Origin of the sequence: Niallia tiangongensis, assembly GCF_044704065.1 — a bacterium.
GTDB lineage: Bacteria > Bacillota > Bacilli > Bacillales > Cytobacillaceae > Niallia > Niallia tiangongensis.
Genome location: NZ_CP162613.1, coordinates 3,282,424 through 3,743,796 on the forward strand (window position 1 = coordinate 3,282,424; position 461,373 = coordinate 3,743,796).

Consider the following 461,373-nt stretch of genomic DNA (forward strand, 5'->3'; position numbering starts at 1 on the left):
GAGTGTTCCTTTCTTTGCCAAAGAGATCGCATATATCACATCTCGTTGGCTAATGGAAACACCCTTTCGGATGACTTGTAAAAGTTTATCAACAATATCCCCAACAAGCTCTATCGAATCAGGACTTTCAGAAGAAACAAGCAGCGTTTCTCCTCTCGTTACGATGTTACAATCTAATTCTTTTTCAAGTACTTGCAGATTGCTATCTCCATTACCAAGTAAAGCAATAGCTTCGTTTGGATCTTTCAATTTTACATTCATCGTTTTTAAATCTTCTGTCATTCTGTATCTCCTTGAATTAGAGGTTGTGCTTTCGCAATGTTTTCTATTGTTGTAAAAGCTATATTTAGTTTTACTTTACCATTCTTTATATCGCGTTGTAAAATTTTTTCTTCCTTAATTTTCCCATCTTCGCCAATTCGTTTCAATATATCCTTTCTCGCATCTTCCTTCCCTTTCTTCACAGCTTCTTTCTCACTATAACCTCTTTTTACGATTTCCTTTTCCCGATATGTTTTATCGACAATCTTAATTGGTAACTCCCATTTAAAAAACTTAACGTTCGTCTCATTCTCTTCTTTTTCATACTGCTTATACTCTATTTTTCCAAAACCCCATACTGGTATATCCCACTTACCCAGCTTCATATAAAATTTTTGCTTTTCTTCTCCATTAAATACTTGGAAAGTCGTTTCTAATGGAACTGTCACTTCTGTCGTATACCACACTTCTCCCCATATTTTTCCTTTAGCAGAAACACTTTTTGTATGATCTTCCTTTCCTATTGTGCCAGCAACTAATAATTGCCCTTTTCTTACCACTTCATTGATTGTATATTGTTTCGTACCCGATTCCACAAAATCAGTTACAATTGTCGCTTTTTTCGTTGCTACTAAGTTTTGTGGTCCCACTTCTTCCTTTTTTTCAGGTTCATTTTTTTCAACAACCTGGAAATGATAAGTTGTCCCTTTTAACTCCACACCAATCCATGTAATCGCATCAATATTATTTGTTAATTCTGCTTGGATCTTATCTAACTCTTTTGCAAAAAATTGAGATTTGCCAATTTTTATATCCATCTTATCAAGCTGCTTACGTATCTGATATTCTGTGGCTGGATTCGCTCCTTTAATTTCAATTCCCCAAACCATATTTGATAAAGTAAGAACTAGTCCTAAAAAAAGAAACACTCCAATTACAAACCCACTATTCTTCCACATTCTTTTATATAGAAACGGAGCTCCAGCTTTGCGCTGAAACTCTATTTTTATTCCGCTGCTTCTCACTACATGACGAAGACGATGGATTTTCTTTAGACTAATTTGAAAAGTTACAGCATGCGGTCCATGTTTCTTTATGTTCCAGACTGAAATATCATTTTTTAATAGCTTATTTAAAAAGCGTTCTAATCCTTTGCCCGTTGCCTTTACTGTAATAATCCCTGTGATATACTCCACCCAATGATTTTTCATATTTTCCTCCCAAATCACTCATTTATGTATAAAACTTGATCTATTTTCCCTTCTAATAATATTTCTTCTGGTAATATCGTTTTAATAACAAATCCTTTTCCTTTAATAAGGAGTTGACCTTGTTTTAAAAGCAATCGTAATTCTTTATCTGAAAAAGTGATTAATCCTCGGTGGTTCTCTACGTAAACATGTATTTGTCCAATCATTGTGATTCTAGGTAAGTCCATCATGACATCTTGAGGAAGTTCTAAGTTTTTAATCATCCAGTTCCGCAAGTTGTTTCCCCACTTTTTAGCCATAAAAAAAGAACCCCCCTTTCCTCTCTCTTATGAGATTCTCTAGTTAGACGGTACACTTTCTTACACTTACTAACATCATATTCAAGGAGTTTTACATTATGCTAAGAAAAACTCTTGTAACAGGCTATCTCAGGAGATTTTCTTCCGCTTTTAGTTACATAACTAAAAAAGAGCTATCATCAAGCAATCTTTTCTCTATACGAGAAATAATGCTTGATAATAACTCTTTATGGTTTTAATTCATGTTCTTCGCTTTGCGTTGCATAGAGGCTCTATGTGGATTTCTTGCTCTAGGTGAAGCTAATACTTCGGAAAATACTACCGCTTGAATAATATTATCCTTTGTAAAGAAACCTTCTGAATCCGAATCCAAATTCGCTTCCTTTTTAAGAATCGGCGCTTGAACTCCTCTATTTCGTTGTTGTTCCATCATTTTAATTTTCTTTTGTAAACTTGCATTTTCCCGTTCTAGCCGTTCTAGCCTTTCTAGCTCAGAAAGTGGCTTTTCCACATGCTTTACTACTTTTTTGGGCTTCTCAGGGGCGATAATCACGGTTTGCTCTCTTACAACATCTGGTTTTACAGACTTTGGTGCTTGTGGTCTAGTTTGCCTTGGTGCTTGTTTTTTACTTTTATCAAAAACAGAAGAGAAGAGAAAAGCTGCAACCGCAATAATTATTGGAAGGATTTCCAAATCATACTCCCTCCCTTTCCAAAAGTTTACTCATTATCATCTTTATTTTTTTGATCATCTGTCAATTTGCCAATAGAGCCTCTCATTTCCGTATCAGCAGTAATGTTTTGTAAATTCATATAATCCATTACACCAATATTTCCTGATCGTAATGCGTCTGACATAGCCATAGGAACTTCCGCTTCTGCTTCAACAACTTTGGCACGCATTTCTTGTACTCTTGCTTTCATCTCTTGTTCTTGGGCAACTGCCATTGCTCTACGTTCTTCTGCTTTCGCTTGCGCAATTTTCTTATCTGCTTCAGCCTGCTCTGTTTGCAATTCTGCCCCAATGTTTTTGCCGATATCAACATCCGCAATATCAATCGATAGAATTTCAAAAGCTGTTCCAGCATCCAAGCCCTTTGATAGGACGGTTTGAGAAATCATATCTGGATTTTCTAACACTTTTTTATGGTTTTCAGACGAACCGATTGTAGAAACAATACCTTCACCTACTCTGGCTACAATTGTTTCTTCACCAGCTCCCCCTACCAATCTTTCAATATTTGCACGTACTGTAATTCTTGCTTTTGCTTTAACTTCAATACCATCCATCGCTACACCAGCAATAAAAGGTGTTTCAATTACTTTCGGGTTAACACTCATCTGCACTGCTTCTAAAACATCACGGCCTGCTAGATCAATAGCAGCACATCTTTCAAATGTTAGCTCAATATTCGCACGATGAGCAGCGATTAAAGCATTTACAACTCTATCGACATTTCCTCCTGCAAGATAATGACTTTCCAATTGATTAATTGTAACGTTTAATCCTGCTTTATGTGCTTTAATAAGCGGATTAACTACACGACTTGGAATAACCCTTCTTAAACGCATCCCAATTAAAGTAAAAATACTAATTTTAACCCCTGCTGCTAAAGCAGAAATCCATAGCATAACTGGTACAAAGGTTAAAAGAACCCCTAATAAAATAACTGCTAACACTACTATTATAATCCAAAAAATTTCTATTCCTCCAAGTAACATTACTCATCCTCCTTTTGTATATCTATCGTTAGTATTTCCCTAACAACAATCCTTGAACCTTCTGCTTTTACTACTTTTACTCGCTTCTCTTTGTCAATAAAACTACCTTCACTCACTACATCAATTCTTTCGTCGTCAACAAGAACTACTCCCGCAGGACGTAATGCTGTTAAGGCAATTCCTGTTTTTCCAATCAATTCCTTTCGGCTTTGATTAGAAACGTACCCACTTTCTGTGTTCGTTGAGTCGGTTAATATTATTTTTCTAAAGAATCTCATTTTTCTACCAAACACCTTTACTAATAAGATAGATGCAATAACTGAAACACCTATTGCGATTAAAAGGCTTATCCCTATCACCGTAAAATCGCCACTCGCAAGAAACATACTAGCAATCACAGCAACAATCCCTATTGCCCCTGCTATTCCTCCAACAACAAAGAATTCCAATATAATCAAGAGAATTCCTATTATAAAAAGAATGAGACTTTCATATCCCGCAAGGCCTGCAACTAAGTGACCATAGAAAAATAATAGCAAAGCAGAAAGCCCAGCAAAACCAGGTAAACCAAATCCCGGTGAATATAACTCAATAATTAACCCTAAACTACCGATTGACAATAAAATAGGAATTATTATAGGGTTAGTCACAAACCTTGCTATTTTATCCGCAAAGCTTTCATCCACCCTTTCTACCTTCGCATTCTGTAAACCAAGTTCACCAAGTATATCATCTAAACTATGGACTGTAGCATTAGAATAATTTATCTCTTCCGCTTCCGTTGAAGTTAAAGTTAAAAAGGTTCCTGATTCCTTCATTCCTGGAATGGCGATTGATTTATCAGCCATTGCCATCGCATAAATTGGGTCTCTCCCTGTCTTTTCTGCAGCACCTTTCATTGCAGAAATCCAGTAAGATTGCGCTTTTTCATCTGCTGCATTTCCTTGTCCATCAATTACTCCAGATGACCCTATCCTGCTTCCCTCCACCATATAGATTTCATCGGTATTTAACGCAATGTAGGAACCTGCTGAAATAGCATCTTGGTTAATAAAGGTGACGGTTTTGATATCCGTTTCAGAAATTCTTTTTCCTATTTCGATTGCAGCAGAAACATCTCCACCAGGTGTATTCATGTCAAAAATAATCGCACTAGCCTGATTTTCTTCGGCTTCCGTAATTGCTCGATCTAGAAACTCACTTAAACCTTTTTCCACAGTATTCTTTATCGGCACAACATACACAATTTCATTATTATTCGCATAGATAAAACTAGGTATAAACGATAGAAAAAAGATAACAAGAAGAGGAAGCAATAATCGTTTCTTATGTCTTCTCAAATTCTCCCTCCTTTCCAAACTGTGTAGTATTTTTATGCTATGACTATGTATACGGTTGACTTTACAAAAAGTTTCATTTTATTTTTTATTTTTATTTTTTATAAATCTATTTTATTATATGTTTTTTTGAAACAGGATAAAACCGTTATCTTGCAAATGACTCTATGACCGTCAAGAAAACCTTTTCAATATATGTATGTAAAAAGGCTGCAGACTTTATCTGCAGCCTTTAAAACATAAACTTATTTATGAAAGGTGTTGTTGTACAAGTTTATTTACTAGTGAACCGTCTGCTTTTCCTTTTACTTTAGGCATTAAAGCAGCCATCACTTTTCCCATTTCTTTCTTAGAAGAAGCACCTGTTTCATCAATTGCTTGTTTCACAATTTCAGCTAGTTCCTCTTCTGAAAGTTGTTCAGGCATATATATTTCAACATGTTTTAACTCCGCACGTATTTTGTCAACAAGATCTTCACGACCTGCTTTCTCAAACTCATGGAGGGAGTCTTTGCGTTGTTTTACTTCGCGAGAAAGGACAGATAACTCGTCTTCTTCAGAAAGATCTCTACCAAGCTTAATTCTTTCATTCTGAATGGCAGCCTTAATCATTCGAATTACAACTAGTTTATCTTTTTCTTTGTTTTTCATCGCTTGCTTCATATCATTGTTTAAACGTTCGAGAAGACTCAATTTTGCTACACCCTCTCTTAGAACTTACGTTTTCTTGCTGCTTCTGATTTTTTCTTACGTTTCACACTTGGTTTCTCGTAGAATTCGCGCTTTCTAGCTTCCTGCAAAGTACCAGTTTTTGATACTGAACGTTTGAAGCGACGAAGAGCATCTTCAAGCGATTCGTTTTTACGAACGACGGTTTTAGACATTCTCTTTCCCTCCCTCCGAACACAACACACTAACATCAACATGGTTTCCATGTACCTTGACATTATAATATATCAAAGTGACAAGGTCAACCGTATTTGACCTAGTTAGACAAATTGTTTTAAAAAAAACGCAAAAAAAGGGTGTTTTGTACAATAATCAGCCCTTTTCTCCCTCTAATCCTTTCTCGTCCTTTATTTTTCCCCTCTATAGAATATTATAAACACATGCCATACCAAAACTATGAGACCAACATATGATACCTTCTCAATCACTTATTTAGCAGTAAATGACATGTCCACAGTCTTTTCTTCATATAGTTTTCATAGAGGAGGAAGCATATAATGATTTATCTTTTACTGTTTATCGTTCTTATCCTTTTATTTATTTTTGGGATGACCCTTTTACGGACAGGTTTATTTAATTTATCTTCCCAGTCACTTAAAGGCTGGCTTGAAAAACTAACAGATAAACCATGGAAGGGGTTAATTATCTCGATTTTAATTACAGCACTACTTCAAAGCAGTGCTGCGGTAATGGTGCTAACGATTGGGCTGATTTCCGCAAGAGTTTTAACCTTCCCTCAATCCATCGGGATTATTTTAGGAACGAATATTGGGACCACATTGACAACTGAATTCATTACTTTCGACATCAATGATTATTTACTGCCGCTGGCTATCATCGGTGTCCTATTTATGATTATTAACAAATCCCATTTAAGAAGTATTGGCTTCATTTTATTTGGTATTTCGATCGTCTTTACAACAATGCGTGGATTTAAATATTTTGCTGGGATGATTGAACACCATCCCCTTTTAAACACTTTTTTTCTTCAGCTAGCTGATCAACCTATTATCGCTCTTTTAGTTGGCATTGGTGTTACTGCATTGATTCAATCGAGCACAGCAACGATTGGAATTATTATGGGTTTTTTAGAGGCAGGATTGCTTCCTTTAGAAATTGCTATAGCAATTATGCTAGGTTCTAATATCGGCACATGTATTACATCTTATTTAGCATCAATAGGAACAGAAAAAAGCGCAAAGCTATGTGCATATGCTCATATTTGGCTAAATATCGGAGGAGTTATTCTATTCTATCCTTTCATCGATGAATTAGCAGCTACTGTTAAAAATATGACTGCTGACATCGATGTTCAGCTTGCCCATGCAAGCCTAATATTTAATGTCCTCTCTTCTCTTCTAGTTCTTCCATTTGCCGAGCGTTTCGGCAAGTTAATTATGCGTATACATAGCTGAAGAATTTTGCTTAGTCCCTTGACATGAGAAAGAGGTGTAGACATTGAGATAATGTCTGCACCCCCTTTTTCACATAACCTTGAGTAAATCATATTGTGATTGATATAAACGATAATACAATCCTTTTTTTGCCATTAATTCTTCATGAGTACCTTTTTCCGCAATTCTTCCACCATCTACATAGAATATTTGACTGCTATTTTTAATGGTCGACAATCGATGAGCGATAATAAAAGAGGTCCTTCCTTTAAGTAATTCCGCTATCCCTTCTTGTAGAAGCTCCTCCGTTTTGGTATCAATACTACTAGTAGCTTCATCCAAAATTAAGATTTTAGGATTTGCTAAAAGCGCCCTTGCAAAGGATATTAATTGTCTTTGTCCTGCTGATAAAGTACTGCCCCGTTCTTCAACAACCGTATGATACCCATCCTTTAGATCTTTAATGAAGTCATGGGCCCTGACAATTTTAGCCGCTGTAATTATTTCGTCTTCTGTTGCATCCAATTTTCCATAACGAATATTATCAAGGATTGTTCCTGAAAATACAAAGGTATCTTGAAGCATTACCCCCATTTGAGAGCGTAACGATTTCAATGTCACATCACGTACATCGATATCATCTATTTTTACGCATCCTTCATTAACATCATAAAACCTGCTAAGTAAATTAATGATAGTTGACTTTCCTGCTCCAGTTGGTCCGACTAAAGCAATGCTTTCTCCTGCATTAATATGGAAACTGACATCGTTAAGAATGTTTTTCCCTTCTTCATAACGGAAAGAGACATCATCAAATGTTACGTTTCCTTTAATAGTTGGCATTTGAATCGCTTTAGGATTATCTTTAATATCTGGCTCTACATCCAACGTTTCAAAAATCCGTTCCAAATAAGCAGATGCTGTAATAAGAGCATTATAAAAATTTCCCATATTAATTACTGGATTCCAAAAGTTGTTTACATATCCAATAAATGCAACGAGTGTCCCTGTACTGACATCTACTCCAATCTGACGGATCCCTACGAAATAAATTAAGCTTGTTGTCAATACGGAGATATTTTGTACACCTGGCCATAGTAAAAACTGAATGGAAACAGCCTTCATCCAAGAAGTACGGGTTTCATTGCTCACTTCATCAAATATTTCATAATTCTCATCTTCTCTTGCAAATGATTGTGTAATCTTTATCCCTGAAATACTTTCATGAATATATGCATTCATATTGGATTGTTTATTACTTAACACTTGATATGCTTTTCTTTGCATATTTTTAATAACCCAAACCAATATTCCTAAAACAGGGAGAAGCGCTAAACTATATAATGTTAATTTTGCATCTATCGCAAACATAAAAATCAAGGTAATAATTACACTGATTATATCTGAGATTAGATTTATTAATCCGTTACTTAATAAATCACTCAATGTATTAATATAGTTAACTACTCTTATCAATATTTTTCCATGTGGACGATTATCAAAATAAGAAAAAGGTAACTTTTGCAAATGCTGAAAAATATCCAGGCGCATATCCTTTAAAATATTTTGACCGATTCGTGTAATCCACTGAATACGATAGCGCATACATATTCCAATTACAACGAGGGATAACAAAAATAGGATACTGAGTCCAATTAATAGTGGAATATTTTTATCTGGTATGATTTCATCGATTGCTATTTTCGTAAAGAACGGACCGAGCATCCCTGCAACATTGGCAGTTAATATGATCAGCAATGTAATAAACAATGCCTTTTTATAAGGTTTAATATAAGCGCCGATACGTTTGTAGTGGCTCCAGTTAAATTCGGTTTCTAATTCTTCATCAACATTAAATTTATTACGGGCCAATGGTTGCTCCCCCTTCTTCCTGCTCTACTAGTCCTAGTTGCCTTTTGTAAACATCATAATACAGCCCATTTTTCGCAACAAGCTCTGAATGCGTACCCTGTTCTTTTACTTCTCCTTTGTCGAGAACTAAAATAAAATCTGCATCCCTTACAGAAGAAATTCGGTGTGCAATAATGAATGTTGTTTTATTTTGGGTTAGCTGATTTAATTCCTTTTGGATTTTACTTTCTGTTTCCATATCTACTGCAGATGTTGTATCATCCAAAATTAAGATAGATGGATCCTTTGCTAATGCTCTTGCTAAGGATATCCTTTGCTTTTGACCACCTGATAGGCCAACTCCACGTTCTCCCACAATTGTATTGTAGCCCTCAGGCATTCTGACGATAAAATTATGAGCATCTGCTATAGCAGCAACACGCTGAATCTGTTCCATATTCAAATATGGATTTCCAAAGGAGATGTTTTCTTCAATTGTATTTGAAAACAAGAAGATATCTTGCATAACCATGGAAATCTGATCACGTAGCTTCCGCACTGGCCATTCTTTGGCATTTACGTGATCAATTAATACTTCCCCTTCTGTCGGATCATAGAATCTGGCAATTAGGTTAACTAGTGTAGATTTACCTGAACCTGTTTCCCCTAATATTCCCACCGTTTGTCCAGGTCGGACAGCAAAGGACACATTTTTTAATATTTTTGTTTCTGGATCATCAGAAAACGCAAAGGACACATTTTTAAACGCAACGAAGCCAGAAATTTTCTTCGTATGTTTCTTTTCTTCCACTATAATTTGCGGTTCTGTTTTTAATAAGTTTCGGATTTTTAAACAGGATGCATTAAAACGCTGTACATCATTTATTAACCATCCGCTCATTCGCATTGGCATATTTAATAACCACATAAATCCATTAAAAGTTACTAAATCCCCAATAGTCATACTGCCTTGAATAACAAATAATCCACCTAGTAATAATGTGATGACAGCGAGTAAACCTGCAAAGCCGTCTAACCATGGCAAGTATTTTTTTGAAACATTGGCAGAATCAAGATTACGCTTTTGATAATCGTTATTAAAATGATTGAACTTTTCAATTTCGTATTCTTCTCGCGAAAATGCTTTGACCACTCTGTTCCCACTAATATTTTCTTCTACCATCGAGTTCAGCCTTGAAAAGCTTTCTCGAATTTCTAAAAAAACAGGATGTGCTGCTCTGGACATTTTTTGTGTAAATATAAAAATGATTGGTGTGATCGCAACTAACCCTAAAGTTAATTTCCAATCAATATTCATCATAACGATAATTGCTACTACAAACCAAATAACACATTCGGCTATGTTATAGCATACCCATGAAATGAAATGACGTATAGCGTCCATATCCCCTGTCATTCTCGCCATAATATCTCCTACTCTATTATGATTGAAGAAATCAAAATCAAGCTCTTGTAGCTTCTTATACATATCTTGCCTGATCTCAAACTGTGCGTCCTGACCAACTTTTTCATATAATAATTGATATATGTAACGGGTAACGGTTCTAATAAGTGTTGCTCCTACCATCGCTAACAGAATTGGAACTAAAAGTTGTACTTGATTATTCTCAATGACTTCATCAATTAACCTCCCGCTTAAAATAGGAATTATCACTACAAAGAAGGAATTTGCCAATAAAATCAATGTTGCGGTAATTACTTTTTTCTTATTCTTCTTTACATAACTCCAAATCCATTGATAATTATTCAATAGGAATCTACACTCTTTCTCTTTTAATTTGTTTACTTCAAAAATGATATTTCCAAAGATATTTAAATATACGTATAATTCGAAATTCACTACGTAAAATCGATAATATCTCTCAAAACAAATATAAGAGGGTATACAAAACTTGAATTCGTTTTCATATCTTTCCCAACTCTCCCATCTTTTTTGGCATTGTTAAATCCATTGTTATGCATCGGCTTCTTTTTGCTTTTCCCTTTGCCATTTTTGCAGCTAACAAATACTTGTCAACAATGCGCCATTAGAATTAAAAACGAGTAGTCTCATTATTAGTGTAGTGATACTACTTGTAGGCAATAAGAAATAAAATACTCATTTCTTATTACAGATTAATTTTAGTCATCACTGATTGACGTAACTAGTACTTAAATTGTATAATTATGGACAAAATTTGACTTGAAAGGAGCACATTGAATGTTATACTATCAATCAAATTATTTTGGACAAAATGGAGATTTTGATCGTATTTCAGCATCCAATCCCAATAATCTCCCACATTTCCATCGCAGCATGGAGCTTGTAATGGTCGATGAAGGGACGCTGGATCTTACTATTCAAAATAAAACTTATACCCTTCGCACAGGTGAGAACGCTCTCATTCTTTCGAATCAAATACATAGTTTGCAAAGCAAGCAAAAAAACCATTCCTGGATTTATGTCTTTTCTCCAGAGTTGGTCAATCAATTTTATCAATTAAGCAAAAATAAAGATTTAATTCAACCAATATTCCGGTTACAGCCTGGTATTAGTGAGCTGATTCAAGAGATTTTAATTACTAATAAAAGCTCGATGATAGCCAAAAAAGGTCTACTTTATTTGATCTGTGCTGAATTATTAAATCAAACAACTTTTAAAGAGGAAGCAAGAAGAGATGATTATTTATTACATGATTTACTGAACTATATCCAGAATCATTTTACAGAGGAGCTTTCATTAAAAGATTTGTCCCAAAAATTTGGCTATGACTATTCCTACCTATCTAGATTTTTCACAAAGATACTGAAAGTTCCATTCGTTGATTTTCTTAATGGACATCGTGTCACATTGGCATCTCAATTATTAAAAACTACGGATAGCAAAATTACGGAAATTGCCGATATAGTCGGATATCGAAATATTCGTAGCTTTAATCGTAATTTCGAAAAAATTATGAATACCACTCCAAGTAATTATCGAAAAATTTATATGGAAAGTTATTAGTCTTACATACTTATTGAACGTTTTTGAACTACTCACCCCTTATCGACCTTACGGACTGATTGAAGGGGGAGATTCCTACGAACACCAAAGTATCCTTCTGTTATCTTAGTAGGCTACCCCGCAGTTCCTGCGGTTAGACGTCTTAACGCTTCATTTTTGAGATTGATTGCTGTGTTAATATCTCGATTTTCATGATGGGTATGGCATTTGGGACATTCCCATTCACGTAAGCCAAGATTTTTAACATCTTTGTTTTGGTAGCCACAACTGGAGCAAAGCTGACTGGATGGAAAGTTCTTTACAACTGTCACCACCTTTTTTCCATACCATTTTGCCTTGTATTCCATCATGGTTTTGAATTCTGACCATGATACTTCACTAATGGCTTTGGCAAGGTTGTGATTTTTCAACATACTTGATACGCACAAATCTTCCATCCCGATTATGTCGTGGTTTTTGACCATATCAGTGGAGATTTTGTGCAAGTAATCCTTTCTTGCGTTTGCCATTTTCTCGTGAATGCAGGCAACTTTTCGTTTGACTTTATACCAGTTTGAGCCACCAACGGTTCGTCTGCTCATATTCGTTGAAATGCAGCTAACTTTTCTTCCAATGTGCGAAAGAATTTAGGGTTAGAGAAAGTTGTACCATCTGAAGAATAGCAAAATATTTCAGCCCAACATCTACTCCAATAGCGGAATTTATTTTAGGTACTCTATCACTTCCACTTCTGCACCGATAGAAAGGAAGTACTTTCCTGACGGATTAAGTCTAATGGTAGCACTCCGTATCTTGCCTTCAACTTCACGACTTTTGGCAAAGCGAACCAGACCAAGTTTAGGCAGCTTCATATAATTACCTTCAACAGCGATATTTCCGTTTGTATGCTTTGTCGTGTAGGATTGCACTGGATTCTTCTTCGATTTAAAGCGTGGATACTTATTTTGTTTTTTGTAGTATCGTTCAAAAGAATCAGCCAAGTTTTCAACCGATTTCTGCAAAGCAATACTATCCACTTCTTTCAGAAAAGAATAGTGTTTCTTTAATTCTGGAATTGCCTTTACTGTTTCATATTTGTTCAACCATTTTCCTTTCCAATTATTCGTTGGAAGCTGACTATTTTGAACCATTTCTTCAACAATATACCAATAAGCGTCTTTGTCTTTCTTCTTAACTAGAAAGAAATGGAATGTGAACCTCACACAACCAATCGTTTTATTGATAAGTTCCATTTGTTTTTTATTTGGATAGATACGAAACTTATATGCTTTATTAACGATCATTGCGCTCACTCCTATAACACGAATATATGTTCTTATTTTGCTATAAGAGGATGTGTTTTGGCTATCGCCAACCGACATTCATCTCCCCCTTATCGTTGGGCTACAGCCCTGCTCACAATGGAAGAGGGAGTCTTCTGTCGGAAAATGATAAAAAAAATCCTTAGAGAAAACCATTCTACGTTTTCTCTAAGGATTTTAAAAAAAGAAATATTAATAATCACTAGCGCTCGTTAAACCATTAACAATTGCAACGCCAGAGCTTGCTCCAATTCTAGTTGCTCCTGCCTCAATCATTTTCGCTGTATCTTCGCTGCTACGTACCCCTCCAGATGCCTTCACACCTATATTTGGCCCGACAGTTTTTCTCATTAATGCAATGTCCTCAACTGTCGCTCCACCTGTAGAGAAACCAGTAGATGTTTTCACAAAATCAGCTCCTGCTTCTACTGCTAATTTACAAGCAATCTCTTTTTCCTCATTTGTTAATAGGCTCGTTTCAATAATAACTTTTGATAACGCTTTGCCTTTTGCAGCATCAACTACTGCTTTTATGTCTTCTTTTACTAAATCATAATTTTTATCTTTTAATGCACCAATATTAATAACCATATCTACTTCTGTAGCACCGTTTTTAATGGCATCTTCTGTTTCAAATGCTTTCGTTGCAGAAGTAGCTGCACCTAAAGGGAAACCGATCACTGTACATACTTTTACTTCTGTTCCGTCAAGTAATTCACTAGCAACTTTCACCCATGTTGGATTAACACAAACTGAAGCAAATATATATTGCTTTGCTTCTTCACAAAGAGTAACAATTTGTTCTTTCGTTGCGTCAGCTTTCAATAAAGTGTGATCAATCATTTTAGCAATGTTCATTTATGATTCTCCTTTGATATATGTACTATTGAAAAATATATATTCAAGCTCCTTAGAATACTAGTTCAAAGAGCTTGAATAACTCACCTATTCTAACTTACGTAAAATCGACAAAGCAGGATATTCTTTGGCTTAAGATACAATCGCAGCCTGATTTTCCATTTCCTCTAATATGCGGACAAATTGTCCTTCATTCACAGGATAACCAGCCTTTGTTATTTTTACTTTAACGATTTTTCCAATCATTTCTTCTGAAGCAGGGAAAACAACTTTTAGATAGTTATCTGTATATCCAACATAAAGCTTTCCGTTGCCACCCTCTTTGTATATTTCTTCAGGAATTACTTCTACTACTTCCCCTTCATAGTTAGACGCATATTCTTTTGCAAGCTGATCAGAAAGAGAAATCAATCGATGTACTCGTTCATTTTTTACTTCTTCGTCAATCTGGTTGTCCATACGTGCGGCAGGAGTTCCCGTTCTCTTTGAATATGGGAATACATGTAATTCAGAGAATTTATGGTCTTTTATGAAATTATACGTTTCCATGAACTCTTCTTCTGTCTCCCCTGGGAACCCAACAATAACATCAGATGTGATAGCAAGTCCTGGTAAAGCTTCTTTTAATCGTGTAATTCTTTCTGCAAAAAATTCCATCGTGTATTTTCTTCTCATTCTTTTTAGAACAGTGTCAGAACCAGATTGAATAGGAATATGAAGATGATTTACGATAATTTTTGATTTATCCAATACTTCAATCACTTCATCGGTTATTTGACTTGCTTCAATAGAAGAAATACGGAGTCGCTTCAAGCCCTTTACCTCAGCTTCTAAGTCACGAAGTAAGTTTGCAAGATTATAATCCTTCATATCTGAGCCATATCCACCTGTATGGATTCCGGTTAAGACTATTTCTTTATAGCCAGCATCCACTAATTGTTGTGCCTGTTTAATAACGTCTTGTGGGTCTCTAGAACGCATCAATCCTCTTGCCCATGGAATAATACAGAATGTACAAAAATTGTTACAGCCTTCTTGAATTTTTAAAGAAGCTCTCGTTCTATCTGTAAACGCCGGTACATCCATTTCCTCATAAACACGGTTTTTCATAATGTTTCCAACCGCATTAATCGGTTGTCTTTCTTCTTTGTACTGTGCAATATACTCTAGCATTTTCACACGATCCTGTGTACCAACTACAATATCGACACCAGGAATAGCCATGATTTCTGCTGGAGATGTTTGTGCATAACAGCCTGTAACACAAATAACTGCATCAGGATTTTTCCGCACTGCACGACGAATAACTTGTCGGCTCTTCTTATCGCCTGTATTTGTAACTGTACATGTGTTAATAACATATACATCAGACATATTTTCATACTCTACACGTTCATAGCCCTGTTGTTTAAACAACTGCCAGATCGCTTCCGTTTCATAATGGTTTACTTTACATCCTAATGTATGAAAAGCAACTGTTGGCATTTTTATCACTCCATCAATTCAAAATGATAAGAGACAGCAGACAATAGATATAATGGTGCAGTCTCTGTTCTTAATATTCTTGGACCAAGTCCACATGTTTCAAAACCATGATTTTCTAATAACGTTACTTCTGATTCGGTTAGACCACCCTCTGGTCCAAATACAGCAAGGATAGATTGTCCCTTTGTCATCGACTGTAGTTTTTTCGTTAATATAGATGATTCGCCTTGTCGTGCCTCTTCTTCATATGCGACTAACTTTACGTTAAAGCCTTCTGAAAGTTTGATTAATTCTTTCATATCAATTGGGGTATTTACTTCAGGAATCATCGTTCGATGAGATTGTTCAGCCGCTTCCTTCGCAATCTTATTCCAGCGAACAAGCTTTTTTTCACCTTTTTTCTCATCCCATTTAACGACGGAGCGAGCTGCTATAAAAGGGATAAACTCATAAGCACCTAATTCTGTCCCTTTTTGAATAATCCATTCTAGCTTATCCCCTTTTGGCATTCCGCTCACAATGGAAACAGAAACAGGCAGCTCTATTTCTCCTTCTAACCATTGTACCACCTTTGCTGTTACTTCGTTTTCGGAAATATTTTCTATCTTACAACGCGCTACCTGTTGGTTGTAATTTACACAGTATATTTCATCATCAATATTCATTCGCATAACACGAACGATATGATGATAATCGTCTTCTTGGATAATAAATGTATCATCTTCATTTTTAGCAAAATAACGCTGCAATCGAAATACCTACTTTCCTTTACCCAATAGATAAGGAAGAATCGTAAAACGAAACTTCCTTTTTCCTTTAGTCTATAAGCTTACCCTTACAGCTTTAAACCGTAAAAAGATAAAAGTTGATTGTTACTCATTTGTTCTTTTTTGAGCGGTAATACTAACCCAATCCTCCATTTGAACCGTTTCTATTATTTCTAGTCCAGATGCAATAATAGCTTCCTTTACTTCTTCTTTTTTCTGAAGAATAATACCAGAAGCAATAAAGTAACCGTCTTTATGAAGTAAACGGTAAACATCATCTGTAAAGCGCACAATTACCTCTGCCAAAATATTTGCAACAATCACATCTGCCTGTTCATTTATCCCACTCAATAAATTATTTTGACGGACCGTTGTCACTTCATGAACCTTGTTCAATTTAATATTTAGTTTCGCGGAACGCACCGCAACTTCATCCAAATCTAAGGCCAGCACAGATTTAGCTTCTAACATTGCTGCTGCAATGCTTAATACTCCAGAACCAGTACCAACATCAATAACTATATCCTCTTTTTTTACTATTCTTTCCAAAGCTTGGATACATAATACAGTTGTTGGGTGGGTACCTGTACCGAAAGCCATGCCTGGATCTAATTCAATAATTAATTCATCCGTATGGACTGGTGTATAATTCTCCCAAGTTGGTACAATGGTAAACTTCTCCGAAATTTTAACGGGATGATAATATTTCTTCCATGCAGTAGCCCATTCTTCTTCATTTACTTCCATAATGGAAACCTTGTTTAAACCAATATCAATATTAAATAAAACTAAGTTATTGATATTTTCTTTAATTGACTCCACAGTTTCACCAAGGAAACTATTGATGGGCAAGTATGCTTTAACTAAAACGCCCTCTTCAGGATAATCATCAGGATTTAGTTGGTAGATTTCGCCGAATTGGTCTTCTCTTTCTTTAATTAATTCAAAGGGATCTTCTATTACTACCCCACTAGCACCTGCTTCATGCAAAATATTTGAAATAGGTTCAATCGCTTCATTTGTCGTATGAATTGTGATTTCTGACCATTTCATCTCTACCAACTCCTTTTTGATTATTCACCTTTAAATGCTTTTTTTACTTTAGAGAAAAAGCTGTCCTCTTCTTCTCCTTGAGGGGAAACTCCAGATACTTCAGCAAATTCTTGTAATAGTTGCTTTTGCTTATCTGATAACTTTGTAGGTGTAATTAAACGAATGATAACATGCTGGTCACCTTGGCCATATCCACGTACATTCGGTATACCTTTGCCTTTTAGTCGGAATTTCGTTCCAGTTTGTGTCCCTGCAGGTACTTTCAGCTTCACTTTGCCATGAATAGTTGGTACTTCCACTTCATCTCCAAGCGCAGCCTGAACAAAAGTGATTGGCATTTCACAATATACATCTTCTCCATCACGCTCGAAGAACTCATGTCTTCTAATATGGAATACAACATATAAATCTCCTGCTGGTCCACCGTTTATGCCAGGTTCTCCTTGTCCAGAGACTCTTAATTGTTGACCATCATCGATACCAGCTGGAATTTTAACACTAATTTTGCGACGCTTTTTCACTTTACCTGTTCCGCCACAAGTCGAACATTTATGCTTAATCTCTTTACCAGTTCCATTACAGTAATTACATGTTCTTCTATTCACAATTCGACCGAATGGTGTATTCTGCTCTACATTCAGCTGTCCTGTACCGCTACAATGCTTACATGTTACTGGCTTAGTACCTGGTTTTGCTCCTGTTCCATCACATGTTTCACAATTTTCTTCTCTTGGTATTTCAATTTCAGTTTCTTTACCAAACGCAGCTTCTTCAAACGATAGCGTCATTGTATACTGTAAATCAGCTCCTTGACGCGGTGCATTTGGATCTCTTCTTCGTGATCCTCCACCACCAAAGAACGTGCTGAAAATATCTTCAAAACCGCCAAAGCCACCGAAGTCTCCACCGCCACCGAAGCCTTGGTTAGGATCTGTATGGCCAAACTGATCATAATGAGCTCTTTTTTGATCATCACTAAGTACTTCATATGCTTCTTTTACTTCTTTAAACTTCTCATCTGCATCTGCATCCTTATTAATATCTGGATGATACTTTTTTGAAAGCTTTCGATATGCCTTTTTTATTTCATCCTTAGAAGCGCCTTTGCTGACTCCTAGGACTTCATAGTAATCTCGTTTATCCATAATTGATTACCACTCCCCGATTCTTTTCACATAGATGCTATTGTATCATTTTGCTTTTCCAATGTACAATAGTTTATTCCTATCTTTCTTTAAATATCGCCAAAAAACTTTAGATCTAAAAGAAAAGTCAAAGTCAAGATAACCTGACTTTGACTTTTTACTAACAATATATCATTTTAATTCTATTATTTATCGTCTTTTACTTCTTCAAACTCTGCATCCACTACGTTGTCATCCTTATCAGATGCTCCGCCTTCTGCTCCTTGTGCAGCTTGTGCTGCTTGAGCAGCCTCTTCATATAATTTTATCGAAAGGGCTTGAACGATTTCTTGAAGAGCATCTTTTTTCGCACGAATATCTTCTAATTCGTTTTTCTCAATAGCAGCTTTTAAAGCGTCTTTTGCTTCATTTGCTTTCGCAACTTCGCTTTCGTCCACTTTCCCTTCCAAATCTTTAAGCGTTTTTTCAGTAGTGAAAACTAATTGATCTGCTTCATTGCGTAGTTCCACTTCTTCTTTACGTTGTTTATCTGCTTCTGCATTCTCTTCTGCTTCTCTTACCATTTTGTCGATTTCTTCATCAGATAAGCCTGTAGAAGATTTAATTGTAATAGTTTGTTCTTTGTTTGTGCCAAGATCCTTCGCACGCACATTTACAATACCATTTTTATCGATATCAAATGATACTTCGATTTGCGGAATTCCACGTGGTGCTGGTGGAATATCAGCTAATTGGAAACGGCCTAATGTTTTGTTATCTGCAGCCATTGGGCGTTCTCCTTGAAGTACATGAATATCAACAGCTGTTTGGCTATCAGCAGCAGTTGAGAATACTTGTGACTTAGATGTAGGGATTGTTGTATTACGATCGATTAACTTCGTAAATACTCCACCCATTGTCTCAATACCTAATGAAAGTGGTGTTACATCTAGTAGTACAACGTCTTTTACATCACCAGTAATTACGCCACCTTGGATAGCCGCACCCATTGCAACTACTTCATCAGGGTTTACCCCTTTATGAGGTTCTTGACCTATTTCTTTTTTGATTGCTTCTTGAACAGCAGGGATACGAGTTGATCCACCTACTAAGATAACTTTGTCAATTTCAGAAGCGCTAAGATTAGCATCTTTAAGTGCTTGACGAGTTGGTCCCATTGTACGCTCTACTAAATTTGCAGAAATCTCTTCAAATTTAGCACGAGATAAAGTTACTTCTAAATGAAGCGGGCCAGCTTCTCCAGCTGTGATAAATGGTAAAGAAATTTGTGTAGAAGCTACACCTGATAGATCTTTTTTCGCTTTCTCTGCTGCGTCTTTTAGACGTTGTAAAGCCATTTTATCTTTGCTTAAATCAATGCCATTTTCTTTCTTGAATTGTTCTACTAAATAATCGATGATAACTTGGTCAAAGTCATCTCCACCTAGACGATTGTCACCAGCAGTAGATTTCACTTCAAATACACCATCACCAAGCTCTAGGATAGATACGTCAAAAGTACCTCCACCAAGGTCATAAACTAAAATTGTTTGATCTTCGTCTGTTTTATCAAGACCATAAGCTAATGCAGCAGCAGTTGGTTCGTTGATAATACGTTCTACTTCTAAGCCAGCAATTTTACCAGCATCTTTTGTCGCTTGACGTTCTGCATCATTGAAGTAAGCAGGTACTGTAATAACAGCTTTTGTTACTTTTTCTCCAAGATACTCTTCTGCATAACCTTTTAAGTATTGAAGAATAATAGCAGAAACTTCTTGAGGAGAGTAATTCTTGCCTTCAACTTCTACTTTATAATCTGTTCCCATATGACGTTTAATAGACATAATAGTGTTTGGGTTTGTGATAGATTGGCGTTTTGCAACTTCCCCTACTTGACGTTCTCCATTTTTGAATGCTACTACAGATGGAGCTGTTCTGTTACCTTCTGGATTAGGGATAACTTTTGGTTCTCCACCTTCAAGTACAGCAACACAAGAGTTTGTTGTACCTAAATCAATTCCAATAATTTTACTCATGGAAAATTCCCTCCTATTTTTTAATATGTAATACTTATTGGCTTACTTTAACCATTGCAGGTCGAATCACTCTATCTTTTAGCTTATACCCTTTTTGAAACTCTTCTACCACGATATTGGATTCCGTTCCTTCTACTTCCTCTTGCATAACTGCTTGATGAAGATGTGGATCAAATTCTGTTCCAACCGCTTCGATAGCTTCTACACCTTCTTTTTTAAGAGCCTCAAGGATTCCGCGATAAACCATTTCAACACCGGTATATAAGCTTTGTGTTTGTTCATCTACTGCCTCAATCTTTAATGCTCTTTCCAAATTATCGATGCTTGGTAATAAGTCTGATACAAGATTTTGTGCTCTATATGTTTGAGCAGCTTCCATGTCAAGCTTTGATCTGCGACGTGAATTATCAAAATCAGCCTGCAGGCGAAGATAGCGATTAGATTCTTCTTCTAATTTTGCTTCTAACGTAGCTATTTTTTCATTAGCTGCCTTTAGTTCTTCCTCAACAGCATTTTCCTCATTGGAAGGAGTTGCTTCAGCCTCTTCAAATACTTCTTCAACAGTTTCTTCTACTTGGACATCTTCTTGTTGTTCCATCTCTGCACTATTCGTTGTTTTTTCTTCTGCCAACTTGTTCACCTCCCTTAAAGGAATCATCCAAATGAAAACTTTGCAGATTGGCAGAAATACCAATCTATTTTAATTTACTTAAATCCAATTTTCTACACTTTTAAATATGCCACAGTAGTTATTTTTGATACAAATTAGTAAGTACTTTTGTCAGGTCATTCGATAAAATATTTAATAAGCTAACAACTCTTGAATATTCCATTCTTGTTGGACCAAGAATGGCGATTGATCCAATTTGCTCATTCCCGATACTGTAAGAAGCAGAGATAATACTACAGTTTTCCATAGCGGTATTATTGTTCTCTCTTCCAATTTTAATGCTTATATCGGAGGTATTATTGCGAATTAGCTCTGGGATTCCATCCTCTTTTTCAATCATATTCAACAAGTTTCTTATTTTCGCAATATCATGAAACTCAGGTTGACTTAAAATATTGGTTTTTCCGCCAAAAAACAATTTTTCATGTGTATCAATTTTCACCGTTTCTGAAAGCGAATTGATAAAATACTCATAATTGCTAATATGCTGTTTCAACAAGGAAGCAACTTCCTTGTAAATCTTGTTATGAAGCTTATCAATGGGAACTCCTGTTAAACGTTCATTCAAAATATTTACCAGCTTCTCAATTTCACCTGCATGGACGGAATCAGGCAAATGGAACATTCTGTTTTCTACATGTCCTGAGTCTGTCACAATAATGGCAATTGCCGTGTGGGTATTTAAAGGAACAATTTGAATTTTCTTCAATTTGTTTTCCTTAACGGCAGGCCCAAGGACAATAGTAGTATAATTTGTTAAATCAGACAATATTTTCGCGGATTTTTGTACAATATTTTCTAATTCGTATATTTTTTCTGCAAAAAGTGAGTTAATTCTCAAAATATCTGAACGCTTTAATTTCTGTGGTGATAAAAGATGATCAACATAAAAACGATACCCCTTTTCTGAAGGTACTCGACCAGAAGAAGAGTGTGTTTTTTCTATAAACCCGGATTCTTCTAAATCTGACATTTCATTACGAATGGTAGCGGAGCTAAACGTGATATTTTCTTTCTTCGATAAACTCCTGGAACCTACGGGTTGGGCTGTTGAAATAAAATCATCAATAATCACCTGTAATATTAATAATTGACGATCAGTTAACACATTAATCACCTCTGTTAGCACTCTTTATTAGCGAGTGCTAAATCTATATATAAAGTAGCAAAAACAAAGGGGCTGTGTCAATAATTTGGTCCTTATTTCTGCAAGAAATTTTTCCCTTTCGCACTTCCTTCTTATCAATATTGACAATCCGTTGCTTTTGAAGACTGTTACATAAAGTTAATTACTTATTAAGCAGCAGACTAAAATTTCTTGTGCTTTCCAATGGACTACTTGTAAATCTGCTCAGGCAATCTTAGTGGATGCTCACCTTTCTCGCTTTTCCCTTTATAGTCTATGTGTATTCAGCCTGTTCAGCATTTCATAAAATCCCCAAATCTCAACATGACAATCCTTTAAAAAAAAGAGACTGGGACAAAAAAATAGATAATCTGTAAAGACGACCAATCTCTAATTTAATCTCTTAAATAAAGATTAATTTCATTTATGTTTTTAAATATGAGTCAAGTGTTAAAAACTAATTCGTTCCATTGCGCTACAGACACACGATGCGCCGGGGAGGAAGCTGAGCCTCCCCGCTGCACTTGCGGGGTCTAAAGCGTCTATATTTCCCGCAGGAATCGAGTATCTTCCGCTCCATTTCACTCCGTTTTTAAATGCTATTTCCTAAAAAATGATTATTTGTCAAGAAAAAATGAATTAGTAGGAAAAATGGAGCAGCATGGATACACGTAGACTCCTGTGGGATTAGCGAGGAGTCCACTGAAAAACTGTTAGCTATTGATGATTGAAAGTAACCTCTTTCTAAACTTAGATGTGGGAATTGTTTTCCGAGGTGACCGCATGACTCACTGGGGCGAGCGCCAAGCCTCCTCACAACTCACGTGACTTTCGTGTTATTGTTTGGCTTTAACTTGGACTTAAATACTTATGTTCCAGCCTTTCTTTGCCGAAACTATTCAAGGACACCAATAAAGGATTGGAATACTTCATTCCCTAAAAATCTACCCTTTTCCGTTAACGTCAAATATTCACTTTGTATTTCGATAAGCTCTCGACTTATTAGTCCCTTTATTTCTTTATCAAAAAGCTGCAAGAGATTTTCATTATATTTTTCTGCAAATAATAATAAATTTACCCCTTTATTTTTTCTTAATCCAAGAAATAATTCTTCTTCCATTTGTTCTATGATTGGGACCTTATGTTCCTGCAAAATCGGAAACTCACCTTGTTCTAATGGCTGCATGTATTTTTTTAAAGGACCATAGTTAGAGTAGCGGTTTCCAGCGACGTAGCCATGGGAGCCTGCTCCAAACCCAAAATATTGTTCATTATTCCAGTATGTTAGATTATGTTTGCTTTCAAATCCTGGCTTTGCAAAATTACTAATTTCATATTGCTGAAATCCATGGCTTGTCATCTCTTCCATTAATACCTCATACATACTTGCTTCCACATCTTCACCAGGTGTAGGTAGTTTACCCTTTCTCATCAGGTTATAAAAAATTGTTTTCGGCTCTATAATAAGAGAGTAGCCTGAATAATGCTGGATATCTAATGTAAATGCAGTCTTTAATGTATCTTGAAAATCTTCCAAAGTTTGTCCTGGTAAACTATAAATTAAATCAACACTAATATTGTTAAAGCCAATCTTTTTCGCAGCTTCAATGGATGAAAAAACGTCTTCTGCCTTATGCGTTCTGCCAATCCTTTGCAATAGCTCATTATTAAAAGACTGAACACCAAAGCTCAGACGATTGACGCCCCCTTCATAAAGAGCTTTTAATTTATCTTCTGTTAAATCACCTGGATTTGCTTCAAAAGTATACTCTAACCCTGGATGATGCTGTAGTTCTGTATTAATGATTCCACAAAGTCTTTCTAGCTGCTGGGCAGATAAGCTTGTCGGTGTACCTCCCCCAACAAAAATGGTTGAAAGCTTTTGTTCCCCATACTTTTCAATGGTTAACTTCATTTCTTTCTCCAATGAATCTAAGTATTCATCTACCGGCTGTCCTTTTAAAAACACTTTATTAAAATCACAGTAGTGACAAATATGCTCACAAAATGGAATATGAATATATGCTGCTTGTATCAATTTTTCACAACCTTTAAATTAGTCAACTCTATTAATAAACAATGAAACAACAATCCTGATTCAATGGTAAAAATAAGAAAAGAGGTTGATGCTAATTTAGCACCTACCCCCTTTACTTATAGCAGTCAATGATGTGATTAGCAAGTTTCATGCATTATACTCATCTCATGCTCTCTTATCTCGTTAAACACCATTTATTTTTTGGGATTGCTATCATCCATACGCAATACCGCCATAAATGCTTCTTGTGGTACTTCTACGGACCCAACTTGCTTCATTCGTTTTTTTCCTTCTTTTTGCTTCTCCAGCAATTTACGTTTACGGGAAATATCTCCGCCATAACATTTAGCCAATACGTTTTTACGCATCGCCTTAATAGTAGAACGAGCGACAATCTTTTGGCCAATTGCAGCTTGAATTGGCACCTCAAACTGCTGACGTGGAATAAGTTCTTTTAGTTTCTCAACAATAACTTTTCCTCTTTCGTAAGCGAAATCCTTATGCACAATAAAACTAAGTGCATCTACTTGTTCAGCATTCAATAAAATATCCATTTTCACAAGTGTAGAAGTTTTGTATCCAATCAGCTCATAATCAAATGATGCATATCCTCTTGTGTTTGATTTCAATTGATCAAAGAAATCATAAACTATTTCGGATAATGGAATTTCATAAGTAATTTTGACGCGAGTCTCATCCATATATTGCATATCGATGAATACTCCTCTTTTTAGTTGACATAATTCCATGATCGCACCGACATATTCATTTGGAGCCATCATTGTTGCCTTTACATATGGTTCTTCAATACGGTCGATTTTTTGAGGATCTGGCATTGCTGACGGATTGTCCACCTTGATTTCTGTTCCATCTGTCAAAATAACATCATAAATAACACTTGGAGCCGTTGTAATCAAGTCAATTTTAAATTCACGCTCAATTCGCTCTTGAATGATCTCCATATGAAGTAATCCTAGGAAACCACAACGGAAACCAAATCCTAATGCTTGAGATGTTTCTGGCTCAAATTGTAGGGCAGAATCATTAAGTTCTAACTTTTCTAAGGCTTCACGCAAATCATTAAATTTAGCACTATCAATTGGGTATAATCCACAATAAACCATTGGATTTAATTTGCGATATCCTGGCAACGCCTCTGTTGCGCCATTTTTCGCATTAGTAATCGTATCCCCAACTCGAGTATCCCCAACATTTTTAATTGCCGCTGTTAAGTAACCTACATCCCCAACAGATAAGTAATCTGTATTAACGGCTTTTGGTGTATATACTCCAACCTCAATAACTTCAAATTCTTTACCAGTTGCCATCATTTTAATTTTGTCACCAGGTTTGACGGTGCCATCTACAACACGGATATAAGTAACAACCCCGCGATATGCATCATATAAGCTATCAAAAATAAGTGCTTTTAGTGGCGCATCAGGATCTCCTTCTGGAGCAGGAACTTTTTCTACTACTTGTTCAAGTATGTCTTCAATTCCTATTCCGGCTTTCGCAGAAGCTAATACCGCTTCGGAAGCATCTAATCCAATTACCTCTTCAATTTCATTTCTAACTCTTTCAGGATCAGCACTTGGAAGGTCGATTTTATTAATAACAGGAACGATTTCCAAATCATTATCAATCGCTAAATATACATTGGCTAATGTTTGCGCTTCAATTCCCTGAGCCGCATCGACAACTAGTACAGCTCCTTCACATGCAGCCAAACTACGTGATACTTCATATGTAAAATCCACGTGCCCTGGTGTATCAATTAGATGAAGGGTATAGATTTCTCCGTCCTTTGCTTTATATTTTAGCTGGACTGAGTTTAGTTTAATTGTGATTCCACGTTCTCTTTCTAAATCCATTGAATCCAACAGCTGATCTTTCATCTCACGTGCAGTGAGTGCATTTGTTTTTTCTAATATTCTATCAGCTAGGGTTGATTTCCCATGATCTATATGTGCAATAATAGAAAAATTTCTAATTTTTGATTGTCTTTCTAGCATCTCTTCTCTGTTCATTTAGTTCACTCCTACAATAATCGCGCATGTACACTATTTTTGATTATAGCAGTGTGAAGAATAAGATTCAACGAAAAGTAAAATGAATTACTCAACTGTTTTCTATTTTTCTTTTTCATCAATTATATCTCCAACAAGACTTACGCCTTTTTCTGCCAAGGAAGAAATAGTATCAGCTACCCCTTTACCGATACTGGACAATAAATTAAAAGCTCTCATTTCTTCTAATTGCTGTTTCTTTTGTTCCAAATCATGACTAGTAACATTTTGCCCAAGTATGGAAGCCTCTACATTTCCATCCTCATTCTTAACGGATACAGCACTTTGAAAACCTTGGTCTTCATAGCCCTTCATTTTATGAATCCCGCTATTTGCTTGCTGCATTCCAAATAATACACATATAAACATTAACAAAACAATCCCAACAGCACCTAATGTATATAGTTTCAACTTGATCAAGCCCCTTTAATCCAATTATCAAGTCAGTAATTCCCCTTATACTCCCTTTTGTGGGCATCACTATTTGAAGGTTCCTATGCTTCCACGAAATAGTAACAATTCTTTCCTAGCAACTCTATTAAAACGTATGATATTACTAGGAAAGGTAGAACCATTATTGTCATTTTAGTGGGTATTATAACCAACATTTTCTTGATTAATTGCTGAATGGAGTGCAGCATTTAATCCGTTTGCAAGTAAGTTAGCCATATCTTCAATAAAAACATCTACTTCTTTTGGTGTTACCATTAAGTTATGCCCGATTGGTGATAACACCTCATAAATTAACTTTCGTTTTTCCTCTTCCGGCAAGGTTCCAATAATACCAAGAAATGTCTTCCGATGGTGTTCTTCTGGTAAATCCTCTTCTGTCAATTTTCGTTTTTCTCCAAAGCTTAAGCCTGCAGGTGCCAATGCTCTTGAAGGCTTATTTCCTTCCCTAAGCTCTTTTCCAAAATGCTTTAAGATATAATCTATTGTATCGCTTGTAATAGATACAGCATCAACTACAGTTGGAACCCCGATCGCAATAACCGGTCTCCCTAACGTTTCTTTACTTAGTTCCTTTCGTTTGTTTCCTACCCCAGATCCTGGGTGGATACCAGTATCCGACACTTGTATAGTAGAATTCACACGATCTATCGAGCGAGAGGCAAGTGCATCAATGACAATAACAAAATCAGGATTTGTTTTCTCTACTACTCCTTTTATAATATCGCTCGTTTCTATTCCTGTAAGACCCATTACCCCTGGGGCTAAGCTAGATACGGGGCGATATCCCTCTTCCACACTTTCTGGCTGCAATTCATATAAATGCCTTGTTACAAGTATATTTTCGCAAACCTGAGGTCCTAACGCATCAGGAGTTACATTCCAGTTTCCTAACCCAACTACTAAACAGGAAGCATCTTCTTTTATATTGCTCTGCTTTAAAAATTGCGAAAACTCACTTGCAAAAACTTGCTCTACTTTCTCTTGTAATTTCGTATCCTGCTGTCTTATTCCTAATACTTCTATTGTTAAATATTTCCCTTGTTTTTTCCCTATCATTTCTTCGCCCTTTTCAGTAACTTCCACATAGGACATTTTAATGCCATTTTCCTCTTTTTCCTTGATGATAACTCCTTCAAGCTGCGATTGATCCTGCTCATTTTGCACAAGACCTTGATTATGTAAAGCTAAATCCTTTGCCTCAATAGCTAAATCAGTTCGTATAGAATACATACTTAAATCTAGTTTATCCTCCATTGTTATCCCCTTCCAATCGAATTAATATAAGCCTATTATTAGCATTGCCTTTCTCTCAAAAAAAATTCATATTGCCCAAATTAGAAGGAAGTCTTGCATTATTAGTCCTCGTTTGATAAAATATCACTTGTTCTTTAAGTTTTTTAGGAATGTATATATCGAGTTTAAATAATGAACTTGATGCTTCTTTTTAGGAGGTGAACGTAAATGCCAAATATTAAATCTGCTATTAAACGTGTAAAAACTAGTGAAGCTCGTAATGCTCAAAACACTACAGTTAAATCTGCAATGCGTACTGCTGTTAAAAAGACTGAAGCTGCTATTGCTCTTAATGATACAACTGCTGCAAATGAAAGTTTTGTAGAAGCTGCTAGTAAATTAGACAAAGCTGTTGCTAAAGGTCTTATTCATAAAAATGCTGCTGCTCGTAAAAAATCTCGTTTAGCGAAAAGAAAAAATGCTTTAAACGCATAATGAGTAAAAAAAGGACTATCGAATAGATAGTCCTTTTTTTATCTCTTTTTATTTATTCTGTTGTTATATTTTGGCTGTTTTCGTAAAGTTTATCGCTATGAACCGCAGCCTAATTAATATATTTTCCCTTTTGAAAAGGCAACAATCTTATAGAAAACAGCCTATATTTTATGCAGTAAAAAGATATAAAAAAACAGCAGTGATTTTTCCACACTACTGTTTTTGTTACTATAAATTCCTCTTTCCTACAACCCATGTCCTAATTGAAATAAAATCATTTCTATCACCATATTTTTCGGCATTGTTCCTGTTTTCAACTGATAATCGCCTTCTGCAAATAGCTGGATGCATTTTGCTAATTCCTCTTCTGTAAAACGCTGAGCTTGTCCTGCTGCTAATTTAACTCGGAAGGGATGAACCTTTAAAACAGAGGCAATTTGTTGTTGCCCATATCCTTTTTGCGCTAGCCCTTTTACTTGATAGATTAAGCGGAATTGGTTCGCTATAATCGAAAGTATTTTTAATGGCTCTTCATTTTGCTTTAATAAATCATAATAAATCCGCAATGCTTCATCCATTTTTTTAGAAATTACTTTATCGACAAGGCTAAAGATATTTTGCTCCAACGATTTCGCAACTAATTCTTCTACAATTTCCTTCGTTATTAATTTAGACTCTTGTACGTATAAAGCCATTTTATCAATCTCGGTTGTTAAAAGGGATAAATTCGTACCAGCAAGACTTAGGATCGTATCCAATCCATCTTCATTTATCTCAACCTGATTATAAGCTGCACGTTGCTTGAGCCATTTCTTCAATTCTTGTTCATTTAATTTTTTTGCTTCCAAAACAGATGCTGCTGTTTTTAACTGTTTTGTTATTTTTTTCCGCTCATCTAACTTTTCGTAACTAGCGATAAAAATCATTGTAGTAAACGGAGACGGTTGTTTCAAATATTCCTCTAACTTCTTTACATTATGTTCTACCTTTGACTTCGTTTTTTCTGCCGTCAGGAAAAATGGATTATTTAATACAATAACTTTTCTATCGCCAAAAAAAGGAATTGTCTCAGCATCCTCTATGGCTAATTCTATCGGAGTTTCCTCCAAATCATATGTAGATAAATTAAAATCCTCATCTTCTTCGGTCAATAAAGATTGCAACAATAAATATTTCGTTTCATTTATTAGAAAAGACTCCAGTCCGTATAATAAATAGACAAAAGAAAAATCTTTGCTTTTAATTTTTTTCCATAATTCTTCGATCATTTCTTCTCCCCATTCCCCAAAAAACTATCTAGTAATAAATCTTCACTAAACCATTATTATATACGAAATTCCAATTTGTTGTCCCCTTTTTCAAAAATTAGCTCATTTAATAACAGAAAGAAGGTCCTCTTGAAAACTTCTCTCTTGTTAAAATAAGTTCTTCAAAAAAGCTTAATTTGTGCTTTATGAAGAATTACTAGTAGCAAGAAAAATGTATCAGAGGAACCTTCCTTCAATCTATAATGAACGTTACACATCAAGGCCTAGGATACTTAATATGTAACGGTGCACTCTTTAGTATTAATAGTGTGCTCGAATGGCTTTAAATCTATTTGTGACAAGTCTTGACAGCTAAGGAAATGCAAAGCATGTCAATTTTAGATAAGTATTTTTTGTTCGCAGTTAAGAATATATAAGTTTTCTGAGGTTAATTTGCTATCAAGCGTAAGCAGCCTAGCAAACTCCAGGTCCCTTCTTCTGCGTATGCAAACACAAAAAAGCTATCGCTCTCCGTGTTTCTTTTATCAGTCGCAGCGCTCAGTTTGTACGGCGATGAGCAAGGAGCTTAAGCATATCTTTACTTTTTGATAGGTATTCAAGTGACATTATTCAATTGTTTTAGCCATTCCCTTTTGCTATATTCTATGGAATTTGCAAATGAAATGTGCCACCTTTTTCAGAAAAATAAAAAGAAATCCCCCCATTTTCATCTGTTCTAAATACTTTGACTTTGTTCTCTTTTAGAGTAGAAAGCACTTCATTACTAGGATGATGATACCTATTATTTTCCCCCACTGATATAATAGCAATTTTCGGTTTTAGCTGCTCTATAAATTCACTTGTAGAAGAAGTTTTGCTGCCATGATGCCCCACCTTTAAAATATCTATATCCTTTAAAAGTGGATATTTAAGCATTAACGCTTGTTCTCCTTCCTTTTCTAAATCACCTGTAAATAACCATGTTATATCTGCAACCTTTGCATAAATCACAATCGAACCATTATTCTTCGTTAAAGCCTCGTTCTCTAAAGGGGATAAAACAAAAAAAGAATTCTTCCCTATATTCCATTTTTGTCCAGCATGAATAATGCGAATAGGAATTTTTTTCTTTTTTGCTAAAGATAATACTCTATCTTTTTCAACAGAGGGTTCTTCTTTTACATTTGGATACAATATTTCTTTTACATTTAATTGCTCCATAACAGCTGTGCTTCCACCAATATGGTCTAAATCTCCGTGTGTCAGTATTAATTTATCAATCGTGGATATCCCTTTACTTTTCAAAAAAGGAACTACTGTTTTTGCACCTACCTCAAAGGGCTCTTTTCGTTTTTGCCATTCTTCCATGGGAAAGGTTACCGTCCCACCGGTATCAATTAAATAGGTTCCCTTATTATATGGCAATTGAATAAGAATGCTGTCACCTTGTCCTACATCAATAAAAGTGATTTCACCTTTTGATGAATAGACATTGTTAATGAATTGCAAACTAACAAGCAATATAGGGAGACTATACAGCCAATTCCTCGATTTCTTTGGCATGATTTCATATAAATAAAAGAAAATCGGTAAACTGACCATATAAGCACCAAGAAAAACAAAAGAAGGTTTCCCTAGAACAAGCGTACTTAAAGGATAGCTAGCGAGCTTTAATACGATTATATCTGAAAGCATTAGCACAAGATCCAAAGGAAAAGAAAAGAAGGATAACATTTGTGGGAATAGAAAAGAGAGAACATAAAGGATAATTAAATACGGCAAAACGATGACTGTATAAAAGGGGATAAAAATAAGATTTGCTACTAAGGATAGCGTAGGAATTTCATAAAAATAATACAAAATAACAGGAATTACTGCATATTCAGAAATAAAAGTAGTAAAGAAATACATTTTTACAGTTGAGGTATGATAAACCTTAATAAGATTGGATGAAATGATGAGGAAGAAACAAACAATAAAGGACAGCATAAAACCAATACTAAAAAGAATCCGCGGCTCGATGAATAAGCAAATGCAAAAGACTAAACTAATTATATCAATCATCGGCAAGGCAGAGAAAATACGAAATTTATCTTTGGCTAATAGCACCATGGAGGTCAGGACAGCTCTAACTACCGATGGACTTAGTCCTGTCAATACAGCATAAACAGGCAAAAGGAACAAAAGAATCGTGCTAGCCCTTTCTTTCGTTACTCCAGCTAGGATCATCACAAAATAAAGCATCCCTATTAAAACGACAACATGGGAGCCAGAAATAGCTAATAGATGGATAATTCCTAAACGTTGATACGCAGTTTGAAGGTTATCGTCCATCATTCCTCGTTCTCCAAAAATGAGTGCTTCTGCGATAGGAACGGTTGTCTCTGAAAAATGTTCAGCGATCCAGATAGTCCCTTTTTCTCTCAGCTGCTTTAATATGAAGAGGAAATTATTTTCTTTCTTGCAGTTTGTTAAATTTAAATCCTCTATCCAGAGTAACCAATAAATTGAATTATTTTTAAGGAACTGTCTATAATTAAAGCCATTCTCGTTTCTTTGCAAAGTGGGAAGCGATAACGAGCCCTGAATCGTACATGTTTTCCCAATCACCTGCTCCGGTTCTAAAAATACTTTTTCTTTTTCCGTATCTATTTTGTAGGAAACAAGCAGTTTTTCCTTCGTTTGTTTTTCCCTTCCAACTGTCCTCCACCTATCCCCGTCTATAGCAGCTGGCTCTATGAAAGTAATGGTAAATGAAGAAGCATCTTCCTTTATTTTCGAGTGGTTTCCTTGATAGTCATAACTTCCCCGCACAAGAAAAAGGAGGAAGAAACTGAGTAGAAAACCACTTAATCCTAATGTTATTTTGTTAGCTAAAAAAAGCCACACGATGAAAAGGATGAATAATAGATAAAAAAATAAAGATTGAACATAAGAACATAAAATTCCTAAACATGCCGAAATGGCGAAATACAGAAATCTAGTTTGAAACATAAATCGCTCCTATCGACTGCTGTAGACTGGGAAAGGAAAAGAATTGTCAAATAGATGTCTTTGCTGTAGGGATAATAGAAAATAATTCTTCTGCTCTTTTTTCCAACGTTTCTACCTTAACAGTATCCATATTATTTTCCTTTAATTGTTTAACAAGTGCTTCCACTAAAGCCTTTTTCTCTTCTTTTTTATCAAGATCCTTTCTCTCCACTTGTACAGTTGCAATATTAGCCTGTTCAAACAGCTCAAGTGCATACGGATGATTTTTATAATCCATTGCATAATACACTGTTTTAATTCCTGCTTGTACAATCGCCTTGCAGCATTGGAGACAAGGAAAATGAGTGACATATATATCTGCCCCATCTGTTGGAACACCAAATTTAGCACATTGTAAAATCGCATTCATTTCTGCATGAATGGTTCGAACACAATGATTCTCAATGACATAACAGCCTTCATCTATACAATGAACACCACCAGCTATGCTACCATTATACCCACCTGCAATTATGCGCTTATCTCGAACGATAGTCGCTCCAACTGCTAATCTTGTACATGTGCTTCTTAACGCTAATAATTCACTTTGTGCCATAAAATACTCGTCCCATGAAATTCTATCCAATTTCTATTCACTCCCATTAATTAACAATATAAAAAATACAATAATCTAATTCTTCATTTAGTTTATCGGGAAGTATGTTTAGAGTCAATTATGAAAAGGTAGCTAAGTAACCCACAAAAACTTGCCTAGATTTTCAGTAAACCATTGATTTTTCACTTTATTGTAATTAATGCTTCTAATTTCTCATATGTTTTCTCGCCAATTCCACTTATCTTTTTGACATCCTCCTTCGAAGAAAACCCTCCATTTTGTTCACGATATTCGATGATTGCAGCTGCTTTGGAAGGTCCCACTCCTGGCAATTGAAGTAATTCTGTTTCACTAGCTTTATTTAAATTTATTAATCCCTCATCTGAAGATAGACTTGTCTGGTTTCCAGTTTCATTAATAACAGCTGTTTCTTCTTCCCCAATATAAGGAACATAGATAATCATCTCATCTGTCACCTTCATCGCAAAGTTCACTGCATTTTTTTCTCCTTTTTCCACCATCCCTCCTGCTTTTTCTATCATATCATTCACTCGATCTCCTTCTCTTGCTTCATAAACGCCTGGGTTTTTAACAGCCCCTTTTACGTCTACTAGCAACAATGTATCTTGTAGTTCTTCTTCCACACCAGTACCATCGACTGACGTTTCCTCCCCACTCCCACCGGCAAATAAATCATCTTGCTGAAAGTAGTCTTCTTCCTCATCCCTTTGCATAAGGATAGGATAATAATGAATTAACATAAGAAGGAGTAGACATCCTAAAACAATAATAATGAATTTTCTATTTTTTCGAAGCCAGTCCATGATAACTAATCATCCTTTCAGGTATATTTTTTATCTTTGCTTCATATCGTAATATGAGAAACCGCTCATTATAGGGGGGGAAGGAAAAATGAAAATCGGAATGATTGGTACAGGTAACATGGGGAAAATATTAGTAGAAGCGATGATTGATGGAAATGCTATTTCCCCCGAAGACGTATTTATTTATAATCGGACACTTACCAAAGCATTAGAAATTAAGGAAAATTATCCAAACATAAATATAGGCTCTAACGATATCGAAATAGCAAAAGAAACAGATCTTATTTTTTTATGTGTAAAGCCGCATGATATGTATGGTGTCTCCAAAAACATTTCTCCCGTATTAACAAAGGATAAATGTGTTGTATCGATTACAAGTCCAATTAGCCCTGACCAGCTTGATACTTTCTTTGATTGCTCTGTAGCACGGATTATTCCAAGCATAACAAATAGAGCATTAGCAGGGGTGTCCTTGTTCTCTTTTGGAAGGAATTGTACAGAAAATTGGAAAAAACAACTGGAGAGTTTCTATGAAAATTTTTCGACTCCATTAGAAATTGAAGATAATATTACGAGGGTAGCCTCTGATATAGTAAGTTGCGGACCAGCATTTTTTTGTTATCTTACTAGGAAGTTTATAGAAGGGGCAGTGGATGAAACCGAAATCGATTTAGAAACTGCAACTAAATTAGCTAGTGAAATGCTTATTGGCCTAGGAGAATTATTAAAGAAAGGATATTATACTTTACCTACCTTACAAGAAAAAGTAAGTGTAAAGGGCGGTATTACTGGCGAAGGAATAAACGTATTGGAACGTCAATTGGGGGATACTTTTAATCAATTATTTCAGGCAACACAGGCAAAATATGAGGATGATCAGCTATCCCTTAAAAATCTTGTTTCAGGGCATAAAAATAGTTAATGCAAATAAAACATTCTATAAAACTAAAGTAAATTCCTTCTTTCCATTTGAATTTTTTTATGAAGCTTCTAAGATATTTCGATCGGAACATAGGAAAATGATGCAGGGACAAAACTAAATAGAAAATCTGTAAAGACGAACAACCTCTAATTTAGCTCTTAAATAAAGCTACTTTCTCATACTGGTTATCTAAGTTTTTAAAAATAGTCAAGTGTAAAAGCAAAGTTCGTTCCATTGCGCTACAGACCCTCCTCAGCTGCACTGCGGGTCTAAAGCGTCTCTATTTCCCGCAGGAGTCGAGTGTCTTCCGCTCCATTCCACTTCGTTTTTATAAGTTTTTAAAAGTTTTTAAATAGAAAAATTTACTTATTTAGAAGAACTGAGCAGCCTGAATACATGTAGACTCCCTCCTATGAGATTAGCGAGAAAGGTGAGACCACACTAGTGATGCCCGAGGAGGCTCACCTTCTCGCCCCATGGAAAGCGAAGTGTATTCTTTCCAAAACTCAAAACACAAACAATTACACAATATTACCGTATAACCATTCGTGTTTATCGCTAGCTGAAATGCTTTTGTCCTAGCCTTATTTTCTAATAATTATTTTTACTTAAAAACACTCTCACTTTTTCTTACAATAAAAGAAAATTCGTTCTGCACTATCCTCTATTGCACCATCAGAAAAATCTGCTTCTACTTTTAAAATAGCAAAACCAGTTTGCTCAAGCCATTCCCTATACTGTTCAACCGAATAGGTTCGTTGAAAATGGAGTTCATCATAGCGAATATACATATCTGTTTTATCATCCAGTTGAAAAAAGCTTAAATCATGTTCTACGCTATTTGGATAGTCGCCTTCATAGCACTGCCAAATAAGGCTTATGTCCTCATCGTTGACAGCATAGGTTTGATTAATAAATAAATGATTCATTTTATACAAGGAATGAACATCAAATATAAATAGACCTCTTTCATCCAAATGCTCATAAACACTTTTAAATGTATTCACCACATCATCTTCTGTTTGTAAATAATTGATGGAATCACAGCATATACAAACAAGATCGAAAACAGGTAAGCCTTCTAACTGAGACATATCTTGCTCTAGATAAAAAATTGCTTCTCCTGCTTCCATCGTTTTTGCTTGGGCAACGCTTAGCATATCCTCTGATAAATCAACCCCAGTTACTTGAAACCCAGCCTGAGACAATCTAATTGCCAATTCACCTGTTCCACATGCTAAATCTAAAAGGTTTGCTCCATTCACTTTATAATCGCTCGCTGCCTTTTTTATAAGCTGTATCCACTTATCGTATGGAACATCATTCATTAGACGATCATAAAGATAGGCAAACTGCTCATAACTCATTGACTAATCACGCTTTCAATGTTTTCAACTGGCGCGTCTCCCCAAAGGCGTTCTAAATTGTAATAAGTTCTTTCATCGCGATGGAAAACATGAACGATAATATCACCTAAATCAACTAAAATCCATTTTGCTTCATTAAAACCTTCAAATCGTTTAACCGTAATGCCAAGCTCACCAGATTTATCTTTAATTTCATTTGCGATTGCTTGTACTTGCTTGTCTGAATTACCATGACAAATAACAAAATAATCTGCGACTAGAGAAATGCCTTTCATATTTAGTGCAACAATATTTTCTGCTCTTTTCGCATCTGCTGCTTTTACTGCAGTCCATAATAAAGTACGTTCATCCATTCAATCAGCCTCCATGTTTATACAATAACTATTATATGTTTCAAAACTTAAAGGAAATACCGCTCTATTATTCCGAATGAGAAACATAATCGTGTTTTTTACTGCTTGTAAAAAAGCACGTTCAAAATTCACTTCTGCTAATTCTCTTACTTCATCGACACCAGGAAAAGCCCTGCCTGGTTCAATATAATCAGCCAAATATACTATTTTTTCTAGCATACTCATTTCAGGTCTCCCCGATGTATGGTATCTAATAGCATCTAGTATTTCCCTATCATTAATTCCTACTTCTTTCTCGACTAAAAAAGCACCAACTGGAGCATGCCAAAGTTCAGAATGAAACAACAGAAGATTGGGATCCATATTTTCCTCTACGATTATCTGTTTCATTTCCTCCTTTGACCGGAATTTTGCATAATCGTGAAAAATCGCTGCTATTTCTGCCTTTTCTACATTTGCACCATATTTAGTCGCTAACTGAATAGCTGTTTCCATTACACCAATTGTGTGAATATAACGTTTTTCCGTTATCTGTTCTTTCACTTTTTGTAATGCTTCCTCACGATTCATATAGTAGATTCTCCTCTATATATCTCTTTACTTCATCTCTTACTAAAAATGAAATGGATTCTCCAGCCCTAACCCTTTCACGAATTAAGCTAGAGGAAATATTAATATCAGGAACCTTTACATACTGAACAGGATAATCTGTTTCAAGTTCATATTTAGGACGGTTCACACTAATGAATTGTACCATTTTCATGAGCTCTTGAATTTTATACCATTTAGGCAGATATTCTACCATATCTGCTCCAATTATAAAATAGAAATCAATATTAGGATAAGCCTCTTCTAATAGCTTCATTGTATCGAAGGTATAAGATTTTCCTTCTCTATCCATTTCAATTGTTTGAATTCGAAAGGAAGGGTGTGCCTCTATCGATAATTGTAACATGTCCACACGCTGATTATTCGTTACATCCCCTGATTTCATTTTATGTGGAGGTTCTTGATTTGGCATAAACCATATTTCATCTAATTTTTTTGCATGTAGCACTTCATTTGCAATAATCAGATGCCCTATATGAGGAGGATCAAACGTCCCTCCTAATATCCCTACTTTTTTCAAAAATATCGCCTCTTCTACCGAATTAAGATGGTAAATTAATCGTTTTATTTTCTTTAGACTCTTTATATAAAACGATTGTATTTCCAATAATTTGAACTAGCTCACTTTTGGTTCCATTCACTAATTCACTTGCAACGCTCTCTTTATCTTCATCGCAATTTTGTAAAATACTTATTTTCAATAATTCTCTTACTTCTATTGCTTCACTTATTTGCTTAATCATATTGTCATTTACGCCACCTTTACCTACTTGGAAAATAGGACTTAAATGGTGTGCTTTTGCTCTTAAAAATCTTTTTTGCTTACCTCTTAACATGATAATCCTCCTAATTGTGTTAAAACATTTTGTCTCATTCTAGCTGTATTTGGAAATATCCCTTGCCATTTCTCAAAAGCTAAGGCTCCTTGATATACAAACATATCAATCCCATTTTGAGTTATTGCGCCTTTGCCTTTGGCATCCTTTAATATTTTTGTTTCCAATGGATTATAAATTATATCACTTACAAACGCGCCCTCCATCACATTGCTCATTTGAATAGGAGAAGCATCTATTTTTGGTGACATTCCGATAGAAGTTGTTTGTATAATAAGGCCATATTCTCCAAGCTTTTTTTCCGCTTGCGCAGCTTCCATTATATTCGTTTTTACTGGATAAGGACATGCCTCTTTCAAAACTTCTGCCTTTGAAATGGTGCGATTACAAATATCGATTTGTTCTACTCCATAATGAGCGAGCGTAAAATAAATGCCCCTTGCAGCTCCACCACTTCCAATAATTAAGGTTCTTCTCTGTTTTACATCAGGAAGTTGTTTTAAAAGACCTTTTAGATACCCTTCTCCATCTGTATTATACCCAATCCATCTACCATTTTCACAAACAACAGTATTAACAGCACCAATAGCTTTACTCAACGGATCCAGTTCATCCAAAAAGGGAATAATAGCTTGTTTATGTGGTACGGTAACATTAAAGCCTGCAATGTTCATGTCTCTTAATTCACTTAAGCCACTTTGCAGGAAATCTTTTTTTATATGTATCTTTTTCATCTCAGCATCTAATCCGTAGAACTGAAAAAGATCATTGTGCATAATAGGTGACATGGAATGTTGGATTGGATCGCCAATTACTGCATAATTCTTCCTCATACCGCTCTCCCTTTTCCCTTATATCAGTGATTTACGAAGCATGGCATGAACACCTTTTGGAACATAAACAGATACTTGAATATTGGGTTCATTAACCGTGATCCAGCCTAATCCCGAAAAGACAATGTCAGTCTTCGGCTCTTTTATTGAGAAATCGTGTCTTACTAACTCTGGAAATTCATCCATCTGTTCTCTATTCGGAGGAGTTAATAACTCACCAGCATGCTTTTTATATAATTCATCTGCATTCTCCAATTTTGTTCGATGAATCATTATCTCGTTAGAAAAATAACACACAAAGCTACTACGATCCCCTTTAACAAAATCAAATCTAGCTAGTCCACCGAAGTAAAGTGTTTGTTTGTCATTTAATTGAAAAATTCTCGCTTTGATTTCCTTCTTTGGAGTAATAACTTTTAAATCCTTTTTATCAACAAAATGGGCCATCTGATGATGATTAATGATTCCCGGAGTATCCACTAAAAATTTCCCATCTGATAAAGGAATCTCAATGATATCTAGTGTCGTACCTGGAAAATGGGAAGTAGTGATTACATTTTCTTCTCCTGAAACCTCTTTAAGAATTCGATTAATAAATGTTGATTTCCCTACGTTTGTACAGCCAACAACATAAACATTTTTTCCATTACGATGATAATCAATTGCTTCTAAGACTTCCTTTACATTCTTCCCTCTTTCAGCACTAACAAGATACACATCTTCAGGTCTTAAGCCTAAATCTTTCGCTTCTTTTTTCATCCAATTAATGACTTTTTGCTGTTTCACTGATTTAGGTAGAAGATCGACTTTATTTCCAATTAATAAAACCTTATTTTTCCCGGTAAAACGATGTAGACCAGGTAGCCAGCTTCCATTAAAATCAAATATATCTACTAATTTAACAATCAGGCTATCGCTTTTGCCAATCTCGTTTAATATCTTTAAAAAGTCATCATCTGTTAAAGAAACATCCTGTACTTCATTATAATGTTTTAAACGGAAACATCTTTGACAAATTACCTCTTCTTTCTCCAGTGAAGAAGAAGGGGCATATCCTAATTCCTTTTTATTTTCCGTTTGAATGGCAACTCCACAGCCAATACAATGTATTCTTTCTGTCACTTATTAATCCTCCCAAGTCAATTTTCCGTTTCTACGAAACCAATTTAAAATTCTTCTTTCAATTTTCCGATTGATTCTTGTCATAAAACCATCTGTTTGTGCAACAGGAACTACTAAAATAGTATGAAACCCACTTCTATTTCCACCAAGAACATCTGTTAATAATTGGTCTCCGATTACTACTGTCTCTTCTTTTTTTACATTCATTTGTATAACTGCCTTTTTAAATGCTCGACCAAGTGGTTTGCGCGCGGCAAAAATAAAAGGAATATGCAATGGATCTGAAAATGACTTAACTCTCGTCTCCTTATTATTGGAAACAATAGTTACTTTAATGTCATTTCTCTTCATTTCAGCAAACCATTCAATAATTTGCGGCGTCGCTAGTGGGCGATCCCATTCTACTAACGTATTATCTAAATCAGTGATAATCCCTTTAATTCCTTTTTCTTTTAAGTTTTCTGGTGAAACCTCAAATATATTTTTAACAAACTGATTAGGTAAAAATTGATTAAACACTAAAAATACACCTCTTAACTCTCTCATATCTATGTTTTTACCAATATATATCTTGCTCTTTTTATGGTAACCATTTTTTACGGTAGAAGAAAGTAATATTATACCGTTTTTCTTCTTAAAGAAGATACAATATCTATTCTTTTTTTGATAATAATAAAATAATTTTCGACAAAAAACGCATTTTTCAACATTTGTGGATAACATTATACACATAATACCCATTGATTTACGCGTCATCCACATACTTCTCAACAAAATAATCACAGGTTATCCACTTATGATTGTGGATAAACGAACAGTTGTTCTCTATGTTTATTTTTGTTAAAGTAGGGATACATAATATCCAGTAAACTTCCAATACTAACTTCTAGGAAAAGAATAATACAAAAAATGTATCTTACTAACTATTATGTTGGACAAGCAATTATTTCAAACAACAAAACTATGTCGAATTTGTTCGCACAGTATGTATGGTGCCCATTTTTCAAAGCACTATAAGCTTAACAGAAGAACAAAAGCTTTTTTCAACATTGAAGACAACTACATTTATATATTTATTTCTAGAAAGAAGTACGTACTATTTATTCGAATGGAGGTGTTTCTGGCATGCGAAAACTGTCAGATGAATTATTGATCGAGTCCTACCATAAAGCTAGGGAACTTAATTTAAGCCCTGAATTTATTCGTCTCATCGAAACTGAAATTCACCGACGTTCTTTAAGCAACAAGATAAAAGTTTCCTCTTGATAAAATAAAAGAATAACGATTAGACAATTTGAAAACAGCCTTTAAATAGGCTGTTTTTTTATAGTTTTTCTACTAATAATTTACCGTAACTATACATAATACAAAAAGGCAGCAGAAAACACCTTGCTTTGGTAAACGAAGAAAAGCAAAGTGATTCATACTTATCTATTAACGTTTTTTTATCTCGCCATTAAAGATTAGTCTATCCTTTAATTTTCATTGGGCCTTTGAAGTATCAACTTTTCTAATTTCGCCAATAACCTCTCCTATTTTAACCGGATATGGTATAGAAGGAAAGTCCTTCTGTATAAAAGTATTTTTTTCAAATAGTAGCACAACTGTAGAACCGAAGGAAAAATAGGCAATTTCCTCTCCTTGTACTAAACGCTCTTTATGATGACTTTGTATAATGGAGTTAATAAACATTGCTCCAACTTTTACTATGCAAATTCCATTTCCTTCCTCGGTCTCGATTTCAGTTATAGACCGATAATTCTTGGATAGTGTTGATTTCCCCCACTTTAAACCATATTTATTAACGGGATACGATTTATTTCCTAGGGTCCAACGGCCTGTTACTATACCTGTAGCCGGACAATGAATTCGATGGTAATGACTTGGACTTAAATAAAAAATAAGATAAGTTCCACCTACATATTTTTTAACTGTTTTTTCATCTCCAAGCATATCATAGATAGAATACTTTTTTCCTTTCACTAAAATGGATTGATCGTCTCTTACTTTTCCAATATCTTCTATAACTGCATCAACAGGGCTAATTATTTCTCCTGCAACTGCATTAATTTTTCGACAATTAGCTTTTAATTTCCTAATAAAGAATTCATGTAATGAACGGTATTCATTTAACTGTTTTTCCATTTCACCTAAATTTATTTGATAAACCTTTGCGAAGGAAGGAATAATATAACGGCTCCATCTAGAATATGCAAATTTCTTAATTAATTTGGAACTCCATCTTCCATTCGTTAGTTCGATACAATGGCGATATATTCTTTCTTTCAACGAAGCAATCCTCCAATAAATAAAATTTTTCTTTACGAATATTCATATACTACATTAAAATTATATATGATTATATAAAAAATAGTTGTATGAAATTTATTTCATACTGGGAGTGAATCTAATGTTTCTACATGAGGTTTTAGAACAAACGATTAAGAAAATTAAAACACAATTAGCTAATGTTTTAACTTTAACAAATATTTCTTTAGGTGCTTTTGCAATTATTTATAGTTTAAAGGGACATCTCCAACTAAGTCTATTATTAATTTTTATTGCAGCATTGGCAGATCGCCTAGATGGAATGACCGCTAGAAAATTTAATATTGAATCCGAACTTGGCAAACAGCTTGATTCCATGAGCGATATCATTTCATTTGGGGTAGCGCCAGCACTATTAGTATATCAAGGGGTTCTCTTTGAATTGGGGACACCAGGGTCATTTTTCACAGTGCTTTATATTGTGTGTGGAGCTTTTCGTTTAGCTCGCTTTAATATTACAGAAAGTCACGGCTTTTTTACAGGCTTACCGATAACAGCTGCTGGTTGTATCTTGACCTTTAGCTGTCTATGGCTCGCTTTTTTGCCACCACATGTTTATTTATTTCTTATGTTAATCCTTTCTGTATTAATGATTGGAAGTTTTAAATGGAGAAAAATTTAACTACCTCTAATAAAGCCCATTTTTCATCCGTTTAAAAAAGCAGGGACCTCGTAAAACAGCTGTAAACAGCTAGATTATGAGGTCTCTTTATTTATTGAAAGTGATTATATTTGTTCTGCTTTATTCTATAAATTGTATTTTATGAGTTTGTTAACTCCAAGAATTCTTCTACATCATTAATACATTGCTGAATAGCACTGTTCCAAAAATCCTCTCTTGTTAAATCAACTTGTAAGTGCTTATATGCCAATTCTTCCACTGTCATACTTGCAGTATCTCTTAATAACGCAATATATTTCTCCTCATATCCTTTTCCTTCCTCTAGTGCTTTTGCATAGATGCCAAGTGAAAATAGAAAACCAAATGTATAAGGAAAATTATAGAAAGGTACTCCTGTAATATAGAAATGTAATTTTGAAGCCCAGAAAGAAGGATGATATTCCGCTAGTGCATCTCCATATGCTTCTTTTTGTGCAGCCAGCATTAATGTATTTAGTTGCTCTTTGGGAACTAGCCCATTTCGTCTTTCTTCATAATATTTTGTTTCAAACAGAAAACGAGCATGAATATTCATTAATAATGCAATGGAACGCTGTATTTTATCTTCGAGTAAAACTAGCTTTTCTTCTTCCGTAGAAGCAGCTTTCACAGCTGCATCTGACACAATCATCTCTGCAAATGTAGATGCTGTTTCTGCAACATTCATTGCATAATTCCTATTTAGTGTATGCATATCCCTCATCGCATACGTATGAAAACCATGACCTAATTCATGAGCTAAGGTTGAGACATTTGATGGAGTACCGGAATATGTCATAAAAATCCGTGATTGTGCACTTTCTGGAAAATAAGTATGGAATCCACCAGGTCGCTTTCCTTTTCGATCTTCAGCTTCAATCCATCTATCTTCAAATGCCTTTTTTGCAAAAGCAGCCATCTCTATTCCGAATTGTTCAAAGTGCTTAATAATAAAATCAGCACCCTCTTGATACGACATTTTCGTTTCTACCTTTCCTAGTGGGGCATCTAGATCATACCAGCTCAATTTATCTAAGCCTAACAGTTTTGCTTTTCTATCTAAGAACTGCACAAACGGTTGTTTATTTTTAGAAATTGCATTCCACATTGCTTGCAATGTTTTTTCTTGCATGCGATTAATGTCTAACGGTTCCTTTAGAAAACTATTCCAGCCTCTCATTTCATAAACATTTAATCGAAATCCAGCTAAATGATTTAATGTTTTTGCGAGAACTTCTCCATTAGCATCCCAAGCCTTTTCCCATTCTGAAAACACGTTTTTACGAACCGAGCGATCAGGACTAGAAAATTTATTTGCCGCTTGTCCGACAGATAGCTTCTCCTCTTGAAAAGGAATCTGTATTTTCCCAACGATGGTATCATACATTTGGCCCCAGCCAAAGTATCCATCGACACTTAATTTATTTATAAGCGTTTCTTCTACTTCTGATAATTTCTCATTGGCAGCAGTTCTTCTTTCTGACAGGACAAAATAAAGTTGCTCTAATTCATTTCCTTTGAATAATGAATTCCATTCTATATCACTATATAAGGATAATTTCCCGTCAAGAATTGTTAATACATTTTGAAAGGCAGCACTTAATTCGGTTACTCTCCCTCTTAATGTGCTCGCCTCTTTATCCTCCATATTTTGTGCCTCTAAACAACTGACGAAGGCACCTGCCTGTCTTACTTTTTTCACAACAATTTCAAACTGTTCTACAATTTGTTGCAAAGCATCTTCATCCACCGCTTCTTTTAATGGCTCAAACTTATGTACATATGTTGATAATTTAGCTATTTCATCCATCGATATCGCTAAGTGCTCTCTAAACTTTGGAGAATTGCTTCCTCCAGGAAATAATCCTTCTAAATCCCATGAATCTTGATAGGCTATTATACTCATTGTTCTATTAGCTCCTTCCTTAGTTACTACTATGCCATTATAGTTTGATTATCGGAATATTTCCATTCTTTCTTAAGAATCGTAAATAAAGTAAAATTTCCATCAATGGGAATTTCTTTCTTCCCCATTGATGGTTAATACGATGACTGTTTACGAAGATTTTCGGGGCTCTTTCCATTATCTCTTATCCTTCATGCTACTTAACGAAAGTAGCCACCAAATACCCAAACACCCCAAAAAAGAATGATAACAATAAACAGAATAATTAAGAATGCATACCAGACACCACTGGAACCTCCATATACGCCTCCATATGCAGCATAAGGTGCTCCATATCCATATCCAACTGGAGTTGGTCCTACTCCTCCAAATGGAACAGCTGGTGGTATTTGATTCGGGTATCCATAACCAACCATTAATATTCCTCCTCTCTTCTATAAAATATTCTTTATTTGTAACCAATGTTTTAGGCAATTGTCCTATTTTCTAATGATTTTCCTCTATCACAAAAATTGCTTTATATATTCACTAATTCTCCTATACTAATTAGAAAGATAAGTAGAAAAACCTGCATCTTCTGCCTTTGCCGCCAATTGTTCGGCATTATTTCTACTACTAAAGGCTCCAATTTGTACAATATAGAGGTTATTTCGAAACAGAACGGCTGTGTCAAATCCTTTTCCGCTTGCCTGAGCTGCCAGATTAGCCGCATTTTCTTTTTTTGTAAAGGCTCCAATTTGCACGCGGTATATTGTTGAGTCATTTTGTTTTTTTGTTAAGGAAAATGCTTTTTCTAAACCATCGACATGGCCTCTAGCAATTTTTACAATAAAGGTGCTATCTTTTAAACGATTAGCATCTGACGTTGTATCGATAAAACCATTTTCTGTTAATAACGCAGGCATATGGGTTTCTCTTAACACATGGAAATTTGCACTTTTCATTCCTCTATCATTAAAGCCTGTCATAGTGACAACTTGTTCATGAATTGCTTTTTGATAAGTTGAGGTAGGTGCCCCAACCCCTGGATATATATAGCTTTCAAAACCTGTTCCACCACCAGCATTTATATGAATAGAAAGATAAAAATCAGCATTCCAGTTATTAGCCGCGTCTGTTCTTTCTGACAAGCTCACTGTAGCATCTCCCGTACGACTCATTCGAATAGCAATATCTTCATATTCGTTTTGGAGTATATTACTGATTTGTTGTGCAATCATTAATGTGATATTTTTTTCTAGTAATCCATTTCCTACTGCACCAGAATCAGAGCCACCATGACCTGGATCGATAAAAATTTTCACCATGTTTTCACCACCTTTCTAATAGTATAGAAAGGTGGTGAAAAATCGCTTGTTTGAAAGCCTAAGTGTAACGAAAAAAATAGATAGTTAGTAACATAATCATGGTAACTTCATTTAATGTATGTTTAAAAGGGCTAAAATTGCATTCATCCCTCTACTTTCAAGAAAAAATAATAGCTTCTCTTTCAGTATTCTCGATATATTTTACTTCACGGATATTTCCGTTGCTATCACAATAATAAATAGATTTACTGATAATATTCTCCTCTTCGCCAAAACTGAAAAAAATAATATATTTCACTGATCCTTCCTGTAAACCTTCTGAATCTATCTTGTCATATTCAGACATATATCGATAGTTTGAGACAGGATACATATCAAATCTCCACACAGTATTATTGTACATTTCTCCTCTAATTTCTTGATAGTTCGTACCTAGAATGGAGTTGATGTCTGCTTTGGTTTGAATATTTCTAACCATATCCTTTACCTCAGAAATAGTTGTATTAGTTTGATCTTGCTGATTACCACTTGCCATGAACTCATTTTCGCCATGAATCGGTCCAATAGTAAGGATGGATAGCAATAGTGTGATAAATAGCAGCTGTCTCATGAACACCGGTCTTCAACCCCTTCCGTTAACTCTAACCTTTGAGAATTAAATGTTTATATATTACATTTATATTACAATTATTATAAAATATTTACGCGATTTAAAATTTTTTTATATTCGTCTTTTTCTTAAGCTATACCCTTATCCTCCAGTCTTTGAATGATGGGTGCCTGTACTTTTTTAACGATATGATATTTAAAGGGTAAAAATGATTAAATTTTCCATTTTTATAAAACTCTATCCTTTTCTTATTCGCATACTTCCAAAGGACATGCATACAATGAAAAGGAAGGAGGAGATTAATTGTGAAAAAAATCTCTTTTATATTGGTTATTGTACTTCTAGCTCTTATTGCATACATAGAAACCCCAACAGCCGGCATCAATAAAAATCAGGTTCTCTTTTATAGTTCAACAAATGAAGATCAAGAGGTTTCAAGTAATACAGATGAAATATTCGGTGCACCCGAACTGGAATACAAATTAGAAGAGACGAAAGAAGAGGATGGCTTTATTGTAGAGGTTTATCGTGAATATGAGATTTATAAAAATCGGCAGGGTGATATAGTAAAAACCGTAGCTACAGATAATACAGAGTTTATCCACTATGTGAAATATTAAGGATTAGAAAAAGCACCTAGTCATAGATTTATCCCATGACTATGATGCTTCTTCTAGCCTTCTATTTTCCTATTACTTTCTTTTTACAATTTCAAGCTAATGAAAAAATTTTATCCTCATAAGAATGCACCTTTTTATAACATCCTTATGTATAAATGCTAATCATTTTTGCGTTTTTTTTCCTTTTCTGCTCGATAAAATTCATGAAACATTTTCATCAAAGCTCTTTTTTCAATCCGAGAAACATAGCTTCTTGAAATTCCTAGTTCTTTCGCAATTTCTCGTTGTGTTTTTTCCTTTTTTAAATCAAGACCAAATCTTCCAATGATAACTTCTTTTTCTCTTTCATCTAATACATCAATATATTCTTTAACTTTTTCAAGCTCCATATTCAACTGAATGGTATTTACAACATCTTCCGATTCTGATTTCAATACATCAATTAGGCTAATTTCATTTCCTTCTTTATCCTGACCAATGGGGTCATGAAGGGATACATCCTTTTTCGTTTTTTTTAGCGCTCTTAAATGCATTAGGATTTCATTTTCTATACATCGAGCCGCATAGGTAGCCAATTTCGTCCCTTTTCCCTCTGAAAAGCTTTCTATCCCTTTTATAAGACCGATGGTTCCAATCGAAATTAGATCCTCTGAATCTTCACCTGTATTTTCAAATTTTTTCACAATATGGGCAACTAAGCGCAAGTTATGCTCTATTAACATATTTCTTGCATGGGAATCTCCTTCAGCCATCAACCTTAAATATTTTTTTTCATCACTCGCTGATAATGGTTGGGGAAATGCGTTATTTTTTACATAGGAAACAAGAAATACTAATTCTTTTAATAAAGCTCCAAGCGACAATAAGATTCCGGACATCTTTCCACCTCCACATTCAAGGACATTTGCCTATACTTCATTACTATGTAAATAGGGAGTAGGTCTTGCATGTCCAAGTGACAATAAACTTAGGAAAATCTATTTTATTTTAGTTTATTTCTAAGCAATTATGGGTATTATCTGGAGCATCTCATCAAAGAAGGCAAATACCTAAATCTTTATTTCCAAAACAAAAGGGACAATAGAATTATTTTCCATATATTTAAAATTAATTACTAAATTCTCACTTATTCCTTGTATAATACATATATTGATAGCTTTTTCTATTACATAGGGGTGAGCGAAGATGGATACTAAATATTTAGATTTACTTACAGAAAAGTATGATTCAGAAGAGAAAGTGGTAACTGAAATAATAAACCTTGACGCCATACTAAACCTTCCGAAAGGGACCGAGCATTTTGTCAGTGACCTACATGGTGAGTTTCATGCTTTTCAACATGTTTTAAGAAATGGTTCAGGGAATGTGAAAGAAAAAATTCGTGATTTATTTAAAGAAGAGCTTTCCAAAATGGAAATCGATGAATTTGCCACATTGGTTTATTATCCAGAAGATAAACTAAAAAGAGTAGTTAATTCGTTTATACATACATATGATCTGAATGCCTGGTACGCAGATACAATCGAAAGAATGATTCGATTAGTATCATATGCATCTTCCAAATATACAAATTCAAAAGTTCGAAAAGCATTACCACAACAATTTGTTTATATTATTGAAGAATTATTGTATGAAAAAAATGAATTAAATAATAAAACGGATTATTATTCAAGCATCATTAACAGAATCATTTCATTAGGGCAAGCAAATAAACTAATTATTGGACTAGCTTATACCATACAAAGTCTCGTTGTCGATCATTTGCATGTAGTTGGCGATATATATGATCGGGGTCCCTATCCTGACAAAATAATGGATACATTAATGGACTACCACTCAGTAGATATACAATGGGGAAATCATGATGTTTTATGGATTGGTGCATATGCTGGATCAAAAGTCTGTCTTGCTAATATTATTCGAATTTGTGCTAGATATGATAATTTAGATATTATCGAAGATGCATACGGAATCAATTTGCGCCCTCTCTTAAATTTAGCAAATAAATATTATAAAGATAATAAAGCTTTCCGTCCAAAGATGAATGCAAAAAAAGAAGAGAATACAGAAGAAAATATATTACAAATCACAAAAATTCATCAAGCTATTTCTATCATTCAATTTAAACTGGAAATGCCCATTATTAAAAGACGCCCTGATTTCCAAATGCACCATCGCCTTCTACTAGAAAAAATTGATTATGACACGAACACGATTAAATTAAACGGCAAAATTTTTCCATTAGAAAATACTTGTTTTAATACAATCAATCCAGAAGACCCTTCTATCCTTTTAAAAGAAGAAGAACAAGTCATGAATAAACTGCTTTTTTCAATTCAGCATTCAGAAAAGCTCGCCAGACATATACACTTTTTAATGAATAAAGGATGTCTTTATTTAAAGTACAATAGTAATTTATTAATCCATGGCTGTATTCCTTTAAATGAGGATGGATCAATGAAAACAATGCGTATAGATGGGAAAGATTATAGAGGAAAGGGATTGTTTGATTTATTTGAATCCTATTTACGCTATAGCTTTAATCATCCGGAAATAACCGATGACTTTGCTACAGATTTAGTTTGGTATTTATGGACTGGAGAAAATTCCTCTTTATTTGGCAAAAAAGATATGACTACATTTGAGCGATACTTTATAAATGAGAAAGAAACCCATAAAGAAAAAAAGAATGCCTATTATTTTTTGCGAGAACAAGAAGAGATATGCCGCAATATATTACAGGAGTTCGGATTAAATCCTGACCAGGGACATATCATTAACGGACATACTCCTGTTGCTGAAATAAATGGAGAAAATCCAATTAAGGCAAATGGGAAAATGATTGTTATTGATGGTGGGTTCTCCAAAGCATATCAATCAAAAACAGGAATTGCAGGGTATACCTTATTATACAATTCTTACGGAATGCAATTAGTTGCACATAAACGGTTTACTTCCAAAGAGGATGTACTAGAAAATGGTACAGATGTATTATCTGTAAAAAGAGTTGTTGATAGGGAGCTTCAACGGAAAAAGGTATTAGAAACCAATGTTGGAGTAAAGTTACTAGAGCAAATGAACGATTTAAATCAGTTATTGGAATATCGCTATATAAAAAAATAAGAATATACAAACAATCAGTGGATTTCCTTATTCACTGATTGTTTGTTGTTTTAACAGAAATTGTTGCAAGTTTGCCTACTCAGTTTTTCTAAAAGTTCCCCTCGTTAGTCAGTATCTTTATCTGCCCATAAGATTGATTGTCGACACTGCAGAATAATTAAAAACATTTTTCTTCCACCTCTCGTTCTTATCTTAATTTTTATAAAAAGCGTACTGCTGACAATTGCTTTCTTCTATTATCTTCCATTATTTCCTCAATAATTTGTTGATGTCGTATTTCTTCTTCTGTCATCTGTTTTTGATGAACAGTAATTGTAAAAAATAGCATATTTAACGTCATATCATTTTACTCCTTATACATTTTTAGTAATTGTTATGGGAAAAGTACCCAGAACGAATCTGTTTTGTTTTTGTTTCTTCATACATTTGCTCAATTTCCTGTAAATGAGCATGTTCTTCGTTTGTCATCTTTTTAAAGTGAATCGTTATTGTTATAAAGAATATATTTAAGGTCATTTCTTCACCTCCTAAGAGAGCACTTTTTATAACCCATTTCTTAAATAGCCTACCTCGTCGAGTTTTCTACGATTTTCCTCGATTCTCTTTTTCATTTCCATTTCTTGCATCCAATCAGCATCTGTATACTGCTTTTTCTTAATCGTAACCATTAGAAGGATTAGATTTAATGTCATTTCCTTTACACCTCTCTTTAATCAATCATTACCATAAATGGCATTTTTTTCTCGTGAGCACACAAAAAAACCGCAAATAGACCTATCTGCGGTTTAAAAATAGACATAATAAAACCGCAGGACACGACTACCCTGCGGTTGGATATTTTTCTAGTTAGAATAAACTAAGATAACATTTCCCATTCCGAAGTGGTTGAATTCGTGTATATTGCATATTCAATTACTAGTACACTGTTTAATTCTAGTAAAAATCTTCCCATTTTATTCAACCTCCTTAGAATGTTTTATCTCACATTGGTAATTATATCCTCCAATGCCAGCTTTGTAAACCTTTTTTTAAAATTTAGACGTCTACCCACAGTTATTTAGTGATTTCTCCTATTCTGTTTAATCTTTTCAAACAGGCAAGTAGTCAAAATAAAAAGGAGGCTGGGACAAAACTAAATAACTAATCTTTAAAGACGAACAATCTCTAATTAAGCTATTAAATAAAGCTACTTTCTCATAATGGTAACTATGTTTTTAAATATTAGTCAAGTGTAAAAACTAAGTCGTTCCATTGCGCTACAGACGCACGATACGCCGGAGAGGAAGCTGAGCGTCCTCCGCTCCATTTCACTTCGTTTTTAAACCTTTTTCTAAAAAAACAAACACGAACTATAATATAATCTAACTACATTATAGTTCGTGTTTGTTGTTAGTTGAAATACTTATGTCCCAGCCTCTTTCTATTTTAAATTATTGTAGTGCTTGCTTTAAATCCTCGATTAAATCTTCTACATCCTCTAGTCCAACAGAAATTCTTACAAGACCATCTGTTATCCCAAGCTCTGCTCTTCTTTCTGCTGGGATTGAAGCATGCGTCATTCTCGCCGGAACAGAAATTAAACTTTCTACAGCCCCTAAGCTTTCTGCAAGGGTGAAAAACTTAACTTTCTCTAAAAGCTTATCAGCGTTTTCCGCGCTGCCAACATCAAAGCTTACCATGCCTCCAAAACCAAGTGCTTGCTTCTTGCTTATTTCATGATTTGGATGTGTGCTTAATCCTGGATAATATACTTTTGAAATGGCAGGATGTTCTTCTAGAAAAGAAACAATTTGTTTTGTATTGCTTTCATGCTCCTCCATACGTATTCCTAGTGTTTTCATCCCTCTGATTAGTAACCAAGAATCATTTGGCCCTAATACTCCGCCTGTTGAATTTTGAACAAAATGAAGATCTTCTCCCAATTTTTCATCTTTAACAACTACCAATCCAGATACCACATCACTATGTCCACCTAGATACTTCGTTGCGCTATGAAGCACAATATCCGCCCCTAGTGTTAATGGTGTTTGCCAATATGGCGTAGAGAATGTATTATCTACAATCGTTAATAAGCCATTTTCTTTCGCAACATGCGAAGCTGCCTCAATGTCTGTTATTTTTAATAACGGATTCGTTGGGGTTTCGATATATAAAGCTACTGTATTTTCTTTTATTGCCTCTTTTATATTACTAATATCACTGGTATCGACAAAGGTTGACTCGATTCCAAACTTATTTAGCACCTTTGTCATTACTCGGAAAGTTCCACCATAAACATCATCTGTTAATAATATGTGGTCTCCCTTTTTAAATAGCATCATGACCGCTGTAATAGCTGCCATACCGGAACTAAAAGCAAAACCTCTGTTTCCTTCTTCTAAATCCTTAATGAGTTCTTCTAATGCATGACGAGTAGGATTACCCGTTCTGGAATATTCAAAGCCTTTATGATTTCCAATTCCGTCCTGTTTATAAGTACTCACTTGATAGATAGGAACATTCACTGCTCCAGTATGCGGATCACTTGGAACTCCACCATGTATTAATTTTGTTTTTCTTTTCATTTAAATTCCTCCCTCAAATATTTTTTTGCTTATATAGCGATCACTAGAATCTGGAAAAATCACAACTATGTTTGTACCGCTTTTTGCTTTCTTTGCTTCTTGAACAGCTGCATAGAGAGCTGCACCTGAAGAACTACCGACAAGCAAACCTTCCTTTTTGGCAGCAAGCTTTACATAATCAAAGGCATCTGAATCAGAAACTGTATAAATTTGGTCGAAAAATTCTGTATCCATAAAAGCTGGTAAGAACTCCAGTCCAATTCCTTCTGTTTTATGCGGTCCACTTTCTCCACCATTTAAAATAGAGCCTTCTGGTTCTACTATTACTGATTTAACTGCTGAATTTTGGTTTTTTAAATATCGAGCAGTTCCCATAAAGGTACCACCCGTTCCGGCACCGGCGACAAATATATCGACTTGATGATTTAATTGCTCCCAAATTTCTGGTCCAAGCGTTTTATAATACGTATTTGGATTTGCATCATTTTCGAATTGTCCAGGAATATAAGAATTAGGAATTTCTTGATGAAGTTCCTTCGCTTTCTCTATTGCACCTTTCATTCCTAATGATGTTGGTGTATGAATAATTTCTGCTCCCAATGCCTTCATAATTGCTTGTTTTTCCATACTGAATTTTTCTGGTACACAAACCATTACATTTATATCTGTATTTAAGGCTGCTAGCGCCAGTCCAATGCCTGTATTCCCGGCAGTAGGTTCAATAATCGTTCCACCTTTAGTAAGCTTTCCACTCTGTAATGCTTCTTGAATTAATTCATAGCCTAATCGATCTTTAATACTTCCACCAGGATTATAATATTCTAACTTTGCAAATAACCGAACACTTTTAGGTAATGGAAAATTTGTCAGTTCCACAATAGGTGTATGGCCAATTAATTGATGTACATTTTGATAAACATTCAAACTCTACACCCCCTATTTTATTCTTACCCTTTTTGTTGAAAATTTCGTGGTATCCATAAATTATTTACCTCTTATTATTCTTATTGGATTACTCGTCTTTATAGAAAAAGAAAGGTGAAGGGTTTTTGACCCTCCTCCATTTTTTTAGATTCTGTTAACGATTCCCATAACTAGATTTGCTGAATGTACAGCTGCTTTTTCCAAATACTGGTCAAAGGATAAATGGGATTCCTTCCCAGCAATATCAGATAAGGAACGAATAATAACAAATGGAATGTTATATTGATATGCTACTTGGGCAATAGCCGCTGCTTCCATTTCAACTGCTTGTAGTTGATCAAATTTTGATTTAATAAATGCTGCTTTTTCAGGTTGATTAATAAACGAATCACCTGTTGTAATCAACCCTGTTACTACAGCATGATTTCCAATTTCCTTGGCACTCTGTTCAGCTATATCAATTAACCTTTCATTTGCCTTAAAACTTGCAGGCATTTGTGGAACTTGCCCATATTCATAACCAAAAATTGTGGCATCAACATCATGATGGCGCACGTCGTTAGAAATAACAACATCTCCTACTTCTAATTCAGGATTTAGTCCCCCTGCTGATCCAGTATTAATAAGATAATCTGGTTTAAATGTCTGAAGGAGGATTGTTGTGCTCATTGCTGCATTTACTTTTCCTATACCCGAGCGAAGTAGAATAACTTCTTTGCCGTATAATTGCCCTTCAATAAATTGAAATCCAACGATTGTGTGTTCTTTCTTGTTTGTTATTCTTTCACGTAATAAGGTTACTTCTTCTTCCATTGCACCGATAATTGCGATTTTCAATTCATTTACCTCTTTCGTCTATTTTTTCCCCTTCCATAATCCAAACAAAATCATTCATCTTCTCGAAACGAGCAGAAAAGCCATTTTTCTCTAAGATTTCCGTTAGAATGGGGATTGTTGTATAGTATTCTCTTTGTAAGTCTTCTGCTAAATGATGCTGCCCCTTTTCGGTCGCGACCTTAATTGCTTCGTAGTATGCTTCCTTTGTGACATACATTGTATCAGCAAACACTATTTTACCACCTATAGGCAAGAAATTACTATACTGTTTAATCGCTTCCTCTTTTTCTTGATCGGTTAAATGATGAAATGCATAGGTACTTACAAATGTATTTGGTATAAAATCTAGCTTAAATTCGAGAAAATCACCTTCTATTAACTGTGCTTTTGCACCAATTTTATCCTTTGCTATTTTTCTCATAGCAGGTGATGGTTCAATCGCCGTAACCTTTAATCCTTTTTCAATCAATTGAAGTGTTAGATTCCCAGTTCCAGGTCCAAATTCAACAACATGGCCAGTGGAACGCTTGGCAACATTACTTAATATATTGTCATAATGACGAAAAACTTCTTCATATTCTTTATCATTAGTGAGGCTATCATCATAAGATTCAGCCCATTGTTCAAAGATTTCTAGGAACTCTTTTCCCATAGCTTCACACCCCTGTTGTTATAATGCATAATTCCTATAAGTATACTATGGTTTTAAATATTACTTGTTCTTAATTTATCATATCTTTCTTCCTGTTATCAAGAATCTTAAAATAGTAAGTTTATTCCCTCTTTTTCAATAATTGACTCTGCGTTTTAATTATTTTATTATTCTTCCATCGTTTGCTTATGTTATGATATTTTTACTGGTATTAGGAAAGGAAGTTATACATGAATATTCAATTAGAAATGCTCGAAGATAAAGTGGAATTTTTTGAAGGAGAGAGCTTGAAAACAATTGAGAAAAAAATAAATGAACAAATTGAAGTAAATAAATCCATTCTACTCGCTGTCCACTCTGTTTCTCATCAAGTTACTTTACTGGATAATGGTCGACCATATTATACAGCGGTTGTTCACTTTAAAATGAAAAAGAATTTTTAAGACAAATGAAAAAGAACTGGAGAGTCTTTCCTCCAGTTCAAGCCTTAGCGAATATTTAAATCTTTTATTTCTTCTACCTTAGTCGGTTTCCAACCGCTTCCATCAACCCATTCAATATACACTCTATATTTTTCAGATTGGTCTTTCGAAGAAACGGTTCCTATTGATTTATGTGGATCTTTGTTGTTATTACCGAGGAACCACACCGTCATATTACTACTATCTAATCCAGTCCCATAGGATAGGGCTTTTACTTGCTCATTCCAATCCACACCTTCTGAATAAGATGCAACATGCTCACCAGTTTGTGTTGTTCCTACTGGCTGCCAGGAAGAATTCTCAATGGTCTTCACTACATTGGAATCACTTCCGCCTTCTGTTACAATTTCTCCATTTTCTGATTCCTCTCCATCTGCTGGAGAATCTTCCTCATCCGTTAATTCGTCAGATTCAGTTGTTGGACTAGCTGTTTCGTCATTTGTTGCTTCTTGACCTGCTTTCGTACCGCTAGCTGATTTTTTATCTACATTTTTTTCATCGTTCGTATGAAAAATAGAATAAGATACGAATCCGATTAATAAAATCACGACAATAATTAACCCATTTAATATAAGATTCGTTTTCTTTCTCTTGGATCTCTGTTGATATCTTGTACTATTTTCATTATTTATTTCTTTGCTCAAGGTGTTTCTCCTCCTAATGACTTCCATTCTTTATATATAAGCAATAGCTTCCCATTCGATTCTTTTTTCACTGTTCATATTTTAACATGATAGTGCACTTTTAGAAAAGTACGAACCCAATGTGTTTGCCTTTATTGATTCGGAGCTTGCTGCTTTTCATATACTCCCTTAACTACATCTGCAAAAAGTTGGTTTACTCCACCTTCATCTGAAAAGACATCTAAATTTACCGTTACTAAAGCATACTTAGGTTTATCAAATGGAAAGTAGCCTGCAAACCATTTATTATGAAGCTGCTTACCACCTTGAAATACACCTGTTTCCGCCGTTCCTGATTTGCCTGCAACCGTGTAAGGAAGATCTTGAAACCATCTCCCTGTCCCTTTGTCGTTCGTTACAACTTCTCTTAATAGCTTTTGCAGTCTTGATGCAGTATAAGGAGATAATTTTTCCCCGTCTAGCTCTTGTTTATCAAAAGAGTAAAAGGTCGTTCCATTTTTGTATTGAATATCTGATACGATTTGTACACTTTCCTTCGTCCCTCCTCTAGCAATGGTAGCCATCATATTGGCAACAGCTAGTGGTGTAACCCGAACTTCATGTTGGCCTATTCCAGTTAAAGCAACATAGTTTTTATCCTTTTTTGCTTCCTCATTAAGAAACACTCTACCCTTTTCTTCTCCACTAAACTGCTGAAAATCTGCTGAATGAAAAACACTGCCTTTCCAGCCAACTAAGCTAGTTAAAGATAATTTCCCGGCATATTCTTCGATTAAGTTCACATCTATGTCTTTTATTTCTTTTGCTAATGTTCCAAATGTATTGTTACAGCTAACAGCAAAACTTTCTGTAAAGTTTAGCATCCCATGCTGATAATTTGGGTCTGGGTCACCGTTAATCTTTTTACCACAATTAAATTGCCTATTAGGGTCATCCAATTTGTTATCAATTGCGGCAGCTGCGATGACGGTTTTAAAAACAGATCCAACAATTTGCTGCTTTAACATATAGTTATTTACTCCGTCTGTCTGATATGGATTTGCTTTATTTATCGTTGGTCTTGAAACCATTGCCGCAACAGAATTATCCTCTAGATCCAACAGAACAAGTCCACCCTTCTTTATGCCTTGTTCATCCACTAATCTTTCAGCCATCTCCTGTAGTTCGGTATCTATCGTGGTTCGAACATTAACAGGGTAAAAAGGATTTGCTGGTTCTACGTATTTAACATTTAAGCCAAATAGCGGTCCCCCTTTTGCATCAACATGGTAAACAAGCTTTGATTCCCCATCCGGCAACAGAAATTCATCAAAGCTTCTTTCCAAACCTGTTAAGCCAATTAATGTATTACTCGATAACTTTCTATCTGGATAACGCTTTTGTATTTCTTCTTCGTTTTGTCCAGTAATGCCAAGCAATTGTTCTGCAATATTGTTATTGATATGAAATTTTTTCTCAGCAGCAAATACACCTGGTATTTTCAGCTCATTGATAGCAGACATTTGGCTGCTCGTTAATTCTATAGGTTCCTTACCGCCAAAGACTACTGGATCTTTGGCATCTAAAATACTTTTCTTTACATTGTATTCACTTGTCCCAATAATATCCGCTACTTTTTTGCTATCCCAATCCATTTTATTTAAAAATGGAAATAATATCAAAACTGCTTTTGTCTGATGTGTTAGAGCATTCCCATTTTTATCAAGAAAGGTTCCCCGACCATTATCTAATTCCATTTCCTGGGATCTTTGTTTTACACTTGCCTCTACCAAATTAATATTATGCTTAGTAAAATGGTTTGTCTCTACTAACTGAACTTGTATTAACCGACCAAGCAAAACACAAAGAGCGAATAAAAAAACAATGCCAATGCCAACAATTCTTCTTCTCCACATAAAAAACACCTCATCAAGAGTGTTGACGAGGTGTCTCCTTTATAAACAAATCCATGATAACTTTTTATTTCGTTACCAACTCATTTAAATCATACTTATTTAATTGTAACGATTTGCACATTCATTTCTCCACCTGGAGTTTGTACAACTACCTTGTCTCCAACTTTTTTGCCGAATAAGCTTTTTGCAATTGGAGAATCGTTAGAAATTTTCCCTTCAAACGGATCAGCCTCCGCGCTACCAACGATTGTATACGTTTCTTCCTCTCCGTCTGGAAGCTCGATAAAAGTAACCGAGCTGCCAAGAGAAACAGTGTCTCGATCAAGTTCATCCTCAGAGATTATTTTTGCATTACGAATCATATTTTCAATTGTCGTAATACGGCCTTCTACAAACGCTTGCTCTTCTTTCGCTGAATCATACTCTGAGTTTTCGGATAAATCCCCAAAACTACGTGCAATTTTAATACGTTCCACTACTTCTTTACGTTTTACCGTTTTTAATTGCTCTAATTCCTGTTCTAATTTTTCTTTACCTGCTAATGTCATTGGAAATTCTTTTTCGATTGCCAAAATCTTCACTCCTTCAAGTATGGGATTAGTAGAAAAAATAACATAATTGCTATTCTAAAAAACCCCTAATAAATTATGTATTAAAGATAATAGCACGACAACTTTGGATAGACGCGCTTTTTTTCTAATAGAATGAGTTTAATACGGATTGAAGAAAAAAGAAAGCATTTTCTATCAGATTATCCGTTCTGCTTTAACATTTTTTCACTGATTAGTGGTTTTTTGTTAAAAATTGATTACCTTTAATGAAGTTCACCTTGTTCACTCCATTGCGTTTCTAAAACTCTATTCCTCTTCTTCCTGTTATCTTAACCCATTGGTTCTTACATAATCAATATGGAAAATGAGCCTGGAACATTAGTATTTCCGCTAGCGATAAACACGAACAGTTATACAAAACTAATGTGTAATTTTTCTTGTTTTAAGTTTTAAAAAAAGATTTCAGTAAAGTCTGTTGTTAATACCAGCAGCCCGAATACACTTCGCTTTCCGTGGGGCGAGCGCCGAGCCGCTTCACAGCTCACGTTCCTGCAGGATCTCGGACTTTCTCGCAGCTCCCATAGGAGTCGAGCGGCCGCCTCTCCAAACCAACTTATATTTGCTTTTAAAGACCCAAATCCTCATTTAATTTGGATAACTATACTTTTTCAATGTCCGCCTCGTTAATCTCACAGGAGTCGACGTTATTCAGGCTGCTCAGTTCTTCCAAATAAAAAATCTATAAAAACTAAGTGGAATGGAGCGGAAGAACTTAACTCCTGCGGGAAGTAGAGACGCTTTAGACCCCGCATAGCTTCCTCCCCGGCGCATTGAGTGTCCGTAGCGCAATGGAACGAATTGGTTTTTACACTCGACCATACTTAAAATCATAAAAAAATAGTATGAAAAAGTAGCCATTTTAAAAGAGATTAATTAGAGATTGTTCGTCTTTACAAATTGGCTATTTAGTTTTGTCCCAGCCTCATTTGCCTTAGAACTTTTTAATGAATACTATCTAATGTTTCATAAAAGCGATTTTTGTTCGAGAATTGTTTGAATTTTTGTAACCATCAAATCAATTGCTACATGATTATGGCCACCTTCAGGAATGATAATATCTGCATATCTCTTCGTTGGTTCTATAAATTGATTATGCATTGGTCGAACTACATTAACATATTGTTCAATCACGGAGTCAATGGATCTTCCTCTTTCCTTGATATCTCTCATTAATCTTCTAATAATGCGCAAATCAGCGTCTGTATCCACAAACAGCTTCATATCCATTAAATCTCTGAGACCCTCATCCTCTAATATTAAAATACCTTCAACAATAATTACATCCTTTGGCTCAACAAGTATCGTTTCATCTGAACGGGTATGCATGGCATAATTATATACAGGCTTTTCAACCGACTCATAATTTAATAATTTTTGAATATGGTTTATTAATAACTCCGTATCAAATGCGAGGGGATGATCATAATTTGTTTTCAATCTCTCCTCAAAAGGTAAATGAGATTGGTCTTTATAGTAATAATCTTGCTCGATCATTAATATCGAATGTCCTTTAAAATGTTCAAATATAGCTTTGGTCACACTTGTTTTTCCAGAACCGGAGCCACCTGCGACACCTATAACTACTGGTTTCGGCTGCATGATAATTAAAGCTCCTTTCGCATCATATTATTTGGATAAACAGGGTGATCCACCTTAAATTTAACAATCTGTAATGGATGTCTCGCAGCAGCGATTTCGTTACCGTCTGCATCCCAAATTTTTTCAACAATCATTGTAAAATTATCGATTTCTGGACCGAAAAATTCGACTTCCTGCCCCTGTTTAAAGAAGTTTCTTTGTTGTAATGTTACCATGTTAGTCTCTTCATTATAATCCAGCACTAAACCAGCAAAGTCAAATGTGGTCTTTTTGCTATGATTTCCAAACATTTGCTCTTTATACCCTGGCTGTCCTTCAAAGAAAGCAGGAGCTGTGTCTCGATTTGCACATTTATCCAGTTCTTTTAGCCACTCCTCTTGAATGACAAAATTGTCTGGGTCAGCACAATAAGCATCAATAACTTTTCGATAAACACTAACAACAGTTGCAATATAATGAATAGATTTCATTCTACCTTCAATTTTTAAACTGTCAATGCCTAGTTCAATCATATGTGGAATCGATTCAATTAATTTTAAGTCTTTCGGGCTCATTGCAAAAGGTGCATCCCCATCAGTAAATAAAGCCTGCTCTTCGTCTCCCTCTTGCTTGTACAGATCATAGTCCCAACGACAGGATTGACAGCATCCACCACGGTTCGAATCTCTGGCAGTCATATGATTACTTAATGTACATCGACCTGAATAAGCAATGCACATTGCACCATGGATGAAAGTCTCGATTTCAATATCTACTTTTTCTTTCATTTCTTTTATTTCGTCAGCACTCGTTTCGCGAGCAAGCACAACACGTTCTAATCCTTCTTCCTTCCAATACTGAACGGCCTTCCAGTTAGAAAGAGATTGCTGTGTACTTAAATGTACCTCAATTTCTGGCGCTACTCGTCGACAAGTTTCAATGATTAGAGGATCCGCAACAATTATTCCGTGAACACCTGCTGTCTGTAACCCTAATAAGTAATCTTCCAAACCATCGATATTTTCGTTATGTGCAAAAATATTTGTTGTTACATATATTTTCGCCTGGAATTTTTTAGCAAACTCCACTCCTTCTTTCATTTCTTCAAAAGTGAAATTTCCTGCATTTGAACGAAGTCCATACTCTTGCCCACCAATAAATACAGCATCTGCCCCGTAAGCAACAGCAATTTTTAGTTTTTCTAAATTACCAGCTGGTGCTAATAGTTCCGGTTTCTTTACAATTACTCTTTTTCCATCTCTTATTTCAGAAATAGGATCTTTAACTATTGTCATTTCCCTTCTCCTCCATTTTTTAGTAAACCGTTTCTTTAAAGAAAAATCCTGTATCTAATGGTCTATTAGGTGGTTGAATTTTTTCCATTTCAGCAAGTAAATTGTCTTTTTCTTCGTCATATAGCTCTGGATTATTTAAGTACATTGATATCGCTTTATGATAAAAGCCAGTAACCGCAATAATATATGCTGAATCTTTTAGAAGACCATCGATTTTAAAAGAATCAATACCAGCATCTATAAGGTCTTGAAGCTCGTCAATGATACAAATATCGTTTGGACTCATAATATGCGTTCCATTTTCGTCCTGAAAAATAGGATATTTATTTGCTCTTTCTTTATCATGCAGAAAGAAACTCTTATCCTTTTTGCTAGCTTCCAATTCTACTTCTTTCCCTTGATATTGGAAATAGTGTTCTAGCAAGGTACGTTTTGATTGGAACATTGTTGCCATTCCATGAACCTGAATTTCTATTTCTACTTCTGCATTCTCTTTTGTTTCAATAATAGCATCCATGCTAATTTCTCTCGCCAGAACTGCTCTTTTAGCTCCTTTTCGACCCCAGTAATTACATGTATACCAATTCGTTCCTGTCGTTTCTGTACTCCAATGTAATTTCAAGCTTGGAGCTACCTCTCTAGCAATCATTAAAACAGCTGGATCTCCATAGATAACGGCGTCTGCTTTCACATCATTTAAAAAACGAAGATATTCTGTGACATCCTCTATTTTATTATTATGAAAAATAGCATTTACAGCTATATAAACCTTTTTTCCTCTTTGATGAGCTATTTCAATCGTTTTTTTTACTGCCTCACGATTAAATTCACCAGCCAATCTCAAACCAAATTTTTGCTCACCAATCACAAAGGCATCTGCTCCATTATCAATAAGTGGCTCAATATCATTTATGCTGGTTGGCGTTACTAGTAATTCCGGTTTTTTCATTATAATCCCCTCTTTTTACTAATTGCAATACCGTCTCCCACAGGCAAAATTGCTGTGTAATATTCCTGATTTTCCATAAGCCATTGATTGTAATTTCTTATTTTACGTACTAATTGGCGAAGGTTTCTGCTCTCTATCTCACTTGATGCAACTAAACCGTGAAATAGTATATTATCTGTATATACGATTCCGTCAGCTGATAAAAACTGGCTATATAGATTGAAAAACTTTTGATACTGACCTTTTGCCGCATCAATGAAAATGGCATCAAACGGCCCATGATGTTTTACAGCGGAATCAAGTTCAAGGGCATCACCTTGCAATAAGATCACCTGTGACTCCTTTTTAAGCTTGTTTACATTTTCTTTCGCAACTAAATACCGTTGTTCATCTCTTTCAATTGTTATTATTTGAGAAAACGGGAGTACCTCTGCCATTCTTAATGCGGAATAGCCAATAGCCGTACCAACCTCCAATATTTTTTTAGGCTGCTGAATACGCAATAATTGTAATAATGCTTCTATCCCTACTAATTCCATGATCGGCACTTCATTTTGTCGAGCATACTCTTCTATTTCTCTCAACTGCTCATTTCTTTCTGGAATTAATTGTTCAATATAATCCAGGATTTGTTTATTTTGCAAGGATGAGTCCCTCCTATTTTCCTTAAAGCCCTATCCTTTTTTTGTCCTCTACCTAAAAATAGTTAGCTTCTGATTAAGAACCTAACAACTCATTAAAAGTGTATGAAATTCGGGTAATTGATTAATATATACTCAAAAACACTTGTACCATTTTATCATAAAATATTGTTGAATGCTAATAAATCTTCGGTTATCAATGGTAAATAACATATAATATTTGACGATTTTTCGAACGGGCTAGGATGGAAATCAAGATAGTTCAAACTAGACAAGAAGACTGCAGCACTTCTTTTGCCTGCAGTCTCTTTTTTAATTATTCTCCGTAATATACTTAGCTTTCAAATCATTATGCTCATTTAGCGATTTAGAGAAATATACTTTCCCATCCTTCGAAGCTAGAAAATATAAATAATCTGTTTCTTCTGGATGCAACGCAGCTTCCATGGAAATTGTTCCAGCATTCGCAATTGGGCCTGGAGGTAATCCTACATTTTGATAGGTATTATATGGGGAATTTACCTCTAGGTCTTCATAAAGCACTCTATCCTTATGTTCACCTAATGCATAGAGGACAGTAGGGTCTGTTTGCAAAGGCATGCCTTGTTCAATCCGGTTATAGAAGACACTTGCAATTTTTTTTCGATCCACATTTTTTGTCGCCTCTTCTTCAATTAAAGAGGACATTGTCAAAAATTGATGAACGGTTAAATTATCTCTTGCGATTTCCGTTTCATATGCGTTTACAACACTTTCTGTTTTATCAAGCATAACAGAGACGATTGCTTCTAGTGTTGGTTTTTCTTCATAATAAGAATACGTGGCAGGGAATAAATATCCTTCAAGTGGATACTTAATATTTTTTGCCCAGATTTCTGTTGTCAGAATATCAGGATACTTTGCCATTAACCCCTTAATAAACGTCTCGTCATTTAATTGCTTCCAAATTTCATCTTCTTTTTGATTTGTTTTTTCTGCAATAATAGCAGCTATTTCCTTGAGCTGTTTGCCTTCAGGTATCGTCATAGTAAAAACTGGCTCCTGCATAATCTTGCCTGTTTTTAAGCTTTCAATGATTTCCTGAATCGACATGGAAGGATTCATATGATACTCCCCTGCCATAAAATTCGACTCATTTTTAAATTTCACATAATATTTAAACACCTTTGCATTTTTTACGAGTCCATTATCTTCAAGCAATTGAGAAATAGTGCTTACACCAGAACCAATTGGAATATCAATAATAATTTCTTGATCACTTTCAGAGCTAACTGGTTGAAGTGCTGATTTTATATAGAAATAACCAGATGTCCCTACAACGGCTACAATTATAATTAATATAAGGGCAACGATTGCCACTATTCTTCTTACTAATTTCGCTTCTTGTTGTCTCTGATTTAAATTAGCTAAAAATAACTCTTTCTTACTCTTTGAAGCATTCATTTCGTCTTTATTTTTAGTCAACCTTTTCCCTCCTTGACACACACCAATCAAACATTTTTTACATTTCTCGACCTATTATACTATATTTTGCAAAGGAAGTTGTAGCTTTTATCGAAATTTACATATAGATGGGACGCAGAGAAAGATGGATAGTAACATTTACATAGGGTATTTTCGTATAATTTGTTGTTTTTTATGCCGTTTTTGTACTTTCTGGATCGCTCCATTCACTCTTGTTTTACCTAATAATGAAAGCAACAATCTTTACAAATACAATCAAAAAAAAAAAGAGCCCTAAAGGACTCTTTTTTAAACATTAATTATTCTTCTTCTTGTTCTGCAAGGAATGTATTTAACATTTCTTCAACAAGATCCCATTCTTCTTCTGTTTCAATTGGAGAAAGCTCACCGTCTCCTGTTTCTTCATTTGGAATGAAAGAAGATGCGTGGATATCGATTTCTTCATCTTCATCTCCTTCTCCCATTGGATAATATAATACATATGATTTTCCAAATTCATCAGATTCAAATGTAAACAGAATTTCACATAATTGTTCATTTCCTTGCTCGTCTACAACTGTAATTGTATTAGTTTCGCCGTGTTCCATTATTTCCACCTCATTATTTTTGACTGTCTAAATACCCTTGCAAAATCAAGGATGCAGCCATTTTATCGATAACTTTTTTGCGTTTTTTTCTACTAACATCTGCTTCTAAAAGGATTCTTTCAGCAGCCATTGTTGTTAGTCTTTCATCCCAAAAAACAACTGGTAATTCAAATCGTTCTTCTAATAGCTTGCCATACAATTGACTAGCTTCGCCACGAAATCCTATACTACCATTCATATTTTTCGGAAGTCCAACCACTATTTTACCTACATCATACTCAACAATCAAGGATTCAATACGATCTAGGCCAAATCGTTCTTTTTCTTCGTCGATTTGAATTGTTTCTATTCCTTGTGCTGTCCACCCTAAAGCATCACTAACAGCTACTCCTACTGTTTTTGAGCCAACATCTAAGCCCATTACTCGCATATGTTTATTCCTCTCGTTGCTGTTTTAAATAAAACTTCACAAGTTCCTCAATGATTTCATCACGCTCTAATTTTCTGATGATATTCCGCGCATCCATATGACGGGGTATATAAGCAGGATCCCCGGAAAGCAGATAACCAACAATTTGATTAATCGGATTATATCCTTTTTCTTGAAGTGCTTCATATACTTGATAAAGGACTTCTTTTACATCATGTTCATATGGTTCTTCTGGAAAATTGAATCTCATTGTTTTATCGAATGAGCTCATTTTGAAACACCCCATTTCCTTTTCGAACAATTTCTGTTTAGAGTTATCTACATTTTACACTACTTGTCCCTAATATCAAACGGATTTCACATAATCTTCTACAAAATCGAGGGCATCTTTTAGTTTAGATGGATCCTTTCCGCCTGCTTGAGCCATATCTGGACGACCGCCGCCGCCGCCGCCGCATATGGAAGCCACTTCTTTAACAATCTTCCCTGCATGGAAGCCTCTATCCATTAAATCTTTTGTGACACCAGCAATGATATTTACTTTTCCTTCATTTGCACTTCCAAGTACTAAAACAACAGAACCAATTTTTTGTTTTAATTCATCAGCCATTGAACGAAGATTATTCATATCCACATTTGGTATTGATGCTGCAAGCACAGGCACCCCATTTACCATTTTCACTTTTTCTACAAGATTACCTGCTTCTATATTGCTTAGTTTTGCAGCAAGAGACTCATTTTCACGTTGTAACTGCTTTACTTCAGTAAGAAGACTATCAATACGTGTAGCAACATCCTTTGGATTTGTTTTTAATTTATTTGCAGCATCTTTTAATAAGTGAATTTGATCTGTTAATTGTTGATATGCTGCTTGTCCAGTTACTGCTTCTATACGTCTAGTTCCAGCACCGATTCCAGCTTCTGATACAATTTTAAATAAACCGATTGCTGAAGTGTTGTCTACATGACAGCCACCACATAATTCTAAACTATATGAACCAACTTGAACAACACGCACGATTTTTCCATATTTTTCACCAAATAGAGCCATTGCTCCCATCGCTTTTGCTTCATCGATATTTTTATAATCAATTTGCACTGCGATACTTTCCCAAATTTTTTCATTTACGATTTTTTCAATTTCATCTAATTCCTCAGCTGTAATTTGTCCAAAATGAGAGAAATCAAAACGTAAACGATCTGGTTGTACTAGGGAACCTGCTTGATTAACATGTGTTCCTAAAACATCCTTTAATGCCTGATGCAATAAATGAGTAGCTGTATGGTTCTTAACAATTTTCGAACGATTTTGACGATCTACTGTAGCTTTTAATACATCATTAACCATAATAGCTCCCGTTTCAATCGTTCCTCTATGCAAGTTTTGACCATTAGGTGCTTTTTGAACATCTTCTACTCGAATAGTGACATGATCAGATTTTACGCTTCCCTTGTCAGCAATTTGACCGCCGCTCTCTGCATAAAATGGTGTCTTATCTAAAATAAATTGAATTTCGTCACCAGCTTCAGCTGACTCAACTTCTTCTCCATTCTTCAATAAAGCAACTATTTTAGCTTCTGTTTCCCACTGTTCGTAACCGACAAATTGACTATCCACCTTGATATTTCCTAAAACTCCACTTTGAACTTGCATACTGTCTACTTCTTGACGAGCTTTTCTTGCACGATCACGCTGACTTTCCATTTCCCTTTCAAAACCTTCATGATCAATGCCAAGACCTTGTTCCTCCGCATATTCCTCTGTTAGTTCAACTGGGAAACCATAGGTATCATATAAACGGAAAATATCTTCTCCTGCTATTACGCCCTTTTCTTTTGCTTTCTCCATTACTTCGGAAAGAATTCCAAGACCTTCATTTAATGTTTCATGAAAACGTTCTTCTTCACTTTTCATTACTTTTTGAATGAACTCTGTCTTTTCCTTCACAGTTGGATAATAATCAACCATAATTTCTGCAACAACTGGAACTAATTCAAACATAAATGGACGATTAATGTTAATTTTCTTTGCATATCTTACTGCTCTACGCAATAATCTTCTTAAAACATAGCCTCTTCCTTCATTCGATGGAAGTGCTCCGTCACCAATCGCAAAAGCAACTGTACGTATATGGTCTGCGATTACTTTAAATGCTTCATCACTTTGTGAATCCTCACCATACTGCACGTTTGCCAATTCCTCTGTAGCTTGAATAATTGGCATAAATAAATCAGTATCAAAGTTTGTTGGCACATTTTGAACAACAGATGCCATTCGCTCCAAGCCCATTCCAGTATCTATATTCTTCTTTGGAAGTGGTGTATAAGTACCATCTGGATTATGATTAAATTCAGAGAAAACAAGATTCCAAACCTCTAAATAACGATCATTCTCTCCACCTGGATATAATTCTGGATCATTGATATCGTCACCATATTCTGGACCACGATCATAGAAAATTTCTGTATTAGGACCACTTGGACCTTCCCCGATATCCCAGAAATTTCCTTCTAAACGGATGATTCGATTCTCTGGAACACCAATCTTATCTCTCCATAAGAGATATGCTTCTTCATCTTCTGGATGAATCGTTACAGATAACTTCTCTTTATCAAAGCCAATCCATTTCTCGTCAGTCAAAAACTCCCAAGCCCATTCAATCGCTTCTTCTTTAAAATAATCACCGATAGAAAAATTGCCCAGCATCTCAAAGAATGTATGGTGACGAGCTGTTTTCCCTACGTTTTCAATATCATTTGTTCGGATAGACTTTTGTGCATTTGTTATTCTTGGATTTTCTGGAATTACTCGACCATCAAAATATTTTTTCAAGGTAGCAACTCCACTATTAATCCATAATAAAGATGGATCTTCATGGGGAACTAAAGACGCGCTTGGTTCAATCGCATGTCCTTTGCCCTGGAAAAATTCTAAAAATTTGCTTCTGATTTCTGCGCCAGTTAAATTCTTCATCACATTTCCTCCTATTTCACTTTATGTATTTCCTTACAGATATAGAGTTTGACCATTTTTCGGCATAAAAAAAACTTCCATCCCTGGACAGGGACGAAAGTATTGCTCGCGGTACCACCCTGATTATGGATAAAAGTATTCGAAGATACTAAAATTTATTATCCATCTCTCAATTGTCCTTAACGCGGAAAACGGCAGGGATTAGCTGCATTCAAGAACTAGCTTTCAATTATCCTTCACTAAGAACTCCTTTCAGCCAAAGGGAATTCCTCTCTTTTCAAGTGGTCTATAATCTACTTTTTTCTTTCACCATTTTATCCATATATGCTTCATTCGAATTATACTGATTAATAGGCAGTATTGTCAATATCGGTCTATTTATATACGTTTTATTTCCGGCTCTTTTTTTCCAAAGTGTTTTCTCATATGGATAATTGCCACTTTCGCTATCGATAATAGCGGAACAGCAACAATCATGCCAACCAACCCTCCTATCTCTTCGCCTAACAGAAGGGCAAACATAATAAATAGCGGATGCATATGGGTGCTTTTCCCCACAATGTAAGGGGATAAAATATTCCCTTCAAGAAACTGCAGAATAATAATGATGATGACCACAATAATCAGCATTTTAACAGAAACAGTACTTGCCACAATTAAAGCAGGTATAGCACCAATAATAGGTCCAAAATATGGAATGACATTGGTTACACCTACAATGATTCCCAGTACTAGCGCAAACTTCATATGAAAAACCCAAAATAGCATCATTGAGATGACGCCAATAATTGTACAAACCAATAATTGTCCTCTTATATAGCTACCTAATGATTCGTTTACATCCTCCAAAAATACATGAGCACTATTGCGCCATTTTCTAGGAATTAATCCATTAAATGCTTTTCGTACCGCATCAATATCCTTGAGCATATAAAAGGAGATAAATGGAATAAGCATAATAACAATTGAATAATTGATAATTCCCATTGCCCCATTAATTACCTTATTCACAAGAGATTCCATCTTCGTTTCAAATATGTCAATCCCTCGGTCAACTCTTTCCTGAATATTAAATGGCCAAGATTCCATTTTATCTTGAATCGAGTTAATCAGATCTTTATATTGTTCTGCAAGCTTGGGAGCACTTTCCGTCAATTCTTCCAGCTGTTGAATAAGAATGGGGATTCCTTTATATAAGGCATATCCAACTCCACCGAAAAAAAGGATATAGATAAGTGCAACAGATAATCCTCTATGTAAACCTTTTTTATGTAGTATCTCTACAATAGGATGCAATAAATAGGTAATAAATGCTCCAATGATAAAAGGAGTAATTACCTTTGCGATAAGACTTAAAATGGGTAACCATATTGGTGATAATTTTATGAACACAAATAAAACAATAAATAGTAATAATGTAAATCCTAATCGGTAATACCATTTTATTCTTATATCCATTTCCTTGCCTCCCTCCTAAATTATTGTGAGAGATAGAAGGAATTTTTATGCATATTCTAATCCATATCCATTCGTTCATTAAAAAAAGACTGTAGATGTTCAAACTTGTCTACAGTCTCCCTACTAATAATTAGAACATTTTCATTACTTTTTTTTGCATTCTTTTTACTTGCTTTTGACTTATCATATTATTTTTTTGTAAATAGCCTATCGCTGCTATACCAGCACCAATTGCTATAGCTGTGTTTATCGCTTTACCCATTTTACCTTGCACCCCTTTTTATAGAAGAGAGCGCCAATACTATATAGAGAAGAACTTAACTTAATCGACGCTCTTCTTCTTCAAATAAATCGTCTAAAGAACTTAAACTACCATCTTCTTCTACTTGATGTGTATGAATAATCCCTTTTGTTAGCGATAATTCAATAAAGCAATTCCAGCAGTAGTATTGATTGATTCCAATTTTTCCAATATCTTTACTCTGGCAATTTGGACATTTGAGCATAGGAAAACACCCCATCTTCATTCGTTTCATGAAATATCCTAAAACACAGGAAATTTCAGGTAAGTATTCCCATTATGCTCAAAATAGCATCCAAATATACCAGACTTTCTTAGGAGTTGGCGATTTTTCCATGGAATTTAGAATCGATACTGGAATACTTGAAGAAGAATAACATTACTATTTTTCACTAAGGATTTAAAAACATGTAGTGCAAACTTTGGCAAAAAAAATTCCCTAAAGAGGGAATTTTAGTTTTAGACAAACCTCTAAATTTTAGAAATAGGCGTTTGTTTATAGAATAATTAGGCGCTGTTATTATTCATTGTTGATTTTCTAGTAGTATAAGAATATGAGAATTCATAACCGGAGAATTTCCGGCTAACGTATCGAGAGTGAGCTTAAGTAGCAGATATAAGCGGAGATATTCCGATTAACTGCTGAAAATAAGACAAAATCCAAAGATTTGGATACGATAAACGGAAAAATCTCTTTTATTTTCAAGGAAATGTTCGTATTTCCCCATTTAAACGGAATTATACCGTTTATTTTTCAAACACAGTAGAATCAACATTCCGTTATTACAAAGCCAATAATATACAGCTCATTTTAACGGCCTATGCTTCCATAAAATCATATGGAGTAATATTGTCCATGCCGATCATTGGGTCAATTTCATTTATTTTGCCTTCATACAATAAATCAAAAGACTCCTCTGTAGACAGCTCTGCTTTTTCATCTGGTTGGTAGACATCTGCAAACATTTCTTTGATTTTTTCTTTTAAGGTCGTTTGGCGATTTAGCTCGTCATTTCTGCTGACGCCTAGTTCCATCGCTTCTATTTCACCGCAAAGAATTAAAAATTGTTTACTTCTTGTGATGCCAGTATAAATGAGATTTCGTCTTAGCATCCGATAATAGCTTTTTACAATTGGCATGATAACGATTGGAAACTCGCTTCCTTGTGATTTATGAACAGAACAACAGTAAGCAAGGGTTATTTGATTTAAATCCTGTCTCGTATAAGTTGCTTCTATGCCATCAAAAGAGACAATAACCATATCTTGTTTTTCTGTATTTTCCTTCGCATAAAAAATCGATACAATTTCCCCCATATCTCCATTAAAAACATTGCTTTCTGGTTGATTGACAAGCTGAAGAACTTTATCACCAATTCGGTATGTAACCTCTCCAAATTTCAGCTCTTTTCTGGAGCCATCGGGATTGGGATTTAATATTTCCTGTAAAATAGCATTCAATCGATCAATCCCCGCTGGTCCTCTATACATCGGAGCCAAAACTTGTATATCCATAGGGGCAAATCCTTTATTTTTGGCATTTAGCACAATTTTTTCAATTGCTTGTGGAATTTGATTGGAAGAGCATTTTATAAACGAGCGATCCCCCTGCGGTATAAGTAAATTGGTTGGCAGCTGCCCCTTTTTCATTTCATGGGCTAGTTCGATTATAGAAGACCCTTCTGCTTGTCGGTAAATATCCTTCAGTTTAACAGTTGGGATGCAAGCTGAATCAAGCAAATCCTTTAACACTTGTCCTGGCCCTACGGATGGAAGCTGATCTTCATCCCCTACAATAATCACTTGAATATGTTCTGGTAAAGCTTTAAATAATTGATGCGCAAGCCATATGTCTACCATCGAAGTTTCATCCACAATTAAAATCTTTCCTTCGAGAGGATGATCCTCATCTCGCTCAAACGTTCCTGTTCCATTCCATCCTAATAAGCGATGAATTGTAACTGCAGGTAAACCTGTCGATTCTGCCATCCGCTTTGCTGCTCTTCCAGTAGGTGCCGCAAGAATAAAAGGATAAGGCTCATCATTTTTATAATCTTTCGGATCTAGCGAGCAGCCATGTAATTCTCCATACAATTCAACAATTCCTTTTATTACTGTCGTTTTCCCTGTACCAGGACCCCCTGTTAGTATAAGCATCGGAGACATCAGCGCCGTTTGAATTGCTTCTCGTTGCGATGGGGCATACTGGACACCTATACGATCCTCCAAATTTCCTAATGCAAGAAGAAATTCAGACTCTGGAAATTGGTCCTTGTACTCCGATTGTTCCATTACTCGCTTAATATTTCTTACAAGACCTTTTTCCGAGAAAAACAAGGAAGGTAAATATATTTTCTTATTTTCGACAATGATCTTCCCTTCTTCTTCCAGCTGGATAATTTGATCTGCTATTTGCGAAAATTCAATTTCCTCCTTTTGATTTTCTTCAAGCAGGGTTTTTACTTTTTCCAGCAAATGTTCAGCATGGAGGTAAACATGTCCCTCTTGATTACTGCATAACTCTAAAATATATAAACAGCCTGCTTTTAGGCGGTCGGGGTGATTTCCCGTTATCCCTATTTGTGCCCCTAAATCATCCGCTTTTCCAAATCCTATTCCTTCTATATCTTCCACCAATTTATAAGGATTGGTCTGCACTGTTTCTATTGTATTTTCTTTATATACTTGATAAATTTTCATTGATAATTGTGGACCAAACCCAAATTGATTAAGCGAAACCATTGCTTGTTCTAGGCCCTGATTTTTCATTAGAGTATCATATAATACCTTTGCTTTATCTGGAGCAAGTTTAGGCACCGTATCTAAAATGGATGGCTGATTCATAATTTTAGAAATAGCCTCTTCTCCCAATGTTTCCACAATATTTTCAGCTGTTTTTTCCCCAATCCCCTTAAACAGATTGCTGGATAAATAAGCGATAACCCCTTGTTTTGTTTGTGGCATCTCTTTTCGAAAGGAAGTTGCTTGCAGCTGCAGACCAAATCTTGGATGCTCTTTAAAATCACCGTAGAATGTATAAGTCTCTTCCTCATTCATCTTTGGCAAATAGCCTGTAATAACCGCTTCTTTATCATCATAATCATGATTGGTTTCATCTACTCTTATTCTTATAACAGAATAGAGATTTTGTTCATTATGAAAAATAGTAACAAGGTGACGTCCTTTTATATACTTTTTTTCTTTATCAAAAAGATCCAAAGAATTTTGCTCGTTCAACTGTCATCCTCCTTTCTTTTTCACCTAAAAAATTAGTTTCCTTCGATTATTTGCTTCCCATAGCCAGCAAGAAGATGATCTGGCTGGATTTCTAGAGCCTTATCAAACATTTCCTTAGCTTTCTCCGACTCTTCTTTAAAACCATATGCAACCCCTAAATTATAGTACGCATCAGCGTGAGTCGCATCTAATGAAATGCAGGATTGAAATTGTGTAATTGCCTCATCGATATATTCACTTTGTGCTAAACAAAGACCTAATTGGAAATAAGCCTCTGCATCTTGATTATTTAATTCAACTGCTCTTTGAAAATAAGGTATCGCAAGCTTCCCCTTCTCTAAGCCAACATATGTTAATCCTAACATAAAGAAATTATCACTTGTTTCTAATCCCTTTGCTAGTGCTTGTTCAAACATTGTTTTAGCGGATTCTAAAGCCTCTTTCTCATAATAAACAGCTCCTGCACTATAATAAGCCGCGGCAGTATTTTCATCTATTTCTATTGCCTTTTGATAAAATGATAATGCTCTTGTGTCATCTCCTAAAGCAGATAGGACATTTCCAAAATTCACGTAGGAAACAGCATTTTTTGGATTTTTCTCAATTTCATCCATAAAAAACTTTGCTGCTTCCTCCCATTTTCCTCCTTGCATATATTGTATTCCTAATTGACTATTATCCATCTTAAACACTCCATTTCTTATTGGTAGTATAGCATATTTTCAAATAGAATTCGGTTAAACAACAGACAAAAGAAACTAGCAAATCCTCCTAAAGCAGGGGATATTGCTAGCTTCCTTTAAAAAAACTGCCGACTAACTTATTAGTTAGCCGACACTATCATTAACCAACATATGTTAATCTTTCATTATCTCGGAACACCTTATCAATCGTTCCACCGCCTAAGCATTCTTCTCCTTGATAGAATACGACTGCTTGTCCTGGAGTTACAGCACGAATCGGTTCATGGAAAATAACTTTCACTGAATTTCCATCCATAACCTCAACAGTAACTTTATTGTCAGGCTGACGGTAACGGAATTTAGCTGTACATTCAAAAGATGTACCAATTCTGTCCTTCGATACCCAACTAATATTCGTTGCAATAATGCTGTCAGAATAAAGTAATTCATGATGGAATCCTTGTCCTACATATAAGACATTCCGTTGTAAATCCTTGCCGATTACAAACCAAGGATCTCCACTTCCACCAATACCTAAACCATGTCTTTGCCCAATTGTATAATACATAAGTCCATCATGGCGGCCCACTATTTCTCCATCCATTGTTTCCATCTTCCCTTTTTGAGCAGGAAGATATCCGCTTAAGAATTCTTTGAAATTACGTTCACCAATAAAACATATTCCTGTACTATCTTTTTTCGTAGCAGTTGCAAGATTTGCTTTAGATGCAAGTTCGCGAACCTTTGATTTTTCCATTCCACCAATAGGAAACATTACTTTGCTTAATTGTTCTTCTGTTAATTGATTTAAAAAGTAAGTTTGGTCTTTATTATCATCTTTCCCTCTAAGCATGCGCACTTGTCCATCTTCGCTAACAACTTGTGCGTAATGTCCTGTTGCTAAATAATCTGCACCAAGACTCATCGCATGCTCTAAGAAAGCTTTAAACTTAATTTCTTTATTACACATAACATCAGGATTAGGCGTTCTACCTGCTTTATACTCCTCTAGGAAATAAGTAAAAACTTTATCCCAGTATTGTTTTTCAAAGTTTACTGCATAATAAGGAATCCCTAGTTGATTGCAGACACGGATAACATCTTCATAATCTTCTGTAGCTGTGCAGACACCAAATTCATCTGTATCATCCCAGTTTTTCATGAAAATTCCAATTACATCATATCCTTGTTCTTTTAAAAGAAGTGCTGCAACAGACGAGTCAACTCCACCGGACATCCCTACTACAACGCGTGTATCTTTCGGTGCTTTTTCCATTTCTATTTCCCCTTTAGCCCTTCCCTTTTCATGGAAGGGAAGGTTATTTATTTTGTCAGTCGGTTAATGATTTTAACTAACTCATGACCGACCTTTTCTATTTGTTGTTCTGTATTATTTAAACCAAAGCTAAATCGAATCGAATTTTTCGTTCTTTCCGATTCTTTACCAAACATACTCACTAAAACATGGGATGGTTCAATTGATCCAGCGGTACATGCAGAACCACTTGAAGCAGCAATACCAGCTAAGTCTAGATTAACTAACATCGCTTCTACATTTGTACCAGGAAAGCTTAAGTTTAAAACATGTGGCAGGGTATTATCAACTAATCCGTTTTGCTCAAATGAAATATTATTTTCATTTAAGATTCCAATCAGCATTTCCTTATACTTTTTATATTGCTCTCTCTTCTGTACTCTATCCTGCTCAGCGATTTCTACCGCCAATTGAAATCCAGCTACAGAAGGTACATTTTCTGTCCCAGCTCTTCTTTTTTTCTCTTGCTCTCCACCAAATAATCGGGGATTAAGCTTTATACCATTTCTTACATATAAAAACCCTATTCCTTTAGGTCCGTTAATCTTATGAGAAGATACAGATAAAAGATCAATATTCTGTTCGTTCACATCAATGTCTTCTAAACCATAGGCTTGTACAGCATCTGTATGAAATACAGCAGGGTGATCTTTTAACATTAAACCGATTTCCTTAATTGGCTGAATGGAGCCTACTTCATTATTGCCATACATAATGGTAACGAGAATGGTATCTTCTCTTAATGCCGTTTTAATTTCCTTTAAATCAATTACTCCATTTTCGTTTACAGGAAGATAAGTAATCTCATAGCCTTTTTTCTCTAATTCCTGGCAGGCATGCAATACAGCATGATGCTCGATTTCTGTCGTAATAATATGTTTTCCTGTAGTTTCTTTGCTCTCAGCAATTCCAAAGATTGCGTAATTATCAGCCTCTGTACCACCACTTGTAAAAATAATTTCATTTTCAAGTGCACCAATGCTAGAAGCAATTACTGCTCTTGCATTATCTAAGATATTTCGCGCCTGTCTTCCATAGGAGTGAATACTAGAGGGATTTCCAAATTGGTCTTTCATGATTTCGTACATTCTGTCAATTACTTTTGGATGCATGGGAGAAGTCGCCGCATGATCCACATAAATATGTTCCAAGTTATTCACCTACATTTAATTAGTTATCTTTTTAAATGGCTATTTTCACTTACTTTGGTGTTTTTAATGGTTAAATGTAAAAAACGGTCCGTTCCATTTCGCTTCAGACACTATCGATTTAAAATATTTTATATATAAAACATATAACCGTCTGTACTGCCGTCTTCTTTATGATTGGCGAGGTCTTCTATTGTTGTGGAATCGAGAACATCCTTTACCGCATCTCTGATTTTCATCCATAATGCTTTTTTTGCTGGTTCCTCATCTTCAATTCCTTCTACTGGGCTAATAGGACCTTCTAATATGCGGATAATATCTCCAGCTGTTATCTTATTTGGATCATCGCCTAACACATAGCCGCCATATGCTCCGCGAATACTGCGTACGTAGCCAGCGTTTCGCAATGGTGCAACTAATTGCTCCAAGTAATGTTCCGAAAGATTATTTGTTTGTGCAATGGACTTTAAGGAAATCGGTCCTTCTCCATGCTTCTTTGCTAATTCCATCATAATGGTTAATCCATATCTTCCTTTAGTCGATATCTTCATTATTTTGCCTCCCGCTCCATTTTCTGTTGTTGAACGTTTTTTCCTGTTCTCACGTTTCGATTCAATATATATGCCGTCCATTTCGTACACTGTGGGATACTCCACCCTGCAATTCTCCCTATTAAGATAGCATAAATAATGGTTCCCCATGAAACTGGCCCACCTAGGATCCATCCTATTAATAAAACAATAGCTTCCATAAATAATCTAGTTTTCGCAATGCTTCCACCAAATTTTTCAGACAAGACAATCATTAAACTATCTCTTGGTCCTGCCCCAAATTTTGCAGAGATATAGATTCCCATTCCATATCCCATTATGATTAATCCTATTAAAAACATCATCCATCTGTTAATCAATGCAGAAGGAGTAATCATTATAGGAAGAAGCAAAAAGAAATCAATAAATATTCCTACTAGCACCATATTTAATAGTGCTCCAAACGGCGGAAGGTTTTTGGAAAAAATTGCCGCAATTAATAATATAAAAAATCCAACTATAATTGCCCAGCTACCAATAGTTAAACCAAATTGAATATGCAATCCAATATTTAAAATATCCCAAGGGGCTGATCCTAAATTTGCTGTAATCACTAAAACAATACCTAATGACATAATCAAAAGCCCTAAAATAAAAATGACTAGTCTTTCAACTGGTTTATCTTGGCTTAGTAAGGATTTCATTTGCCGCCCCTTTAATTTTCCTACACTATGTGTTTTTATCTGTATAATTGCCATTAAGCATTATAGCATATTTACTTATGAATTGTTGAGAGGAAAACCTAGTTTCCATTCTATATCCAGTATAATTATTTTATATCCTATCTATTCAATAGGATATCACATTTTTTGGTTCACATAATAATAGTAGATTTGTTGTATCTATTTTACCTAGATTAATTTGTTTGTTTTGCTAGTATATAATCTACTCATGAAAAAGAAGGATTTCTTCTTTGGCCAAAGAAGAATTCCCTTCTGGTTATTGATTCTCTTCCATTAATCTAAACGCTGACAATGTCATGATTTTAATCCCATGCAGTAAGCTATTTAATTGAAAATGCATGTCAGGATGATGGAGACCAGGCTTGAGATCAGTTCCTAAGCCAATCATTGTGGTTTGAAGATGGCCATTTGCTTTAGCGTAATAATGAAAATCCTCGCCACCAGGTGTCACCGGTGGTTTAACTAGCCCTTCCTCACCAAGTATATCTTTAATGCTCCTAGCTACTATTCCCTCCATCCATTTATTAGGATTTGCAGCAGGCATTTCTGATAATAATTCTAATTCTACTTTTGCGCCATTCGCTTCTGCCGCTAATCTCACTTGCCTTTCTAGTTTAGCAATAAGCTCCTCCATTGCCTCATTTGTTTGTGCACGAACATCTAGCCCAAACTCCGCATAATCAGGTATAATATTAAAATTCTTCCCTCCAGCTTGAGCAAATGTTAATTTTGCCGATGCCGGAATAACTGGGTTTAATGGGATAGAACGAATAGCTAAATTAATTGCCGTTAGGCTATCAATCACATTTATTCCCAAATGAGGTCTAGCCGCATGTGCCTGCATTCCATAAATTTTCCCTTTAAGGCTTGCTGCTGCCCCATGATAAATAGCAGGAGAGCATTCGCCAAATCTCATTTCTTGAATTGGTCGCACATGTAATCCTAATAAATAATCTACATCTTCTAAAAGTCCTTTATTAATAAAAGAAATCGCGCCCCCACCAGTCTCTTCTGCTGGCTGAAAAAGACATTTAATGCTCCCCTTTGGTTCCACGCCTAATGCCTTTAAACATTTTATTGTAAAAATTAAAATAGTCGTATGTGCATCATGGCCACAGGAATGATTTGCTTTCCATTCCCCGTTCACTTGCTGCCATAATGCATCCATATCTGCACGAAGACCTATAACAGGTCCGTTACCATCTCCAATAGAACCTACTATCCCTGTTTGATCATCAAATAGTTCATAGGGAATAGATAGCTTCTCTAATTCTCCCTTTATAAATTTAGTGGTTTCAATTTCTTCCCAGCTTATTTCAGCATTTTCATGAAGATATTGATACATTCCCAGTATATTCTCTCTTTGTTGGTCCACCCAATGATCTATTTCTTCCCGCATTTTCACCCTCCTATTGTTATTTATCTTCAAATTTATTTTCCAACTAATCGATTCATTAGTAATAATGATTTTTCGTTAAGCACTACAGTTAAACAGAGCTAACAATATAATAGTTCACTAACTTATTTGTCGTTTGAAAAGATATCACCATATACCCCTTTTCAAACAGAAGCTTAAATGCATCTCTTAGTATGAAACGCCACTTTTCTGCTATCACAAAGTCTCTTTCTTTTATCATATGTATATCTTTTGGAACAGGAATCTTGTAGTAATCAACTTGATTAGAAATTGTTTCGAACGAGAGTGGAATAGGCAAATTTTCAACCATCTTCCAAGAAACAAAAGTTTGAATTTGCTCCTCTGCTGGAATATAATCAACAGAACTTTTTTTAAGATCCCATTCTAATAAAAACCTGTCAGAAGGCAAGCCTCCATTTAATTCATCATTCATTATTCCGTAATGATTGGGATAGTAGGTTTTCACTATCCCACCAAGTTTTGCAATATTAAGATGGGCATTCCTTGATTCTAAAGGATCAAAAGTCCATATGATTTTTTTGTAACCCTGCTTTAATGCTAGTTCTTTTTGCTTCATTTTCATCTTATAGCCTAATCCACCATTCCTATTTTGTTGCTTCACTGCCATCATATGAGATACTAGATATGCTTCATTTTGAACAAATCCAGGAAACCCATAACAAAAGCCAACTAATTCTTCCTCAGAAAACACTCCAATGATGATTCCGCCGTTATGAAGAGATGCAATTAAAAATGGATAAGGAATTGTATTCTTCTTATTCCAAATTACATCTTGAAATTCTACGACCTTTTGTATGTCTTTTTTATCAGTGACTTCTCTTATCATATAGGGATGCAACTTAAGTCCCCCTCAATATCTCATATGGTTTTATTTTCATAAACTTTCGTAGTCAACAAGTATTTATTAATGACTTCATTATTTAACGCAAAACCAATACCATCACCTGTCGGAACATCAATCTCCCCTGGTTTAGACAATGTAACCTCTGGAAGAATAATATCCTCTTTCCAATATCGGTTAGATGCAGATGTATCTCCAGCTATAGTGAAGGAAGGAAGAGTTGTAATGGCAATATTGTGAGCTCTACCGATTCCACCTTCCAGCATCCCGCCACACCATACTGGAATGCCATGCTTTTCACATAAATCATGAATTTTCTTGGCTTCAGTAAGTCCCCCAACACGGCCAATTTTAATGTTAATGATTCTACAGCTTCCTAATTCAATGGCTTTACGCGCATCCTCCACAGAATGAATGCTTTCATCTAAACATATAGGTGTTGTTAGCTCACCCTGTAATATCGAATGATCAATAATATCATCATATGCTAACGGTTGTTCGATCATCATTAATTTGAGGGAATCCATTTCTTTCATTCGCTCAATATCTGCTAACGTGTATGCAGAGTTAGCATCAGCCATTAAAGGAATATCGTAGCCAAAGGTTTCCCTTATTTTAGTTAATGGTTCCAGGTCATATCCAGGTTTAATTTTTACTTTGATCTTTTTGTAGCCTTCTGATAAGAATCGATCCACTTTTGATAGAAGCTTGTCTGTCGTTTCTTCGATTCCTATACTTACTCCTACATCAATGGAAGAGCTTACTCCACCAATCGCCTTTGAAAGGGAAATGCCCTGTTTCTTACTAAATAAATCCCACATAGCTCCTTCTAATGCTGCTTTCGCCATATTATTTCTTCTAATAGGTGCAAATCTTTTGGTAACATCATCTGGATGGTTAATTTCTTCCTTTAACAATAAAGGAATCAGAAATGCATCTAGCATATAGGAAACAGTTCCAGTTGTTTCTTCACTATAGGTTGGATCTGGTAAAGCAACAGACTCACCATACCCAATGTGCTCTCCACTATAAATTTTAATAATGAGAAAGTCCTTCTCTAAAAGCTTCCCAAAGCTTGTCTCAAAGGGACTCACCAATGGCATTTTTACATGTTGAACTTCTATCTTATCTATTTGCACCTTTTCACGTCCTTTTCCTTTACCTGTCTTTCTTCTATTTTAATAGTTATTTGAATTTTGTGTACATTTTTTCATTCGATTTTCGAAATTTTTTATTTCTAAACTTTTTTGCTAGTGAAAAAAAATAGCATGTTAAAATTACAGACACGTCAAAAAGGATAGAAAATCTTATCTATCCTTCTTAAAACCAGCTAATTTTTCATAAATTGCCCCTAGCTTCTTCTCTTCTCCAGCTTCCGTTGGATGATAATACTGTGTTCCTTTTAGCTTTTCTGGCAAATATTCTTGATCGACCCAACCACCAAATGTTCCAATTGGATGGTCATGTGGATAAATATAGCCAACATGTCCTAGCTTTTTGCTGCCTTCATAATGTCCATCTCTTAAATGCATTGGAATATCTCCAACTCTGCCACTGCGGACATCTGCTATCGCTGCATCTAATGCCTTATAAGCAGCATTCGATTTAGAGGACAAGCACATTTCCACAACCGCTACAGATAAAGGAATCCTTGCTTCTGGGAGACCAAGTCTTTCACTCGCCGTGACTGCAGCCAATACATTATTCCCGACAGACGTTTTCGCAAGGCCGATATCTTCATAGGCAATAACGAGTAATCTTCTATTTACTGCCACTAAATCTCCAGTTTCCAACAAATGGGCAAGATAATAAAGCGCTGCATCTACATCGCTTCCCCTAATACTTTTTTGCAGACTTGAAAGGAGGTTATAGAAATGAGAACCTTTTTTATCGCCAAAAACGCCAACCTTTTCAATCATTTGTTCAATCGTTTCATCTTTGATAATGAAAGTTCCGTCTTCTTTATCTGATGAATAGACAATTGACTCTAAAAGGGTTAATGATTTTCTTGCATCCCCATTTGTTCCCGCTGCAATTCTCGCAATCTGCTCATTCGTAATTTGAATAGAAAGATTTCCAAGCCCTTTTTCCTCTTTTAAGGATCGATGCAATAATTCTTCAATATCGTCATCTGTTAATCTTTTTAACTGCTTAATTTGTCCACATCTGCTTCTAATCGCAGGATTTACATCATGATAGGGATTTTCTGTTGTTGCACCAATTAATACAATATCTCCTCTTTCCACATGGGGAAGCAAATAATCCTGTTGCGCCTTATTGAAGCGATGGATTTCATCTAAAAAGAGAATGACTTTTCCAGTCAATCTTGCTTCATCTACAACTGCTTCCACATCCTTCTTCCCAGAAGTCGTCGCATTTAATGCAATAAACGGAAGCTTTGTTGTTCCAGCAATGGCAAAAGCAATCGAGGTTTTGCCAATTCCAGGTTCACCATATAGAAGCATTGATGGTACATGTCCATTTTTAATCATTTTATATAAACTTGTTGTTTTCCCAATTATATCTTTTTGACCAACTACTTCGTCCAAATTTGTTGGACGCATTCGGAATGCAAGTGGTTCCCCGTTCATTTATACACCTTCTTGTTTAACTTCTTCCGTTTATTATACCGTAAAAGAAGTAAGGAAGAAAAAGAGTTGCTGTTTTTTATAATACTTGATTAGGAGTCTGTTTATAATAAAAGGCAGTTTTCTATAAGGTTGTTGCTTTTTCAATAGGAAAATAAATTATTTAGGAATACAGAGCAGCAAACTTTACGAAAACAGCCTAATAAAAAGAGTATGAAAGTCAAAAGGACCTTTATTCAAAAAATTAGGCTGCGACATCTCTCTTCTTAAAAACCCAAAATGCTAAACCATTGAACACGATAAAATATACGAAGAGCATGATAATAGAAAAAGACAATGTCATGCCACTCACCAATGGAGTTCCATCAAAATACTGCGTTAAATCTGTATTAGCAAATAATAAATATTTAGCCCAACCAAACCAATTGGCTAATAATACGGTTACAGTACTCCCCATAAACATTAAGAAAATTGAAATACCGATTGCGAGAGAACTATTACGAAAGACTGTCGATATCATAAACGCCATTGTAGTAAGCATAAGTAAGCTAATCGAATTTAATCCATAAAAACTAATTAAATGAAGAAACATGCTTTGTTCCTTCACTATCCCATTAGAATAAAGTAAATATGGATACGCATCTTCTGAAAGACCAAACAAAATAGCTCCTAGGATATAAGAAGAGGCAAATACTACAAGAATAGATATGAAACCGAACAGCAATACAGTTAAGTATTTGGACAATAGGATTTTCGTTCTGCTCAATGGACGGATAAGCAAAAGCTTTACTGTGCCCCAATTAAATTCATTTGCGACTATTCCAGCAGCTATTATAATCGTAAATAAACCGGCGATACTAATTAACTGGATACAATCAGAAACAAAATCCCATGCAGAATATTCTACATTTGTACTGAAATCATGCTTCATTCGATACTCATTTATCGACATTTCTTTTGTATAATATTTTCTCGTTTCTGCTGGAAGATGCTCATCCTCAAGCATTTCTTTATAGCGTTTATTTTCTAATTCAAGTCCATGCTTCCAGTTTTCATTATCTGGAACAGAAAATCCGCTAGATTGATATTTATTAAAAGCGCCAAGTAAAAGTACTGCAATTATTAAAATTCCAATCATCACTAGGGTTGCTGGACGTTTCCATATTTTCATCCATTCATTTCTTATTTGCTGAATCATTTTCATCCCTCCCTTTGATTAGTTACTTCTAAGAATCGGTCTTCTAGTGTCTTTGAAACCTCTTTTATTCCCAAAATGCTTATATCTTGTAAAACAAGTGTTTTAATAATTTCTGGGATTTGCTCCTTCGTTCCCGTGATAAGTATCCCCTGATTCCCTTGTACTATCTGCAGTTCTGGCAGTACTAAATTCAAATGATTGATCGCTTTATCAATAGGGTGTAGCTCTATTTCAAATACATGTTCCGTGGCAACAAAATCCTTTACCAATTGCACATCGACCAATTGCCCATCTTGAATAATGCCAATTCGGTCACACATCATTTCCATCTCAGAAAGTAAGTGACTGGAGACAATAATCGCCATATTTCTCTCTGTAGCCAGCATCCTTAAATGATCTCTAATTTCTCTTATTCCAGCCGGGTCTAGTCCATTGGTAGGCTCATCAAGAATCAAAACTTTCGGATCATGTAAAAGACTTTGAGCAAGACCTAATCGTTGTCTCATCCCAAGTGAGTATGTGCGTACTTTATCATGGATTCTATCTGTTAAACCTACTAATTCAACAGTCTCCATTATCTTCTCTTTAGTTATCCCCTTCATCATTCGTGCATAATGCAAGAGATTCTCATATCCACTTAAAAACTTATACATTTCTGGATTCTCAACAATTGCACCTACATGCTTTATTGCTTTCTCAAATTGATCACGGATACTCTCGTTACAAATATAAATATCTCCATCACTCATATTGATTAATCCAACAATCATTCGTATCGTTGTCGTTTTACCCGCACCATTTGGACCAAGAAAACCAAATACTTCTCCCGCTTCTACTTGGAAGCTTAAAGAATCAATTATTTTTCTACCCTTTATTACTTTAGAAACATTTTTTAATTCTACAATGGAAGACAATATTTCTACCAACCTTTCGCTATGTATATTTTTCTTCATCCTCTTTATTTATCTATATCTTTTATTCCCGTAGGTTCATCTAGATAGATTGGCAATTTCTCTTCTAAATAATAGTGAGTTTGCTAAAACTTATTGCTCAATCCTATGCTAATTTAGCATTATGTAAAAGGAAGCTAACCATTTTTTCGTTATAAACGAATTCTAAAAACAACTCATTATATCAGTTTACTATTTGTATAGCACGGATACAATAGGCTATACAAATGGCTAAATGGCTAGATGCAATTTTCCCTATTAAACAAAATAGGATGACCTCCATTGACTAGAAGATCATCCTATTTTTTAAATACTGAATTTTTATGGATAGTGTTTTTTAGAATTAGAGCTTATTTTTCATCCTTAACACGTGTAATTTTTATATCTTTTAAAAGCTCCTTAACAACATGACTTGCCATGATCAAGCCTGCTACTGAAGGTACAAATGCATTAGAAGAAGGTGGCATCTTTGCCTTACGAATCGGTGCATTATCTTTACCTACCACTTTACGAACATCTTCGCGAATGACAATCGGACTTTCATCTGAGAATACGACATTAATCCCTTTTCTAATCCCTTCTTTGCGAAGTCTTGTACGAATAACCTTCGCAATTGGATCTGTATGTGTTTTACTGATGTCTGCAATTTGGAAACGAGTTGGGTCCATTTTATTTGCAGCACCCATACTTGAAATGATTGGGATATTTCTTTGTAAACATTCTTTCATTAAATGTATTTTATAAGAGATTGTATCGGAAGCATCCATTACAAAATCCAAGCCATATGCAAAAATTTCTTCATACGTTTCTTCTGTATAAAACATTTTCAGCGCTATTACTTCACAATCTGGATTAATATCTGCAATGCGCTCTTTCATGATTTCTACTTTAGGACGGCCAACAGTGGATAAAAGTGCAATTACCTGTCTATTTACATTCGTAATATCCACGTCGTCTTTATCAATTAAGATTAATCTACCTACGCCAGAGCGAGCTAATGCCTCTGCAGCAAAGGAACCAACGCCACCGATTCCTAATACGGCCACAGTGCTGTTCTTCATCGTCTCTAGCCCTTCTTTTCCAATCGCTAATTCATTTCTCGAAAATTGGTGTAACATCCGTTTTCAACTCCATTTAATTTTTCCTAAAAGCTAATTATGTTTACATATTCCCTTTTGGGGAACTTTCATTCAGGGAGAATAAACAATACTAATGAAATATATCATAATTTTTTATCAGCTACCACTCTATTTCCCTGTTTCCAGATAAGAATTAAAAAAAGTAAGAATCTGTTTATTCCTTTAAGGAAAATTCAGTTCTATCATATTTAAAATGGTTGTTACTCCTTCCTATTGTTTCTTATTTTATCTTTCCTTTCCAGTAGTGCATCCGAATTTAATAAATCATAGGGATGGAGACTAAGAAGAAAATACCTAAAAAAATAGCAGTGATAAACTTTACAATCTTAAAGTTTATCACTGCTTCTTATAATTTATTTATCTAATTTTAATGATAAATGTAAGTCTGTTAATTGATTTTCACTCACTTCACTTGGAGCATTTGTTAATAGACAGCTTGCGCTAGCTGTTTTCGGGAATGCAATTGTATCACGTAAATTTGTGCGACCAGACAATAACATAATTAAACGGTCCAATCCGATTGCAATACCTCCATGTGGTGGTGTTCCATATTCAAATGCCTCTAATAAGAAGCCAAATTGAGCATATGCCTCTTCCTTCGTAAATCCTAATAAGCCAAACATTTTTTCTTGGATGTCTTTTTCAAATATACGCAAGGAGCCTCCACCTAGTTCATACCCATTTAACACAATATCATACGCTTGTGCCTTCACTGCCTGAGGATTTGTATCTAGTAATTCTAGATCTGCTCTTTGAGGCATTGTAAATGGATGATGTGCTGCATAAAAACGGCCTTCTTCTTCATCATATTCAAATAATGGCCAATCTGTAACCCAAAGGAAGTTAAATTTGCTTTGATCAATTAAATCTAGCTCTTTCGCTAATTTTAAACGTAACGCGCCTAATGCATCGGCAACAATGTTCTTTTTATCAGCGACGAATAGCAATAGGTCCCCTGCTTCTATTGATAAAGCTTGCTCTAATCCTTTTTGCTCTGTTTCTGAAATAAATTTAGAGATAGGTCCTTTTAAGCCATCTTCCTCCACTTTTAACCAAGCAAGGCCTTTTGCTCCATATACTTTTACAAAATCTGTTAATGCATCAATGTCTTTACGGGAATACTTACTACCAGCATTTTTCACATTAATTGCCTTTACTTGGCCACCTGTTTCGACTGCTGAAGCAAATACCTTAAAGCTTGAGTCTTTAACAATTTCAGAAAGATCTACTAATTCCATTTCGAAACGAGTATCTGGTTTGTCTGATCCGTATCTACTCATCGCTTCATCATATGGCATTCTTGGCATTGGTAAAGTAACATCTATTCCTTTTACTTCTTTCATGATTTTTGCCATCATTGCTTCCATCATGCTCATGATGTCTTCTTGGCTCATGAAGCTTGTTTCGATATCAAGCTGTGTAAATTCCGGTTGTCGATCTGCTCGCAAGTCTTCATCACGGAAGCAACGAGCAATTTGATAATATCTTTCTATTCCACCAACCATTAACAATTGCTTGAAAATTTGGGGAGACTGGGGAAGCGCGTAAAATTCGCCAGGATGCACACGGCTAGGTACTAAATAATCCCTTGCTCCTTCAGGTGTACTTTTCGTTAAAATTGGTGTTTCGATATCTAAAAATCCTTCACTATCAAGATAATCTCTCATGACTTTCGTTACTTGATGACGCATTTTTAATGTTTCAAACATAACTGGTCTTCTAACATCTAAATAGCGATACTTTAAGCGTACATCTTCTGTAATTTCAGACTGATCCGAAATAACAAAAGGAGGAGTTTTTGCCTCGTTTATAATGGTAACTTCATCCGCAATTATTTCAATTTTACCTGTTTTTATATTTTCATTTATAGTGCCCTCTTGACGCGCAACAACTTTTCCTTTTATATCTAGTACAAACTCATTACGTACTTTATCTGCTATTTCAATTGCTTCTTTATTAATCTCAGGATTAAATACTACCTGTACAATCCCTGTACGGTCACGCAAATCGATAAAAATAAGTCCACCTAGATCACGTCTTTTTTGAACCCAACCTTTTAAAACAACACTTTCTCCAATCGATTTTTCTGTTACTTCACCACAAAAATACGTTCTTCCAAACATGAAGTATCCTCCCTATAGTCAACATTCGTTTATATGCAAATTTACCTCTTTAAAGTCCAATCTGATATTTCAAGTAATGAATATGTTTCTTTTTTCCATTTCATCATTATTTATTCTTCTATTAGCCCAAGACAACAACTTTGAGAATAGCTTTAAACTTGATTAAAAAGCTTCAAAATCTTTTAACGCATTCACAAGATCCGTTAATTCAATTTCTTTTTGTACACCAGTTTCTAGCTGTTTTACATTAATTTTATTATTTTGTAGCTCATCTTCGCCTAAAACAGCTACATATTTAGCGTGAAGACGGTCAGCTGCTTTAAATTGTGCTTTTACTTTTCGATCAAGATAATCTCTCTCAGCAGAGAAACCAGCCTGTCTTAGTTCATTTAATAAGCCAACTGAATAATCCTTCGCTTCTTCTCCTAATGAAACTAAGTAGCAATCTACTTTCTTTTCAATAGGTAGTTCTATTTTTTCAGCTTCAAGAGCTGCAAGTAATCTTTCTAAGCTCATTGCAAAGCCTATACCAGGAGCTTCTGGACCACCTAGCTCTTCTGTTAAGCCATTATATCTACCGCCACCACATAACGTAGTAATTGCCCCAAAGCCTTCTGCCTCACTCATTATTTCAAAAGCAGTATGATTGTAATAATCTAAACCTCTTACAAGGTTTGAATCTACCACAAAAGGAATATTTAAAGCTGTTAAGTATTTTTGCACTTTTTCAAAGTATGCTTTTGATTCTTCATTTAAATAATCTAATATCGAAGGAGCGGATTGCATTAATGGATGATTATGATCCTTTTTACAATCTAAGATTCTCATTGGATTTTTCTCTAACCTTGTTTGGCAATCATGACAAAATTCTCCAATGCTCGGTTTAAAGTGGGCTATTAAAGCTTCACGATGGGCTTGTCTACTTTCTTTATCCCCTAAGCTATTCACTACAACCTTTAATTTAGATAACCCCATTGTTTGATAAACAGAATAAGCAAGTGCAATTACTTCCGCATCAATTGCTGGATCTTTACTCCCTATTGCTTCCACGCCAAATTGAACAAATTGACGAAAGCGCCCAGCCTGTGGTCTTTCGTATCGAAACATTTGTCCTAAATAAAACAGCTTAATTGGCTGTGAAGCATATCCATGCATTTTATTTTCTACGAATGAACGAACAACGGCTGCAGTTCCTTCTGGTCTTAATGTTAAGCTTCTTTTTCCTCGATCTTCAAAAGTATACATTTCCTTTGTAACGATATCTGTTGTGTCCCCTACACTTCGCAGAAATAACTCTGTATGTTCAAAAATAGGTGTGCGGATTTCGCTATATTGATATCGTTCACAAAGGTCCTTTATTTTTTGTTCAACATATTGCCATTTTTCTACTGTCCCTGGCAATATATCTTGGGTTCCTCTTGGAATATTAATTTGCATTTTTATGTATCCTCCCTAATATTTAAAAGCGCGACTTTTCCGTGCTTTATCCGTAATAGTTTATACAAAAAAAAATCTCGTCCCTTGCATCCATATTGAATACAAGGGACGAGATTTTTCCCGTGGTACCACCCTAATTGAAGATCTTTAAAAAATCTTCCACTTTGCAGTTAACGCCTGCTCACGTTTCTACCTACTAATGAAGCAATATTTTCAGAAGAAAGCCTCCCTGAGTGTTCTTTCTCTATGTCATCATGTAGAAATGCTTGCAGCCTAATGGACATTTCCTCTCTGTTCATGTGTTTCATAGATACTTTTCTCGATCAATGGCTTTACTAGATTATTTATTATTATCTAATTAATAATAAATAGGAACGATTATATTGTCAATAGGATACGAAAATGATTTCCCTGCTGTTTTATAATTTTCCTAATTGTTTCTTGAGTTTTTTTACTTCTCCTAATGAAAGACCAAATTCAGATGCAAGTTCTACTGCATTTGAATTACCTTCTCTTTTTATGAAATCGTGAAAATCTACGCCTAGTAATTTGGAATCAATTTCACTAACTGATAAACTTTTTTCACCAAATCTCATGCATTTCACCCTTTTTTCTGTTATTTTTTTATAGTATTACCATGAGTAGCTAAAAAATATCATTAAAAAGAAGTTTCTTGTCTAAATTTGATTAGAAAAAATGGGAATCTCTTAAAGGAATCTATATTCTAAATGAAGAATCCTATTTAAGTGCAAATTTATTCTAGTCATCTTTAGCCGATTTAGGGAAGGAGTGCAGCTTGTTTGAAGAATATAAGATGGATGCTATTACTATTGGTCAGCATCTTCTTCATTCCTACACATCAACTTGTATCAGCAGAAAAACAATTAACCGTTCAAGCTAATACGGTGGTAAATGTTAGAGAAAACCCGGGGCTTGATCAAACCGTAATTGGAAAAATGGAGATAGGAAAAGCGTATCCCTTATTAAAAGAAGAAAATGATTGGATTGAAATTCAATATACTTCCACTTCTACTGGATGGGTTGCTGCCTATTTAGTTACAAAAAATGATCAGAACACTGACAATGGAACAATAGAAACCGGACAGTCACCTTCCATTTCAACCAAAGCCAGCATTACAGAAAATGGTCTTCGCTTAAGAAAAGGACCTGGTACGAATTATCAAGTCATTACTACTTTAGGAAAAGGAATTGAGGTTACTGTTCTTTCCACTAATGGAGATTGGGTTCAAATAAAAACGAATTTAGGATCCGGATGGGTTCATAATGATTATCTCCTACTTGAAGATTACCAAATCCAATCAAATACCATAGCGGAAAAGGAAGAGGCTAATCATCAATCAGCGACAGTAATAGAGGATCAAGTTAATCTTCGCAGTGATCCTTCTACAACTGCTGAAATCATTGGTAAAATCAGTATAGGCACTGTGATTACCATTATCGAAGAAGAATCTAATTGGGCAAAAATTCAATACTCTGGTAATATTGGTTGGATCCATAAAAATCTGTTAGAAAGCAGTGATATCGAAAGCAGAAAAGGAGAAAAAACAGATAAAACGATTAAACTCCTTTATGACAGAACAAATATAAGAAGTGATGCCACCGTAAATTCAAAAGTTTTGCTTGTTGCAAATAGCGGTGCAACCTTTCAAGCCGTAGAAGTATTAGATGATTGGTATAAAATCAAGCTTTCAAGCGGTGAATTCGGATATATTGCAGAATGGATTGTAGAAGACATTGCAACAGAAAGCCAGCAAGTTGCTCATGACGGTGATTCCACTGATCTAAAAGGAAAGACTATTGTCTTAGACCCTGGTCATGGTGGGAAGGATAGCGGCACAATAGGAGTAATAGGTACATTAGAAAAGGATTTAAATCTACGTACTGCAAAACTACTTGCTAATAAACTAGAGGCTTCTGGCGCGAACGTAATCCTTACCAGAAAAGACGATATATTTATACCATTGCAAAATAGGGTCGATATTAGCCATTTCTATCATGCAGATGCTTTTATTAGCCTTCATTATGATAGCATCAAAGACAGCTCTATTAATGGTGTCACTAGCTATTACTACACATCTAATCAGAAAAAACTTGCTAGTAGTCTACATAAAAGTATTATTGAAGCAACAAATCGAAAGGACAGAGGTGTTAAAAAAAATGAGTATGTTGTTCTTAAGCAAAATAGACAAGCAGCATCACTATTAGAATTGGGTTATTTAAGTAATCCAGCTGAGGAACAAACTTTGCTTTCTAGTAAATATCAAGAAACGATTTCTACAGCTATCTATCATGGCTTGGAGAATTATTTTCGTTATTAATAAATGTAACTAATTCTTCTTCCAAACAAAAAAGAGACTGGGACATAAGTATTCCAGCCATAAATAAACCCGAACAACCATACGATAGTTCCATATGATTGTTCGGGTTTATAATTATTTACTGTCTAATATCAGTGTTACTGGTCCGTCGTTGACTAAATGTACGTCCATCATGGCACCAAAGACGCCTGTTTCGACGATTATGCCATGGTTACGTAAAAGCATATTGAACTGTTCATATAGTTCCTTTGCCTGATCTGGCTTTGCTGCATTCATAAAGTTTGGTCTTCTACCTTTACGCGTATCTCCATAAAGGGTAAACTGAGAAATCGAAAGAATGGATCCTTTTCTATCCAAAATACTTTCATTCATCTTCTCATTTTCGTCCTCAAATACGCGAAGATGGGCAATTTTATCTGCAAGATATTTAGCATCTTCCAATTCGTCACTTTGAGTAATGCCGACAAGAAGGACAAAGCCTTTCTCTATAGCACCAACTACTTTTCCATCTACTTCTACTTTTGCTTCTTTTGATCTTTGTAAAACGACACGCACATCAAATACTCCTTAGTTCATTATTCTTCGTACAGAATAAACATCTGGAATTTGCTTAATTCTATCTACTACCTTATGAAGATGATTCACATTGAGAATCATAATGCTCATGCTAATCGTAGCAACTTTATTTCGGTCAGATTTGCCAGATACCGCCGAGATATTTGTTTTCGATTCATTTACCGCCTGAAGAACTTCATTTAATAAGCCTCTTCGATCATAGCCGCTTATTTCAATTTCAACATTATATTCTTTTCGATTATTTAAATTCGTTTCCCATTCAACTGGGATTAATCGAGCTTTTGCATCCTCCGTATCAATATTCGTACAATCCGCGCGATGGACAGAAACTCCTCGCCCTTTTGTAATAAATCCAACTATTTCATCACCTGGAACTGGGTTACAACAGCGAGATAAACGGATCAATAAATTATCAATTCCAGTTACTCGAACACCTGAAGCACTCTTTTTATGATTAGGAAATGACTTCAATTCTGCAACAGCATTTGTAATGGTAGATACTTGTTCAGCATCTCTCTTCTTGCGCCATTTTTCTGTTAATCTATTTGCCACTTGGAGTGCAGTTATTCCATTATAACCAACAGCTGCATACATATCCTCTTCTGTCATAAAATTATATTTCTCGATAACAGTCTTTACATTTTCTGGTGTAAGAATTTCTTTGATATCAAATTCCATATTCCGGATTTCTTTTTCAACCATTTCCTTGCCTTTTTCAATATTCTCTTCTCGGCGTTGTTTTTTGAAAAATTGTCTGATTTTATTCTTCGCTTGGGAGGTCTGTGCTATTTTCAGCCAATCTTGACTTGGTCCATAAGAATGTTTACTTGTATGAATTTCAATTATATCGCCTGTTTTCAACCTATAATCGAGGGTGACCATCTTACCGTTTACTTTAGCGCCAATGGTTTTATTCCCTATCTCTGAATGGATACGGTATGCAAAGTCAATTGGTACAGAACCAGAAGGTAACTCAAATACATCTCCTTTTGGCGTAAAGACGAATACCATATCAGAAAATAAATCAATTTTCAAACTTTCCATAAACTCTTCTGCATTGACGATATCATCTTGGAATTCGAGTATTTCTCTAAACCAAGTTAATTTTTCTTCAAGAGAGGAACCTTCATTTACTGATTTCCCTTCTTTATATGCCCAATGCGCAGCAATACCATATTCTGCAATACGATGCATTTCCTGTGTACGAATTTGCACTTCTAAAGGGTCACCTTTTGGGCCAATTACAGTAGTGTGTAAGGACTGATACATATTAGCCTTTGGCATCGCAATATAGTCTTTAAAACGTCCCGGCATCGGCTTCCATCTTGTATGAATAATTCCTAGTATGGCATAACAATCTTTAATACTATTTACTACAATTCGAACTGCTAGTAAGTCGTAAATTTCGTTAAACTGTTTATTCTGTAAAACCATTTTACGATAAATGCTATATATGTGTTTTGGTCTTCCTGAAATATCTGCCTGAATATTTACTTCTTTCGTTCCTTCACGAATTTCCGTAATGACTTCATCTAAGTATTGTTCTCTTTCTGCTCTTTTCTTCTTCATCAAGTTAACAATACGATAATATTGCTGTGGATTCATATAGCGTAATGCTGTATCCTCTAGTTCCCATTTAATTGTAGAGATTCCTAGACGATGTGCAAGTGGGGCAAAAATTTCTAACGTTTCATTTGAGATACGGCGCTGTTTTTCAGCAGGTAAATGCTTCAGTGTTCTCATATTATGAAGTCTATCTGCAAGCTTAATTAAAATGACACGAATATCTTGCGCCATTGCTACGAACATTTTACGATGGTTTTCTGCTTGCTGTTCTTCATGAGATTTATATTTAATTTTCCCGAGCTTCGTTACACCGTCAACGAGCATGGCCACTTCACTGTTAAATGCTTTACTTATATCTTCTAAAGTAATTTCAGTATCTTCAACAACGTCATGGAGAAAACCTGCTGCAACTGTTGCTGGATCCATTTCTAAATCAGCCAAAATACCCGCTACTTGGATTGGATGAATGATATATGGTTCCCCAGATTTTCTATATTGTTCACGATGAGCGTCTCTTGCATATTCATAAGCCTTTTCAATAAAAGCTACGTGCTCCTCGTTTAAATATCCTCTAGTCTTATCGATGACTTGTTCGGCGGTTAATACTTGATCATTCGCCATGTAATCACCTTTCATATCACAATTATATTATTATAATTTATCATATTTTAAACATTCTTTCTATTTCACTATTTTTATGCTAAACACATTAAAAAGAATAAAATTTATTTTAGAATGATTATTACTATTATCGAAAAAAAACTTACGCGGAATAAATAACACCAACCATGTTTATGAGTTATAATAGACTTATAAATTATTTAAGTTGGTGTTTATTTATGCGTACAAAAAATCGGTTAAATCCAGTTGAATCTATTTACTATACTCCTGAGATTACACATTGCCCTAAATGTGAAGGCAAATTAACATACTGTCATCCTGTATGGCGGAAAACCATCTCTACTCTTAAAGGTGAATTTAAAGTAATCAATCTAGGTTACAGATGCGAAAATAACTCCTGTGATAATCATATCGTTTATCGCTCTGCAGAGGCTGAACAACTCAGTATGAAACATATTACATATGGAATGGATGTCATTGCTCATATTGGTCATTTACGCTTTAAAGAACATAAAACACGATTAGAAATTACCGACATACTAACGGAGAAGCAGATTAAAATCTCTGAAAGACAGGTTCAAAAACTCTATGAACGCTACGCGTTACTACTTAGGTCATCTGTCGAAGAGAACACGAAAGAAATTTTAGAGAAAGTCGTAGAAGAAAGTGACGGATTAATCCTTTCTATTGATGGCGTTCAACCTGAAAAAGGAAACGAAACACTTTATGTAATCCGTGAGGTACTAAGTGGAACTGTCCTAGCTGCACACAATCTAAAGAGTAGTGCATCTCAAGAATTGGTTGGGATTATTCAACCCATCATTAATTGGGGTTACCCAATTCAAGGGTTTATTAGTGATGGGCAACAGTCAATCCGTTTAGCGATTGAGAAAGTCGCACCAAACATTCCATATCAGTATTGTCAGTTCCATTACTTTAAGGATATTGCCAAACCATTAGTGGAAAAGGACCGAAAGTTAAAGACAAATATTAAAAAGAAGCTAAGGGGAATTCGAGATATCGAGAGAAAAATAGAAGAATCCCCTTCAGAAAGCTTAGAAGATGAAATCGCAAGTGATTATGTGGCAGCCATTCGCTCCGTATTACTGGAAGATGGTAAGCCCCCGTTTGAATTACCTGGTACTCGAGTCTATGAACGAACAAAATCAATCAAAGACTCGATTGAAAAATGCCTGGATAAAAAAGGGGACTCTTTTACTTGAAAAGCTATTCAGAATAGTCAGTAATGTTGATAACTTTAACTCAGATTATCAACTTGTGAAACGTTGGGACCTGCGTTTTAAACGGATTGCCACTATTATGGAGCCATCTGAAAATAAAACAAGTTCTTGGGTCGAAAATAGACTAAAACAGTATCTAGATCATATTAAAAAAGAGCTTAATCGGGAAGAGGATCATGCGTTTGTGGATAATCTTTTAAGATATAGTAATGGCTTTTGGAAAGGACTTTTTACTATATACGATTTCCCTCTCTTACCTAGGACGAACAATGATTTAGAACTATTCTTTAGACGTACAAAAGTAAGGCATAGGCGAATAACTGGTAGTCGAACTTGGAATCGTTATATTGTTCGTCATGGTGAAAACATTGTTTTTGTTGAAGGTGTTACAGATGAACGAGACGGTTTGAATAAGATAAGGAAAGCTGACTATTCTACCTATAAGAACGAAGCTAATAAGTGGAATAACCGGATACTTGAACACACAAAACAGAGAAGGTTTAAAAAGGACCCAAATGCATATTTACTCAATATTGAGAGCAAATGGAACGAGCACAACTAACCTATTGTGTTAGTTGTGCCGTCTAAGAAAAAAAAGGAAGATTGTAAAGGGATTGGAAGTAAATTTTATGCTGAAACATAGAAAAATGTCGAATGAAGGCGATTCCTATAAAAAATTAGTTAATTTTCTTCCCTTTTTCCATTTTTAATTACGTTCTTTTAAATAGTCTGTTGCAATTAGTGCGCAGTCTAAAATTCATGTCTATTTCCGTGCTCTAGCTCAAGCATACTTCGGCTTCTAAGAAGTCATCCCCTTCTCTTAATCCCTGCACGAGTCTACATGTATTCGGCTTCTCCGTATTACTTAAAAATCAGAAAAATGCTTTTAGGAAACAGCTTTATTTTATGAAAAAGAGCGCTCTGAATTAGCGCTCCTTCAAAATATTTAAGCTAAAATAATCTCTCTATGGATTAATATTCCATTAATGTTAAAACATCATATCCATCTAAATTTTTACGTCCTTCAAGATAAGATAATTCAATTAAAAATGCAATACCAGCAACAACGCCACCTAGCTCTTCTACTAATTTAATTGTTGCCTCAATTGTTCCACCCGTCGCTAATAAATCATCTGTGATTAGGACACGCTGACCTGGTTTAATAGCATCCTTATGGATTGTTAATACGTCTTTACCGTACTCTAATCCATATTCTACTTTAATTGTTTCTCTTGGCAATTTTCCTTCTTTACGAACCGGCGCAAAACCTACTCCAAGCGAATAAGCAACTGGACAGCCAATGATAAACCCTCTAGCTTCTGGTCCTACAACTATATCAATTTCTTTTTCTTTCGCATACGCCACAATTTGATCTGTTGCATATCTATATGCTTCGCCATTATCCATTAATGTTGTAATATCCTTGAATCTGATCCCTTCTTTTGGCCAATCTTCAACGATAGTAACAAATTGTTTTAAATCCATTCTTTTACTTCCTCCTCATTATTAACGGATTTTATTAGAATAAGATCAAACCAATTTTTTAGTTGCTCATAAGATGAATAAATTAATTCATTTTCTAGCTCAAATTGCGCTTGCTTTTGTTGAAATGAGATTGATTCCGATAAATCTCTTTTCGGTACATTCTTATTCAATGAAACAAATCCATCCTTCATTGTAACAAAATTTAATTCAAAAAACACCTTTGACATAAAATCTACCGTTTCTTTACTCCAACCTTTTCTTCTAGCAAGCTCACCACCAAATTTTTCAAGGTGAAACGTTCCCTGTTTTGCCAAAAATGCATAGAACCATTTGAAATGATCTCGAGTGGGCATTGTACTAAAAAAGTCACTTTGTTGTTTATAAAAAACGGCATAGATTCTTGCTGGTTGATTGTTAACTAGCAATGTTTTTAACATATCCAAACTTGGCGGATAATCTGCTAATACGATAGACTTATCTATCGACGCAAGTAATCTAGCGTCCTCTATCGTTTCAATTACCTGGTAGGATACTCGTTGTTCCATCCCCTTAGGAACAGAATCTTGATGAAAAAAGATCCAACGAGCATCACTAGGCACTGTTTCATATAAATGATCCATTTTCCTTAAACTTCTATAATCAAACAGCTGCCAGTGAGAAACCTCAATATCCTGTATAAAGATTTGTGGTTTTTTACGATTATTCCATTCATTTATTGAAAGCTCTCCAAGGACAGATACCTTTGCACTCGGTGAAATATGATCACATAGGTCTCCAATTCCAAACCCTATTCCATCTAAATCAAATTCGTCTTGCTTTAGGATAATCTTTAAATGGTTTTGATTTGAGCCTATTTTCCTCATATTGTCTACTTCTAGGTCACGAAATGTCAATTTTGGCTTGGGATTATCCACCCCAAACGGAGCAAGCATTTGCATATCTTCTATTGATTTGATGGAAATCTCTTTTAGAGAAAAGCTTCCATCCACCTTTGTTAGCGGCACGAGATTTTCTTTCGTTAGTTGTTCAAATGCTAATTTATTTAAACTATTTCTCAGCACTTCTACATCATCTATTTTTAATGACATTCCTGCCGCCATAGGATGTCCACCAAAATGGGGGAGTATATCTCTGCATGTCGATAAATTATGATACAAATCAAAGCCTTCTATACTCCGCGCAGATCCTTTGGCGATTCCTTTTTCATAATCAAAGCTTAATACAATCGTTGGACGGTAAAATTTCTCCACTAATCTGGAAGCAACTATTCCGACTACACCAGGATTCCAGCCTTCTTTTCCAACAATAAGAACATTATTTTCCGTTAAAGGATAATATTGTTCCACTTGCGCGATAGCTTCCTCTGTTATTTGATTAACAATTGCTTGTCTCTCTTTATTCGTTTCTTCCATTTCTAGTGCAAGTTCTTTTGCTAGATCTGGATCATCTGTTAGTAATAGCTCCACAGCAGGATCCGCACTACCAAGTCTACCGATTGCATTTATTCGTGGCGCTAGCATAAATCCGATTGTTTCTTCATTAATTGCATTTTTCTCCACATTCATTTGGCGATATAAAGCATTTAAGCCAATATTATCCGTTTCTTGTAATGCCTTTATCCCTTTTTTTGCAAGGAGGCGATTCTCGCCAGTTAAAGAAACAAGATCAGCAATTGTTCCTATTGCAGCAAATGGCAATAAATGATGGGGAGCATTGCCAAGTAGGGCATGGGATAGCTTGAAGGAAACACCAACCCCTGCTAAATCACGAAAAGGATACTCACTGCCATCTATTTTCGGGTGGATAATTGCAAGAGCCTCTGGCAATATCGGGCCCGGCTCATGGTGATCTGTAATGATTAAATCTATCTCTAATTCTTTTGCCACTTGTGCTTCATGAACAGCAGCAATTCCTGTATCAACCGTAATTATTAATTGCACACCAATGCTTTTTGCATAGCGAAAAGCACCTTCATTTGGGCCATATCCTTCTGTAAATCGGTTTGGAATATAAAAGTCCACATTGGCACCAAGACTCTCTAATGTTTTCATCATTACAGTTGTACTGGTTACCCCATCCGCGTCATAATCACCAAAGATTAAAATTGATTCCTTATTAGCGATTGCTTTTCGTATTCTTTCCACCGCTATGTCCATTTCTAATAACAAAAACGGGTCATGAAATTCATTATTATCATCATATAAAAATGCTTTTGCCTCTTGTGTTGTATGATATCCTCTTGATAGTAATAGAGAGGCAACAATTGGGGATATTTTTAATTCTTCTGCTAATACAGAAGCTTTTTCTTTATTTGGGATTTCTTCTTGTATCCATCTTTTTTTAGAACGTAACATTCAATCACCTCAATCTAACTATTATACAAGTTAAAAGAAGTGGTTTCAATCTAAGATCAATGGAAAAAGCCTTACGCAATTTTTACAAAAAATTCACCTTTTGCATAGATTTGAATAGGGGGAAATATTTGTTTATCCTATAAAAAGATGCCTATACAGAAAGGAATGATAGTAATGAACAAAGCATCTTCTCTGCAAGGCATCTAGTATTTATTTTGAATCTGTGGGAGCATCAAAATTTTTATATTTACTACTGTTTTTTTCTTCCCGTTCTCTTTTTTCTTTCTCTAATTGTTTAACCCGTCTTTGCAATGAATAAATACGAACCATTCCAGCTGATCCAATAATTAGACCGCCAAGAAGAACAGATATTAAAATTACTAAAATAAGTGGCCATTGTCCGTCTCCAAATAGATAATTAACAGACACTGGATCAACATTAATAACTGCAAATATCGCAACTATTAATGCGAAAACAATTCCAAAAAGCATATTCCATTGAATTTTCACTTACTTTCCCCCTTTTTTCCTATATTTTTTCTAGTATTCCCTAATTTCCTCATTATCACTTATTTAAACAAACGGAGGAAAAGAACTTTTTATCCTTCCAAAACATATAGAAAACTTTTTAAATAAGAAAGAGGCTGGGACAAAAGTATTTCAGTTATAGATAAACACGAATAATCATATTTAACTATTATATGATTATTCGTGTTTATTGTTAATTTTATAAAAGGCTGTTTCAGTAAATTTGGTGGTATTGCCCGCAGCCTGAATACACTTCGCTTTCCATGGGGCGAGCGGTGAGCCTCCTCAGCTTCGCCTCCGGGGTCTCACCTTTCTCGCAGCTCCCATAGGAGTCTACGTGTATTCAGGCTGCTCCGTTTTTCCTATTAATTAATTTTTTCTATTTCGATATTAGTTTTTACACTTGACTATATTTAAAAACATAAATATTCAGGATGAAAAGTAGCCTATATTTAAGAACAAAATTAGAGATTGTTCGTCTTTACAGATTGACTATTTAGTTTTGTTCCAGCCTCATTCGCTTACTATATTATACTTGTGGTTCGTCAGAAATTGGTCGTTTCTCTTTATAAGTTACTAAAACACCTTTTCTCTTTAATTCCTTCTTCTTCCACACATACCATAGCTGTGATGCAATAAAGATAGAAGAATATGCACCACCAATTAAACCAATCAATAATGCTAAAGAGAAGTTTGTGATTGCACTGCTACCAAATACTAATAGGGCAACAACACAAATGACAACCGTTAATACTGTATTTATCGAGCGAGCAAATGTCTGTCTAATACTCGTATTAATAATATCTTTAATTTCTTGCGGTGTTTTAATGCGTTTCTTCTTCGCAAGATTTTCTCTAATACGGTCAAAGGTAACAATTGTATCATTAATAGAATAACCTACAATAGTCAACACAGCTGCTATAAAGGTAATATCTACTTCCAATCTCGTAATACTAAAGATTACTAAGATAAAGAATGCATCATGAAGTAGTGCTATAACAGCAGCCAATGCCATATAAATCTCAAAGCGAATCGTTACATAAATAATAATCCCAATGGAAGAAAAAACAATTGCATAAATGGCATTCTTAGCAAGCTCTTTTCCAACTGTTGGAGAGACGCTGCTTACATTTGGATCATGACCATACGTATTTTCAAACTCTGCCTTAATTGTATTAATTTCATCTTGGCTTAAATCACCTTTAATACGAATAGCAGCTACATTTTGATTATCACCTGAGATAATAATATCATCTGCTTTTACATTCAGCTTGTCCAATTGATTTTCAATTTCTGCAGTTGTTAATGCTTTATCTGCCATTACTTCTATTCGCGATCCACTTGCAAAATCAATTCCAAGATTAAGCTTAAAAATAAACATAATGACAAGCCCTGCAACAATCAGAATACTTGAAAGAGCAAAGAATATATTTTTGTATTTTACAAAATCAAGGCGATCAAATTTAGTGGGCAATGTTAATGTATCAAAATTTTCATTTATGTGTTTTACATCTTTCTTGTTCACGCCAAACCAGGTAATCTTTTTATCAAAAGCCTTACTCTTGACAAGTAAACCAAGCAATAAACGAGAGCCATAAACTGCAGAAACAAAGCTCATTAAGATACTGACAATTAATAATGTCGCAAAACCTTTAACAGAGCTTGTTCCATAAACGAATAGAATAATAGCTGCAAGCATGGTTGTTAAGTTGGCATCAACTACGGTTGAAGTCGAATTCTTATTTCCAGCCTGAACTGCTGCTCGCAACGACTTTCCAACTCTTAATTCATCCTTAATTCTTTCATAGGTAATAATGTTTGCATCTACTGCCATCCCGACCCCGAGAATAAGTGCTGCAATACCTGGAAGTGTCAGTACACCATTCATTAAATCAAGAACAAGAAGATTTAAATAAACATAAATAGATAACGTAATTACAGCCACTAATCCTGGTAGACGATAATACAAAAGCATAAATAAAAATACTATCCCTACTCCAATAATACCCGCTTTTACCGTATCTTTTAATGCCTGATCTCCAAACTGAGCGCCAACACTAGTTGAATATTCCTCGGTCAATTTTACTGGCAACGCACCCGCATTTAATAATTCCGCTAATCGCGTCGCCTCATCCACTGTAAAATTACCAGTGATAGAAACCGTATCGGAATTAATGACTTCACTTACCATTGGTGCTGATAAATATTTAGGCTCTTCTTTTGCTGCTTCTGCACTATAAGAATCTCCATCTTCAAAATCTAGCCAGATTACCAATGGACTACCTAAAACAGATTCAGTTACTTCTTTAAACTTATTTGCATCTTTAAGTTTTAAAGAAACACTAGGTTTGCCATACTGATCAAATTCTTGGCTAGCTCCACCTTGTACAAGATCAGAGCCATCTAGTAATTTCTTATCTTGAATATCTCTAAATGTTAAATTTGCTTCTGTTGAAAGCATTTCTCTGGCTTCATTTTGATCTGTAATTCCTGCTAGCTGTACTCTTATTCGGTCATTGCCTTCAATTTGGATAACTGGTTCACTAACCCCTAAAACGTTTATCCTTTTATCCAAAGCTTGGGCTGTACTTTTTAATGCCGATTCATCAATTTTCCCTTTCCCCTTTTCCAGTGGCTCTACTTTATATAGCACTTCAAATCCACCTTGCAGGTCTAATCCTAGCTTAATATCGCCTAAAATCTTATTCGTTGTTCCTCCCATTAATCCTGCCGCCAAGACAATGATTAATAAAAAAGCAACAATTCTACTGCGTTTAACCATTATGTATTAATCCTCCTCATGTAATACAAAGCAGAAACTTCCCACTTATGAAACAGGTATATTAGCCATTTTTCACTGTTGTTTAGCCAAAACTAAATGATGTCATCTTTTGAATATGAACCTTTCAATCAGCTGTTATTCTATTTTCTAGAGGACTCACTTCTTTCAAGTAACTTAACAATAACAAGTACTTCAAATTATTTAGAATAAACTCATTATGGAACAGTTTGTCATGACTGTCAATTTGTATAAGAAAAATATACTAGTAAAATTATTCTACCTGTCACATAATTTTAACCCCTTTTTGTTCATACCTTTTCTTCCATCACTAAAACTTTCAAAATAACTAAAAAGAGATTAAGAGGAAGCTTTTTAAAATTGCCCCCTTGACAGAAGCTTCCTTTATTTCAATAATTCTTTTTTCTCTACTTCTGATAATACGGAAAAAAAGTCTGCTGTTTTATAGGCCTCGATAGTGGCGTAGTTCATGTAATCTGCTACCTTCACATTCAATATACTCTGTACTAATTCTGATATTCTAATTTCTTCAGAAGGTTTTTTCCATTTTTTCTGCGTTAAAAATACCCATAGTTCGTCTTCCTTAATGGTGTCATAACCAAGTAAATGAAACTCTTCAATCTTGCTATTTAATACAGGCTTTACTTGTGAACGATACTGGTCATATATATGTGTTGGCGACATTCCTATTCACTCCATTACAGTCATTTTATGTTTATCTATAATCATGAGCAATCTCTGTTACCAAAGCAACAATATTTTGAAAACAAACCTTTATAAAATAGCTTCTTTTCAATCAACATGTTTACTTTTAAAAAACCTTGTCATGCTTTGTCCACATTGTTGCATATAGATAATTGTATAGTATTATTCGCTATTTGAGAAGGCAGGGAATAGAATGTCTAAGTTTTTAAAAGGAACAATGATTTTACTTATAGCTGGATTTATTACCAGAGTATTAGGCTTTATAAATCGGATTGTGATTGCACGGTTTATCGGAGATGATGGGGTTGGGCTATATATGATGGTATATCCAACAATGATTTTAGTTGTTACCATCACTCAACTTGGACTACCTGTTGCCATCTCTAAAAATGTGGCAGAGGCGGAAGCTGAGGGTAATTTACACAAAGTAAAGAGTATATTAATTGTTTCATTAAGTACAACCTTAGGCTTAACTCTCTTATTTACACCAGCTTTATTTCTTTTGGCTCCTTATCTTTCGCAAACACTGTTTACAGATGAACGAACACTTTTGCCGCTTCTTGCGATTACACCAATCATACCAATTATTGCTGTTTCATCTGTATTAAGAGGGTATTTTCAAGGAAGACAAAACATGAAACCTGCAGCAACCTCTCAAGTGATTGAACAAGTCATTCGTATAGCTTTAATTGCAACCTTAACAAAAGCATTTTTACCGCTTGGTGTTGAATATGCTGCTGCTGGCGCTATGTTAGCTTCCGTTCTTGGAGAACTTGCTTCCCTGGTTTATTTACTAGCATCCTTTAAATGGAAAAAAACATTCCGTTTACGGAAGAAGTTCTTTCAATACGTACATAATGGGAAAAATACTTTTCAAGAGCTCATGACTATTGCATTACCTACTACAGGGAGCCGTATGGTTGGTAGCATTGCATGGTTTATTGAACCAATTGTTGTTGCTCACAGCTTATCTATAGCAGGTCTATCTGCCATAAATGCAACAAAACAATATGGGGTATTAACTGGATTTGCGCTTCCACTCTTGATGCTACCATCCTTTTTTACCCAATCTTTATCGACTTCTCTTGTTCCTGCAATTAGTGAAGCAAAAGCAAATAATCAATTAAAGCTAATTGAGCATTTATTACAACAAGCACTTAAATTTACCTTTATGACAGGCGGACTCGCTATTATTGTGCTCTATGTATTGGCAGAGCCCTTAATGACCAGTATGTATGGAAGTACAAGAGGTACCTCTTTCATTCAACTAATGGCCCCTTTTTTTATTCTCAATTATTATCAAGGACCACTCCAAGCAGCTTTACAAGCCTTGAATTTTGCCAGAGCAGCAATGATTAATAGTTTTATTGGCGCCGGTGTAAAAACAGCGTTGATTTTACTTCTCGCAAGTAGGCCAGAATTCGGAATATACGGGGTAGCCATTGCGTTAATAGTCGGATTTGTTTTAGTAACAATGCTTCATTTTGCAACGATATTAAAAACAATTAGTTTTTCAATTATTGTCAAAGATTATCTGAAAATGCTACTTAGTATTTCCTTAACGGCATATTTAGGCACGCTTTTAGTCAAGACTATTTCATTTCCTTCCATCCTTTTGCAATTAATTAGTATTACAAGCATCATCTGTATCTTTTATGTATTATTACTTTTCCTTTTCGGTTTAATGACAAAAAAAGATTTAGCAAAAATCCCATGGATTGGGCGCTTTTTCTCTTAAATACTTATTTTACTAGCAATCAGCGGCTGATGAAAAATTATCCACTGATTGCTTTTGTTATAACATGAACGATATATCTCTTCGGCGTGTTCTCTTTTTAATGATCCATTAAATCAATATAAAATTCCCCATCTTGATAGCTGCAAAATGATATATTTTTAATATTGGTATAGCCTTTTTCTCTTAATTGCTGCCTAAGCCATAAATTTGTCTTACCTATTTTCGTTAAATTACTTTCTTGAATAATCCCGTCCATAATAAGTGGTATCGTAATAGATAATTTATTTTTTTCTTTTTCAAATACAGATAATTTACCTGATGTTTCCAAGATAGCAAACTCTACATCTGCAATATTGCGGATGTTTTTTTCTCTAAGCTGAATTAATAAGTCATCATAATTGTATCGCTGACTTTTCATTGCCGTTTCATCAATTTCTCCATTTTTGATGATAAAGGTTGGTTCTCCCTCAATAAAATCGCGCATTTTTTTGCTTTTTAAGGATAAGAAGGCTAACAGCACTTGAATGGATAAAAGAATAAACATTGGGAATAATGTTGGCAAAATAGGGTCTCGATAATCTTCTATTGCAACAACTGCAATTTCAGCAATCATGATGAATACAACTAAGTCTAATATACTTAATTCTCCTATTTCTCTTTTTCCCATTAATCGAAAAATAAGAACGATAAGCGCATATATTAAAATCGTTCTAAACAAAATGATCAAATATTGTTCCATATTATCTCCTCCGATCAAATATGTTCCCTATTTAATCTGCTCCATACCGAAAAAAATAATACGAGAAAGAATCAATGTTAGCTCTTCACAAAAATCACTTAACGAAGAAAAGGCTGCAATCTCGATGCAGCTAACCACTTAAATGAGGTAAACCTTTAATTTGGCACATCTTAATCAGAAAAATGCGATTTCAGCTATTTTTTAATTCTATTTTTATTCGTACTGAATATGCTTGTACTAGAATACTTTTATAGAAGATTTTAGATGCGATGGAAAGGAGAGGTTTACAATCGAAGAGAGTAAGCATGTTGGCAGTTCTGTTTTATACGGTTTAATTGCCATTTTCATTATGTTAATAACTAGTAGTTTATTCTTTTCCCTATTATTAAGATTTACGTCTATTCAAGAATCATCTCTGCAATATATTATTACTGCTGTATCGTTTATTACTTTGTTTGCAGGTGGTTTTATATCAGGGGGGAAAGGGAAAGAAAAAGGATGGTTTCTAGGCGGTCTCACAGGGCTAATCTATTCTATCATTATTTTTTTATTTTCCTTTTTAGGCTCTGACCAGCTATTTACGATGGAACAAACAATTTATCATGTATGTTATACGCTTATTTGTATGATGGGTGGAATTTTGGGAGTAAACCTTTCAAAAAATAATTAATTAAAAACTTATAGGATAAATAAGAAAAGTGGTGGCACCTGTTTAGGGGCGTGCGGGGTGGAGCGGCCTCTCCAGAGATAAAAGAAGCACGGTGAACGGGCGTGAAGCCCATCAGCCCCTGGGTGCCCGGAGCTAGACATCAAATTGACTTCAGAAAACTTATACTTTCTTCCCTAGTAAAAAAGTGCAATCTTAACTTATAAGACTGCACTTTTTGCTCTTATTCTTCTACTTTGTCTAATGTTGGGCTAGCTACTGTAGCAGAAGATTCCACTACTTCACGAATTGCATTGCGCTCAAATGTTAGACGTGAGCCATCTTTTACTTTTAATACAACTGTACCTTCATCAATTGCATCGATTGTAGCATGCATGCCGCCAATCGTGACAATCTTGTCCCCTTTTTTCAAGCTGCTCTGCATATTACGTACAGATTTTTGACGCTTTTGCTGTGGACGAATTAGCAAGAAATAGAATAATACAAACATTAAAATAAACGGTAATAAACTTGCAAGTTGTGCCATTTATATTTCCCCTCCTTTCAAGTTCTTCTATTAAAAGTTTTTAGCGTTCGGTTTATTAAATCCATAACGTTCGAAAAACTCTTCTTTGAAATCTCCTAAACGGTCATTTCTGATCGCATTTCGGACATTCTCCATTAAGTTTAACAGAAAATATAGATTATGGTAAGATGTAAGCCTTATTCCGAATGTTTCGTCACATCGAATAAGATGACGAATATAAGCACGGCTGTAATTTTTACAAGTATAGCAATCACATTCTGAATCTAAAGGACCAAAATCTCTTGCATATTTTGCGTTTTTAACGACAAGTCGTCCTTCACTTGTCATCACTGTACCATTTCTTGCGATTCTTGTTGGCAATACACAGTCAAACATATCAATCCCGCGGATAGCACCATCAATTAAAGAATCTGGTGAACCTACCCCCATTAAATAACGTGGCTTGTTATCCGGCATTAGAGGTGTGGTAAACTCAAGAACACGATTCATAACGTCCTTTGGCTCACCAACCGATAATCCTCCTACTGCATACCCAGGTAAATCTAAAGAAACTAGGTCCCTTGCACTTTGTTTGCGAAGTTCCTCATATTCTCCACCTTGAATAATGCCGAATAATCCTTGATCCTCTGGACGATTATGTGCCTTTAAGCAACGCTCTGCCCAACGTGAAGTTCGTTCCACTGATTTCTTCATATAATCATATTCCGCTGGATAAGGAGGACATTCATCGAATGCCATCATAATATCCGACCCTAAAGCATTTTGGATTTCCATTGCTTTTTCAGGAGAAAGGAATAATTTATCACCATTTAAATGATTTCTAAAGTGTACTCCTTCTTCTTCAATTTTGCGGAAATCACTTAAACTAAAGACTTGAAACCCGCCAGAATCCGTTAAGATCGCCTTATCCCAATTCATGAATTTATGAAGACCGCCAGCTTCTTTCACAATTTCATGTCCTGGTCGTAGCCATAAATGGTAGGTATTACTTAAAATGATATTGGCCCCCATTGATTTTAAATCTTCTGGAGCCATCGTTTTCACTGTTGCTAACGTTCCAACCGGCATAAAAGCTGGTGTCTCAAAAGAACCATGTGGTGTATGTACAATGCCTAATCTAGCACCTGTTTGCTTACAAGTTTTTATGAATTCATAACGTATTGCTGTCAAATTATTTTCTCCTTCATATAAAGTGAAACTTCCATAGATTCATCATCTACTTACAGTTTTTAACATAATGATGTTTTTTAACCAAAAGAATAGAATCAACTATATATTCTAATGAATATCACCACGAAACTCAAGTAATTCGTGAACCTTTCTTCCTTTATCTATTGTATAAACATGGCATCTCCAAAACTAAAGAAGCGGTATCTTTCTTTTACTGCGGTTTCATAGGCATGGAGTATATTTTCTCTTCCAGCTAGGGCACTAACTAACATAATTAAGGTTGATTTCGGTAAATGAAAATTCGTAATCATTCCATCAATTCCTTTAAACTCATAGCCAGGATAAATAAAAATGCTTGTCCATCCACTGCTCTCTACAAATTTTCCATTATTGGCGGATGCAATTGTTTCAAGTGTTCTAGTAGACGTAGTCCCTACAGAAAGAATCCGCCCACTTTCTGCTCGCACTTTATTTAATAAAGATGCCGTTTCTCCATTAATCTGATAAAATTCAGCGTGCATCTCATGGTTATCTACATCTTCCACATTAACTGGACGGAAGGTACCCAGGCCAACATGAAGGGTAATAAAAGCAATATGTACTCCCTTTTCTTTCAAAGCTTCTAATAATTCATTTGTAAAATGTAGACCAGCTGTCGGAGCTGCCGCAGATCCTCTTTCTTTTGCATAAACGGTTTGATAACGATCTTGATCATCTAGTTTTTCTTTTATATATGGTGGTAATGGCATCTCACCAAGTTGATCTAAAATCTCATAAAAAATGCCCTCATACTGAAAATCAAGAATCCGACCACCGTGCTCCAATTCTTTTACACATATCGCTTTTAACTTACCGTTTCCAAAGGTAATAATCGTACCTTCTTTTACCCTTTTAGCAGGCTTGACAAGTGTTTCCCATTTGTCTTCCTCTTGCTGCTTTAATAAAAGCACCTCGATATGCGCTCCAGTAGCCTCTTTCTCTCCATGCAATCTTGCTGGTAATACTCTTGTATCATTTAATACTAGGCAATCACCAGGATTAATATACTCATATATATCTTTAAATTTGCGATGCGCTAATTCACCAGTTTCTTTATTTACTACCATTAATCTACTACTTGTGCGATCCTCTAAAGGAGTTTGTGCGATTAATTCTTCTGGTAAATGAAAATCAAATAAATCTACTTTCATGTCTGTCACCTATTCTTTCTTTCATGCAATTAAATTTTTTAACGAAATTTCCCTACAAAATAAAAAACCAACGATAAAAAAATACTGATTACAATACAAGTTGTAATCGGAAAATAAATAGTCGAATGTTCTTTTTTTATCAGAATGTCACCAGGAAGCTTTCCAATCGGGACAAATTGCATGACAAGCCCGATAAGAAATAAAATTATGCCGGTGATCATTATATATTTGGAAATTCCATTCATCATTCTCTTCCTTTATTTCATTTGTCTTCCTTAATCTTTAGAAAAATATTATATAGCCAATTATTCTGGTTTAATATTTAAATGGTCATAAACAAGATGGGTAACGCTTCTCCCTCTAGGGGTTCGTTGCAAGAAACCAATCTGGAGCAAATAGGGTTCATAAACATCTTCAATTGTATGAGCTTCTTCTCCAATAGTTGCAGCAATCGTTTCTAATCCGACTGGTCCACCTTTAAATTTATGAATCATTCCTAGTAATAATTTATGGTCAATATGATCTAACCCTAAACGGTCAACCTGTAGAAGTTCAAGTGAATTGTCCGCCAATTCTTTTGTAATCATCCCATCTCCCTTTACTTGAGCAAAATCACGTACTCTTCGTAAAAGGCGATTGGCAATTCGCGGAGTCCCTCTCGAACGTCTAGCTATTTCCCATGAAGCAAGTTCTTCTATCCCAATTTGTAGAACAGTTGCTGTTCTCTCAACAATATCTTTGAGCTGCTCTACTTCATAATATTCTAACCTAGACAAAACTCCAAAACGATCTCTTAACGGTGCAGAAACAGAACCAGCTCTTGTTGTTGCACCAACAAGGGTGAATGGGGGCAAATCAAGCCGAACAGATCGAGCACTAGGTCCTTTCCCAATAACAATATCCAAACAGTAATCTTCCATCGCTGGATATAAAACTTCTTCTATCGCACGTGGTAAACGATGAATTTCATCAATAAACAGCACATCACCTGGCTCTAAAGCAGTTAATATTGCTGCTAAATCACCAGGCCTTTCGATTGCTGGACCTGCAGTTGTTCGAATATTAACTCCCATTTCATTAGCAATAATCGTCGCAAGCGTGGTTTTCCCAAGTCCAGGAGGTCCATATAATAAAACATGGTCAAGTGCTTCTTCTCTATATTTAGCAGCTTCAATAAATACCTTTAAATTGTCTTTTATTTTATCTTGGCCAATATACTCATGCAATTGAATAGGACGCAGACTTTTTTCAAACGATAAATCCTGCGTATCTGCTTCACTTGAAATGATTCGATCATCCATAACAATTCACTCCCTTCCATAAGATAGATCCGCACATTAATCTAGGTGTATTCAGGCTACTCCTGATTTCTATATATTAATTTCCCCTATGTAAAAACAAGAATCTAAAAAAACAGCATACATCTTATCTTTTTAACAGAAGCTTTAATGCCAGCTTGATATAACCATCTGTTGTTAACTGTTCCTTTTTTAAATGAGGAGTAATTTTCTTCACCTCTTTTTCTGAATATCCAAGAGCAGTTAAAGCAAGAATTGCCTCATCCAATGCTGAATCAATTTCTGCTTTGGCTACATGCTTTTCTACTGTAAATAAATCTGGGGAGAAATCTGGCAAAAAATCGGCTAACTTTCCTTTTAAGTCCAGGATCATTTGTCTTGCCGTTTTCTTCCCAACACCTGGGAATTTCACAAGAAACGCTTCATCTTCCGCTTCAATAGCAGATATAACCTGACTTGGTTCGCCAGATGCAAGAATAGCCAAAGCTCCTTTAGGACCAATTCCAGAGACGTTAAGAAGCTTTGTAAATAAAGCTTTTTCATCTTGAGAACGAAAACCGTATAAACTAATATTATCTTCTCTTACATAATGGTAGGTATAAACAGTAATCTTATTACCCGAAAAGGGTGAAAATGAAAATGGATTAGGTGTTTTAATCTGATATCCAATTTCATTATTTTCGATTACGATATATTCCGGTCCAACAAATTCTACATTTCCTTTTATATATTCATACAAATTAAATTCTCTCCCTTATAAAGAACACTTCCATTAGTGGGGGTCTTACTGAGCGTTAAGTGTGGGATAAATCCTAAAGTTTATTTTATCATACTATTTTGTAGAACTGCTATTATAGATGATTTTCATAATATTCTTTAAAAAAACAAAAAAACAGTGATCAGAATGGACACTGTTTTCTGTGCTTCTTCTGTTCACTGAGGGTAATTTCCTAATTTGGCGTTTCCATTATTGTTAAGTTTTTAAAGGTTTCAAGTGCTTTTACATATCGATCTCTAGATTTAATGGGAATCCCTTTTTGTAAATCTTCATGCTGCTTTGATTCCAATTTTTTGAGATCAATTTGAAAAAAAGACTGAATAATGTTTTCCTCAGCAGGTTTTCCATTATAAATGGTTAATATTCCCTCTTCATTAATGCCGAAATATCCATTAGCCTTTAACAGTGGAGATATATCGTCGACTTCTTGTTTAAATACAAGCTCTTTACTTGTCATATCTACCAACTGCCATTTATCGTACTTTGACCAGAAATCTTCCATCGACCATACTGTTTCTTCTACCGTTTCTTCACTCACTTCTCCATCTAAATAAATCCTTTTCAATACGACTTCCAATTTCTTAGGATTTTCATTCAAAGAAAGTGTGCTTCCACTCTTACCATAAACTTGTCCAGTTGATGAAATGACTGTTATTATACTGACAAGAAGAACAGCTGAAAATAAAAGGAATCTGGTTTTCATTATAACCACCTCTTCACATTACTCAAAACAGCTTCGTTATTTCCAAGGAAATAGGTTACTGTCAATCTAAAGTCTGGTTTTAAAACAACCTAACTCTCTATTATTCTCACCATAAATAATTATTTCATTCCTAATTCATAGCAATCTTATTTTAATGTTCTATTTATCTGATCATCATTTTGTTTTATATTTTCGATCGTTAAACGAATACCGTTCGAAAATGGAACTTGAGCATTCCATTTCAAATCAATTTGTGCCTTCCTTGTTGAAATTCTACTTTTCTCTCCTTCTTCTAAAGAATGAAAGACTTCTTCATTTACAGAAGATTGAATAATAGATACAACTTCCTTCATAGAATACTTTTCCTCAGGACAAATATTAAATACTTGATTCTCTCCATTTTTTAGACTTGAGATAATTGCTTGAACCGCGTCGCTGATGTAAAGAAAATGCTTCTTCTGTTCCCCATTATCAAATACGATAGGTGGACGATTTTCGATCACTTTTTTAATCGTTGATTCAATAACACTCTCTCTAAGCTTATGTACGGAAGATACTCCATAAACAATGGGAAATCTTAAAATTGTATAAGAAAGACCATAAAGGATGTGGTAATTTTGTATATATTTCTCCTCTAACTTCTTAGAAAGTCCTTCAAAAAGTACAGGTTGTAAAAGCATTTCTTCCGTTATAGCTCCGTCTACATCCCCATAAACAGCAATCGTGGAGGGAAAGATGATTTTATGTACATTGGCTTGTACACATGCTTCGAGCACTTCAATCGTACAAGCAATATTCTCTTCTGACTGATCAAATGAATCCTTCATACTGTTGGATGTTATGGGTTTGTTAGATAGATGGATAACACAATCTATCTGATTCTCCATCAGTATGTCAGCTAATTCCATCACGTTTAAAAAAGTGTATATATCATCTTGTACTAGAGTTGAAATTACACTATTTCCCTGTTGCTTTCTAGCTACTATATAATAAACATTATTTTTTGAAAGTTGTTCCTTTAGAGCAGATGCCATTTCACTCTTTTGTCCACCTGTGATTAACACTCTCACTTTGAATCCCTCCGCATTTTTCGCTTCTATGAAAAAAACCATCAACTAGTTCTTTATAACGAATGCATATTCCATTATAAAGCATAACTCTTTTCAATAGTAATTTCAACAAATACATTCATTATATAGAACATTTTTCTAAAAGTAACTTTTATCTACCAAATGAAACCTCTTTTAAATCCCTCATTTATAGTAAATCAATCCACCTTATTTGTTTCTAATAAAGAACAGACAATAATAAAAAAAACTAACTTCGAAATGGTTCGACCTATTCGAAGTTAGTTTTTTATTATCTGTTTTCGCTTGTCGGATTTAAACGATCAAAGATATTTCCAATATTATTGGTAATGGTTTGCTGCGGTTGACCATTTCTTATCGAACGATTTATATCCTCAATGCTAGTAAATATTCCTCTATCTGTTACTACAGAAATATCTCTTCCATTAAGAGAATCATTTAATTTATCTTTTACTTTTGCTTTTGTCTGATCTACATTCTTCGTATTGGCTACTTCAAGTGCAACTAAAACGTTATCTCCATAAACAACGGCACGTGCATTTTTAACATTATCAATTTTAGCTGCAGCATTTGATACTTTTTCGGCTAACTCTGTATCATACGAAACGCGATCATCTCGATCATCGATATTCCCATTTTCTCGAGTAGCATTTCTATTGTTTACATTTCGAACATTTACACCATTTTTATTGTTCACGTTTTGGACACCAACACCATTTTTATTATCTTCATCTCCGTAGGTATGGTCCATAATTTCCGTCATTGGTCCGTCATTGTCTGTTGTAAAACTGTTATTATTGTTTACATCATGTTGTTCATTGGAGTAATATCCAATTGGTCTAGCATTATCTAGGCGATTTTGATCTGCAGTTTGGTCATCGTTCACACCACAGCCGGCTAATCCAAAGGTTAACGTTAAAAGAACTGGAGCAACTAATTTATTTTTATGCACAGTAGTATTCTCCCCTTTATTTAAATCTAGAGCAAGACGTTGCTCCTTTTTATCTTCTGCTCTTTGGAGAGAATCATACTGTAAAGTCTAGCCATTATATAATTACCGGATTATATATTTACAATTTGTCTTAGCTTTTGGTAAAATTTCTTTCTTTTTGGATACTGATCTGTTGTTAAGTAAAGCACTTGTTCTAATAAAAATTCATTTGAAAGATCTTGATTTCTGATTATTCTATTCCATTCTCTAAGAATGTCTGTTGGATACATCAAAGCAATTAAAAACCATTCCTCTTTAAAGAATTGGGTGTATCCACTCATCTTTTGTAATTGTTGGATGGACCAACCTATATTGGGTAAAATCCGATTAGCAAACTGCAAATAATCTCCTACTCTTGGACCAATACTAATTAAATCGAAATCAATTAGGTATAGTTTATTATTAGCGTCACGCATAAAATTATGGTGTGCTACGTCCCCATGTAATATAACATTTGATTTTGTATGAAGATATTCATTGTGGTTTTTTAAATAACAAAAAGAGAATTCAGCCCATTCCATAATTTCCTCAACGATTTCTATTTTTAAATAATGTTCAATAATTGACTTATGACTTCTAAATTCTTCTAGCCTTTGTTCCAATTTTTTCATTAAATGAAAGGAAGGCAAAATATACTTATAAATTTCTACAAGTCGTTCTGTAACCGTATAATATTGCTCTAATAATTGAATGGCTTCCCTTCTATTCCGTTTACTACTGTATGTAAAGGAATCTTTATGAGGGGAAATGTATTCAATCATGCCAAAAACCTTCTTATCTATAATGAGTGGTTCCTCATTGAACACATAAAATTGGTACGTATGTGTGAAGCCCTCCTGTTTTAGTGCTCTTGTATAGGCCTCTTGAATTTTTAATTTTTGATAACTATTATATCCTTTCAAAATCATCCAAAATTGATTGGTCTTAACTAAATATACCTCATTCCTAATTCTGCTTATTTCTAAAATCTTTGCAGGAATTTTTTTTTCTAATAAAGAAAGGAGACGATAATAAAAAGTATCGTCCCCTCTATGATAAAAATCATAAATCACTGCTTTCGTCCTCTTGGTATCTTGGCATTCCAAATGGAGTCCCTTGATTAACGCCATATGGATTCATAAATGGTGGCTGCCCCATAGTAGGATTATATGGTGGTGTAAATACTGGCGCATTGCCTCCCGGTCCATACACTGGTGGATTCATTTCTGGAGTAACTGGCTGCCCAATACTGGCTTCATAAGATGGAGCATCTGCAACTGGACTAGTATATTCTCCCGGGTAAGGCATTGGCGTATTACCACCCATTCCTTGAGGGTAAGGAGATTGCATCATTGGTCCCATTTGTTGGCCAATTCCTTGTGGCATTGGTACCATTCCCATTCCTGGATTATATCCTCCTGCCATCGCTCCCATTTCTGGGCTAAATCCTTGTGGCATTGGCGCCATTCCCATTCCTGGGTTATATCCTCCTGCCATCGCTCCCATTTCTGGGCCGAATCCTTGTGGCATTGGTCCCATTTCCATCCCTGGGTTATACCCTCCTGCCATCGCTCCCATTTCTGGACCAAATCCTTGTGGCATTGGTGCCATTCCCATTCCTGGGTTATATCCTCCCGCCATCGCTCCCATTTCTGGGCCGAATCCTTGTGGCATTGGCCCCATTCCCATTCCTGGGTTATACCCTCCTGCCATCGCTCCCATTTCTGGGCCGAATCCTTGTGGCATTGGCCCCATTTCCATTCCTGGGTTATACCCTCCTGCCATCGCTCCCATTTCTGGACCAAATCCTTGTGGCATTGGTGCCATTCCCACTCCTGGGTTATACCCTCCTGCCATCGCTCCCATTTCTGGGCCGAATCCTTGTGGCATTGATGCCATTCCCATTCCTGGGTTATACCCTCCTGCCATCGCTCCCATTTCTGGGCCGAATCCTTGTGGCATTGGTGCCATTCCAGGAGCATATCCTTGCCCCATTCCCTCTACTTGAAAACCTTCGCTTGTTGGATAAGCCGGTTGCTGCGGGAATGATGGAGCACCACATCCACAATCCTCTTTATAAGGAAGATCATAGGAAGGTAGTACTGGCGCTGCATGCGTAGGGACATAAGGCTGATATGCTAATCCAGTTACTTCTGAAGATTCATCTTTTTTATGGTGCTGGTGTTCCACCGGCATTTGCCCGTACTGCACTAATGGCTGTTGATAATATTCATGGGGTACATGACTGCCATGTACCGGCACTTGCCCGTGTGTGTAAGCAGAATAAGAGGATGAAGACTCTTCCCACTTATGCTTTTCTGTATATTCTACTCCTGGAAATGGTGTAGCTTGTGAAGCTAGTTGTTCAACTGGTATTCCAGCTGGAGGGCATACTCCTGGAGGAAAACCGCTTCCTGGCATCATTGGAGATACTTCATAGCAATATGGTTGATAAGGAACGATTGGCGGACACGCCTCTTGTTGAACTACTGGCTCCTGTTTAGGTAAAACTGGTGCAGGCTTTGGTGGCAAAACTATTTTTTCTTCCATGTCGATATCAACATCTACGTCAACATTCGTCATATTCATGGAATAATAATTCGTAACGTCAATTTCTGGAATGATTGGAGTAGGCATTTTAGGAGTGTATGGTTTTTCCTTTGGCATTTCTTTTTTCGGCATTTCTTTAATAGGCATTTCTTTTTTTGGTGCTTCCTTTACAATTGGCTCCATTGCTATCGGCATTTCTTTTTTCGTTCCCATAATAGGAGCTTCTTTCTTTATATTTCCTCCTGAAGTTGGGACTTTAATTTTCATGCCGGGCATAATCATATCTGTATTACTCAATTGGGAATTTAATGCTTTTAACTCTTCGAAATTCACCCCATATTTTTTAGCAATTTTCCAAAGAGTATCCCCTTTCTGAACAATATGGATCTTCACTATAGATTCCCTCCTATGCATATGTCCATATAGTCTATGTTAACAATGCAAAATGGTTATCATTCTACTCAAAAATCTATGCGTTTTTTTTTCAATTTATGTGTTTTAGCCACATAAAGATAGGAGATACTTTGTCCTTCTTTTCATCTTTTGGTTTGCTAACGATAGCCTTTCAAAAAACAAATTTGTTTTATTCATTTATAGATACTTTTGGTAAAATAGAGAGGAGAGAATATATAAATACTAAATCCACCAATATATAAAGGTAATTAATCCTAACACTGCCATTATTAAAAAGGCTCTTTACGCAAACATCTATTGTTATAACCTGCAGCCTGAATATACTTCATTTCATTTTCCATGGGGTAAGCTTTGTTCACCTTTCTTGCTAATTCATGGCGTCTTGTGTATTCAGTTCTGCTTATTATTTCTAAATTATTTATTTTCCTCTTGCAAAAGCCATCATTTAGAAACTTGTTTTTCAATAACTGTAGCAGATGGGGAAACTTAAAACCTTCAACTCGGTGAATTAATCATTAAAGGAGAGATTAGATGACAGAATTAAAGAAAATGCTTGGAGAAGAAAGAAGAGCTTACATTCTTTCCTTATTAAAGGAAAATAATCGCCCATTTACCGGTAGCGAACTTTCCAAAATGACGAATGTCAGCCGACAAATCATCGTCGGAGACATCACTCTTCTAAAAGCAAAAAACGAACCAATATTGGCGACTAGTCAAGGCTATTTATATTTACAGGAATCAAAACCCTCGCTTTATGAAAGAATTATTGCTTGTAATCATCCTCCAGATAAAACAGAGGAGGAGTTAAATATCCTTGTTGATAATGGCGTAACTGTTAAAGATGTTAAAATTGAACATCCAGTCTATGGGGATTTAACGGCTTCGATTCTCGTTTCTAATCGAAAAGAGGTTAAGCAATTTATGAAGAAGATCAAGCATACCAACGCAGCCTATCTATCAGAATTAACTTCTGGTATCCATTTACATACTATTACCGCTCCGTCTATTGACACTTTAATCGGGGCAGAGGAGGCTTTACGAAAGGCGCATTTTTTAATCAAAGAAGAAGAGGCTTAAAGAAGCTACAAAAAATCACTAAGGTGTTCAATCGTCCTTAGTGATTTTCATTTAGCCCTTCTCCTATTCAAATTTAAATCACAGCGTTCGATAGGATTCATTCTACTTCTCCATAATATAAAAAGGATAACTTCCGAGTATCTTTACTTCACAGCCGATTGCTTCAAGTTCTGCAATAGCTCCAGGTATTAGCACATCGTCCATTTTTCTATCTAAATCAATAAGAAAAAAATAATTTCCTAAGCCGGTTTTTGTTGGTCTCGATTCAATTTTCACCAAGTTTAATTTTCTCCAAGCAAATGCAGATAATACTTGATGTAAAGCACCAGAACGATCAGATGGCAAGGTGACCATTAGACTTGTTTTATGACCTGCCAAATTACTTGACGGTGCTGTATAACTTAAAGGATCCTTTGAAAGAATTAGAAATCTTGTATGATTGTTATTTGAATCATGGATATGATGCTGCACAATTTCCAGCCCATATTCTTCGGCAGTTAGCGAATTTCCTATTGCCGCACCATTTATATTCGAGTTTTCCTTAACAAATTGAGCTGCAGCGGCTGTTGAAGTCATATACTCACAAGCAATCCCGTTAAATTCTGTATGTAAAAATTTATGACATTGAGCGATAGCATGGGAATGACTATAGATAACCTCAATGTCTCTCCATTTATCTTTTCGGAGCGGATGAACCATTAAATGTTGTTTAATCGGAACCGTCACTTCACCACAAATAGGCAAAGATACTTCATGAATTAAATAATCGAGAGTGATATTAACAGAACCTTCTAATGTATTCTCAACCGGTACTAAAGCAACATCAACTTTGTCTTCCATAACAGCATCAAAGCAATTGGGAATCGTAAGAAATGGGATTGATTCAACCCCAGGAAATTGCTGATTTACCGCCATATTTGTAAATGTTGCTTTTGGGCCTAAGTAACCTACTTTCACCTATTTCTCCTCCAAAAAATAATTATTTATTCTGAATTTATCACATACAAAAGAAGAATGACTTAAATAAGCCTTCTTCCTACAAGAACGATGAGATATTCTTGCACTTTAAAGAGTCTTTATCCACCTGAGCTTAATACATCAACTTTTTCCACAAATTCAAGCATACGCAAACGCTCTAGCAACATATCAATGGAAATTTCCATTTCTGCTGTATTTAGAGATAATGTCACATTTGCTCTTCCTTGAAGCGGAATCGTTTGATGAATCGTAAGTACATTGCATCCTCCAGAAGCGACAACACTTAGTAGCTTGGATAATGTTCCCGATCGATCTTCAATATAAAAAAATAATGTAATTAATCTTTCTTTCACGATTGTATGAAAAGGAAAGATTGTATCTCGATATTTATAAAATGCACTGCGACTTAAATCTACTTGCTTTACAGCATCATGCACTGATTCTGCCTTTCCTCTTTCCAATAGTTCTTTCGCATCCAAGGTTTTTCGCATGGCTTCTGAAAGTACATCTTCTCTTACTAAATAAAATTTCTGATCCAATTTACTGTGTTTCATCTGCTCACCCCTTAAGGCATAACGGAAACTTCATTATGTATGGTTTAATATAAATTTCATTTTTATCGATTATTATAAAACAGAATCAAATAGATTCATTCATTATTAGTCTGTTCTGTAGAAAAACTCCCCTTCCGTCTTTTTATTCGACAAAAGGGAAGATCCTCTATTACCAACTTTATTTCGATTTATTAATCGATAAATTCAAATTCATACTCCATTAATTTTACTGTATCGCCATCTTTCGCTCCACGTTGGCGCAATGCTTCATCAATACCCATTCCGCGCATTTGACGAGAGAATCTACGAACAGACTCATCACGGGAGAAATCTGTCATCTTAAAGAGCTTTTCAATTCCTTCACCAGATAGGATAAAGCTTCCATCTGGATCTCTTGTAATATAGAATTGTCTCTCATCGACTTCATGCTTATACACAACGCGATGAATCCCTGCTTCTTCTTCCACTTCTTCTAATGGGAATTCTGATGTATTCTCTAATTTATCAGCAATAGCATAAAGGAGTTCACGTAAACCTGATCTCGTTATAGCTGAAATAGGGAATATCGGATAGTCGTCTTGCAATTTCTCTCTAAACGCTTGTAAGTTTTCTTCTGCATCTGGCATGTCCATTTTATTTGCAACAATAATTTGCGGTCTTTCTAATAACCGCATATTGTATTCTTGAAGCTCGTTATTAATCGTAACATAGTCCTCATAAGGATCTCTACCTTCTGTAGCAGCCATATCAATGACATGGACAATAACTCTTGTACGTTCAATATGACGAAGGAATTGATGTCCTAATCCAACTCCAGAGTGTGCTCCTTCAATCAGTCCTGGCAAATCTGCCATTACAAAGCTTCTATTATCTTCCGTTTCCACCATTCCTAAATTGGGTGCAATCGTCGTAAAATGATAATCCGCAATTTTTGGTTTTGCTGCAGATACAACGGAAAGTAATGTAGATTTTCCTACACTAGGAAAACCAACTAAACCAACATCCGCTAACACTTTTAACTCCAGTATAATATCTCTTTCTTGTCCTGGCTCTCCATTTTCTGATAATTCAGGAGCTGGGTTAGATGGGCTAGCAAAACGAGAATTCCCTCTTCCTCCACGGCCACCTCGTGCAATAATTGCTTGTTGGCCATGTTCTGTTAAATCAGCGATTACTTCTTTCGTATTCGCATCTGAAACGATTGTACCAGGCGGAACCTTCACAATCATATCCTTTGAGTTACGGCCATGCTGATTTTTAGACATTCCATGCTCGCCACGTGGTGCCTTAAAATGACGTTGATAGCGGAAATCCATTAAAGTCCGTAAACCTTCTTCCACTTCAAATATTACATTTGCTCCTTTACCACCATCTCCACCTGCTGGGCCACCCATAGGGACAAATTTCTCTCGACGAAAGGCTACCATTCCATTTCCGCCGTCTCCGCCCTTCACATAAATCTTAACCTGATCCACAAACATAAATTTATTTCCTCCTATTAAGAAAAACATAAGCATCTTGCTTGTCTAATATTGAACATGAGGATATCTTACACTTATAAATGTACATTGATTTCATTTTACAAGATATCCTAATTTCGAACTTACAGGCATTTACAGCTAATATTTTTCTAAAAATCACAATTTTTCTATAAAGCAAAATGACCGAACCTAATTGATTTTAGCCAACAAGTCCTTCTTATTATTTACCTGTTTTATCTCTATTCATCCAGACTTCAAATACCAGCTCTTTATCACTAAATTCTATATTTTCCAACGTCAATTGCTTGGAAAACTGTTGTTGTAGAAATGGAATCATTGACTCTGCATTTAATAGTTGTCCATTAAAATCAACATACAATCGAAGTCCTTCCACCATGGAATGAATGGAAATGAATAAGTGATTGTCTGCAAAAGGTTTACTATGTTGATTCAATGTCTGAAAAAACAAGGCTATCCATTGGGTGAGAGGTTCGTCTTCTGTTAATTGACATTTTTCTTCTGCCAATACTTCATATTCTAATCGAAAATAATAATTTTCCCAGTTTGCCATTAATAATTTTGTAGCAAATTGCGGAATATTTAGATTAGATAGCTTAGCTTCTTGTTTTGTCTCTGTAATAATCTCATTTATTATTTCTTTTACTCGATCCGGTTTATTTAAATCCAAATTCCCTTTAATTAATTGAATTTTATTTAGCCAATCATGGCGAACATGTCTTAAAAAATCTATCGTATTCCAGTCTTTATCCATTCTTGTACTCCTAAAAAGGTTATTAAGTCTTTGAAGACTGCTTTAAGTAAGTATAACAAAAAATGAATCATCTATGAACAAAAACGATAACTCCCTAGCTTTTGCAATTAACATCCGCATGAATTTAAGGTTTTCAATCTATAGGAATAAGAAAAACTAAACAACTTCCATAAAAGCACTAAACATTTATTATACAGGGAACTATTTAGGATTGATTTGATAAAGATATGTTGAAAACGAAGTGTATTAAGGCTGTGGTAACAACAAACTATACATAAGAGCCAAACTTTATCCTTTGTTAGCATACGAAAAAGCAAGTGATTCCTCTCTATTTTTCAACACTTAGACAAAAATCCCCTCATACTTTTTGTCTAAGTGTTGAAATCATCCACAACTTATCTTGTATCAACATCCATTCTTGATCAAGAATTCTATCCCTTAACAAACAGATAGGCTGACCCTATACGAGCCAGCCTAACTAATCATTAACTTATGCTTCTTGTGCTACTGGGTATACACTAACTTGTTTGCGATCACGACCAAGACGCTCAAACTTAACGATTCCGTCAACTTTTGCGAATAGTGTATCATCGCCACCACGACCAACGTTTACTCCTGGATAGATTTTTGTACCGCGTTGACGGTAAAGAATGCTTCCACCAGTTACTAATTGACCATCTGCACGTTTAGCTCCTAAACGTTTAGAAATGGAGTCACGTCCGTTTTTAGTAGAACCTACCCCTTTTTTAGATGCAAAAAACTGAAGATCTAATCTTAACATTTCGTTCCACCTCCTATTTAATTATAAGTGATAGTTACGTATTTTCCATAGTCTCTTTCAATTGTTTGTAATGAAACAACCATTCCTTCTAAAAGAAGTTGTATTTTTTCTCTTGTTTCTTCCGAAATATTTTCTGGAATTGTACAAGAAATAAAACCTCCATCTTTTCCTTGCTTAATAATAGGCGTAATGCCAGTAAGTGAAATAACGGCATTAATGCTTCCAAATGAAACAGCCGATACTCCTGCACATACTATATCATTCCCACTATTTGCAAAAAGGGCATGACCGCTAATTGTAAACGAATGAATGAGACCATCGTTTGATTTGTCAATCGTTACTTCAATCATACAAATTCAACCTTAAGCGTTAATCTTTTCGATAACAACTTTAGTGTAAGGTTGACGATGACCTTGCTTTTTATGATAATTTTTCTTCGCTTTGTATTTGAAAACGATGATTTTCTTTTGACGGCCTTGTTTTTCAACTTTAGCTGTAACAGTAGCTCCTTCAACAACTGGGCTTCCTACTTTTACATTTTCTCCGCCAACGAAAAGAACTTTATCAAAAGTAACCGTGTCACCAGCTTCACCATTTAATTTCTCGATGTAGATAGCTTGACCTTCTTCAACTTTGATTTGTTTTCCGCCTGTTTCAATAATTGCGTACATTAAACTGCACCTCCTTAATAGACTAAGACTCGCCAATGACAGGCGTTTCGCAAAAAGCAAAAGCTTAATTACCTGCTATGCGCGGTTGTAGAGCACGGGTGCTACAAACAACATTAAAATACTAACATGTTTAAAAGATACTGTCAATCATATTCTAATTAATACCTGTTGAGTATTCATTTAACCATTCGGATAAAATAGTCTGGCTTTGGAAATGAAGCTACTTCTACCTTAATCGAAAAACCTAATACTTCTTCTAGCCGTTTTTTATGAATATTTCCTTCACCAATAAATATCTTAGTCACTTCTTCCGTTGCTTGTATCTTCACAAGCGCAATATCCTTATTTCGATATTCCCAGAGCTCTCTTTCTAGTTGAAAAGCAATACTTTCTGCACTCTTTACAACCCCTGTACCTTCACAAATCATACACTTACTATGAATCGTTTCAGATAAAGATTTCATCGTTTTTTTCCGCGTTAATTGTAATATCCCAAGCTCTGTAAATCCTACTACTTTTGATTGTCTATTATCCCTTTTTAATTCCATAAGCATAATATCAATAATCTGCTTCTCTTCCGCTACTTTCATATCAATAAAATCAATTAAAATAATCCCAGAAATATCTCTTAGTACAATTTGTCTTGCTACTTCTTTTGCCGCAAGTATATTTGTTTGAAAAACTGTTTGCTCTAGCTGTTGCTTTCCTTCATATTTCCCTGTATTTACATCTATAATCGTAGCTGCTTCTGCCTGATCAATAATCAAATACGCACCATTGCTTAGCCAAACAATTCTTTTTAAAGCTTTCTCTATTTCCGTTTCCAGCTGATAATGAGAGAAAAGGGCTTCATTTCCTTGATGGAAGGAAAACATTAAATGTGGAAACAGCTCTTGCCATTGCTTCCGCTCTTCTAACCTATCGACAATCACTTCTCCCTCTTTCATTTGTTTAAAAAGATAGAACAACTGTTTGTTAAATTCATTATTCTCCTGTAAAAGCATAACCTTCTTTTGCATAGCCATCTTTTTCAAGTCGCTGTATTGCTGACGTAATATTTTCAGTTCATCTATTAAGTCCGCTTCGGAACAATTCGCTGCTGAAGTGCGAAAAATCAGCCCTTCCTTCTCTGACTTTATGTGATCTCCAAAGCTTCTCAAATTTTTTTGAGCAGCAATCGAAATTATTTTTTTAGATACTGCAACATATCTGCCATAAGGCATATACACTAGGTTATCACCAGATATCTCGATAATGCCCGTTATTTTTGCTCCTTTGGGTCCCGCAGCATCTTTTATGACTTGAACTAGCACCCGTTCCCCTTGTTTTATGTAAGAGGATACACTCTTCTTTTTTTTCTCTTCTAAAGTTCCCTCATCCCGAACAAAGGAAACCATTTTTTCTCTCGGTAAATACGCACCTTTTCCTTCTCCAATTTCAACAAATGCTGCATTCATCCCTGCAATAACCTTTGTCACTTGTCCTAAATAAATATTTCCAACGGTCGTTTTATATTGTGGCTGCTGGACATAGATTTTCTCTACCTTTCCATTTATTAGATAAGCAAATCTATTTTCTCTTGTTTTCATATTAACGATTACTTGGTTCAACATCATACATCCTCTTTTTATGGTTATCTTATTATTTTAGCTTAGATGAAATATTTTAGTAAACTTTAGGATATATTTATAATGCTAACTTCCTTTCAGCTCAAATCTAAGTTTATCTAAACACAGTTATCAAAACAGAAATATCTACAAACAGCCTTTTTTATGTATACCTATAAAACAGCCATTACATCCTTTATCTTCGCAGTCACATTCTTTTCTTTAAAATAGACGTATAATAGCTCATTTTCATCTAGCATCGTATTGTCTCCGCTCTTTGCCTTCACAATAATCGGATGCTTGCAGCCTCGGTGAAATCGTTCTAAAACGGCCAATAGATGATCCTCTTCCTGTACTTCTAACGGAAGTAATTTTCGAAATTCATTTGTTTTTCCATAATACCGTTCGAGTAAAAATCGCATAAATAAAAATCTTCTTTGTTTCCATTCATAAAAAATAGAAAAAAGTAAGAAACTTATGATAATCCATGCATTTAAATTTGTTGGCATCTTGATTATGACAGTTAATAGAAATATAGAAACCCCGAAAATAGAAAAATATAGCGTGAATTTATGAGACTTGGGAAAGGACTTTTTTAAGGAAAATAAAAGAAACAATAGCTTACCACCGTCCAGCGGCCAGATTGGAAGTAAATTAAAGAAAAATATCATGATATTATATTGGATGAATGATTGATATAAGGAATCAGTAAAAATCTCTCCTTGCCATAAAAGAAAGCCCAGCCCTACTAGCCAAATATGCTGTATGGGTCCAGAAATAATGACAATTGCCTCCTCTAGCAACGGACGATTTCCATGTTCATCCATTTCCGCCACTCCCCCGAATGGCAATAAAGATATTTTCTTTATTCTCCACGAAAAAAAAGCAGCAGCAAATGCATGACCTAATTCATGAATAAGGATGATCATAAACAATAAACATAATTCATAAAAATGGGCAGTCATTACCCCGATAGCAATGACAACCCATAATAGTGGATGAATATGTAGGCACTTAAAAACACCAAGGAACCTATTCAATTTCTATCACCTGTAAAGGATCGATAAAATCATCATTTTTCTTTATTGCAAAAAAGAATAAACCGAGTTCTTCATCTCCTTCATACCTTGAGGCACTTCCTACTTTTGTTCCTTTTTTAATATTTTCGTATAACTTTACATCCACTTCTTCTAAGTTTCCATACCATGATTCGCTTTGGTCACTATGCTTAATGACAACTGTTTTCCCAAAGCCTTCTTTCTCTCCTATAAAGGTTATTTGTCCCTCATTAAAAGATTGCACAGTTGTATCAGTTCCTGTTTCTATTGCAATTCTTTGCCCGTTTTTTTGAAATTCCTCTAATACTTTACCGGATGCAGATAAGGCATATTGCTGTAATTGCTCTGTATCTTGCACTTGTTCTTTCTGCTCTGGTAGAAACGCTAATGGTTTTCCAAATTTATCTTCATACCAATCTGTAACAACCATAAAATTAAATTCCTGCGACATCACCTGTCTAAGCGAATTCTCTACTTTCGCAAGTTTTGCGGATGGGTGGTCTACAATGATTGCAACAGCAAGAAAAAGAATGGCTGCCCCTAAGATTTTTAACATAAATAAATCTTTCCGAAATAAGGGGTGAACCTTTGTTGGATAATTTTCCTCTTTGTTTGTAAAACGATAGTCATGACTCTCCTCTTCATCTGACCATAGCACTCTACTATCAATATTTTTTTCTATCCTCGCCCGTTCTTTTCTTCTTTTTTCTATTTTTTTTCTAACATCATCGTTTCTTGACCCCATTTACTCCTCTCCCCTAACCTACTTGTCCTTTTAATCCTATATTTATGTAAGGATTAAACAAAGTATGCCTTTAATTCAGGGTGAATGCATAAACGAAAAGACTTGGAGTCATTCATCTTTAGTAAACAGGAATAATTCAAAAAGCCCTGTAAAGCAATAGAATGATTCTTTCGAACCAATCTATTGCTTTACAAGGCACATTCAAAAACAGAGCATAGAGTCTAAAATCTATATGATTTAAATCTTACTTCATTAATTAAAATCGAGGAGCTCTCTTCTTATACGTCCTATTTTATGTACGTATAGCAAAAAAATCGCTGCACCTACTATTCTATCTAGCGCCAAAGAATGTCTTAATCTTAGCAAAGACACCTTTTGATTCTTCTTCCAAGTGTTGCAACGGAACCGTTTCACCTAAAATTCTTCTAGCGATATTCCGATAAGCAATTGCAGACTTACTATTTGGGTTTAAAGCAATCGGCTCTCCATTGTTAGAAGCTCTAATGACATCATCATCATCTGCAACGATCCCTAATAAATCAATAGAAAGATGACTTGTTACTTCATCAATATCCAGCATGTCCCCATTTTTCACCATATGATTTCTAATTCTATTTATAACAAGCATTGGTGGTTCCATTTGATCTTCTTTTTCTAGTAAACCAATTACTCTATCTGCATCTCTTACAGAAGATACTTCAGGAGTAGTAACTACGATGGCTTTATCCGCACCAGCCACAGCATTTTGATAACCTTGTTCAATTCCTGCCGGACAATCAATAATGACATAATCATAATCTTGCTTTAAGCGGAGAACTAACTCTCTCATTTGGTTTGGTCGAACAGCTGTTTTATCACTCGTTTGTGCGGCAGGTAGTAAATATAACAGATCATCAAATCTTTTATCTTTAACAAGCGCTTGATGAATTTTACATCGTTCCTCTACCACGTCTACTAAATCATAAATAATACGATTTTCTAGCCCCATTACGACATCAAGATTTCGTAAGCCAATATCTGTATCTACTAAACAGACTTTTTTTCCTTGTAACGCAAGTGCTGTTCCAATGTTTGCAGAAGTGGTCGTTTTTCCAACTCCACCTTTACCTGATGTTATAACAATTGCCTCTCCCATCTTAATATCCTCCTTCCAATTTAACCAAATTCGGTCTTAAATGTGGTAATACTTGTAATCTATCTATCTTAATTACACTGTCATTCACATATGCACATTCCATTTCTCTCGTATTTTCAGAGGACAAATTCTTTACCTCTTTCTCGATAAAATGGCTAATCCGAATTTGTGTCGGTTTCATAATAGATGCCGCAATAACCGCATCATCATTTCCATTATATCCAGCATGAGCTATGCCTTTCAACTGACCCATAATATAGATATTGCCCCCGGCTATAACTTTCCCACCTGGATTTACATCTCCGATTAGCAATAAATCACCAGGAACTTCTAGAATTTGTCCTGAGCGCACAATACTGGTAATCGATTTCACTTCATTTTGTCTTAGCCAATTTTCCGCTTCTTTCTTTGTTACTAAATTACTATTAATGGATTGAACGGATAGATTTTGTTTTTCCTGAATTAAATGAACAATCTCTTCCTTTTGTTCTTCTGTTACATATCTATTTCCAAGCTCTACTGTCACTTTTATATCTCGTTTTTCATTATGCAGACTGGAGCTCTCATTTAATTTAAACTGGAGTTCTCTTAATAACTCTTCATAAGAACAATTATCATTCAGATGTAGACCCAGTCCATTCTTCGTTCCTTTAATTGTTACTAGCTGCCTTTTTTTCATTTAAAGTTGTTCACCTCTGTAAGAAAAGCGTAAGCGTCCCCTTTCATCCCGTACCCACTAAATACATAAATACTTCTGTTTATGTTTATGCTGTTATTCAAACAGGATATAGTTTTAACCACACTAGGCAAATAGACGCAAATGCTCGATATCGTTTATACTTATAAATCTCACTTTGCATAAAAAAGCGCAATCATCCTAATCAAATAATGTAGTGTTATCGAACCTGAACAAATATTGCGCTCACTATTCAATCTAACATTTTCATTTGATAGATGGTTGACACTTTAGCTAGAGCATTTACTCTTTTCATAAATGCGTTTTTTACATGCAAAAATATTTTCTCACTTCTTCTTTCCCTTTTTTAACAAGCGTCTTATCTTAATCAACACACGAAATTAAATGTTAAAGACTTTAGACCTCTATTCAATGGTTTCTAATTCCTATTTAATATCATTCGACAAACGTTTTTAAAATTCCTTTTCAAGCAAAATATATTTCTCAAAAATAAGAAATGCGATAGCGCCTTGTCGCGACTGCGATTAAGGAAACACGAAAAGCGGTAGCTTTTGTTGACTTAACGACTTAGAAAAAAAAATCACCTAAGGGTAGGCTGCATCGCTAGACACTGAATAGACTGCAGAAAACCTATCCTTTCTTAACTATTGAACGGAAGACAGTTCTCCAATCAAATAAATTTCAGATCGAAACAACGGAATGTCCAACCTGAAATTTATTTCCATTCTAACTATATCATTCTTTTAACTCAGCTGCATACTTCTCGAATAAACGTTTATATGGATATGCGACAATTACGATAAAAATAAGATTCAGCCCAAGAGAGGGAAAAAGTCTTAAATGAAGGAAGCTCGCAAAATCTATCGTTGTAAGGTTTATAACTTTTATCACTTGATAAACAATCATTTCCAGCGCCGAAACAGCAAGCAAACACATTACGGAAACAACCACAATATTACTATGAAAAATTTTCATTAATTTATTAAAAATATAGATGATAAAAGGGAAAGCAAAAAAATAGATACCTAAAATTTCTGTATAGACAATATCAAAAAGCAATCCAAAAACAAAGCCATAGATTACGCCAACATTTCTATTTCCATAAATTGAAAAGAAAAGAATGGTAATTAGCAGAAAATACGGAACAAAAATCCAATTTCTTCCAAAAGGGTCTGTTGGTAATAATTCCAGAAAAACACTTTCTAAAATAAACATAAATGAGATTAAGCAGCCAATTAAAACTTTTCTCATTGTTCATCCTCTTCAGGGGATAAAGCTGCCCTATCTACTACCATTACATGTTCAATATCATAGAAATCCGCTGCTGGATTGATAAATACTTTCTTCTGCAGACCATTTTCATCCGGCTCTACTTTTTCTACCGTTCCAATTGCTAAGTCTTTTGGAAAGACGCCGCCCATTCCTGATGTCGTAACAAGCTGTCCTTTTTCCACTTTCAAACCATTCGGGACTTCTTCCCAAGTCATAATCAATTGCTTCGTTTCTTTATCATAATCGGCAATAATGCCGAAAACTTCGGTTTTATCTTTATTCTTTTCCTCATCTTTCGGCTGAATAAAGGCGGAGATTCGATTAGCTGGATCTTCAGAGCTCAATAGTTGCACAGTAGCTGTATTTGGAGCGACTGATTTTATTTTCCCTATTAATCCAGCAGCAGTAATAACAGCCATATTTTTCTCAACGCCATCATTTTCTCCTCTATTAATGGTAACTAACTCCGTCCATTGGGAGGGATTTCTGCGAATTACCGTTGCTTTCATTAGCGTATAATCGCTTAAGGATTCTTTTTCTTCTAATGTTTCTTGCAATGCTTGGACATCTTTTTTGAGACCTTGAACCTGGTATTTAAGCTGAGCATTTTCCTCTAGCTTCGCCTTTAATTCCTTATTCTCTTCATATGTATCCTGTAAAGATTTGACATTATCAACAAAACCCACCACAAAATGGGCAGGTCTGGAAACAAGGGTTTGAACCCAGCCGGTTGTATCTTTTACGAATTGCTCCGGCCAGGTTAATTTATTTCGGTCACTTAAAGAAAACCCTATTAATGCCACGAGAATAATGATGCTAACAAGCAAAATAATCAGGCGTTTATTCATAAAAAACTGTGGCATGCTTATACACCTCGTGTAAAATTATCGTGAATCTTTTGCTTTATTTTTGAATAAATGAATATGATCTAAAGCTTTACCAGTTCCGATAGCAACACAATCTAAAGGATCCTCTGCTATTACAACAGGCATTTTTGTTTCATCACTGATAATTTTATCAAGATTCCGAAGCAATGCACCACCACCTGTTAGAACAATTCCGCGATCCATAATATCAGCTGCTAATTCTGGTGGTGTTTTTTCTAGTGTTACTTTTACTGCATCTACAATAGCAGCTACTGTATCTTTTAATGCTTTTGCAATTTCATCTGCAGTTATTTTGATCGTTTTTGGAAGTCCAGTTAATAAATCTCTCCCACGAATATCCATATTTTCAATTTGATCTAGATTTCCAGCACTCCCGATTTCCATTTTAATACTTTCTGAAGTTCTTTCCCCAATCATTAAATTATACGTTTTACGAATATAATTAACGATTGCATCATCCATTTCATCACCAGCAATTCGAATCGATTGACTAGTAACAATACCACCAAGAGAAATAATGGCTACTTCTGTTGTACCACCACCAATATCAACTACCATGCTTCCTGTTGGCTCCCATACTGGAAGGTTCGCCCCAATTGCAGCAGCAAATGGCTCTTCAATTGTATATGCATCTCTTGCACCAGCTTGGCGTGTTGCATCGATTACAGCTCTCTCTTCAACTGCTGTAATTCCTGAGGGTACACAAACCATAACATAAGGCTTGCCTGAGAAATAGCCCTTATTTTTAATTGCTTGCTTAATATAATATTTCATCATTGTTGCAGTTGTTTCATAATCAGCAATTACTCCATCTTTCATAGGACGTAATGCAACAACATTCCCTGGCGTTCTACCAATCATATTCTTCGCATCATTACCAACTGCTACAATACTCTTTGTATCTGTTTGTAGTGCAACTACAGAAGGCTCTCTTACTACAATTCCTTTTCCTTTTACATAAACTAGCGTGTTCGCTGTTCCTAAATCAATTCCAAGATCTCTTGTTCCAAAACCTAGCATAAATGTATCTCCCTTTCTGAAACTAATGCAATATTATAAAGTAGGTAGATATTCTCCTCTTTGTAATTATCTTCTAAATTGTTACTTATCTATATTTTGTCATGATTAGACATAAATAGCAAAAAAATCATAAATAATATTATAGCTTATATCTACAAAAAAGAACAGTATCATACATAGCCTTTTTCTTTTAAGCTGATAAATTTATTTTCCCCAATTATGAATAGTGATAGGTAAGAAACAACCTCGACATTACTCGTTAGGAGTTCTTTTCCCCCACTTCACACCGTACGTGAGACTTTCACCTCATACGGCGTTCCATCAACCTAACTATTTAAATTAAGCTCAACTTTTCTCTAAAACCCAGAACCTTTTCCCATGTTTTCTTTCCGACCATTGAATAATCTTTCGAGCTATGAATCATTTGATGACATTTTTCATGCATGGAAGCAAGATTAGGAACGCGATTTACTTCTACAAGTGGTAGTCTAGGGTTGATATGATGTATGTGAATATCATCCCCTTGTAACACCTCTTTACATACCCGGCATTTTCCCTTATCACGATTAAAAGCGTATGCGCGATTCATAAAATATTCAAAGTTGTATAGCTTTTCTTTATGACCGATTTTTATTATCTTGGACCAATTCAAACTAAGAAGTTCGTCTGCTCTAGCTTTTAAAGGCTTTTTACCAGTTCGCTTCATATATATTTGTCGTCCCAAATCTGTGTATGGTGTTTCACTTGGGCTTTTGTTCTTGGCTTTTTGCCAAGTACAGAAATCCAATCTTGTTACACCAATTTTCAGCCCATTATATTCAGCTACTGGTATTTTTGTATTATATTTTTCATGCACTGACCGTAGATTGTCCACTTGTTTTGCAGGCAACTTATATCCTCCGTGTTTCCGCAGTTTAAGGTATGCCGCATAATGAAGTTTATCCGCATATTTACGCAAGGACACATTTACTTTTGTTGTACATTCATAATATTGAATCAGCCCTCTAATTTTAGAGTTGATGAGATTAATCCAGTGAATCAAATCGTCTTTCTTTGTTGCACCTTTGATTTTCTTAATCGTTTTATGAATCTCTTTTACTTTTTCTTCTAATCGTTGTTGATTTGGTTTACTGACAAGTATATGCTTATTCTTCGCTTTCCCTTTAATTGCCTTGATTTCAAAGCCGAGAAATTTTATTGGTCGCCTTCTTATATCTGTTTATCTCTTAATTCTTGTTCTGATTTTAGATAGTTAGATTTTTGTTCCATTGCGTTTCCCTCTTTGGGAGGATGCAAGGTTTTAATCAGGTTTGCTCAAACGGCTTCCCTAACAAGTTGATTTAACTAAATAATCAAACTGACTATGCCCCTTCACTCCATTTCCATTACAGAAACTTCTATACTACTACGGGCTGCTGCCCCACAGATTCAATTGTCATTTCCTCCAATTTAGATGCTTTGAGGTTAACTCCTCTTACCATCACCTTCTGTGGTTCCGCTGTTCCTTACACTTTAGCTTTTCATGACTGTTTTAGCTGTCCTCTTTGACCCGTTAATCATCTTTTTGTCCACTGTTGGTAGGACGCAAGACACTAGTCCTTTATAGGAGTAGTACAGATTTTGCAACCACAAATACAAAACCCACGATTAAACTTCTTTTACAGAAGCGAGAAACTTCATTTTATTTCCCTCTACCTTTACGAGCCGTACGTACGAGGATTCCTGGCGAGTCAGCATGACAGTTTTATAGCCTCCCGCTTACTTCACTAACCACTTCGCAGGTCTGTTTTTCAACGCCTTTACCGAGCTTCATACATGAAAGTAGTTAACCATCCATGCATGTCGGAGTTTCAGAGCACCGTTACCAACATTTAACGATGAGTTGGAATTTCACCAACCTACTTAAGTGTAAAGTTCAAAGATATATAGTCTTTGCCTAGTTTTATTGCATATTTCTATACAGATTGTCTAGGAACAACGCACACTATGATCTAGCAAATCAATTCCAATAATTTTCCCGCATTCGACTAACCTTTTTGTAACTTCAATATCTTCTCTGCTTGGCGAAGGATCGTAGGGTAGAGAGCATGCGCCTTACTTTGTCACCAAAGTAGGTTTCACAGTCCCCCCCTCAGAACCGTACGTACACCTTTCAGCGTATACGGCTCGCCAGTTGACTAATCGGAATTTGCTTCTCATGGTGGTCATGATGGCACTTGTAGCATAGGACAATGGTTTTTCGATTCCGTTCAATCATGATCTTGTCCAGATATTTTAAGTTTGGTTTCTTTTTCAAGTCCTTTAACTTTCTTATGTGATGGACCTCCATCTGACCTTCTGTTGCACCACACGCTTCACATTTATTTGCTAATAGACGTTGTTCAAATTCCGTTCTTCCCGAATATTTCAATGTATTAACCAATATATCCATATCAGGTAGATCCGCTTTGATTGCACCTTTATGCTTTGGTAGGTCTTTCAACTTTACGAACTGATGAAGTTGTTCATTACCATGCTTGTCTTTTCTAAAAAGGGATAAAACGCCCTGTTTATGGGTTCGCATGCTAGAAGCAACCTTCATAGATGTACTTCTTCGTTTATTAGCGATTGTTTTAATGAAACTACTTTCAGCTAAATAAAATAATTTATCTAAATGATGATAATTATTAGCTAACTTGTAGTAATTTGCGATTCCTCGCAATTCAGCGTTATAAGTGTGGAGAATTTCCATTTCCGAATTGTTTATTAGTTTTGCTCTGTGTGTAATTTTAAAGTTGTCTAAATTACCATATCCGTTTTTAATTGCAAATTCTTTGATTTTCTTATTAGGAATCTCTAACTTTATCGCACCTGATAGAGTTCTCTTTTTCAATGGATGTTTTTGGTTTTTATACGTGACTGGTTTAACCTTAATCTCGTTCCATCTGTGAAATTGATATCCAAGAAAGTGAACTGGATTTTCTAGATGGGTAACAAGTGTTTTTTCGTCACTGAGTTCAAGATGAAGTTCCTTTTCAAGAAAATACTTAATCGTTTCCTTCATTTTCATAGCACTCTGTTTTGACCCAGCAATTCCAACCACAAAGTCGTCGGCATATCGGACATATTTCATTCTTTGATAGTTTTTGTCTATTGGGTCTATAGAGGGAACTTCTATTTGTTTCACTTTAAGTTCCTGAATATGGAGGACTAACTCCTCCCTACCTTCCCAATCACTATGCCCATTTCTTTCATCAAGTCTTTTAATCTTTCGTGATAGCGTGCTGATTTTTGACCGAAGCTTGATGTATTTCTCATTTCTTCTTCTAACCTTGCCTTTATCAAATGCCTTCATTTGTTTTTCCATAAACAGGTCAAACTCATGAAGGTAGATGTTCGCTAAGATAGGAGAAATGATGCCGCCTTGTGGTGTACCACTGTACGTTTTATGATACGTCCAGTTTTCCATAACTCCACTAGTCAGTGCATTATGAATCAAAAGTAAGAAACGGTGATCATTTATTTTCTTGGAGATAAGTTTTAATAGTACATTATTGTCAATATGGTCAAAGAAGCCCTTAATATCTCCTTCAATACACCATGTTAGTCCTTTCCATGTGTTTTTAATTTGAGAAAGTGCTGTATGACAACTTCTACCTTCTCTAAAACCATGTGAGTTTTCAGAGAATCTCGGCTCATAAACATTCTCCAATATCATTCTCATAACTTCCTGTACTAACTTATCTTTGAAATTAGGAACTCCAAGTGGTCTCTTTTTTCCATTGGATTTTGGGATATAAACCCTTCTTACAGGTGCAAAGCGAAATGTTCCAGCATTTAATTGTTCGATGATGTCATCTATTTTTTGTAAACTGAAACCATCTATTGTTTCATTAGACGTTCCCTTTGTTAGATTCCCTGCATTCGGATATAGTGTTGCATAGGCTTTAATCCACAACTCTTTGTTATACATAAGACGGTAACAATCCGTAATGATGTTTACTTTTTGAGAAGCACTTCTTATAACGTCTAACTGTCGAAATGGATTGGTTGCCATATTCATGACTCCTTTCTAGTTAACGTTAACATCAACCTGTCTCCCTTCCCCCTGCTAAACTCATTACAAGCAAACGTTGAGTAGTATGGAGACTCCGTTACCATATGCAATATTCATAGACCTATGTCTAATAGCCATGTGCGTGCACTTGCACGTAGGTAATCCCTGCATTATGACATAATTTTAGATGCGTGATGGTTAGGTATCCCTTTCGACGGTTTCCTCTAGTTGAGGATTGAAGAACAAACCTTACTATGGACAGGAAAGCAGAAATTTCCAACAGACGCTCCGGCGATATGTCTCCCATTTTGTCCTCATTGCCTGTTAACTATCGTAGACAATGGCGCACCCATCGCTCATTCGTCTAGGATTCAAGCAGTATAGCTTTTACCGTACATCACTTGGTCTGAAGAACTGACTCGACGTTAGATAACTTTGTCGTCTTTTCTCCTTTTCACATCATGCTCTGTTCCCTCTGTGGATTTCCCCTCAAGGTAAGATGCTGACCATAGAACATTGTAAGGAATTCTAGATTTCATAGAAAATCACTAAAATTACGCACCTTGCAGGCGCACACCAGATGGATGATTATGAAGACAGATAATCGATGCTGCAGATCTTCTAAATGCTTCCTTATATACTTCCCGGGGATGGACAATACTCGCATTTAAACTTCCAATAAAAACCACTTGCTTATGCATTACTTGATTCTTCGTATTTAAATATAAGCAAACAAAATGTTCTTGAGATAAAAATCTCATTTCATTCATCATATATTTGGCAGCATCTTCTGGTGAACGAATACAATATCTGTCTGTGAATTCTAGATTGGAAACACGTCGACCTAACTCGATTGCTGCCATCAGCTGTATAGCTTTTGCTGTTCCAATCCCTTTTATTGCTTTTAACTCATCAAGACTTGCATCCTTCAGTAAACGGAGTCCATCAAAATGGATTAAAAGCTTATTCGCTAACGTTAATACAGATTCATTTTTGGAACCTGTTTGAATCAATAAAGCAATCAATTCATGATTTGCCAAGCTCTCTGGTCCCTGTTTGATAAAGCGTTCTCTCGGTCGTTCATCATGTGGAAAGTCTCTTAATAACATAGAATCCATTTTTTATTTGTTCCTCCCTTATCAGTCGATTTTGGGAAGAATAGAATAGGGGACCTTTGATTTAATAAGGCATACTGAAGCCTTTTGCTTTTAATTCGCGTACTGTTCGAGAAATCGGAAGACCAACTACAGTGAAATAATCTCCTTTCATTTCTTTCACTAGTATTCTGCCTACTCCTTGAATTCCATACGCACCTGCTTTATCAAATGGTTCCCCGGTGTCTAAGTAATCGTGTATTTCTTCTTCTGTTAATTCCCAAAATAGCACGTCCGTTTTTTCATAGAATGTAGAGCATATTCCATTTGCCATAATAGCGACACCAGTATAGACAGAATGCGTTTTCCCTGAAAGCTGACTCAGCATTTGAAATGCTTCTTCTCTTGAGCGAGGCTTTCCTAGTATGACACCATCTAGACATACTACCGTATCGGCACCAAGTATAAATGATTCTTTGTCATTGGAATATATTGCTTCGACTTTTTTTCTCGCTAAGTACATGACGATTTCTTCAGGAGAAAGAGAAGAATCAAAGCTTTCATCTACATTACTACTGGATATAACAATTGGTATTTGGAGTTCTTCAAGGAGCTCTTTTCGTCGAGGAGAAGAAGAGGCCAATATGAGGGGTTGCTTTAACATCATTACACCTACCTACTTTTCAAATTGAGAGATACAAATTAATCCTATCAAAGAATGACAGGATACACAATTTTGAAACGTAATTTTTTATCGAATAGTAAATAAAATGTAATATGCCGAAATTTGAAGAAATATTTATATAATTATTTCTATATAACTCAACTTTCGCACACTGAAATAGGCAGGTAGACCTTGATGTAATTAGGTAATCCTGCAATCCAGTGTTGTAGTTGACTTTGAATGAACTTCTGAATTCTTTTGTTACTTTCTTTTAGGACATCTTGAAGAAGCTCGAGTAACTGCACGAGTGCGACAGCCCAATCGAGATCATTAATCTCCTCGCAAAGATCATAAAATAGACCACCTAATGTCCGTTGGTCTGTGCTACAACGATTCTGCCAGGAGAGGATAATGTATCTCGTAAAGACGATGGTGGTACGACAAATTAAGGAGTCATACGAACGACCTTGAAACTCCTTTTGTAGCTTTAATAATGATTTGGTTGTTTTGAAAAAGACTTCAATGTCCCAACGAATTCCGTAGATCCGAATGATTTCTTGTTCACTTAAGCTGCAATCCGTACTTAAAATCGCTAACCATTCACTCTTTTTATTACGATTGCGGACAAATACAATTTTGACAGGAACCTCATTCGCTTGTGTGGTATGGATCGAACGAAGGATTCCTTTCTTACCCTGGATAGGGGTGGCTAAGTGATACAGTTCTTTTAGATCGAACTTCTTTCCTTGGATAAGATAACGTTACTTTAAGTTTTTCACCATGCCAATGACATCAAGACCTTGATCTTTGATCTCTTTAATAAGTGGTTGATCAGTAAACCAAGTGTCCATCAGCACATAAGGGGCTTGGATACCAGTGTTTAATGCCCGCCCAATCATCGTTGGAATTTGTTCAGGTGCCGTTTGTAAAGCTTCTAAACGGCGCTTGTATCCAGAACTGCGCTTGTCAATGTTCTGTGACATTCCATTGATGATACTGTTTTTAGAGCTCAATAAAGAAAAGTCTACAGGCATAAACGTTGTACCGTCAGACCAACCCAATGTAAGCATACGAAACCCTTTGTAAAAGCGCATTTTTTGAGAATCGTGGTCAAAACAACGCGCAAGAAGTTCAACCGATTTACTTCGATTTTTATCATAAGAAGAATCATCCACAATCAGCACGTTGATCCGCTCATGATTCGTAAGCTTACTTACTTTTTCAATCGAATGTGCGCTTAATAACAGGAGGAACCTTCTCCATGAATAAGTGGAACGGTTTAAGAAACGATAGACTGCGTCTTTAGCTGGAATATCGGTTGATTTCTTACTTTCAAGTGTTCGAAACCAGTTTTTGTTTTCAAAGATCAAACAGAAAATGAGCTGAAATAAATAAGCACAGGTAAAGCCAAAAGATTTGGTAATTCCAGCTTTTCTAAGATGTTTCAATACGTTTAGTTCTTTAAAGGTAGATTTTATTTCATTTGGTAGTGCTTCGTTTGGTCATGATTCGCTATCATATAGAGGACACCTCTTCTGTATGGAATGTTTGATTCTCGACAAATCAACTATACCAAACGGATAGGTGTTTTTTCATGCATTTTTATGTGTCAATAATAGTACTTGAATGACAGCGGCAACTACTGCTGGTTGAACTTATCGCACATTTCTCGATGCGAAAGTTGAGTATATAATAATAACTGGATTAAGCATGTAGACAATTGTCATATTTTACTTTCACATTGCTCTCTAAGATATATATACGACAAATGGGTACTCTGTCTTTTAAGAGAAAAAAAGGGGAGCACTTCGTTTATAACGCTTCTACGCTCCCTACAAAAATTCTATTTAAAAATCATATCACGACATAATTGGCTAAGTAGTCTAACAATTGCTGTTGTACTGCCTCTATTTCTTTTTGACTACTATTTGTTGTTAATTTCATCGCAAGCTCTCCACCCTTCGCTAGGTGTGTCGCCATGTTTTGAATTTTTTCATTTGTAATAGTAGAGATCTTCTTCTCTTCCACTATAGAGAGCTCCTCCTCTAACTTACTTCTATCATCCGCAGAAATTGATTTATCAAATTGAGCGCTTGTAACTATTTGAAGAATAGAATAATAAATAGCTGACGATCCTTCAATAACAGCTTTCTCTTCCTTAGAAACATTCTCTACTTTTTTACCATTAAAAATCATCTCTTTTGCATAGGTTCCTTCTACTTGCTTCTGCCAAGCTTTCGCATCTTCTAAATTACTCGTAACCCCTAACAGAAGGAACTGTTGTTCTTCTATAGGAATAATTTGACTTACGGTCCCTGCATCTGTTAATTTTTTTTGATCATTTTTAGCCCGCTCTTCATTAGAGAAAACATTAGCTTGAAGGACATAGGTGCTGATATCTGCTTTTGTGGCAATTTCAGTAGCCGAAGAAGCTTGTCCATCAGTATTAGGAGGATTATTGGCTGAAGCCGTTATATTCCCATTTGTCGTGCTGGTCTGATCACTACTTACCATGTTTAATAAAATAAATCCAAAGCTAGTTCCTAATATGACGGCAAAAAAAACGGCAAAGAAAATAGAAGCGACTATTTCCTTTGGCAAACTCTTTTTCTTTCCTTCTTTTGTTTTGGTACTCTTTGAAAAGGATGTTGGCTTGTCCTTTTTATTTAATGGTGATTGAAAGGTAAACACGCTTTTCTCTTTATTTTTTGCTGGCATTTCCTCTGGTTCAGGCAGAATCCAATCAAAGCTTTCTTCTAGCTCTGCTTCTTGTCCAGCTGCAGACTCCTCGCTAAATACACCTTTTTCTTTTTTTTCGTTATTTTGGTCTTTATGAAAAACAGAAGGTTGATTCCGCTCCACTGTTTCATCTGTATCCTTATTTTGGAATGGACGGTCTTTTCCGTTGATTTTAATCGTTATCGTTTTGCGATTCTCCGGTTTTTCGTTCACTCGTCCTACCCCCATTTTCATTTATTTTGTTTATCCTATCATATTAGCAAAAAAAAATAACAAGACTTTTGTCGTCTTGTTATAGAATGATTTCGTCAAATTATTTAATTATTCGCCATTAGTTAGCAAAAGGATTTATTTTATTACCAGGTAACGGAACATCTAGTTTAGGTAAACTTTCTTGTAAATCTACTAGATCTGGCATATAGAAGACGGAAAAAGTAACATAGAATGTTAATAACTGATTTTCTTCATCTGAAATAGTTGTTTTTTCTTCTTCTCCAGAGAAATTAATATTCCTCACTAACACAATCCGTTCACTATTCTCAATTTCGGATATAAACTTTTCCAAGGCAAAGTAATCCTGTGCTTGTATTTCAAGTGTAGCAGTCATCTCCTTCATCCCAGAAGGCATTTCTATAGCAGGAAGCTCCGTTTCATCCGGATCCTCCGCCTCTTTTGTCTCTTCCTCCGTTTCCAGGCTAGTGCTTTTATCAAATTGTTCTTGTAATATCCCGACATCATCTGCAGAATTAACTTTTACCTCACCATTACTAAATACCATATTCTGTATCGTCGTTTCCGAAAGCAGCTCTGCTTTTTCGATATCGATTAATAGTTGGTCTGTTAACGGCTTTATCGGAATGCTTTTTTGCAATTCGAATGTATTTTTTTCTCCAGATTCTTTCTTCTCTTGAATATTTGTTTCTATCGCGGATAGAAGCTGTTGCTCTGTCTCTATCTGATTATTTTTTTTATTGTTTTCAAGAATTTTAGGCTGCAAATAAAAGAAATACATTCCTGCTAATATACAGATTATAATCAGCGTACTAATTATGGTAAGCAATCTATTCCTCTCAAGGTTCATGAATTAGAATCTCCTTGTTCCTTTTCTTCCTGATCCATTTGCTCCTCCTCTTTAATCGTTTCTTTATTTAAGAAGATTTGAAAAGAACCAATGTATCTTTGTACATCTTGCTCTGTAGAAAGAGCTCCTTCATCAACGGAAGTAGTAATAGTCGTTGTCGATAGTTTAGAGAGTGTAACATCGGTAATCCATGCTGAATCCATTAGTCTCTTTAAATAATAGGCAGCTTCTCTAGTAGTATCAAATTGTGCCTCCAGTTGGATTGTTCCATCTTCATTATAAAGAAAAGATAGAATAAACCCCCTCTCAGGTAGGTAGGAAGTTAACTCTCTTATCACTGGAACGGTTTTTAAAGGATAGTCCTCCGCCCAAATGACTGCTTTTTCTAATTCTCCAGCAGCATTTGAATTTTCATAGGTAGTCAGCATCGTTTGTGATGTTTCCACTTGTTCCTTAATTACATTTACTTGTTTTGCCAAATCATCATTCTTTTTCTGAATGGAAAGACCAATGAAAAGCATTGCAATTAAACAAAGGAGTGCCGCACCAGCAAAGATGGAAAGAATATAAATGGATTTATTACTTCTTTTTTCTCTTTTTGGCAATAAATTGATATCTACTAACATCTATTTCACCTCTTTTAAAGCTAATCCTAAAACAAGGTGAAAGGCACTTGGCAAAGATCGCTTAAATCCAGTTAATAGGCTATCTACTTCTGGCATAATAATAGGCAGCTCAAAACGAGTAGATAATTCTTCTTTCATGGTTGGTAGCATTGGGTGGTCGCCCGTCAAAATAATTTTCATCAATTGTTCTCTTCCTTGGTGAATAGAGTAACGATAAAAATCCATTAATCGGTTTACTTCTCGAAAAATATTATCATATTCAATCATGAGCTCCTTGATATCCCCTTGAAAGGAAAGCTCTGAATGCTGTGATCGATTTACTCGAATTTCCCAATCCTCGCGTATAAAGGTAAACGGCAAGAAGTGGGCAAAAATCGGATATCCATGCTCAAAAATAGTAATATTCACATTTTCTAAATCCATATGTACAAATAATAGTCTCTCCTCTTCAGCAGCTGCATAGAGCCGTTCATATATACGGAAGGCTGCTAACGAGGAAATATCTGCAGCAACTGGATATAGCTTTGCTTCGGTTAAAGCATCCACATATTCCTGCACTAATTCTGCTTGTGCAGCAATTAAAAGAACTTCTTTTTTTTCTTCTTCTTTTAAAACGACTGTGTCAAAGACTGGCTCTTCGAATGGGAGATGGATTGATGTGCCAATTTCTAAGTATAAATACTCATTTAATTCATCTTCTTTAATATCTGCAGGAATTGATATTTTCCGAATAATAATTAACGCATCTGGAACGACCATTTGAATTTCCCTTTTCTTTATTTTCCAAGTTTCCGCACATTCTTCTAATATTAACTGTAAGCTGTCTTTATTGACCACTTTACCATTTCTAATGATGCCTTCTGGCAAAACCCGTTCCCCCCATTTGATTGGTTGAGGAGGATTTATTTGTTTCATCTCCATATATCGAATGGAATGATCATTAAAAATGAGTTGGACAGTTCTTTTATTTCGAAACAACCCCATATGACATCTCCTTATATGTTAAGAAGTTGAAAGTAAAAATCTATTAAATCTGATCCATAAAAATAGGCGATAAGTGTGCCTAAAACAATATATGGGCCAAACGGAATTGGCTCCCTCTTCTTAAAATGCTTTAATAACATTCCTATTATACCAATTACGGCACCAAATAAGGAAGCTAAGAAAAAAGCCAATAAAACTAATTTTGGTCCCAATACAAAGCCGATGACAGTAAATAGCTTGATGTCTCCACCACCCATGCCGCCTTTACTAATAACTGCAAGGAATAACAATAAGAAAAAGCCAACTGCAGCTCCTGAAATGGAGAAGATCCAAGTGTTTTGAGGAATAATTATTTTTACTATAATAAAGATTATAGTAAAGATAACCAATACTTTATCTGGAATAATCATATAAGCAAGATCGGACACAAGTATAATCATCAACAATGAGATGAGCGTCCATGCAACTACAAGTTCACTTGACCACCCTAATGTAAATGGTGCCAAAATAAACAAAAGACCGGTTATCAATTCGACAATCGGGTAAATTAGGGAAATTGCAGCCTTACATTGACTGCATTTTCCCTTTTGAAAAATATAAGATAATACAGGTATTAATTCATACCAACTTAATGTATGTCCACATTTTGGACAAGCTGACCGCGGAGAAACAATCGACTGATTTACAGGGATTCTTAGTCCGACTACGTTAAAGAAGGAGCCGAATAGAAGCCCGTATAGGAAGATTAGGAATAGCATTATAGTCTATTTATCCTTATTCAGCAGTTTTAGATACTACTTTTTCCCTAGATAATTCTGCTTCAGGTGTTTCATTAATTTTTCGTTCACTTCCAAATAATCTAGCCTTATAACTATATTTACCTTCTTCACCTTTTGTAATTATTACATAAGAGAAGTTCCCACCAGAAGTAGGGCTAGTAGTAGTTCCTTTTTCGTAGCTTCCACCATCTGGATCTTTCACTGTATCTAAATATCCTTGTTCTTCTAAATACTCCATTGTTATATACTTTGAACCCGAACTCGGCAATAACCCAGTATCAGCCGATACAGCCAATTTAGCAGAATTAATCATCTGCTGTGCGTTTGCCACATGAGCATCTTTCTTTGTGTTGTCGATAATTTTCCCTACACTTGGTACAGCGATTGCTGCAATGATTCCAAGAATAACAACAACAGCAAGTAGCTCAATTAACGTTAAGCCTTTTTGATTTTTTATATGATTTTTTATTTTTTTCATATTTTACGGCCTCCCTAGTTCTTTTTCACTATTCTAAATAGTACTTTAGCAGATTCTCTTTTTAAAAGGAAGAATTATTTTATTGAAAAATTAAGTATGCTTCTTAATAATTATCAACTTGATTAAAGATTTCAAACATTGGTATCATCAGCGCGGAAACAATAATCCCGACAAGTCCTGCTAATAGAACAATTAACAATGGCTCAAGAATTGCTTTTAGCCGATCTGTGCTAACTTCCACTTCTTTTTCGTAAAAGTCAGCAACTTTTCCGAGCATCAGGTCTAAGGACCCTGTCTCCTCCCCAATCGCAATCATTTGGGTAATAAGAGGAGGAAAGGCCCAGTGCTTTCTCATTGGCTCAATCAACGACTGGCCATTTTCCAAAGCAGTATGGGATTTGTTCACCACTTCTGCAATTACTTTATTTTCTACTACTGATTCTACAATGGTTAATGCCTGCAATATTGGTACAGAACTAGAAAATAAAGAGCTTAGTGTACGTGTCATTTTTGCTAGTTCCGCCTTCTGTAGTAGCTTCCCAATAATCGGCATCCTTAATACCGCATAATCCAAATAATATTTAGACGTTTCATTATTTCGAAGTAGCATAAACACAATCGTAAATAGTATCACCACAAATGCAATTAACCACCAAAAGGATTGTACAAACGCACTTGCATTTAGCACAAATTGGGTAATAAACGGCAATTCGCCACCTAAACTAGCAAACATTCCAACAAAAATTGGTACAACATAAATTAATAAAAAGATGACAACTAATATAGAAAGTAATCCTACAGCTGCCGGATAAGCAAGAGCGGAAATAATTTTTTGTTTTGTAAAATGCTGTCTTTCATAATGAATAGCTAATCGTTCGAGCGTTTCATCCATATTACCACTCGCTTCTCCAGCTCGAATCATATTGATGAACATCGGCGAAAATACTTTTCGATGCTTTTCTGCCGCATTAGATAGCGGATTCCCTTCTCTTAGATCCTCTTCCACTGCTTTTAAAACCTTTCGCAGTGCCTTACTGGAGGTTTGCTCTGCAAGTATTCTTGTTGAATCGATAATAGAGATACCTGCAGACAAAAGCGTTGCGAACTGTCGTAAATAAATAACCATATCCTGCAATTTCACAGGATTGCCAATGACAATATCCTTTGTAAAGAATGATTCTTTGACTTCGATTATTTCTGTAACTCGAATACCTTGATCTCTTAGTGAAAATAATGCTTCCCGTTTTGATGGAGCATTAATATTTCCCTCTCTTTTTCCGTGAACCGTTCTCCCTGTATACTTAAATCGAGCCATTAATTGACAACTCCTGTAAATATTGCGCAGCTAAGTCTTGATGTATATGACCCCATTGAACAAGCTCTTTAATGCTATTTTCCAATGTTACCATCCCCTGTGATTTGGATGTTTGCATAATATTCATGATTTGATGAATCTTCTCATTACGAATTAAGTTAGCCACTGCTGAATTGTTTAGGAGAATTTCCAAAGCAACGACTCTTCCTCTTTTATTGGCTGTTGGAAAAAGGCGTTGAGACACAACAGAAACTAAGACAGAAGCTAATTGAATTCTAATTTGTTGCTGTTGTTCTGGTGGGAACACATCAATAATTCTATTTATTGTTGCTGGTGCTCCTGAGGTGTGTAATGTTCCTAATACGAGATGACCCGTTTCAGCTGCAGTAATTGCTGTTTGAATCGTTTCTAAATCTCGCATTTCCCCTACTAAGATTACATCTGGATCCTGCCGTAATGCAGCACGCAGCCCGTTTGCAAAATTATTTGTATCAAAGCCTACTTCTCGTTGATCAATAATCGACTTTCCGTGTGAATGATAATATTCGATTGGATCTTCAAGGGTAATAATATGCTTATGGAAAGATTCATTTAAATACCGAATCATTGCTGCTAAAGTGGTCGATTTTCCACTTCCCGTAGGACCAGTTACAAGGACAAGGCCTTGTTGCTTTTCAGCTATTTTACGTAAAATAACCGGCATACCAAGCTGTTCGATAGTTGGAATAACTGTTGGAACAATTCTCAAGGCGAGTGAAACTTGTCCACGCTGTTTAAATATATTGACTCGGAAGCGAGAAAGACCCTTTATTTCATAGGAAAAATCTAATTCCCCTTTTTCTAAAAAAGTTTCCCATAATGTTTCCGGGGCAATTTCCTTTGCGATTCCTTCAGTTTCAGCTTTCACCAAGCTATTTTCGCCAATCCTTCTCAAAACGCCATTCACGCGGATAACAGGTGGTATCCCGACCGTTAAATGAACGTCAGAAGCTCGATTTTCATAAGCTGCCTTCAAAATTCCATCTAATTTCTCTCTCAAGATATTCCCCTCTATTCAGGAAGAACGACTCTTAATACTTCTTCCGTTGTTGTAATTCCCTGTTTTACTTTTAATAACCCATCATCAATTAAAAACACGGTTTTATCCTTTTCTGCTTGCTCTCTTACCTTTAGAAAAGATTCACCGTTCATGATTAATTTTCTAATCTCTTCTTTCATAACTAGGACCTCGTGAATCGCTATTCGTCCACGATAACCTGTCATATTACAGGAAGAACAGCCTTTTCCACGAATAATATGCTCAATAGACATTCCTCGTCTTGCAAAAATCTCTCTTTCTCTTTTTGTTGCTTCTTCTTCTCTTTTACAATCTCGACAAACCTTTCTAACTAACCTCTGTGCAACGATTCCATTTAAAGAGGATGCTACCAAAAATGGCTCTACTCCCATATCAATTAAGCGGGTAATCGTTCCAATCGAATCATTCGTATGAAGGGTACTAAGCACTAAATGACCAGTTAAGGAAGCACGGATTGCCACTTCCACTGTATCCTTATCGCGTATTTCTCCCACCATGATGATATTTGGATCCTGTCTTAAAATAGAACGTAAACCAACTGCAAAGTCCATGCCTGTATTTAAATTCACTTGAATTTGATTGATTCCTTCCAATTGGAATTCTACTGGATCTTCGATTGTTAAAATATTGACTTCCTCATTATTCAACTGATTTAATGCTGCATATAAAGTAGATGATTTACCTGATCCTGTTGGACCGGTTATTAATACAATCCCATTCGGCTTTTGCAGCATTTTATTAAATAATTGGAGATTGTAGGGATGAAATCCAAGCTTTGTAATATCATTCAAAGCACTACCTAAGTCAAGTATCCGCATTACAATTTTTTCGCCATATACAGTTGGTATGGAGGAAATGCGCAAGTCTACAGGATGTAATTCCAGATTAAACTTAATTCTACCATCTTGAGGCAGACGATATTCCGTAATATCCAGATTGGCCAGTATTTTTATACGTGCAATCAAAACACTTTGCATATGCTTTGGCAAAATTCTTTCTGTGCGAAGAACTCCATCTATCCGATAACGAATCGTTACCTTTGTTTCATGGGGATCAATATGAATATCACTTGCTTTTGCATGAATAGCATTCGTTATTAACTGATTGACTAGCCTAATAATCGGAGAATCTTGGACAACATTTAAATCAACTTCTTCCTCCTGTTCCACAGGGAAAAGCAATTCTTTAAATTCATCATCCACATCATAATATTTATTAATTGCCCGAACAATATCATCACGTGTTGCAATCGCCGGCTCAATTTGAAATCCAGTCGTTAGGCGAAGGTCGTCTATTGCAAAATAATCCATTGGATCCGCCATCGCAACAAATAATTTATCGCCCTCTATTTTTAAAGGAATTAAAATATTTCTTTTGGCCGTTTCCTTTGGTACGAGGGAAAAAAGATTTTGCTCAAAAGGATAACGATATAAACTAATATGTGGGATTCCAAGCTGAAACTCCAGAACCTCGATTAATTGCTGCTCTGTTATTAATCCTTCATTAAGCAAAGCATCTCCAAGTTTTTGATTATGGTTTTTCCTACTCAATGTTTCATCTAATTGTTCTTGGGTAATCAGATTAGCCTCTATTAATAAATCCCCTAGTCGTTTGCGCGTATTCTTCATTATCATCTTCCTTTACCTATTGGGTACTATGCATGAAAAACGACATTTCCATTAACTTATGTTACTCGGCTATTTTTCAATAATTTGGCTTTCATCTATCGAATCATTTGTATCAGCATCTTCCTTTTTCTGATCATTTTCTTCATTTATATCATTCTCTTCTTCAGATGGTGATTCCTCATCTATTGTATTGTCATCTAAATCTTCCTCTATAGGCGCCTCTTGGCCATCTTCCTTGTTATCTGTTGGCTCTATGTCATTTAGAAGTCCTCGAACTTCTACTCTATAAATAGGGGGATAATAATCAGTAGCTACTGTTTCTCTTTTTACCTGATCTCCCTTTTTATCCAATACTTCTTTTATGACGACAACAGAGATACCCTTTTCCCCTTCCTGTTTAACCTGTACCTGATCTCCCTCAAGCAAAGAATCAAATTGGACGATTGTTTTCGGTGCATATTCTTCCTTCTTTTCCATAACAATCTCATAATTGTTCGGAAATTCCTGCCCCTTTAATTGAAGGATTAATTGATTCTCCTCTATCTTAAGTGCAATTATATAAGCATGCTCATTTGGATTAGTAAAGCGTAAATCTAATTGTTCACGTAAGCTTGCTTTCGCTTCATAGCCAACATCTACATAATCAGGAAGCTGCTTGCTTATTGTACGCTCCCTTATGTCAAAATTCGTTTGAAGAACTAATTGATAAATACCTGTAGCCAGTACACTTACCGTTTCATCCTTTACGCTTTTCTGATTTACATCCTCTAATAGTCCTAATAAAGAAAAAGTAGTTTTTGGTAAAATAGTTATTTCTTTAATAGCTGGAATAACTGATTCTAGTTCTTCTATATTACCAGGCACTGTCATTTCGACAGTATTTAATACATCTTTTCCGGAAACATAGGAAGCAAAATAATCTTCTACTATTAATTTTTCATCTACTTGAAGAATTGTTGCAGCTTCCAATAATGCTGATTTTAATAGATCAATGTCGATATCTTCCATGGAAAACGAATTATACTTTTCTAATTCAGTTTGTAAAATTTCTTCCTTTACTTCCACGACAAAAGCATTTTTATTATTTTCGGTTATATTCTTTAGTGTTTGTTCTATATCAAAGGCAAATATATCATTATTTATCTGAACCGTTTTTTCTTTATACTGAAACTCATATACAGCATTGGCTTTCCAACCATAAAGATGTTTTCCAAGCGTGTTTTTTGCTTCTAATTCTGTTAATCCGCCAATGTTTATCCCCGCAACACTTGTGTTAATGGGATACAGCTCTTCTTTACCTGCCTTCTGAAAGGCATAAACACCTAAGCTGGTGCCTCCAAAAAGGAAAAATGTTGCGATAAAAAGCCTAATAAATAATGTGAAAGTTTTTTTATCCATTCTGTGTTCTACCTTTCTAAAAAAAACGGCTTTAGAGAATCCTTTTGTTTGCACTTATAAAAATAAAAGTTAGGATCTACCTTTTTAATCATTATCTTTTGGTAAATCACTATTATCTAATATTCTAATTTTTTCTAACCTTTCTAAATAACGTCTGTTTGGTTTTTCTTCTATATCCTCTAAATGATCTTCCTCTTTATCATTATCTTTATTAGCATTTATTTCTTCTAAAAAAGCTTCAATTGAGTTTTCCCTGACAATCACATTATCATTTTTCCAATAATCCTCTTTTGGATGGGATTCGGCTGTATCTAATGTAGCATTGACCCAATCACTTACCTTCTCTTGCCTATTTACATTCTCCGTTTCTTCTGGAACACTCATTACTTTCGAGCCTGCCTCCTCTTTAATGAGTGGAAAATCTTCTTCCTGAATAGGTTTCAATTCTTCTTGTTCTACTTTTTCCACAATAGAATTAGAAGTTATTTTATCCTCATTCTTTAATGAAGGCTTACTTTTATCATTAATTAGCTGGTTATTTTCTTCTAACTCTATGTTTTGCTTATTCATGTCTTTAGCAGTAAACGTTGTTATGTATTCACTATGCATTTCTTCTTTAAAGAAATAACGGGAGCTTTTTTGCATAAATAAAGGCAGCATCAAAACCAAAAGCAATAGACTTCCTAAACTAATCATAAAGCTCTCATATAAATATTGAAGAGCAAAACCGATATTCGAAAGAACAAAAGCAACCGCAACAACCGCTAACCTTCCCTTAATCGTCATACTAGAAGGAAAAACAACAAAAATTAATGTAATAATTAGTAAACAAACGATAGAAATTAATAATACTTGCATTTTAATCACCACTATTCCAAATAGTAAGAACAAACTAGACTTTATCTATTTTCCAATGCATTTAGTCCTACATTTTTTCGTTTTTCTTATCATATGTATTGTATAATAGAATCAATTATTTTTAAAGAATAGGCAAATAGTTTTATCTGATTATTTCCCTTTTCCTTCTATTTAAAATTTCCATCTAGGAGTGGAGGCAAAAGCATGCCCTTTAAGCGTTTCATACAAAATGATAAAGGTATTTCACTAATAGAAATTTTAGTTTCAATCGTTTTATTAAGTATTCTCATTACATCCTTTCTCACTTTCTTTCCACAAGTATCTTCCTTTAATCAGAAGACTGATGAGAGATTAACAAGCGTTACACTAGCAAAAAACTGGTTAGTTCAAGCACAAAATAATGAGAGTATTTTATATAAACAATTGATTAATCTTACAGAAAATCCATCTACTTCGGTTAATGCAGGCAATTTACCTTTATTAACAAATATAAATAGAAATTCAGATGCTATAGAATTAATCTTTAAAGAAAATAACTATTTTATTCATCTTTATCTATATTATCGTGAGGAAATACTAAAGGGAGCAAATACGCTTTATAAAATACGGATCGATGTTGTCGATGAACAAGATAAATTAAACAGCAATATATACGGATATATTACGAAAAAATAAAGGGAGAAAAAAGATGATGATTCGTAACGAAAGAGGACTTACTTTAATTGAATTGCTAGTTTCTATCGCACTCGGTTCGATTGTGCTAGTCCTTATCTATCAGTTCTTTTTTCAAGGAATTCACTTCTCGAAAGTAGTCAACGATAAAACATTATTACAGCAAGAAGCGAACTATATGGTTTCAAGCATGACAAAAATTCATCAAACCTCCGATTCCTATTCTATTACATTTGATCAAAATCCAAATGCGACGTTTATTACGGTAGATGGGAAGCAAAAAATTACGTTTCAGAATAAGAAATTCCGATATGAACTGATGAAAAGTTCAGGAAATAGAACCAATAAAATCTATATTCCTAATTTGTTTACAGTTAATCCACTAACAGAAGATGTCATCCTAACAATTAAAATTACGAGCAATGATAAGGAAAAACAAACCTATCAAACAACTACAACCTTATCAAGATTAAAATAGAATGGAGGGAATTGTCATTGCGTTATTTAAATGAAAAAGGAAATACACTTGTACTTATTCTCGCGCTTATATCTGTTTTTAGTATTCTTTATATTTCAATTGTTGGTGTATCGATAACCAATTCTAAACAGATCACGATAACAGAAGATAATGCACAAGCCGTTTCCATTGCCGAGATGGGAATCACCTATTATAAAACAGCCTTATACAATAAAAGCACCGAGGTAAAAGCAAATAGTTCTTTTAAGGATAGTATCAATCAAACAATTACGAAACAAATAAGTAATACATTCGGAAAAATTACAGCTAATAATAAGGAATCTACAGAAGCAGAAATTAATAAAGCTGCTTATTTTAGTAAATTATCTGCAATTGCTTCCAATCAATATATGGAAAAAATTAAAAGTGAACTAGAATCTATAAATCATACCTTTTTTCAAAACGTGACTGTTCCCGTTGATACTACAGCGGGAAGCTCTTTTATTATTTCAAACGTAAAGCAATCTAGTAATCAGGATGGGATCACCTATACATTTGATAGCAAAGGGATTAATGGGGATAAAGAAATCACGTTATCGTCGGTCATTACGATTCCGATAAAACTTAATCCCATTGTTTTAGAGGTAGATGCTAGTAGTGGAACAGGAGACAGTAACGATGGCGGGAATAATGGCTCATCAGAAGACCAATCGATTGCAAAGACAGGGTTGACTGGAAATGATATTCCGGATCCTGGGACATTGGCGGCTTGCGTGAGTGAGGATAAATTTCCAGATCGATTTTCAAGCAAGTGCCAATATAACAAAAATACAACGATTACAAACAATACAACGATTACAAATGGAGCAATTATAAAAACTAATGGTATTTTAACAATGTCCTCCAATATTAATCAGTTTTCGAATTCAACAATTTACACAACTAACGATTTCCATATCACTGGAAATATAAATGGGATTTCCGCGATTAATATTCATGTAGGAGGAGAGGCAAAATTTAATAATTTAAACAGTTCCGTTAATAATTCAATTATTGAAGTAGCAAGGGACGGAACTTTCGAAAACATCAGTACAATTGACTCCTCTATATATGTCGGTGGGAAAGTTATCTTCAGGAATGGGAATAGCTTCACAAAGACCAAATTAGAAGTAAAAGGTGATTTAGAAAGCAAAAATTGGAATAATACATCTGATAGCATTATTTCAATTGGGGGCACTGCAGAGATCGATAATATCAATAGTTCCTTTAGTAATACAGTTCTTTCAATAAAAGGCAAAGCAACTATCAATCATATTAATAATCCTGGAGATAATAGTATAATTAGTATTTTAGGGAATGCTACCATTTCGGCTATAAATAACCCATCAAAAACAGCTATCTATATTGGCGGTGATGGGACAATTAACAATATAAACATGGGGAATGATTCCAAAATATGCGTAAGAGGCACTATAAGTGTACCTGGAAACTTTAATCTAAACGGAAATGGCAAAGTATATGCTTCAGCAATCTCAGCTAATACTAGTAACAACAATAGAAGTAAAATTGACACGAATCCTAATAATTTTGCGACGAATTGTAATAGTGGCTTTACCGATGGAGATGGCAATAATGGAGGAACTAATACTCCAGAAACAGTTTACATGCCATCCATCGTCAATGATTTACGAGTTGAAGATAGTAAAATTAATGTAGATTATAATTATTAATTGTGGTAGTCTCTATTGTTTTAAAAGCATAAAACACACAGAAAAGGAAGAATGGATTTAATTTGATCGTCCATTCTTCCTTTTTTATCATTTCACATAACTGCCAACACGATTTCGCCCGGCTCTTTTCGCCCCTACATATAACGCTCTATCAGCATGCCGAATCAATGCCAACGATTCATCGGCATCTTCAGGAGCATAAGCTAATCCTAAAGAAGCTGTGATATTTACTTTTTTTATTTTTTGAGGATCGTCTATATTTTGTTGAATAACAAAAGGTCTAGATGCAATCATCTTGCGGATAAACTCAGCCAAATCGAGCGCTTCTTTCTTCGCAATATTGGTCAGAAGAATCACAAATTCTTCTCCTCCGTATCTAGCAACAACTCCGTGGACACCAATAAGACTTTGAATTCTTTTTGCAAAAGCTTTTAAAATCTCATTTCCAGCCTGATGACCATATTGATCATTTACCGATTTAAAATGGTCAATATCTAACATGATTAGTGCGAGGTTGTCCAATTTCTTTTCATTAAGCTCTTTGAACTGGTCACTTAATATTTTTTCAAAATAACGGTAATTATAAAGCTTCGTTAATGCACATCTCTCACTATGTTCCTTCGTTTGCTCAAAGTACTTTGCATTTTCTAACGCAATTGCAAATTGGGTGCATAAAAGATCTAATACCATTAATTTTATGTTGGCAAATGCCTTCTTTTGTTTACTTCCTAGTAATAATACACCAATCACTTTTTTATTTTTAATAAGAGGCATACATAATACACTTTGAATACCTTCAGGCATATAGCCCTTATTTACATTCTGCCAATCTTGCTTGGAATGAAATACACTTAATTTTTTGGAGGCTAACACTCTACCGCTTATCCCCTCATTTTCATACATAATATCAGAAAAAACTGGTAGCTTTTCCTGTTGCTCTACGCGTGAGATCATTTCTAATTGATTTTTTGAATTCACTTGATGAATAAATACAAAATCAACTTTAAATAATTCATATAGCTTTTCATTAAAAAAATCTATCGTCTCATTCACATACAAATTTTGAGAAAGTTGGTGACCAATTTGCGCCGTTTTTCTTAAATAATCATTGGCTGTTTGACTTGAATGATACAGCTTTAATATAAGCGATAAGCTTATAAAAGGCACACCTATTAGGATTAAAGCAGCAAGACCGACATATTGATACATAATATATAACGCAATACCGACTGGATAAGTAATAACCGTTGTGAATATTTCCCAAATCAAATCCTTTGTAAGGAAACGTTGTTTTCTTTTATAGATAAAACGACCAATTAAAAAGATACCCAAAGTATTAAGTAACAGATAGGAAACAAGATAGATACTTATCAAAACAAATGATTTGAGATCGAAGGCTAAATCGAATCCATTTTTCCCTCCAAGACCATAGTAGATAATTCCACTAAAAAAGGAGACAAGGAAAAACATGATTGAATTCATAGGCAAGCGAAAAAGTGTCTTTTTATCTAACTTTGCTTGATATAATACTGCTAATAACGCAATTTGAACGAGGATAATCTCAAAAAATAATCCGAATATTAGAAAAACAGATAATGTCGCCCACTGTAAGAAAAATACCGGCGTACCATTTATGATCATTGGCATACTCGCAACAACTGTCATAAATATTAGAAATGCAAGAATCTCCCATTCATTCCCCCGAATTTGCGGAGGATAGATATTATGAGAGAACCATAGACCAAAAGGGAGAAGGAATATCCAAACTGCCCATATTATTTTTTTATAGCTTGGTTTTACCATTCTCTTCCCCCCTTCTTTTGAACCAATATATTCGTATTGCAAGTATAATAGCTATTCATTTTGTTATAATGTATCGTTAAAAAGAGAATATTTTACCATATTCTTAAAATTCCCACATTTCAAACCTGATAAATATATACTACCCTTTTCTTTCCTAATAATCTAGATATTTTTTTTGATATAGTTATTTCTTGAAATTTTTCCAAAATGTCTTAACTTCTGAAATAAAATACAAGGACCCAGTTATAAGGAGCATCTCATCCTTTTCAATGTTTTCCATATGTTCAAGAATTGCTTTTTGCCAGTCAGTGTTTTGGTACTTGAATGGATGGTTACTTTCTTTATATAATGTGCGGCAATCTGCAGCTCTTGGAAAGTCAAATGTTACAAAGGTAATCGTTGAAGCAACTTGATCAAGTTTAGTGATCATTTTATCTGTTTTTTTATCAGAGAGTGCTGCAAAAATAATTTTTTTCTTCTTCCCTTTATAGCGATTTACTAATACATCCACTAATGCCTCTATTCCTTCTTCATTATGTGCACCATCTAATACAACTAGGGGTTCTTCTGAAATAATCTCAAATCTTCCTGGCCATTGAGACAGTAATAAGCCCTTTCTAATACTTTCATCATTAATAGAAACAAATTGGTCACGTAAAAGCTCGGCACCGATTACTGCTAATGATGCATTTTCTATTTGATGCTTCCCAAACATTGTTATTTGCAAATCCTCCCATTTAAATAATGGAGACATTAAGTTAAAAGATTCCGTTGTAGACTTCGAATGATAGCCAGCTATCGTAAAATCTTTATCCAATAAGTAAATTGGTGCTTCCATCTTATTAGCCTGTTTCACAATGACAGCTTGCGCCTCTTTTTGTTTAACAGCCGCAATAATAGGGGTTTCCTTTTTTATAATTCCAGCTTTCTCAAATGCAATTTGTTCATAAGTGTCGCCCAATATTGCTGTATGGTCTAAGCCGATACTTGTAATGATGGAAAGTAGCGGGGAGATGATATTGGTTGAATCAAATCGACCTCCTAATCCCACCTCATATATAACGATATCCATTTTATGCATAAAAGCAAAATAGTAGAAAGACATTGCTGTAATAATTTCGAATTCTGTTGGACCGCCAATCTCCATTTTGTCCATTTCTTCTACAATCGGATGCAATTTATTTGCTAATGTGAGTATGTGTTCATCGCTTATTGGTTTTCCATTCACGCTGATTCTCTCATTAAATTGTTCTATGTAAGGAGATGTAAAAGTTCCAACCGTTAATCCTGCTTGTTGAAGAATGTTTCTTAAGTAAGTAACGGTAGACCCCTTTCCATTTGTGCCACCGATATGAACCGTTTTTATTTGTTTTTCTGGATGATTTAGCTTCTCCATCATCATTTCCATTCTTGTTAACCCAGGTTTTATACCAAAACGTAAGCGAGAATGAATCCAATTTAGTGCTTCTTCATAACTATGAAACATTGCTACACCCTCTTTTATGAATAATGATTGTTATTGTACATCTATAATTAACTTTATCTAGTATCATTTTAAAAGTAAAGCTTCCATCAATAGAAGAAGGGTGCCTCAAAGGTTTGGATAGTGGAGACACCCTTCGTTCTACTATGAAATTAACCTTTTAATTCATTAATACGCGCTTCAACCGCAACACGTTTTTCTAGATAATCTTTTTCTTTTGCTTTTTCCTCGTTAATTACTTTTTCTGGCGCTTTTTTTACAAAGCCCTCATTACCTAATTTCTTTTGAACACGTTCTACTTCTTTATTCCATTTTTCCAACTCTTTATTTAATCGAGCTATTTCTTCTTCCATATTAATTAATCCTTCTAAAGGAAGAATGATTTCCACTCCAGTTACTACAGCCGTCATCGCCTTATTTGGTACTACAATATCTGTACCAACGCTTAAAGTTTCTGGATTGCAGAAGCGCTCAATAAAAGATTTATTTTCAAGAAGCGTTGCTTTAACCACTTCATCCTTCGCTTTTAATAAAATGCTGATTTTCTTACTCATCGGTGTATTAACTTCCGCACGGCTATTACGAACAGAACGGATAATCTCCACAAGCAATTTCATATCATTAGCAGCCTTCTCGTCTGTAAACGCAGGATTTACCTCTGGCCAATTCGCAATGGTAATCGATTCGCCAGCATGTGGAAGGTTTTGCCAGATTTCTTCTGTGATGAATGGCATAAATGGATGTAATAAGCGCATTGTATTATCAAGAACATACGCTAAAATCGAGCGAGTTGTCAATTTAGCCGCTTCATCTTCACCATATAATGGAAGCTTCGCCATCTCAATATACCAGTCACAGAAATCATCCCAGATAAAGTTATAAAGAACTCTTCCAACTTCTCCAAACTCATAGCGATCAGATAGACGTGTTACTGTTTCAATTGTTTCATTTAATCTCGTTAAGATCCACTTATCTGCAACTGATTTTTCGCCTGATAAATCAATTTCATCATAAGCTAAACCATCCATATTCATTAATGCAAAGCGTGAAGCATTCCAAATTTTATTTGCAAAGTTCCAAGTTGATTCAACCTTTTCAATGCTGAAGCGCAAATCTTGACCTGGTGAGCTTCCTGTTGATAAGAAATAGCGTAAGGAGTCTGCACCGTACTTAGCAATAACATCCATTGGATCTACACCATTTCCTAAAGATTTACTCATCTTGCGTCCTTGCTCATCACGAACAAGTCCATGGATCAATACATCTTTAAATGGTCTCTCTCCAGTAAATTCTATCCCTTGAAAAATCATACGAGATACCCAGAAGAAAATAATGTCATATCCAGTTACTAATGCAGCAGTAGGATAATAACGCTTATAGTCCTCTGCCTCTGTATTTGGCCAATTTAATGTAGAGAATGGCCATAACGCTGAACTGAACCACGTATCTAATACATCTGTATCCTGCGTCCAATTTTCAATATCTGCTGGCGCTTCATGGTTTACATAAACTTCACCTGTTTCTTTATGATACCAAGCAGGAATACGATGGCCCCACCAAAGCTGACGAGAAATACACCAATCACGGATATTTTCCATCCAACGCATATACGTATTTTCAAATCGATTTGGTACAAAGTTTACTTTTTCTTCCTCTTTACCTTGTAACCCAATTGCTTCATCAGCCAGTGGTTGCATTTTAACAAACCATTGGGTAGATAAATATGGTTCTACTACTGCACCGCTTCGCTCTGAGTGTCCAACGGAATGCATATGCTCTTCAATTTTGAATAGAACGCCGATTTCCTGTAAATCTTTTACGATTTGTTTACGGCATTCGAAACGATCCATTCCTTCATACTTACCAGCACGCTCATTCATCGTGCCGTCTTCATTCATTACAAGAATTCTTTCTAAATTATGACGGTTTCCAACTTCAAAATCATTCGGATCATGGGCAGGAGTCATTTTTACAGCACCTGAACCAAAGTCCATTTCCACATAATCATCCGCAACAATTGGAATCTCTCTTCCTACGATCGGCAGAATTACTTTTTTTCCAATTAAATGCTGGTATCTTTCATCTTTCGGATGAACAGCAACACCTGAATCCCCAAGCATTGTTTCTGGACGAGTTGTTGCTACTTCAATATAGCCAGATCCATCTGCTAAAGGATATTTCATATGATAGAATGCACCTTGTACATCCTTGTAAATTACCTCAATATCAGAAAGAGCTGTTTTTGTAGCTGGATCCCAGTTAATAATATATTCGCCGCGGTAGATAAGTCCTTTATTGTATAAAGATACGAAAACTTCACGAACTGCTTTAGAAAGACCTTCATCCAACGTAAATCTTTCTCTAGAATAATCTAAGCCCAATCCTAATTTAGACCATTGAGCACGGATATGACTCGCATATTCCTCTTTCCATTTCCATGTTTCTTCTACAAACTTTTCACGACCAAGATCGTATCTGCTAATCTTTTGGGCACGAAGCTTTTGTTCAACCTTTGCTTGCGTTGCGATACCAGCATGGTCCATTCCAGGAAGCCAAAGAACATCGTAGCCTTGCATTCTTTTCATTCTTGTTAAAATATCTTGTAATGTTGTATCCCATGCATGCCCTAAATGCAATTTACCTGTTACATTGGGTGGTGGGATTACAATTGTATATGGCTGTTTTTCTTCATCTGGCTTAGCCTCAAAAAACTTACCTTCTAACCACCAATCATAGCGACCCTTTTCAATACTTGCTGGATCATACTTTGTCGGCATGGAGATTTCTTTCATTTCCATCCTAATTTCCTCCTAATCCTGTCCTTTGTACTTTTTAAAGCAAATAAAAAAACTCCACTCGTCTTAAAAGGACGAATGGAGTTTGTTCGCGGTACCACCTTTTTTCCAACACAAGAAATGTATTGGCTCTTTAAAAGATGATATCGGATACTGTCCGTCTTTTACTAATAAGCAAACCGTTCGCAAAAGAAGCTCGAGGGCTACCTTCCAATGGGTTGAATAGAAATCTCGCAGCAAATGATTTCCTCTCTTTAAACAACGTACATTGTACTACTCCCTGTCATTGCCTTAATAATTTATTTATATATGCTATACTACCGAAAAAAACTTATTCTCGTCAATAAGGATTGCCGATTTTTTTTCATTTTATTCCTATCTATTTTTTGTTTATCTTTAATATATGTGCATGGAAAAACAATCGTTACAAATTTAGGATACAATAATAGACTCAAGATTTTAATCCTGAGTCTCTGCTTGTTCCGCTTGTTCTGCCGCTTCTTGCTGCGCTTTCTTTTGTCTTTCTATTTCATCCACTCGCATCACGACATATTCCGTATTTTTTAAAAGCCAATATTGTTTAAGTAGCTTTTGTGTATATTTGCGCTCATTGATGACTTTCTTATCTGCTTTCATATATTTCTCACAAATACGAAGCACTGGTCCTGGATGAGCCAAATAACTTAAAAACAAAAGCATTTCCTCATATTTTAAAGGATTATGATTAAAATACGTATAAAGCCACTCTATACAGTCCTCATTTTGCTTTGGTGCTGTCCTTAATGAACGGGACAGAAACGGAAGTAGATCATGGCTTGCCGATCCATATCTAGCATTCTCAAAATTAGTAAAGTAGCCATACCCTCTATCATCATAAAGAAAATGTTCTGGTGAAATTTTCCCGTGGATAATGGCGACTCTTGCCTTTTCATCCTCTTTCGTTTCCTCATACCATTCCTTCAATTTAGTTTCTGAATAAATCAAAGCCTGCCGTATGTCATGATAATACATACAAAACATTAACTCAAACGGAGCCATATATTCTTTATTTTCACATTGCTCAATAAAACCAGCTAGAAACTCTTGTTCTTTCTCCATTTCTAATTGTGTATTCTCAAAATGCTCTTGTCGATCTTCCTTTTCAATTTTTACTTCTTTAGAACTTAAAATATGGAGCCTTGCTAGCTCTCGAAACATTTGTTGATGTTTTTTGAAATATGTTTCTCTTTCTTCATTTGGTAGCCAAGGCATTAAATAATACAATTGATTGTCATAAAGAATCGCATATCTTCCATCCACCGCTGGATATATTGGCACAATTCGATTATACCCTTTTTGATAAAGCATTCTTATATGACGTGTGAAATCAGCCCCATTATGAGGATCAATTCGTTTTAACGCAAAAATACCTTTATTGCTATATATTTTGGCAACTTTTCCAAATTCTTCAACAAAATTTGGTTCTACTGCGTATGATTTTAAGATAGGTGAATATTTATTTAATATATTTTTTTCATTCATATCCGCCCACACTTTCTTATCAAGTGAAACTCCCATCCTTTTCCTATTTTCTATAGATGGTTAGCTATACAAATCGGGCATTTGCCAAAGTGTCAAGATAGAATGCTACCAAGCTCTTAAAATAATCTATTTGCTCTTTAACCCTTTAATCGGTTTTCCCCCTCCAAAAACGATTGAAAAAAGCAAAAAGAAAACAGTCAAGCAGGAAAATCTCCTGCCTGCTCCAGTTTATTGTTCTTATTTCTCTACGAAATTTCCTGGTATATATATAACTTGCCCTTCATAAACATCTTGATTTGCTTCCATTCTATTTTCTTTCAATAATGTATGGATATTGACATTATAACGATTACTTAACTTTTCTAATGTATCGCCTTGCTGAACAATACAAACTTTCACTTTTGTATGCTTCTCTTCTTCTTTTCTAGCAAAAAATTCTGTAAAGGTTAGAGATTTTGTTTTACTAAATAGCCCTTTTTTCTTTTTCGGTTCTTCAGGAGGAGAAGATGATGATTCTTCTAATTCCTCTTCTTCCAGTAAAAGTTCTTCCTGCTTCGATTCAGATGAAGATTCTTGTTGTGGCTTTTTAAATACATCTTCTGCAGAATAGATATTTTCCTCACTCCTGAATAAAGAAACCTTCATCTCAGGTTCTGAAGAGGTAATCTCTTCTTCTCTAGTTTCCTCAGAAAAATAAGGTACTTTAGCATTTTCATTCGTACCCCAATCATCCTCTTCTTCTGGTGACTTTCTAACCTCAAGTTCGAATGGGGAATACAAATCATCCCCTTCTACCTTCACTTCACGCTGTTCTTCTAAAAGGGGACTGACATTTTGAAATGGACTAACAGCTATTTCAATAGGTTCTTCTATTGAATCATTTCTATTATCATCCTCATCCGCTGAACCTCGCCAAGCTAATTCTAGTTCTTCTTCTACATTCTCTTCTTCAACACTCTCTTCTTCTTCAGAAGCAAGACCTGAAATAGTTAAATCTGCTGTCAAATTCAAACAGCTTCTTTCCGGGAAGACATAATCAAAAGTATCAATCTCAATTTCAACATCTTCAAGACTTGTGACTCTCGAAAGGGGAATGGTAATATCCACCGGAAAATGGTGTAAAAATTCACACACTCCTTCCTCTCTTTCCATTATTGAATGAATTAATTTAGGAGCCTTAAAAGCCTCCTCTTCTTCTTGTTCCCCTTCATTAAAGCGCTTGTATTCACCACTTAACTCTAAAGAGCCTTGAATGATAATATACTGATCGTTCTCTTGGATTGTTATATTGGGATCAAGTGAAATGGAAAGCAGATCCTCTACTTCCTGTCCTTTTTGAAACCAGACGGACTCTTCCAACGAAAACCGCAAAATAGACGAATTTTCTTGAGACAAAGCGACTCCTCCTCTCATTCCTTTCACGTATATATCACTATTGTCTTTAAAAACTTATGATTGTCTGTAACACTTTATGAATATTTCTTTCATTTGTTTGTCTTAACAATAGAGGAAAATAGACTCTTTCCCTTGATTAATCTTATTTTTCAGAATTCATACACCAAATTGTTAAAACTAATTGCTTTTTCTAGCCCTTTTTTTAGTAAAGGTTTTATATAATAAAAGCAGATTTTACAAGTTATCAAAATTATTTAAATTGGAAATGTAGACCAATTTAAATTTTGTATCTAAAAAGGAGGATCTATTATGGCTTTTTCCGTGCTAATGTATCACGAAATAAGAAAAGAAGAAGATTTTCATGCAACCGAACAGCATCCAATCGATGTAAAGCAAGATTATAAAGATTTCTTGCCTTCTCCACTTTTCATAACACTCGAAAAATTTGAACAGCAAATGGAGTATTTATTTGTCAATGGTTTTCACCCTTTATCTCTAAATGAAGTAAAAGCATATTACGAAGGAGGTCCTTTACCGGAGAAATCTGTATTACTTACTTTTGATGATTGCTTTCAATCCATAAAGGAATATGCGTATCCAATTCTAAAAAAATACCAATTTCATGCAACAGCTTTTGTTGTAACAGGGTGGCTGCATGATAGTAAAAATAAATTTGAAAAAGAAAAATCTGTCTGCTTATCCATAAACGATTTAAAGGAAATGGCTGATGTATTTGAATATGCCAACCACACTCATTGTATGCATGTCCGAACAAGTGAAACAGAAAGTTTATTAATGACATCTAGTAAAGAAGACTTTGCTAAAGACTTAGATGAATGTAATATCCATTCACTAATCGAGCATAAAAATGTATTCGCCTATCCATTTGGATTATTTAACGAATCTAATGTTTTAACTTTAAGAGAAAAAGCGTTTGAACTCGCCTTCACTTGTGAAAATGGTCACAATGATAGAAAAACTGACCCACTTTTATTAAAAAGAAATGCTATTCCCTTTTTAATGGACTTAGAGACATTCAAAAAAATCATTACAAATTAGGAGAAAAAAGATGAAAAAAATAATGACGCTATCCTTATTAATCGTATTTGTTTTACTTTCTGCTGCTTGTGGAAAGACTGTTACAACCGAAACAGATAAAAACGAAAACAGCAACACAGAAAAAACATCTGGAGAAGAGCTATCCATCGGAATATTGCCGGCAGAATCGGCGATACCTATTATTTTAGCAGAGGAAAATGGATACTTTGACGAAGAAGGAATAGACGTATCCATAAAATCCTTTTCTTCGCCAACAGATCGAAATGTTGCAATTCAAGCGAATGAACTAGATGGTACAATCGCAGATGTGATGACAGCGGCAGCATTTATGGAAAATGGAATTAACATGAAGATTACTTCCGATATTAGTGAAGATTTTAAAATCCTCTCCTCTCCTGATTCAGGAATTACAGAGATGAAAGATTTAAATGGGAAAAATGTTTCGTTAGTGCCGAACTTTATCTTGGAATATATTATGGATGATTTCGCAGCTAAAGAAGACTTCACTTATGATATCGTGGAAATCCCTTCTTTTTCTGGTCGCGCAGAAGCGCTGATGGCAGACAAAGTAGATGGAGTTGTATTTACAGAACCACAGGCTAGTATGCTAGTTAACCAGGGAGCTCACCTTTTAGGTAGCTCAACAGATGCAGGAATTAAAGGAGGGACGATTCTTTTTTCAGATGAAATGATTTCATCCAAATCAGCGGACATCAAAGCTTTTTATAAAGCGTATAATCAAGCAATTGACTATATGAATAATACGAAGGCGGAAGAATATGGAGATATATTAACTAAATATCAATTCCCAGATGCAATGAGCAACTATTTATCAACAAAAGATAGCTTTCCTTATGCAAGTGTAGTTTCAAAAGATACCTTTGATTCGATTGTTCAGTGGACGAAAGATAAAGGGCAAATTACGAAAAACTATTCTTATGAAGAATTAACAGACTTCACATTGTTACCGAATTAAACAAAAAAGAGGCTGTGACATAAGCATTTCAACCAACAATAAACACGAACTATAATGTAGTTAAATTACACAAATGTTCATTTTTGTTTTTTTAGAAAAAGGTTTAAAAACGAAGTGAAATGGAGCGGAGGACGCTCGACTCCTGCGGGAAATAGAGGAAAGGCCGAGACCCCGCAGCGCATTGAGGAGGCTCAGCTTCCTCCCCTGCGCATCGAGCGTCTGTAGCGCAATGGAACGACTTAGTTTTTATACTTGACTATGTTTAAAAACATAGATAACCATCATGAGAAAGTAGATCTATTTAAGAGCTAAATTAGAGATTGTTCGTCTTTAAAGATTAGTTATTTAGTTTTGTCCAAGCCTCTTTATTTATGATTCCAAGGGGTAACTTTTAACTCCAATTTATCTAATATGATAAATAACAATAAACCGATACATCCTAAGGTGACGATCCCTGCAAACATTTCTTCATAATTCATTTTCGTCCATGCACTGATTATATAATAGCCAATTCCATAAATTGTTGCATAGTTTTCTGCAAAAAATAATGTTGCTAAACTAATACCAATACTAATTCTTATCCCTGTAAATATGGAGGGAAGTATGCTCGGGAAAATTAAGTAGATTAATTGCTGGTAAATTGGTGACCGAAAGCCGTGCATCACTTTATAATAACTTGCTGGAATTTGTAATACACCATCTCTAACCGATAAAATGATTTGAAAAACAATAATCCAAATAATTAGGGTAATTTTAGATTGGTTTCCCAACCCATACAAAATCATAAATACAGGTAAAAATGCTACTTTGGGTATTGGATATATATAATACAGAAAAGGTGATAATAAGATATTAATCTTCTTATTTTTCCCTAAAATAATCCCCAATGGAATTCCTATTAACAAAGAAATAAAAAGAGCAATGGTAATTCTCAGTAAGCTCGCTCCAGCATGCAGAAGCAACATCCATTTTTCGTTCCATATATAAGTAACTGTTAAAATGGGTGATGGGATGGTATGTGACTGTAATAAAAAATAGACAATATACCAAAATAGAGTGACACTTATAAAGCCTACGATTAGTTGATTTCTAAAGACTTTCCGAATGATTTTCTTCATTATTGTACCGCCGCTAATTTTCTTCGAACTTCAATACAAGCTTTATAAAAAGACAAATTTTCTTTCGCTTTTTTTACCCCGAATAGCGGATTATAAATAGTCTCGATGTCTCCATTACCCTTTAGCAATAGAATATACTCGCCAAGAAGTACTGCTTCTTCTATATTATGAGTTACAAAAAGTAATGTCGTTTGTCTTTTTTTAATCTGCTCAAATATTAACTGTTGAATTTGTTCTTTTGTCAGTTCATCTAATGTAGATGTCGGCTCATCCATTAGCAACAAATCAGGCTCATTAATTAATGTTCTTGCTAATGCCACCCTTTGCTTTTGTCCACCACTTAACTCTGCCGGATATTTATGCTCCATTCCACTTAATCCAACTTCTCTTATTAGTGTTGTTACTCTTTCCTTGATTTCCTGTTTCGTTTTCCGTTTATCTAATTTCAACGGCATCGAAACCGCATCATGAACTTTTAGCCAAGGAAAAAGGCCTAAGTCCTGAAACATAAAACCAATATCCTTGCTAGGTTGCTGAATTCGGTTCCCTTCGATTAACACTTCTCCTTCGGTTGGAATCAGTAAACCTGCTAAAAGGTGGAGAAGTGTACTTTTTCCGACGCCTGACTTACCGATTAATGCATATGATTTACTCTTTTCTAGAGTCAAATTTAGCTTTTTTAAGATTGTATTATTATCATAAGTAAAACTAACGTGCTGCATCTTTACAAATGAATCCATGAAACATCCCTTCTTATCGCTTATTACTAGTTGCATCATATCATATCATATTAATCACCTTCATACAGTGGCAAAAAATCGACAGTTCTAGATAATTCGGAGTAAATAAGAAAATGTCTTTTGCTTAATTAATTTCTAAACATAAAAAAATGAAAGAGACTGTGAACATAAGTATTCCAACCAAATATAAGCCCAAACAATTTTACGGAGATGTTAAAAACATTCGTATAATTGTTAACGGGTTCCGATAAGGGAGAGAAACAACAGAATTGGAATACAAATTAGCAGACTAATTCGCATAGCGATATGGTCTGCTTTTTTATTGTTATATCAACATTTAAATCGAAATAACTATACTATTAACACCCTAAATTTTGCCTGGACAATGGCTGTTGTCCCACTGCTAATATTGATATGCTAAAAAAAGTGCCAAATAATATGTTAAAAGTCTTGATATTTTGTAGAAAGGAAATGAGATGATTAAAGGAGGAAATTCCATTATATAAAGCCCAAAAACTTAATTCAGAGCGGGTTGACTGGATTGTATCAGAACAGACAAGGAACATCATAGCTGCGTTTTCTGAGTACAGTGAATATACCGAAAGTGAAGTAGTTGATGAAATTCTAAAGAACATACTTACCGACAAAGAATTTGTTAACTAGGTGATGATTAAGCGAAATAATAAGCGGTTGCTCAAACAACTTGAATTAGAAGAATTGGGAGGTTTATTTGGCTCGGATGAAACGATTAGTTGAAAAAAATGAAGAAGTAGTTGTGGTTCGAATTCCAGTCACAACTTCGGAAATAGCTGACCGAGTAAAACAATATGATTTATTAGACCCCAGCAAATTTTCTAAACGATACAATGACCTTTTGTACGGTTCTGTATCTTTCTTCTTGAATGAGAAGGAACATATAATTCAGTATAATTTTTGCGAAATCCGTTTGTTAATGGCACGATCTCCCACAAGAAAAATTCACAAGCGTAAAAGGAAATCCGAGCAGTTATCGACTTAGCGGAAGAGGTAAAAGAGAAAAACAGGCAATTATTTGTAACCTTTGGGGACAGCAAAAACAATTTTATATAGAGCCTTAGACAAACTCCGTAAAAATTGGAAAGGAGATGGTGTATATGAGCAATAAAATTAGACAAGAAATGAACAGAATTGAAATTCCAAAAGAACTAAGTGAAAGAAGCAAAATGGGTGTTTCAAAAGCGAAATCACAAATGCAAAAACCAAAACGAAAATGGTCTTATATTATTGGACCAGTGATTGCCGCTTCGCTTATTTTAGGAATTTTTGGTCCTAAATTTTTCACAAATACTCCTCCAGATACCCCTGTTATTAGGACATTAGAATATAGTCACGCCTTTGATGTATCAGACGCTCGCAGACTTGTTGGTTGGGCAGACAATGTATTTATCGGAAAAGTAATAGAACAGGTAGGAACTAAATCAAAGGACGTTATTCCAGAAACCCAGTTTAAAGTGGAAGTAACGCAAAATATCAAAGGTGATTTTAACGGAACAGTAATTGTAAACCAACAAGGCGGATACAAAGAGAAGGAATTGATATTGGTTGAAAATGACCAATTGCTTGAAGATGGCCAATCATATTTATTTGTGACTAAACACTTGATCGAAGAAAATTGGAATACATTAGTCCCTGTTTATGGTGATATTAAAATAAATAATGATGAAGAAAAGCAGAAAATTACGGAGAAATATGAGCAGGCTTATAAAGAAGAAATACCCTTCAAATATAATCAAAATTAGCAATTGAAAAGAGGTTGGGACATAAGCATTTCAACTAACAATAAACACGAACTTTTTTACACAATTTATGCTCATTAATAATCGTGTTTATTGTTTTGGAAAATGGTATAAAAACGAAGTGAAATGGAGCGGAGGACGCTCGACTCCTGCGGGAAATTGAGACGCTTTAGACCCCGCAGGCTCAGCTTCCTCCCCGGCGCATCGTGTGCCTGTAGCGCAATAGAACGACTTAGTTTTTACACGTGAGTTTATTTAAAAACATAGATAACTATCATGAGAAAGTAGCTTAATTTAAGAGCTAAATTAGAGATTGTTCGTCCTCACAGATTGCTATTTCGTTTTGTCCCAAGCTCTAATTTTTTCTTTTAAAAAACAATAATCTTCTAAAACAACCTCGTTTTTAAGCATTCAAAGTAGAAAAGGCATTTTCTGCTGCGTGAATGGTATGCTCAATATCATCATCTGTTAATGCAGTTGATAAGAACATCCCTTCAAATTGAGAAGGTGGTAGAAAGACTCCTTGTTCTAACATGCTATTATAAAAGCTAGCAAAGTAATCAAGATTAGATGTTTTTGCACTTTCATAATCTTTTACATCTTCATTGGTAAAGAAGAAACCAATCATGGATCCCGCGCGATTTACTGTAAACGGAATATCATATTTCGCAGCTGCTTCTTTTAAGCCTTCTTCTAAACGATCTGCTTTTCGGATAAATTCTGTATACGTATCTTTAGTTAATTGAGATAATGTCTCAAACCCTGCTGTCATTGCAAGTGGGTTACCGGATAATGTACCTGCTTGATAAATAGGACCGCTTGGGGCAATTTGATTCATAATTTCTGCTTTTCCGCCATATGCACCAACTGGTAAGCCTCCGCCAATTACTTTACCTAAACAAGTAATATCTGGGGTAATGCCAAAATAACCTTGTGCACAACCATAATCCACTCGGAAACCTGTCATTACTTCATCAAAAATAAGTAAAGCACCATATTCTGTTGTAACATCACGCAAGCCTTGTAAAAATCCTGGTTTCGGTGGAACAACACCCATATTTCCTGCAACTGGCTCAGCAATAATTGCTGCAATGTCTTCTCCATAAGTAGAGAACGCATATTTCACACTTTCTAAATCATTATAAGCAACTGTAATAGTATTCGCAGCAATGCTTTCTGGAACTCCAGGGCTATCTGGTAAACCAAGTGTTGCTACACCAGAACCTGCTTTAATAAGCAAGGAATCCCCATGTCCGTGATAGCATCCTTCAAATTTCAGAATTTTATTTCTGCCTGTATAGCCTCGTGCTAAACGAATGGCACTCATTGTAGCTTCTGTACCAGAAGACACCATGCGAACGATTTCGATGCTAGGAACACGCTCTTTCACAAGAGCAGCAAGCTTGTTTTCAATTAAAGTTGGTGCCCCAAAGCTAGTACCTTTTTCTGCAACCTTCTTAATTCCCTCCACTACTTGATCATCAGCATGTCCTAAAATAAGAGGTCCCCATGATAATACATAATCAATGTATTCATTGCCGTCAATATCATAAATTTTAGAGCCTTTCCCAGACTCCATGAATACAGGATTTCTTTTAACCGATTTAAAAGCACGAACAGGGCTATTTACGCCACCAGGCATTAATTCTACTGCTTCTTTATATGCAGCTTCTGATTTTTGATAGGAACGCATTATGACTTCCTCCCTTCTTGTTCTTTTAACATACGTGCTACATCTTTAGCAAAATAGGTAATTATTAAATCTGCTCCAGCACGTTTCATGCTAATCATTGTTTCCATAATTATTCTTTCTTCATCAATCCAGCCATTTTGTGCTGCCGCTTTAACCATGCTGTATTCACCACTAACATTATAGGTAACAATAGGCAAATTCCATTCATTTTTCATGTCTCGAACAATATCAAGATATGGAAGACCTGGCTTTACAATAAGAAAATCTGCTCCTTCTGCAACATCACTTTCCGCTTCTCTAAATGCTTCAAGACGATTTGCAGGATCCATTTGGTATGCTTTGCGATCTCCAAATTGAGGTGTACTATCAGCTGCTTCTCGGAATGGTCCATAAAATGCTGATGCATATTTCACACCATAGCTCATAATCGGAATATCAATGAATCCTGCTTCATCCAAGCCTTTTCTAATTGCAGCTACAAAACCATCCATCATATTAGAAGGCGCAATAATATCTGCTCCAGCAGCAGCTTGACTAACTGCTGCTTTCACAAGCAATTCTAGGGACTCATCATTTAATACTCTTCCTGCTTCAATTACGCCACAATGTCCGTGGCTCGTATATTCACATAAGCAAGTGTCAGCAATAACAATCATTTCTGGATAGTTAGCTTTAATATACTTAATTCCTTCTTGAACAATACCGTGATCATGAAATGCTTGTGTTCCACATTCGTCTTTTTCCTTTGGGATTCCGAATAATAACACCGATTTAATTCCAAGCGTCTGTACTTCATCCATTTCTTCCTTTAAACGATCAATTGAAAACTGATAAATGCCAGGCATGGAAGAAATCTCACTCTTCACATTTTCTTCTTCTGTAATAAATATCGGATAAATTAAATCATCGATATGTACGTATGTCTCTCTTACTAATGCTCTCATATTGGCAGATTGTCTTAATCTGCGATGACGTTTGAATTCAACCATGTTTCTTGCCTCCAACTTAATTTGTTAAATACTGCACTAAATGTTCTAGAATGCTATCTGTTGTATAGGGGTCCGCTGTAACAGTTACAGGTAACCCATAGCACTGCAATGTTTCTGTTGTAATGGGCCCAATACTAATAACAATACTGCTTTCCAGACGATCCATTAACTGATTTTTTTTAATCACTTGCATAAAATGTTGTGCTGTGGAGGAACTGGTAAAAAGCAATACCTCTAAACCATTCTTCTTTACCTCTTCCACAAGCAGTTCTTCACTCTCTTTCGGGAAATACGTTTCATACAATATGGCTTCATCTACTTGCAAACCCGCTTCCCTTAATTCATCTGCTAGAAATTCTCTCGATTTATTTCCTTTTACTATTAAAATCCGTTGATTCTTTTCGGAAATGGCAACAAACTCTTTTGCAAACTGTTCTGCAACAAATTGTGACGGAATGAAATCAGCTTGATACCCATATTCAGAAACAGCAGCTGTCGTCTTTTCGCCAATGACAGCAATTTTAGAGTCAACTGTTAATTCTACTCTTTTGATCTCTTTAAAAAATGCCTCTACACCGTTACGGCTCGTAAAGACAAGCCAATCATATGCTTGGCATTTCAATGAAACAATCACTTCATCAGAAAGATGTTTTTCTTGAAAAGCGATAAGTGGCACTTCAACAGGAATTCCACCTAAATCGTTAATCCGCTTTGATAATACACTTGCTTGTTTTTTAGAGCGGGGAACGAGAATTTTTTTTCCTAGAAGGGGTTTAGCCATCTATTATATTCTCCTCTTTTAACTGATCAATTAATGCTTTCGCACCCTTTTCTGTTAAAATGGCAGCTGCTTGTTCTCCTACCTCTACAGGGTTTTTACCTGTCACTTCTTCCTTATAAATCAGTTTCCCATCAGGTGAAATGACTAAAGCTGTTAATGCCACTTCATCATCCTTCACTTGTGCAAAGCCAGCTATTGGCACTTGGCAGCCTCCTTCCATACGCTGCAAAAATGCTCTTTCCGCATAAACGGTACGAGTCGTATCCTGGTTCGACAACTTGCTTAGAAGTTCTAACACTTCTTTGTCATCTTCGCGGCATTCAATAGCAAGTGCACCTTGACCCACTGCAGGCAAACATACTTCAGGCTCTAAAAATTCTGTTACTACATCGCTTGTCCATCCCATTCTTGCTAATCCAGCAGCGGCTAATATGATGGCATCATATTCCTCTGTCTCTAGCTTGTTAAGACGTGTATCGATATTTCCACGAATCCATTTGATTTCAAGGTCCGGTCTAACAGCAAGTAGTTGTGCACCTCTTCGCAAACTGCTTGTCCCAACGATTGCACCTTTTCTTAGATCCTTTAAAGGAATATGATTCTTACTTATTAAAGCATCACGATAATCCTCACGCTCTGGAATACACCCAATTGTTAACCCTTTCGGAAGGATTGCAGGCATATCTTTCATGCTGTGTACAGCAATATCAATTTCCTTATCAAGCATGCTTTGCTCTATTTCCTTAACAAATAGCCCTTTTCCCCCAACCTTAGATAAAGTGACATCAAGAACAACATCTCCCTTTGTCACAACTTCCTTCACTTCAAAGTCAAAAGAAGAATCTAATTTTTTAAGCTGATTAATTACCCAATTCGTTTGCGTAATGGCTAGCTTACTTTTCCTTGATCCAACAATTATTTTGCGCATTAAAAGTACCTCCAACATTCATTCCTTTATGTACCTTCCATTTAATAATGAAAAGTTGAAAAATTGCCTACTAAAAAGAAATTAATAAGCATAATAAAAAAACTCGCGATATTTAAGAGGGCCACATTTTTCCCCCTTAACTTTTTTGAAACACGTAAATACAAAAAACTGCTATAGACTAGTAGCACAATAAACGAGCTGATAATTTTCGGATCATACCAAAGAAAGTCTGGTCTTTGAATAATAGCCCATTGAACTCCAAGAATTAAGCCAATTAATAATAATGGTACACCAAAGACGCTTAATAGGTAAGATATATGTTCTAATTTGGCTAAATCTGCTATCCTCATTACTCGTTTTCCCCATTTTTTCTGTTTTAGTAAATCATATTGGATACAATAGAGGACAGAAAAAATAAATGAAATAGTAAACATCCCATACGCTAAAATAGCTGCTGTTACATGTATAAACAACAACTCCGATACAACCTGCTCGGCATGTATAACAGCGGAATCACGAGCAGGAGCAAATGTATGTATTGCCATAATAACAAATCCAAGGACATTCGTAAAAAACACAATAAAATCAATTTTCAACCACTTATTTATTACCAAAGAAAAGGTTACCAATACCCAGGAATAAAAGTAAAGCCCTTCCATGATAGTTAGAATTGGGAATCTATTCATCTCCACTATATAGATACTTAAAAAAGATGATTGCAATATCCAGACAAATAAAAGTAACCAGAAAGCTACTCGATTTGCTCTCTGGTTATTATGCATAAAATCAAAAAAATAAAATAGCACAGATAACGCATAAAGAATAATCGTGAATTCATGAAGTCTAGTCATAAAAATATCCTGCATCAACGCTTCCCCTTCAAATATAAAAGATCCTAATACCAAGTCTTCTAATAACTTAATATACTCTTATTTCTATCCTCAACTATATTTTAACCTATGGAAAGGAAAGCGAAACGACCATCTGAAGAGATTTTTCTTGAATGGTAAAATAAAAAAGCAAGCTTTCCGTTCAAAGGAGTAAAGCATTCAATTAGTTTTAGTTATATTGATCACACTTGAATGGATGGCTGAACGATTGGAGAAAATGCTTCCTTCTCTTCTTCCTTTACGACATTATTCGATTCTTTTGATGTATCAGCTTCTACATTGAAGATTTTCATAAACAGCTGCATTGATTGGTCTGCATCCGGAAGAGCTGCAAGTTCCTTCGCTTGAAGAATTGGGTCTTTTAGCATTTGATTCACAATACTTTTCGTATGCTTATTTAAAATCTTTCTTTCTCGCTCACTTAGATGAGGGAGCTTTCTTTCTAGACTTTTCATTGTTTCGCTTTGAATAGCAAGTGCCTTTTCACGAAGTGCAGAAATAACTGGTACGACACCTAATAAGTGAAGCCATTGATTAAACTCGATAATTTCAGCTTCTATCATGAGCATAATCTTTTCTGCTTCTTTTTGACGCTCTTGGAGGTTTGCTTCTACAATTCCTTCCAAATCGTCAATATCATAAAGAAATACACTATCTAATTCAGCGATTTCAGGATCTAAATCACGTGGAACCGCAATGTCCACCATAAACAGCGGATTACCTTTGCGGATTTTTTCAACTGCCTTCATCATGGACTTTGTGATAACGAATGTACTAGATCCAGTAGAACTAATGACAATATCTGCATCAATTAATGCACATTGCAGCTCATCCATTGGTTTTGCTTGCCCTTCAAATCGATGTGCAAGTGTTTCTGCTTTTTCAAATGTGCGATTTATCACAGTTACGTTTTTAGCACCGTTGCTATACAAATTCTGAATTGCAAGCTCGCCCATCTTTCCTGCACCTAAAATGAGAACATTCTTATTTTGCAAGGTACCAAATATTTTTTTCGCCAATTCTACTGCTGCATAGCTTACAGACACAGCGTTCGCACCAATCTCTGTCTCTGTGTGTGCTTTTTTTGCAAAAGTAATAGCTTGCTTAAATAACTGATTAAAAACCGAACCAGTAGAATTAATTGATTGTGCTGTCAAAAAGCTTGAGCGAATCTGTCCAAGAATCTGTGTTTCTCCGACAACCATGGAATTTAAACCACAGATAACCTGGAATAAGTGATTTAAAGCTCCATCTTGTTCATACACAAATAAATAAGGAACAAATTCCTCTTGTTCCAACTGAAACCATTCTGCTAAAAACTGCTTAATATAAAATCGACCAGTGTGGAGCTGATCAACGACTGCATATATTTCCGTACGATTACATGTTGAAATAATAACATTTTCTAATATACTTTTTTTATTTTGTAATTGATTCATAGCTTCCCCTATTTGCTCTGAATCAAATGTTAAACGTTCACGAATTTCTACTGGGGCCGTTTTAAAATTTAGTCCGACAGCTACTATATGCATTTTACCTAATGACACCCCCAAAAAGTAAGTTCTTACCTAGTTATTCATAAAGATCATTTTAAACCATTTATATAAACAGATTAAATTATAATAATTATTAACATGTAGTTATTATAACAAAATCATTTCAAAAATGGGAAACAATTTGCCCTAAAAATGTGAACAAATTGTGAATTCATATGGTAAGATATAGTATTGATAACCGTAAAAGAATTATACTTACGTTATTTACTAGTAATAGTTTATACTTCTTTTATAAAATTATCGTTATAATCTTAGTTTTTTCGTACAATATAGTACTTTACTCATTGTACAGTAACAAAAATCTTCTATGTATTCAAGTTTAGTTTTTTGGAAGTGGAGGAAATAATGAAAACACAAAAATGGTTCTCCGGTATCGTATTAATTGGTTTTGGATTTTATTTCATCTTAAAAGAATTTAATATTACTATTCTACCCAATCTATATACTTGGCCAACCCTGTTAATTATTATTGGGATTGCCTTTCTTTTTCAAGGCTATGGCGGGAAGGATTATGCTGTCATTTTACCAGGTGTGATTTTAACTGGCTTTGGCTTACACTTTCACTTAGTGAATAAGCTTGCAATTTGGCCGGATCACACAGGAACATTTATTTTAATAATTGCTCTTGGCTTTATACTTCAAAATCAGAAAATGGGTCAGGGAATGTTAAATGGTCTTCTTTTTCTCTTATTAGCTGTTCTTTTGCTTTTCTATCAAGAAATTCTTGGCTCGCTAACATTCTTAAAGATTAGCCCACATACTTTAAATAACTTGATACCTATTTTATTCATTATCGTCGGGGGATATTATTTAGTTTCGAAAAAGAGGAAGTAAAGGTGTTTATACATAATACAAGGTGTCTTTGATCACTACATCCCGTAGGAGTCTACGTGTATTCAGGCTGCTCAGTAAGTTAAATCTATATTTTTTTCATCTATACACAAATAAAAAATCGACTCACTTTTCAACTAACTAATGCTAGCTAGCTGATGTGAGTCGATTTTTTATTTGTTTGCTAAATGCTCTAGCAGAGACCAAACTTTATCTTTTCCTTCTCCTGTTTCGGATGAGAATAGGATTAAGTAATCATCTGCACTTAGTCCTAAGGTTTCTTTTGTTACTTTTAAATGTTTTTGCCATTGAGATTTTGCTATTTTATCTGCTTTTGTAGCAATCACTACACATGGTATTCCATAATGCTTCAAGAAGTCGTACATTAAAATATCGTCTGCAGTTGGCGGATGGCGAAGGTCCGTAATTAAAACAACTGCTTTTAATTGTTCTCTTGAGGTAAAATACGTTTCAAGCATTTTTCCCCAAGCTTCTCTTTCTTTCTTCGATACTTTTGCATAACCATAACCAGGTACATCAACAAAGTGCAGGATTTCATTGATTAAATAAAAATTCAATGTTTGTGTTTTCCCTGGTTTAGACGAAATGCGAGCTAACGCTTTTCGTCCAAGCATGCGATTAATAAAGGATGATTTCCCCACATTCGATCTTCCAGCTAAAGCAAACTCTGGTAGATTTCCTTCTGGATATTGATTTGGTTTTACTGCACTAATTACTATTTCTGCTTGATTAACTTTCAAAGATTTACACTTCCGTTCAACGCGTGTTTTAATACTTCATCTACATGTGAAACTAGAATAAAGTCTAGTTCTTCTCTTACACTTTCAGGAACATCATCGATATCCTTCGCATTATCCTTTGGTATGATAATGGTCTTTAATCCGGCACGGTGAGCACCAAGGGATTTTTCCTTTAATCCTCCAATTGGAAGAACTCGTCCTCGGAGCGTTACCTCTCCTGTCATCCCTACTTCTTTCTTAATTGGTTTGCCTGAAAGAGCAGAAACAAGAGCCGTTACCATTGTAATCCCTGCAGATGGACCATCTTTTGGTACTGCGCCTTCTGGGACATGGATGTGAATATCATATTTCTCATGGAAATTCGCATCGATTCCTAGCTCTTCTGATTTGGAACGGATATAGCTAAATGCAGCTTGAGCAGATTCCTTCATGACATCACCTAATTTTCCGGTCAAAACTAATTTACCTTTTCCCGGAGCCAAGGAGACTTCAATTTGCAAGGTATCTCCTCCAACTGTCGTATAAGCAAGACCAGTTGCAACACCAACTTGATCTTCTTCCTCTGCCTGACCATAATGAAAAATTGGCTTACCAAGGAAATCCTCAACATTTTTAGCAGTTATAACTACTTTTTTCTTTTCACCTGTTACAATCATTCTTGCAGTTTTGCGGCAAATGGATGCTAGTTGTCTTTCTAAAGTACGGACTCCTGCTTCTCTTGTATATAAACGGACAATTTTTTGGATGCCATCTTCTCTAATTTGAAGCTGAGCTTTAGATAATCCATGTTCTTTTATTTGTTTAGGCAACAGATGATCTTTTGAAATATGAATTTTCTCTATTTCTGTATATCCAGCAATAGAGATAATTTCCATTCTATCACGTAATGGCCCTGGAATGGTAGCTAAATTATTGGCTGTGGCAATAAACATAACCTTTGATAAATCATAAGTTTCTTCAATATAATGATCACTAAAATTATGGTTTTGCTCAGGATCAAGAACTTCTAGCATAGCAGAGGATGGATCCCCGCGAAAATCATTGGACATTTTATCAATTTCATCTAACAAAAATACAGGATTAATTGTCTCTGCTTTTTTCATCCCTTGAATAATTCTGCCTGGCATTGCTCCTACATAAGTACGTCTATGCCCTCTAATTTCTGATTCATCGCGTACGCCACCTAAAGAGATGCGAACAAAATTACGGTTTAAAGAGCGGGCTATGGAACGTGCAAGACTTGTTTTCCCGACTCCAGGAGGGCCGGCTAGACAAAGAATAGGACCTTTTAAAGAGTTTGTAAGCTTTTGTACAGCTAAATACTCTAATACCCTTTCTTTCACCTTTTCAAGACCATGATGGTCATCATTTAAGATTTTTTCCGCTTTAATAAGATCCAAGTCATCTTCTGTAGCATTCGTCCATGGTAACGCTAAGAGCCAATCGATATAATTGCGGATTACAGAGCTTTCTGCAGATGTAGAAGGAATTTTTTCATAACGATCTAACTCCTTTAAAGCAGTTGCTTTTACATGATCAGGCATTCCAGATTCTTCGATTTTTTCAAGCAGTGTACTTACTTCACCAGTTTTCCCATCTTTATCGCCTAGCTCTTTTTGAATAGCTTTCATTTGTTCACGTAAATAGTATTCCTTCTGTGTTCTTTCCATTGATTTCTTTACGCGCTGCCCAATTTTCTTCTCTAGGTTTAATACTTCTTTTTCGTTTTGAATGATATCAATGACATAATTCATTCTCTGTTTATTATTTAATGTTTCTAAAATCTGCTGTTTTTCTTTTAATTTAATTGGTAAATGAGAAGCAATAATATCCGCCATTCTGCCCGGCTCTTCCATATCGGAAACCGTTGCATATGTTTCATGTGATATTTTTTTAGAAATTTTTATGTATTGCTCAAAATACTGCAGCATTGTTCTCATTAATGCTTCATCTTCTACATCTTTTGAAGTTTCCTCTTCATAAAGGTGCAGACTTGCTGCAAAATATCCATCTTCCTCCATTAATTCTTCCAACTCTGCTCTTTGTACCCCTTCAACAAGGACTCTTATTGTTCCATTTGGTAACTTTAACATCTGTTTTACTTTTGTTAATGTTCCAATTTTATATAAATCCTCTTCTTCGGGTTCGTCTATATCCATATCTTTTTGCATTGTTAGAAAAATTAAATGGTCTTCTACCATTGCTTTTTCGAGAGCTTGCACTGATTTATCACGACCTACATCTAAATGAAGCACCATCGTTGGATAAACCAGTAATCCTCGAAGCGGCAGGAGGGGGACTATTGTTTTTTTATTTTCCTCCATGACGTTGCACCTCCAGCTTTAAAAAATCCCTTACCTTTTATCGCCTAATTCGATATGTTTCTATCGATAATAGGCATCCATTGCATTCTAATGCTTTGTACAATTCTATCTCATTTATGAAAATGTGTCTATTAACTTGAGTTATTAGACAGGCCGTAAAAATTAGAACTAATTTTTCGATGCCCCTTTTTTACTCTTCCTAACCTGTATTATGTATACTTAAGATAGAATTTGACGAGGAGAAAGAAATGCTTTTGAAAGGCTTTAGCCAAATAATGAATAGATCCATTTAAAATAAGCCTTCCCTTATAAAGTGGCTTATTTAAGTGGTTTCCATTCAAAAAAGAAAAAATATCAACACCCATTCTCTTCTATTTAATTATATAATAATCTTTCCTTTTATTAAAATATAGGTTATTCCTACAGATTTGCTTTTATTACCCTAAATCCTTCGATACATACCACTTCACAAAAAACTGCCGACCAACTCTTTCTTAACCGAATTAGCCGACAGTGAAAATACTTTTACCGAACGCATTCTTTTTGTAATGTAGTGAATTAAATACTTTCTTTCTTTGTCAATGCAATCGTAGAAGCTGGAATCGCATCTTCCTCCCATTCTCCCTTAAGTAAAGCATGTTCTAATACTTCATTTAGTGATTGAACCGGAACAATGATAATATCCTTTATTTCCTCTAATATAGCCTGCATATTTTCCTGGGGAATAATAACTTTTTGCACGCCCGCAGCTTTAGCCGCTTTCACTTTCGCCACTACTCCTCCAATCGGTTTCACTTTTCCATGAATACTTATTTCCCCTGTCATCGCTACTTTCCGATCTACCGGTTGCTTGTAAATAGCAGAATAAATACCGGTTGCCATAGAAATACCTGCTGAAGGCCCATCAATCGGAATACCTCCTGGAAAATTGACATGGATGTCAAATTGGTCTGCTGGAACGTCCATGGAACGTAAAACCGTAATAACATTTTCTATGGAACCCTTCGCCATGCTTTTTCTTCTAATCGATTTACCTTGTCCTCCAATACTCTCTTCTTCAACAATACCGGTAATATTAATGCTTCCCTTACTATCCTTTGCTGGAATAACAGTTACCTCAATCTCTAATAAAGCTCCAATATTGGATCCATAAACCGCAAGTCCGTTAACTGCTCCAATAGTGGAGTGTGTATTAATTTTTCTTTCCATTCTAGGAGAAAGCTGACTTGAATTAATAACCCATTCTACCTCATCATCCTTAATAAAGCTCCGTTCCTCGCCTATTGCAAGACCAGCAGAAATCTGGACCATATTAACTGCTTCTCTTCCGTTTCTTGCATAGTCTGAAAGGGTATCGAGGGCTTTCTCGCTTATTGACATATTCACTTTATCCGCAGCTTTTATTCCAATCTTAATAACTTCTTCTTTTGTTAATTCTCTAAAGAATACTTCCATACATCGTGAACGAATTGCTGGAGGTATTTCGTTGGGTGTTCGAGTAGTTGCTCCAATTAATCGGAAATCTGCTGGCAATCCGTTTTTGAATATATCATGTATATGGGAAGGAATTTGTGTATTCTCTTCATTATAATAAGCACTTTCTAAATAAACTTTTCGGTCTTCTAATACTTTTAAAAGCTTATTCATTTGAGTAGGATGTAGTTCTCCAATCTCATCAATAAACAGAACCCCTCCATGAGCATTAGTAACTGCCCCTTGCTTCGGCTGTGGGATACCAGCTTGTCCCATGGCTCCAGCCCCTTGATAAATCGGATCATGAACTGATCCAATCAACGGATCCGCAATACCTCTCTCATCAAATCTAGCTGTTGTAGCATCTAATTCCACAAACACGGAGTTTGGCTTAAAGGGTGACTTCTGATTCTTCTTTGCTTCTTCTAATACAAGTCTTGCTGCCGCTGTTTTCCCAACCCCTGGAGGTCCATAAATAATAACATGCTGTGGATTTGGACCACAGAGTGCGGCTCTTAATGATTTAATTCCATCTTCTTGTCCCACAATATCAGCAAAGCTTGTTGGACGTACTTTTTCAGAAAGCGGCTCCGTTAATGATATCGCACGCATCTTTCTTAGCTGATCCATTTCTTTTTTAGATTCGCGGTCAATCGAAACCTTTTGTGTTCTCTGGCTCTTTAATAAGTTCCAGAAATAAAGTCCGATGATAACCCCGAAGAATAATTGTACAAATAAAGCGATCTCCGCCCAACTCATAAATAATACCTCCTGTAATCATGTTGTTTTTAGAACCTCGCATATGTATGGCCCCAATAACAAATCCATAAATAGGGTCAAACCTTTCATTCACTCTTTTGAGTAGGCTCTTCGTCAAGCATACGTGTATGTACCTTTTCTCTTTACATAAGAACTGAGATAGCATGTCAATAAGGCATCTTTACCAATTAAGAATTTTTGGTTTACTATCTTAATGAATTATACAAAGATTGATGAAATGCTCATTGCGAATAAGCGTAGACACCAATTAAAGACCACATACCTAATAGTGCCCTGTCTTTAAAAAATAGTATCTCCTTCCCTTTGTTGGAATAAACAAGTTTTCATGGAAAAAATGTGTGGAGAATGTAGAAATATAAAGTGAAACTTCCATCAGTAGGGTTTTCCTTCATTCCCACTAATGGTTAGTTGAACCAATCGGACATTAACAGTCAGTTAATCTCCCACCTATCTTCCTCGAATTCTCATTAGCAAGGAGTGAGAGTCTTACTTATCTATTAAGAGTGGGATATCATTCTGTTGTGTGAGAGGGATTCAAATTTCATAAAAAAAAGAGAATCATTGGTGATTTACACCAAACGATTCTCTTTTATAACTGTTGTTATGCAGAAGTTTTTGTTTCTTTCTCCACTACTGTTCCATCTTCTAAAACAAGTTTTGGAGATGAATTTTCCGTTACTGTTTCTTTTGTAATAATACATTTGACAATATCGTCTCTTGAAGGTAAGTCAAACATAATATCTAACAATATACCTTCAATAATAGATCGCAATCCACGTGCCCCAGTTTTTCTTTCAATTGCCTTTTTGGCAATTTCCTTTAGAGCCTCTTGTTCGAATTCTAATTCGACATCATCCAATTCCAGCATTTTCTTAAATTGCTTAACTAAAGCATTTTTTGGTTTCGTTAAAATTTCAATTAACGCCTCTTCGTCTAATTGTCCAAGACTAGCAATAACAGGAAGACGACCAATAAATTCTGGAATTAACCCGAAGCGTAATAAATCTTCTGGTAATACTTTAGCAAGTAAATCTTTATCTTCCACTTCTACTTGTTTACCATCTGAACCAAATCCAATTACTTTCTGACCTAAACGTCTTTTAATAATCGGTTCGATACCATCAAATGCACCACCACAAATAAATAAAATATTCGTTGTATCAATTTGAATGAATTCTTGATGAGGATGCTTTCTACCACCCTGAGGCGGAACACTAGCTACAGTACCTTCTAGAATTTTTAATAACGCTTGTTGAACACCTTCACCAGAAACGTCTCTTGTGATGGAAGGATTTTCCGATTTACGTGCTACTTTATCAATTTCGTCAATATAAATAATACCTTTTTCAGCTTTTTCTACATCATAATCTGCAGATTGGATTAATTTCAAGAGAATATTTTCTACATCTTCCCCAACATATCCAGCTTCCGTTAGACTAGTGGCATCTGCAATAGCAAATGGTACATTTAATATTCTTGCCAAAGTTTGTGCAAGCAGTGTTTTACCACTACCAGTTGGTCCAATTAACGCAATATTACTTTTTGATAATTCCACATCATCAATTTTACTATTCGAATTAATACGCTTGTAGTGATTATACACTGCAACAGAAAGAGCTTTTTTCGCTTGATCTTGACCAATGACATATTCATTAAGGATGTCGCGAATTTCTGCTGGTTTCGGTACATCTTTAAATTCTACTTCTTCTTCTGTACCTAATTCTTCTTCCACGATTTCTGTACATAGCTCTATACATTCATCACAAATGTATACACCTGGACCAGCAACTAATTTACGAACTTGATCCTGTGTCTTTCCGCAGAATGAACACTTTAACTGGCCTTTTTCGTCATTAAATTTAAACATGCCTTCACCCCTTAAAACTTCTTTTGTATATTTTTACCGTTACGGAATATTATTTGTTTAGAAACAAATCTTACTTTTTTCAACAGTTATGTATTGAATTGTATCACATGATGATAATGTACAGGAAATAATACAGCTCAGGTAGTCAGTCCTCTATCATCCAATAACGGTAAAATGTATGTACTTTCTTAAGCATAACCAGATTTTGCTTCTTTAAATCTGGAAATATTATCTCTTTATTTGTCTGTATATTCCTGTACGGTAGAGTAACTTATATTATAGTTACCCATATTATATGTTATTTAACACTAATATAAAACTAAGGCACGAAATAGTCGCGCCTTAGTTTTTTTACTTACTTCTATTATGCAACAGTTTTGCTGTTTTCTACAAGGAAATCGATTGCTTTTCTTATTTTTATGTCCATTTGTAAGTTTTCTATACCGCCAAGTGCTTGTTTAATAGCATCTAGTGGCATATTGTACATTTGAGACATATTTTCAAGTTCAGCATTAACTTCTTCGTCTGTTACTTCAATACTTTCTGCAGCAACAATTGCTTCAAGAGTCAAGTTAGAACGGACACGTTTTCCAGCGTCTTCTTGCATTTGCTCTTTTAACGCAGCCTCATCTTGTCCAGAGAATTGGAAGTATAATTCAAGGTTCATCCCTTGCATTTGAAGACGTTGCTCGAATTCGCTCATCATGCGATCAATTTCTGTATCGATCATTGCAGATGGGATATCCATTGTCGCATTCTCAGAAGCTTTTTCTACAACCGTATCACGAACTGCATGCTCTGCTTGATGCTTCTTATCGTTCTCTAAACGAGTTTTAATTTTTTCTTTTAATTCAGCTAATGTTTCAGCTTCTTCATCTACATCTTTTGCAAATTCATCATCTAATTCAGGAAGTTCTTTTCCTTTGATTTCATGAATAGTTACTTTAAATGTAGCAGGCTTTCCAGCTAAATCTTCAGCATGGTATTCTTCTGGGAAAGTAACTTCTACTTCTGTTGATTCACCAGTAGCAACACCTACTAATTTTTCTTCAAATCCAGGAATAAATTGACCTGAACCAAGTTCTAATGAGAAGTTCTCAGCCGTTCCGCCTTCAAAAGCAACTCCATCTTGGAATCCTTCGAAATCCATAACAACTGTATCTCCTAATTCAGCAGTACCTTCTTCTTTTACTACTAACTCAGCTTGTTTTTCTTGCAATGCTTTAATTTCAGCTTCTACTTCTTCATCTGTAACTGTTGTTTCAACAGCAGGTACTTCTAATCCTTTGTACTCACCTAATGTTACTTCAGGCTTCACTGTAACAGTTGCTTTGAAAATTAATGCTTTTCCTTTTTCGATTTGTTCTACATCAATTTCAGGACGATCAACTGGCTCAATTCCAGCTTCTTCAATTGCATTTGCATAAGCTTCTGGTAAAAGAATATCAATTGCATCTTGGTATAAAGATTCAACACCAAAACGTTGTTCGAACATTCCACGTGGAATTCTACCTTTACGGAATCCAGGAATATTTACTTGCTTTACTACTTTTTTAAATGCTAAATCTAAACCTTCGTTTAATTTTTCTGCATCTAATTCAATTGTAAGAACGCCACGGTTCCCTTCTAAAACTTCCCATTTAGCTGACATACTATAATTTCCCTCCAAGAATCTATTCTACTTTTTCATTACTTCTACTTAATGTATAGATAAACTTCTTTACTATTGTTTAAAAGCTAGTTCAAACGAAAGCTTTCAAGCTAATAATTGCAAAAAGTTATCTAATAAGAAATAAACATTTTCGCATTTTCTAAATGCAACCATTACATTATATCATAGGTTCTAGTTGTTTCAACATCCTTGCCTAAATATTAGGATAAGAAATTTCCTCTAGTCGATAAATGAAGGCTTTAGCTTGTTCAAAATTATCCTCATTTACTTCATATAATGCAAGAATTTCTTGTGAATCTTCTTGGCCAAAATATTCATTTACAACAGCATGATAGGATGCTGCCCATGTTTCAGCACTATAATCTTCAAGCACTAATGGATAAAGCAAAAAAAATTGTCGATCCATTAACATTTTAATATTTTCGAATAAAATAGGATCATTGCTTTCAACATAATCGATAAGAATAGTCATTATCTTTTTATATTGATCCTGCTCTTTAATATCCTTTAAATTGGTTGGCTTTACGGTTATTGTTCGATTAAATTTATGAATTACTACTTCTTGGTCATATTCTTGCTCTCGCAAAATATTAATTAACATCGTTTTTAAAAACGGATTTTTTTCATCCTCCTGAAGAAACAGTTTTACTTCTTCAATAGAAGCTCGGATGTTTTGACTAGACATTTTAGCAATAAGAAGCATTTGTTCCTGTGGATCTTCTATTTCCATTAATCTCCCTGTTTCATCTGTGCTTTCTTCTATTAAATCATCCTTTTCCGTTAGTGGAGAAGACTCTGCCATTTTTCTACTAAAAGTAAGCATTTTTGAAAAGTGCTCGATTTTATTGGCAGGAATTTGATGATCTTCTAACAATACTTCAATCGTTGAAACAATTTCTTCATATTCATGCAGCTGCACAAGGATCATGATATATAAATCCAACACATGTATATAGTCACCCTGTCCCGCTGTCAGCATTTCCTTCGCCAAATATTTTGCCTGTTCCAATAAACCCATTTCGTAATAAGACAGAATTAACCCAATGTTAATATCACTATGAAAAGGATTTCTCTCTTTTGCTTCTTCTAAATAAGAAATAGCTTCTTTATATTGCTTATCTTGAATTGCATCTAATCCTTTTTGTAATAAACGTTTATCTAAATCGGGAAAAAATATAATATTATCTTTTTTTTCCTGCTCCCGTTTCTTCATCCTTTTAACCGCCTATACATTCTTTTTGTTGCTAGTGTAGCTTTTTTTCTATTTGGATGCAACCTGAACTTTTCATTAGATTGAGTCAAGTTTTTGTGGGAGTTTTTTTAGCTCCCTTTTTTATAAAGTAAAACCTCTAAGTTTGTATCCGCTTTCCAATTGGTTTTGTTCTTCCAACTGTTGATTCTCTCATTTTTTAAAAACCTTTTAATCCCTGTAAGGCAAAGTGAATGGGTTTTCCAATCGCCTGATTTAAGTATGGAATGTTCTGACGCACGGTTTCTGTCACTAATTTTGTGGATATTTTTCTTTTCGGTCGATGCTCTTTCTTTGATTTTTCCGTGGCTTTTTCCCATTTTCCATATATCGTTTGGATAGATAGATCATCCTTCAACCCAATCCACAAACGTGCCATGCTCATGACGCCTTTTTTGCTCCATGCTCTTCCATTTTTTAATCGTTTGGCTAATTGATTGATTCATCATTGCTTCTGCACTTCCCATTGGTCGATACGCTGTCGTGTCCACGCCTTTCTCCTGTAACCAACTACGATAATCTTTTATGGTTTCCTGATGATGCGTTAAAAAGGCGAGGAAATGCGCTAGTTTTTCTTCTTCTTCTGGTGTATCCATTGTTCCTACTGCACTATTCAACTCTAGAAGTAATGTTTCTACCTGGTAGTTTTTTAATGCTCTTCTCATGTAGCGGAATCGGGGATGGCTCTTCATTAGCTGTTTCATCGAACGAGCGACATGAAAACGATCCATAGTGAAAAAGGCCCGTTCCCGAAAATACTCCCGACATGCCGTTATCCAGCCTGCTCCATCGCCATTAATAATAAGCAAGGTTTGGGTTGGATCATACGCATAATGATTCTGTAAGAATGTTTCAAAAGCTTCCCAAAATGCTTCTTTTCCGTAAGCCCGAATTATAAAAATAGCGCACCTTTTCGGTACGCATTACAAATAGCCGTGAATTCTGATTTTTTTAATCGAATTACGGCTATTTCATTTATTTGCTACATTCTCCCTGAATTATTTTTGACCAGGGCATGTATTGATCTAATATCTCAGGGTTTTGTTGGATGCTGAGATTTGGCAGATCCGTAAAAAGTTTTTTTATATATTTATAGAAATCAACGCCGTTACTTTTGCTAGTTTCAGCGATACTCAAACAGACGGCATTCGCTTTTGCACCTGCTTCACTTACACTAAAAAGCCAATTTTTTCTTCCTATAACGTTGGGACGAATGGCGTTCTCGGCCGGATTATTATCTATTTCAATTCGCCCATCATTCAGGAATGCTTTAAGTCCATTTGCCCTGTTCAATGTGTATTCAGCTGCTTTAGCCAAGGCATTTTTTCCGTAGAATGGTGACGTTTCAACCCACTTAAAAAATTTATCTACAATTGGCTTTGAGTATTTTTGGCGTTTTTTCCTTCGTTTACTCGGAGACAAATGTTTAAATTTCCTTTCGAGTCGATATAATTCGTCGCAATAGCTCACTCCGATTCGGCCATTTTTGCTGTCTGCTTTAAGCCAGTAACGCCTAACGTGCGCCCAACAATTTGCGAAGGTAACGCCTTCCAACTTATCATAGGCGGAATAACCATCGCAAATGATCGTACCAGAAAAGCCTTTAATGAAACTTTCAAGGACAGATCGAGCTCGAGATAATGCACTTTGAAAGAGAGTCATTGTTGGCCCTTGGCTTGGCACACTTCGAAACACCCAATTATAGGCATTGGCTTGGCCTGATTTCCCATCCGATCGGTTGATAATTTGTCCATATGTTTCATCGACATGCAAAACTGATTTAGACATCATCAACTCTTTCATTCGTTCGTAAACAGGTATGAGCCAATCGTGTGCTGCACGGATAACCCAATTCGAGAGATTTTTATCATTGGTATCCAATCCATAGCGATCCCATTCTTTTACCTGACGGTAAAGAGGTAAGTATTGTACAAATTTATCATAGATAACTTTGGCAAGTACGCTAGGACTTGCCATGCTACGCTGAATCGCTGGTTGAGGTGCTTTCCCGCGTTTAATTTGTGCTGGCTGTGATGAATCCACTTTACAGCCTTTACATTCATACGCATGTTCAACGTGCTGTACTTTCATCATTTTGGCAGGAATAAATGTTGCTTCTTCACGTACGATTGTACTGCCAATTTCAATCATTTGCTCTTGGCAACAGTCACAGATTGTATTTTCCGGATAATGGTGAATAGCTTCTACTTCAATACCATCATGCAAGGAATCATTTCGTTTTTTTGATGTAACTTTTCGTACAACAGTATAAGAAATTGTCTGCTGGCTTTGTTCTTCTGTGTGCTCAGGTTCGCTAAAATCCGGGTCATCATCAAATAATGAGCCTTGCCCATCTGGTAGGTTATATTTCGATTTTTCGGTTTTTGATCCATATAAAAGCTTAGTTAAATGGCGTACTTGATCGGTTAACACTTCAATCTGTTTAGTTGATCGATCTAGCTTTTTCGATAAATCTTTGTTTTGTTGATTTGAATGAGCCAATTGTTCTTCGAGAAGTCGAATTAATTTCTCATATGGATTATTGTTATTGGAAGAAGCATTAACCATTTATTTCACCACTTTTCGTTCACATAAGTTATAGGTATATTATAACATTTTTAACATGAAAAATAAACTTGAGAATGGCTTTAAATCAACATTTCCAGCAGGTTTAGAATACTCCTTTTTGTGATTTTTGAATGGCGTTTGGTTGCTGAATCGATAACCCCTCAAGCAGCCACCTAACCTCCTGTTGGGAAAGTTTTCGCACCTCATCTTCGTCTTTTGGCCATTGAAGTTTGCCTTTATCCAAACGTTTATAAAGCATGGCGAAGCCATCACCATCGAAATACAAACATTTATACCGATCCTTACTCCATCCTGAAAATAAGAAAATGGAATCACCATATGGGTCCAGTTCAAAAGAATCTTGAATCAGTGTCGCTAATCCATCAATCCCTTTACGCATGTCAGTTTTTCCACAAATGATATATATATTTTTAACACTTGTATAGTCGTGTTTCACAGATGTTTCAGCTCCCTCATAACCGTTTGAATGATGTGCTGATCCACGCCGTTGTTGAAGGAGATTTCTATGCTTGCCGTTTTGATCGTGCAAGCGTTACTGGAAGAGGCTGCTGATGACGTGGATGAATATGAAACCTTATTTTCGGAATGTAATGTAACGGGGACGATTGTTAGTTTTTGTTTTGGCATATGAAAAGCACCTCCTTAAATTGATACATTCATCGTACCAGGAGGCACTGCGTGTTTATATGCGTTGTTTGATTGGGGGCTTACTCTTTTCCTTCATAGAGAAAATGCCTTTTATTTCGGAGCCTGACTCGCTTTCCGTTTCCTTTCCATCCCTCGTGTACAGCGGCGAATTTCAACTCAAATCCACGCTTTTTCTTTTCTTGGCTCTTCACATATAATCCATCTACTTCGACAAACAAGACCTTTTGAAAGGGACGTTTTTCCGTAACTGGAAGCACGTTTGTTTGAAGAAGATGTTGCCGTAATGCTTCGTGGCTCATCGCCGAATAGCCTAAAAACTGTTCTAAGGTTTCCACAGCCTTTCGATAGGAGGAACCATTCGTCGCTAATTCTAACCCCCATTCTTCTAGTAGAGGACTAAATCCTTTATTCCCTTGAAATTGTAAATATTGATCTAATAAACAAACATATTTTTTTGTCACACGATCGAAATAATAATTACGCTTCAGCTCCACTGCTCCAAAAGCTGTCTCTAATCGTATATCTCGTTTATCTCGTAAAGCAAATCTTCTTTTATCTCGTTGCTGGGCAATCTCTAGATCCCAATTTTCTAATGTTTGAACAAGGATTTCTTGAAACGTATTTTGTAGCGTTCGAAATAAAGTTTTTTCCAATTCTTTTAATGATGGTAATTTTATGTTACATTCATTCATGAGAGCCTCTCCTTTTCGTAGTGTTTTAGGCAAACTCTACTTTACAAAAGGAAGCTCTCTTTTTTAATGCTTAATTTTTTCCAGCTACCGCGCTTTCGCTTGGTGGCCTTTTTGTCTAGTTGGGGGACGAGTCCCCCAACTAGACAAAAAGGATATTTATTCTCCCACAAACATTTTACTCATACTTTTCATTAACTCTTGATAATAATGAAAATGTTAAATCTGATTTCATACCGAAAGTAATAGTAATCATTTTAGCTATAAAATAGGCACAAATGACAAAAAACCTTTAGAAAGGCGCAGGAAAGCACCTGTTTTCTAAAGGTCATTTAAGAGAAGTCAACTGCTAATTTTGTGTAACAGACTTTTCATAATCTGCTATTTTATCACTGTACTGGAGCGTAATTTCAATTTCATCCCAGCCGTTAGTCAACATTTTTTTCCAATATGGATGGATAGTAAATGTTGCAGTAAAGCCCTGATCATCTTCTACTTTTTCCTCTTCTAAATTAATATGGAGAAAATAGGGTTGATTTTGGGCTGCCTTTAAAAGATACTCTACTTCTGCTGTAGGTAATGGAATAGGAAGCATTCCATTTTTTAAACAATTTTGATAAAAAATATCTGCAAAGGATGGAGCAATAACGACAGAAAACCCAAAATCCTGAAGAGCCCATGGTGCATGCTCTCTGGATGATCCACAACCAAAGTTTTTATTAGCGATTAATATAGAAGCTCCTTGGTTTTCAGGAAAGTTCAGCTCAAAGTCTGGATTTGGCTCACCATTTTTCAAATAACGCCAGTCAAAAAAAGCAAATCTGCCAAATCCCGTCTTTTCGATGCGCTTTAAAAATTGCTTCGGAATAATTTGATCTGTATCTACATTTACTCGATCCATTGCTACTGCTTTTTCATAAAGCTTCTTAAAACCACTCACAGCTGCTTCCTCCTTTACGTTGTAGCTTGTAATTCTGCATTCATTTTTCGAATATCAACAAATCGTCCATTTAATGCCGCAGCGGCAGCCATCGACGGACTAACTAAATGGGTTCTGGCACCCGCTCCTTGCCGCCCTTCGAAATTACGATTAGAGGTAGAAGCACAATGTTCCCCACTTGGAACCACGTCATTATTCATACTTAAACACATACTGCAGCCTGCATCTCTCCATTCAAAACCAGCTTCTACAAATAGCTTATCCAGGCCTTCTTCCTCCGCCTGTTTCTTTACTTTCTGAGAACCTGGGACAACTAGTGCCCTTACTCCTGGATATACCTTCTCCCCTTTAATTACACTCGCTGCTTGTCTTAAATCTTCTATTCTGGAATTCGTACAGGAACCTATAAACACATGCTGAATCGCGATATCGGTAATTGCCATTCCTTCTTTTAATCCCATATACTGAAGCGCACTATGTAGGGCTCGACGATCTGTTTCATCTTGATAAATTTCTGGTGTAGGTATTTTTTCATCTACTTTAGCAGTCATAGAAGGGTTCGTACCCCAACTCACCATTGGCGCAATATCATGACCATCAATCGTAATAACTTTATCGTAAGTAGCATCTTCGTCTGAAACTAAGCTACGCCATTCCTGTACTGCTTTATCCCACTTCTCTGGTGCGTATTTTCTTCCTTTTAAATAGGAGAAGGTAGTTTCATCTGGACAAATTAACCCTGCACGAGCTCCACCTTCAATTGACATATTACAAATCGTCAATCTTTCTTCCATTGAAAGATTGCGAATAACATCCCCTGTATATTCAATAACATGGCCCGTTCCAAAGTTAACTCCATATTTAGAAAGTATATAAAGAATGACATCTTTCGCATTTACGCCATACGCAAGCTTTCCATTGACCTCTACTTTTAATGTTTTGGGTCTTGTTTGCCATAAAGTTTGTGTAGCAAGTACATGCTCCACTTCACTTGTGCCTATCCCAAAAGCAAGGGCTCCAAAAGCTCCATGGGTCGATGTATGACTATCTCCACAAACAATTGTTTTTCCAGGCTGTGTTAATCCAAGCTCAGGCCCTATTACATGGACAATCCCTTGTTCAGGACTATCTAGACCTGCTAATGGAATATTAAATTCCAAGCAGTTTTTTTCCAGAGTAGTCATCTGGTTTAACGCGATTTCATCATCTATTTTAAAACGGTTAAGTGTAGGAACATTATGATCCATCGTTGCAAATGTGCGATCTGGTCTCCTTACTTTCCGATTTTTCATTCTTAATCCGGAAAATGCCTGTGGAGAAGTAACTTCATGAACAAGATGTAGATCAATATATAATAAATCTGGCTTCCCTTCTTCTTTGTGCACTATATGTTTTTCCCAAATTTTATCGATAATGGATTTCCCCATTACTTTGCCCTCCAATCCATTTTCTTTTATTTGCTTATTTCCTTAGATTAAAGGGCTGTCAAAATATTCTTTTGACAAGCCCATAAACGTTTAATTTCTTTCTATTGTTAGTCCCCTATATCCAATCACTGCCGCTTATCTTCTCTTTTTTTATAAAGCATGGGTCGATGCTACTAACTCGAAAATTTCTTTATTAACAGATTCTACCATTTCGGTTGTTGAAACAATTGTACTATTTGGTGAAAGAATGTCTCTTGTTCTATATCCTTTATTCAAGACATTATTTACCGCCTCTTCAATTATCGCTGCTTCTTTGTCTAGCTGAAATGATAATCGCAGCATCATGCTTACCGATAATATCGTCGCTAATGGATTTGCGATATTTTCCCCTGCGATATCTGGTGCAGAGCCATGTATAGGTTCATATAAATATGGCCCCGCTTCTGATAAACTGCTTGATGCAAGCATTCCTAATGAACCTGTTAAGACAGATGCTTCATCACTTAAAATATCACCAAACATATTTTCGGTAACGATGACATCAAATTGCTTTGGATTTCTAATAAGTTGCATTGCAGCATTATCAACAAGCATATGTTCGAGCAAAACATCTGGATATTTCTCTGCTACTTGATTCGCAATCTCTCTCCATACTCTACTAGTCTCTAAAACATTTGCTTTATCAACAGAAGTAACCTTTTTTGATCTCGTTCTTGCGATTTCAAATGCTTTTTCGATGACACGCTCAATCTCTTCATTTTTATATTGCAGTGTATCAACAGCACCTGGCTTCCCATCTATTACTGTACGTTCGCTTGGTGTTCCAAAATAGATGCCTCCTGTTAACTCACGCACAACAATCAAGTCCACCCCTTCGATAATATCCTTCTTGAGAGGTGACGCGACCGCTAAACTTTCATAGCAGGTTGTCGGTCTGAGGTTCGCAAACAAGTTCAATGCTTTTCTTATTTTTAATAGTCCTTGCTCTGGACGTTTTTCAACAGGAAGAGAATCCCATTGCGGTCCTCCTACTGCACCTAATAAAATGGCATCACTATTTTTACATATTGTAATCGTTTCATTAGGTAATGGAGTACCAGTTTTATCTGTCGCACATCCGCCAATATCAGCAAAAGTTAATTCGAACTGATGGCTATATAAAGTTCCAATTGTTTGCAAAATTTTGACTGCCCCAGCTACTATTTCAGGTCCAATTCCATCACCTGGTAAAACAGCGATTCTTTTGTTCATTTCTATTCGCTCCCCTATATCAAAGGCTTGATTTTCAGACCTTAAAGCCTACACTTTTTCCAAAAATTGTTCTTTTGCAAGAATAGCCCTATTAATGGCATTTATATATGCCTTAGCAGATGCTATTAATACATCTTGATCCAATCCTCTTCCTGTACTTTCTTTTTGGTCATATTGCACTCTGACAAATACTTGAGCTAAGGCATCTCTTCCTGCACCTAAGGATTGAATTCGATAATCATTTAGCGTCACTTGACCAGAAATAGACATTTCAAGAGTGTTATATAGCGCTTCTACACTTCCTGATCCTGTGCCATTTTGAATGATTAATTCATTTTTCGGTCCAGAAAGCTTCACGCTTGCATCTGCTTCATTATCATTTTTATGTTGAACCTTAACCTCAACTAATTCATAGTATTTCTCTTCTTTAGCAAGCTTGTTCTCTAGCACAATAGCAATAATGTCCTCATCAGAAATTTCTTTTTTATGATCTGCCAAATCCTTAAATGCAACAAAGAGATCTTTTACATCCTCTTCCTTTACCTGAAGCCCTAGTTCTTTCAGCTTTGTTTTAAATGCATGGCTACCTGAATGCTTTCCTAACACCATATTATTGTTGTTTACATAGCCAACAAGTTCTGGGGAAATAATTTCATAGGTAGTTTTCTCCTTAAGAACACCGTCCTGGTGAATACCAGATTCATGCGCAAATGCGTTGCGACCAACAATTGCTTTATTCCCTGGAACCATCATACCTGTTAATTCACTAACCAAGCTACTTGATCTACTAATCTCTTTCAAATTAATTCTTGTTCTTTCCTGATAATGATCATTTCTAATATGAAGCGCTACCACAATTTCTTCCATCGAAGCATTGCCCGCTCTCTCTCCTATGCCATTAATGGTGCATTCTACTTGTGTTGCTCCATTTTCAATCGCAGCCAGTGAGTTTGCTGTTGCCATCCCTAAATCATCGTGACAATGGGTTGATAGTGAAACTTTATCAATAGACGGAACATTATTTTTTAAATATTGAAAAACTTCTCCATACTCATTGGGCGTAATATACCCAACAGTGTCTGGTATATTTATTATTTGTGCACCAGCTTGAATAACTTCCTCTATTATTTCTGCTAGAAATGGAAGCTCGGTTCGACAAGCATCCTCTGCACTCCATTGTATAATCGGAAACCTTTTGGCAGCATATTGAACAGCTGCTACCGCCCGCTCCACAACTTGTTCTTTTGATAGTTTCAACTTATATTCTCGATGAATGGGGCTCGTCGCTAGAAAAACATGGATTCTCGGTTCCGCTCCATCTTTTAAAGCTTCCCACGCAGTATCAATATCCGATGTTACTGCCCTTGCTAGACCAGTAACAGAGCTATTTTTGATAGTTCGGGCAATTTGTTGAACAGATAGAAAATCACCTTTAGAGGCAGCAGGAAAGCCTGCCTCTATAATATCTACATTCAACTTTTCTAACTGTTCAGCGATTACCAGCTTCTCTGCCAAATTTAAATTGACACCTGGCGATTGCTCTCCATCTCTTAATGTTGTATCAAATATCTTAATTTTTGCCACTACCCACCACTTCTTTCTTTCTAGAGCTTTTAACAAATGGCATCATTGCACGCAATTCTTTTCCAACCTTTTCAATTAAATGTTCACTTTCTCTATCATTAATCGCATTAAATACTGGTCTATTTGCTTGATTTTCTAAAATCCAACCTTTAGCAAATTTTCCTTCTTGAATGTCTGTAAGAACAGCTTTCATTTCTTTCTTCACATCTTCTGTTACAATCCGTGGTCCTGTTACAAAGTCACCCCATTGCGCTGTATCAGAAATGGAATATCTCATTCCAGCCATTCCATCTTCATACATTAGGTCAACAATTAATTTCAACTCATGTAAACACTCAAAGTAAGCTAGTTCTGGCTGATATCCTGCCTCTACCAACGTTTCAAAACCTGCTTTTACTAGCGCAGTCAAACCTCCACAAAGTACCGCTTGTTCACCGAATAGATCTGTTTCTGTTTCTTCTTTAAATGTCGTTTCTAATGCACCTGCACGTAATGCACCAATTGCTTTTGCATATGCAAGGGCAAGTTCTCTCGCTTCGCCAGTTACATCTTGATAGATTGCAAACAACGCTGGAACCCCTGCTTCTTGTTCAAATGTTCTTCTTACAAGATGACCTGGACCTTTTGGTGCTACTAATAGAACATCACTCTCACTTGGAGGGACAATTTGATTAAAATGAATGTTAAATCCATGTGCAAACATTAAAGCTTGATTTGTTAAATTTGGTTTGATTTCTTCATTGTATACTTTTGTTTGTAACTCATCTGGAAGTAAAATCATTACAATATCAGCCTTAGCTGTCGCCTCTCCAACCGGAAAAACGTCAAATCCGTCTTCCACTGCTTTATTCCATGAATTTCCTTTTCTTAACCCGATAATAACATTAACTCCACTATCCTTCATATTTAAAGCATGTGCATGCCCTTGTGATCCATAACCAATTACTGCAACTGTTTTTCCTTCAAAATATCCTAAATTCGCGTCTCCGTTATAATACATTTTTGCCATTTTTCTTCTCCCTTTCGTCTGTAAAATTAGATTTATTTAATATTAGAATTAAACGATAGAATAGTTACTTTTATGAGTTGCTGTTTTTTGAGATCCACGAGGGAATGCAGTTGTGCCTGTTCTGGCCAATTCTTTAATCCCATAAGGTCTAAGCAGTTCAATAAAAGCTTCAATTTTTGTTGATTCACCTGTAATTTGGATAACGAGACTTTCTTTGCTTACGTCTATTACAGAAGCTCTAAATGGTTCAATTACTGAGTATAATTCATGCCTTGTCTGCGGTGTAGCAAGTACTTTTATTAAAGCTAGCTCTCTTGCGACAATTGCTTGATCGGTGATGTCTACCACCTTCAATATGTCAATCTGCTTATTTAACTGTTTTGTGATTTGTTCAATGATGCCATCACTCTCTACATGTACAACACATGTAATTCGAGAAACCCCTTCATGCTCTGTGTGCCCTACTGATATACTTTCAATGTTATAGTTTCTTTTTGAAAAAAGATTCGTGATGCGATTTAATACACCTGATTTGTTCAAGACAGTCAAACTAATTATTTTCTTCATGGCTTCATCCCTACCATTTCATGTAATCCTTTACCTGGTGCTATCATTGGATATACATTCTCGTTTGGATCAATACGGAAATCCAATAATACAGGTTCTCTTACCGCTAACACTTCGTCCAGAATGCTTGCAGCTTCTTTAACAGAAGATATTTGGTAGCCTTTTATTCCATATGCTTCTGCTAAAGCGACAAAGGAAGGCTGGAAAGATTCCTTACTATGTGAAAAACGAGACTCATAGAAAAATTCTTGCCACTGTCTTACCATTCCTAGCGCCTGATTATTAAAAATAATTATCTTAATCGGTAAATTCAATTCCCTAATTAATGCAAGCTCCTGGCTACACATTTGGAAGCCTCCATCGCCGCTAATAGCTAGAACCGTCGCTTTTGGATCTGCTAATTGAGCACCAATACTTGATGGTAACCCGAATCCCATTGTTCCTAATCCACCAGAAGTTACCCAACGATTGGACTCTTTAAATTGATAGTATTGCGCAGCCCACATTTGGTGCTGCCCAACATCAGTCGTTACAATTGCTTCACCTTTTGTCTTTTCAAAAAGCAGCTCCAATACTTGCTGTGGTTTAAGAAGATTAGACTCTTTATAATAGTAAGGATATTCATTTTTCCAATTTTCAATCTTTTCTAACCAATCTTTATGCTCTGATTGTAGACCCTTCTGCTTAATCAACATGCTTAAAGCTTCTTTCGCATCTGCTACAATCGGGATTTTCGTAGGAATAATCTTGCCAATTTCTGCTGGGTCGATATCAATATGCGCTTTAACAGCATTCGGTGCAAAATGTGCTAAGTTTCCAGTTAAACGATCATCAAATCTCGCCCCAACGTTAATTAATAAGTCTGATTCATACAATGCCATATTGGCAGCATAACAACCGTGCATCCCTCCCATTCCAACAAATAACTTGTTATCAGCTGGAAAGCCTCCTAATCCAAGAAGTGTATGTACGACTGGTATTTGTTGTTGCTCCGCATATTCAAGTAATTCTGCACTAGCTTTAGCAAAATTGACCCCTGCACCTGCTAGGATTACTGGTTTTTTTGCTGCACTTACTGCTTCTGTTAATTTTCGAATCTGCAAATAATTCGGTTGTGTTGTCGGTTGGTAGCCAGGAAGATCTACTTCCTGTTCATCAGGAACACTTGAAATTGTCGCCGCAATATCTTTGGGGAAATCAATTAATACAGGACCTGGTCTTCCAGTTGTTGCAATGTAGAACGCTTCTTTTATGATCCTCGGTATATCTTCAAGATTTCGAACCTGACAATTATATTTTGTTATCGGGGTTGTAATCCCTAAAATGTCGGCTTCTTGAAAGGCATCTGTTCCAATCACACTTGTTGCTACTTGACCTGTAAATACAACCAGCGGAAGAGAATCCATCATTGCATCAGCAAGTCCTGTTACAATATTGGTTGCCCCTGGACCAGATGTCGCTATTACAACTCCTGGTTTTCCTGAGATTCTCGCATATCCTTCAGCCGCATGGATTCCTCCCTGTTCGTGTCTTGGTAGGACGTGAAAGATTTTAGAGTCGTATATCTTATCATATATTGGTAAGACAGCACCACCTGGATATCCGAAAATAAATTCAACATTTTCCTTATCCAAAGCTTGTAATAAGAGATCAGCACCAGTTAACGGTTTCACTTGGGCCTTTGTCTTTTCAAAGGCAGTCTCCTGTAACATTTGTTTAACCTCCCTAAATTACTTTCCTTTTACTTAATTAGCTAGTATCTCAAAAGAAGGGATTTACCCATGAAAAAAGCCTTCTCACCTCCAATGATTACTAATGTTTTTAGTAAACAAAGGGGTGAAAAGGCATTTCCTTTCCACGGTACCACCCTCATTCATACACTAGACAAGTGTATGCACTTAATTGAACGGTTCGTTCTCTTTTGGTAACGAGTGGAAACACTCGGTTAGCTCTACTAGGATGACCTTTCAAGCTAACACTCTGAGGTGAGTTCATTTCCTATCGGTTCACCGGTTCACACCAACCACCGGCTCTCTTTGGAATCCAAAATAGAAAACTACTTATCCTCATCATCGAATTACTATATTTACTATGTTAAACAAAATCGCTAAACATGATGTCTTTTTGTTAAGCTTTTAGCTAGTAATATTTTGTTTTTTTCATTTGTTGAGGTTATCTTACGCTGAATTTAAACAAGAGTCAACAGTATTTTTAAGAATTATTTGATTATTTAAACAACAATCTCTCTTATAGAAAACGCTTACAATATTGCTATATAAAGAATGCATGTACTTTTTTAATTAACAAAAAATTTTAAAAAATTCTTTTTTTACTGAAAATCTTCTATAAAACCCACTTATGAAGTTCATTATAATAAAATAATTCTTTATATGATACTAAAATGTCATAAAATCTTACATTGTTTTTTGTTTTTGTCTCATATAGTTTAATTATAGACAAAAAATGCAATCACAAAAAAAAGAAAGCGATTGCATTTAAGAATAACTAAACTAAGATATCGCACATATGTCTTGAATCCATGATAAACGAATTTGATACGTATTTTCTTTGTCATCTTTTAAATCAATGGTTTGATCTATTAGATTAAGCTTTTGAACCTGCCCCTTACAAGTTTCTAAAAATCCATTCTTATAATAATTAATAACAATTAGCCTGCTTCTTCCTAATTCCTTGAGAATCATGGTGTATGTCTCCTTCTACATATTATTAGTTATGTTCATCTATTCACATTGTTTCATTTCTTGTTTACTTTACTTAAATCTATTATACATAATAATAGTAAGCGTTTTCAAGTGTTACAAGTGATTTTCTGAACATTATTTTTCTTACTTCCATTATTCTCTATTTTGTTCCTAATTATACCTTTGAAGGTGAAATAAAGTGTAACTTCCATCAGTTGGCGTTAGTTGAACCAGACAAACCTTTGAGGACAATCGATCTCCTCCCACCTATCTTCTCATAAGCTTGCGTTGAGTCTTACTGAAGATCCAGACTAAGAGTAAACAGTTATATAGGCAAAGCAAGTACGACCAATATTAAAATGGAACTCACGCTATAAATCTTTCTAAGTCTTACATTGTTTGTAAAAAAAGATAACCAATAAAACATTTACTATATGATTTAGTAGAGGATATTTCCCCATCATTATTCTAATATAAGGTACAAATATATCTTTACTATTTAACGAAAAAATCAACTTTGCCGATCCATAAAAAAAGAAGCTCCTTTGATAAAGAAAATCCACTGTTTATTCCCTCTTATTAATGGGAATATATACAATAGGCAAGAACTAATCGTTTAAAGGAGGAATAGAAATATGACAAAAAGTGTTGTAGGTATATATGATTCTCCTGAAGCTACAGTAAATGCTATTGAGGAACTTCTCTCTAAAGGGTATTCGCCAAATCATATTTCCGTTATTACAAGAAGCGAACAAACTGCATTAATCGAGCGAGAGACAGATGTAGATACTGCGACTGGAATGGAAGAAGTAGAACCAACATCCTTTTTAGATCAATTAAAGACATTTTTTTCTGATACCGATATCGACCCATACGAAAAGGAATTAAAAGCAGGGAAATACATTGTTCTCTTAGATAACGAGGAAGAAATGGAAGAAGAGAAGCTAAATAAATTAAACTTCGATAATAATGAAGTAGATGTCATGCCATCTCAAACAATGAATACAACGTTGGAACGAAAGAAAGTGGAATAAGAAAAAAGCTTAAACCAATTTGGTTTAAGCTTTTTTCTTATTTTATGACGTCCCAGGAGAGATTCGAACTCCCGACCGACGGCTTAGAAGGCCGTTGCTCTATCCAGCTGAGCTACTGGGACATGGTATCGTTTATTTGATTATTTTCGAAACAGTTACCTAAACTATTATATCATATTCTTTTGTATAAGCATAGTCTTTTCTTTATAATTCTTATAATTAATCAGATGGCTGCTAATAATTCAAGTGTTAGTATGTTGAAAATAATCTATTAAAATATACTTAAAAATATTTAAGTTTATAAAATACGTCCCAGGAGAGATTCGAACTCCCGACCGACGGCTTAGAAGGCCGTTGCTCTATCCAGCTGAGCTACTGGGACATGTTATGTATTAACGTTGGTCCTAATGAGGACAATAATTATTATATGACTATAGAAACACAAAGTCAATAGTTTCTTAAAGTTTTTTTCCTAATGAGGAATTTTTTTCTCCTCATTAGGAAAAATCGTCCTAAAGAGAAAACTCACTTTTTAATTCTGGAAGCAAACCTTTATGAAAATCATAGACCTCTGTCACTAACCGATCACTCTCAATCGTTAAAATCACATATGTTTGTTCCATTCTTCCTCTAGGCAGACGTAAACTACCCGGATTAATGAATAAAACATCATCAACTAATTCCATCCCTAAAAAGTGAGAATGCCCAAAGCAAGCGATATCTGCTTGTACTTCCTTTGCTTTATACAATAGGTTATTAATAGAAGACTTTACACCATATAGATGACCATGAGTTAAAAAGATCTTCTTGCCTGCGATTTCTTGAATTGTTTCGGTTGGATACCTGTCCTCATAATCACAGTTACCTTGAACGGTAATATATCCATCCATCACTGCTTCGCCTGCAGCTAACTCTGAATCACCACAATGTAGAAATAAGTCGACTTCTTTTTCATGCCTTTTCTTCAAAACACCTAATTCGGATACCATTCCATGACTGTCACTAACAATCAAAACCTTCATCCTAGTTCCCTTCCTTAAAAACAGTAGGTAACTGTTCTTTGAGTTTTTTTAACGCATTTGCACGGTGACTAATTTTATTTTTTATTTCTGGCGGCAATTCAGCCATCGCCTTTTGCTCTTCCACTACATAAAAGATTGGATCATAGCCAAATCCATATTCTCCTCTTCTTTCCTCCAATATAACCCCTTCACAGGTTCCAGTAAATGTTAGAGAAGCTTCATTTGGAATAGCAACCGCTAATGCACAACAGAAGCGTGCTGTTCTCTCTTCAGATGGAATCCCCTCTAATTCACGTAAAACCTTATCCATATTGTCTTGATCGTTTTTTTGTTCTCCCGCATATCGAGCAGAGTATACTCCTGGTCTTCCGTTTAAAGCATCCACCACAAGACCAGAATCATCAGAAATAACGACACGATTTAGTAGTTTAGAAATCGTTTCTGCTTTGAGAAGAGCATTTTCTTCAAATGTACTTCCCGTTTCCTCTACATCCGGCACATCTGGAAAGTCTATAAGCGTTCTTACTTCATAGCCAAGTGGCGCAAACATTTGAACAAATTCTTTCGCCTTGCCAGTATTCTTTGTTGCAATTATAATCTCTTTCATAATAAATCTCCTTAATCAACTAAAAATGTCTTTTCCCTTTATTAAAACATAAAAAAATCTTTATTCTTAGTTTACTACGCTAAAATAAATACGTCTACATACACAGTATATACCCTTTCTTGCTTAATTCAAAAGTCGGTTTTGTGAAGTTTGTTTCAATACGATGAACAAACGTGAACGGTTCAAAAAAACCGTTAACAACATGAAGTCATGACAAGTTAGCTATCAATTATAGCAGAATTTGGGTTTGTCCATCTTTCTATTGACGAAGAAATTTGAATGGTTAATGGACTTTACGGATAGACTATCCTTTCGAGAACTACAGTGCATATCAAGTCGGAGCTGAAAGAAAACTTCGTGATCAATTGATTCGGCTAATACAGGAGAAGCGAAGGAGCGTGATTAGCAAAAAAACGAAGCTTAGGATAACCCAAGCTTCTTTTGAATGCTGATAACATTATTATAGATATTCCTTAAAAACTACCCGTATTCACCTTTTCTGGACGAGTAACTGGTTTAGTTAAGCTCTCTCCCTCTGCATTTACTAAATCGGACTCACCATTAACTGTAACAGCAACACTTTCAATGCCTTCTTGTTCTGTTAAAGAAAGTACTAAGGAATTTAATACCTCATCTGCGAGTACTTTTTCTTCTCCATCAAGTCCGCTTGAATAAATATTTTCATTAAAGTTTAACGTGACCTTTCCATCTTCTACTACTGGTTCGTCTAATAACTTAACATCATCAGGTAGTAAGCTTGTTAATGATGGTGACGCACCCATGCCTGGTCCTTCTATCAGCTCCCCTACTGCTGCTGCTACATTATTTTCTTGCCCATTGCTAATACGCTTTGTTACTGGAACATAATAATACGAGTCTAAATCTCCACCAATATAATAAACAGTCAATGGTTTTGTATTTGTAATATCTGTCACGTCATCTGTATTAACATTAATGCCATCTGCTCTTGTCAAAGCATCTTGGATCGGTGTTTTATTTACTGGCATTTCTGTCAATTCATGACCGTTTAGAGACAGCTTTACAGAATCAATGGAATCAAACTGTGTCAATGTCCATGTAATAGATTGTAAGATTTTCTCTTCATCCTTAGCCTCATACTCTTTAAACTCATTTGAAAAATCAACAGTAGCCACTTTATCTTCATCTACATTAATACTAATTTTTGTATCTTGGGGAATAACTGCCTGAAAGTCATTAGGCAGCATTTCCGTTACTTTACCACCCTTGACTAAATATTCAAGGCTTTCTTTTGCAATCGAGTTTGTTTTTGGCAAGTTTAATGTTTGTGGAACAACGTAACCGAATTTGTCCATTAAATATAATTCAATAGGCATTGTATCCTCTGTAGCAACTTCACCCGTTGTTTCTTGGTCTGCATTTTCTTTAACCGCATCATCTTCATAAGATGTATTTTGAGGCGGGTCTACTTTTTCTTTATCTCCCAATAAGCTACAACCAGAGATCAACACAGATGATATTATAACCGCTGAAACTATGGTCAATTTGTTATTCTTAGACATCTTCATCACTCCTAAGACAGTTTGTACTAATATATATACGAGCCTATATTATTTTTAGACCGCCTTTAGGAGATTTTTTTAAAAAAAGACTGTCTTTCGGTTTTCACCCACACCATTTACTCAAACAATGATAGGAAATGCACCTATAAGACAGTCTTGATTATTTATGTCAGTTTAATTGTTTCAACAGAATCTATTTTTTGATTTAGCCAGTTTGAAGCTATCCTCGCAAAAATATCTTTCGAACCAGTAGTATAAAAATGATGTTCTACTATATTTTCTCCTGAAGCAAGTTGGTCATTATGGTTTAAAATCGTACTAACTTCACGTGCCGTTTCTGCTCCTGAACTAATCACCTTTACCTTATTCCCCATCTCTTCTCGTATTACTTTTGCCAACAACGGATAATGGGTACAGCCAAGTATTAGTGTATCTATCTCTTTATTCTTTAAAGGCCAAAGCGTTTCTTTCACGATTTTCCTTGCTACCGGACCATCATATTCGCCGCTCTCCACCAAAGGAACAAATTTTGGGCATGCCAAACTAACTGTTCTTACTCGATTATTAATCTTCTTTAGTGCTTTTTCATATGCTCGACTTCGAACAGTTCCAATTGTGCCAATCATACCTATATAATTATTTTTTGTTACCTTTAATGCTGTTCGTGCCCCTGGAATGATTACGCCAATTACAGGAATAGATAGTTGTTCACGAATCTCTTCCAATGCTACAGCAGTAGCCGTATTACATGCAATGACAAGCATTTTAATATTTTTCCCCAACAGGAACCTAGTCATTTCCCAAGTGAATTTCTTTACCTCTTCTCCCGTTCTTGGTCCATATGGACACCTTGCCGTATCCCCTAAGTATACGATATTTTCAAAAGGAAGCTGGCGCATAATCTCTTTCGCAACTGTTAATCCACCAACTCCAGAATCTATAACCCCTATTGCTCTTTCCAAAAAACCGCCTCATTTATCTCGCATTACTTGATGTAAACGCATGAAATTTTTCTTTAATTCTTCAATATCTTCTGTAGTATAGTCATTTAATACCTCTTGAAGATAGCCCTGACGCTTCTTAATTACTTCGTCAATTAATCTTTTTCCTTCTTCTAGCATATGAATACGAACCACACGGCGATCATTTGGATCCTTTACTCGTTGAACTAACTGATTTTTTTCCATTCGATCAACTAAATCTGTCGTTGTACTAAAGGCAAGGAACATTTTATTAGATAATTCCCCTATCGTCATATCGCCCTCTTCAAAAAGCCATTGTAAGGCAACAAATTGGGGAGGAGTCATCGTATAATTACTTAATATCTCTCTACCCTTTTGTTTGATGATACCAGATATGTATCGCATATCCTTTTCAATCGTAGCTATATTCTCTAAGTATTCCTTTGCGTTTTTCTCTTCAGTCATCATGATTCCAACTCCCATATATAAATATACAAATATAATGAATATCCGACATTTTTCTACTAATCAGTACCTATAATTATAATCTACAATTCTCCCCTCGTAAATGTATAAGGTGAAAAGTTAATGTAGCATTAATGTAGATGTAAAATTTGATGAGTAATAGCTAATTGCAAAATCCTTGTTCTCATTAAAAAGAAGATGACCCATATAAGCGGAAAAGGAATGGATTACCTTCCCGCTCATACAAGATCATCTTCTTTATTATAGCTCTAGTTCTCCCATTCTAAGGAGTTCTACAACAGCCTGTGAACGCCCCTTCACGCCCAGCTTCTGCATAGCATTAGAAATATGATTTCGAACTGTTTTTTCGCTGATGAATAAATCACTGGCGATTTCCTTAGTCGTTTTGTCTTGGACTAACAGTTCAAATACTTCTCTTTCTCTTTTGGTTAATAATGGCTTGTGAGTAAATTCATTCTCCTTCAAGTAGTGTAACCCTCCTTGCCTTTGCCAGCTATGAACTTTGGGATGGGTATAGTTATAGTCTGAATATATTATGTAAAATGACACCTTGGAGTGACTGGATTTATGGAAATTGGGAAAGGTTTTTTCTATCTTTAATGTTTCGTTTTTTTACTACAATCGTCCAACAAGATAATTAAGTATTTATTAACAATCTTCGTTATAAATAGGGGGAATTTTGATGTCTAAATAGTCTGGTGAAAAAAATTGGATTTTCCCCACCCTATTTCCAATCATCCTAAAAATACATGATATAATTTAAGGACAAACCAATATGTAGTAGAAGATTTCTGTTATCAATCAAGAAAGTTTTGGTGATAAAGATGGACTTAAACATAGAATTTCTTACAAACTTACATAAAGAGCTGCTTCAGGATATGTACTTTGATTATGAAGAGAATGACACTCCATTTATTGATATCGTAACGATTATGGGTGGCTTATTCTATTATGAACAACAAACAAAAAAGGCGAGAAAAAATATCCGCTTAATCATCCCCGTTTTCCATGTGAGTATTTGGGAAAACAATAGAGATATCTTAGAACAACTTATTGATTGGCTAATAGAAGAACCAGTGTATCTTCAATTCCAACCGATTGATGTGGAGGTCATGTTTCCTTCCTTTTGTCTTCCAAATAATCATGCAGTAACATTATTTTTAGATGATCTGGACTCAATTGTTGGGGTTGAGAAAAATAATTGCTCAACTTTTCCCATTGCTTCCGATTATATTCGACTAATAAACAAGGGAAATGAGCGGGAAAAGAAAGAGAAATTAGCTGCTTTTCTGCGAGAGAATGTATCTGATTCTGGGGAGATAATTGCTTTAAATTCCGGCATATATAAGAAAGTCACTAAAAAATCTTCAGCCGTTAGAAATTGTTTACTCGTTTCCATTGCAGCGGCAAAAACGCACTTTAACAATGGAAACAATATTTATGTCTATAAAAATAGTAAAATTAATAGGGATGTTACGATCGATTCAAATGTATTGCTCAAATCTACGCATCCGAAAACTTTTAAACTATTAAATGATCTCTATACAAGTCTTAATCTTAATTTGACTATCCAAACTCCTATATTACATAAGCCTTTCCATATGGTCATTAATGAGATGCCAAAGGAATATAAACTGCAGATTAAAAATACCGTAGACTGTGTGCGAATAAAGGGAAGAGGGAAAACGTCTATTGCTTTACCATGTGGAATTTGTCTGCCATGCTTGCAAAGGAAAATTACATTAGCTGCAAGTAATAATGAAGTATATGATACATTGTATGAGTATGATTATGGTCAAAAGATTGCTGATTTGAAAAAAGAGGAAGACAAACAAATCTTAATAGAAAATCTACATCTTTTGGAAGCTACTATTGATTATTTAGAGCATAACTTCAGCGAACTAGCTAGCGAAGAAAAATCAGTAGCAACTGATTTTATTTTCGCTTACCATCAATTCAAAGAAAAATATTAATCGAAAAAGACCACCATAATGGCGGTCTTTTTTGATTAATGGTCACTACCAAAGAAATCTTTAAATGCTTGGAAAGTTGCTTCACGGTTTAATGCCGCAATCGATGTTGTCAATGGAATTCCTTTTGGACAAGACTGCACACAGTTTTGTGAGTTACCACAGTTAGCTAGTCCCCCATCTCCCATTATCTCTTGCAGTCTCTCTTCTTTATTCATTTCTCCTGTAGGATGAGAATTGAAGAGACGAACTTGAGAAAGTGGTGCTGGTCCAATGAAATCTGATTTACTATTCACATTTGGACATGCCTCTAAGCAAACTCCACAAGTCATACATTTCGATAATTCATATGCCCATTGTCGTTTTTTCTCTGGCATTCTTGGACCAGGTCCGAGATCATACGTACCATCAATTGGTATCCATGCTTTTACTTTCTTTAAGCTATCAAACATACGGCTTCGATCCACTTGAAGATCGCGCACAACAGGGAATGTTCTCATTGGTTCTAGACGAATCGGCTGTTCTAATTGATCAATTAGAGCTGTACAGGATTGGCGTGGTTTTCCATTAATGACCATTGAACAAGCTCCGCAAACTTCTTCTAAACAGTTCATATCCCAAGCAACTGGAGCTGTTTTTTCCCCCTTGGTTGTTACAGGATTTCTACGAATTTCCATAAGTGCAGAAATAATGTTCATATTAGGACGATATGGCAAAGTGAATTCTTCTACATAAGATGGTGAATTAGGGTCATCTTGTCTTTCAATTTGTAACGTAACTGTTTTTTGCTCCCCCATTTTATTTCACTCCCTCTTTTTGCTTTGAATAATCTCTTTTTCTAGGTTTGATTAATGAAGTATCAACTTCTTGATAATGGAAATCAGGCGCCTTGTTTTCCCCAACGAATTTAGCCATTGTTGTTTTTAAGAAATCTTCATCATTTCTTTCTGGGAATTCAGGCTTATAATGTGCTCCACGGCTCTCATTTCGGTTGTATGCACCGAGTGTGATAACACGTGCTAGCTGAAGCATATTTTCTAATTGACGAGTAAATACGCCTCCTTGGTTAGACCATTTTGCTGTATCATTTATATTAATATTTTTATATCGCTCTAATAGCTCTTGAATTTTATCATCTGTGGCAAGCAGCTTATCGTTGTAACGAACAACTGTAACATTATCTGTCATCCATTCTCCTAATTCCTTATGAAGAACGTAGGCATTTTCTGTTCCATCCATTTTCATAATATCCTGCCATTTAGATTCTTCCTGCTTTATCGCTGAATCATATAGAGAAGACGATAAATCTGCTGCGCTTTTGCTTAATCCACTGATATATTTAACCGCATTCGGACCTACTACCATTCCACCATAAATCGCAGATAGTAAGCTATTTGCTCCTAAGCGATTTGCTCCGTGTTGAGAATAATCGCATTCTCCGGCTGCAAATAATCCTGGAATATTCGTCATTTGGTCATAATCCACCCATAATCCGCCCATGGAGTAATGAACAGCAGGGAAAATTTTCATTGGAAGCTTACGTGGATCTTCGCCAGTGAATTTTTCGTAAATCTCGATTATTCCACCTAGCTTAATATCGAGCTCTTTCGGATTTTTATGGGATAGGTCTAAATACACCATATTTTCCCCATTGATGCCGAGCTTTTGATCGACACAAACATGGAAAATTTCACGTGTTGCGATATCCCTTGGCACAAGGTTTCCATAAGCTGGATACTTTTCTTCTAAGAAATACCATGGCTTCCCATCTTTATACGTCCAGATTCGGCCGCCTTCCCCACGAGCTGATTCACTCATTAAACGTAGTTTATCATCACCTGGAATCGCAGTTGGATGAATTTGGATAAATTCACCATTTGCATAATAAGCTCCTTGCTGATAAACAACAGATGCTGCTGAGCCAGTATTTATAATGGAGTTCGTAGATTTTCCGAAGATAATTCCAGGACCGCCAGTTGCCATAATAACAGCATCTGCAGGGAAGGATTTAATTTCCATTGTTTTCAAATCTTGTGCCTTAATTCCTCTACATACCCCTTCTTCATCTGTGATAATTCCAAGGAATTCCCAGCCTTCATACTTTACTACAAGCCCATCGACTTCATATCTTCTTACTTGTTCATCTAACGCATAAAGCAACTGTTGACCAGTTGTTGCTCCAGCAAAGGCTGTTCGGTGATATTGAGTTCCTCCGAAACGGCGGAAGTCAAGTAATCCTTCAGGTGTCCGGTTAAACATAACACCCATTCTATCCATCAAATGGATAATACCGGGCGCTGCTTCAGCCATCGCTTTAACTGGCGGTTGGTTTGCTAAGAAGTCTCCACCGTACACTGTATCGTCAAAATGTTCCCAAGGAGAATCTCCTTCCCCCTTCGTATTTACCGCTCCATTTATTCCGCCTTGAGCACAAACGGAATGTGATCTCTTTACAGGCACAAGGGAAAACAATTCTAAAGGAGTCCCTGTTTCTGCTACTTTGATTGCTGCCATTAATCCTGCCAAGCCACCGCCAACGATGATAACTTTCCCTTTCTTCATAACAAACGTTCACTCCCTCATCTATTGCTCTATTAATCTACTAATATTAAACAAATGCGAAAATTGCTCGTACACCTACAATTGCTAATGCAACAAAAATTCCTAGTGTTACATATGTATTAATTCGTTGTGATTTTGGTGAAACCGTAATTCCCCAACTAACACAGAAGGACCATAATCCATTAGAGAAGTGGAAAATAGTAGAGATAACTCCTACTAAATAAAATGCTAACATCCATGGATTAGCTAAATTTTCACTCATCATGTCATAATTTACTTCTTGCCCTAATTGTGCAGCCACTCTTGTTTCCCATACATGCCAAACGATAAATATTAACGTGATAATTCCTGTCACCCTTTGGATATAGAACATCCAATTTCGAAAGTATCCGTAATTTTTTGTATTATTTTTGGCTGTAAACGCAATATAGATTCCATAAATTGCATGATACAATATCGGTAAAAATATTACAAAAATTTCAAGAAAATACCGAAAAGGTAAATGCTCCATAAATCCAGCTGCCTTATTAAAAGCTTCTGGACCTTTAGTTGCAAAATAATTGACAACTAAATGTTGGATTAAAAATACTCCTACGGGAATTACCCCTAATAAAGAGTGAAGCCTTCTGAATAAAAACTCTCGATTTGCTGCCATAAAATTCCCCCCTAATTGATGACATACTCCCTTTGCCTATAAAGCGATAACAAAACCAAAAATTCTTACAATTTAGTGACAATTTAATTGTACTCTTAAAAAAAATTGCGGTCAAGAAAACGTATACATTAAATAAATTTTCTTTCCCCTTTTTTTCTATCTATATGAGGAAAAAAGTAAAAATTTCCTCCTTTCTATTATTCGTATAAATTTAATAAGCAAATCAAATAATAGAATAAATAACATAGCCATTTAGAAAATATTTTTCAAATACAAATTTATGATTGCGGCAACTGACATTTGCTATACGCCGGAGGACTGCAACTCCTCGTTTTCGCCTGCAGGATCTCCTCTTTCCGTCTTTCTTACAGGAATTTGATGGTCTGCCGTTCTCAACTCTAAATTAAATAGTAATAAACTACTAAATGGACTTACAAAATTTTTTGCATTCCTAAATTTAAAAATCATTCCCTTTTCTTATGATTTTTTTTCATTTATACAGTATACTATTTAAACAATATATTTTATTCTATTTTATTGGGAATCCATACTTTTTACATAATCCAATGTATGGAATAATCCTTCATGACTTAATATGATTACTTTTTAAGGAGACTAATTCTTCTAAGTAAGTGAATATAATAGAATGGTAGAAAGAGGAGAGCATATTGAGTAATTTAACATCCGTAGAAGAAAAAATACAGGTGGAAGCTGATCCGCTTACTGTTCCCGCATATGGATATGAATTAATTCGAGAAATACTTATCCCTGAATTATTAGGCCGAGAAACTCCTGACCTTTTATATTGGGCAGGTAAACGTATTGCTCGCTTATTTCCTTTAAATGCAATAGAAGAAGCTTATGTCTTTTTTCAAAAAGTCGGATGGGGAAATTTAGAAGTGGTAAAACAAACAAAAAATGAAATTACCTATCATTTATCAAGTGAACTCATTGAAAAAAGATTAAAGGAAAAAGGAAAATGCACATTTCAACTAGAAGCAGGATATTTAGCACAACAATATGAGCAAACAAAAAAAGTCATTGCTGAAGCCTTTGAAGATCCAAAAAGAAAAAATCATAAAGTTACTATTACTGTTCGATGGGATAGTAAAGATTCAGTGGATTAAAAAGATATCTCCAAGTGATTAAAAGAGGACTTTAGCTAAGTACTAAATTCCTTTTATTCACTTGGAGTTTTCTTTTCTTTAACGGATAAACATAGAACCAATGCAACATACAGGGAGATAACTAACCGTCCAAATTCAATTGGTTCACTATCTTGGAAGGTAGTAGCTCACCTACTGTTATCAGTTCACTTTAAATGGTAAAAATATTAATTCTTTCTTGAAGCTCTTCTGCTACATTTGCTAAAGAGCTGGCAGCTGCTTTTATTTCCTGCATAGCAGCTAATTGTTCTTCTGTTGAACTTGCCATTTCTACCGAATAAGCGGCAGTTTCACTTGAAATCGCTAGTAATTCATCAGCCGAAACGGTTACAGCTTTTACTTTCTCTGCAATTTGATTTGAAAGATTGGCCACTTCTATCATTTGCGGTGAAATGCTTCTTACACGCTGAATAATTCCATTAAACGCTTCTGTTGTTTGCTTTGAAGCAAATATTCCATTTTGTACACTTTTCGTCACAGTTTCCATCCCTAAAACCGTTGTTTGTGTATCTGCCAGAATATTTGTAAGAATCCCGCCGATTTCTTTTGCTGATTCTTCTGACTGTTTGGCTAGTTTTCCCACTTCTGCAGCGACAACAGCAAAGCCTTTTCCATGTTCTCCTGCTCTAGCTGCCTCTATTGCTGCATTTAAAGCAAGTAAATTTGTTTGACTAGCGATTCCACTAATTACATCAACAATTGATTCAATTTCCTTTGAGCGCTCCTGCAAGGTAAGTATTTGAGTATTTGAAGTTTCAACCGAATGATATATTTCATTCATTTGGCTCACCGTTTTATTTACGGTTTTCTCTCCCTCTTTTGCTTGGATTACTGTCTCATTTGTTAATTCCGATACAATCTTTGCATTTTCAGCTACTTTATAAATATGATCTCCTATATCCTTTAAAGCAAATGAATTTTCACTTAAATTATTTTTTTGCATATCTGCCCTAGCTGCGACTTTCTCCAATGTCCCAGCCACATACTCTGACGCAGAGGCAGCTTGTTCCGAGCTTGCAAGCAATTGCTCGGAGGAAGCTGCAACATGTTCCGATTTTTCATTTACGTCTTTGATAATTTGATGCAAATTTTTTGCCATATTTTTAAATGCTAATGCAACTTGGCCAATTTCATCTTTAGTATGAACCTCTACTTCCTCTGTTAAATCACCTTGGCTTACCTTTACCGCAGATCCCTTTAATGTATTTAATGGTTTAATGAAGGAATGGATAAGCAGAAATACAAAGAACCCGCAGACTAAAAGTGAGACAACAATAACAATAACTGTTTGATAGAGAATTGGGAATGTCATATCGTTGATTTCTGACTTGTCCACTAAACCCGCCAGTTTCCATCCTACCGTTTCATTGGTAATATACTGCATAATATATTCTTTTCCGTCATAACTCATATCGATACTACCATCATCTTTCTTATAAATCCCATTAAACACAGACTCTTTCGCTACTGTACCAACTTCTTTTTCTGGATGAACGATATATTGTTTGTCTTGGTTTATAATAATGATATATCCTTTATCCCCTATCTTTACATCTGAAACTAAGCTTTTTATTCGTTCTAAGCTTACTTCCATCCCTACTACCCCTTTTTTATCTTCTGTCTGTTTTGATATAGCAACAACTAAATTGCCAGTTGCATTTGAGGTGTAGGGACTCGAAACGTATACTACTCCTTCTTTTTCCATCCCATTTATGTACCAGGCATCTTTCCTAGGATCATCGCTATTGCCTTGAAGACTATTTGGCGATTGGATAAGCGTTCCTTCTCTCGAACCAAAGAAAACGCTATCAATTTCTGGATTCATTTCCATATATTTATCAAATTCGGTCTTTACCATCGTGCTACTTTCTTCAGACTTCTCATCTAATTTAATCTTCTCTGAATAAATAACGGTTTGATAGATACTTGTTCCCAATGAATTTCTAATTATTTTATCAACAATCTTCACATTCTCATTGGAAGTGCTTAAAAATTGGTTTTCCATTTCCGTTCTTGCTTTCAAATAAGAAAAGGTACTTATGATTAAACTTGGGATAATTAAAATTAGTGCAAACGAAATAATCATTTTTGTTTTTAAGGTTACGTTTATTCCTTTTAAATACTTATTCCTAGTTCCTTTCTCCCTTTTCATTAACTTTTTTTCCACTATATACCCTCCTTTATAGTAAAATATTCCTTTTATCGTATTTTACCATACTAGTTAAACGTTTTCATTTAGAAGTTTGTTTTTTTCTTAATAACTTAACTAATTTATATACATAGTGTTATCTCCTCCCCCCAAAAAACCCCTTATACTTAAGCTTATTGTACTTAAGTATAAGGGGTTTTACATATTATGCATTCACAGTAATTTTACTTAATTCAAACGCATCATGCAGTGTTTCTACTGCTTTGACCATATTCTCTTTTTCGATAACAGTGGATACTTTAATTTCTGATGTACTCACCATTTTAATGACAATTTCCTCAGCTGATAATACTTTAAACATATCTGCTGCAACACCAGGGTTAGAAATCATTCCAGAACCTACAATAGATACCTTCGCTAAGCCTTGTTCAGAATTGACTTTATCATATCCTAATTCAGCCTTATTTTCTTCTAATACTTTTAAAGTTTCTTCTAAATCACTATCTTTAATGGAAAAAGATAGGTTTGTCAGCTGATCATTAGTAAGACTCTGGATAATAATATCTACATTTATATGATGAGATGCAAGTGTTGTGAAAATAGTAGAAAGACTTGTTAACGGATTTTTCAATCCAAATACCGTAACACTCGTAATATTATCTTCAAACGCAACTCCACGTACGACTAAATTTTGTTCCATTGAAACTTCCTCCTCGATGATTGTTCCTTCTTCTTGTTCCATACTAGAGCGTACTACTAATGGAACTTGATAGTTTTTTGCATATTCTACCGCTCTTGGATGTAGCACCCCTGCCCCTAAATTAGCTAATTCTAACATTTCATCGTAGGAAATAGCTAATAGCTTTCTAGCATTTTTAACAAAACGGGGATCTGTTGTGAAAACACCCGTTACATCTGTATAGATGTCACATTTATCCGCTTTTAGCGCTGCAGCAATGGCAACTGCTGTTGTATCTGATCCACCGCGACCAAGGGTGGTAATATCACCAGCTTCTGTAACTCCTTGAAATCCTGCGACAATAACCACTTTACCTTGTTGAATTCGCTCTTGAACTTTTTCTGTTTGAATGTTTAAAATTCTGGCATTGCCATGAACGTCCTCTGTTTCTATCCCTGCTTGCCAGCCAGTATAAGAAATAGCATCAATGCCCTTTGCCTGTAACGCCATGGCTAGTAAGCTGATTGTAATCTGCTCCCCAGTTGAGAGTAATACATCCATTTCCCGTTTAGACGGCTTTGGATTTATTTCATTTGCTAGTGTTACAAGAGAATCCGTTGTTTTCCCCATTGCAGACACAACAACTACTACATCATTGCCTCGATTTTTTTCCTCGATTACTCTTTCTGCTACATGAAGAATTCTTTCTGCACTACCTACTGATGTTCCACCAAACTTTTGTATAACTAATCCCAAAGTCATTCCCTACCTTCTTGTAATCTTAGAGGTTTCTTTTCCTTTTTCATTGCTTTTTATTTATGTATTTCCCTTTTTTCTCCGAGTATCTTTATAGTCTTGAAAAAAAGGGGGATAAAAACAAAAAAAGCAATGAGAAATATCTCATTGCCGTGCAGTCCAATAATAGTATTAATTCGCACAAACAGTGAGATAGCTCTCCAAAACAGTTCCTTGTTTTGACAGTCTTACATTTATTCAATGCAAAACCAGTAAAAAAGCTATGAGAGCTCTCTTTACTTCGGCGATCTATCCCTTTCATAATTCTTCTCTGAAGCTCATTCTTCTCCAAATTATTACTCTTGAAGTTCGCACCTCTACCTTCACTTATTAAGTTATAAGTTGCCATCATTATAGCACAGTGTTTTCATTCCGACAAATATTATTTTTTATTCTTGTAATTTATCAAGTAGTTGTTCTGCCACATTTGTCGGAATCCCAATTTCTAAAAACTCTTCCATCGAGGCTTCTTTCATTTTCTTGACTGAACCAAAAGTCTTTAATAATAATTTTCTTCGTTTTTCCCCAATTCCAGGAATATCGTCTAATAAAGATTGAAAAGCGTTCTTCCCTCTTAATTGACGATGGAACGTAATCGCAAAACGGTGAACTTCATCTTGGATTCTTTGTAATAGATAGAATTCCTGACTATTTCGCTCCAGCGGAATAATCTCTAAGGGATTTCCAAATAGAAGCTGAGAGGTGCGGTGCTTATCATCTTTCACTAAACCAGCTACTGGAATATCTAAGCTCAATTCATCTAACAGAACCTCTCTAACTGCTTCTAAGTGCCCCTTCCCTCCATCAATTAAAAGTAAGTCCGGCAGCGGTAATCCTTCTTTTAAAACACGTTGATACCTTCTACGAACTACCTCACGCATCGATTCATAGTCATCTGGACCTTTTACAGTCTTAATTTTATACTTGCGATATTCTCGTTTTGCCGGTATTCCATCGATAAAGACAATCATCGCAGACACAGGATCTGTCCCTTGAATATTACTATTATCAAATGCTTCAATTCGGAGTGGAGTATATATACCCATTTGCTTCCCTAGGTTTTCAACCGCTTTTATTGTTCGCTCTTCATCTCTTTCAATTAAGGCAAACTTTTCTTTCAAGGCATTTTTCGCATTTTTATTTGCCAATAATACAAGTTCTTTTTTTTGTCCCCTTTGCGGCTTTAAAACTTTTACCTTTAATAGTTGTTCGACAATATCTCCTTGAATATCATCTGGAAGATATATTTCCTTTGGCTTAAAATGATTGGCTTTATCATAAAATTGTCCTAAATAAGTCAACATTTCCTCTTCCGGCTCTTGATAAATAGGAAACATGCTAACATCTCGTTCAATTAGCTTCCCTTGCCGAACAAAAAATACTTGGACACACATCCAACCTTTGTCATAGGAATAGCCAAAAATATCTCTGTCCACTAAATCCGTCATCATCATTTTCTGCTTTTCCATCGTTGCTTCAATATGGGCAATTTGATCCCGGTATTCCTTCGCCCGTTCAAAATCTAATTCCCCTGATGCTGCCATCATTTTTTCAGACAAGTCTTTCTTTATTTCTTTATACCCACCATTTAGGAATTTCGTAATATCATCCGTCATCTTCTTATATTCCTGCTCATTGACCTCATTCACACACGGAGCCAGACATTGCCCCAAATGGTAATATAAACATACTCTATCTGGTAATACATTGCATTTTCGTAAAGGATAGATTCGATCGAGAAGCTTCTTCGTCTCATTTGCCGCTTGTACATTGGGATATGGACCAAAGTACTTTCCTTTATCCTTCTTTACATTTCGCGTTGTAATAAGCCTTGGATGTCTTTCTGCCGTTAATTTAATAAACGGATAGCTTTTATCATCCTTTAACATGATATTGTATTTTGGATCATGCTTTTTAATCAGATTTATTTCTAAAATAAGCGCTTCGATATTGGAAGAGGTTATGATATATTCAAAATCTTCTATTTCATTGACTAGCCTTAATGTCTTTCCATCGTGAGAACCTGTAAAATAGGAACGGACCCGATTTTTCAGCACTTTTGCTTTTCCAACATAAATAATCGTGCCTTGTCGATCCTTCATTAAATAACAGCCAGGCTGATCCGGTAAGATCATTAATTTATTTTTAATGATATCGTTCAATGTTTTCCCTCCCAGCATGCAAACCTAAACAAACGAACATATATACTATCTTCTCTAATTATAGAGAATTTCATCGAATCATCAAGGAAAAAGTATAGGATGGAAATATTTTTATGAGACCGTTTTATTTGAATTGGCGGTATATGGTAACCAAACGAGGAAGGGCTTACATTTATTATTTTTTTGGCTTTCATCTAATTTATGTACCCTTTTTTGCTTTCACTCATCCCTATTCCCCTTTCATCTGCTTCTCTAATCTGTTTACTCCTGCAAATCCTTTATCTCCTAACAAAACGCTGATATTCAGCCCCAACTTATGCCTATAAAAAAAACTGTAGACACTTCCTCATTTTTTGAGTGTGTCTACAGTTTTTTCTCTTCAAAGAAGATCGTATTCTTCATTAAACATGTTTAGTTAATAATTCAGAAAGAGCTTCTTTAGGTTGGAAACCTACTACTTTATCTACAACTTCACCGTCTTTAAGAACTAGTAATGTTGGAATGCTCATTACGCCAAATTTAGATGCTGATCCTTGGTTTTCATCTACATCTACTTTTACGATTTTTACACTGTCACCGATTTCTCCATCAAGTTCTTCTAGAACAGGAGCAATCATTTTACAAGGTCCACACCATGGTGCCCAGAAATCTACTAGTACTACACCTGAACCTGTTTCTTCTTGGAAAGTTTGATCTGTTACGTGTGTAATTGCCATTTATTATTTGCCTCCTTATTTGATTACTAACAATATCGAAAGTATACCATGCTTTCAGAAATGATACTAATAATATGTTTCAAATATCATTTTCCCCTACAAGTTGATAATACATTCAAGATAATTAGATTGTTGCATTGTCCCATTCCTTAATCAAGGCAGGGATTATTTCAAAGAGGTCCCCTACAATCCCATAATCCGCTACTTCAAAAATAGGGGCATTAGGATCTTTGTTAATGGCTATTATCGTTTTGGCAGATGTAACCCCAACTAGATGTTGGATTGCTCCTGAAATACCACAAGCAATATAAAGATCGGGAGCTACAGTTTTGCCTGTTTGACCAAGTTGCATCGATGCATCGCATACACCTAATTCCACCGCTCCTCTTGATACACCTACCGTTCCGCCAATGACTTTTGCTAATTTGGTAATCAGAGCAAACCCTTCTTCATTCTGAATTCCTCTGCCTGCACCAACAATAATCTTTGCATCCACTAAATTAACCGTCTGGTGCTTTTTTTGTTCTAGTGCAATTAAAGACGAAATAGGTTGATCGATTTTTACTTCTAAGGAACGAATCATGCATTTCCTATCCGGTTTCTTCTGTGAAGCTTTCCACTTTTTAGGCTTAATTGTCACAAGAAAAACGGAAGTATTCACTTCTATTTTCTCCATTAATTTTCCAGAATAAACAGGTCGATTCAAGTATAACTTTTTTTCATTAAATTCCATGCTCTCTACATTTGAATACAAAGGAATATCCAATTTTTCACTTAAATACGGAGAAATGGATCTGCCGATATCTGTGTGTCCACACAGAAGGATGGCAGGATCAAGTTGGTCCCATATGGATAAAATTGCTTTCGCATAAGGTTCATTCGAGAATCTAGAAAGGAAAGGATGTTCCACCATAATTATTTGACCTACATCGTATTGTTGAAATTCGGATGCATCTTTTTTTATACCCTCTCCCATTAATAAAAGGATAATTTCCGCCTCGCCTTGTAGTTGTTTTGCAGCTGAAATACACTCAAGGGTAATGGAGGAAATCTTATCTTGTTGATATTCTCCCAAAATAATAATTTTATCTTTCATTACAAATTCCTCCACTTATCCATGTAATGACTTTAACAATTTTGCTAACGCCATTACCTTTTCTTGTGTTTCCCCTTGAAGCATTGTCTGTCTTCGTTTCATGTCAGGATATGAGTACTGTTTCAAATTTTTTTGTAATGCCAATTCTTCTGACTGCTTATACAATAGAGGTTTCTTTTGAGCTTTCATAATTCCAGCAAGTGAAGGCAGACGTGGGACATGTAATCCTTGTGGAATGGTGACTAAGAAAGGAAAAGGAACACGAAATGTTTCTATGTCCCCATCCGTATTCCTTTTTACTATTGCGCACTCTTCCTCTTTGTCAATTCGGATTGTTTTTGTAAAATAGGGGATGTCTAATAAAGCAGCAACACGAGGTCCTACTTGACTAGATGCTCCATCTGTAGAAAAATCTCCTGCTAAGATTATGTCAAAGTCAATATCTTGTAAATATGCATCAATTTTTTTAGCTATGGTAGGCACCTCATCTTCTGAAGGGTGGCATTCAATTAATACAGCCCGATCTGCTCCCATAGCTAATGCAGCTCTTAATTGTTTCTCCCCTTCTTTTCCACTTATCATTAACACTGTAATTTCGCCATGATATTTCTCCTTAAATTGTAGCGCCTCTTCTAGACTTATTGCATCTGGTGGGTTGATGATGAAGTTACTTTCTTCCACAAATACTTGTCCAGAATCAAGCACTAAAGTAGCTTCAGGAGAAACGGTTCTCGATAATAAGACTACTAGATGCAATGCTTTATTACTCATTTATTTCTTCACTTTCTTTCTTTAATTGCCTTCTCAATACTTTACCAATTGCTGTTTTTGGAAGTTCTCCTCTAAATTCATAGATGCGAGGAACTTTAAACGAGGCCAGCTTGCTTCGCATAAACTTATTCAATTCTTCTTCTGTCACGGTCATGCCTTCTCGTAAAACGATAAATGCTTTAACCGTTTCTCCTCTATAAGAATCTTTTACCCCAACAACAGATGCTTCCATAATAGCTGGATGCTCATACAATACTTCTTCAATTTCACGAGGATAAATATTAAATCCACTGGCAATGATAATATCCTTTTTTCGATCGACGATATAAAAATAGCCTTTTTCATCCATATATGCGATATCGCCTGTTAATAGCCAGCCATCTTTTAAAACTTTCTGGGTTTCTTCTTCATTGTTCCAATATCCTTTCATTACTTGTGGTCCCTTAATACCAAGTTCTCCAATTTCACCTACTGGTAACATTTCTTCTGTTTCTATGGAAAAAATAGCTGCATCTGTTCCAGGCCATGGCACACCAATGCTTCCTTTCACAATTTCATTGTCCCAAAGGAAATTCACATGGGTAACGGGAGATGTTTCTGTTAATCCATATCCCTCTACAATCTTCCCACCTGTCTTTTGCTCGAATTTTTCGATAACCTCAATTGGTAACGGAGCAGAGCCGCTTATCGCTCCTTTAATCGAAGAAAGATCGTATTTCATAATATCTGGATGATTCATTAATCCAATATAAATAGTAGGGGCGCCTGGAAAGACAGTCGGTTTTTGATTATGGATTGTTTTTAGTAGACCTGTTGCATCAAATCTTGGGACAAGAATCATCTTATATACTTCCATTACAGATAGAACAAGGACTGTCATTAGACCATACACATGGAATAATGGCATAACTGCAAGCATAGCTTCCTTGCCTTTTTCCATCTTATATAGCCATTGCCTACACATGGAGGTATTAGCAACTAAATTTTGATGGGTTAGAATAACGCCTTTAGGAAATCCTGTCGTTCCTCCTGTATATTGCAAGATCGCTATATCTTCTTCAAAACTAATCGGTACTTCTTTAAGCTGATTGTTCTTCTTCAGTGTTTGGGTGAAAAAATGAGTGGATTTCGATGATGGAATAATTGGTGGCTTTCCCTGCTCTCTTGCTTGAATGAAAGGATAGACAATATTTTTCGGAAATGGAAGGTAATCTTTAATGGAAGTTACGATAATATGTTCTAAATCTGTTTGCTCTTTCACTTTCGCCACTCTGTTATAAAGCATATCTAATGTAATAACTACTTTCGCACCTGAATCTTTCATTATAAATTCTATTTCTCTTTCTTGATACAAGGGATTTACCGGAACAACAATGCCTCCCGCCTGCAAAATCGCATAAAAGCTAATAACTGTTTGAGGAATATTTGGAAGCATTACAGCAACCCTATCCCCTTTTTTTATACCTAAATTTTGTAGATATGCTGCTAATTTTAATGTTTTTTTGAATAGTGTTTTAAAGGTCATTTCTTTTCCCATAAAATGAATGGCTTTATGCTTTGCATACTCTTTTGCGGCATTTTCCAATAATTGCGGGAGAGTATCTGCCCGATAGTAGACATTTTTGGCTATTTGGTCGGGATAAAGTTTTAACCATCTTTTCTCAGTTTCCAACACAATTCCTCCATTAAATTCTATTATTGTACTAGCTTATTATATGGAAGAAAGCTTTAATTGGATTATGTATAAGCCTATTTTTAATCGAATAGAAAAAATAGGCTTATACAACTGGAACCAATATAAGGGACCATCACTAAGTGACAGCCCCTTTTTTGATCTTTTTTAAGAAATGCCTGCGCCTATTACGAAAGATAAACCGATGGATATAATCATTGAAATAAATCCGACAGCTCGATTATCATTTTTTATTTCTTCATCAATTTTAAATTTTGGTGTTAAAAATTCAAAAATGAAATAGCCGATTAGCAATAGTATAAAACCATATACACCCCATACTATCATCGTCAATAGAGAGTCATTATGCATAATCGAATGTCTAAATATATTCGCAATACCGAAGATTTTGCCTCCTGTAGCCAATGCAACGGCAATATTGCCGTTTTTGATTTCATCCCAATTATTATATTTTGTGACTAGTTCAAAAATGGCCAAAAATACAACAAGGCTTAAAATAACAACACTATAATCTCCTGCCGTTTTTACATATTCATTTTCCCAAAATTGCTCCATATGGTTTCTCCTCTACGATTTTCTTCCAAAGAAGGGACTATTTAAATTCCACAACAGTTACGCCGCTTCCACCTTCCCCAGCATCCCCAAAACGAATTTTCTTCACTGCTCTGTGATTTTTCAAGTATTCTTGAACACCTGAGCGAAGTGCGCCTGTTCCTTTTCCATGAATAATCGAGACACGAGGGTAGCCAGCAAGCAGGCTATCATCAATATATTTTTCTACTCTTGCTAAAGCATTTTCAAATCTTTCGCCACGTAAATCTAATTCCAAGCTCACATGATAATCTTTTCCTTTTATCGTAGCAAGCGGTTTTGTTTCCACTACCTTTTGTGCCTTTATGAATTCAAGATCCTTTTCTTTCACTTTCATTTTCATAATTCCAATTTGTACTTGCCATTCTTTATCCGAAACCTTTTCTAGTAATTGTCCCTTTTGATTAAAGGTAAGGACCTTTACTTCATCACCTGGCTGATAAATATGGTTTGAATTGGATGCTGTTTGTTGTTTTTTCATTTCTATCTGTGGAGTTGCATCCTCTAACCGTTTTCTTGCATCAATTAATTCATGTTCCTTTATTTCAGCCCGTTTTTCAAGCTGCATTTTTCTTAAATCACCAATAACAGCTTCTGCTTCTTTCTTTGCATCTTCAATAATTTCTTTTGCTTCTTTTTTGGCTTTTTCCTGCAGCGTTTCTTTCTTTTCGTAATATTCCATTACCTGTTTCTGTAAATCTCGATGAAGCATTTCTGCTTGTTTTAATAAATCTTTAGCATCTTCATGTTCCCTTTCAGCCTGCCTACGGCTTTCCTCTAAAGAAGCAATCATATTCTCGATTTTATTACTGTCTTCACTGACATGAGAACGAGCAGTTTCAATAACATCCTCTTTTAAACCCAGTCGTTTACTAATTTCAAAGGCATTACTTCTACCTGGTACGCCGATTAGTAAGCGATAGGTTGGGCTTAGTGTTTCAATATCAAACTCTACACTAGCATTTACAACACTTTCTCGGTTATAGCCATATGCCTTTAGCTCTGGATAGTGAGTGGTTGCGATGACCCTTGCTCCTTTTTTATTTACTTCATCAAGAATAGAGATAGCAAGTGCTGCACCTTCCTGAGGATCTGTACCTGCTCCTAACTCATCAAATAGGACAAGGCTCTCATGGTCAACCTTCTCAAGTATGCTTACGATATTTACCATATGGGAGGAGAATGTACTCAACGATTGTTCAATGGATTGCTCATCTCCAATATCTGCATAAACGGATTTAAATACACCCATTTCAGAACCATCTAAAACTGGAATTTGCAGCCCGGCCTGCGCCATTAAAGTACATAGTCCTACCGTTTTTAAGGTTACTGTTTTACCACCTGTATTTGGCCCTGTAATAACGATCGATGTATACGTATCTCCAAGAACAATGTCATTTGCCACTACTACTTCTGGTGGTATAAGTGGATGCTTTGCCTTAAGAAGAACAATTTTTCCCTCATCGTTAATTTTTGGTTTCGATGCTTTTAAGCGATGAGCATATTTTGCTTTTGCAAACATAAAATCAATGTCTGCTAAAACCGTAACAATATGCAATAATTCCTCTTCGTTTTGTGCAACAAGTGCAGTCAATTGGGTCAAGATACGGTCTATCTCTTGCTGTTCCTTAACACGAATTCCTTGCAGCTCATTATTTAAGGTAACTACAGACTGTGGCTCAATAAACAAAGTCTGCCCGGAAGCACTTTGATCATGAACAATTCCACCAAAGTTCCCTCTATATTCTTGTTTAACTGGAATAACATAACGATCATTTCTTATTGTAATAATACTGTCCGAAAGCATCTTTTGGGCATTAGAGGAGCGAATCATACTTTCTAGCTTCTCTCGTACCTTTGCTTCGTTTCTACGCAATTGATTTCTCAACGTTCTGAGTGTATCACTTGCACTATCCAGAACCGAACCCTGTTCATCAATTGCCATCTTTATTTCTTCTTCTACTTCAGCAAGTACTGTAATACTATCTGTTAAGGTAAAAAGAATAGGTACAGCTTCTTCTTCATGAAATTCTTCAATGAAGCGTTTCATTTGTCTACTAGCATGAACCGTACTCGCAATATGATTTAATTCGATAGGACTCAGCATTCCACCGATAGAAGACCTTTTCACATGGGCACCTATATCATAAATTCCATCAAGAGGAATCGTTCCCCGCATTCGATATACTTTAGCAGCTTCATCTGTTTCATCCTGCCATCTTACAACCTCATTGTAATCCGTAGATGGAATTAGTTCCGCTACTTTGCTTCTGCCTAAAGAGGAAGAAACATGCTCCATTAATTGAGCTTTAATTTTATCAAATTCTAATGTTTTTAATACTCTTTCCTGCATGGAGTAATCTCCTTTGCTATCCCGCTTATGGGTTAATGATGTTTTTCGTTTTTTCTATTTGCTTGCATAATACTTTTTCTTTTCTTTATTTAGCCTTTATATAAAAAAGCCAATAGTTCATCCTTTGTCATCGCATTTAGGACCGTCGATTTTTTAATCCATCCTTTTTTCGCTGTGGAAACACCTATTGCCATATTATTAAGCTCATGCTTATAATGAGCATCAGTATTAATAACAATCTTAACACCTGCATCCTGCGCCATTTTGATATACGTTGCATTTAAATCTAAACGGTTAGGATTACTATTCAGCTCTAAAACAGTGTTCGTTTCTTTTGCTAATTGAATAAGCATGTCCATATCGACATCATATCCATCCCTTTTCCCAATTTTTCTACCAGTTGGGTGGGCAATGATATCGACATACTTATTTTCCATTGCAGCTTTTAAACGTGTCATAATCTTTTCCTTAGATTGTGAAAATCCAGAATGAATAGAAGCAATAACGATATCTAATTCTTTCAATAAATCTTCATCATAATCTAAGGTCCCATCAGGAAGAATATCCATTTCTGCCCCAGCTAAAATAGTTATATCATCATATTTTGCATTAAGTCTTTTAATTTCTTGTATTTGCTTTCGTACTCTTTCTGGTGTTAATCCATTTGCTACCTTTAAATATTGAGAATGGTCGGTAATAGCCATATATTGATAGCCTAAATTACGGTTTGCTTCTACCATTTCCTCTAATGTATGTGCACCATCACTTGCTGTTGTGTGCATATGCAAATCTCCTTTCATATCTTCCAAGGAAATTAGCTCACTATGTTCTGAATAGTTGTCTACTTCTTTTCCATCTTCTCTTATTTCAGGAGGAATGAATGGTAGTCCGAAATAATGATAGAAAGCTTCTTCTGATTCAAAGGTTTTAACTTCGCCTGTTTCATTATTCTCCACACCATATTCGCTTATTTTTTCTCCACGTTCCTTTGCTAGCTGTCTCATCCGCACATTATGTTCCTTTGAACCTGTGAAATGATGCAGCGTTGTTACAAATTCATGTGGCTTTACTAAACGAAAATCTATAGAGACGTCGTAATCTAGTCCAAGAACAACACTTACTTTTGTTGAACCTGCCCCAATTACCTCTTTAATAGATGAAAGCTGAAGCAACTGAGTTTTCACCTGTTCTGGATTCTCTGTTGCAATAATAAAATCTAAATCTTTAATGGTCTCTCTCACTCTTCTTAAGCTCCCTGCTCTTGAATAGCGGACTACATTCTCCATTTTCGATAATGCCTCTTCAATCGAAACAGCAATTGGGATCATAAAGGCAATTGGTAATCGATCGGGTCTCGAACCAACATTTTGAAGCGACTCTAGTATTTTTTCCTCTGTCTTTTTTCCAAATCCCTTTAACGCTTGAACTTTCTCTTCTAAACAGGCATTTTTTAAATCATCAGCATTTTCAACAGTTAGCTCTTTATATAATCTCGCTATCTTTTTCCCGCCAAGTCCTGGTAGCTGTAGCAATGGAATTAACCCTTTCGGAACTTCGTCTTTCAATTCTTGCAATACGGAAGACTTTCCTTCTTTTATATATTCTTCAATAACAGCCGCTGTCCCCTTCCCGATTCCTGGCAGCTCTGTTAAATCTGTTATTTCGGTTAAATTGTATTCACTTGTTTCAATTGTATTTGCAGCTTTTCGAAAAGCTGAAATTTTAAAAGGATTTTCTCCTTTAAGCTCCATATATATCGCTATTTGCTCTAATAATCGAATAATATCTTTGTTTGTTATTGTCATTTCATCACCTACATGGATATAATAACCTTCTATTTTCTAAATTCTACCTATACCTACACTACATATCATACCATGAACTCCAACATTTCAATAATGAAGTCGTATTGTTTAACCACACAAAAAACTCCACTAGCTACATACAAAGCTAGAAGAGTTTCCTAATTTCTATGAAGCAATATAATCGAACCATAAATCTTTCATTTTCTCTGAAAAATAAGGAGTATTTTCTATCATCCAAGCTGCTACAGAGGATTCGTTTAATTGAGCTTGTATAAAATCAATTGGGATTAAAATAGAAATATATAATAGAAGGAATAATAGCAAATACGTTTCGATAAATCCTAATACAGCTCCAGCCCATGTATTTAACTGCTTTAAAATTGGAATACTAGCAACAAAATCTATCATACTACCAAGAATTTGCCAAATAATTTTCACAACAAAAAATATCACAATAAAGGAGAAGCCTCTGTAAAAACCATCTTCTATATTCGCTGTCTGAATAAAAGAATGTAGCAAACTGCTTTCTCCCGTATTTGGATATGGAATCCATAGTGTTAATTTTTGCGATAGTGGAATGTAATATTTATTAGCAACTATAAACGCAACAATAAATCCTGTTAAGTGTATAATTTGCATAATAAATCCTCTTTTCAGTCCTCTTAAAAGACTAAAAAGCAGCAATATAACCAAAATAATATCCAACATGAACATTGTCAGTCCTTTTCTCTTTTTAATTCTTCTTCCAGTTCTTTCACTCGGTCTTCTAGCTTTACATAGTCGTTTACTATATTAACAGCAGTAAGGACTGCTAGTTTATTTAAATCAAGTGAGGGATTCATGACATGAATTTCACGCATTTTTTCATCTACTATGGAGGCAACCAGCCTAACATGACTAGAAGGTTCTTCCCCTATTATTGTATATGGTGTTCCGTATATATCAACATTTGTACGATTTTTAGGGGTATTTGACACGCCCATGCCTCCATTCTAAAGAATCCTAGTTTCTATCATATCATGAACTATTCTTGCTAGGGAAGTCATTCGAATAGATTCTATCTCAACACTTGTGATAAAGGGAAATAATTACTATTCCCTTCAAGTAAAAAACATCCCAGAATGGAACTCTGGGATGCTTTTTACTATTTCCTTAGCCTCTTAAAGTAGCTCCTGCTTGTTCTTCCACTGCTGCAAGTACTTTTTCGTGAGTTTTACTGATTATTTCATCTGTTAATGTTTGTTCAGGATCGAAATATGTTAAGGAGAATGCAATCGACTTTTTGCCTTCTTCCATTTTTTCTCCCTCATATAAATCAAACACTTGGACATCTTTCAATAATTCTCCACCAGCATCTCGGATGATTTCTTGAAGATTCCCTGCTAAAATTCGTTTATCCACAACAAGTGCTATATCTCTTGTTACATAAGGGAATCGAGGGATAGAAGTATAATGTAAAGCTTCTATTTCTACCGCAAATAATTTGCTTAAGTCTAATTCAAAGCAATATGTTTCCTTTAAATCTAATTCCTTTTGCATTTGTGGGTGAACTTGACCTACAAACCCAATGACTTCTCCTTTAAGTTTGATTTCTGCCGTTCTTCCTGGATGCATTCCTTCCATTTCCGCTCTTGTAAAAGTAATTTGCTCTGATACACCTAACTTTTGGAATAGACCTTCTAATACACCTTTTACAACAAAGAAATCAACAGCTTTCTTTTCTCCCTGCCATGGATGAGTGCTCCAAATTCCCGTCACAGCTCCAGCTAAATGCTCTTTTTCTTCTGGAAGTTCCTGATCTTCATTCGCTAGGAAAACAACTCCTGTTTCATAAACGGCACTGCTTTCATTTTGTCTTGCAGCATTGTATTTAAGTACTTCTAAAAGCTGTGGTACAATACTTTGACGTAATAATGCACGTTCTTCACTCATTGGCATTGCAAGTTTAATTGGATTTCTTTTTTCTAAAGCAAAGCTATGGACTTTCGCTTCATTTGTTAATGAATACGTAATCGCTTGATATAAACCAGCTGATTCCAAATATCTGCGAGCCATACGGCGCTTCTTCTGATATGGAGTTAAGGTACCCGGTGTAGATGCACCAACAGGCAATGTTTTTGGTAAATTATCATACCCATAAAGACGTGCAACTTCCTCGATTAAATCTGCCTCAATGACAATATCATTTCTTCTCGTTGGAACCGTTACTGTGAACGTATCGCCCTCTACTTTTGTTGTAAATTGAAGACTGTCAAATATAGCAGTGACTGCCTTAGACTCTAATGAAGTTCCTAGGGTTTGATTAATTTTATTTAGCGTAATCGAAACCACTTTTGGTTCAGCTGTTAATGTATCAACCGCAACTTCTCCTTCAAGCACCTCTCCGCTTGCATATAAATGCAATAATTGACAAGCTCTATCTGCAGCTAAGCGAACTCGATTTGGATCAATCCCTTTTTCATATCTTGCACTTGCTTCACTTCTTAAACCAATCACTTTTGATGATCGACGAATTACTTTACTGTCAAAATAAGCAGATTCTAATAAAACAGTGGTTGTATCAGATTTCACTTCAGAATTAGCGCCACCCATTACTCCAGCAACAGCAATTCCTTCTTTTCCGTTGGTAATAAGTAAATTGTCTACTGATAACGTTCTTTCCGTTTCATCAAGTGTTGTAATCTTCTCTCCACTTTGCGCTTTTCTAACTAGAATTTCCTTTGAACCGATTTTATCGTAATCAAAAGCATGCAATGGTTGACCATATTCTAATAAAATATAGTTTGTAATATCTACCACATTGTTATGTGGACGAATACCTGCTGCCATTAATTTTCCTTGCATCCATAATGGAGATGGCGCAATTTTAATATTCTTAATCATTCTTGCCGTATATAATGGTGCATCTGCATTCTCTTCGACAGATACTTGAATATAATCAGATGCTTTCTCATTAATGGTTGGATACGCTGTATCAGGTAATTTAACTTCTGTTCCTAAGATTGCAGCAACTTCATACGCTACACCAAGCATACTTAAGCAATCAGCACGGTTTGGAGTTAACCCTAGTTCTAAGACAGCATCATTTCGTTGTAAGTATTCTAATGCATTTTTTCCTATTTCGACATCACTTGGAAAAACAAAAATACCTTGCGCATAATCTTTCGCAACAATTTTCCCTTCAATCCCAAGCTCTTGTAAAGAACAAATCATTCCATTAGATTCTTCTCCGCGAAGCTTTGCCTTTTTAATCTTAAAATTGCCAGGAAGTACAGCTCCTACTTTCGCAACAGCTACTTTTTGTCCCTTATCAACGTTTGGAGCTCCACAAATAATTTGAATTGGATCCCCCTCGCCTACATCTACTAAGCATTTATTTAATTTGTCTGCATTTGGGTGTTGTTCACGCTCTACTACATAACCGATAACAACATTTTTAATCCCTTCGTCGAGAATTTCGACACCTTCTACTTCGATCCCACTTTTTGTAATTTTTTCCGCTAATTCATCGGGATTAATGCCATTCAAATCTACATATTCATTTAACCAATTATAGGATACTAACATTTTTTCTCCTCCACCCTTAATATTCCGGTACTGAAAATTGTTTTACGAAACGTACATCGTTTGTGTAGAAATGACGAATATCATCAATTCCATATTTCAACATCGCAATTCGTTCTGGACCCATTCCAAAGGCAAACCCAGAATATTTCTTTGAGTCAAACCCCGACATTTCCAATACATTTGGATGAACCATTCCAGCTCCTAAAATTTCGATCCAGCCTGTTTTTTTACATACACTACATCCTGCACCTTTACAGATAAAGCAAGAGATATCTACTTCAACAGAAGGCTCTGTAAATGGGAAAAAGCTTGGACGTAAGCGGATTTCTCTATCTTCCCCAAACATTTTCTTTGCAAAAGCTTCAAGTGTTCCAATTAAATCACTCATACGAATGTTTTCGTCTACAACTAACCCTTCAATCTGCATAAATTGGTGGGAATGTGTCGCATCATCATTATCACGGCGATATACTTTACCAGGACAAATAATTTTCACTGGCCCTTTCCCTTTATGCTTCTCAAGTGTTCTTGCTTGCATTGGAGAAGTTTGTGTTCTAAGTAATGTTTCTTCTGTTATATAGAATGAATCTTGCATATCTCGTGCTGGGTGATCTTTAGGAAGATTCAATGCTTCGAAATTATAGTAATCATTTTCTACTTCTGGCCCTTCTTCAACGGTATAACCCATACCAATAAAGAGATCTTCAATTTCTTCCACTACTCTTGTAAGCGGATGATGATTTCCTACAGAAACTGGACGCCCAGGTAAAGTAATATCAATCGTTTCAGATGCAATTTTCTCTAAGACAAGTGCTTCTTCTAGAGACTTTTGTTTAGCATCAATGTGGCTCGTAATTTCGTCACGAATAACGTTTACTAATGCACCCATTTTGGGTCTTTCTTCAGCAGATAGCTTTCCCATCCCTTTTAACACTTCTGTAATTGGACCTTTTTTACCTAAATATGCGATACGAATTTCATTTAATTCTTTCATATCGTTGCTGTTTTCAATACGTGATAGTGCTTCAGCTTGCAGTTCTTTTAATTTATCTTCCATTACATTTCCTCCTTATATATTGGTTGTTTTTGCATGAAAATTGGCATAAAAAAACCCCATCCCCAAAAAAGGGACGAGGTTATTGTCGCGGTACCACCCTAATTAACTTGTATGTATAATAAAACAAGTTCACTTCATTTGGATAACGGTAGTCTATACCGGTACATCTTTACATTTTTCTAAAAAGAAAAATGGTCCCGATGCCGACTCAGGAGGTGAACTTCATTCATGTTTTTAATAAAAATGCTTACAGTCTACGGCATTTTCTCCCTTGATTAAAAATCACCAATTACTTTTCTCCATCAATGTCTTTATTCATGTAATTTGCTTTTAATTATAATATATATCTAGTCAGTTTTCAAATGCCTTTTTAGCCTCGGGATTTAACCATTTTGAAAAAGCTTTTTGAAAATAGACTATTTAAAATAATACATCAAAATTCCTGCTGCTACAGCAACGTTTAAGGATTCACTTTTCCCATGAATGGGGATATACAAATTGGTATCTGTCTTACTTAATACTTCTTTACTTACACCATTGCCTTCATTCCCGACAATTAAACAAAATGTGTCTGTTTTTTCTGTTTCTCGGTAATTTCTACCATTTTCAAGTGCAGTACCGTAAACGGGAATTTTTCTTTCTTTCAATTCATCAATAAACGCCGGTAAATTTGTTTTTATGATTGGCAGGTGAAAATGGCTACCTTGACCTGATCTGACTACTTTTGGATTGTATATATCAACTGTTCCTTCTCCTATTATAACAGCATCTATCCCTGCTGCATCTGCTGTTCGGATAATGGTTCCCATATTACCAGGATCTTGAACCTGATCAATCGCAATAAAGGTTTGTGCTGTTGATAGAATATCTTGCTGATTTTGCTGTCTGCATAATGCAAGAATCCCTTGTGGCGTTTCTGTATCCGATAGCTCCTTAATAATTTCTTTCGTAACAATCGTTACAGGAATCTCTCCATAATCCCAAGAAGGTACATCTATTTCTTCAGATATAATCAAATCAATAATTGCATCTGCTTTAAAAGCTTCTTCTACAAGGTGAAATCCTTCCACCAAAAACGTTCCAGTTTTATCTCTTTCCTTTTTTGTTAATCGTTTTTTCCATTCTTTAATTTGTGGATTTTTTACTGAAAGTATGTGTTTCACTTACTATTCTCCTTCATAATCACCAAATGATCTCATATTCCTTCTATTATAGCGTAAATAAAATACATAATAAACGGCATTAGTGAAATGATAAAAATAGATGTGTTCTACAAAACGTCTATTCAATATCATTTCCAATTTATTAGAGTTGGTGTTGATAGATAACAATGGAAAGAAGGGTGCATATTATGAATTTAAATTTACGAAATGCAATAATCGATAATGTTTCTGGCAATTCTCAAGATGAATTAAAAGATACTATCGTGGATGCTATTCAAAATGGGGAAGAAAAAATGCTACCAGGATTAGGCGTTTTATTCGAAGTGATTTGGAAAAATTCTTCGGAGGAAGATAAGACTGAAATGTTGCAAACATTGGAAAATGGACTAAAATAACCAGAGGCTAGGACATAAGCATTTCAACCAACAATAAACACGAACTATAATGTAAATAACTTACATAACGTTCGTGTTTTTTTGAAAAAGGTTTAAAAACGAAGTGAAATGGAGCGGAGGATGCTCGACTCCTGCGGGAAATAGAGGAAAGGCTGAGACCCCGCAACGAAGCGAGGAGGGCATTGAAAAAGTCTAGTTCTCCAAATAAAATGTACCCTATAGAGTAGACGCATAAAAAAAGTCTACCTATAGGGTACTTTTTTGTATAATAAAGAAACACGACTAGAGAAATTACAACAGGGACTGGAGAAATATTTTATGAGTAAAAAGACATTTACAGAAAAAGAGATCAAACAGCTGTCTACTATTAAATACGTTAAATCTGTTAGTTCTAAAGGGATCACTTATACGGATGAGTTTAAACATATCTTTATAGCGGAGAAAGAAAAAGGTAAGTTTGCCAGAGATATATTTGAAGAATATGGATTTGATGTAGATGTTTTGGGGAAACAACGAATCCATTCAGCTAGTAAAAGATGGAAAGCAGCCTACATTAAGAATGGAATAAGCGGTTTACGTGATACTAGAGCTGGTAACTCAGGGCGTCCCCGAGAAAAAGAACTATCTTTTGAGGAGAAGAATGCTCGTTTAGAAGCGCAAATCAACTTACTTAAGGCTGAAAACGAACTGTTAAAAAAGATACGATTCGCGGAAAGGGGGATGAAGAAATAGTCCTTCCTCCCTCTCAAAAGTATCTTTTAATTCGTTCAGTAATTGAAAAATATCAATTAAAAAATATGGTGAGCTATCTTTGTGAGCTAGCTGGCGTCTCAAGAAGTGGTTATTATAATTATTTCACTGAGAAATCATTTGGACGAAGAATGCAAAAGGATAAAAAAGAGGAAGTTGTAAAGGAGATTATTTTAAAAGCTTTCAACTTTAAAAACCGCAAGAAAGGGGCACGTCAAATCAAAATGACATTGGCGGGTCAATTTAATATTGTCTACAATTTGAAACGTATACGACGAATTATGAAAAAATACGGTATAATCTGCCCCATTAGAAAAGCAAATCCTTATAAAAGAATGATGAAAGCCACACAGGAGCATAGCGTTGTACCAAACCTTTTAAATAGACAATTCAAGCAAGGAATTCCAGGGAAAGTGCTATTAACTGATATCACTTATCTTCATTTTGGAAAAGGAATGAGGGCTTATTTATCAGCAATTAAGGATGGTTCAACTGGTGAAATCCTGGCCTATCACGTATTAGATCGAATGACCTTAAATTTAGCTACAGATACGCTCAAGAAGTTAAAGAAGAATAAAAAATTCAAGAAAGTAAAAGATGCACTAATCCATTCAGATCAAGGAGTCCATTATACACATCCTGACTTTCAAAAGGCAGTAAAGAAGTTAGGATTACACCAATCTATGTCAAGACGAGGAAACTGTTGGGATAACGCCCCCCAAGAATCTTTCTTTGGCCATCTTAAAGATGAAGCCTCTATTAAAGCATGTACAACACTAGAAGAATTGAAAAAAGAAATTAAGCAATATATGATTTATTACAATTACTATAGATATCAGTGGAATTTAAAAAAGATGACCCCTGTTCAATACAGAGATCATCTTCTTAACGCAGCCTAGGCTTTTTTAATTTGTCCTTTACAAAGGGTACATTTTAAAATTCAATGAGGTTTTATTTATTTGAAAGCAAATAATAAGTTGGTTTGGAGAGGCGTCCGCTCGACTCCTACGGGAGAAGCGAGAAAGTCCGAGACCCTGCAGGAGCGTGAGCTGTGAAGCGGCTCGGCGCTCGCCCCGTGGAAAGCGAGCGGTAAGCCTCGGAAAACAAAAACCTACACTAAGTTAGAATGGTTTGGTAACTACCGATTCACCAGGTAATACACTTTTTCAGTTGCCTCGCAGCGAGGGAGGCTCAGCTTCCTCCCCGCGGAAAGCGAGCGTCTCTAGCGCAATAGAACGACTTAGTTTTTACACTTGACTATCTTTAAAAACATAGATAAACCATCACGAGAAAGAAGCTTTATTTAAGAGCTAAATTAGAGATTATTCGTCTTTAAAGGTTAGTTATTTAGTTTTGTCCCAGCCTTTTGGTATAGCATTTTAAAATAAACTACTCATTTAACGCATGTAATTTATGTGCAGTTTCTTTCGTTGCTGCATATACACCTTTATAAATATCATATACCTTTTCATATTTCTTCACATTTTCAGGAATTGGCTGAAACTCTTCCTTATAATGAACAAATTTCTCCACACACTCATTCATCGTTGGGAACCAACCTAATCCAACAGCAGCAATCATCGCTGCTCCTAATCCCGGTCCTTGTTCAACTGTTAAATTAACGACTGGCGCATTAAAGATATCTGCTTGAATTTGTAACCAATTACTGTTTTTTGCTCCTCCGCCTACAGAGACAATGCGTGTAAACTGCTTATTCGCATTTTCCTCCATTAGAATCTTACTATCATTCAGTGAAAAAGTAATACCTTCTACAACAGCGCGTGCAAAGTTATCTAATGTATGCCTTGCATCCATGCCAATAAAACTTCCTCTGATTTGACTATCTGTATATGGTGTTCTTTCTCCCATTATATAAGGAGTAAACATTAAACCATCTGAACCAATTGCCACGTTGTCCAGATTAGAAAGAAGCTCATCATAGCTCTTATCTGCTGCAAAAGTATTTTTAAACCAATTTAAGCTATATCCAGCAGATAATGTTACACCCATGGAATAAAAGCTGTCCTTTATTGCATGATTGAAATAATGAACTTTCCCTGCATAGTCCTGTTTCCCATCTTGCTCATAGGAAAGAAACACGCCAGATGTTCCGATACTCGCTAATCCCATACCTTCTTGAACAATCCCTGCCCCAACTGCTGCACATGCATTGTCTGCTCCTCCAGAAAATACAGCGATATCATTTGTAAAGCCATACATTTCCGCAAGTTCTTTTTTCATTACGCCTATTTTGTCAGAGGATTCGACAAGCTTAGGAAAAATGGATAGAGGTAGATCAAATAATTCAGCAACAGACTCGCTCCAGACCTTTTCTTCCACATTTAGCAATAATGTTCCAGCAGCATCTGAATACTCCATTTGCTTATTGCCAGTTAAATAGAATCCTAAATAATCTTTTGGTAATAAAAAGTGCTTTGCTTGTTCCCATATTGTCGGCTCATTTTCCTTCACCCACAGTAATTTAGGCAAAGTAAATCCTTCTAACGCTTTGTTCTTCGTAATTTGAATAACTTCTTGTCCCGCTTTATCCATTATCTCCTGACATTGCTTGCTTGTTCTCACATCATTCCATAAAATTGCGTTTCTTAGGGTTTTACCATTTTCATCCAATAAAACCAAACTATGCATCTGTCCAGAAAAACTAATTCCCTCTGTTTCAGATGCTGCTTCTGGAAATGCAGCAATTATTTCTTTTAAGACAATATCCAATGCTTCAATCCAAACATTTGGATTCTGTTCACTATATTTTGGTTGTGGAGTCAAAAGCTCATATTCAGAGCTCTTTGTTATAAGAACCTTGCCTTCTTTATCAACTAACAAACCTTTTAATGAACTAGTTCCTAAATCAATTCCTATTACATATGACATTTTTACGCTCTCCCTTCATAAGACATGTGACAAATGATAAATAAAGGGCTGCCTCATTCATAGAGATTTAGACCTCCACAAGTATATCTAGTAGATTATTTTCAATTAGCTACTACTAATAAACTTGTGATGCCAATTCCTTCTACCTGAGACACCCCTTTATTGGTGTAATACTACTTATTTTTTATATTTGTATTATACTAAATAATCATTTAAACGAGATTTAAAGAATTCTAGATGATTTGGCTCATTCTCGATTTGATCATGTTGTAATGCATATTCTGCTAATGTTTTTAAATCTTCTTTTCCTTCTACAATGGACTTACCAATTCCAGTTGTATAGCTCTTATATCTACGTTCAATTTCTTTGTCAAAGAAGCCATCTTCTTTTAATTTTGCAGCTGATTTTAAACCGCGTGCAAAAGTATCCATACCAGCAATATGCGCAAGCACTAAATCTTCCATAGAGAATGAAGAACGGCGTACTTTTGCATCAAAGTTGATACCACCAGGAGCAATCCCTCCGTTTTCTAGCACTTGATACATTGCAAGAGTTGTGTCATAGATATTAGTTGGGAACTCATCTGTATCCCATCCAAGCATAACATCTCCTTGGTTCGCATCTAAAGATCCAAGTGCATTATAGCTTCTTGCTACTGCCATTTCATGTTCAAAAGTATGTCCTGCTAATGTAGCATGGTTTGCTTCTAAGTTTAGTTTAAAGTGCTTATCAAGATCGTATTTTTGTAAGAAAGCCATTGTAGTAGCAGCATCAAAATCATATTGGTGTTTTGATGGCTCCATTGGTTTTGGTTCAATTAAAAATTGAACTTCATGATTTAATTCCTTTGCATAATCAACTGCCATATGGAAAAGACGAGCCATGTTATCTTGTTCTAATTGTAAATCTGTGTTTAGTAAAGACTCATATCCTTCACGTCCGCCCCAGAATACATAGTTTTTGCCGCCAAGCTTTTTACTGATTTCTAAACCTTTTTTCACTTGAGCTGCAGCATATGCAAAAACTTCAGCATTTGACGAAGAAGCAGCACCGTGTACAAAGCGGGGATTTGTAAACATATTAGCTGTATTCCAAAGTAATTTAATACCTGTTTGATCCATTTTTTCTTTAATCAAATCTGTGATTACATCTAAATTGTCTAAGAACTCTTGTAATGTTTCCCCTTCTGGAGCAATATCCACATCATGGAAGCAGAAGAATTCAAAGCCCATTTTTTCCATTAATTCGAATCCTGCTTCTACTCTATTTTTTGCTGTTTCCATTGGTGTTTCTCCAAACCAGCTACGAACATTTGTAGCTGCACCAAATGGATCAGATCCATCTTGCGTTAATGTATGCCACCATGCCATGCTGAATCGTAAATGTTCTTTCATTGTTTTTCCTAGAACTACTTCCTCTGGATTGTAGTGACGGTAAGCGAAAATATTTTCTGTTTTTGGTCCTTCATATTTTACTTCTTTAATCATTGGAAAAAATTCCATGTTATTTCCCTCCTAATTGTTATAAAAATTATTTTTTGATCTTGCTCTTAACTTACTTTTTGACAAGTAGCATTTTCTCTACTATTCTATTAAACCAAATTTGATTTGTTAGTTCAATATACTAACTGAATTAATCATAAATCTAACTTCGAATTTTGTCAACCGCTTACAATGTCTTTTTTTCAATTTTATTTGTAAATTTGATAGAAGTATTTTAATTAGTATGGTAACCTAACAATATAAATATAGTTAATAGGGGATCAATTTAGTTTGGAGGAAGATAATGGTTACAGACAAATATGTAATTAGGGAACAAAATGCTTCTCTTGTATTGGAGCAAATTGTTCAACAAGCACCTATATCTCGGGCAAGTCTCTCATCCAATATTGGTTTAAATAAAGCAACTGTTTCTGATATAACAAAGAAATTACTCGAAGATAAACTCATTGAAGAAATCGGCATTGGGGAAAGTAGTCATTCTGGGGGAAGAAAACCAATTCTTTTGCAGCTAAATAATAAAGCAGGTCTATCGATTGCTATTGAGCTGGGCTATGACTTTATTTCCACAATGGTTACTTATCTAGATGGAGAAGTTGTCTTTTATAATAAAGAAAGAGGTACATTTATTACAAAAGAAAATGTCCTTGCACATGTTTCTAATATTATTGAAAAATATGAAAAAATAAGCAATCTGACAACCTATGGCATTATCGGGATTGGAATAGCGATTCACGGTATTGTAAATGAAAATACTATCTCGTTTACACCTTATTATGATTTAGACAAAATAGCACTTTATGAAGAATTAACGAATCTATACCAGTATCCTATCCATATTGAGAACGAAGCAAATTTAACCGCAATAGGAGAGTCTACTTTTTCCACTGAATTTAATAACTTAATCAGTTTAAGTATTCACAGTGGGATTGGTGCGGGGATTATCATCGATGGTCAATTATTTACAGGCTTAGATGGAAGAGCTGGTGAAATTGGTCATTCTGTGCTTTATCCAAACGGCAAAGCATGTCCTTGTGGGAATAAAGGCTGCTTAGAGCAGTACTGCTCTGATAAAGTTCTTCTAGAGCAATTTAGAGAAAGAAAACAGTTAACGGATGTCACTCCTGATTTATTAGCTGAACTATACTATGCTAACGACCCTGATGTACAAGAAATCATTCAACAACATTGCTATAATTTGTCTAAGGGCGTAAACAATATTATGACCTTTTTTGCTCCTAAGGTTATATTCATGAACAGTTCTGTCATTCGAAGAATCCCTGAGATACTTTCATTAACCAATGATAATCTGGAAAGCTCCTTTAATAAAGACATTGTCATTGAAAATTCAAGTCTTGGTTCAAAAGCATCTTTATTTGGTGCAACCGCTCTTAATATTCGTAATTTCTTAAATATTTCCCATCTGAAAATTATAAATACCGATTAAAGGAGTATTTTTGCGTAATCTTCCTAGAATGAGGCTGGGACATAAGTATTCCAGCCATAAACAAACCCGAACAACCATACGATACTCCCATATGATTGTTCGGGTTTATATTGGTTTATAAAAGGCTGTTTCAGTAAAGATGGTGTTATTATCCGCAGCCTGAATACACTTCGTTTTCCATGGGGCGAGCGCCTAGCCGCTTCGTCGCTCACGCTCCTGCAGGGTCTCGGACTTTCTCGCAGCTCCCATAGTCTACGTGTATTCAGGCTGCTCCGTCTTTCCAATTAATTAATTTTTTCTATTTCCATAATTGTTTATAGAAAAACAATCTTTAAAAACGAATTAGTTTTTACACTGACTATATCTAAAATCATAAATAACTAGCATGAAAAAGTAGCCTTTATTTAAGAGCTAAATTAAGGATGGTCATCTTTACAGATTGGCTATTTAGTTTTGTCCCAGCCTCATTTTTTTGGTTTGGTTTTCCTCCTTTTCATCTACTTTAAATGCAATCTCCTTTATAATACATGAAACTTTTCCCTTCTCTAACTCGTTAATATCATTATAAATTTAAAGTGTGATACAATCGTTTTAAATAACACATCACAATATTTACAAGAAATTGAATGAGTGTGCTATACTTGCTATACAAAATATGAAAAAGGTGAAAAATTTTGACAAAGAAGAAGTTTCATTATTGGTTATTGCAGATTCTCATCATTGCTGCGATTATTTATCTTTGCACAAAAATTACGTTTTTATTTAAACCAGTTGCAGTGCTATTTTCCACACTTTTTGTACCAATTATCATTACTGGTTTTTTATATTTTTTACTTAATCCAATCGTTAAATTTTTGCAGAAAAATAAAATTCCTAAGACGCTCGCGATTATTATTCTTTATCTTGCAGCGATTGGAATAATTATTTTAGCAATTGGCAGTGTTGTGCCGATGATTAGCAAGCAGATTAGTGAATTGTTTAGTAATATCCCTAAATATGCTGATGATTCGGTTCGTTACTTCCAATACTTAAATGATACGAAACAGTACAAATGGATTATGAACCAAGAATATGTAAAAATAGAGGACATTACTGAAAACTTAAAAGCCTATGCTCAAACCATTCCTAGCAATATAACAAATGGTATTGGCAAAGTCATTAGTACAATGACAAATATCACCATTACCATTGTAACGGTTCCCTTTTTACTTTTCTATTGTTTTAAAGATGGCAGCAAATTCCCTGAAGCATTATCGAAATTCTTCCCTGCTTCTTATCGAAAAGAAGGCTTAAGAATTATTAAAGATACAAGCGAAACAATTGCGGCCTATATTCAAGGACAAGTCATTGTGGCACTATTTGTAGGAACCTTGTCTTTAATTGGCTATTTGATAATTGGTCTTGATTATGCACTTGTAATGGCTTTAATTGTGGCAGTTACTAACATCATTCCATATGTTGGTCCTTTAATTGGTGGTGCACCGGCTGTTATAATCGCCCTTTTTACATCCCCAACACAAGCGTTGCTAGTTATTATTGTCATTACCATTGCTCAGCAGATTGAGGGAAATATACTATCTCCATTAATTCTAGGAAAAAGATTGGATACTCATCCAGCAACAATTATTATTCTGTTATTAGTAGCAGGTAATTTAGCGGGTATATTAGGAATGATTCTTGCCGTACCAACATATGCTGCTGTCAAAACGATTGTAATCAATATTAATCGTCTGCTTAAAGCACGGAAAGCAGCCATATTAAATACTCAGATTCCCCACTAGAGTAACGTGTATGGCATTCTTATAAAACTTCTTTATAATAAGAAAAAGGAAATTAGATTTTAAATAATCAAATTCCCTTTTTTTATTTTAGCTGTTTACGCAAATGTCAATGAATCAACTGTTTCGCGATCTAATCTCTTAATAACTTCCACAATTAGTTTGACTGCATTTTCATAATCATCACGATGAAGCATCGCAGCATGTGAATGAATATAGCGAGTTGCAATTGTGATAGATAACGTCGGAACTCCCTTATGTGTTAAATGAATAGAGCCTGAGTCTGTCCCGCCTCCTGGCACACTGTCAAATTGATAAGGGATGTTTAGCTCCTCCGCTGTATCAGTAACAAGGTCACGCAGCCCTTTATGGGAAACCATTGATGCATCATATAAAATAATTTGTGGACCCTTACCCATTTTACTTAGTGCTTCTTTTTCTGTTACTCCTGGTGTATCTCCAGCAATTCCAACATCCACACCGAAACCAATATCCGGCTCAATTAAGTTCGCTGCTGTTTTCGCTCCACGAAGACCAACTTCTTCTTGAACTGTCCCAACACCATATACAATATTAGGATGGTTGCTGTCTTTTAAATTCTTTAATACATCGATTGCAATAGCACAGCCAATACGATTATCCCATGCTTTTGCAAGCAGCATTTTTTCATTATTCATAACTGTAAATTCGAAATATGGAACGATCATATCTCCTGGTTTTACTCCCCATTCCATTGCTTCTTCTTTAGAAGATGCACCGATATCAATAAAGATATCCTTAAGATCAATTGGTTTTTTTCTTGCTTCTGGACTTAATACATGTGGTGGTTTAGAACCTGTAATCCCAGTAATTTCGCCTTTACTTGTAACAATCGTTACTCTTTGAGCCAGCATTACTTGGGACCACCAGCCGCCTACTGTTTGAAAATATAGAAACCCTTTATCGTCAATGCGAGTTACCATAAATCCAACTTCATCAAGATGACCCGCAACCATAATTTTTGGTCCATTTTCCTGACCAACTTTCTTAGCAATTAAGCTTCCTAAATTATCTGTTGTCACTTCATCAGCATATTCTGTTATGTACTTTTTCATTACTTCTCTTGGTTCTCTTTCATTGCCTGGGATGCCTTTTGCATCAGTAAGATCTTTAAGCATCATTAATGTTTCATCTAATTTCGCCATTATTTCGACTCCCTTAATATAATATATTCTTCATTATTATACTAGAAAATAAATATAGTACAAAGTATTAGTTTCTAATAAAATAAACTTTCATCAAAAGATGCTTACTTCACGTCTCATGCGGGTATAGAAAGTACCCTTGCTTATATTATGCATCAAATCTTGGCTTCTATTTATCTTTTTTCTTTTTGGCTCAACACAAAAATCAGTTCTTGAACCCAATTATTCCCTAAAAAAGAGTACAAAAAAACATCTGTATCCGCTAGAGTTGAGAGTACGACCAAACAACACAGCGAGGTATACAGATGCACTTTCATTCTATCAAGGATTTATTGGATTTACCAGAACTATTCGTTCTTTCTACTAAGAAAATTAACGGGCAAATTTTTATTGATGCAGCACCAGTAGCCTCGCATCAGTCTTACCCTGTTTGTACATCTACGCAAACGATTTGTCGTGGCGTCAATTCCATTCGAAAAGTACGTCACCTCGATTCATTTGGCTGCGTGGTTTATTTAAACTTACCTGCAATTCGGTTATCCTGTACGTCTTGTGGCGCTCATTTTGTTTGGTCCTATGATTGTGTCGCACCGAAAAAGCGCTACACAAAAGCGTTTGAAAATTCTTTGCCGAAACAAGTAGTAGGCGCAACGGTTATCCATGCTGCACGCGTGACGAATACACCAGCTACTACGATTGCCGTGTTCTTCATACTTGGAAAACCGAAGAAGCCGCACGCATTCAAGAAGCCTGTCAATCACAAGCTGCCACGCACCCTAAACTGGTGTTAGGTATCGATGATTTCGCCATTCGTAAGGGCATACGTATAATACAGGGCTTCATGACTTACGCAACGGCACATTTTTAGACATCATTGCTGGACGAACGATGGAAGAGTTACAGAGCTATTTCCATACGCAACCAACGCTTTGTTCATTAAACCCAGTCGCCATTGTCATGGATTTAGCGAAGGCTTATCATACGTTCGCGAAAACGATGTACCATCTGCGATCCGTATTGCCGACCGTTATCATGTAAATCGTTACGTGACCGAAGCGCTTCAAACGGTACGAAAATCAGTTCAAAAGGAACTGCCATCACGTGCAAAAAAAGAATTGAAAAAGCATTTTCGCATTTTGGGAAAACGAAATGATCAATTAACATCGAAGGAACGAACAATTTTACACCGTTTACTTTCCTACAATTTACTTTTACAGCAGGTGTATGGATGGAAAGAAACCTTTATTGAGTGGTATGACTGTAGTGCAACCTATGAATTAGCGAAAAAAAGCTTTGTGCGTTTGCTAAACGTAGGGGATCCGATTAATCATCCAGCCGTGCAAGCATGTCTTTCTACGATGAAAAATTGGCAAGAAGAAATCTGTAATTATCACCAATTACGCTTCACTAATGCGGCGGTAGAAGGGAAAAATAATTTAATTAAATCCCTACAAAGACGTCATTTTTTTACACGCAACCCGCAGCACTACAAAGTAACGATTTTAATCGAGTGCAACGCAGAATTGATTCAATATGGCTCTTAGTCAAGTACTCATTTTGGTAAAGAGCCTTCTTTTTTTAAAATATTTTTTCTAAATTAATGAAACCTTTTCCATTATCAATCGTATTCTATTAGTTAATCCTGAAAAATTAAGTTACTGGAGGCTCTTTTATGAAATGGCTTTTGTTAATTGTTCTGCTCGCATTTCTTCTTTATGGTTTGTTTCGAACTCTTTCTTTCTTAATGAATCCACAGCAACGATTGAAATTAGCGCAAAAGCGTGGAACTTTTTATTTGCTCGATAAAAAGGATAATATAAGAATGAATCTCTTACTAACTTATAAAGGGCATTTACTCGAAGGGGAAAAATACGCAGCAGCAAACGAAGTTGATCACATCTTACTATTCCCTACCAATCCTTATAATACGAAGATGTCAAAACAAGACAAAGCCTATATAGAACAGTCACTATTGTCTATATACCCAAAGGCTAAAATCGATTGGACACGGTTTAAAGAAGCAGAAAAAAATTCGTAGAGGTTCGGACATAAGTATTCCAGCCATTGATAAACCCGAACAACCATACAAGTTCCATATGGTTGTTCGGATTTTTATTAGTTTATAAAAAGCTGTTTCAGTAAAGTGGGTGTTGTTACCCGCAGCCTGAATACACTTCGCTTTCCATGGGGCGAGCGCCACGCCGTTTCACAGCTCATGCTCATGCTCATGCTCATGCTCCTGCAGGATTTCGGACTTTCTCGCAGCTCCCATAGGAGTCTACGTGTATTCAGGCTGCTCCGTCTTTCCAATTAATTAATTTTTTCTATTTCCATAATAGTTTATAGAAAAACAATCTTTAAAAACGAAGTGGAATGGAGCGTAGGACACTCAACTCCTGCGGGAAGTAGAGACGCTTTAGACCCCGCATATCACGCGCCGAGGAGGCTCAAGCTTCCTCCCCGGCGCATAGAGTGTCCGTAGCGCAATGGAACGACTTAGTTTTTACACTGACTATATTTAAAATCATAAATAACTAGCATGAAAAAGTAGCCTTTATTTAAGCACTAAATTAGAGATTGTTCGTCTTTACAGATTGGCAATTTAGTTTTGTCCCAGACTCTACATTTTTATTCATGAAGTTTTTTACTCATGTGCTTCTTTAAAAAATTCTCTCCATTTAATAATCGTAATTTTTTCCCTTAAGATATAGACAAGTATTGCCAATGCAAACATAATAATGACAACCATTGTTAACGAAAATTGACTAATAAACTGACCAAAGATAGTATAAAAGAATGCCAAAGGTATATTGCTTAAAAATGAGCTTTTCCCATATTCTTTTAAGCTTTTTCTTTTCTCTAATAGGCAAAAATTTAATAAATGATAATGAAATACTGGAATTAAACGTAAGACTGTGATTTGTCCAAGTGTCAAATTACGATATTCCCCAAACCATCTTTTTTTAAGATTAGATAGTTTCCGATGTGTCTTTGGCATGCGATGAATGACCACATAGAAAATGAGACAATTAATTGTTAAGCCGATAATAGAATAGATGGTACCAAGCGTTACTCCAAATAAAACTCCTCCTGCAATACAGACTAGGATAGGAGGAATAAACAAAAATTGCCGTAGCGTATGGAATAAAATAAATATAATCGGCGCTAATATGCCACTAACTTCTACCATAACAAATAGGACTGATAACTGCTCTTCCATCTTATCACCTTCTGCTCTAAAGAATCATGATGTTATTAAAGTGTATAAGAAAAGAGACGAGAATATGCCTAAACATTTATTCCATAAAGTACAATCCCTAATTCTAATAATGTTAAAACGGGTAAACCATATTTAAATGTAGCATGCTTCGTTTTATGACGAAAGGTTTTCATACCAATGTATAAACCAAGAGCACCAAAAAGGATGGCTATTGTCCAAAGGGTTCGCTCGCTGATTCGATACTGGTGCTTTATCGCTCTTTTTTTATCAATCCTCATGAATAAGTAACCAAGAATATTAATTAAAACTAAATAGATGAATAGTGATGGTATCACATGTTTCTCTCCCTTTTGCAAATAAAAATATATAAAAAAAGAAGGTATATTGTAAAATGGTACCTGTAGTTAGGACACTTGAAAAAAGAGTGTTTTATCTACAGGTATTTTTTTATATACTTAAATTACTAAAAAGGGATTAGGGGACAACATGAGTAAGATAACATTTTCAACTAAAGAGATAAAAATGCTTAAAAGGAATCCAAATGTACAAAGTGTCAGCGAGCGAGCTATTACCTATACGGATTCATTTAAAAATAGATTTATGGATGAGTATCTAGGTGGAAAACTTCCTCGACAAATCTTCATGGATAACGACTTTGATGTGGACGTAATAGGAATTAAACGAATTGAACAATCCGCATACAGGTGGAAGAAAGCCTATGAAAAGGATGGGTTAATCGGACTCACAGACTCAAGAAAAGCCGGTTCTGGTAGACCATTAAAGCGAGAACTTACGCCGTCTGAAGTGATTGAAAGGCAAGAAGCTAGAATTAAGCTATTGGAGGGTCAGGTAGAGTTATTAAAAAAGCTAGAAGTGACAGAAAGGAGGCTGCTAAACGAAACAAAAAAACTAGAACCAAGTAGAGTATATCAATTAATTTCTGAGACCATTGAACAAAATGGTTTTAAGCGTATGACTAAGTATTTTTGCAAACTTTTAGAGGTTTCCCGTTCTGGATACTATAGTTTCCTTCAAGCATATACTATCCGAGAAGCGAGAGAACAATTGGACTTGGAAGCGAAAGAAATCATACTAGAAGCCTTTAATCGACGGGGATATAAGAAAGGTTCCAGGTCCATAAAAATGATCTTGGAGAATGAATATAACATTATATTTAGTCGTAAAAAGATACAAAGAATCATGAAGAAATATAGTATAGTCTGTCCTCATAGAAAAGTAAATCCTTATAAAAAAATCGCTAAAGCAACAAAGGAACATCAAGTCGTACCAAACAAGCTAAACAGAGAGTTTAAGCAGGGTATACCAGGAAAGGTTTTATTAACGGATATCACTTATTTGCCATATAACGGAAATAGTATGGCTTATTTGTCGACCGTAAAAGATGCTTCCACAAACGAACTCCTAGCTTATCATGTTTCTGACCGTATTACCTTAGATATCGCAACGAAGACAATCCAGAAATTGATGAACAACAAGAAAGTAATTATACATAAAGATGCCTTTATTCATTCAGATCAAGGAAGTCATTATACGAGCCCAAAATTTCAAAGGTTATTAAAAAAATATGGTCTAGACCAATCGATGTCTAGAAGAGGAAACTGTTGGGACAATGCCCCTCAAGAGTCATTCTTTGGTCATTTAAAAGATGATGTGGACTATCAATCTTGTAAAACCTTAAAAGAACTAAAGGCAAAAATAAATCATTACATGGTTTACTATAACAATTATCGATATCAGTGGAACTTAAAAAAGATGACCCCTATTCAATATAGGAATCATCTTCTCACTGCTTAATCTCTTTTTTTACTGTGTCCTTGACATGGGTGCCAGTTTATTGATACCTTCTTTTTTTATATAAACTTATTTTAAGTTTTGTTTTGCGACTGTTGCTAATTCAGCAAATGCTTTTTCATCACTTACAGCAAGTTCAGCAAGCATTTTGCGGTTTACTTCGATACCTGCTAACTTCAATCCGTGCATTAAACGGCTATAAGAAAGACCGTTGATACGAGCAGCTGCATTGATACGAGTAATCCATAATTTACGGAAATCACGTTTCTTTTGACGACGATCTCTGTAAGCATACATTAATGATTTCATTACCTGTTGGTTTGCAACTTTGTATAATGTATGTTTTGAACCATAATAACCTTTAGCTAATTTAAGAACTTTTTTACGACGTTTGCGTGTAACTGTACCGCCTTTAACACGTGGCATATAATTTCCCTCCTATATTGAAAAAATTACTTAATGTTGTCTAATAAATGACGAATGCGTTTGAAATCGCCTTTGGATACTAATCCACCTTTGCGAAGTTTACGTTTTTGCTTAGTAGATTTGTTAGCAAATAAGTGACTAGTATAAGCTTTTGAGCGTTTTAATTTACCAGAGCCTGTCTTTTTGAAACGTTTAGCAGCTCCGCGGTGAGTTTTCATTTTTGGCATTTGGTATTCCTCCTCTTACTTGTCGTTTTTAGGCGCTAAAGTCATGAACATGCTTCGACCGTCCATTTTTGGATGTGATTCCACAGTGGCAACTTCTGCACAAGCTTCTGCAAAACGAACAAGTACGCGTTGACCGATTTCCTTATGTGTAATAGCACGTCCCTTAAAACGGATGGATGCTTTTACTTTATCGCCTTTTTCTAGGAACTTAATAGCATTACGAAGCTTTGTATTAAAGTCATGCTCATCTATAGTTGGACTAAGGCGAACCTCTTTAATATTAATGATTTTTTGATTTTTACGTGCTTCTTTTTCCTTCTTTTGCTGTTCAAACTTGTATTTACCGTAGTCCATAATACGAGCTACTGGTGGTTTTGCATTTGGAGCAACAAGAACAACATCAAGATTTACACGTGTTGCAATTTCAAGAGCTTCAAATTTCGTTTTAATCCCAAGCTGTTCTCCATTTTGGTCAATAAGACGAACTTCTCTAGCACGAATGCCTTCATTTAAAATCATATCTTTGCTAATAGTTAAACACCTCCAAGGTTAATGACGAATACAACGTTCGGGTCAAGAATAATCTATTCTAGGTCACCTTCTCTAGTTTAGATACTAATTGACACTTGACTCCCAAGTTGACATCGTAGGCTTTGTAATCTTTATCATCCAAATAAAAAAGTGTGGATGAACAATTCACCCACACTTACGATAACATAGTAAGACCTAAAATGTTTTACGTAATACCTGTTAACTACTTGGAATCTGTGTCAATCAGGTGAGAAGCGGGTGCTTCTTCTTTTCCTCAAACTCGTATTCAATTTACCTTAGTAACTATATCACAATGATATCTGTAAGTCAACGAAAGAAATATCACAACGAGAAAAATTTTATCAAAATTATTGATTCAATGCAATACTTTTTATGCATAATTTCTGAAAAGCTGGGAATATAGAACGAAAATCAGAATTTCCAGCTTGAAAAAAAGCAGTATTTTAATAGTTTCTTTAAAAAAATGGAGATTAAAAAGACTATTCCGCGTATTAAGCAGCCCGTTGATTTCCGCTCCAGACACTGGCTTTCCGCGGGGAGGGATGAAAGCCTCCTCGGCTTCGCCTGTGGCGTCTCTCATTTCCCGTAGGAGTCCAGTGTCCTCCGCTTCAATCAACTCAGAATTCTTAATTTTAATTTATGATAATACTAAAAAATACATCTAACTTAATTTGATAATTTCACTTCTTGTGTTAATTTCTCTAAAAACTCAACGTAAGAAACTGTTTCTGATTTTTGTTCTCCGTATTTGCGGACATTTACGGCTTTGTCTTCTACTTCTTTATCTCCAACTACTAGCATGTAAGGAATTTTTTTCATTTGTGCTTCACGGATTTTGTAGCCGATTTTCTCGTCGCGTTCATCAAGCTCTACACGGAATCCATGTCTTTGTAAGTTTTCTTGTACTTCTTTTGCGTAGTCAAAGTGTACAGAAGGTGATACTGGGATCACTTGTACTTGTACTGGCGATAACCAAGTTGGGAATGCCCCTTTGTATTCTTCAATAAGAAATGCAATAAAGCGCTCCATTGTAGAAACTACTCCTCTATGGATAACGACCGGACGATGTTGTTTTCCATCTTCTCCAACATATGTTAGATCAAAGCGTTCAGGTAATAAGAAGTCCAATTGAACAGTAGATAATGTTTCATCTTTTCCTAAAGCTGTTTTCACTTGTACATCCAATTTAGGACCGTAGAATGCTGCTTCTCCCTCTGCTTCAAAATAATCTAGACCTAGGTCATCCATTGCCTCTTTCAGCATGCTTTGTGCTTTATCCCACATTTCATCGTCATCAAAATATTTCTCTGTATCTGCTGGATCACGATAAGATAGTCGGAACGAGTAATCTGTAATATCGAAATCTTTATATACTTCTAATACTAAGTTTACGACACGTTTAAATTCATCTTTAATTTGGTCTGGTCTTACAAAGATATGCGCATCATTTAATGTCATTCCACGAACACGCTGTAATCCAGATAGTGCACCAGACATTTCATAACGATGCATTGTTCCAAGCTCTGCGATACGAATTGGCAATTCGCGGTAGCTGTGGATATCATTTTTATAGACAACCATATGGTGTGGACAGTTCATTGGACGAAGCACTAACTGTTCATTATCCATTTCCATTACTGGGAACATATCCTCTTGATAGTGATCCCAGTGACCAGAAGTCTTGTACAGGTCTACACTACCCATAATTGGTGTATATACATGGTTATAGCCTAATCTTTCTTCCTTGTCTACTATATAGCGCTCTACAGTACGTCTGATTGTTGCACCTTTTGGAAGCCATAGTGGTAAGCCTTGTCCAACTTTTTGAGAAGTCATAAATAAATCTAATTCTTTCCCGATTTTACGATGATCTCTTTCCTTCGCCTCTTCTAAAAAGCGTAAGTGCTCCTCTAACTCATTTTTCTTAAAGAATGCTGTTCCATAAATACGTTGAAGCATTTTATTATCACTATTGCCTCTCCAATAAGCTCCAGCGATATTTAGTAATTTAAACTCTTTTAGTTTTCCAGTTGAAGGAACGTGTACACCACGACAAAGATCAACAAATTCACCTTGCTGGTAAAGTGTTACCGTTTCATCTTCAGGGATTGCATCAATTAATTCTAGCTTATATTCGTCATCCATTTCTTTAAAAAGCTCAATCGCTTCCGCTCGGCTTACTTCTTTACGAACAATTTCTAGATTTTCATTGATTATTTTCTTCATTTCTTTTTCAATAGCTGGTAAATCTTCTGGTGTTAATGATTGCTCTAAATCAATATCATAGTAAAAACCATTTTCGATAACGGGACCTACACCAAGTTTTACATTTCCATAAATACGTTTAATTGCTTGTGCCATTAAGTGGGCAGAGCTATGACGCAAGATTTCTAATGCATCCGGGCTATCAGGTGTAACAATTTCAAAAGAGGCATCCTCTAAGATTGGTCTTTTCAAATCATATAATGAACCATTTATTTTTCCTGCAAGGGCTTTTTTTCTTAAGCCTGGGCTAATGGAACCAGCAATATCTTCGGTTGTTGTACCTTCTGGAAACTCCTTTACCGCTCCGTCTGGAAATGTAATGTTAATTAATTCTGACATAAAACTTCCTCCTTAATATTTCGCCATTAAGCTTTTCATGTACGATAAGAACCGATTAAACGCAAAAAAACCCGTCCCTATGCGAAGGGACGAGTTTTTAAATTGTAAACTCGTGGTTCCACCCTAATTCCCAAACAATTAATTGTCTGGCTTTAGTTTAAACAGATAACGGCTGCTGAGACCGCCAGTCATTACTTAGGTTCCCTGTTCCAGACTGAAGTTTAAAGGTGGTAAGTAATCTTATCGTGTTAGGAAGTTCCCAGCATCCTTCCCTCTCTTTGAACCGTACAAGAAAACTATTGTCCTTATCAATACATGTATAAGTTATAGTTAATTTATGTACGTTATTATATGCTTTTCTAAACATAAAATCAAGGGGATTAATGGGAATCTTATTTCATTTCTGTTTGAGTGTTATTTTTAGGAAAAAATGGTCCTTTTCAAGAAGCTTTACTCGTTCTTCAAAAATGTTTAAAATCGTTCGCACAATAGGCAACTCCCTATCTTCTGTATATAAATAGATTGTTTTCGGAGCAAGCGCAAGCAAAGGTCCTAGGGAAAATGGGTCGATATAATAGGGAGAAGAAGCTAAATTTCTTTGCTCATACAGCATCATTAATTCCTGTTGGGGAATTTCTCGATATTCCGTATCAAAAAACTGAATTTCTAAGTCAATCAAAACATGGATATGATTTACTTTTGCAGCTTTTTTAGAAAGGGAATTTCGTAATGTATGAATAAAAACCTGATATTCTTGTTCCATTTTGTACTCATCAATCGATAATTCTATGTATTTTAGTAGCTTTTCAAAAAAAGCCTTTAATCGAAAGGTCACAAAGGAATCAAAAGAAAATTCACGATGCATTTCAACCATAAAATTATTCATACTATCTGCAAGACATGTTTTTATATTTATATCTTTTGTTAAGTTTGCAAGTCCTTCACGCTCTTCTTCTATTAAACTATGAAGAATTTCTAATATACTCCGCTGTTCTAATTCATCCATATAGAAATAACGATTTTGTAGTATTTCTTTTGCCCAATCATCTGTTTTTATATGCAAGATAAAAGCGGTTAAGCATTTTTGCACGCCCTGACTGCTTCCATCTATTTTAACGACTATACAATTATGGTCATCGCTCATTCTTTCAATCGATTCAGCAAGCTTTATCTGTTTATTTATCAAACGCAAAAATTTCTTTGCATCTTTTTCATCTTGAAACTGAATTTCAATCAACCGTATCCCCCCTTTATAAAGAAGTCCTCGATTCCATATATATGGGGGATAGGGAGAAAATAGACTATAAAATATGGAAAATCATCTGAGTATGTCCATTATGAGAATATGCACACAATATAGAGGAATTGCATTTTCACAAAAAATAGACAGACCTTTATTTAGTCTGTCTACATTAATAATATCCAAATCACAAAAAGAATACGATTACTCCTAATATAATGACATACAAAATAATGTATCTAATATACAACATTGGCAAAGAAATAGATCGTTTTTCGCAAAGATTTCTTACGTATGCAAGTAACCTTCTATTTTTTGTAACATAGGTATAAGTTAATCCGAATACCAATAATGCCAAGATTATTTTATAAATTCCCGGACTATAAAAAGATAGAAAAAATGGGATTAACAATAGCAAAATAGTGATAGATACAAATAAAAGGAATTGATTATATCGCTTTACCAGTAATTTTTCTGCATTCGAAATTTCCGTCAACTTACCCTTCTCCTTACTCTCATAAACATCTAGTATGAAATATTAAAGTCGCTTATTATTACCTTTCACATGAATCGGTGTAGATAAATAACGAATTCTCTCCATTACTCTCATCGCTTTCATCTTTTCCTCTTCTCCTCTTTGAGAATAGGTAAGATGATGCTCTAGTCCACTAAAGTCAAAATTAGATGTAAATAAAGTCGGTAAATTCTCTAGCATCCTAAACTGTAATATTGGTCCTAATACCTCATCTCGAATCCAGCTAGACATCGTTTCTGCACCAATATCGTCCAGCATTAAAATCGGCTCCCTTTTTATGCTTTCCATTTTGTCATTTAGCGTACTATTAGCAATCGAGCTTTTCATTTCCCTAAATAATTCGGGAACATATACGATCATAGAAGAAATTTGCTTTTGAGAAAGTTCATTTGCAATCGCCCCTAAAATATACGATTTTCCAACACCAAATTCTCCGTAAAAATATATTCCTTTTTGTCTTTGGCCAGGTTTATATTCCTCTACAAATCGAATGGCGGCATCTACTGCTTCCATTCTTTCTCCTTCTATGTCCAACCTATCAAAAGATGCTTCTAAAATGTCCTTGGGTACGTATAAACTTTGGATTAATTTTTCTTTTTTCTTTTGGTTATCCTCTTGAAGTTTCCGTGGACAGCGGTCATATTGGATCTCAATATTTCCTCTGATAACAACTAGGCTCGGATGATACCCCTGCATCATATTCACACAGCCTTGAAGGCTTGGGCACTTATTGCAAGCCTTACTTTGATTAGCATATTCATATAATTTCATCATTCCTACATCAACCGCATTGGAAGTCAACTCATCCTCATGCTCACGTAAAAAAGCCCTCACATCAGGGTGTGCAAGTACTTCCTGTTTCATCGCACGGTAGCGTTCCTGAAAATTATTACCTGTCCCAAACTTCTTTAAAGTATCATTAATCCTTTCCACCGTTTGATTCACCACCTATTTTTTTAATTTTTTTATGCGTTCTTCCAGCTCTCTCTTCTTCTGCTCCAAGTCTTTATCACTTGCTGCTGTAACTGGATTCTTTTCCGCTGTTTTTTTCGCTTCTTCGTTCCCCTGATCTTGTTGTCCAAACCATTCTGGAATTTTTTCTGTGCGAATTGCTTTTCGACGACTTGACTTTGTTTGTAGATTTTTTTTGCCTTGCGCCCATTCCATATATTGCTTATGTTCCTTTTTCGCTAAATCCATTGCATCCTTAACCGTACGAATATTCTTTCTTACCCATTGACCAGCTATCTTTTCTATATAGCCTTTTGTCAATTTCATATCTGTTTTCAGCATAACATATTGAATAAGCACATTTATTACTCCAGGTAAGAGCTTTTGTGAGAACATAATTTCTTCGATTATTTGCAAATCTGTTTTAGAAGGTTCAGCACCTCCTGAAATATCTTTTAATACTTCCCGAGGAGAAGCATGATCTAAATAATAGATTAATTCTTCCTCTTTTGATTTTGGTGCACCATTCGATGAATGGTCCTTCTGCGGCTGCTTTCGATCAACTAACATCGGCAACAAATCATTATGCTGAAATTGATACCAATCACGAGCAGCTATTCTCAACTCTTCAATATCAATCTCATCCTGTTGATTAATCGCACTAATAACGATATTCTTCATTTGAATTGGGTCAATTCCATAGATAAAGGCAAGATTTTGTATCGCTTCCTTCACCTTTTTAGTAAAGGCCTTTTTCGATATTAAAGAATCGTGGATTCCTGCATAGAGAAGTTCAAAATCAAAATCTTCCTTGGTAATTTGAATTCCAGTCTGTTCTTCTCTTCCAATATAGGTCTGATCAGTCGCTTCTTCTTCGTCTAATTCATGCATAGCCCGAACGGCACTACCATGTTCAGACTTAAATACCTCTTGAAAACCTTTCGTTACTGGCTGAAAACTTGGATCAGCAATTTTTTCATCGGAAAAGAATTTCTTCAATCTGCTATATTGTGCTTTTCCAATTTTTCTATATAAATAAACATTTAACATTCCATCAAGAAAATATTGTGCTGGTGATAAAGGAGGCTGCAATTCATAAATAAACGAACGATTTCCATCCTCTTTCTTTAAATACGTTTTTAAAAGACCAATTCCTTCTAGCTTTAGTCTGGCTTCATATATATCATTTAAACCACAGCTCATGAAATTCATTATGCTATGATGTGTATTTGTCATGGACCACAGGCGATTTTCTTCTACTTCTGCCCATAAAGTCATGTATAAAGCTAAACACTGTGTCCCAATTAATGGTTGATACAAGAAGGTGATTGTCTTTCGATCATAATCACTTAAGAGCCCATTCACAGCTACTCGATATCTGTCGACTGGAAGCAGGTCTTGCCAATGCTGAGACATATTAACTCTCCCTTCTCTACATTCTATTTCCATCAAAGGAGTTGAAAGGCAAAAAAGAGCCAAAGAAATCTTTAGCTCCCTTAGTAATCATTTCCATAAAGTGAAACTTCCATCAGTGGAGTTCCCTCCTCCCCACTGATGGCTGGTTGAACCAATCGGACCTTTACGGACAGTGGATCTCACCTAGCTTCCTCGAATTTCCATAAGCAATAGGTGAGAGTCTTACTGTCCGTTAAGAATGAGACAAAAAATCTGTTAGTCTTTTTTTATTAATTCTTTAAGTTCGTCAATAAACACATTTATATCTTTAAACTGGCGATAAACAGATGCGAAACGTACATATGCCACTTCGTCAATTTTCGCCAAGCGGTCCATTACCATTTCTCCAATTGTTTCACTCTTTATCTCTGAAGCAACATTACTTCGAAGCTCTTTCTCTACTTCTGCAGTAATTTCCTCCAATTGTTTTAAAGCAACCGGTCTTTTCTCACATGCTCTAATTAAGCCACGCAATATTTTATCCTTACTAAATTCTTCACGTGTTCCTTCTTTCTTCACTACAATCAAAGGAATCTCTTCTACTTTTTCAAAAGTTGTAAATCGATTGCCACAAGCTTCGCATTCTCTTCTTCTACGAATCGACTTGTACTCATCAACTGGTCGTGAATCAAGAACGCGGGTGTTATTATGTTGACAGGTAGGACATCTCATTTCATATCAGCTCCGAATTCATTGTTCCATGTATATACTTATCTTCATATTATATAAAATTAAAGGCTTGTACAAGTAATTATATTAAATTTCACCTATAACCTAATGTCAGATAGAGAAAACATGCCACTCTTCCAAAATGTTCTTCGCTTGCTGTAATGAATTTTCGATGGATCCATTATTATTAATTACTTCATCAGCAAGAGCTTTTTTTTCTAGCAAAGGCATTTGCGCATTTATTCTATTAACTGCCTGCTCATGGCTTAAATCATTTCTATTCATTAACCTTGCAATTTGGATATCTTGATCTACATATACTAAAATTGTTCGTTCAACCATTGTGTCTAATTTATTTTCAAATAGTAAGGGGATATCTAAAATCACGATCTTTTCGCCTGTCTTAACGGCTTGTCTTTGCTTCTCATCCATTCTTCTTCTTACATCAGGATGAACGATACTATTAAGCACATTCCGTTCTGCTTCATTCGAAAAAATAATTTCCCCAAGCTTTTGCCGATTTAAAGTACCATCTTGATGGAGGATATCCTTACCAAAATGAGCAACAATTTCTACATATGCCGGCTCTCCTATTTCAACAGCTAATCTGGACTCGATATCAGCGTCGATTATCGGAATATTCAATGATTGATAAAAGGAGGATATTGTCGATTTGCCACTCGCAATCCCTCCGGTTAAGCCTACTGTTAATGTCATGACAATACCTGCCTTATTAAATTTAGTATGCAACAAAATTAAATTAACAAACACTTTGGTGAATATATAAGCAAGGTGAAATTTCTAAGGCGATTCCCCAAGGAGGGGCACCGCCTTAGAAAAAATAACCTATTCGCTAATTTTGTTAAAGCGATTTAGAGCTTAAATATCCCAATAATAATTAAAATAACCCCTGGTATAAAGGAAAATTTATCCATATAACTTTTTTCTGACAGAAATTTGCCTAGATATATCCCTAAAGAAACAAAGGATGTACTCATAAAAATGACAGCAAGTGTTAAAAATAGCGGGGGTAATCCGAGCATAGAAGCACCAATTCCTGCTCCGAATGCATCTAAAGACAGAGCAAAACCTAACACAACTGCTTCTAGTCCTGTAATTGTTCCTGATTTATCAAAATCAGCTGATAAAGGTTTCTTTAAAATATTTATAACAATTCCTAAAGATTTTATTTCAAAATTAATAATATTCTTCTCTTCTGTTAATACTTCCTTTTCCTTGCTTGGCTTAAAATATTGGTAAAGAATCCATCCGCCCAATATTATTAGAATAATGCCACCTAAACTCTCTGCAAACGATGGGGAGAATATCCTTGAAATAACATGACCTACCAACATTGCTGTAAGCAGTGTCAGACCGGAACAACAGGCGATAATAAGGATCGAATTTAAGGGCATTTTCATTTTTCGTAGACCATAAGTAAACCCAACACTAAAGCTATCGATGCTGACAGCGATTGCTAATAATAAAAGAGAAAACACCTGGGCCATAAAGATAAGCTCCTTCCAAATCAATAGTAATATACTATATGGAAAGAGCCCATCCAATGTTAATTCATGTTTATTGTTTTATTTTTTTTGACAATTAGGACAAAAAACAGTTCCTCTTCCACCGACAATAATTCTTTCTAAAGTATGTCCACATACTTTGCATTCTTGACCTTTTCGACCATATACATATAGTTCAAGCTGGAACATTCCTATTTGTCCTTGTGTGTTTACATAGGAACGAATCGTACTGCCACCCTTTTCAACTGCTTCTGATAAAGTAGCAATAATCTCTTTATATAGTTTCTCGATTTCTGCTGATTTTAATGAATTTGCTATTCTCTCTGGGTGAATATCGCTTCGGAATAATGCTTCATCTACATAAATATTCCCTAGACCAACGACAATTTTTTGATCCAATAATGCCGTTTTAATGCTTCGGCTGGTTTTTATTAATCGCTCTGTAAAATTAGCAATTGTAAAATCAGCGTCAAATGGTTCAGGACCTAATTGAGACAGTGGCATGGCATTTAATTCTTCACCCTTTTTAAATAAATGCATTGTTCCAAATTTCCGTACATCCTTATATCTTAATTCAGAACCATCTTCAAAAAAGAAAATAACATGGGTATGTTTATCAACGGGATCATCTGCTTGAAACACACCGTATCTGCCTTCCATTCGCAAATGCGAAACAATCGTAAAATCATTTGTTTCAATTAATATAAATTTGCCCCGTCTTTTTACGTCTAAAATTGTTTGACCGACTAATGCATCAGAAAATTCTTCGGCATTTTCTGGTCTTTTAATCATTTTCGCCCAAGAAACAACTACTTCTTTTATTACTTTATTTTGCGTTAATTGTTTCAACGTTTTACGTACCGTTTCAACTTCTGGTAATTCTGGCACTTATATACCTCATTTCCGTGTGAAAATCGCTCATAATTCTTTTATCTCACCAATCACTTAAAACAAATGACATTGGAATAAGCATTACTTCGCATCATACCAAGTTGGTCCATAAGAGTAGTCCACCTTTAAAGGAACACTTAATTCAACTGCATGCTCCATTACATCAGGAACTATTTCTTTCAGCTTCTCGATTTCTTCTTTTGGAGCCTCGAATATTAATTCATCGTGAACCTGTAATAACAATTTAGCTTTCAATCCTTCTACTTCTAAACGTTTCGCCATTTCAATCATCGCTTTTTTTATAATGTCAGCTGCACTGCCTTGGATTGGTGTATTCATTGCTGTTCTCTCTGCAAAGCTTCGTAAATTAAAGTTTCTGCTTGTAATATCAGCTAAATACCTTCTTCTATGAAGCAAAGTTGCGACATATCCTTTTTGTTTTGCATCAGCCACTATTTCTTCCATATAATTTCTTACTCCAGGGTAGCTTTCTAAATAACGTTCGATAAACTTGGCTGCTTCTTTTCTCGTAATGTGCAAGCTTTGCGATAACCCATAGTCACTAATACCATATACAATTCCAAAGTTTACAGCTTTTGCATGTCTTCGCATATTGGAAGTAACTGCATCGGCTTCTACATGAAAAACGGACATAGCTGTTTCTGTATGGATATCATGATCTTCTCTAAATGCTTCAATTAATTTCTCGTCATTCGCAATATGGGCAAGAACACGTAACTCGATTTGGCTATAGTCAGCAGCAAAAATAACCCAATCCTCTTCTGTCGGTACAAATGCTTGTCTAATTTTTCTTCCTTCTTCTAAGCGAATTGGGATATTTTGAAGGTTAGGGTCAATCGAGCTTAAACGACCTGTTTGTGTCAACACTTGGTTAAATCTTGTGTGAATTCTTCCATTATGGACCACTTTTTGCAAGCCTTCTATATAGGTTGACTGTAATTTACCGAGCTGTCTATATTTAAGGATTTCTCCAATTACTTCATGCGAACTAGCAAGCTGTTCCAAAACATCAGCAGAGGTTGAATAGCCTGTCTTTGTTTTTTTCACAACTGGCAAGCCAAGCTTTTCAAATAAAATAACACCGAGCTGCTTCGGAGAATTAATATTAAATGTTTCACCTGCAAGCTCATAAATTTGCCCTTCAATTTCATTCAGTCTTTCAGAAAGCTCTTCTCCCATTGCTTTCAAGCGATCAACATCCACCTTCACGCCTGTTGATTCCATATCAGCAAGCACTAAGCTTAATGGCATTTCTAGATCATAAAATAGTGCTTCTTGGTCATTTTTTCTCAATTCATCTTCCATTTTCTCTTGTATAGCCTGCATAGCGAATGCTTTTCGCACTATGTGATCAGATAAGAATTCTTGCTCTGGAACCTTCCTTTTTGCCCCTTTTCCATAGAATGCTTCATCTGATTGTAAATTAGTGTGGCCATACTTTTTAGCAACAGAAGCAACATCTTCAATAGTTGCAGAAGGATCTGCTAAATACGCTGCAATAAGAACATCAAACGTAATTCCTTTTAAATGGATGCCTTGATGTCGTAAGGACACTTCCGATCTTTTAGCATCATAAACAATCTTTTCTTTCTTTTCATCTTCTGCCCAAGCTTTAAAAGCAGACGATTCTAAAGCCTTATTAATCGGTAGATAGTATGCTCCTTTGTCATTTAACAAAGCGATTCCTAAAATTGGTGCATAATGATAGTTATCTTCCAATACTTCGACATACATTATATTTCTATCAGAAAAAATAGCTTCTGTGATATTTTCAACTGTTTTAAAATTTATATCTTCTAATACTAGTTCCTCTTGTTCAGGTGTTTCTCCTAATTTTTCAAGTAAAGAGTTAAATCCAAGCTCTTTGAACATTTCTTTTAGCTTTTCTATTTGCATTCCAGGAAATTCTGTATCTTCCAATGTTATCGTTAAAGGAGCTTCCCGGAAAATAGTAGCTAGTTCTTTACTCATCAAAGCTTGATCCTTAAATTCTTCTAGCTTTTCTTTCAGCTTCTTACCACTTACTTGGTCAATAGACTCTACCAATTTTTCTAATGAGTCAAATTCCTTCAATAATTTAATTGCTGTTTTTTCTCCTACACCAGGAACACCAGGAATATTATCTGAACTATCTCCCATTAAACCTTTCATATCAATAATTCGATCCGGAGTCAGCCCATATTTTTCTTGAATATGTTCAGGAGTGTAGGACTCCATATCTGTTATCCCTTTTCTTGTGATATATACGGTTGTCTTATCTGAGCTCAATTGTGTTAAATCTTTGTCTCCAGAAATAACAACCACTTCAAACCCATCCTTTTCTCCTTGAAGAGAGAGGGTTCCAATAATATCATCTGCTTCATAGTTTTCTAATTCGTAATGATGAATACCATATGATTTCAATAGCTCTCTTATATAAGGAAATTGCTCTGACAATTCTGGTGGTGTCTTCTGGCGCCCTCCCTTGTATTCACTAAATGTTTTATGGCGGAAAGTTGTTTTCCCTGCATCAAAGGCTACTAAAGCATGTGTCGGCTTTTCCTCTTCTAAAATTTTCATTAGCATCATGGTGAAACCGTAAACAGCATTTGTATGTACACCTTTATCGTTATTTAAAAGCGGTAAAGCGAAAAAAGCGCGATAGGCAATACTATTACCGTCTATTAACATTAATTTCTTTTTCAAGAAATCCTCCTCCATCCTATTTATAGTGTTATGTTATGTTATCTCGTAAAAAAAAAAACGATGATTGTTACATGACTCAATATTATTTATTTTACATGACATATTCGTAAATGTAAAAAAGCAGAGATTGTGGAAAAAGAGGTTTCTTCCTACGCTTACTTATTTCATTCATCAACGAAATAAGCGTGGAACACACACCTTTTACCAACTATCTCCGCTATTTTTACAACTTTAATAGAAACATTTTTAGGTATATTGACACGGACTTAGATTGGAAATACCATTGATTCTACTAACGAGTGAGTCAACATCTCCTACCAAGACCACTATTATACAGGGGAAGCCAAAAGCGGGGTAGCTTTCAGCTTAAGTCCTTAACCAAATGGATAAGGGGGACTTCACAAGTAATTGTAACAACAAAGTGTAAACCCACCATAAACCAAATGTAAAAACAATGTAAATAGATAGAAAAGCGGAAGTCACCGTTTAGCGTCGTGTGAACTGGAGCGATTTTCTCGAGATAAAGGAAACACGAGGAACGCTAGTGAATCGATGTTGACTTATCGTAGAGACAATCGTGAAGTTCATCTGGCGCTGGTGACTGGAGCTAGACAGATAGAAAAGCGGAGGGGCCTGATTATCGGTGTACAAACTGGAAACTATCGACTGAGATAAAGGAAACACGAGGAACGACAGTAAGTCGATGTTGACTTATCGTAGGGAGATAGTTGGAAGTTTGCTAACCGATAGGCACCGGAGCTAGACATAGAAAAGCGGAAGTCACCGTTTAGCGTCGTGTGAACTGGAGCGATTTTCTCGAGATAAAGGAAACACGAGGAACGCTAGTGAATCGATGTTGACTTATCGTAGAGACAATCGTGAAGTTCATCTGGCGCTGGTGCCACGGGGGAATTTGCTGGATTTGGACAAAAAAGAGGACACCGATATCAGTATCCCCCATTCCTAAAATGGAAATTCCTTATGCAAAATAACAGTGAAGGTAGTTCCTACTCCCATTTCACTTTCCACTTGAATCGTTCCTCTATGTAATTCTACTAAATGCTTAACAATTGCTAAACCAAGCCCTGTTCCGCCAGAATTTCTACTTCTTGCTTTATCTACACGATAAAAACGCTCAAAGATTCTTGGAATTTCTGCCTGATCGATTCCAATTCCTGTATCTTGAATTCTAACTTCAATTTTCTTTTTCTTCTCCACAACATAGACCTTGATTTCTCCATCGTTCGGAGTATAAATTACCGCATTTGTGATTAGATTTAGAAAAACTTGAGTTAACCTACTTCTATCTCCTTGAATCTGTATGATTTCATTCGATTGAGGAAACTTTAGCTTGATTTTTTTTGTCTCCGCTCGACCTTCTAGCATTTTAGTCGCTTTATTTAGAATTTCCACCAAATTAAACTCCTCTTTATTTAAAGCGAAGTGATGTTGTTCTAATTTTGATAGGTCTAGAAGATCTTGAATTAACGTCTGTAGTCTATGACTCTCTTTTAAAATAATTCGCAAAAATTCTTCTAGCGTCTCTTTATCTTCCATTGCCCCATCAAGAAGTGTTTCAGAAAATCCTTTAATAGAAGTAATAGGCGTTTTTAATTCATGTGACACATTGGCAACAAAGTCCTTTCGAATTTGTTCAAGCTTCTTCAACTCCGTTATATCATTAAAAACGAGCAAAATCCCCATCCATCTATCGTTTGTCCCAATAATAGGAACCCCATAAACTTGAAAGCTTTTTTTCTCATTTTTAATTTCAAGCGCCATTTCTCGGATTACTTTATGTTCTGTCATAAAAATTTCTTCGGCAAGATCTGTAACTTGTCTATAAGGAATAACTTTATAATATTGTTTATAGAGATAGTCAGCAGAACGAACAGAGAAAATATCTTTATAGGATTTATTGATTAAATTTATATACCCTCTGCTATCAATTAAAAGTAGACCACTACTAATGCTCTCAATCAAAGTACCTAGGCGATCTTCTTGTATTTCTTGTGCTTTAACCATTTCTTGCATATCTTTGGCTACTTTATTAAGAGAAGAACTAAGAACCCCTGTTTCATCTACTCGATCTTCATACGTTCTAGCATGATAATTGCCATTTGCCAAATCAACCGCTACTTTGGTAGCCGACTCAATTGGTCTCGTATAACGATAAATTAATTTATAGCCAATTAGATAAATTACTAAAAATGAAAATACAAACGAAGAAAAAATAATCCAATTGATATGTTGGTATGCATTCTCTATCTCTTCCACTTTTGCCCCTATTAACAGATAACCTTGTCCACCCTCTTCATCAGAAAGCCCCTGTTGATAAAAATGAAAGTTAGGATTCCCATCAATGGAAACATCATTTACTTTTTCATTTAATAGTAAAGTCTGCATTTGGTTTTCATATTCTTTATCTGTCTGCAGCTCTCCCTCATTAAACAAAATCTTGCCGGATTCATTAATAATAGTAATCTGTATATCTAATGCTTCACTATATTTCTTTACTAAATGATCATTAATTTTTAAAATTCCACCATTATTCATAATTTGATTTGCTATTAATGCACTTTCTCGTTCTAGACGATTATCAAAAGAATCCATAAAGGTTTTCTTATTATAAGATTCAATGAAAATAGCAACAAATAAAAACACGATAAAAATAGTAAATAAAACGCTAGCCATTAACCGGGATTTAAAGCTCTTCATTTACTTTGGTTCCTCTAATTTATAACCTAAGCCACGTATTGTTTTAATATATATAGGCTTTTTCGTATTTTCTTCAATTTTTTCTCGTAAATGACTAATATGTACATCTACAATTCTTGTATCGCCTACAAAGTCATAGTTCCAAACTGCACTTAAAAGCTGATCTCTTGTTAAAACTCTACCTTTATTTTTAACAAGATAAAGTAATAGCTCAAATTCTTTAGGAGTTAACTCCAATAATTCCCCTTTAAAATAGGCCTCATAATAATTAGGAAGTACTTTTAACTCTGCAATTTTAATTCCATCATCCTCATGTGTGTCTACTTCATCAGAAGATGTTGGAACTTGCATCTGAATTCGTCTTAAAACAGCTTTTATACGGGCGATAACCTCTCTCGGACTAAAAGGTTTGGTCATATAATCATCTGCACCAAGTTCAAGTCCTAATACTTTATCAAATTCATCATCTTTTGCTGTTAACATTAATATAGGAGTTAACACTTTCTGTTGGCGTAGTTCTTTACAAACATCCATCCCATCTTTTTTTGGCAACATTAAATCAAGTAAGATAACATCTGGATTAGCAGTTAACGCTAGATTCAATCCTTCTTCTCCATCCATGGCAGTCAATACATCATACCCCGCCTGTTGCAAATTATACTTTAGTAAAGTTACGATAGATTGTTCATCATCTACAACTAAAACCTTTTTCTTCATATACAGCCTCCAAATATGTTAATTCCCCTAAAGTCCCCTTATACCTATTTACATTATAATATATTGTTCGCTGAAAATGGAAAAAACATTTATTTACTATTTATAAAAGCGAAATGATTTTTTAATTAGGGTGATTGATATGTTTTCACTCCCTGTTTTTTTGGCAAATATTTATGCCACTAACTAAGCTGCTTAAATACACTTCGCTTTCAGTGGTCTATGCTCATACCTCCTCGGCGTGTCCGTGGTGCTCACCTGTCTCGCTAATCCCCGTAGTATTCAAGCTGCTAAATTTCCTTTAGGACCTATTTTTAAACGGTTTAACAAACTAAAAAACATTTCAAAAAAATATTCTCTTTATATAAGTAAAATGAAATAAAAAAATCGGCTAACTCTTTTTATAGAGTTGCCGACTTTTCGAATTTTTTAATTCAATACTGTCAATACATTACGAACCGAATGAACTGACTTGTCTAATGCTGTTTTTTCATCTTCTGTTAAATCAAGTTCGACAATTTGTTCGATTCCATTGCCGCCTAGAATAGTTGGTACGCCTAGATAAAGATCGTTATAACCGTACTCTCCTTCTAAATATGCAATGGTTGGAAGGATTCGTCTTTGACTTTTAATAATTGCCTCACACATATCAACTAAAGAAGCTGCTGGAGCATAATAAGCGCTTCCATTGCCAAGTAGATTTACGATTTCAGCTCCGCCATTTCTTGTTCTTTCGATAATCTCTTCCAATCTATGTTTAGGAATGAGCGATTCTAATGGGATACCACCTGCATACGAATAGCGTATAAGCGGAACCATATCATCTCCGTGTCCTCCTAATACAAATCCTGTAATATCTTTAACAGAAAGGTTTAGCTCCATTGCAACAAAGCTTCGAAAGCGTGCGGTATCTAAGACACCCGACTGACCAATCACTCTATTTTTCGGAAAACCTGATTCTTTATAAACTGTATAAGTCATTGCATCTACAGGATTCGTAAGTACAATAATGATACAATTAGGTGAATATTGAACTATTTCCCTCGTTACTGATTTCATAATAGATTGATTTGTCTGTACAAGGTCATCTCTACTCATACCTGGCTTTCTTGCCATACCAGCTGTAATAACGACAATATCAGAATCTGCTGTATCCTTATAATCAGAAGTTCCAATAATATTTACATCAAATCCTTGTACAGGACTCGCTTCAAACATATCTAATGCTTTACCTTTTGTTGAATTTTCATTTCGCGGAACATCTAATAAAACAATATCTCCAAGCTCTTTTTGAGCAAGTAGAAATGCCGTTGTGGATCCAGTAAATCCACCACCAATGATTGAAATCTTCTTGCGCTTAACCATATAATATCCCCCTTATTAGACCGAGAATGTATGAGCCACCAATAAGCAATTTACTAGACAGAGTCCCCTTTTACTCCATCTAGAAACACTATTCCATACTAGCTTATCCCATTCTAATCCAATGCCGCAAAACTGCTATTTTAGGCAAAAAGGAAGAAGAGATGAGACTATCTCTTCTTCTATTTGTTATTAACCCATGTTCTTAATTAATTCATCACCGAATTCCGAGCATTTCACTTCAGTTGCACCGTCCATCAGACGAGCAAAGTCATAGGTAACAACTTTAGAAGCAATTGTATTTTCCACGGATTGAATGACTAATTGAGCTGCTTCTGTCCATCCTAAATGTTCAAGCATTAGAACACCTGAAAGAATAACAGAAGATGGATTTACTTTATCTAAACCAGCATATTTTGGAGCTGTTCCGTGTGTTGCTTCAAAAATTGCATGGCCCGTTTCATAATTTATGTTTGCTCCTGGTGCAATACCGATTCCACCAACCTGTGCCGCTAGAGCATCAGAAATATAATCCCCATTTAGATTCATTGTCGCCACTACATCAAACTCTTTTGGTCGAGTAAGAATTTGTTGAAGGAAAATATCAGCAATTGAATCTTTGATAATAATCTTTCCTGCTGCTTCTGCCTCTGCCTGTACTTTATTAGCAGCATCAGAACCTTGCTCTTCTTTGATGCGATCATATTGAGCCCATGTAAATACTTTTTCTCCAAATTCTTTTTCTGCTAATTCATAACCCCAGTTTTTAAACGCACCTTCTGTATATTTCATAATATTACCTTTATGTACTAGAGTTACAGATTTACGACCTTCTTTAATCGCATAATTAATGGCAGCTCTTACTAAACGGCTTGTTCCTTCTTCTGATACTGGTTTAATTCCAATTCCAGATGTTTCAGGAAATCTAATTTTATTAACTCCCATCTCTTGTTGTAAAAAGTTAATTAATTTAGAAACAGCCTCTGAACCTTTTTCATACTCTATTCCAGCATAAATATCTTCTGTATTTTCGCGGAAAATAACCATATCTGTATCTTGAGGTCTTTTTACAGGAGATGGTACTCCTTCAAACCATCTTACTGGGCGTAAACAAACAAAAAGATCTAATTCTTGACGTAGAGCAACGTTTAATGAACGAATACCTCCGCCAACTGGTGTAGTTAATGGTCCTTTAATCGCAATTAAATATTCTTTAATAACATCTAATGTCTCAGAAGGTAACCATTCCCCAGTTTCATTAAATGCTTTTTCCCCAGCCAATACTTCTTTCCAAACGATTTTCTTTTCCCCATTGTATGCTTTTTCAACAGCAGCATCTAATACTCTTGATGACGCTGCCCAAATATCTGGTCCAATTCCATCTCCTTCAATATAAGGAACAATTGGATTTGCTGGTACATTTAATACTCCATCTACTACTGTAATTTTTTCTCCTTGCATGCTTCTATCCCTCCGTAAAAAATAGTTTTCCTTTTCCAATGCAATCCATTGGAAAAAGAATGAATGAAATTTATTATAACAAGCTTATAAAAGCTGATTATATTTACTATTCTGACGAATAAAAATAAGAAAACGCCAATTCATAATTAAACTCTACAACACTAAGTATATATCATCCTTTTACTCTATGGGAAATTATATCCTTTTTAGCGTTGATGAACTGGTACATATTCTAAACGTTCAGGACCTACATAATCTGCTCTTGGTCGAATTAGACGATTATTCTCATACTGCTCCAGAATGTGAGCAAGCCAACCTGACACCCTGCTTACAGCAAAAATTGGTGTAAATAAATCATGGTCAATACCTAGACTATGATAGACAGATGCAGAAAAGAAGTCTACATTTGGCACTAGATTTTTCTCTTCCTTTAACAGGTTCTCAATTTTAATACTCATATCATATAACTGAGGTTCCCCTGTTAATTTTGTTAATTTTCTTGCCATTTCCTTTAAATGTTTGGCACGAGGATCGCCCTTTCGATATACTCGATGTCCAAATCCCATTATCTTTTCTTTTTTCGCCATCTTTTCTCTAATATATGGCTCGACATTTTCGATACTTCCGATTTCTGATAGCATCTTCATAACAGCTTCGTTTGCGCCACCATGTAGTGGTCCTTTTAACGCCCCTATTGCCGACGTAATCCCTGAGTATATATCCGATAAAGTCGCAACACATACTCTAGCTGTAAAAGTAGAGGCATTTAACTCATGATCTGCATGAAGAACGAGCGCTTTATTAAAAGCCTCTATAGCAATTGAATCAGGCTCTTTTCCATCCAGCATATAAAGGAAATTAGCGGCAAATCCTAAATCCTTTCTTGGTGAAATTGGATCAAGACCTTTTCTTAATCTTGAAAAAGCAGTTACGATAGTTGGAATTTTTGCTTGAAGCCTTACAGCTTTTAAATAGTTTGATTCAGAATCCATGTTATCTGCGCTTTCATCATACGCTCCTAATAAAGATACACTTGAGCGAAGTACAGCCATTGGATGTACTTTATCTAACGGGATTAGTTTCATTTGTTCAATCAAAGAAGCAGGTAATTCAGCATTGTCTGCTAATTCTTGTTTTAGTTTTGCCAATTCGCTATCATTTGGTAGCTTTTGATGCCATAATAAATATACAACTTCTTCAAAACTGGAATTCTCTGCTAACACATCAATATCATAACCAACATAAGCAAGTGAATCATCTATAATGGAACTGATAGAAGATGTTGTAGCAATAATCCCCTCAAGCCCTTTTGTAACAGCCATACATATCTCTCCTTTACACCTTTTCTTTTTAGTTAGTACAAATCTTTCAAACTCCCATATTGTCCCTACCGTAGTTACCAATATTGTGAAAATCTGTAAAACCAAAGCAATGGAATACACTCTAAAGTAAATGTTCACTATTTTGTTAGATTAACTGAATATGTACCAAAAAATCAATTAAAAATGTAATCCGGGTTTATTTATAAAAAGATGGGGGAGTTTTTTTGTTAAAAATTAATGTGAGTATTCTTAATTTGAAAATGCTTACATTTACAAATAAAAAAATAAACTATTTTGGTACTTATAGATGAGATAATTGTAACTACACATTCATTATAAACAAAAAACTTCAAAATGTCTCATATTTTATACTTAAAAACTGTAGATATAGTAAAAAAAATTTTTTCTGATTCTCTCTTACACTATATTCTTCTATAATTAAATTATACCATAAATTCAAATCACCTGTCTGCCTGCAGAGTGGATTATGTAAACCACTCTACAACTTTTATTGCAGCATAAGCTATACCTGCTCCAATTAACGGTCCTACAGCAACCCCATTAAAGACAGAGACGGACAAAATGGTGCCCAGAACAAGAGCTGTTGTAATCTCAGGAGAATCAGCTAATAAGTTAACTCCACCTTTTGCTAGTAACGCTACCATTATTCCAGAAATAAGCGCAATCCAAGCATAAGGTGATTTAAATGTAGCGGAAAGATCCTTAAAGCCAATATCCCCTGTTGCAATTGGCACGAGAACAGCAATGGTAATAATCGTTACTCCCCAATTAATTCCTTTTGATTGAATGAAAGAAAATATTTTACTATCTATTCCAATCAGCTTCAATACTAACAAAAAAAGAACGGCAATAAGTAAAGAGTTGTTTTTGGCAACAAACGCAATTGCCAGAAGCAAATATAAAAATAAATATGGTTGACTAAATAAAATCATGGATAACTCTCCTTTAGAAAAACATTAACGCTGAAATCTTCCTTCTGACTTATTAATTTATAATAAAAAGCAGGATTTTCGATTAAAAAAGCATAAGTATAGAAAATATGAATGACAAAAGGAATATATTTCAATTCTTATTCCAATAAATAAATGGACCAATATTTATTATACTAAAAATGGGAGGATTAACGTTGAATTTTACTTATCTTTATCGTTCGATTCGGTTTATGGTAGTAATTACTGCTACCATCCTATTATTTGTAAGCATCTTTTATTTATCCAAAGTCACTTATCCTTTTATTATAGGATTTCTTATTGCTTTTTTAATGAATCCACTCGTAAATTTCCTGCAATTCAAGTGTAAATTTCCAAGAGCTTTAGCCGTTATTTTAAGCATTCTGCTCATTTTATCCGTTTTTGCTGGTTTAGTTTCTTTATTAATCGCCGAAATAGTCGCAGGTGCTGCATATCTAGGAGAGGTAGTACCAAAACATATTGATATCATCATTCGGTATATAGAAGATTTATTCGCAGCTCAAATCATCCCATTATATAATAAAATATCGCAAACCTTTGATAATCTCGGAACAGGGCAACAAGATACCATCATGTCAAATATAAATAAAGTTGGTGAACAGGTTGGGAATGTTATGGGAGATTTTTTACAATCATTTTTTCTCAATATTCCCATTATCCTTTCCTGGTTTCCTAATGCAGCAAGTGTCTTAATATTTTCTTTATTAGCTACATTTTTTATTAGTAAGGACTGGGTTCGATTATCTTTAAAGTTCGGAAAATTTTTTCCTTCTAAATGGCTGACTAGTGGAAAAACTGTATTCTTTGAATTAAAGAAAGCATTGTTTGGATTTATAAAAGCACAATTAACCCTTGTTTCGATTACAACGGTCATTATTTTAATCGGCCTATTAATCCTCCGAGTGGATTACGCTATTACAATAGCGCTATTAACTGGAATAGTGGATATTATCCCCTATCTAGGTACAGGATTAATATTTGTCCCTTGGATTATCTATGAAATTATCACTGGGCAATTTGTGCTCGCAATTGGGTTATCGGTGCTTTATATCATCGTACTTGTCCAGCGACAAATTATGGAGCCAAAAATACTTTCATCAAACATTGGGCTAGATCCATTAGCAACATTAATTTCATTGTTTGTTGGTTTTAAGCTTTTTGGTTTTATTGGCCTGATCGTTGGTCCTGTGTCCCTAGTAATTATCACTACCTTACATAGAGCCAATGTATTTCAGGACATATGGAGATTTATTAAAGGGGAAAGTGAGATACCAAAATAAAGAAACATGAAAAAAAAGAGCAGTGAATTTCTACTCATTCACTGCTCTTTCCTTTATAAACCTGTCTTTAGTTATTTAGTAAGGACCTCTAATTGCATTTTTAACCTTTTCCTCATAGTAAGTTCTTAAAGTCTGTAATTCTTCCGCATTAAATGGTTTTTCCTCTAATGCCTTTAAGTTTTCAACTATTTGTTGACGATTTTTGAATCCAGGGATTACACAAGAGATACCTTGTTGATCCAATATCCATCGTAATGCTGCTGTAGCCATTGACTTTCGACCATTTGCAATCCAAGTTAGCTCATCCGCTAATTCTACACCTTTTGCAAAGCCAAGACCTGCAAATGTTTCCCCAACATTAAAAGCTTCTCCATTTTCATTAAACTTTCGATGATCATCTTCATCAAAAGTATGCGCTTTCGTGAATTTCCCAGTAAGTAATCCACTTGCCAACGGAAGCCGCACAAGAATTCCGACACCCTTTTTCTCAGCTTCAGGAATCAATACCTCAAGTGGTTTTTGACGGAAAATATTAAATATTACTTGTAGAGCTTTTACATTAGGATTTCGCAAACATATATGGCCTTCTTCTACTGTTTCAACACTGACTCCATAATTGCGAATTTTTCCTTCTTGCTGCAATTTATCAAGTACTTCAAATACCTGACCATCTTTTAAAATTTCTGTTGGTGGACAATGAATTTGATATAAATCAATTGCTTCTCTATTTAGTCGTTTCAAACTATTTTCACAATATGTACGAACACTTTCCAAAGAGTAGGTTTCCTTTGCAAAAATATCTCCTCCACGACAAAATTTAGTCGCAATATGAATTTGATCCTCTTTTCCCTTCGTTGCCTTAGCAAGTAGTTCTTCGCTATGTCCATCACCATATACATCAGCTGTGTCAAAAAAGTTTACCCCTTTTTCAATCGCCTGATCTAGGGACTTTAATGCTTCACTGTCATCAACCTTTCCCCATGAACCACCAATAGCCCATGTACCAAAACTTACTTCACTGATTTTTAGACCTGTGTTTCCTAAATCTCTGTAATTCAATTTTTGAGCACCTCCATTAGCTACGACTACTTACGGGTATTTTATAGAACCCTATCTATTAAAAAAGGAAGAGATAGGCTGTACATTGAATAATCTTTGCTTCTTCTATTTCTAACAAATAAGCGCTCTTATAGAAATTATAGCAACCATCCATAAGTTTGTATATTAAATAAACTAACTTTAGAAAAACAATTACAATTTGTGTACATCTTCCTTCTAGATAAATGTGTACAAATTTAGTTAAAATCGTCCAATCTCTTTGGAAATTACCCCAAAAATACAAATCAATGCTCTCTTTCGGTTTGGCTCATAGACAAAATATAGTATAATTAATCAATTAAAGAATAGTATGACCTAAATAAAACTTGAGACTATCGAAAAAAAGAAAACCATCAAAAAACACTCAAAATACATAGGCAAGAATTAGGATAAAAAGGAGATTATAAATAGCTATGCATGTTAGTTGGAATCAACAATTAGTAAAAAAAGAAAATAAATCACTCTGTTTGTATTTAATTAAAAACAATGCTCCTATTTCCCGGGCTGAAATTGCTCAACAAACAGGTTTAACAAAAGGTACCGTTTCCTCTTTAGTATCCGAGCTAATTGACGAACAATTAATTTATGAATCAGGTCATGGTGAATCAAGTGGGGGCAGACGACCTGTCATGCTACTATTAAACCAGCATGCTGGTTTTTCGATTGGTATTGACCTAGGCGTCAATTACATATTAGGAATTTTAACCGATTTACAAGGAAAAATCTCCTATCGAATCAATGAAAAGTATGTGAATTTAACTTTTGAAGATACACTAAAGATTATTAAAAATATAATTACTACTTTAATGAACAATGCACCTGAGTCACCTTATGGTGTAATCGGAATTGGTATTGGAGCACCTGGCATTATAAACATGGAAGGCGATATTCTGCTTGCTCCAAATCTTGGATGGAAAAATGTTTCCCTTAAGAATCCCTTAGAAGAATTATTTAATCTTCCAGTCTTAGTTGAAAACGAAGCAAACGCAGGAGCATATGGAGAGAAGAGATTCGGGCTCGGGCTAGGACAGCCTTATCAAAATCTTATCTATGTAAGCGCGGGAATTGGAATTGGCGCGGGAATTATTATTGACGGAGGATTGTATAAAGGAAGCCTTGGTTATTCTGGAGAAATCGGCCATATGACGATTCAAAAGGATGAAATGGAATGTCGATGTGGAAATAAAGGCTGTTGGGAGCTATATGCATCGGAGCAATATTTATTAACAAAAGCCTCCGAATGGAAGCTGGGGGATAAAGATCAAGTCCATTTAAATGACTTGATTGAGCTTGCCAACCTAGGAAATAAGCTAGCAATCAATCTATTCAATGAAGTTGGCGATCATTTAGGTGCAGGAATAATTAATATCATTCATACCTTTAATCCAGAACAAATCATTATTGGCAATCGCCTAACCTTAGCAAAAAAATGGATAGAGCCTCGCGTGAAAAAAATGATAAGTAATCATACTTTACCCTTTCATCAATCGGAACTTGCTATCCATTTTTCTGATATCGACTTTTCTTCTTCTGCTTTAGGGGCTGCTGCTTTTTCAACAGAGAACTTTCTGAGATTTATGCTGCAACCTGATTAATGCATTAGTGGATTTAATCAAAGTCCTTTTGCATGCAATGAATAATCGATAGTCCTTATTCCGTGGGCTTCCAAATTCGGAAATTGCCACTTAAAGCAAGTAAACTAAAGAAGTATAAACAATTATCATAATAACGCCTATCCCCTTTTCGGATCGGTGTATTCCAAAATAATTCAACCATTTTTTTCGCATTCGGACCATCTGCTACTAAAGAAGCCATTGCATTTGTTGCAATTAACCCAATTGGATGAAGTGATTTCTCAGAAAAAGGAACTCCATCAATCGTATATCTCCTGTAATCTTCAGGATCAAGCTCTGCGAAAAAGTTCTGAATTTTATTAGCCGTTTTTCTTTCCCACTCACTTCCTCTAAACCATTCATAATCAAGACCAATATTCCCAGCTACTCTATAGGAATCACTATAAAAATGACCGTAGCCCTTTTCATTATTTGGTGTACCATCATAATAAGCATATTCAGGGGAGAGCCCTGTTTCTGGATGACAAGAAAGTTTCAAATATTCACGACTCGCCTTTGCAGCATCCTTCCAAAATCCTCGATCTTCCGGATATGCCCAGCAAGCAAAAAGCTCATAGAAATGAGGTAGATGATAGGACGGATCGGTAAATTCACAATTGGGGACAAACTTAATTAACTTATTGTCTAAATTCCACATTGGGTTCCCGTCTCCATTTTCCCCTTTATGCAAGCAAGTTCGCAATAAATCTCTCGCTTGCTGACCATAGTTGAAAGGTTCTTCTCCATCTCCCCATCGATGTGCTGCAAAAAATAAGGCAAGAGCAAAAAACTCTTCTCCATCTGGTGCTGGCCCATACGCTCGCTTTGATCCATCTGGATTGCAGGACCAAGCAAAGTAGCCAGCATTTTCTCCAGTATGCATGTACATATGCTTCTTTGTCCAATTCCATATTCGATCAAATTCCTCTTTTTTATCTAACTGGACAGCAATCATCATTCCATAGGACATACCTTCCGTTCTAACATCCAGATTACCTGTATCTAATAAGTAACCACCATCACTTGAAGGAAAATAAATTCTAGTGTCATCATCTCCATAAAAAATTTGTGTCCATGCATCCTCTAGTTTTGTCTGAATAGCACTATCTGTATAACCCAACTCTTTAAATACATTCCGGTATTTCCCTGTATTACATGCACCACTCACTTAAACAATCACTCCTTTCTTTTAAGACGAATAGGAAGTTATCAGACTATCATCTATTCCTTCATATGTTTCTGTTTCATCCTTCATTTCACTTAGTTCTATTAGCGTCACTTCATTTTTTGATAGTGTAAGAAGAAGTTTTAAATAGCCATCTTCCTCTTTATTTATTTTTGCCGTCGTAAGCTTTGGTATAGAAGCTTCTCTTAATGTTTCAACTGACTGTTTGTCTGGAAAACGAGGTCTCCCCATTTCTTTCCACACTTTCCAAGGATTCGCATAGTTATCATCTACACTCTGCCGCTTAAGAAAGTATTGGTCATTGTTAACAGGTATCTTTAACAATATTTCTTTTTCAAAACCTTCCCCTTTTTCCATTACCTCATTCCAAGCTACAAGGGCAATGGCTCCATTTTCTTTTCGTGTGATAATCATTTGGGCATCACGATAGAGCATTTCCTCTCCAAGCCTATTAAAAAAGGCAAATAAATGAAAGGTAGGCTTTGGAATGGCATGAAGGGCCATTAACCCAAACCCTCCATGGAATGGAGCTTTCGGTACATCAGCCTCCTCAAAGACATCACTAAATGTCCAATAGGAAAAAGAGTCTACATAATCTCCTCCCTCACTCAATATTCGCGCAAGATAAGCGGCATTTAATGGTGTATCATGAACCGGATTAATTGGACTGTACGAAGTATTGTATTCTGTAATATGGAATGGCAAATTAGAAAAGGCTGATTCTTTAATTAGACCACGCACTGCCTCAAATTGGTGAAGCATATCCGTATTATCCACCAGGTCTTGATAATAGTAATCGGGCGTAACTTTCTTAGGACTTTGCGATGTATATGCATGACGGCTGACAAAATCAACTGGCACTTTATCTTTATGACAAAATCCCAAGAAATCAACAATCCACTCGTCTGCTCCCCCACATATTGCCGGACCTCCAACCTGTAAATCCTGGTTCACCTCTTTAATTGCTGTTGCCGTTACTTTATATAGCTTAAAATATTCTTGCTTATTTGCGTCCTTCCAAAAATTCACTAAGTTAGGCTCATTCCAAACCTCAAATGGCCATTTTTTTACTTCCTCTAATCCATATCTTTCGATAAAGTGCTTCACAACCACTGTAACTAAATCGCTCCATTTTTGATAATCTTTCGGCGGTGTAACATTTCCTTTCCAATAAAAGATTGTTTGATCACCAGAAGCCAGTAATTCCGGCATAAAACCAAATTCAATAAATGGGCGTAGATTCAAATCAAGAAAAGAATCAAAGATACGGTCAATATAAGTAAAATTATAAAACACCTTCACTTCATCCCCTATCTTCATTTCCCGATAAATACCAACATCATCAGAAAGCAACCCATGCCCTCTTATATATTTAAAGCCAATTTTCTCCTGGATTATTTTAAGATGATCAAGATATTCTTTCTGAAGCGCCAACCCAAGCCGTCCCGTGCCGATACAGTACTTCCAATTTTCTTTTAATTGCTCCTTTCCTTTTGCCGCTACAATAATAGGTTTCATTTCCTTCTCTCCTATTCTTCCGTTCAATTACGTTTTCAGAAGTGAATTCTAGTAATATACCATCTTTTAAAATATTATTTTTTACTCTACAGGGTAGTTTCAACTCTTTTAGTAAATTTCGAAATTCCCCAGGAAATACTGTTCAAGAGCTTTATCTGTTAAACACCTGAGTAAGCCATAAATCCTCCATCAACTGGAACACTGATTCCAGTAACAAAGCCACTTGTTTCTTCATTAACTAGCCACAATAAGGTGCCCAATAAATCTTCTGGTTTTCCTAATCTTCTTACAGGTGTATGTGCCAATATTTTCTTCGTACGCTTTGTATAAGAGCCATCAGAATTTTTTAGCAATGCTTCATTTTGCTTCGTAAGAAAGAAGCCGGGAGCAATAGCATTTACTCTAATTCCAGTCTCCGCCATATGAACAGCCAGCCATTTAGTAAAGTTTTCAATTCCTGCTTTTGCAGCACTATAGGCAGGTACTTTTGTCATTGGACTTGGCGCACTCATAGAGGAGATATTTATGACAGTTCCACTTTTTCCAAGCATTTGCTTAGAAAATATTTGTGTCGGAATTAATGTCCCGATTATATTTAGATTAAACACAAATGAGAATCCCTCAATTGTTAAATCGAAGAAACTCGTAATTCCTTCTTTATCTAAATCCTCCATACGAAGAACTTCCTCTGAAGTAATCCCCTTTGGATGATTTCCTCCTGCCCCATTGATTAAAATATCACAGCTCCCAAAAGTTTCATACACAATTTCCTCCGCTTTTTTTACACTTTGGACATCGACTACATCACATGCAATGGCGATGGCTGTTCCACCTGCGATATTTATTTCCTCTGCTACCTTTTGTGCTTTTTCATACGTACGATTAAGTAGAGCTACTTTTACTCCCTGTCTAGCTAATTCCTTTGCCATACAACTACAAAGTACTCCTCCACCGCCAGTAATAACCGCAACTTTCCCTGATAGATTTTCAATTAATGGCAACATTTTTTTCTACCCCTTTCAGTTTGTTTCCCCCGCCTTTTCCAAACTATCCCAAATCCCTAATATATACATAATTCCCAAAGCTCGATCGTAAAGACCATAACCAGGTCTTGCCTTTTCCCCCCAAATCATTCTGCCGTGATCGGGTCGGAAATAACCTTTAAAATCATAATCGTGAAGCGCCTTCACTATTTCATATAGATCTAGCGTCCCATTTTCGGTACTTCTATGTGAAGTTTCCTCAAAATCTCCATTTGCTGCAATTTTGATATTTCGAATATGTACAAATGGTACACGATCCATTTTCAAAAAGTGTCGTAATATATCAGAAATATCATTATTGGGATTTGCACCTAAAGACCCCGAGCATATTGTTAAACCATTAGATGGACTATCAACTAACTTAACAATTCTTTCTAAATTTTCCTTTGAAAGAACAATCCTAGGCAAACCGAAAACAGACCATGGCGGATCATCTGGGTGGATAGCCATTTTTATATCACATTCTTCTGCAACTGGAATCACTTGTTCTAAGAAATACTGAAGATGGTTAAATAAATCTTCTTCTGTTACCTCTTTATATAATTGAAATAGATACTTAATCGATGTAAGTCTTTCCGATTCCCAGCCTGGCAATGAGTACCCATTCGATAAATTCTCCATTTGCTCAATTAAAGTCATTGGTTCAATCGATTCTATTTTTCCCTTTTCATATGCTAAAACAGTCGACCCATCAGGAAGTTCCTTTGCTAGGTCTGAACGCGTCCAATCAAAAATCGGCATAAAATTATAGCAGATAACCTTCACACCAGCTTTCGCTAGATTACGAATCGTTTGCTTATAATTATCAATATATTTTTCTCTTGATGGGAGTCCAAGTTTAATGTCTTCATGAATATTAACACTCTCAATAACTTCTAAACTCATACCATTTCTATTGATATCTTCCTTTAAATCCATGATTCTATTTTCTGGCCACACTTCTCCCACTGGGATATCAAACAACGCTCCTACTACCCCATCGATTCCAGGTATTTGCCTAATATGCTCTAAAGAAACACTATCATCTTCTTTACCAAACCATCTAAATGCTACCTTCACTTATGAATCCTCCTAAGAAATCATCTCTTTTATCTATATCTCAATTGATCTCAAAGTAATTTTTTGCATTAAAATAAGAGATATCCTGCACTAATTTTCCAATAAAAGCATAGTCTTTTGGGGCCTCTCCACTTTCTATCCAACTCCCTAACATATTACAAAGAATTCTTCTAAAATATTCATGCCGTGTATAGGATAGAAAACTTCTAGAATCCGTTAACATTCCTATGAAGGTTGACAAAATCCCTAAATTCGCCAAATCTTTCATTTGATTAATCATTCCATCTTTATGATCATTAAACCACCAAGCAGCCCCACTTTGTATTTTCCCCTTCACACCAGTTGTTTGAAAGTTACCTGCCGCTGATGTAATGATCGGACCATGATTAGGGTTCAACGAATAAAGGATTGTTTTTGGCAACTGATTATCTTTATCCAACTCATTTAAAAATTGATTAAGTGGTTTTGCTAATGTAAAATCATTAATGGAATCAAGGCCTGTGTTTGCTCCCAATGAGCGAAACATTCGATCATTATTATTTCGCTTTGCTCCAATATGCAGTTGCATCACCCAGTTTAAGGAAGAATATAACTGTCCAAGATATACGACTGTATACGTTTTAAACTTATTTTCCTCTTGTTTGGAAATGGATGCTCCTTCTAGCTTTGCTTGAAAGATGCGACTTGCCTCTCCTAGCGTGCATTCTTCATAAGGTAATACTTCCAACCCATGATCAGCAATTCTGCATCCATTTTGATGAAAATAATCAACGCGGTTTCGAATAGCGTCTAGAAAAAGCTCATAATCTGTAATGCTAGTATTTGTTTTCTTCCCCAGCTCTCTTATATAAGAAAGGAACGATTCTTGATTAATCTCAAGCAAAGAATCAGGACGAAAGGATGGAAGAACCATTGCTTTGATCTCCCTATTTTCTTTTATCATGCTATGATATTCTAAATCATCTAATGGATCATCTGTTGTCCCAATCATTGCGACATTAGATTTAGCAATAAATCCTTGGGCAGTAAATTCTTTTTGCTTAAGCTTCTCATTACAAATATTCCAGATTTCATCGCAAGTATCTTCATTTAATGCAGAGTCAATCTGAAAATATCGCTTTAATTCTAATTGGGACCAATGATATAAAGGATTTCCAATACAGTAAGGAAGAACTTTTGCCCATACTTGGAACTTTTCATAATCACTTGCCTTCCCTGTTATATAATCTTCATTTATTCCGAAGTATCGCATTGCTCTCCATTTATAATGATCTCCCGCTAGCCATAGCTTACTAATATTATCGAAGGATTTGTTTTCTGCTATTTCTTTTGGATTTAAGTGGCAATGATAATCAATTATTGGCATTGACTTACTATATTCATGATATAGAATTTTTGCAGATTCATTTTGTAATAAAAAATCTTCTTCTATTACTTGCATCAACACTCTTCCCCTTTCCTAATTTCAATATAAGAAAACAGTTAGTGCCATTTTCTTTGAATAATTCATATTTTTCGTCCTGCAAATATATCCTCAACTATCTATATAAATAAAAATAAAAAATTTTCTTTTCCGACTAAACAAAGCTTAAATATTTTTTAGCCAATAAAGTAGTGAGGATATTTTTCCTTTAAAACATGCTGTTCCAAAACGGCTAGCTGAAGATGTTTTTCCATTATTTCACTCGCCTTTTTTCCTTCCTTATTCAAAATTAGCTTATAAAGGAGCTTATGTTGAGTAATGATTGTTTCCCAGTTTGTATCACTAGACAACCTGAGGAGTCTTAACCTCTTAAAATGACTATTTAGAAGCTGAAGCATATTCCATGTTCGTTCTTTTCGACAGGCAGCAAATAGTAACTGGTGAAATTCCTCATCTAGTTCAAATATTTTTTGGAAATTATTTTGTTCCATACAAAGTTCTTGCATTCTTATATTGCCTTCTAGGCGAAAACGAAATGACTCTGGAAAATTCTCACTAGCAAGAACAACAATTTCCTTTTCTACCATTTCTCTAATAAAGCGACCTTCTTCTACATGTTCTAAATTTATTCTTGATACAATCGTTCCATATTGAGGAATAATATCAAGCAATTCCTCTTGTGCAAGCTTCAAAAATGCTTCTCTAACAGGCGTTCTACTTACATTAAGCTCATCTGCTATTTCTTTTTCGGATATTTTCGTCCCTGGTTCTAATTCCAATCCCATAATTTTCTCTTTCAAAATATTATAGGAGTAATCCCTTGAAGAAACCCTCACTTCTTTTGTAGTTAGCATCTTCATTCTCCTTCAATTGATTTATGAACCATGTACATGTTTAGTATTATAGGATTCTTCTTCATTAATGGAAGATGATTTCTTTAGAAAATTACTTTCAATGTGATTTAACATGGCTCTAGAATTAAACATCATACTCATTGCAATTAAACTAGCAATAAAAACAACTAAAAAATCAGTGGTAATTACCGTAGCAAACCCCACTAGAAATAGGATAAGCATATTGCCGATCGTTTCTTTAAATTTAATAAACTGATAATACGCAGATAGCTTTATTAAGTCTCTTATCCGAAAAGTAAACCTTGAGTTAATCATTAACATATTTATACTTAACATCGTCCAGATAAGAGTAAGTACAAGCAATACGATAAAAATTATTTGATTGACTGGAGTTACTGTTATTCGGAGGTATTGTAAATCGATGAGTAAGACAAAGTATACTGCAAGGATTATTGTCCAGATGAAAAAAGTTCCTTTTAAATTTGATCGATAGCCATAGAAAAAGTCAGCAGTTGGCGACAACTCCTTCGTTCTCACTAATTTCTCCATTGAATAAAGCAGTCCTGATATAGCAGGACCAGATGGAATTAATGCAAGAGCATACAAACCGATATTAGAAAACGATGGTGTTAATGTCATGAAGAAGAAAATAAATATTGCATTTGTTGCGACAAAATAGATATTCGTTAATAAAATCCAATACACATAATTACTGAATGTAAATAAGATTCCTTGACCAAACTCTTTTTTTTGTTCCATGCTTTTCACCTTCTTTCAAATAAAATATATCGTAGTATAGATTGGATGAGGTATCCTACTAATATGCAAACTATAAGATACCTCATCATTTTTTAGCAGTTAAGAAAGTATAAGTTTTTGAAGTCAATCTGGTGTCTAGCTCCAGCGCCTATCGGTTAGTAAACTTCCGAGTATCTCCCTATGATAAGTCAACATCGGTTCACTAACGTTCCCCGTGTTTCCTTTATCTCAGTCGATACTCTCCAGTTTGTACACCGATAAACAGGAGCTTCCGCTATTCTTAGTTATTTTTCTTATATTCTAGATACGTTTTATTTGCTGTTTCTACATATTGATCTAAGCCTTGACTTTTTAGCTCTTTAACAAATGCATCAAATTCACTTAAATCACGTGTACCTAGAATAAACTTTAATGTGTTTTGGTTTGTATAATCTTTTAAAGGTGTACTTTGTAATGTTGCTTTTTCTCTATCTTCAATAGAATAAGGAATTAGTGGATCTGTTGGAACTGGTGTTTTTACTGCTTTCATATCATTTTGGAATTTAATTTCTTCTTCACTCATCATGGAATGAAGTAGATCTGTTGTTCCTCCGTATGCAAAAACTCCGCCAGAGAATCCATAATCAACACGTAAATCCTTTGTTCCATTTGGATTTAATCCATTGTAATTAATATCATCTGTTAATTTTCTTACTCCATTTTCCTTCGTAAATGTTGTTCCTTCTACACCCCATTTAGTGAATTCTTGACCTTCATCACTGTAATATAGCCAGTCAATAAACTGAAGAATTGCTTCGAATTTCTCACTTTCCTTAATTTTCGAAGTAATCATGACACCGTTTTCTAATCTAGAACCCGACATTAATTGGCCAGTAGGACCACCAGGAACGGTAATTTTTGAAATAGAATAATTTCCTTTTCCTAATGTTTTATCCATATCGACACGATGTAAGTTAATAGTTTGAGAGTTTCCATTAATAATAAATGATTTACCCGTTACAAATTTTTGCACTGCTAGATCATCGCTTTGTGTAAAGCTCTCTTCATCTAATAATCCTTCTTCTACTAATTTGTGGAAGTAAGTAAGCATTTCTTTATATCCATCTGTAGTTGCTGCATAAACAAACTCATCTGCATCTTGATCATAAGATAATCCGTTTCCGAATCCCCAACCAGCTTTTGTTCCAAAACCTGTTGCTGCAATATTTAATGTACTGTTAAAAGTAAAACGATCAGAGAAAGGAATAGAATCAGGATAGATTTCTTTCAATTTCTTCATAGCTGTATATAATTCATCCCAAGTTGTAGGAATAGCAATGTTATTTTCTTCAAAGATATCTGTTCTAACAATTAATGTATAATCTGGCCAAACTTCTTCATGTAAACCTGGAAGTACATAGAATTTGCCATCATTTTGGCGTAAAGTATCTAACTCAGGATCTAAATCCCATTTTTCAACTTTTTCTTTAAAGTGAGGCATTTTGTCAATGTAATCGCTTACCGGAAGTGCCGCGCCAGATGCAACAAAAGCAGCTTCTTCCCCAGGGTATGTTTTAGGGATAACGATTGGAGCATCTCCTGAACTAATTAACAAACTTCTTTTTTGCGTGTAGTCACTCATTGGTACAATAGTCGACTTTAATGTGACATTTGTGATTTCTTTAATCTTATCCCATAGAAGCCAGTCTTCTTTATATGGATATGTTGGCTGATCCATATATAAAATCGATAAATCAAATGGTTCAGTTGCTTTAAATGTGTCTCCTGCGTTATAAGATTCCATCGCTCCTTTTGTAGATACTTCTACGTCACTACTTGCTGTATCATCATTGGAACAAGCTGCAGCAAGTAATACTAACATGAATAGCCCTAGAAATAGCCCTACCTTTTTACAACTTTCTTTCATAGTATTTCCTCCCCTTATATATATATAGGAAAAGCGTAAAGTTATTTTTCGCTAATAGCAGGCATATGAAAGGAATCCTTAGGAAAAACAACTACGCTGAACTCCCGTTAACCGGAAGGCTCATTTTTTTACTTAACAGAGCCTAGCATTACACCAGAAACAAAGTATTTTTGCACAAATGGGTATACCGTTAAAATCGGTAAAATGGTTAATACCATTGTTACTGACTTAATATTTGCAGAGATTTGTGTTAAGTTGTCAGCTGATGTTGCACCGGCTGACATTCCACTAGTAGTTCCTGCAATCATATTTCTTAAGTAAATCGTAACTGGGAATAGCTCTTTTTTATCTAAATAAATGAAAGCACTAAACCAAGAATTCCAATAGGCAACGGCATAAAATAATACCATTGTGGCAATTACAGCTTTACTTAGAGGTAAAACGATCTTTAATAGAATACCATATGTGTTTAAACCATCGATTGAAGCTGCCTCTTCTAGTTCTTCAGGCATATTTTCAAAAAAGGATTTCATTATTAGCATATTATAAATACTAATCGCACCTGGGATTACAATCGCCCACATAGAATTAGCAAATCCTAAAGCATTGATTAAAACATAGTTCGGAATTAAGCCGCCGTTAAAGAACATAGTGAATACTGCAAACACAGTTAAAAATCGACGTCCTACTAGCCTTCTTTTTGATAGAGTGTAAGCAAATATCGTTGTTAAAAACATGGAGATTATTGTCCCCACTACTGTGTAAACAACTGTATTTTTATAATTTATCCAAAACATCGTGTCAGACAGGACCTTTTGATAGGTTTCCACATTAAATCCCTTTGGAAATAAATTTACCTGCCCTGAATTGATATAGGACTCGCTACTAAAAGACTGTGCGACAACATTGATAAACGGATATAGCGTACAAAATATTATGATTAATAGAATACAGACATTAAAGACTTTAAAGATTTTATACTGCTTTGATTCTTTCATTTATTCTCCCCCCTACCATAAACTTCTATCTGTTAATTTTCTCGAAATGCTATTTGCTGATAATACAAGCACTAATCCAATGATGGATTCAAATAACCCAATAGCTGCTGCATAACTGAAATTATTTGATTCTAGACCAACACGGTATAAATAAGTTGAAATAACATCTGAAGTTTCATAGGTTAAAGGATTATAAATCAATAAGATCTTTTCAAAACCTATAGCGAGAAAGCTACCGATATTCAAAATTAATAGTGTAACGATTGTCGGCAATATTCCAGGAATCGTAATATGCAGGGTTTGCTTCCAACGATTGGCCCCATCTATTTTTGCTGCTTCATATAAGGAGTCATCAATGGTCGTTAAAGCAGCCAAATAAAGAATTGCTCCCCATCCCATTCCTTGCCATACTTCTGAAGTTACATAAATCGTCCTAAACCATTCTGGACTTTGAATAAAGCTTATTTTCTCTCCTGTAAAGAATTCCACTATCCCATTGATTGACCCGTTTAGTGCAGTTAATTGCAAAATCATCCCGGCAATGATAACAATAGATAGGAAATGCGGTAAGTAGGATGCTGTTTGCACAAATTTCTTGAATTTTTTTGACTTTACTTCATTTAATAGGAGTGCAAAAATAATTGGCATAGGAAAACAAAATAGTAATGTAATTCCGCCTAATATTAAGGTGTTTTTAAATACATTCCAAAAAACTGGGTCGTTTATGAACATCTCAAAGTAATAAAAACCTACCCATTGTTCCCCATAAATTTTACCGCCTGGCATATACCTTCTGAAAGCGATAACATTACCAAGCATTGGACCATACTTAAAGATTAATAAATAGATAATGGGTAGAATTAACAAGGTATATAGCTGCCAATCTTTCCGTATAACAGCTAATGTTGTTTTCAGCTTGCTTCTTTTTGGCTTTTTTACAGTTTTTACTTCCGAATGAACGACTTCCGTTTCCATAAGAACCCCCCGTTTCTGATTATTCAAAATACCATAATCTGAGATTTATAGCTTAGTAGCTGACTATTATAAAGCTACATCTTTCAAAGATATAGCAAATATACAATTTTTAAGCGCTTAGTGGTAAAGGTTAGAACCCTTATTAAAAAAATTCTAGTAGCAATGATGTAAAAAGAGAGTTTGTTAAAGAGAGTTATATACGATACAAATGAAGTGATAAATGGTGATAAGAATTTATAATTACTGGATGTGAAGATTTTTGTTCATTTTCAAAATATACTAGTATGGTAGTATACCTAAAAGTATACTTCCTTTTGTTTAAAGAATATGAAACAGTGGCTTTTCTTTGATGTAATAAACTGGAATATGTGGAAAACCAGCTTCGATTAAAACTTTCAAATACTCCATTCCTGGTTCTTCGCTAACCGCATGACCAATCAGGATAAGTGCCTTCTTTTTCCCTTGGTGGATAGCATCTCTAACATACTCTGGTGACTCCCATTCCGGTCCTTCTCCTGCAATAACTAAATCAAGACTCTGGTTCTGAAATAAAGGAATTACCAATTCTCCTCCACCTCGATAGCCTGCAAGCAATCCAATCCTTTGGCAGTCCATCGATAGATCACCCACAACTCTTACGAAAGGGGCACCAAGTTTATCTTTAATATACTTTGCAATTTCAGTAACAGATTGCTTTGGAATCGTCAAAGTAGTTGCCGTTGACTGATACTCTTCTGTATATTTCTCCCATTCAAGCTTGCGAATCAAGCCTACCATGATACCGTCAGGATCATACCGGTGAAAGTAATCATGAAATCGAAAAATGCTAATATTAGCTTCTTCAATTAATTGAAGCTTTGCTAGAAAAATTGGATCTTTTGAATATGCTTCTTTCCAATTTTGATGACTATAAAAAGGTCCTTCATGGGTAATGATTAAATTAGCTTTGAGAGAGATTGCTTTTTCTAATACTTCCTGAGTCAACATGAATGCGATTACAATTCCCTCCACATTAAGAGTTGCTGATCCTTTTACTAATACATCTGTTGTTGATCCAAATTCTCTTGCGGGCTCGATTAACCTATCTATTATTCTCTGAATACTTGTCATTCTGTCTCCCCCATCAAGTTAATCAAATTATACCACGTTATACTTTGTTCATTCAATATACAAACTATATTTTTTACAAGTATTTCTATAAATTTTCTACCTGAAGAATAAGTGTTTACTTTCACTAATTTTTTATTCGACGATTACATTATTTGTTTCTTGCTTTTGCATACGCTGAAAAATAAGGATACTACTAGACATTAATATGCAAGCAATAGAAACACCACTGAAAAAAGGCAGCAGTCCAGGAATATAGAGTAGAAGAAAAGTATCTGCTACTAATCCAAGAATAACTAGCAACAATATATGGATATTCAACACTCCTAGAAAAAAGGAATATTTAAAGTAATCGATGAACTTTAAATGGTAATGTACATAAACAGGAAAGAAGAATAAAAGTGTAATAACATATAAGCATGAAATAAGTAGCAATATACTAGTGGTAACAATACGGATTAGACCATCAAGATTTAAGATTAGATAGTAATCTGCATAAAGCATTGCTCCAGCCAGTACGAATACTAAACCATAGATATTGCTTTTAAATACCTCACTTTTATAGACGGATAAAAATGTCTTCCAAATGGGTATATCCGTTTCTTTCATAAACCATTTTCGGACAACAGTAAATAATGCAACCGTTGCTGGCATAAAACCAAATAGGACGAGGCCACTTACTGTGAACAATACCCACAGTATATTAATATAAGCTAGCTTCATAATCCATTCACAGATGGTATATAATTTCCCCATTGGTTTTGCTGACATGCTTATCCCCTCTACTTTCTTCTTTCCTATTAAATCTGTTGATTTGTTCCCCGTCAACAACCCACGACTGAAGTCACGGGCTTGTAAGGTCTTGCAACCTTTGGAATTTACAGCGGACAACAAGACCAACATCTTGCCCTTCAAATCAAGCTAGAGATACTGTTTGGGCTCCAAGCAACCCGTTTGTATTATTATACCACTACTGTTTGCAGTAGTAGTATAGTTCTTCTTTGCTTTTAGCAAAGAAAGAGAATGTCGGACAATTGAGTTAGCAGAAGCTAACCCTTGCCCAAAGCCGATTCATCTCACGACTGAAGTCACGAGGGTTCTCAGCTAAAGCCTAAATCTGCAGCCTGAATCCCCTTAGCTTTCGGCGGTTTATTCAACCACTTTCAAATGTATTCAGGCTGAGAATATAAAGATTACAATCAAGAAAATAACTTTCCTTACTATATACTAACTTCTAGGTAGATAGTAGAGGCTTTACTGCTGTTCCTCCAACCACAAGATGCTGGTTACTCCCCTTGGGTAGTATTTACTTCCTGCGATTTCACCTGCTATTATTTGATCACTCCAGCTCCAAACGGATAGCTCGGGATGTGTTAGCCATTCTACATGAGCAGCATCTGCTTTTGCCCCTTTTTCATCCCATTTCCAGTCTAGAATTTCTCGAGCGATAAATTGGCATAAATAAATTTTGCTTAGCCATGAGTTATTACTTGTAGAGGAAATTTTCCAGCCTCCATCTTCAAATAGACAAACACCTTCTATTAATACTGTTTCAAGATGTGTCTTTAATGCCTGAATATAGCCACCATATCGTCCATGCTCATCCAATGCTTCCTTACAATTTGTAAAGTATGGGAAAATCAGTCCTTCTATTGCTGGAATGATTTTTGAGTCATTTCCTTCTCCAATCACAGCTGGAATATATCCATCTTCCGTTACGTGCTCCACAATGGTTGCTGCACACTTTTCTGCTTGCTCTCCAGCAAGCTTAGCCAAATCTGTTCTTTCATTTTCTGTAAATATTTTTTCAAGCGCAATATAGGAAGCCCATATTTTCCCCGCAAGATAAATATTGTTGCGTGCTTGCCCTAATGACACATCAAGACTGTCATAAGTGGTAATTTCCGCACCACCCATTACCCTTGAAGAATCTAGACCCATTAAACCATTGCGCTTATCTGGTTCTGGATGATCCCTGTTTAGCATACTTTCAAAGCATTGCTCCACTATCTGAAGGTTTGCATCTAACCACTTTTGATCCCCTGTATGGCTAACATAAAGGGCCGCACATAATACCCAGTTTACTAGCTGTTCATGTGTCATATGTGAAAAGCAACCATCAAGGCCATACAACTCATAGGATGAGTATTGTGGACGAGAAATTGTATTTGCTACTCCCATATCATGTGTAAAACTTATTCCACCAGGATATTCTGTATCATCATTAGGAAAACGAACAGTATCTTCATAACTAAATCGTTGGACAAACATATCTAATTCATTTTTTACTGTCCATGGGTTCATTCTTAGCTCAAAGAAAATCTGATCCACTGTTAAATCAAAAGTATTCATCATCCGATATTCCCCTTCATTCACTACCCAGAAGGGTTCCCCATTATAATCTAACAATTGTGTAGAGCCATAATAGCTGCGAATAGAGTGAATCAACATAAATTTTTGATCTTCCGATAAATGCTGTGTGCCAGCTATTTTTTCATTCGCATTTTTTGCTCGCTCTGCAAGTGTATCGAAGTTTTCAAGAGCATATTCTGCAACAGATTCAATATTTTTAAAGAAGTTAGTATAGTAATAGGAAGTATCCATTCCTGCCGTTACTATCCCCCCTCTATAAAAACAGATGGCAAATTGGTATGTTCTTTTTTCTCCTGCTGGAACATCCACAACTAATGCTCCTAAAGGACCTAATCCAAATGTCCAATTCTCTTTTTGAGGAGTTGTTAGAATGTTTTCTAAGCTAAAGTGCATTGCTGATTTAACATCAGGATTATTGGATACAATAGCAGTCAATCTACCTTGACCAATACCAGCAAAGCCCTCCATTGTATCATCGACTCTTCGCATCGATGAATAAGGATCACTTCCCTGATAACCGAAAAAAGCGCGTCTACTTCTTGTTCCGTTCGAATTATCTACAGTCAGTTCAGCCAAGACAGCTGGCAATATAGTACTTTTCAATTCTTCCTCATTCGCAGCTGTAGGATCTGGAACAGGTTCCACTTGGGAATAAATCGTAAAAGATATATCCTCTGATTCCCATGTATCCGTTCCAAGTTGAAAATTACGTTTTATTTTATCTTTAGAGATAGGATAAATGATATTAGGCTTATCTGGATCTGGATCCATATTTTCAATATCATATCTTTTACTTTCATCATCATCTTGATAAGCAAAGAAAGGAAAAGCTTCATATGTCCCTTCTTTATCTAAAGCTTCAGCACCTATATAAATATTTTGCTTCGGAGAACGACCTAACTCTAAATCTAATCCACCACTAGCACCAGGAAATCCTAGTGTAAAGCTTGAGAACGCTCCAATTGGGGAATGATGAGCATTAAAAAATGAATTTTTTGGCATCGTTATTATTTCCTCCTTTTGATTATCCTTTTACAGACCCTGCAGCTAATCCTTCAACAATCTTATTACTTAATACGATGAAAGCAATTAAAATCGGAATAATGCTTATCATCAAGGTTGCTCCAATAGCTCCCCAATCTGTTAAATATTGACCTACGAAGTTATTAACACCGACCGTTAATGTCTTCCATTTATCTGAACTAATGAACGTATTAACGAATACAAATTCATTCCAGTTATAAATCATATTGATAATGACAACTGTTGCCATAACAGGAGTTGTCATTGGTAGTGTGATTTGAAAGAATATGCGATGAATCGAACAACCATCCATTACAGCTGCTTCTTCTAGTTCACGTGGCAATGCTTGATAGAATCCTAATAAAATCATGATTGTTAGCGGTAGATTAAACGCTGTATACGATAAGATGATTGAAATCGGATTATCAATTAGTTGCAATTGATTAAAGAAACTAAATAATGGAATTAATGTGGAATGCAACGGAATCATGATTCCAACCATAAACAATCCAAGAACAAGTTTACTTAGTTTCCAATGCATTCTTGTAATCGCAAAGGTAACAAAGCTTGCCAAGATTACTGTTAAGACTACCGCTATAACAGTAATCCACACGCTATTAAAGAAATATTGGCTTATGTTCCCTTGTGTCCATACTTTTACATAGTTCCCCCATTGTGGATCTTTTGGAAGAGCAAATGGAGATAAGCCAAACACTTCTTGATTCGTTTTTAAAGAAAAGAAGAATAACCAAACGAGTGGATATATTTGAAAAATGGCAATTATCCCTAGTACTAGATACAAAAATCCGTATCCTATTTTACTTCCAATTGATCCTTTTGTTTTAGGAGATATGGATAAATCAGTTTTATTATTTTTTTGCATTACTACTTCACTCATGATTATCTCTCTCCTTTAGTACTGAGCATCTTCTTTTGATGCTGTTAATTTTTGTATCACCCATGTCATCACTAGACAGATTATTAATAACGCAAATCCAATAGCACTACCGTAGCCAAAATTATATGTTTTAAATGCTTCCTTATACATATAAGATGCCATTACTTCACTAGCACCATTAGGTCCGCCACCAGTCATTACATAGATTAAATCAAAGTATTTTAAAGAACCTACAATTGCTAAGACTATCGTTACTTTTATTACTGGAGCAATCAATGGAAGCTTAATTTTATAAGCAATTTGTAACGGCGTAGCTCCGTCGATTTTAGCTGCCTCAATAATTTCATCTGGCACCCCTTTTAAGGCTGCATAATAAATAATGATATAAAAACCTGCATATTGCCATACTATAGGAATGAATATGGAATATAACACCAAATTCGGATCTGCAAGCCAGATTGGAGTGTTTACCACTCCAAACATTTCTAAAAGTTTGTTCAACATCCCATTTGTTGGATCGAAAATTTTCAACCATAACTGGGCAATCGCCACAGAAGATAATAACATTGGAATTAAGTAAATTTTCCGTAGAAGTCCTGCCCCTTTAATCTTACTTGCTAATATTAACGAGATTACTAGATACGCTACTAGGCTTATTGCAGAAAAAACAGCTAATAACACCGAATGATACGTACTAGTCCAGAACATTTTATCTTTCATGAGCTCTATATAATTATCTAGTCCAATAAAAGTCTTAGCCCCTATACCGTCCCAATCCATTAAGCCATAATATCCTGTTAATACGATAGGAATATAGATCAAAATTAAAATGAGCAACAGTGCAGGGAGCACATATAGAGTGATTACCCATTTGTTCGACATCACATTTTTCATTATTCTGCTCTCCCTCCTTATTGATTTGTAAGGGCTTTGTCAAATGATAGTATTGGTTATTCTAATGAAATTTTTTTATCAAACCAATATTATCGTTTAACAAAGCCTTCTCTTAAAATCAATAATGTAAATATTATAATCAAAAACCAAAATGATTATTTTAAATAGTGGAATCTATCTGTTTCACTATGATAGATTCCACTCCATTTCTTCGTTATTCTTCCTCAGCTAACGCTTGTTCTTGTTTTGCTGTAAATTCTTTTGGTGTTGCCTGACCACCAAATAGTGATTGAATCATATCTAAATGTACTTGAGCAACACTTGAGCTCATTTGAACGTCAGCATATAGTGTTAAGTTGGAAGCTTCTCCTAGATCATTTAAAATATCGATATACATTGGGTCAAGATCGATATTGGAAGTATCCACAACAGTTGCTGGGATAACGCCAGCATCTTTAACAGAGTTTTTGCCCCATTCTTGTACTAGATATGCAACAAAATCTTTTGCTTCCTCTTTTACTTTTGATTTTTCAGAAACAAACAGACCAACACCAGGACCACCTACATAACTGTTAATGTCGCCTTTACCACCTTCATATGTTGGGAACTTAAAGTATCCTACTTTATCTTTAAATTCTTGCGTAACATCTGGGCTTGTTGTATAGTTTGGCAATTCCCAGGTAGCCATTAAATACATAGCTGCTTGCTCATTCATAAAGTACCCTTTTGCCTCATCATTGGATAAACCGTTGAATCCTTTTACAAATCCACCCATATCAACTAATTTTTTTATTTCTTCTGCTGCTTGAACAAGTGCTGGATCTTCAAAGCTTCCACTACGATTAATCGCATTTGTTAATACTTCTGGTCCACCAATTCTATCTGCAAGGTACATGTACCACATAGAACCAGTCCAACGGTCTTTATTTCCTAAAGTAATTGGAGTAACGCCATTATCAGCTAATGTTTTAACAACATTTAAGAACTCATCATATGTCTCAGGAATTTCTAAATTATATTTTTCAAAGATTTCTTTATTGTAATAAACAGGTGTAATATTTAATTCAAGTGGAAGTCCATATGTTTTACCATCCATGGCAAAGGCTTCTGTTGTACCTGCTATAAATTGATCTTTAAAACTGCTATCAACTACATCATCTAATGATGCAAACATTCCACCCTTAACAAATGGCTGCATGTATCCTGCTGCCCATGTCACTCCAACATCTGGTAGCTCATTAGAAGCAGATAATACTTTAATTTTATCTTTATATTGCTCGTTTCCTAGAATCTCCGTTTGGATTTTCACATCCGGATGGTCTTTTTCATACTGCTTAATGATATCGTTTACAATTGTGAACTGAGCTTTTGAACTTCCCTCTGGCCACAAATGCATGAATTTAATAACTGTTTTATCTCCATCATTTGAAGCGTTTTCATTGTTAGAAGAAGTGGATGAAGAACATCCTGCTAAAACTAAAACCATCAATAAAGCAACAGATAGTAGTGCTGACAGTGCTTTTCTATGAAACATTAAAACTACCCCCTATACATCCTATTTATTTATTTCTTTCTTACAAATAAAGTTTAACATTATTGGATATCCCAAAAAAGGTAACAACGATTAGATAAAGTTCAACTTTTTTTAGAAAGCCCTTTCAATATTTGCTTTTCGATAGGCACTTGGTGTTGTCCCTTCTAATTCTTTAAAGATTTTAATAAAATATTTAGCTGTTTTGTATCCTGATTCTTCCGCAATATCAGCAATGGAAAGCTTTGTAGAGATAAGCAAATTTTTAGCATGCTGAATTCTCCTTCTCGTTATATATTCACTAAACGTTAAATGAATTTCTTCCTTGAACAGCACACTAAAATAACTCGGGTTTAAATAAACAAGGTCAGCTACCTCACGTTGATTTAATTCTTCTTTTAAATGCTTATCAATATATTGCAAAGCCTTCTGTATTGGTTCTCTAGCCGATTCATTCGTTACGGTAGCATCAATTAACTTATCATCAACAACTTTTGAAATAATATTGGCTCTTTCTCTATTTTTATCGATCGTAATAGCATCTTCCACTGCTTCTATTAATTTCTTTTTACTTATTGGCTTAAGTAAATAATTAATAACACCTAAACGAAGAGCTTCTTGAGCATACTCAAATTCAGAATAGGCAGAGATAACAATAACCACTGGTAGCTGTTTTTGATCATTTATTGTTTTTAACATGGTTATACCAGTTATTCTCGGCATACGAATATCTGTTATAAGGATGTTTACTTTTTGTTTTTTTATGATGTCAATTGCATCTTCCGCATTTGCTGCCAATAATATTTGAAATTGGCCGTTAGACCAGTTCTCTAATGTTTTTTTAATACCTTCCCTTGATCTTGGCTCATCATCGACAATCAATATTGTTTTCGTATTCATTCTTACATCCCTCCATCTTTTGGAATTTCAAAAGAAATTAATGTTCCTTTATTTTCGATACTTTCAATAATTAGTCCCTTTTGTTGCCTTTCCTGATAATAGAGTGTAAGTCTTTTATATACATTGGAAAGAGCCATTCCCTTGCCTGCTGTAGATGTAATGCCTCCTTTTCCCATTGATTCCTTAATACTTTTTAATTTAGACGCATTGATTCCGATGCCATCATCACAAACACTAACCTTTATTCTGTTATTCTCTTCTGCTTGCTCAACAATAACATCAACTGTACATTGCCCAAGCTTATTCTCTGCTCCATGTAATACAGCATTTTCAACTAATGGCTGTATCAAAAATTTAGGAATTCTTACTTCTTCAAATGCTTTAGGAAGCTTTATATGCCATTTCAACTGCTCTCCAAATCGCATTTTCATTATTTCCATGTAGTCCTCTATATGTTCGATTTCATCTTTTATACGTACCCACTCCTCCTCTGAGGAACGAGAGATAGTATATCGAAATAAATTAGACATAGTAACAACAAGTTCAGCTAGCTCTTCCTCATCGTTCTCTTCTAATGTCCAATGAAGGGCATCTAAAGTATTAAATAAAAAATGAGGATTGATCTGAGCTTGCAGTGCTCTTAATTCACTTCTGCTCCGAATAATTTCCTTTTGATATACCATTGTGATTAAATGATTGGTTTCTTTTACAAGCTGATTATATGTACTGTTTAATTCATTTATTTCATTAACAGAAGAGATATTTGGTGTCAGCGGTAAGGAACCTTCACTTGCAAATCTCATCGTATTTGTTAACCGAATAATTGGTCTAGTAATAATATTGGATAGAAAAAAAGAGCAGACGAAATATATTAGTAGTCCAATTAATCCAGCTAAAAGGATGCTTGTTCGTACCACAGTTATTCCTTCTGTTAACGTATTGAAGGGAGTTAGGATTAGTACTGTCCAACCAGTGACATAGGAAAAATTCTTGGTAATCATGTAATCCTTTTCATTTATTCGAACAATTTTTTTATCACTTTCCACGATTGACTCACTTGATTGCTCAAAATTTGTAATAATCGGTTTATTTGTTTCATCTAAAAGCATAAAATATTGATTCGTTTCATCTGTAAGCGCTTGATTTGCAAACTTGAAATAATTATCATAAATACTAAAAAGTAGATATCCTCCATTTGTAAAACTTCGGTTAATAAGATTTACCCTTCTTATAGCAAGAAAATAATTGCTATCATTAGGATCCTCTCCAATCCAAACAAGACTTCCTTTTGCGTCATCCGCCTTTTTTACCCAACTTGCATCAAGACTAGTCATTAAATTGGCATCATCCAGAGGTAAAATCCGTGTTTGATTACTAGTAAATAATTGAAAGGAAAAGATACCATCTGAATTAGCTGTTATTGTATTGACTGTTCCCATCAATTCTTGCTTTTCTTGAAAAGCTACATGCCTTTGATCATATTCCCTAGTTAAAAGGTTTTGTACTTTGTCATTCGTGGCTACTAGCTTCGATGCCATATTTAATTGTTCATATAAGGTTTCGATTCTACCATTTGCTTCGATTGCTACTTGCTGAATTTGTTTTTCTGCATTATTTTCTAATAAAGAGGACACTTGATTAAATATTAATGTACTGACAAATAAAAGAACGACTATCATAACAGATAAAAAAACAAACAAAATTTGATTCCTTAATGTATTCCATTTTCTTAATAAATTGAACATCTTTTTTTCGCCCTTCTCTTTATTTGCACCATTATTATACCAAAAAATCACCAACTTTGTTTATTCATTAACAAATAAACAAAATTTCCATACTGTTTTTTAAGATTTTATAAAAATTGGTGGGATTACACGGAGCCTAAAATAATTTTCAATATAAAATTTAGAACAAGCCCTTTATGCAAAAAAAACTTACGCGGAATAAATAACACCAACCATGTTTATGAGTTATAATAGACTTATAAATTATTTAAGTTGGTGTTTATTTATGCGTACAAAAAATCGGTTAAATCCAGTTGAATCTATTTACTATACTCCTGAGATTACACATTGCCCTAAATGTGAAGGCAAATTAACATACTGTCATCCTGTATGGCGGAAAACCATCTCTACTCTTAAAGGTGAATTTAAAGTAATCAATCTAGGTTACAGATGCGAAAATAACTCCTGTGATAATCATATCGTTTATCGCTCTGCAGAGGCTGAACAACTCAGTATGAAACATATTACATATGGAATGGATGTCATTGCTCATATTGGTCATTTACGCTTTAAAGAACATAAAACACGATTAGAAATTACCGACATACTAACGGAGAAGCAGATTAAAATCTCTGAAAGACAGGTTCAAAAACTCTATGAACGCTACGCGTTACTACTTAGGTCATCTGTCGAAGAGAACACGAAAGAAATTTTAGAGAAAGTCGTAGAAGAAAGTGACGGATTAATCCTTTCTATTGATGGCGTTCAACCTGAAAAAGGAAACGAAACACTTTATGTAATCCGTGAGGTACTAAGTGGAACTGTCCTAGCTGCACACAATCTAAAGAGTAGTGCATCTCAAGAATTGGTTGGGATTATTCAACCCATCATTAATTGGGGTTACCCAATTCAAGGGTTTATTAGTGATGGGCAACAGTCAATCCGTTTAGCGATTGAGAAAGTCGCACCAAACATTCCATATCAGTATTGTCAGTTCCATTACTTTAAGGATATTGCCAAACCATTAGTGGAAAAGGACCGAAAGTTAAAGACAAATATTAAAAAGAAGCTAAGGGGAATTCGAGATATCGAGAGAAAAATAGAAGAATCCCCTTCAGAAAGCTTAGAAGATGAAATCGCAAGTGATTATGTGGCAGCCATTCGCTCCGTATTACTGGAAGATGGTAAGCCCCCGTTTGAATTACCTGGTACTCGAGTCTATGAACGAACAAAATCAATCAAAGACTCGATTGAAAAATGCCTGGATAAAAAAGGGGACTCTTTTACTTGAAAAGCTATTCAGAATAGTCAGTAATGTTGATAACTTTAACTCAGATTATCAACTTGTGAAACGTTGGGACCTGCGTTTTAAACGGATTGCCACTATTATGGAGCCATCTGAAAATAAAACAAGTTCTTGGGTCGAAAATAGACTAAAACAGTATCTAGATCATATTAAAAAAGAGCTTAATCGGGAAGAGGATCATGCGTTTGTGGATAATCTTTTAAGATATAGTAATGGCTTTTGGAAAGGACTTTTTACTATATACGATTTCCCTCTCTTACCTAGGACGAACAATGATTTAGAACTATTCTTTAGACGTACAAAAGTAAGGCATAGGCGAATAACTGGTAGTCGAACTTGGAATCGTTATATTGTTCGTCATGGTGAAAACATTGTTTTTGTTGAAGGTGTTACAGATGAACGAGACGGTTTGAATAAGATAAGGAAAGCTGACTATTCTACCTATAAGAACGAAGCTAATAAGTGGAATAACCGGATACTTGAACACACAAAACAGAGAAGGTTTAAAAAGGACCCAAATGCATATTTACTCAATATTGAGAGCAAATGGAACGAGCACAACTAACCTATTGTGTTAGTTGTGCCGTCTAAGAAAAAAAAGAGTCTAGCTAATTACTTTTGTAAGAAGTTTAGACTCTTCTCTCAATCCCTATTTATTCCAACCTTAAACTCAGTAATACACAACCGCAAGCTTATGAAAATTCGAGGAAGATAAATGGGGGATGAAGGAAAACCTCACTGATGGGAAGTTTCACTTTATTATCATCCAATCCTTTTAGTCTATATTAATGAATAATGGTAACTCTATTTTTTTTTTGGAGCTTTCTTTGTATTCCTCTCATTAGTAGATTCTTACCAATTTTTCTTGTAGGAGGAAATAGGATAACAGCACCTATAATATCTGTAATAAATCCAGGAAACAACAATAAAAATCCGCCAATTAGAACACAAAAACTATCTAAAATTGCATCTCCTGGCATCATTCCCTGATTTAATTGAACTTGAACATTGCGAATCGCCTTTAATCCCTGTTTCTTTAGTAATATGCCGCCAAGAATTCCTGTTCCTATTGCAATAAATATTGTTTCTGCTATTCCAATAATATTTCCAGCTAAAAGAAAGATCACCAGCTCAATAAGCGGTACTAGTAGCAAGCAAATAATAAAATTCCGCAAGTTGTCACCATCCTCATCTGTAATGCATTTCTTTCATTATACCTTTTTTCCATTAAAGCTGATAGTAGACAGCATATGTTTCCCTTTTCTGTCTCTTGTTAAATAATGTTATTTCCTCTTTTAATAGATACATGTTCGCACCAATAAGAATACTCGTCTCTCTTATTCGAAAACAACCATAAAAAAAGAAGAATATCCATTGCAATAAATTCAAGCAAGGATATTCTTCCTATTTTATTTTATCAATTCATTATTATAGTACGCTAGCATGTCCGCTATAAATGTAACCACTGCGAGAATCAACAGTAATATCTAGTCCATCTTTTAAGATACTTGTTGCATTTTCTACTCCTACGACAACAGGGATCCCAATGTTTAAGCCTACAACAGCTGCATGGCTTGTTAAACCGCCTTCTTCGACAATTAATGCACTACACTTTTCTAATGCAGGTACCATATCGCGGTCCGTTGCGTTTGTAACAAGAATCGAACCAGCTTTAACTTTATCTAGTGCTTCTTTTGCACTAGTAGCAATTACAGCTTTACCGAAAGCTGTTTTACGGCCAATTCCTTGTCCTTTAGCAAGTACATCGCCAATTACATGAATTTTCATAATGTTTGTTGTACCTGCTTCTCCAACAGGAAGACCTGCTGTAATAACTACTAAATCACCATGTGTAACAATAGAGCTGTTAACACCTTCTTGAACTGCTACATCCAGCATTTCATCTGTTGATTCTGATTTTTGGCTTAAGCGTGGATATACTCCCCAAACTAGCGCTAATTGTCTTTGAATTCTAGCATCATATGTTACAGCGACAATTGGAGCTTCTGGGCGATATTTAGAAATCATTCTTGCAGTGTGACCGCTACCAGTTGGGGTGATTACTGCTTTTACTTCTAAATTTAATGCTGTATGAGCAACAGATTGTCCGATTGAATCAGTAATAGAATGCTCAGAATCCTTGCTGCGTTTAGATAATATTTCTTTATAATTTAGTGCTTCTTCTGCTCTTGAAGCAATATTGTTCATCGTTTGTACAGCTTCCACTGGATATGATCCTGCTGCTGTTTCACCTGAAAGCATAATTGCATCTGTACCATCAAAGATTGCATTTGCTACGTCACTTGCTTCTGCACGAGTAGGACGTGGATTACGTTGCATAGAATCTAGCATTTGAGTTGCAGTAATAACAGGCTTTCCTAAAGTATTACATTTTTTAATTAATAATTTTTGCACTAATGGTACTTCCTCAGCTGGAATTTCTACCCCTAAATCACCACGAGCAACCATTAAACCATCAGAAACCTCTAAAATCTCATCAATATTATCCACACCTTCTTGATTTTCAATCTTAGGAATAATGTGGATATGAGATGCATTATTATCCTCTAATAATTGCTTGATTTCTAAAACATCAGATGCACGGCGTACGAAAGATGCTGCAATAAAATCAATTCCTTGTTCAATACCAAAACGAATATCATTTGCATCTTTTTCAGTCATACCAGGAAGCTTTACAGCTACGCCAGGAACGTTTACACCTTTTTTATTTTTTAATGTTCCTGAATTTAAAATTTTTGTATGTATTTCACCAGCTGATTTGTCTACTTTCGTTACTTCTAGACCAATTAAGCCATCATCCAATAGAATTTTACTACCTGATTCAACATCATCAATTAACCCTTCATAAGTAACAGAGAATTTTTCTGTAGTACCTTCAACTTCTGTCATAGAAACGATGATATCATTTCCTGCAACTAATTCAATTGCGCCATCTTTCATGTTGTTTGTTCTGATTTCTGGACCTTTCGTATCTAAAAGGATCGCAATATTGTTTCCAGTAATCTCTGCTGCTTCACGAATATTTTTTATTCTAGCACCATGCTCTTCAAAATCACCATGAGAAAAGTTAAGGCGAGCAACATTCATTCCAGCTTCCATTAATTGCGTTAATTTTTCCACACTTTCACTTGCAGGACCAATAGTACATACAATCTTCGTTTTACGCATTAATAATACCTCCGATAAATATTAGTAAAAAAATAATAGCTAACTTCACAGCATTTTAGGAATTTATGAGTTATCTGTACCATAGAATGTACTAAATAATCATAAATCCCTATCGATTTATTAAATAGATAATTCTTTTGATAAGTGATATAAATTATTATCAATCGTATGTTTACGCGCTAAAGCTTCAATGATATCATAATCAACCAGTTGATTTTTCTCGATACCTACAGCTCTTCCACCTTTACCTTCTACAAGAAGCTCAACTGCATAAGCCCCTAGGCGGCTCGCTAATACACGGTCTTGAGCAGTAGGTGAACCACCACGCTGCATATGACCTAATACAGATACACGTGTATCAAAGTCGGTGTTTTCTTCGATTAATTTACCAATTTCAACACCACTTGCAACACCTTCAGCTACGACAATAATACTATGTTTTTTGCCGCGTTCTTGGCCTTTTTTCAATCTGCCAACAATTTCTTCTAAATTAAAGCCTTCTTCAGGGATAAGAATTGTTTCAGCACCACCAGCTAAACCAGCCCATAATGCGATATCGCCAGCATTTCTTCCCATAACTTCAATAATAAATGTTCTTTCATGAGAAGTTGCAGTATCACGGATTTTATCAATTGCATCAATAACTGTGTTTAATGCAGTATCAAAGCCAATTGTAAATTCTGTGCCTGGTATATCATTATCAATTGTACCAGGAACGCCAACGCAAGGATAGCCTTGTTCTGTAAGCGCCTTCGCACCCATATAAGATCCGTCTCCGCCAATAACAACAAGACCATCAATATTATGTTTTTTTAATTGCTCAATTCCTTTTTGTTGTCCCTCTTTTGTTTTGAATTCTTCACAACGTGCAGAAAAAAGGAATGTTCCACCACGATGGATTATATCACCAACAGAACCAACTTCTAGCTTTCTGAAGTTGCCGCTAATTAGTCCAGCATAACCACCTATAACTCCATATACTTCTACTCCATGAAAAATCGCTTTCCGAACTACCGCTCTAACGGCCGCATTCATTCCAGGTGCGTCACCGCCACTTGTTAATACACCAATTCTTTTAACTGTCATTTCCTCACCTCATAATTTCATTAACAAATAAATTATGTAGCATAACATACATATACTATTATATAACAAATTATCTGTCTGCAACATTTTTCACAAAATTTACATATATAATCTATGTAATGCTAACTTTTGTAAATTAATCTAGAAATTACTTATTCTCTATTAATTCCCCTTACTTTTACCCAATTATCCATTAAACAATTCTACCATATCATGAAGGATCGCGCATCTCAACTTAATCTGAGAAAAAAATAAAAGACGGAATAATCAGCAAAATGAAACCGTTTTATTATGATCCGTTTTTTAGGTTTTTCCCTATATTTAAAACTTTAAACCATTTAACTACTATTTGATAAACAGTACCAAAAAAAATCATTTTAACAATTTTATTATGAACATTTCACTCTTTTTTATGTATAAAGTTTTCGGCATATTAATGTAAAGTTAATTTTTACCTTTTAACAGTTATTTTATACTTCCTTCCAAAGATAGTATAAAACCCAAAAAGTTTTTCAAGTAATTCCATCAAAAAAACTGTAGACCATTTTTTCTATGTCTACAGTTTAAATCTCTTGTTATAGGGTGTTATTAACTGTTTTTATATGCTCCGATATTTTTGAACTTAGCATAGCGATGATTCACAAGTTCTTCCTTTGTCATCCCTTTTAATTCTTTAAGAGAGGTATATAAAACCTCATCGATTTGCTCCGCTTGTTCTTTTATATCATGATGTGCTCCACCTTTGACTTCTTTAATAATAGAATCAATGATACCTAATTCTTTTAAGTCTGGGGCAGTAATCTTCATTTTTTCAGCAGCTTGTTTTGCCTGTCCAGCATCTTTCCATAAAATAGATGCCGCTCCTTCAGGAGTAATAACCGAGTATGTGGAATTCTCCAGCATATGGATATGGTTACCAACACCAAGAGCTAAGGCTCCACCACTACCACCTTCTCCAATTACTATACAGACAATAGGAACTTGCATCGATGCCATTTCAAATAAATTTTTGGCAATTGCTTCACTTTGTCCTCTTTCTTCAGCAGCTTTACCAGGATATGCACCTTTTGTATCAATGAAACAAATAATTGGACGATTAAACTTATCTGCTTGCTTCATTAAACGAAGCGCTTTTCGATACCCCTCTGGATGCGGCATTCCAAAATTCCTGCGAATATTCTCCTTAGTGTCTTTGCCTCTTTGATGACCGACAATTGTAACGGGTAATCCTTTGTATTTTGCAATTCCACCTACGATTGCCTCATCATCTCCAAAGCCTCTATCTCCATGCAACTCGATAAAATCTGTAAATAAACAAGAAATATAATCAAGGGTCGTCGGTCTATTAGGGTGTCTAGCAATTTGAACCCTATCCCAAGGTTTCATATTATCATAGACATCTTTTTCAAGTTTTTTCAAACGAATTTCCAATTTTTCAATCTCCGTGCTTAAATCAACATTCGCATGCTCTGAAAAATCCTTCAACTCTTTAATCTTATCTTTCAATTCATTTATTGGCTTATCAAAATCTAATCCTACCACTGTAAGTCACCACCAGTTTGATGCATTTCAAGCACTAAGCTAAGCTTTTCTTTTAATTCTAATCTAGGTATTACTGCATCTAATTGACCATGTTTTAGTAAAAATTCTGCCGTTTGGAAGTCCTCAGGAAGCTCCTCCCCAATCGTTTGTTCAATAATCCGACGTCCCGCAAAGCCAATTAACGCACCAGGTTCAGCAAAATTATAGTCTCCAAGTGAGGCGAAGCTTGCTGAAACACCTCCTGTGGTTGGGTGTGTCATTATCGTAATATATAAACCGCCATTATCACTAAATCGTTTTAATGCCGTACTCGTTTTAGCCATTTGCATCAGACTTAGGACGCCTTCCTGCATTCTTGCTCCACCTGAAGCAGTAAAAATGATAAACGGTATAGAAAGCTGGTCTGCCTTTTCGATAGCAAGGGTTATTTTTTCTCCAACTACTGATCCCATACTTCCCATTCGGAAAGAAGAATCCATTACTGCTATCACTACTTTATTTCCATTTATTTCGCCAGTACCAGTAACAACCGCTTCATTCATATTCGTTTTCTGAATATCTCCAGCAATCTTATCCTCATAGCCAGGAAAATGTAAAGGATTGCCTGTTTTCATATCCTCATTTAACTCCATAAAAGTTACTTCATCAAGGACACTATTCATTCTTTCAAAAGCTTTCATTGGTAAATGAAAACCACAGTTCAGGCAAACCTTTAGATTCTTCTGTAACTCACGTGTATACATTATTTTCTTACAATTAGAACATTTTGTCATTATACCTTCTGGCACTTCATTTTTTGATAATTCTGAAGGCAACGTTGCATATTTAAGCTTTTTTGATTTCGAAAATATCCCCTTAATCAATATGGAAACCTCCCCATAAGTAACAATTTAGATTTGAATCGGATTCCTGTCATTTCCATGCACCATTATTCATTTAAAGTTATTGTACTTACTATACACACTCCATAATTTCATTTGATCCCTATTGTTTAATGCATCTAAAAGATGGAGGTAATCCTCCCTCTCCCATTCTTTTGTAGGAATCGCTAATGAGTGATAATAGTCATTCAAAATCATCCATAAACGATGGACCAAGAAATTATCGGCCATTTTAATTATTTGAAAAAAAAATTCACTCTCTGATACTTCTTGTTCGTTAACCCAACGTTTTAAATGTTTTATTTCATCTTCTGCTATTTTTTCCATCGCAATATATAGAGCGTTTAATTGAATATAATTTTTCGTCTCCAAAACGTCTTGCTTAGCTTTATCATTCTGCAATATAAATGTACTGATCAATTCTACTAATTTATGACCTTGAAAATCACGAAGAAAGGTTCCTTCGCCTTTTCTTGTTTCAATAAGTCCAAGTAGCTCTAATGCTCTTAAGGCTTCCCTAATGGACGACCTTCCTGCTCGAAGGGTTTCACTTAATACCCGCTCAGATGGAAGCTTGTCCCCAGGCTTTAGACCATTCTGATCAATCATTTCTCGTAAATTATTTACGATATCCACATATAACTTGGATTCCTTTGAAGATGATTCATTCACCTTATGTCATCACTCACTTCTTTCTTGCCCTAATAAGGCAATAGTTATTAGAAAATAAATAAAGTATAAGTACAAAATAATCCAATTCAAAAAATTCCGCTAAGTGGTCTGACCAGTTAGCTTATTAAACAATATACTATCTTTTAAAAGTTGTAAAGTTTTATTCGGCTAAGATAACTTGATTAGCACCAAGCAGAGCAGATAATTCAGCGATGCATTCCTTACTTGGAGAAATTTTATATTCTTCTTTTAAAACAATATTTTTTCCTGTTTCTTCATAATGAATAATAACCGGTGTGGCTCCTGGGAATTTTCTAATAATAGCCAGAAGCTCAGCTTTTTGGTTCATCATTTTTTCCTCATTCATAACTTTAATAAATAACTTATGATCTTTTTTAGGAAGTGATTGGACTATCTTTCCCATCGATTGAACTATTTGAATAACTAATTGTTTCGTTCCATTTCTGTCTTCACATTTTCCTTCCATATAGATCGTCTCACCTATTTTTAGCAGTTCTTGATATTTTTTAAAGACTAGAGGAAAAATTACTCCTTGAATGTCTCCACTTTGGTCACTTAACTGTATAAATGCCATGGGTTCACCTTTTTTTGTGCGTATAGCATTTAATTCTGTTATATATACAATACATCTTAGTTTCTTGCCTGTTTCTATTTCATTAATAGGAGTAGTTTGTAAAGCGGCATAATACTGCTTATAAATAGATACTGGGTGGTCTGATAAGTAAAAACCCAACGCATCTTTTTCTAATGCTAATTTATCCTCGACTTTAAGTGGTTCCACTTCTACATATTTCGGCTTGAAAAAGAAATCGTCCTCACTAAATAAATCGTTCTGCTCTGCGTCCTCTGGGTGAACTAACTGTGCATGCTGAATCGCCACATCAATGGTAGCAAGCAGTGTAGCACGGTCTTGGCCAAATTCATCAAAGCTTCCTGAATAGATTAGCATTTCCATCACTTTTCTATTAATCGTCTTAGGAGAGACACGAATACAAAAATCAAATAAATCCTCAAATTTTTTCTGTTTTCTTGCCTTTAATATTTCTTTCATTACATTTCCGCCAATACCTTTTATCGCTACTAAACTATAACGAATTTTGTTCTTTTCGACACGGAAAAAGTAATTACTTTGGTTAATGGATGGTGGAGACACTTCGATATTCATCTGTTTTAATTCTTGAATATATTGAAGTATTTTCCCTGTATTCCCAATAGACGATGTCAATAATGCAGCCATAAAATATAGTGGATAATTAGCTTTTAAATAAGCAAGCTGATAAGCAATCATACTATATGCTACTGCATGGCTTCTATTAAAACCATAATTAGCAAATCGTACTATTAACTCATATATTTCATTCGCTGTTTTCTCGTGATATCCTTTTCTTTCGGCACCTTTTACGAAATGAATCTTTTCTTGTTCCAGAATATCTTTTTGTTTCTTGCTCACAGCTCTTCTTAACAAATCCGCCTCTCCTAGCGAAAAACCAGCCATTCTTGAAGCGATTTGCATAATTTGCTCTTGATAAACAATAACTCCATATGTGCTGCTTAATATTTCTTCTAAATCAGGATGATAATAGTTAATCGACTCTTTGCCATGTTTTCTATTGATGTAATGAGGTATATTCTCCATTGGTCCTGGGCGGTAAAGTGCATTAACGGCTACAATGTCTTCAAAATCAGTTGGCTGTAACCTTTTTAACACGTTACGCATTCCTTCTGACTCCAACTGGAATATCCCAGTTGTCTCCCCTTTACTTAAAAGCTTGAACACAGCTGGATCATCAACCGGTATTTTTCTTATATCAATCCTTTTTTTTGCTGCTTTGTAAATCATATCAAGAATCGATTCCATAAAAGAAAGATTTCTTAATCCAAGGAAGTCCATTTTTAATAAACCAAGTTCTTCTAAATATTCCATGCTATACTGTGTTAAGTAAATATCTTCATGCCCACTTTGAATCGGAATAATTTCAACAAGCGGTTGTTGACTAAGGACTACGCCTGCAGCATGAGTAGATGTGTGCCTTGGAAGCCCTTCGATTTTACAAGCGGTATCAAATAGTTTTTTATTACGAGGAGATGATGCAATAAATTGCTGTAAACGTATTGATTCTTGATAGCTTTGTTTAAGATTGATTCCTAGTTTGGATGGAATCATCCTTGAAAGTTCATCCAACTCTTTTACAGATAAACCAAACGCTCGGCCAACATCTCGCAAGGCAGCTTTAGCAGCAAGCGTCCCAAAGGTAATTATCTGCGCAACATGAAGCTCTCCATATTTATTTTTCACGTATGAAATAATTTTTTCCCGCTTATTATCTGGAAAATCAATATCGATATCCGGCATCGAAATTCTCTCTGGATTCAAAAATCTTTCAAAAAGCAATTGATACTTAATAGGATCTACATCTGTAATATGTAAAACATAGGCAACAATCGATCCAGCAGCCGATCCCCTACCAGGACCTGTTAGAACACCATTTTCTCGTGCATACTTCATAAAATCCCAAACAATTAAGAAATAGTCACTGTAATTCATTTTGCCAATGATCTCAAGTTCGTATTCCAACCGTGCTTTATGTTCTGGAGAAGGATCTGAATATCTTTCATATAATCCAGCAATACATAATTCTTTCAAATAGCTTAGTGCATTTTTGCCTGCAGGTACAGTATATTTGGGCAAAGTAGCAAGCATACCGTCCATCTCTATTTGGCAAGATTCTCCTACATTCCAAGTATTCTCAAGAATATCTGGAACATCATTTAAGAGTTCTATCATTTCCTCTTTATTTTTTAAATAATGTTGATTGGAATTCCATTCATTTTGCTCTAAATCTGATAGCTTTTCGCCGTTTTTGATTGCCTTTAAGCATTCAAAAGCAAAATGATCCTCTTCCTTGAGGTAAAATACATTATTCGTTGCTACCAGCTTCACTTCTTCTTCGATAGCTAATTTCCTTAACTGTTCATTTAGCGTTTTCTCTAAGGACAAACCATGTCTTTGAATAGATAAGAAGCATTGGCCTGGTTCAAAAATGGACTTCCATAACAATAATGTATTTCGTGCTGATTCAGTGTCACCCTTCAGAAAATTTTGTTCAATCTCTCCCTCGGATCCAGGTGAAATTGCTATCAAGCCTTTTGCGTAATGCTTTAGCCACTTCACAGGAATTCCCTGTGGATTTTTTGTTTGAATGGCACTTGTAATTTTTAATAAATTTTTAAATCCAAGACTATTTCTAGCTAATAAGACTAATGGATAGGCATTTTCTTTTTCCCATTCACTTATTACATCTACTGTTAGCCCGATAATCGGTTTTATTCCTTGCTTCAATGCTTCTTTATAAAAAGAAGCTGCACCATACATAACATTACGATCGGTTAATGCGATGGAATGATAGCCTTGTATTTTAGCATTGCTGACTAGCTCTTTTATCGAAAGAGTACTAGATAAAAGACTATATGCACTAGAAACTTGAAGATGTACAAAAGACATAAATTCACCACTTTTCATGTTTTTTTATTTCCTGTTAACAGGAGAATATATTGTTAAAACTCTATTCCTTTTAGAATGTCGATTTTTTTAAACGAAGCTCTTCGTTTACCGTCCTTAAGGGGCAACTTATCAAAAAAAATATCATTATTCAGTCCCCTTAAACTCCTTAAAAAAAGTCTAGGGAAATAAAACCTTTTTCCTTTCATTATAGTTGTTCACAGCAAAAAAAGAAAATATGTTCTCTTTATGTATGTTTCCGAGTATGCAGGTAAATTCCTATTCCTTATTTAATAGGGAACATTCTTCTATTCAAAATGATAAGGATTATGGAGAACTTGATTAATCATAAGGAACTACCATTACAAAAAAAGATCTTTTCAAAACATATAAAAGAGAGTCGTTAAAATCAATCATAAAATCAATAGTTTGTCCATAGTAATAAGAATAGAAGTTTACTAGATAACTGTTTAACCATTTTCAAAAAAGTACAGCTAAAAGCAATATGAAGACAACAAGCAATCTTTTAGTCTTACTAATGACTATGTCGTCTTTTTCAGTAGTGGACAAAACTAAACAAGATAGAGAGGTAAACGTATGAATCAACAGCCATTCTTCCCTACCTTCATTGAAAGTTACTTTATCGCATTAGGCGTTATACTAGGAGGAGCACTATTAGGCGGTCTTGCGGCATTTCTAACAGGAAAACCACTCATCACAGAAATCATCCGTATATCCGGAATAATAAAAATCTGGGCAATTGTCACTGCAATTGGTGGTACATTTGATGCAATCGATACGATTGAAAAGGGAATCTATGATGCCGGAACAAAGGATTTATTTAAGCAAATTTTACTAATTGTCTCTGCTTTCGGCGGGGCACATACTGGAATAACGATTATAAAATGGATAACACAGGAGTATATTTAAAATGAGAATTCCACCATATTATAAAAATCAGGCAGTGCAGCGTTTTTTTGCCGGGATGGTTATCGGTGGGGTCATCAGTTGGTGTATTTTTGTCTTTATTTTTGGCGTATGGCAGGAAAGATATAGTTCAGAAATTAAAACGCAAAAAGCTACCATTGAAGATTTAGAAAGAGAGAAGAAAATTTGGCAAGAGGAGTTTGCTGCACAAAACAAAACAACAGAAGAAAAGCTGACAGTCGAAGGCATTGTCGTAAAAATAAACAATACGGATAAAGAAAAATATGACATTAAGCCATTCAATGTCCTTGAGATGGAAGATGCGATTAAAGAAGACTTATCCACCATCATTGCTAAAGACCTTGATACGGTATATAAAAGTCGAGCATTACTGAAAAAATCAATCGAAAACAAAGTAGTAGAATCAGATAAGAAGCGTTACAAATTTAAGGTAACAGAGTTGATTATCTATACAACTGTTCATGTCGAATTAAGCGTTACCTTTGCAGATTAATAAGATAAGCGCAAGGCATCCGTTTTAGGCTTTTGCCGTGGAACGAAATTTCTTAACGGTCATGAAGGGAATCAGCTCCTGGGTGACTGGTGCTGATTCCCTTTCATAAAACTTATACTTACTTAACTATTGAAATAAGGTGCTGCTCAATGGGAATGAGACAGCACCTCTTCTCTACTTATTTATTTACAAACTTCCTCTAAATCTTTTATTACTGTACTCACTTCATCCCAATGATATATTGTTGCACCTGAAGCTAAAGGATGCCCTCCGCCATTATACTTCTTTGCAATACCATTAATAACTGGTCCTTTCGAACGCAGCCTTACTCGAATTTGATCTGATTCCTCTATGAAAAAGACCCAAGCTTTTAACCCTTTTACGCTTCCAAGACTGCTAACAAGTAAAGATGCCTGTGCAGGAGTTGCTTGAAATTGATCTAGTATCTCCTTATTAAGCATCATGCTTGCAACACCATTTTCATGAACGTTAAAATTCTGGAACACAAATCCACTCAGCTTTACAATTGGAGGATCAAGTTCATACATTTGGTCGTACATTTCTGTGCGTGAAAATGAATACTTGATTAATTCTCCAGCATAATGAAATGTTTTTTCTGATGTGCTTGGATATAAAAATCTCCCTGTATCTCCAACAATTCCAGCATATAGCAGCCTAGCAGCTTCGTCACTCATCTTTAGTCCTTGGTCTTTTCCAAACAAATAAAACTCATAAATCAATTCACTAGTTGAACTAGCAGTAGTCTCTACCCAAGAAATATCCCCATACGCATCATCATTTGGATGATGATCAATCTTAATCAGCATTTTACCTGTTTGATAACGCTGATCACAAACTCTTTCTTGATTAGCTGTATCACATACAATTACTAAAGCATCTTTATATGTACTATCTTCAATCTCATCTAGTCTTCTGAGAAAGTTTAATGAGATTTCTTCTTTCCCTACGGTGTACACGTTTTTTTCAGGGAAGGAAGCTTTAATGATTTCAGCTAATCCCCCTTGCGATCCATATGCATCAGGATCCGGACGCACATGTCTATGAATAATGATCGTATCAAACGCTTTAATTGCATCTAGTATTTGCTGTTTCATTTATTTCTCCCTTCCTTAATGACGGTCAATTAATTGACACATCATCATCGCTTTTCCTACAAGAACACCCTGGTTAAACACTTCGACATCTACCTTCCCAAATTTTCGTCCTACCTCCAAAATTTTGGGCGAAATTTCAATAACACTATCCATTTGTACAGGCTTTATAAAATAGATAGTCATATTTTCTACAACTAAATCACCTTTTTTAAAACCTCTTAGTATTCTATTCGCAGCTTCCGATACAATTGTAGTAAAAACCCCATATGATATAGTTCCTAAATGATTGGTCATTTGCGGTGTGACTTCACAGGAAAAAGTGGTTTCTCCCTTATTTTTTCCTTTTGTCAACAATACATGCTTTGTTACAATATCATCAATTGTTTCGCCAATTTGAGGCTGCCTTTGGTTCATTTGCAACGCCTTTAATACATCTTGTCTACTTATGATTCCTTCTAATTTATTTGCTTCATCTACAACAGGCAGGACTTCGATACCTTCCCATACCATCATATGAGAACAAGAAGCAACACTTGTCTTCCCGCTAACAGTCATTGGATGCTTTGTCATGACTTTATCAATGGTCATATCCATCGATTTTCCGATAATATCTTTGGAAGTAATCATCCCTTGCACCTTTAAGCCTTGATCAACCACTGGAAAGCGCCCATGCAAAGTGTCTTTATTATATTGATGCCACAAAGCGACATTATCTGTTGTCTTTATATAGATTGTATCTTTAAGTGGCGTTAAAATATCTTCCACTAAAACAATCTCTTTTTTAATTAATTGATCATAAATTGCCCGATTTATCATTGTTGCAACAGTAAATGTATCATAGCTTGTTGAAATAATGGGAAGCTGCAATTCATCTGCTAATCTTTTCACATGATCCTCTGTATCAAATCCGCCAGTTATTAAAACCGCTGCACCTGCTTTTAAAACATGCTCATGTGCCCGTACTCGATTCCCAATAATTAAAAGATTGCCAGCACCTGTATAACGCATCATTGCATCTAATTTCATCGCTCCGATAACAAAACGATTTAATGTTTTATGTAAACCAGCTCTTCCGCCAAGAACTTGTCCATCTACAATATTAACTACTTCAGCGTATGTTAATTTCTCAATATTCTCTTTCTTTTTTCGTTCAATTCTAATCGTGCCAACTCTTTCAATCGTACTTACATATCCTTTATTTTCTGCCTCCTTAATTGCTCTATAGGCAGTTCCTTCACTTACATTTAATGCTTTTGCGATTTGACGGACAGAAATTTTCTCTCCTACCTGTAATTCATCAATATAATTTAGTATTTGCTCATGTTTTGTAGCCAAATTACCACCCTCTTTTAAGAAAAGCGCATTGCTCATCGCATACAAACTTTAAAAAGACCTATTCTTCCGATAAAAGAAACATGCGGAACCATCAGAACCATTGTTGTCTTAAGCAAAAGGAAACGTCTTGAAGTTTACGCTAGGCGAGAACTGCTTGCACTAGACATTTTATACCATTTTTCTATTTATTTGAAATTTTCACCCTTCAACTATTGAAAATCTTACATATCTTTATTATAGAGTGAACTACTAGGGTATTCAATGACTTCTCGGCTAATCACTATAAAACATTCCACCATTTTCATTACTAGCCATCATTTGTTTAAGGAGGTTAAAGGAAATTGGTGGGTATTTTGAAGCTTTTTCTAATCTATCTAAAATTATATTTTAAATCAACAACTTTTTCACAAGCTTTAAGCTAGTATGAAGATCACCATACTAGCTATTTTCACCTTATTGATAATAATATATTTTTTTCTTTTTCTGTACCTTATTATATGATTTTTTTGCTATTTTTGATTTTTTGGGAGTATATAGTAATGCCGTTAAATTTCCTGCTATCACCACCAGTGCAAATGCTAGCCAGGTAATCGCGAATATCCCTTCAGCTCCTTCGGAAAATGGGGAAAGCCTTGGCACGCCATAGTATAAAAGGACTCCACATAATAAGATACATAATAAATATCTATTCTTATTCATAGTCGTAAAACCTCCTTGTTTCCATATTATGCGGACAAGGGTAAAAAAAGTAGTTAAAAATCAGCTAATTATTATACTAGCTATCATTATCTTAAATATCTGAAAAAAAAATTTAGGAAAGCTAAATATTTACATGCTTGATTTTAGTTGTTAATCTTATAAGATAAGAAATGCATTCAACTAGTCCTACGGAAAAACGTAAGAGAAAAGAATCATATATTTTGGCTGTTTTCTAAAAGATTGTTGTTTTTTCTAAAGGAATAAAATTAGTTGAAAAAATAGAGCAGCCGGAATACACGTAGACTCCTGTGGGATTAGCGAGACTGCCTGAGACCCTGCAGGCGGAAGCAGACCGCGGCTTTAGCGCGATCCCCACGGAAAGTGAAGTGTATTCCGGCTGCGGGGAATAGCAACAAACTTTACGAGAACAGCCTATATTTTTAAGAAACACGGAGGTTGGTTTAATTGGAAAAAAAATTAGAGTCTCTAGCAAATTGGATGGAGCAAGAAGAAATTGATTTCACATTTCTAACATCAACAGATAATATTTTCTATTTTAGTGGATTTTATAGTGATCCACATGAAAGATTATTAGCTTTGATTGTATTTCCAGATAAGGATCCAATATTGGTTTGTCCATCTATGGAAAAAAACGATGCGAAAAATGCTGGCTGGAATCATGACATCATCGGATATAGCGATACAGAAAACCCTTGGGATACCATTCAAAGTATGGTTGGAGCTCGTACTAGTAGTACAAATAAAGTAGCTCTTGAAATGGATCATATGAATGTTGCTAGATATCATGCACTACAGACTTCTTTCCCTACTATCAAATCATATGTTTCTGCTGAGGAAAAAATTAATACTTTACGTATGATTAAAACTGCTGATGAACTAGCAAAAATAAAAGAGGCTTGTAAATGGGCCGATTTCGCTATAGAAGTTGGCTGTAATGAAATTGCAGAAGGTAAATCAGAAATGGAGATCCTCGCAAGCATTGAATATGAGTTAAAGAAAAAGGGTATCGGCAAAATGTCCTTTTCTACTATGGTACTTACCGGTGTTAACGGCGCTTCTCCCCATGGTAATCCTGGTGAATCAAAAATAAAAAAAGGAGATCTAGTTTTATTTGACTTAGGAGTAGTTGTTGATGGTTACTGCTCAGACATTACTAGAACAGTGGCATTTGGAGATATTAACGAGAAACAAAAGGACATTTATGACACTGTTTTAAAAGCACAGCTTGCAGCAATTGAAGCATCTAAGGCAGGAGTTTCATGTGCAACTGTTGACCAAGCTGCACGTAACACAATAAGAAATGCGGGTTACGGAGAATTTTTCCCACATCGTTTAGGCCACGGCTTAGGTATTAGTGTGCACGAATTCCCTTCATTAACAGAAACAAATACCTTGTTACTGCAAGAAGGCATGGTATATACAATCGAGCCTGGAATATACGTTCCCAATGTTGCAGGAGTTCGTATTGAAGATGATGTCTACGTTACAAAAGAAGGTGTAGAGATATTAACGAAATTTCCTAAAGAGCTTCAAATCATCTCATAAAGCTATGTTAAAAAGGTGCCTGTAAAACGTGGAAGTGGAAAGTATCCGGTAATCAAGAAATCTGATAATTAATATACAAACATTCATTCATTTTAAAAATATTAAAATAAGGATAGCTAATCACTTTCCTTATAGAAACACCTACTCTAAACAGAAGGAGAAAAGAAGCCATCAAATTGTTTTATGATACCTTCTTTTCTCCTTCTTTAACTTTCAAACTCTATTAATTTCATTTTACTTCATCTTTACTCTTCAATTATACGTAATTTTTCTAATCTATTTCTCCCTTAATATGCTGTACTTGCACCTAATTAAAAATACGTCATAAAATACCTAGACTTTAAGGGGAAGAAGGGTAAAAAGAATGGTTAAATATGTAGATTACACCGATCCAAAAATAACTTACACTTTTGATGTAAATAAAAGCAAATTTTTCAAAAGAGATAATCACAACTATATTAATGTTTTAGGAGAACAACAGTTAAATTCATTGGAAAATGTATCATTACTGGATATTTATTTAAGTAAAGATATAGTAGTGGAGCCACATGTACATCAAAATGCTGCTGAACTCGTTTATTGTATTTCTGGTTCTGCTACGGTGTCGCTATTAAATCCTTTTTCGAAAAAAATCCAAAACTATACGATTACTGCAGGTCAAGTAGCGAATGTTCCTCAAGGGTGGTGGCATTATGAGATAGCGAATACTAATAATACTCATTTATTAGCTATATTTGATGCACCTACACCCGAAGCAATCTTTGGCTCTGATTTACTTCGTCTAACTCCTCCCGAGTTAATGGCTCACACTTATTCCATGGACGTAAATAAGTGGAAATCTACTATCTCTCCTATTCATCAAACAACAATTCTCGGTCCATCGATAAGCAGAACTAGTCAAAGACAAAATTATTCAGCTAACCCTTATCCTCCACAGCCAACTTACCAACATCCTTATCAACTCCCAATATATTATTAATAAGTAACTTTAAACCGGTGATTAAATCAGTGCAATTTCTTCTACTCCATTACATCTGATTAATCGTAGGAATTTACATCATAGCAATAAAATGGACTGAACAAAAGAATAACCCTTTTGTTCAGTCCATTTGTTCTTTCACTGCACTTATGGAAGTTTATTTTCTAAACTGTTTCTTTTCATTATCCAAGATAGCATCAATTGCACCATCATTATAGGATTCCATTACTTGTGCTGTTACTTCTTCTCTTCCTTTTTCATCAAATTGAAAATCATTGTGCGTACTTTCATTTTGTTTGTCCATTTTCTATTCCTTCTTTCCTTAAATTCTTCTCTATTATCTGAATGAAAAGTTAAACTTATGCATGAATTGGGTATATAATAGAAGTAGATAAAATAAAGGAGTGAACGCTTATGAACGTAAACTATCAAAACATTATTGTTGCAGTAGATGGTTCAGAAGAAGCAGATAAAGCAATGAAGAAAGCGATTTCAATCGCAAAAGAAAATAATTCTAGGCTTGTCATTACTCACGTTATTGATACAAGATCGTTCGCAACAGTGGCTGCATATGATCAGTCCATTGCAGCTAAATCAGATGAATTCGCAAATGAGTTATTAGATAAATATGTAACCGAAGCAACAGCTGTAGGAATTCAAAATGTAGTAAAAGCAATTGAATTCGGATCACCAAGAGCAGTAGTTCCACGAGAGGTTGCCAAAAAGTACGCAGCAGATTTAATTGTTTGTGGAGCAACTGGATTAAATGCTGTAGAGAGATTTATCATTGGAAGTGTTTCTGAAGGAATAACAAGAAATGCACCTTGTGATGTGCTAATTGTAAGAAAATAGTTATGTCTAAACAAATAGAAAAGCGCAAGACACGCCGTTTAAGAGCGTAGGACTGGACTGCCCTCCCTGGCATAAGGAAACACGGGGAACGATCATGGAACCGATGTTGACTTATCGTAGGAAATGGATTGGAAGCACTTCAGCTCCTGGGTGCCCTGCGCTAGACATCAAATGACCTTCAAAAAACTTATCTTTTCGTAACTGTAAAAAAAGAATATTCTATTCGATTGCAAAGTTGCTTTCAAATAGAATATTCTTCTTTTTGCGAAAAAACTTATTACTTATTACTCAACTTTCGCAGACCAAATTAGGCAGGTAAGCGCTGATGTAGCTCGGTAAACCTGCAATCCAATGTGATAGTTGATTTTTGAGTAATTGTTGTGTTTGTTTGTTCGTCTTCTTCAAGACATCTTGAAGAAGCTCGATTAATTGCTGTAATGCGACAGCCCAATCAAGTTCATTCACTTCGTCACACAGGTCGTAAAATAAACCACCTAATGTACGTTCATCTGTGTGGCAACGATTTTGCCACGAGAGAACAATGTATCTAGTAAAGACGATCGTTGTATGGCTGATGAGTAAGTCATACGAGCGTCCTTGAAACTCTTTTTGTAAACGAAGAAGTGACTTCGTCGTTTTAAAAAACACTTCAATATCCCAACGTATGCCGTAAATACGGACAATTTCTTGTTCAGATAGTGTGCAATCGGTGCTTAAAATGGCAAGCCACTCACTCTTCTTATTACGGTTTTGAACGAACACGACTTTAACGGGTACGCCATTTGCCATCGTCGTCGTGATTGAACGAAGTAGCCCTTTCTTTCCTTGAAGTGGCGTCGCAGATCGATAGAGTTGTTTTAAGGAAAGCATTTGTCCATTCACGTTGTAGCGTTGCTTGGCGTTCTTCACCATCCCAATCACATCAAGCCCTTGTTCAACGATAGCTTTAATAAGAGGTTGTTGAGTGAACCATGTGTCCATTAATACGTAAGACGCTTCAATTCCCTTGGATAACGCTCGTTCAATCATCGCCGGAATTTGGTCAGGTGCAGACTGTAACGCTTCTGTACGGCGTTTATAACCAGAACATCGCTTATCAACTTCTTCATTGATTCCGTTAATGGAAGATGTTTTTGAGCTTAGTAAAGAGAAGTCAATTGGCATGAAAGTATGCCCGTCTGACCAGCCTAATGTAAGCATTCGAAATCCTTTATAAAATCGCATTTTCAAAGAAGCATGATCAAAACAACGGGCAAGTAATTCAACATTTTTACTGCGATTACGATCAAACGTAGAGTCGTCAATAATGAGCACTTTTGGACGGTCCTTTGATGTAAGTACACTGACTTTTTGAATGGTAGCCGCACTAAAGTGTAAAAGAAATTTCCTCCAAGCAAACTTGGAGTGATTTAAAAATCGATAGACGGTATCTTTGCCTGGAAAACAATCATTCTTTTTGGATGTGACAAGGGCAAACCAATTTTTTTGATGGAAAATCAGACAAAAAACAAGCTGAAACAAATAGGCACATGAAAACCCAAAGCTTTTTCGAATACCTGCGCGACGCAGGTGTTTTGACACTTGCAATTCAGAGAATACAGCAGAAAGTTCATTTGGTAGTTGCTCACTCAAGTGTTTTTCCTTTATCATGGAGAAGGCACCTCTTCTTTGTGGTAATGGTTTCTAGTCAATTCCACTATACCAAAGAAGCAGGTGCTTTTTCTGTTTAAAAGCACTCGTCAAGTAACATAATTAATAGTTCTTAAAGCTTTGATAGACTTACTCAAATGTCAATTTTCAAGGTGCGAAAGTTGAGTTATTATTTCACTTCTTCTTTTTCTAAAACACAAAGCTTTGCCTTTTCGATTGCATTCTCGATTTGTTTAAATCCAGTTCCGCCAGCACTATTTCGTCTTTCTACTGCTGTTCTTGGATTTAAGACATGATAAATATCATCCTCAAATAAGCTGCTTGCCTCTTTTAACTCTTTTATACTTAAATCCTGTAAATAACAATTTTTATTCACACAATATAAAACCAATTTCCCCACTACTTCATGTGCTTCTCTAAATGGCATCCCTTTATCTGATAAATAATCAGCTAGTTCCGTTGCATTAGAAAAGTCATTTTTTGTTGCCTTTTCCATTCCTTGTTCATTAACCTTCATTGTTTGAATCATCCCTGCAAAGATGCGCAAGGAGCCAACAACTGTTTTTACTGTATCAAACATCCCCTCTTTGTCTTCCTGCATGTCTTTGTTATAGGAGAGAGGTAGACCTTTTAAAACAGTTAATAATCCCATTAAGTTACCATAAACCCGTCCCGTTTTTCCTCTGATTAATTCAGCCATATCCGGATTTTTCTTTTGAGGCATGATACTACTTCCAGTTGAAAAACTATCGTCTAATTCAATAAATTTAAATTCTTGAGAAGACCAAAGGATAATTTCTTCACTAAAACGGGAAAGATGCATCATTAAAATAGAACTAGTCGATAGAAATTCTAGGATAAAGTCACGATCACTTACTGCATCCATACTATTTTCATAAATGGAATCAAATGCAAGCAAATCAGCACTATAGGCACGATCAATAGGAAAAGTGGTCCCTGCCAATGCACCTGCACCAAGTGGTGATACATTAATTCTTGCCAAATTTTCCTGATATCTTTGTTTATCTCTTTCAAACATCCAAAAATATGCCATAAGATGATGTGCAAAAGAAATAGGCTGGGCACGTTGAAGATGAGTATATCCAGGCATCACTGTTTCAATATGGCTTTCAGCCTTCTCCAACAATACGATTTGCAATTCATTCAGTAATTGAATGATTAACTTCACCTGTCTTCTTAAGTAAAGATGCATATCCGTAGCAACCTGATCATTTCTACTTCTTCCCGTATGAAGCTTCCCACCAACAGGACCAATTAAATCGGTTAACTTACTTTCTAAATTAAGATGAATATCTTCTAGTTTTACAGAAAACGTTAATCCGTCATTTTCTGCTTGTTTTTTTAGAGTTAGCAAACCAGCTTTAATTTTTTCAGCATCTTCAACGGACAATATTCCTGTTTTAGAGAGCATTGCCACATGGGCCATGCTCCCTTCGATATCTTCTAATACTAGTTCTTGATCAAAGGAAATGGATGCACCAAATTCGTCCACCCATTCCTCTGCAGATTTTGTAAATCTGCCTCCCCATAATTTCTTCACACAGTCACCTTCTTGCCATTTTCCACAATACTTTGAACCTTTGTTGGAAGCCCCCACAGCTTAATGAAGCCAACCGCTGCTGCATGATCAAACTCATCATCTGATGTGTAAGTAGCAAGCTTTTCATCATATAAAGAATTAGGTGATTTTCTTCCTTCCACAATGGCATGCCCTTTAAATAATTTTACGCGAACAGTACCTGTGACATTTTTTTGTGTTTCTTGTAAAAATGCTTGTAATGCTTTCGTAATTGGAGAAAACCAAAGCCCTTCATAAATAACTTCTGTAATTTTCTTTTCGATAACTGGTTTGAAGTGTGCAACTTCTTTAACCAATGTAATATCCTCTAATTCTTTATGTGCTTTAATAAGTGTTAAAGCACCTGGACATTCATACACTTCTCTTGATTTAATTCCTACTAATCTATTTTCTACATGGTCAATTCTACCAACACCATGTTTTCCAGCTATTTTATTTAACTCAAGAATTAATTCCGATAAAGAATAAGAAATACCATCAATGCTAACTGGAACTCCCTCTTTAAATTCAATTTCGATAATATCTGCTTGATCAGGTGCATTTTCAAGACTTACTGTTAAGTCATATGCTTCTTCTGGAGGAGCAGCCCAAGGATCTTCTAAAATACCACATTCATTGCTTCTTCCCCATAAGTTTTGGTCAATAGAAAACGGACTATCTAAGTTTACAGGAATCGGAATATTTTTTTCTTTTGCATAAGCAATTTCTTCTTCACGAGACCATCCCCATTCACGAACAGGTGCTAATACTTTTAAATTTGGATTTAAGGCTTGAATAGATACTTCAAAACGCACTTGGTCATTTCCTTTTCCCGTACATCCATGTGCGACAGCAACTGCATTTTCCTTTTCTGCCACTTCTACCAATTTTTTAGAAATTAAAGGTCTTGATAATGCAGATACTAGAGGATATTTTCCTTCATAAAGTGTATGTGCCTGCATAGCAGTAAGTGCAAAATCCTGTGCGAATTCTTGTTTTGCATCAATTACATAAGATTGAACAGCTCCAACGGACAAAGCTTTCTGTTGAATAAAGTTCAAGTCTTTTCCTTCGCCAACATCTAAGCAGCAAGCGACTACATCAAAACCTTGATCCTGTAACCATTTAATTGCTACAGATGTATCTAATCCACCTGAATATGCTAATACTACTTTTGGATTTGCCATTACCTAATTCCTCCTATATGCGAATAAATATTCATTTATTTATATTTTTATTCAAAAACTATATATATCACTTTAACAACTTTTTCTAATAATTTCAATAGAAATTTTATAAAAATATAAATTATTTAATTTTTATGCACGAATATTTCTATAACATTCTTTCTCTTCCCTTTTAATTGCTGAATTATTTTATATTCCTTTATCTCCAATTCTATTATTTATGCATAAATTTATACATTTTTCATTTGAAGTATAGGTAATTTTATTTATAGGATGAAAGATACGTCTTTATTCAAACAAAAAAAGGTCAACAAATGCTCTTATTTTAAGAAGCTGTTGACCATACTCATCCACTATTTATGTAATTCACTTACTACATGGCTTAATTCTGGGAGAACTAGCTTCTTCATCGCAAGTCGAACTGCCCCTGTGGATCCTGGAGTTGAAAAAACGACCTTGTTATTAATGGTGCCAGCAATCGCTCTTGATAAAATGGCACTAGATCCAATATCTTCTGTGTAGCTTAGCATACGAAAAAGTTCTCCAAATCCATACAATTCTTTTGTCAGAAGTGGCTTTATCGCTTCAATTGTCACATCCCTTGGAGAAATGCCAGTACCTCCGTTGAGGAGAATACAAGCAATTTTCTCTGATTGTATTCCTTTAACTATTTCCTGTTGAATTCGTTGTTTATCATCTTTAATAATGATGTAGTCTTGTATAGAGTGATTATTTTGTTCTAATAATTCAATCATCAGTTTACCACTCTTATCGTTTTCGGTTGTTCTTGTATCACTAACTGTTATCACTTTACAGCCTACTTGCAAATAATGATCGCTGATATGCGTTGATTTATTCATACCTTCCTCCGTTTAGTTCTATTTTTCTGTCTCTACTGTATAATGCTGCTCATCCACTTTATCCAATAATAGATCTGATTTTTCCCTAGTAAATAAATGAAGCCGGTGCATTGGTCTTGTCATCGCTACATATAATAGCTTTAAATCTATTTCTTCTCGTGTAAAACACTCGCTTAGGGTAAAAAGGAACACTGCATCAAATTCCAATCCTTTTGAAAGATAGCTTGGTACAATTATCAAATAATTTTTTTCTAACTCTTCATTTTCTTGTAAGAATTGAACATTTGGAATTTTTCTTTTTTGCATTTCCTTAAATATAGACTTACACTCTTCTTCTGTTTTGCCAATGATAGCAATAGAGTGAAAACCTTCTTCCTGTAACCCCTCTGCTAATTGAACTATTTTATCTACTAACACTTCTTTTTGCTCATACAAATGAACAGTTGGTTTTTCTCCATGACGTACAACTGGTTTCACCTTTGGTAAATCTTCATCTAGTAAATGCAGAATTTCATTTGCTAAAAACATAATTTCTATTGTAGTACGGTAGCTTTTTTGCAAGGTCATATAATTGGCTCGTGGAAATACAGTTTGCTGCAATGTCTCCCAGTTTTGTAGCCCTCGATACGAATGAATGCCTTGTGCTAAATCCCCAACGAGGGTAAACATATCTGTCTCCAATCCCGCTTTTAGTGCATATAACTGAAATTCACTATAATCCTGCACTTCATCTATCACGATATTCTTAGCACGATATTCTTTATCAATTCCAAAGATTTTATATTGCAAATAAAATAATGCCCCTAGATCCTCGATTTCTACTCTCTTTTGCTTCAATATCCTCTGCTGAAAGGTAATCATATATTCCAATTGCTTTTCTGTTAAGGAATCCTCTGTATATTTTCGAAGGAGCTCTTTATCCTCAAATAATCGGGAATAGTATCCATACAAATCATTTGTTTGCATCGTTTTCATATAGTTTCTAACAGCAGTCGAAGCTTCTTTTTTGACATTGGCTAATCGTTCTTGCTTTGTATCCAAAAAGTAGACAACCTTTTCTTTTCGCTTATCATCCTCTTTTATTCGTAAAGCACGATCCAGCGCTTCCTCGTATTTATCTTCTAACTTACTTAAAATCACCTTCTTTTTTCGCTTCAAATCTGCTTGCAATATCCCCTTTATCTTCTCTTTCCGTTTGATTAAAGGAAGGTAGTCATATTCCTTCTTAAATAATCGTTCTAATTTCTTCGCTCCATATAAAGGGAATTTTTCCACACGAAAATCTTGCTTCGGGCTCATCTCCTTGCAAATATCAATCAGATAATTATCCATTACCTTTTTATAAGCGAAAGAACCTTTATAACGCGAAAGCCACTTGATCATTTCTTCTTGTTTATTCTCATGATTTATAAATGATAGGAGTTTTTTATTAGACTGGATTACTTTCATTTTTTTTCCAATGCATAATAGGACATAGTCCAGAAATGTCGTTTGTCGTATCTTCTCTACGCCTAAGTCTGGCAATGCCTCTGCAATGTATCCTATAAACATATTATTTGGCGCAATAATCATTAGCTGCTCTGGCTGAAAATATCTCGCATAGTTATAAATAAAGTAAGATATTCGGTGTAAGGCAATAGTGGTTTTCCCACTTCCTGCAGCCCCCTGCACAATAATCGGTCGGTTTAAGTCTGCCCGAATGATTTCATTTTGTTCTGCCTGGATTGTTGATATGATTTCCGTTAGACGCTGATCGGCCTTACCGGCAAGTGATTGCTGTAATAACTCATCAGTCGTTGTTAAATCAATATCCTGATAATGAAGCAATTTTCCTTTTTCGATTTTAAACTGTCTTTTTAAGGATAAATAACCTTCAATAGTTTCTTCATTAACTTCGTAAGCAACTTCTCCTAAACGACCATCATAATAAACATTCGCAATAGGGGAACGCCAGTCTACTATAATTGGTTTTTGCGTATCCTTTTCGTATAAAGAGGTCTTCCCTAAATAATAAACATCATTTTGTGATTTGCCTTTCATTTGATAATCAATCCGTGCAAAATAAGGTGCATCTAATATTCGTTTCAGAATATTTAACTCAGTCGTCGCCAGCTGCAAAAACTTACTATTTGTTAAATAATTGATATAACTTAAACTACTGTCAAGAGCTTCATCATTGCTAATAGCATCTCTTACGTTTTCCTGTAATGCTCCTTGATTTATTTGAGCCTCTTTCAAAACGACATTCATGTAATTTTTTGTGTATTCAAGTCTGCTTTTTTCCTGTTCCAGTTCATCTAATGAGTAATCTTCCATGTTTTTTCCTTTCTCCCTTTATCAATTCTCTTCCCGTTTACTTAATAAATAGCTTTTTTGTGACATTCATTCTGTAATGTGCCATTTGTTTATCTGCGATTGCTTGTAATTGGTCAATATTCAATTTTTTCATGTCATTTAAAGGGAAGATGGATTCATTATGTATTCTTGCATGATGCATTAATTTTTGTGCGGTATTTCGTTGAAGGGTGGAATTAAATAAGATGGCATGAAGATGAAATAAGATGTTATCAAATGATCGTAATATTTTCTGTTTTTGCATATCGGGTATAAAGGATAAAAGACTGTCTATGGAATCAGAATAAAGATGGAGGATTTTATTTGGTCGACCATTTCTTAATTCATCTTCCCATTTCTCTAACTTTTCCATATAATAGTTTTCTGCTATCGAAAGCATGCAATCCCCCCTATTTCATACCGAATCATTCCTTATTTTACTAAAAGAACATAAAGAAAGACAATATATTTGTCGTTTGAAAAGATATTCCTTTTTTCTTATCGTAAAAGGACCCTTTCGTAAAGTTTGTCGCTAAACCCGCAGACTGAATAATTATTTTTTCCCCTAAAAAGAGCAATTATTGAAAACAACTTAGAAAAAAGACAACCTTCCTCGTATGCTGTTCTACGAAAAAGATTGTCTTTTTTATTAGATAATGGTTACAAACCTGACATTTCTATAGTTAACTTAGATTCCAGCCATTCTGCAAACGTCTCTTGCAATCATTACTTCTTCATTTGTTGGAATTACCATTACTTTTACTGGAGAGTGTGGATAGTTAATAAATGACTCTTCTCCAGAAATTTTATTTAGTGTTGGATCCCAGTAAACGCCCATGAATTCAAGACCTTGTAGTACTCTAGCACGAACTATTTCACTATTTTCTCCAATACCAGCTGTGAAGATAATTGCATCTACACCATTCATACCAGATGCGTATGATCCAATATATTTATGGATGTTATCCGCAAATATTTGTAATGCAAGCTCCGCACGATCATTTCCTTCTTTTGCTTGCTCTGTGATATCACGTAAATCACTTGAGAAACCAGAGATTCCTAAAAGACCACTCTTCTTATTTAACACTTGTAACACTTCGTCAGCAGATTGATCTGTTTTTTCCATGATGAATGGAATTAACGCAGGGTCAATATTACCAGAACGAGTTCCCATGGTAACACCAGCAAGAGGAGTGAATCCCATAGAAGTATCCATGGACTTCCCGCCTTCAATAGCAGCAATACTTGCACCATTTCCTAAGTGACATGAAATTAAACGTAATTGGTCAATAGGACGACCTAATAATTCAGCCGCACGTTGAGAAACGTACTTATGGCTTGTCCCGTGGAAACCATATTTACGAATTCCATATTGCTCATAATATTCATATGGAAGGCTGTATAAATAAGATTTTTCAGGCATTGTTTGATGGAACGCTGTATCAAATACTGCTACAGCTGGAACATTTGGCAATACATGTTGGAATGCACTAATACCAGTTAAGTTAGCTGGATTGTGTAAAGGTGCTAATTCAGATAAAGTATCAATTTTAGCAATAACTTCATCTGTAATTAATGATGAATCAGCAAATTCTTCCCCACCATGGACGACACGATGACCAATACCTTCGATTTCATCCAATGATGCAATTATACCTAGCTCTGTTAACTTTCCTAAAAGGATTTTAACTGCAACATCATGATCAGGAATTTCTGTAATTTCTTGGATTTTTTCACCATTAACGGAAATATTAAAAACAGCATCATTTAATCCAATGCGCTCTATTAAACCTTTTGTAATTACTTCTTCACTTGGCATTTCGAATAATTGAAACTTCAATGAAGAACTACCAGCATTAATCGCAATAATTTTTGCCATAAAATGTTTTACTCCCCTTTTGTATAACAACTTTTTATTTACTTTGTCTGACATTGAACAGATCGAATCATACAACAGACAAGATTTACCTCTTTCAGTTTTTCATTAAAACATTCTACTAGAAACATTTCAAGCACATTATGCCCAGTTATTCATTTTTTTTTGGATTTTCGTCGATTTTTCGAAAAAAAGACAAATTTACGTCGATTTTCTTCTATATAATAGAATGATTCTGTGTTATAACACTTATTCAGAAATTTATGTTGTTATCCTTTTTTATTTGCTCGAATCCATGTGTCCAATTCGCTTAAAACCTGTTCCATTCCACGCATATTGGAGAAGCTAGGCACTTTTGCAAGTAATACTTGTTTCGGTGCTACTATATTATTCCCCTTTTTCTGCAGAATCAATATACTTTTTGCCGACTGTTTATTTTTGAAAAGCGTTTCCGGCAATTGCAAAATCCCCTGTATGTGTATTTCTTCTTTAATATAATCATGAAGATTGGCTGCTTGTTCTGATTCAAATAAATTATTTGGTATAACGAAGAATGCATAGCCACCTGGTTTTACATAATTCATGCTTTGTTCAATAAATAAATGATGTGCATATGTATGCCCATTATCTGATTTGACTTTAAATTCATTAGAGCGAACATCATTCGGATAATAGCCTACTGGTAAATCACTCACGACTACATCTACTGGATCAATAAATAAATGCTCTAAACTATCCTGGTTAAAAAATTCAATCGGCTGTTCCTGTAAATTTGCATTTACGAGCGCTAGCTGTAATAGCAAGTCATCAATATCTACACCGTAGGCGGCTATATTCTTCCCTTGCTGATGATTCATAACAGTTGTTAATAAATTACCTGTTCCAACCGCTAAATCTAACAAGCGCAGTTCCTCTTTCGTACAAAACTTTTGCACGAAATAGCCAAAAAGAATGCCGATAGAATCAGGTGTCATTTGATGATTTGGCTGTGTATTTTCTTTCATCCCTTTTAAAATCACAAGTTGAAAAGCTTTACGAATTTCTTCTTTTGTGTATTTAGCCAATTTGATTTCTTCATATGATTTTCTTAACCTTTTCTTACTTAATTCACTTAATTCTTCCTGTAATATAGCTTCTTGAAAGATATTCTCTCCTGTTAAAGCTAATGATTCTAAATACGTATATTCCAATTCTTCTTGAATAATCAATGCTGTTTCATTAAATACTGTAAATAATTCTTCTACTGGAGAAATGTTCATCTATCATCACCTAATTTATTGTAGATTTCTATGCTTAAAATTTCCGTTAAATATCCTATCTCCAAATTTTGCAGAATAGGATATATTTTAATATAATACAGCCAAATAAAAAGAGCCTGTCCTTTATATAGAAGGCCAAACTCTAGCTTATCATACGGTTAAAAATTTAACCAGATAATCGATTGTATTACCTGCAATTTATTATCGTTAATTCGCTGCTTTCACTGCTGCTATCGCTGCCTCATAGTTCGGATGGTTGCTGCCCTCACTGACATATTCTACGTAAGTTACGATATCATTTGTATCAACAACAAAAATGGCACGTGCTAACAATCGCAATTCTTTCATAGCCACACCGTATGCTTCTCCAAAGGATAAATCTCTATGGTCAGATACAGTAATAACATTGTCCAAACCGCTTGCTGCACACCATCTTCTTTGAGCGAAAGGTAAATCCGCACTTACCGTTATTATCTCCACATTCTTAAGACTAGCCGCTTCCTCATTAAATTTTCTTGTTTGAGTGTCACAAACACCTGTATCAATAGAAGGGATTACACTAAAAAGGCGAACCTTTCCCTTTGAGCTTGCTAACTTTACTTCTGACAGATCATTTCCTAATACAGTGAAATCTGGAGCTTTGTCTCCAACTTTCACTTCATTTCCAATCAATGTTACTGGATTATGTTTAAACGTTATATTTGCCATTAGTTCTCCTCCATTTTTGATTTAATTATATGTAATTACTACCATCATATCGATAGTTGCTTTTATTTGCAAAAAATACGAACTTTCCCTATAAATATAATTGCTTTGTTTTGTAAACAGAAGGAAACGAGCCCACTATCTTGTGTGAACTCGCCTGTACATCCATCTTTAAGGTTGATTTAAAACTCAATATCTTCTTTCGTTTGCTGTGTTTGAGCGTTATTGCTTGAATCAGATGATGAATCTTTTTTTGCAAACATTTGCTGAATTTTATCAACAGCTTGTGGGGCAATATCCAATATTTTTTCGTAAAGATGGGTACTTTCATCTAAATGCACCATTTTTACTCCCTCGGCATTTACAATAAGAAAAGCAATGGGAGTGATACTTACTCCTCCACCACTCCCCCCACCAAAAGGATGTTTAGTCAATGGATCATTTAACGAATGATTTTCAAGCGTGAATTCACTACCACCAGCAGCAAATCCAAATCCCACTTTAGATACGGTTAAAATGACGCTGCCATCAGGTGTTTCGACTGGATCGCCAATAATCGTATTGACATCAATCATTTCTTTTAAGTTTTCCATTGCGGTTGTCATTAAGCCTTGAATTGGATGATCTGACATTTTCCCATTCCTCCATTGTTCTATTGTTTACTTGGAATAGACGTTTCGTTTGTTTTAAACTTAGGAAAACCATCTTTCCAATATTTCACCAGTTTAATTCCTGCCATCATAGCATGCCCTATCCGAAATTGAATCATACAAGAAAATAATGTTTCAGAAGCCACTCCCTGAAATTGTGGATATATGTTGATTTTGGGCATATCCTTAAGCTTCATATAGTTACTAATAATTCCAATAATACTTCCTTTAACAGCCCAAATAGCACCAGAAATCATTCCAGTATGTGCTGCATCTCCTAGTCCAACAATAGAGCTCCATTCGATATGCTTTATTGTTAGTTTTGCTAAAAATGTCCTTACTATGCGATGAAATTGTACAACATGGGTTACTACTTCTTTTGAATTAGATAAGAAATTTAATAAATCAGATGCGGAAAATTGCTTCGTTTCCTCTTCGGTTTCCTTTTTACCATTTAATTCAGACTCCTCTTTCATCACCAATGTTGGAGAGTCATCATCTATTTTTATCAGAGGGATTGTTTTTTTGTATTTTATGATTCCGAACAGTGCTCGAATCTCTATCTTTAAATCATCATTATCTTTCTTATGATAATAGCGTATATGTATCGTTAGTTTTAAAAAGCATAGAAAAATAAGCACTAAAAAAAAAGCACCAATAATAATACCAATTATGGAAAGAACTTTCACTTTGGCAACACTTCCCTTCAGCTTATTATTATTGGATAAAATTTGAAAAAATAAACCTATTTCATCCTGACTCTTTTCTACGCTGTGGGAAAGCTATCATTATTCTTTTCAAAAATAAAAAAACGGCCGATAACAACATCCTTTTTCGTTGTTATCAACCGTTTTAATATTATCGTTCATGAATAACTGCTGTATCAGCAAATAAATCATGAATACCTTGTTTCTTCGGCAAGAAGGCAACTAACGCGTATAAAATAATAAAGCTTCCAGAGATAAATCGACCAATCCATTCCCGGAAAAGGATAGTATCCCATGTTAATCTTTCTTTGTTTATCGGTACAACCTTCAAGCCAAAAATCATCTTTCCTAACGTTTGTTTTAAAAACAGTGTCATTAAAACAAAATATAAATAAAATGTAATGGCGGTACAAATATTTACTGTAGAAAAAATACTCGATTCATGCAATGGCACATCTAGTATTCTTAATATGGGATAGATTAGAATACGATTAACGCTCGACACAATAATTATATCTGCTAAATAAGCCCAAAAGCGCATCCAAAAGCCAGCATATACATATGAAACTTCTCCTATAGGATCTATCTTACTATCTTCTGCATTCGGAGTTTGGTCCTCCCAATCAACGGTTTCATTTAACGAAACCGTTGTTTCGGACATTTCATCTTCCTTCAGTGAAGCTTCTGATTTTATATTTTCACGGTCATTACTCATTTGTTCCCCTCCTATTCTGCATATAAATACATTAGTCGAGGTGAGTTAGCATTGGTGACAATCTTTAATATATTTGCTAATTCTTTATCCTCACTTGTTATTAACTTTTTGGCAGTCATTCCAAATAGGGAAGCAAAACCAGTGTTGTCAGTATAGGTAACGACAGCTGCGTCCTTTAAATCATAATCTTTCTTCATCTGTTCTACTACATCATCAAAATAGCCAAAATCATCGATTAAATTTAATTCCTTCGCCTGTCTACCATCGTAAATTCGTCCATCAGCGATTTTCTTTACTTCTGCCTCTGTCATACCTCGGCCATCGGCAATGACCTTAACAAAGCCGGCATACGAATTATCAATTAATCTTTGTAGAATCTCTCTTTCATCCCCTGTCATTTCTCTTGTAGAACTCATGATATCCTTATATTTTCCACTCTTAATCGTAACAAACTCTACTCCATACTTTTCAGCAAGCCCTTCGAAATTATATCCACTCATAATAACTCCGAGTGAACCTGTTAATGTTTCCGGACTTGCAAAGATTTTATCAGCAGGTGCAGAAATGTAGTACCCTCCAGACGCTGCCATAGATCCCATTGATACGTATATTGGTTTTTTCGATTCTTTTTGAATTTCTACTAATTTATCATGGATTTGTGCACTTTCTACAACTCCTCCACCAGGAGAATTCACTTTCAAAATAACCCCTTTTACACTAGGATCCTCTTTTATGTAATCTAATTTTTCGATAAACGAAGTATGATTATAACCTACTGTCGAAAAAAGAGATTCGGCATCTCCTGTATCTTGAATGGTTCCAGATACTTCTAGTACAACTATCTTCTCAGAGAAATCTCCATCCTCTATATATTCTTCTACATATGGTCCTTCCCCTTCACTAAGAAATTGTCCAAATAAATCTTCGACATCCGTTGTGAATGCTACAGATACCATACTGGTTATAATGGAAAAGACAAAAATAATACCAGCTATCCCTAAAGCTGCCCAACGTTTTCCACTCATTACTTATAACCCCCTATTATTTCTTTCTGTTTCTTATACGCAGTAGTACCGAGATTGTTTCAGGAAAATGTCGGATTACTTAAATATATTCTTTTCGCGATTTACGCTATTCCTTTTGCTTGTTGCTGTTTTTTTGAATTAGAAAATAGTTTTGTTTGTGATAGAGAATAAATGGATAATGCTGACCAAATAAATATAAATGCCAATAAATGAGCTGTTGTAAATGGTTCATGATAAACGAATACCCCAAGTATCAGTGTTAATGTAGGTGTTAAATATTGAATGAACCCGAGCATGGATAGCGGAATTCGTTGCGCTCCCTTTGCAAAAAACAACAATGGCACTGCTGTTAACACACCAGAAATAATTAATAAGAAATCTAAACTAGTAGAAACAGCTAAAAATGCATGATTCCCTTTTACAAATAAATAGCCAATATACAATAAGGCAAATGGAGTAATAAACATTGTTTCCAAGGTTAACCCTACATCCGAATTAATTTTGATTAATTTTTTTGTTAATCCATATAAGCCAAATGTTAGTGCTAATGAAATTGCAATCCATGGAAATGCTCCATGAGCAAATGTAATAATGCAAACTCCCATTGCAGCTAATCCTACAGAAACATACTGAATTTTAGATAATTTCTCTTTCATTACAAAAATTCCCAATAATACACTTACTAATGGATTTATATAATACCCTAGACTCGTTTCGATTATTTTATTAGCATTTACAGCCCAAATGTAGATAAACCAATTACAGCTTACTAATATAGAGGCAATAAACAGCATGATACCCTGCTTTTTCTGATGCTTAAATGAACGTAGTGTGTGATAAAATAATTTCCATTTACGAGTAAAAGTTAGTAAAATGCACATAAAAATAAACGACCAAAAAATTCGATTTGCGAGAATTTCATCTGCTCCTACTCCTTGCAGATGCTTCCAATATATTGGAAACAGACCCCATATTAAGTAAGAAACACCAGCAAATATTACCCCATTTCTAACATTGTTTTTCTCCATTTTCATCGCTTCTTTCTATATTCGAAATATTCCATATTATATATATTTTTTTGGTAACTGGCAATCTTTTTAGAAATGTTTGTCAAATACAGGCAAAAAGATTAGGAATTAACACCTAATCTTTTTCATTTGTTATTACTCTTTAATCGCTCATACATAATTTCATTGCCAACAATTGTCTTTGTTACTTCTATTTTATCAATATCATGTGGACTTACTTCAAAAATATCTTTATTCAATACAGTGAAATCTGCTAAATAGCCTTTTTCAATTTTACCTCGATCTTCTTCATGGCAAATTGCATAAGCACTTCCCTTCGTATAAAGACTCACTGCTTCATATACAGTTAACGCCTCTTCCGGAAGGTATCCGTTTCCGTCTATATCCTCTGCATTAGATCTTGTAATAGCTGCTTGAATCCCCACTAATGGATTTGCACTTTCAATTGGGGCATCAGAACCGCCTGCACAATGTAACCCCTCTTTTAATAATGTTTTCCATGCATAACAATAGGTAAGATTTTCTTTACCCAGTCTATCCATTACCCAGGGAAAATCTGAAGTTACAAAGCTAGGCTGGATATCTAATATTAACGGCAAGTCTTTCATACGTTCGATTAAATCCTTGCGCAGCATCGTTGCATGAATAAGACGATCTCTTCCAAATCCTTGTAAAGGATGTTGTTCAATAGCTTGTAAAACCATTTCAAAAGCTGCATCGCCAATCGCATGTACGGCAATCGGAACTTCTCTCTTCCTTGCCTTTGCTACTAATTCATTTAGTTGCCCTTGTGAAAAAATGCTTACTCCCACTGTTGAAGGATCATCAACGTAAGGTCTACTTAAAAGAGCCGTTCTCCCCCCAAAAGCACCGTCAGCAAATATTTTCATACTACCAAGTTCAACCCATTCGGAACCACCTAAGTATTTCCCGCCGTCATTTATCATCTCTTCAAATACTTCATGGTGCACAAGCAAATGGGCTCTAAAATGATTTCCTTCTTCTTCGATTATTTTTTTATAGGAACGATATGTTCCTTCATAGCCATCATAATAATGTAAGTCTTCAGTATGAGCTCCAGTTAGTCCTAATTGATAGGCATCTTTAATACCTGCTCGCAATGCTCTTTCCACATATTCACCGGTTACTTTAGGCAATACTCTGGTTATTAAATCTTGCGCTTGATCTTTAAATACCCCAATAATAGTGCCTTCCTCATCCTTCTCAATAACTCCACCAAATGGAGATACAGCATCATTTGTAATATTAGCAATTTTCAAAGCGTATGAATTTACTGCGATTGCATGCTTACATATTCGATTTAGGAGGACTGGATGGTTTGGAACGTGCTGATCAATATCCTTTGAAGTCAGTACCTGTTGCTCTCGCCACATGTTTTCATTCCATCCATCTCCAATAATCCATTGCCCTTCTTCCACATTCTCTGCATAATTTGCGAGCAATTGTAGAGCTTCCTCTTTTGATGTGCAAGTGGATAAATTTAATCTTAATAATTTTTCTCCATGACCAACTAGATGCATATGACTATCTACAAACCCTGGAAGAAGAACTTCATCTTCTAAGTCTATTTTTTCTTGTATACTTCCTTCGTATTTTTCTTCCAAGTATTTTTTATGGCCGAAATCCACGATATATTGCTCGTCTGTAAAAATAGCTTCAACTACATGTCCTTCCTCTTTAAGCGTATATATCTTCCCACCATAAATCAATTTCCCCATACAGATCCCCCTATTATTCTAAATATATATTTCCGATTGAATAACAATAATATTTATCCCACTCTTAACGGATAGTAAAACTCTCACCTCAAGCTAATGAAAATTCGAGGAAGATAGGTGGGAGATCCACTGCCTGTATAGGCCCGATTGGTCCAACTAACCATCAGTGGGGGATGAAAGCCCCCCCACTGATGGAAGTTTCCCTATATAAATCAGCCATGTTTTATTAAAAAGGACACTAACTTTAGTGCCCTTTTTAATAGCTTTCGCACTCCTGTTGAAGAACGAGAAGCGTATTTTTTCTTCTTTAGTTGTTATGTTGTTCTTTCTCTCGTAATTCCACTCTTCTAATTTTTCCTGAAGTTGTCTTAGGCAATTCTTCCATAAATTCGATTTTACGCGGATACTTATATGGAGCAGTTAATTTTTTCACATGTGCTTGCAGCTCTTTTATTAATTCTACTGTTCCTTCGATCCCATCTCGAAGAACAATAAATGCCTTAACAACATTTCCTCTTATTGGGTCTGGACTAGCAACTACCGCACATTCTTTAACAGCTTTATGCTTAACTAACGCATCTTCTACTTCAAAAGGTCCAATCGTATAGCCTGAGCTAATGATAATATCATCTCTTCTGCCTTCGAACCAAAAGTAACCATCCTCATCTTTCTTGGCACGGTCACCAGTGATATAGTAATCTCCACGGAATTGATTTTTCGTTCTTTCTGGTTCTTTTAAATATTCCTTAAATAATGCTGGTGTATCTTTGTGTACAGCAATATCTCCAACTTCCCCTATAGAACAAATTTCTCCATCCTCATTGACGATTTCTACGATATTTCCCGGAGTTGGTTTCCCCATAGATCCAGGTCGTAATTCTACTCCCTTTGTTATCCCAACTAGTAACGTATTTTCAGTTTGTCCATATCCGTCACGTACATCCAGTTGGAAATTCTCTTTAAATACATCAATCACTTCTCTGTTTAGTGGTTCTCCAGCAGAAACAGCACTTCGTAATTGATCTAAATGATACTTTTTAATATCTTCCACTTTTGCCATTAAGCGATACTCCGTTGGTGTGCAGCAAAAAACATTCACTTCATATTTCTCTAAAAGCTGCAGATATTTTTCCGGGTTAAATCTGCCGTGATAAACAAGTCCAATAGCACCAGAGCCTAAAACAGATAATAGAGGGCTCCAAACCCATTTCTGCCATCCTGGACCTGCAGTTGCCCAAACAAGATCACCTTCTTCAATATTCAGCCAATTTGGTGCTGCCGTTCTGAGATGAGCATAGGCCCAACCGTGAGTATGTACGACACCTTTTGGATTACCCGTTGTTCCTGATGTGTAGGAAATGAATGCTGTATCTGACTTAAGTGTACTTACCATTTCCAGTTCATCTGAAACCTCAAGTACCCGGTCATCTAAAAGCATCCATCCTTCTTTTACTCCACCTAGCACAAAACGTTTAATAGTATGTATTTCTTCCACTAATTCTAATTCCTCTAAAAATGGATAATAGCTAATAACCCCTTTTACCTCTCCATGCTTAATGCGATATTGTAAATCTTTTGCACGAAGCATTTCTGAGCTTGGAAGGACAGTTATTCCTAGTTTTAAAGCTGCTAAGTATACCTGATAGGCTTCCATTATCCTTGGAACAATGACAAGGACAACATCTCCTTTTTGCAAGCCCTCTTCTTTGAAAACATTTCCTATTCTATTTGCTGCTTTCATTAAGGAGGAATAAGTAACTTCTTTTGTTTCGCCATCTTCATTCTCCCATTTTAAAGCAAGTCTATCTGGATTTTGGGCAAATTTTTCAATCTCCGAAACAAAATTATATTGTTCTGGAGCAATTAAATCCTCCGTTCGCATAATTAGTCTCCTCCTGTTTCTAAAAGTAAATACTTAACCCATTATACTACCCTATCTTCATTTTTTGAATTAATTAAATTTCATTCCTTTTATAGCCTATTTTTAGAAGCCAATCCTTTTTCTAAAATAGCATAAAAAACCTATACCCGTCTTGAGGAAAAGCACGAAAAAGAAGCAAGGCATGATACCTTGCTTCTTGTAGCCATTACTATTCAATTATTTAGAGAAACCGCCGCCTAATTGTTGTTCAGCCATTTGCACTAAACGTTTTGTGATCTCACCACCAACAGAACCGTTAGCACGAGAAGTTGTTTCAGCACCTAAGTTTACACCAAACTCAGTAGCAATTTCATATTTCATTTGATCTAGAGCTTGAGAAACTCCAGGTACTAATAATTGATTTGAATTGTTGCTGCTTGCCATGTGTATCACCTCCTTGTGATAATAGAATGTGTAATACACATGGCGTTCATTCGTTTTCATTACTGGTAATTGTTCACAAAAAAAGCAGGGAATTTTTGTATTAAAACATGTCTCCCTTTATGAGGTCACGCAAACGACTTTAAAAAAGAGAATCCATTTCCGGCTCCATCTTTTTCTCTTCCCTTTTAAGGATAATCGTTTCAACATGATTAACTGCTTCATCAATCAATGGTTCAAAATCAGTAAAGCTTTCATAATATCGTATTTTTTCTTTTTTGGGTTTGGTTTTAGGCGAGGCTGGTACAAATACCGTACAGCAATCCTCATATGGTCGAATAGAGATATCATGTGTATCAATTTTCTTTGCCCATTCGATTATTTCTGTTTTATCTGTAGTTATTAAAGGTCTCAAAATAGGTGTATTTGTTACATCATTGATCGCATACATACTTTCTAATGTTTGACTAGCAACTTGCCCTAAGCTTTCACCCGTGATAATCGCCAGTGCTTCTTTTCTTCTGCGAATTTCATCCGTTATTTTTAGCATAATTCTTCTTGTTGCAGTCATTGTATAGTTTTCTGGTATTTGCTTATGAATTAACTGCTGAATTGTCGTAAATGGAACAACATGTAATACAAAATGACCATTAAAATTTGCAAGCTTTTCCGAAATATCAATTACCTTTTGTTTTGCTCTCTCGCTTGTAAACGGAGGACTAAAGAAATGAACCCCTTCTAATTCTAATCCTCTTTTCATGGATAAATATCCTGCTACTGGGCTGTCTAATCCACCAGATAACATAAGCATCGCTTTCCCACTCGTTCCTGAAGGAAGCCCCCCTGCTCCTGGAATATTTTCACAGGAAAGATAAATTGCTTCTGTTCTAACTTCAATTTGAACATTTATATCAGGATTTTTGACGTCTACTTTTAAACCAGAGATATTTTTTAGTAAATGCCCACCAATCGTCTGATTAATTTCATTTGTATCCAGTTCGAATTCTTTATCAGCTCGTCTCGCACTTATTTTAAAGGTACATCCATCTTTATATAAAGAAGAAACAATATCCAAAGCAGCTGCATTTACTTTCTCTATATCCCTATCAATCTTTACTGCTGGGCTAAAGGATTGAATACCAAAGATATTCTTAAGTACTTTAGAAATTTCCTCTTCCTTTTCACCATTTAACATTATATACATTCTTTCTCTTTTTGCTTCAATTGAAACAGATGGAAAGCCCTCAAGAGTCTTTGCTATTGTTCGTTTTAATTTATCTACGAATTGTTTTCTGTTTCTCCCCTTCGTAGATAGCTCTCCATAACGTATTAAAATACGATCATATTTCACTTCATTACCCCTCTCAACCATTCCTGAATATCTTTTATAGCTGTAATTACTTTTTCCATTTCTTCCATTGTATTTTCATAGGATAAGCTAATTCGGAATGAGCTTTCTGCAAGCTGTTCTGGTACACCCATTCCTAATAATGTTTTACTAATTTTATTTGTTTTCGATGAACATGCACTCGTAGTGGATATATAAATATCACGTTCCTCTAATGCATGAACAAATACTTCTGCTTTTACTCCTTCGATGGAGAAATTAAGAATATGAGGTACACTTTTTTCTAGTGCTGGCGAATGAATAGAGATACCTTCTATCTTGGCTAATTGCTCACGTAAATAAACATTCACCTGCTTCAGAATAGGCAGCTTCTCCTTTTGATTTTGCAGCTGCATCCGTAATGCCTTGGCTGTAGCAACCGCACCAGCAACATCCTCTGTTCCACTGCGAAAAGTATTCTCTTGCCCGCCACCTGCTAATAAAGGCTCCATTCTTTTTCCTTCTTTTATATATAAAACTCCATTTCCTTTTAACCCATGGAATTTATGGGCAGAAATGGTATAAGCATCTATATTTTCCTTATTAATGGAGATAGCTTGTTTTCCAATTCCTTGAACACCATCTACATGAAAAAATATATTTGGATAATTGGATAATAGCTTACCGATTTCCTCAACTGGCTGTATGGATCCTATTTCATTATTTACATGCATAATAGAAACTAGGATGGTTTCTTTGCGTAAATTTTTGATTATATCCTCGATTGATACTTGTCCAAATTTATTGACAGGAACATAGGAAATAGAAAAACCGTCATCTTCTAATTGCTCCATTACTTTATGAATGGAATCATGTTCAACCGCTGTGGTAATAATATGATTTCCTCTACCTTTATAAGTACGAGCAATTCCTTTTAAAACGGTGTTATTTCCTTCTGTACCACCTGAGGTAAAAAATACTTCCTTGCTTTTCACTTCTAAAAGTCCCGCGATTTGTTCTCTTGCCTGTATTAACAGCTTCTCTGATTTCATCCCAATTCGATGGATCGAGGATGGATTTCCAAAATATTTTTGGGATACAGTCGTAAAAGATTCAATAACCTCTGGAAAAGGCTTGGTTGTTGCACTATTATCTAAATATATCATTACATTGGAATTTCCTTTCCATTATAAAAATTCGTTATTCTACTTTTTCCTTTAACGCCTTTCTTTTTCATTAATAGTCTATATACGAAACGCTTTGAATAGATACGTCTCTAATCCAGGGGGAAATACTATGCACTAATTGAAGTTTCACTTTATTATGCTACCAAAAAACTTTTTCAAATAAAAGAATAAGCTTCAAAAACATTAGTATAAAAAATTTTTTTGTCTATTACTTACCGGAAATAAGATTTTATCTCTTTACATTATTTAGAAACTTATCGCTTTCCACAGAAAAAAGTCTGAGTATTTCTCTCAGACTTTTTCTACTAATGATGGAATTAGGTGTTGCTCATTACTTTTCATTTTCTGTCCATTCATGTGACCAAGCTTGGATTTTATTTGTACTTCCAGGCTCTATTTCTTCAATTGTTGTTGCAGCATACTGTAATGCTTCTTTATAACGATAGTTTCTAAAATGTGCTTCTGCTTCTAGTAAGCCTTGATGGACTTTTTGATATTGGCGACGATATCTGTTTCCATATTGAATGATTTTCTCTGCTAAATAAACTGTTTCTACTAATTCAATTGTTGCGTTAACTAGCACCGTCACTTTTTCTTCTGTTACTTCAATTATTTGCTTCACTTCAACCATATTTAATGGTGTTCGTTCTAACATTTTTTTTACTTCATCAATACTTTCTTTTGCTTCTTGCACTAGCTCATTATATTCATCAGTCACACCTGGCAAATTACTATTAGTAACTCTTCTAATAGCTTCCGCCACTTGTTTACTTAATTCTCTCATGCGATCATGAGCAGAAACTTCATCTTTACGTAGAGCATGCAGCTTATCAAATAAAGCTTTTTGTTCTAAAGAAGCATTTTCTAATTGCCCTTTCAGTTCCTTTAGTTCTTCTCCCAAAAGAGTATGTGCTGCTGATTCTGTCAAAAGCTTATGTTCTAATACTTCATATTGTTTATATAGATGATTTAATTTCTTCTCAAGCTTAAATTGCAGCTCAATATCTTCATTATCCAGATTATAGTTAGTCTGCAATAATCGGACTTCTACTTGCAGCTGCGCGTTTCCTTGCTGAACATCTTCTAAGATTTCCTTCGTTGCGTTGATATTATTACTACAATAATTTTTTGCAAGCACTTCTTTTTCTAATAAATCATAAAGTAAATCCAGCTTTTCCTGTATTTCAGTAATAACCTTTTCTACTGCCTCAACATTTCCTTCCTTCAAATCATTTTCAGTCGAAGCAAGTTCATTCATTAAGTTTTCTATCTCTTCTGCCATTTGTAAATGTTCCAAAATATATCCTTGCTCCAACATATCTACATAGCCATCTTTTAACTCATCAAGTTGTTCTGGCAATTTTGTCTGATATTCAATAAGTAATGGAGGAATTTTTTCCATAAGATAAGTAATCGTTGTTAAACGCTCTTGCATATTATAAACAATCTCTCTTGCTTCCAAATAATCCCCATTATTTGTTTTTTCATCATAAGTTATAAATAATCCCGCAATTTCTTGAAGCATTGTTTCAATCTTTTTCTCTGTCTCTCCATATGTATGACGATGTGCTAAAAGATTTTTTTTGCTGACACGATAGGATTCTTTAAGTTCTTCCATTTCCGATCTGTTCTTTTCTTCACTACCAACAAGATTATTAAGTTCCTCTAATATAGTATCAATCCTTTTATCTACACTTTCCATTTTAAAGCGAATAGTATCTTGTGTCTTCTTCGCTTTCGGAAAGTTATATTTATCAATATAACTTTCTGTATCAAAAAGCAATTCCTCAATATTAGGCAATTCGGTAGTAACAATGTCATCCCATTCTTTTCTCCATCTTTCAAATAACTCTTCGGTTTGTCCAATCATGTTCAATTGTTTAACCTTTGCAAGCTCTTCTAAAACTGGACGATTCATCATGTTTATTTTCCAATTTTCTAATTCATCGACACCGTTATAATATTTTCTTTTAATAAAATATCCCGCTACGAATAGGCAGATAACTATACCTATTCCTCCAATTATGTAATTCATTTGAAGCCCCCTGTTCATACACCGGCCATAATTCCGTATCTATTTTAACTAATATTTATCCAATAGTAAGGAGCAGGAATCCCAAAAGGCATAGGGATAACTGCCGAAAAAAATGATTGCTTTCACAAAATCCAATCAAAAATGCAATGTTTAAGCAATAATAGATATCTCCCTTTATGAAGGTTAATTTCTTTGTATTTATGATAACATGTAAACGACAATTTTTGACTATTATTTTATGTTTTTTTCATAATTTCGTTTACTTTTTTCAAAGTTCGATAGATAACTTAAATTATATAAGTATTTTTCCAAAATAACACGTATAACTACTTCTTTATTGGTCTTCCTGCTATATTAGGTATATATCAATAATAGCAGGAATAGAAAGGGTGATTATTTCCATGCCAAAAGACGGACATATCCATACACCATTTTGTCCACACGGTACAAAAGATTCTCTTAAGCAATACGTAGAACAAGCACTAGCTCTTGGTTTCACAGAAATGACATTTACAGAGCACGCCCCCTTACCAAAAGGGTTCATCGATACAACACCAACGCAAGACAGCAGTATAACTTTCGAAACTTTACCTATTTATTTAAAAGAAATACAAAGTCTCAAAAAAGAATATGAAGAGATAATCAAGATAAATGTAGGACTAGAAATTGATTATATTGAGGGATTTGAGCTAGAAATAAGAAACTTTCTAGCTGATTGGGGTCATTTATTAGACGACAGCATTTTAAGTGTACACTTCTTGAAAAATCCTATGAACAATCACTATGATTGTGTCGATTACAGCCCTGAGCTTTTTGGACAAATCGTCAAACAGTACGGAGGGATTTCAAACGTTTATAATTCTTATTACCAAACACTTTTGAAATCAATTCAAGCAGACTTAGGTCCAGCCAAACCAAAACGAATAGGTCATATGACACTGATACATAAATTCCAAGATTTGTATCCTGTTGATCAAGACTTTCAAACGATTATATTCACAATTTTAAACGAGGTAAAAAATAAAGGTTATGAACTGGATTATAACGGAGCAGGTGTAAATAAGCCATTTTGCAAAGAACCATATCCTTCAAAGTGGATCGTTGAAGAAGCGATAAAACGTAATATCCCTTTAGTATATGGTTCTGATGCTCATCAGGCAAAAGATTTAGGACAAGGCCGGAACGTCATGCTATGGAATAATCGATAATTCTTTTTCATTCAGACAAACAACATCATGAATCCATCGATGGATCTCTTCTAAGTATTTTCTTTTGAAATAATCTTCATTTACGAAAACATGAAGAACCTCGGTAACATAGAACGAATGAATAAAAGGCATGGAGAGTAGTCCTTTTAATTGAATGATACTATAGGAAATAGACTGTTTCCTAAATTCTTTCCTCTCTATTCCTTTTTCAAAAATTTGTGTAAAGATATATCTTTCTTTCACATAATAAGTCGACATTATTTCTCTAACAACTTGTGAATCAATCGTAACTTCTCTTAAAATAAATCTAGTTAGTTGCGGATTTTTGCATTGATATGTGATAATACAGTCTACTAATTTTTTTAATTTTTCTGTTGGACTGCAGGATTGTAAAAACACTTGTTCTAACAATTCTAAATAGCTTTCAAAAAATTTCATATAACAATACTCTAACAATCCTTGTTTACCATTAAAATAATAGGAAATATTCGCTGTATTCACTTTTGCCAGCCCAGCTATATCCCGGATAGAAGTACCATGATAGCCTTTCTGATTAAATAAAGAAATGGCGGCTTCTACAATGGCATCCCTTGTTGAAATTTCTTTCATCTAGCCTTACCCCTTTTCTGTTGCGAATCCTAAAAAAGTATGGTTGAATTATTAAAAACTTCTATTCATTAGAAAGACTGTTTTTTCAAGGAAGAGTGTGTAATTTCAATACCAGTATTTTTTATAAACAGCCATTAAAAGTTACAAATATTCTATTCATTACACTTCTTTATAAATAGGGAGAATCCTTTAATAGAATACCGACAAAGTATGGGGTCCTTCTATATTTATCGTCAAAAAACAACATAAAAAATGAGAAAGATCGGTGATATGCATGTTTAGCGTCGAAACATATAAAGGTAAACGGGAAGAACAGTACCAATTAGTTGAAAAACAATTACGTGCTTTATTAGAAGGAGAACATAATACAATTGCAAATCTTTCTAATGCATCAGCATTATTAAATCAATTTCTAGAAAAAACCAACTGGGTGGGCTTCTATCTAGTTGAAGACAACGAGCTTGTTCTTGGACCATTCCAAGGCTTACCTGCCTGTGTACGCATTCCATTTGGCAAAGGTGTTTGTGGGACGGCAGCCCTTAATAAAGAAACAGTAAGAGTAGAAGATGTTCATCAATTTCCTGGTCATATTGCCTGTGACGCAGCCTCTCAATCAGAAATCGTCATACCATTAATAATGGAAGACGGGACTTTAATTGGCGTCCTCGATATTGACTCTCCAGAAAAGAATAGATTTGATGAATTAGATCAAAATTATTTAGAGATTTTTGTAAACACATTAGTTAAGTTTCTAAAATAATCAGGATGTACTTCCTAATATAAAAAAGGTGTTCTGCCCTTCTTCAAAAGAGAGGCAGAACACCTTTTTATTCGCTAACAAGAAAAGTATTTTGGATAACTACCTTGTCTTTTCCTGTTTCTTTCGCTATATATAATGCTTTATCTGCACGCTTAAAAAGCGTATTATACGTGTCATTACTTTGCTTATTCCAATAAGAAACTCCACATGATATCGTAACAGATGGTTTAGAATTATCCTTTACCTTTTTCACTAATCTTTCAGCAATTGTAACGCCGAAAGAAAGAGGTACTTTTGGTAAATAAATAGCTAACTCTTCCCCACCCCATCTGGAACCAACATCTGAACTTCGAATATTTTCTTTAATAATATTCGCCACTTGAATGATAATATCATCGCCAATTTGATGTCCATATGTGTCATTAATTAATTTAAAATCATCAATATCAATTAAAATAAAAGTTCCTTCCACATCCTCTAATAAGGACCTCTGAATCTTTTCATCCAAATAACTTCGTGAATATAGTTTCGTTAAATGATCTGTTACGACCATTTTTTCCAACTCCTCTCTTAACAAGGAATTAGTTAAGGCAAGGGTAGAATGATGAATCAAAGATTGTAACAGTTTAAATGTATCAAATGGAAAATGGTATGCCTCTGGATGCATTACTATAGCAAAACCCTTTAATACCCCTGTTTGCATCATTGGTACAGCCATTATAGACTTATACCGTACATCCTCAATCTGCATACTGAAATCCCCTAAAAAAAGGGAATCTTTCTCGATTTGAATTTTCTCTTTAAAATAATCAATGTATTTCTTAGATTCCGGCTCAAAAAAGAAAGAAGAGCTTCCTAACAGTACTTTTGTTGAATCATTTTCAAGGGAAAACAGGATAAATCCTACTTCCTTTGCATTAAAACTTGCAGAAATTCTTTCACAAATATAGGTCATCATTTCATTTAAACGTAAATTAGAATTCAATTGATCAGACGCCTCATTAATTAACTGCAAATCGGTAACCAATTTTTTTGATTGCTGATACAACTGAGCATTTTCCAACGCTCCTCCTGCCGTATTGGCTAATAAAGAAATAAATTCCACTTCATTTTTCGGAAAAGAGATAACATCTGGAACAATAATTTGTAGAACACCGTATACTCCCTGTTTTCCTTTTAATGGAGCATAGATAACAGAACTTTTTACTTCTTTCAAGTTTTCAAATTGCAATTCACCAGTAACATAGGCTTCCATAGCAGCCGTGTTTTCACTGTCATACTCTAAGTCCTTTACTGGCAAATCCATTGGACTGTTATTATCATGTGACAGCAAAAGGTAATAACGATACGATGGATACACTTCTTTTAAGGTGGAAATTACCTCTCTTAACACGTCTTCCATCTTCATTGATGAATGAAATTTTTCTGTCACTTTAAACAACTGCTTATATTTCTTTTTATCTCTATTAATATTCATCATATCTTGCATATTTCTAAATAATATTTCGACTTCCTTTGCTACCATATCAAATAAAGAAATCTCCATCTCCCCATTTGGATCATCCAATAATAATTCCTTCTTAATCTTTATCGCTAAAATATGGTCAACTTTCTCCTTACTTTTTAGAGCTAACATCATATAATCATGTAATGTATCTTCCTTAATAGGCGCTCGATAAAATTTATATTCACATGCCAATGATAAATTTTCCTTTATACAGGTCGTCTTTCCTAAATAATCCCTTTTAGCAGTGGAGGATACGATTGTCCAATTCACATCCCATTCTTCACTGGTATATAGAGTAACCTGAACAGCCCCAAATACTTCTTTTATCGCTTGGAGCGCTTCTTGGATAATTATGTCATATTCCTGATTTATTAATTTAATATCATACAATTCAAAAAAACGACTTTTTAATATTAATATTTTTTGGTGGCCAAGTAAGTCCATGTATTTATCACCTAATTCACCTAACTATTCATTCTTTGATATATTAAATCCTATTTCTACATATCATTACGAAGTAAATAAAAAAAGATTAAATATAAATCGAAACACTCTATCCTAGAAACATACGAACCATTTTCTTTTACTATTCGTTTTGTTATTTTTAATGATACCGTAATTATAATACCTTTTCTGCTTATTTATAAATAGATGCTCCTTTAGAATGGTTGTTCAAAACAACAACCTGTAAGAAACAACCACATAATAGATTAACGGGAATTAATTTTCTTTGAGGATGTAAAACAATTGATTCTAAAATATCAAGGTATTTAAAAACAGTACTAATTACTTATCTGTTCGCAATACAAACAGGAGGAATCTCACCACATAACAACTAAATATTACCATAAAACAGGCTTAAGTATTACAATGTATGTAAGTTAAATTATACTAATTATATCATATTGGCAATAAATAGGTTAGACAATAATATTTTTAGCTCTTGTTAACATTTCCCACGTTCTAAAGGTTATGTCATTACGTTTTCAACTATTCAAATCAATAGAAAACTCTACTTGACTTTTCACCTATAAAAATCATATAATATTATTTGTGTAAAATAGCGCAGCATATGTAAACACTTTTTGTTCTATTTTGTTCCTCAGGATTATTTCTGATGGTGTATTGTGTAACCCTTGGCTGCTAGGGCGAAGGTACAGGAAGACAAAATAAATAAGAAGACATGTTACATCTGTTTTTATTTTACCAAATAAAAACATGAAGGAGGAGTCAATTATGGCTCGTTATACAGGTCCAAGCTGGAAACTTTCTCGTCGTCTTGGTATTTCTTTAAGTGGTACAGGTAAGGAGTTAGACAAACGCCCTTACGCTCCAGGACAACATGGTCCAAACCAACGCAAAAAATTATCAGAATACGGATTACAATTACAAGAAAAACAAAAACTTCGTCACATGTATGGTGTGAACGAACGTCAATTCCGTAATCTTTTTGATATCGCAGGCAAAATGACTGGTAAGCATGGTGAAAACTTCATGATCTTATTAGAAACTCGCCTAGATAACGTTGTTTACCGTTTAGGTTTAGCTCGCACTCGTCGTCAAGCACGTCAATTAGTTAACCACGGTCACATCTTAGTTGATGGCAAACGTCTTGATATCCCATCATACCGCGTTAAAGCTGGTCAAACTATCACTTTACGTGAAAAATCTCGCAACCTTGAAGTTGTTAAAGAAGCTGTAGAAGTAAATAACTTCGTACCTGATTTCTTAACTTTCGATGCAGATAAATTAGAAGGTACATTCACTCGTTTACCAGAACGTTCTGAATTACCAGCTGAAATTAACGAAGCTCTTATCGTTGAGTTCTACTCTCGTTAATCCCTTTAGTTTGCAGAGCAATGCACAAAAATCCCTTGAAATGTTGTTACATCAACGTTTTAGGGGATTTTTTATTTTTATCTACTTTACAAAATGACGCAGGATAATACACTAAATTAGAGCCAAATGGGACCAAATAAATTGACATGCATGGTTGAATGGATTTAAAAGAAAATAGCAGTATACGCCATGTGTTGTTGGCTGACTATTGAAAAATTGATGTAGTGGTGCATCAATTTTTTGATTACAACTAGTGATATGTACCATCCTTGACATAGTTGTGGAATCAAAAAGGTTAAAGTGGTATACAAATAGGATTGATTTCAAATAAGGTAAGTAAGTTTTCCACAAACAAACCCTATTGTAGAGCAACTCTTATATTGCGTAGCAGACTAAATACAGTGCAGCAAGAGTTTTCACTTTTTAGTGAATTGGTAGAAGGGTATCCTTTAGCACACTAGGATCTATCCAGATTCAACATTGGTTGTTTGAGGTTCCGAATAAGGAGAGGTAATATCCTTATAATGGAATTTAGAAATAGTTAGAAAGGATGAAGAAAATTACAAATAAATTCAGTGTCTTTTCTTACAGATTCTTACATTGTATAATGTACTTTAATAATATAAAGAAAGGTGTGCGGAATGACATTAATTTCACTAGAAAAAGTGATGAAACAAGAAGAGAATCGTAGTGTTTTGAAGAATATAAATTTAGTTATTGAAAATACTTCCCGTATTGGGATAAAAATGTCTAGTGAAGAAAGTGCATCGCTGTTTAAGCTCATATCAGGGGAACTACTGCCTTCAAGTGGTTATATCGAAAGAGAAACAAAATCGATAGTAACAGAATATAAAGATGATGGCTTATATGACAATTTAACTGTTCAAGGCTATTAGAATATTTTTTAAAGATTGCATGTTTTCCTCACCCTTTAGAAAAATGCATTACAACGTTTTCTCTTGTGGATGTTTGGCTAACCAAAAATAAGAATTTGACAGACGATCAGAAAAAAAGGGTTAGTTTATTCCGAATATCTCTATTTTCTCCAAAGGTTCTTTTAATTGAAAACCCACTCAATAATTTAACAGGCGAAGGCATTGAACTTTATTTAAAAGCATTAGAGCATCTTCATACCAATAAAATTGCCACACTATTCACGTCTAATTCTATAGAAGATTTATTGCTTTTTAGCAGCGAGATATATCGCTATAACCGATTGAGTGGACTAGAAAAAACGTATCTTACTAATGATGCGGATTCTATCTCAGAGGAAAAAGATAAGAGTGAAAATTTCATGCCAAACAATGTCTTTAAAGTGACTTGTAAGCTAGCTGATAAGACAATTATTTTAGTCCTGATGAAATTGATTATATTGAGAGTATTAACAGTGTGAGTAATATACGCATAGATGATGAATATTTTCCAACAGACTTAACGATGAATGAACTAGAAGATAAATTACTAAAATTTGGTTTCTTCCGGTGTCACCGTTCTTATTTAGTTAATTTGCAACATGTTTCTGAATTGATTAGTTATTCTAAGAATAGTTATACATTAATTTTGAGAGGTAAACCTAATGTGAAACTCCCCCTTTCTCGAAATCGTTTGGAGGAATTGAAACAATTAATAGGGTTTTAAGGTACAGTTGAGGTTGAAATGAGTCCATTTCAACCTCTTTTTTCACATTTGGGCTTTTTTTGGTACTGTTCACCGGATATTTACGACTTTTCTACTGGTTTTCTCTAAACTAAGAATAGATGGGAAACATAAAGTTACATTGGCATTTAGACAAACTTTTTGAGTCCAACTAAACATTCATTATTAATAAAGGAGAGAAAACAAATGAAAAAGCAAATAGTGATCTACGTTGAACATTTATCTAAATAGTTCAATAATGATTCTGCCCTAAAAGATTTTAACTTTTCAGTTCGATCTGGAGGAATATTTGGATTTCTAGGACCCTCTGGTTCAGGAAAAACAACGACTATTAAAATATTGACTGGACAATTAGCACAAACCTCGGGAAGCGCAGTGGTTTTAGGAAAACCCGTTAAACAAATTAGTGAAAGTATTTATGAGCAGGGAATTGTTACAGACAATAGCGGAATATATGAAAGGCTGACCGTGTACAGCAATATGAAATTTTTCGCAAACATTTTAGGTGTTGGGAAAGATCGAATTGATTTCCTTCTAACTAGAGTTGGTTTATTTGTACACAAAGACAAAATTGCCAATAAATTATCGAAGGGAATGACCCAACGATTAGTCCTAGCAAGATCTCTTTTGCATAAGCCGAGGTACTTTTTTTAGATGAACCTACTAGCGGATTAGACCCCAGTACAGCTTTAGCCATTCATGAACTACTTACTGAACTAAAAGAGAGTGGGACAGCGATTTTCCTTACGACCCATAATATGGACGAGGCGACGAAACTTTGTGATCATGTTTCCCTTCTAAATGAGGGCATCATCGTGGAGCACGGAACTCCTAAAGCTTTAAGCCACAAGTACAATCAGAACAAAAGCTATCAGATATTATTAAAAAATGAAAAAGAGTTCACACTGCCTCACTCTGATGAAACAGGAAAAAAATAAATCAGTGGATTGCTAGTGATGAACTTGTAATGATTCATTCAAATGAACCGACATTAGAAAAAGTCTTCATAGAATTGACGGGGAGGGAATTACTTTGAAAATTTCATTAAGAAAGATAAAAGCAATCGTAGGAATGAAGTTTCAGACGTTATTAAGTAATACCGGTGTGATATTAGGCCCCATTCTTGCATTAGGGTTTGTATTTGCTATAAAAAAATAATGCCAGATTTAGATGTAAATGAGGAAGGAATTAGTTTTTCTACGAATGCATTTGTCCTTAGCTTCGGGATTGTTTTTAACATCGCAATAGCTGGTATTTCAATGAGCAGTGGCCCTTTAGCAGAAGAAAAGGAAAAAAACACTTTAAGAGTTCTAATGACATCTTCCGTAAACGGCTTAGAGTACTTGATTGGGTCTCTTCTGCCTCCATTATTTATCCTGATTCTAGTGAATATTCTCATGATTCCTGTAAGTGGTTCCTCTTTTGGAGAGGTTCAATTTGGAAGTTACTTGTTAATGACAACAATAGCTAGCTTGATCAGTCTTATAATTGGATATATTATTGGAATCCTTACGAAAAACCAAACACAAACATCTTTATATACACTGCCTATTACATTACTTTTAACATCAGTACCTGCAATAAAACAGTTTCAAGAGGATTTGTCCGCAATTCTAGACTACAGTTATACAGGTGTGTTAACAAACTTTGCAAACAGCATATATTCTGAGACTGGATATCAATGGAATCTAACTGATATTAGTGTTCTCTTCGGTTGGTTCATTATTTCTTTCGTTATCTTTGTTTATGCTTACAAGAAAAATGGATTAGATAGTTAACACTGTAAGTAAAAAATCGAAAATACATTATTTAATTCTAATAGGTAGAAATGAATGGGCCAGTAGAATTATTTATTAATTGTAGGAGAAATTAGATTTTAAATAGTTTAAAAAGTTTTCATAAGGAGTGATAAATGATGTTTAGTAAAAAAGATGATAAACGTTTTGATGAAAAATTGATACAAAATTATCAGCAGGGTAGTCTAATATCCATATGGGTTGATCGTCAAACAGGTGTTAACTATTTATACACATGGAGTGCGCAAGGATGCACTCTTACACCTTTATTAGACGAGAATGGTGAAGTAATAGTGGAGCCTAATTAATCATTTTTACCTTAGAGCAATCTTCTTTAAGAATGATTGCTCTGTATCAACTTAAAACAATCGAAAGTACGAAAATTAATATCATTATCCACTTTTTCATGATATTATCTTCATCACTAAAGAAAGCAGATTAATACCTAATCTGCTCAGATTTCCTTATGGAATCAAGGGTTATTATTAGCGAAGATGCTGAAAAAGATCCTTTTAATCTTTTTATCCTACTCTTTTATTAAAAGTCTCTTTCTTCTCCCAATGGAAAAAGCAGTTCTCCCCAATCAATCTTCTCTTTTTTTCGCGGTCTTCTCACGAGGATATTATTAATATAAAGTCCTTCCTCATAAAAAAATGTTGCTACTTGAACTTGATGAAAAAACGGAAAGAACAATTCTTTTATTTTGATCTCTAAGTCTCTTGTATATTTAATGTTTGGCAGACTAATTTGAATAACCGTTTTTTCACGCTTTTGTTCATACACTAGCCAGTATTCATGGACTACCTGACAAATTATCTTTTGAAATTCCAAATCGTTCTTTTCAGATGTATAGCTCTCCCTATCTCCTAAAACCCTTTGATTCTTGAATAACTCTATGACTCCCTCATTTTGAACACCCAGACTCCACTCTGGCGAAACGAGATCACCAGTTAAGATTGTCGGAAAGACATCCATTCGATCCTCCACTTTCATCTGTTTATTTATATAATTTATTATCGCAAAATAAGAGGACTGAATATCCCGACGTTTTACTTTTGTTACTATTTGATCGTATATTTCTTGGCGCAAATTGGTTAGAGTAACAACATTATTTTTCCATCTTACTTTATCAAAAAGCATTTGAAATTCAGGTATTACATAACTGCTATCAAAATGACTTAAAGGGTACTGGAAAGCTATGGAGTAATGATCTTTTTCATAATACTTCATCATAAACATCCGCATTACTATATACTCTAAAAAAGGAGACGGTACATTTAATACTTCACTGTTTAATTTCATGGATTTCACAGGAGAAGTAAGTCTATTCTACATCTTCCCGTTTCTCCCTCCTTTAATTATTTGTTTATGTCTATAAGTATAAAGCATTTTATAGGATAAACAGATTGCAATTGGAAGAAAATATAACTCTTTCACATTTTAGACAATATATTGTAACAAAATGTTGCCATTAAAAAAAAGGAATCGCGAAGAAAGCTTCTTCACCATTCCATCCTCAGCTTGAATATACAGCACCCTCTCTTTCATTAAAAAATGCCCCAAATTTCTTCCTTTTGGGGCATTCTCCTTTAAAACTTAATTAAATAATATTTTTTCTTCCCGCGTCGAATTACAGTAAACTGTCCTTCAATACGATCTTCGTCTGTCAAAACACAATCTAATGCCTGTTTCCGTTCCCCATTGATATAGACAGCACCATTGGTTATATCTTCGCGCGATTGTCTTTTAGAGGATACAATCCCTGCTGCAACAAGTAAATCAACAAGAAGCGCTTCTCCTTCTGTATGCTCATAGGTTGGCACATCTTTAAAGCCTTGCTTAATTTCTTCTGCTGTTAAGTTTTTAATATCTCCACTAAACAATGCTGCAGTTATTTTTTGCGCCTGTTCAAGTGCTGCTTCGCCGTGAATTAATTTTGTCATTTCTTCTGCTAATGTTTTTTGCGCTTTACGCAGATGCGCTTCTTCTTGTACAGAGTTTTCTAATGATTCAATTTCTTCCTTCGAAAGGAAAGTAAAGAATTTTAGATATTTAATTACATCTGCATCCGCTGTGTTAATCCAAAATTGATAAAACTCATATGGTGTTGTTTTTTCAGGATCTAACCAAACAGCCCCACTTTCTGTTTTCCCGAACTTTGTACCATCTGCTTTTGTTACAAGAGGAATCGTTAATCCATATGCTTTTGCACCTTCTGGCATATTTTTTCTAATTAATTCTAATCCAGTTGTAATATTTCCCCATTGGTCACTGCCGCCGATTTGCAATTTACAATCATGCTTTTCATATAAATGTAAAAAGTCTAACGCTTGTAAAATCGTATACGTGAATTCCGTAAAGGAAATTCCTGTTTCTAAACGATTCGCAATCGTATCTTTTGCTAGCATATAATTAATACCAATATGCTTTCCATAATCACGCAGGAATGTTACAATATCCATTTTCCCTGCCCAGTCATAGTTATTCACCATCACTGCACCATTCGTTCCATCAAAATCAAAGATTCTTTCTAATTGTGCTTGCAAGCATTTCACATTATGTCCGATTACATCTAATGTTTGCAGCTTTCTTTCTTCACTTTTTCCACTCGGGTCCCCGATTAAACCAGTAGCACCACCCACTAATACAATCGGGCGATGACCAGCATTTTGGAAACGTCTTAATGTTAGAAACGGCAATAAATGTCCAATGTGCATACTGTCAGCAGTCGGATCTACTCCACAGTACAAACTAGTCATTCCTTTTGCTAATTGTTCTTTCAAGCCTTCTTCATCTGTCTGTTGATAAATAATCCCTCTCCATTGAAGATCTTCTAATAAGTTCATCTATATTCCTCCATTAATAATAGTAGTGTTCTTATCATATTTTTTCGTTATTGGTTAAAAATAAACGCAAAAAAGTCCCCGCATATATAAATGCAGGGACGCCAAATTAGCGCGGTACCACCCAAACTTGAGAAAAATAGATTCTCCACTTCATTTAGAATAACGGTTCATGCCGTTCACTGCTACTAATTAGTATAACTTTCCCAGTGAAAGCTCCAGGAGGTAATTCATCCTTTTATTTATACCATTTTACACCGACCAATGGCTCTCTGTTAATAGTGATAAAAGAACTACTTCTTCCCTTCAAAGCAATAACGAATCAATATATAGTTAGCTTATTTTTACCATAAAAAAGCTGTTAATGTCAAACAATTATTCGAAAAAACAGGAAAAATATCGAACTCTGTCTATATTCCCCTCTTCTTTATGCTATAATGTATGTGATTTTAGGGGGAATGATACCATGAATGAAAGGCCGAAGTGGAAAAATGCATTAAACCATTTTACAAACTTCTTCACCAATAAAAGAACACTAAAAGGAGCACGTGTAACCTATGAGGTAACATGGAATGTTACCTTGCTATTTATCATTATTATCGTGATAGGTGGTGCTTTTGGGCTCGGAATTGGTGCAGGCTACTTTGCATCACTTGTTAAGGATGAGCCAATCCGTCCTTATGCCTCAATGCAAAAAGAAATCTACAATTATGAAGAAACATCCGAATTATACTTTGCCAACAATGATTTTCTAGGGAAGGTTCCTACTGACCTTGAAAGGGAAGAAGTAAAAATTGAAGATGTTTCACCATATTTAAAGGATGCCGTTATTGCTACAGAGGATGAAAATTTCTATACACATAACGGAGTAGTCCCAAAAGCAATTTTCCGTGCATTATTTCAAGAAGTTGCTAACACTTCCACTCAATCAGGAGGAAGTACGTTAACACAACAATTGATAAAAAATCAAATCTTAACAAATGAAGTGTCTTTTGAACGAAAAGCAAAGGAAATATTACTTGCGCTGAGGCTAGAGAAATTTTTTGAAAAAGATGAAATATTAGAAGCATACTTAAATGTTTCAACTTTTGGAAGAAATTCTTCTGGAAGAAATATTGCTGGTGTACAATCAGCAGCTAACGGTATCTTTGGAGTTGAGGCTAAAGACTTAACTTTGCCGCAGGCTGCATTTATTGCAGGACTCCCGCAAAGTCCATTTGGTTATACTCCTTTTACCCAGGAAGGAAAGCTGAAAAAGGACTTAGATCCTGGATTAAACCGGATGAAAACTGTTTTGAACAGAATGTATGATCAAGAAAAAATCTCTAAAAAAGATTATGAGGCAGCAATAGCATATGATATAACCAAAGATTTTATCGGTCCTAAAAAAAGCCCGATTGAAGACTATCCAGCAGTAACCATTGAGATACAACAAAGAAGTATAGAAATTATTGCTGAGCTGTTAGCAAAAGAAGACGGATATACAAAAGAAGACTTACAAGCAGATGACATATTAGCAGAACAGTACAATATAATTGCTGACCGTCAAATCCATCAAAACGGCTATAAAATTCATAGTACCATCAACAAAGAAATTTATGATATTCAACAAAAGACAGTTAAAAATTATTCACTTTTTGGGCCAGATAAGCCGCAACAAGTAACTGATCCAGAAACAAAGGAAAAGATTACGATAATGGAACCTGTAGAAACTGGAGCAATTCTGATAGAAAACAAGACTGGTGCTATTTTAAGCTTTGTTGGAGGGCGTGATTATACCAGAGAAGCAACAAACCATGCTACAAATAGTGTAAGATCAAATGGTTCAACAATGAAACCACTATTAGTATATGCTCCAGCTATTGAGCTTGGAACACTATCACCTGGGAGTGTTTTACCAGATGTTCCATTAAAATTAAACCCTAGTGCTCCAGGGAATGTTTGGCCAAACAACTATGATTCAAGATTTCACGGTTTAGTAACGGCAAGATATGCATTACAACAATCATATAATGTCCCAGCAGTAAAAGCATATGTTGATATCCTGCCACAAAACCCAATGAAATTCTTAGAAAAAATGGGTATTTCTTCATTAGCTCCCGCTGACTATTCAAACAGATCCGCGGCTATTGGCGGAATTGAGGTTGGAGTAACAGTTGAAGAAAATTCCAATGCTTATTCGACCTTTGCTAATAATGGCAAATTTATTGATGCCTATATGATTGAGAAAATTGAAGATAAAAATGGTAATGTTATTTATCAACATGAAGTTAAACCTGTCGATGTATTTAGTCCACAAACTGCATACTTAACATTAGATATGATGAGAGATGTCATGAATCGCGGAACAGCTGCTTCTGTTAACAGCCGCCTAAAATTTAATTCTGACTGGGCTGGTAAGACAGGAACTGCGCAAGATTTTAAGGATTCTTGGTTAGTTGCGACAAATCCAAATGTAACATTTGGGGTTTGGACTGGTTATGATACACCAAAATCTTTACAAACTAGTTCGCTGCCTTCTTATAGTAACCGAACTAACTATTTGTGGGCAGACTTACTGAACGCAGCTTATGATGTTGCTCCTGAGCTTGTAGATCCTTCAGAAAGCTTTAAAATGCCTGGTGGAATCGTAAGACAATCTGTGTGTTCCATTTCTGGACTATTACCTTCTGAGGGATGCTCAAAAGCTGGGTTAGTTACTACCGATTTATTTAAATCTGGTACAGTTCCATCCAAAAGGGATGATAGCTTAGTAGCAGGAAAGTATGTACAAATTAACAATAAAAAATACATGGCCTTAGATTCAACACCAAGTGAATTTTCCGAAGAAGGATTAATGCTAAATCCTGATTACATTGAAAAATTATTTGGAATACGCATTAGTGATCCAAGTATCCTAAGCGAAAATAATCCAAAGCTGAAGAATCTTATCATTCCAAATAATAAGATTGAAGACAACGGTAAGATACCTAGTGCATTGAAAATAAGTCATAAAGGCGACACGATTACATGGAATAAACATAATGAAAAAGATGTTATTGGCTATCATGTATATAAGGATGGGAAAAAAGTAAAAAGCATAAAAGCAGAAAATACATTGAGCTTTAAAGCAGGAAATGGAACCTTTATCGTCAAGGCTGTTGATATCGCTGGGAAAGAATCACAAGCATCAAATGAAATTGTTATAGGAAAAGTGCAAGAAGAAAAGTCCGACAATCAAAAAGAAAATAGTGAAGAAAAAACGAAACAAGAGCACCAACAAAACAATGCAGAACAAACCAAGGATGATGGCTAATTAGAGAAAGAGAATAATTAAAGCATATTTGAAGATGCTGGGAGATAAGCATTTCAACTAATAATAAACACGAACATTTATGTGACGCAGATCCATTTTTTGTTCGTGTTTTTGTCTTAAAAAGAAGGTTTCAAAAAGTCTGTTCCTATTACCCGCAGTCTGAATGACTTCGCTTTCCATGGGGCGAGCGCCGAGCCGCTTCGTCACTGCGTTCCTGCAGGTTCTCGGACTTTCTCGTAGCTCCCATAGGAGTCTACGTGTATTCAGACTGCTCAGTTCTTCCATATAATTAAATTTTTCTATTAAAAAAATTCTAGAAAAGACTTTAAAAAACGAAGTGGAATGGAGCGGAGGACACTCGACTTCTGCGGGAAATAGAAGACGCTTTAGACCCCGCAGCGCAGCGAGTTATAATGAACGAAACTAGCCCCTTACACGTAAATTCGTAGGTTAATTTGGGAATATTGTTTAGTGAACCAAAACAAAAACCAAATCAGAGCTACATTACGGAAGGAGCTAGTTATATTATGAAGAATACCACAAAATATGTAGGTTTAGACGTATCAAAAGAAAAAATTGCAGTGGCAATTGCGGAGGAAGGAAGAGAAGAACCAAGATACTATGGGGTCATTCCTCATACACCAGAAGCGATTAGAAAACTAGTAAAAAAACTTGGACAACCTGAAACTATTAGAATGTGTTATGAAGCAGGTCCCACTGGATACCCTTTATATCGGTTATTATCTTCCTTACATGTTCATTGTGAAGTGATTGCCCCTACTTTAATTCCGACAAGACCTGGAGATCGAATTAAAACAGATCGAAGAGACTCCATTCGTCTCGCCCAGCTTTATCGCGCAAATGAATTATCTTCGATTTATGTTCCCACTCCAGATGATGAAGCACTTCGAGATTTAGTAAGAGCAAGGGAAGATGCCAAGGAGGATGAGCTAAGAGCGAAGCATCGGTTAAGTAAGTTTTTATTGCGTAATGATATCCACCCACCTAAAGGTGTTAATAAATGGACAAAAAAATATCGTGAATGGTTAAATACGTTGAAGTTTGAAAGTTCCACTTTACGATTAGTCTTTCAAGAATACTATCATCAATTGAAAGAATTAGAACAACGAGTAAAAAGATATGAAATGGAAATGAACATGCATGCCCAAGAAGGAGTTCATGCGCCTATCGTTCAAACTTTACAAGGGCTGCGAGGGATTGCCCTTGTCACCGCGACCAGTATTGCCGCAGAAATTGGTTCTTTTAGACGCTTTTCTACTCCTAAAGGACTGATGGGATACGTCGGTTTAATTCCAAGTGAATACTCAAGTGGGGAAAAAAGGCGGCAGGGGGCCATTACGAAAACAGGGAATCGTCATGTCCGCAGATTGTTAATAGAAGCCGCCTGGAGTTATTTGTATCAACCAGCAGTCAGGGGAGAATTAAAAAAGCGTTTAGAACACTTACCGCCAACGATTCACTCTATTTCTTGGGAAGCGCAGAACCGTCTTCATAAAAAGTACTTTCGATTAGTTTCTAAAGGAAAAGAAAAGAATAAAGCGATTGTCGCGGTAGCAAGAGAATTAGCAGGTTTTATTTGGGCAATTGGACAAGAAGTACAAGAAGTATAGAACTTTAGTTAGGGTTAGTTTTTGAAAAATATAGTCGGATAGGTAGGACGGGAAGAAAAATACTAGATACTTGAGAACAGGGCTCGGAGGCAAAAAAATACCGGGAAGGATAATCCACGTGCCTCCTCTGTGCTAGCCGAAATAGGTGAACGCACGCCGCGAGTTAGTGGCTAGGCCTTTATACGGAAAAATAAAATGTGTAAATCCACGAATATCAGAATGCTAAACCGCAGTCATTAGATTTTTGCCTTCGTGCCGTGTTCTTACTATCTATTCAAATAACCTTTATAGGAGGTGTCAGTTAATGGATTATCCCTTCCTTAGCTTTTAGCAGTGTCTCCTAACTTAGAATTACCGTCAAGGAAAGCACTTGACCGCAATTCTAAGTTAGGAAGTTAGGTTGGTAAGCTAAAGAAGGAGACTATTTAGCCAAATTTGGCTAAAACCCATACAAAAAAAGAAGCTCGAAAATTAGCTTCTTTACTTAAAGTTGCCTTAAAATACCTAAAAACGAATGGTGTAGTGGGAACCTTGACAGTTTCGTTCATATCAGGAGGCTCAGCTTCCTCCACGGCGCATCGAGCGTCTGTAGCGCAATGGAACGACTTAGTTTTACACTTGACTATATTTAAAAACATAGATAACCATCATGAGAAAGTAGCTTTATTTAAGAGCAAAATTAGAAATTGTTCGTCTTTAAAGATTAGTTTTATTTAGTTTTGTCCCAGCCTCTTCTTTTTAGCCTTATTACAAACACCTTCCCAAAACCTTAATCTTTTTCCTATACAAAAAACCAAAGCTAGAATTTTCTCCAGCTTTGGTTTTTAATAAATCATTATTTTGTTGATTTACGAGATTCAATACGGTGTGGAAGCGTTACAATATGATCTTCTACCGTTTCTTTATTCATATATTTTGTCAGCAATCTCATTGCTACTGCCCCTATATCATATAAAGGCTGTACAACAGTTGTTAGTTGCGGACGGACCATTAATGTTAATTTTGTATTATCAGATGTCACAATTTCAAAATCTTCCGGAACTTTATATCCCTTATCTTCTGCTCCATGAATAACCCCTAAAGCCATTTCATCTGAACCAACAAAGATAGCGGTTGGTTTATTATCAATTTCCATTAATTTATCAAAAGATTCCATACCAGATTCATAGGTATAATCTCCTTCAATTACTAAATCTTCATTATAAGCGATTCCAGCAGCCTCTAATGCCTTCTTATAACCGCCTAATTTCTCATTTTTATTAATTGGCTCTTCTAAGAACCCAAGGACAATTGCGATTGACTTATGTCCTTTCTCAACAAAGCTAGTAACCACATCATATGCAGCCTGAGCATAATCAATGTTAACAGAAGAAATCTTTTTGCTCTCTTCTATACTAGCAGCAAGAACTATTGGCACAGGTGACTTCTCAAACTCATTAACATGCTCCTCTGTTATATTACCACCCATAAATACAATACCATCCACTTGTTTTCCTAACATCGTGTTTAATAAGTGTAGCTCTTTATCTTTATTTTGGTCGGAGTTACTTAAGATAATATTATATTTATACATTGTAGCAATATCCTCAATCCCTCTAGCTAATTCTGCATAGAAGGTACTTGATATATCTGGAATAATTACTCCAACAGTTGTTGTTTTCTTACTTGCAAGCCCTCTTGCTACTGCATTAGGACGATATCCTAATCGATCTATAACTTCTAGAACCTTTTTTCTTGTTGTTGGCTTTACGTTCGGGTTTCCATTAACAACACGGGAAACGGTTGCCATGGAAACACTCGCTTCTCTTGCAACGTCATATATTGTTATATTCATTGTTATTTTGCACTCCTTTTAGTCGATCTAATTTCTTTCTATTATTTTACGGCAAGAAGCTACTTCCTAATCATAAACGATTTTCATTTTAGCTAATCTTGTCTAATTATGTACTAATGATACGATATCGTCGTAAAAGCTGCAATGACAAGCTTTCATTTTTTTTCAAAAAAACGACTTTTTTTCATCATTAAGCTAAAAAACCTCTAATTTGAGCATTCTTCCATTCAGTTTACCATAAAACGTAGAAAAACATAAATGAATTTGTCATATTAGTGTATAAGATACAATTTATTAAATAATGTTGTATTTTTAATATAAAAAACCCCGTAAATGTTAGTAGAGTGCCTAACATTTACGGGGCAGTTCCAAATAGAAGCTTTTTATATAAATATTATGCTTTTACAAATGGTGTAGATTGTATTGCTCGGTAAAATTCATCGAATTGTCCGATGTCCATTTGCTGTGCGGAATCAGATAACGCTACAGCAGGATCAGGATGAACCTCTGCCATTACACCATCTGCTCCAATTGCTAAAGCTGCCTTTGCACATGGTAATAATAGATCTTTTCTTCCTGTCGAATGGGTAACATCAACAAATACTGGTAGATGCGTTTCCTGTTTTAAAATAGGAACAGCAGAAATATCTAATGTATTTCTTGTCGCACGCTCATACGTACGAATTCCACGTTCACAAAGGATAATTTGGTCATTTCCTTGGGACATTATATATTCTGCAGCATTTATAAATTCTTCTATCGTTGCTGCTAATCCACGTTTTAATAGAATCGGTTTTTTCACACTTCCAGCAGCTTTTAATAATTCAAAGTTTTGCATATTACGTGCACCAATTTGAATGACATCAATATACTCTAATGCCGTTTCAATATGTTCCGTACTGACAATCTCACTTATTACGGCTAGATCATATTCATCAGCGACTCTTTTTAATATTTTCAAACCTTCTACGCCAAGACCTTGGAAATCATAAGGAGATGTTCTCGGCTTAAACGCACCTCCACGAAGAAGCTTTAGCCCTTTTGCTTGAACCGATGCAGCAACTTGAGCCACTTGCTCATAAGACTCAACTGAACAAGGACCAAACACAAATTTTGGCGTACCATCACCAATTTTTGTTCCTTTAATATCAACAATTGTATCCTCTGCCTTTTTCTTGCGGGATACTAATAATGCTTTGCTATCATCTTCTTGTTGTAATTGTAAGCCCATTTTAAAAATTTGCTTAAATAAATGAGAAATAGTTGCATTATCAAATGGGCCATCATTTTTATTTAAAATATGATCAAGCATTTTTCTTTCACGTACTGGATCATATCGATGTGCACCATGGGTAACTTTTGTTTGCGCAATTTTTTGAACAAGGCTTGCACGTTCATTAATTTTTTCTAAAATTTCTAAGTTTAACTCATCTACACGATTACGTAATTCTTCCAATTCCTTATTACTCACAATCATCCTCATCCCTTCATTAAAAAAGACCAAAACCGTATAATTCAATTATACAATTCGCCTAGATTCTTTATACAAATATAAAAATATGTTACATTTCTCTTAATTGGATTAATTATAAATCATATTTATCGCCTTGTCACTATTTTTCTTTAATAATTAAACGCTTTTAAGCGTTAAAGCGTTTAATTGATAAGTTAATAAATGATTAGGCATTGAACAAGGGTCTATATTTAAATAAAAAAGAAGGTGTTTTTCTGTGCAAAATAATGAAAAACTATTTGCATTAGATATTGGTACTCGCTCCGTTGTGGGAATTATCTTAGAAAAAAAAGAGGATAATTATCATGTTTCTGACCTTTTAGCCATTGAACATACAGAAAGAGCAATGTTGGATGGTCAAATTCATGACGTATTAGCCGTATCAAAAATTATTAAAGAGATAAAAAATCAATTAGAAATAAAACATGGACCTTTGGAAAAAGTTAGTGTTGCAGCTGCTGGAAGAGCATTAAAGACAGAACGTGCATCTTATGAAATGAACATAGAAAGAAAACCGCTAATTACGAAAGAAGATATATTACATATGGAATTAACTGCAGTCCAGCAAGCTCAAAGCTCTGTCGCAGAAAAAAACGAGCGTGATAAAGGTCAATTTTATTACTGTGTTGGCTATTCGGTTCTTCACTATTCTCTAGATGATCAAGAGATGGGTAACTTAATCGACCAGCAAGGTTTAATTGCAAAGGTAGAAATCATCGCTACATTTTTACCTAAGGTTGTTGTGGAATCACTGATAGCAGCCTTGCATCGAGCAAATTTAGAAATGCAAGCTTTAACGCTAGAACCAATTGCAGCCATCAATGTACTTATTCCCCCTTCTATGAGAAGGTTAAATGTTGCTTTAGTAGACATTGGTGCTGGAACATCCGATATCGCAATTACTGATTCTGGTACGGTAATTGCCTATGGAATGGTCCCTGTTGCTGGAGATGAAATAACCGAGGCACTAAGTGATGCATACTTATTAGACTTTCCACTGGCAGAGAAGGCAAAAAGAGAATTATCCCAAAATGATCATATTTCGATTTCAGATATCCTTGGATTTACGACTGAATTGCATAAAGAGGAGGTCATTAAAGAAATTGAGCCAGCACTAGATAAATTGGCTGATACAATCTGTAGGGAAATTCTTTCGTTAAATAATCACAAATCACCGAAAGCAGTAATGCTTGTCGGCGGCGGAAGCCAAACTCCGGCATTACAGCTAAAAATTGCAGAAATGCTAAATTTGCCTGCTAATCGAGTTGCGATTCGAGGAATCGACGCTATCACCCAACTAACCTTTGAAGAGTCCTTCAACTTTGGGCCAGAACTTGTAACACCTATCGGCATCGCTATCACTGCTGAAAAATCACCAGTCCAATATAAAACGGTTTATATTAATGAACAACCTGTCAGATTATTTGAAGTAAATAAATTAACCGTTGGAGATTGTATTTTGGCATCGGGCATAAAAATGAACCAGCTATATGGAAAACCAGGCAATGCAATGATTGTGACTATAAATAAACAAAAAATAACCATTCCAGGAAGTCATGGCAAAGGACCGACTATTTTAAGAAAAGGAATGCCCTGCTCATTAGAAGATACCGTGGAGGATGGAGAATCATTAACGGTTTACCGTGGAAAAGATGGAGAACAAGCAATTGTTCAAATAAAGGACTTAATTGATACAGCATCAGACAAAAATATTATTATTAATCATAAAAGCTATACGATTCATTCAAAGATTATTTGCAATGGAGTAGCCATTTCAAATGATTACCAAATAGAAGATAAAGATATTATCGTATATCACGCAGATACTACGATTCACGAGGCATTAAAATCACTGCATTTAACCCATCTTATTGATGAGCTTCAGCCATTCCAACTCTTAATAAATGGAAAAGAAACGATCCTTCCTGCTTTCTCTGGAAAAATCATAAAGAATGGGTTGCCTTGCCGTTTAAGTCAGCTTTTTGAACACAATGATCAAATTATATTAGAAAAAAGAATAACACCAACCGTTCAAGAATTGACAGAAAGAAAACAAATTTTAATGTACCAAGTACTTCCTGTCTATTTTAATGATCAAAAAATAACCCTTACAAAACAATTAGCACAAATAAAAAGAAAAGGACAAATACTTCAACTGGATGACCTTTTATACAGCGGAGATGACATTAGAATAGAGCAAAAACCATTTGAAGGCTTTTTATTTCAAGACCTATTCGCTTTCGTGAATATTAATATGCCTCAAAATGGCGGAGGAACTTTTCAGCTCTTACGAAATGGAGAACGTGCAACCTTTTTAACCCCTATAAAAAAAGACGATAAGTTATCAATTGTTTGGCCTGTTAAACCAGGAAGTCCGACTATAAGCAAATAAAATTATGTAGGTTATTTAAAATTAAAAAAGGAAGTCAGAACACCATCTCCGACTTCCTTTTTTTACAGAAAATTCTATTCAAAACCTTGCCCCTTATACTAAATAGCACCTATTAATGAAAGAGTGTGAAATACAGCTGAAAAGATAATCTGTAAAGATATTTACCTTTAAAAAAGCTACTTTCGCAAGCTCGGTTATTTGTGTTTTTGTATCATTGTTTTTAGCTTATCTTAGGCTGAATACTTATGTACTACCTTCTTTATCTTTCGGTCACAGCTTTTTGTAAAGAATCTACAGTTATTTTTCCATGCGATGCATGCCAAACAATATGATTGTTTTCAAAAAGTAGCGCTTGAGGAGATTCATGCCTTACTTGATAATTTTCAGCAATGTAGTTAGATAATGCTCTAGACTCTTGTACAGCTAAATAGTATGTATCGATTTCTTTCTTTTCTTCCGCATATTGTTTATATTCATCAAAAGCATTTGCACTAATTGGACATGTCAAGCTGTGCTTAACCAACAAAAAAACAGCTTTGCTTTGAACAAGCTCTTCAAATTTATCAACTGTGTCTATTTTTTTCATTTATAACCATCCTTTATATGACATATATAATTATAGAATGATAACCGCTTTCCATTAGAGAGTGAAGTCTCTTCAACTGCATCTTACATATAAAAAATCACTTAAAATAGCATGTAATAATACAGCCTATATACAGTATTTCTTTCCTGCCTGTATCCTAAAAGATTGGCTCTCTTTGAACGCAGAAAGCAAATGGTATATAGACTGCAAACCTTAACTATATTTTATACAAATATAGTAACTATCAATGATTGTATTTACTTTCTGTCTCATCAAATGCTCTTTTTGTTTCTTCTAATTTTTGTTGAATCTCATCAAATTCCGAACTTTTTAAACTAGCACTTAAATCAGATGCCTTTTCTTTCAGTTCATCAAAATGGTCAGCAGGATTATCTTGTGCATTCGTATTTTTTACCTTATCCATAATATCAACGGAAGTTTTAGTAACTACATCACTTATCTGGTCTGTTTTATCTTTCGCAATGGAAATGAACTCTGTACCTTTTTCTTTTACTGTATCCGTTAATTCAATCCCTTTTTCCTTCCACGCTCCTGCTTGTCCGTTCAAATCATGAAGCAATTCTTTACCAGGCTTTGGAGCAAGAAATAAAGCTGTAGCTGCTCCGACAACCCCACCTAAAATGGCACCGACTAGAAAATCCTTCGTACTTGAGTTTTCATTTGCATGGTTTATTTCTTGTTCTCGCTTCATTATTAAACATCCTCCTTTTAATTACTTCTTACTCGCGTTCGATTTTGTTCTGCCTTCCTAGCTTGCCATTGATCTTTGATATTCATAAATACTTTGCTATATTGAACAATTTGAGCTATTTTATCTTGATTTTTCGTAAGCGTATTTTCTACATTTTGCGTAATCGTTTGAACAGAGTGATTAAAGCCTTGTACGCTTGTTCCTACATCCTTGACTGCATCTACAACTGAATTTAAACTTTCAGATTTTTGTTGAATATCTGTAGCTAAATCATTCGTTTTCTGTAATAAAATAGTTGTTTCTCTTGTTACGCCATCTAGTTGCCTTTCTAACCCGACAAGTGTTTTCGAAACACTATCAAGCGTGATATGTAATGATTTCAATGTTCTTGCAACATAAATGACTAGAATCGTAAATGCTATAGCTATTAAAGCTACACTTAAATATAAAAGATTTATCATCCTTATCGCACCTCCACTTTATTGGTCTTTTCCCACATTCGCTATGACTAAAACCTTAGTTTTATTATAATTGGAAAAACTTACAGAAACAAATGATTCCTTTCCTTTCATCTTCTATGGATCAAGTTTGTGGAGAAAACCAATAGAAAAAGGACGAATCTTTCTTATTTTATGTTTTTTATTACCGTTTATATTTGAGGAAAAAATTTTTTCGGGTACAATAAGAAAGTCATCACATTTATTAAAATTTGGAGGTACATATGAAGGATCCACGCATTGATCAACTAGCAAAAAATTTAATTAATTATTCTATTCGTTTACAAAAAGGCGAAAAAGTTCTTATTGAAAACTTTGGACTTCAAAAGGAGCTTGTAAAAGCACTTGTCCGTGAAGCATACGCCGCTGGTGGTTACCCTTTTGTTTTCCTAAAAGATAATGATATTAATCGTTCCTTGCTTTTAGGAGCTCAAACAGAGCAATATGAAATGATGGCGCAATTCGAAGCAAATGTAATGAGTAATATGGATGCATACATTGGGCTTCGTGCTGGCGATAACATTAATGAGCTTGCCGACGTTCCAGCAGAGCAAATGAAAATTGAGGGATCGACAATTGGCAAAAAGGTACATAGAGAAATACGTGTTCCAAAAACTAGATGGGTTGTCCTTCGTTATCCAAGTCCATCTATGGCACAGCTTGCGAGAATGAGTACAGATTCGTTTGAAGATTTCTATTTCGATGTATGTAATCTAGATTACGGGAAAATGGATAAAGCAATGGATGCCCTTGTGGAGTTAATGAATCGCACAGACAAAGTTCGCTTAACCGGTCCTGGTACAGACTTAACCTTCTCTATTAAAGATATCCCGGCAATAAAATGCTCTGGACAAATGAATATACCAGATGGAGAAGTATATACAGCTCCTGTACGTGATTCTATCAATGGTGTACTAACATATAATACACCTTCCCCTTATCAAGGCTTTACCTTTGAAAATGTAAGCCTAAAGTTCGAAAATGGAAAAATTGTAGAAGCAACGTCAAATGATACAGAAAGATTGAACAAAGTTCTGGATACAGATGAAGGAGCTCGTTATATTGGAGAATTTGCTATTGGAGTAAACCCATATATTTTACATCCGATGCAAGATATCTTATTTGATGAGAAAATCGATGGAAGTTTCCACTTTACACCAGGACAAGCATACGATAACGCCTATAATGGCAATAACTCCAATATCCACTGGGATATGGTAAATATTCAACGTCCTGATTATGGTGGCGGAGAAATCTACTTTGATGATGTACTCATCAGAAAAGATGGCAAGTTTGTCATTCCAGCATTAGAAGCATTGAATCCAGAGAATTTAAAATAATGATATTGAAATTCTAAACATCTGGACTTTAAAATATCCGTATAAATTGTCAAAAAAGAGATCAGAATGTTAATTCTGATCCCTTTCTTTCTTCTCTTAAGCAAATGCTGAAGAGTCCTATTGTTTATCCTAATGTTTTTTCATACGCACTTTGATATTTTTGAATATCGCCTGCGCCCATAAACAAGATGACACTGTCATTATGTTCTTTTAATGAAGAAATCGTTTCTTCGGAAATCATTCTGCTTCCTGGCACTTTATCCGCCAAGTCTTTTATGCTTAACTTACCATGGTTTTCCCGGGCAGAACCAAATATATCACATAGATAAGTAGAATCTGCTAAATTCAAACTATCTGCAAATTCTTGAAGAAACGCTTGTGTACGCGAGAATGTATGCGGTTGGAATACAGCAACTACTTCACGATTAGGATATTTTTGACGTGCTGCTTCCACCGTCGCTTTAATTTCTGTAGGATGGTGGGCATAGTCATCAATAATAACTTGTGTACCGATTGTCTTTTCTGTAAATCGTCGCTTAACACCTTCAAATGTCATTAATCGTTCTTTCACGACTTCTGCATCCAATTCTTCATAATGGCTAAGCGTAATAACCGATAAAGCATTTAAGATATTATGGTCACCAAACGTTGGGATAGAGAATGTGTTGTAATACGTATTACGAACATAGACTTCAAAAGTTGTGCCTTCTGTTGTTTTCTCCACATTTCTTGCTTGGAAGTCATTCTCGTCACCAAATCCATAAAATACAACTGGTACTTTTGCTTGAATTTTTTGCAGATGTTCATCATCTCCACAAGCAAAAATTCCTTTTTTAACTTGCCATGCCATTTCTTGAAAGGCAGAAAATACATCATCCACATTAGCAAAATAATCTGGGTGATCAAAATCAATATTAGTCATTAATGCATAATCAGGAAAATACGAAAGAAAATGTCTTCTGTATTCACAAGCTTCAAAAGCAAAATATTCTGCTCCAACTACCCCTTTACCCGTTCCGTCACCAATTAAATACGCAGTAGGCTTAGCACCTTTCATTACATGTGAAAGTAACCCAGTTGTCGAAGTTTTACCATGCGCACCCGTTACCGCTATACTTGTAAACTGCTTCATAAAATCCCCAAGGAAACGATGGTAACGAATAACTGGAAGTCCTAGCTTCACTGCTTCCTCTACTTCTTCATGTGTATCAGGAAAAGCATTCCCAACAATAACATTCATTCCTGGTTTAATATTTTCTCTTTGAAAAGGAAGAATTTTTATTCCTGCTTGTTCTAAAGCAACCTGAGTGAAAAATGTTTTCTCCACATCCGATCCTTGTACTTCTAAACCCATATCATGTAAAATTTGTGCTAATGCACTCATCCCCGACCCTTTTATACCTACGAAGTGGTAAATAGTCATATAAAGAACCTCCAACTACGCATATCTTTTAACAGTATATGATATCCTCATTCAATTTGCTAATTGCATTTATATGTATGCAATTTTGATTCTATTTTATTTTTTCTCATTCAGCGTATATTCATGTTATCGCTAAACATTAACTTTTTTTTCCTTTTTTATTTCACATTTATTCATTATACCATCTTTTAAGATGAAAAACTATGCAACAATGCATTTCCAATGAATGACATTTTTTTAATACAATGCGTTTTCCTTATTCACTGTCCTGCAATTGTGTCAATTCACTTTCTGTAATTAATACATCTCTTGGCTTCGTTCCTCTTGCTTCTGATATATACCCTTGTTTTTCCATCATATCAATCAGTCTTGCTGCCCGATTATAGCCTATTTTAAAGTTCCTTTGAAGACTGGATGTTGAAGCACCACCTTGTTCAATAATAAATTCACATGCTTCGTAAAATAGCTCATCTTCTTCTTCAGACATTTGGACCTTTTTTAACAGCTCTTCTTGTTCAAATAAATATTCTGGTTTTCTTTCTCTTCTAACATGTGCCACTACCTGATCAATTTCTTCATCTGATACAAAGGTGCCTTGTAATCGTACTGGCTTTGATGTTCCATTTTCTAAAAACAACATATCGCCTTTACCCAAAAGCTTCTCGGCACCACTAATATCAATTACGGTTCGTGAATCGATTTGAGAGGAAACAGAGAAGGCGATTCGTGTTGGCACATTTGCCTTAATCAATCCTGTAATAACATCAACTGACGGTCTCTGTGTGGCAATCAAAAGATGAATTCCACACGCTCTTGCTTTTTGAGCTATTCTGCTAATTGCTTCTTCTACATCTGCTGGTGCCATCATCATTAAATCCGCTAATTCATCAATTACAATAACTAAATAAGGCAATTTATCACTGTATCTTTTATGCTCTTCAGCTAGTTGATTGTATTTTGTAATGTCTCTAACACCTGCATGTGCTAATAACTCATATCTTCTTTCCATCTCTTCTACAGCCCATTTTAATGCAGCAGTTGCCGTCTTTACATCTGTAATAACAGGGCTCGCTAAATGGGGAACATAATTATAAGGTGCCAACTCAACCATTTTAGGATCCACTAACAATAGCTTTAATTCTTCCGGCTTTGCCTTATATAGCAAGCTAACAAGCATCGTATTTATACATACGCTTTTCCCAGAACCAGTTGCTCCTGCAATTAAGCCATGTGGCATTTTTCGTAAATCCGTTACAATTGGTTTACCGGAAATATCTAATCCCATAGCTACAGTTAACGGAGATGAAGAATTTTTAAATTCATCGCTTTCTAAAATTTCTCTTATTAGCACAGGTCGACTACTTTGATTTGGCACTTCTATTCCTACAGTATGCTTTCCAGGAATCGGCGCTTCAATTCTTATATCCTTAGCAGCTAAGCTTAATTTTAGATCATCTGATAGGTTTGTAATTTTGCTAACCTTAACTCCCGGCTCAGGCTGCACCTCATAGCGTGTTACAGAAGGTCCTTGTGTTACATTTACTACCTTTGCGTGGACATTAAAGTTAGTAAATGTATTATTTAAAAGCATTGTCTGCTCTTCAATCCATCCATCCTTTTCTATTTGCAAAATTGGGGGATGTAATAAATTTTCTTCCGGAAAAACGTAATAAGGCAAATCATGATGGTTCTCATAATCCTTCTCTAGCATAGAAGGGATTTCTTCTTCCAACTTCGGCTGCGACGGCGGCTCATAAGCTTTTTTTTCGACTTTTTTATTAGCTAAGGACTGTCTATCTTTATTCAGCATTAACACATTAAAAGGCAAAGGACCTTTCCTAGAAGAAGTTGCTTTTTCTGTCTCTTTTTCTTGTGATTCTTCTTCCTTAATTGCTTCCATCATTTCTTCCCTATTTTGCTCGAGAATTTTTTCTTCTGAGATTTCCGTTTCTTCCAGCTGCAACAACGATTGATCGTTTTGTTCTTGCTCGTCTACTAAACTCTGATTTAGTGTACTAACTTCATCGTCCATTTCACTCGAAAGAAAAGTAGAAGAAGCTATATCTTCCGCTTCTAATGAACTACCCCCACTATCATTGTGTTGCAAGCTTTTCTCACTTTCTAACCATCCTTCTGTAAACAGAGAAAGTATTTCCTCTGGCTCATTATTTGGCTCACTTATATCCTTAGTGGGCTCAGTTTGTTCCTGTGCTACAGCTATCTTATCATTCACTATTTCATTCAATGCAAGTAATTCTTCATTCAGACTTTTTTCTAGCTGGATAGGAGTCGATTCAACCGGAGCCTCAACATGTTCTTTACTTATTGGTTGTGGTATCATAGTACCCGTTTCTTTTCTTTCCGGACGATTATATCCATATATTGGAGAAACAATTTCTGTCGGCTTAAAAGGTCGATTAGAACTATATGTATTGGATGTTTGTTCTTCCCTCGGAATATTCTTAGGCTCTTCTGTAAATTGCCGATTAAATGGTTGATTACCATCTTGCCTTTCATCCACAAAGGATGGCCTTGTTTTTTCTCTTCTCGTTTTTCTTTCTATTTCCTTCCTGTCATTTTCATCTCCATCTGGAATTAACGGAAAGCGAAAGTTTCCCTTCGGATATTGATAAATAACTTTGGAATCCATCTCTTTTTTCCATGCTGTAGATTCCTTGTTTGGTTGATCGTATACCTCTACCGTTTCTTCAACTTGGTTCAGCTCATCTTCTTCACTAACAAACTGTTTAAATACTTTCTTGAACCAATTCACACTTAATCACTCTTTCTTTCAAATCTCATTACTATTTTAACAGTTATGTTCAGAATTTCGAGCACTATTTTTTAACATCTCTTCCTTTCCCTTTTTGGGAGTATACTAAACAAAAAAATACACCTTCGATTAATAGTATGAATGGAGGCAGATAAAAAAAGAGAAACGGTTTGAAAGTTTATTTAGCCCTAAAATTGCTCTTTCATCTAATTTCTCTTTTAATTAGGGTAATACAGGACCATTTTCAAGAATACTTCCCGTATCAATCAAAGGATTGGTGTTTCTCTTCTCTAATGCTATCTTTTAAAACTACATGAATGTTATTTTAATATAAAAAGATTTCAATTAGATGTCATTCAAAAGTAATTTATGCATCGATTTGATTACATTCATACGTTTATTTTTCGCGCTTTTTATTTTTCCCTAATATAAAGACTGGCTCTAATTCCCCATGTTCATAGAGAAAAGATAATGCTGTAATTGGAACTCGGCCACTTGCAAAAAAGCTCATCGTCATTTGTGCAAGGACATCGTACCCAGTTTCATTTCGAATATCACCAATGATAAGGACATCCTGATGTGGCACAGCAACAGTCATTGTTCCTTCCATCTGTTCGGACATTTCTTTTAGAAATGCATCGTTTAATATCCTACTTGCATCATATCCATCATTACTGTTTAAAAAATAAAAGACATTACCTGCAACACTGTCTGTCTTTACATTAGTTGGCAGAGACCTTACGTTAAAAAGTGCCATTTCTTTCATAGATGTCTTTGTCCACTTTTCCTTTTCCATCAATTTCTCGTCGATAAGACGATACGTGTTTCCCATATCCAAAGCATAGTATATTCTTGTTTCTGCTGTATGCTCATCTGTTATAAATGGAATTTCCTCATTTGATTGTTGTGGAAAAGAAGTAGAACGTATTACAGGAAATATTTTTTTCTCTTTCCCTTCTATTTTGCTATCTTTTTCAATCGCTCCTAATCCATGCTCTATATAATAAACAATCTCATCTACAGCTTTCTCTTTTTGTGTTTCCCATTTTGCAATTATTTCAGGTAAGGAGACAGTAACCCCTTTGCCTGTTTGTTTACTTTCTATACGTACTTGATCTTTTTTACTATCAAAAGTAAAAGTTCGATCCTCGTTATTTATTCGTTGTTTAAGCATGTCCTTCATTTTTTTACTTGTCATTTTCATTCTGGCTTCACTTCCGTCCTATTGGATTTCGTCCTATTTATTATACTCTAATCCATTATATATTCATCTTTTTTAGTGTTGAATTTTATTTTTGGTCAATAGAAAAAGGTTATCTCTAATAAAAAATATAACAGGGAACTACGTCATTCCTAAGCTACATTTTTTATAGGAGACAACCTTTTTAACAAATGGTTCTTCTTAAACTGTTTTTCACTTACTTAAGGAATTTGCTACGCAAGCTTTCTTTTACAAAGACTCAATAAATTTTTCAATTTCTTCTTGTGTTTTTCGATCCTTGCTTACAAATCTACCTAGCTCTTTTCCGCCTTCAAAGGCAATAAAGCTTGGAATGCCAAATACATCTAATTCGATGCATGTATCAATAAATTTATCACGATCCACATGTACAAATGTATAGTTTTCATATTTAGCTTCTACTTCTGGCATAAATGGTTCAATAAATCTACAGTCTCCGCACCATTCAGCTGAAAAAAGGAAAATATGCTTTTCTTGACTATTTTTTAGCTCTGTAAATTCCTCTACTGTTTGTAAATCTTTCATTGTAATGCCCCCTTAAATAATACATGCACTTTCTTTAAATAGTATCAGAATTCTCTATTCCTAACTACTAATATGCTTTCCAATTGATTGGATTTTATCAACCATCATTCTCTCTTTTTCCATGTCATTTCAACTATTTCATAAAAACCTCAAAATGACTATTGTCCTATTTTTTATTTCCATCTATAATTATCTAATGTTTAATTTTTAAGAATTTTCAAAAAAGGAGTGATGAGATGAAAACAATAAAATCGAAATTATATTTTATTTTAGGATTAGCAATTTGTGGATTTATTTCTATATTAGGGACTATATTATTTCTAAATAATGCTCAAACAGAAAGTAAACAACAAGAACTACATTTATTATCTATTATTAGTGCTGGCAAAGAGATAAAAGCAGCGATTTTTGAAACAAGAAATGTCGAAGCCGAATATCTTCAATTACCAAACTACGCATTAGCGGAAAGTGTAAACGATGAGGGGAACAAAATCGTTCACCTAGCTAAGCAATACAGTGAAGATAAAACCCTTTCAAAAGAACTACAACAAAAATTCAAACAAATAGCTACAGATGGAACTAATTATTTAGAAGGATTTAATACATTGTCCTCTCAGTATGAAACGATTGGCTATGAGCCATATGAAGGACTAAAGGGGGACGTTCAAAGTTCTATTAAAGAACTGCAATCGATTATACAGTATACGAACGATAGCAATCTCATTTCTGAACTCGAGGAATTACATACGAATGAAGAACATTATATTACTACTCAAAATAAGATATTTTATGAAAACTTCCTCGACATTTCATCAGGCTATGCAGATAGATTAGATAAAAATACTTTCCTTTCAGCCGAGCAAAAGCAGTCGATTTCAACTAGTTTTAACAATTATTTTGATGCATTAAAGGAAATCAACAGCTCTTATGAGGGAAGTACTGCATTTATCTCAACCTTTGATTCACAATCTCAATCCATCCAAACAAAAATTCAAGAACTCGAAAATGCCCTTGCTAGTGAACAAAACAGATTGAATACAGAGTTGCTTCAAAAAAATAGAATGTATACCGCTATCATTATTTCAGTCAGTATTCTCATCATTTTACTTCTATTTGTCATTGGATTATTACTTTTGAAAATGATTGACAAATCGATTCAATTACTCATTTCAGCATCAAAAAAAATTAGTGATGGAAATTTTCATTATCGAGTTCCTATTACAACAAAAGATGAAATGAGTATTCTTGCAACTGCTTTTAATCAGATGGCAGAAAAAGTCCAAAATAGCTTACTCTTTATCTCAACTACAGGGGATCAATTACATGTTTCCTCCCAAGAGTTAAGCTCCATTTCAGAAGAGACGGCCGCTCAAGCAAATGAAGTGGACCAAAGCATCCAGCAAATTGCTATCGGAGCTTCTGAACAGGCTAATCTTCTTTTTAATAGCCTTCAAAATATTAAAGATGTGGAGCAGGCAATTGAACAGGCGGTTACACTTGAGAAAGAGGTCACAAAAGAGGTTCATTTGGCTAGAAAAGAAAGCAAAACAGGCTTGCAGACTGTGAAGGAATTAGAAAATATCTCTACATATTTTCTGCAATTAACACAAACGCTAACACAAAAAGTGGTACATGTAACCTATTATTCAAAAAAAATTGCTTCGATTGTTGATACCATTGAATCTATTGCAGACAGTACAAATCTTCTTGCCTTAAATGCTGCAATTGAAGCTGCTAGAGCAGGGGAAAGCGGAAAAGGATTCACTGTCGTCGCAACAGAAGTCCGTAATCTAGCAGAAAAATCAAAAAAGGAAGCAGAAGACATCCACTCCTTAGTTTCAGAAATGACAGAGGAAATGAATCAGCTTAGGGAGAATGCTGAGCAGTTAAACGAATACAGAAGTAATCAGGAAGAATCGGTCCATACAACAAAATTTGTTTTTGAAAATATAGTGGAGTCCATTGCCAATATAAATGTAAAAGTAGTTACAATCAACAACGCATTTACTCTGATTAAGGAAGCTAATCAATCCCTAAAGCATCATGTCCATGAGGTATACAATGTTTCTCAAACAGCAGCTGCTTCGACACAGGAGGTTTCAGCCTCTAGCGAAGTTCAATTAGAGGCAATTATTAAAGTAAATGATTCTGCTTCTCTTCTTCAGCAAATAGCCTTGGATCTACATAGTGAAGTAAATCAATTCACTCTACATCCTTCCGATGAAAAGGTTTAAATGAAAAACTGCTTTAAATATAGATTGGCATTTTTAAATCCCGTTTATGGATAAAAGAGGAGATGGTATTCTTGGGTCATCTCCCCCTTCAATTTTTCTAAGCCTGAACAATTACTAAGTGATGTTACCCTTTATTATTATATTGTTGACATTCCATTTGTCCAATGAGTAATTCAACAACATGTTGAAACATCGATGTTCTATTTATTCTCCCATTTGTAAATATCCCTATAGCACCTTCGTTATGGCGAACATTTTCTTTTTGTGCATATTCATCCATAATTGGCCCTAATTCTCTTCCTGCAACCAACTCTGTCTCAATTTCTTTAGGTAACGGTATTCTTGCTCCGCTAGCTATAAAGATTGTTCCGTCCTTTAATACAAGGGCACCCCAATTATTTAAAAAGAGTATATCGTTTGTTCGATGTACTCCTCCTTCCAATCCGATTCCTATCTCTCCGTCTCCTTCTTGCAAGGCAGCTATTGCTCGATTTATCGCACCAGTAATGGTTTCCTCATCTGAAAATGGCTGTTCACTTACACCAGAGCTAGCATTAAACGTAGCAAACTCAATATCTTTATCTTTTTCCAGACAATTTTTCACAGCTTTTACTTTTGCCTTATTATTTGTTCCAATACACACTTTCACTTACATTCTCTCCTAACCAGTTAATATTACCAAAAATTTCTACAGAAAAAGGTATCTCAACATATACCTTTCGTATTGGAGATACCTTTTATAAATATATTTTATGGTAAGCCTGTTCCTATAAGTTTACGTATCAAAAACAATTACCTTTTTTTAGGAACATCCTTTTAAAAATTATTGATTAGCTCGCAGTGTTTCAATTGTTGTATTATCTGTCGTTTTCACTAATTTAATAAGCAGTTCCTTTGCAGCCGCATAATCATCGATATGAATAATCGAAGCACTAGTATGAATATATCGAGAACAAATTCCAATAACAGCACTAGGAACCCCTTGATTAGAAATATGAACTTGTCCTGCATCTGTTCCCCCAGGTGAAATAAAATACTGATACGCAATATTATTAGACTCTGCAGTATCTAAAATGAATTCTCTCATCCCTCTATGCATAACCATTGTACGATCATAAATACGGAGTAACGCACCTTTACCAAGCTGTCCAAATTGATTTTTATCCCCTGAGGCATCATTTGCAGGACTTGCATCTAAAGCATAGAAAACATCGGGCTTAATCATATTAGCTGCTGTTCTAGCCCCTCTAAGACCTACTTCCTCTTGTACGGTAGCACCAGAATATAAGATATTTGGTATATCTTCTCCTTGAAGATTTTTTAACAAATCAATTGCTAACCCACAGCCATAACGATTATCCCAAGCTTTTGCCATAATTTTCTTTTCATTCGCAAGAGGAGTAAATGGGCAAATTGGAACAATCATCTGACCTGGTTTAATTCCAATTTTCAAGGCATCTTCTTTATCGTCAGCACCAATATCAATAAGCATATTTTTTATATCCATTGGTTTACTTCTTAATGCTTCATCCAATAGATGTGGAGGAATAGAACCAATAACGCCTATAACAGGACCATTATTCGTAATTATCTGTACTCTTTGTGCTAGAAGCACTTGACTCCACCATCCACCTATTGGCTGAAAACGAATCATTCCATTATCTGTGATGGATGTTACCATAAATCCAACTTCATCCATATGACCAGCAACCATTACAGTCGGACCATCCTCTTGCCCTCTTTTCACACCAAAAATACTGCCAAGATTATCTTGCACTATCTCATTTGTATAAAGACTTAATTGTTCTTTCATAAAATTTCGAACTTGATGTTCATTCCCAGCTACACCTGGAAGTTCTGTTAAAGTTCTAAACAAATCCAAAGTTTGTTGTTCCATTATAGCAAAGCTCCTTTAATTACTATGTATTTTGATAAAGTGAAATTTCCATCAGTGGGGGCCCTTCCTCCCCACTGATGGTTAGTTGAACCAATCGGACCTTTACGGACAGTTGATCTCCCACCTAGCTCCCTTGTATTCTCTTAAAGCTTGCAGGTAGAAGCCTTACTGTCCGTTAAGAGTGGGATAATATATTTATTGTACCGAAATATTTAAACACATACCACTACTTTCCTTTAACTATTGCCAATTAATCCATTTCCATTCCATCAACCTGTTTGCAGAAAGAATATTACCTTATCATTTCTTCCAGCATATAAATTAGATATAATAACATTATCTCGTTTAATAAAAGGATGCTTTCTTTTTGATAAAACATCCTCTTTTGAAAAGCAAAAAAATATCTGAATAAACCATAAGGAGCTAATTTATGAATTGGAAACATGTTATAGGGGGCGTTGTTGTTGGTGTAGCTGCAAGCTATATAGCTAAGGAAGCCATTACGAAAAGCAATGACTTATCAAGTAATGAGGTTTTACATATAGCAAAAGCAGCCTTTAAAAAAAAGGGACCGATTAATGGATCTTGGATCAATATGGAGAAAGAAACACTTCATACTCCTGAATCATCACTCACAGTCTATAGAGGTGGTATTACTCGAATGAATGGAGAAAAACAAGAAGTGTTTGAATTTGTTTCAGATTGTGAAACAGGAAATATTCTTGATGTTAATCAATTAACCTGAGTCCTATATTAGTACCTACTCTGATTAGTAACGCTCAAAAACATATGTAATCAGCCCTTAAAAAAAGAGCGATCTCCTTTAACTTAGAGATTGCTCTTTTAAATTATCTAAATTGTACTTCGCAACGATAAATTCTATTTCCTCTATTCGAAAATTTTTCCTCATATTCTGTCATGATATTGCCTTCATAATCACTATTATGCAAATCAAGACTCACATATTTTAAAAGCATGCCATATTCCGAAAAACTCTTTAGAGAGTATTCAAATAAACCTTGATTATCTGTTTTAAAGTGTACTTCTCCTTGATTTACAAGAACGGATTGATAAGAATCCAAGAACGTTTTATAAGTAAGTCTACGCTTTTCATGTCTTGTTTTTGGCCAAGGGTCTGAGAAATTCAAATACACTCTTGCAATTTCTCCCTTTTCAAAGTATTCCTTTAGTTTTTCTGCATTTATATTCATCAACTTTAAGTTAGGAACCTCTGCCTCAATTAAGCGATCTAATGCAGAAACAATGACGCTTTCCTGAAGTTCTACGCCGATGTAATTAATCGAAGGATTCGCTTTTGCCATTTCTGTAATAAATCGACCTTTGCCTGTACCAATTTCAATATGGATCGGCCCCTTTCGACTAAAAGCCTGATCCCATTTTCCTTTCCAATCTACAGGGTTTTGGATAATATATTGCGGATATGCACTTAATTTATCTTTCGCCCATGGTTTATGTCTTAATCGCATGTGGACACTCCTTATTAATAACTATCGTTTCAAACAATATCATGCATTATACATGGATGCAATACTCTTTTCTTGGTAACCTGAATTTATAGAAGGATAAATTTACATTAGGAACAATTGTATAAAGAAAAAAAGAATTCACAACCTATAAGTGAATTCCTTAACTGGTATTTGAAAAGAATTGTTTTACTCTTTTCATACTAGAACCTATAGAAAGGGTGTTCTATGTATGCCTATAAATCATGAGCATCAACTAGCTTTACTAGCCGATATTCTCAGTAATCAACAAACAGACTGCTGTGGATCTGTAGCAGAATGTGAGCAAATAGAGAGATTGATTACGGCCTTAAGATCCAATGAGCAAATCGATCAAAATATCCTTCCAATTTTAGAGGAGATACACCGTTACAGCGAAGAAGGTGTCACTGCCTCAAATTTAGACACACACATCCATACACACCAAAATCAATTGTCTCAGTGGGTAGATGGAATTAACAATTTATCATAATTTATCAAATATACTTTGCTAATGGGAGTTACTCAATATCATGTAAAAACTTCATCCATTTTTCCATTTCACTAAAACGACCTTTTTTCTTGTACCAGCGGATGGAGTTAATGGTTTGAGCAATAACATACCATTTCATTCTCAAAGATAAATTATCTGTGAGTTCATACCCATACGTGTGTAACCAATTTTTCCAATCTTCCTTTGGAATATACCAATAAAGCAGCATTCCTAAATCAATGGCTGGGTCTGCTATCATCGCTCCATCCCAGTCAATGAGATACAACTGGTTGTCTTCAGAAAGCAGCCAGTTGTTATGATTAACATCACAATGGCATACCACATGTTCTGTTGTTTTTATAAACGGTAGATTATCTTCTAAAAATTGGATATAACGAGTGATATCCTCGTTTTCTTTTAGTTCAGCGTCTATCTCTGCTTTTATGACTGACAATATCATCTCAGGATGAAAAGATGTCTTACCTAGTCTTTTTAGCATCTCTAATAACGGCTTAGAGGTATGAATTTTTTTAAGTAACATTGTCACTCTTTCATCCGTCATATCCGAATGACCAAATTCCCTCCCTATGAGCCATTGCTGAGCAGTAAAAACATCTCCGTTTTCAAATCTTTTTGTCCAAACAAGTTTTGGGACAATTCCTTCTGCTGACAGCACAGCTAAAAACGGAGAAGAATTCCGTTTTAAAAAAAGCTTCTGTCCATTATTTTGTGCAAAAAAGGCTTCGCCTGTTTCTCCACCTGCAGGGGTTATTTCCCAATCTTGCCCTAATAAATGTTCCAAAATTGTTCACCTACTATATATTATGCTCCAAAAAAAAGATGAGAAATTCCTGTTTGAGTCTTTTTTGTCCTAATTTGGTAGGAAGAACAAACAAAAATGGTTATTAGCTATTCATCCATTATAGTAAACTTATACTCATCGTACAGCAATCATTCTTTAACTAGCACATATGTGCCTAAAATTAATGATATAAGAAAAGCGCGAGCGCCTTATTCACTGCCGTATTAACTCCGAAGGCATGTTCTTTCGAAAAAGGAAACACGAAGAGCGATAGCTTTTTCGTGTTGACTTACGCAAAAAAGGTGACCTAAAGTTTGCTAGGCAGTAGGCGCTGGAGCTAGACACCAAATTGACTTTTAGAAAACTTATACTTTCTTAGCTGTAAAAAAGAAAAGGACATAGTATCCATACCATTATACTATGTATCCTAGATTTCCAATCATTTTATATTAAATTTTACCTAAATACATATTTCTTATAGAAAGTTTCTCATTTAAATATTATCTCTTATTTCTTTTTTTAGTCAAGTGAATCTCTAGTTAAAATAATGATTTCCTGGCAAATTTTTTTCAGATTCCATCATTAGGGCACATTACTGCTAAATTTAGAATATTTTAGGAAATCTTTTCAATGTTTCTTTCGATTCATATCATTTGGCAATTATTGTTATACTTACTGGCTTAACGGTTATCCGGTCACCGTGAATGGATGGATAATCCTTCTGAAAAACCATATCGTCATCCACCAAAATGTTCCAATTGTCTTCTGTATAAAATCCTTCTTCAGGAGAATCATTTACATTTATAAATACTATAATTGATTCCCATTCTCCAATTTCTTTTAAATCATGTAAAATATATTGGATTACATCATTCGATTGCTGATTAATTATGAGATGCTTTTGAATAGCTTCCGCTGATTGTAATCGGAAAGCCTTGTTTCTTCTTCTTAGGAAAATTAATCCTTTTATATATTCCACATTGCTTATAAATTGATCCTTTCTATCCCAGTCTAACTGATTAATTTCATCGGGAGATTGATAACTATTTTCCACACCATATTTCGTGCGGAAAAATTCCTGACCCGAATGTATAAAAGGGATTCCCTGGCTAAGAAGGACAAGTGAACTTGCAAGTCGTTGTTTCTTTTGCTTCAACTCTTCTGATTCATTTGAAAAACATATTTCAATTTTATCCCATAGCGTATGATTATCATGAGACTCCACATAATTCACAGATTGACCTGGTTCAAGGAACATTCCATTTTCCTTATAGATACCGATACTCCCAGCTAATAAATCAGGGATGTCGTCTTTATTGAGCTTATTTCCGAGCGCATAGCCTCGATCATATAACTGAAAGGTACTTCCTTTTAGTTTATCTCTAAATTGATCATTAAACTGTCCAATTCTCGGAAGCAAATGCTGGTTTGCAATAATAGCCTTCTTCTCTTGGTTTAAAGGGGTTGCTAAATCCCACCCTTCCCCAATAATTAAGATGCTCTTATCGACACTATCACATACAGTACGAACTTCATTCATCGTTTGGCAATCAAGAATCCCCATTAAATCAAAGCGCAATCCATCAATTTGATATTCTTTTATCCAAAAACGGACAGAATCAACAATGAATCGCCTAACCATCGATCTTTCAGAGGCTATGTCATTACCTACTCCCGTACCGTTTGATGGCATCCCATACTTGTCATAACGGAAGAAATAACCTGGAACAATTTTTTCAAAAGAAGAATCTTCTTTTTTATAAATATGATTATATACGACATCCAATATGACACGAATACCTTGCTCTTGTACTGCATGAATCATTTCTTTAAGTTCGTTAATTCTTACATAAGGATCAATAGGATTTGTCGAATAACTGCCCTCAGGCACGTTATAATGGGAGGGATTGTATCCCCAATTATATTTTTTCAGAACCTCTAGCTCATCAATTTCTTCAAAGTCATGAACAGGGAGAAACTCTATATGTGTAACCCCTAAATCTTTTATATAGGAAAGACCTGATAGCTCGTTTTTTTTCGTTTTTGTATTTAACTCTGTTACTCCTAAATACTTTCCTTTTTGTTGAATTCCACTATCAGGATGAATCGTTAAATCTCTAATATGCGCTTCATATATCACACTATCTAAAGCATGCTCTAGTGCTGGCAAGACCGGCTTATGCCTTTTTGTTTTATTTAAATCTACAATTACCCCTGTTTCTCCATTTACAGAAACTGCAACAGCGTATGGGTCTATTGCTTCTTTCCACTCTAAATTTATAAGTATTAAATAGCTGTAGTACCAGCCTTCCATATCTTCTAGATAGGTTGTTTTCCAAACTCCTTTTTCCTGTCTTTCCATCTCTACAATTCTTCGTTCCTCAATAGATGGATCAGATGATTTAAGTACTAATTTCACTTGTTGTGCAGTAGGTGCCCAAAGATAGAAGATACTTTTTTCGGATGAATAGTTTACACCTAGTGGTCCATCATAATAAAATTCCTCATCAAATGAAGCCGTTCTAATGATTGCACCTATTTGCAAATCCGTTACTCCCTTATTTCCATCCTCTACCTCATATTTTCGGCCGATTTGGATTCTTTCGTATAAGCGACATTTGTACTTTACGAAATGCTGCATTTTTTCCTTCGACTCAATCACAAGATTAATAGGATGTTTATCTCCCTTTAATATAAAGGCAGTAGATTCCCCATTAAAATATGAATAGGGAAGTAGAACAGTTATTAATGACATTTCATCTAAATATGCAAAGAAACTTCTTCTTATCGATATCAAATCCCTCACTCCCTCATCTCTTTTAAAATGCATCTATTCTAATCTTCCCCATTATTTCTTATGATTCCTCTGTATCCCATTCATACCTTCTTTTTGAGTTCGTCAAACCATAATGCAATAAGCTCTCTGCTGCTTTTAATTGAATCGCCTTAATTGGTGAATGATGACTTCTCATTTTTTGAAACCAATCTTCATAGTTTCTTTTTTCGACAATTTTCAGATCATATGGCGCTGATGGAAAATCAATATAACCATTTCGGGTAAGGATTACTTTTTGAACAGGTAATGTAATATCATATTTATCTAAAATACTTTTTACTATTTTTTCTGTTCTATTTAAAGATAGGACAGGGCTAAGTATCTTTTTCTCCTTATCCCCCTTTTTTTTAACCCAAAATTTATCATTCGAACCAACATAAACTGCTGAATTCTCTGCTTCTAACACATGAATACACCAGATATCTGTAGGTGTAATCATAATGGTGTCCAATTCAACGGGAGCATTTTTCAGTTGAAACAATGGTTGATAAAGAACCAAAAAAGTATCCGGAAATCTTTGTAAGTAGTACTTTAGTAGTTCATCATAATAAAGTGTTTTTTTCACTTTTGACATTTCCGTAAGCGTTGAACTAGCCCATTTCAGCTGAAATTCAAATAATTGATTGAGGAATTGCTGTTTTAATTCATCAACTGTTTGTGGACTGCTGTATTGTTTTGCATCGTATTCAAAACTCAAATCATCTTCTTCCGCCAATATTACCTTTTCGCTTACATTTTCTAATTCTACTTCTTCAAACTTGTTTCGATGCCAAATAGTTTTCTTAACTCGTTCAAATAAAGAAGGTTTATCCATTATCCAGTCTTCTTCTAATGGGTTCTCCGGGTAAAATAGACTTCGATCCTTTGTTTCAAATGCTTTTTTTAATCCTAGCCACTTTTGTTTCTTTAAACGAACAAAACGTGATGGATACAAGACAATGTTTTGCTCATAACGTGAAACATAATCTTGCAACTTTATTAACTGCGCCAAGCTTTTTCCCCCTAAATTACAATGTTTCTATTGATCATTAAAGCCATAACTTTTTATTATTTCATATTTAGGCATTCTCTCCATATTGGTTTGAAATAGGTGGATACTGTCAACATTAAAAACCAGATCCTTTGGTAAAAGGAATTCTTTTAGCAGATGCTCCGAAAATAAAGCCTCGGAATCCCATTTTCTTGCTAAGGTAAGATGTGGATGAAATGGCCTAGTTTCTAACTGAAAATCAGCCTGACTACAAATATGAAAGACTTGATTTCTAAGATCAAATAGTTTATTCTCCTCTTCCACCCCTGCCCAGAAAATTCTAGGACTCTCGGAATGACCAAAAACACCTATATGATCAATATGTAGCTTAAAATCGTCACTAGCTATTAACGATTCATCTAAAAGAATTTGTAGCTTTTCTCTTTTTGCATCTGAAGCACTTCCTAAAAACGCAAGAGTAATATGGTAATCGAAAGGATGTACCCATTTTTTAAAAGGGAACCTTAACTGTAACTCTTTACTGATCTTTTCTAATTTGCTTATAACCTGACTATCTGGCTTAACTCCCAGAAAATAATGTGGTTTTGTATTCATATACTTTTTCCTTTAATCTTTATTTATTGCCGTATCGATGATTCGCTTAATCTTTGACTGTATTTCTATTATATAACCTAACGAATTAATTTTAACCGTATCTGTACCTATGTTTTAGAAAATCTATATGATAACTATACCCTATTTTCTTTTGAAAAAGGAAAGGAGCTGTCTCAAGTCCAGCTATTGATCATAACTAGTTTGAAACAACCCCATTTTTTTCTCCTTTACTTAAATTAATTTGCTATCTGTCCGCATTCTCCGATGATTGCATCAACAAACAACCCTTGTAATTTCTTCGTTACTTCTCCTACTTTCCCTTCTTTTACAGGAACATTATTGACAGAAGTTATTGGTGTTACTTCAGAAGTTGTACTGGATAAGAATACTTCATCTGCATCAATTAAATCTTCAATTGAAAATGCTTTTTCCTCTAGTTCCATTCCATTTTCATTACATAATTGAATAATTTTTTGTCTTGTAATTCCATTTAAAATGAATTGATTCGCCTCATGAGTTTGTATCTTTTCCCCATTCACAATCCAAATATTAGAGGAACTACCTTCTGTTACAGATAACTCTCTATACTGAATGCTTTCATAGCAGCCTGCCTCTGCTGCTTTTTGTTTTGCTATTACATTTCCAAGCAAATTTAAACTTTTAATATCACATCTTGACCATCTAATATCTTCAACAGTAATTACAGACACACCATTTTCTAGATTTTCTAATGGTCTTTGCAATAATTTTGTATAAGCCACAAATGTTGGTGTAACATCATCTGTTGGAAAACCATGATTTCTTGGACTTGTTCCTCTTGTGAATTGCATATAAAGGATACCGGTGCTTAATGAATTTTTCGCAATTAACGCTTCTAATAAATTTGTTAATTCTGAGATGGAATAAGAAATAGCTATGCCTATTTTCTCGCTACTTGCAGATAAACGCTCAAGATGTTCTTTCGCCATAAACATTTTACCATTGTACACACGGATTACTTCGTAAATTCCATCGCCAAACTGATACCCTCTGTCTTCTATATCTACTTTTGCTTCTTCTCTTGGTATAAATTCCCCATTCATTAACACCGTACTCATTTTCTCTTCTCCTTTAATATATCTTTATTTAGCTAATTCATAGATAGCTTGTGCATAAATTGCAGTTGCTTTCATTAAATCCTCAATATACATATATTCGTCTTTTTTATGAGCAATGTCTTCTCTTCCTGGAAATAGTGGTCCAAAAGCTACCCCTTTTTCTAGCGACCTAGCATATGTGCCGCCACCTATTGATAATAGTTTTGCTTTATCTCCTGTTTGCTCCTGATAGATTCTGCTCAATGTTTGAATTAATTCAGAGTCCTTTTCTACATAATGTGGTTTGGAATCTGTGAAGTTCTCCAAGCTAAAATCGTGTTCTGTTAGTAATTTCGTTAACTTCTCCTTCGTCTTATCCATATCATTTGTAACAGGGTATCGTACTGTTTGACCAATTTTCCCACCACTGTCTAAATGATATTCCAAAATACCAGCATTTAAGGTAAGTTCCCCTGTAATCTCATCCTCATAATCAATACCAAGTTTTTTTCCTCTAGAATCATTCACAAAGAAGTTTCGCACAAATTGAAAATAATGAGCAGCCTTTTCATCTAATTCTAATTCAACAAGAAAGTTAGCAAGTTTCAAACCTGCATTCACCCCATTATTAGGCTCTAATCCATGTGCGGACACACCCTCTAATTCCAATACTAAATCGCCATTATCAACCAAATATCGTCCAGGTACATTCTCTAGTTTTAAATAATTCTGATAACGCTGAATGACCTCGGTTTGTTCGCCTTCTTTCACTTCCAATACTGCTCGGGCAAAATCCGGGACCATATTATACCTTCTGCCTGATGCAAAGCTTAGAATTTTTACTACTCCTGTATCGCTTGATGTTTTTGAATATTTCTGAACGATATCAAAATCAGAAATCCCTTTTTCTGCAAAAATAATCGGAAAATCAGCATCTGGAGCAAAGCCAATAGTAGGCATACTTTCTTGCTGGAAATAAGTATCCACACATCGCCAATCACTCTCTTCATCTGTTCCAATAATCATTCTTACCTCTTTTGTTAAAGGGAGATGCAATTCTTTCACAATTTTCATTGCATAATAGGCAGCCATTGTAGGACCTTTATCGTCTAATGCTCCTCTTGCGTAAATCTTCCCATCGCGAATCTCTGCCTTGTAAGGATCGCTTGTCCATCCATCTCCCTCTGGAACAACATCCACATGACAGAGAATACCGACACTTTCTGTACCTTCCCCAAAAAGTAAATGTCCAGCAACGTTTTGAACATTCTTGCTGACGAAACCATCTTTTTCTCCAATAGTTAGCATATAGCTTAATGCCTCTTTAACACCTTGTCCAAAAGGTGCATCATCTGTTGCATTTTCTTCGTCTAATACACTTTTAATTTGCAAAAGGCCTTGTAAATCCTCAAGTAAGCTGTCTTTACGATTATGTACTTCATTTAACCAATCAATTGAACTCATGGTTTCCTCCTTGAAAGCTTTTAAATATAGTATAGGAAAAACATATCATAAAACGCTTTATATGAAAAATAAAACCTTTAAATCCATATTTCACTAAATTATCATTAAGTATAGTATACATTTTATCGAAAACAAAGCTATACTATATTTTTATCTAGCATATGGAAGGAATGTATTTAATTGGGATATGTTGAAGATGTAAGAAAGCTAGTTGGCAAAATGCCTATCATTCTTGTTGGTGCAGTAGTAATTCTGTTAGACAAGGAAAATAACATTCTATTACAAGAAAGAAAACATCCAAAAAATGTTTGGGGATTACCTGGTGGCCTTATGGAATTAGGAGAAAGCACAGAGGAAACAGCAAAACGTGAAGTATTCGAAGAAACAGGACTCCAAGTAACAAATCTACAGTTATTATCCGTTTATTCCGGAAAAGACTATTTTGCGATTGCAGCGAACGGGGACCCTTTTTACACAGTAACAACCGCCTATTATACATCTAAATATGAAGGAATGCTCGAGAATGACCAGGAAGAAGCATTCAGCCTTCGATTTTTCCCAATACACAAATTACCACAAAATATGGTCGGCAGCCATCGCAGAATGATAGAGGACTTTAAAAGAATTTAAAGGAGCGTTAACATTTTTCTTTTTAATTCAAGAATGAAAGTTTTAAAGAGATGAATACAAATAGACTCCTTTGAGATTAACGAGGCGGCCACTGAAAAACTGTTAGCTATTGATGATTGAAAGTAACCTCTTTCTAAACTTAGTTGTGGGAATTGTTTTCCGAGGTGACCGCATGACTCACTGGTCGAGCGCAAGCCTCCTCACAACTCAACGTTCCTGCGGGGTCTCGGACTTTCTCGCAGCTCCCATAGGAGTCGAGCGGTCACCTCTCCAAACCAACATATTTTCGCTTTCAAAGCTCAAAATCCTAGTTGAATTATTTAGATTAAACATACTTTTTCAGTGGCCTCGATTAGCGAGACAGGTGAGACTTCACTAGTAATGCGCCGTAGAGCCTTAAGCCGTACCCTGCAAAAAGCAAGTGTATGACAGGCCGCTGTTTATAGGAGCAGTCCCTATTTTTAAAAAAACTTTTCAAAAATCATGTTTACCAATTTAAAAATTCGGGAAAAAATTTAATTACAAACTTTTTGCATTTTTATTCATATCATAATTGCAAATCCCATATGATGAATGTAAGGAAACCCTACAGGGGGTGGTAAATACAGACATAAAAAAGCAAATATTTTGTAAATTAACGCAAATAATGTAGAATATATTAGTAAATAGGGGTACAATATTTATATAGAATTTCATTCTATTGAATTTGTCACTATTTAGCCATTTGAAAAGGGGTTGTCTGTGGAAAAGAAAATTACATACGCTTGAAGAAATTGTTCTTCAAATAAGCTGTCGGTCGCTGGAATTTGCCAAAGGTTTGAAAAAAGGATAGGGAGTGGTTTATTGAAACCTTCAACTAACCGGATGTTAAACCGTATCAAATCCGTCTACATGTTTATTAGTAAGCGTGGAACTGTCACAACACAAGAGCTAGTGGAGGAATTTGGTATTACTCCGCGAACGATTCAAAGAGATTTGAATGTGTTAGCTTATAATGACTTGGTGCAAAGCCCAAGTCGTGGAAAATGGACAACAACTAGAAAAAAAGTGAAAATGACATCCTAAAAAAGAATGAAACAACCGAGATTTTAAACTTGTATAATAAAGCAAACCTCACAATGAATTGCCAGGAAAAGCTATTGCTCTTACTGACTGTCAAAGTGAGGTTTTTGCTGCATATATTCTTTTCATATTGATACCAAGCTCGATTAAATCTTCTAATGCTTAGTCTACAAAGAAAGAAAATTTCATGATTTCCACAAATTATTTATTAATCATTTACTTGATAATTTTGCAATTGTTCTATTTCTTCTTCCGTTAACTCCCGATATTCCCCTAAATCTAGTGTCTCGTCAAGTTCTAATGGTCCCATCGAAACCCTTTTTAAGTAAATGACCTTTTTCCCAACACTTTCAAACATTCTTTTTACTTGATGAAATTTCCCTTCTGAAATGGTTAGCTCGATATCGGAGGTTTCTCCAGATTTTAATACAACGAGGTGTCCTGGTTTTGTAAGATATCCATCATCTAGCACAACACCTTTTTTAAATGCCTCAATATCCGCTTCTCCCACTTCTCCTCTTATAACGGCAAAATAGGTTTTCGGGACATGCTTTTTCGGAGACAGCAATCGATGGGCCAATTTCCCATCATTCGTTAGCAGAAGCAATCCTTCTGTATCCTTATCCAATCTTCCAACAGGAAATGGATTATATACAGAGTCCTCTATTTGCAGAATGTCTATTACCGTTTCTTCCCTCGTATCCTCTGTTGCAGATATCAGCCCTGGAGGTTTATTCATCATTAAATAGATAAACTCCTTATACTCTATTAACTCGTTGTATAAGAATACTTCATCCTTTTCTGGATCCACTTGATATTTTGCATCTTTTATAATCTCATCATTTACTTTCACTGCCTTATTTTTCAGGAGCATTTTCACTTCTTTTCTACTCCCATAGCCCAAATTAGCGAGCATTTTGTCAATTCGCATGTAAACTCAACCTCTATCTATAATTTCAGTTTTTAAAGGCTCCTTGCTTATTTTTTTTCACATTATTTGAAAGCTTGCTTCCTACTGTCTCTACTATATTAAAAAGGAAGTCTTAGCTTTTGTTTTATTCTAAGTGCTTGATCCCCAAATATGCGATAAATCAATTTGGAGCGGAAAGCTAGATAAACATATATAAGAATCCCAAAAGCTGCTACAATTACTAACATTAAAAGGGAAGCTAAAACGGACTCTGTAGATAAGAATAATCGGAGTATTTTATATACAATCGTTGTAACGATATACATAATAATCGAAAATCCGAAAATGAGAATGCTTCTTCGAATAACTATCTTAAATGAATATTGTGCGTATGCTTTTATTACCCCTAAATTAATCAAGATAGATACAGTATATCCTAATGTAGTTGCAAGTATTGCACCGTTTGTTTCCCATCTTTCAATAAAAGGTATATTCAAGCTTAGTTTAATTAAAATCCCCACCAATAAACTTAAGATAGTGAAGCGTTGCTCATTTAACCCCTGTAAGATAGAAGCTGTTACTGGATAAAGGGAAAATAAAATGGCAACAGGCGCATACAATTTTAATACTTCAGCCCCCAAGATAATATCTTCTGTCCCATAAAATAATCGATAAACAGGTTCAGCTAATACAGACAATCCAATACACGCAGGTAAAGTAATAAATAAAAGTACTTGGAAAGTCTGATTTAGATTTGTTGTTAAATCTGAATGGTCTTCTTTAATAAAAGCTCTTGTAATCATTGGAATTAATGCCATCGAAAATCCAGTTGCAAGTGATACTGGGATAATAATAATTTTATGTGTTTGGTAATTAAATATGTTTAAGGCGGTTTCAGAAATGGAACCAAGTCCAATACTACTCATTGCATGGTTAAAGGTAACGGTATCAACTGCTTGAAATAATGGATTAGCCACTCCCACAAAGACAAATGGAGCAGCAGATAAAAGAATTTCTTTATACATAGAACGTAAACGAATATCTGTTTGCGTGCCTTTATCATACAATAAAAGGCTATCATACTCATCTTTGCTTTTTCTCCAATATAATAAAAGCACAGCTAGTCCTCCAATTGCTCCAACAAAGGCAGCAAAAACGGATATACTGACAGCTGTAATCAACTTTCCATTTAATACGAATAGAACAATTGCTGATCCACCAAGCAAGAAAACAATTCGAACAATTTGCTCTATTACTTGTGAAACGGCAGAAGGAGCCATTGCATCATGCCCCTGAAAAAAGCCTCTGATTAAACTCATAAACGGAACGACAATCAACGCAAAGCTAACTGCACGAATAACAGTTGTTACCTGGCCTACGGTTGAAGTTAAATCCTCGTCTGATATAATAAGTTCCGCTAAAAAGGGAGCAGCTGCATATAAAGCTATAAAGGAGAGAATTCCACTTACTAGCATAATCATTAACCCTGACTTAAATAGCTTTCTCCCTACTTGATATTCTCCCATCGCATTATATTTCGAGATAAATTTACTTACAGCCAATGGAATACCAGCTGTTGCAATACTTATTACAATAGTATAAGCTACATAAGAATATTGATATAGCACGGTTCCTTGTTTTCCAACAATCATATTAAATGGTATAACATAAAATAATCCTAACGCTTTGGATATAATCGTCCCAAGTGTTAAAATAAATGTGCCTTTAAGCAATTTTGATGACATATAATCCCTTCCTTAAACGAAGCTCTCTTTAACGTTGCATAAATATGTATTTTACCACGAAAACAGGCAATAAAATATATACGATTAAAAGTAAATATGAACATTTTTTTACACACTATTAGTAGTTTACCCTTTCTTAAAAAGAAACGCTACTTTTAAAAAAGGACAAGTTCCTACTAACGGCTTTCTTCATGATGAATGATTCCATCTGTAAAAAAAGCTTAAATAACATGAACTATTATAGAAATATCGAGTTAAAACGAAAAAACAAGTAAGATTTATGAAATTTCTTCAAGAAAGTAGGATGTAGTATGCAATATGATGTAATCGTGATTGGCGGAGGACCATCAGGATTAATGGCTGCCATTGGAGCAGCAGACCAAAAGGCAAAGGTATTGCTAATTGATAAGGGAAATAAACTCGGCAGAAAGCTAGCTATTTCTGGAGGTGGCCGCTGTAATGTCACAAATAGGCTGCCAATCGAGGAAATCATTAAACATATCCCAGGAAATGGACGTTTTCTCTATAGTGGTTTTTCCGAATTTAATAATGAAGATATTATTGCATTCTTCGAAAACCTTGGAATCGCTTTAAAGGAAGAGGACCATGGAAGAATGTTCCCAATTTCCAATAAAGCACAATCGGTTGTAGATGCCTTATTGGGAGAGCTAGATAGATTAGGTGTAACTATTCAAACAAACTCCCCTGTTAAGACAGTTAATTATCATGAAAATCATACAAAGACAGTGATTTTAGAAAACGGGGAAACAAAAACATGCAAATCGCTTATCATTGCAGTAGGAGGGAAGTCGGTTCCACATACTGGTTCTACAGGTGATGGCTATGCATGGGCAAAAAAAGCTGGTCATACTATCACCGACTTATTTCCAACTGAAGTACCAGTTACCTCCAAAGAAGCATTCATTCAAAATAAAGACTTACAAGGGGTTTCATTAAGAAATGTGGGATTAAGTGTTCTTAATCCAAAAGGAAAACCAATTATTACCCACCAGATGGATATGATCTTTACTCACTTTGGAATAAGTGGACCAGCTGTATTACGCTGCAGTCAATTTGTTGTAAAAGCAAAGAAAAAATGGAATTTAGATGAAGTGAAGGTTTCCATTGACTCTTTCCCTGGTATAAAAGAAGAAAAGCTTTTTCAAGACACGATGGCTTTACTTAAAAACGAACCGAAAAAAGCGATTAAAAATACGTTAAAGGGTCTGTTAATCGAACGATATCTACTATTTTTATTGGAATTAGCAAATATTGATCCAACAGCTACATGTGTAACTGTTTCCCAAGATAAAATTAGACAATTTGTTAGTTTGTGTAAAGAATTTACCTTTGATGTAAATGGAACATTACCGTTGGAAAAGGCGTTTGTAACAGGTGGTGGTGTTTCTATTAAGGAGATTGCGCCCAAAACAATGGAATCCAAATTGATGGAAGGCTTGTTCTTCTGTGGTGAAATACTAGATATTCACGGCTACACTGGAGGATATAATATTACTTCGGCGTTTGTAACAGGTAGATTGGCGGGTGTAAATGCAGCTCTAGTTGCAAAAGGCGTTTAACAAAAAAAGAGTGTGAGACATAAGGTATTCCAGCCAAAGATAGAGCCAAACAATTACACGGAAAATTTCGTATGATTGTTTGGCTTTTTAATTAGCTTGTAAAAAAGCTGTTTCAGTTGTTAGTACCCGCAGCCTGAATGCACTTCGCTTTCCGTGGGGCTCGCGCTCAGCCGCGGTCTGCTTCCGCCTGCAGAGTCTCAGCTTCCTCCCAGGCGCATCGAGTGTCTGTAGCACAATGGAACGAATTAGTTTTTACACATGACTATATTTAAAACCATAAATAATCAGTATGTGAAAATAATCTTTATCTAAGATCTAAATTAGAAATTATCTAATTAGTTTTGTCCCAGCCACTTATTACTTATCCTTTTATGATTTATAGATAATCATCGAGGAAAAGCAATAGATTTGATCCTCTTCATCTTCTTGTATTGCAGCGACATTATACTTAATATCTATCAATTTTTTCTCATCTATTTTCTGTAAAAATTTATTCATCTGTAATTCGAGATCTTTCTCATGCTCTTGATCAAATAGTTTTACTTTAATCATAATTTTTCTCTCCCTATTAATTAGTAGGTTTATTTAAAGGATAGACAAAATTCTTACTATTCAATCAATTGTATTTAATAATTTTTAAATTTCTTTTTGAATCCCTCTATATAAAAAGCTCAAAGATAAGGAAAATTAGCATCCTTCATTCTTTGAGCTTTTTTAGATTATTTTAACTGCCAGCGTTTAAACTGTTTTCCCATGCCAATCTAGCATGCCGCCTTCCATATTTACTACTTTGAATCCTTGGTCTTGTAGATAGTAACATACGTTTTCGCTTCGTCTGCCTGAGCGGCAAATAACGATGTATTCTTTATCCTTTGAAAAGTACTCTAGATTTTCTGGGATGCTATTCATCGGAATATGTTTAGCGCCAGGAATCATTCCTTCTGCTACTTCTTCATCTTCACGAACATCTACTAATTCTAGAGTTTCCTTGTTATTTAGCTTTTCTTCTAATTCTTCCGTTGAAATGGTTTTTATTAAATCCATTCTAATCCCTCCATTAACACCTTTTTATACTGTGTGTATAATATTATCTCATTGTAATATAGAGTAATTTACTAGAATATGCAATTCGTCTGCCCATTAGTAAAGAGGAGGCTAGTCAAATAGACCAGCCTCTTCCCTTTAATTTGCAACAATATTAACTAATTTACCTGGAACAGCAATTACTTTACGTACTTGCTTCCCGTCAATTTGTTCTTTTACTTGACTGTCTTCCATCGCAATTTGCTCCAATGCATCTTTATTTGCGTCTGCTGGAACCATTAGCTTTGCTTTTACTTTTCCATTAATCTGAATAACGATTTCCACTTCATCGTCTACCAATTTTGCTTCATCATATGCTGGCCATGCTTCATATGCAATAGATTGGTTAGAGCCAGTAATGATTTGCCATAGTTCTTCTGTCATATGCGGGCAAATTGGAGAAAGTAATTTTACAAAACCTTCTACATATTTCTTCGGAATACTATCCGCTTTATAGCATTCATTGATAAATACCATCATTTGCGAAATAGCTGTATTAAAGCGAAGGGCTTCAAAATCCTCTGTTACTTTTTTAACAGTTTGATGATAAATTTTATCTAACCCCTTCATTTCTTCTATTCCTTGAACCTTAGAAGAAAGCTCACCATTATCATCTACTAGCAATCTCCAAATACGATCAAGGAATCTTCTTGATCCATCAAGACCATTTGTTGACCAAGCGATAGCTGCATCTAATGGACCCATGAACATTTCATATAAACGAAGCGTATCTGCTCCATGGCTAGCTACAATCTCATCAGGATTTACGACATTTCCTTTTGACTTACTCATTTTTTCATTATTTTCCCCTAGGATCATTCCTTGGTTGTATAATTTTTGGAATGGTTCTTTTGTTGGAACAACGCCTATATCATAAAGTACCTTATGCCAGAAACGTGCATATAGAAGATGCAAGACAGCATGTTCGACACCACCAATGTACATATCTACTGGAAGCCATTCTTTTATTTTTTCTGGATCTGCAATTTGCTCGTTATTCTTCGGATCGATATAACGTAAATAATACCAGCTGCTTCCTGCCCATTGTGGCATTGTGTTTGTTTCACGTCTACCCTTTTTACCAGTTACAGGGTCTACAACGTTTACCCATTCTGATATATTCGCTAACGGAGATTCTCCTGTTCCAGATGGCTTTATTTCAGATGTTTCTGGAAGTGTCAATGGTAATTCTTCTTCCGGTACACCAGTCATTGTGCCATCTTCCCAATGGATAATTGGAATTGGCTCACCCCAGTAACGTTGACGGCTAAATAGCCAATCACGAAGTCTGTAAGTGATTTTCTTCGTTCCAATTTCTTTCTCTTCTAACCAGCTAATCATTTTTGTTATCGCTTCTTCTTTATTTAAACCATTTAAGAAAGCAGAGTTTACGTGTTCACCATCACCTGTATAGGCTTCTGCTTCTACATTTCCGCCTGCTACTACTTCTTTAATTGGCAAATCAAATGTTTTTGCGAACTCATAGTCTCTTTCATCATGAGCAGGAACAGCCATAATGCTTCCTGTACCATAGCTTACAAGCACATAATCAGCAATCCAAATTGGCATTTTTTCTCCGTTAGCCGGATTAATGGCATAAGCTCCGGTAAATACACCTGTTTTCTCTTTTGCTAAGTCTGTTCTTTCTAAATCACTCTTACTTTTAACCTTTTCTAAGTAAGCTTCTACAGCCGCTTTTTGCGCTGAAGTTGTAATTTTTTCTACAAGGGCATGCTCTGGAGCAAGTACAGCATAAGTAGCACCAAATAATGTATCAGGTCTTGTTGTAAATACAGTAAAGTTTTCCTCATGATTGTCAATTTGGAAAGTTACTTCGGCTCCTTCAGAACGTCCAATCCAATTACGTTGCATTTCTTTAATGCTTTCTGGCCAATCTACTTCATCTAAATCTTCTAATAGACGATCTGCATATGCTGTTATTCTTAATACCCATTGGCGCATTGGACGTCTTTCAACAGGATGTCCGCCGCGTTCACTCTTTCCATCAATAACTTCTTCGTTTGCTAAAACTGTTCCTAATGCCGGGCACCAGTTAACTGCCACTTCATCAACATAAGCTAAGCCCATTTCATATAGCTTTAGAAAAATCCATTGTGTCCACTTATAATATTCTGGGTCAGTAGTGTTAATTTCACGATCCCAATCATAGGAAAATCCAAGTGATTTTATTTGGCGACGGAATGTATCAATGTTTTTCTGTGTAAATTCTGCTGGATGGTTGCCAGTATCTAATGCATATTGCTCTGCTGGCAAACCGAATGCATCCCACCCCATTGGATGAAGTACATTAAAATCCTGCATTCTCTTCATACGAGATAGGATATCTGTTGCTGTATAACCTTCAGGATGTCCAACATGAAGTCCCGCTCCAGATGGATATGGGAACATATCTAGTGCATAAAACTTTTTCTTGCTTTTTTCTTCACTTGTTTTAAAAGTTTTGTTTTCTTCCCAAAACTTTTGCCATTTTTGTTCTATTTTCTGATGATTAAAGCTCATCTTAAATCCTCCTATAAAGTTGTTTTGACCAAAATAAAAAGCCTCTCATCCCAAATAGGGACGAGAGGCATTATGTATAATCTCCCGCGGTACCACCCACAATTAGTGAATAAATCACTCGCTTCATTATCCTTTAACGCAGGTGTACGGCAAGCATTACTAAAAGTTCACACTTGCAACTCAAAGGCGAGTTCAAGATGTTTTTGACTGACTTGCACCACCCGCCAGCTCTCTATTTTCAAAAAGGCATCTTTACTATTCCTTATCTGTGTTGTTCACTTATATGGTCTTTATTGTATTGTATTTTGATTCATGTTGCAAGTAGTTTTCAGATTAAGAAGGTAACAGGCGATAGCTTATTTCGTTTATTATATGTCTCAACCCATCTAATGTTCCTTTTTCACCATTTCTCTGCCCATTCGGCAACTAAGCGAAGCAACTTTCGATCCTGATTACGACCAGCAATAAAGGAAAGACCAATTGGCGCACCCTCTAGAGTGGCTAATGGCAAATTCGCTTGGGGGAAACCCGTTAAACCGGCAATGCAACATAGCTGAAAGGTTTGACTTCTTTTTACTTCTAATTCTTTCACTGGCAGATTCAAAAGTGGCGCTTTTCCAGGTGCCGTAGGAATAATTAAAATTCCGTCATCTTCAAGCAGTTTTTCCATTCTTTCCTGAATTATACGTCGTTTCTTATTATAATGTGATAAATCCTCGTCATTTAAAGTACTTGCCCATTGAAATCTCTCCGCTATTCCTGGACCAAAAGAAGGGTTTACCTTTTGAATCCATTCTCCATGCTCATGCCAAATTTCTCTTCCTTGTATTTGTCTAAAAACCTCGGCCCACTCCTGTAGCCCATCTTCTGCAATAATAGTAGTGGAATAGCTCGGTACGGAAGTCTCTAATTTTTTCAATAATGGTCTAAAGGCATGTTGAACTTCCTGGTCAGCTAACGCCCACGCATCACTTCCTATCATAAATCGTTTAAAGGAACCATCCTTTTGAGCAGGTAAAAGCACTTTTCCTACTTCATATAAGATTTTTGCATCCTGTGCCATCCATCCAACCGTATCAAAACTTTTCGCAAGTGGAATGACACCATCTATATTAACAGCATCATGTGAAGGACGGAATCCATATATTCCGCAATACGAAGAAGGTATCCTTACTGATCCTCCTGTATCTGTACCCAGTGAGAAATCAGTTAAATCAGCAGCGACTGTCACTGCAGAACCACAAGAAGATCCTCCAGGAATGCGATTGGCATCCTTAGGATTAACAGGAGTCCCATAATGGTAGTTTTCTCCGTTTAAGCTATACATTAATTCATCTGTAATCGTCGTTCCCTTTAGGGTAGCACCGTTATCCAGTAAATTAACAATTGCGGGTGCTGTTTGTTTTGCAGGCTCATGAGTTTGGAGCCAATCTGGATTTCCAGCAGAAGAAGCATAATCTTTAATGGCAAATACATCTTTCACGGCAAACGTTAACCCATCCAAGCTTCCTTTTTTTGTAGCTTCAACTGAAATATTTTCATCTATATATGCACCATAATCACGCATCTTTATAAACTCCTCCCCATCTTTCTATCTTTTTTTTTACACTAAATGATTGACTAGGTTATAGTCCTTTACCTCCCATTTCTTCTCTTTATAATGAATATTGCTAATACATGCATTCGATAAGTAATTTTCAATCATAAGCTGATCTTCGGATACAACAGTTAATAATGTATGTATAACAGCACCATGCGCCACTAATAAAACTTTTTGCTCCGGGAACTGAGAAAGTATTTTTTCAAGACCATTCATGATTCTAGTTATTAAATCCTCTCTCGATTCCTGGTTTGGGTACTGATGGTCTGGATAAAGAATTGCTCTTTCTTCTCTTGTTTTTCCTTCTGCTTCTCCAAAGCTGCGCTCCATAAATTCATTCATTTCTACCACCTTCAGCTTCAAGGCTTCATTAATGATCTTCGCTGTATGCTTTGCCCTTTTGAGAGGACTCGTGACGATGACATCCCAGTCAGAATCATTTAAGTAATCTCGGCATTGCTTTGCCTGCATTATTCCATTGTCATTCAAAGGAATATCTGTCTTCCCTTGAATCTTTCCCCTTACATTCCAATCTGTTTCTCCATGCCTTATTAAACATATCTTTGTCATCTATTTGATCCTTTCCACGTAACCATATGATACGTTTTAGTGTTATTTCTACTTTATTAGAAAATTACTAATTTTTCAAACAAATTAAAGGGTTCCTATTCTAAAAAATTCCCCTTATTTACTAACTAATCCCTCTGTTTACATCTTCTTCTATCTGAAAATTCCGCCTTTGGATAAATGGGTATTATTCTATTGCAGGTTTCCCTAAAAGCATCTACACTTATTTCTGGTATTTAGAAATTTAGTTGCAAAGGAGCATCATTATGCCTCGTTCTCTTTGGCTTTTAGTTATTGGAATGGCTGTAAACGTTACAGGTTCTTCCTTACTCTGGCCTTTAAATAGTATTTACATTCATGAGCATTTAGGAAAAACACTAACGGTTGCAGGTTTTATCCTAATGCTTAATTCTGGAGCAAGCGTTATCGGTAATTTAATCGGAGGCATTCTTTATGATAAATTAGGTGGATATCTTTCTATCTTATTAGGAATATCCTTAACCGCATTCTCTTTATTAGGGCTTACTCTTTTTCATAATTGGGGTGCTTACTGTACCTTCTTCACCTTATCTGGTTTTGGATCAGGAATTATCTATCCAAGCATGTTTGCGATGGCAGGAAATGTTTGGCCAGAAGGAGGAAGAAAAGCCTTCAATAGTATTTATGTTGCCCAAAATGTTGGTGTCGCACTTGGGTCAGCGATTGGCGGATTCATTGCCTCTTATTCATTTCAATTAATCTTTCTATCCAACACTTTAATGTATGGGGTATTTTTCCTTATTGCCTTTTTCAGCTATAAAAACATTCAGGTTAAAAATGATATCCTTCCTTCTTTAAATAATAAAAATTCTAGAAGAAAAGGAAAGCATTTACTAAAAGGAAGCCCTGCTATGTATTCTCTTGGTATTTTAGGATTTGGTTATTTATTATGCTGGATCTGTTATGTCCAATGGCAAGCAACGATATCTACCCATACACAGGAACTAGGTATTCCCTTAACACAATATAGTTTATTATGGGCTGTAAATGGCGGGCTTATCGTTTTTGGTCAACCACTTATTTCTTTTTTCACTAAAAAAGTTTGCACATCCATCAAGAAACAAATGCTTATTGGGATTGCAATTTTTATCGTTTCCTTCCTAATTGTTGGAAAAGCAGAAATCTTTAGCGGTTTTCTTGCAGCAATGATTATTCTAACAATTGGAGAAATGCTGATTTGGCCAGCGGTCCCAACCATCGCTGACAAGCTAGCTCCTAAAGGGAAAGAAGGCTTTTTCCAAGGGATTGTAAACAGTACTGCTACAGGGGGAAGAATGATTGGACCGCTTCTTGGAGGAATGCTTGTGGATAGTAGTGGAATGACATTCCTTGTACCTGTTTTAGTGGTCTTACTGGTTATTAGCTTAATTACTGCCTTTTTCTATGATTATCCAACAAAGGAAGCTGCTAAATTAGCTCCTAAGACGAATTAACATTTAAATGTCCCAACTGTCTCATGCAGTTGGGACATTCTTTTTTTATAGCTATTCTTGTCTTGTTTTCGATTTAGCTGGTTGTCCACCAGATTGCTCATATTTCTTTTTCGCTGCTTTTACTAGATCGACATCTTTCCCCAACTCTAAATCCTGATTATTTATCCCATTGCGCGTTTTTTGCTCAGGGTTATTTTTCTTTGAACGTTTATCCATTATGATGCCTCCTTAATGCAATCCTAATGTCAATTGATTTTGCATTTGTTCGACAAGCAATCTCATGCGATGCAGCTCTTCTCTTTGCTGTTGATTGGCACTGTGGTCCATCGTATGCAAATCATTATAAATTTCTTCTAACTGCATTTGTGCATCTGAATACTCATTTGTATTGTAATGCTCTTGACGACTTGCTGTTTCATATTGCTGTTCTGCATAATTGATTACTTGATTGCATCGTTCTAATAAATCATTCATGGATTGACGAGTAGCCAAATGATAACCCTCCCAACAATCTATACAATTAGAAGCAGCTTTGCTTCCTTCCATAGTATTTGTTTATTAAGCTCATCCTATTACTTCCTTTTCTTAACTGATGATGAAATTCTGTTGGATTAAGACTAGAGACATGTTAAAATTCATAGGTGGAAATTATGGAAATCATAAAAATAAATAAATCTAAATTGCTTAGGAGGTTACTGATATGAATCAGAATAACCCATTCCCATATGCTTCAGATAATAAAAGATACCATACTTGGAATTATCATCTTCGTAACGAATTTGGACACAAAGTTTTCAAAATTGCATTAGATGGAGGATTTGATTGCCCAAATCGAGATGGAACAGTAGCTCACGGAGGATGTACTTTTTGCAGTGCTGCTGGTTCTGGAGATTTTGCCGGCAATCGCGCCGACAGCCTTGAGAAACAATTTCATGATATAAAAAACAAGATGCATACGAAATGGAAAGACGGAAAATATATGGCCTACTTCCAAGCCTACACGAATACACATGCACCAGTGGACGTACTCCGAGAAAAATACGAAGTCGTTTTAAAGCAAGAAAACGTTGTTGGACTTTCTATTGCAACTCGTCCAGACTGCTTGCCTGATGACGTTGTTGAGTATCTTGCAGAGCTGAACAATCGTACTTATTTATGGGTAGAATTAGGATTACAAACTGTTCATGAAAAAACAGCAACACTTATTAATCGCGCCCATGATTTTCAGACCTATGTAGAAGGAGTTAATAAACTAAGAAAGCATAATATTCGTATCTGCTCCCATATCATTAATGGACTACCAATGGAAACAAATGAAATGATGATGGAAACCGCCAAAAGTGTTAGTGAACTTGATGTACAAGGAATAAAAATCCACTTGCTTCATTTACTTAAAGGAACACCAATGGTGAAGCAATACGAAAAAGGAATGCTTGAATTTTTAGCACTTGATCAATATATATCATTGGTTTGTGACCAATTAGAAATATTACCACCAGAAATGATTATTCACCGCATTACTGGTGATGGACCAATTGAGTTGATGGTTGGACCCATGTGGAGTGTTAATAAATGGGAAGTATTAAATAAAATTGATGCAGAATTAAAAAGCAGAAATAGTTGGCAAGGAAAGTTTTATCAGGCAAATAAGAAGGTGACACAATGAAGCTTGAAAGAGTTATTCCTTTTGCACATCAATTATTGGAGAAAGCTGTTTCTAAAGGCGACATCGCTATCGACGCTACAATGGGAAATGGGCATGATACGGTCTTCCTTGCAAACCTTGTAGGCGATAAAGGAAAAGTTTATAGCTTTGATATTCAAAAAGATGCTTTACTAGCGACAAAGGACAAGCTAACTAGTCTAGAGTTGGAAGCAGCTGCTTCTCTTCATTTGTGCGGACATGAGCATATAATGGAAGTTGTTCCTTCTATGTATCATGGTAAAGTCTCAGGTGCTATTTTTAATCTAGGCTATTTGCCTGGAGGGGATAAGTCGATTGTAACGAAGGCTGAAACAACTATTGCAGCAATCGAACAATTACTACAAATCCTGTCTGAAGAAGGAATTATTGTATTAGTCATTTATCACGGCCATCCTGAAGGTGCTATTGAACGAGATAAGCTTATTGCCTATGTTGAAAATATTAATCAACAGGAAGCCCATGTACTTCGCTATCAGTTTATAAATGGAATAAATAATCCTCCTTTTATTATCGCTATTGAAAAAAAATAAAGTGGAATTTTATTTAAATTCTAATCAGGGCTGGGTGTTAACCCTTGCCCTGTATTTTTTGCTTTGGATCATATAAGTACGTTTTTGGATCATATATTACGTTTTTGAATCATATATTCCGAATTTGAAGCATTCATTGAAAAAATTTGGGATAAAAGCAAAAAAATTAGACAAACTCCTCTTATTAAGAAGTTTGTCTAACAATCTAATCAAATTTATTTACTAAATGCTCTTAATGCAATGGCAGGAACTACTTTTTGAAATTTTCTATAGGCTCTTCCGTTCAAATAGAAAAAATAGCCAATTGGTCCAGAGGTTCTTATCATATTTTTTGCAAGTTTTCGGATATTTCGCTGTTTATAAACCTTCTCATCTGATAAATAAACACCTAATAAACCTCTATTAATCAATTTATGAAATTTTTGATGTGGTAATTTATTAGTGTGCCGATCTGCCTCTGTTACAAAATGCTTTAACCGACTAAATAATTCTTCATCATTTTTATAATAAAAGCAGAAGTTTAAGTCCCCTCCTATTTTATCTTCCTCTTGATCAATAAAATAGTCTAACAGTATATGAAGCCCTTGAATGTATGGAAAATATCCATCTCTAATTAAAGCTGCATATGAATGATCAAAGTCATCACGAAATGCATAAGAAACTAAGCAAAAAATACCTAAAGTAGAACCAGAGCAAGCAGAAAATTCATACCACTCCATTTTTGGCACATGATTCTTATTTTTCTCAAACCAAAACTTTAATCTCGGAATTCGCTCTTCCATAATCACATGTTTATGTATTTGTAAATCACAGTAATATCGGCATAATTCAAGTAGCTGTTCTTTAATACTCCCGTAATGCTGCAGCTCAGTCAGTGTATCCCTGCATGTTTTGGCTAGATCATATAAATAGCCTCCATCATCTTGGTCTTCTCGATAACGATAGTAGTTACTCGGTTCAGCGCCTACTGTTAAGGCATGTTCCATCGATTCATGCAAAGCTGAAAAATCATTCGGATCAAGTGAGGTGCTTCGGTCACAGAGATTATCTAAATAATCACTTATTGTTTGGTAAGCAACAATAAATTTAATTACTTCTTTGTATTTACTCATAGCTATAAGCGCCATGATGGCCCCACCTTCACAATGAAAGGTTTTATGCTCAATACTAGCTAATGCTTGCTTCCTTAATTCTAGATTAGGAATATTCCTTGCTCTTTGTGTCCAATAATTTAATTCCTGATGGACCACTGGAAAAACCTTTAAGTAAACCTTAGACATTAATGTTAATGGCATCTTTGGAACTGACATATAAAAAACCTCGCTTATACGATATAACCAATTGCTTTCAATTGACTATTGATAAAATCCTTCGTGTATTCAAACACTTCTTCTCTATCTGGTTCATTAAATATTTCATGATAATACTCTAGCCATTCCTTATATCGCTTTTCAGATAATGGTACCATATTGAACCATGTTTTTACCATTTTTTTATCTACAACTAAATCGCCGCCTCCTTGCATAACCAGTAGAGGCATATCCTGTGTTTTTGCTATATCTTCAAAAGCTTGCTTTGTTGCAACAATCAATTCTCGGTACCATCTGACTGACACTTTTGTAATGTATAAAGTATCATTTGAATCAATTTCCCTAACATCTGCATTGCGAGTTGCCATATCAATCGTTAAGCCAGAATTAATTCTAAGCTTTGGAACCACTTTATTTAAGAGAAGAGACGCCACACTCATAAATTTATTAGGATATTTTATTAATCCTAAACAAGGGGAAGATAAAATCAGCCCAGCTATTTTTAATTTTTCCTGTTGGAGTAATCTAATAGAGGCAAGGCCTCCCATACTATGACCCAATAAAAAAATAGGCAGATCAAATTGATATGCTGCTTGAATCCAATCTTTAATTTCTATTGTATATTCATCAAAAGAGTCAATATGCCCTCTATCCGATCTCGTTGTCATTCCCTGTCCAGGAAGATCTCCCATTACAACATGAAAACCAGCTAACCGAAACATTTCGATAAGCCACCCATATCTTCCATGGTGCTCCATCGCTCCATGAACAATAACAATGACAGCCTTCGCGTTTCCCTCAGCTTCCCATTTCCACATAAAAGCTCCCCCATCCCATCCAAAATCAATATTAATTTACATTATTTTTAAACAAAACATAATTATTAAGGAAAAATAAAGATTTGTTTTATAAATTAACCATTAAAGAGTGAAACCATGTAGAAGAAGTACAGCATTATTATTATTTTCCAAAGTTACTTTAATTATAGCAAATATATTGGAAATGTAACTATATTAAGCAATCAAACGTCGATGCTCCAATAAATCATGGTATACTGGGAAGAGGTTTTATTTGTCGAATATTAGGGAAAGGGAATCATGTATGATGATCTTTTAAAGAAGTATACAACTAAGAATATAAAAATTTTGTTATAACTATTCCTTTCTTTTTCTAAAGGTACTTTTTCTTTAAACCGATATAATTAAATAAAGATAGTAATTAGGTGAGAATAAAATGAATTCAAATACATTAATAGTCATATCTTTAATTACATTATTTTTCTTATTATATTTATTGGTAAGAAAAAAATTAAACACATTAGCTAAAAGCATCTATTTGTTTACGATATTCGCCATGATTGCTATTAGTTTTTTGCTTATTAATAGAAATGACATTCCAGCAATGGTCTATGCAAAAGAAGTTGCTACACAGAACACGCGTAAAGCTCTCTTATCAACAAAAGAGGAAACTGATTTATTAAAGGAATCCGTTTTATTGGATGCTCCTATTGTTAATCAATTACCAGAGCTCCCAAGAGGCTGTGAAGTAACAAGCCTTGCGATGCTTCTTCAATATGCTGATGTCGATGTTGATAAAATGACACTAGCAAAGGAGATTAAAAAAGATAGTACACCATATGTTAGAGAAAATAGCACAATCTATTACGGAAATCCTAATGACGGATTTATTGGAGATATGTACTCCTTAAATGGTCCTGGATTAGGCGTATATCATAAACCGATAGCTGCATTAGCTGAGCAATATTTACCTGGTTCCATCGTCGATTTTACTGGATCTGATTTTAAAGAAATAAAAAAGCATCTATCCAGCAATCATCCGGTGTTGGTAATTACTAATTCAACATTTAAGAAATTACCAGAAAGTGAATTTCGTACATGGCATACTCCAAGTGGAACAGTAAAGATTACGTATTCTGAGCATTCTGTATTAATTACAGGATATGATGAAAAGTATATTTACTTTAATGATCCCCTTACTGAAGAAAAAAATAAAAAAGCACCCATAACGGATTTTGAAGAATCCTGGGTGCAAATGGGTAGTCAAGCAATTACGATTAATTCTTAATTGCTACCTTTCCCTCTTTTAAATATTCCTTTTCGAAGGAATATTTTTTTTCGATATAAATGCTGTGCCATACCATGAACATTAGAACTGTCCAAATTTTACGGCTATTATCCGCTTTTCCTTGACAATGGTCTTCTAATAATTGGAGAACAACCGATTTATTTAATAAGTGATCTGTATCGCTCTCTTTAATAATATTTTTCGCCCATTCATTCATTTCATTCTTTAACCAATGGCGAATCGGAACAGGAAAGCCTAGCTTTTTGCGATTTAACACATGCTCCGGTACAAATGATTCGGCTGCTTTTCGTAAAATATATTTTGTTGTACCATCTGCTGTTTTTAATGAGGTCGGAATTTTAGATGCTACTTTAAAGACCTCTTTATCTAAGAACGGCACACGTAATTCTAATGAATGAGCCATCGTCATTTTATCTGCTTTTAGTAAAATATCTCCTCGCATCCAAGTATGAATGTCAATGAATTGCATACGATCCACAGGATCATATCCAAGACTTTCTTCATATAGAGGCTTGGTAATATCTCTATAATGTAAACCTTTATTATAGACAGAAAGTAATTTTTCCTTTTCTAACTCAGAGAACATTTTCGCGTTGCCAATATATCTTTCTTCCATGGGAGTGACTCCACGCTCAATAAAACTTTTTCCTTTCACGCCTTCTGGAAGAATATTTGCTACAGCTCGTAACAATTTTTTCCCGACATTCGGAATTTTATTAAACACTTCTAAAGATTGTGGTTCGCGATAAATATTATATCCTCCAAATAATTCATCTGCACCTTCCCCAGACAGGACAACCGTTACATGCTTTCTTGCTTCACGTGCAACAAAATATAAAGGTACACAAGCTGGATCTGCTAAAGGATCATCCATATGCCACATAATTCGCGGAATCTCGTTCATATACTCCTGTGGAGAAATTATATAACTAATATTTTCTAGTCCTAATTTATCAGCTGTCTCTTTTGCTACATCTATTTCACTAAATCCATTATGCTCAAAGCCAACAGAAAAAGTTTTTATGCTAGGATGGAATTCCTTTGCAATACTTGCAATAATAGATGAATCAATTCCACCTGACAGGAAGGATCCAACAGGAACATCACTTCTCATATGCATTTTCACACTATCGAACAGCACATCTTTAATTTCTTTTGTAAACTCGTTCTCTTGTTTGACAACCGGCTTAAAGGATGCTCTCCAATAACGTTTAATTTCCATTGGTTCACCAATTTTTTTCGTGAAATAATGACCTGGTTCTAGCTTTTTAATTCCCTCTGACATCGTATAAGGTTCAGGGACAAATTGATAGGTTAAGTAATGCTGCAAGGAACTGTAATTGATAACATCACTTTCTAATGCTAATGTAATACTTTTCTTCTCAGAAGCAAAGTATGTTTTTTCCCCATCTTCTAAATAGAAGAAAGGTTTAATTCCAAACGGATCGCGTGCTCCATATAATGTCTCTTCTTGCTTATCCCATATAATGAAAGAGAACATACCACGAAGCTTTTCTACCGCTTTTTCCTTTTCATGACTATATAGGGCGATAATTACTTCAGTATCTGAATTTGTTTGGAAGGTTAAGCCTGCATTTACTAGCTCTTCTCTAATTTCTAAATAGTTATAAACTTCCCCATTAAAGATTATCCAATAGCGTTCATTTTCATATGTTAAAGGCTGATGCCCACTTTCAATGTCTATGATACTTAATCGACGAAAACCAAACTGAATATGGCTATCGTAAAAATATCCTTCATCATCAGGACCTCTATGTGTTATAACACGATTCATTCCTGCAAATAATTCTTTTTGTTCTTCTTGAAAGTTTTGTGCTTTTTCATGTACACAGCCAACAAAACCACACATATTGCTCTCACCTTCTCCATTTCTTTTCCTACATATATTAGGACATTCATAACCGTTTTTTATTATTCTAATAGTAGAACCACAATTAAAATTTTAATATACCTCTAAAAAGAAAATATGTTAATAGGTAATAAGGTTTATAAAATCCTCACTTAGTTTTCTATTGTAGCATAAATAGTATAAAATTTATAATTAGCTTTTATCATTTCTCCTCTATATTTTTCATAGCAACGGGAAAAACAAGATCGTTAAGTGTAAGAGGGATGGAAACGACTTAAGCCTTACTAGCAAATACATAAACGGATTTTTCAGTCAATGATACCAGTAGTCCATCACCAAGTATTAGACGAAAAAAAAGAAAAGAAGTTACACTTTCATGCAACTTCTTTTCTTTTTGATTTCCTTTATTTCAGTCTATCAATAAAAGATTTTTTATGCTTCTACTGCATTTTTTATTAACTCTGCTCTATCGGTACGTTCCCATGGTAAATCAATATCAGTACGCCCAAAATGCCCATAAGCAGCTGTTTGTCTGTAAATTGGTCTACGAAGGTCAAGCATCTTAATAATTCCAGCTGGACGAAGATCAAAGTTTTCACGCACTGCGTCTACTAGTTTATCTTCCGAAACAATTCCTGTTCCAAATGTATCAACAGAAATAGATACTGGCTGCGCTACTCCAATTGCATAAGCTAATTGTACTTCTACTTTATCAGCTAATCCTGCCGCTACAATATTTTTTGCCACATAACGTGCTGCATAGGCCGCTGAGCGATCCACTTTTGTTGGATCCTTACCAGAAAACGCTCCACCGCCATGTCGAGCATATCCACCATATGTATCAACGATGATTTTACGACCAGTTAATCCAGCATCTCCTTGTGGTCCGCCAATAACAAAGCGTCCTGTTGGATTGATGAAATACTTTGTATTTTCATCGATTAATTCAGCTGGTACAACAGGTTTGATCACATATTCTTTAATATTACGTTGAATTTGCTCTAATGTTACCTCTGGGTGATGCTGTGTGCTTATTACGATTGTATCAATACGAACTGGCTGATTATTTTCATCGTATTCGACTGTTACTTGTGTTTTTCCATCTGGACGCAAGTATGGTAAGATTTCTTCTTTTCTTACCTCTGCTAGTCTTCTTGATAGTTTATGTGCTAATGAAATCGGTAATGGCATTAATTCCTTTGTTTCATTACATGCAAATCCGAACATTAATCCTTGATCTCCAGCACCAGTTGCTTCTATTTCCTCATCCGTCATCTTACCTTCACGAGCTTCTAGAGCTTGGTCTACCCCTAATGCAATATCAGCGGATTGCTCGTCAATTGAAGTTAAGACTGCACTAGTTTCTGCATCAAATCCATATTTCGCACGTGTATAACCTATTTCTTTAATTGTTTCACGGACAATTTTCGGAATATCCACATATGTAGAAGTCGTTATTTCACCTGCAACTAGAACTAATCCTGTTGTTACAGATGTTTCAGCAGCAACTCTTGCATTAGCATCTTTAGCTAATATAGCGTCCAAAATAGCATCTGAAATTTGATCACAAATTTTATCTGGATGACCTTCAGTTACCGATTCAGAAGTAAACAAGCGACGTTTTGTTGACATCTGATTTCCTCCTTATTTTAGAATAAAGTAGAGCGAGGCCTATTTCCTGCACTCCTTAACCTTATCTTGATACGGTACTCATTCCCTAGATAGTATGAAGTAAAAATGGCGTTTTTATCCGAAGTCAATTCCGTGCTCTATTATATGTAACACTAGATAAAATGTCTGTAAATATAATATATATAACGAAGTATTTTGTTTCTAATAAAAACACACATCTAAAAATATACATTTTTATAAAAGATAATTAATTCATTTTACACAAAAAACCTTTTCAATAGTGAAAAGGCTCCTAGTAAAATCAATTCGCACCTTTCACTCTTATCGTTCAAGGATTATTCCTTGCTTCAGGTTAGCACCTTTCCTAAGAGAATGTCTGATCCATTTCATATACACGAAACAATTCAGTAATTTTCTTCACATAGTAGGTTGCTGGGTTTCATCGGGCCAGTCCCTCCACCAGCTCAGGATAAGAGAGTATCCGTTCAAGGTAAAATGATAGCTCAATCTAACAATGCATGTCAATCATTTTTCACTAGATTGAATTAATTTGTTGAATTCAATGCAATAAGCTTATAAGTAATGGACGTCTTTCCATTTTCCCATTCTAATTTTTCAATCGTTGCCACTCCAGATATCTCAGCCATTTTTGTTTTTCTGACCTCTAACGGAATATTCATTGGATATAAACGGTAATCCTCTTTATCTAAAAGAAATAGATTTTCTTCTAGTCTTATTTCTTTCCCTTTTGTTACGATCATTGTATTTAATTCTAAGGGCATACCCATTTTACATTCCCCTTTTCTTTTTCTATTTGTTGTCCACTATTTATAAATCTTTTCTTTTAGTTTACCATTTTTTTCACTTTTTTTTCATCCAGCTAGATAAAGATGTGACAACTTTCCGATTCGTAGCTGGAGGAAAGTAATGAGTAAACTCTGGAAAATACCATGTGTCCACTTCTTTTCCTAACTGCTTTAATTTCTCTTCCAACCTTAGACTATGTTCAACCGACACATTTTTATCTAACTTTCCATGAATGATTAGCGTAGGGGCATTTATTTTTTCTAATTGATAAAGTGGAGTTCTTGCATCATATCTGTCTGGATATTTAGAAGGTGTGCCTCCAATTACTCTTTTCATCATCCTGCGTAAATCCTTTCGTTCTTCATAGGTCAGGAACATATCGCTGACACCGCCCCATGTTACAATTGATTGAACAGGACAATAAATTCCCACAAATAAAGCCATCACTCCACCTCTTGAAAAACCAAATACATGTACATTGTTCACATTCGATAAACTCTTTAATAACGCAAATGCAGCTATGGCATCATTTTTATCTTCGCCTGCAAAGTCTTCATTTCCATCCCCGCCTTGATTACCACGATAAAAAGGTGCGAAAACGACAAAGCCCTCGGATGCAAATTGGATGATTCTCCCTGGACGTACCTTCCCTACATTTTTGATGCCACCTCTTAAATAAAGAAAACCATCATATACTTCTCCATCATTTGGAGAAGCTAGCATTCCCTTCACTTTCAAGCCATCGACATAGTAAGTAACTAAAAAAAGATCAATAGAAGGATTAGGAGACGGAAATCGTATTTTCTCTATTATATCACCGTTGTTCATGTCATTTGCTCCTTTGCTATTTTCTCCTATATTACCCTTTCCTTTGGCTTAATAATTCGGTTTGAATAGAAGTAACACAATATTTAATGACATCATCCTTCATAATAAAGCTAAATGAATCATCCCAACGCATTTTCATTATATCGCCATTAATTAAAACAGGACCAGCAGTCTCATGATAGTCATCTTTTGGATCCAATTGACTAATTCTTGCAAAAAATACATCCTTCACAAATGGTTCTTCTCCAAATACCTGATAGGCTGCAACCCATTGCAGACTATCAATGATACCTCCTGTTTCCTCCATTACCTCTCTATAAACTGTTTGAATAATCGTTTCATTTTCTTCTCTTTTACCGCCTGGAAACTCTAATCCTCTCTTCTTATGGACCGTTAACAACCATTGATTCTTATACTGACAAATAACTAATACATGCTTTGCTTCTTGGTTCCATTCGTTTTTTCTAAAAGAAAGTTTCACTAAATTCTTATTCTGATCATAAAATATTTCCATACCTTCTCCATTATTATGTATTATTAATATAAGTAGCTTGCATACTAAAGCAAATACATGCCTTTTAACCTGATTTTATGATATATATTATTATCATAGCAAATACTACCTATAAAACTGGAGTTTTTTATCTAAAAAAGGGTATTATTTTTTATAAATAAGAATTTCATAAATCTATAGAAATGAGATGAATACAATACTACCAAGAAACAACCAAGAAACATTCCGTTTTCTTAACATAATGTTCACATTATAGCTAGCAAAAAAATCACGTTATCATATATAATACGGTTAAATAAAACGGTTACATTTAATAACAGACTGAAGTAGGAGGACAAAATAATGAAAATTGTTGATGAACTATACAACTTATATAAAAATAAATTAACTGGGGATGAAGAGGATATTGACATGCTTGCCTTTGCTTTTTTAGAAGAAATGAGCAGAGAAGATTTATTACATATTATCCAAGAATTAAATGAACAAGAATTATACGATTTAATGGGGCTTTATTTAATTGAAAGCTTAAAAGGAAAGTTTGCAAGTGAGGATTATCGAAAGCCCAACAGCCCTATCTTTACGCATCGAAATTTACACTGATTAGTCCTGTGCTTTTCATAAAAAGGCTGTTGATAAACATCGGCTCACACAGAAAAATCTTGATTTATCAAACAGCCTTTTTATTTATCGATTTGTTATATAATCATAAATATTTTTTCCAATCAACGTGGCAGAAACAAGTACAAATAATACTTTTACATAATTGGACCCTTTTGCAATAGCAACTCGAGAACCAATGTATGCCCCTAAAATCATAGCAATTCCCATCACTAAACCATATAAATAGTACACAGAATCATAACATAAAAAAACAATAAGTGCCGTCAGATTACTTCCGAAATTAAGAACCTTGGCATTGCCAGCCGATTCCACAAAATCAAAACCCATTAAAAGAAAAGAAAATAAAAAGAACGAACCAGTCCCTCCCCCTAAAAAACCATCATAGAATCCTATTAATGGTACAATTAAAAGAGCAAACAAAAGCTTCTTTTTTGTCATTCCATTATACGTAGAATTTATCCCCCATTCTTTTTTCGTAAGCGTATAAATAGTTACGACGATTAAAACAACAAGGATTAATGGCTTAAGCGATTCTGATGGTATTTTTTGTACTACATAAACTCCGATTGCGGAACCAATAATGGAAAGAGGCAAGAGTTTTAATAGCAATTTCTTATCCGTTTTTCCATGCCTTATAAAAGAAATCGAACTAGTTAATGATCCCATTGTCGATGCTAGCTTATTTGTTCCTAACGCAATTTGTGGGGGCAATCCGGTAAATAATAGAGCAGGTAATGATATTAGTCCGCCGCCACCAACAACCGAATCAATAAATGCAGCAATAAATCCTGCGCCAATTAAAAAAAGCAGCATTCCAAGATGTAATTCTTCCATAAAAAACTCCTTACCTTAACGGCTATTTTCAATTAGGTAAAGATTAACCTATAAACTAATTCATACCACAGCATAGTAGGTCATGAAGGTACAAGCAATAACCCATTTCGAAAACAGCTTTGTTAAACAAACATTATAAATTGAATAAGCTTTCCTAGTCTTACTTTATCACAATAAAGGGAAAAGGAAAATTCTTCTTTTAAAAAGAAATCAAAATAGTACCAAGTTTTATGCTTATACCCTATAATAGTACAGGATATTTCTTTAGGAGCATTCACGAATATTAGCCTCACCGATAATACGAAGGTCTTTTATGTATCGCATATAGCTGCTGTTTTTAGCGGGAAAGGAAAAGAATTCGATGCACATCTATTCAATTGTCTTAAGTGTTATTATTTTACTTAACATTATTTTAGCTTTTCTTGTTATCTTCTTTGAAAGAAAAGATCCGATTGCAACATGGGCATGGCTGATGGTACTTACCTTTATCCCTATCCTTGGATTTATTTTATATTTACTTTTCGGCCAAAATTTACGAAACAGAAAGTTATTTCAGTGGGATGAGCGAAAAAAACTCGGAATTGAGCCGATTTTAGCTTCCCAACTGTTACAAATAAGCTCTAACCAATTGCGTACAACCAATGAAGTTATTCGAAAAAATCAAGATTTAATTTACATGAATTTATTTAACAACGATGCAGTTCTTACAGAAAACAATGCTTTAGAAATCTTTACAGATGGAAACCAGAAATTCAAACAATTATTTACTGATATCAAAAATGCCAAAAAGTCGATCCATTTACAATACTATATTCTTAAAAATGATGGTATTGGCTCTGACCTTATCAGCTTACTCGTTGAAAAGGCCCAAGAAGGAGTAGAAGTTCGTCTATTATATGATGAGCTTGGTTCCAGAACATTGCGTAAGAAGGTTTTCAAAGAACTGCGAGCAGCAGGTGGATTGGTCGAAGTATTTTTCCCTAGCAAATTTCATTTAATCAATTTACGTTTAAATTATCGGAATCACAGAAAGCTGGGAATTATCGATGGAAAAATTGGCTATATCGGTGGATTTAATGTTGGAGATGAATATTTAGGGCTTCATCCGAAATTTGGCTATTGGAGAGATACGCACTTACGTATAGTAGGTACAGCGGTATATGCTATTCAAACAAGATTTATTCTTGACTGGAATCAAGCCTCACATTTACATGCAATTAATTATTCTCCTGAATATTTTCCTGGAAAAATTGATGAGATTATCGGAAACATCGGCATGCAAATTGTCTCAAGCGGACCTGATTCAGAATGGGAGCAAATAAAAAATGGCTATATTAAGATGATCACTTCTGCTAAAGAAAGTGTTTATATTCAAACTCCCTATTTTATTCCTGATGCGAGCTTACTTGATACGTTAAGAATTGCTGCTCTTTCTGGAATTGATGTAAAAATCATGATTCCGAACAAACCAGATCATATGTTTGTCTATTGGGCAACCTATTCTTATATCGGTGAAATGTTAAAAGCTGGAGCGAAGATTTATATATACGAAAATGGATTTATTCATGCTAAAACGATTTTAGTTGATCGAAAAATCGCTTCTGTTGGAACAGCCAATATTGATATGAGAAGCTTTAGGCTTAATTTTGAAGTAAATGCTTTTATTTATAGTGAACAGATCGCTAATGAACTAACAGATGACTTCCTAGAAGACATGGAGCTATCCACCCATTTAACAGCAGAACAATATTCAAAAAGATCATTATGGATTCGTTTCAAAGAATCCTTTTCACGACTCCTTAGCCCTCTTTTATAGAGGCTTACGTTCATCTAATAAAAAAGAGAGGCAGATGCCTCTCTTTTTGCTTATGCAAATACTTGTTTTAATTCCTCTTTATCCTTGCTTAACCAAAAATTCATCAGTCTTTTAGCGCCTTCGAGATCATGAAGTTTCGCTTGACCACATTGTGTCTCATTAGCTGCAGGAATTTCGGTAATTTCTATTGCTGTTTTCATTGTTGCCTCTAATAAATCAATAATTTCATCCACAGTCGGTTCCCCACTTACAACTAGATAATAGCCAGTTTGGCAACCCATTGGAGAAATATCAATAATATCGAAATGATTATATTTTTCTACATGGGCACGTAAATTAAATGCTAATAAATGCTCTAAAGTATGAATAACGTCTGGCTTCATTGCTTGCTTATTTGGCTGACAGAAGCGAATATCATATTTATTTACTACTCCATCACTACCTACTTTGTGTACGCCACAATGTCTTACATATGGGGCTTTTACTGCGGTATGATCTAATTCAAAGCTTTCAACTGAAGGCATATAAACATCTCCTTTTATTCATGTATCTCTATTATACCTAAAAACCCGAGTAATTTCATCAACTTAATATATATAATATTTTTCCAGTATTAATTAGTGCTTATATTCCATTCTTAAACCGTTGAATCAATTACTAAAAGAGAATACTTTATTCGTGTTCTACCTCATGTTATACTACTTGCAAAGAAGGAGAGGGAAAGAAGCTAATGAAACATGTTTTTTTATTTATTATCGGCTTTTATAGAAAAGTAATTTCTCCTTTAAAGCCGCCAACTTGCCGTTTCTATCCAACATGCTCTTCCTATGGTTTAGAAGCTATTCAAAAGTTTGGCGCTTTTAAAGGAGGTTACTTAACAATCAAACGAATTCTTAAATGCCATCCTTTTCATCCCGGTGGGTTAGATCCCGTACCAGATGAATGGAAGTGCAAAAAGCATAACCATCCACCAAAAGAAAATAATTAATAACCATCTACAATTAAATCCAATTTTCCAGTTTTCGGATCAATAACTAATCCGTGTACTGGAACACCATTTGGTAATAATGGATGTTTTTTTATCATATCTACACTATGTGCAACACTATCCTCTACAGAATCAAATCCTGATAACCATTTTTCAAGGTTTATTCCAGAATGCTGCAATGTAGCGAACGTTTCATCAGAGATGCCTCTTTCTTTCATTTTCTCCATCATACTGTCCGAGTGAAGAGCACTCATTCCACAATCATGATGTCCAATCACCACTACTTCATCTGCTTGTAGCTCATACACCGCAATCAAAATACTGCGCATGATACTACCAAATGGATGAACAACTACAGCACCTGCATTTTTTATTATTTTTACATCCCCATTAGAAAGGTTTAATGCTTGTGGTAAAAGCTCTAAAAGTCTGGTATCCATACAAGTTAGAATGACCATTTTTTTATTAGGAAATTTGCCCGTAATGAATTTTTCATATCTTTGTTCCCTAACAAACTCCTCGTTGTACACTAAAATATTTTCTAATAAACTCATTTTAAGCACTCCTTAAAAATAATATTTCATTATTGAAATATAAAGACATCTACTTTTTCAAAATAGGAGAAAGATTCTCTCTATTAATAGTAATGAAAATTTGTATAATATACAAATTTGAAAACTCTATTCCTTTAAATACCGGCTTGTCTTAAAAATTGTTCTACGTATGTATTTCCTCCAACCTTCTAATACTAATATATAGTGAGACCTTTATCTGTCTCATGGATAGGAATGAAATCCTTGTTAAAACAAAAAATGAACAACTTATCTTTAGTAGTAAAATTTTTACACAACTAAGTGAAAAAAACTTAAAAATAAGGAGTGATTCCCTATGGCAAAAGATGTACTTTGTGAAGTAAGTAACTGTACTTTTTGGGAAAAAGGAAATCATTGTGGTGCTGATCAAATTTATGTAGTAAGTAATGTTGGGAAACATGCGGATACAAGCTATGAAACAGACTGTAAAACTTTTGAGCCTGAAACAAGTTTAAGTTAAATATACAAAAAAAGAATCCCTAGAAGTCTTATCGCTTCTTATGGGATTCCTTTTTATCTATCCAATCGCACCAAATCTGCATCAGGGTGTTCCCCTTTTGTAATTAAATCCTTTATTATTGTAGAACCAAAGGAACTATAAACTGTACCATTCCCTCCAAATCCTAAGCAATAATAGAGGTTTTTACTTTTAGGAACTTCCCCAATAAAAGGAATTCCATCCTTTGATTCGCCAAATGTAGCACCATATACATAATCAGCTTGTAGTTGGATTTGTGGAAAATGTTCCTTCACGCGAGCCAATAATTTGTTGCCATATGCTTCTAATATCCTCGGATCTTTCGGCGCTTCCATTGTTTCTTCATCTAATCCACCAGCCACAATTCTTCCATCAAAGGTCGTTCTCATATAGAAATATGGACGTTTCGTTTCCCAAATTAGACTCCTATCCTTCCATTGTTGAAACGAGGAAATTGGATTCGTAACAGTCACATAGGTTCTGTTTAATTTCGTTGCCATATTCCGTGTATAGTTATCCAACTCATAACCTGTTGCATAAACAACATGCTTCGCTCGAATACATGCATCTTCACTTTTGTACAGCCAGTAGCCATCTTGATAATGCAGTTTTTCGGCTTCTGTATTTTCGAACACTCGAACATTACTACCTTTCGATGCCTCTTTTATTAAGGATACAACTAGCTTCTGAGGATTTACTTCTGCGTCACCACTTGTTCGAATGGCCGCATGCTTTTTAAATCCATATGATTTATAAATCATTTCCTCATCTAGAAATTCTACGGGGAAATCGTATTGCTTGAGCATTTCATATTCTTTTTTAATGGACAGGACATCAGCTTCTGTACTTGCATAATATAAGCTTTGTCTATTTTCAAATTGAATATCCTCCTGTAGAATTGACGCTATTTCTTTCAGTTCCTCCATCCCTTTCAAGCATAAACGGTAAAACCGAACAGCATCTTTCTCTCCTATGCTTTCAGCAAAGGAATGTAGCATTTTATCATTAGAATATTGTAATAAGCCTGTGTTAGCAGAAGTACTCCCCTCACCCACACGATCTTTCTCCACTAGAATAACTTCCAGTGGTTCCTTAGCTAGCTTATATGTTAACAAAGCACCTGACATACCTGCCCCAATAATAAGAATATCACATAACATATCTTTATTCAGTTTAGGATAAACGGGTTTATCCCTTATAGTTGTCGGCCAATATAATGCTCCATGATATAAGCTCACAAACAACACTTCTTTCCTCCTATTTTCCAATTAAAGATTCTTTTGCTCCTCTACCCATTTTCTTAAGTCTCTTCGAACAATCTTTCCGGAGGCATTTCGCGGAACCTCTGAAACAAAAAATACTCTTTGCGGAATTTTATATTTTGCTAATGACTTTTCGCAGTTTTCCATTATCGATTTCTCGGAGCATACCCTTCCATCCGCCACAACAAAAGCAACAGGAACCTGTCCCCATTGCTCTTCGGGAACGCCAATCACTGCAGCCTCTCTTATTCCTTCCATTTCAGTCAATACCGCTTCTACTTCTGCGGGATACACATTTTCTCCACCTGAAATTATTAAGTCAGATCTTCTATCTAACACATAGAGAAATCCTTCAGAATCTATATACCCAATGTCACCTGTAAAAAACCAGCCGTCTTTTAAATGATTTTCTTTATTTAAATAGCCTCGTGATACATTTGGTCCACATACTTTTATTTCTCCTACCTCATTTTGTCCTAACACCTCACCTAAGTCGTTTACAATCCTTAATTGAGCAGGGAACAGCGCTTTTCCGGCAGAGCCTATTTTTCTAATACTATCCTCAGGTGATAAAGTAACGATTTGGGAAGAAGTTTCCGTCATTCCATAGGAGTAATAGACGCGTATTCCTTTATTAATACATCTTGTAATCAACTCAACTGTAGCAGGTCCTCCACCTAAAAGCATATAGCGGAAATAAGTTGGAAACCTTTCGTTAGCGGCTTGTTCTATTCGCTCTAGCATTGTCGTTACTACAGACATGATTGTGACTCTTTCTTCCCATAAATCATGCAGAATTTTGTGTTCATTAAAGCCATCATGCAAAACTATTTTCATTCCATAAATAATACTTCTCATTAAAATAGAAAAGCCGCTAATATGGAATAAAGGAACGGCACATAACCACGTTTCCTTTTCATATAAACCAGCATTCAGCGTATTTCCCATCGCACTCCACCAATGATTTCCGTATGATTGTATCACTCCTTTTGGAAGACCAGTTGTTCCAGATGTATACATGATTGTGCATGCTTCATCTAATGCAAGCTGCTCTTTTTCAATTGGTTCTATGTATGAACTATCTTCTATTCCCTCTTTATAAAAAACGGAGATTTCCAGCTCTTTTTTTAATAAAAGCGCATTCTCTTGAAAATCTTCTTCTGTTATTAAAAAGGTTGCATTAGCATCAGTTAATTGAAAAGCCATTTCTTTTGCTGTTAATCGATTATTAAGAAGAACTGCCTTTGCCCCAATAATTTGCATAGCAAATAAGTGAAGTACGGTTTCTAAATCACTTTTTACTAGAAAACCTACATAGTCCGTGTCTTTTATTCCAAAGGCTGTCAGTATCCCTGCACGGTAATATGCCTTTTCATATAATTCTTTAAACGTTAGTCTTTCCTTTTTATAAACAATCGCCTCTCTATCAGGGGTTAAAAGCGCTCTATTTTTAATAAAATTAGGAAGTACTTCTGTCATTACCTTATTAAACCTCTTTTCTATACAACAAAGGTGACACTATCATTAGCATGTCCCTAAAATCACATTTGCTAAAAACGAGTGTCACCCTTTGTTATTTTTTAAATAGATTGTAAATTAATAACTATTTCATCCAATTGATAGCCTGTTATTAACTCACCCTTTCCCATTAAGGAAAACGTGGGAACTGTCCAAAATCAGGATTGCGTTTTTCCTTGAAGGAGTCTCGTCCTTCTTTTGCTTCATCTGTTGTATAGTATAGAAGGGTTGCATCTCCAGCAAATTGCTGAATACCAGCTAAACCATCTGTATCTGCGTTAAAGGCAGCTTTTAAGAAACGAAGTGCAGTTGGACTCTTTTCTAAAATCTCTTCACACCATTGAATCGTTTCTTCTTCTACTTTTTCTAACGGTACAACTGTATTTACTAATCCCATATCTAATGCTTCTTGTGCATTGTATTGACGACATAAGAACCAAATTTCTCTAGCCTTTTTATGACCAACAATTCTTGCTAAATAGCCAGAACCATAACCAGCATCAAAGCTTCCTACCTTTGGACCAGTCTGTCCAAAAATTGCATTATCCGCCGCAATCGTTAAATCACATACAATATGAAGCACATGACCTCCACCAATCGCATAGCCTTTTACCATTGCAATTACAGGCTTTGGAATGACTCTAATTAAACGTTGTAAATCAAGCACGTTTAAGCGTGGTATTTGATCTTCCCCAACATATCCACCATGTCCTCTTACCTTTTGGTCTCCACCAGAACAGAATGCTTTATCACCTGCACCTGTTAAAATAATTACGCCTACATTGCTGTCATCTCTTGCGATTGCAAACGCATCAATTAGTTCACTTACCGTTCTTGGCGTGAAAGCATTATGTACATGTGGTCTATTGATTGTAATTTTGGCAATTCCATTATATGTTTCATACATGATTTCTTCATACTGTCTGCCAGCTACCCATTCTACTGTCATCATTTTTCCTCCTTTTCGCAGGGCTGAATCTTTATATCAGCTCCTTAAAAACTCCATTACTATTGTACCAAAAATTTCAGGTTTCTCCACATGAATAGCATGACCTGCATTATTTACATTCAAATGGCGCATTTTTTTATTGCTTTTGACCATTTCTTCAGCAATTTGTTCAAACTTTCGATCGAGTTCTCCTGTTATTAAAAGTGTATCGATCGAAAGCTTAGAAATTCGGGACCAATAAGAGCTTTGTGCTCCTGTCCCCATTCCTTTTAAACTATTAGCTAATCCAATTGGATTATTAGCAAGCCGTTGATTCCTTATGGCCTGCTTAACAGTTGAATCTAGTCGCTCCTGACTTTTAAACAAAGTAATCTTCTCCCATTTATTCACAAAATGGATAATCCCCTGTTCAAGGATAGAGTCTCCTAGTTTTTCATCCTGTATTCGTCTTTGTTTTCTCTCCATTTCCGTTTGTAAGCCTGGAGATGAACTTTCAAGAATAAGCTTATTTACTGTTTTGGGATATTCGATACAATACGCCAATGCCAACCGTCCACCCATTGAATAGCCTAATAAATGAACGGGAGCTAGACGAAGATAATCAATCACAGATTTTAAATGTGCAACACTTTCCTTCATTGCATACTGTTCTATTTCTTCCGGTGAATCGGTTTTTCCGTGACCAATAATATCTACTGTTATTACCTTGTATCTTTTCTTCCATAACGGAATAAACGGGAGCCATGTTCCGCTCTCCCCAGTAAATCCATGTAATAATAAAAGAGGTTCTCCCTCTCCATCGATTGTTATATGATAATTTATGTTCTTTATTTGGATAAACATATGCTTCACCTTTTAGCCTAGTTGATCTAATACCTTTTGAATCTTATCAGTCATTTGTCGATGCTCTACTAGATTTTTTTCGCGATTTGTTCGCAGTTCCCAAACTCTCAGGCCTTCTTTGAAATTATTATGCTGAAATAGTGTCTCTAATGCTTGCCAGCTTTCAATAAGTTGGTACTGCCCCTTATACATTTCAACCGCATGCTTAAAATCAATATCTAAAGGAGTCCCAAAAAGTAGCTCAAAGTGTCTTGGAAGATCTACCTGTGGTAAAAACGAAAAGATTCCGCCTCCATTATTGTTTATTAACAGCACGGTTATCGGCAGCTTATACAATTGAGATAGCATTAAACCATTTAAATCATGGAAAAATGTTAAATCCCCAACAATTAAAAATAGTGGTTGTTTAATGACCCCAACTCCAAGGGCCGTAGAAATTGTCCCATCGATTCCATTAGCTCCTCTATTTGCGATAATAGTAACTTTTTTATGTTGTTTATGAAAAAAAGTATCTAAATCCCGAATAGGCATACTATTTCCGACAAATAACACCGCATCATTCGGAATCATTTCACCTAAGCGATGAAAAAGCTTTGCTTCGCTTATTTCTTGAATCCCCGTCGTTTGCATTAATTCCTTTTTTGTAAGCTCATTAATAGTTACCCATTTATTTAAATAGTGATTTATTGAGCAATGAGATATAGCGGATGTCAGCTTTTCACAAAAATACCCTTCTTCACAATAAACCATATCGGTTGTCAGCTGATTAGGATCTCGATAGCCGCTCCCGCCATCTACAACTATCTGTTTCGCTTCTTCATTTTCGCGTAAGAAAATAGTTAGAGGTTTAGAGATAGGCATACTTCCAAAACGAATTATCACGTCTGGCTTTAATAGAGATTTTACCTTTTCATTTCTTAAAAAGGTATCGTAAGTGTCGACAATGATATTTATTCCTGCACTATTGCTTCGCAGTTGTGAGAGCGGATCAGCAATAATTGGAAAACCAGTCTTTTCAGCCAATTGTATTATTTTTGCTGAAAAATCTTCTTTATCTATCTCACCACATATTATAATCCCTTTCCCATCAAGACTAGCTGCTAAATCCAGAAAATAAGAATCACTAATTCTAAACTCACCTATTTCCATTCGAATAGATGACTTTTCTTTTTCAGCTAAGCGATAGCGTTCTAAATTATCTAAATCAGGGATTAACGGCTCACGTAATGGTATATTCACATGTACTGGACCACTTGGTTGCTGCTTTGCCATCGAGACTGCTCTAGCTCCTACTGTTTTAGCATACCGAATCATTCCTGGACTATTATCAGGTATGGACATTTCTATAAACCATTTTACATGTTTCCCATAAAGATCTAACTGATCAATCGCTTGAGGTGCACCTACATCTCTTAACTCATGTGGGCGATCTGCTGTAAGTACTATTAACGGAATACGAGAAATTTTCGCCTCTACGATAGCAGGAAAATAATTAGCCGCAGCTGTTCCAGATGTACATACTAATACAGTAGGTTTTTTGGATGCTTTTGCAATTCCTAAAGCAAAAAAAGCAGCAGAGCGTTCATCAACATGAACATGCAGATTTATATCTTCCTGTTCAGCAAGCAATAAACTGATTGGAGTAGATCGAGAACCAGGACTAATTACAGCATGTTCTACACCATTCTTTACTAATTCAGATATAAGCGCGTGCAAATAGGCTGTTAACTGTTGCTGATGATTCATTTTATTTTCCTCCTAACGCTGTAAGCATTGGCTTAAATTTGATAGCTGTTTCGATATACTCTAATTCAGGATCAGAGTCAGCAACTATACCACATCCAGCAAAGATTGTAGCACTGTTTCCATGTAATAATCCTGAACGGATACTAACAGCAAATTCACCATTTCCCTCATAATCAAGCCAGCCAATCGGAGCACCATAAAGCCCTCTATCCAATCCCTCCACCTCTCTAATAACCTCTAAAGCTACATCACGTGGAAAACCACCGAGTGCTGGAGTTGGATGCAATAATCGAATTAATGAAATTAATGATTCTGTTTCCTTCACTTTCCCACTAACGGGCGTATAAAGATGTTGAATATCTCTCATTTTCATGATTTGCGGATTTGCCGGCATTTCCACACTGGTACAAACTTCCTGCATGGCATTCTTAATCATTTTAACAACATAATTATGTTCTTCTCTATTTTTCGAATCAGTAAGCAACTCTTCAGCCAAGGCATTGTCTTCTTCCTTATTATTTCCTCTAGAAATAGAACCAGCAAGACATGTAGAAAAAACGGTATCTCCTTCTTTTTTAACCAATCTTTCAGGCGATGCTCCCGTAAAGCATTTATCATGAGCTTCCAAAGCAAAAATATACCCGTTGCTTTGCTGTTGTATTAAATTTTTTAGTACAGACTCTGTAACTAATTCTTTTGTAAAATTCACTTTACTAGCTCGAGCTAATACTACTTTTTTTAGAGTATCGTCTAACTTGCTTATTACTTTATCAACTGTGACTTTCCATTTTTCACGATCAGCTTCTATTACTTTCTGAATCGAAGGTAAAGTGTGGGAAGTAGATTCTTTTATGCTTTTATGAAAAGCAAAAGATTGTTTCTTTAATGCTTCTTTTGCATATTCCATTTTATCTGATTGAATCAATATATTAGTTGTAATAAATTGGTTTCCATCAATTTCACTTAACATAAACTGTGGCACATAAAAATGAGCTTCTGAGAAGCCATCCCACAGTTCTGTTTTTTCTTTTAATGGATCAAAGGAAAAGCCCCCTAAAAGGACTGGGCCGATTCCAATATGATTGAATTCATTATACACAATTGCATTTTCTAAAAGTCTCTTCCATCTCTTCTCTACATAAGAATAAGAGCTTTCCCCTGAAGAACATTCAATCTTTTCACAAATGCCAATTCCTACAAGCATGTTTTTCCCAGAAGGATCCTTCCAAAAAAAACGTTTTCCTTTATAAGTATGGAATTTAGAAAAAAAGTCAACAATTTCTATTCTTTCTTCTACCATTATTACTTCACTTACTAATATTGTAGGAGAAACACTATCCCTTATTTTTGTTTGTACCATTGTTCCTCTGCTATCCTTCATCCCTTTGTGAATCCCCCTAAAACAAATCAAGAATTATCTTCTTGATTATATTGGTTCAAAGATATACGCTCATTCATTATTTTAGCATATTTTACGATACACCTGTCCTTTATATTATGTCAATCATAGTGAATTCTTAATGTAATTTCCAAATTTTAATTACTCAACTTTCGCACCTTGAAAATTGACATTTGAGTAAGTCTATCAAAGCTTTAAGAACTATTAATTATGTTACTTGACGAGTGCTTTTAAACAGAAAAAGCACCTGCTTCTTTGGTATAGTGGAATTGACTAGAAACCATTACCACAAAGAAGAGGTGCCTTCTCCATGATAAAGGAAAAACACTTGAGTGAGCAACTACCAAATGAACTTTCTGCTGTATTCTCTGAATTGCAAGTGTCAAAACACCTGCGTCGCGCAGGTATTCGAAAAAGCTTTGGGTTTTCATGTGCCTATTTGTTTCAGCTTGTTTTTTGTCTGATTTTCCATCAAAAAAATTGGTTTGCCCTTGTCACATCCAAAAAGAATGATTGTTTTCCAGGCAAAGATACCGTCTATCGATTTTTAAATCACTCCAAGTTTGCTTGGAGGAAATTTCTTTTACACTTTAGTGCGGCTACCATTCAAAAAGTCAGTGTACTTACATCAAAGGACCGTCCAAAAGTGCTCATTATTGACGACTCTACGTTTGATCGTAATCGCAGTAAAAATGTTGAATTACTTGCCCGTTGTTTTGATCATGCTTCTTTGAAAATGCGATTTTATAAAGGATTTCGAATGCTTACATTAGGCTGGTCAGACGGGCATACTTTCATGCCAATTGACTTCTCTTTACTAAGCTCAAAAACATCTTCCATTAACGGAATCAATGAAGAAGTTGATAAGCGATGTTCTGGTTATAAACGCCGTACAGAAGCGTTACAGTCTGCACCTGACCAAATTCCGGCGATGATTGAACGAGCGTTATCCAAGGGAATTGAAGCGTCTTACGTATTAATGGACACATGGTTCACTCAACAACCTCTTATTAAAGCTATCGTTGAACAAGGGCTTGATGTGATTGGGATGGTGAAGAACGCCAAGCAACGCTACAACGTGAATGGACAAATGCTTTCCTTAAAACAACTCTATCGATCTGCGACGCCACTTCAAGGAAAGAAAGGGCTACTTCGTTCAATCACGACGACGATGGCAAATGGCGTACCCGTTAAAGTCGTGTTCGTTCAAAACCGTAATAAGAAGAGTGAGTGGCTTGCCATTTTAAGCACCGATTGCACACTATCTGAACAAGAAATTGTCCGTATTTACGGCATACGTTGGGATATTGAAGTGTTTTTTAAAACGACGAAGTCACTTCTTCGTTTACAAAAAGAGTTTCAAGGACGCTCGTATGACTTACTCATCAGCCATACAACGATCGTCTTTACTAGATACATTGTTCTCTCGTGGCAAAATCGTTGCCACACAGATGAACGTACATTAGGTGGTTTATTTTACGACCTGTGTGACGAAGTGAATGAACTTGATTGGGCTGTCGCATTACAGCAATTAATCGAGCTTCTTCAAGATGTCTTGAAGAAGACGAACAAACAAACACAACAATTACTCAAAAATCAACTATCACATTGGATTGCAGGTTTACCGAGCTACATCAGCGCTTACCTGCCTAATTTGGTCTGCGAAAGTTGAGTTAATTATTTTTATAAAGTGCCCTATACATTGCGTTTAGGTTTGATATCGAGAAAATAGGGAAATTTATGAACAACTTTTCTTACCGTTTAATTTTGCTAAATACGCTTATACTACCATTATTACAATTGCATGGATAAGGATGTGTTTAACTTGTTATCAACAGAACAAAAAAATCATTTGAAACGAGAGCTTGAAGAAAGAAAAGCGGAGATTTTAAATCGAATTGATGAATATGTAAGTGAGGAAAATGCACGGGAATCTGTTGGAGAATTATCGAATTATGATAACCATCCGGCAGATATGGGAACTGAGTTATATGAGAGAGAAAAAGATTTTGCTCTTGAACAGCACGATCAATCTGAATTGGATAAAATAAATAATGCTTTAAGGGCAATTGAAGATGGATCATATGGAACTTGTACGGTTTCAGGCAAAGAGATTCCCTATGAAAGATTAGAAGCCATTCCAACTGCACTAACTCTTAAGGAATATAGCCACGAGCAATTTATTGCTTCTGATCGCCCAGTCGAGGAAGATATGCTCGAATTAGCTCATGGGAATCAGTATCGCCACTATGATACTGGTGCTGTCAGAGACTATGAAGATAGTTTTCAGGAAGTAGCTCGTTATGGCACTTCTGAGACTCCATCTGATTTAAGAGGAGATTTTGAAGATTATGGGAGTCTTTATGATCGAGAAAGCGATGACGAAGGTTTTACAGAGGACTATGAAACATTTGTAGCTACAAATATCGATGGATCGGAACGCACTGTTTATCGTACTAAAGTACATGAAAAGTATGAACAAGCATTAGATGACGAAGGAATTGAAGCTCCTTTTGGCGATGTTCCCTACCACGAATCGGATGGATACACAGATGATAAGGAGGAAGAAGAGGAATAATCCTTTCCTCCTTATCCGTATTAATTGGGTGAAACTATAAGAGGCTGGGACATAAGTATTCCAGCCATAAATAAACCCGAACAACCATACGAAGTTCCATATGATTGTTCGGGTTTATATTGGTTTATAAAAGGCTGTTTCAGTAAAGATGGTGTTATTATCCGCAGGCTGAATACACTTCGCTTTCCATGGGGCGAGCGCCAAGCCTCCTCACAACTCACGTTGAGGGCACTGAAAAAGTCCATGAAATGAGAAAAAGAAGTTAATCACCTACTATATATAGGTGGGTAACTTCTTCATATTATATATATATTGATGAAATCCACATTACTTTCTCAGATTAATCACTTTTTCAGTGGCCTAACTCACGTTCCTGCGGGGTCTCGGACTTTCTCGCAGCTCCCATAGGAGTCTACGTGTATTCAGGCTGCTCCGTCTTTCCAATTAATTAATTTTTTCTATTTCCATAATAGTTTATAGAAAAACAATCTTTAAAAATGAATTAGTTTTTACACTGACTATATTTAAAATCATAACTAACTAGCATGAAAAAGTAGCCTTTATTTAAGAACTAAATTAAGGATTGTTCGTCTTTACAGATTGGCTATTCAGTTTTGTCCCAGCCTCTTAAAAATTATGAATAGGGTTTTATATTCCAAATTTCATCTGCATATTGTTTTATTGTTCGATCACTTGAAAAATGTCCTGACATTGCTATATTCACAATACTTTTTTGTAGCCAATTTTGCTTATTCTTAAATGCTTGATTGACCTCTTCATGTACTTTTGCATACGAATGAAAATCTTTTAATACAAAAAACTGATCATTCTCTATAAGCAAGGAATCAAAGATCGGATCAAATTCATTAGATGGGTGATCATAGAAACCATCTTTCAATTGATTGACCACTTCATGGATTCTATCGTCATGATAATAATACTCCCGAGAGCTATAGCCACCATTTTGATATAATTCTAATACTTGATTGGGATTCATTCCAAAGATAAATATATTATCGTCCCCTACTAAATCATGCATTTCAATATTTGCTCCATCTAGTGTGCCAACAGTAAGCGCACCATTCATCATGAACTTCATATTACCGGTACCTGAAGCCTCTTTACTAGCTGTTGATATTTGTTCACTAATATCTGCAGCAGGAAAAATATGTTCGGCTAAAGAAACCCGATAATTTTCCAGAAAAACAACCTTTAATTTATTTTGAATCCTTTTGTCGTTGTTAACCTTTTGAGCAACAGAATTAATTAACTTGATAATTTTTTTGGCATAATAATATCCAGGAGAAGCCTTTGCTCCGAATATAAATGTTCTTGGCTCCATATCAATAGATGGATCTTCCCTCAGCTTATTATAAAGAGACATGATGTGCAGAATATTTAATAATTGCCTCTTATATGCATGCAATCTTTTTACTTGAACATCGAAAATAGACGAAGGATCTACAAGTATACCATTTTTGTCCTTAATTATCTTGGCAAGTATCTCCTTATTACTTTGCTTTATCGCTGCAAGGTTTTCTTTGAAATTTACATCTTCCTGATAAGCAAGTAATTCCCTTAAATCCGATGGCTCATCCATCCATTTATCGCCAATTGTTTGAGAGATTAAATTGGCAAGCTTTGGATTTGACTTTATTAACCATCTTCTATGAGTGATACCATTCGTTTTGTTATTAAACTTTTCTGGATAAAAAGCATAGAAATTTGCCATTTCTCGTTTCTTTAAAATTTCTGTGTGAATTTCTGCTACTCCATTTACGCTATGGCTGCCCACTAAAGCTAAATGAGCCATCTTAATCATACCACCTGCAATTATTGCCATTTTCTCAATTTTCGAAAAATCACCAGGATACTTATCCCATAAATTCTTACAAAAACGCTCATTTATTTCATCAATTATCATATAAATCCTTGGTAGTAAAGGCTGAAAAATATAGATTGGCCATTGCTCTAATGCTTCAGATAGTGTGGTATGATTGGTGTAAGAGATTGTTTTTGTAGTTATATTCCATGCTTCATCCCATCCTAATCCCTCATTATCCATTAATATTCTCATTAACTCAGGGATTGCTAATACTGGATGAGTATCATTGACATGGATACTTATATAGTGATGCATTTCACTAATATTTTTATGTTGCTGCTTATAATTTCTAACAATGGATTGAAGGCTTGCAGATACTAAAAAATATTGTTGCTTTAATCGCAAAATTTTCCCTTCATCATTAGAATCATCTGGATATAAAAAGCCTGAAATCGATTCTGTTTCCCTTTTATAACGCATAATATCTTTTACATCTTTTGCAATCAAAGAAGACGGTTCTGCATTCCAGAGCCTCAAGGTATTTACTGTTGTCGTATGGTAGCCTATTACTGGTACATCATGTGGAACTGCTGTTACAGTTTCGGCATTTAAATGTCGAAACTGTAACTTTCCGTCCTTCTTATACATATCAATATTTCCCCAGAAATAAATATCTACTGCTAGATCTTCTTTTCTAACTTCCCAAACCTGTCCTTGCTTTAGCCATTGTTCTGGCAACTCAATTTGATATCCATCGACAATTCGTTGTTCGAATAATCCGTGCTTATATCGAATTCCACAACCATGTCCTGGCAAGTTCAATGTAGCTAGAGAATCCAAGAAACAAGCAGCAAGTCTTCCTAAACCACCATTTCCAAGACCAGCATCATGTTCTATTTCTTCGACTTCAAAAAAATCAATACCTAAATCTGCTAGTCCGTCTATTACTACTTGATCAATACCTAAATTAATTAAGTTATTATGAAGCAATCTTCCTAATAAAAATTCAATCGAAAGATAATAAACCTCTTTCCCGCTACTTTTCCGACTTTGCTCATTTGTCTGAATCCAATTCGAGCTTACATACTCTCTAATCATATGACCTAATGTTTGAAAATGATCACTGCTTGTTGTATCTTCAAAGGTTTTTCCATAAGTCATCTCAAGCCTTTGTAAAAAATACCTTTTAAATCGTTCCTTATTAGAAAACATGGGATTCACTCCTCGAGATAAGCTCTGCATATAATTGATTATATTTGAATGCAGATTGAGCCCAGCTATTATCCATTGACATTGCATTCTTCATTAGTTTATGCCATAGTTCTTTATCCTCTTTATAAAAATGAATGCTTCTTCTAATTGTGTAAAGCATATCATGTGCATTAAAATTGGTGAAACTAAATCCATTCCCCTCTTCAGTCCATTCATTGTAAGAGAGTACTGTGTCATTAAGTCCACCTGTTTCTCTAACAATTGGGATATTGCCATATCGCAAAGCAATTAACTGACCTAAGCCACAAGGTTCAAACTTAGAAGGCATTAGAAATAAATCTGCCCCTGCATACATTTGATGAGCTAAGTCTTCATCAAATCCAATATAGGCTTTACATTTGTCTGAATACGTATATTCCATTTCACGGAAAAAATTTTCAAAATCCGGATCGCCTGTTCCTAATACTAGAAACTGTACTTCTTCTTTCATCATTTCATGAAATACATGTCTAACTAGCTCTAATCCCTTTTGACTAGTTAATCTTGATATCATACAAATAATTGGAATATCCGGATCTTCCTTTAAGCCAAACTTCTGCTGAATAAATTTTTTATTTTCTTTCTTTTTCTCTAAAGAAGTAACCGTATAGTTAGCAGCTATCATTTGATCTGTTTCCGGATTGTATGTTTCTTCGTCAATACCATTAATAATGCCGTATAAATCAGACTCTCTCTGCTTTAATACATTATTCAGCTTCTCTCCATAATATTCTGTTTGGATTTCGTTTTTATAAGTAGGACTTACTGTTGTAATTTTATCGGCGGAGATAAGTCCTCCTTTCATTAAATTCACATTGCCATAGAATTCTAAATTTTCTGATGTGAAATAATAATCATTTACATTAAATAAATCACCAAGAACCTCTCTTGGTAATATTCCTTGAAACTGAAGATTATGTATGGTAAATACAGTTTTAATATCGCTGTACTCTTTTTTCCATTTATAGTCAACATTCAATAAGAAAGGAATCATCGCTGTATGCCAATCGTGGCAATGAATGATATCTGGATAATCGTCTAAATATGGTAAACTTTCTAATACGGCTCGATTAAAGAATGCATACCGTTCCCCATCATCCCCATAGCCATATAAGCCACTTCTCTTAAAATACCACTCATTATCAATAAAATAAAAAGTGATACCGTCAACTTCTAATTGCTCAATTCCGCAATACTGATTTCGCCAGCCTACCGGCACGTAGAAATATCTTTTCTTCTCTATGTTCGCAAGTAAATGGGCAGGGATATCTTGATATTTTGGCATAATTACTGCTACATCTGTTCCTTGTTTTTTTAATTCTTTTGGAAGAGAACCAGCTACATCTGCCAGTCCTCCAGATTTTATAAATGGTACACATTCTGAAACTGCAAATAATACTCTCACGAATTCATCAACGCTCCTTGCACGGTTCCTTTTCTTACTACAAAGGGAGAACTAGCAGTACCCGTCATCACTGTACCACTTTCAACTGTAACATCCTTATCAAGAATAACAGAGTCTAAATTACAATTTTCTCCAATTGTGCATTTTTGCATAATAATACAATTCTTCAAACTAGACCCTTTTCCAACTTTAACCGCTCTAGAAATAATACTATTAGTAATATCGCCTTCAATAAAACATCCATTTGCTATCATAGAGTTTTTTACTTCACCTGTACTTGTATACCGAGTAGGTGGTTCATCTTTCACTTTCGTAAATATTGGTCTCTCTTTTATAAAAAGCTGATTCCATACATTTGATTTTAAGATATCTTTGCTTACACGATAGTAACTAGATATAGAATTTATTTTTTCGGCATAGCCGTTATATTCGTATTCACATATTTTTAGCTGGTTATTAATATCTAATACAACATCCTTCATACATGTATAACCCTTATCATCCCTTGAATCTATTAATTCAATTAGCTTTGATTTCTTAATTAGATATATTTCTAACGAACTCCTATTATTGGTAATTTCTGTTATATCACAGCCGGATGAGAGATGACGTTCTAATACAGGAGTAAAATTCATATTAAACACTGTAAAGCAATTCGCAACTAATGCATATTCCTGCTTGCTTCTTTTAAAATAATCCATATTTGCTGCAAAATGATTAAAAGAACCTATTCCATCTGTATTGGTATCAGACATTGATGCAGGGAAGAAAAATAAACCATCTCTTTTTCTATCCAAGTCCCAGTTTTTCCCTGATCCTAAATGATCCATTAAAGAGCGATACTGATACTTTGGAAAAATAGCAACACTTCCTATTCCAGAGTTCACCATATTGGATAGAACAAAATCGATTAAACGATATCGTCCACCAATCGGAAGTGCAGCAAGTGTGCGATGAGCAGTTAACTCTTCTAAATCTTCCATATGTGTTGTTGCATCAATTATGCCCAGCATTGATCTTATCATCTTATTCCCTCCTATCTAGTTTGTTAGGAAATCATTTCATTAACCATTTCTTCAGTAACTAGCACAACTTCATCTACGTCTTTATTTGGTTTAATGACCATTCCATCTGGAATTGTAATGTCAGAAGGGACAATAGCCTTCTCAATATAAACATTGTTGCCAATCTTTGCATCAGGCATTATTACAGAACTGCGAATGATTGTCCCTTTTCCTACAGTTACACCTTGAAAGACTATTGATTTTTCTAAATTCCCGCTAATAATACATCCTTCATTTACCATGGACTCTCTAACCAGTGCATCATTAGAAATATATTGTGGTGGATGATTTGGATTAACAGTATAAATTCTCCAATTATAATCAGTTATATTTAATTTGCTAGTATCATCCAATAAATCCATATTTGCTTCCCAAAGGCTTTGCACAGTTCCAACATCTTTCCAATAGCCTTTAAAAGGGTAGGCCACAACCTTCTTCTGCTTTTCTATTAATAAAGGAATGATATCTTTCCCAAAATCATGTGATGAATTTTTATTTAAATTATCTTCTTCTAGTAATTCTTTTAATACTTTCCATTTAAAAATATAAATACCCATAGAGGCTAAATTATTCTTTGGATGTTTTGGCTTCTCCTCAAATTCAATGATGTCCATTTCTTTATTTGTATTCATAATTCCAAATCTACTAGCTTCTTCCCAACCTACTTGAATAACAGAGATAGAGGCATCTGCGTGCTTGCTAATATGATATTCAAGCATCTCCTCGTAATTCATTTTATAAATATGATCCCCAGATAAAATAAGAACATATTCAGGATCATATTGAGACAAATAGTTCTGGTTTTGATATATGGCACTTGCTGTTCCTGTATACCATTTCACTTCGGAAGATTCACTATACGGAGGCAAAACAGTTACACCTCCATTAACACGATCTAAGTCCCATGCACTCCCTATTCCAATGTACGAGTTTAAAACTAGTGGCTGATACTGTGTTAAAACACCAACTGTTTCTATTCCAGAATTAGAGCAATTACTTAAGGTGAAGTCAATAATTCGATATTTCCCTCCAAAAGGAATAGCTGGCTTTGCTAAACTCTTGGTTAATGAATATAGCCTACTCCCCTTTCCTCCTGCTAGAAGCATTGCGACGCACCGTTTCTTTCCCATTTCCTTTTCTCCCCTTTCGATGTTGAACTGGACGTAAAACAATCATACTAAAAGCTGGTATTGTTAGTTGAACAGAAAAAGGTCTACCATGAAATTCTACGTTTTCTGCTTTTATTACTTTTTTATTTATATAATTAGCTCCACCAAATCTATCAGTGTCACTATTTAATATTTCTCGGAAAGAGTTATTTAGAGGAACACCCACCCTGTAATTTTCATATGTATGATAGGTAAAATTACAAATAACGACTAAATAATCCTCTTCTTTTTCAGCTTTGCGTATAAAGGAGAATATAGATTGGTCTCTATTATTTACATCAATCCAATCAAAGCCATCGTTAACATGATCCATTTGATACAGAGGCTTAGATCTTTTGTAGATTTTTAATAATTCCTTTATGTACTCATTTGCTTTTTGGTGCATCTCATAATCTAGCAACATCCAATCTAACTGTTCCTTATCTTTCCATTCTGCAAAGTGTGCAAATTCATTTCCCATAAATAATAATTTTTTTCCTGGATGTGCAATCATGTATCCTAAAAGAAGACGGAATTGAGCAAACTTTTGCCAATAATCTCCTGCCATCTTATCTACTAACGATTTTTTCCCATGAACAACTTCATCATGTGAAAAGGACAAAACAAAATTTTCGGAAAATGCATAATGCAGAGAAAAGGAGACTTTATCATGTACATGCTTTCTATTAACTGAATCAGTTTCCATATAGGTTAAAATATCATTCATCCATCCCATATTCCATTTATAGTGGAATCCAATACCACCATAATGGACTGGGGCAGTTACTTGTGGCCAATCAGTGGAATCCTCAGCAAACATCAAGACTGATGGATCATATTGACCTACTGTTTGATTCAGTTTTTGGAGGAAATCGATTCCATATTGATTCACAGTGTTTTCATTGGAATTTGGCCAATAAATTATATTGGAGACAGCATCTACTCTAAATCCATCGACATGAAAATATTCCATCCAAAAAATAGCGTTTGAAATAAGGAAGCTCTGAACTTCTTTTTTTCCTAAATCAAAATTTGCAGTTCCCCAAACATAATTCTCTCGATCAACTGGATTGGCATAATCAAATTGACTCGTTCCGTCAAATTGATATAATCCGTGAGCATCCTTACAGAAATGTCCTGGAACCCAGTCTAAAATAACTCCTAGACCGTGCTGATGACATTGGTCGATAAAATACATTAAATCCTTAGGCTCTCCAAATCTGCTTGTTGCAGCATAATAGCCTGTTCCTTGGTATCCCCAAGATATATCAAGTGGATGTTCTACTAAAGGCAGCACCTCAATATGAGTAAATCCTTGCTCTATCACATAAGGGATTAATTCACCTGCAAGTTCTCTATAGGAATAAAGATCCCCATTGTCATGAATTCTCCAAGATCCTAAATGAACTTCATATATAGCTAGTGGTTCATTTAAGTAATTCTTTTTTGACTTTTTCTGTTTCCATTTTGAATCATTCCACTTATAGCCTTCCAATGAATAAACAATAGAAGCTGTATGGGGCCTTACTTCGGAGAAAAAAGCATATGGGTCAGCCTTAAGAAGCACTTTTCCATCAGGTGATGTTAATTTATATTTATACATTTCACCTGTTAAATCCTTATTTACATTTACAAGCCACACACCTTCGTTATTAATTCGTTCAAGTGAATAACCTTCGCCATTCCAATTATTAAAATCCCCAACCAATTGAACACTTAGAGCATTGGGAGCCCATACACAAAAACTCGTGTAACCCTCTCCATTTTTATCATGAACATGGGATCCAAATAATCTATAACTCTCAAACAAGTTACCTTCGTGAAATAAATGTAGTTGAAATTCTGTTGGATATACTGTCTCCACTGTCATCCTACTTTCTATTACATATAATATTAATTGACTAAATTTTACACTTTGTACATGATAATTCCCTTTTTTTCAGTTTCCAAAACAAATTACAACAATCGTTGCAAAAATTGTAAATAGAATTAAATTCGATTAATTTTAATATTCTATCAATAAAGTGTAAATCCTTTTTTGTTTTTAAAATTTTATGATATTATAAAACTTTTTATGTTTAATTGACTAATTTAGATTGTGAATTTTTATCATAGATTTTGAATGATACGGAATACTAAGAAGGATTTCTAAAAATAAGGAAGGTAATCTATTATGAGTAAAAGTGAAGAGGAATATCTTAATGAACAAACACCAAAAAAATACAATCCATTCTTTGAAGCCTCAGACCAAAAAATACTTGCTGTTGATATGTTTAGGGGTCCATATACCGGATTCCTTTCCGATTTTGATTTAAATAATCCTGGCAACAAATTATTTACAAGTGAGGATAAATGGGAAGAAAATTTAAGACGGGGGAAATTTTAATAAAAACTAAAATTTCTCATTTTTATCACTTCAATGATCAACGGCAAACTTGCTTAAATCAAAAAAAAACTGATAGCATATGCTATCAGTTTTTTTATGACCCGTACGGGATTCGAACCCGTGTTACCGCCGTGAAAGGGCGGTGTCTTAACCGCTTGACCAACGGGCCAATAATGGCGGAGAAGGAGGGATTTGAACCCTCGCGCCGCTTACGCGACCTACACCCTTAGCAGGGGCGCCTCTTCAGCCTCTTGAGTACTTCCCCAAAAAAAATGGCTCCGCAGGTAGGACTCGAACCTACGACCGTTCGGTTAACAGCCGAATGCTCTACCACTGAGCTACTGCGGAATATTTTTTTATGGTGGGCCTAAATGGACTCGAACCATCGACCTCACGCTTATCAGGCGTGCGCTCTAACCAGCTGAGCTATAGGCCCTAAATATGGAGCGGGTGATGGGAATCGAACCCACGACATCAGCTTGGAAGGCTGAGGTTTTACCATTAAACTACACCCGCATATTTAATTTTTATAATGGGGCGACTAATGGGAATCGAACCCACGAGTGTCGGAGCCACAATCCGATGCGTTAACCACTTCGCCATAGCCGCCACTGTATTAAAGTCTACATTTTAGAAAATCTAAAATGGTGGCTCAGGACGGAATCGAACCGCCGACACAAGGATTTTCAGTCCTTTGCTCTACCGACTGAGCTACTGAGCCAATTTAAATGGCGGTCCGGACGGGACTCGAACCCGCGACCTCCTGCGTGACAGGCAGGCATTCTAACCAACTGAACTACCGGACCAGATTGCGGGGACAGGATTTGAACCTGCGACCTTCGGGTTATGAGCCCGACGAGCTACCAGACTGCTCCACCCCGCGATAATAATATAAGTAAATCTAATGGAGGAGGAAGGGGGATTCGAACCCCCGCGCGGTTTGACCCGCCTGTCGGTTTTCAAGACCGATCCCTTCAGCCGGACTTGGGTATTCCTCCTCAATGATATGGTGGACCTTGTAGGACTCGAACCTACGACCGGACGGTTATGAGCCGTCTGCTCTAACCAACTGAGCTAAAGGTCCAATTTTTTTTATGGTAGCGGCAGAGGGGATCGAACCCCCGACCTCACGGGTATGAACCGTACGCTCTAGCCAGCTGAGCTACGCCGCCATCATATTAATAAATGTAAATATTGGTGGAGCCTAGCGGGATCGAACCGCTGACCTCCTGCGTGCAAGGCAGGCGCTCTCCCAGCTGAGCTAAGGCCCCGAAATGTTTCGCTGGTCGGGAAGACAGGATTCGAACCTGCGACCCCTTGGTCCCAAACCAAGTGCTCTACCAAGCTGAGCTACTTCCCGAAATATAATGGCGCGCCCGAAAGGAGTCGAACCCATAACCTTCTGATCCGTAGTCAGACGCTCTATCCAATTGAGCTACGGGCGCATTAATTTCAAAACAATGGTGCCGAGGACCGGAATCGAACCGGTACGGTAGTCACCTACCGCAGGATTTTAAGTCCTGTGCGTCTGCCAGTTCCGCCACCCCGGCATTGTTTTTTGGAGCGGAAGACGGGATTCGAACCCGCGACCCCCACCTTGGCAAGGTGGTGTTCTACCACTGAACTACTTCCGCATATATTTAATTAATTGGTGCGGGTGAAGGGAGTCGAACCCCCACGCCTTGCGGCGCTAGATCCTAAGTCTAGTGCGTCTGCCAATTCCGCCACACCCGCTTAATAAAACCAATATTTACTATATGGTGAGCCATGGAGGATTCGAACCTCCGACCCTCTGATTAAAAGTCAGATGCTCTACCGACTGAGCTAATGGCTCAAAAAGTGGTGCCGGCTAGAGGACTTGAACCCCCAACCTACTGATTACAAGTCAGTTGCTCTACCAATTGAGCTAAACCGGCATATAATAGTTTGTCCAATAATAATGGTGGAGGATGACGGGATCGAACCGCCGACCCTCTGCTTGTAAGGCAGATGCTCTCCCAGCTGAGCTAATCCTCCATATATAAAGCCTGGCGACGTCCTACTCTCACAGGGGGAGAACCCCCAACTACCATCGGCGCTTTAGAAGCTTAACTTCCGTGTTCGGTATGGGAACGGGTGTGACCTTCTCGCTATTGCCACCAGACTTTTTCTCAAGACATATTTTATTATACATGTTTTTGAGATTTTTTCAAGTATAATTTTGAAAAATTATTCCCTGAAAACTAGATTATGAAGTAAAGATAAGAATTGAGTAATCTTTCTTAGCTTACGCTAAGAGTTTTTAGTTAAGTCCTCGATCTATTAGTATCAGTCAGCTCCACATGTCGCCACGCTTCCACCTCTGACCTATCAACCTGATCATCTTTCAGGGATCTTACTAGCTTGCGCTACGGGAAATCTCATCTTGAGGGGGGCTTCATGCTTAGATGCTTTCAGCACTTATCCCTTCCGCACATAGCTACCCAGCGATGCCTTTGGCAAGACAACTGGTACACCAGCGGTGCGTCCATCCCGGTCCTCTCGTACTAAGGACAGCTCCTCTCAAATTTCCTACGCCCACGACGGATAGGGACCGAACTGTCTCACGACGTTCTGAACCCAGCTCGCGTACCGCTTTAATGGGCGAACAGCCCAACCCTTGGGACCGACTACAGCCCCAGGATGCGATGAGCCGACATCGAGGTGCCAAACCTCCCCGTCGATGTGGACTCTTGGGGGAGATAAGCCTGTTATCCCCGGGGTAGCTTTTATCCGTTGAGCGATGGCCCTTCCATGCGGAACCACCGGATCACTAAGCCCGACTTTCGTCCCTGCTCGACTTGTAGGTCTCGCAGTCAAGCTCCCTTGTGCCTTTACACTCTACGAATGATTTCCAACCATTCTGAGGGAACCTTTGGGCGCCTCCGTTACTTTTTAGGAGGCGACCGCCCCAGTCAAACTGCCCACCTGACACTGTCTCCCACCCCGATAAGGGGTGCGGGTTAGAATGTCAATACAGCCAGGGTAGTATCCCACCAATGCCTCCACCGAAGCTAGCGCTCCGGCTTCCAAGGCTCCTACCTATCCTGTACAAGCTGTACCAAAATTCAATATCAGGCTGCAGTAAAGCTCCACGGGGTCTTTCCGTCCTGTCGCGGGTAACCTGCATCTTCACAGGTACTATAATTTCACCGAGTCTCTCGTTGAGACAGTGCCCAGATCGTTACACCTTTCGTGCGGGTCGGAACTTACCCGACAAGGAATTTCGCTACCTTAGGACCGTTATAGTTACGGCCGCCGTTTACTGGGGCTTCAATTCAGAGCTTCGCACTTAACGTGCTAACCCCTCCTCTTAACCTTCCAGCACCGGGCAGGTGTCAGCCCCTATACTTCGCCTTGCGGCTTCGCAGAGACCTGTGTTTTTGCTAAACAGTCGCCTGGGCCTATTCACTGCGGCTCTCTCGGGCTTTAACACCCAAAAGAGCACCCCTTCTCCCGAAGTTACGGGGTCATTTTGCCGAGTTCCTTAACGAGAGTTCTCTCGCTCACCTTAGGATTCTCTCCTCGCCTACCTGTGTCGGTTTGCGGTACGGGCACCATAAATCTCGCTAGAGGCTTTTCTTGGCAGTGTGGAATCAGGAACTTCGGTACTATATTTCCCTCGCCGTCACAGCTCCGCTTTTGTGGTAATGGGATTTACCTCATTACCAGCCTAACTGCTTGGACGTGCTAATCCAACAGCACGCTTACCCTATCCTCCTGCGTCCCCCCATTGCTCAAACGATTTAAAGGTGGTACAGGAATATCAACCTGTTGTCCATCGCCTACGCTTTTCAGCCTCGGCTTAGGTCCCGACTAACCCTGAGCGGACGAGCCTTCCTCAGGAAACCTTAGGCATTCGGTGGATGAGATTCTCACTCATCTTTCGCTACTCATACCGGCATTCTCACTTCTAAGCGCTCCACCAGTCCTTACGGTCTAGCTTCGACGCACTTAGAACGCTCTCCTACCACTGACATCGTAGATGTCAATCCACAGCTTCGGTGATACGTTTAGCCCCGGTACATTTTCGGCGCAGAGTCACTCGACCAGTGAGCTATTACGCACTCTTTAAATGGTGGCTGCTTCTAAGCCAACATCCTGGTTGTCTAAGCAACTCCACATCCTTTTCCACTTAACGTATACTTTGGGACCTTAGCTGGTGGTCTGGGCTGTTTCCCTCTTGACCACGGATCTTATCACTCGTAGTCTGACTCCCAAGAATAAGTATTTGGCATTCGGAGTTTGTCTGAATTCGGTAACCCGATGGGGGCCCCTAGTCCAAACAGTGCTCTACCTCCAATACTCTAAATCTTGAGGCTAGCCCTAAAGCTATTTCGGAGAGAACCAGCTATCTCCAAGTTCGATTGGAATTTCTCCGCTACCCACACCTCATCCCCGCACTTTTCAACGTGCGTGGGTTCGGGCCTCCATCCAGTGTTACCTGGACTTCACCCTGGACATGGGTAGATCACCTGGTTTCGGGTCTACAACCACATACTATTTCGCCCTATTCAGACTCGCTTTCGCTGCGGCTCCGTCTTATCAACTTAACCTCGCATGTAATCGTAACTCGCCGGTTCATTCTACAAAAGGCACGCTATCACGCTAAAAATGCGCTCTAACTACTTGTAGGCACACGGTTTCAGGATCTATTTCACTCCCCTTCCGGGGTGCTTTTCACCTTTCCCTCACGGTACTGGTTCACTATCGGTCACTAGGGAGTATTTAGCCTTGGGAGATGGTCCTCCCTGCTTCCGACGGGATTTCTCGTGTCCCGCCGTACTCAGGATACACTCAAGAGGGAACGAAGTTTCGACTACAGGGTTTTTACCTTCTACGACTGACCTTTCCAGATCGATTCGTCTACCCCGTTCCTTTGTAACTCCATATAGAGTGTCCTACAACCCCAAGAGGCAAGCCTCTTGGTTTGGGCTAATCCCGTTTCGCTCGCCGCTACTCAGGGAATCGCGTTTGCTTTCTCTTCCTCCGGGTACTTAGATGTTTCAGTTCCCCGGGTCTGCCTTCAGTACCCTATGTATTCAGGTAAAGATTCTATCCCATTACGGATAGAGGGTTTCCCCATTCGGAAATCTCTGGATCAAAGCTTACTTACAGCTCCCCAAAGCATATCGGTGTTAATCCCGTCCTTCATCGGCTCCTAGTGCCAAGGCATCCACCGTGCGCCCTTTCTAACTTAACTTAGTTTCGACCAAAGATAAGCGGCGTATCTCTTCGTCAGCTCTCTCACTCTGCTCTTCACGTACTGACGTACGCTCCGGTGCTCGTTCGGTCACTTCCTTGACCTACTTGCTTCTCTTTGCTCTCAAATCTTTGAATGAGTATTCGATTGATACGATTACTTTTCAAAGAAGTAATTCTCTAAAATAGAGAATCTAAGATGGCGATTACTCGGTTTCTTTCTTGTTTTACTATTCATAATCTAGTTTTCAAGGAACAATTTCGGCTAAAGATAAACTTCGCATCTCTTCGTCAGCTTCTTCGCTCTGCTCCTCACGTACTGTCGTACGCTCCGTTGCTCACGCATTTGCTTCCTTGATCTACTCGTTTCTCTTTACCCTCAAACTTATTACTGTTTTGAGGAATTAATTGCTCCCTCAAAACTGAACAACAAATCGTCAACAATCTTTGATGGAATGCAAATTCCATTTTCCTTAGAAAGGAGGTGATCCAGCCGCACCTTCCGATACGGCTACCTTGTTACGACTTCACCCCAATCATCTATCCCACCTTAGGCGGTTGGCTCCTTACGGTTACCCCACCGACTTCGGGTGTTACAAACTCTCGTGGTGTGACGGGCGGTGTGTACAAGGCCCGGGAACGTATTCACCGCGGCATGCTGATCCGCGATTACTAGCGATTCCAGCTTCATGTAGGCGAGTTGCAGCCTACAATCCGAACTGAGAATGGTTTTATGGGATTTGCTAGGCGTCACCGCTTTGCTGCCCTTTGTACCATCCATTGTAGCACGTGTGTAGCCCAGGTCATAAGGGGCATGATGATTTGACGTCATCCCCACCTTCCTCCGGTTTGTCACCGGCAGTCACCTTAGAGTGCCCAACTAAATGCTGGCAACTAAGATCAAGGGTTGCGCTCGTTGCGGGACTTAACCCAACATCTCACGACACGAGCTGACGACAACCATGCACCACCTGTCACTCTGTCCCCCGAAGGGGAACGTCCTATCTCTAGGAGTGTCAGAGGATGTCAAGACCTGGTAAGGTTCTTCGCGTTGCTTCGAATTAAACCACATGCTCCACCGCTTGTGCGGGCCCCCGTCAATTCCTTTGAGTTTCAGCCTTGCGGCCGTACTCCCCAGGCGGAGTGCTTAATGCGTTTGCTGCAGCACTAAAGGGCGGAAACCCTCTAACACTTAGCACTCATCGTTTACGGCGTGGACTACCAGGGTATCTAATCCTGTTTGCTCCCCACGCTTTCGCGCCTCAGCGTCAGTTACAGACCAAAGAGTCGCCTTCGCCACTGGTGTTCCTCCACATCTCTACGCATTTCACCGCTACACGTGGAATTCCACTCTTCTCTTCTGCACTCAAGTCCCCCAGTTTCCAATGACCCTCCACGGTTGAGCCGTGGGCTTTCACATCAGACTTAAAGGACCGCCTGCGCGCGCTTTACGCCCAATAATTCCGGACAACGCTTGCCACCTACGTATTACCGCGGCTGCTGGCACGTAGTTAGCCGTGGCTTTCTGGTTAGGTACCGTCAAGGTACAAGCAGTTACTCTTGTACTTGTTCTTCCCTAACAACAGAGTTTTACGATCCGAAAACCTTCATCACTCACGCGGCGTTGCTCCGTCAGACTTTCGTCCATTGCGGAAGATTCCCTACTGCTGCCTCCCGTAGGAGTCTGGGCCGTGTCTCAGTCCCAGTGTGGCCGATCACCCTCTCAGGTCGGCTACGCATCGTTGCCTTGGTGAGCCGTTACCTCACCAACTAGCTAATGCGCCGCGGGCCCATCTGTAAGTGACAGCGTAAACCGTCTTTCAGCTTTCCTACATGAGTAGAAAAGGATTATCCGGTATTAGCTCCGGTTTCCCGAAGTTATCCCAGTCTTACAGGCAGGTTGCCCACGTGTTACTCACCCGTCCGCCGCTAACTTTAAAAGCAAGCTTTTAAAGTCCGCTCGACTTGCATGTATTAGGCACGCCGCCAGCGTTCGTCCTGAGCCAGGATCAAACTCTCCAATAAAGAGTTGATTAGCTCATTGCTAAACTCTAGCTTTTTATTACTTGTTGTTTTCATTCTATAACGTTAGTTATAAAACGATTATTGTTGACGTTTGTTTGTTCAGTTTTCAAAGAGCAATTTAGTTAGTCACTCAAGAAGCGACTTTTCTAATATACCATCTATCAACATTCCCTGTCAATAGTTTTTTAAAAATCTTTTCCGACGTTCACTTCAACATTTCGTGTTGTTTCGGCGACGGATATAAATATAACATTATTCCAATATAGAGGTCAATACTTTTTTTATTTTTTTTTAAAATTATTAAAAAAGCAGGATTATCCTTCATCACGAAGAATTTTTTTCCCTTTATAACATACACTTAATTAGTATTATTGGGTGTTTACTAAGTACACTTTAAGGATATTATACTTTAGGATTTTTTCTAATAGCTTTTACTTCTATATCTCTTTAAAAGATTTCACTTTGTTTTATTTCCTGTTCCTTTTAAAAATTTCATCCATTTTACTTATTCGGTAATAACTAGCTTACTATACTAACTACTAGCAGGAGATGGAACGATAATGGATATCAATATAGATTTTTTATTAAAAATTGGCATTTCCGCTGGTCTTGGATTAATCATTGGATTAGAAAGAGAAATCAAACGTAAACCAGTTGGTCTAAAGACGAGTCTTGTTATAAGTATCGTAAGCTGCTTATTAACTATTATTTCTATTGAAGCAGCTTATAAATTCCCAGGGAGCGATCAAGTTAATATCCAAATGGATCCTTTGCGTTTGCCAGCTCAAATTGTTTCCGGAATTGGATTTTTAGGTGCAGGCGTCATCCTAAGAAGAGGAAATGATAGTATTTCCGGTTTAACGACCGCCGCTTTAATTTGGGGAGCAGGCGGAATTGGAATCGCAGTTGGAGCAGGATATTATATAGAAGCTCTTATTGGAGTTACTCTTCTATTAATCAGCGTTAAATTCGTACCCATCTTTATGAGTACGATTGGTCCTCGCCAACTAAGAGAAAAAGAAATTAAGGTAAAATTAAAAGCACATCAAAAAGAAAATGTATCTACTATTATAAAAGCAATCCAAAGTTTAAAAACAGGAATAAAGCATTTACGTATAAAAGATTTAGAAACTGGTGAGCATTCTATCCACCTTATATTAATTGTTGATCAAAAAAGAGAAGTGACCGAAGTTTATAGAGAGATTTCAGAAATAAATGGAGTAAAAGAGATTGAGATTGAAAGCTTAAATTAATACCCAACTACTTAGTTTAATACTAAAAAAGAGGTTGGGATATAAGTATTCCAGCTAAAGATAAGAGGCCGGGACAAAACTAAGTAGCCAATCTGTAAAGACGAACCATCCTTAATTTAGCTCTTAAAAAAGGCTATTTTTTCATGCTAGTTATTTATGATTTTAAATATAGTCAATGTAAAAACTAATTCGTTTTAACAGATTGTTTTTCTATAAACTATTATGTAAATAGAAAAAATTAATTAATTGGAAAGACGGAGCAGCCTGAATACACGTAGACTCCTATGGGAGCTGCGAGAAAGTCCGAGACCCTGCAGGAGCGTGAGCGACGAAGCGGCTCGGCGCTCGCCCCATGGAAAGCGAAGTGTATTCAGGCTGCGGATCATAACACCATCTTTACTGAAACAGCCTTTTATAAACCAATATAAACCCGAACAATCATATGGAACCACCGTATAGTTGTTCGGGTTTATCTATGGCTGGAATACTTATGTCCCAGCCTCTAATTATTACTATCTAATCAGGTTAACTTAAGGCAGGCCATATCAATTAGGTAAAGTTTAAACATTAGACTTGAAGTTTCTGCCTATTTTTGTATAATAAATGTATCTTAACATTTTAATTGGGGGCTTAGCTCAGCTGGGAGAGCGCTTGCATGGCATGCAAGAGGTCGTCGGTTCGATCCCGATAGTCTCCACCATTCTTTTTTAAATATACGGCTATCATAGTCGTTTTTTTTATGTCTTTTGACAAAGTAAGTTTAATTAATGGAACTTCCCCTTCACATTCTCCCGAAATTGGTCATTGATTTAGGAGTTACAACCTCCTAATCTTCCCTATTTTTACAATTGTATTTCCTATCCATTAATTTTCATTAAAAAATTTTTATATTTTACTGGATTATATAGATTATTTTACGCACATTATGTATAATCAGCCTTATTGAATTTTTTTAGGTAGTATTAAAGGAGGTAATTCATGTTGGGAAAAGCATTAATTATTGGTGCTGGCGGAGTAGCAAGTGTTGTTGCACATAAATGCTGTCAAGTACCGGATGTATTCGAGGAAATTTGTATTGCAAGCAGAACACTTTCAAAGTGTGAAGCAATTAAAGATAAAATTGACGGTGGCAAAACAAAGGTTTCAGTTGCTCAGGTCGATGCTGATAATACAGAAGAAGTAATTGAGTTAATCAATAGCTTTAAGCCAGAAATAGTAATCAATGTTGCATTACCATATCAAGACTTGACTATTATGGATGCTTGTCTTGCTACTGGTGTACATTACTTAGATACTGCAAACTATGAACCACCTGAAACAGCTAAATTTGAATATAAATGGCAATGGGAATATAAGCAAAAGTTTGAAGAAGCTGGCTTAACTGCTTTACTCGGAAGTGGATTTGATCCAGGGGTAACAGGCGTTTTCACGGCTTATGCACAAAAGCATCATTTCGATGAAATCAATTATATTGATATTGTCGATGCTAATGGCGGAGATCACGGTTATCCATTCGCAACAAACTTTAATCCAGAAATCAACATTCGCGAAATTACAGCAAATGGAAGATATTGGGAAAATAATCAGTGGGTTGAGACACCACCTCTTTCCGAAAAAAGAGAATATGACTTAGATCAAATTGGTCCTAAAAACATTTATCTTTTATACCATGAAGAACTTGAATCATTAGCAGTAAACATTAAGGGACTTAAGAGAATCCGTTTCTGGATGACTTTCTCTGATAATTATCTAAACCACTTGAAGGTTCTTGAAAATGTTGGGATGACATCTATTGAACCAATTAATTATGAAGGAAAAGAGATTATTCCTTTACAGTTCTTAAAAGAAATTCTTCCTGATCCAGCATCACTTGGACCTAGAACAAAAGGGAAAACAAATATCGGCTGTATCATTCAAGGAACAAAAGATGGCAAGCCAAAAACATATTATGTATATAATATTTGTGATCACCAAGAATGTTATCGTGAAGTAGGATCTCAAGCTATTTCTTATACAACTGGTGTTCCAGCAATGATTGGCGCAATGCTTATCATGAAAGGCCAATGGAAACGACCAGGAGTATACAATGTAGAGGAATTTGATCCAGATCCATTCATGGATGCATTGAATAAATACGGATTACCATGGCAGGAGAACTTCTCTCCAACTCTTATAGATTGAGAGGAATAAAATGAAAAAGATTGACTTTACACAAGCTCCATCACCAAGTTACGTAGTGGACGAGCGTCTTTTAACGAGAAACTTAGAAATTTTGCAGTCTGTACAAGAACGTACAGGCGCAAAAATTCTACTTGCATTAAAAGGCTTTTCCATGCACTCTGTATTTCCTCTAGTGGGTAAATACTTAGCAGGGGTAACATCAAGTTCATTATTTGAAGCTAGACTTGGGTATGAGAAAATGGGCAAAGAAGTACATGCGTATGCACCTGCATATGCTGACAGTGAGTTCGATGAATTACTTCAATATACAGACCATATCGTCTTTAATTCACACAGCCAATGGAATCGATTTAAAGATAAGGTTCAAAACGCTGGAAAGAATATTGATGTAGGTCTTCGAATTAATCCTGAGTACTCAGAAATAGAAACACAGCTTTATAATCCATGTGCTCCTTACTCTAGATTTGGTATTACATTGGATAACTTTAATCCAGAAGAATTAGATGGAATAGACGGGCTTCATTTTCATACTATGTGTGAACAAAATTCAGATACATTAAAACGGACGATAAAAGTAGTTGATGAAAAGTTCGGAGAATATATAAAGAAAATGAAGTGGATCAACTTTGGTGGAGGACATCATATTACACGTCCAGATTATGATATTGAAACTTTAGTTGAATCTATATTATTTATAAAAGATAAATATAATGTAGATGTTTATTTAGAGCCAGGTGAAGCTATCGCATTAAATACAGGTTACTTAGTATCCACTGTCCTTGATATTGTTCATAATGGAATGGATATTGCTATTCTTGATACATCAGCAACATGTCATATGCCAGATGTGCTTGAAATGCCTTATCGACCAAATATTATTGATGCTGGAACTCCTGGTGAAAATGAATATACCTATAGACTTGGCGGGATGACATGTTTAGCCGGAGATGTCATTGGTGATTATTCCTTCAAGGAGCCACTAAAGCCTGGCGATAAAATTGTATTCTGTGACATGGCTCACTACACAATGGTAAAAAACCATATGTTTAACGGTGTTAACTTACCTTCTATTGCTTCTTATAATGAAGAAGAAGGATTAAAAGTTGTTCGCCAATTTGTCTTTGAAGATTACAGTAATCGATTATCTTAATAAATAATTCAAAAGAAAAAGCGGATGTTTAAAAGGATCTTCTCCCTTTAAATCTCCGCTTTTTATTATTTTATCTTCTCTTCATACTTCCATATTATAAACGGTTAGTCATTTTTAGTGAGCTAGTAGGCGCACGGCAATATAATCGTTACCGCTGTCCCCCATCCTTCTTTACTCTTTACAACCATATCTCCGTTATTTTGCTTAAGAAGCTTTAGACATATTGTTAAGCCTATTCCCGTTCCTTTTTCTTTGCTTGTATAATACGGTTCCCCAATTCGAACTAGTCTCTCTTTGCTTATTCCGTCTCCATTATCAATAATTCTAATTCTACAAACATCTTCCTTTCGATCAAGGATCACTTTTACCGTACCAGTTTGTGCCGAAATAGCTTCAATACTATTTTTTAAAATATTTAATAGTACCTGTTTAAATTGAGAATTATCAATAGAAGCTATTATTTCTTTCTCCTCTCTATTTTCAACAATAATCTCCTTATTTTGTTCATTAGCCACTGCCTGGAATAATACTTTAATATTTTTCAATTCTATAAATGCATTTGTAATAGGAAGCACATTACTTTCGTTTTCTCTAGCCTCAGGCTTACTCAGAATAAGTAATTCTTTTAAGACTTCATTTATCCGGTCGATTTCGTCCAGTAAAATCGTTTCATAACCAGAAGCATCACGTTTTTCCTTGAGAAGCTGAATAAAGCCTCTAATTGTAGTCAATGGATTTCGGATTTCATGGGCAACACTAGCAGCCATCTCCCCTAATACTTTTAATTTCTCGGAAGAAATCATTAATTGTTCATTATGCTTCTGTTCGGTTATATCATGGCCGAAATAGATATGATATTCTTCTCCAGTACTATGTATAAGCTCTTTTTTCCCCCAAATAATAAAATAATTTTTCCCTTTACTGTCGACGAAGCGACGTGGTTTTTCCGTCTCCATATTGATACGCTCTGAAATATAGGAAAACTTTCGACCTAACCAATTATTTTTTTCTAACGATAATAAATGTAAGAATGAAGGATTCATTTTTACTATCTGTTCTTTCCCATTCTTAACTAATAAATAATTAGGATTTATATCCATGATTGCTTCTAACAATTCACTTTGCCGCGAGAGCTCTTCATTCATATTATTCATATTTGTTGATTGCATTTGGAAAAAGCTCAAGAATAAAATGACTGCTGCTATCAAAGAATTAAAACTTGAAAAAAACAGTGGAATAAAAATAAACCCACTAAATACACCATTTATATAGATAATTAAAACTGCGATAACAAATTTCATGTAAAAACTTTTATAAATTGGATCCCTTATTTTAAACGAAATAATCAATAAAATGACGGTATTTAAATATAATAAGAAAATATTAAATATAAACAGAAAGTTCCATTTACCGTAAATCGGAAGAATATAATCAGAAGAGAGTGAATTCCCCTCCATTACAACAAAGTCTTTAATGCCAAGGCTTGTGAAATTAATTATATATGCAAATAAACTATAGAAAATTAATATGTATAAAAACGGCTTATTGAATAAGACTCTAAATCGTTTAAACTCTTTATTTTCACTTACTAAATAATAAGAAAAATAATACATAACTGGCATTATGCAAATAGTTCCTATTCGAAATATTTTAAATAAGAGCTCAATTGCCTCCTGTCTCATAAAATCTTCTGCATATAGTACAGCGATATCCATTTGCCAGAAAGATAGCATGCATAAGAAAAGAGATAGGGCCTTCGTTAACTGTGACTGTGAATAAAAAATAATAGTCACAGCAATAATAAGTGGAACTAATGAAACCATCAGTAATAATATAGCTTCCACATTATGCTCCTCCTTTTGCTATCATCGCACACCCATTATTTCCTCCATATCCATGTGCCGTTATTAAAACACGATCAATCTTTTGTTTCATCACTGACTTTACTATTGGATATTGTAAATAATAGTCATTTATTTCAGGGCTAATCGTTGCTGGAATAAAGTTTTTTCTTAGGCTTATTAGCGCTGAGACTATTTGAAAGATTGGCGAAGTCCCCATTGCGTGTCCTACCAATCCCTTAATCGAAGTAATAGGAATCTTAGATTCTTCAAACAACCCTTGATAAACTCCTACTTCAATATGATCATTTTCCATAATACCTAACGCCTGACTATTTATATAGGTTGGCATTTTCCCTTTTAAACAATCAGCAACCGCCTGTTTCATTATTGCTCCTGTAGAATCCGACTGATAAGGGGAAACAGCATCCTGATATATACTTGTAGCTTCAACCACTCCAAGTATCGGAACATTACGTTGCAAGGCAGTTGGTTCCTTTTCTACAATCAACACCCCAGCACCTTCCGACATGGAAAAACCTTTTCCTCCCGAAAAAGGTCCATACATTGGAAGCTCCTTGTCTCCAGTTTGCAATGACTGAAGTGGTAAAAAACCTTTTAATACGGTATCACAAATCGTCGCCTCGCTAGCTCCAACTATACATACATCCACTTGATTAGATTCAATCAGTATTTTTGCCAAATGTAGTGCATCTATCCCAGAAGTACAACTATTTGCTAACGACAATGACATACCGTTTAAATGAAAATAAGAACTAATACTAGACGAAAGCGAATTAGCATTCATATTTCCAAGCGTATATGGAGAAATTCTCCCCCCTTTTTCCAATGTAATAGCAGCATTACTTATTTCTGCTATCCCTCCACCTGATGACCCAACAATTACTGCTGTTCGATAATCTCTCATCCTTATATTCGCACTATCGATTGCTTCTATACATGCTTGTAGAATCATTTGAATAGGTTTAGACATTTTTTCTCGCTTCCTATCCAATTGGTTTATTTGTTCTTTACGAACTCTGCCAGTATAAATATATACTCCTTCATATGATTCTTGTTTCAACATACAAGTAGTATTCTCTAACACATTGACATACTCATTTATATTCGAAAAACCAGGTCCAATAATTCCCATTCCGGTGATAACTGACTTCATATTTACTTCTCCTATATATGTGATTCATTACTAATATATATTTTACTATGAAAATCGATTTACATCAGTAAAATAAGAGAAAATGTCCAAATTGCCATAAACAAACAATAAGGCTGCACCAAAGAATAAATTCCAACTCACAAGTTAATTATCGGCTAATTCCTTAAAGTTCAAAAGAATTAGCTTGCGCATAATTACTTATGGAGTTATAATCTTTCGGGCAGCCTCTTAATAATAATAACAAAAATATTCTTTTTCTAATTAATGATAACCATTTTCTCTATCAGATGCTTCGTCTTGAATTTCTTCTCTAAATGACTGTATCGCTGCTTCTCTTCGTTTGTTTTTCTGTTGAATGATTTCCTTTTCCCCCGAACTAGCATTCACTATTGTTTCTTCTGCTTTATCGATATTTTCCATTGTGTTTTGGACCATGTCCTGCAATTTTTCTACATTATCAGAACGATCATCGGGATTTGGCTTTTGAAAGCTCTTTTTTATTCCTCCTTAATAATATGCTACGTATGTATTTTGGATGTCTATCTGATTTTTTATACAAAGCTACACCTTTAATGCATACTACCATTTATTCACAAGAATAACTTTTCCTACTACCTTACCCGATTCTAAATAATCATGTGCTTCTCCTACTTCCTCAAAAGAGAAGGTCTTTTTATCAAGTAGTGGCTTTAAACGATTTTCTTCTATCACTTTAGAGATATTTCGCAGGATATCTCCCTGTTCGGAACGCTTCATCTCATCAAGCAGTTTAAGAAGCATAAAGGTAACATGTAACGAAAGTCCTTTCGAGTGTAAAGAAGTCAAGTCATGTGTGGATCTGGCAGCAATAGTTAAAACCGTACCATTTAAGGCTGCTGCTTCAAAAGAACGATCCAGATTGTTCCCACCTACTGTATCAAAAACAAATGGAAATCCTTTTCCCCTTGTATACTTTTCAACATACTCTTTGACAGAAGATTCTCGATAAGGAATGACATGATCAGCTCCTAATTCTCGGGCGATTGTTTGTTTTTCAATGGATGAAACAGTTGTAAAAACAGTTGCTCCAATCCATTTAGCTAACTGTATCGCAATATGGCCAACACCTCCTGCTCCACCATGGATAAGGATATTATCTCCTTTTTTTAAATCACCTTTTGTAAATAAAGACTCCCATGCAGTGATTCCAACAAGAGGGAGTGCCGCCGCTTCTTCCATAGTAATATTTCGAGGTTTATGTGCTAAAACCGCGGAATCAGCAATCATATACTCTGCCAATGCTCCATCTAATCCTTTGAAACCGCCAGCACATCCATATACTTCATCCCCTACATGAAATGACTCTACTCCCCCGCCTACTTCCTCAATCACCCCTGCTACATCTCCATGCAAAACCGCTGGAAAGGATGGAGAAACTCCTCGTACAGCACCAATTCGAACTTTAATATCAATTGGATTTACACTTGTTGCTTTTACTCTTATTCGTACTTGGCCAGGCAATAGCTTCCTTTTATCTAATTCCTTTAATTTAAATACTGATGACTCACCAAATGTTTCTATTATCATTGCTTTCATCTTAATCATCTCCTTTATCTTCATATTACCTAATTTGTTGAATTTATTCGAAAATTTAGGATTGTCCTCCTCTTTTTTCTACTACTTGGAGTAAAAAAGTTTCTATTTCGAAAAAAATGGATATTAGTATCTTATCGTTATCATATTAACAATATCGTGATTGAAATTTTTCAAGGAGGATACTAAAATGAATGACCTCGAAAATAAAGTAGCACTCATTACTGGAGCAGCCTCAGGTATTGGAAAGGCAGCAGCAATCTCCCTTGCAAATAAAGGGATGAAAGTCGCATTAGTGGACTTAAACGCTGACGATCTAGAAGAAGTAAAGAAATCTATTAATGATAAAGGGCAAGAAGCTATATCATTAGAAGCAAATGTTGCTGAGCCTCCTTCTATTCAACGAGCTATTGATGAAACGGTTAAGAAATGGAATAAGTTAGATACTGCTTTTATTAATGCTGGAATTAACGGTGCTGTTTCCTCCATTGAAGATCTTACACCATCCGAATGGGATAAAACGATTGACACAAATCTAAAAAGCACATTTTTAACAATTAAATATAGTATTCCTTATATGAAAACGAACGGCGGAAGTATTATTATTACAAGCAGTATTAATGGGAATCGTATTTTTAAAAACTTTGGAATGTCTGCTTACAGTACTTCAAAAGCTGGCCAAGTTGCTTTCGGAAAAATGGCAGCACTTGAATTAGCACCATTCAAAATAAGAGTAAATATGATTTGTCCTGGCGCGATTGATACGAATATTGAAAAAAATACATTTAAAGATGAGAAACACTTAAAAGAGATAACCATTCCTGTTGAATATCCTGAAGGGAATCAACCACTATCCAAGGAATCAGGTAGTGCACAGCAAGTTGCTGATTTAGTTTATTTTTTAAGCTCTGATTTATCCAATCATATTACTGGCACAGAAATTTATATTGATGGTGCAGAGTCTCTTTTATAGGAACGTAAAAGAGGCTGGGGCATAAGTATTCCAGCTAGTGAAAAACACGAACAATCATACAAAAATAACGGTATAATACACTTCGCTTTCCGTGGGGCTCGCGCTAAAGCCGCGGTATGCCCTTGGCCTGCAGGATCTCAGCTATCTCGCTAATCCTGAGGCCACTGAAAAAGTATGTTTAATCTAAATTCAACTAGGATTTTGAGCTTTGAAAGCTAATTGGTTTGGAGAGGTGACCGCTCGACTCCTATGGGAGCTGCGAGAAAGTCTGAGACCCCGCAGGAACGTTGTGAGGAGGCTTGGCGCTCGCCCCAGTGAGTCATGCGGTCACCTCGGAAAACAATTCCCACATCTAAGTTTAGAAAGAGGTTACTTTCAATCATCAATAGCTAACAGTTTTTCAGTGGCCTCCTAATCCCACAGGAGACGTGTATTCAGGCAGCTCAGTTCTTCCAAATAATTAATTTTTTCTATTAAAAAACATTTTTTAGAAAAACAATCTTTAAAAACGAAGTGGAATGGAGTCGAGTGTTTGTAGCGCAATCGAACGAACTAGTACTTATACTTAACTATATTTAAAAACACAAATAACAAAGAATATGATAGCACAACGGTTATTTAATAGTAAATTAGGGATTGTTCGCCTTTGCAGATCTTCTATTTTGTTATGACCCAGCCTCTTTCATTCGGGTAAATGAGCACATTTGGTCTTCTCCCTCTTCTCATCATAATATCATTGAGTAGTCAAAAAGAGATTCCTTCTTTGTCCTATGCTAAAATAGGAAGAAATATAGCAAAAGGAGTATCATTAGATGAATGAAACCATACACCTATTAAAAAATCACCGTTCTTATCGTAAGTATCAAGATAAGGAAGTAAACTTAGAAACACTACAATTGATGATGGAAGCAGCACAAAGTGCTCCTTCTTGGACAAATGGACAGCACGTTACAGCTATCCTTATTCGTGATGAAGCTAGAAAGAAAAAATTAGCAGAATTATGTGGTAATCAAAAACATGTAGAGAATGCTCCAGCCTTCCTTGTTTTTTGTGCCGATTTCCATCGAGCTAAACTAGCCAGTGAAATAGAAGGAAAGGAATTTAAAGCAATTGAAGATGTGGATACCCTTTTAATTGGCGCTACTGATGTTGGGCTTGCCATGCAAAATGCAATTACGGCTGCTGAATCACTTGGCTTAGGAACTGTTCCAATAGGCGGTATTCGCCGCAACGCTTTAGATGTAATTGAATTTTTAGAACTTCCTACATATGTCATTCCTATCGCAGGACTTTGCGTAGGTTATCCAGATGGTGACCCAGGCTTAAAACCAAGATTACCTTTACAAAGTGTTCTTCAAGAAGAAAAATACAATGAAAACCAGCAAGCTATTATTGAAGAATACAATGCTACTTTTAAAGAATATTTAAAAGATAGAGGAGAAGCCCCAGTAGGATGGACAAATCGAATTGCTGATTTTTACGATAAATCCTATTATCCAAGTAACGCAAAAATGATCAAACAACAAGGCTTCCTCTCTAAAGATATGCAAGAGTAAAAATAATAATTTAACATATAAATGGCTTGTTTCAAAGATGATATGAAACAAGCCATTTTTATCTATTTAGGAAAATTAATTTCAAACGTCGTCCCAACTTCTAACGTACTATCTACCTTTATCGTACCATTATGTTTTTCAACAATCCATTTTGCAATAGAAAGACCTAAACCTGTCCCCTCTCGATTCGTTCGTGATTGCTCCACTTGATAAAAACGGTTAAAGATTTTCGAAGTTTCTTCTTTAGGAATACCAATCCCCGTATCCTTTACTTGAATTATAACCGAATTAGCCTTTTCCATCACAAGTAGTTGAATCTCTCCCCCTTCCATCGTATACTTCATGCTATTATCCACAAGAATAACAAGCAATTGATGGATTCGTTCCTTATCTCCAATAAACGAGATCTTATTTTTTACAGTGGCATAAATTTTTTTCCCTTGAAAATCAGCAATATCTGCATATTGATTAACAACATCGTGGATTACTTCCTCTAAAGCAAATTGTGTTTTCACTATTTCTACTTGATTTGAATCCGATCGAGCCAAAGTGAGTAAATTCGTTACAAGTTTACTCAATCTTCTTGTTTCTTTTGAAATAACCGAGATATCCAATGCTCTTTCTTGAATAGTTGCTTCAGGTTTTTGAAAAAGCACATCTGCACGTGACTGGATAACAGCTAAAGGTGTTCTTAATTCATGTGAAGCATCGGAGACAAATTGTTGCTGTGCCTCCCATGATCGCTGGATAGGGATTAAAGCTCTTCCCGCCAAAAAATAACCAGCAATTACAGCAAATATGCTGCCAATACTTATACCAACTGTCATAATGATTATTAGCTGATCTAACATACTTTCCTCAGAATCAATATTCCTGACTATTTGAATCGTCTTTGTTTCTCCATTAATCTCTATCTTAGTGGAAATGGTTTGAAACTGATATCCTTCAGAAGAAGTTTTCTTTTCTAAACTATTGGTAGAATTCGGTTTTAAATATTTCTCTTCCTTCGAATAATCAATGATTGAATTTTCCGAGATTCCTTCGATTTTTCCAGTACTCCCCCACTGAATAAGCATTAATTTAGGACCTACTATTGGAATAGGTCCGCGACCATCTCTTTCACCCATTCGCTTCAGTTCTTCAATTCCATTAAAAAGAGACATATTAACCTCACGATAGGTTTGCTTTTCCGTATATAGATAAATGGTATAACCCATAATAACCATTAGCAGAATAAAGACAATCGAATTTAATATGGTTAGATTAATTCTTGTTTTACGAAACATGTACATACTTTACCCCTTAGTAATCCTTCAAAATATAGCCGACACCTCGGACTGTTTGAATATCTTTATGATAATCAAATGGTTCTAATTTCTTTCGAATCTGATGAATAAAGACTTCCACAATTGCAATCGTTGTATCCGAATCAAATCCCCAAATACGATCGAAAATTTGTTCCTTCGTTACTATTTTCCCATTATTTTGAATAAGGTATTCCAATAATTCATATTGCTTAATGGTTAACTTGATAGGAGTATCGTTCACTAAAACATCATTTTCTTTCCCTGTTAGAATGATTCCCTTATACTTGATGCCTTCATCCAAGTCAAGAGCGCCACTCCTTCTTAATAATGCTTTAATTCTTGCCTGAAGTTCCGGTGTTTGAAATGGCTTAACGAGATAATCATCTCCTCCAAATTCCAAGCCTTTTACTCTATCTTCAAGTGAATCCTTCGCAGTTAGAAATAATACTGGTGTTTTAATTTTCTCTTTCCTAATATGTTTAACAATATCGAAACCATTTACATATGGAAGCATCACGTCCAAGATAATCAAGTCATATATATTCTGCCCTGCAAAGAACATTCCATCTTCTCCATTATCTGCAATATCTACTGTATATTCTGTTTCCAGAATTGTTTTTAAAGAATCCAGTAATAGTTTATTATCTTCTACGACTAATAATTTCATTTAAGGTTCTCCTTACTTTTATCCCATTCTTTTCTGAAATCTTTTCTTCTTTCTATTTTAATAATAACTCCTTAAGTTATCCTTAACATCTATATTTTTTATTTTCTTAACAAAATAGGCAGCTATCCTTTCTACCGACCGGATAGCTGCCTATTTTTATTATTATAAACTTGGATAGGCTACACTAAGTTGGACAGATAAAATAAGGGGATGTAAACTTAGACTAATGAATAAAAGGAGCGTGCTAAAATGACACGTCAACGTCGAACTTTTACTCCCGAATTTAAACTCCAATTAGTGAAGCTATATGAAAATGGCAAATCGCGTGCGGATATTGCTAGAGAATATGATATTACTCCATCTGCGCTAGATCGTTGGATTAAGAATCATCAAGAAACAGGTTCCTTCGCTGCGAAGGATAATCGTTCAGAAAAAGAATCTGAGTTGATGCGCCTTCGCAAAGAAAATCAGCGTTTACTTATGGAGAACGACATTTTAAAGCAAGCCGCGCTGATCATGGGACGAAAATAAATGTGATTTGTAATAACGCTCACAAATATTCGGTATCAGCAATGTGCGACGTCCTCGATATCCCCAAAAGTACGTATTACTATCATGCCGATGTAACAGGTAAACGTGCACAGAAAGCTGAAGATAAAGAGCTTTCCAAGGAAATTGCCCGTATCTTTAAAGAAAGTCGTAATAACTATGGGACACGTAAAATAAAAAAAGAATTAGCTAAGTTGCCAGATCCAAAGCAGGTATCTCGTCGGAGAATTGGCCGGTTAATGAACGAAATGGGCCTTGTCTCAAACTATACAGTTGCGCAGTATAAACCTCATAAGTCAACCTGTAATGAGGCACCAGTGAAAAACGAATTACAGCGTCAATTTAAACAAGAGGAGTATTTAGCCGTTATTGTAAGTGATTTAACATACGTTCGTGTCGGAAAAAGGTGGCATTATGTATGCTTATTTGTTGACCTTTTCAATCGTGAAATCATTGGCCATAGTGCTGGTTCAAATAAGACCGCAGAACTTGTATACCAGGCAATCGCGCGCATTCAAGCGAATTTAAATGATGTCAACATGTTTCATACTGACCGCGGAAAAGAGTTTGATAATAAACTAGTTTCAGAAGCACTAGAAACATTCGGGATTCAGAGATCCTTAAGTATGAAGGGCTGTCCTTATGACAATGCCGTTGCCGAAGCAATGTTTAAGGTATTTAAAACAGAATTCGCTAATGGAGCTCATTTTTCTTCCCTTGAACAACTCGCCCTTGAACTTGATGACTATGTTCATTGGTTCAACAACATTCGAATTCACGGAACACTTGGATATGTAACACCTGTAGAATTTAGAAAGCAAGCCCTTTAATTTTTTGTCCAGTTTAGTGTTGACATTCCAACTCTTTAGGAGCTAGTTTGCTTCCCCTTAAATTACTTCTGGAAGAATAAAATAATTAGCTAGCTTATCATTCACATGTGTTTGCCAATGATGCAAGGGAATTTCCAGCTTCTCTAATAATTTATATGCATGAACCCATGCACTCGTCTCCGCATTTACACGATAGGACCAATCATGCAACCATTTATCATGATTTAATTCTCCATTCACATAATCAATAACATGACCAATCTCATGTGCAAGTGCATAAGTATTTTCCAAAGAAAACTGATAAGGAACTGTAATATACATTTTCGTATTAAAACTTATTTTCTTTGTCGAATCATATACAACCTTACAGCCCAAATCCTCTGCAAAACTTACTACTTTCATAAATTTTTCTCTTGAAATCATCATACCTATTTTCCCCCTTTACCAATATTTACTATACTTTAAAACAATATGTTTACGTTTATCTTCTTCAAATTCGGCTATATAACCTATGTAACGTTAATTAAAAATCTTTAATAGGAGTGATAGAAATGGCAGACAACAACAAAATGAGCAGAGAAGAAGCAGGAAGAAAAGGCGGAGAAGCTACTTCTAAAAATCACAACAAGGATTTTTACCAAGACATTGGACAAAAGGGTGGAGAAGCTACTTCTAATAACCACGACAAGGAATTCTATCAAGAAATCGGTAAAAAAGGTGGAGAAACTACATCTGATAACCACGACAAGGAATTCTACCAAGAAATCGGTAAAAAAGGTGGAGAAGCTACATCTGATAACCACGACAAGGAATTTTACCAAGAAATCGGTAAAAAAGGTGGACAGGCAACTTCTGATAACCACGATAAAGAATTCTACCAAGAAATTGGCCGTAAAGGCGGAAATTCTCGTAACGATAATGATTAATGGATACCGACATATCCATTATTCTGATATAGTTTATGTTGAATAACGAGGAAGATATTCCACCCAAAAAGGAATATAGTAAAATATAATAATCAACTATCACGATTAAGGGGCTAACCGTCGCAAAGAGTGACTCTTTGCGACGGTTGGTTCCTTTTTCATATTATTATTTACTTCCTATCATACATTATCAGCCGAAGTAATTCAAAGCTTTGATTTTGTTTTTAACTACCAATATTTCTACTGTTTCACAGCTACTCGTATATAATTCTATTAACACTTAATCTTATAAATTTAACTTTTTATCTTAATTAATAGTATTTACAATTAAAGCTATTAATTCCATGTAACTTTTGATACAATATTTTTGTTAAGTTTTACATATTTCGATAATATCCTCCCTTTTAACAATACAGTATAATATAATTAATAATACCTATTAAAATTATATTATTTATGATTTAAAATAACTATAATTGAAATTATATAGATTATATCAATCTATTTTTATTGTATAAAGAGAGAGGGAGTAAATTGTGGGCATCATTAATGCAGGTGAGTTTATAGAAACCGTTTATTTTAAAGGCACCCAAATTTCGTTAATGGCTGCTGGAGATGGGACCGAAGTAATCTATCATAAATTACAACCTGGTTCTAGCTGGGCACTTGGTCCAGAAGAAAATTGGAATGGTCTAGAATATATATATATACTCTCTGGAAAATTACTTTATCATACTGATGAAAAAACAATAGAATTAAATCCAGGTCAATCATTTTGTGAAAGTCCAATAAAAAAATTCACTAATTTTCATTCACAAGGTGTATCTGAGTTTATATATGTAACAAGTCAACCAGTTTTTCACAATTATAGTAAACTATCAAGAGATTTAATGGAATTAGCAATTTCGATAGAAGAGAAAGACGGCTATACGGTTGATCACTGCGAAAGAATTAAACATTATTCAATGTTGGTTGGACAGGCTTTAGAACTGACAACTAAACAAATTACACTCTTAAATCTCGCCTCTTTTTTTCATGATGTTGGAAAAGTAAGAGTTCCTTTAGAAATCCTTCAAAAACCTAGCAAGTTAACAAGTGACGAATGGGAAATTATGAAAAATCACACTACATTCGGCAGACAACTTTTGGAAGAGACAAACATCCCTCTATTAAATGAGATTGCGTTAATTGTTGAACAACATCACGAAAGGTACGATGGGAAAGGCTATCCAAAAGGTCTTGAAAGAGATGAAATTAACATTGAGGCTTCTATTATTTCTGTTGTCGATTCCTTCGATGCAATGACAACAGACAGAGTATATAAAAAAGGCAAATCAGTCGAAGAAGCTTTCCAAGAGATTTTAAATAACCGGGGTACTATGTATCACCCCTTAGTGGTCGATACTTTTATAGCACTAAAAGAAAAAATATTAAATTAAAAAGGGAGAGATTTTATGAAAAAGTTAGTATGGAGTTTACTAGCCGTAGTATTAATTGTGTCATTCCAAGTAAAGCCAGCAGAAGCTGCTTACTTACCAGAGTATGACAAATACATCGAGGTATCGTATGATCAAGCAAGACAAATTGCCGATACACTCGGTCTTAAAAATGTACCACTAGGTGAACAAACTGCAAAAATTTCTTTTGATGTTCAAGAAAAATTAATTGCAAAAATTGAAAAGATTATTGGTAAAGAAATTGATCATTACTATATCTGGTTAACAGTAGATGGAGTGAAAGTGCTAGGAATAGATCCTCCAATCCCACAAGCTTAATACAATCAAAACCACCAGTGTGAACTGGTGGTTTGCTCTGCGGCTAAAAGCCTCTCTTACCGGCCTCGGCCTTAAAGGCCCACTGAAAAGGTTTCCCTTCTGCACCACATTCACTCACCAATTCTAAAGAATTTCTTTATTTACTTCCGATTTTTCTCACCCGTGAACGGATCGAATTCTTCGAACAACGTTAGCTGATCAGCCATATAATCTTCT

401 protein-coding genes, 24 tRNA genes, 3 rRNA genes, 4 pseudogenes, 2 riboswitches and 9 other annotated features (2 of these 443 cut by a window edge) are annotated in these 461,373 nt (G+C 35.4%); of the genes and pseudogenes, 86 read left to right on the top strand and 346 right to left on the bottom strand.

Features of this window, described 5'->3' with window-relative positions; all coding sequences use genetic code 11:
- From AB3U99_RS15855 to rpsU, 8 genes are all read right to left on the bottom strand, one after another.
- Window positions 1-282: the 5' end (the start) of a PhoH family protein gene (locus AB3U99_RS15855; protein ID WP_400242462.1), read on the bottom strand. 684 nt of this gene lie to the left of the window's left edge; the window shows 282 of its 966 coding nt (coding positions 1-282); its start codon is at window positions 280-282; its stop codon lies beyond the left edge, outside the window.
- Window positions 279-1,472, bottom strand: coding sequence for a sporulation protein YqfD (yqfD, locus tag AB3U99_RS15860; RefSeq protein WP_400242464.1), 1,194 nt, complete (start codon window positions 1,470-1,472; stop codon window positions 279-281). The genes AB3U99_RS15855 and yqfD overlap by 4 nt, the downstream gene beginning before the upstream one ends.
- A 14-nt stretch (window positions 1,473-1,486) precedes the next feature.
- On the bottom strand, window positions 1,487-1,771 hold the full coding sequence (yqfC, locus tag AB3U99_RS15865) for a sporulation protein YqfC (RefSeq protein ID WP_341193747.1): 285 nt from the start codon (window positions 1,769-1,771) through the stop codon (window positions 1,487-1,489).
- Window positions 1,772-2,006: 235 nt separating this feature from the next.
- On the bottom strand, window positions 2,007-2,465 hold the full coding sequence (locus AB3U99_RS15870; protein ID WP_400242466.1) for a hypothetical protein: 459 nt from the start codon (window positions 2,463-2,465) through the stop codon (window positions 2,007-2,009).
- A 26-nt stretch (window positions 2,466-2,491) separates the two neighbouring features.
- Window positions 2,492-3,493: a flotillin-like protein FloA gene (gene floA / locus AB3U99_RS15875; RefSeq protein WP_400242468.1), complete on the bottom strand. Its 1,002-nt coding sequence runs from the start codon at window positions 3,491-3,493 to the stop codon at window positions 2,492-2,494.
- Window positions 3,493-4,833, bottom strand: a complete 1,341-nt coding sequence (locus AB3U99_RS15880) for a nodulation protein NfeD (protein WP_400242470.1) — start codon at window positions 4,831-4,833, stop codon at window positions 3,493-3,495. Before AB3U99_RS15880 ends, floA begins: the two co-directional genes overlap by 1 nt.
- Before the next feature lie 246 nt (window positions 4,834-5,079).
- The gene (locus tag AB3U99_RS15885; RefSeq protein ID WP_400242472.1) at window positions 5,080-5,523 is read right to left on the bottom strand and encodes a GatB/YqeY domain-containing protein; all 444 of its coding nucleotides are present in this window, start codon (window positions 5,521-5,523) and stop codon (window positions 5,080-5,082) included.
- A 17-nt stretch (window positions 5,524-5,540) separates the two neighbouring features.
- The gene (gene rpsU / locus AB3U99_RS15890; RefSeq protein ID WP_003152957.1) at window positions 5,541-5,714 is read right to left on the bottom strand and encodes a 30S ribosomal protein S21; all 174 of its coding nucleotides are present in this window, start codon (window positions 5,712-5,714) and stop codon (window positions 5,541-5,543) included.
- A gap of 342 nt (window positions 5,715-6,056) precedes the next feature.
- Between rpsU and AB3U99_RS15895 the strand changes: the two genes are divergently transcribed.
- Window positions 6,057-6,974, top strand: coding sequence for a Na/Pi symporter (locus AB3U99_RS15895; RefSeq protein WP_400242514.1), 918 nt, complete (start codon window positions 6,057-6,059; stop codon window positions 6,972-6,974).
- Between the two features lie 69 nt (window positions 6,975-7,043).
- Here AB3U99_RS15895 and AB3U99_RS15900 read toward each other — a convergent pair whose 3' ends face one another.
- Window positions 7,044-8,825 (bottom strand): ABC transporter ATP-binding protein, encoded by a 1,782-nt coding sequence (locus AB3U99_RS15900; protein ID WP_400242516.1) that lies wholly within the window; start codon window positions 8,823-8,825, stop codon window positions 7,044-7,046.
- Window positions 8,815-10,575 carry an ABC transporter ATP-binding protein gene (locus AB3U99_RS15905; RefSeq protein WP_400242518.1) on the bottom strand — a complete coding sequence of 587 codons (1,761 nt, stop codon included), beginning with the start codon at window positions 10,573-10,575 and terminating at the stop codon, window positions 8,815-8,817. The genes AB3U99_RS15900 and AB3U99_RS15905 overlap by 11 nt, the downstream gene beginning before the upstream one ends.
- Window positions 10,576-11,025: 450 nt before the next feature.
- Between AB3U99_RS15905 and AB3U99_RS15910 the strand changes: the two genes are divergently transcribed.
- Window positions 11,026-11,811 carry an AraC family transcriptional regulator gene (locus tag AB3U99_RS15910; protein ID WP_400242520.1) on the top strand — a complete coding sequence of 262 codons (786 nt, stop codon included), beginning with the start codon at window positions 11,026-11,028 and terminating at the stop codon, window positions 11,809-11,811.
- A gap of 113 nt (window positions 11,812-11,924) precedes the next feature.
- Here AB3U99_RS15910 and tnpB (AB3U99_RS15915) read toward each other — a convergent pair.
- The 13 genes and pseudogenes from tnpB (AB3U99_RS15915) to gpr form a co-directional block, all read right to left on the bottom strand.
- Window positions 11,925-13,094 (bottom strand): annotated as a pseudogene (tnpB, locus tag AB3U99_RS15915) (IS200/IS605 family element RNA-guided endonuclease TnpB).
- A 210-nt stretch (window positions 13,095-13,304) separates the two neighbouring features.
- The gene (gene deoC / locus AB3U99_RS15920) at window positions 13,305-13,970 is read right to left on the bottom strand and encodes a deoxyribose-phosphate aldolase (RefSeq protein WP_400242522.1); all 666 of its coding nucleotides are present in this window, start codon (window positions 13,968-13,970) and stop codon (window positions 13,305-13,307) included.
- A 132-nt stretch (window positions 13,971-14,102) separates the two neighbouring features.
- Window positions 14,103-15,455, bottom strand: a complete 1,353-nt coding sequence (mtaB, locus tag AB3U99_RS15925; RefSeq protein WP_400242524.1) for a tRNA (N(6)-L-threonylcarbamoyladenosine(37)-C(2))-methylthiotransferase MtaB — start codon at window positions 15,453-15,455, stop codon at window positions 14,103-14,105.
- Between the two features lie 5 nt (window positions 15,456-15,460).
- Window positions 15,461-16,204 (bottom strand): 16S rRNA (uracil(1498)-N(3))-methyltransferase, encoded by a 744-nt coding sequence (locus AB3U99_RS15930; RefSeq protein WP_400242526.1) that lies wholly within the window; start codon window positions 16,202-16,204, stop codon window positions 15,461-15,463.
- Window positions 16,205-16,327: 123 nt separating this feature from the next.
- The gene (gene prmA / locus AB3U99_RS15935; protein ID WP_400242527.1) at window positions 16,328-17,275 is read right to left on the bottom strand and encodes a 50S ribosomal protein L11 methyltransferase; all 948 of its coding nucleotides are present in this window, start codon (window positions 17,273-17,275) and stop codon (window positions 16,328-16,330) included.
- 20 nt (window positions 17,276-17,295) lie between these two features.
- Window positions 17,296-18,420, bottom strand: a complete 1,125-nt coding sequence (gene dnaJ / locus AB3U99_RS15940) for a molecular chaperone DnaJ (RefSeq protein WP_400242529.1) — start codon at window positions 18,418-18,420, stop codon at window positions 17,296-17,298.
- A gap of 185 nt (window positions 18,421-18,605) precedes the next feature.
- Window positions 18,606-20,435 (bottom strand): molecular chaperone DnaK, encoded by a 1,830-nt coding sequence (gene dnaK, locus AB3U99_RS15945; RefSeq protein ID WP_400242531.1) that lies wholly within the window; start codon window positions 20,433-20,435, stop codon window positions 18,606-18,608.
- Window positions 20,436-20,469: 34 nt separating this feature from the next.
- Window positions 20,470-21,066, bottom strand: a complete 597-nt coding sequence (grpE, locus tag AB3U99_RS15950; protein WP_400242533.1) for a nucleotide exchange factor GrpE — start codon at window positions 21,064-21,066, stop codon at window positions 20,470-20,472.
- 118 nt (window positions 21,067-21,184) lie between these two features.
- On the bottom strand, window positions 21,185-22,213 hold the full coding sequence (gene hrcA, locus AB3U99_RS15955; protein WP_400242535.1) for a heat-inducible transcriptional repressor HrcA: 1,029 nt from the start codon (window positions 22,211-22,213) through the stop codon (window positions 21,185-21,187).
- 913 nt (window positions 22,214-23,126) lie between these two features.
- On the bottom strand, window positions 23,127-24,269 hold the full coding sequence (hemW, locus tag AB3U99_RS15960; protein WP_400242537.1) for a radical SAM family heme chaperone HemW: 1,143 nt from the start codon (window positions 24,267-24,269) through the stop codon (window positions 23,127-23,129).
- 194 nt (window positions 24,270-24,463) lie between these two features.
- Window positions 24,464-26,299 carry a translation elongation factor 4 gene (gene lepA / locus AB3U99_RS15965; RefSeq protein ID WP_400242538.1) on the bottom strand — a complete coding sequence of 612 codons (1,836 nt, stop codon included), beginning with the start codon at window positions 26,297-26,299 and terminating at the stop codon, window positions 24,464-24,466.
- 102 nt (window positions 26,300-26,401) lie between these two features.
- A complete protein-coding gene (locus AB3U99_RS15970) occupies window positions 26,402-26,749 on the bottom strand; it encodes a YqxA family protein (protein ID WP_400242540.1) in 348 nt (115 codons plus the stop codon).
- 174 nt (window positions 26,750-26,923) lie between these two features.
- Window positions 26,924-28,045, bottom strand: a complete 1,122-nt coding sequence (gene gpr / locus AB3U99_RS15975) for a GPR endopeptidase (protein ID WP_400242542.1) — start codon at window positions 28,043-28,045, stop codon at window positions 26,924-26,926.
- A 207-nt stretch (window positions 28,046-28,252) separates the two neighbouring features.
- Between gpr and rpsT the strand changes: the two genes are divergently transcribed.
- Entirely contained in the window at window positions 28,253-28,519 is a 267-nt protein-coding gene (rpsT, locus tag AB3U99_RS15980; RefSeq protein ID WP_400242544.1) for a 30S ribosomal protein S20, read from the top strand.
- Window positions 28,520-28,764: 245 nt separating this feature from the next.
- Here rpsT and holA read toward each other — a convergent pair whose 3' ends face one another.
- From holA to AB3U99_RS16000, 4 genes are all read right to left on the bottom strand, one after another.
- Window positions 28,765-29,787, bottom strand: a complete 1,023-nt coding sequence (gene holA, locus AB3U99_RS15985; RefSeq protein WP_400242546.1) for a DNA polymerase III subunit delta — start codon at window positions 29,785-29,787, stop codon at window positions 28,765-28,767.
- 642 nt (window positions 29,788-30,429) lie between these two features.
- Window positions 30,430-32,760, bottom strand: a complete 2,331-nt coding sequence (locus AB3U99_RS15990; RefSeq protein ID WP_400242548.1) for a DNA internalization-related competence protein ComEC/Rec2 — start codon at window positions 32,758-32,760, stop codon at window positions 30,430-30,432.
- Between the two features lie 46 nt (window positions 32,761-32,806).
- Window positions 32,807-33,385, bottom strand: coding sequence for a ComE operon protein 2 (locus tag AB3U99_RS15995; protein WP_400242549.1), 579 nt, complete (start codon window positions 33,383-33,385; stop codon window positions 32,807-32,809).
- Between the two features lie 152 nt (window positions 33,386-33,537).
- On the bottom strand, window positions 33,538-34,179 hold the full coding sequence (locus AB3U99_RS16000) for a helix-hairpin-helix domain-containing protein (protein WP_400242551.1): 642 nt from the start codon (window positions 34,177-34,179) through the stop codon (window positions 33,538-33,540).
- 88 nt (window positions 34,180-34,267) lie between these two features.
- Between AB3U99_RS16000 and comER the strand changes: the two genes are divergently transcribed.
- The gene (gene comER / locus AB3U99_RS16005) at window positions 34,268-35,101 is read left to right on the top strand and encodes a late competence protein ComER (RefSeq protein WP_400242553.1); all 834 of its coding nucleotides are present in this window, start codon (window positions 34,268-34,270) and stop codon (window positions 35,099-35,101) included.
- Between the two features lie 620 nt (window positions 35,102-35,721).
- On the opposite strand, the gene AB3U99_RS16010 is transcribed toward comER, so the two are convergent.
- From AB3U99_RS16010 to AB3U99_RS16045, 8 genes are read right to left on the bottom strand one after another with little or no spacing between them, the layout of a single operon-like run.
- On the bottom strand, window positions 35,722-36,468 hold the full coding sequence (locus AB3U99_RS16010) for a methyltransferase domain-containing protein (protein WP_400242555.1): 747 nt from the start codon (window positions 36,466-36,468) through the stop codon (window positions 35,722-35,724).
- Complete coding sequence (gene rsfS / locus AB3U99_RS16015; RefSeq protein ID WP_400242557.1) at window positions 36,465-36,821, bottom strand: ribosome silencing factor; 357 nt, start codon at window positions 36,819-36,821, stop codon at window positions 36,465-36,467. The genes AB3U99_RS16010 and rsfS overlap by 4 nt, the downstream gene beginning before the upstream one ends.
- A complete protein-coding gene (gene yqeK, locus AB3U99_RS16020) occupies window positions 36,822-37,391 on the bottom strand; it encodes a bis(5'-nucleosyl)-tetraphosphatase (symmetrical) YqeK (protein WP_400242558.1) in 570 nt (189 codons plus the stop codon).
- On the bottom strand, window positions 37,381-37,950 hold the full coding sequence (locus AB3U99_RS16025) for a nicotinate-nucleotide adenylyltransferase (RefSeq protein ID WP_400242559.1): 570 nt from the start codon (window positions 37,948-37,950) through the stop codon (window positions 37,381-37,383). Before AB3U99_RS16025 ends, yqeK begins: the two co-directional genes overlap by 11 nt.
- Before the next feature lie 22 nt (window positions 37,951-37,972).
- Entirely contained in the window at window positions 37,973-38,266 is a 294-nt protein-coding gene (gene yhbY / locus AB3U99_RS16030) for a ribosome assembly RNA-binding protein YhbY (RefSeq protein WP_400242560.1), read from the bottom strand.
- Window positions 38,260-39,099, bottom strand: a complete 840-nt coding sequence (aroE, locus tag AB3U99_RS16035; protein WP_400242561.1) for a shikimate dehydrogenase — start codon at window positions 39,097-39,099, stop codon at window positions 38,260-38,262. Before aroE ends, yhbY begins: the two co-directional genes overlap by 7 nt.
- An 18-nt stretch (window positions 39,100-39,117) precedes the next feature.
- On the bottom strand, window positions 39,118-40,221 hold the full coding sequence (gene yqeH, locus AB3U99_RS16040) for a ribosome biogenesis GTPase YqeH (protein ID WP_400242562.1): 1,104 nt from the start codon (window positions 40,219-40,221) through the stop codon (window positions 39,118-39,120).
- 3 nt (window positions 40,222-40,224) lie between these two features.
- A complete protein-coding gene (locus tag AB3U99_RS16045) occupies window positions 40,225-40,740 on the bottom strand; it encodes a YqeG family HAD IIIA-type phosphatase (protein WP_400242563.1) in 516 nt (171 codons plus the stop codon).
- A 606-nt stretch (window positions 40,741-41,346) separates the two neighbouring features.
- On the opposite strand from AB3U99_RS16045, the gene AB3U99_RS16050 reads away from it, so the two are divergent.
- Entirely contained in the window at window positions 41,347-41,487 is a 141-nt protein-coding gene (locus AB3U99_RS16050) for a sporulation histidine kinase inhibitor Sda (RefSeq protein WP_016202937.1), read from the top strand.
- Window positions 41,488-41,703: 216 nt separating this feature from the next.
- Here the strand turns inward: AB3U99_RS16050 and AB3U99_RS16055 are convergent, their stop codons facing one another.
- Entirely contained in the window at window positions 41,704-42,510 is an 807-nt protein-coding gene (locus AB3U99_RS16055) for a phosphatidylserine decarboxylase (protein ID WP_400242564.1), read from the bottom strand.
- A gap of 121 nt (window positions 42,511-42,631) precedes the next feature.
- Here AB3U99_RS16055 and pssA point away from each other — a divergent pair, with 121 nt between their 5' ends.
- Window positions 42,632-43,171 carry a CDP-diacylglycerol--serine O-phosphatidyltransferase gene (pssA, locus tag AB3U99_RS16060; protein ID WP_400242565.1) on the top strand — a complete coding sequence of 180 codons (540 nt, stop codon included), beginning with the start codon at window positions 42,632-42,634 and terminating at the stop codon, window positions 43,169-43,171.
- Window positions 43,172-43,310: 139 nt separating this feature from the next.
- Here pssA and AB3U99_RS16065 read toward each other — a convergent pair whose 3' ends face one another.
- The 4 genes from AB3U99_RS16065 to AB3U99_RS16080 all read right to left on the bottom strand — a co-directional run bounded on the left by AB3U99_RS16065 (window position 43,311) and on the right by AB3U99_RS16080 (window position 47,018).
- Window positions 43,311-45,095 carry a M3 family oligoendopeptidase gene (locus AB3U99_RS16065; protein ID WP_400242566.1) on the bottom strand — a complete coding sequence of 595 codons (1,785 nt, stop codon included), beginning with the start codon at window positions 45,093-45,095 and terminating at the stop codon, window positions 43,311-43,313.
- 200 nt (window positions 45,096-45,295) lie between these two features.
- The gene (locus AB3U99_RS16070; protein WP_400242567.1) at window positions 45,296-45,511 is read right to left on the bottom strand and encodes a sporulation protein YjcZ; all 216 of its coding nucleotides are present in this window, start codon (window positions 45,509-45,511) and stop codon (window positions 45,296-45,298) included.
- A 126-nt stretch (window positions 45,512-45,637) separates the two neighbouring features.
- Complete coding sequence (locus AB3U99_RS16075) at window positions 45,638-46,402, bottom strand: N-acetylmuramoyl-L-alanine amidase (protein ID WP_400242568.1); 765 nt, start codon at window positions 46,400-46,402, stop codon at window positions 45,638-45,640.
- Between the two features lie 157 nt (window positions 46,403-46,559).
- The gene (locus tag AB3U99_RS16080; RefSeq protein WP_400242569.1) at window positions 46,560-47,018 is read right to left on the bottom strand and encodes a hypothetical protein; all 459 of its coding nucleotides are present in this window, start codon (window positions 47,016-47,018) and stop codon (window positions 46,560-46,562) included.
- A gap of 299 nt (window positions 47,019-47,317) precedes the next feature.
- Between AB3U99_RS16080 and AB3U99_RS16085 the strand changes: the two genes are divergently transcribed.
- The gene (locus AB3U99_RS16085) at window positions 47,318-47,632 is read left to right on the top strand and encodes a hypothetical protein (protein ID WP_400242570.1); all 315 of its coding nucleotides are present in this window, start codon (window positions 47,318-47,320) and stop codon (window positions 47,630-47,632) included.
- A gap of 158 nt (window positions 47,633-47,790) precedes the next feature.
- Here AB3U99_RS16085 and sigK read toward each other — a convergent pair whose 3' ends face one another.
- Window positions 47,791-48,510, bottom strand: coding sequence for an RNA polymerase sporulation sigma factor SigK (gene sigK, locus AB3U99_RS16090; RefSeq protein WP_031538899.1), 720 nt, complete (start codon window positions 48,508-48,510; stop codon window positions 47,791-47,793).
- A 307-nt stretch (window positions 48,511-48,817) separates the two neighbouring features.
- On the opposite strand from sigK, the gene AB3U99_RS16095 reads away from it, so the two are divergent.
- Complete coding sequence (locus AB3U99_RS16095) at window positions 48,818-50,755, top strand: fructose-1,6-bisphosphatase (RefSeq protein WP_400242571.1); 1,938 nt, start codon at window positions 48,818-48,820, stop codon at window positions 50,753-50,755.
- Between the two features lie 199 nt (window positions 50,756-50,954).
- Here AB3U99_RS16095 and AB3U99_RS16100 read toward each other — a convergent pair whose 3' ends face one another.
- The 7 genes from AB3U99_RS16100 to AB3U99_RS16130 all read right to left on the bottom strand — a co-directional run bounded on the left by AB3U99_RS16100 (window position 50,955) and on the right by AB3U99_RS16130 (window position 55,732).
- On the bottom strand, window positions 50,955-51,095 hold the full coding sequence (locus AB3U99_RS16100; protein WP_400242572.1) for a YrzI family small protein: 141 nt from the start codon (window positions 51,093-51,095) through the stop codon (window positions 50,955-50,957).
- Between the two features lie 23 nt (window positions 51,096-51,118).
- Window positions 51,119-51,271 (bottom strand): YrzI family small protein, encoded by a 153-nt coding sequence (locus tag AB3U99_RS16105; protein ID WP_081836692.1) that lies wholly within the window; start codon window positions 51,269-51,271, stop codon window positions 51,119-51,121.
- Window positions 51,272-51,297: 26 nt separating this feature from the next.
- Window positions 51,298-51,447 carry a YrzI family small protein gene (locus AB3U99_RS16110; RefSeq protein WP_400242573.1) on the bottom strand — a complete coding sequence of 50 codons (150 nt, stop codon included), beginning with the start codon at window positions 51,445-51,447 and terminating at the stop codon, window positions 51,298-51,300.
- 738 nt (window positions 51,448-52,185) lie between these two features.
- Window positions 52,186-53,319, bottom strand: coding sequence for a bifunctional cystathionine gamma-lyase/homocysteine desulfhydrase (locus AB3U99_RS16115; protein WP_400242574.1), 1,134 nt, complete (start codon window positions 53,317-53,319; stop codon window positions 52,186-52,188).
- Complete coding sequence (gene cysK / locus AB3U99_RS16120) at window positions 53,320-54,243, bottom strand: cysteine synthase A (RefSeq protein WP_400242575.1); 924 nt, start codon at window positions 54,241-54,243, stop codon at window positions 53,320-53,322.
- A 144-nt stretch (window positions 54,244-54,387) separates the two neighbouring features.
- Window positions 54,388-55,080, bottom strand: a complete 693-nt coding sequence (gene mtnN / locus AB3U99_RS16125) for a 5'-methylthioadenosine/S-adenosylhomocysteine nucleosidase (RefSeq protein ID WP_400242576.1) — start codon at window positions 55,078-55,080, stop codon at window positions 54,388-54,390.
- A gap of 1 nt (window position 55,081) precedes the next feature.
- Entirely contained in the window at window positions 55,082-55,732 is a 651-nt protein-coding gene (locus tag AB3U99_RS16130; protein WP_400242577.1) for a class I SAM-dependent DNA methyltransferase, read from the bottom strand.
- Between the two features lie 230 nt (window positions 55,733-55,962).
- Here AB3U99_RS16130 and AB3U99_RS16135 point away from each other — a divergent pair, with 230 nt between their 5' ends.
- Window positions 55,963-56,175 carry a YrzA family protein gene (locus tag AB3U99_RS16135; RefSeq protein ID WP_400242578.1) on the top strand — a complete coding sequence of 71 codons (213 nt, stop codon included), beginning with the start codon at window positions 55,963-55,965 and terminating at the stop codon, window positions 56,173-56,175.
- Between the two features lie 44 nt (window positions 56,176-56,219).
- Here the strand turns inward: AB3U99_RS16135 and AB3U99_RS16140 are convergent, their stop codons facing one another.
- The 31 genes from AB3U99_RS16140 to AB3U99_RS16290 form a co-directional block, all read right to left on the bottom strand.
- Window positions 56,220-56,858, bottom strand: a complete 639-nt coding sequence (locus tag AB3U99_RS16140; RefSeq protein ID WP_400242579.1) for a YrrS family protein — start codon at window positions 56,856-56,858, stop codon at window positions 56,220-56,222.
- A gap of 131 nt (window positions 56,859-56,989) precedes the next feature.
- On the bottom strand, window positions 56,990-58,753 hold the full coding sequence (locus tag AB3U99_RS16145; protein ID WP_400242580.1) for a peptidoglycan D,D-transpeptidase FtsI family protein: 1,764 nt from the start codon (window positions 58,751-58,753) through the stop codon (window positions 56,990-56,992).
- Window positions 58,754-58,848: 95 nt separating this feature from the next.
- Complete coding sequence (gene greA, locus AB3U99_RS16150) at window positions 58,849-59,325, bottom strand: transcription elongation factor GreA (protein WP_400242581.1); 477 nt, start codon at window positions 59,323-59,325, stop codon at window positions 58,849-58,851.
- 1,002 nt (window positions 59,326-60,327) lie between these two features.
- A complete protein-coding gene (udk, locus tag AB3U99_RS16155) occupies window positions 60,328-60,963 on the bottom strand; it encodes a uridine kinase (RefSeq protein ID WP_400242582.1) in 636 nt (211 codons plus the stop codon).
- 5 nt (window positions 60,964-60,968) lie between these two features.
- Entirely contained in the window at window positions 60,969-62,237 is a 1,269-nt protein-coding gene (locus AB3U99_RS16160) for a U32 family peptidase (RefSeq protein ID WP_400242583.1), read from the bottom strand.
- A 19-nt stretch (window positions 62,238-62,256) separates the two neighbouring features.
- Window positions 62,257-63,186, bottom strand: a complete 930-nt coding sequence (locus AB3U99_RS16165) for a peptidase U32 family protein (RefSeq protein ID WP_400242584.1) — start codon at window positions 63,184-63,186, stop codon at window positions 62,257-62,259.
- The gene (locus AB3U99_RS16170; RefSeq protein ID WP_400242585.1) at window positions 63,186-63,830 is read right to left on the bottom strand and encodes an O-methyltransferase; all 645 of its coding nucleotides are present in this window, start codon (window positions 63,828-63,830) and stop codon (window positions 63,186-63,188) included. The genes AB3U99_RS16165 and AB3U99_RS16170 overlap by 1 nt, the downstream gene beginning before the upstream one ends.
- Window positions 63,831-64,139: 309 nt before the next feature.
- Window positions 64,140-65,270, bottom strand: a complete 1,131-nt coding sequence (mltG, locus tag AB3U99_RS16175) for an endolytic transglycosylase MltG (protein ID WP_400248101.1) — start codon at window positions 65,268-65,270, stop codon at window positions 64,140-64,142.
- 320 nt (window positions 65,271-65,590) lie between these two features.
- Complete coding sequence (locus tag AB3U99_RS16180; RefSeq protein WP_400242586.1) at window positions 65,591-65,878, bottom strand: DUF1292 domain-containing protein; 288 nt, start codon at window positions 65,876-65,878, stop codon at window positions 65,591-65,593.
- A 13-nt stretch (window positions 65,879-65,891) separates the two neighbouring features.
- The gene (gene ruvX, locus AB3U99_RS16185) at window positions 65,892-66,308 is read right to left on the bottom strand and encodes a Holliday junction resolvase RuvX (RefSeq protein ID WP_400242587.1); all 417 of its coding nucleotides are present in this window, start codon (window positions 66,306-66,308) and stop codon (window positions 65,892-65,894) included.
- Between the two features lie 4 nt (window positions 66,309-66,312).
- Complete coding sequence (locus AB3U99_RS16190; protein ID WP_031538876.1) at window positions 66,313-66,579, bottom strand: IreB family regulatory phosphoprotein; 267 nt, start codon at window positions 66,577-66,579, stop codon at window positions 66,313-66,315.
- 75 nt (window positions 66,580-66,654) lie between these two features.
- Complete coding sequence (gene alaS, locus AB3U99_RS16195; RefSeq protein WP_400242588.1) at window positions 66,655-69,282, bottom strand: alanine--tRNA ligase; 2,628 nt, start codon at window positions 69,280-69,282, stop codon at window positions 66,655-66,657.
- Between the two features lie 86 nt (window positions 69,283-69,368).
- Window positions 69,369-69,601, bottom strand: a binding site (T-box leader).
- A gap of 59 nt (window positions 69,602-69,660) precedes the next feature.
- Window positions 69,661-70,740 (bottom strand): AI-2E family transporter, encoded by a 1,080-nt coding sequence (locus AB3U99_RS16200; protein WP_400242589.1) that lies wholly within the window; start codon window positions 70,738-70,740, stop codon window positions 69,661-69,663.
- A 130-nt stretch (window positions 70,741-70,870) separates the two neighbouring features.
- Window positions 70,871-71,002: a DUF3918 family protein gene (locus tag AB3U99_RS16205; protein WP_400242590.1), complete on the bottom strand. Its 132-nt coding sequence runs from the start codon at window positions 71,000-71,002 to the stop codon at window positions 70,871-70,873.
- Between the two features lie 55 nt (window positions 71,003-71,057).
- A complete protein-coding gene (locus AB3U99_RS16210) occupies window positions 71,058-71,246 on the bottom strand; it encodes a hypothetical protein (protein ID WP_016202904.1) in 189 nt (62 codons plus the stop codon).
- Between the two features lie 614 nt (window positions 71,247-71,860).
- Window positions 71,861-74,278 carry an ATP-dependent RecD-like DNA helicase gene (locus tag AB3U99_RS16215; RefSeq protein WP_400242591.1) on the bottom strand — a complete coding sequence of 806 codons (2,418 nt, stop codon included), beginning with the start codon at window positions 74,276-74,278 and terminating at the stop codon, window positions 71,861-71,863.
- A gap of 32 nt (window positions 74,279-74,310) precedes the next feature.
- Window positions 74,311-74,961 carry a tetratricopeptide repeat protein gene (locus AB3U99_RS16220; protein WP_400242592.1) on the bottom strand — a complete coding sequence of 217 codons (651 nt, stop codon included), beginning with the start codon at window positions 74,959-74,961 and terminating at the stop codon, window positions 74,311-74,313.
- A gap of 160 nt (window positions 74,962-75,121) precedes the next feature.
- Window positions 75,122-76,237 carry a tRNA 2-thiouridine(34) synthase MnmA gene (mnmA, locus tag AB3U99_RS16225; protein WP_400242593.1) on the bottom strand — a complete coding sequence of 372 codons (1,116 nt, stop codon included), beginning with the start codon at window positions 76,235-76,237 and terminating at the stop codon, window positions 75,122-75,124.
- A gap of 47 nt (window positions 76,238-76,284) precedes the next feature.
- Entirely contained in the window at window positions 76,285-77,427 is a 1,143-nt protein-coding gene (locus tag AB3U99_RS16230) for a cysteine desulfurase family protein (RefSeq protein WP_400242594.1), read from the bottom strand.
- A gap of 128 nt (window positions 77,428-77,555) precedes the next feature.
- A complete protein-coding gene (cymR, locus tag AB3U99_RS16235) occupies window positions 77,556-77,975 on the bottom strand; it encodes a cysteine metabolism transcriptional regulator CymR (protein ID WP_312093375.1) in 420 nt (139 codons plus the stop codon).
- Entirely contained in the window at window positions 77,975-78,658 is a 684-nt protein-coding gene (locus AB3U99_RS16240; protein WP_400242595.1) for a YitT family protein, read from the bottom strand. The genes cymR and AB3U99_RS16240 overlap by 1 nt, the downstream gene beginning before the upstream one ends.
- A 295-nt stretch (window positions 78,659-78,953) precedes the next feature.
- The gene (locus AB3U99_RS16245) at window positions 78,954-80,096 is read right to left on the bottom strand and encodes a M20 peptidase aminoacylase family protein (protein ID WP_400242596.1); all 1,143 of its coding nucleotides are present in this window, start codon (window positions 80,094-80,096) and stop codon (window positions 78,954-78,956) included.
- An 88-nt stretch (window positions 80,097-80,184) separates the two neighbouring features.
- Window positions 80,185-80,973 carry a hypothetical protein gene (locus tag AB3U99_RS16250; protein ID WP_400242597.1) on the bottom strand — a complete coding sequence of 263 codons (789 nt, stop codon included), beginning with the start codon at window positions 80,971-80,973 and terminating at the stop codon, window positions 80,185-80,187.
- Between the two features lie 20 nt (window positions 80,974-80,993).
- The gene (gene menC, locus AB3U99_RS16255; RefSeq protein WP_400242598.1) at window positions 80,994-82,115 is read right to left on the bottom strand and encodes an o-succinylbenzoate synthase; all 1,122 of its coding nucleotides are present in this window, start codon (window positions 82,113-82,115) and stop codon (window positions 80,994-80,996) included.
- Between the two features lie 168 nt (window positions 82,116-82,283).
- Entirely contained in the window at window positions 82,284-83,567 is a 1,284-nt protein-coding gene (locus AB3U99_RS16260) for a replication-associated recombination protein A (protein WP_400242599.1), read from the bottom strand.
- Between the two features lie 241 nt (window positions 83,568-83,808).
- Window positions 83,809-84,762, bottom strand: a complete 954-nt coding sequence (locus tag AB3U99_RS16265; protein ID WP_400242600.1) for an ABC transporter permease — start codon at window positions 84,760-84,762, stop codon at window positions 83,809-83,811.
- Window positions 84,763-84,764: 2 nt separating this feature from the next.
- Window positions 84,765-85,676, bottom strand: coding sequence for an ABC transporter ATP-binding protein (locus tag AB3U99_RS16270; protein WP_400248102.1), 912 nt, complete (start codon window positions 85,674-85,676; stop codon window positions 84,765-84,767).
- A 386-nt stretch (window positions 85,677-86,062) separates the two neighbouring features.
- A complete protein-coding gene (locus tag AB3U99_RS16275) occupies window positions 86,063-86,830 on the bottom strand; it encodes a tRNA threonylcarbamoyladenosine dehydratase (protein WP_312093389.1) in 768 nt (255 codons plus the stop codon).
- A gap of 374 nt (window positions 86,831-87,204) precedes the next feature.
- On the bottom strand, window positions 87,205-88,974 hold the full coding sequence (aspS, locus tag AB3U99_RS16280; protein ID WP_400242601.1) for an aspartate--tRNA ligase: 1,770 nt from the start codon (window positions 88,972-88,974) through the stop codon (window positions 87,205-87,207).
- Between the two features lie 162 nt (window positions 88,975-89,136).
- A complete protein-coding gene (gene hisS / locus AB3U99_RS16285; RefSeq protein WP_400242602.1) occupies window positions 89,137-90,411 on the bottom strand; it encodes a histidine--tRNA ligase in 1,275 nt (424 codons plus the stop codon).
- A 101-nt stretch (window positions 90,412-90,512) separates the two neighbouring features.
- Window positions 90,513-90,747: a binding site (T-box leader), on the bottom strand.
- An 83-nt stretch (window positions 90,748-90,830) separates the two neighbouring features.
- Window positions 90,831-91,007, bottom strand: coding sequence for a hypothetical protein (locus AB3U99_RS16290; RefSeq protein ID WP_400242603.1), 177 nt, complete (start codon window positions 91,005-91,007; stop codon window positions 90,831-90,833).
- Window positions 91,008-91,211: 204 nt separating this feature from the next.
- Here AB3U99_RS16290 and AB3U99_RS16295 point away from each other — a divergent pair, with 204 nt between their 5' ends.
- Window positions 91,212-92,750 (top strand): N-acetylmuramoyl-L-alanine amidase, encoded by a 1,539-nt coding sequence (locus tag AB3U99_RS16295; protein WP_400242604.1) that lies wholly within the window; start codon window positions 91,212-91,214, stop codon window positions 92,748-92,750.
- Window positions 92,751-92,864: 114 nt separating this feature from the next.
- Here the strand turns inward: AB3U99_RS16295 and dtd are convergent, their stop codons facing one another.
- Together dtd and AB3U99_RS16305 are read right to left on the bottom strand one after the other, a co-directional pair.
- Window positions 92,865-93,305, bottom strand: a complete 441-nt coding sequence (dtd, locus tag AB3U99_RS16300) for a D-aminoacyl-tRNA deacylase (RefSeq protein WP_400242605.1) — start codon at window positions 93,303-93,305, stop codon at window positions 92,865-92,867.
- 12 nt (window positions 93,306-93,317) lie between these two features.
- On the bottom strand, window positions 93,318-95,513 hold the full coding sequence (locus tag AB3U99_RS16305) for a RelA/SpoT family protein (protein ID WP_400242606.1): 2,196 nt from the start codon (window positions 95,511-95,513) through the stop codon (window positions 93,318-93,320).
- A 218-nt stretch (window positions 95,514-95,731) separates the two neighbouring features.
- Between AB3U99_RS16305 and AB3U99_RS16310 the strand changes: the two genes are divergently transcribed.
- Complete coding sequence (locus AB3U99_RS16310; RefSeq protein ID WP_400242607.1) at window positions 95,732-96,736, top strand: transposase; 1,005 nt, start codon at window positions 95,732-95,734, stop codon at window positions 96,734-96,736.
- A complete protein-coding gene (locus AB3U99_RS16315; protein ID WP_400242608.1) occupies window positions 96,666-97,316 on the top strand; it encodes a hypothetical protein in 651 nt (216 codons plus the stop codon). Before AB3U99_RS16310 ends, AB3U99_RS16315 begins: the two co-directional genes overlap by 71 nt.
- Window positions 97,317-97,726: 410 nt before the next feature.
- On the opposite strand, the gene AB3U99_RS16320 is transcribed toward AB3U99_RS16315, so the two are convergent.
- From AB3U99_RS16320 to AB3U99_RS16340, 5 genes are all read right to left on the bottom strand, one after another.
- Window positions 97,727-98,239 carry an adenine phosphoribosyltransferase gene (locus AB3U99_RS16320; protein WP_400242609.1) on the bottom strand — a complete coding sequence of 171 codons (513 nt, stop codon included), beginning with the start codon at window positions 98,237-98,239 and terminating at the stop codon, window positions 97,727-97,729.
- The gene (recJ, locus tag AB3U99_RS16325) at window positions 98,230-100,593 is read right to left on the bottom strand and encodes a single-stranded-DNA-specific exonuclease RecJ (RefSeq protein ID WP_400242610.1); all 2,364 of its coding nucleotides are present in this window, start codon (window positions 100,591-100,593) and stop codon (window positions 98,230-98,232) included. Before recJ ends, AB3U99_RS16320 begins: the two co-directional genes overlap by 10 nt.
- 210 nt (window positions 100,594-100,803) lie before the next feature.
- On the bottom strand, window positions 100,804-101,103 hold the full coding sequence (locus AB3U99_RS16330) for a lipopolysaccharide assembly LapA domain-containing protein (RefSeq protein ID WP_400242611.1): 300 nt from the start codon (window positions 101,101-101,103) through the stop codon (window positions 100,804-100,806).
- A gap of 547 nt (window positions 101,104-101,650) precedes the next feature.
- A complete protein-coding gene (gene secDF, locus AB3U99_RS16335; RefSeq protein ID WP_400242612.1) occupies window positions 101,651-103,903 on the bottom strand; it encodes a protein translocase subunit SecDF in 2,253 nt (750 codons plus the stop codon).
- Window positions 103,904-104,305: 402 nt separating this feature from the next.
- The gene (locus AB3U99_RS16340) at window positions 104,306-104,605 is read right to left on the bottom strand and encodes a post-transcriptional regulator (protein WP_400242613.1); all 300 of its coding nucleotides are present in this window, start codon (window positions 104,603-104,605) and stop codon (window positions 104,306-104,308) included.
- Between the two features lie 214 nt (window positions 104,606-104,819).
- Here AB3U99_RS16340 and spoVB point away from each other — a divergent pair, with 214 nt between their 5' ends.
- The gene (gene spoVB, locus AB3U99_RS16345; RefSeq protein ID WP_400242614.1) at window positions 104,820-106,364 is read left to right on the top strand and encodes a stage V sporulation protein B; all 1,545 of its coding nucleotides are present in this window, start codon (window positions 104,820-104,822) and stop codon (window positions 106,362-106,364) included.
- Window positions 106,365-106,461: 97 nt separating this feature from the next.
- Here the strand turns inward: spoVB and AB3U99_RS16350 are convergent, their stop codons facing one another.
- Window positions 106,462-107,103, bottom strand: a complete 642-nt coding sequence (locus tag AB3U99_RS16350) for a DUF421 domain-containing protein (RefSeq protein ID WP_400242615.1) — start codon at window positions 107,101-107,103, stop codon at window positions 106,462-106,464.
- A gap of 289 nt (window positions 107,104-107,392) precedes the next feature.
- Here AB3U99_RS16350 and AB3U99_RS16355 point away from each other — a divergent pair, with 289 nt between their 5' ends.
- Window positions 107,393-107,773: a TIGR04086 family membrane protein gene (locus AB3U99_RS16355; RefSeq protein WP_312093445.1), complete on the top strand. Its 381-nt coding sequence runs from the start codon at window positions 107,393-107,395 to the stop codon at window positions 107,771-107,773.
- A gap of 220 nt (window positions 107,774-107,993) precedes the next feature.
- Here AB3U99_RS16355 and yajC read toward each other — a convergent pair whose 3' ends face one another.
- From yajC to safA, 11 genes are all read right to left on the bottom strand, one after another.
- The gene (yajC, locus tag AB3U99_RS16360) at window positions 107,994-108,296 is read right to left on the bottom strand and encodes a preprotein translocase subunit YajC (protein WP_400242616.1); all 303 of its coding nucleotides are present in this window, start codon (window positions 108,294-108,296) and stop codon (window positions 107,994-107,996) included.
- A 30-nt stretch (window positions 108,297-108,326) separates the two neighbouring features.
- A complete protein-coding gene (gene tgt, locus AB3U99_RS16365) occupies window positions 108,327-109,466 on the bottom strand; it encodes a tRNA guanosine(34) transglycosylase Tgt (RefSeq protein ID WP_400242617.1) in 1,140 nt (379 codons plus the stop codon).
- A 161-nt stretch (window positions 109,467-109,627) separates the two neighbouring features.
- Entirely contained in the window at window positions 109,628-110,656 is a 1,029-nt protein-coding gene (queA, locus tag AB3U99_RS16370) for a tRNA preQ1(34) S-adenosylmethionine ribosyltransferase-isomerase QueA (protein WP_400242618.1), read from the bottom strand.
- Between the two features lie 38 nt (window positions 110,657-110,694).
- Window positions 110,695-110,904 carry a DUF2905 domain-containing protein gene (locus tag AB3U99_RS16375; protein ID WP_400242619.1) on the bottom strand — a complete coding sequence of 70 codons (210 nt, stop codon included), beginning with the start codon at window positions 110,902-110,904 and terminating at the stop codon, window positions 110,695-110,697.
- A gap of 57 nt (window positions 110,905-110,961) precedes the next feature.
- Window positions 110,962-111,957: a Holliday junction branch migration DNA helicase RuvB gene (gene ruvB / locus AB3U99_RS16380; RefSeq protein WP_400242620.1), complete on the bottom strand. Its 996-nt coding sequence runs from the start codon at window positions 111,955-111,957 to the stop codon at window positions 110,962-110,964.
- Between the two features lie 124 nt (window positions 111,958-112,081).
- Complete coding sequence (gene ruvA / locus AB3U99_RS16385; RefSeq protein WP_400242621.1) at window positions 112,082-112,693, bottom strand: Holliday junction branch migration protein RuvA; 612 nt, start codon at window positions 112,691-112,693, stop codon at window positions 112,082-112,084.
- A gap of 211 nt (window positions 112,694-112,904) precedes the next feature.
- Window positions 112,905-113,435 (bottom strand): BofC C-terminal domain-containing protein, encoded by a 531-nt coding sequence (locus AB3U99_RS16390; protein WP_400242622.1) that lies wholly within the window; start codon window positions 113,433-113,435, stop codon window positions 112,905-112,907.
- A 146-nt stretch (window positions 113,436-113,581) separates the two neighbouring features.
- The gene (locus tag AB3U99_RS16395; protein ID WP_400242623.1) at window positions 113,582-114,505 is read right to left on the bottom strand and encodes an NAD-dependent epimerase/dehydratase family protein; all 924 of its coding nucleotides are present in this window, start codon (window positions 114,503-114,505) and stop codon (window positions 113,582-113,584) included.
- 289 nt (window positions 114,506-114,794) lie between these two features.
- Complete coding sequence (locus tag AB3U99_RS16400) at window positions 114,795-115,475, bottom strand: YhcN/YlaJ family sporulation lipoprotein (RefSeq protein WP_400242624.1); 681 nt, start codon at window positions 115,473-115,475, stop codon at window positions 114,795-114,797.
- Window positions 115,476-115,585: 110 nt separating this feature from the next.
- Complete coding sequence (locus AB3U99_RS16405; protein WP_400242625.1) at window positions 115,586-116,566, bottom strand: phosphotransferase; 981 nt, start codon at window positions 116,564-116,566, stop codon at window positions 115,586-115,588.
- Entirely contained in the window at window positions 116,556-118,436 is a 1,881-nt protein-coding gene (safA, locus tag AB3U99_RS16410; protein WP_400242626.1) for a SafA/ExsA family spore coat assembly protein, read from the bottom strand. The genes AB3U99_RS16405 and safA overlap by 11 nt, the downstream gene beginning before the upstream one ends.
- 552 nt (window positions 118,437-118,988) lie before the next feature.
- Between safA and AB3U99_RS16415 the strand changes: the two genes are divergently transcribed.
- On the top strand, window positions 118,989-119,534 hold the full coding sequence (locus AB3U99_RS16415) for a transcription repressor NadR (protein WP_400242627.1): 546 nt from the start codon (window positions 118,989-118,991) through the stop codon (window positions 119,532-119,534).
- Window positions 119,535-119,636: 102 nt separating this feature from the next.
- Here the strand turns inward: AB3U99_RS16415 and pheA are convergent, their stop codons facing one another.
- The 32 genes and pseudogenes from pheA to AB3U99_RS16575 form a co-directional block, all read right to left on the bottom strand.
- Window positions 119,637-120,491, bottom strand: a complete 855-nt coding sequence (gene pheA / locus AB3U99_RS16420) for a prephenate dehydratase (RefSeq protein WP_400242628.1) — start codon at window positions 120,489-120,491, stop codon at window positions 119,637-119,639.
- A gap of 119 nt (window positions 120,492-120,610) precedes the next feature.
- Complete coding sequence (locus AB3U99_RS16425) at window positions 120,611-121,066, bottom strand: ACT domain-containing protein (RefSeq protein ID WP_400242629.1); 456 nt, start codon at window positions 121,064-121,066, stop codon at window positions 120,611-120,613.
- 191 nt (window positions 121,067-121,257) lie between these two features.
- The gene (gene obgE, locus AB3U99_RS16430; RefSeq protein ID WP_400242630.1) at window positions 121,258-122,547 is read right to left on the bottom strand and encodes a GTPase ObgE; all 1,290 of its coding nucleotides are present in this window, start codon (window positions 122,545-122,547) and stop codon (window positions 121,258-121,260) included.
- Window positions 122,548-122,767: 220 nt separating this feature from the next.
- Entirely contained in the window at window positions 122,768-123,319 is a 552-nt protein-coding gene (locus tag AB3U99_RS16435; protein ID WP_400242631.1) for a Spo0B C-terminal domain-containing protein, read from the bottom strand.
- Window positions 123,320-123,809: 490 nt separating this feature from the next.
- Window positions 123,810-124,100, bottom strand: a complete 291-nt coding sequence (gene rpmA, locus AB3U99_RS16440; protein ID WP_016201696.1) for a 50S ribosomal protein L27 — start codon at window positions 124,098-124,100, stop codon at window positions 123,810-123,812.
- Window positions 124,101-124,117: 17 nt separating this feature from the next.
- A complete protein-coding gene (locus AB3U99_RS16445; RefSeq protein ID WP_400242632.1) occupies window positions 124,118-124,450 on the bottom strand; it encodes a ribosomal-processing cysteine protease Prp in 333 nt (110 codons plus the stop codon).
- Window positions 124,451-124,462: 12 nt separating this feature from the next.
- Window positions 124,463-124,771, bottom strand: coding sequence for a 50S ribosomal protein L21 (gene rplU, locus AB3U99_RS16450; RefSeq protein WP_016201698.1), 309 nt, complete (start codon window positions 124,769-124,771; stop codon window positions 124,463-124,465).
- 15 nt (window positions 124,772-124,786) lie between these two features.
- Window positions 124,787-124,868, bottom strand: a sequence feature (ribosomal protein L21 leader region).
- Window positions 124,869-124,947: 79 nt separating this feature from the next.
- Window positions 124,948-126,384: an Rne/Rng family ribonuclease gene (locus AB3U99_RS16455; RefSeq protein WP_400242633.1), complete on the bottom strand. Its 1,437-nt coding sequence runs from the start codon at window positions 126,382-126,384 to the stop codon at window positions 124,948-124,950.
- A gap of 167 nt (window positions 126,385-126,551) precedes the next feature.
- Entirely contained in the window at window positions 126,552-127,418 is an 867-nt protein-coding gene (locus tag AB3U99_RS16460) for a M50 family metallopeptidase (protein ID WP_400242634.1), read from the bottom strand.
- A complete protein-coding gene (locus AB3U99_RS16465; protein WP_400242635.1) occupies window positions 127,411-128,181 on the bottom strand; it encodes a peptidoglycan DD-metalloendopeptidase family protein in 771 nt (256 codons plus the stop codon). Before AB3U99_RS16465 ends, AB3U99_RS16460 begins: the two co-directional genes overlap by 8 nt.
- 331 nt (window positions 128,182-128,512) lie before the next feature.
- On the bottom strand, window positions 128,513-129,316 hold the full coding sequence (minD, locus tag AB3U99_RS16470; RefSeq protein WP_400242636.1) for a septum site-determining protein MinD: 804 nt from the start codon (window positions 129,314-129,316) through the stop codon (window positions 128,513-128,515).
- A gap of 1 nt (window position 129,317) precedes the next feature.
- The gene (minC, locus tag AB3U99_RS16475) at window positions 129,318-129,995 is read right to left on the bottom strand and encodes a septum site-determining protein MinC (RefSeq protein ID WP_400242637.1); all 678 of its coding nucleotides are present in this window, start codon (window positions 129,993-129,995) and stop codon (window positions 129,318-129,320) included.
- A gap of 753 nt (window positions 129,996-130,748) precedes the next feature.
- Window positions 130,749-131,264, bottom strand: coding sequence for a rod shape-determining protein MreD (gene mreD, locus AB3U99_RS16480; protein WP_400242638.1), 516 nt, complete (start codon window positions 131,262-131,264; stop codon window positions 130,749-130,751).
- On the bottom strand, window positions 131,261-132,148 hold the full coding sequence (gene mreC / locus AB3U99_RS16485) for a rod shape-determining protein MreC (protein ID WP_400242639.1): 888 nt from the start codon (window positions 132,146-132,148) through the stop codon (window positions 131,261-131,263). The genes mreD and mreC overlap by 4 nt, the downstream gene beginning before the upstream one ends.
- A 21-nt stretch (window positions 132,149-132,169) precedes the next feature.
- A complete protein-coding gene (locus AB3U99_RS16490) occupies window positions 132,170-133,192 on the bottom strand; it encodes a rod shape-determining protein (RefSeq protein ID WP_400242640.1) in 1,023 nt (340 codons plus the stop codon).
- Between the two features lie 334 nt (window positions 133,193-133,526).
- Window positions 133,527-134,081: an HNH endonuclease gene (locus AB3U99_RS16495; RefSeq protein ID WP_400242641.1), complete on the bottom strand. Its 555-nt coding sequence runs from the start codon at window positions 134,079-134,081 to the stop codon at window positions 133,527-133,529.
- Window positions 134,082-135,160: 1,079 nt separating this feature from the next.
- Window positions 135,161-135,265, bottom strand: a pseudogene (locus AB3U99_RS16500) (JAB domain-containing protein); the annotation flags it as partial.
- Window positions 135,266-135,344: 79 nt separating this feature from the next.
- Window positions 135,345-137,228, bottom strand: a complete 1,884-nt coding sequence (locus tag AB3U99_RS16505) for a reverse transcriptase domain-containing protein (RefSeq protein ID WP_400242642.1) — start codon at window positions 137,226-137,228, stop codon at window positions 135,345-135,347.
- 575 nt (window positions 137,229-137,803) lie between these two features.
- Window positions 137,804-138,337 (bottom strand): annotated as a pseudogene (gene radC, locus AB3U99_RS16510) (RadC family protein); the annotation flags it as partial.
- A 70-nt stretch (window positions 138,338-138,407) separates the two neighbouring features.
- Window positions 138,408-138,986 (bottom strand): Maf family protein, encoded by a 579-nt coding sequence (locus AB3U99_RS16515; RefSeq protein ID WP_400248104.1) that lies wholly within the window; start codon window positions 138,984-138,986, stop codon window positions 138,408-138,410.
- 158 nt (window positions 138,987-139,144) lie between these two features.
- Window positions 139,145-140,505, bottom strand: a pseudogene (locus tag AB3U99_RS16520) (transposase).
- A gap of 335 nt (window positions 140,506-140,840) precedes the next feature.
- On the bottom strand, window positions 140,841-141,938 hold the full coding sequence (locus tag AB3U99_RS16525) for an SPOR domain-containing protein (protein ID WP_400242643.1): 1,098 nt from the start codon (window positions 141,936-141,938) through the stop codon (window positions 140,841-140,843).
- Between the two features lie 118 nt (window positions 141,939-142,056).
- On the bottom strand, window positions 142,057-142,806 hold the full coding sequence (locus AB3U99_RS16530) for a hypothetical protein (RefSeq protein ID WP_400242644.1): 750 nt from the start codon (window positions 142,804-142,806) through the stop codon (window positions 142,057-142,059).
- Window positions 142,803-143,432, bottom strand: coding sequence for a hypothetical protein (locus tag AB3U99_RS16535; protein WP_400242645.1), 630 nt, complete (start codon window positions 143,430-143,432; stop codon window positions 142,803-142,805). The genes AB3U99_RS16530 and AB3U99_RS16535 overlap by 4 nt, the downstream gene beginning before the upstream one ends.
- Window positions 143,433-144,416: a type IV pilus biogenesis protein PilM gene (gene pilM / locus AB3U99_RS16540; RefSeq protein ID WP_400242646.1), complete on the bottom strand. Its 984-nt coding sequence runs from the start codon at window positions 144,414-144,416 to the stop codon at window positions 143,433-143,435.
- A gap of 11 nt (window positions 144,417-144,427) precedes the next feature.
- Complete coding sequence (locus tag AB3U99_RS16545; RefSeq protein ID WP_400242647.1) at window positions 144,428-145,174, bottom strand: prepilin peptidase; 747 nt, start codon at window positions 145,172-145,174, stop codon at window positions 144,428-144,430.
- Window positions 145,175-145,190: 16 nt separating this feature from the next.
- Window positions 145,191-145,673, bottom strand: coding sequence for a competence type IV pilus major pilin ComGC (locus tag AB3U99_RS16550; protein WP_400242648.1), 483 nt, complete (start codon window positions 145,671-145,673; stop codon window positions 145,191-145,193).
- 103 nt (window positions 145,674-145,776) lie between these two features.
- Window positions 145,777-146,988 carry a type II secretion system F family protein gene (locus AB3U99_RS16555; protein ID WP_400242649.1) on the bottom strand — a complete coding sequence of 404 codons (1,212 nt, stop codon included), beginning with the start codon at window positions 146,986-146,988 and terminating at the stop codon, window positions 145,777-145,779.
- Entirely contained in the window at window positions 146,975-148,027 is a 1,053-nt protein-coding gene (locus AB3U99_RS16560; protein ID WP_400242650.1) for a type IV pilus twitching motility protein PilT, read from the bottom strand. The genes AB3U99_RS16555 and AB3U99_RS16560 overlap by 14 nt, the downstream gene beginning before the upstream one ends.
- Before the next feature lie 11 nt (window positions 148,028-148,038).
- Window positions 148,039-149,694, bottom strand: coding sequence for a GspE/PulE family protein (locus tag AB3U99_RS16565; RefSeq protein WP_400242651.1), 1,656 nt, complete (start codon window positions 149,692-149,694; stop codon window positions 148,039-148,041).
- Window positions 149,695-149,763: 69 nt separating this feature from the next.
- The gene (locus tag AB3U99_RS16570; protein ID WP_400242652.1) at window positions 149,764-151,092 is read right to left on the bottom strand and encodes a VanW family protein; all 1,329 of its coding nucleotides are present in this window, start codon (window positions 151,090-151,092) and stop codon (window positions 149,764-149,766) included.
- A gap of 84 nt (window positions 151,093-151,176) precedes the next feature.
- Window positions 151,177-151,950 (bottom strand): hypothetical protein, encoded by a 774-nt coding sequence (locus AB3U99_RS16575; protein WP_400242653.1) that lies wholly within the window; start codon window positions 151,948-151,950, stop codon window positions 151,177-151,179.
- Between the two features lie 204 nt (window positions 151,951-152,154).
- On the opposite strand from AB3U99_RS16575, the gene AB3U99_RS16580 reads away from it, so the two are divergent.
- From AB3U99_RS16580 to AB3U99_RS16590, 3 genes are read left to right on the top strand one after another with little or no spacing between them, the layout of a single operon-like run.
- Window positions 152,155-152,625, top strand: coding sequence for a prepilin-type N-terminal cleavage/methylation domain-containing protein (locus AB3U99_RS16580; protein WP_400242654.1), 471 nt, complete (start codon window positions 152,155-152,157; stop codon window positions 152,623-152,625).
- Between the two features lie 13 nt (window positions 152,626-152,638).
- Window positions 152,639-153,100: a PilW family protein gene (locus tag AB3U99_RS16585; protein WP_400242655.1), complete on the top strand. Its 462-nt coding sequence runs from the start codon at window positions 152,639-152,641 to the stop codon at window positions 153,098-153,100.
- A gap of 17 nt (window positions 153,101-153,117) precedes the next feature.
- Window positions 153,118-154,809: a hypothetical protein gene (locus AB3U99_RS16590; RefSeq protein ID WP_400242656.1), complete on the top strand. Its 1,692-nt coding sequence runs from the start codon at window positions 153,118-153,120 to the stop codon at window positions 154,807-154,809.
- Between the two features lie 87 nt (window positions 154,810-154,896).
- Here the strand turns inward: AB3U99_RS16590 and AB3U99_RS16595 are convergent, their stop codons facing one another.
- The 5 genes from AB3U99_RS16595 to spoVID form a co-directional block, all read right to left on the bottom strand.
- Window positions 154,897-156,612, bottom strand: coding sequence for a sensor domain-containing diguanylate cyclase (locus AB3U99_RS16595; protein ID WP_400242657.1), 1,716 nt, complete (start codon window positions 156,610-156,612; stop codon window positions 154,897-154,899).
- Window positions 156,613-156,796: 184 nt separating this feature from the next.
- Window positions 156,797-158,098: a bifunctional folylpolyglutamate synthase/dihydrofolate synthase gene (locus AB3U99_RS16600; protein WP_400242658.1), complete on the bottom strand. Its 1,302-nt coding sequence runs from the start codon at window positions 158,096-158,098 to the stop codon at window positions 156,797-156,799.
- 149 nt (window positions 158,099-158,247) lie between these two features.
- Entirely contained in the window at window positions 158,248-160,893 is a 2,646-nt protein-coding gene (locus tag AB3U99_RS16605; RefSeq protein ID WP_400242659.1) for a valine--tRNA ligase, read from the bottom strand.
- Between the two features lie 64 nt (window positions 160,894-160,957).
- Window positions 160,958-161,186, bottom strand: a binding site (T-box leader).
- A 163-nt stretch (window positions 161,187-161,349) separates the two neighbouring features.
- Window positions 161,350-162,411: a spore coat protein YsxE gene (gene ysxE, locus AB3U99_RS16610; protein ID WP_400242660.1), complete on the bottom strand. Its 1,062-nt coding sequence runs from the start codon at window positions 162,409-162,411 to the stop codon at window positions 161,350-161,352.
- A gap of 237 nt (window positions 162,412-162,648) precedes the next feature.
- On the bottom strand, window positions 162,649-163,806 hold the full coding sequence (gene spoVID / locus AB3U99_RS16615) for a stage VI sporulation protein D (protein ID WP_400242661.1): 1,158 nt from the start codon (window positions 163,804-163,806) through the stop codon (window positions 162,649-162,651).
- A gap of 309 nt (window positions 163,807-164,115) precedes the next feature.
- Between spoVID and AB3U99_RS16620 the strand changes: the two genes are divergently transcribed.
- Together AB3U99_RS16620 and AB3U99_RS16625 are read left to right on the top strand one after the other, a co-directional pair.
- A complete protein-coding gene (locus AB3U99_RS16620; RefSeq protein ID WP_400242662.1) occupies window positions 164,116-164,865 on the top strand; it encodes a polysaccharide deacetylase family protein in 750 nt (249 codons plus the stop codon).
- Between the two features lie 10 nt (window positions 164,866-164,875).
- Window positions 164,876-165,841, top strand: a complete 966-nt coding sequence (locus AB3U99_RS16625; protein WP_400242663.1) for an ABC transporter substrate-binding protein — start codon at window positions 164,876-164,878, stop codon at window positions 165,839-165,841.
- Between the two features lie 365 nt (window positions 165,842-166,206).
- Here AB3U99_RS16625 and AB3U99_RS16630 read toward each other — a convergent pair whose 3' ends face one another.
- Window positions 166,207-166,959 carry an ABC transporter permease gene (locus AB3U99_RS16630; protein ID WP_400242664.1) on the bottom strand — a complete coding sequence of 251 codons (753 nt, stop codon included), beginning with the start codon at window positions 166,957-166,959 and terminating at the stop codon, window positions 166,207-166,209.
- Entirely contained in the window at window positions 166,959-167,699 is a 741-nt protein-coding gene (locus tag AB3U99_RS16635; protein ID WP_400242665.1) for an ABC transporter ATP-binding protein, read from the bottom strand. The genes AB3U99_RS16630 and AB3U99_RS16635 overlap by 1 nt, the downstream gene beginning before the upstream one ends.
- Before the next feature lie 730 nt (window positions 167,700-168,429).
- On the opposite strand from AB3U99_RS16635, the gene AB3U99_RS16640 reads away from it, so the two are divergent.
- Together AB3U99_RS16640 and AB3U99_RS16645 are read left to right on the top strand one after the other, a co-directional pair.
- The gene (locus tag AB3U99_RS16640; RefSeq protein WP_400242666.1) at window positions 168,430-168,717 is read left to right on the top strand and encodes a hypothetical protein; all 288 of its coding nucleotides are present in this window, start codon (window positions 168,430-168,432) and stop codon (window positions 168,715-168,717) included.
- Window positions 168,718-168,832: 115 nt separating this feature from the next.
- Window positions 168,833-169,477 carry a hypothetical protein gene (locus AB3U99_RS16645; protein WP_400242667.1) on the top strand — a complete coding sequence of 215 codons (645 nt, stop codon included), beginning with the start codon at window positions 168,833-168,835 and terminating at the stop codon, window positions 169,475-169,477.
- A 400-nt stretch (window positions 169,478-169,877) separates the two neighbouring features.
- Here the strand turns inward: AB3U99_RS16645 and hemL are convergent, their stop codons facing one another.
- The 6 genes from hemL to hemA form a co-directional block, all read right to left on the bottom strand.
- On the bottom strand, window positions 169,878-171,167 hold the full coding sequence (hemL, locus tag AB3U99_RS16650; RefSeq protein ID WP_400242668.1) for a glutamate-1-semialdehyde 2,1-aminomutase: 1,290 nt from the start codon (window positions 171,165-171,167) through the stop codon (window positions 169,878-169,880).
- The gene (gene hemB / locus AB3U99_RS16655) at window positions 171,167-172,156 is read right to left on the bottom strand and encodes a porphobilinogen synthase (protein WP_400242669.1); all 990 of its coding nucleotides are present in this window, start codon (window positions 172,154-172,156) and stop codon (window positions 171,167-171,169) included. Before hemB ends, hemL begins: the two co-directional genes overlap by 1 nt.
- A 16-nt stretch (window positions 172,157-172,172) precedes the next feature.
- Window positions 172,173-172,937 (bottom strand): uroporphyrinogen-III synthase, encoded by a 765-nt coding sequence (locus AB3U99_RS16660; RefSeq protein WP_400242670.1) that lies wholly within the window; start codon window positions 172,935-172,937, stop codon window positions 172,173-172,175.
- A complete protein-coding gene (gene hemC, locus AB3U99_RS16665) occupies window positions 172,930-173,865 on the bottom strand; it encodes a hydroxymethylbilane synthase (RefSeq protein WP_400242671.1) in 936 nt (311 codons plus the stop codon). The genes AB3U99_RS16660 and hemC overlap by 8 nt, the downstream gene beginning before the upstream one ends.
- Before the next feature lie 41 nt (window positions 173,866-173,906).
- On the bottom strand, window positions 173,907-174,731 hold the full coding sequence (locus AB3U99_RS16670; protein ID WP_400242672.1) for an inner membrane protein YpjD: 825 nt from the start codon (window positions 174,729-174,731) through the stop codon (window positions 173,907-173,909).
- A gap of 206 nt (window positions 174,732-174,937) precedes the next feature.
- A complete protein-coding gene (hemA, locus tag AB3U99_RS16675; RefSeq protein ID WP_400242673.1) occupies window positions 174,938-176,287 on the bottom strand; it encodes a glutamyl-tRNA reductase in 1,350 nt (449 codons plus the stop codon).
- Between the two features lie 369 nt (window positions 176,288-176,656).
- On the opposite strand from hemA, the gene AB3U99_RS16680 reads away from it, so the two are divergent.
- Entirely contained in the window at window positions 176,657-177,145 is a 489-nt protein-coding gene (locus AB3U99_RS16680) for a LiaI-LiaF-like domain-containing protein (RefSeq protein ID WP_400242674.1), read from the top strand.
- A 170-nt stretch (window positions 177,146-177,315) separates the two neighbouring features.
- Here AB3U99_RS16680 and yihA read toward each other — a convergent pair whose 3' ends face one another.
- The 10 genes from yihA to tnpB (AB3U99_RS16730) form a co-directional block, all read right to left on the bottom strand.
- Window positions 177,316-177,903: a ribosome biogenesis GTP-binding protein YihA/YsxC gene (gene yihA / locus AB3U99_RS16685; protein ID WP_400242675.1), complete on the bottom strand. Its 588-nt coding sequence runs from the start codon at window positions 177,901-177,903 to the stop codon at window positions 177,316-177,318.
- Entirely contained in the window at window positions 177,900-180,227 is a 2,328-nt protein-coding gene (gene lon, locus AB3U99_RS16690; protein WP_400242676.1) for an endopeptidase La, read from the bottom strand. Before lon ends, yihA begins: the two co-directional genes overlap by 4 nt.
- Window positions 180,228-180,785: 558 nt before the next feature.
- Window positions 180,786-182,459, bottom strand: a complete 1,674-nt coding sequence (gene lonB, locus AB3U99_RS16695; RefSeq protein ID WP_400242677.1) for an ATP-dependent protease LonB — start codon at window positions 182,457-182,459, stop codon at window positions 180,786-180,788.
- A gap of 622 nt (window positions 182,460-183,081) precedes the next feature.
- On the bottom strand, window positions 183,082-184,347 hold the full coding sequence (gene clpX, locus AB3U99_RS16700; protein ID WP_400242678.1) for an ATP-dependent protease ATP-binding subunit ClpX: 1,266 nt from the start codon (window positions 184,345-184,347) through the stop codon (window positions 183,082-183,084).
- Between the two features lie 364 nt (window positions 184,348-184,711).
- Window positions 184,712-185,998, bottom strand: coding sequence for a trigger factor (gene tig, locus AB3U99_RS16705; RefSeq protein WP_400242679.1), 1,287 nt, complete (start codon window positions 185,996-185,998; stop codon window positions 184,712-184,714).
- A gap of 214 nt (window positions 185,999-186,212) precedes the next feature.
- Window positions 186,213-187,232: a tetratricopeptide repeat protein gene (locus AB3U99_RS16710; protein ID WP_400242680.1), complete on the bottom strand. Its 1,020-nt coding sequence runs from the start codon at window positions 187,230-187,232 to the stop codon at window positions 186,213-186,215.
- A gap of 196 nt (window positions 187,233-187,428) precedes the next feature.
- On the bottom strand, window positions 187,429-187,647 hold the full coding sequence (locus tag AB3U99_RS16715; RefSeq protein ID WP_400241445.1) for a hypothetical protein: 219 nt from the start codon (window positions 187,645-187,647) through the stop codon (window positions 187,429-187,431).
- Complete coding sequence (locus tag AB3U99_RS16720) at window positions 187,616-188,170, bottom strand: UPF0236 family transposase-like protein (protein WP_400248105.1); 555 nt, start codon at window positions 188,168-188,170, stop codon at window positions 187,616-187,618. The genes AB3U99_RS16715 and AB3U99_RS16720 overlap by 32 nt, the downstream gene beginning before the upstream one ends.
- Window positions 188,171-188,243: 73 nt before the next feature.
- A complete protein-coding gene (gene tnpC / locus AB3U99_RS16725) occupies window positions 188,244-189,836 on the bottom strand; it encodes an IS66 family transposase (protein ID WP_400241484.1) in 1,593 nt (530 codons plus the stop codon).
- 103 nt (window positions 189,837-189,939) lie between these two features.
- Window positions 189,940-190,293, bottom strand: coding sequence for an IS66 family insertion sequence element accessory protein TnpB (gene tnpB / locus AB3U99_RS16730; RefSeq protein WP_400241485.1), 354 nt, complete (start codon window positions 190,291-190,293; stop codon window positions 189,940-189,942).
- Window positions 190,294-190,362: 69 nt separating this feature from the next.
- On the opposite strand from tnpB (AB3U99_RS16730), the gene AB3U99_RS16735 reads away from it, so the two are divergent.
- Window positions 190,363-190,488, top strand: coding sequence for a hypothetical protein (locus tag AB3U99_RS16735; RefSeq protein WP_400241486.1), 126 nt, complete (start codon window positions 190,363-190,365; stop codon window positions 190,486-190,488).
- A 76-nt stretch (window positions 190,489-190,564) separates the two neighbouring features.
- Here the strand turns inward: AB3U99_RS16735 and AB3U99_RS16740 are convergent, their stop codons facing one another.
- The 9 genes from AB3U99_RS16740 to AB3U99_RS16780 form a co-directional block, all read right to left on the bottom strand.
- Window positions 190,565-191,197 (bottom strand): UPF0236 family transposase-like protein, encoded by a 633-nt coding sequence (locus AB3U99_RS16740; RefSeq protein ID WP_400242681.1) that lies wholly within the window; start codon window positions 191,195-191,197, stop codon window positions 190,565-190,567.
- Window positions 191,198-191,543: 346 nt separating this feature from the next.
- Complete coding sequence (gene leuD, locus AB3U99_RS16745) at window positions 191,544-192,134, bottom strand: 3-isopropylmalate dehydratase small subunit (protein WP_400242682.1); 591 nt, start codon at window positions 192,132-192,134, stop codon at window positions 191,544-191,546.
- Window positions 192,135-192,148: 14 nt separating this feature from the next.
- Window positions 192,149-193,561 carry a 3-isopropylmalate dehydratase large subunit gene (gene leuC / locus AB3U99_RS16750; protein ID WP_400242683.1) on the bottom strand — a complete coding sequence of 471 codons (1,413 nt, stop codon included), beginning with the start codon at window positions 193,559-193,561 and terminating at the stop codon, window positions 192,149-192,151.
- Window positions 193,562-193,711: 150 nt separating this feature from the next.
- Window positions 193,712-194,812 carry a 3-isopropylmalate dehydrogenase gene (gene leuB / locus AB3U99_RS16755; RefSeq protein ID WP_400242684.1) on the bottom strand — a complete coding sequence of 367 codons (1,101 nt, stop codon included), beginning with the start codon at window positions 194,810-194,812 and terminating at the stop codon, window positions 193,712-193,714.
- 48 nt (window positions 194,813-194,860) lie between these two features.
- Complete coding sequence (locus AB3U99_RS16760; protein ID WP_400242685.1) at window positions 194,861-196,396, bottom strand: 2-isopropylmalate synthase; 1,536 nt, start codon at window positions 196,394-196,396, stop codon at window positions 194,861-194,863.
- Window positions 196,383-197,405 carry a ketol-acid reductoisomerase gene (gene ilvC / locus AB3U99_RS16765; protein WP_400242686.1) on the bottom strand — a complete coding sequence of 341 codons (1,023 nt, stop codon included), beginning with the start codon at window positions 197,403-197,405 and terminating at the stop codon, window positions 196,383-196,385. The genes AB3U99_RS16760 and ilvC overlap by 14 nt, the downstream gene beginning before the upstream one ends.
- Before the next feature lie 48 nt (window positions 197,406-197,453).
- Window positions 197,454-197,972, bottom strand: a complete 519-nt coding sequence (gene ilvN / locus AB3U99_RS16770; RefSeq protein ID WP_031534718.1) for an acetolactate synthase small subunit — start codon at window positions 197,970-197,972, stop codon at window positions 197,454-197,456.
- Complete coding sequence (gene ilvB / locus AB3U99_RS16775) at window positions 197,969-199,684, bottom strand: acetolactate synthase large subunit (RefSeq protein ID WP_400242687.1); 1,716 nt, start codon at window positions 199,682-199,684, stop codon at window positions 197,969-197,971. Before ilvB ends, ilvN begins: the two co-directional genes overlap by 4 nt.
- A 117-nt stretch (window positions 199,685-199,801) precedes the next feature.
- Window positions 199,802-200,054: a binding site (T-box leader), on the bottom strand.
- Between the two features lie 428 nt (window positions 200,055-200,482).
- Window positions 200,483-200,674: a YolD-like family protein gene (locus tag AB3U99_RS16780; RefSeq protein WP_400242688.1), complete on the bottom strand. Its 192-nt coding sequence runs from the start codon at window positions 200,672-200,674 to the stop codon at window positions 200,483-200,485.
- 635 nt (window positions 200,675-201,309) lie between these two features.
- Between AB3U99_RS16780 and AB3U99_RS16785 the strand changes: the two genes are divergently transcribed.
- Complete coding sequence (locus AB3U99_RS16785) at window positions 201,310-201,708, top strand: general stress protein (protein WP_400242689.1); 399 nt, start codon at window positions 201,310-201,312, stop codon at window positions 201,706-201,708.
- Window positions 201,709-201,756: 48 nt separating this feature from the next.
- Here AB3U99_RS16785 and AB3U99_RS16790 read toward each other — a convergent pair.
- The 8 genes from AB3U99_RS16790 to gerE form a co-directional block, all read right to left on the bottom strand.
- A tRNA-Arg gene (locus tag AB3U99_RS16790) sits at window positions 201,757-201,830 on the bottom strand.
- 186 nt (window positions 201,831-202,016) lie between these two features.
- Window positions 202,017-202,090 (bottom strand) — tRNA-Arg (locus AB3U99_RS16795).
- Between the two features lie 130 nt (window positions 202,091-202,220).
- Window positions 202,221-202,730, bottom strand: a complete 510-nt coding sequence (locus AB3U99_RS16800; protein WP_400242690.1) for a metallophosphoesterase family protein — start codon at window positions 202,728-202,730, stop codon at window positions 202,221-202,223.
- A gap of 1 nt (window position 202,731) precedes the next feature.
- Window positions 202,732-203,337 (bottom strand): XTP/dITP diphosphatase, encoded by a 606-nt coding sequence (locus AB3U99_RS16805; RefSeq protein WP_400242691.1) that lies wholly within the window; start codon window positions 203,335-203,337, stop codon window positions 202,732-202,734.
- A 473-nt stretch (window positions 203,338-203,810) separates the two neighbouring features.
- Window positions 203,811-204,878 (bottom strand): GerMN domain-containing protein, encoded by a 1,068-nt coding sequence (locus AB3U99_RS16810; RefSeq protein ID WP_400242692.1) that lies wholly within the window; start codon window positions 204,876-204,878, stop codon window positions 203,811-203,813.
- A gap of 164 nt (window positions 204,879-205,042) precedes the next feature.
- The gene (racE, locus tag AB3U99_RS16815) at window positions 205,043-205,840 is read right to left on the bottom strand and encodes a glutamate racemase (RefSeq protein ID WP_400242693.1); all 798 of its coding nucleotides are present in this window, start codon (window positions 205,838-205,840) and stop codon (window positions 205,043-205,045) included.
- A 9-nt stretch (window positions 205,841-205,849) separates the two neighbouring features.
- A complete protein-coding gene (locus tag AB3U99_RS16820; protein ID WP_400242694.1) occupies window positions 205,850-206,308 on the bottom strand; it encodes a MarR family winged helix-turn-helix transcriptional regulator in 459 nt (152 codons plus the stop codon).
- A 258-nt stretch (window positions 206,309-206,566) separates the two neighbouring features.
- Window positions 206,567-206,791 (bottom strand): spore germination transcription factor GerE, encoded by a 225-nt coding sequence (gene gerE, locus AB3U99_RS16825; RefSeq protein ID WP_016201768.1) that lies wholly within the window; start codon window positions 206,789-206,791, stop codon window positions 206,567-206,569.
- Window positions 206,792-207,150: 359 nt separating this feature from the next.
- On the opposite strand from gerE, the gene AB3U99_RS16830 reads away from it, so the two are divergent.
- Window positions 207,151-208,299, top strand: a complete 1,149-nt coding sequence (locus tag AB3U99_RS16830) for a hypothetical protein (protein WP_400242695.1) — start codon at window positions 207,151-207,153, stop codon at window positions 208,297-208,299.
- A 35-nt stretch (window positions 208,300-208,334) separates the two neighbouring features.
- Here AB3U99_RS16830 and sdhB read toward each other — a convergent pair whose 3' ends face one another.
- The 3 genes from sdhB to AB3U99_RS16845 are packed head-to-tail and all read right to left on the bottom strand — an operon-like array spanning window position 208,335 to window position 211,513.
- Complete coding sequence (sdhB, locus tag AB3U99_RS16835) at window positions 208,335-209,093, bottom strand: succinate dehydrogenase iron-sulfur subunit (RefSeq protein WP_400242696.1); 759 nt, start codon at window positions 209,091-209,093, stop codon at window positions 208,335-208,337.
- 1 nt (window position 209,094) lies between these two features.
- Window positions 209,095-210,858 carry a succinate dehydrogenase flavoprotein subunit gene (gene sdhA / locus AB3U99_RS16840; RefSeq protein ID WP_400242697.1) on the bottom strand — a complete coding sequence of 588 codons (1,764 nt, stop codon included), beginning with the start codon at window positions 210,856-210,858 and terminating at the stop codon, window positions 209,095-209,097.
- A gap of 46 nt (window positions 210,859-210,904) precedes the next feature.
- The gene (locus tag AB3U99_RS16845; RefSeq protein ID WP_400242698.1) at window positions 210,905-211,513 is read right to left on the bottom strand and encodes a succinate dehydrogenase cytochrome b558 subunit; all 609 of its coding nucleotides are present in this window, start codon (window positions 211,511-211,513) and stop codon (window positions 210,905-210,907) included.
- Window positions 211,514-212,181: 668 nt separating this feature from the next.
- Here AB3U99_RS16845 and AB3U99_RS16850 point away from each other — a divergent pair.
- Window positions 212,182-212,640 (top strand): YslB family protein, encoded by a 459-nt coding sequence (locus AB3U99_RS16850; protein WP_400242699.1) that lies wholly within the window; start codon window positions 212,182-212,184, stop codon window positions 212,638-212,640.
- A gap of 190 nt (window positions 212,641-212,830) precedes the next feature.
- On the opposite strand, the gene AB3U99_RS16855 is transcribed toward AB3U99_RS16850, so the two are convergent.
- From AB3U99_RS16855 to AB3U99_RS16925, 15 genes are all read right to left on the bottom strand, one after another.
- Window positions 212,831-214,846, bottom strand: coding sequence for a methyl-accepting chemotaxis protein (locus tag AB3U99_RS16855; RefSeq protein WP_400242700.1), 2,016 nt, complete (start codon window positions 214,844-214,846; stop codon window positions 212,831-212,833).
- A gap of 187 nt (window positions 214,847-215,033) precedes the next feature.
- The gene (locus AB3U99_RS16860) at window positions 215,034-216,263 is read right to left on the bottom strand and encodes an aspartate kinase (protein WP_400248106.1); all 1,230 of its coding nucleotides are present in this window, start codon (window positions 216,261-216,263) and stop codon (window positions 215,034-215,036) included.
- Window positions 216,264-216,448: 185 nt separating this feature from the next.
- Window positions 216,449-216,630: riboswitch (Lysine riboswitch) on the bottom strand.
- A 61-nt stretch (window positions 216,631-216,691) separates the two neighbouring features.
- Window positions 216,692-218,464 (bottom strand): excinuclease ABC subunit UvrC, encoded by a 1,773-nt coding sequence (gene uvrC, locus AB3U99_RS16865; protein ID WP_400242701.1) that lies wholly within the window; start codon window positions 218,462-218,464, stop codon window positions 216,692-216,694.
- Between the two features lie 401 nt (window positions 218,465-218,865).
- Window positions 218,866-219,180 carry a thioredoxin gene (gene trxA, locus AB3U99_RS16870; RefSeq protein WP_400242702.1) on the bottom strand — a complete coding sequence of 105 codons (315 nt, stop codon included), beginning with the start codon at window positions 219,178-219,180 and terminating at the stop codon, window positions 218,866-218,868.
- A 124-nt stretch (window positions 219,181-219,304) separates the two neighbouring features.
- Window positions 219,305-220,276, bottom strand: coding sequence for an electron transfer flavoprotein subunit alpha/FixB family protein (locus AB3U99_RS16875; RefSeq protein ID WP_400242703.1), 972 nt, complete (start codon window positions 220,274-220,276; stop codon window positions 219,305-219,307).
- Between the two features lie 15 nt (window positions 220,277-220,291).
- The gene (locus AB3U99_RS16880; protein ID WP_400242704.1) at window positions 220,292-221,047 is read right to left on the bottom strand and encodes an electron transfer flavoprotein subunit beta/FixA family protein; all 756 of its coding nucleotides are present in this window, start codon (window positions 221,045-221,047) and stop codon (window positions 220,292-220,294) included.
- A complete protein-coding gene (locus AB3U99_RS16885) occupies window positions 221,040-222,719 on the bottom strand; it encodes a long-chain-fatty-acid--CoA ligase (RefSeq protein WP_400242705.1) in 1,680 nt (559 codons plus the stop codon). The genes AB3U99_RS16880 and AB3U99_RS16885 overlap by 8 nt, the downstream gene beginning before the upstream one ends.
- A 168-nt stretch (window positions 222,720-222,887) precedes the next feature.
- Window positions 222,888-223,295, bottom strand: coding sequence for a DUF350 domain-containing protein (locus AB3U99_RS16890; protein ID WP_400242706.1), 408 nt, complete (start codon window positions 223,293-223,295; stop codon window positions 222,888-222,890).
- A 37-nt stretch (window positions 223,296-223,332) separates the two neighbouring features.
- Entirely contained in the window at window positions 223,333-225,684 is a 2,352-nt protein-coding gene (locus AB3U99_RS16895; protein WP_400242707.1) for an endonuclease MutS2, read from the bottom strand.
- An 89-nt stretch (window positions 225,685-225,773) separates the two neighbouring features.
- On the bottom strand, window positions 225,774-227,489 hold the full coding sequence (gene polX, locus AB3U99_RS16900) for a DNA polymerase/3'-5' exonuclease PolX (RefSeq protein ID WP_400242708.1): 1,716 nt from the start codon (window positions 227,487-227,489) through the stop codon (window positions 225,774-225,776).
- 165 nt (window positions 227,490-227,654) lie between these two features.
- Window positions 227,655-228,203 carry a CvpA family protein gene (locus tag AB3U99_RS16905; RefSeq protein WP_400242709.1) on the bottom strand — a complete coding sequence of 183 codons (549 nt, stop codon included), beginning with the start codon at window positions 228,201-228,203 and terminating at the stop codon, window positions 227,655-227,657.
- A 2-nt stretch (window positions 228,204-228,205) separates the two neighbouring features.
- Window positions 228,206-228,466, bottom strand: a complete 261-nt coding sequence (gene zapA / locus AB3U99_RS16910; protein ID WP_400242710.1) for a cell division protein ZapA — start codon at window positions 228,464-228,466, stop codon at window positions 228,206-228,208.
- A gap of 175 nt (window positions 228,467-228,641) precedes the next feature.
- A complete protein-coding gene (pheT, locus tag AB3U99_RS16915; RefSeq protein WP_400242711.1) occupies window positions 228,642-231,056 on the bottom strand; it encodes a phenylalanine--tRNA ligase subunit beta in 2,415 nt (804 codons plus the stop codon).
- A 16-nt stretch (window positions 231,057-231,072) separates the two neighbouring features.
- Window positions 231,073-232,113, bottom strand: coding sequence for a phenylalanine--tRNA ligase subunit alpha (gene pheS, locus AB3U99_RS16920; protein ID WP_400242712.1), 1,041 nt, complete (start codon window positions 232,111-232,113; stop codon window positions 231,073-231,075).
- Between the two features lie 66 nt (window positions 232,114-232,179).
- Window positions 232,180-232,428 (bottom strand) — a binding site (T-box leader).
- A 101-nt stretch (window positions 232,429-232,529) separates the two neighbouring features.
- A complete protein-coding gene (locus tag AB3U99_RS16925; RefSeq protein ID WP_400242713.1) occupies window positions 232,530-233,276 on the bottom strand; it encodes a TrmH family RNA methyltransferase in 747 nt (248 codons plus the stop codon).
- A gap of 188 nt (window positions 233,277-233,464) precedes the next feature.
- Between AB3U99_RS16925 and sspI the strand changes: the two genes are divergently transcribed.
- Together sspI and AB3U99_RS16935 are read left to right on the top strand one after the other, a co-directional pair.
- A complete protein-coding gene (gene sspI / locus AB3U99_RS16930) occupies window positions 233,465-233,671 on the top strand; it encodes a small acid-soluble spore protein SspI (RefSeq protein WP_400242714.1) in 207 nt (68 codons plus the stop codon).
- Window positions 233,672-233,989: 318 nt separating this feature from the next.
- Window positions 233,990-235,320 (top strand): IS3 family transposase gene (locus AB3U99_RS16935; protein WP_400241672.1). Its coding sequence is split into 2 segments (ribosomal slippage): window positions 233,990-234,371 and window positions 234,371-235,320, totalling 1,332 coding nucleotides; the frame shifts between segments, so codons are not numbered across the junction.
- 490 nt (window positions 235,321-235,810) lie between these two features.
- Here AB3U99_RS16935 and xylB read toward each other — a convergent pair.
- Window positions 235,811-237,310, bottom strand: coding sequence for a xylulokinase (xylB, locus tag AB3U99_RS16940; RefSeq protein ID WP_400242715.1), 1,500 nt, complete (start codon window positions 237,308-237,310; stop codon window positions 235,811-235,813).
- A 195-nt stretch (window positions 237,311-237,505) separates the two neighbouring features.
- Complete coding sequence (xylA, locus tag AB3U99_RS16945) at window positions 237,506-238,813, bottom strand: xylose isomerase (RefSeq protein ID WP_400242716.1); 1,308 nt, start codon at window positions 238,811-238,813, stop codon at window positions 237,506-237,508.
- Window positions 238,814-239,096: 283 nt separating this feature from the next.
- Between xylA and AB3U99_RS16950 the strand changes: the two genes are divergently transcribed.
- Window positions 239,097-240,257: an ROK family protein gene (locus AB3U99_RS16950; RefSeq protein WP_400242717.1), complete on the top strand. Its 1,161-nt coding sequence runs from the start codon at window positions 239,097-239,099 to the stop codon at window positions 240,255-240,257.
- Between the two features lie 674 nt (window positions 240,258-240,931).
- Window positions 240,932-242,038: an AI-2E family transporter gene (locus AB3U99_RS16955; RefSeq protein WP_400242718.1), complete on the top strand. Its 1,107-nt coding sequence runs from the start codon at window positions 240,932-240,934 to the stop codon at window positions 242,036-242,038.
- A gap of 95 nt (window positions 242,039-242,133) precedes the next feature.
- Here AB3U99_RS16955 and AB3U99_RS16960 read toward each other — a convergent pair whose 3' ends face one another.
- Complete coding sequence (locus AB3U99_RS16960; protein WP_400242719.1) at window positions 242,134-243,219, bottom strand: M42 family metallopeptidase; 1,086 nt, start codon at window positions 243,217-243,219, stop codon at window positions 242,134-242,136.
- Window positions 243,220-243,524: 305 nt separating this feature from the next.
- Here AB3U99_RS16960 and AB3U99_RS16965 point away from each other — a divergent pair, with 305 nt between their 5' ends.
- The 3 genes from AB3U99_RS16965 (at window position 243,525) to AB3U99_RS16975 (ending at window position 245,257) form a co-directional block, all read left to right on the top strand.
- Entirely contained in the window at window positions 243,525-244,010 is a 486-nt protein-coding gene (locus AB3U99_RS16965) for a hypothetical protein (RefSeq protein ID WP_400242720.1), read from the top strand.
- 138 nt (window positions 244,011-244,148) lie between these two features.
- Window positions 244,149-244,763, top strand: a complete 615-nt coding sequence (locus tag AB3U99_RS16970; RefSeq protein ID WP_400242721.1) for a transposase — start codon at window positions 244,149-244,151, stop codon at window positions 244,761-244,763.
- A 128-nt stretch (window positions 244,764-244,891) separates the two neighbouring features.
- Entirely contained in the window at window positions 244,892-245,257 is a 366-nt protein-coding gene (locus AB3U99_RS16975) for a sigma-w pathway protein ysdB (RefSeq protein WP_400242722.1), read from the top strand.
- A gap of 606 nt (window positions 245,258-245,863) precedes the next feature.
- Here AB3U99_RS16975 and AB3U99_RS16980 read toward each other — a convergent pair.
- The gene (locus tag AB3U99_RS16980; protein ID WP_400242723.1) at window positions 245,864-246,439 is read right to left on the bottom strand and encodes a TVP38/TMEM64 family protein; all 576 of its coding nucleotides are present in this window, start codon (window positions 246,437-246,439) and stop codon (window positions 245,864-245,866) included.
- A 68-nt stretch (window positions 246,440-246,507) separates the two neighbouring features.
- On the bottom strand, window positions 246,508-246,774 hold the full coding sequence (locus AB3U99_RS16985) for a DUF1294 domain-containing protein (RefSeq protein WP_400242724.1): 267 nt from the start codon (window positions 246,772-246,774) through the stop codon (window positions 246,508-246,510).
- Between the two features lie 151 nt (window positions 246,775-246,925).
- On the opposite strand from AB3U99_RS16985, the gene AB3U99_RS16990 reads away from it, so the two are divergent.
- Window positions 246,926-248,254 (top strand): IS3 family transposase, encoded by a 1,329-nt coding sequence (locus AB3U99_RS16990; RefSeq protein ID WP_400242725.1) that lies wholly within the window; start codon window positions 246,926-246,928, stop codon window positions 248,252-248,254.
- A 66-nt stretch (window positions 248,255-248,320) separates the two neighbouring features.
- Here the strand turns inward: AB3U99_RS16990 and rplT are convergent, their stop codons facing one another.
- The 19 genes from rplT to AB3U99_RS17085 all read right to left on the bottom strand — a co-directional run bounded on the left by rplT (window position 248,321) and on the right by AB3U99_RS17085 (window position 270,563).
- Window positions 248,321-248,677: a 50S ribosomal protein L20 gene (gene rplT / locus AB3U99_RS16995; RefSeq protein WP_031534824.1), complete on the bottom strand. Its 357-nt coding sequence runs from the start codon at window positions 248,675-248,677 to the stop codon at window positions 248,321-248,323.
- Window positions 248,678-248,703: 26 nt separating this feature from the next.
- Entirely contained in the window at window positions 248,704-248,904 is a 201-nt protein-coding gene (gene rpmI, locus AB3U99_RS17000) for a 50S ribosomal protein L35 (RefSeq protein WP_400242726.1), read from the bottom strand.
- Between the two features lie 15 nt (window positions 248,905-248,919).
- Window positions 248,920-249,423: a translation initiation factor IF-3 gene (gene infC, locus AB3U99_RS17005; RefSeq protein WP_016201804.1), complete on the bottom strand. Its 504-nt coding sequence runs from the start codon at window positions 249,421-249,423 to the stop codon at window positions 248,920-248,922.
- A 150-nt stretch (window positions 249,424-249,573) separates the two neighbouring features.
- Window positions 249,574-249,711: a sequence feature (ribosomal protein L20 leader region), on the bottom strand.
- A gap of 411 nt (window positions 249,712-250,122) precedes the next feature.
- The gene (gene thrS, locus AB3U99_RS17010) at window positions 250,123-252,060 is read right to left on the bottom strand and encodes a threonine--tRNA ligase (RefSeq protein WP_400242727.1); all 1,938 of its coding nucleotides are present in this window, start codon (window positions 252,058-252,060) and stop codon (window positions 250,123-250,125) included.
- 397 nt (window positions 252,061-252,457) lie between these two features.
- Window positions 252,458-253,297: a sporulation protein YtxC gene (ytxC, locus tag AB3U99_RS17015; protein WP_400242728.1), complete on the bottom strand. Its 840-nt coding sequence runs from the start codon at window positions 253,295-253,297 to the stop codon at window positions 252,458-252,460.
- A gap of 190 nt (window positions 253,298-253,487) precedes the next feature.
- The gene (locus AB3U99_RS17020) at window positions 253,488-253,796 is read right to left on the bottom strand and encodes a hypothetical protein (RefSeq protein ID WP_400242729.1); all 309 of its coding nucleotides are present in this window, start codon (window positions 253,794-253,796) and stop codon (window positions 253,488-253,490) included.
- 42 nt (window positions 253,797-253,838) lie between these two features.
- The gene (dnaI, locus tag AB3U99_RS17025) at window positions 253,839-254,768 is read right to left on the bottom strand and encodes a primosomal protein DnaI (protein WP_400242730.1); all 930 of its coding nucleotides are present in this window, start codon (window positions 254,766-254,768) and stop codon (window positions 253,839-253,841) included.
- Window positions 254,769-254,783: 15 nt separating this feature from the next.
- Complete coding sequence (locus tag AB3U99_RS17030; protein ID WP_400242731.1) at window positions 254,784-256,202, bottom strand: replication initiation and membrane attachment family protein; 1,419 nt, start codon at window positions 256,200-256,202, stop codon at window positions 254,784-254,786.
- 255 nt (window positions 256,203-256,457) lie between these two features.
- Window positions 256,458-256,913, bottom strand: a complete 456-nt coding sequence (gene nrdR / locus AB3U99_RS17035; protein ID WP_312096243.1) for a transcriptional regulator NrdR — start codon at window positions 256,911-256,913, stop codon at window positions 256,458-256,460.
- Between the two features lie 108 nt (window positions 256,914-257,021).
- Entirely contained in the window at window positions 257,022-257,627 is a 606-nt protein-coding gene (gene coaE / locus AB3U99_RS17040) for a dephospho-CoA kinase (RefSeq protein WP_400242732.1), read from the bottom strand.
- A gap of 155 nt (window positions 257,628-257,782) precedes the next feature.
- Window positions 257,783-258,418 carry a sporulation membrane protein YtaF gene (ytaF, locus tag AB3U99_RS17045; protein WP_400242733.1) on the bottom strand — a complete coding sequence of 212 codons (636 nt, stop codon included), beginning with the start codon at window positions 258,416-258,418 and terminating at the stop codon, window positions 257,783-257,785.
- 78 nt (window positions 258,419-258,496) lie between these two features.
- Complete coding sequence (mutM, locus tag AB3U99_RS17050; protein WP_400242734.1) at window positions 258,497-259,324, bottom strand: DNA-formamidopyrimidine glycosylase; 828 nt, start codon at window positions 259,322-259,324, stop codon at window positions 258,497-258,499.
- An 84-nt stretch (window positions 259,325-259,408) separates the two neighbouring features.
- Window positions 259,409-262,033: a DNA polymerase I gene (gene polA, locus AB3U99_RS17055; protein ID WP_400242735.1), complete on the bottom strand. Its 2,625-nt coding sequence runs from the start codon at window positions 262,031-262,033 to the stop codon at window positions 259,409-259,411.
- 963 nt (window positions 262,034-262,996) lie between these two features.
- Window positions 262,997-264,751, bottom strand: coding sequence for a two-component system histidine kinase PnpS (pnpS, locus tag AB3U99_RS17060; protein ID WP_400242736.1), 1,755 nt, complete (start codon window positions 264,749-264,751; stop codon window positions 262,997-262,999).
- The gene (locus tag AB3U99_RS17065) at window positions 264,752-265,468 is read right to left on the bottom strand and encodes a winged helix-turn-helix domain-containing protein (protein ID WP_400242737.1); all 717 of its coding nucleotides are present in this window, start codon (window positions 265,466-265,468) and stop codon (window positions 264,752-264,754) included.
- A gap of 426 nt (window positions 265,469-265,894) precedes the next feature.
- Entirely contained in the window at window positions 265,895-266,830 is a 936-nt protein-coding gene (gene mdh, locus AB3U99_RS17070; RefSeq protein ID WP_400242738.1) for a malate dehydrogenase, read from the bottom strand.
- Window positions 266,831-267,019: 189 nt separating this feature from the next.
- The gene (gene icd / locus AB3U99_RS17075) at window positions 267,020-268,288 is read right to left on the bottom strand and encodes an NADP-dependent isocitrate dehydrogenase (protein WP_400242739.1); all 1,269 of its coding nucleotides are present in this window, start codon (window positions 268,286-268,288) and stop codon (window positions 267,020-267,022) included.
- 206 nt (window positions 268,289-268,494) lie between these two features.
- On the bottom strand, window positions 268,495-269,610 hold the full coding sequence (gene citZ / locus AB3U99_RS17080; protein WP_400242740.1) for a citrate synthase: 1,116 nt from the start codon (window positions 269,608-269,610) through the stop codon (window positions 268,495-268,497).
- Window positions 269,611-270,095: 485 nt separating this feature from the next.
- Window positions 270,096-270,563: a DUF441 domain-containing protein gene (locus tag AB3U99_RS17085; protein ID WP_400242741.1), complete on the bottom strand. Its 468-nt coding sequence runs from the start codon at window positions 270,561-270,563 to the stop codon at window positions 270,096-270,098.
- A 194-nt stretch (window positions 270,564-270,757) separates the two neighbouring features.
- Between AB3U99_RS17085 and ytvI the strand changes: the two genes are divergently transcribed.
- Window positions 270,758-271,882 (top strand): sporulation integral membrane protein YtvI, encoded by a 1,125-nt coding sequence (gene ytvI / locus AB3U99_RS17090; protein WP_400242742.1) that lies wholly within the window; start codon window positions 270,758-270,760, stop codon window positions 271,880-271,882.
- A gap of 75 nt (window positions 271,883-271,957) precedes the next feature.
- On the opposite strand, the gene AB3U99_RS17095 is transcribed toward ytvI, so the two are convergent.
- Window positions 271,958-272,941: an aldo/keto reductase gene (locus AB3U99_RS17095; RefSeq protein ID WP_400242743.1), complete on the bottom strand. Its 984-nt coding sequence runs from the start codon at window positions 272,939-272,941 to the stop codon at window positions 271,958-271,960.
- 452 nt (window positions 272,942-273,393) lie between these two features.
- Between AB3U99_RS17095 and AB3U99_RS17100 the strand changes: the two genes are divergently transcribed.
- The gene (locus tag AB3U99_RS17100) at window positions 273,394-274,575 is read left to right on the top strand and encodes an ROK family protein (RefSeq protein ID WP_400242744.1); all 1,182 of its coding nucleotides are present in this window, start codon (window positions 273,394-273,396) and stop codon (window positions 274,573-274,575) included.
- A gap of 55 nt (window positions 274,576-274,630) precedes the next feature.
- Here the strand turns inward: AB3U99_RS17100 and AB3U99_RS17105 are convergent, their stop codons facing one another.
- The 18 genes from AB3U99_RS17105 to AB3U99_RS17190 all read right to left on the bottom strand — a co-directional run bounded on the left by AB3U99_RS17105 (window position 274,631) and on the right by AB3U99_RS17190 (window position 296,785).
- Window positions 274,631-275,761, bottom strand: a complete 1,131-nt coding sequence (locus AB3U99_RS17105) for a glycosyl hydrolase family 8 (RefSeq protein WP_400242745.1) — start codon at window positions 275,759-275,761, stop codon at window positions 274,631-274,633.
- Window positions 275,762-275,782: 21 nt separating this feature from the next.
- On the bottom strand, window positions 275,783-277,297 hold the full coding sequence (locus tag AB3U99_RS17110) for a GH39 family glycosyl hydrolase (protein WP_400242746.1): 1,515 nt from the start codon (window positions 277,295-277,297) through the stop codon (window positions 275,783-275,785).
- Window positions 277,298-277,455: 158 nt separating this feature from the next.
- The gene (locus AB3U99_RS17115) at window positions 277,456-278,301 is read right to left on the bottom strand and encodes an SDR family oxidoreductase (protein ID WP_400242747.1); all 846 of its coding nucleotides are present in this window, start codon (window positions 278,299-278,301) and stop codon (window positions 277,456-277,458) included.
- Window positions 278,302-278,316: 15 nt separating this feature from the next.
- Window positions 278,317-279,399 (bottom strand): mannonate dehydratase, encoded by a 1,083-nt coding sequence (uxuA, locus tag AB3U99_RS17120; protein WP_400242748.1) that lies wholly within the window; start codon window positions 279,397-279,399, stop codon window positions 278,317-278,319.
- A 40-nt stretch (window positions 279,400-279,439) separates the two neighbouring features.
- Complete coding sequence (gene uxaC / locus AB3U99_RS17125; RefSeq protein WP_400242749.1) at window positions 279,440-280,843, bottom strand: glucuronate isomerase; 1,404 nt, start codon at window positions 280,841-280,843, stop codon at window positions 279,440-279,442.
- Window positions 280,844-280,998: 155 nt separating this feature from the next.
- The gene (locus AB3U99_RS17130; RefSeq protein ID WP_400242750.1) at window positions 280,999-281,676 is read right to left on the bottom strand and encodes a GntR family transcriptional regulator; all 678 of its coding nucleotides are present in this window, start codon (window positions 281,674-281,676) and stop codon (window positions 280,999-281,001) included.
- 21 nt (window positions 281,677-281,697) lie between these two features.
- Window positions 281,698-282,435, bottom strand: coding sequence for a DUF624 domain-containing protein (locus AB3U99_RS17135; protein ID WP_400242751.1), 738 nt, complete (start codon window positions 282,433-282,435; stop codon window positions 281,698-281,700).
- Window positions 282,436-282,715: 280 nt separating this feature from the next.
- Complete coding sequence (locus AB3U99_RS17140; RefSeq protein ID WP_400242752.1) at window positions 282,716-284,341, bottom strand: extracellular solute-binding protein; 1,626 nt, start codon at window positions 284,339-284,341, stop codon at window positions 282,716-282,718.
- A gap of 128 nt (window positions 284,342-284,469) precedes the next feature.
- A complete protein-coding gene (locus AB3U99_RS17145; RefSeq protein WP_400242753.1) occupies window positions 284,470-285,339 on the bottom strand; it encodes a carbohydrate ABC transporter permease in 870 nt (289 codons plus the stop codon).
- 12 nt (window positions 285,340-285,351) lie between these two features.
- Complete coding sequence (locus tag AB3U99_RS17150) at window positions 285,352-286,314, bottom strand: ABC transporter permease (protein ID WP_400242754.1); 963 nt, start codon at window positions 286,312-286,314, stop codon at window positions 285,352-285,354.
- Between the two features lie 318 nt (window positions 286,315-286,632).
- Window positions 286,633-287,424 carry a Nif3-like dinuclear metal center hexameric protein gene (locus AB3U99_RS17155; RefSeq protein ID WP_400242755.1) on the bottom strand — a complete coding sequence of 264 codons (792 nt, stop codon included), beginning with the start codon at window positions 287,422-287,424 and terminating at the stop codon, window positions 286,633-286,635.
- Between the two features lie 132 nt (window positions 287,425-287,556).
- On the bottom strand, window positions 287,557-288,192 hold the full coding sequence (locus tag AB3U99_RS17160) for a YesL family protein (RefSeq protein ID WP_400242756.1): 636 nt from the start codon (window positions 288,190-288,192) through the stop codon (window positions 287,557-287,559).
- A gap of 483 nt (window positions 288,193-288,675) precedes the next feature.
- Window positions 288,676-290,796 carry a glycoside hydrolase family 52 protein gene (locus tag AB3U99_RS17165; RefSeq protein ID WP_400242757.1) on the bottom strand — a complete coding sequence of 707 codons (2,121 nt, stop codon included), beginning with the start codon at window positions 290,794-290,796 and terminating at the stop codon, window positions 288,676-288,678.
- Between the two features lie 22 nt (window positions 290,797-290,818).
- Window positions 290,819-291,715, bottom strand: coding sequence for a carbohydrate ABC transporter permease (locus AB3U99_RS17170; RefSeq protein ID WP_400242758.1), 897 nt, complete (start codon window positions 291,713-291,715; stop codon window positions 290,819-290,821).
- A 15-nt stretch (window positions 291,716-291,730) separates the two neighbouring features.
- On the bottom strand, window positions 291,731-292,609 hold the full coding sequence (locus AB3U99_RS17175; protein ID WP_400242759.1) for a carbohydrate ABC transporter permease: 879 nt from the start codon (window positions 292,607-292,609) through the stop codon (window positions 291,731-291,733).
- A 214-nt stretch (window positions 292,610-292,823) separates the two neighbouring features.
- A complete protein-coding gene (locus AB3U99_RS17180) occupies window positions 292,824-294,143 on the bottom strand; it encodes an extracellular solute-binding protein (protein ID WP_400242760.1) in 1,320 nt (439 codons plus the stop codon).
- Between the two features lie 111 nt (window positions 294,144-294,254).
- Entirely contained in the window at window positions 294,255-295,040 is a 786-nt protein-coding gene (locus tag AB3U99_RS17185; protein WP_400242761.1) for a response regulator, read from the bottom strand.
- Window positions 295,041-295,042: 2 nt separating this feature from the next.
- The gene (locus AB3U99_RS17190; RefSeq protein ID WP_400242762.1) at window positions 295,043-296,785 is read right to left on the bottom strand and encodes a sensor histidine kinase; all 1,743 of its coding nucleotides are present in this window, start codon (window positions 296,783-296,785) and stop codon (window positions 295,043-295,045) included.
- 265 nt (window positions 296,786-297,050) lie between these two features.
- On the opposite strand from AB3U99_RS17190, the gene AB3U99_RS17195 reads away from it, so the two are divergent.
- Both AB3U99_RS17195 and AB3U99_RS17200 read left to right on the top strand, forming a co-directional pair.
- Window positions 297,051-298,055 carry a transposase gene (locus AB3U99_RS17195; protein WP_400242607.1) on the top strand — a complete coding sequence of 335 codons (1,005 nt, stop codon included), beginning with the start codon at window positions 297,051-297,053 and terminating at the stop codon, window positions 298,053-298,055.
- Entirely contained in the window at window positions 297,985-298,635 is a 651-nt protein-coding gene (locus tag AB3U99_RS17200; RefSeq protein ID WP_400242608.1) for a hypothetical protein, read from the top strand. Before AB3U99_RS17195 ends, AB3U99_RS17200 begins: the two co-directional genes overlap by 71 nt.
- Before the next feature lie 220 nt (window positions 298,636-298,855).
- On the opposite strand, the gene AB3U99_RS17205 is transcribed toward AB3U99_RS17200, so the two are convergent.
- From AB3U99_RS17205 to dnaE, 7 genes are all read right to left on the bottom strand, one after another.
- Window positions 298,856-299,245: an FxsA family protein gene (locus AB3U99_RS17205; RefSeq protein WP_400242763.1), complete on the bottom strand. Its 390-nt coding sequence runs from the start codon at window positions 299,243-299,245 to the stop codon at window positions 298,856-298,858.
- Between the two features lie 253 nt (window positions 299,246-299,498).
- On the bottom strand, window positions 299,499-301,259 hold the full coding sequence (gene pyk / locus AB3U99_RS17210; protein ID WP_400242764.1) for a pyruvate kinase: 1,761 nt from the start codon (window positions 301,257-301,259) through the stop codon (window positions 299,499-299,501).
- A gap of 120 nt (window positions 301,260-301,379) precedes the next feature.
- The gene (pfkA, locus tag AB3U99_RS17215; protein WP_400242765.1) at window positions 301,380-302,345 is read right to left on the bottom strand and encodes a 6-phosphofructokinase; all 966 of its coding nucleotides are present in this window, start codon (window positions 302,343-302,345) and stop codon (window positions 301,380-301,382) included.
- A 588-nt stretch (window positions 302,346-302,933) separates the two neighbouring features.
- Entirely contained in the window at window positions 302,934-303,887 is a 954-nt protein-coding gene (gene accA, locus AB3U99_RS17220) for an acetyl-CoA carboxylase carboxyl transferase subunit alpha (RefSeq protein WP_400242766.1), read from the bottom strand.
- A complete protein-coding gene (accD, locus tag AB3U99_RS17225) occupies window positions 303,881-304,750 on the bottom strand; it encodes an acetyl-CoA carboxylase, carboxyltransferase subunit beta (protein ID WP_400242767.1) in 870 nt (289 codons plus the stop codon). The genes accA and accD overlap by 7 nt, the downstream gene beginning before the upstream one ends.
- A gap of 69 nt (window positions 304,751-304,819) precedes the next feature.
- Entirely contained in the window at window positions 304,820-305,440 is a 621-nt protein-coding gene (locus AB3U99_RS17230) for a FadR/GntR family transcriptional regulator (RefSeq protein ID WP_400242768.1), read from the bottom strand.
- Between the two features lie 160 nt (window positions 305,441-305,600).
- Window positions 305,601-308,981, bottom strand: coding sequence for a DNA polymerase III subunit alpha (dnaE, locus tag AB3U99_RS17235; RefSeq protein WP_400242769.1), 3,381 nt, complete (start codon window positions 308,979-308,981; stop codon window positions 305,601-305,603).
- Between the two features lie 576 nt (window positions 308,982-309,557).
- Here dnaE and AB3U99_RS17240 point away from each other — a divergent pair.
- Together AB3U99_RS17240 and ytrI are read left to right on the top strand one after the other, a co-directional pair.
- A complete protein-coding gene (locus AB3U99_RS17240; RefSeq protein ID WP_031534915.1) occupies window positions 309,558-309,890 on the top strand; it encodes a YtrH family sporulation protein in 333 nt (110 codons plus the stop codon).
- Between the two features lies 1 nt (window position 309,891).
- Window positions 309,892-310,401, top strand: a complete 510-nt coding sequence (gene ytrI / locus AB3U99_RS17245; RefSeq protein ID WP_400242770.1) for a sporulation membrane protein YtrI — start codon at window positions 309,892-309,894, stop codon at window positions 310,399-310,401.
- Between the two features lie 182 nt (window positions 310,402-310,583).
- Here the strand turns inward: ytrI and AB3U99_RS17250 are convergent, their stop codons facing one another.
- From AB3U99_RS17250 to AB3U99_RS17260, 3 genes are all read right to left on the bottom strand, one after another.
- Window positions 310,584-311,516 carry a bifunctional oligoribonuclease/PAP phosphatase NrnA gene (locus AB3U99_RS17250; RefSeq protein ID WP_400242771.1) on the bottom strand — a complete coding sequence of 311 codons (933 nt, stop codon included), beginning with the start codon at window positions 311,514-311,516 and terminating at the stop codon, window positions 310,584-310,586.
- A 15-nt stretch (window positions 311,517-311,531) separates the two neighbouring features.
- The gene (locus AB3U99_RS17255; RefSeq protein ID WP_400242772.1) at window positions 311,532-312,851 is read right to left on the bottom strand and encodes a DRTGG domain-containing protein; all 1,320 of its coding nucleotides are present in this window, start codon (window positions 312,849-312,851) and stop codon (window positions 311,532-311,534) included.
- A gap of 453 nt (window positions 312,852-313,304) precedes the next feature.
- Window positions 313,305-313,550 carry a hypothetical protein gene (locus AB3U99_RS17260; RefSeq protein WP_400242773.1) on the bottom strand — a complete coding sequence of 82 codons (246 nt, stop codon included), beginning with the start codon at window positions 313,548-313,550 and terminating at the stop codon, window positions 313,305-313,307.
- 465 nt (window positions 313,551-314,015) lie between these two features.
- Here AB3U99_RS17260 and AB3U99_RS17265 point away from each other — a divergent pair, with 465 nt between their 5' ends.
- On the top strand, window positions 314,016-315,116 hold the full coding sequence (locus AB3U99_RS17265) for a M24 family metallopeptidase (RefSeq protein WP_400242774.1): 1,101 nt from the start codon (window positions 314,016-314,018) through the stop codon (window positions 315,114-315,116).
- Window positions 315,117-315,480: 364 nt separating this feature from the next.
- Window positions 315,481-316,095 (top strand): cupin domain-containing protein, encoded by a 615-nt coding sequence (locus tag AB3U99_RS17270; RefSeq protein WP_400242775.1) that lies wholly within the window; start codon window positions 315,481-315,483, stop codon window positions 316,093-316,095.
- A 157-nt stretch (window positions 316,096-316,252) separates the two neighbouring features.
- On the opposite strand, the gene AB3U99_RS17275 is transcribed toward AB3U99_RS17270, so the two are convergent.
- Entirely contained in the window at window positions 316,253-316,399 is a 147-nt protein-coding gene (locus AB3U99_RS17275) for a hypothetical protein (RefSeq protein ID WP_400242776.1), read from the bottom strand.
- Window positions 316,400-316,509: 110 nt separating this feature from the next.
- Between AB3U99_RS17275 and AB3U99_RS17280 the strand changes: the two genes are divergently transcribed.
- A complete protein-coding gene (locus AB3U99_RS17280; protein ID WP_400242777.1) occupies window positions 316,510-316,947 on the top strand; it encodes a universal stress protein in 438 nt (145 codons plus the stop codon).
- A gap of 288 nt (window positions 316,948-317,235) precedes the next feature.
- Here AB3U99_RS17280 and AB3U99_RS17285 read toward each other — a convergent pair whose 3' ends face one another.
- The 20 genes from AB3U99_RS17285 to ezrA all read right to left on the bottom strand — a co-directional run bounded on the left by AB3U99_RS17285 (window position 317,236) and on the right by ezrA (window position 341,112).
- The gene (locus AB3U99_RS17285; protein ID WP_400242778.1) at window positions 317,236-318,597 is read right to left on the bottom strand and encodes a transposase; all 1,362 of its coding nucleotides are present in this window, start codon (window positions 318,595-318,597) and stop codon (window positions 317,236-317,238) included.
- Window positions 318,598-318,766: 169 nt separating this feature from the next.
- Window positions 318,767-320,158, bottom strand: a complete 1,392-nt coding sequence (gene argH, locus AB3U99_RS17290; RefSeq protein WP_400242779.1) for an argininosuccinate lyase — start codon at window positions 320,156-320,158, stop codon at window positions 318,767-318,769.
- Window positions 320,155-321,363 (bottom strand): argininosuccinate synthase, encoded by a 1,209-nt coding sequence (locus AB3U99_RS17295; RefSeq protein ID WP_400242780.1) that lies wholly within the window; start codon window positions 321,361-321,363, stop codon window positions 320,155-320,157. Before AB3U99_RS17295 ends, argH begins: the two co-directional genes overlap by 4 nt.
- 353 nt (window positions 321,364-321,716) lie before the next feature.
- Window positions 321,717-322,223 (bottom strand): molybdenum cofactor biosynthesis protein B, encoded by a 507-nt coding sequence (locus tag AB3U99_RS17300; RefSeq protein WP_400242781.1) that lies wholly within the window; start codon window positions 322,221-322,223, stop codon window positions 321,717-321,719.
- Between the two features lie 18 nt (window positions 322,224-322,241).
- Window positions 322,242-324,539 carry an RNA polymerase recycling motor HelD gene (gene helD, locus AB3U99_RS17305; protein WP_400242782.1) on the bottom strand — a complete coding sequence of 766 codons (2,298 nt, stop codon included), beginning with the start codon at window positions 324,537-324,539 and terminating at the stop codon, window positions 322,242-322,244.
- 37 nt (window positions 324,540-324,576) lie between these two features.
- The gene (locus AB3U99_RS17310) at window positions 324,577-324,957 is read right to left on the bottom strand and encodes an EcsC family protein (protein WP_400242783.1); all 381 of its coding nucleotides are present in this window, start codon (window positions 324,955-324,957) and stop codon (window positions 324,577-324,579) included.
- A 288-nt stretch (window positions 324,958-325,245) separates the two neighbouring features.
- On the bottom strand, window positions 325,246-326,436 hold the full coding sequence (locus AB3U99_RS17315) for an acetate kinase (RefSeq protein ID WP_400242784.1): 1,191 nt from the start codon (window positions 326,434-326,436) through the stop codon (window positions 325,246-325,248).
- 266 nt (window positions 326,437-326,702) lie between these two features.
- On the bottom strand, window positions 326,703-327,692 hold the full coding sequence (locus AB3U99_RS17320; RefSeq protein ID WP_400242785.1) for a class I SAM-dependent methyltransferase: 990 nt from the start codon (window positions 327,690-327,692) through the stop codon (window positions 326,703-326,705).
- A 207-nt stretch (window positions 327,693-327,899) separates the two neighbouring features.
- On the bottom strand, window positions 327,900-328,400 hold the full coding sequence (gene tpx / locus AB3U99_RS17325) for a thiol peroxidase (protein ID WP_400242787.1): 501 nt from the start codon (window positions 328,398-328,400) through the stop codon (window positions 327,900-327,902).
- A 179-nt stretch (window positions 328,401-328,579) separates the two neighbouring features.
- A complete protein-coding gene (gene ytfJ / locus AB3U99_RS17330; protein ID WP_400242789.1) occupies window positions 328,580-329,029 on the bottom strand; it encodes a GerW family sporulation protein in 450 nt (149 codons plus the stop codon).
- 20 nt (window positions 329,030-329,049) lie between these two features.
- Entirely contained in the window at window positions 329,050-329,736 is a 687-nt protein-coding gene (locus AB3U99_RS17335; RefSeq protein WP_400242791.1) for a DUF2953 domain-containing protein, read from the bottom strand.
- Between the two features lie 169 nt (window positions 329,737-329,905).
- A complete protein-coding gene (locus tag AB3U99_RS17340) occupies window positions 329,906-330,469 on the bottom strand; it encodes an RDD family protein (RefSeq protein ID WP_400242792.1) in 564 nt (187 codons plus the stop codon).
- An 11-nt stretch (window positions 330,470-330,480) separates the two neighbouring features.
- Window positions 330,481-331,494 carry a signal peptide peptidase SppA gene (gene sppA, locus AB3U99_RS17345; protein WP_400242793.1) on the bottom strand — a complete coding sequence of 338 codons (1,014 nt, stop codon included), beginning with the start codon at window positions 331,492-331,494 and terminating at the stop codon, window positions 330,481-330,483.
- Between the two features lie 101 nt (window positions 331,495-331,595).
- Window positions 331,596-332,522 (bottom strand): EamA family transporter RarD, encoded by a 927-nt coding sequence (gene rarD, locus AB3U99_RS17350; protein WP_400242794.1) that lies wholly within the window; start codon window positions 332,520-332,522, stop codon window positions 331,596-331,598.
- A gap of 125 nt (window positions 332,523-332,647) precedes the next feature.
- The gene (locus tag AB3U99_RS17355; RefSeq protein WP_400242795.1) at window positions 332,648-334,261 is read right to left on the bottom strand and encodes an amidohydrolase; all 1,614 of its coding nucleotides are present in this window, start codon (window positions 334,259-334,261) and stop codon (window positions 332,648-332,650) included.
- 307 nt (window positions 334,262-334,568) lie between these two features.
- Window positions 334,569-336,143 carry an acyl-CoA synthetase MbcS gene (gene mbcS, locus AB3U99_RS17360; RefSeq protein WP_400242796.1) on the bottom strand — a complete coding sequence of 525 codons (1,575 nt, stop codon included), beginning with the start codon at window positions 336,141-336,143 and terminating at the stop codon, window positions 334,569-334,571.
- 216 nt (window positions 336,144-336,359) lie between these two features.
- Complete coding sequence (locus AB3U99_RS17365; RefSeq protein WP_031534962.1) at window positions 336,360-336,566, bottom strand: alpha/beta-type small acid-soluble spore protein; 207 nt, start codon at window positions 336,564-336,566, stop codon at window positions 336,360-336,362.
- A 139-nt stretch (window positions 336,567-336,705) separates the two neighbouring features.
- Window positions 336,706-337,914: a tRNA uracil 4-sulfurtransferase ThiI gene (gene thiI, locus AB3U99_RS17370; RefSeq protein WP_400242797.1), complete on the bottom strand. Its 1,209-nt coding sequence runs from the start codon at window positions 337,912-337,914 to the stop codon at window positions 336,706-336,708.
- A complete protein-coding gene (locus tag AB3U99_RS17375) occupies window positions 337,911-339,056 on the bottom strand; it encodes a cysteine desulfurase family protein (RefSeq protein ID WP_400242799.1) in 1,146 nt (381 codons plus the stop codon). The genes thiI and AB3U99_RS17375 overlap by 4 nt, the downstream gene beginning before the upstream one ends.
- Window positions 339,057-339,408: 352 nt before the next feature.
- A complete protein-coding gene (ezrA, locus tag AB3U99_RS17380; RefSeq protein ID WP_400242801.1) occupies window positions 339,409-341,112 on the bottom strand; it encodes a septation ring formation regulator EzrA in 1,704 nt (567 codons plus the stop codon).
- Window positions 341,113-341,513: 401 nt separating this feature from the next.
- Between ezrA and hisJ the strand changes: the two genes are divergently transcribed.
- A complete protein-coding gene (gene hisJ, locus AB3U99_RS17385; protein ID WP_400242803.1) occupies window positions 341,514-342,320 on the top strand; it encodes a histidinol-phosphatase HisJ in 807 nt (268 codons plus the stop codon).
- On the opposite strand, the gene refZ is transcribed toward hisJ, so the two are convergent.
- Window positions 342,303-342,929 (bottom strand): forespore capture DNA-binding protein RefZ, encoded by a 627-nt coding sequence (gene refZ, locus AB3U99_RS17390; RefSeq protein WP_400242804.1) that lies wholly within the window; start codon window positions 342,927-342,929, stop codon window positions 342,303-342,305. The genes hisJ and refZ overlap by 18 nt on opposite strands.
- 274 nt (window positions 342,930-343,203) lie before the next feature.
- Between refZ and AB3U99_RS17395 the strand changes: the two genes are divergently transcribed.
- Entirely contained in the window at window positions 343,204-343,689 is a 486-nt protein-coding gene (locus tag AB3U99_RS17395; protein ID WP_400242806.1) for a GAF domain-containing protein, read from the top strand.
- 67 nt (window positions 343,690-343,756) lie between these two features.
- On the opposite strand, the gene AB3U99_RS17400 is transcribed toward AB3U99_RS17395, so the two are convergent.
- The gene (locus AB3U99_RS17400; protein ID WP_400242808.1) at window positions 343,757-345,640 is read right to left on the bottom strand and encodes a diguanylate cyclase domain-containing protein; all 1,884 of its coding nucleotides are present in this window, start codon (window positions 345,638-345,640) and stop codon (window positions 343,757-343,759) included.
- Between the two features lie 792 nt (window positions 345,641-346,432).
- On the opposite strand from AB3U99_RS17400, the gene rpsD reads away from it, so the two are divergent.
- The 9 genes from rpsD to AB3U99_RS17445 all read left to right on the top strand — a co-directional run bounded on the left by rpsD (window position 346,433) and on the right by AB3U99_RS17445 (window position 350,795).
- Window positions 346,433-347,035 (top strand): 30S ribosomal protein S4, encoded by a 603-nt coding sequence (gene rpsD / locus AB3U99_RS17405; RefSeq protein ID WP_095332421.1) that lies wholly within the window; start codon window positions 346,433-346,435, stop codon window positions 347,033-347,035.
- 641 nt (window positions 347,036-347,676) lie between these two features.
- Window positions 347,677-347,931, top strand: a complete 255-nt coding sequence (locus tag AB3U99_RS17410; protein ID WP_400242811.1) for a hypothetical protein — start codon at window positions 347,677-347,679, stop codon at window positions 347,929-347,931.
- Window positions 347,932-347,996: 65 nt separating this feature from the next.
- Complete coding sequence (locus AB3U99_RS17415; protein WP_400242813.1) at window positions 347,997-348,428, top strand: ABC transporter ATP-binding protein; 432 nt, start codon at window positions 347,997-347,999, stop codon at window positions 348,426-348,428.
- Window positions 348,425-348,673: a LytTR family DNA-binding domain-containing protein gene (locus AB3U99_RS17420; RefSeq protein WP_400242814.1), complete on the top strand. Its 249-nt coding sequence runs from the start codon at window positions 348,425-348,427 to the stop codon at window positions 348,671-348,673. The genes AB3U99_RS17415 and AB3U99_RS17420 overlap by 4 nt, the downstream gene beginning before the upstream one ends.
- A gap of 303 nt (window positions 348,674-348,976) precedes the next feature.
- Window positions 348,977-349,345 (top strand): ATP-binding cassette domain-containing protein, encoded by a 369-nt coding sequence (locus AB3U99_RS17425; protein WP_400248107.1) that lies wholly within the window; start codon window positions 348,977-348,979, stop codon window positions 349,343-349,345.
- A gap of 41 nt (window positions 349,346-349,386) precedes the next feature.
- Complete coding sequence (locus AB3U99_RS17430; protein WP_400248108.1) at window positions 349,387-349,629, top strand: hypothetical protein; 243 nt, start codon at window positions 349,387-349,389, stop codon at window positions 349,627-349,629.
- Window positions 349,630-349,723: 94 nt separating this feature from the next.
- A complete protein-coding gene (locus AB3U99_RS17435) occupies window positions 349,724-349,849 on the top strand; it encodes a hypothetical protein (protein ID WP_400242816.1) in 126 nt (41 codons plus the stop codon).
- The gene (locus AB3U99_RS17440; protein ID WP_400242818.1) at window positions 349,849-350,469 is read left to right on the top strand and encodes an ABC transporter permease; all 621 of its coding nucleotides are present in this window, start codon (window positions 349,849-349,851) and stop codon (window positions 350,467-350,469) included. Before AB3U99_RS17435 ends, AB3U99_RS17440 begins: the two co-directional genes overlap by 1 nt.
- A 134-nt stretch (window positions 350,470-350,603) precedes the next feature.
- Window positions 350,604-350,795 (top strand): DUF6440 family protein, encoded by a 192-nt coding sequence (locus tag AB3U99_RS17445; RefSeq protein ID WP_400242819.1) that lies wholly within the window; start codon window positions 350,604-350,606, stop codon window positions 350,793-350,795.
- Window positions 350,796-351,024: 229 nt separating this feature from the next.
- On the opposite strand, the gene AB3U99_RS17450 is transcribed toward AB3U99_RS17445, so the two are convergent.
- Window positions 351,025-351,789, bottom strand: coding sequence for a hypothetical protein (locus AB3U99_RS17450; RefSeq protein ID WP_400242820.1), 765 nt, complete (start codon window positions 351,787-351,789; stop codon window positions 351,025-351,027).
- Window positions 351,790-352,076: 287 nt separating this feature from the next.
- Window positions 352,077-353,333 carry a tyrosine--tRNA ligase gene (tyrS, locus tag AB3U99_RS17455; protein WP_400242822.1) on the bottom strand — a complete coding sequence of 419 codons (1,257 nt, stop codon included), beginning with the start codon at window positions 353,331-353,333 and terminating at the stop codon, window positions 352,077-352,079.
- Window positions 353,334-353,424: 91 nt separating this feature from the next.
- Window positions 353,425-353,649: a binding site (T-box leader), on the bottom strand.
- A gap of 147 nt (window positions 353,650-353,796) precedes the next feature.
- On the opposite strand from tyrS, the gene AB3U99_RS17460 reads away from it, so the two are divergent.
- Together AB3U99_RS17460 and AB3U99_RS17465 are read left to right on the top strand one after the other, a co-directional pair.
- Window positions 353,797-356,625, top strand: a complete 2,829-nt coding sequence (locus tag AB3U99_RS17460; RefSeq protein ID WP_400242824.1) for a transglycosylase domain-containing protein — start codon at window positions 353,797-353,799, stop codon at window positions 356,623-356,625.
- Between the two features lie 527 nt (window positions 356,626-357,152).
- Window positions 357,153-358,256 carry an IS110 family transposase gene (locus AB3U99_RS17465; RefSeq protein ID WP_400242826.1) on the top strand — a complete coding sequence of 368 codons (1,104 nt, stop codon included), beginning with the start codon at window positions 357,153-357,155 and terminating at the stop codon, window positions 358,254-358,256.
- Window positions 358,257-359,091: 835 nt separating this feature from the next.
- Here the strand turns inward: AB3U99_RS17465 and ccpA are convergent.
- The gene (gene ccpA, locus AB3U99_RS17470) at window positions 359,092-360,090 is read right to left on the bottom strand and encodes a catabolite control protein A (protein ID WP_400242827.1); all 999 of its coding nucleotides are present in this window, start codon (window positions 360,088-360,090) and stop codon (window positions 359,092-359,094) included.
- A gap of 394 nt (window positions 360,091-360,484) precedes the next feature.
- Window positions 360,485-361,561 carry a bifunctional 3-deoxy-7-phosphoheptulonate synthase/chorismate mutase gene (locus tag AB3U99_RS17475; protein ID WP_400248109.1) on the bottom strand — a complete coding sequence of 359 codons (1,077 nt, stop codon included), beginning with the start codon at window positions 361,559-361,561 and terminating at the stop codon, window positions 360,485-360,487.
- Between the two features lie 259 nt (window positions 361,562-361,820).
- Here AB3U99_RS17475 and pilM (AB3U99_RS17480) point away from each other — a divergent pair, with 259 nt between their 5' ends.
- On the top strand, window positions 361,821-363,995 hold the full coding sequence (gene pilM / locus AB3U99_RS17480) for a pilus assembly protein PilM (protein WP_400242828.1): 2,175 nt from the start codon (window positions 361,821-361,823) through the stop codon (window positions 363,993-363,995).
- A gap of 259 nt (window positions 363,996-364,254) precedes the next feature.
- On the opposite strand, the gene ytxJ is transcribed toward pilM (AB3U99_RS17480), so the two are convergent.
- The 3 genes from ytxJ to AB3U99_RS17495 form a co-directional block, all read right to left on the bottom strand.
- Window positions 364,255-364,581: a bacillithiol system redox-active protein YtxJ gene (gene ytxJ, locus AB3U99_RS17485; protein WP_400242830.1), complete on the bottom strand. Its 327-nt coding sequence runs from the start codon at window positions 364,579-364,581 to the stop codon at window positions 364,255-364,257.
- A gap of 244 nt (window positions 364,582-364,825) precedes the next feature.
- Entirely contained in the window at window positions 364,826-365,293 is a 468-nt protein-coding gene (locus AB3U99_RS17490) for a YtxH domain-containing protein (RefSeq protein WP_400242832.1), read from the bottom strand.
- A 17-nt stretch (window positions 365,294-365,310) separates the two neighbouring features.
- A complete protein-coding gene (locus tag AB3U99_RS17495) occupies window positions 365,311-365,754 on the bottom strand; it encodes a DUF948 domain-containing protein (protein WP_400242833.1) in 444 nt (147 codons plus the stop codon).
- A 260-nt stretch (window positions 365,755-366,014) separates the two neighbouring features.
- On the opposite strand from AB3U99_RS17495, the gene AB3U99_RS17500 reads away from it, so the two are divergent.
- Window positions 366,015-367,130 (top strand): aminopeptidase, encoded by a 1,116-nt coding sequence (locus AB3U99_RS17500; RefSeq protein WP_400242834.1) that lies wholly within the window; start codon window positions 366,015-366,017, stop codon window positions 367,128-367,130.
- A 124-nt stretch (window positions 367,131-367,254) separates the two neighbouring features.
- Here AB3U99_RS17500 and murC read toward each other — a convergent pair whose 3' ends face one another.
- The 4 genes from murC to AB3U99_RS17520 all read right to left on the bottom strand — a co-directional run bounded on the left by murC (window position 367,255) and on the right by AB3U99_RS17520 (window position 373,091).
- Window positions 367,255-368,553 carry a UDP-N-acetylmuramate--L-alanine ligase gene (gene murC, locus AB3U99_RS17505; RefSeq protein WP_400242835.1) on the bottom strand — a complete coding sequence of 433 codons (1,299 nt, stop codon included), beginning with the start codon at window positions 368,551-368,553 and terminating at the stop codon, window positions 367,255-367,257.
- 256 nt (window positions 368,554-368,809) lie between these two features.
- Window positions 368,810-371,326, bottom strand: a complete 2,517-nt coding sequence (locus AB3U99_RS17510) for a DNA translocase FtsK (RefSeq protein ID WP_400242837.1) — start codon at window positions 371,324-371,326, stop codon at window positions 368,810-368,812.
- A 397-nt stretch (window positions 371,327-371,723) separates the two neighbouring features.
- Window positions 371,724-372,524 (bottom strand): DUF1444 domain-containing protein, encoded by an 801-nt coding sequence (locus AB3U99_RS17515; protein WP_400248111.1) that lies wholly within the window; start codon window positions 372,522-372,524, stop codon window positions 371,724-371,726.
- Between the two features lie 252 nt (window positions 372,525-372,776).
- Entirely contained in the window at window positions 372,777-373,091 is a 315-nt protein-coding gene (locus AB3U99_RS17520; RefSeq protein ID WP_400242838.1) for a thioredoxin family protein, read from the bottom strand.
- 236 nt (window positions 373,092-373,327) lie between these two features.
- Between AB3U99_RS17520 and AB3U99_RS17525 the strand changes: the two genes are divergently transcribed.
- Window positions 373,328-375,325 carry a methyl-accepting chemotaxis protein gene (locus AB3U99_RS17525; RefSeq protein WP_400242839.1) on the top strand — a complete coding sequence of 666 codons (1,998 nt, stop codon included), beginning with the start codon at window positions 373,328-373,330 and terminating at the stop codon, window positions 375,323-375,325.
- A 124-nt stretch (window positions 375,326-375,449) separates the two neighbouring features.
- Here AB3U99_RS17525 and AB3U99_RS17530 read toward each other — a convergent pair whose 3' ends face one another.
- Both AB3U99_RS17530 and AB3U99_RS17535 read right to left on the bottom strand, forming a co-directional pair.
- A complete protein-coding gene (locus tag AB3U99_RS17530) occupies window positions 375,450-375,974 on the bottom strand; it encodes a DUF84 family protein (RefSeq protein WP_400242840.1) in 525 nt (174 codons plus the stop codon).
- 174 nt (window positions 375,975-376,148) lie between these two features.
- Window positions 376,149-377,222: a M42 family metallopeptidase gene (locus AB3U99_RS17535; RefSeq protein WP_400242842.1), complete on the bottom strand. Its 1,074-nt coding sequence runs from the start codon at window positions 377,220-377,222 to the stop codon at window positions 376,149-376,151.
- Between the two features lie 430 nt (window positions 377,223-377,652).
- On the opposite strand from AB3U99_RS17535, the gene AB3U99_RS17540 reads away from it, so the two are divergent.
- The gene (locus tag AB3U99_RS17540) at window positions 377,653-377,967 is read left to right on the top strand and encodes a PepSY domain-containing protein (protein ID WP_400242843.1); all 315 of its coding nucleotides are present in this window, start codon (window positions 377,653-377,655) and stop codon (window positions 377,965-377,967) included.
- A 103-nt stretch (window positions 377,968-378,070) separates the two neighbouring features.
- Here AB3U99_RS17540 and trmB read toward each other — a convergent pair whose 3' ends face one another.
- Entirely contained in the window at window positions 378,071-378,709 is a 639-nt protein-coding gene (trmB, locus tag AB3U99_RS17545; RefSeq protein ID WP_400242845.1) for a tRNA (guanosine(46)-N7)-methyltransferase TrmB, read from the bottom strand.
- 229 nt (window positions 378,710-378,938) lie between these two features.
- Between trmB and AB3U99_RS17550 the strand changes: the two genes are divergently transcribed.
- Window positions 378,939-379,217: a YtzH-like family protein gene (locus AB3U99_RS17550; RefSeq protein ID WP_400242846.1), complete on the top strand. Its 279-nt coding sequence runs from the start codon at window positions 378,939-378,941 to the stop codon at window positions 379,215-379,217.
- Between the two features lie 28 nt (window positions 379,218-379,245).
- Here the strand turns inward: AB3U99_RS17550 and AB3U99_RS17555 are convergent, their stop codons facing one another.
- The 6 genes from AB3U99_RS17555 to pepV all read right to left on the bottom strand — a co-directional run bounded on the left by AB3U99_RS17555 (window position 379,246) and on the right by pepV (window position 386,980).
- Window positions 379,246-380,019 carry a phosphotransferase gene (locus AB3U99_RS17555; RefSeq protein WP_400242848.1) on the bottom strand — a complete coding sequence of 258 codons (774 nt, stop codon included), beginning with the start codon at window positions 380,017-380,019 and terminating at the stop codon, window positions 379,246-379,248.
- Window positions 380,020-380,668: 649 nt separating this feature from the next.
- The gene (gene pulA / locus AB3U99_RS17560; protein ID WP_400248113.1) at window positions 380,669-382,825 is read right to left on the bottom strand and encodes a type I pullulanase; all 2,157 of its coding nucleotides are present in this window, start codon (window positions 382,823-382,825) and stop codon (window positions 380,669-380,671) included.
- A gap of 49 nt (window positions 382,826-382,874) precedes the next feature.
- The gene (locus AB3U99_RS17565; protein WP_400242849.1) at window positions 382,875-383,846 is read right to left on the bottom strand and encodes a nuclease-related domain-containing protein; all 972 of its coding nucleotides are present in this window, start codon (window positions 383,844-383,846) and stop codon (window positions 382,875-382,877) included.
- A gap of 27 nt (window positions 383,847-383,873) precedes the next feature.
- The gene (gene thpR, locus AB3U99_RS17570; RefSeq protein ID WP_400242851.1) at window positions 383,874-384,440 is read right to left on the bottom strand and encodes an RNA 2',3'-cyclic phosphodiesterase; all 567 of its coding nucleotides are present in this window, start codon (window positions 384,438-384,440) and stop codon (window positions 383,874-383,876) included.
- A 236-nt stretch (window positions 384,441-384,676) separates the two neighbouring features.
- On the bottom strand, window positions 384,677-385,537 hold the full coding sequence (gene dat / locus AB3U99_RS17575; protein WP_400242852.1) for a D-amino-acid transaminase: 861 nt from the start codon (window positions 385,535-385,537) through the stop codon (window positions 384,677-384,679).
- Between the two features lie 24 nt (window positions 385,538-385,561).
- Entirely contained in the window at window positions 385,562-386,980 is a 1,419-nt protein-coding gene (gene pepV / locus AB3U99_RS17580; RefSeq protein WP_400242854.1) for a dipeptidase PepV, read from the bottom strand.
- A 180-nt stretch (window positions 386,981-387,160) separates the two neighbouring features.
- Between pepV and AB3U99_RS17585 the strand changes: the two genes are divergently transcribed.
- Together AB3U99_RS17585 and AB3U99_RS17590 are read left to right on the top strand one after the other, a co-directional pair.
- On the top strand, window positions 387,161-387,610 hold the full coding sequence (locus AB3U99_RS17585) for an NUDIX hydrolase (protein WP_400242855.1): 450 nt from the start codon (window positions 387,161-387,163) through the stop codon (window positions 387,608-387,610).
- A gap of 843 nt (window positions 387,611-388,453) precedes the next feature.
- Complete coding sequence (locus tag AB3U99_RS17590) at window positions 388,454-388,675, top strand: DeoR family transcriptional regulator (RefSeq protein ID WP_016202849.1); 222 nt, start codon at window positions 388,454-388,456, stop codon at window positions 388,673-388,675.
- Window positions 388,676-388,880: 205 nt separating this feature from the next.
- Here AB3U99_RS17590 and AB3U99_RS17595 read toward each other — a convergent pair whose 3' ends face one another.
- Together AB3U99_RS17595 and AB3U99_RS17600 are read right to left on the bottom strand one after the other, a co-directional pair.
- Window positions 388,881-389,603, bottom strand: a complete 723-nt coding sequence (locus tag AB3U99_RS17595) for a pseudouridine synthase (RefSeq protein WP_400242857.1) — start codon at window positions 389,601-389,603, stop codon at window positions 388,881-388,883.
- A gap of 98 nt (window positions 389,604-389,701) precedes the next feature.
- On the bottom strand, window positions 389,702-391,327 hold the full coding sequence (locus AB3U99_RS17600) for an oligosaccharide flippase family protein (protein WP_400242859.1): 1,626 nt from the start codon (window positions 391,325-391,327) through the stop codon (window positions 389,702-389,704).
- Window positions 391,328-391,638: 311 nt separating this feature from the next.
- On the opposite strand from AB3U99_RS17600, the gene AB3U99_RS17605 reads away from it, so the two are divergent.
- Window positions 391,639-392,907, top strand: a complete 1,269-nt coding sequence (locus AB3U99_RS17605) for an NAD(P)/FAD-dependent oxidoreductase (protein WP_400242861.1) — start codon at window positions 391,639-391,641, stop codon at window positions 392,905-392,907.
- 369 nt (window positions 392,908-393,276) lie between these two features.
- Here AB3U99_RS17605 and AB3U99_RS17610 read toward each other — a convergent pair whose 3' ends face one another.
- The 5 genes from AB3U99_RS17610 to AB3U99_RS17630 all read right to left on the bottom strand — a co-directional run bounded on the left by AB3U99_RS17610 (window position 393,277) and on the right by AB3U99_RS17630 (window position 398,680).
- Window positions 393,277-393,459, bottom strand: a complete 183-nt coding sequence (locus AB3U99_RS17610; protein WP_031540494.1) for a sporulation protein Cse60 — start codon at window positions 393,457-393,459, stop codon at window positions 393,277-393,279.
- A gap of 186 nt (window positions 393,460-393,645) precedes the next feature.
- Window positions 393,646-393,951, bottom strand: a complete 306-nt coding sequence (locus AB3U99_RS17615; RefSeq protein WP_400242863.1) for a rhodanese-like domain-containing protein — start codon at window positions 393,949-393,951, stop codon at window positions 393,646-393,648.
- A gap of 138 nt (window positions 393,952-394,089) precedes the next feature.
- Complete coding sequence (gene leuS / locus AB3U99_RS17620; RefSeq protein WP_400242865.1) at window positions 394,090-396,510, bottom strand: leucine--tRNA ligase; 2,421 nt, start codon at window positions 396,508-396,510, stop codon at window positions 394,090-394,092.
- A 53-nt stretch (window positions 396,511-396,563) separates the two neighbouring features.
- Window positions 396,564-396,788 (bottom strand) — a binding site (T-box leader).
- 122 nt (window positions 396,789-396,910) lie between these two features.
- A complete protein-coding gene (locus tag AB3U99_RS17625) occupies window positions 396,911-398,077 on the bottom strand; it encodes an amidase (protein WP_400242867.1) in 1,167 nt (388 codons plus the stop codon).
- Window positions 398,078-398,113: 36 nt separating this feature from the next.
- Window positions 398,114-398,680: a histidine phosphatase family protein gene (locus AB3U99_RS17630; protein ID WP_400242869.1), complete on the bottom strand. Its 567-nt coding sequence runs from the start codon at window positions 398,678-398,680 to the stop codon at window positions 398,114-398,116.
- Window positions 398,681-398,943: 263 nt separating this feature from the next.
- Here AB3U99_RS17630 and AB3U99_RS17635 point away from each other — a divergent pair, with 263 nt between their 5' ends.
- On the top strand, window positions 398,944-400,149 hold the full coding sequence (locus AB3U99_RS17635; protein ID WP_400242870.1) for an MDR family MFS transporter: 1,206 nt from the start codon (window positions 398,944-398,946) through the stop codon (window positions 400,147-400,149).
- Between the two features lie 51 nt (window positions 400,150-400,200).
- Here the strand turns inward: AB3U99_RS17635 and AB3U99_RS17640 are convergent, their stop codons facing one another.
- Complete coding sequence (locus AB3U99_RS17640) at window positions 400,201-400,365, bottom strand: hypothetical protein (RefSeq protein ID WP_031540488.1); 165 nt, start codon at window positions 400,363-400,365, stop codon at window positions 400,201-400,203.
- A gap of 12 nt (window positions 400,366-400,377) precedes the next feature.
- Entirely contained in the window at window positions 400,378-400,641 is a 264-nt protein-coding gene (locus AB3U99_RS17645; RefSeq protein WP_400242871.1) for a YtzC family protein, read from the bottom strand.
- Between the two features lie 208 nt (window positions 400,642-400,849).
- Between AB3U99_RS17645 and AB3U99_RS17650 the strand changes: the two genes are divergently transcribed.
- Both AB3U99_RS17650 and AB3U99_RS17655 read left to right on the top strand, forming a co-directional pair.
- Window positions 400,850-401,815: a TIGR01212 family radical SAM protein gene (locus AB3U99_RS17650; RefSeq protein ID WP_400242873.1), complete on the top strand. Its 966-nt coding sequence runs from the start codon at window positions 400,850-400,852 to the stop codon at window positions 401,813-401,815.
- Entirely contained in the window at window positions 401,812-402,384 is a 573-nt protein-coding gene (locus tag AB3U99_RS17655) for a class I SAM-dependent methyltransferase (RefSeq protein WP_400242875.1), read from the top strand. Before AB3U99_RS17650 ends, AB3U99_RS17655 begins: the two co-directional genes overlap by 4 nt.
- 215 nt (window positions 402,385-402,599) lie before the next feature.
- Here the strand turns inward: AB3U99_RS17655 and AB3U99_RS17660 are convergent, their stop codons facing one another.
- Window positions 402,600-403,694: a tetraprenyl-beta-curcumene synthase family protein gene (locus AB3U99_RS17660; protein ID WP_400242876.1), complete on the bottom strand. Its 1,095-nt coding sequence runs from the start codon at window positions 403,692-403,694 to the stop codon at window positions 402,600-402,602.
- 14 nt (window positions 403,695-403,708) lie between these two features.
- The gene (locus AB3U99_RS17665; protein ID WP_400242878.1) at window positions 403,709-404,512 is read right to left on the bottom strand and encodes a lysophospholipase; all 804 of its coding nucleotides are present in this window, start codon (window positions 404,510-404,512) and stop codon (window positions 403,709-403,711) included.
- Window positions 404,513-404,927: 415 nt separating this feature from the next.
- Between AB3U99_RS17665 and AB3U99_RS17670 the strand changes: the two genes are divergently transcribed.
- Window positions 404,928-405,779 (top strand): C39 family peptidase, encoded by an 852-nt coding sequence (locus tag AB3U99_RS17670; protein WP_400242880.1) that lies wholly within the window; start codon window positions 404,928-404,930, stop codon window positions 405,777-405,779.
- Here AB3U99_RS17670 and asnB read toward each other — a convergent pair.
- The 5 genes from asnB to ytkD form a co-directional block, all read right to left on the bottom strand.
- Window positions 405,769-407,670 carry an asparagine synthase (glutamine-hydrolyzing) gene (gene asnB / locus AB3U99_RS17675; RefSeq protein ID WP_400242882.1) on the bottom strand — a complete coding sequence of 634 codons (1,902 nt, stop codon included), beginning with the start codon at window positions 407,668-407,670 and terminating at the stop codon, window positions 405,769-405,771. The two genes, AB3U99_RS17670 and asnB, sit on opposite strands and share 11 nt — an antisense overlap.
- 432 nt (window positions 407,671-408,102) lie before the next feature.
- On the bottom strand, window positions 408,103-409,302 hold the full coding sequence (metK, locus tag AB3U99_RS17680) for a methionine adenosyltransferase (RefSeq protein ID WP_400242883.1): 1,200 nt from the start codon (window positions 409,300-409,302) through the stop codon (window positions 408,103-408,105).
- Window positions 409,303-409,620: 318 nt separating this feature from the next.
- Window positions 409,621-409,778, bottom strand: a riboswitch (SAM riboswitch).
- Window positions 409,779-409,847: 69 nt separating this feature from the next.
- Complete coding sequence (locus AB3U99_RS17685) at window positions 409,848-410,090, bottom strand: DUF2584 domain-containing protein (RefSeq protein ID WP_400242884.1); 243 nt, start codon at window positions 410,088-410,090, stop codon at window positions 409,848-409,850.
- A gap of 73 nt (window positions 410,091-410,163) precedes the next feature.
- The gene (locus tag AB3U99_RS17690; protein WP_400242886.1) at window positions 410,164-410,937 is read right to left on the bottom strand and encodes an alpha/beta hydrolase family protein; all 774 of its coding nucleotides are present in this window, start codon (window positions 410,935-410,937) and stop codon (window positions 410,164-410,166) included.
- A gap of 31 nt (window positions 410,938-410,968) precedes the next feature.
- Window positions 410,969-411,451: an RNA deprotection pyrophosphohydrolase gene (gene ytkD / locus AB3U99_RS17695; RefSeq protein ID WP_400242888.1), complete on the bottom strand. Its 483-nt coding sequence runs from the start codon at window positions 411,449-411,451 to the stop codon at window positions 410,969-410,971.
- Window positions 411,452-411,793: 342 nt separating this feature from the next.
- Here ytkD and AB3U99_RS17700 point away from each other — a divergent pair, with 342 nt between their 5' ends.
- Window positions 411,794-412,051, top strand: coding sequence for a DUF6154 family protein (locus AB3U99_RS17700; RefSeq protein WP_400242890.1), 258 nt, complete (start codon window positions 411,794-411,796; stop codon window positions 412,049-412,051).
- Between the two features lie 84 nt (window positions 412,052-412,135).
- Here the strand turns inward: AB3U99_RS17700 and AB3U99_RS17705 are convergent, their stop codons facing one another.
- Window positions 412,136-412,906, bottom strand: a complete 771-nt coding sequence (locus AB3U99_RS17705; RefSeq protein ID WP_400242891.1) for a TSUP family transporter — start codon at window positions 412,904-412,906, stop codon at window positions 412,136-412,138.
- 361 nt (window positions 412,907-413,267) lie between these two features.
- Here AB3U99_RS17705 and cls point away from each other — a divergent pair, with 361 nt between their 5' ends.
- Window positions 413,268-414,722 carry a cardiolipin synthase gene (cls, locus tag AB3U99_RS17710; protein WP_400242893.1) on the top strand — a complete coding sequence of 485 codons (1,455 nt, stop codon included), beginning with the start codon at window positions 413,268-413,270 and terminating at the stop codon, window positions 414,720-414,722.
- Window positions 414,723-414,772: 50 nt separating this feature from the next.
- Here the strand turns inward: cls and AB3U99_RS17715 are convergent, their stop codons facing one another.
- Window positions 414,773-415,246 carry an S-ribosylhomocysteine lyase gene (locus AB3U99_RS17715; protein ID WP_400242895.1) on the bottom strand — a complete coding sequence of 158 codons (474 nt, stop codon included), beginning with the start codon at window positions 415,244-415,246 and terminating at the stop codon, window positions 414,773-414,775.
- A 206-nt stretch (window positions 415,247-415,452) separates the two neighbouring features.
- Between AB3U99_RS17715 and yidD the strand changes: the two genes are divergently transcribed.
- Window positions 415,453-415,710 carry a membrane protein insertion efficiency factor YidD gene (gene yidD / locus AB3U99_RS17720; protein ID WP_400242897.1) on the top strand — a complete coding sequence of 86 codons (258 nt, stop codon included), beginning with the start codon at window positions 415,453-415,455 and terminating at the stop codon, window positions 415,708-415,710.
- Here the strand turns inward: yidD and AB3U99_RS17725 are convergent.
- Window positions 415,707-416,264 carry a beta-class carbonic anhydrase gene (locus tag AB3U99_RS17725; RefSeq protein WP_400242899.1) on the bottom strand — a complete coding sequence of 186 codons (558 nt, stop codon included), beginning with the start codon at window positions 416,262-416,264 and terminating at the stop codon, window positions 415,707-415,709. The two genes, yidD and AB3U99_RS17725, sit on opposite strands and share 4 nt — an antisense overlap.
- Window positions 416,265-416,598: 334 nt before the next feature.
- On the opposite strand from AB3U99_RS17725, the gene AB3U99_RS17730 reads away from it, so the two are divergent.
- A complete protein-coding gene (locus AB3U99_RS17730; protein WP_400242901.1) occupies window positions 416,599-416,763 on the top strand; it encodes a DUF1540 domain-containing protein in 165 nt (54 codons plus the stop codon).
- Between the two features lie 53 nt (window positions 416,764-416,816).
- On the opposite strand, the gene AB3U99_RS17735 is transcribed toward AB3U99_RS17730, so the two are convergent.
- The 6 genes from AB3U99_RS17735 to AB3U99_RS17760 all read right to left on the bottom strand — a co-directional run bounded on the left by AB3U99_RS17735 (window position 416,817) and on the right by AB3U99_RS17760 (window position 424,480).
- On the bottom strand, window positions 416,817-418,028 hold the full coding sequence (locus AB3U99_RS17735) for an NAD(P)/FAD-dependent oxidoreductase (protein WP_400242903.1): 1,212 nt from the start codon (window positions 418,026-418,028) through the stop codon (window positions 416,817-416,819).
- Between the two features lie 21 nt (window positions 418,029-418,049).
- Window positions 418,050-419,522 carry an o-succinylbenzoate--CoA ligase gene (locus tag AB3U99_RS17740; RefSeq protein ID WP_400242905.1) on the bottom strand — a complete coding sequence of 491 codons (1,473 nt, stop codon included), beginning with the start codon at window positions 419,520-419,522 and terminating at the stop codon, window positions 418,050-418,052.
- 169 nt (window positions 419,523-419,691) lie between these two features.
- Entirely contained in the window at window positions 419,692-420,510 is an 819-nt protein-coding gene (menB, locus tag AB3U99_RS17745; RefSeq protein ID WP_400242906.1) for a 1,4-dihydroxy-2-naphthoyl-CoA synthase, read from the bottom strand.
- A 36-nt stretch (window positions 420,511-420,546) separates the two neighbouring features.
- Window positions 420,547-421,353, bottom strand: coding sequence for a 2-succinyl-6-hydroxy-2,4-cyclohexadiene-1-carboxylate synthase (gene menH / locus AB3U99_RS17750; RefSeq protein WP_400242908.1), 807 nt, complete (start codon window positions 421,351-421,353; stop codon window positions 420,547-420,549).
- Between the two features lie 12 nt (window positions 421,354-421,365).
- Window positions 421,366-423,099, bottom strand: coding sequence for a 2-succinyl-5-enolpyruvyl-6-hydroxy-3-cyclohexene-1-carboxylic-acid synthase (gene menD / locus AB3U99_RS17755; protein WP_400242909.1), 1,734 nt, complete (start codon window positions 423,097-423,099; stop codon window positions 421,366-421,368).
- 1 nt (window position 423,100) lies between these two features.
- Window positions 423,101-424,480, bottom strand: coding sequence for an isochorismate synthase MenF (locus AB3U99_RS17760; RefSeq protein WP_400242910.1), 1,380 nt, complete (start codon window positions 424,478-424,480; stop codon window positions 423,101-423,103).
- 328 nt (window positions 424,481-424,808) lie between these two features.
- Here AB3U99_RS17760 and AB3U99_RS17765 point away from each other — a divergent pair, with 328 nt between their 5' ends.
- Both AB3U99_RS17765 and AB3U99_RS17770 read left to right on the top strand, forming a co-directional pair.
- Complete coding sequence (locus tag AB3U99_RS17765) at window positions 424,809-426,170, top strand: transposase (protein WP_400242778.1); 1,362 nt, start codon at window positions 424,809-424,811, stop codon at window positions 426,168-426,170.
- A gap of 153 nt (window positions 426,171-426,323) precedes the next feature.
- A complete protein-coding gene (locus tag AB3U99_RS17770) occupies window positions 426,324-427,076 on the top strand; it encodes a TraR/DksA C4-type zinc finger protein (protein ID WP_400242911.1) in 753 nt (250 codons plus the stop codon).
- A gap of 634 nt (window positions 427,077-427,710) precedes the next feature.
- Here AB3U99_RS17770 and AB3U99_RS17775 read toward each other — a convergent pair.
- The 5 genes from AB3U99_RS17775 to glgB are packed head-to-tail and all read right to left on the bottom strand — an operon-like array spanning window position 427,711 to window position 435,639.
- Window positions 427,711-430,113 (bottom strand): glycogen/starch/alpha-glucan phosphorylase, encoded by a 2,403-nt coding sequence (locus AB3U99_RS17775; protein WP_400242913.1) that lies wholly within the window; start codon window positions 430,111-430,113, stop codon window positions 427,711-427,713.
- Window positions 430,103-431,557, bottom strand: coding sequence for a glycogen synthase GlgA (gene glgA, locus AB3U99_RS17780; RefSeq protein ID WP_400242915.1), 1,455 nt, complete (start codon window positions 431,555-431,557; stop codon window positions 430,103-430,105). Before glgA ends, AB3U99_RS17775 begins: the two co-directional genes overlap by 11 nt.
- Window positions 431,554-432,582 carry a sugar phosphate nucleotidyltransferase gene (locus AB3U99_RS17785; protein WP_400242916.1) on the bottom strand — a complete coding sequence of 343 codons (1,029 nt, stop codon included), beginning with the start codon at window positions 432,580-432,582 and terminating at the stop codon, window positions 431,554-431,556. Before AB3U99_RS17785 ends, glgA begins: the two co-directional genes overlap by 4 nt.
- Before the next feature lie 23 nt (window positions 432,583-432,605).
- Window positions 432,606-433,751, bottom strand: coding sequence for a glucose-1-phosphate adenylyltransferase (locus tag AB3U99_RS17790; RefSeq protein ID WP_400242918.1), 1,146 nt, complete (start codon window positions 433,749-433,751; stop codon window positions 432,606-432,608).
- Window positions 433,699-435,639: a 1,4-alpha-glucan branching protein GlgB gene (gene glgB, locus AB3U99_RS17795; RefSeq protein WP_400242920.1), complete on the bottom strand. Its 1,941-nt coding sequence runs from the start codon at window positions 435,637-435,639 to the stop codon at window positions 433,699-433,701. Before glgB ends, AB3U99_RS17790 begins: the two co-directional genes overlap by 53 nt.
- A gap of 303 nt (window positions 435,640-435,942) precedes the next feature.
- On the opposite strand from glgB, the gene AB3U99_RS17800 reads away from it, so the two are divergent.
- Window positions 435,943-436,155 (top strand): hypothetical protein, encoded by a 213-nt coding sequence (locus AB3U99_RS17800; RefSeq protein WP_400242922.1) that lies wholly within the window; start codon window positions 435,943-435,945, stop codon window positions 436,153-436,155.
- 97 nt (window positions 436,156-436,252) lie between these two features.
- Here the strand turns inward: AB3U99_RS17800 and AB3U99_RS17805 are convergent.
- The 24 genes from AB3U99_RS17805 to AB3U99_RS17920 form a co-directional block, all read right to left on the bottom strand.
- Window positions 436,253-436,324, bottom strand: a tRNA-Glu gene (locus AB3U99_RS17805).
- Window positions 436,325-436,329: 5 nt separating this feature from the next.
- Window positions 436,330-436,420, bottom strand: a tRNA-Ser gene (locus AB3U99_RS17810).
- Between the two features lie 8 nt (window positions 436,421-436,428).
- Window positions 436,429-436,503, bottom strand: a tRNA-Asn gene (locus AB3U99_RS17815).
- 11 nt (window positions 436,504-436,514) lie between these two features.
- Window positions 436,515-436,591 (bottom strand) — tRNA-Ile (locus AB3U99_RS17820).
- 6 nt (window positions 436,592-436,597) lie between these two features.
- Window positions 436,598-436,671, bottom strand: a tRNA-Gly gene (locus AB3U99_RS17825).
- A gap of 17 nt (window positions 436,672-436,688) precedes the next feature.
- Window positions 436,689-436,764: transfer RNA gene (locus AB3U99_RS17830), tRNA-His, on the bottom strand.
- 36 nt (window positions 436,765-436,800) lie between these two features.
- A tRNA-Phe gene (locus AB3U99_RS17835) sits at window positions 436,801-436,876 on the bottom strand.
- A gap of 8 nt (window positions 436,877-436,884) precedes the next feature.
- Window positions 436,885-436,961: transfer RNA gene (locus AB3U99_RS17840), tRNA-Asp, on the bottom strand.
- Between the two features lie 3 nt (window positions 436,962-436,964).
- A tRNA-Met gene (locus tag AB3U99_RS17845) sits at window positions 436,965-437,038 on the bottom strand.
- A gap of 22 nt (window positions 437,039-437,060) precedes the next feature.
- Window positions 437,061-437,153 (bottom strand) — tRNA-Ser (locus tag AB3U99_RS17850).
- A gap of 9 nt (window positions 437,154-437,162) precedes the next feature.
- Window positions 437,163-437,239: transfer RNA gene (locus AB3U99_RS17855), tRNA-Ile, on the bottom strand.
- Window positions 437,240-437,250: 11 nt separating this feature from the next.
- A tRNA-Met gene (locus AB3U99_RS17860) sits at window positions 437,251-437,327 on the bottom strand.
- 23 nt (window positions 437,328-437,350) lie between these two features.
- Window positions 437,351-437,426, bottom strand: a tRNA-Ala gene (locus AB3U99_RS17865).
- A gap of 12 nt (window positions 437,427-437,438) precedes the next feature.
- A tRNA-Pro gene (locus AB3U99_RS17870) sits at window positions 437,439-437,515 on the bottom strand.
- An 8-nt stretch (window positions 437,516-437,523) separates the two neighbouring features.
- A tRNA-Arg gene (locus tag AB3U99_RS17875) sits at window positions 437,524-437,600 on the bottom strand.
- A gap of 16 nt (window positions 437,601-437,616) precedes the next feature.
- Window positions 437,617-437,705, bottom strand: a tRNA-Leu gene (locus tag AB3U99_RS17880).
- 9 nt (window positions 437,706-437,714) lie between these two features.
- A tRNA-Gly gene (locus AB3U99_RS17885) sits at window positions 437,715-437,789 on the bottom strand.
- A 15-nt stretch (window positions 437,790-437,804) separates the two neighbouring features.
- A tRNA-Leu gene (locus AB3U99_RS17890) sits at window positions 437,805-437,889 on the bottom strand.
- 24 nt (window positions 437,890-437,913) lie between these two features.
- Window positions 437,914-437,989 (bottom strand) — tRNA-Lys (locus AB3U99_RS17895).
- A 6-nt stretch (window positions 437,990-437,995) separates the two neighbouring features.
- Window positions 437,996-438,071 (bottom strand) — tRNA-Thr (locus AB3U99_RS17900).
- Between the two features lie 24 nt (window positions 438,072-438,095).
- Window positions 438,096-438,171: transfer RNA gene (locus AB3U99_RS17905), tRNA-Val, on the bottom strand.
- 9 nt (window positions 438,172-438,180) lie between these two features.
- Window positions 438,181-438,298, bottom strand: a 5S ribosomal RNA gene (gene rrf / locus AB3U99_RS17910).
- A gap of 138 nt (window positions 438,299-438,436) precedes the next feature.
- Window positions 438,437-441,376, bottom strand: a 23S ribosomal RNA gene (locus AB3U99_RS17915).
- A gap of 476 nt (window positions 441,377-441,852) precedes the next feature.
- Window positions 441,853-443,400 (bottom strand): 16S ribosomal RNA (locus tag AB3U99_RS17920).
- The 16S, 23S and 5S rRNA genes sit together here with 21 tRNA genes alongside, the layout of an rRNA operon.
- A gap of 560 nt (window positions 443,401-443,960) precedes the next feature.
- Here AB3U99_RS17920 and AB3U99_RS17925 point away from each other — a divergent pair.
- The 4 genes from AB3U99_RS17925 to nspC all read left to right on the top strand — a co-directional run bounded on the left by AB3U99_RS17925 (window position 443,961) and on the right by nspC (window position 447,984).
- Window positions 443,961-444,653 (top strand): MgtC/SapB family protein, encoded by a 693-nt coding sequence (locus AB3U99_RS17925; RefSeq protein WP_400242923.1) that lies wholly within the window; start codon window positions 443,961-443,963, stop codon window positions 444,651-444,653.
- A 624-nt stretch (window positions 444,654-445,277) separates the two neighbouring features.
- Window positions 445,278-445,353 (top strand) — tRNA-Ala (locus tag AB3U99_RS17930).
- A 281-nt stretch (window positions 445,354-445,634) separates the two neighbouring features.
- The gene (locus AB3U99_RS17935; protein ID WP_400248115.1) at window positions 445,635-446,834 is read left to right on the top strand and encodes a saccharopine dehydrogenase family protein; all 1,200 of its coding nucleotides are present in this window, start codon (window positions 445,635-445,637) and stop codon (window positions 446,832-446,834) included.
- 10 nt (window positions 446,835-446,844) lie between these two features.
- Window positions 446,845-447,984 (top strand): carboxynorspermidine decarboxylase, encoded by a 1,140-nt coding sequence (gene nspC / locus AB3U99_RS17940; protein WP_400242924.1) that lies wholly within the window; start codon window positions 446,845-446,847, stop codon window positions 447,982-447,984.
- Window positions 447,985-448,106: 122 nt separating this feature from the next.
- On the opposite strand, the gene AB3U99_RS17945 is transcribed toward nspC, so the two are convergent.
- The 4 genes from AB3U99_RS17945 to AB3U99_RS17960 all read right to left on the bottom strand — a co-directional run bounded on the left by AB3U99_RS17945 (window position 448,107) and on the right by AB3U99_RS17960 (window position 452,577).
- Window positions 448,107-449,828, bottom strand: a complete 1,722-nt coding sequence (locus AB3U99_RS17945) for an ATP-binding protein (RefSeq protein WP_400242926.1) — start codon at window positions 449,826-449,828, stop codon at window positions 448,107-448,109.
- 1 nt (window position 449,829) lies between these two features.
- Window positions 449,830-451,002: a beta-ketoacyl synthase N-terminal-like domain-containing protein gene (locus AB3U99_RS17950; protein ID WP_400242928.1), complete on the bottom strand. Its 1,173-nt coding sequence runs from the start codon at window positions 451,000-451,002 to the stop codon at window positions 449,830-449,832.
- 261 nt (window positions 451,003-451,263) lie between these two features.
- Window positions 451,264-451,503, bottom strand: coding sequence for a small acid-soluble spore protein Tlp (gene tlp, locus AB3U99_RS17955; protein ID WP_400248116.1), 240 nt, complete (start codon window positions 451,501-451,503; stop codon window positions 451,264-451,266).
- Between the two features lie 78 nt (window positions 451,504-451,581).
- Window positions 451,582-452,577 carry a zinc-dependent alcohol dehydrogenase family protein gene (locus tag AB3U99_RS17960; protein ID WP_400242929.1) on the bottom strand — a complete coding sequence of 332 codons (996 nt, stop codon included), beginning with the start codon at window positions 452,575-452,577 and terminating at the stop codon, window positions 451,582-451,584.
- A 187-nt stretch (window positions 452,578-452,764) separates the two neighbouring features.
- Between AB3U99_RS17960 and AB3U99_RS17965 the strand changes: the two genes are divergently transcribed.
- Both AB3U99_RS17965 and AB3U99_RS17970 read left to right on the top strand, forming a co-directional pair.
- The gene (locus AB3U99_RS17965) at window positions 452,765-453,547 is read left to right on the top strand and encodes an SDR family oxidoreductase (protein ID WP_400242931.1); all 783 of its coding nucleotides are present in this window, start codon (window positions 452,765-452,767) and stop codon (window positions 453,545-453,547) included.
- Between the two features lie 812 nt (window positions 453,548-454,359).
- Complete coding sequence (locus AB3U99_RS17970; RefSeq protein ID WP_400242934.1) at window positions 454,360-455,103, top strand: NADPH-dependent oxidoreductase; 744 nt, start codon at window positions 454,360-454,362, stop codon at window positions 455,101-455,103.
- A gap of 62 nt (window positions 455,104-455,165) precedes the next feature.
- Here AB3U99_RS17970 and AB3U99_RS17975 read toward each other — a convergent pair whose 3' ends face one another.
- Window positions 455,166-456,389, bottom strand: a complete 1,224-nt coding sequence (locus AB3U99_RS17975; protein WP_400242935.1) for a sensor histidine kinase — start codon at window positions 456,387-456,389, stop codon at window positions 455,166-455,168.
- A 16-nt stretch (window positions 456,390-456,405) separates the two neighbouring features.
- The gene (locus AB3U99_RS17980; protein ID WP_400242936.1) at window positions 456,406-457,077 is read right to left on the bottom strand and encodes a response regulator transcription factor; all 672 of its coding nucleotides are present in this window, start codon (window positions 457,075-457,077) and stop codon (window positions 456,406-456,408) included.
- A gap of 249 nt (window positions 457,078-457,326) precedes the next feature.
- On the opposite strand from AB3U99_RS17980, the gene AB3U99_RS17985 reads away from it, so the two are divergent.
- A protein-coding gene (locus AB3U99_RS17985; RefSeq protein ID WP_400241888.1) for an IS3 family transposase occupies window positions 457,327-458,456 on the top strand; the annotation gives its coding sequence in 2 pieces (ribosomal slippage) (window positions 457,327-457,573 and window positions 457,573-458,456; 1,131 coding nt in all).
- A 57-nt stretch (window positions 458,457-458,513) separates the two neighbouring features.
- Here the strand turns inward: AB3U99_RS17985 and AB3U99_RS17990 are convergent.
- Window positions 458,514-458,882: a hypothetical protein gene (locus tag AB3U99_RS17990; RefSeq protein ID WP_400242937.1), complete on the bottom strand. Its 369-nt coding sequence runs from the start codon at window positions 458,880-458,882 to the stop codon at window positions 458,514-458,516.
- A gap of 125 nt (window positions 458,883-459,007) precedes the next feature.
- Between AB3U99_RS17990 and gsiB the strand changes: the two genes are divergently transcribed.
- The 3 genes from gsiB (at window position 459,008) to AB3U99_RS18005 (ending at window position 461,157) form a co-directional block, all read left to right on the top strand.
- Complete coding sequence (gene gsiB / locus AB3U99_RS17995; RefSeq protein ID WP_400242938.1) at window positions 459,008-459,382, top strand: glucose starvation-inducible protein GsiB; 375 nt, start codon at window positions 459,008-459,010, stop codon at window positions 459,380-459,382.
- A 536-nt stretch (window positions 459,383-459,918) separates the two neighbouring features.
- Window positions 459,919-460,821: an HD domain-containing phosphohydrolase gene (locus AB3U99_RS18000; protein WP_400242939.1), complete on the top strand. Its 903-nt coding sequence runs from the start codon at window positions 459,919-459,921 to the stop codon at window positions 460,819-460,821.
- A 15-nt stretch (window positions 460,822-460,836) separates the two neighbouring features.
- The gene (locus AB3U99_RS18005; RefSeq protein ID WP_400242941.1) at window positions 460,837-461,157 is read left to right on the top strand and encodes an 8-amino-7-oxononanoate synthase; all 321 of its coding nucleotides are present in this window, start codon (window positions 460,837-460,839) and stop codon (window positions 461,155-461,157) included.
- Between the two features lie 140 nt (window positions 461,158-461,297).
- Here AB3U99_RS18005 and tnpA read toward each other — a convergent pair whose 3' ends face one another.
- Window positions 461,298-461,373 carry the 3' portion of an IS200/IS605 family transposase gene (tnpA, locus tag AB3U99_RS18010; RefSeq protein WP_100525941.1) on the bottom strand. It continues 392 nt past the right edge of the window, so only the last 76 of its 468 coding nucleotides appear in the window; the start codon falls outside the window, past its right edge; the stop codon is at window positions 461,298-461,300.

Excerpts from the sequence above, each read along its gene's own strand:
- pyk (WP_400242764.1), bottom strand. The coding sequence starts at position 301,259 with ATGCGTAAAACGAAGATTGTATGTACTATTGGTCCTGCAAGTGAAAGT.
- mreC (WP_400242639.1), bottom strand. The coding sequence starts at position 132,148 with ATGCCACAGTTTTTTATGAATAAACGCCTGATTATTTTGCTTGTTAGC.
- AB3U99_RS17525 (WP_400242839.1), top strand. The coding sequence starts at position 373,328 with ATGAAAACAATAAAATCGAAATTATATTTTATTTTAGGATTAGCAATT.
- AB3U99_RS17300 (WP_400242781.1), bottom strand. The coding sequence starts at position 322,223 with ATGAATAAATCAACGCATATCAGCGATCATTATTTGCAAGTAGGCTGT.
- mbcS (WP_400242796.1), bottom strand. The coding sequence starts at position 336,143 with ATGCGAACGGAGGATTTAATTGCTCCAGAACAATATAATTTTGTTTCG.
- leuC (WP_400242683.1), bottom strand. The coding sequence starts at position 193,561 with ATGGGGAAATCCATTATCGATAAAATTTGGGAAAAACATATAGTGCAC.
- AB3U99_RS16390 (WP_400242622.1), bottom strand. The coding sequence starts at position 113,435 with ATGAAAACCAGATTCCTTTTATTTTCAGCTGTTCTTCTTGTCAGTATA.
- AB3U99_RS16190 (WP_031538876.1), bottom strand. The coding sequence starts at position 66,579 with ATGAGCTCATTCGATAAAACAATGAGATTCAATTTTCCAGAAGAACCA.
- AB3U99_RS17640 (WP_031540488.1), bottom strand. The coding sequence starts at position 400,365 with ATGGATAAACGTTCAAAGAAAAATAACCCTGAGCAAAAAACGCGCAAT.
- AB3U99_RS16070 (WP_400242567.1), bottom strand. The coding sequence starts at position 45,511 with ATGGTTGGTTATGGATACCCGAATCAAATACCACCAGCTGTTCCATTT.
- tpx (WP_400242787.1), bottom strand. The coding sequence starts at position 328,400 with ATGGCAAATATAACGTTTAAACATAATCCAGTAACATTGATTGGAAAT.
- xylA (WP_400242716.1), bottom strand. The coding sequence starts at position 238,813 with ATGGAATTTTTTCCAATGATTAAAGAAGTAAAATATGAAGGACCAAAA.
- dnaK (WP_400242531.1), bottom strand. The coding sequence starts at position 20,435 with ATGAGTAAAATTATTGGAATTGATTTAGGTACAACAAACTCTTGTGTT.
- pepV (WP_400242854.1), bottom strand. The coding sequence starts at position 386,980 with ATGAGTTCAATTGATTGGTTAAATGAAGTACATAATCGTAAAGACAGC.
- icd (WP_400242739.1), bottom strand. The coding sequence starts at position 268,288 with ATGCAAGGAGAAAAAATTACAGTAGTAGATGGAGTATTAAATGTACCA.
- ccpA (WP_400242827.1), bottom strand. The coding sequence starts at position 360,090 with ATGAATATAACAATATATGACGTTGCAAGAGAAGCGAGTGTTTCCATG.
- AB3U99_RS16800 (WP_400242690.1), bottom strand. The coding sequence starts at position 202,730 with ATGAAGGTTTTGATTGTTAGTGACAGTCATGGAATGGTATCCGAATTA.
- AB3U99_RS16240 (WP_400242595.1), bottom strand. The coding sequence starts at position 78,658 with ATGAAATCCTTACTAAGCCAAGATAAACCAGTTGAAAGACTAGTCATT.
- AB3U99_RS16210 (WP_016202904.1), bottom strand. The coding sequence starts at position 71,246 with ATGCTCAAATGTCCAAATTGCCAGAGTAAAGATATTGGAAAAATTGGA.
- AB3U99_RS16435 (WP_400242631.1), bottom strand. The coding sequence starts at position 123,319 with ATGGATAAAGACTGGAATACGATAGATTTTTTAAGACATGTTCGCCAT.
- AB3U99_RS16585 (WP_400242655.1), top strand. The coding sequence starts at position 152,639 with ATGATGATTCGTAACGAAAGAGGACTTACTTTAATTGAATTGCTAGTT.
- aroE (WP_400242561.1), bottom strand. The coding sequence starts at position 39,099 with ATGAGGAAGAATTATGCAGTAATTGGCGATCCAATCCAACATTCCATG.
- AB3U99_RS16830 (WP_400242695.1), top strand. The coding sequence starts at position 207,151 with ATGGACTTAAACATAGAATTTCTTACAAACTTACATAAAGAGCTGCTT.
- AB3U99_RS16810 (WP_400242692.1), bottom strand. The coding sequence starts at position 204,878 with ATGTCTAAGAATAACAAATTGACCATAGTTTCAGCGGTTATAATATCA.
- lon (WP_400242676.1), bottom strand. The coding sequence starts at position 180,227 with ATGGAGGAAAATAAAAAAACAATAGTCCCCCTCCTGCCGCTTCGAGGA.
- pilM (WP_400242646.1), bottom strand. The coding sequence starts at position 144,416 with ATGGGGTTGTTTCGAAATAAAAGAACTGTCCAACTCATTTTTAATGAT.
- AB3U99_RS16605 (WP_400242659.1), bottom strand. The coding sequence starts at position 160,893 with ATGGAAATGAAAGAAATCTCCATGCCGACAAAGTATGATCCAGCAAGT.
- alaS (WP_400242588.1), bottom strand. The coding sequence starts at position 69,282 with ATGAAGAATTTAACTGGCGCAGAAATCAGAAGCAAATTTTTAGAATTT.
- AB3U99_RS17110 (WP_400242746.1), bottom strand. The coding sequence starts at position 277,297 with ATGAAACCTATTATTGTAGCGGCAAAAGGAAAGGAGCAATTAAAAGAA.
- menH (WP_400242908.1), bottom strand. The coding sequence starts at position 421,353 with ATGTTTATCCAAATAAAGAACATAAATTATCATATAACAATCGATGGA.
- minC (WP_400242637.1), bottom strand. The coding sequence starts at position 129,995 with ATGAAAAAAAGGCAGCTAGTAACAATTAAAGGAACGAAGAATGGACTG.
- AB3U99_RS16305 (WP_400242606.1), bottom strand. The coding sequence starts at position 95,513 with ATGGCGAATGATCAAGTATTAACCGCCGAACAAGTCATCGATAAGACT.
- mnmA (WP_400242593.1), bottom strand. The coding sequence starts at position 76,237 with ATGGAAAAAGCACCGAAAGATACACGCGTTGTAGTAGGGATGTCCGGT.
- AB3U99_RS17655 (WP_400242875.1), top strand. The coding sequence starts at position 401,812 with ATGAAGCTTGAAAGAGTTATTCCTTTTGCACATCAATTATTGGAGAAA.
- citZ (WP_400242740.1), bottom strand. The coding sequence starts at position 269,610 with ATGGCTGTTACAAAAGGGCTTGAGGGGATTATTGCTACAACATCTTCT.
- AB3U99_RS16620 (WP_400242662.1), top strand. The coding sequence starts at position 164,116 with ATGGCTTTTTCCGTGCTAATGTATCACGAAATAAGAAAAGAAGAAGAT.
- AB3U99_RS16445 (WP_400242632.1), bottom strand. The coding sequence starts at position 124,450 with ATGATTGAAGTAACGATTGACAAATCAAACGATGGTCTCATTCATTCG.
- ytxJ (WP_400242830.1), bottom strand. The coding sequence starts at position 364,581 with ATGAAAAAAATAGACACAGTTGATAAATTTGAAGAGCTTGTTCAAAGC.
- AB3U99_RS17375 (WP_400242799.1), bottom strand. The coding sequence starts at position 339,056 with ATGATATATTTAGATAATAGTGCAACAACCAAGCCTTTTCCAGAGGTT.
- recJ (WP_400242610.1), bottom strand. The coding sequence starts at position 100,593 with ATGTTACGTTCTAAAAAAAGATGGATACAAGAAGAAATCCCAAATAAA.
- AB3U99_RS16530 (WP_400242644.1), bottom strand. The coding sequence starts at position 142,806 with ATGAACCTTGAGAGGAATAGATTGCTTACCATAATTAGTACGCTGATT.
- rsfS (WP_400242557.1), bottom strand. The coding sequence starts at position 36,821 with ATGGATGAACGTACTTTATTATGGACTGCAGTAAAAGCAGCAGATGCG.
- AB3U99_RS16595 (WP_400242657.1), bottom strand. The coding sequence starts at position 156,612 with ATGGTAAAACCAAGCTATAAAAAAATAATATGGGCAGTTTGGATATTC.
- AB3U99_RS16165 (WP_400242584.1), bottom strand. The coding sequence starts at position 63,186 with ATGAAAAAACCGGAATTACTAGTAACGCCAACCAGCATAAATGATATT.
- cls (WP_400242893.1), top strand. The coding sequence starts at position 413,268 with ATGCACATCTATTCAATTGTCTTAAGTGTTATTATTTTACTTAACATT.
- AB3U99_RS15895 (WP_400242514.1), top strand. The coding sequence starts at position 6,057 with ATGATTTATCTTTTACTGTTTATCGTTCTTATCCTTTTATTTATTTTT.
- AB3U99_RS17190 (WP_400242762.1), bottom strand. The coding sequence starts at position 296,785 with ATGTTCAATTTATTAAGAAAATGGAATACATTAAGGAATCAAATTTTG.
- AB3U99_RS16980 (WP_400242723.1), bottom strand. The coding sequence starts at position 246,439 with ATGGAAGAGCAGTTATCAGTCCTATTTGTTATGGTAGAAGTTAGTGGC.
- spoVB (WP_400242614.1), top strand. The coding sequence starts at position 104,820 with ATGTCTAAGTTTTTAAAAGGAACAATGATTTTACTTATAGCTGGATTT.
- rpsT (WP_400242544.1), top strand. The coding sequence starts at position 28,253 with ATGCCAAATATTAAATCTGCTATTAAACGTGTAAAAACTAGTGAAGCT.
- AB3U99_RS17500 (WP_400242834.1), top strand. The coding sequence starts at position 366,015 with ATGAAGGATCCACGCATTGATCAACTAGCAAAAAATTTAATTAATTAT.
- AB3U99_RS17365 (WP_031534962.1), bottom strand. The coding sequence starts at position 336,566 with ATGGCAAGCAGCAACAATTCAAATCAATTATTAGTACCTGGAGTTTCT.
- AB3U99_RS16010 (WP_400242555.1), bottom strand. The coding sequence starts at position 36,468 with ATGAGTTATGAGCAGTTTGCCTATCTTTATGATCGTCTAATGAATGAT.
- mreD (WP_400242638.1), bottom strand. The coding sequence starts at position 131,264 with ATGAGAAAAGTTTTAATTGGCTGCTTAATCTCATTTATGTTTATTTTA.
- aspS (WP_400242601.1), bottom strand. The coding sequence starts at position 88,974 with ATGTTTGGAAGAACGTATTTTTGTGGTGAAGTAACAGAAAAATCGATT.
- AB3U99_RS16895 (WP_400242707.1), bottom strand. The coding sequence starts at position 225,684 with ATGCAGGAAAGAGTATTAAAAACATTAGAATTTGATAAAATTAAAGCT.
- AB3U99_RS16535 (WP_400242645.1), bottom strand. The coding sequence starts at position 143,432 with ATGTTAGTAGATATCAATTTATTGCCAAAAAGAGAAAAAAGAAGTAAT.
- AB3U99_RS17440 (WP_400242818.1), top strand. The coding sequence starts at position 349,849 with ATGCCAGATTTAGATGTAAATGAGGAAGGAATTAGTTTTTCTACGAAT.
- rpsD (WP_095332421.1), top strand. The coding sequence starts at position 346,433 with ATGGCTCGTTATACAGGTCCAAGCTGGAAACTTTCTCGTCGTCTTGGT.
- AB3U99_RS16600 (WP_400242658.1), bottom strand. The coding sequence starts at position 158,098 with ATGTTTCATAGTTATGAAGAAGCACTAAATTGGATTCATTCTCGCTTA.
- AB3U99_RS16275 (WP_312093389.1), bottom strand. The coding sequence starts at position 86,830 with ATGTTACACCAATTTTCGAGAAATGAATTAGCGATTGGAAAAGAAGGG.
- AB3U99_RS16115 (WP_400242574.1), bottom strand. The coding sequence starts at position 53,319 with ATGAAAAGAAAAACAAAATTAATACATGGTGGAGTTCCAAGTGATCCG.
- AB3U99_RS17740 (WP_400242905.1), bottom strand. The coding sequence starts at position 419,522 with ATGACAGAAGTACTTCCTAATTTTATTAAAAATAGAGCGCTTTTAACC.
- AB3U99_RS17970 (WP_400242934.1), top strand. The coding sequence starts at position 454,360 with ATGAATGAAACCATACACCTATTAAAAAATCACCGTTCTTATCGTAAG.
- lepA (WP_400242538.1), bottom strand. The coding sequence starts at position 26,299 with ATGAACAGAGAAGAGATGCTAGAAAGACAATCAAAAATTAGAAATTTT.
- AB3U99_RS16645 (WP_400242667.1), top strand. The coding sequence starts at position 168,833 with ATGAGCAATAAAATTAGACAAGAAATGAACAGAATTGAAATTCCAAAA.
- queA (WP_400242618.1), bottom strand. The coding sequence starts at position 110,656 with ATGAAAGTAGATTTATTTGATTTTCATTTACCAGAAGAATTAATCGCA.
- infC (WP_016201804.1), bottom strand. The coding sequence starts at position 249,423 with ATGATTTTAAATGAAGGCATTCGTGCTAGAGAAGTTCGTCTTATTGAC.
- sdhB (WP_400242696.1), bottom strand. The coding sequence starts at position 209,093 with ATGGGGGAGCAAAAAACAGTTACGTTACAAATTGAAAGACAAGATGAC.
- AB3U99_RS17960 (WP_400242929.1), bottom strand. The coding sequence starts at position 452,577 with ATGAAAGCAATGATAATAGAAACATTTGGTGAGTCATCAGTATTTAAA.
- AB3U99_RS16105 (WP_081836692.1), bottom strand. The coding sequence starts at position 51,271 with ATGACCTTAAATATATTCTTTATAACAATAACGATTCACTTTAAAAAG.
- obgE (WP_400242630.1), bottom strand. The coding sequence starts at position 122,547 with ATGTTTGTGGATCAGGTTAAGATTTATGTGAAGGGCGGAGACGGCGGA.
- AB3U99_RS17175 (WP_400242759.1), bottom strand. The coding sequence starts at position 292,609 with ATGAAAAATGTGATGTCGAACAAATGGGTAATCACTCTATATGTGCTC.
- AB3U99_RS17185 (WP_400242761.1), bottom strand. The coding sequence starts at position 295,040 with ATGAATACGAAAACAATATTGATTGTCGATGATGAGCCAAGATCAAGG.
- AB3U99_RS17170 (WP_400242758.1), bottom strand. The coding sequence starts at position 291,715 with ATGAGTGAAGTAGTAATGCAAAAAAATAATAAAACTGATTTATCCATA.
- glgB (WP_400242920.1), bottom strand. The coding sequence starts at position 435,639 with ATGACAGTGGAGACAGTATATCCAACAGAATTTCAACTACATTTATTT.
- AB3U99_RS17490 (WP_400242832.1), bottom strand. The coding sequence starts at position 365,293 with ATGAAGCGAGAACAAGAAATAAACCATGCAAATGAAAACTCAAGTACG.
- AB3U99_RS17445 (WP_400242819.1), top strand. The coding sequence starts at position 350,604 with ATGATGTTTAGTAAAAAAGATGATAAACGTTTTGATGAAAAATTGATA.
- AB3U99_RS16220 (WP_400242592.1), bottom strand. The coding sequence starts at position 74,961 with ATGGATAATAGTCAATTAGGAATACAATATATGCAAGGAGGAAAATGG.
- AB3U99_RS16555 (WP_400242649.1), bottom strand. The coding sequence starts at position 146,988 with ATGGCTCGATTTAAGTATACAGGGAGAACGGTTCACGGAAAAAGAGAG.
- AB3U99_RS17715 (WP_400242895.1), bottom strand. The coding sequence starts at position 415,246 with ATGCCTTCAGTTGAAAGCTTTGAATTAGATCATACCGCAGTAAAAGCC.
- AB3U99_RS16570 (WP_400242652.1), bottom strand. The coding sequence starts at position 151,092 with ATGGATAAAAAAACTTTCACATTATTTATTAGGCTTTTTATCGCAACA.
- ytfJ (WP_400242789.1), bottom strand. The coding sequence starts at position 329,029 with ATGTCAGATCATCCAATTCAAGGCTTAATGACAACCGCAATGGAAAAC.
- AB3U99_RS16630 (WP_400242664.1), bottom strand. The coding sequence starts at position 166,959 with ATGAAGAAAATCATTCGGAAAGTCTTTAGAAATCAACTAATCGTAGGC.
- nrdR (WP_312096243.1), bottom strand. The coding sequence starts at position 256,913 with ATGAGATGTCCTACCTGTCAACATAATAACACCCGCGTTCTTGATTCA.
- hemL (WP_400242668.1), bottom strand. The coding sequence starts at position 171,167 with ATGCGTTCCTATCAAAAATCAGAAGCTGCATATAAAGAAGCAGTAGAA.
- trxA (WP_400242702.1), bottom strand. The coding sequence starts at position 219,180 with ATGGCAATTACACACGTAACAGATCAAACTTTCCAAGAAGAAACAGGT.
- rpsU (WP_003152957.1), bottom strand. The coding sequence starts at position 5,714 with ATGTCTAAAACCGTCGTTCGTAAAAACGAATCGCTTGAAGATGCTCTT.
- AB3U99_RS16425 (WP_400242629.1), bottom strand. The coding sequence starts at position 121,066 with ATGAAACACAGTAAATTGGATCAGAAATTTTATTTAGTAAGAGAAGAT.
- AB3U99_RS17605 (WP_400242861.1), top strand. The coding sequence starts at position 391,639 with ATGCAATATGATGTAATCGTGATTGGCGGAGGACCATCAGGATTAATG.
- AB3U99_RS17065 (WP_400242737.1), bottom strand. The coding sequence starts at position 265,468 with ATGAAGAAAAAGGTTTTAGTTGTAGATGATGAACAATCTATCGTAACT.
- AB3U99_RS16965 (WP_400242720.1), top strand. The coding sequence starts at position 243,525 with ATGCACTTTCATTCTATCAAGGATTTATTGGATTTACCAGAACTATTC.
- AB3U99_RS16490 (WP_400242640.1), bottom strand. The coding sequence starts at position 133,192 with ATGCTAGGTTTTGGAACAAGAGATCTTGGAATTGATTTAGGAACAGCG.
- AB3U99_RS17610 (WP_031540494.1), bottom strand. The coding sequence starts at position 393,459 with ATGATTAAAGTAAAACTATTTGATCAAGAGCATGAGAAAGATCTCGAA.
- AB3U99_RS17465 (WP_400242826.1), top strand. The coding sequence starts at position 357,153 with ATGAAGAATACCACAAAATATGTAGGTTTAGACGTATCAAAAGAAAAA.
- tnpC (WP_400241484.1), bottom strand. The coding sequence starts at position 189,836 with ATGGTTAATGCTTCTTCCAATAACAATAATCCATATGAGAAATTAATT.
- AB3U99_RS17195 (WP_400242607.1), top strand. The coding sequence starts at position 297,051 with ATGCGTACAAAAAATCGGTTAAATCCAGTTGAATCTATTTACTATACT.
- AB3U99_RS16050 (WP_016202937.1), top strand. The coding sequence starts at position 41,347 with ATGCGAAAACTGTCAGATGAATTATTGATCGAGTCCTACCATAAAGCT.
- ytaF (WP_400242733.1), bottom strand. The coding sequence starts at position 258,418 with ATGGCCCAGGTGTTTTCTCTTTTATTATTAGCAATCGCTGTCAGCATC.
- AB3U99_RS16660 (WP_400242670.1), bottom strand. The coding sequence starts at position 172,937 with ATGGCTAAACCCCTTCTAGGAAAAAAAATTCTCGTTCCCCGCTCTAAA.
- AB3U99_RS16890 (WP_400242706.1), bottom strand. The coding sequence starts at position 223,295 with ATGGAGCAATTTTGGGAAAATGAATATGTAAAAACGGCAGGAGATTAT.
- AB3U99_RS16415 (WP_400242627.1), top strand. The coding sequence starts at position 118,989 with ATGACAGAATTAAAGAAAATGCTTGGAGAAGAAAGAAGAGCTTACATT.
- AB3U99_RS16465 (WP_400242635.1), bottom strand. The coding sequence starts at position 128,181 with ATGGGGTCAAGAAACGATGATGTTAGAAAAAAAATAGAAAAAAGAAGA.
- pheS (WP_400242712.1), bottom strand. The coding sequence starts at position 232,113 with ATGGAAGATAAATTAAAAGAACTGCAAGCTGAAGCACTATCACGTATT.
- AB3U99_RS16100 (WP_400242572.1), bottom strand. The coding sequence starts at position 51,095 with ATGACGTTAAATATGCTATTTTTTACAATTACTGTTCATCAAAAACAG.
- AB3U99_RS16310 (WP_400242607.1), top strand. The coding sequence starts at position 95,732 with ATGCGTACAAAAAATCGGTTAAATCCAGTTGAATCTATTTACTATACT.
- AB3U99_RS17180 (WP_400242760.1), bottom strand. The coding sequence starts at position 294,143 with ATGTTTCATAGAAAAGCACTGTCAGCACTACTATCTGTTGCTTTATTG.
- AB3U99_RS17625 (WP_400242867.1), bottom strand. The coding sequence starts at position 398,077 with ATGCGTGATTATGGTGCATATATAGATGAAAATATTTCAGTTGAAGCT.
- AB3U99_RS16075 (WP_400242568.1), bottom strand. The coding sequence starts at position 46,402 with ATGGTGAAAATTTTTATCGATCCAGGTCATGGTGGCTCTGATTCTGGT.
- AB3U99_RS17315 (WP_400242784.1), bottom strand. The coding sequence starts at position 326,436 with ATGGCAAAAATTATTGCGATTAATGCTGGTAGTTCTTCATTGAAGTTT.
- AB3U99_RS17130 (WP_400242750.1), bottom strand. The coding sequence starts at position 281,676 with ATGCTAACTACAAAAGAAGTGAGGGTTTCTTCAAGGGATTACTCCTAT.
- AB3U99_RS17140 (WP_400242752.1), bottom strand. The coding sequence starts at position 284,341 with ATGAAAGAAAGTTGTAAAAAGGTAGGGCTATTTCTAGGGCTATTCATG.
- AB3U99_RS16565 (WP_400242651.1), bottom strand. The coding sequence starts at position 149,694 with ATGAAGAATACGCGCAAACGACTAGGGGATTTATTAATAGAGGCTAAT.
- metK (WP_400242883.1), bottom strand. The coding sequence starts at position 409,302 with ATGTCAACAAAACGTCGCTTGTTTACTTCTGAATCGGTAACTGAAGGT.
- AB3U99_RS17700 (WP_400242890.1), top strand. The coding sequence starts at position 411,794 with ATGAAAATTGTTGATGAACTATACAACTTATATAAAAATAAATTAACT.
- AB3U99_RS17260 (WP_400242773.1), bottom strand. The coding sequence starts at position 313,550 with ATGAATAAGAATAGATATTTATTATGTATCTTATTATGTGGAGTCCTT.
- AB3U99_RS17200 (WP_400242608.1), top strand. The coding sequence starts at position 297,985 with ATGAACGAACAAAATCAATCAAAGACTCGATTGAAAAATGCCTGGATA.
- udk (WP_400242582.1), bottom strand. The coding sequence starts at position 60,963 with ATGCAGCCGAAACCAGTAGTTATAGGTGTCGCAGGTGGCTCCGGTTCT.
- AB3U99_RS17925 (WP_400242923.1), top strand. The coding sequence starts at position 443,961 with ATGGATATCAATATAGATTTTTTATTAAAAATTGGCATTTCCGCTGGT.
- pssA (WP_400242565.1), top strand. The coding sequence starts at position 42,632 with ATGTTTCTACATGAGGTTTTAGAACAAACGATTAAGAAAATTAAAACA.
- helD (WP_400242782.1), bottom strand. The coding sequence starts at position 324,539 with ATGGAAGATTACTCATTAGATGAACTGGAACAGGAAAAAAGCAGACTT.
- AB3U99_RS16130 (WP_400242577.1), bottom strand. The coding sequence starts at position 55,732 with ATGGGAAAAGAGTTCCTAGAAATCTTTGAACAATGGGCTGAATCTTAT.
- ilvB (WP_400242687.1), bottom strand. The coding sequence starts at position 199,684 with ATGTTACAGGAGACTGCCTTTGAAAAGACAAAGGCCCAAGTGAAACCG.
- clpX (WP_400242678.1), bottom strand. The coding sequence starts at position 184,347 with ATGTTTAAATTTAATGACGAAAAAGGCCAGTTAAAGTGTTCATTCTGC.
- yqfC (WP_341193747.1), bottom strand. The coding sequence starts at position 1,771 with ATGGCTAAAAAGTGGGGAAACAACTTGCGGAACTGGATGATTAAAAAC.
- AB3U99_RS16320 (WP_400242609.1), bottom strand. The coding sequence starts at position 98,239 with ATGGATTTAAAACAATTTGTTACTATCGTTGAAGATTGGCCAAAAGAA.
- AB3U99_RS16680 (WP_400242674.1), top strand. The coding sequence starts at position 176,657 with ATGAAAACACAAAAATGGTTCTCCGGTATCGTATTAATTGGTTTTGGA.
- yqfD (WP_400242464.1), bottom strand. The coding sequence starts at position 1,472 with ATGAAAAATCATTGGGTGGAGTATATCACAGGGATTATTACAGTAAAG.
- prmA (WP_400242527.1), bottom strand. The coding sequence starts at position 17,275 with ATGAAATGGTCAGAAATCACAATTCATACGACAAATGAAGCGATTGAA.
- dnaE (WP_400242769.1), bottom strand. The coding sequence starts at position 308,981 with ATGAAAAGTGGTGAATTTATGTCTTTTGTACATCTTCAAGTTTCTAGT.
- mltG (WP_400248101.1), bottom strand. The coding sequence starts at position 65,270 with ATGAATGCTTCAAAGAGTAAGAAAGAGTTATTTTTAGCTAATTTAAAT.
- AB3U99_RS17785 (WP_400242916.1), bottom strand. The coding sequence starts at position 432,582 with ATGATAAGATCAATGCTGGGCATAATTGATGCAACAACACATATGGAA.
- AB3U99_RS16785 (WP_400242689.1), top strand. The coding sequence starts at position 201,310 with ATGACAAAAAGTGTTGTAGGTATATATGATTCTCCTGAAGCTACAGTA.
- AB3U99_RS17975 (WP_400242935.1), bottom strand. The coding sequence starts at position 456,389 with ATGTTTCGTAAAACAAGAATTAATCTAACCATATTAAATTCGATTGTC.
- AB3U99_RS17600 (WP_400242859.1), bottom strand. The coding sequence starts at position 391,327 with ATGTCATCAAAATTGCTTAAAGGCACATTTATTTTAACACTTGGGACG.
- ilvC (WP_400242686.1), bottom strand. The coding sequence starts at position 197,405 with ATGGCAAAAATGTATTATAACGGAGACGCGAATTTAGGATATTTTGAA.
- cymR (WP_312093375.1), bottom strand. The coding sequence starts at position 77,975 with ATGAAGATATCGACTAAAGGAAGATATGGATTAACCATTATGATGGAA.
- ytkD (WP_400242888.1), bottom strand. The coding sequence starts at position 411,451 with ATGGAAATATTTTATGATCAGAATAAGAATTTAGTGAAACTTTCTTTT.
- AB3U99_RS16845 (WP_400242698.1), bottom strand. The coding sequence starts at position 211,513 with ATGGCAGCAAATCGAGAGTTTTTATTCAGAAGGCTTCACTCTTTATTA.
- AB3U99_RS17030 (WP_400242731.1), bottom strand. The coding sequence starts at position 256,202 with ATGTCTCAGCATTGGCAAGACCTGCTTCCAGTCGACAGATATCGAGTA.
- AB3U99_RS16375 (WP_400242619.1), bottom strand. The coding sequence starts at position 110,904 with ATGATGAATGGAATTTCCAAATATATAATGATCACCGGCATAATTTTA.
- AB3U99_RS16820 (WP_400242694.1), bottom strand. The coding sequence starts at position 206,308 with ATGATGACTGAAGAGAAAAACGCAAAGGAATACTTAGAGAATATAGCT.
- AB3U99_RS17550 (WP_400242846.1), top strand. The coding sequence starts at position 378,939 with ATGCCTATAAATCATGAGCATCAACTAGCTTTACTAGCCGATATTCTC.
- yajC (WP_400242616.1), bottom strand. The coding sequence starts at position 108,296 with ATGGCACAACTTGCAAGTTTATTACCGTTTATTTTAATGTTTGTATTA.
- AB3U99_RS17775 (WP_400242913.1), bottom strand. The coding sequence starts at position 430,113 with ATGTTTTCTAATAAGGAACGATTTAAAAGGTATTTTTTACAAAGGCTT.
- AB3U99_RS16575 (WP_400242653.1), bottom strand. The coding sequence starts at position 151,950 with ATGCAAGTATTATTAATTTCTATCGTTTGTTTACTAATTATTACATTA.
- AB3U99_RS17145 (WP_400242753.1), bottom strand. The coding sequence starts at position 285,339 with ATGAAAGAATCAAAGCAGTATAAAATCTTTAAAGTCTTTAATGTCTGT.
- ruvB (WP_400242620.1), bottom strand. The coding sequence starts at position 111,957 with ATGGATGATCGAATCATTTCAAGTGAAGCAGATACGCAGGATTTATCG.
- AB3U99_RS17295 (WP_400242780.1), bottom strand. The coding sequence starts at position 321,363 with ATGGCAAATCCAAAAGTAGTATTAGCATATTCAGGTGGATTAGATACA.
- dat (WP_400242852.1), bottom strand. The coding sequence starts at position 385,537 with ATGAGTACGGTGTTAATGAATGGGGAATTTATACCAAGAGAAGAAGCA.
- ezrA (WP_400242801.1), bottom strand. The coding sequence starts at position 341,112 with ATGAATTACATAATTGGAGGAATAGGTATAGTTATCTGCCTATTCGTA.
- AB3U99_RS17535 (WP_400242842.1), bottom strand. The coding sequence starts at position 377,222 with ATGGAACAACAAACTTTGGATTTGTTTAGAACTTTAACAGAACTTCCA.
- AB3U99_RS17115 (WP_400242747.1), bottom strand. The coding sequence starts at position 278,301 with ATGTTGCCATTAATTGAAAATCTATCAGGGAAAGTTGCGGTTATTACT.
- hemB (WP_400242669.1), bottom strand. The coding sequence starts at position 172,156 with ATGGTTGAATTCAAACGTCATCGCAGATTAAGACAATCTGCCAATATG.
- AB3U99_RS18005 (WP_400242941.1), top strand. The coding sequence starts at position 460,837 with ATGAAAAAGTTAGTATGGAGTTTACTAGCCGTAGTATTAATTGTGTCA.
- AB3U99_RS16455 (WP_400242633.1), bottom strand. The coding sequence starts at position 126,384 with ATGTTGAACCAAGTAATCGTTAATATGAAAACAAGAGAAAATAGATTT.
- holA (WP_400242546.1), bottom strand. The coding sequence starts at position 29,787 with ATGATCGAAGAATTATGGAAAAAAATTAAAAGCAAAGATTTTTCTTTT.
- AB3U99_RS17765 (WP_400242778.1), top strand. The coding sequence starts at position 424,809 with ATGATAAAGGAAAAACACTTGAGTGAGCAACTACCAAATGAACTTTCT.
- AB3U99_RS17280 (WP_400242777.1), top strand. The coding sequence starts at position 316,510 with ATGAACGTAAACTATCAAAACATTATTGTTGCAGTAGATGGTTCAGAA.
- ytrI (WP_400242770.1), top strand. The coding sequence starts at position 309,892 with ATGAGAATTCCACCATATTATAAAAATCAGGCAGTGCAGCGTTTTTTT.
- AB3U99_RS17760 (WP_400242910.1), bottom strand. The coding sequence starts at position 424,480 with ATGAAGGATAGCAGAGGAACAATGGTACAAACAAAAATAAGGGATAGT.
- AB3U99_RS17665 (WP_400242878.1), bottom strand. The coding sequence starts at position 404,512 with ATGTGGAAATGGGAAGCTGAGGGAAACGCGAAGGCTGTCATTGTTATT.
- thrS (WP_400242727.1), bottom strand. The coding sequence starts at position 252,060 with ATGTCAGAATTAATTAACATTACATTTCCAGACGGAGCGGTAAAGGAG.
- AB3U99_RS17285 (WP_400242778.1), bottom strand. The coding sequence starts at position 318,597 with ATGATAAAGGAAAAACACTTGAGTGAGCAACTACCAAATGAACTTTCT.
- sdhA (WP_400242697.1), bottom strand. The coding sequence starts at position 210,858 with ATGAAGAAAGGGAAAGTTATCATCGTTGGCGGTGGCTTGGCAGGATTA.
- ysxE (WP_400242660.1), bottom strand. The coding sequence starts at position 162,411 with ATGAATGAAAAAAATATATTAAATAAATATTCACCTATCTTAAAATCA.
- sppA (WP_400242793.1), bottom strand. The coding sequence starts at position 331,494 with ATGAGTGGAAAACGTTGGGCAGCTTTAGGGATAGCTGGTATTATTTTT.
- AB3U99_RS17980 (WP_400242936.1), bottom strand. The coding sequence starts at position 457,077 with ATGAAATTATTAGTCGTAGAAGATAATAAACTATTACTGGATTCTTTA.
- AB3U99_RS16710 (WP_400242680.1), bottom strand. The coding sequence starts at position 187,232 with ATGAAGAAACGGGAGCAGGAAAAAAAAGATAATATTATATTTTTTCCC.
- AB3U99_RS16975 (WP_400242722.1), top strand. The coding sequence starts at position 244,892 with ATGAAATGGCTTTTGTTAATTGTTCTGCTCGCATTTCTTCTTTATGGT.
- mtaB (WP_400242524.1), bottom strand. The coding sequence starts at position 15,455 with ATGCCAACAGTTGCTTTTCATACATTAGGATGTAAAGTAAACCATTAT.
- AB3U99_RS17160 (WP_400242756.1), bottom strand. The coding sequence starts at position 288,192 with ATGTCAGCAAAACCAATGGGGAAATTATATACCATCTGTGAATGGATT.
- AB3U99_RS16065 (WP_400242566.1), bottom strand. The coding sequence starts at position 45,095 with ATGAGTATAATAGCCTATCAAGATTCATGGGATTTAGAAGGATTATTT.
- hemA (WP_400242673.1), bottom strand. The coding sequence starts at position 176,287 with ATGCATATAGTAGCTGTCGGACTAAATTTTAAAACGGCCCCAGTAGAA.
- AB3U99_RS17100 (WP_400242744.1), top strand. The coding sequence starts at position 273,394 with ATGCATGTTAGTTGGAATCAACAATTAGTAAAAAAAGAAAATAAATCA.
- AB3U99_RS16805 (WP_400242691.1), bottom strand. The coding sequence starts at position 203,337 with ATGAAAGAGATTATAATTGCAACAAAGAATACTGGCAAGGCGAAAGAA.
- AB3U99_RS15990 (WP_400242548.1), bottom strand. The coding sequence starts at position 32,760 with ATGTTTCAAACTAGATTTCTGTATTTCGCCATTTCGGCATGTTTAGGA.
- AB3U99_RS16550 (WP_400242648.1), bottom strand. The coding sequence starts at position 145,673 with ATGAAAAAAATAAAAAATCATATAAAAAATCAAAAAGGCTTAACGTTA.
- AB3U99_RS17085 (WP_400242741.1), bottom strand. The coding sequence starts at position 270,563 with ATGATTTTATTTAGTCAACCATATTTATTTTTATATTTGCTTCTGGCA.
- hisS (WP_400242602.1), bottom strand. The coding sequence starts at position 90,411 with ATGCAAATTAATATTCCAAGAGGAACCCAAGATATATTGCCAGGGACA.
- nspC (WP_400242924.1), top strand. The coding sequence starts at position 446,845 with ATGAAAAAGATTGACTTTACACAAGCTCCATCACCAAGTTACGTAGTG.
- coaE (WP_400242732.1), bottom strand. The coding sequence starts at position 257,627 with ATGACATTAACAGTAGGCTTAACCGGAGGGATTGCGAGTGGCAAATCG.
- AB3U99_RS16095 (WP_400242571.1), top strand. The coding sequence starts at position 48,818 with ATGGATACTAAATATTTAGATTTACTTACAGAAAAGTATGATTCAGAA.
- AB3U99_RS17155 (WP_400242755.1), bottom strand. The coding sequence starts at position 287,424 with ATGACAAGTATTCAGAGAATAATAGATAGGTTAATCGAGCCCGCAAGA.
- AB3U99_RS17965 (WP_400242931.1), top strand. The coding sequence starts at position 452,765 with ATGAATGACCTCGAAAATAAAGTAGCACTCATTACTGGAGCAGCCTCA.
- thpR (WP_400242851.1), bottom strand. The coding sequence starts at position 384,440 with ATGAATACAAAACCACATTATTTTCTGGGAGTTAAGCCAGATAGTCAG.
- deoC (WP_400242522.1), bottom strand. The coding sequence starts at position 13,970 with ATGAACATTGCTAAAATGATTGATCACACTTTATTGAAAGCTGACGCA.
- ruvX (WP_400242587.1), bottom strand. The coding sequence starts at position 66,308 with ATGCGAGTAATGGGCTTAGATGTTGGCTCAAAAACAGTAGGAGTAGCT.
- dnaJ (WP_400242529.1), bottom strand. The coding sequence starts at position 18,420 with ATGGATAAACGAGATTACTATGAAGTCCTAGGAGTCAGCAAAGGCGCT.
- AB3U99_RS16780 (WP_400242688.1), bottom strand. The coding sequence starts at position 200,674 with ATGATTCTCAAGGAATTAGGAAGAAGCAGGCTAATTGTTATTAATTAT.
- AB3U99_RS17540 (WP_400242843.1), top strand. The coding sequence starts at position 377,653 with ATGAATTGGAAACATGTTATAGGGGGCGTTGTTGTTGGTGTAGCTGCA.
- AB3U99_RS17650 (WP_400242873.1), top strand. The coding sequence starts at position 400,850 with ATGAATCAGAATAACCCATTCCCATATGCTTCAGATAATAAAAGATAC.
- yqeK (WP_400242558.1), bottom strand. The coding sequence starts at position 37,391 with ATGAATCGTGAGGAAGCATTACAAAAAGTGAAAGAACAGATAACGGAA.
- menD (WP_400242909.1), bottom strand. The coding sequence starts at position 423,099 with ATGAATCATCAGCAACAGTTAACAGCCTATTTGCACGCGCTTATATCT.
- xylB (WP_400242715.1), bottom strand. The coding sequence starts at position 237,310 with ATGTCATATGTAATAGGAATTGATTTAGGAACTAGTTCATTAAAAGGT.
- AB3U99_RS16505 (WP_400242642.1), bottom strand. The coding sequence starts at position 137,228 with ATGGCAACCAATCCATTTCGACAGTTAGACGTTATAAGAAGTGCTTCT.
- AB3U99_RS17595 (WP_400242857.1), bottom strand. The coding sequence starts at position 389,603 with ATGCGAATTGACAAAATGCTCGCTAATTTGGGCTATGGGAGTAGAAAA.
- AB3U99_RS17320 (WP_400242785.1), bottom strand. The coding sequence starts at position 327,692 with ATGAACATTTCTCCAGTAGAAGAATTATTTACAGTATTTAATGAAACA.
- pheT (WP_400242711.1), bottom strand. The coding sequence starts at position 231,056 with ATGTTAGTATCCTATAATTGGTTAAATGAATATGTAGATTTGAATGGC.
- pfkA (WP_400242765.1), bottom strand. The coding sequence starts at position 302,345 with ATGACAGTTAAAAGAATTGGTGTATTAACAAGTGGCGGTGACGCACCT.
- AB3U99_RS17800 (WP_400242922.1), top strand. The coding sequence starts at position 435,943 with ATGAGTAAAAGTGAAGAGGAATATCTTAATGAACAAACACCAAAAAAA.
- hemC (WP_400242671.1), bottom strand. The coding sequence starts at position 173,865 with ATGCGCAAAATAATTGTTGGATCAAGGAAAAGTAAGCTAGCCATTACG.
- AB3U99_RS16545 (WP_400242647.1), bottom strand. The coding sequence starts at position 145,174 with ATGCTATTCCTAATCTTCCTATACGGGCTTCTATTCGGCTCCTTCTTT.
- AB3U99_RS17635 (WP_400242870.1), top strand. The coding sequence starts at position 398,944 with ATGCCTCGTTCTCTTTGGCTTTTAGTTATTGGAATGGCTGTAAACGTT.
- trmB (WP_400242845.1), bottom strand. The coding sequence starts at position 378,709 with ATGCGATTAAGACATAAACCATGGGCGAAAGATAAATTAAGTGCATAT.
- AB3U99_RS15910 (WP_400242520.1), top strand. The coding sequence starts at position 11,026 with ATGTTATACTATCAATCAAATTATTTTGGACAAAATGGAGATTTTGAT.
- AB3U99_RS16735 (WP_400241486.1), top strand. The coding sequence starts at position 190,363 with ATGCTTGCCGTTTTGATCGTGCAAGCGTTACTGGAAGAGGCTGCTGAT.
- AB3U99_RS17685 (WP_400242884.1), bottom strand. The coding sequence starts at position 410,090 with ATGGGTATGCCCTTAGAATTAAATACAATGATCGTAACAAAAGGGAAA.
- AB3U99_RS17670 (WP_400242880.1), top strand. The coding sequence starts at position 404,928 with ATGAATTCAAATACATTAATAGTCATATCTTTAATTACATTATTTTTC.
- AB3U99_RS17165 (WP_400242757.1), bottom strand. The coding sequence starts at position 290,796 with ATGCCAAAAAATTCATTTTTTAATGCTCATCATTCCCCAATTGGAGCG.
- AB3U99_RS16960 (WP_400242719.1), bottom strand. The coding sequence starts at position 243,219 with ATGGCGAAATTAGATGAAACATTAATGATGCTTAAAGATCTTACTGAT.
- yhbY (WP_400242560.1), bottom strand. The coding sequence starts at position 38,266 with ATGTTAAGAGGTAAGCAAAAAAGATTTTTAAGAGCAAAAGCACACCAT.
- AB3U99_RS16135 (WP_400242578.1), top strand. The coding sequence starts at position 55,963 with ATGAATATTCAATTAGAAATGCTCGAAGATAAAGTGGAATTTTTTGAA.
- rarD (WP_400242794.1), bottom strand. The coding sequence starts at position 332,522 with ATGGAGAAAAACAATGTTAGAAATGGGGTAATATTTGCTGGTGTTTCT.
- AB3U99_RS17355 (WP_400242795.1), bottom strand. The coding sequence starts at position 334,261 with ATGGGGAAATTGATTTATGGTGGGAAGATATATACGCTTAAAGAGGAA.
- AB3U99_RS17135 (WP_400242751.1), bottom strand. The coding sequence starts at position 282,435 with ATGGAACAAAAAAAAGAGTTTGGTCAAGGAATCTTATTTACATTCAGT.
- leuS (WP_400242865.1), bottom strand. The coding sequence starts at position 396,510 with ATGAGCTTTAATCATCAGAAAATAGAACAAAAATGGCAAAAGTTTTGG.
- AB3U99_RS16110 (WP_400242573.1), bottom strand. The coding sequence starts at position 51,447 with ATGACATTAAATCTAATCCTTCTAATGGTTACGATTAAGAAAAAGCAG.
- AB3U99_RS17275 (WP_400242776.1), bottom strand. The coding sequence starts at position 316,399 with ATGGACAAACAAAATGAAAGTACGCACAATGATTTTCAATTTGATGAA.
- AB3U99_RS16260 (WP_400242599.1), bottom strand. The coding sequence starts at position 83,567 with ATGAACGGGGAACCACTTGCATTCCGAATGCGTCCAACAAATTTGGAC.
- AB3U99_RS17990 (WP_400242937.1), bottom strand. The coding sequence starts at position 458,882 with ATGATGATTTCAAGAGAAAAATTTATGAAAGTAGTAAGTTTTGCAGAG.
- AB3U99_RS16265 (WP_400242600.1), bottom strand. The coding sequence starts at position 84,762 with ATGATTCAGCAAATAAGAAATGAATGGATGAAAATATGGAAACGTCCA.
- AB3U99_RS16905 (WP_400242709.1), bottom strand. The coding sequence starts at position 228,203 with ATGTTCATGTTGGATATTATTTTGGTTATATTGCTGCTTTTTAGTCTT.
- AB3U99_RS16245 (WP_400242596.1), bottom strand. The coding sequence starts at position 80,096 with ATGCGGGAAGAAATAGATCATTGGGTGGACCAACAAAGAGAGAATATA.
- AB3U99_RS16515 (WP_400248104.1), bottom strand. The coding sequence starts at position 138,986 with ATGTTAAAGCAACCCCTCATATTGGCCTCTTCTTCTCCTCGACGAAAA.
- AB3U99_RS17730 (WP_400242901.1), top strand. The coding sequence starts at position 416,599 with ATGGCAAAAGATGTACTTTGTGAAGTAAGTAACTGTACTTTTTGGGAA.
- AB3U99_RS16290 (WP_400242603.1), bottom strand. The coding sequence starts at position 91,007 with ATGAGATTTGGTGAAAAAAGTTTATCAGTTAGTGAAATTGATTCCAAA.
- AB3U99_RS16880 (WP_400242704.1), bottom strand. The coding sequence starts at position 221,047 with ATGAGTAATAAAGCATTGCATCTAGTAGTCTTATTATCGAGAACCGTT.
- AB3U99_RS17270 (WP_400242775.1), top strand. The coding sequence starts at position 315,481 with ATGGTTAAATATGTAGATTACACCGATCCAAAAATAACTTACACTTTT.
- floA (WP_400242468.1), bottom strand. The coding sequence starts at position 3,493 with ATGTTACTTGGAGGAATAGAAATTTTTTGGATTATAATAGTAGTGTTA.
- AB3U99_RS17790 (WP_400242918.1), bottom strand. The coding sequence starts at position 433,751 with ATGGGAAAGAAACGGTGCGTCGCAATGCTTCTAGCAGGAGGAAAGGGG.
- leuB (WP_400242684.1), bottom strand. The coding sequence starts at position 194,812 with ATGAACAAAAGAATCGCTGTTTTACCAGGTGATGGAATTGGACCTGAA.
- AB3U99_RS16635 (WP_400242665.1), bottom strand. The coding sequence starts at position 167,699 with ATGGATTCATTTGTAAAGATGCAGCACGTTAGTTTTACTTATGATAAT.
- AB3U99_RS17495 (WP_400242833.1), bottom strand. The coding sequence starts at position 365,754 with ATGATAAATCTTTTATATTTAAGTGTAGCTTTAATAGCTATAGCATTT.
- AB3U99_RS17950 (WP_400242928.1), bottom strand. The coding sequence starts at position 451,002 with ATGAAGTCAGTTATCACCGGAATGGGAATTATTGGACCTGGTTTTTCG.
- AB3U99_RS17520 (WP_400242838.1), bottom strand. The coding sequence starts at position 373,091 with ATGAAAGATTTACAAACAGTAGAGGAATTTACAGAGCTAAAAAATAGT.
- sspI (WP_400242714.1), top strand. The coding sequence starts at position 233,465 with ATGAATTTAAATTTACGAAATGCAATAATCGATAATGTTTCTGGCAAT.
- AB3U99_RS16715 (WP_400241445.1), bottom strand. The coding sequence starts at position 187,647 with ATGGCACGTTTGTGGATTGGGTTGAAGGATGATCTATCTATCCAAACG.
- AB3U99_RS17725 (WP_400242899.1), bottom strand. The coding sequence starts at position 416,264 with ATGAGTTTATTAGAAAATATTTTAGTGTACAACGAGGAGTTTGTTAGG.
- tyrS (WP_400242822.1), bottom strand. The coding sequence starts at position 353,333 with ATGAACTTATTAGAAGATCTTCAATGGAGAGGGATTATTTATCAACAG.
- polX (WP_400242708.1), bottom strand. The coding sequence starts at position 227,489 with ATGACAATAACAAACAAAGATATTATTCGATTATTAGAGCAAATAGCG.
- AB3U99_RS17615 (WP_400242863.1), bottom strand. The coding sequence starts at position 393,951 with ATGGATTTAATAAAAACCATTTCAACGGAAGAATTAGAAGAAAAGCTA.
- ilvN (WP_031534718.1), bottom strand. The coding sequence starts at position 197,972 with ATGAAGAAAATAATTAGTTTGACTGTCTTGAACAAATCAGGTGTATTA.
- AB3U99_RS16200 (WP_400242589.1), bottom strand. The coding sequence starts at position 70,740 with ATGGATATAAGAATAAAATGGTATTACCGATTAGGATTTACATTATTA.
- AB3U99_RS17395 (WP_400242806.1), top strand. The coding sequence starts at position 343,204 with ATGTTTAGCGTCGAAACATATAAAGGTAAACGGGAAGAACAGTACCAA.
- AB3U99_RS16205 (WP_400242590.1), bottom strand. The coding sequence starts at position 71,002 with ATGGGTAAAGCGATAAACACAGCTATAGCAATTGGTGCTGGTATAGCA.
- AB3U99_RS17660 (WP_400242876.1), bottom strand. The coding sequence starts at position 403,694 with ATGTCAGTTCCAAAGATGCCATTAACATTAATGTCTAAGGTTTACTTA.
- AB3U99_RS16145 (WP_400242580.1), bottom strand. The coding sequence starts at position 58,753 with ATGTGGAGAAGAAGAATTGTTGGCATTGGCATTGTTTTTTTATTCGCT.
- AB3U99_RS17340 (WP_400242792.1), bottom strand. The coding sequence starts at position 330,469 with ATGAGTAATGACCGTGAAAATATAAAATCAGAAGCTTCACTGAAGGAA.
- gsiB (WP_400242938.1), top strand. The coding sequence starts at position 459,008 with ATGGCAGACAACAACAAAATGAGCAGAGAAGAAGCAGGAAGAAAAGGC.
- asnB (WP_400242882.1), bottom strand. The coding sequence starts at position 407,670 with ATGTGTGGTTTTGTTGGCTGTGTACATGAAAAAGCACAAAACTTTCAA.
- AB3U99_RS17460 (WP_400242824.1), top strand. The coding sequence starts at position 353,797 with ATGAATGAAAGGCCGAAGTGGAAAAATGCATTAAACCATTTTACAAAC.
- AB3U99_RS17150 (WP_400242754.1), bottom strand. The coding sequence starts at position 286,314 with ATGGAAACGGAAGTCGTTCATTCGGAAGTAAAAACTGTAAAAAAGCCA.
- AB3U99_RS16670 (WP_400242672.1), bottom strand. The coding sequence starts at position 174,731 with ATGCAGGATATTTTTATGACTAGACTTCATGAATTCACGATTATTCTT.
- AB3U99_RS16160 (WP_400242583.1), bottom strand. The coding sequence starts at position 62,237 with ATGACAATAGTTAAAGATCCTATTTCTGAAATAAGAGATGGAAAAAGA.
- AB3U99_RS17450 (WP_400242820.1), bottom strand. The coding sequence starts at position 351,789 with ATGAAATTAAACAGTGAAGTATTAAATGTACCGTCTCCTTTTTTAGAG.
- secDF (WP_400242612.1), bottom strand. The coding sequence starts at position 103,903 with ATGGTTAAACGCAGTAGAATTGTTGCTTTTTTATTAATCATTGTCTTG.
- AB3U99_RS17630 (WP_400242869.1), bottom strand. The coding sequence starts at position 398,680 with ATGACAAAGATATGTTTAATAAGGCATGGAGAAACAGATTGGAATGTA.
- refZ (WP_400242804.1), bottom strand. The coding sequence starts at position 342,929 with ATGAAAGAAATTTCAACAAGGGATGCCATTGTAGAAGCCGCCATTTCT.
- AB3U99_RS16740 (WP_400242681.1), bottom strand. The coding sequence starts at position 191,197 with ATGAATGAATGTAACATAAAATTACCATCATTAAAAGAATTGGAAAAA.
- AB3U99_RS16350 (WP_400242615.1), bottom strand. The coding sequence starts at position 107,103 with ATGGAACAATATTTGATCATTTTGTTTAGAACGATTTTAATATATGCG.
- sigK (WP_031538899.1), bottom strand. The coding sequence starts at position 48,510 with ATGTCCGGAATCTTATTGTCGCTTGGAGCTTTATTAAAAGAATTAGTA.
- AB3U99_RS16340 (WP_400242613.1), bottom strand. The coding sequence starts at position 104,605 with ATGTCGCCAACACATATATATGACCAGTATCGTTCACAAGTAAAGCCT.
- rpmA (WP_016201696.1), bottom strand. The coding sequence starts at position 124,100 with ATGTTAAGATTAGATCTTCAGTTTTTTGCATCTAAAAAAGGGGTAGGT.
- AB3U99_RS17515 (WP_400248111.1), bottom strand. The coding sequence starts at position 372,524 with ATGACAAGTAAAAAAATGAAGGACATGCTTAAACAACGAATAAATAAC.
- AB3U99_RS16875 (WP_400242703.1), bottom strand. The coding sequence starts at position 220,276 with ATGAAAGATAAAATTATTATTTTGGGAGAATATCAACAAGATAAGATT.
- AB3U99_RS16950 (WP_400242717.1), top strand. The coding sequence starts at position 239,097 with ATGGTTACAGACAAATATGTAATTAGGGAACAAAATGCTTCTCTTGTA.
- lonB (WP_400242677.1), bottom strand. The coding sequence starts at position 182,459 with ATGAGTTGGGCGGAGATCGCTTTATTTGTACAATTATTCTTCGGGGTT.
- AB3U99_RS16315 (WP_400242608.1), top strand. The coding sequence starts at position 96,666 with ATGAACGAACAAAATCAATCAAAGACTCGATTGAAAAATGCCTGGATA.
- minD (WP_400242636.1), bottom strand. The coding sequence starts at position 129,316 with ATGGGAGAGGCAATTGTTATAACATCAGGTAAAGGTGGAGTTGGAAAA.
- mdh (WP_400242738.1), bottom strand. The coding sequence starts at position 266,830 with ATGGTTAAGCGCAAGAAGATTTCAATCATTGGTGGTGGATTTACTGGA.
- AB3U99_RS16000 (WP_400242551.1), bottom strand. The coding sequence starts at position 34,179 with ATGGACTGGCTTCGAAAAAATAGAAAATTCATTATTATTGTTTTAGGA.
- AB3U99_RS16580 (WP_400242654.1), top strand. The coding sequence starts at position 152,155 with ATGCCCTTTAAGCGTTTCATACAAAATGATAAAGGTATTTCACTAATA.
- pnpS (WP_400242736.1), bottom strand. The coding sequence starts at position 264,751 with ATGAAGAGCTTTAAATCCCGGTTAATGGCTAGCGTTTTATTTACTATT.
- AB3U99_RS16180 (WP_400242586.1), bottom strand. The coding sequence starts at position 65,878 with ATGGAACACGGCGAAACTAATACAATTACAGTTGTAGACGAGCAAGGA.
- AB3U99_RS17240 (WP_031534915.1), top strand. The coding sequence starts at position 309,558 with ATGAATCAACAGCCATTCTTCCCTACCTTCATTGAAAGTTACTTTATC.
- menB (WP_400242906.1), bottom strand. The coding sequence starts at position 420,510 with ATGACAGTAGAATGGGTAGCTGGCAGACAGTATGAAGAAATCATGTAT.
- AB3U99_RS17690 (WP_400242886.1), bottom strand. The coding sequence starts at position 410,937 with ATGAACAACGGTGATATAATAGAGAAAATACGATTTCCGTCTCCTAAT.
- AB3U99_RS17705 (WP_400242891.1), bottom strand. The coding sequence starts at position 412,906 with ATGGAAGAATTACATCTTGGAATGCTGCTTTTTTTAATTGGCGCAGGA.
- AB3U99_RS16625 (WP_400242663.1), top strand. The coding sequence starts at position 164,876 with ATGAAAAAAATAATGACGCTATCCTTATTAATCGTATTTGTTTTACTT.
- comER (WP_400242553.1), top strand. The coding sequence starts at position 34,268 with ATGAAAATCGGAATGATTGGTACAGGTAACATGGGGAAAATATTAGTA.
- AB3U99_RS17310 (WP_400242783.1), bottom strand. The coding sequence starts at position 324,957 with ATGCTTTCGATAGCAGAAAACTATTATATGGAAAAGTTAGAGAAATGG.
- rpmI (WP_400242726.1), bottom strand. The coding sequence starts at position 248,904 with ATGCCAAAAATGAAAACTCACCGCGGAGCTGCTAAACGTTTCAAAAAG.
- AB3U99_RS17400 (WP_400242808.1), bottom strand. The coding sequence starts at position 345,640 with ATGGACTTACTTGGCCACCAAAAAATATTAATATTAAAAAGTCGTTTT.
- rplU (WP_016201698.1), bottom strand. The coding sequence starts at position 124,771 with ATGTACGCAATTATTGAAACAGGCGGAAAACAAATCAAAGTTGAAGAA.
- murC (WP_400242835.1), bottom strand. The coding sequence starts at position 368,553 with ATGACTATTTACCACTTCGTAGGTATAAAAGGGTCGGGGATGAGTGCA.
- hisJ (WP_400242803.1), top strand. The coding sequence starts at position 341,514 with ATGCCAAAAGACGGACATATCCATACACCATTTTGTCCACACGGTACA.
- AB3U99_RS16990 (WP_400242725.1), top strand. The coding sequence starts at position 246,926 with ATGAGTAAGATAACATTTTCAACTAAAGAGATAAAAATGCTTAAAAGG.
- AB3U99_RS17410 (WP_400242811.1), top strand. The coding sequence starts at position 347,677 with ATGACATTAATTTCACTAGAAAAAGTGATGAAACAAGAAGAGAATCGT.
- AB3U99_RS17250 (WP_400242771.1), bottom strand. The coding sequence starts at position 311,516 with ATGAAACAGCAAATACTAGATGCAATTAAAGCGTTTGATACGATCATT.
- rplT (WP_031534824.1), bottom strand. The coding sequence starts at position 248,677 with ATGCCACGTGTTAAAGGCGGTACAGTTACACGCAAACGTCGTAAAAAA.
- gpr (WP_400242542.1), bottom strand. The coding sequence starts at position 28,045 with ATGGAGGATAAACTAGATTTAAGTATGTATTCTATACGAACTGATTTA.
- yidD (WP_400242897.1), top strand. The coding sequence starts at position 415,453 with ATGAAACATGTTTTTTTATTTATTATCGGCTTTTATAGAAAAGTAATT.
- tig (WP_400242679.1), bottom strand. The coding sequence starts at position 185,998 with ATGTCAGCTAAATGGGAAGTTTTAGAAGGGAACCGTGGCGTTCTTACA.